At 41.9% G+C, this 436,158-nt stretch carries 303 protein-coding genes and 1 pseudogene (1 of these 304 only partly in view); 128 read left to right on the forward strand and 176 right to left on the reverse strand.

The window, feature by feature from the left end:
• Nucleotides 1–455, reverse strand: partial view of a hypothetical protein gene (locus GSY63_RS23110; RefSeq protein ID WP_166588210.1) — the beginning only. It extends 514 nt beyond the left edge of the window; the window shows 455 of its 969 coding nt (coding positions 1–455); it begins with the start codon at nucleotides 453–455; its stop codon lies beyond the left edge, outside the window.
• A 220-nt stretch (nucleotides 456–675) separates the two neighbouring features.
• Here GSY63_RS23110 and GSY63_RS23115 point away from each other — a divergent pair, with 220 nt between their 5' ends.
• Nucleotides 676–1,419: a carbonic anhydrase family protein gene (locus GSY63_RS23115; RefSeq protein ID WP_166588211.1), complete on the forward strand. Its 744-nt coding sequence runs from the start codon at nucleotides 676–678 to the stop codon at nucleotides 1,417–1,419.
• A 121-nt stretch (nucleotides 1,420–1,540) separates the two neighbouring features.
• On the forward strand, nucleotides 1,541–1,939 hold the full coding sequence (locus GSY63_RS23120; protein ID WP_166588212.1) for a protease inhibitor I42 family protein: 399 nt from the start codon (nucleotides 1,541–1,543) through the stop codon (nucleotides 1,937–1,939).
• Nucleotides 1,940–2,010: 71 nt separating this feature from the next.
• On the opposite strand, the gene GSY63_RS23125 is transcribed toward GSY63_RS23120, so the two are convergent.
• The 5 genes from GSY63_RS23125 to GSY63_RS23145 form a co-directional block, all read right to left on the reverse strand.
• On the reverse strand, nucleotides 2,011–2,871 hold the full coding sequence (locus tag GSY63_RS23125; RefSeq protein WP_166588213.1) for a metallophosphoesterase family protein: 861 nt from the start codon (nucleotides 2,869–2,871) through the stop codon (nucleotides 2,011–2,013).
• Nucleotides 2,872–3,003: 132 nt separating this feature from the next.
• The gene (locus tag GSY63_RS23130) at nucleotides 3,004–4,548 is read right to left on the reverse strand and encodes a RagB/SusD family nutrient uptake outer membrane protein (protein ID WP_166588214.1); all 1,545 of its coding nucleotides are present in this window, start codon (nucleotides 4,546–4,548) and stop codon (nucleotides 3,004–3,006) included.
• 18 nt (nucleotides 4,549–4,566) lie between these two features.
• The gene (locus GSY63_RS23135; protein ID WP_208094643.1) at nucleotides 4,567–7,917 is read right to left on the reverse strand and encodes a SusC/RagA family TonB-linked outer membrane protein; all 3,351 of its coding nucleotides are present in this window, start codon (nucleotides 7,915–7,917) and stop codon (nucleotides 4,567–4,569) included.
• 125 nt (nucleotides 7,918–8,042) lie between these two features.
• Nucleotides 8,043–8,981 (reverse strand): FecR family protein, encoded by a 939-nt coding sequence (locus tag GSY63_RS23140; RefSeq protein WP_166588215.1) that lies wholly within the window; start codon nucleotides 8,979–8,981, stop codon nucleotides 8,043–8,045.
• A 72-nt stretch (nucleotides 8,982–9,053) separates the two neighbouring features.
• A complete protein-coding gene (locus tag GSY63_RS23145) occupies nucleotides 9,054–9,647 on the reverse strand; it encodes an RNA polymerase sigma factor (protein WP_166588216.1) in 594 nt (197 codons plus the stop codon).
• Between the two features lie 164 nt (nucleotides 9,648–9,811).
• On the opposite strand from GSY63_RS23145, the gene GSY63_RS23150 reads away from it, so the two are divergent.
• Nucleotides 9,812–10,849: an Atu2307/SP_0267 family LLM class monooxygenase gene (locus GSY63_RS23150; protein ID WP_166588217.1), complete on the forward strand. Its 1,038-nt coding sequence runs from the start codon at nucleotides 9,812–9,814 to the stop codon at nucleotides 10,847–10,849.
• A 103-nt stretch (nucleotides 10,850–10,952) separates the two neighbouring features.
• On the opposite strand, the gene GSY63_RS23155 is transcribed toward GSY63_RS23150, so the two are convergent.
• Complete coding sequence (locus GSY63_RS23155) at nucleotides 10,953–11,960, reverse strand: LLM class flavin-dependent oxidoreductase (protein WP_166588218.1); 1,008 nt, start codon at nucleotides 11,958–11,960, stop codon at nucleotides 10,953–10,955.
• A 224-nt stretch (nucleotides 11,961–12,184) separates the two neighbouring features.
• Here GSY63_RS23155 and GSY63_RS23160 point away from each other — a divergent pair, with 224 nt between their 5' ends.
• Nucleotides 12,185–12,649 (forward strand): VOC family protein, encoded by a 465-nt coding sequence (locus tag GSY63_RS23160; RefSeq protein WP_166588219.1) that lies wholly within the window; start codon nucleotides 12,185–12,187, stop codon nucleotides 12,647–12,649.
• 2 nt (nucleotides 12,650–12,651) lie between these two features.
• Here GSY63_RS23160 and GSY63_RS23165 read toward each other — a convergent pair whose 3' ends face one another.
• A complete protein-coding gene (locus GSY63_RS23165; protein WP_166588220.1) occupies nucleotides 12,652–16,044 on the reverse strand; it encodes a DEAD/DEAH box helicase in 3,393 nt (1,130 codons plus the stop codon).
• A 152-nt stretch (nucleotides 16,045–16,196) separates the two neighbouring features.
• On the opposite strand from GSY63_RS23165, the gene GSY63_RS23170 reads away from it, so the two are divergent.
• The 7 genes from GSY63_RS23170 (at nucleotide 16,197) to GSY63_RS23200 (ending at nucleotide 23,827) form a co-directional block, all read left to right on the forward strand.
• A complete protein-coding gene (locus tag GSY63_RS23170; protein ID WP_166588221.1) occupies nucleotides 16,197–16,499 on the forward strand; it encodes a YXWGXW repeat-containing protein in 303 nt (100 codons plus the stop codon).
• 489 nt (nucleotides 16,500–16,988) lie between these two features.
• Entirely contained in the window at nucleotides 16,989–18,323 is a 1,335-nt protein-coding gene (locus GSY63_RS23175) for a CheR family methyltransferase (RefSeq protein WP_166588222.1), read from the forward strand.
• 21 nt (nucleotides 18,324–18,344) lie between these two features.
• Nucleotides 18,345–19,562 (forward strand): PAS domain-containing sensor histidine kinase, encoded by a 1,218-nt coding sequence (locus tag GSY63_RS23180; protein WP_166588223.1) that lies wholly within the window; start codon nucleotides 18,345–18,347, stop codon nucleotides 19,560–19,562.
• A 119-nt stretch (nucleotides 19,563–19,681) separates the two neighbouring features.
• Nucleotides 19,682–20,608, forward strand: coding sequence for a glycosyltransferase family 2 protein (locus tag GSY63_RS23185; protein WP_166588224.1), 927 nt, complete (start codon nucleotides 19,682–19,684; stop codon nucleotides 20,606–20,608).
• A gap of 16 nt (nucleotides 20,609–20,624) precedes the next feature.
• Complete coding sequence (locus tag GSY63_RS23190) at nucleotides 20,625–22,013, forward strand: O-antigen ligase family protein (RefSeq protein WP_166588225.1); 1,389 nt, start codon at nucleotides 20,625–20,627, stop codon at nucleotides 22,011–22,013.
• The gene (locus GSY63_RS25105; protein WP_317168598.1) at nucleotides 22,003–22,710 is read left to right on the forward strand and encodes an acyltransferase; all 708 of its coding nucleotides are present in this window, start codon (nucleotides 22,003–22,005) and stop codon (nucleotides 22,708–22,710) included. The genes GSY63_RS23190 and GSY63_RS25105 overlap by 11 nt, the downstream gene beginning before the upstream one ends.
• Entirely contained in the window at nucleotides 22,703–23,827 is a 1,125-nt protein-coding gene (locus GSY63_RS23200; protein WP_166588226.1) for a glycosyltransferase family 4 protein, read from the forward strand. The genes GSY63_RS25105 and GSY63_RS23200 overlap by 8 nt, the downstream gene beginning before the upstream one ends.
• On the opposite strand, the gene GSY63_RS23205 is transcribed toward GSY63_RS23200, so the two are convergent.
• Nucleotides 23,828–24,928 carry a glycosyltransferase gene (locus GSY63_RS23205; RefSeq protein WP_166588227.1) on the reverse strand — a complete coding sequence of 367 codons (1,101 nt, stop codon included), beginning with the start codon at nucleotides 24,926–24,928 and terminating at the stop codon, nucleotides 23,828–23,830.
• A 3-nt stretch (nucleotides 24,929–24,931) separates the two neighbouring features.
• On the reverse strand, nucleotides 24,932–25,885 hold the full coding sequence (locus GSY63_RS23210) for an SDR family oxidoreductase (protein WP_166588228.1): 954 nt from the start codon (nucleotides 25,883–25,885) through the stop codon (nucleotides 24,932–24,934).
• Nucleotides 25,886–26,170: 285 nt separating this feature from the next.
• Between GSY63_RS23210 and GSY63_RS25020 the strand changes: the two genes are divergently transcribed.
• From GSY63_RS25020 to GSY63_RS23230, 4 genes are read left to right on the forward strand one after another with little or no spacing between them, the layout of a single operon-like run.
• The gene (locus tag GSY63_RS25020) at nucleotides 26,171–27,406 is read left to right on the forward strand and encodes a glycosyltransferase family 4 protein (protein ID WP_166588229.1); all 1,236 of its coding nucleotides are present in this window, start codon (nucleotides 26,171–26,173) and stop codon (nucleotides 27,404–27,406) included.
• 43 nt (nucleotides 27,407–27,449) lie between these two features.
• A complete protein-coding gene (locus tag GSY63_RS23220; RefSeq protein WP_166588230.1) occupies nucleotides 27,450–29,105 on the forward strand; it encodes a capsule assembly Wzi family protein in 1,656 nt (551 codons plus the stop codon).
• Nucleotides 29,106–29,156: 51 nt separating this feature from the next.
• Nucleotides 29,157–31,499 (forward strand): SLBB domain-containing protein, encoded by a 2,343-nt coding sequence (locus tag GSY63_RS23225; RefSeq protein WP_166588231.1) that lies wholly within the window; start codon nucleotides 29,157–29,159, stop codon nucleotides 31,497–31,499.
• A gap of 1 nt (nucleotide 31,500) precedes the next feature.
• Nucleotides 31,501–32,568, forward strand: coding sequence for a hypothetical protein (locus tag GSY63_RS23230; RefSeq protein WP_166588232.1), 1,068 nt, complete (start codon nucleotides 31,501–31,503; stop codon nucleotides 32,566–32,568).
• Here the strand turns inward: GSY63_RS23230 and GSY63_RS23235 are convergent.
• The 5 genes from GSY63_RS23235 to GSY63_RS23255 all read right to left on the reverse strand — a co-directional run bounded on the left by GSY63_RS23235 (nucleotide 32,565) and on the right by GSY63_RS23255 (nucleotide 40,799).
• Complete coding sequence (locus GSY63_RS23235) at nucleotides 32,565–34,268, reverse strand: capsule assembly Wzi family protein (protein ID WP_166588233.1); 1,704 nt, start codon at nucleotides 34,266–34,268, stop codon at nucleotides 32,565–32,567. The two genes, GSY63_RS23230 and GSY63_RS23235, sit on opposite strands and share 4 nt — an antisense overlap.
• 8 nt (nucleotides 34,269–34,276) lie before the next feature.
• Nucleotides 34,277–35,911: a capsule assembly Wzi family protein gene (locus tag GSY63_RS23240; protein ID WP_166588234.1), complete on the reverse strand. Its 1,635-nt coding sequence runs from the start codon at nucleotides 35,909–35,911 to the stop codon at nucleotides 34,277–34,279.
• A gap of 47 nt (nucleotides 35,912–35,958) precedes the next feature.
• Nucleotides 35,959–36,633, reverse strand: a complete 675-nt coding sequence (locus GSY63_RS23245; RefSeq protein ID WP_166588235.1) for a hypothetical protein — start codon at nucleotides 36,631–36,633, stop codon at nucleotides 35,959–35,961.
• Between the two features lie 32 nt (nucleotides 36,634–36,665).
• Nucleotides 36,666–37,640 carry an MraY family glycosyltransferase gene (locus tag GSY63_RS23250; RefSeq protein WP_166588236.1) on the reverse strand — a complete coding sequence of 325 codons (975 nt, stop codon included), beginning with the start codon at nucleotides 37,638–37,640 and terminating at the stop codon, nucleotides 36,666–36,668.
• Between the two features lie 522 nt (nucleotides 37,641–38,162).
• Complete coding sequence (locus GSY63_RS23255) at nucleotides 38,163–40,799, reverse strand: SLBB domain-containing protein (RefSeq protein ID WP_166588237.1); 2,637 nt, start codon at nucleotides 40,797–40,799, stop codon at nucleotides 38,163–38,165.
• A gap of 664 nt (nucleotides 40,800–41,463) precedes the next feature.
• Between GSY63_RS23255 and GSY63_RS23260 the strand changes: the two genes are divergently transcribed.
• Nucleotides 41,464–43,842, forward strand: coding sequence for an ABC transporter permease (locus GSY63_RS23260; protein WP_166588238.1), 2,379 nt, complete (start codon nucleotides 41,464–41,466; stop codon nucleotides 43,840–43,842).
• A 61-nt stretch (nucleotides 43,843–43,903) separates the two neighbouring features.
• Here the strand turns inward: GSY63_RS23260 and GSY63_RS23265 are convergent, their stop codons facing one another.
• From GSY63_RS23265 to GSY63_RS23275, 3 genes are all read right to left on the reverse strand, one after another.
• Complete coding sequence (locus tag GSY63_RS23265) at nucleotides 43,904–46,357, reverse strand: bifunctional YncE family protein/alkaline phosphatase family protein (RefSeq protein WP_243749307.1); 2,454 nt, start codon at nucleotides 46,355–46,357, stop codon at nucleotides 43,904–43,906.
• A 255-nt stretch (nucleotides 46,358–46,612) separates the two neighbouring features.
• Nucleotides 46,613–47,392: a DUF1223 domain-containing protein gene (locus tag GSY63_RS23270; protein WP_166588239.1), complete on the reverse strand. Its 780-nt coding sequence runs from the start codon at nucleotides 47,390–47,392 to the stop codon at nucleotides 46,613–46,615.
• 11 nt (nucleotides 47,393–47,403) lie between these two features.
• Nucleotides 47,404–47,934, reverse strand: coding sequence for a hypothetical protein (locus GSY63_RS23275; RefSeq protein WP_166588240.1), 531 nt, complete (start codon nucleotides 47,932–47,934; stop codon nucleotides 47,404–47,406).
• Between the two features lie 644 nt (nucleotides 47,935–48,578).
• Between GSY63_RS23275 and GSY63_RS23280 the strand changes: the two genes are divergently transcribed.
• The 14 genes from GSY63_RS23280 (at nucleotide 48,579) to GSY63_RS23345 (ending at nucleotide 69,219) form a co-directional block, all read left to right on the forward strand.
• Nucleotides 48,579–49,505 (forward strand): sensor histidine kinase, encoded by a 927-nt coding sequence (locus GSY63_RS23280; protein ID WP_166588241.1) that lies wholly within the window; start codon nucleotides 48,579–48,581, stop codon nucleotides 49,503–49,505.
• The gene (locus tag GSY63_RS23285; RefSeq protein WP_166588242.1) at nucleotides 49,492–50,208 is read left to right on the forward strand and encodes a LytR/AlgR family response regulator transcription factor; all 717 of its coding nucleotides are present in this window, start codon (nucleotides 49,492–49,494) and stop codon (nucleotides 50,206–50,208) included. The genes GSY63_RS23280 and GSY63_RS23285 overlap by 14 nt, the downstream gene beginning before the upstream one ends.
• Nucleotides 50,209–50,387: 179 nt before the next feature.
• A complete protein-coding gene (locus tag GSY63_RS23290) occupies nucleotides 50,388–51,983 on the forward strand; it encodes an acyl-CoA carboxylase subunit beta (RefSeq protein WP_166588243.1) in 1,596 nt (531 codons plus the stop codon).
• Between the two features lie 53 nt (nucleotides 51,984–52,036).
• The gene (locus tag GSY63_RS23295) at nucleotides 52,037–53,194 is read left to right on the forward strand and encodes an acyl-CoA dehydrogenase family protein (RefSeq protein ID WP_166588244.1); all 1,158 of its coding nucleotides are present in this window, start codon (nucleotides 52,037–52,039) and stop codon (nucleotides 53,192–53,194) included.
• On the forward strand, nucleotides 53,191–54,039 hold the full coding sequence (locus GSY63_RS23300; protein WP_166588245.1) for a hydroxymethylglutaryl-CoA lyase: 849 nt from the start codon (nucleotides 53,191–53,193) through the stop codon (nucleotides 54,037–54,039). The genes GSY63_RS23295 and GSY63_RS23300 overlap by 4 nt, the downstream gene beginning before the upstream one ends.
• Nucleotide 54,040: 1 nt before the next feature.
• Nucleotides 54,041–54,865, forward strand: coding sequence for an enoyl-CoA hydratase/isomerase family protein (locus GSY63_RS23305; protein ID WP_166588246.1), 825 nt, complete (start codon nucleotides 54,041–54,043; stop codon nucleotides 54,863–54,865).
• A 277-nt stretch (nucleotides 54,866–55,142) separates the two neighbouring features.
• Entirely contained in the window at nucleotides 55,143–55,610 is a 468-nt protein-coding gene (locus tag GSY63_RS23310) for a hypothetical protein (RefSeq protein WP_166588247.1), read from the forward strand.
• Between the two features lie 15 nt (nucleotides 55,611–55,625).
• Entirely contained in the window at nucleotides 55,626–56,282 is a 657-nt protein-coding gene (locus tag GSY63_RS23315; protein ID WP_166588248.1) for a hypothetical protein, read from the forward strand.
• Nucleotides 56,266–57,066: a sensor histidine kinase gene (locus GSY63_RS23320; RefSeq protein ID WP_166588249.1), complete on the forward strand. Its 801-nt coding sequence runs from the start codon at nucleotides 56,266–56,268 to the stop codon at nucleotides 57,064–57,066. Before GSY63_RS23315 ends, GSY63_RS23320 begins: the two co-directional genes overlap by 17 nt.
• A 5-nt stretch (nucleotides 57,067–57,071) precedes the next feature.
• The gene (locus tag GSY63_RS23325) at nucleotides 57,072–57,719 is read left to right on the forward strand and encodes a response regulator transcription factor (RefSeq protein ID WP_166588250.1); all 648 of its coding nucleotides are present in this window, start codon (nucleotides 57,072–57,074) and stop codon (nucleotides 57,717–57,719) included.
• A 254-nt stretch (nucleotides 57,720–57,973) separates the two neighbouring features.
• Nucleotides 57,974–60,961 carry a SusC/RagA family TonB-linked outer membrane protein gene (locus GSY63_RS23330; RefSeq protein WP_166588251.1) on the forward strand — a complete coding sequence of 996 codons (2,988 nt, stop codon included), beginning with the start codon at nucleotides 57,974–57,976 and terminating at the stop codon, nucleotides 60,959–60,961.
• Nucleotides 60,962–60,971: 10 nt separating this feature from the next.
• A complete protein-coding gene (locus GSY63_RS23335) occupies nucleotides 60,972–62,510 on the forward strand; it encodes a RagB/SusD family nutrient uptake outer membrane protein (RefSeq protein ID WP_166588252.1) in 1,539 nt (512 codons plus the stop codon).
• A gap of 74 nt (nucleotides 62,511–62,584) precedes the next feature.
• Nucleotides 62,585–65,884, forward strand: a complete 3,300-nt coding sequence (locus GSY63_RS23340) for a VCBS repeat-containing protein (RefSeq protein ID WP_166588253.1) — start codon at nucleotides 62,585–62,587, stop codon at nucleotides 65,882–65,884.
• A gap of 8 nt (nucleotides 65,885–65,892) precedes the next feature.
• Complete coding sequence (locus GSY63_RS23345) at nucleotides 65,893–69,219, forward strand: VCBS repeat-containing protein (protein ID WP_166588254.1); 3,327 nt, start codon at nucleotides 65,893–65,895, stop codon at nucleotides 69,217–69,219.
• Between the two features lie 3 nt (nucleotides 69,220–69,222).
• Here GSY63_RS23345 and GSY63_RS23350 read toward each other — a convergent pair whose 3' ends face one another.
• The gene (locus tag GSY63_RS23350) at nucleotides 69,223–70,125 is read right to left on the reverse strand and encodes a GyrI-like domain-containing protein (RefSeq protein ID WP_166588255.1); all 903 of its coding nucleotides are present in this window, start codon (nucleotides 70,123–70,125) and stop codon (nucleotides 69,223–69,225) included.
• Nucleotides 70,126–70,242: 117 nt separating this feature from the next.
• Between GSY63_RS23350 and GSY63_RS23355 the strand changes: the two genes are divergently transcribed.
• The 5 genes from GSY63_RS23355 to GSY63_RS23375 all read left to right on the forward strand — a co-directional run bounded on the left by GSY63_RS23355 (nucleotide 70,243) and on the right by GSY63_RS23375 (nucleotide 75,168).
• Nucleotides 70,243–72,288 (forward strand): glycoside hydrolase family 65 protein, encoded by a 2,046-nt coding sequence (locus GSY63_RS23355; RefSeq protein WP_166588256.1) that lies wholly within the window; start codon nucleotides 70,243–70,245, stop codon nucleotides 72,286–72,288.
• Nucleotides 72,289–72,386: 98 nt separating this feature from the next.
• Nucleotides 72,387–72,836, forward strand: coding sequence for a hypothetical protein (locus GSY63_RS23360; protein WP_166588257.1), 450 nt, complete (start codon nucleotides 72,387–72,389; stop codon nucleotides 72,834–72,836).
• 51 nt (nucleotides 72,837–72,887) lie between these two features.
• Complete coding sequence (locus GSY63_RS23365) at nucleotides 72,888–74,213, forward strand: vanadium-dependent haloperoxidase (RefSeq protein ID WP_166588258.1); 1,326 nt, start codon at nucleotides 72,888–72,890, stop codon at nucleotides 74,211–74,213.
• A gap of 247 nt (nucleotides 74,214–74,460) precedes the next feature.
• Entirely contained in the window at nucleotides 74,461–74,832 is a 372-nt protein-coding gene (locus tag GSY63_RS23370; protein ID WP_166588259.1) for a DUF805 domain-containing protein, read from the forward strand.
• 6 nt (nucleotides 74,833–74,838) lie between these two features.
• On the forward strand, nucleotides 74,839–75,168 hold the full coding sequence (locus GSY63_RS23375; protein ID WP_166588260.1) for a DUF2752 domain-containing protein: 330 nt from the start codon (nucleotides 74,839–74,841) through the stop codon (nucleotides 75,166–75,168).
• On the opposite strand, the gene GSY63_RS23380 is transcribed toward GSY63_RS23375, so the two are convergent.
• Nucleotides 75,149–75,934 carry an RDD family protein gene (locus GSY63_RS23380; protein WP_166588261.1) on the reverse strand — a complete coding sequence of 262 codons (786 nt, stop codon included), beginning with the start codon at nucleotides 75,932–75,934 and terminating at the stop codon, nucleotides 75,149–75,151. The genes GSY63_RS23375 and GSY63_RS23380 overlap by 20 nt on opposite strands.
• A 93-nt stretch (nucleotides 75,935–76,027) precedes the next feature.
• Here GSY63_RS23380 and GSY63_RS23385 point away from each other — a divergent pair, with 93 nt between their 5' ends.
• The 8 genes from GSY63_RS23385 (at nucleotide 76,028) to GSY63_RS23420 (ending at nucleotide 83,792) form a co-directional block, all read left to right on the forward strand.
• Nucleotides 76,028–76,996, forward strand: coding sequence for a stage II sporulation protein M (locus tag GSY63_RS23385; protein ID WP_166588262.1), 969 nt, complete (start codon nucleotides 76,028–76,030; stop codon nucleotides 76,994–76,996).
• Nucleotides 76,986–77,837 carry a hypothetical protein gene (locus tag GSY63_RS23390; RefSeq protein WP_166588263.1) on the forward strand — a complete coding sequence of 284 codons (852 nt, stop codon included), beginning with the start codon at nucleotides 76,986–76,988 and terminating at the stop codon, nucleotides 77,835–77,837. The genes GSY63_RS23385 and GSY63_RS23390 overlap by 11 nt, the downstream gene beginning before the upstream one ends.
• 6 nt (nucleotides 77,838–77,843) lie before the next feature.
• Complete coding sequence (locus tag GSY63_RS23395) at nucleotides 77,844–78,593, forward strand: DUF4129 domain-containing protein (protein WP_166588264.1); 750 nt, start codon at nucleotides 77,844–77,846, stop codon at nucleotides 78,591–78,593.
• Nucleotides 78,590–79,765: a DUF4350 domain-containing protein gene (locus tag GSY63_RS23400; RefSeq protein ID WP_166588265.1), complete on the forward strand. Its 1,176-nt coding sequence runs from the start codon at nucleotides 78,590–78,592 to the stop codon at nucleotides 79,763–79,765. The genes GSY63_RS23395 and GSY63_RS23400 overlap by 4 nt, the downstream gene beginning before the upstream one ends.
• Nucleotide 79,766: 1 nt before the next feature.
• Nucleotides 79,767–80,744 (forward strand): AAA family ATPase, encoded by a 978-nt coding sequence (locus GSY63_RS23405; RefSeq protein ID WP_166588266.1) that lies wholly within the window; start codon nucleotides 79,767–79,769, stop codon nucleotides 80,742–80,744.
• Nucleotides 80,744–82,090: a DUF58 domain-containing protein gene (locus GSY63_RS23410; protein ID WP_166588267.1), complete on the forward strand. Its 1,347-nt coding sequence runs from the start codon at nucleotides 80,744–80,746 to the stop codon at nucleotides 82,088–82,090. The genes GSY63_RS23405 and GSY63_RS23410 overlap by 1 nt, the downstream gene beginning before the upstream one ends.
• A 15-nt stretch (nucleotides 82,091–82,105) precedes the next feature.
• On the forward strand, nucleotides 82,106–83,098 hold the full coding sequence (locus GSY63_RS23415) for a hypothetical protein (RefSeq protein ID WP_166588268.1): 993 nt from the start codon (nucleotides 82,106–82,108) through the stop codon (nucleotides 83,096–83,098).
• A 247-nt stretch (nucleotides 83,099–83,345) separates the two neighbouring features.
• Nucleotides 83,346–83,792, forward strand: a complete 447-nt coding sequence (locus GSY63_RS23420; protein ID WP_166588269.1) for an SRPBCC domain-containing protein — start codon at nucleotides 83,346–83,348, stop codon at nucleotides 83,790–83,792.
• A gap of 113 nt (nucleotides 83,793–83,905) precedes the next feature.
• On the opposite strand, the gene GSY63_RS23425 is transcribed toward GSY63_RS23420, so the two are convergent.
• From GSY63_RS23425 to GSY63_RS23475, 11 genes are all read right to left on the reverse strand, one after another.
• Entirely contained in the window at nucleotides 83,906–86,374 is a 2,469-nt protein-coding gene (locus tag GSY63_RS23425) for a glutaminase family protein (protein WP_166588270.1), read from the reverse strand.
• Between the two features lie 91 nt (nucleotides 86,375–86,465).
• Complete coding sequence (locus GSY63_RS23430; protein WP_166588271.1) at nucleotides 86,466–87,098, reverse strand: gluconate 2-dehydrogenase subunit 3 family protein; 633 nt, start codon at nucleotides 87,096–87,098, stop codon at nucleotides 86,466–86,468.
• 21 nt (nucleotides 87,099–87,119) lie between these two features.
• The gene (locus GSY63_RS23435; RefSeq protein WP_166588272.1) at nucleotides 87,120–88,853 is read right to left on the reverse strand and encodes a GMC family oxidoreductase; all 1,734 of its coding nucleotides are present in this window, start codon (nucleotides 88,851–88,853) and stop codon (nucleotides 87,120–87,122) included.
• Between the two features lie 86 nt (nucleotides 88,854–88,939).
• Nucleotides 88,940–90,370, reverse strand: coding sequence for a Gfo/Idh/MocA family protein (locus GSY63_RS23440; RefSeq protein WP_166588273.1), 1,431 nt, complete (start codon nucleotides 90,368–90,370; stop codon nucleotides 88,940–88,942).
• A gap of 6 nt (nucleotides 90,371–90,376) precedes the next feature.
• Nucleotides 90,377–91,459, reverse strand: a complete 1,083-nt coding sequence (locus tag GSY63_RS23445; protein ID WP_166588274.1) for a glycoside hydrolase family 76 protein — start codon at nucleotides 91,457–91,459, stop codon at nucleotides 90,377–90,379.
• Nucleotides 91,460–91,465: 6 nt separating this feature from the next.
• Nucleotides 91,466–93,748, reverse strand: coding sequence for a GH92 family glycosyl hydrolase (locus tag GSY63_RS23450; protein WP_166588275.1), 2,283 nt, complete (start codon nucleotides 93,746–93,748; stop codon nucleotides 91,466–91,468).
• A 126-nt stretch (nucleotides 93,749–93,874) separates the two neighbouring features.
• Nucleotides 93,875–95,371, reverse strand: coding sequence for a RagB/SusD family nutrient uptake outer membrane protein (locus GSY63_RS23455; RefSeq protein ID WP_208094644.1), 1,497 nt, complete (start codon nucleotides 95,369–95,371; stop codon nucleotides 93,875–93,877).
• 21 nt (nucleotides 95,372–95,392) lie between these two features.
• Nucleotides 95,393–98,563: a SusC/RagA family TonB-linked outer membrane protein gene (locus tag GSY63_RS23460; protein ID WP_166588276.1), complete on the reverse strand. Its 3,171-nt coding sequence runs from the start codon at nucleotides 98,561–98,563 to the stop codon at nucleotides 95,393–95,395.
• A gap of 546 nt (nucleotides 98,564–99,109) precedes the next feature.
• Nucleotides 99,110–100,726, reverse strand: coding sequence for a DUF6377 domain-containing protein (locus GSY63_RS23465; RefSeq protein WP_166588277.1), 1,617 nt, complete (start codon nucleotides 100,724–100,726; stop codon nucleotides 99,110–99,112).
• Nucleotides 100,727–100,845: 119 nt separating this feature from the next.
• Entirely contained in the window at nucleotides 100,846–102,291 is a 1,446-nt protein-coding gene (cls, locus tag GSY63_RS23470) for a cardiolipin synthase (protein ID WP_166588278.1), read from the reverse strand.
• The gene (locus tag GSY63_RS23475; protein WP_166588279.1) at nucleotides 102,288–103,232 is read right to left on the reverse strand and encodes a metal-dependent hydrolase; all 945 of its coding nucleotides are present in this window, start codon (nucleotides 103,230–103,232) and stop codon (nucleotides 102,288–102,290) included. The genes cls and GSY63_RS23475 overlap by 4 nt, the downstream gene beginning before the upstream one ends.
• A gap of 227 nt (nucleotides 103,233–103,459) precedes the next feature.
• Here GSY63_RS23475 and GSY63_RS23480 point away from each other — a divergent pair, with 227 nt between their 5' ends.
• The 6 genes from GSY63_RS23480 (at nucleotide 103,460) to GSY63_RS23505 (ending at nucleotide 113,885) form a co-directional block, all read left to right on the forward strand.
• Nucleotides 103,460–104,710, forward strand: coding sequence for a YdcF family protein (locus tag GSY63_RS23480; protein WP_166588280.1), 1,251 nt, complete (start codon nucleotides 103,460–103,462; stop codon nucleotides 104,708–104,710).
• Between the two features lie 24 nt (nucleotides 104,711–104,734).
• Nucleotides 104,735–105,610 carry a hypothetical protein gene (locus tag GSY63_RS23485; RefSeq protein ID WP_166588281.1) on the forward strand — a complete coding sequence of 292 codons (876 nt, stop codon included), beginning with the start codon at nucleotides 104,735–104,737 and terminating at the stop codon, nucleotides 105,608–105,610.
• Between the two features lie 374 nt (nucleotides 105,611–105,984).
• Nucleotides 105,985–109,302: a SusC/RagA family TonB-linked outer membrane protein gene (locus GSY63_RS23490; protein ID WP_166588282.1), complete on the forward strand. Its 3,318-nt coding sequence runs from the start codon at nucleotides 105,985–105,987 to the stop codon at nucleotides 109,300–109,302.
• 21 nt (nucleotides 109,303–109,323) lie between these two features.
• On the forward strand, nucleotides 109,324–110,859 hold the full coding sequence (locus GSY63_RS23495) for a RagB/SusD family nutrient uptake outer membrane protein (RefSeq protein WP_166588283.1): 1,536 nt from the start codon (nucleotides 109,324–109,326) through the stop codon (nucleotides 110,857–110,859).
• A gap of 53 nt (nucleotides 110,860–110,912) precedes the next feature.
• The gene (locus GSY63_RS23500; protein ID WP_166588284.1) at nucleotides 110,913–111,779 is read left to right on the forward strand and encodes a glycerophosphodiester phosphodiesterase family protein; all 867 of its coding nucleotides are present in this window, start codon (nucleotides 110,913–110,915) and stop codon (nucleotides 111,777–111,779) included.
• A gap of 39 nt (nucleotides 111,780–111,818) precedes the next feature.
• Nucleotides 111,819–113,885 (forward strand): glycoside hydrolase domain-containing protein, encoded by a 2,067-nt coding sequence (locus GSY63_RS23505; RefSeq protein WP_166588285.1) that lies wholly within the window; start codon nucleotides 111,819–111,821, stop codon nucleotides 113,883–113,885.
• A gap of 211 nt (nucleotides 113,886–114,096) precedes the next feature.
• Here GSY63_RS23505 and GSY63_RS23510 read toward each other — a convergent pair whose 3' ends face one another.
• Nucleotides 114,097–114,498, reverse strand: coding sequence for a DUF5655 domain-containing protein (locus GSY63_RS23510; protein ID WP_166588286.1), 402 nt, complete (start codon nucleotides 114,496–114,498; stop codon nucleotides 114,097–114,099).
• Between the two features lie 213 nt (nucleotides 114,499–114,711).
• Between GSY63_RS23510 and GSY63_RS23515 the strand changes: the two genes are divergently transcribed.
• Complete coding sequence (locus tag GSY63_RS23515; protein WP_166588287.1) at nucleotides 114,712–115,092, forward strand: single-stranded DNA-binding protein; 381 nt, start codon at nucleotides 114,712–114,714, stop codon at nucleotides 115,090–115,092.
• Nucleotides 115,093–115,190: 98 nt separating this feature from the next.
• On the opposite strand, the gene GSY63_RS23520 is transcribed toward GSY63_RS23515, so the two are convergent.
• Nucleotides 115,191–116,252: a hypothetical protein gene (locus GSY63_RS23520; RefSeq protein ID WP_166588288.1), complete on the reverse strand. Its 1,062-nt coding sequence runs from the start codon at nucleotides 116,250–116,252 to the stop codon at nucleotides 115,191–115,193.
• Nucleotides 116,253–116,537: 285 nt separating this feature from the next.
• Between GSY63_RS23520 and GSY63_RS23525 the strand changes: the two genes are divergently transcribed.
• Together GSY63_RS23525 and GSY63_RS23530 are read left to right on the forward strand one after the other, a co-directional pair.
• Nucleotides 116,538–117,644 (forward strand): acyltransferase family protein, encoded by a 1,107-nt coding sequence (locus GSY63_RS23525; RefSeq protein ID WP_166588289.1) that lies wholly within the window; start codon nucleotides 116,538–116,540, stop codon nucleotides 117,642–117,644.
• Nucleotides 117,645–118,059: 415 nt separating this feature from the next.
• Nucleotides 118,060–119,022 (forward strand): hypothetical protein, encoded by a 963-nt coding sequence (locus GSY63_RS23530; protein WP_166588290.1) that lies wholly within the window; start codon nucleotides 118,060–118,062, stop codon nucleotides 119,020–119,022.
• A gap of 248 nt (nucleotides 119,023–119,270) precedes the next feature.
• Here GSY63_RS23530 and GSY63_RS23535 read toward each other — a convergent pair whose 3' ends face one another.
• On the reverse strand, nucleotides 119,271–120,263 hold the full coding sequence (locus GSY63_RS23535) for an MBL fold metallo-hydrolase (protein WP_166588291.1): 993 nt from the start codon (nucleotides 120,261–120,263) through the stop codon (nucleotides 119,271–119,273).
• Between the two features lie 113 nt (nucleotides 120,264–120,376).
• Between GSY63_RS23535 and GSY63_RS23540 the strand changes: the two genes are divergently transcribed.
• Nucleotides 120,377–120,724 (forward strand): cupin domain-containing protein, encoded by a 348-nt coding sequence (locus GSY63_RS23540; RefSeq protein WP_166588292.1) that lies wholly within the window; start codon nucleotides 120,377–120,379, stop codon nucleotides 120,722–120,724.
• Nucleotides 120,725–120,984: 260 nt separating this feature from the next.
• On the opposite strand, the gene GSY63_RS23545 is transcribed toward GSY63_RS23540, so the two are convergent.
• The 26 genes from GSY63_RS23545 to GSY63_RS23670 all read right to left on the reverse strand — a co-directional run bounded on the left by GSY63_RS23545 (nucleotide 120,985) and on the right by GSY63_RS23670 (nucleotide 150,349).
• Nucleotides 120,985–122,922 (reverse strand): tetratricopeptide repeat-containing sensor histidine kinase, encoded by a 1,938-nt coding sequence (locus GSY63_RS23545; protein WP_166588293.1) that lies wholly within the window; start codon nucleotides 122,920–122,922, stop codon nucleotides 120,985–120,987.
• Between the two features lie 193 nt (nucleotides 122,923–123,115).
• Nucleotides 123,116–124,675 (reverse strand): DUF5689 domain-containing protein, encoded by a 1,560-nt coding sequence (locus GSY63_RS23550; protein WP_166588294.1) that lies wholly within the window; start codon nucleotides 124,673–124,675, stop codon nucleotides 123,116–123,118.
• A gap of 24 nt (nucleotides 124,676–124,699) precedes the next feature.
• Complete coding sequence (locus GSY63_RS23555; RefSeq protein ID WP_166588295.1) at nucleotides 124,700–126,145, reverse strand: SusD/RagB family nutrient-binding outer membrane lipoprotein; 1,446 nt, start codon at nucleotides 126,143–126,145, stop codon at nucleotides 124,700–124,702.
• Nucleotides 126,146–126,158: 13 nt separating this feature from the next.
• Nucleotides 126,159–129,575, reverse strand: a complete 3,417-nt coding sequence (locus GSY63_RS23560) for a SusC/RagA family TonB-linked outer membrane protein (protein WP_243749308.1) — start codon at nucleotides 129,573–129,575, stop codon at nucleotides 126,159–126,161.
• Between the two features lie 8 nt (nucleotides 129,576–129,583).
• A complete protein-coding gene (locus tag GSY63_RS24900) occupies nucleotides 129,584–130,546 on the reverse strand; it encodes a FecR family protein (protein ID WP_166588296.1) in 963 nt (320 codons plus the stop codon).
• Nucleotides 130,547–130,689: 143 nt separating this feature from the next.
• Nucleotides 130,690–132,186 carry a calcineurin-like phosphoesterase C-terminal domain-containing protein gene (locus tag GSY63_RS23570; protein WP_166588297.1) on the reverse strand — a complete coding sequence of 499 codons (1,497 nt, stop codon included), beginning with the start codon at nucleotides 132,184–132,186 and terminating at the stop codon, nucleotides 130,690–130,692.
• A 64-nt stretch (nucleotides 132,187–132,250) separates the two neighbouring features.
• The gene (locus GSY63_RS23575; RefSeq protein ID WP_166588298.1) at nucleotides 132,251–132,829 is read right to left on the reverse strand and encodes a sigma-70 family RNA polymerase sigma factor; all 579 of its coding nucleotides are present in this window, start codon (nucleotides 132,827–132,829) and stop codon (nucleotides 132,251–132,253) included.
• Nucleotides 132,830–132,930: 101 nt separating this feature from the next.
• Nucleotides 132,931–133,881, reverse strand: a complete 951-nt coding sequence (locus GSY63_RS23580; protein ID WP_166588299.1) for a DUF6515 family protein — start codon at nucleotides 133,879–133,881, stop codon at nucleotides 132,931–132,933.
• Between the two features lie 117 nt (nucleotides 133,882–133,998).
• Nucleotides 133,999–135,453, reverse strand: coding sequence for a DUF3943 domain-containing protein (locus GSY63_RS23585; protein WP_166588300.1), 1,455 nt, complete (start codon nucleotides 135,451–135,453; stop codon nucleotides 133,999–134,001).
• A 117-nt stretch (nucleotides 135,454–135,570) separates the two neighbouring features.
• Nucleotides 135,571–136,359, reverse strand: coding sequence for a DUF2490 domain-containing protein (locus tag GSY63_RS23590; protein WP_166588301.1), 789 nt, complete (start codon nucleotides 136,357–136,359; stop codon nucleotides 135,571–135,573).
• Nucleotides 136,360–136,399: 40 nt separating this feature from the next.
• Nucleotides 136,400–136,816 (reverse strand): hypothetical protein, encoded by a 417-nt coding sequence (locus tag GSY63_RS23595; RefSeq protein WP_166588302.1) that lies wholly within the window; start codon nucleotides 136,814–136,816, stop codon nucleotides 136,400–136,402.
• 10 nt (nucleotides 136,817–136,826) lie between these two features.
• Complete coding sequence (locus GSY63_RS23600; RefSeq protein ID WP_166588303.1) at nucleotides 136,827–137,456, reverse strand: DUF502 domain-containing protein; 630 nt, start codon at nucleotides 137,454–137,456, stop codon at nucleotides 136,827–136,829.
• Nucleotides 137,457–137,491: 35 nt separating this feature from the next.
• Nucleotides 137,492–138,466: a SphA family protein gene (locus GSY63_RS23605; RefSeq protein ID WP_166588304.1), complete on the reverse strand. Its 975-nt coding sequence runs from the start codon at nucleotides 138,464–138,466 to the stop codon at nucleotides 137,492–137,494.
• A gap of 495 nt (nucleotides 138,467–138,961) precedes the next feature.
• Entirely contained in the window at nucleotides 138,962–139,393 is a 432-nt protein-coding gene (locus GSY63_RS23610) for a phosphate-starvation-inducible PsiE family protein (protein ID WP_166588305.1), read from the reverse strand.
• Nucleotides 139,394–139,401: 8 nt separating this feature from the next.
• Nucleotides 139,402–140,781, reverse strand: coding sequence for a DUF2252 domain-containing protein (locus GSY63_RS23615; protein WP_166588306.1), 1,380 nt, complete (start codon nucleotides 140,779–140,781; stop codon nucleotides 139,402–139,404).
• 35 nt (nucleotides 140,782–140,816) lie between these two features.
• The gene (locus tag GSY63_RS23620; protein WP_166588307.1) at nucleotides 140,817–141,689 is read right to left on the reverse strand and encodes a DUF6515 family protein; all 873 of its coding nucleotides are present in this window, start codon (nucleotides 141,687–141,689) and stop codon (nucleotides 140,817–140,819) included.
• 18 nt (nucleotides 141,690–141,707) lie between these two features.
• Nucleotides 141,708–142,451: a DUF2092 domain-containing protein gene (locus tag GSY63_RS23625; RefSeq protein ID WP_166588308.1), complete on the reverse strand. Its 744-nt coding sequence runs from the start codon at nucleotides 142,449–142,451 to the stop codon at nucleotides 141,708–141,710.
• An 84-nt stretch (nucleotides 142,452–142,535) separates the two neighbouring features.
• Nucleotides 142,536–143,189, reverse strand: a complete 654-nt coding sequence (locus GSY63_RS23630) for a hypothetical protein (RefSeq protein WP_166588309.1) — start codon at nucleotides 143,187–143,189, stop codon at nucleotides 142,536–142,538.
• Nucleotides 143,190–143,236: 47 nt separating this feature from the next.
• A complete protein-coding gene (locus tag GSY63_RS23635) occupies nucleotides 143,237–144,058 on the reverse strand; it encodes a hypothetical protein (RefSeq protein ID WP_166588310.1) in 822 nt (273 codons plus the stop codon).
• 22 nt (nucleotides 144,059–144,080) lie between these two features.
• Nucleotides 144,081–144,713 (reverse strand): outer membrane beta-barrel protein, encoded by a 633-nt coding sequence (locus GSY63_RS23640; RefSeq protein WP_166588311.1) that lies wholly within the window; start codon nucleotides 144,711–144,713, stop codon nucleotides 144,081–144,083.
• A 33-nt stretch (nucleotides 144,714–144,746) separates the two neighbouring features.
• Entirely contained in the window at nucleotides 144,747–145,370 is a 624-nt protein-coding gene (locus GSY63_RS23645; RefSeq protein WP_166588312.1) for a DUF4136 domain-containing protein, read from the reverse strand.
• Nucleotides 145,371–145,579: 209 nt separating this feature from the next.
• Nucleotides 145,580–146,758, reverse strand: coding sequence for a BamA/TamA family outer membrane protein (locus GSY63_RS23650; RefSeq protein ID WP_166588313.1), 1,179 nt, complete (start codon nucleotides 146,756–146,758; stop codon nucleotides 145,580–145,582).
• Between the two features lie 3 nt (nucleotides 146,759–146,761).
• On the reverse strand, nucleotides 146,762–147,775 hold the full coding sequence (locus GSY63_RS23655) for a hypothetical protein (protein ID WP_166588314.1): 1,014 nt from the start codon (nucleotides 147,773–147,775) through the stop codon (nucleotides 146,762–146,764).
• 8 nt (nucleotides 147,776–147,783) lie between these two features.
• Nucleotides 147,784–148,266, reverse strand: a complete 483-nt coding sequence (locus tag GSY63_RS23660) for a hypothetical protein (RefSeq protein WP_166588315.1) — start codon at nucleotides 148,264–148,266, stop codon at nucleotides 147,784–147,786.
• Nucleotides 148,267–148,295: 29 nt separating this feature from the next.
• Entirely contained in the window at nucleotides 148,296–149,003 is a 708-nt protein-coding gene (locus GSY63_RS23665) for a porin family protein (protein ID WP_166588316.1), read from the reverse strand.
• Between the two features lie 215 nt (nucleotides 149,004–149,218).
• Complete coding sequence (locus tag GSY63_RS23670) at nucleotides 149,219–150,349, reverse strand: glycoside hydrolase family 18 protein (RefSeq protein ID WP_166588317.1); 1,131 nt, start codon at nucleotides 150,347–150,349, stop codon at nucleotides 149,219–149,221.
• Nucleotides 150,350–150,831: 482 nt separating this feature from the next.
• Here GSY63_RS23670 and GSY63_RS23675 point away from each other — a divergent pair, with 482 nt between their 5' ends.
• From GSY63_RS23675 to GSY63_RS23690, 4 genes are read left to right on the forward strand one after another with little or no spacing between them, the layout of a single operon-like run.
• Complete coding sequence (locus GSY63_RS23675; protein ID WP_166588318.1) at nucleotides 150,832–155,322, forward strand: PKD domain-containing protein; 4,491 nt, start codon at nucleotides 150,832–150,834, stop codon at nucleotides 155,320–155,322.
• A 21-nt stretch (nucleotides 155,323–155,343) separates the two neighbouring features.
• Entirely contained in the window at nucleotides 155,344–166,257 is a 10,914-nt protein-coding gene (locus tag GSY63_RS23680) for a T9SS type B sorting domain-containing protein (RefSeq protein WP_166588319.1), read from the forward strand.
• A 2-nt stretch (nucleotides 166,258–166,259) separates the two neighbouring features.
• A complete protein-coding gene (locus GSY63_RS23685; protein ID WP_166588320.1) occupies nucleotides 166,260–167,192 on the forward strand; it encodes a PorP/SprF family type IX secretion system membrane protein in 933 nt (310 codons plus the stop codon).
• 10 nt (nucleotides 167,193–167,202) lie between these two features.
• The gene (locus GSY63_RS23690) at nucleotides 167,203–169,335 is read left to right on the forward strand and encodes an OmpA family protein (protein WP_166588321.1); all 2,133 of its coding nucleotides are present in this window, start codon (nucleotides 167,203–167,205) and stop codon (nucleotides 169,333–169,335) included.
• Nucleotides 169,336–169,458: 123 nt separating this feature from the next.
• Here GSY63_RS23690 and GSY63_RS23695 read toward each other — a convergent pair whose 3' ends face one another.
• The 7 genes from GSY63_RS23695 to GSY63_RS23725 form a co-directional block, all read right to left on the reverse strand.
• The gene (locus GSY63_RS23695; protein ID WP_166588322.1) at nucleotides 169,459–170,448 is read right to left on the reverse strand and encodes a DUF6515 family protein; all 990 of its coding nucleotides are present in this window, start codon (nucleotides 170,446–170,448) and stop codon (nucleotides 169,459–169,461) included.
• 434 nt (nucleotides 170,449–170,882) lie between these two features.
• Nucleotides 170,883–171,479: a sugar transferase gene (locus GSY63_RS23700; RefSeq protein WP_166588323.1), complete on the reverse strand. Its 597-nt coding sequence runs from the start codon at nucleotides 171,477–171,479 to the stop codon at nucleotides 170,883–170,885.
• Nucleotides 171,479–172,129, reverse strand: coding sequence for a PIG-L deacetylase family protein (locus GSY63_RS23705; protein ID WP_166588324.1), 651 nt, complete (start codon nucleotides 172,127–172,129; stop codon nucleotides 171,479–171,481). Before GSY63_RS23705 ends, GSY63_RS23700 begins: the two co-directional genes overlap by 1 nt.
• Complete coding sequence (locus GSY63_RS23710) at nucleotides 172,123–173,070, reverse strand: NAD-dependent epimerase/dehydratase family protein (protein ID WP_166588325.1); 948 nt, start codon at nucleotides 173,068–173,070, stop codon at nucleotides 172,123–172,125. Before GSY63_RS23710 ends, GSY63_RS23705 begins: the two co-directional genes overlap by 7 nt.
• Nucleotides 173,071–173,288: 218 nt before the next feature.
• On the reverse strand, nucleotides 173,289–174,437 hold the full coding sequence (locus GSY63_RS23715) for a glycosyltransferase (RefSeq protein WP_166588326.1): 1,149 nt from the start codon (nucleotides 174,435–174,437) through the stop codon (nucleotides 173,289–173,291).
• 14 nt (nucleotides 174,438–174,451) lie between these two features.
• Nucleotides 174,452–175,822 carry a protoporphyrinogen/coproporphyrinogen oxidase gene (locus tag GSY63_RS23720; RefSeq protein WP_166588327.1) on the reverse strand — a complete coding sequence of 457 codons (1,371 nt, stop codon included), beginning with the start codon at nucleotides 175,820–175,822 and terminating at the stop codon, nucleotides 174,452–174,454.
• Between the two features lie 251 nt (nucleotides 175,823–176,073).
• Nucleotides 176,074–177,018, reverse strand: coding sequence for a FimB/Mfa2 family fimbrial subunit (locus GSY63_RS23725; RefSeq protein ID WP_166588328.1), 945 nt, complete (start codon nucleotides 177,016–177,018; stop codon nucleotides 176,074–176,076).
• Between the two features lie 1,188 nt (nucleotides 177,019–178,206).
• Here GSY63_RS23725 and GSY63_RS23730 point away from each other — a divergent pair.
• The 8 genes from GSY63_RS23730 (at nucleotide 178,207) to GSY63_RS23765 (ending at nucleotide 185,044) form a co-directional block, all read left to right on the forward strand.
• The gene (locus GSY63_RS23730) at nucleotides 178,207–178,728 is read left to right on the forward strand and encodes a UpxY family transcription antiterminator (RefSeq protein ID WP_166588329.1); all 522 of its coding nucleotides are present in this window, start codon (nucleotides 178,207–178,209) and stop codon (nucleotides 178,726–178,728) included.
• Between the two features lie 100 nt (nucleotides 178,729–178,828).
• Nucleotides 178,829–179,233 carry a hypothetical protein gene (locus GSY63_RS23735; RefSeq protein ID WP_166588330.1) on the forward strand — a complete coding sequence of 135 codons (405 nt, stop codon included), beginning with the start codon at nucleotides 178,829–178,831 and terminating at the stop codon, nucleotides 179,231–179,233.
• Between the two features lie 47 nt (nucleotides 179,234–179,280).
• Nucleotides 179,281–179,664: a transmembrane 220 family protein gene (locus GSY63_RS23740; RefSeq protein ID WP_166588331.1), complete on the forward strand. Its 384-nt coding sequence runs from the start codon at nucleotides 179,281–179,283 to the stop codon at nucleotides 179,662–179,664.
• 7 nt (nucleotides 179,665–179,671) lie between these two features.
• On the forward strand, nucleotides 179,672–180,550 hold the full coding sequence (locus GSY63_RS23745; protein WP_166588332.1) for an EboA domain-containing protein: 879 nt from the start codon (nucleotides 179,672–179,674) through the stop codon (nucleotides 180,548–180,550).
• Entirely contained in the window at nucleotides 180,537–181,517 is a 981-nt protein-coding gene (locus tag GSY63_RS23750; RefSeq protein WP_166588333.1) for a TatD family hydrolase, read from the forward strand. The genes GSY63_RS23745 and GSY63_RS23750 overlap by 14 nt, the downstream gene beginning before the upstream one ends.
• Nucleotides 181,518–181,525: 8 nt before the next feature.
• Nucleotides 181,526–182,413, forward strand: coding sequence for a UbiA-like protein EboC (gene eboC, locus GSY63_RS23755; RefSeq protein ID WP_166588334.1), 888 nt, complete (start codon nucleotides 181,526–181,528; stop codon nucleotides 182,411–182,413).
• Between the two features lie 11 nt (nucleotides 182,414–182,424).
• Nucleotides 182,425–183,597 carry a 3-dehydroquinate synthase gene (locus GSY63_RS23760; protein WP_166588335.1) on the forward strand — a complete coding sequence of 391 codons (1,173 nt, stop codon included), beginning with the start codon at nucleotides 182,425–182,427 and terminating at the stop codon, nucleotides 183,595–183,597.
• A gap of 76 nt (nucleotides 183,598–183,673) precedes the next feature.
• Nucleotides 183,674–185,044 carry an alkaline phosphatase family protein gene (locus GSY63_RS23765; protein ID WP_166588336.1) on the forward strand — a complete coding sequence of 457 codons (1,371 nt, stop codon included), beginning with the start codon at nucleotides 183,674–183,676 and terminating at the stop codon, nucleotides 185,042–185,044.
• Here GSY63_RS23765 and GSY63_RS23770 read toward each other — a convergent pair.
• On the reverse strand, nucleotides 185,041–185,874 hold the full coding sequence (locus GSY63_RS23770) for a glycosyl hydrolase (RefSeq protein WP_166588337.1): 834 nt from the start codon (nucleotides 185,872–185,874) through the stop codon (nucleotides 185,041–185,043). The genes GSY63_RS23765 and GSY63_RS23770 overlap by 4 nt on opposite strands.
• Nucleotides 185,875–185,929: 55 nt before the next feature.
• Here GSY63_RS23770 and GSY63_RS23775 point away from each other — a divergent pair, with 55 nt between their 5' ends.
• Nucleotides 185,930–186,250 (forward strand): hypothetical protein, encoded by a 321-nt coding sequence (locus GSY63_RS23775; RefSeq protein WP_166588338.1) that lies wholly within the window; start codon nucleotides 185,930–185,932, stop codon nucleotides 186,248–186,250.
• Nucleotides 186,251–186,506: 256 nt separating this feature from the next.
• Nucleotides 186,507–188,885, forward strand: coding sequence for a T9SS type B sorting domain-containing protein (locus GSY63_RS23780; RefSeq protein WP_166588339.1), 2,379 nt, complete (start codon nucleotides 186,507–186,509; stop codon nucleotides 188,883–188,885).
• Between the two features lie 71 nt (nucleotides 188,886–188,956).
• On the opposite strand, the gene GSY63_RS23785 is transcribed toward GSY63_RS23780, so the two are convergent.
• The 8 genes from GSY63_RS23785 to GSY63_RS23820 all read right to left on the reverse strand — a co-directional run bounded on the left by GSY63_RS23785 (nucleotide 188,957) and on the right by GSY63_RS23820 (nucleotide 198,662).
• Nucleotides 188,957–190,171, reverse strand: a complete 1,215-nt coding sequence (locus GSY63_RS23785; RefSeq protein WP_208094645.1) for a hypothetical protein — start codon at nucleotides 190,169–190,171, stop codon at nucleotides 188,957–188,959.
• 357 nt (nucleotides 190,172–190,528) lie between these two features.
• On the reverse strand, nucleotides 190,529–191,668 hold the full coding sequence (porV, locus tag GSY63_RS23790; protein ID WP_243749310.1) for a type IX secretion system outer membrane channel protein PorV: 1,140 nt from the start codon (nucleotides 191,666–191,668) through the stop codon (nucleotides 190,529–190,531).
• 156 nt (nucleotides 191,669–191,824) lie between these two features.
• A complete protein-coding gene (locus GSY63_RS23795; protein WP_166588341.1) occupies nucleotides 191,825–193,189 on the reverse strand; it encodes an undecaprenyl-phosphate glucose phosphotransferase in 1,365 nt (454 codons plus the stop codon).
• Between the two features lie 357 nt (nucleotides 193,190–193,546).
• Complete coding sequence (locus GSY63_RS23800) at nucleotides 193,547–194,878, reverse strand: UDP-glucose dehydrogenase family protein (RefSeq protein WP_166588342.1); 1,332 nt, start codon at nucleotides 194,876–194,878, stop codon at nucleotides 193,547–193,549.
• 62 nt (nucleotides 194,879–194,940) lie between these two features.
• Nucleotides 194,941–195,822, reverse strand: coding sequence for a glycosyltransferase (locus GSY63_RS23805; protein WP_166588343.1), 882 nt, complete (start codon nucleotides 195,820–195,822; stop codon nucleotides 194,941–194,943).
• An 18-nt stretch (nucleotides 195,823–195,840) separates the two neighbouring features.
• Nucleotides 195,841–196,737, reverse strand: coding sequence for a glycosyltransferase family 2 protein (locus GSY63_RS23810; protein WP_166588344.1), 897 nt, complete (start codon nucleotides 196,735–196,737; stop codon nucleotides 195,841–195,843).
• Between the two features lie 23 nt (nucleotides 196,738–196,760).
• Complete coding sequence (locus GSY63_RS23815) at nucleotides 196,761–198,218, reverse strand: lipopolysaccharide biosynthesis protein (protein ID WP_166588345.1); 1,458 nt, start codon at nucleotides 198,216–198,218, stop codon at nucleotides 196,761–196,763.
• Between the two features lie 276 nt (nucleotides 198,219–198,494).
• Entirely contained in the window at nucleotides 198,495–198,662 is a 168-nt protein-coding gene (locus GSY63_RS23820; RefSeq protein WP_166588346.1) for a hypothetical protein, read from the reverse strand.
• 79 nt (nucleotides 198,663–198,741) lie between these two features.
• Between GSY63_RS23820 and GSY63_RS23825 the strand changes: the two genes are divergently transcribed.
• Complete coding sequence (locus tag GSY63_RS23825; RefSeq protein WP_166588347.1) at nucleotides 198,742–200,010, forward strand: glycosyl hydrolase; 1,269 nt, start codon at nucleotides 198,742–198,744, stop codon at nucleotides 200,008–200,010.
• A gap of 143 nt (nucleotides 200,011–200,153) precedes the next feature.
• Here GSY63_RS23825 and GSY63_RS23830 read toward each other — a convergent pair whose 3' ends face one another.
• From GSY63_RS23830 to GSY63_RS23885, 12 genes are all read right to left on the reverse strand, one after another.
• On the reverse strand, nucleotides 200,154–201,365 hold the full coding sequence (locus tag GSY63_RS23830; RefSeq protein WP_166588348.1) for a glycosyltransferase family 4 protein: 1,212 nt from the start codon (nucleotides 201,363–201,365) through the stop codon (nucleotides 200,154–200,156).
• A 14-nt stretch (nucleotides 201,366–201,379) separates the two neighbouring features.
• Nucleotides 201,380–202,510: a glycosyltransferase gene (locus GSY63_RS23835; protein ID WP_166588349.1), complete on the reverse strand. Its 1,131-nt coding sequence runs from the start codon at nucleotides 202,508–202,510 to the stop codon at nucleotides 201,380–201,382.
• Nucleotides 202,507–203,049, reverse strand: a complete 543-nt coding sequence (locus tag GSY63_RS23840; RefSeq protein WP_166588350.1) for a serine O-acetyltransferase — start codon at nucleotides 203,047–203,049, stop codon at nucleotides 202,507–202,509. Before GSY63_RS23840 ends, GSY63_RS23835 begins: the two co-directional genes overlap by 4 nt.
• Before the next feature lies 1 nt (nucleotide 203,050).
• Entirely contained in the window at nucleotides 203,051–204,109 is a 1,059-nt protein-coding gene (locus GSY63_RS23845) for a glycosyltransferase family 4 protein (RefSeq protein ID WP_166588351.1), read from the reverse strand.
• A 15-nt stretch (nucleotides 204,110–204,124) separates the two neighbouring features.
• Nucleotides 204,125–205,129 (reverse strand): glycosyl hydrolase, encoded by a 1,005-nt coding sequence (locus GSY63_RS23850; protein ID WP_166588352.1) that lies wholly within the window; start codon nucleotides 205,127–205,129, stop codon nucleotides 204,125–204,127.
• A 99-nt stretch (nucleotides 205,130–205,228) separates the two neighbouring features.
• Entirely contained in the window at nucleotides 205,229–206,575 is a 1,347-nt protein-coding gene (locus GSY63_RS23855; RefSeq protein ID WP_166588353.1) for a hypothetical protein, read from the reverse strand.
• Nucleotides 206,576–206,613: 38 nt separating this feature from the next.
• On the reverse strand, nucleotides 206,614–208,926 hold the full coding sequence (locus GSY63_RS23860) for a GumC family protein (RefSeq protein ID WP_166588354.1): 2,313 nt from the start codon (nucleotides 208,924–208,926) through the stop codon (nucleotides 206,614–206,616).
• Nucleotides 208,927–208,980: 54 nt separating this feature from the next.
• Nucleotides 208,981–209,703, reverse strand: a complete 723-nt coding sequence (locus GSY63_RS23865; RefSeq protein ID WP_166588355.1) for a polysaccharide biosynthesis/export family protein — start codon at nucleotides 209,701–209,703, stop codon at nucleotides 208,981–208,983.
• Between the two features lie 382 nt (nucleotides 209,704–210,085).
• On the reverse strand, nucleotides 210,086–213,127 hold the full coding sequence (locus GSY63_RS23870; RefSeq protein WP_166588356.1) for a malectin domain-containing carbohydrate-binding protein: 3,042 nt from the start codon (nucleotides 213,125–213,127) through the stop codon (nucleotides 210,086–210,088).
• A gap of 212 nt (nucleotides 213,128–213,339) precedes the next feature.
• On the reverse strand, nucleotides 213,340–216,444 hold the full coding sequence (locus tag GSY63_RS23875; RefSeq protein ID WP_166588357.1) for a malectin domain-containing carbohydrate-binding protein: 3,105 nt from the start codon (nucleotides 216,442–216,444) through the stop codon (nucleotides 213,340–213,342).
• 108 nt (nucleotides 216,445–216,552) lie between these two features.
• Nucleotides 216,553–219,363 (reverse strand): Ig-like domain-containing protein, encoded by a 2,811-nt coding sequence (locus tag GSY63_RS23880; RefSeq protein ID WP_166588358.1) that lies wholly within the window; start codon nucleotides 219,361–219,363, stop codon nucleotides 216,553–216,555.
• A 37-nt stretch (nucleotides 219,364–219,400) separates the two neighbouring features.
• Nucleotides 219,401–223,519 carry an Ig-like domain-containing protein gene (locus GSY63_RS23885; RefSeq protein WP_166588359.1) on the reverse strand — a complete coding sequence of 1,373 codons (4,119 nt, stop codon included), beginning with the start codon at nucleotides 223,517–223,519 and terminating at the stop codon, nucleotides 219,401–219,403.
• Between GSY63_RS23885 and GSY63_RS23890 the strand changes: the two genes are divergently transcribed.
• Entirely contained in the window at nucleotides 223,503–223,748 is a 246-nt protein-coding gene (locus GSY63_RS23890; RefSeq protein ID WP_166588360.1) for a hypothetical protein, read from the forward strand. The genes GSY63_RS23885 and GSY63_RS23890 overlap by 17 nt on opposite strands.
• Nucleotides 223,749–224,164: 416 nt before the next feature.
• Here the strand turns inward: GSY63_RS23890 and eboE are convergent, their stop codons facing one another.
• The gene (gene eboE, locus GSY63_RS23895; RefSeq protein ID WP_166588361.1) at nucleotides 224,165–225,406 is read right to left on the reverse strand and encodes a metabolite traffic protein EboE; all 1,242 of its coding nucleotides are present in this window, start codon (nucleotides 225,404–225,406) and stop codon (nucleotides 224,165–224,167) included.
• Between the two features lie 293 nt (nucleotides 225,407–225,699).
• On the opposite strand from eboE, the gene GSY63_RS23900 reads away from it, so the two are divergent.
• The 5 genes from GSY63_RS23900 to GSY63_RS23920 all read left to right on the forward strand — a co-directional run bounded on the left by GSY63_RS23900 (nucleotide 225,700) and on the right by GSY63_RS23920 (nucleotide 232,638).
• Nucleotides 225,700–228,576 carry a Kelch repeat-containing protein gene (locus GSY63_RS23900; protein ID WP_166588362.1) on the forward strand — a complete coding sequence of 959 codons (2,877 nt, stop codon included), beginning with the start codon at nucleotides 225,700–225,702 and terminating at the stop codon, nucleotides 228,574–228,576.
• Nucleotides 228,577–228,639: 63 nt separating this feature from the next.
• A complete protein-coding gene (locus GSY63_RS23905; RefSeq protein WP_166588363.1) occupies nucleotides 228,640–229,437 on the forward strand; it encodes a class I SAM-dependent methyltransferase in 798 nt (265 codons plus the stop codon).
• Nucleotides 229,438–229,597: 160 nt separating this feature from the next.
• On the forward strand, nucleotides 229,598–230,326 hold the full coding sequence (locus GSY63_RS23910; RefSeq protein WP_166588364.1) for a 3'-5' exonuclease: 729 nt from the start codon (nucleotides 229,598–229,600) through the stop codon (nucleotides 230,324–230,326).
• On the forward strand, nucleotides 230,323–232,233 hold the full coding sequence (locus tag GSY63_RS23915; RefSeq protein ID WP_166588365.1) for a DUF294 nucleotidyltransferase-like domain-containing protein: 1,911 nt from the start codon (nucleotides 230,323–230,325) through the stop codon (nucleotides 232,231–232,233). The genes GSY63_RS23910 and GSY63_RS23915 overlap by 4 nt, the downstream gene beginning before the upstream one ends.
• Before the next feature lie 126 nt (nucleotides 232,234–232,359).
• The gene (locus tag GSY63_RS23920; protein WP_166588366.1) at nucleotides 232,360–232,638 is read left to right on the forward strand and encodes a CHC2 zinc finger domain-containing protein; all 279 of its coding nucleotides are present in this window, start codon (nucleotides 232,360–232,362) and stop codon (nucleotides 232,636–232,638) included.
• Nucleotides 232,639–232,655: 17 nt separating this feature from the next.
• On the opposite strand, the gene GSY63_RS23925 is transcribed toward GSY63_RS23920, so the two are convergent.
• The 5 genes from GSY63_RS23925 to GSY63_RS23945 all read right to left on the reverse strand — a co-directional run bounded on the left by GSY63_RS23925 (nucleotide 232,656) and on the right by GSY63_RS23945 (nucleotide 241,426).
• Entirely contained in the window at nucleotides 232,656–233,465 is an 810-nt protein-coding gene (locus GSY63_RS23925) for an FHA domain-containing protein (protein WP_166588367.1), read from the reverse strand.
• A gap of 19 nt (nucleotides 233,466–233,484) precedes the next feature.
• On the reverse strand, nucleotides 233,485–237,570 hold the full coding sequence (locus GSY63_RS23930) for an FtsW/RodA/SpoVE family cell cycle protein (RefSeq protein WP_166588368.1): 4,086 nt from the start codon (nucleotides 237,568–237,570) through the stop codon (nucleotides 233,485–233,487).
• Between the two features lies 1 nt (nucleotide 237,571).
• Complete coding sequence (locus GSY63_RS23935) at nucleotides 237,572–238,987, reverse strand: PP2C family protein-serine/threonine phosphatase (RefSeq protein ID WP_166588369.1); 1,416 nt, start codon at nucleotides 238,985–238,987, stop codon at nucleotides 237,572–237,574.
• A 94-nt stretch (nucleotides 238,988–239,081) separates the two neighbouring features.
• Nucleotides 239,082–240,044, reverse strand: a complete 963-nt coding sequence (locus GSY63_RS23940) for a hypothetical protein (protein ID WP_166588370.1) — start codon at nucleotides 240,042–240,044, stop codon at nucleotides 239,082–239,084.
• A 35-nt stretch (nucleotides 240,045–240,079) separates the two neighbouring features.
• Nucleotides 240,080–241,426, reverse strand: coding sequence for a serine/threonine-protein kinase (locus GSY63_RS23945; RefSeq protein ID WP_166588371.1), 1,347 nt, complete (start codon nucleotides 241,424–241,426; stop codon nucleotides 240,080–240,082).
• Nucleotides 241,427–241,690: 264 nt separating this feature from the next.
• On the opposite strand from GSY63_RS23945, the gene GSY63_RS23950 reads away from it, so the two are divergent.
• Nucleotides 241,691–241,879, forward strand: a complete 189-nt coding sequence (locus GSY63_RS23950) for a cold-shock protein (RefSeq protein ID WP_166588372.1) — start codon at nucleotides 241,691–241,693, stop codon at nucleotides 241,877–241,879.
• An 85-nt stretch (nucleotides 241,880–241,964) separates the two neighbouring features.
• On the opposite strand, the gene GSY63_RS23955 is transcribed toward GSY63_RS23950, so the two are convergent.
• The 3 genes from GSY63_RS23955 to GSY63_RS23965 form a co-directional block, all read right to left on the reverse strand.
• Nucleotides 241,965–242,333 (reverse strand): DUF779 domain-containing protein, encoded by a 369-nt coding sequence (locus GSY63_RS23955; protein WP_166588373.1) that lies wholly within the window; start codon nucleotides 242,331–242,333, stop codon nucleotides 241,965–241,967.
• Nucleotides 242,334–242,357: 24 nt separating this feature from the next.
• Nucleotides 242,358–243,419, reverse strand: coding sequence for a 2,3-butanediol dehydrogenase (locus tag GSY63_RS23960; RefSeq protein ID WP_166588374.1), 1,062 nt, complete (start codon nucleotides 243,417–243,419; stop codon nucleotides 242,358–242,360).
• 68 nt (nucleotides 243,420–243,487) lie between these two features.
• The gene (locus tag GSY63_RS23965; protein ID WP_166588375.1) at nucleotides 243,488–244,993 is read right to left on the reverse strand and encodes an aldehyde dehydrogenase family protein; all 1,506 of its coding nucleotides are present in this window, start codon (nucleotides 244,991–244,993) and stop codon (nucleotides 243,488–243,490) included.
• Nucleotides 244,994–245,010: 17 nt separating this feature from the next.
• Here GSY63_RS23965 and GSY63_RS23970 point away from each other — a divergent pair, with 17 nt between their 5' ends.
• From GSY63_RS23970 to GSY63_RS23980, 3 genes are all read left to right on the forward strand, one after another.
• The gene (locus tag GSY63_RS23970; RefSeq protein WP_166588376.1) at nucleotides 245,011–245,193 is read left to right on the forward strand and encodes a hypothetical protein; all 183 of its coding nucleotides are present in this window, start codon (nucleotides 245,011–245,013) and stop codon (nucleotides 245,191–245,193) included.
• A gap of 11 nt (nucleotides 245,194–245,204) precedes the next feature.
• A complete protein-coding gene (locus GSY63_RS23975; protein ID WP_166588377.1) occupies nucleotides 245,205–246,137 on the forward strand; it encodes an AraC family transcriptional regulator in 933 nt (310 codons plus the stop codon).
• Nucleotides 246,138–246,484: 347 nt separating this feature from the next.
• Nucleotides 246,485–248,203: a hypothetical protein gene (locus tag GSY63_RS23980; protein ID WP_166588378.1), complete on the forward strand. Its 1,719-nt coding sequence runs from the start codon at nucleotides 246,485–246,487 to the stop codon at nucleotides 248,201–248,203.
• A gap of 137 nt (nucleotides 248,204–248,340) precedes the next feature.
• Here GSY63_RS23980 and GSY63_RS23985 read toward each other — a convergent pair whose 3' ends face one another.
• Together GSY63_RS23985 and GSY63_RS23990 are read right to left on the reverse strand one after the other, a co-directional pair.
• The gene (locus GSY63_RS23985; protein WP_166588379.1) at nucleotides 248,341–249,036 is read right to left on the reverse strand and encodes a response regulator transcription factor; all 696 of its coding nucleotides are present in this window, start codon (nucleotides 249,034–249,036) and stop codon (nucleotides 248,341–248,343) included.
• Nucleotides 249,033–250,379, reverse strand: a complete 1,347-nt coding sequence (locus tag GSY63_RS23990) for a sensor histidine kinase (protein WP_166588380.1) — start codon at nucleotides 250,377–250,379, stop codon at nucleotides 249,033–249,035. The genes GSY63_RS23985 and GSY63_RS23990 overlap by 4 nt, the downstream gene beginning before the upstream one ends.
• A 129-nt stretch (nucleotides 250,380–250,508) precedes the next feature.
• Here GSY63_RS23990 and GSY63_RS23995 point away from each other — a divergent pair, with 129 nt between their 5' ends.
• Nucleotides 250,509–251,210: a TlpA family protein disulfide reductase gene (locus GSY63_RS23995; protein WP_166588381.1), complete on the forward strand. Its 702-nt coding sequence runs from the start codon at nucleotides 250,509–250,511 to the stop codon at nucleotides 251,208–251,210.
• 79 nt (nucleotides 251,211–251,289) lie between these two features.
• On the opposite strand, the gene GSY63_RS24000 is transcribed toward GSY63_RS23995, so the two are convergent.
• From GSY63_RS24000 to GSY63_RS24065, 14 genes are all read right to left on the reverse strand, one after another.
• Complete coding sequence (locus tag GSY63_RS24000) at nucleotides 251,290–251,853, reverse strand: Crp/Fnr family transcriptional regulator (protein ID WP_166588382.1); 564 nt, start codon at nucleotides 251,851–251,853, stop codon at nucleotides 251,290–251,292.
• 184 nt (nucleotides 251,854–252,037) lie between these two features.
• Entirely contained in the window at nucleotides 252,038–253,864 is a 1,827-nt protein-coding gene (locus GSY63_RS24005; protein WP_166588383.1) for a glycoside hydrolase family 35 protein, read from the reverse strand.
• Nucleotides 253,865–253,889: 25 nt separating this feature from the next.
• The gene (locus tag GSY63_RS24010) at nucleotides 253,890–256,301 is read right to left on the reverse strand and encodes a sugar-binding domain-containing protein (RefSeq protein WP_208094646.1); all 2,412 of its coding nucleotides are present in this window, start codon (nucleotides 256,299–256,301) and stop codon (nucleotides 253,890–253,892) included.
• A 6-nt stretch (nucleotides 256,302–256,307) separates the two neighbouring features.
• Nucleotides 256,308–257,831, reverse strand: coding sequence for a glycoside hydrolase family 30 protein (locus tag GSY63_RS24015; protein ID WP_166588384.1), 1,524 nt, complete (start codon nucleotides 257,829–257,831; stop codon nucleotides 256,308–256,310).
• 189 nt (nucleotides 257,832–258,020) lie between these two features.
• Nucleotides 258,021–259,730, reverse strand: a complete 1,710-nt coding sequence (locus GSY63_RS24020) for a RagB/SusD family nutrient uptake outer membrane protein (protein WP_166588385.1) — start codon at nucleotides 259,728–259,730, stop codon at nucleotides 258,021–258,023.
• 18 nt (nucleotides 259,731–259,748) lie between these two features.
• Nucleotides 259,749–262,958 carry a SusC/RagA family TonB-linked outer membrane protein gene (locus tag GSY63_RS24025; protein WP_166588386.1) on the reverse strand — a complete coding sequence of 1,070 codons (3,210 nt, stop codon included), beginning with the start codon at nucleotides 262,956–262,958 and terminating at the stop codon, nucleotides 259,749–259,751.
• Between the two features lie 604 nt (nucleotides 262,959–263,562).
• Complete coding sequence (locus tag GSY63_RS24030; protein ID WP_208094647.1) at nucleotides 263,563–264,801, reverse strand: vanadium-dependent haloperoxidase; 1,239 nt, start codon at nucleotides 264,799–264,801, stop codon at nucleotides 263,563–263,565.
• Between the two features lie 80 nt (nucleotides 264,802–264,881).
• Complete coding sequence (locus GSY63_RS24035) at nucleotides 264,882–268,220, reverse strand: VCBS repeat-containing protein (RefSeq protein ID WP_166588388.1); 3,339 nt, start codon at nucleotides 268,218–268,220, stop codon at nucleotides 264,882–264,884.
• Between the two features lie 119 nt (nucleotides 268,221–268,339).
• Complete coding sequence (locus tag GSY63_RS24040; RefSeq protein ID WP_166588389.1) at nucleotides 268,340–272,350, reverse strand: hybrid sensor histidine kinase/response regulator transcription factor; 4,011 nt, start codon at nucleotides 272,348–272,350, stop codon at nucleotides 268,340–268,342.
• 632 nt (nucleotides 272,351–272,982) lie between these two features.
• On the reverse strand, nucleotides 272,983–274,098 hold the full coding sequence (locus GSY63_RS24045) for a carbohydrate-binding family 9-like protein (RefSeq protein WP_166588390.1): 1,116 nt from the start codon (nucleotides 274,096–274,098) through the stop codon (nucleotides 272,983–272,985).
• On the reverse strand, nucleotides 274,098–275,426 hold the full coding sequence (locus GSY63_RS24050) for a sugar MFS transporter (RefSeq protein WP_166588391.1): 1,329 nt from the start codon (nucleotides 275,424–275,426) through the stop codon (nucleotides 274,098–274,100). Before GSY63_RS24050 ends, GSY63_RS24045 begins: the two co-directional genes overlap by 1 nt.
• A 121-nt stretch (nucleotides 275,427–275,547) precedes the next feature.
• Nucleotides 275,548–278,238 carry a glycoside hydrolase family 2 protein gene (locus tag GSY63_RS24055; RefSeq protein ID WP_208094648.1) on the reverse strand — a complete coding sequence of 897 codons (2,691 nt, stop codon included), beginning with the start codon at nucleotides 278,236–278,238 and terminating at the stop codon, nucleotides 275,548–275,550.
• 18 nt (nucleotides 278,239–278,256) lie between these two features.
• Nucleotides 278,257–279,717, reverse strand: a complete 1,461-nt coding sequence (locus tag GSY63_RS24060) for an alpha-L-fucosidase (RefSeq protein WP_394367176.1) — start codon at nucleotides 279,715–279,717, stop codon at nucleotides 278,257–278,259.
• A gap of 2 nt (nucleotides 279,718–279,719) precedes the next feature.
• Entirely contained in the window at nucleotides 279,720–280,937 is a 1,218-nt protein-coding gene (locus tag GSY63_RS24065) for an ROK family protein (protein ID WP_166588392.1), read from the reverse strand.
• Between the two features lie 442 nt (nucleotides 280,938–281,379).
• On the opposite strand from GSY63_RS24065, the gene GSY63_RS24070 reads away from it, so the two are divergent.
• The 4 genes from GSY63_RS24070 (at nucleotide 281,380) to GSY63_RS24085 (ending at nucleotide 290,959) form a co-directional block, all read left to right on the forward strand.
• On the forward strand, nucleotides 281,380–284,592 hold the full coding sequence (locus GSY63_RS24070; RefSeq protein ID WP_166588393.1) for a SusC/RagA family TonB-linked outer membrane protein: 3,213 nt from the start codon (nucleotides 281,380–281,382) through the stop codon (nucleotides 284,590–284,592).
• A 6-nt stretch (nucleotides 284,593–284,598) separates the two neighbouring features.
• Entirely contained in the window at nucleotides 284,599–286,197 is a 1,599-nt protein-coding gene (locus GSY63_RS24075; protein ID WP_166588394.1) for a SusD/RagB family nutrient-binding outer membrane lipoprotein, read from the forward strand.
• Nucleotides 286,198–286,313: 116 nt separating this feature from the next.
• Nucleotides 286,314–289,631, forward strand: a complete 3,318-nt coding sequence (locus tag GSY63_RS24080) for a VCBS repeat-containing protein (RefSeq protein WP_166588395.1) — start codon at nucleotides 286,314–286,316, stop codon at nucleotides 289,629–289,631.
• A complete protein-coding gene (locus GSY63_RS24085; protein WP_166588396.1) occupies nucleotides 289,628–290,959 on the forward strand; it encodes a vanadium-dependent haloperoxidase in 1,332 nt (443 codons plus the stop codon). Before GSY63_RS24080 ends, GSY63_RS24085 begins: the two co-directional genes overlap by 4 nt.
• A 69-nt stretch (nucleotides 290,960–291,028) precedes the next feature.
• On the opposite strand, the gene GSY63_RS24090 is transcribed toward GSY63_RS24085, so the two are convergent.
• The 4 genes from GSY63_RS24090 to GSY63_RS24105 are packed head-to-tail and all read right to left on the reverse strand — an operon-like array spanning nucleotide 291,029 to nucleotide 299,523.
• Complete coding sequence (locus tag GSY63_RS24090) at nucleotides 291,029–293,260, reverse strand: GH92 family glycosyl hydrolase (RefSeq protein WP_166588397.1); 2,232 nt, start codon at nucleotides 293,258–293,260, stop codon at nucleotides 291,029–291,031.
• 16 nt (nucleotides 293,261–293,276) lie between these two features.
• A complete protein-coding gene (locus GSY63_RS24095) occupies nucleotides 293,277–295,376 on the reverse strand; it encodes an alpha-L-fucosidase (protein WP_166588398.1) in 2,100 nt (699 codons plus the stop codon).
• A 5-nt stretch (nucleotides 295,377–295,381) separates the two neighbouring features.
• Nucleotides 295,382–297,679 carry a family 20 glycosylhydrolase gene (locus tag GSY63_RS24100; protein WP_166588399.1) on the reverse strand — a complete coding sequence of 766 codons (2,298 nt, stop codon included), beginning with the start codon at nucleotides 297,677–297,679 and terminating at the stop codon, nucleotides 295,382–295,384.
• Nucleotides 297,680–297,687: 8 nt separating this feature from the next.
• Nucleotides 297,688–299,523, reverse strand: coding sequence for a glycoside hydrolase family 35 protein (locus tag GSY63_RS24105; RefSeq protein ID WP_166588400.1), 1,836 nt, complete (start codon nucleotides 299,521–299,523; stop codon nucleotides 297,688–297,690).
• 274 nt (nucleotides 299,524–299,797) lie between these two features.
• Here GSY63_RS24105 and GSY63_RS24110 point away from each other — a divergent pair, with 274 nt between their 5' ends.
• From GSY63_RS24110 to GSY63_RS24120, 3 genes are all read left to right on the forward strand, one after another.
• Nucleotides 299,798–301,960 (forward strand): glycoside hydrolase family 3 N-terminal domain-containing protein, encoded by a 2,163-nt coding sequence (locus tag GSY63_RS24110; RefSeq protein ID WP_166588401.1) that lies wholly within the window; start codon nucleotides 299,798–299,800, stop codon nucleotides 301,958–301,960.
• Nucleotides 301,961–301,993: 33 nt separating this feature from the next.
• Entirely contained in the window at nucleotides 301,994–303,037 is a 1,044-nt protein-coding gene (locus tag GSY63_RS24115) for a sialidase family protein (protein WP_317168605.1), read from the forward strand.
• A 114-nt stretch (nucleotides 303,038–303,151) separates the two neighbouring features.
• Complete coding sequence (locus tag GSY63_RS24120; RefSeq protein ID WP_166588402.1) at nucleotides 303,152–305,380, forward strand: glycoside hydrolase family 95 protein; 2,229 nt, start codon at nucleotides 303,152–303,154, stop codon at nucleotides 305,378–305,380.
• Nucleotides 305,381–305,431: 51 nt separating this feature from the next.
• Here GSY63_RS24120 and GSY63_RS24125 read toward each other — a convergent pair whose 3' ends face one another.
• From GSY63_RS24125 to GSY63_RS24135, 3 genes are all read right to left on the reverse strand, one after another.
• Nucleotides 305,432–305,818, reverse strand: coding sequence for an RNA recognition motif domain-containing protein (locus tag GSY63_RS24125; RefSeq protein WP_166588403.1), 387 nt, complete (start codon nucleotides 305,816–305,818; stop codon nucleotides 305,432–305,434).
• A gap of 69 nt (nucleotides 305,819–305,887) precedes the next feature.
• Nucleotides 305,888–306,601 carry a LytR/AlgR family response regulator transcription factor gene (locus GSY63_RS24130; protein WP_166588404.1) on the reverse strand — a complete coding sequence of 238 codons (714 nt, stop codon included), beginning with the start codon at nucleotides 306,599–306,601 and terminating at the stop codon, nucleotides 305,888–305,890.
• Nucleotide 306,602: 1 nt separating this feature from the next.
• The gene (locus GSY63_RS24135) at nucleotides 306,603–307,733 is read right to left on the reverse strand and encodes a sensor histidine kinase (RefSeq protein ID WP_166588405.1); all 1,131 of its coding nucleotides are present in this window, start codon (nucleotides 307,731–307,733) and stop codon (nucleotides 306,603–306,605) included.
• 220 nt (nucleotides 307,734–307,953) lie between these two features.
• Here GSY63_RS24135 and GSY63_RS24140 point away from each other — a divergent pair, with 220 nt between their 5' ends.
• The gene (locus tag GSY63_RS24140; RefSeq protein WP_166588406.1) at nucleotides 307,954–310,368 is read left to right on the forward strand and encodes a TonB-dependent receptor domain-containing protein; all 2,415 of its coding nucleotides are present in this window, start codon (nucleotides 307,954–307,956) and stop codon (nucleotides 310,366–310,368) included.
• Nucleotides 310,369–310,473: 105 nt separating this feature from the next.
• On the opposite strand, the gene GSY63_RS24145 is transcribed toward GSY63_RS24140, so the two are convergent.
• Nucleotides 310,474–310,746, reverse strand: coding sequence for a DUF4242 domain-containing protein (locus tag GSY63_RS24145; RefSeq protein ID WP_166588407.1), 273 nt, complete (start codon nucleotides 310,744–310,746; stop codon nucleotides 310,474–310,476).
• Between the two features lie 447 nt (nucleotides 310,747–311,193).
• Between GSY63_RS24145 and GSY63_RS24150 the strand changes: the two genes are divergently transcribed.
• Both GSY63_RS24150 and GSY63_RS24155 read left to right on the forward strand, forming a co-directional pair.
• Nucleotides 311,194–311,736: an HD domain-containing protein gene (locus GSY63_RS24150; RefSeq protein WP_166588408.1), complete on the forward strand. Its 543-nt coding sequence runs from the start codon at nucleotides 311,194–311,196 to the stop codon at nucleotides 311,734–311,736.
• A complete protein-coding gene (locus GSY63_RS24155; RefSeq protein ID WP_166588409.1) occupies nucleotides 311,736–312,608 on the forward strand; it encodes a YitT family protein in 873 nt (290 codons plus the stop codon). The genes GSY63_RS24150 and GSY63_RS24155 overlap by 1 nt, the downstream gene beginning before the upstream one ends.
• A gap of 78 nt (nucleotides 312,609–312,686) precedes the next feature.
• Here GSY63_RS24155 and GSY63_RS24160 read toward each other — a convergent pair whose 3' ends face one another.
• Nucleotides 312,687–313,556, reverse strand: a complete 870-nt coding sequence (locus GSY63_RS24160; protein ID WP_166588410.1) for a 5'-nucleotidase, lipoprotein e(P4) family — start codon at nucleotides 313,554–313,556, stop codon at nucleotides 312,687–312,689.
• 56 nt (nucleotides 313,557–313,612) lie between these two features.
• Nucleotides 313,613–315,829: an alkaline phosphatase family protein gene (locus tag GSY63_RS24165; RefSeq protein ID WP_166588411.1), complete on the reverse strand. Its 2,217-nt coding sequence runs from the start codon at nucleotides 315,827–315,829 to the stop codon at nucleotides 313,613–313,615.
• Nucleotides 315,830–315,950: 121 nt separating this feature from the next.
• Between GSY63_RS24165 and GSY63_RS24170 the strand changes: the two genes are divergently transcribed.
• The 6 genes from GSY63_RS24170 (at nucleotide 315,951) to GSY63_RS24195 (ending at nucleotide 326,818) form a co-directional block, all read left to right on the forward strand.
• A complete protein-coding gene (locus tag GSY63_RS24170) occupies nucleotides 315,951–316,739 on the forward strand; it encodes a gamma-glutamylcyclotransferase family protein (RefSeq protein ID WP_166588412.1) in 789 nt (262 codons plus the stop codon).
• A gap of 72 nt (nucleotides 316,740–316,811) precedes the next feature.
• Nucleotides 316,812–317,528, forward strand: a complete 717-nt coding sequence (locus GSY63_RS24175; RefSeq protein WP_166588413.1) for a hypothetical protein — start codon at nucleotides 316,812–316,814, stop codon at nucleotides 317,526–317,528.
• A 3-nt stretch (nucleotides 317,529–317,531) separates the two neighbouring features.
• A complete protein-coding gene (locus GSY63_RS24180) occupies nucleotides 317,532–322,940 on the forward strand; it encodes an AAA family ATPase (RefSeq protein WP_166588414.1) in 5,409 nt (1,802 codons plus the stop codon).
• Between the two features lie 39 nt (nucleotides 322,941–322,979).
• Nucleotides 322,980–323,963 carry a glutathione synthase gene (gene gshB / locus GSY63_RS24185; RefSeq protein WP_166588415.1) on the forward strand — a complete coding sequence of 328 codons (984 nt, stop codon included), beginning with the start codon at nucleotides 322,980–322,982 and terminating at the stop codon, nucleotides 323,961–323,963.
• 4 nt (nucleotides 323,964–323,967) lie between these two features.
• Nucleotides 323,968–325,356: a glutamate-cysteine ligase family protein gene (locus GSY63_RS24190; protein WP_166588416.1), complete on the forward strand. Its 1,389-nt coding sequence runs from the start codon at nucleotides 323,968–323,970 to the stop codon at nucleotides 325,354–325,356.
• A 142-nt stretch (nucleotides 325,357–325,498) separates the two neighbouring features.
• Nucleotides 325,499–326,818, forward strand: coding sequence for a hypothetical protein (locus GSY63_RS24195; RefSeq protein WP_166588417.1), 1,320 nt, complete (start codon nucleotides 325,499–325,501; stop codon nucleotides 326,816–326,818).
• A 325-nt stretch (nucleotides 326,819–327,143) separates the two neighbouring features.
• Here GSY63_RS24195 and GSY63_RS24205 read toward each other — a convergent pair whose 3' ends face one another.
• The 3 genes from GSY63_RS24205 to GSY63_RS24215 all read right to left on the reverse strand — a co-directional run bounded on the left by GSY63_RS24205 (nucleotide 327,144) and on the right by GSY63_RS24215 (nucleotide 330,294).
• On the reverse strand, nucleotides 327,144–328,370 hold the full coding sequence (locus tag GSY63_RS24205; protein ID WP_166588419.1) for an MFS transporter: 1,227 nt from the start codon (nucleotides 328,368–328,370) through the stop codon (nucleotides 327,144–327,146).
• A gap of 47 nt (nucleotides 328,371–328,417) precedes the next feature.
• The gene (locus GSY63_RS24210) at nucleotides 328,418–329,356 is read right to left on the reverse strand and encodes an alpha/beta fold hydrolase (protein WP_166588420.1); all 939 of its coding nucleotides are present in this window, start codon (nucleotides 329,354–329,356) and stop codon (nucleotides 328,418–328,420) included.
• Nucleotides 329,357–329,421: 65 nt separating this feature from the next.
• The gene (locus GSY63_RS24215) at nucleotides 329,422–330,294 is read right to left on the reverse strand and encodes an alpha/beta fold hydrolase (RefSeq protein WP_166588421.1); all 873 of its coding nucleotides are present in this window, start codon (nucleotides 330,292–330,294) and stop codon (nucleotides 329,422–329,424) included.
• Between the two features lie 262 nt (nucleotides 330,295–330,556).
• On the opposite strand from GSY63_RS24215, the gene GSY63_RS24220 reads away from it, so the two are divergent.
• The 3 genes from GSY63_RS24220 to GSY63_RS24230 all read left to right on the forward strand — a co-directional run bounded on the left by GSY63_RS24220 (nucleotide 330,557) and on the right by GSY63_RS24230 (nucleotide 336,232).
• A complete protein-coding gene (locus tag GSY63_RS24220) occupies nucleotides 330,557–333,064 on the forward strand; it encodes a tetratricopeptide repeat-containing sensor histidine kinase (RefSeq protein WP_166588422.1) in 2,508 nt (835 codons plus the stop codon).
• Entirely contained in the window at nucleotides 333,061–335,037 is a 1,977-nt protein-coding gene (locus GSY63_RS24225) for a sigma 54-interacting response regulator (protein WP_166588423.1), read from the forward strand. Before GSY63_RS24220 ends, GSY63_RS24225 begins: the two co-directional genes overlap by 4 nt.
• A 241-nt stretch (nucleotides 335,038–335,278) precedes the next feature.
• Entirely contained in the window at nucleotides 335,279–336,232 is a 954-nt protein-coding gene (locus GSY63_RS24230) for a LysR family transcriptional regulator (RefSeq protein ID WP_166588424.1), read from the forward strand.
• Between the two features lie 72 nt (nucleotides 336,233–336,304).
• On the opposite strand, the gene GSY63_RS24235 is transcribed toward GSY63_RS24230, so the two are convergent.
• The 4 genes from GSY63_RS24235 to GSY63_RS24250 all read right to left on the reverse strand — a co-directional run bounded on the left by GSY63_RS24235 (nucleotide 336,305) and on the right by GSY63_RS24250 (nucleotide 339,886).
• Nucleotides 336,305–336,607, reverse strand: a complete 303-nt coding sequence (locus tag GSY63_RS24235; RefSeq protein ID WP_166588425.1) for a putative quinol monooxygenase — start codon at nucleotides 336,605–336,607, stop codon at nucleotides 336,305–336,307.
• 123 nt (nucleotides 336,608–336,730) lie between these two features.
• Entirely contained in the window at nucleotides 336,731–337,408 is a 678-nt protein-coding gene (locus tag GSY63_RS24240; protein ID WP_166588426.1) for a type 1 glutamine amidotransferase domain-containing protein, read from the reverse strand.
• Nucleotides 337,409–337,645: 237 nt separating this feature from the next.
• Nucleotides 337,646–339,013: an NAD-dependent succinate-semialdehyde dehydrogenase gene (locus GSY63_RS24245; RefSeq protein ID WP_166588427.1), complete on the reverse strand. Its 1,368-nt coding sequence runs from the start codon at nucleotides 339,011–339,013 to the stop codon at nucleotides 337,646–337,648.
• Between the two features lie 69 nt (nucleotides 339,014–339,082).
• Nucleotides 339,083–339,886 carry an alpha/beta fold hydrolase gene (locus GSY63_RS24250; RefSeq protein ID WP_208094649.1) on the reverse strand — a complete coding sequence of 268 codons (804 nt, stop codon included), beginning with the start codon at nucleotides 339,884–339,886 and terminating at the stop codon, nucleotides 339,083–339,085.
• A gap of 286 nt (nucleotides 339,887–340,172) precedes the next feature.
• Here GSY63_RS24250 and GSY63_RS24255 point away from each other — a divergent pair, with 286 nt between their 5' ends.
• Nucleotides 340,173–341,018 carry a glycoside hydrolase family 16 protein gene (locus tag GSY63_RS24255; protein ID WP_166588428.1) on the forward strand — a complete coding sequence of 282 codons (846 nt, stop codon included), beginning with the start codon at nucleotides 340,173–340,175 and terminating at the stop codon, nucleotides 341,016–341,018.
• 96 nt (nucleotides 341,019–341,114) lie between these two features.
• Here the strand turns inward: GSY63_RS24255 and GSY63_RS24260 are convergent, their stop codons facing one another.
• Together GSY63_RS24260 and GSY63_RS24265 are read right to left on the reverse strand one after the other, a co-directional pair.
• Nucleotides 341,115–342,749, reverse strand: coding sequence for an ABC-F family ATP-binding cassette domain-containing protein (locus GSY63_RS24260; protein WP_166588429.1), 1,635 nt, complete (start codon nucleotides 342,747–342,749; stop codon nucleotides 341,115–341,117).
• 133 nt (nucleotides 342,750–342,882) lie between these two features.
• The gene (locus tag GSY63_RS24265; RefSeq protein WP_166588430.1) at nucleotides 342,883–343,674 is read right to left on the reverse strand and encodes a Cof-type HAD-IIB family hydrolase; all 792 of its coding nucleotides are present in this window, start codon (nucleotides 343,672–343,674) and stop codon (nucleotides 342,883–342,885) included.
• A 289-nt stretch (nucleotides 343,675–343,963) separates the two neighbouring features.
• Here GSY63_RS24265 and GSY63_RS24270 point away from each other — a divergent pair, with 289 nt between their 5' ends.
• Nucleotides 343,964–345,850 carry a glycoside hydrolase family 127 protein gene (locus GSY63_RS24270; protein WP_166588431.1) on the forward strand — a complete coding sequence of 629 codons (1,887 nt, stop codon included), beginning with the start codon at nucleotides 343,964–343,966 and terminating at the stop codon, nucleotides 345,848–345,850.
• 99 nt (nucleotides 345,851–345,949) lie between these two features.
• Here the strand turns inward: GSY63_RS24270 and GSY63_RS24275 are convergent, their stop codons facing one another.
• On the reverse strand, nucleotides 345,950–347,368 hold the full coding sequence (locus tag GSY63_RS24275; RefSeq protein ID WP_208094650.1) for a fimbrillin family protein: 1,419 nt from the start codon (nucleotides 347,366–347,368) through the stop codon (nucleotides 345,950–345,952).
• A 23-nt stretch (nucleotides 347,369–347,391) separates the two neighbouring features.
• Complete coding sequence (locus tag GSY63_RS24280) at nucleotides 347,392–349,035, reverse strand: fimbrillin family protein (RefSeq protein ID WP_166588433.1); 1,644 nt, start codon at nucleotides 349,033–349,035, stop codon at nucleotides 347,392–347,394.
• 396 nt (nucleotides 349,036–349,431) lie between these two features.
• On the opposite strand from GSY63_RS24280, the gene GSY63_RS24285 reads away from it, so the two are divergent.
• Both GSY63_RS24285 and GSY63_RS24290 read left to right on the forward strand, forming a co-directional pair.
• Entirely contained in the window at nucleotides 349,432–350,565 is a 1,134-nt protein-coding gene (locus GSY63_RS24285; RefSeq protein ID WP_166588434.1) for a clostripain-related cysteine peptidase, read from the forward strand.
• 159 nt (nucleotides 350,566–350,724) lie between these two features.
• A complete protein-coding gene (locus GSY63_RS24290; protein ID WP_166588435.1) occupies nucleotides 350,725–353,046 on the forward strand; it encodes a DUF5703 domain-containing protein in 2,322 nt (773 codons plus the stop codon).
• Nucleotides 353,047–353,091: 45 nt separating this feature from the next.
• On the opposite strand, the gene GSY63_RS24295 is transcribed toward GSY63_RS24290, so the two are convergent.
• From GSY63_RS24295 to GSY63_RS24310, 4 genes are all read right to left on the reverse strand, one after another.
• A complete protein-coding gene (locus tag GSY63_RS24295) occupies nucleotides 353,092–354,294 on the reverse strand; it encodes a PQQ-dependent sugar dehydrogenase (RefSeq protein ID WP_166588436.1) in 1,203 nt (400 codons plus the stop codon).
• 441 nt (nucleotides 354,295–354,735) lie between these two features.
• On the reverse strand, nucleotides 354,736–355,338 hold the full coding sequence (locus GSY63_RS24300) for a GIN domain-containing protein (protein WP_166588437.1): 603 nt from the start codon (nucleotides 355,336–355,338) through the stop codon (nucleotides 354,736–354,738).
• Nucleotides 355,339–355,551: 213 nt separating this feature from the next.
• Nucleotides 355,552–356,331: a DUF1223 domain-containing protein gene (locus GSY63_RS24305; RefSeq protein WP_166588438.1), complete on the reverse strand. Its 780-nt coding sequence runs from the start codon at nucleotides 356,329–356,331 to the stop codon at nucleotides 355,552–355,554.
• Between the two features lie 122 nt (nucleotides 356,332–356,453).
• The gene (locus GSY63_RS24310) at nucleotides 356,454–357,194 is read right to left on the reverse strand and encodes an SDR family oxidoreductase (RefSeq protein WP_166588439.1); all 741 of its coding nucleotides are present in this window, start codon (nucleotides 357,192–357,194) and stop codon (nucleotides 356,454–356,456) included.
• A gap of 75 nt (nucleotides 357,195–357,269) precedes the next feature.
• Here GSY63_RS24310 and GSY63_RS24315 point away from each other — a divergent pair, with 75 nt between their 5' ends.
• The 3 genes from GSY63_RS24315 to GSY63_RS24325 all read left to right on the forward strand — a co-directional run bounded on the left by GSY63_RS24315 (nucleotide 357,270) and on the right by GSY63_RS24325 (nucleotide 358,957).
• Complete coding sequence (locus GSY63_RS24315; RefSeq protein ID WP_166588440.1) at nucleotides 357,270–357,638, forward strand: winged helix-turn-helix transcriptional regulator; 369 nt, start codon at nucleotides 357,270–357,272, stop codon at nucleotides 357,636–357,638.
• A 168-nt stretch (nucleotides 357,639–357,806) separates the two neighbouring features.
• Nucleotides 357,807–358,217 carry a DoxX family protein gene (locus tag GSY63_RS24320; RefSeq protein WP_166588441.1) on the forward strand — a complete coding sequence of 137 codons (411 nt, stop codon included), beginning with the start codon at nucleotides 357,807–357,809 and terminating at the stop codon, nucleotides 358,215–358,217.
• A gap of 281 nt (nucleotides 358,218–358,498) precedes the next feature.
• Complete coding sequence (locus GSY63_RS24325) at nucleotides 358,499–358,957, forward strand: organic hydroperoxide resistance protein (RefSeq protein ID WP_166588442.1); 459 nt, start codon at nucleotides 358,499–358,501, stop codon at nucleotides 358,955–358,957.
• 54 nt (nucleotides 358,958–359,011) lie between these two features.
• On the opposite strand, the gene GSY63_RS24330 is transcribed toward GSY63_RS24325, so the two are convergent.
• Together GSY63_RS24330 and GSY63_RS24335 are read right to left on the reverse strand one after the other, a co-directional pair.
• Nucleotides 359,012–359,599 (reverse strand): TetR/AcrR family transcriptional regulator, encoded by a 588-nt coding sequence (locus GSY63_RS24330; protein ID WP_166588443.1) that lies wholly within the window; start codon nucleotides 359,597–359,599, stop codon nucleotides 359,012–359,014.
• A gap of 2 nt (nucleotides 359,600–359,601) precedes the next feature.
• A complete protein-coding gene (locus GSY63_RS24335; protein ID WP_166588444.1) occupies nucleotides 359,602–361,200 on the reverse strand; it encodes an ABC-F family ATP-binding cassette domain-containing protein in 1,599 nt (532 codons plus the stop codon).
• Between the two features lie 358 nt (nucleotides 361,201–361,558).
• Here GSY63_RS24335 and GSY63_RS24340 point away from each other — a divergent pair, with 358 nt between their 5' ends.
• The 4 genes from GSY63_RS24340 (at nucleotide 361,559) to GSY63_RS24355 (ending at nucleotide 372,971) form a co-directional block, all read left to right on the forward strand.
• Nucleotides 361,559–362,578: a sensor histidine kinase gene (locus GSY63_RS24340; protein WP_166588445.1), complete on the forward strand. Its 1,020-nt coding sequence runs from the start codon at nucleotides 361,559–361,561 to the stop codon at nucleotides 362,576–362,578.
• A complete protein-coding gene (locus tag GSY63_RS24345; protein ID WP_166588446.1) occupies nucleotides 362,559–363,320 on the forward strand; it encodes a LytR/AlgR family response regulator transcription factor in 762 nt (253 codons plus the stop codon). The genes GSY63_RS24340 and GSY63_RS24345 overlap by 20 nt, the downstream gene beginning before the upstream one ends.
• A 446-nt stretch (nucleotides 363,321–363,766) precedes the next feature.
• The gene (locus tag GSY63_RS24350; RefSeq protein WP_166588447.1) at nucleotides 363,767–369,016 is read left to right on the forward strand and encodes a hypothetical protein; all 5,250 of its coding nucleotides are present in this window, start codon (nucleotides 363,767–363,769) and stop codon (nucleotides 369,014–369,016) included.
• 10 nt (nucleotides 369,017–369,026) lie between these two features.
• Nucleotides 369,027–372,971, forward strand: a complete 3,945-nt coding sequence (locus GSY63_RS24355) for a hypothetical protein (RefSeq protein WP_166588448.1) — start codon at nucleotides 369,027–369,029, stop codon at nucleotides 372,969–372,971.
• A 113-nt stretch (nucleotides 372,972–373,084) separates the two neighbouring features.
• Here the strand turns inward: GSY63_RS24355 and GSY63_RS24360 are convergent, their stop codons facing one another.
• Together GSY63_RS24360 and GSY63_RS24365 are read right to left on the reverse strand one after the other, a co-directional pair.
• On the reverse strand, nucleotides 373,085–374,014 hold the full coding sequence (locus GSY63_RS24360) for a VTT domain-containing protein (RefSeq protein WP_166588449.1): 930 nt from the start codon (nucleotides 374,012–374,014) through the stop codon (nucleotides 373,085–373,087).
• Nucleotides 374,015–374,354: 340 nt separating this feature from the next.
• Nucleotides 374,355–377,477, reverse strand: a complete 3,123-nt coding sequence (locus GSY63_RS24365) for a C25 family cysteine peptidase (RefSeq protein WP_166588450.1) — start codon at nucleotides 377,475–377,477, stop codon at nucleotides 374,355–374,357.
• Between the two features lie 47 nt (nucleotides 377,478–377,524).
• Between GSY63_RS24365 and GSY63_RS24370 the strand changes: the two genes are divergently transcribed.
• Nucleotides 377,525–377,722, forward strand: a complete 198-nt coding sequence (locus tag GSY63_RS24370; protein WP_208094651.1) for a hypothetical protein — start codon at nucleotides 377,525–377,527, stop codon at nucleotides 377,720–377,722.
• 57 nt (nucleotides 377,723–377,779) lie between these two features.
• On the opposite strand, the gene GSY63_RS24375 is transcribed toward GSY63_RS24370, so the two are convergent.
• The 15 genes from GSY63_RS24375 to GSY63_RS24445 form a co-directional block, all read right to left on the reverse strand.
• The gene (locus tag GSY63_RS24375; RefSeq protein WP_166588452.1) at nucleotides 377,780–379,132 is read right to left on the reverse strand and encodes a vanadium-dependent haloperoxidase; all 1,353 of its coding nucleotides are present in this window, start codon (nucleotides 379,130–379,132) and stop codon (nucleotides 377,780–377,782) included.
• 17 nt (nucleotides 379,133–379,149) lie between these two features.
• Nucleotides 379,150–380,007, reverse strand: a complete 858-nt coding sequence (locus tag GSY63_RS24380; RefSeq protein WP_166588453.1) for an ROK family protein — start codon at nucleotides 380,005–380,007, stop codon at nucleotides 379,150–379,152.
• 16 nt (nucleotides 380,008–380,023) lie between these two features.
• Nucleotides 380,024–383,326 (reverse strand): VCBS repeat-containing protein, encoded by a 3,303-nt coding sequence (locus tag GSY63_RS24385; protein ID WP_166588454.1) that lies wholly within the window; start codon nucleotides 383,324–383,326, stop codon nucleotides 380,024–380,026.
• Between the two features lie 74 nt (nucleotides 383,327–383,400).
• Nucleotides 383,401–385,032 (reverse strand): RagB/SusD family nutrient uptake outer membrane protein, encoded by a 1,632-nt coding sequence (locus GSY63_RS24390; RefSeq protein WP_166588455.1) that lies wholly within the window; start codon nucleotides 385,030–385,032, stop codon nucleotides 383,401–383,403.
• Between the two features lie 27 nt (nucleotides 385,033–385,059).
• Complete coding sequence (locus tag GSY63_RS24395; RefSeq protein WP_166588456.1) at nucleotides 385,060–388,041, reverse strand: SusC/RagA family TonB-linked outer membrane protein; 2,982 nt, start codon at nucleotides 388,039–388,041, stop codon at nucleotides 385,060–385,062.
• Nucleotides 388,042–388,330: 289 nt separating this feature from the next.
• Nucleotides 388,331–389,209: a hypothetical protein gene (locus GSY63_RS24400; protein ID WP_166588457.1), complete on the reverse strand. Its 879-nt coding sequence runs from the start codon at nucleotides 389,207–389,209 to the stop codon at nucleotides 388,331–388,333.
• Entirely contained in the window at nucleotides 389,206–389,931 is a 726-nt protein-coding gene (locus GSY63_RS24405; protein ID WP_166588458.1) for a copper homeostasis protein CutC, read from the reverse strand. Before GSY63_RS24405 ends, GSY63_RS24400 begins: the two co-directional genes overlap by 4 nt.
• Nucleotides 389,932–389,952: 21 nt before the next feature.
• Nucleotides 389,953–390,978, reverse strand: a complete 1,026-nt coding sequence (locus tag GSY63_RS24410; RefSeq protein ID WP_166588459.1) for a N(4)-(beta-N-acetylglucosaminyl)-L-asparaginase — start codon at nucleotides 390,976–390,978, stop codon at nucleotides 389,953–389,955.
• Between the two features lie 4 nt (nucleotides 390,979–390,982).
• Complete coding sequence (locus GSY63_RS24415) at nucleotides 390,983–393,571, reverse strand: hypothetical protein (RefSeq protein ID WP_166588460.1); 2,589 nt, start codon at nucleotides 393,569–393,571, stop codon at nucleotides 390,983–390,985.
• A gap of 47 nt (nucleotides 393,572–393,618) precedes the next feature.
• Nucleotides 393,619–395,001 carry a sugar porter family MFS transporter gene (locus tag GSY63_RS24420; protein ID WP_166588461.1) on the reverse strand — a complete coding sequence of 461 codons (1,383 nt, stop codon included), beginning with the start codon at nucleotides 394,999–395,001 and terminating at the stop codon, nucleotides 393,619–393,621.
• Between the two features lie 13 nt (nucleotides 395,002–395,014).
• Nucleotides 395,015–395,395 (reverse strand): phosphomannose isomerase type II C-terminal cupin domain, encoded by a 381-nt coding sequence (locus GSY63_RS24425; RefSeq protein WP_166588462.1) that lies wholly within the window; start codon nucleotides 395,393–395,395, stop codon nucleotides 395,015–395,017.
• Between the two features lie 23 nt (nucleotides 395,396–395,418).
• Nucleotides 395,419–397,173, reverse strand: a complete 1,755-nt coding sequence (locus GSY63_RS24430) for a class I mannose-6-phosphate isomerase (RefSeq protein ID WP_166588463.1) — start codon at nucleotides 397,171–397,173, stop codon at nucleotides 395,419–395,421.
• Between the two features lie 106 nt (nucleotides 397,174–397,279).
• Nucleotides 397,280–397,846, reverse strand: a complete 567-nt coding sequence (locus GSY63_RS24435) for a glucose-6-phosphate isomerase family protein (RefSeq protein ID WP_166588464.1) — start codon at nucleotides 397,844–397,846, stop codon at nucleotides 397,280–397,282.
• Between the two features lie 6 nt (nucleotides 397,847–397,852).
• On the reverse strand, nucleotides 397,853–398,875 hold the full coding sequence (locus GSY63_RS24440) for a GntR family transcriptional regulator (protein WP_166588465.1): 1,023 nt from the start codon (nucleotides 398,873–398,875) through the stop codon (nucleotides 397,853–397,855).
• Nucleotides 398,876–399,124: 249 nt separating this feature from the next.
• On the reverse strand, nucleotides 399,125–400,702 hold the full coding sequence (locus GSY63_RS24445; protein ID WP_166588466.1) for a M81 family metallopeptidase: 1,578 nt from the start codon (nucleotides 400,700–400,702) through the stop codon (nucleotides 399,125–399,127).
• 1,477 nt (nucleotides 400,703–402,179) lie between these two features.
• Here GSY63_RS24445 and GSY63_RS24905 point away from each other — a divergent pair.
• Genes GSY63_RS24905 through GSY63_RS24455 form a run of 3 tightly spaced genes read left to right on the forward strand, consistent with a single transcriptional unit; the run spans nucleotide 402,180 to nucleotide 403,247 of the window.
• A complete protein-coding gene (locus GSY63_RS24905; RefSeq protein WP_243749312.1) occupies nucleotides 402,180–402,356 on the forward strand; it encodes an RNA polymerase sigma factor in 177 nt (58 codons plus the stop codon).
• A 41-nt stretch (nucleotides 402,357–402,397) separates the two neighbouring features.
• A complete protein-coding gene (locus GSY63_RS24910) occupies nucleotides 402,398–402,649 on the forward strand; it encodes an RNA polymerase sigma factor (RefSeq protein WP_317168608.1) in 252 nt (83 codons plus the stop codon).
• Nucleotides 402,639–403,247 (forward strand): hypothetical protein, encoded by a 609-nt coding sequence (locus GSY63_RS24455; RefSeq protein ID WP_166588467.1) that lies wholly within the window; start codon nucleotides 402,639–402,641, stop codon nucleotides 403,245–403,247. The genes GSY63_RS24910 and GSY63_RS24455 overlap by 11 nt, the downstream gene beginning before the upstream one ends.
• 423 nt (nucleotides 403,248–403,670) lie before the next feature.
• On the opposite strand, the gene GSY63_RS24460 is transcribed toward GSY63_RS24455, so the two are convergent.
• From GSY63_RS24460 to GSY63_RS24500, 9 genes are all read right to left on the reverse strand, one after another.
• Nucleotides 403,671–404,366, reverse strand: a complete 696-nt coding sequence (locus GSY63_RS24460; protein WP_166588468.1) for a DUF4386 domain-containing protein — start codon at nucleotides 404,364–404,366, stop codon at nucleotides 403,671–403,673.
• Between the two features lie 185 nt (nucleotides 404,367–404,551).
• Entirely contained in the window at nucleotides 404,552–404,812 is a 261-nt protein-coding gene (locus GSY63_RS24465) for a hypothetical protein (protein WP_166588469.1), read from the reverse strand.
• Between the two features lie 363 nt (nucleotides 404,813–405,175).
• Nucleotides 405,176–405,613, reverse strand: a complete 438-nt coding sequence (locus tag GSY63_RS24470; RefSeq protein ID WP_166588470.1) for a hypothetical protein — start codon at nucleotides 405,611–405,613, stop codon at nucleotides 405,176–405,178.
• Between the two features lie 129 nt (nucleotides 405,614–405,742).
• Complete coding sequence (locus GSY63_RS24475; protein ID WP_166588471.1) at nucleotides 405,743–406,111, reverse strand: response regulator; 369 nt, start codon at nucleotides 406,109–406,111, stop codon at nucleotides 405,743–405,745.
• Nucleotides 406,108–407,307 (reverse strand): sensor histidine kinase, encoded by a 1,200-nt coding sequence (locus GSY63_RS24480; protein ID WP_166588472.1) that lies wholly within the window; start codon nucleotides 407,305–407,307, stop codon nucleotides 406,108–406,110. Before GSY63_RS24480 ends, GSY63_RS24475 begins: the two co-directional genes overlap by 4 nt.
• Nucleotides 407,307–408,311, reverse strand: a complete 1,005-nt coding sequence (locus GSY63_RS24485; RefSeq protein WP_166588473.1) for an ATP-binding protein — start codon at nucleotides 408,309–408,311, stop codon at nucleotides 407,307–407,309. The genes GSY63_RS24480 and GSY63_RS24485 overlap by 1 nt, the downstream gene beginning before the upstream one ends.
• On the reverse strand, nucleotides 408,304–408,717 hold the full coding sequence (locus tag GSY63_RS24490) for an anti-sigma regulatory factor (RefSeq protein WP_166588474.1): 414 nt from the start codon (nucleotides 408,715–408,717) through the stop codon (nucleotides 408,304–408,306). The genes GSY63_RS24485 and GSY63_RS24490 overlap by 8 nt, the downstream gene beginning before the upstream one ends.
• Nucleotides 408,698–409,108, reverse strand: coding sequence for an STAS domain-containing protein (locus GSY63_RS24495; RefSeq protein WP_166588475.1), 411 nt, complete (start codon nucleotides 409,106–409,108; stop codon nucleotides 408,698–408,700). The genes GSY63_RS24490 and GSY63_RS24495 overlap by 20 nt, the downstream gene beginning before the upstream one ends.
• Before the next feature lie 11 nt (nucleotides 409,109–409,119).
• Nucleotides 409,120–409,983: an STAS domain-containing protein gene (locus tag GSY63_RS24500; protein ID WP_166588476.1), complete on the reverse strand. Its 864-nt coding sequence runs from the start codon at nucleotides 409,981–409,983 to the stop codon at nucleotides 409,120–409,122.
• 259 nt (nucleotides 409,984–410,242) lie between these two features.
• On the opposite strand from GSY63_RS24500, the gene GSY63_RS24505 reads away from it, so the two are divergent.
• Nucleotides 410,243–410,512, forward strand: coding sequence for a hypothetical protein (locus GSY63_RS24505; protein ID WP_166588477.1), 270 nt, complete (start codon nucleotides 410,243–410,245; stop codon nucleotides 410,510–410,512).
• 67 nt (nucleotides 410,513–410,579) lie between these two features.
• Nucleotides 410,580–411,107, forward strand: a complete 528-nt coding sequence (locus GSY63_RS24510; protein ID WP_166588478.1) for a DUF892 family protein — start codon at nucleotides 410,580–410,582, stop codon at nucleotides 411,105–411,107.
• Nucleotides 411,108–411,898: 791 nt separating this feature from the next.
• Here the strand turns inward: GSY63_RS24510 and GSY63_RS24515 are convergent.
• From GSY63_RS24515 to GSY63_RS24525, 3 genes are all read right to left on the reverse strand, one after another.
• Nucleotides 411,899–413,443: a CBM96 family carbohydrate-binding protein gene (locus tag GSY63_RS24515; RefSeq protein WP_166588479.1), complete on the reverse strand. Its 1,545-nt coding sequence runs from the start codon at nucleotides 413,441–413,443 to the stop codon at nucleotides 411,899–411,901.
• A 283-nt stretch (nucleotides 413,444–413,726) separates the two neighbouring features.
• Nucleotides 413,727–414,191 carry a pyridoxamine 5'-phosphate oxidase family protein gene (locus GSY63_RS24520; protein WP_166588480.1) on the reverse strand — a complete coding sequence of 155 codons (465 nt, stop codon included), beginning with the start codon at nucleotides 414,189–414,191 and terminating at the stop codon, nucleotides 413,727–413,729.
• A 23-nt stretch (nucleotides 414,192–414,214) separates the two neighbouring features.
• Entirely contained in the window at nucleotides 414,215–415,093 is an 879-nt protein-coding gene (locus GSY63_RS24525; RefSeq protein ID WP_166588481.1) for a universal stress protein, read from the reverse strand.
• A 321-nt stretch (nucleotides 415,094–415,414) separates the two neighbouring features.
• Here GSY63_RS24525 and GSY63_RS25025 point away from each other — a divergent pair, with 321 nt between their 5' ends.
• The 7 genes from GSY63_RS25025 to GSY63_RS24555 all read left to right on the forward strand — a co-directional run bounded on the left by GSY63_RS25025 (nucleotide 415,415) and on the right by GSY63_RS24555 (nucleotide 420,711).
• Nucleotides 415,415–415,924 (forward strand): divalent metal cation transporter, encoded by a 510-nt coding sequence (locus GSY63_RS25025; RefSeq protein WP_208094652.1) that lies wholly within the window; start codon nucleotides 415,415–415,417, stop codon nucleotides 415,922–415,924.
• The gene (locus GSY63_RS25030) at nucleotides 415,890–416,672 is read left to right on the forward strand and encodes an NRAMP family divalent metal transporter (protein WP_317168611.1); all 783 of its coding nucleotides are present in this window, start codon (nucleotides 415,890–415,892) and stop codon (nucleotides 416,670–416,672) included. The genes GSY63_RS25025 and GSY63_RS25030 overlap by 35 nt, the downstream gene beginning before the upstream one ends.
• Before the next feature lie 499 nt (nucleotides 416,673–417,171).
• A complete protein-coding gene (locus GSY63_RS24535) occupies nucleotides 417,172–417,603 on the forward strand; it encodes a thioredoxin family protein (protein WP_166588482.1) in 432 nt (143 codons plus the stop codon).
• Nucleotides 417,590–418,546, forward strand: coding sequence for an FAD:protein FMN transferase (locus GSY63_RS24540; RefSeq protein WP_243749313.1), 957 nt, complete (start codon nucleotides 417,590–417,592; stop codon nucleotides 418,544–418,546). The genes GSY63_RS24535 and GSY63_RS24540 overlap by 14 nt, the downstream gene beginning before the upstream one ends.
• 49 nt (nucleotides 418,547–418,595) lie before the next feature.
• Nucleotides 418,596–418,775, forward strand: coding sequence for a DUF4266 domain-containing protein (locus GSY63_RS24545; protein WP_243749314.1), 180 nt, complete (start codon nucleotides 418,596–418,598; stop codon nucleotides 418,773–418,775).
• Nucleotides 418,776–418,790: 15 nt separating this feature from the next.
• Nucleotides 418,791–420,020 (forward strand): DUF3570 domain-containing protein, encoded by a 1,230-nt coding sequence (locus tag GSY63_RS24550; protein WP_166588484.1) that lies wholly within the window; start codon nucleotides 418,791–418,793, stop codon nucleotides 420,018–420,020.
• Between the two features lies 1 nt (nucleotide 420,021).
• Nucleotides 420,022–420,711, forward strand: coding sequence for a VIT1/CCC1 transporter family protein (locus tag GSY63_RS24555; RefSeq protein ID WP_166588485.1), 690 nt, complete (start codon nucleotides 420,022–420,024; stop codon nucleotides 420,709–420,711).
• Between the two features lie 3 nt (nucleotides 420,712–420,714).
• On the opposite strand, the gene GSY63_RS24560 is transcribed toward GSY63_RS24555, so the two are convergent.
• Both GSY63_RS24560 and GSY63_RS24565 read right to left on the reverse strand, forming a co-directional pair.
• A complete protein-coding gene (locus GSY63_RS24560; RefSeq protein ID WP_166588486.1) occupies nucleotides 420,715–421,386 on the reverse strand; it encodes a cytochrome b/b6 domain-containing protein in 672 nt (223 codons plus the stop codon).
• A 6-nt stretch (nucleotides 421,387–421,392) separates the two neighbouring features.
• Complete coding sequence (locus GSY63_RS24565) at nucleotides 421,393–421,878, reverse strand: VIT1/CCC1 transporter family protein (protein ID WP_166588487.1); 486 nt, start codon at nucleotides 421,876–421,878, stop codon at nucleotides 421,393–421,395.
• A gap of 109 nt (nucleotides 421,879–421,987) precedes the next feature.
• Here GSY63_RS24565 and GSY63_RS24570 point away from each other — a divergent pair, with 109 nt between their 5' ends.
• From GSY63_RS24570 to GSY63_RS24590, 5 genes are all read left to right on the forward strand, one after another.
• Nucleotides 421,988–422,665 carry a response regulator transcription factor gene (locus GSY63_RS24570; protein ID WP_166588488.1) on the forward strand — a complete coding sequence of 226 codons (678 nt, stop codon included), beginning with the start codon at nucleotides 421,988–421,990 and terminating at the stop codon, nucleotides 422,663–422,665.
• Nucleotides 422,662–423,924 carry a sensor histidine kinase gene (locus GSY63_RS24575; RefSeq protein WP_166588489.1) on the forward strand — a complete coding sequence of 421 codons (1,263 nt, stop codon included), beginning with the start codon at nucleotides 422,662–422,664 and terminating at the stop codon, nucleotides 423,922–423,924. Before GSY63_RS24570 ends, GSY63_RS24575 begins: the two co-directional genes overlap by 4 nt.
• Before the next feature lie 60 nt (nucleotides 423,925–423,984).
• Nucleotides 423,985–424,746, forward strand: coding sequence for a hypothetical protein (locus GSY63_RS24580; protein WP_166588490.1), 762 nt, complete (start codon nucleotides 423,985–423,987; stop codon nucleotides 424,744–424,746).
• Nucleotides 424,747–424,795: 49 nt separating this feature from the next.
• The gene (locus tag GSY63_RS24585; RefSeq protein ID WP_166588491.1) at nucleotides 424,796–425,092 is read left to right on the forward strand and encodes a transcriptional repressor; all 297 of its coding nucleotides are present in this window, start codon (nucleotides 424,796–424,798) and stop codon (nucleotides 425,090–425,092) included.
• A 287-nt stretch (nucleotides 425,093–425,379) separates the two neighbouring features.
• A complete protein-coding gene (locus tag GSY63_RS24590) occupies nucleotides 425,380–425,802 on the forward strand; it encodes a DUF1810 domain-containing protein (RefSeq protein ID WP_166588492.1) in 423 nt (140 codons plus the stop codon).
• A 201-nt stretch (nucleotides 425,803–426,003) separates the two neighbouring features.
• On the opposite strand, the gene GSY63_RS24595 is transcribed toward GSY63_RS24590, so the two are convergent.
• The 3 genes from GSY63_RS24595 to GSY63_RS24605 form a co-directional block, all read right to left on the reverse strand.
• Complete coding sequence (locus GSY63_RS24595; RefSeq protein WP_208094653.1) at nucleotides 426,004–430,047, reverse strand: chemotaxis protein CheB; 4,044 nt, start codon at nucleotides 430,045–430,047, stop codon at nucleotides 426,004–426,006.
• A gap of 18 nt (nucleotides 430,048–430,065) precedes the next feature.
• Entirely contained in the window at nucleotides 430,066–431,586 is a 1,521-nt protein-coding gene (locus GSY63_RS24600) for a GAF domain-containing protein (protein WP_166588494.1), read from the reverse strand.
• 333 nt (nucleotides 431,587–431,919) lie between these two features.
• Entirely contained in the window at nucleotides 431,920–432,810 is an 891-nt protein-coding gene (locus tag GSY63_RS24605; RefSeq protein ID WP_166588495.1) for a Rid family detoxifying hydrolase, read from the reverse strand.
• Nucleotides 432,811–432,890: 80 nt separating this feature from the next.
• On the opposite strand from GSY63_RS24605, the gene GSY63_RS24610 reads away from it, so the two are divergent.
• Nucleotides 432,891–434,327, forward strand: coding sequence for an aminotransferase-like domain-containing protein (locus tag GSY63_RS24610; protein ID WP_166588496.1), 1,437 nt, complete (start codon nucleotides 432,891–432,893; stop codon nucleotides 434,325–434,327).
• Between the two features lie 419 nt (nucleotides 434,328–434,746).
• Here the strand turns inward: GSY63_RS24610 and GSY63_RS25190 are convergent.
• Together GSY63_RS25190 and GSY63_RS24620 are read right to left on the reverse strand one after the other, a co-directional pair.
• Nucleotides 434,747–434,903: pseudogene (locus tag GSY63_RS25190) on the reverse strand (helix-turn-helix domain-containing protein); the annotation flags it as partial.
• A 129-nt stretch (nucleotides 434,904–435,032) separates the two neighbouring features.
• Nucleotides 435,033–435,479: a BLUF domain-containing protein gene (locus GSY63_RS24620; protein WP_166588498.1), complete on the reverse strand. Its 447-nt coding sequence runs from the start codon at nucleotides 435,477–435,479 to the stop codon at nucleotides 435,033–435,035.
• Nucleotides 435,480–436,158 lie beyond the last annotated feature (679 nt).

A 436,158-nucleotide genomic window follows, 5' to 3' on the forward strand; every position in this document is an offset into this window, starting at 1 on the left:
CCTGGGATATCATCAAAAACGTATAGAGGCCAGAGTGATTCAGGGTTATCCTCATAACTGTTATTATATGCAGCAACATCTATGTCTTTGGTCTCTGTGCCTAAAAAAACTATCCTGTAATTTCCATTTGGTAACGTATCCCTGATAGTTCCAAAGTTAGCATCCGTCGATTTTTGAATAACTGTTTTAATAATAATACCGGGGCTATCAATACGGGTTACATAGTATTGTAGGAAACTGATCTGGTCTTTTAAAGCCTGTGTTTTCTTAACACCGTTTACTGCTTTCGTCCCAAAGGCACTTGTTTGGCTGCTGAAAGCAGAAGCAGAAAATGAAACAGGATACTTGGTTACGGCAATGGTGCTTGGCTGTTTTTCCGGAGTTACGGATTTGTCTTTTTTGCAGCTGAACAATGCAACCGCAATAATCATTAGCAGTGATAGATTTGTTTTCATAGTGATAAAGTTAGATCGGGTATTAGGTACCGGTGTTTGTAGAATAGCCAAATATAGGCGAGATAACACCAAGTATAACAATTAGTTACAAAACGGTAACGATTTGGGAAATACTGTAAAGCAACAAAAGCGCCTAAAATTTCTATCGATCTTTTTATGTCCAAAATCATTTTATCAACTTATATAATGGCTATCTTTAGAAGTAGTTAACCGATAGATTATGAAACATTTCCTAAACGTTATCCCGCTTTTTGCAGCAACAATTGTTGCAGCATCGTGCACCCAGCACGCCACCACCGATCAAACTACTGCAACTATCCCCGACTCATCAATTATTACGGTTACAGTGCTTACTAAAGACCAGCAAGCCAAACTAAGCCCTGACAGTATAATTGCCAGTTTAAAAGAGGGAAATCAGGATTTCATTGAAGACAAATTGACTATCCGCAACAACTCGGAAAGAATCCGGGAAGCTGCTTTAGGGCAATACCCAAAAGCCGTAGTCCTTTCGTGTCTGGATTCACGCGTTCCGGTTGAAGATGTGTTTCATAAAGGCATCGGCGATCTTTTTGTAGCCAGGGTTGCAGGCAACATTGTTAACGAGGATATTTTAGGCAGCCTCGAATACGCCTGTAACGTATCGGGCTCTAAAGTTGTAGTTGTCTTGGGCCACGAGTACTGTGGCGCTATTAAATCTGCAGCAGATGATGTTAAGTTTGGCAATATCACTCCCCTACTGGCTAAGATCAAGCCTGCTGTGCAGAATGTCCGGTCGACATTTAAAGGCGATACCTCGTCGAAAAACGAAGGATTTATTGAGGCTGTTTGCAAGGAGAACGTACTGCTGACTATTCAAAACATCCACAAGCAAAGCCCTGCACTTAGTGAGATGGAACAGGAAGGTAAGATCAAAATTATTGGGGCTATTTACCACATGAAATCAGGAAAAGTAGATTTTTTATAGCTAGTTGTAGCGTTTGTTTTTAACAAACCGTATAGGTATATGTAGATTATAATTTTGATCCTATTCAAGGCATCAAATCATAATCTTTCGGTTTATTATAAAATAATAAATAACAACCTATATGTCACCTTTATCCAAATGCATTATTCTTGTTGCCATTATTGTTAGTGCTATTGCAGCCTGTAAAAAAGAAAGCGTCGATGCGGACATAAAATTAACGGAGGCAGACAATGGAAAATTGATATCAGTAACCAGAGGAGAAACTATTGCCGTAACTGCCGGCGACCCGGGTGACTCCGGGTATCAAACCATTGATCCCAAATTTGATGCGACCGTTTTAACCCTAAACAGTCGCTCTCATCAAAATCCTAAAAACCCTAAGATGTTGGGCGATTTTGGAACTAATACGTGGAAATTTACAGCAATTTCCACTGGCAAAACCACCCTGAAGATACCCGCAGTTCGAGGTGCAAATACAGATACCCTATGGGTGTTCAGCAATCAGATTACTGTTAATTAGATTAATATCTATGTGGTTTTGATAGGCATTGGTTTTTAAAGGACCGAGGCTTTTGTAAATTACGCTTTATTTTACCCTAAGATATTACTGTTAAGTTTTGGATTCTGGCTGGCATTAACCTGATAGGTTGAGATCTTATTATTTTGCCCTACCTCTACAATCCGGTAGCCTTTGTAGTCGGTCCCCCAGTTACCGCCAAAATGCGAGTCGAACAAATGTGGGAATCGCTTCCCTGTATATCTGATACCATCTAATGAATGATCGTGCCCGTGAAAGGCTGCTTTAATATTTGGATAAGCATGCAGAAGTTCAACCGTATCGGCACAATCTAAAAATATATTCTTCTCTTCGGGCAGCCATTGGTGCGGTGCAATATGCAGTACGGCAAAAACAATTGCCTTATTTTTAAACTTCTCGAATGATTCTTTCAGGAATTTATTGTCCGGACAAACATACTCACCTTTGGTGTTAGCCGTATTGGCGAATACCAGGCCTATATCACCATGCTCTACAGTGTATTTGTCCTCATAACCAAAAACGTTTTTCCATATGGCAGCATCAGCAAAATCATGATTGCCGGGTATGGTGTAATAGGGCACGGCCAGTTTATCTAGATAAGTTTCCTTAACCTTCGGCAGTAGATCGGGGCGATTATGCACCAAATCGCCATTCACAATTACAAAGTCGAGGTGATTATCCTGATGTTCCTTATTCATCCAACCGATCATGTTGTGATAAAAAGTGTCTGAATCGGTTTCCGGTTGTGCGTAATGCCCGTCTGAAACCAGAGCAAAACGCAGTTTAAAATCACCGGCCATCCTTTTGGTTATTTCGTTGCCGGTTGATGCAAAAGAATTTATGGCCGGAAGCAAGTTTATGCCTGCTATCCCAGCAATGCCAGTTTTAATAAATTTACGACGTGTACTGCTCATACGTAGTTTTTCAGGATACAAGATAAATCGATTGATTATTTCTTTAGTTTTTGTTTTACCAACAATTCTTAATAAAACATGCCCTCTTAAATATATTTAAGAGGGCATGTTGATTGGGCAATTCCGATATTGTTAAAAATATCCCGGATTTTGGGTTAAGTCAGGATTGGTCTCACGTTCCGATTGTGGAATCGGGAACAGCAACCTGTCGTTAGTTACGTTGTAGGCATCCGGTGTTATGTAGCTATAGATTTTTTTCAACTGCACACCGTAGGCGTTAATTACCGAAATGGCGTTGCCTGTACGCACCAGATCTAACCAACGGTGGTTTTCAAAGGCAAGTTCCACTCTTCTTTCATGCAAAATAATAGCACGCAAAGCGGTTTGATCTGTAGTATTGGTTACAGCTAAGCCCGCGCGTGTACGTACTGCATTTAAACTGGTAAGCGCCAAAGCCGATTTACCTTGTTCGTTCTGCGCTTCAGCCAACAACAATAATGCGTCGGCATAGCGGTATATCGGCCAGTTATCATTGGTATTGTTAGGGTTTGCGTGCGGGTTAAGGTATTTTTTGATGTAAGGCACACCGGTTTTACCAGCTGCAGGAGTATAATTTAGAATGCTCTTATTTGCGGTGATGGTAAACAGATTACTGCTGTTGTAAGTACCTTCGGCAATAGCGATAGAAGCGTCCTTACGTTTGTCGCCCGCTTCGTAGCTATTGATCAGATCTTGCGTTGGTGTGTTCCAACCGCCAATACCACTGTTATTATCATTGGCAATGCCTGTAATGATCTGTGCATTAGTGGTACGGGGCAAAAATTGATAAATGAAATTACTTTGCTGTCCGCCTTGTAAGCCTTCCAAAAACTGAACCTCGAAAATTGACTCTTTGCTGTTTTTGTTTGCAGTAGAGAAAACGTCCGCATAATTAGTTAACAGGCCGTAACCCATTGCAGGCAGTGTAGTTAACAGAGTCTCGGCCTCGGCCCATTTCTTTTGAGTAACGTATACTTCGGCAAGTAACATGGTAGCCGAACCCTTAGTAGCCTGGCCGCTTTGCGGAAACTTGGTTGGCGCAGCTAACTCATTGATTGCATCTTTAGCGTCGGCAATTATCTGAGCGTAAACAGCATCAACGGGCGAACGTGGTAAAAAGGCCTCATCAGCAGTGGTTACTTCTTTTAAATAAAGCGGAACAGCGCCGAAGTATCTAACTAAACGGAAATAGTTCCAGGCGCGTAAAAACTTAGCCTGACCGTCTATATCACTCTTAGCAGCTGTAGCTACCGTTGATGCGCCAAGGCGGCCAATTACAATATTGGATTTTGAAATACTGCTATAGCAGTCGAAATAAACTTTGTTCGTGTAGGTGTCTGTAGGGGTATCTGTAAAGTCGGCAATGGTTTCGCGTTGCGTGTATGCCGTACCACGATTGGTTTGATAAAATTCGTAATGAGTATTGTCAGAACGCTCTTCGCCGGTAAAGTAATCGTAGTTAAGCAAATCACGTAACGGCGTATAAGCTGCAGTTACCGCCTGCCTAAATTGAGCTTCGGTTTGGTAAAAGTTGCCCGACGAATATTGATCTTGAGGCGTAAGCTCTAAAAAGCTCTTTTTGCAAGATGTTGCCGTTAGCGACGCCAGAAGTATAGTAAGTATATATGTCTTTTTCATGTTGACTTAAATGGGAGATTATTTAAAGGTTGATGTAAGACCGATTGAGAATGTGCGCGGTACCGGATAAGCATTTTCGTCAACACCAATACCCTGCGTTGGGTCTAAACCGGCAAAGTTTATCTCGGGGTTCATGCCAGAGTAACCGCTGATGATAAAGGCTTGCTGAACTGATGCATATAACCTCAGGCTTTTTAAAATAAACTTGTCTTTTAAACCGAAGGTATAACCCAATGCAATGTTCTTAGCGGTAAGGTATGAGCCGTTTTCAACCCACTGTGTGTTTACCGAACGACCAATTGCCGTTGTACCGGTTTTTGTACGCGGATAAATGCCCGAACCCGGATCTTCCGGAGATCTCCAACGGTCTGCTGCGGCAGCTAACAACATACGCGAGCCATCCATATTGGTACGATAAGCCCATTTAGCCGCGTTTAGGATTTTGCCGCCTACCGAGCCAGCCATAGATATGCTTAGATCGAACTTTTGATAGCGGAAGCTATTGGTTAAGCCGAAGGTAAACTTAGGTGTAGGGTCACCGATGAAAGTACGGTCGTTTACGTCGTCTATTACGCCATCGCCGTTAAGATCCTTCATTTTAAGTGTACCCACGTCAGATGCCGAACCATATTTAGCAGAGGTAGCCAAGTCATTAGCATCTTTATACAGACCCAGATTTACAAAGCCATAGAATTCGCCTAAATGATGACCAACCTGGTTTCTGTAATAATCTGAAGTAACCGTATTGTTTCTGCGGATATAACCCGGGCTAACCAATGATTTGATAATGTTTCTATCGAACGAAATGTTAAAGTTGGTAGTCCAGTTTAATTTACCATTTAAGTTAACTGTATTTACAGTAATCTCGTGGCCCCACATGGCAAATGCGCCCACATTGTATTTGATGGTAGAGAAACCAGACGCCTGTGGCACAGGTCTGTCCTGAATCAGCCCGTCAGTTAGTTTGTGATAGTAATCGTAGGTTACCGAGATGCGGTTATTAAGCATTGACAGGTCGAAACCGATATCAAATTGCTTATTGCGCTCCCATGCTAAATTACTGTTTCCCAAGCTACTGATAGTAGTGCCTGGTACCAACGCGCCATTAAACACGTAATTGTAGCTACCTATGGTAGATTGTGCGGGGTAGTTGCCAGAAGTAAAAAAGTTATTGCCTGTTAAACCGTAGCTTGAACGGATTTTGAACAGGTTGATCACCTTTAAGCCTTCCATGAAGCTTTCGTCGCTAACAATCCAGCCGGCAGACACTGATGGGAAGTTACCATACTGCTGATTAGAACCAAACCTTGATGAACCGTCGCGGCGGATAGCACCTGATAACAGGTAGCGACCTTTATAGTTATAGTTGATACGCCCAATTGCCGACAATAAAGCATAGCTCGTAGTATTGCTCGAGCCAGAGGTTATGCTGGTTGCAGCACTTAACCAAGGCACGTCGTCACTAGGGAATCCTGTACCAGCAACCGAGTTACTCACCTGGTTAAATTTCTGCGCCGAATAACCTACCAACGCTTCGATATTGTGATCGCCGAATGATTTGTTGTATTGTAAGTTGGCTTCTGCAGTCCACGAGTAGTTATCAACCGAACTAGAAGTAGCGGTAGCTAATGACGTACTGCTTAATAATGAGTTGTTATATAAATTGCGTGTTTCGGCGCCTTTGTCTACACCCAAATTTGTTTTGAGGGTAAGGCCCTTAACAAATTCGTAGTTAAAATAGCCATTACCCAAAATACGCGTAGTTAGATAATTATCATTCGATAACATAAACTGAGCGTACGGATTAAAATACTGCACCATCGGTGGCGAGTAAGCATACTTAGGATAACTACCATCCGGGTTAACCGGCACAGCTAACGGGCTGGCCTCGAAAATCCTTTCAAATAAACCACCAACGCCGTCGGTATTTAAACGATTGTTATGATCCATACGATAGCTTGGCGCCAGGTTAAAGCCAATTTTAATTTTGTTGTTGGCAATGCTCAAATCTTCGTTTATGCGTAATGAGAACAACTTAGTACCTGTATTCAATAATACCCCTTGCTGATCCTGATACCCTGCAATAACTGTCGAAGATGATTTTTCGCGGGCAGATTTGATGGTTAAATCATAGCTTTGGATTGGTGCTGTACGCGTCAATACGTCAAACCAATTGGTGCCTGTGCCATAACGTTCCGGGTTTAAATAAGTAGTATCCAGTTTACCGGTGTAACCTTCGTATTTAACCCTGTCCTGATAGTATTCATTCTCAAAGTCAGCCCACTCACGTGCGGTCATCATTTTAGGCACTTTATTGGTTGGTAGTTTTTGCACGCCATAATTACTATGGAACTCAATTTGTGCATCGCCCGGTTTGGCATGTTTTGTAGTGATTAAAACCACACCGTTAGCAGCCCTCGAACCGTAAAGCGCGCTTGCAGCAGCATCTTTTAAAATTGAATAAGATTCAATCTCGTCCGGATTAATGTTATTAATGCTACCAGTGATAGGCATGCCATCAACTACAAACAATGGCTGATTGCTTGAGAATAATGAGGCTGCACCACGGATACGGAAATCAATACCCCTACCCGGCTGACCGCTGCTGATAGCTACCTGTACACCTGCCACCTTGCCCTGTAATGTCTGAGCAAATTGAATAACAGGCATATCTTCTAAAGGCGCCGCATTAAGCTGGCCTATTGAACCTGTAACTTCACGGGCACGCTGTTTACCATAACTTACTGTTACTTCTTTAAGCATTGCTCCGCCGGCCAGACTAAAATCTAACGAAGTAGTTTTATTGGCAGAAATCTTTACATTTTTAATAGTTGATTTCTGAAAACCGGTAAAGGATACCTCAATGCTGTAAACGCCCTCGGGCAGGTTAAGCGAATAGCTGCCATCGGCGCCTGTTGTTGTGCCGTTAGTGCTATCAACCACTTTAACCGTTGCGCCCGGCAATACCTGGCGGGTTTCGTCGGTTACTTTACCGTTTAACTTACCATAAGCTTGTTTAAAAAGCAGGATATTGCCAGCCTGTTCCTTAAACGCAATGCCGGTTCCGTTAAGCACTGTTGCCAAAATTGTCTCCAGCTTTTCCTGGCGGAATTTAGAAGTCTTTACAATTTTTTGGGCCAGCGCCAAATAATTGGCATCATAGGCAAATGTAAGGTCGGCTTTCGACTCCACCTGTTTAATGGCTTTATCGAGGCTCTCGTGATCAAAGTCAATATCGATGCGCTTCTCTAAGCTTTGCGCATTTACAGCAGCTGCCTGGCTATAGAGCAGCCCAACCGTAAGCAGGATACTAAAAGATAATATACTAATTCGCATAAATTGCTTCCATAACAGTGTATAGAAATTCATATTTTTGATTGCTTTGTGATGGTGAATAAATTGCTAAGCATTGCTAGCCGGGGATTGCCGTCCCATTGGCATGCAAAAATTATTTAGACGGTCCTGCTTCAACAGGGCCGTTTTTTGTTGGAGGTTTAGTAGAGTGTTATGTCTGTCCCCTCCTTTCTGAAGTGTGTGTTGTGAATCTGGCTGATGACTTTCAAAATCTGATCTGCCTGAAGATTATGTTGTATGCGTAGGGTAAACAGGTAGTTATTTACTTGTTTGTTACCCGGTTTAAGTGACAGCCCGAAGATATTTTTGATAACAACTGCCAGCTCTTTAAAGTTGGCCTGCTTTAAATAGGTGGATCCTGTTTTCCAGCTTTGAATCTCGTTAGGGTTAACTGTAAGCTGTTGATAGATACCCGTGCGTGTTGCGTAGCTTAACTGTTGACCCGGTAGCAACATTGCCAAACATTTACTCCCTTGTGTTACTCCTACCTTACCGGTAGCAACAGAAACCTGTACGTCTTTGAGTTCTCTATAAGCCCTGATGTTGAATGATGTACCCAATACCTGTACGTTAAGCTTGGCTGTATGAACAATAAAAGGTTGCTTCGGATTTCTTTTGATATCGAAGAAAGCCTCGCCTTCAACCAGCTTAACCTCACGTAGTTTGCCTTTAAATGAAGCCGGAACATCCAATCTACTTGTTGCATTAAGCCAAACCACCGAGCTATCGGGCAGCATAATTTGCTTTAAACCGTTGGTGTTTGTATGGATAGCGGTGTATCGCACCTGCTCTGGCGCGTTAGATAAGCGCAGATAATAAATAGTTAACGAGGCGCCCGCCACCAAAACCAAACTTGCTGCAACACGAAAGGCTGGCAGGCGAAAGATTGAAGGTCTTACAACTGCAGTTTTTATTTTGTTACGAATTGCATTCCTAACGCGCTGCTTCTCGGCATCACTTAGTTCTGGCTCTTTATCTTTGTATGATTTGTACCATGCCTCAATCAAGGCATTTTCGGTTTCGTTCGATTGTCCTTTTAAGTACCGTGTTAGTTTTATTCTGAATTTACTAATATCCATATCTGGGGTTTTCAGTATTAAGTCGCTGAAAATCCTCGCAGGTACTTATAATTAAGATGATCTTTATGTTAATTATTTGTGAAGTAGCGGCAGTAAAAGTGCTATATAAGTGAGATGTTTCTCGGGATATTTTTCGGTAATTACAACACGAAGGCGGCGGGTAGCTTCGGCAATGTAATTCTTAACAGTTTGGTCTGCTAAACCAAGTTCGCCTGCTATGGCTTTTACGGAATGATTGTCGCTGCGAAGCTGGTAAACCCTTTTCAGCATGTCGGGCATGCAGTTAACGGCTTCTTCCAGCGTACGCTCCAGTTCAACATAGTCAGCAATGGCGTCTATCGAGTCTTCGAGCAGGTTGATACGCTCTAATGCATTTTGCAACTGGATATCAGTGGCTTGTTTGGAACGGAAGTGGCTGATAACACTAAAGCGAACGGCGCCATGCAGGTAATTTTCAAGTGAAGTATTGATCACCAGGTTTTCACGGCGTTGCCATAATTTAATAAATAACTCTTGTACGATATCCTGCGCAATTACATCGTCGCCGAGCCTGGCATAAGCAGCCTTGTAAAGCTTCTCCCAATAACGGTCGAACAGTACGTCAAACGCTGCATGATCGTTTGCACTGATCTGCTCCAGTAACTTTGAGTCCGAATGATTTTCCATCGCTTCGCGCAAAACTATATTTCCAATGTTAACTTAATTTTAAATCGATGTGCGCCAGCCCTATTTTAAATTTATAATTTGCAGGTAAACATTGCACTCTCGAATACATGTTACAACATCAATAGTTTTAATTATAGTTACCTTTACTCTATTATCAATTACTTATGGAACTAGGTATAAGCACATTTGGCGAAGTACACCCCGATGGCGTAGCCGGCAAGGCAGTAAATGCGCATAAACGAGTACAGGAATTATTAGAAGAAGTTAAATTAGCGGATGAAGTTGGCCTTGACGTTTATGCTTTCGGCGAGCATCATCGCCCCGATTTTGTGGTATCTGCGCCAGAAATATTTATGTCAGCAGCCGCAGCAATTACGAAAAACATCAAGTTATCAAGTTCAGTTACTGTATTAAGTTCAGCTGATCCGGTGCGTACTTTTCAAAACTTTGCCACCGTAGATCTGATTTCCAACGGTCGAGCGGAAATGATAGCTGGTCGTGGTTCGTTTATTGAATCATACCCATTGTTTGGTTTTGATTTGAATGACTATGACGAACTTTTTTCAGAAAAGCTCGCCCTGTTTCTTCAGATCAATAAGCAAGAGGTGGTTTCGTGGAAGGGAAAATTTCGTTCTCCTATCATGAACCAAGGTATTTACCCACGCCCTATCCAGGAATCTATCCCAGTATGGTTGGGAGTTGGTGGCACACCTGCATCTGCAAAACGTGCAGGCTCACTTAACCTGCCTATGATCATCGCGGTATTAGGCAGCGCACCTAAGCAATTTGTGCCATTTGTTGACCTTTACCGTGAATCGGCTGCCAAAGCAGGGCACGATGTTAGCAAACTTCAGCTGGCCATCAGTTCGCAGTTTTACGTAGCAGAAACTTCCGAACAAGCAGTAAACGAGTTCTACCCATCGTACGAAGCCCTGATGAATCGTGTAGGCCGCGATAGAGGCTGGTCGCCAATGAGTAAACCTCAGTTTGAATACCTGCGCAGCGATGGCCCATTAGTGGTTGGCGACGCGCAATTGGCTATTGATAAAATTATGGGGCAATACGAATTATTTCACAATACGCGCTTTGTAGCCCAGCTGGTTACCGGCCATACATCACATAAAAATATCTTAAAAGCTATTGAGTTGTATGGAACTAAGGTTGCGCCTGTGGTAAGGAAAGAGACGGGGGTCGCTAACTAATATTTGTCATACAGAGCGCTAGCGAAAGATCTTGTACGGTAGATCTTCTTGAAGCAGAAGATTCTTCGCTAGTGCTCTGAATGACAATTTAAGATTTTTAATTTCACCCTTTCAATACCTCGGCAAAAATCTCGTAAGATCTTAACCTTGCTGCATGATCGAAGATGTGTGAAGTAACCATCACTTCATCAACCTGGGTTTGATCAACAAAATCCTGCAAATCTGCTTTTATGGTTTCAGGGCTGCCGAAGAAAGCATAAGCCAACATCTGATCGGCAGCTTCTTTCTCCAGGTAGCTCCAATGCCCCTGCATACTGTCCACCGGCGGAGGTAAAAGTTGGCGTTTGCCGGAAACCACACCCACAAAAAATTGCTGCACAGAGGTCGCCAATCTTTGCGCTTCTTTATCGGTATCAGCAGCCACCACGTTTACACATGATAATACATATGGTTCTTTCAAGTGCTCGGATGGGCGAAAATTATCGCGGTATATTTTAATGGCGCTCACAAAAAGGGCGGGCGCAAAATGACTTGCAAATGCATAAGGTAAGCCCATAGCTGCCGCCAGACGAGCGCTGTCATGGCTCGACCCTAAAATCCAGATCGGAATATCCAATCCTTCGCCGGGGATTGCGCGTACTTTGGCGTCAAAGTTATCGGCGGAGAAAAACATCTGCAAACGCTCTACATCTTGCGGAAAATGGTGCGACGCATTAAAATTATCGCCACGGATAGCCATCGCAGTCAATTGGTCAGTACCCGGCGCACGGCCCAAGCCCAGATCAATGCGACCGGGATATAACGAGGCAAGTGTACCAAACTGCTCGGCTATAACCAGTGGTGCATGGTTGGGCAACATGATACCCCCCGAGCCCACTCTGATAGTTTTTGTACCACCGGCAATGTAACCGATTAGTACCGACGTTGCCGAACTGGCCACATTCATCATATTATGATGTTCGGCAAACCAATAACGGGTGTAACCCAATTTTTCGGCATGTTGCGCCAGATCAAGACTGTGTTTAAAACTATCTGCGGGAGTTTGGCCTTGCACCACGGTAGCCAGATCTAGCACCGAGTATGTAAGGTCTTTTAGTTGTTTCGAAGCCATTTATTTATATTTCTGTTAAGCATATGAAGCCACATGCCGGTAGGTAAACAATCAAATTTATAATTTGGTGGCGTACCTAATTGTCAATAAATCATAAATGACTTTGGATATACAAAAGGTTAACATATAACCCGTCGCGAGCAACCCTTGATTCTGTCGTGTTTGTACCCGCTATTTGTAAATCGATAATACTATGTTTGTGTAAACCATTAATAAACAACGCTATGAGTCAGGAAACCAAAATCACTCCATTTTTGTGGTATAACGATCAGTTAGAGGATGCACTTAATTTCTACCCCACTGTCTTTAAGAATACTGAAATTAAAAGCATTAACAAAATGGACGGGAAAGTATTTTCGGCAACCTTTGTTATCGAAGGCCAGGAATTTATGGCTTTAAATGGCGGCCCACATTTTAGCTTCACTCCCGCCATATCCCTGTTTGTTAAGTGCGAAACTCAGGAAGAGGTGGATGATTATTGGAATAAGCTCACAGCCGATGGCGGTAAAGAATCGCGCTGCGGGTGGTTGGAAGATAAGTATGGCTTATCATGGCAAATTATCCCGAATATTCTGATGGAATTACTGTACGACAAAGATACAGCTAAAGCAAACCGTGTTATGCAAGCCATGATGCAGATGGCTAAAATAGATATTGCCAAGTTAAAAGAAGCTGCAGAAAAACAATAGCGCTAGCTTACCAGCCCCAGCAAGTCATCTTTACTCAACGATTTGATAAAGGAGCTGTCTGTACGGATCAGATCATTGGCCAAATCTCTTTTTGCCTGCTGCAGTTCCATTATCTTTTCTTCTACCGTGTCTGGGCAGATTAAGCGCACAGCCATAATATGCTTATCCTGACCGATACGGTGGCAGCGATCTATGGCCTGGTTCTCAACAGCGGGGTTCCACCAGGGATCAACGAGATATACATAATCCGCCTGGGTCAGGTTCAGCCCTGTTCCACCGGCTTTAAGACTGATAAGGAATACGCGAGTGGCGGGATTGGTCTGAAAATCGTTTACCACGGCTTCACGATTGCGGGTTTGCCCTGTCAGATAACTAAAGCCAATTCCCTTGGCTGTAAGTTCTTTCTTGATCAGGTCGAGCATACCTACAAATTGCGAGAACACAAGTATTTTATGATTGGCATGCTTCTCTTCTATTTGCTCTATCAGCATATCTATTTTGGCGGACGCGTTGCCGGGCAGTTTATCTCCGCTTAATAGCAGTGGTGAATCACAAATCTGACGGAGTTTGGTAAGACCTTTCAACACATTCATCGAGCTCTTTTTCAGCTCATCATTATTGGTAGCCGAAATATATTCGCGGAACTCCTTTTCGTAGGCATCGTAAATGTCCTTTTGTTCACGGCTCATTTCACAATACAGCACCATCTCTGTTTTCTCGGGCAACTCGGTTGCTACTTGTTGTTTGGTTCGGCGCAAAATAAAGGGCTTTATCTTAGCCTGCAGTTCTGCAGCCCGTTTACTGTACTTAAACTGATCTATTGGCGTAGAATAAATGTCTTTAAAGTATTGCTTGCTCCCTAATAATCCAGGGCAGGCAAATGATAGCTGCCCATACAGATCGAAGGTATTATTCTCAATAGGCGTACCTGTAATGGCTATCTTATTCCTCGATTTTAGTAGCCTCACAGTCTTATACCGTTGCGATTCAGGGTTCTTAATATTCTGCGACTCGTCTAGGAAAACGTAATTGAAATGATAGTCTTTAATAAAGTTAATGTCCGATAATAACGTGCCGTAAGAGGTGAGGATGATCTCGTAGCGGTTAAAATCTTCTGTGTTTTTAATCCTGTCTGCGCCATAAATAGTATGTATTCTTATGGTGGGCGCAAACTTTGCTACCTCCTGCTGCCAATTAAATATCAGCGAAGTGGGCACTACAATTAAATTGGTATTTCGAATTACCCTTTCGCGCTGCGAAAGGATAAAGGCGATAATCTGCAGAGATTTACCTAACCCCATGTCATCGGCAAGGCAACCGCCGAAATTAAACTCGTCTAAAAAATTCAACCAGTTTAAGCCGTCTTGCTGATAATGGCGAAGCGTGGCGTTAAGTTCAGCAGGTGGTGGAATATCTTTGATAGAATCAAAGTTGTTTAGTTTCTTATTGTAAACGTTTAATTCATGCTTCACTCCGTCATCCAGCATTTCGGCGTCATACAATTGCGCAATCGTCGCGAAATTGATTTTGGGAATACGTAGCGTGTCGTCGTCCGCTATTTCAGCCGAATTAAAGTACTCTGCAAATTTCTCCAGCCAGTCGGCAGGCATAATTCCCATAGACCCATCATCGAGCTGCACATACCTGCTTTTGTTTTTAACCGCTCTGTGCATGTGTTTCAACGAAGCCTTTCTGTTCCCGAAGCTTACGTTAACCAGCGCATTAAACCAATTAATACCACTCAGCACTTTAATATTTATCTTTACCTTATTAGGATTGAGCTTGTTACCCTCCAACTCGTTAAAACCATGTATAGTTATATTATGGTTCTGCCATTCGTCAAAAACGTTCAGAAACCAGTTTTCATCCAGAAAGTGTCTTTTGTGAAGGTAGAAATAGTGCAGATCATCATTTAACTGTTCGGCGAAATAGGGATGCTGCTTAATAAGCAGTGACGTAAATTCAACCTCTGCTGCATCGTCGCGTTTTACTACAAACTGTTTACCCTTTTCGTCCATTGCATAAATAAGCCGACGGGTACGGATGGAGATCTCCATTTCGCCGTAGCGCATCACGGGGATAATCATCACATGCATACCAAAATCAGACAGGTAGATAATTTTCTCCGCTTCATTGGTAAAACCTTGCTGCTTTAGCTGGGCTTGCGTGGCCGGCTCTATGTAATGGTATTTAACCGTAATTGTATCTTCCAGCTTTGAAAGCCATTGCGATTTAAACTCTCCGAATTTGGTTTGATGTATCCACAATCCTTCGGGCTTACTTTTCAGCAATTCGACAACATTAAGCACCTGCAGGTTATCAACCAAATAAAAGATATCGCGAATATTTACAAAGTAGGTATAGCGTACTACAAAATCCTTTAAGAGATAAGTATTACCATTAATACCCAGAGTGGCTTTTATTTCGTAAAACTGATCTTTGATATTTACATTTAAAACAAGCGACCCGGCCGGAAGTAGCCGTACCTTAACAGGATAGACGGCAGTTGAGGTTACCTTGTCGGACATCTCCGGAAGATGCTGATAGAAATCGTATCCAACCGGGTTTTTAACTATGGCTCGCAGCGCAATAATATCAGCCTCTGTTTTTTTAGCATTCAGATGGTTTTGGAACTTGTTTACAGCCGCGTAAAATTTCAACTCGGCAGCATCTTCAACTCCCCATACAAAGTCTAACGGAGGAAGCAGCGTACAAGGATTCTTAACCTTTCCCTCCTTTGTGGTTTGGGCCTTGTATAACTCTATAAACAGATACTTATAATACTTATGCTCCTTTAAAACAATAAACACCTTACTATCCTCCGAGCCAGTAGTTTGAAGCTGAGGTTCCGTAAGCGGAACAATGATTTCGTTAAGTGCATATATGCTTTCGCGCGTTACGGGCGTCAGCGCCTTGGATCGCGGCGATATCACAGCTTTTTTATTATGGTAATTTATCTGAAAAAAAGCATCCAGATCGCGTTCGTTTTGCAGACCATAGTCGGTAGCAAAAATCTTTAGTCTTTCGTGGCGAAGCTTATCATCGAAAAACAACCTGAGCTCATCGTTCCGAATCAAGGCATTAAGAACCAAAGCCTGATGCTCACATAAACGACCGCCTTCTGCGTAGCAACTGCACGAAAGTGATAATACATTCTGTTGTTGTGAAACGCTTACCTGCGGAAAAGCGAAACCGGCAAATTGATTGGTAAACGTTCCGTAACCTAGCCCTATTTTTGAGGGATTAATATGTTGATGAGCTTTTAGATCAAAATAAACACCATTAGAAGCATGCCTGGCAATATCGCTTTCGGTAAGTGTGCCGATACTGACACCATCCAAAATAACACTATGGTTTCCGGCTCTATCTTCCTGATCATTAATTATTTTACTCACTCAGTATTGCTTGTTAACGGGTGCAGTAAATATCCATAACTAATTCAAAATATCACCCTTTAATTAAACATTCCGCAAAAATCCGACAATTTTCTTTAAACCTTTACCTGGTATTAGTTGTCATAAACGCGATTAGCATATAATAAATACTTATGAAAAACATTGCAAAAACCCTGATTATTGCTGGTGCGATGTCCTTAGCGGCATCAGCGTCACATGCTCAGGTAGTAGTACGTGTGCGCCCTGTACACACCGAAACAGTTGTAGTAACACGCCCGGCCCGCCCTACCCCAGCTCATGTATGGGTTAAGGAAGAATGGGGACCACGAGGCAACGCTTATGTTTGGCACGGCGGTTATTGGGCAGCCCCACCCCGTCGCGGAGCGGTATATGTAGCGGGGCACTGGCGCAATACCCGCCACGGTTACGTATGGATACCCGGCCAGTGGAGATAAGAAAAAAAGCACCCTACGGGTGCTTTTTTGTTGTATAACGAAGTGTGAACTTAATTAAGCCTTTTTACAAAACCCAAGGTAGTTTTTCTACGTAAATCCCATATCCTGTAATTAATTATTAAACTTAATTAAGCAACCCAAAACAACAATGCACATGACAGTCATTACATTATTTTATCGCAAGATTTTTCGTTCGTAAACTACAATTGATTTATTGTGATGTATTAACATTATCAATCGTTAAATATTCATCAGAATTTAAGCGGATAAAATTTGTCACTATCGGAGTAAAATATTACTTTTATATACGCTCCAGATTAGAACAATTATAATATCTTCTTTAAGATCAAGATTTAGCCATTCCTCAATTTGGTAAACAATAACAGGCTTACCAAAATGTATAATATTTATATGTCGTATCTTAAGATCCATGCGGACAATTTGGCTGCAAGGATTATATAGCTATACCCCTATTTATATTGATTAACCATGCCGGAGCAAACAGAACACCCAGAATACCAATACGGGTATTTAGAAAAGGAAACTACGCAGCAGTTGCCAGTCGCCGCTGAATTTGATAATGGCGATAATCCTGTTTCGTCAGAACGTAGTACTTCGAGAACAATTCGGTATATCAAATTTGCAGAGCTAAGCGGCACTGCACAAGCATATGTACAGGCAGAACAAAGTAATTCTCAAAGCATGCAGCAGATTCTTCTGCTACTGTACGCCCATACCGGAAACGATTTCGCTTCTTATAAAAAAGGCACCATAACTTCCCGGATAGATCGTCGCTTAAGCTATTACAGGTACGATAATTATTCGCAATATGCCGAGTGCCTGCGTCAAAATCCGGCTGAAATAGATGAATTATTTAGTGAACTCTTGATCGGAGCTACCCGTTTCTTCAGGGACGCCCCTGCTTTTGAGGTTATCCGTCAAAAAATCAACGAACTTATTGAGCGCAAAAAAAACGATGAGCCTTTGCGTATATGGGTTGCGGGTTGCTCTACAGGTCAGGAAGCGTATTCTTTAGCAATGATCGTATCAGAATGCATTGAAGCAAGTCAACAGCAACAACTAACTAAGGTGCAATTATTTGCCACCGATCTTAGCGAGCAAGCTATCGGCCATGCCAGCGTAGGATTATATCCGCAAAGTATTTCAAACGAAATGTCTGACGAAAGACTCAGAAAATTCTTCACCAAAAAAGACTATATGTACCAGGTGAAGCAAGATCTGCGCGATATGGTAGTGTTTGTACGTCATAATATCATTAAAGATGCGCCATTCACCAAAATAGACTTGCTTTGCTGCCGTAATGTGATGATCTATTTTACAGCCGAGCTTCAGAAAAAGATTGTGCCGATACTACATTATGCGATTAGCAACGGCGGGATGATATTTACCGGTGTTGCCGAAACCATAAGCGGATTAACAGACATGTTTACCCCCGTTGACCCCAAATGGAAAATATTTGAACGGAAAGAAAAGGGTATTGTCTTTAATAAGGCATCTGGCGTTTATACAAACAGTCGGCAAACCCCAACGGATGACGAAAGTATTGTACCCATACAGGATAGCAAAACCATAGCGCTGCAGGAAGAGATCAGACACACCAGGCAGCTGCTACAAATAAGTGTTGAGCAACTGGACGACCTGCTTGTTAAAATACAACTGGCCACCGATCAGGGCCATTTAAGTAATGATGACCTGATGTACATAAGACGGCAATATCAAACCAAAGCTAGAGAACTTGCCAAATTAAATGATGCCTTAAAAAGCCTTATCCAGGCGGCTTATACGGGCATCGTACTTCAATAGTAACTATTAGCGGCTTGCATCTTGAAAAATAAAAAGTTTTTACAACACGACAAGGCCATACTTGATAAACTACACGCCGACGCTGAAAAGATACTATCCAAAAGCATCAGTGATGACATGGATACCGATCAGGCGGATATGCGGACGCTTTTGAGCCAGCTTAAAATTAATCTACTTAAACTTGAATTTCAAAATCAGGAGTTAAGTACGATTAACACGGCACTAGAAGAGCAACAAGCCAATTTTACCCGAATATACGACTTAGCACCCGTAGGTTACGTTATTTTAAACGAGGCGGGTATTATACAAGATATCAATAATGCTGGCTTCAACTTGCTCGAGGCAAGCAGATCTTCAATTATAAGAAGCGATTTTGGAAGTTATATAGCTCCCGATTTTTTTACTAGTTACAGCCTGTTTTTCAAACAGATCTTGCAAACGCGAGCGCGGCAGTCATGTAAGTTAAAAATTGTATCTAAAGCCAATCGTGAGTTCTATGCTCAACTAGACGGCATTGCCATCTACACGGCTACCAATGCCCTTTTGCGTTGCTATATTGCTATTGTTGATATCACTGACGTAAAAAATGCAGCTAACGAAAATACAGCCTTAAAACTCGAGCATCAGAAAAATATTGCATTGGCTTCTGTTGCCGCGCAGGAAAATGAACGAAAGCGTATCAGCACAGCCCTGCATGATGGTATTGGCCAACTTCTGTATGGTATAAAAATGCAGATTGATATATTAAATACAGAACACCCATCCCCTGCCGTCGAAAAAATATATCAGCTGCTCGAAACTGCAGTTATTGAAACCCGCAACATCGCATTTGAACTCGCACCTTCTATTTTAACGGATTTTGGCCTGTTTGAAACAATAACCGAGCTTACTCAGAGGCTATCTACACCAAAACTTCAAATTAAAACCCGTATCAGTGGTTTCACACAGCGCATGGATATATACCTCGAGCTGTGCATATTCAGAATAGTACAGGAACTTATTAATAACAGTATTAAACATGCCGATGCAAGTGTTGTCGAGCTATCGCTTACTCAGGCTCAAAATATTGAGATAATAGTGCACGACAATGGCAAAGGGTTTAAACCGCAGCCAGCGACTACCTCAGCAGGGACCGGCATTAGTAGCATCAAAAACCGCATCTCGCTTTATAGCGGTACCTTAGAAATCCAATCTGAATTAAAAAAAGGTACCACGGCAACAATTACACTTCAATATTAGTTACTTACCTGTTTGGCAATTTTACGAGGCAATTATTTAGATAAGAAGTTAAACAAATGAAGTAAATTAGCTGGCTTAACTTATGTCTGTATCCGTTTACATTATAAAGTCGCTATGTAATGCCTAAATCAGTTGCTGTTATATTAGTAAACTGGAATACTCCTGTGCACACAGCTAACTGCATTAATTCACTGCTCGGTTATTGCGAAGTTGCTAAGTTTGACATTATATTGGTTGACAATGGATCTACAGACGGTTCATTGCAAGTATTACAAAGCCAGTTTCCGGATCTTATTTTTATAGATAACCAGGAAAACCTGGGCTTCGCCGAAGGTAATAACCGCGGTTTACAGTATAGCATTAATCGAGGCTATGAATATTCGCTTGTGATCAATACTGATACACTGGTTGATGAAGATATTATCACAGCCCTTTCAGCACACCTGGATTGCTACACACTAGCTGCAGCAGTGCAACCTGCTATTCGCTGGATGCATCAGCCTGACAAGTTATGGAACGGGCCATGCTATTTTAACGTTGTGCTCGGCGTTACACGGGCCAAGACCGATGATAAGTTAAAAGATCTTAAAACCTATCAGATGGTAGATTGGGTTACCGGATGCTGCGTCATGTTCAGAAATTCGGCGTTGCGGACTGCGGGGCTATTTAATAAGCAATTTTTTCTGTATTATGAAGATGTTGAACTCTCGTACAGGTTACGGAGTTGTGGCTACCAGGTTCACTACCTGCCAACCAGCAAAATGTATCACGAAGCAGGTGTTTCCGGAAAATCTGAGAAAAAAAAGGCCGAAGGTTTTTTAAACCCATTTATACATTATTATACCAGCAGAAATCATATTTGGTTTATACGTCGCTATGGAAAGCCCATATTTTACCCAATTTACTGGCTATATAACGGAGCTTACTATGCAGCCGTTTTGACATATTTGAAATTGCGCGGGCGTAACAAAAAAGTGTCGCTTTTATTAAAAGGATTAAAAGAGGGCGTTTTTACCTCACAAACCTTAATTTGGCCCAATAATTAAAGGAGCAGTTTTAACAATGTTTATTTTCCCAGTAATATTTCTTGCCTCTTTTATTATTGCCTTAAAAGAGATAGTTAAAGGAAATAAGCAAGGTTTTCTGCTATTCTTAATATTTGGCTTGTCTATTTACACAACAGCCATGTCTGTGTCCTTTTTGTTTGGGCTGAAAGACATTATCCCATTTTTTCAGTTCTTCAAAGAGATACTGGTGCTTACCATACTTCTGGTTAACATTTATACTTTAAAGACCCGGCCCAAATTTTATCTTATAGATTATCTTATCCTGGCGTTTTTGGCTTATGCCATTATTTATGCCATATTGCCCATTGGCGAACAAAACCTGCACGACAGGCTTGTAGCTCTTAAAAGTATGGCGTTTTATATGATGTTATATTTCGCAGGCAGGCTTTTTGACATTCGAAATATCTACGTTAACAAATACTTTAATTTTATTGCGCTCGTAACTATCGCTGCGGGCATAGTTGTATTTTTCGAAGTACTTTTCAATATTAATTTGCAGAACATTTCGGGCTATGCAGATTACGTATATTACTTTTTCAATTTTGAGCCCAGCGGTAACTACGGCCTTAGCTGGACCTTTGAATCTGAAGGTGGTTATCGTCGTTTCGCGAGTTTTTTTGACAACCCCTTAGAACATGCAGCCGCCACGCTTATAGGCATCTCGGTAATTATTGCACTTTATACCAGGGACAACAACAAGTTTAAACCTAATGAAACTGGGCTACTGGCTATTGGCGCTTCGTTGCTCTCTATAACTTTTGCCTTCTCCCGGGCTCCATTTGTAAGCTATTTTTTCATCATATACTTTTATGCGATTATTACGCATAAAAAACAGATTACTCAAACCATTCACTATTGCATTGCAGCAGCCTGCTGTTATGTAATCTATATTTTTATAGGCTGGAGTAACAAAGTAGATGGCTTAATGGAAGTGATTATGAATACCATCGACTTCAGCAATCCATCAAGTGTTGGTCACCTTTTGGCGTGGGTTGAGGGTATAACAGCTTTAATACAGCATCCGCTAGGACTTGGTTTAGGTGCTTCGGGGCGCGTTGCGGGGTCTTTAGGTGAAAGTATCGGCGGGGAAAATCAATTTCTTATCATCGGCGTACAAGCCGGAATTATTGAATTAAGCCTTTATTTGGCAATATATATCGCGTTTATTAAACTCGGCCTTAAGTGGTTTAGAATATTAAAAGGTAAGGAACGTAAAATCTGTCTTGCGGTATTATTGATAAAGATTGGTTTTTTATTGCCGATGTTTACTTCTGAAATTGAATCATCTTCTTATATTTCCTATATGAATTGGTTTTTGTCGGGCCTATTTATAGCAACCATTATGCAGCACGAACGTGAAAATACATTAGCCCATGGTTATTGAGAATATTATACGTAAGCTAAAAAATGATCCTGACTATAAATGGGATAGCACATATTCTGTGAGAGATCTGACTGTAGTTTCACTAATGCGCGCAGTACAGATTTTTAGAGGATTTTGGCTTAAGCTATTCATTAAGCAATCACAAGGCCTTGTTTTTATTGGTCGTAATGTTAAGGTTAGGCATGCCTACCAATTAACAGCCGGGAAAAATCTGATACTCGACGATAATGTAAACATCAATGCCCTTTCGTATGACGGTATCCAATTTGGCGACCATGTTTCTATTGGCAAAAATTCAATTCTGTTCGGTACGGGTATAATATCATATAAAGGCAAGGGTATAAAAATTGGCAATCGAACCGGGATTAATGCGGGAGCATATTTGGCTGGTCAGGGAGGAATTATCATTGGCGACGACGTGATAACAGGCCCAAATCTCCAGGTATTTTCAGAAAACCACGTATTTGCCAATCTTACTACAACCATTAAAGAGCAAGGCGTAACCCGTATTGGTGTGAATATTGGCAATAACTGTTGGATTGGTGGCGGCGTCACTATTTTAGATGGGGTTTCCATTGGCGATGGTTGTGTTATCGCAGCCGGTAGCGTGGTTAGCAAATCAATGCCTGCCAACTCGGTTATAGCTGGCGTGCCTGCCAAAGTGATCAGAACCAGAACGGAAGGGCAAAATGGCTAAACCGCTGGTTATAGGTGTCGACATCCGCGATTTGCGCGTGGCTCAAACAGGCACCAAAACCTATCTGGAAGAGCTTGTGCATGAGTTTAAGCTCATGGAAAGTAAAGAATTGAGATTCCATTTTCTGGATGTCTCGATACCAGTTTACAGAGGAAAGCAAAAGATATTGAAATGGATAGAGCACTTTCGATATCAACTTTGGAAACAGCTTATACTCCCCATAAAAGCATGGTCGAAGGGCTGCGATGTGGTATTCTGCACCGATAATTTTGTACCCATTGTCCACTTAGGTTATCAGACGGTGCCCGTATTTCACGATGCCTTCTTCTTCGAAAACCCCGAACATTATGGCAAACTATGGCTGTGGCTATATCGTAAAACAGCAATTCCGGCTGCGAGGAAGGCTGCATTTATAGTTACCCCAACAGCTTATTCAAAAAAGCAGATCAATTATTATACAAAATTACCTTTAGATAAACTGGCCGTGATACCCGAAGGCCCTAAATCCCTGGAGGTTAGTGCAGATCGCGAGGCGTCTGGTCTTTTATCGCGCTTTAACATCTGTAAGCTACAGTATATTTTGCATGTGGGCTCGATGTTTAAACGCAAAAATATCCCGGCTTTAATCTATGCTTTTCAGAAAGTAAGCGTCTATAACCCAAATCTTAAACTGGTATTAGCAGGTTCTGCACCATCCAAGACACTGAGCAATGATTTAGACTTGATTGAGGACGCGATAAAAGAAACGGAGTTGCAAGACAAGGTGATATTCACCGGCTATTTATCTGACGCCGAACTGGCGCAGATCTATCAGGATGCATTGCTTTATGTTTTTCCATCTACAAACGAAGGTTTTGGTATACCAATACTGGAGGCTTTTAAATATAATCTGCCTGTTTTGGTGGCCGGCAACACCTGCCTGCCCGAGGTTGGCGGTGATGCTGTTATTACTTTCGATCCTTTTGACGTAGACGACATAGCCGTAAAAATAGAACAAGCTATTTCCGACCCTTTACTTCGCAATCAGTTAATTACAGATGGCCATAAAAGACTGGAGTTATTTTCGTGGAAAATTGCAGCAGAACAATTGGTAGCGTTATTTAAGAAAGCGGTATAACTATTCGGAAAATATCCGTACGTGTTCTTCGGCAACTTTATCCCAATTAAATACGCTTAATGCACGTTCTTGTGCTTTTAATGCCAAAGCCTGCATTTCGGAATAGTTTGTCTCGCAGTAATTAATCTGCTCGGTTAAAGATTCTATATCGCCCTTTTTAAACATCCGGGCGGTATCTTGTACAACATACTGATTTTCTTCTATGTCGCTAACTATCAGAGGCACGTTCAGCCCCATTACCGTTAACACCACCGGTGAAAGTCCCTCCACATCTGAGGGTTGAATATAGCAGTACGAATTAGACATCAGGGTATTAACTTCATCTCCGTAGATATAGCCCGGGAAAACAATACGGTCATCCCCCATATCAAATATTTGTTGTTCATATGGCGATGGATTAGGCGATCCGCCAATTAAAACTAACTTCTTTGTAGAATTGGAGTTCTTAAATCCCGGAATTAAATAATGTAACCCCTTATCTGGTATAAAACGACCGACAAATAAGTAATATCCGCCTTTTTGTAACCCCAATCTATCCAGTACGTCAGTGTTACCATTGCCCGGCTCTACCTCGCTACCAAAGGGTATAAAGCGATATTCTTTTTTAAAACGGTCTTCGAAAAGCTTTTTGGCAATTACATTATCAAAAATGATCTGATTGGGGACGTGAGCGGTGATGTAAGCAGATATTTTTAAGTACAGTTTACCATACCATGGCCATTTATCGCGTTTCCAGTCTACACCATCCTGGCTAATAAATACCTTTTTGCCAAACAATCGTAATGGCAAAGCCCATATGCTATTACCACCGTTTTGTATATGAACTATGTCAGCAGTATTTCTGAAAATGATATCACACGTGCATTTAAATGAGTGTAATAACGTATCAAATCCAGATTTAGGTACTGTCTTTATATTTTTGATTTGTACACCCTTGTAATTGTCAAGGTCGACAAATACATCGGGGTATCGCCTGTTATACGCAACAACACTGTGTCCTAACTTAACCAGGCGAGGGAACAGCTCAAGTGCAAATTTATCTGCACCGGCGGCTCCCTTTGTAGGTGGGATAGTACGAAACCCAAAAGCAGCAATACGCATTTTTTATACAGCCGACTTAAGAATTATTCCGTCTTCTTTAGTTGTAGAGATATTTTCAGCCAAATATTCTGTGTAATAATCTTCGATATACTCTGCCAGTGCTACCTTCCAGTCGCGCATAATATTCATCTTCCTCAACTCTAACTTTTTATTTATCAGACGTTCAGAAGGTGGTCTAGGTGCAAAGTAGGTATCTTTGAAATAGTCAGAAGTAACTTCGTGTATGGTTACCTCATCTTGCAATCCAAGGATTTTTACAATTTCTTCTGCTACATCGCGTCTACTGGTTTCGCCTTTACAAACCAAATTGTATAGCCCCCAGTACTCTTTTTCGATAAGCAGTTTAACATTTTTTGCAAAATCTACTGTAAACGTTGGGGTGCCATCTTTATCATTAACAATGTGTAAGTCTCTTTTACCACTTGCTAATTGCTTAATGATCTTATTGATAAACTTCTTATCTTTTTTGGGGCCACCTCCCATCATCCAGCCGGCACGGCAGATAACGTATTTCTTTGCATTTTCGCGAACGTAACGTTCGCCCATGTATTTAGAACGGGCATAATGGCCAAGGGGATTGGGCTCATCCCAGTCATCGTAATAGTCTTTCTGTCCATCAAATATACCGGCAGTGCTAATATAAAGCACCGGAATATTCAGCTGATTAGCTAGTAAAACAGCATTTTCTACAGATGTGGTGTTGGTTAGGTATGTATCATCTACGTTTAACTCGCACTCTTCGAGGTCGGTTAAGGCGCCTAAATGAAAGAGATAATCCGGCTTAAATTCTTCTACATCCTTCTTGTATCTTTCAAAATCACGAAAGTCCAAAAAATCAAGCCACTCTTCGTTTACATCTTTATCAGTACATCTAATCTCATATTCACTTTTAAAAATTCGGTAAAAAGCTTCACCAAGCATCCCACCGGCACCGGCGATATAAATTTTTTTCTTCATTATGTATTTTCATGCCATTAGGTTAACTATGTACTAACAGCGGTAGTATGTAATTATACTTTAGAACAAAATTCAAAAATAACCTTTTTAAGTTTATAAACAACGCTTTGTTAAATATGGTTTCAGTTTTACTTATTAAAACTAAAAAATGTTATCCAAAATTTAATTATAGCGTAAAAAGTAGTATCACTTCTAAAAAAATGATTTAATACTGGCATCTTTGGGGATAACTTTTATATGGTATAACTTGCATAAACTATGCCACTATAATGCTAATTTAATATAGTGAATATTCTTGTACTAAACTGGACCTGGTATCCCAGCGGGGGCGACTGGACTTATGTGGAAAATATAACAAATGTATATCGCCAAAACGGGCATGCCATTGTTCCATTTTCAATGAAGGATGAAAGAAATTTCCCTTCCGAATATTCCGAATATTTTATTGAGAATATCAACTACAAAACATTAGATAAAAGCAGTTTAAAAGCCGGTATAAAGGCCGTCAAAAAAAGCATCTATTCAACAGAAGCACAACAAAATCTCGAAAAGCTATTATCGGTTGTAAAAATCGACTTTGCACATGTCAACGTAATTCATCATTACATAACACCAATAGTATTAAAAGTACTAAAAGATAAAGGAATACCCATAATATGGACCCTTCATGAGTACACTCCTATTTGCCCTGAAAGTACTTTTATTAGCCACGGAGTAATATGCGAGCGATGTTTTGGCGGCAAATTCTATAACTGCGTTACGCACACCTGCAAAAAGGGATCTTATGCTGCAAGTACCGTTGCGGCGTTAGAAAACTATGTTCACAAATATCTTAATTACTATAAATACGTAGACTATTATGTATGTCCATCCGTGTTTACTTACAAAAAGTTTAAGCAATTCAATTTCTTTGAAGAAAAGCTGGTACAACTTTATCATGGTTACGACTACAGCATTATAGATAAACTGCCTAAAGTAATGCCATTAGGCGATAGCGAAAGATATATCGTTTTTGTAGGCCGTCTCGAAAAGATAAAAGGTATCCAAACGCTCATTAAAGCAATGGAAAAGCTTCCTGAAATACGACTTAAAATAATTGGAAGCGGCACCTTAGAAAAAGAGCTAAAAACATTAGTGAGTGAAAATGGTTTAAAGCACGTTACGCTGCTCGGCAAAAAGTCTCAGCACGAAACCTTGGAAATCATCAGCAAGGCCGATTTTTTGGTTTGCCCATCTGAATGGTATGAAGTATTGGGCTTTACCGCCGTTGAAGCCATGGCCCTAAGCAAACCCGTAGTGGGATCTGCAATTGGCGCCTTACCAGAGATGGTGATTGATGAGCGTACTGGTTTTTTATTTGAACCCGGTAATTTCGAAGAACTGGCAACTAAAATAGAACTGCTTTATAATAACAAACAATTAATTTTAGATATGGGCTTAAACGCACATACACATATACATACGCTTATTAACACAGAAAAACATTTTGAAGGCTTAAAAAAGCTTATACCTGCTTTGTAGCTTATTTTTTATACTTGTCTTTTTATTTACATCATCACCTATAATGAACCGTATTTTTAAAAATACTTTACTTTCTATACTTCTGCTCGCTGCATGCACTTTAAAAACTAAGGCTCAGGCTGTATTTGAAAATCCAAACCATCCTATATATAAGTACCTGGCGCGTCAGGCTCAAAAAGGTAATATTAGTTACGACGATCTGATACAACCTGTTAGCCGGAAAGAAATATCAACGCTGTTGTATTTTTTACGAGATTCTGTAAATACATTGTCTGCCAAAGAAAAAAAGGAGCTCGATTTTTATCTTAATGAATACAGCGAATTTGATACCAATTACAAGGACACCACACATTATATCTGGGGTAAAGATCAATACGATAACCGGAGGCTACTAAGTGTTAAAAAAGGCGACTTTATATTCAGAGCCGACCCAGCACTAACCTATGAGTATACAGCAGGGAGAAATAAAGGTGTTTACAAGCAAGGTGTAGGTATGGCCTTCTGGGGACAAGCAGGTAAGCATTTTAGTTTCCAAGCCTATTTCCAGGATATTAACGAGAGCGGAAAAGGCGTAGATAGCCTGAAAAGATTTAGTCCGGAAACCGGTATCCAGAGAACCGCCAATCTCGATCCAAAATCAACTTCGGTTAATTACAGTGATGTTCGCGCTAACGTAACATACAGTTGGGATAAAGGCTTAATTAGCATTGGGAAAGACCAGCTTTTATACGGATACGGGCAAAACGGCAGACTTGTGTTATCTGACAAGGCGCCATCATACCCTTATATACGCTTTGATTATCAACCATTAAAGTGGCTTCATTTCAACTATAGCTTTGGATTTTTACAATCGGCTATTATTGATTCGGCCCGTACCTATAATAAAGGCAATTCGCTATATGGGAATTACCGCGAAATGTATGTGCCTAAATATATGGCATCGCACAGTTTAAACTTTTTACCTGTAAAAGGCTTAGAGCTTAGCGTTGGCGAATCTATGATCAGCAGTGATAATTTCGATCCGGCATATTTGATCCCTATCCTATTCTTTAAAGCTTATGACCAATATTCGAGCCGCTATAAAATTACAACCGGCTCTAACGGACAGTTCTTTTTCCAGGTAAGCTCTCGCAATCATATACCTAAAACACATTTATACGCGACACTATTTATCGACGAGATACGTTTAGAAACGGCATTCGATCCAGCTCGTAGCCGTAACCAGCTTGGCTTCAACATTGGCGGATCGGTGACGGATGTATTTATACCTTATTTAACAGCAGGTTTGGAATATACACGCATCAACCCATTTGTATATCAAAATTTAATCCCGGCACAAAGCTACACTAGTCAAACCTATTTATTGGGCGACTGGATTGGGCAAAATGCTGATAAGGTTATTGGATGGCTTTCATACAACCCTTTTCCACGTTTAATCACCACCGCGCAGTTTATGTATATCAGAAAGGGAGCCGACGGTAGCTTACTAGATCAATATTTTGCAGAACCGCAGCCTAAGTTTTTAGATCAGGGCCCTGTACAATCACAACGCCAAATATCGTTAGATGTCCGTTACGAACTTTTACACCGTTTGTTTGTAAGAGCTGCGTATCAAAATCAGAAAGGTGTTGTCAGGCCAGAGGTGCAAACATCAGCGGTGCCAAATCAGGTTACTGTTGGTGTTAACTATGGCTTTTAGACCAATTTATAATTTATATTTGCATAATCGGTTTTACCATTATAATCTTCAATGCGCATTAAATACGTACTCCTTATACTGTTTATCTTTTTAACAGCAACCTATCAGCGGAGTGATGCTCAGGCTGTTTCCCTTAGTAATATTCAGAATATTAAAGTCAATCAACTTACAGACGATCAGATAACTGCCGTTTGGAAAAAAATGCAGGACTCTGGTGTTTCCGAAGCCGAAGCTTATAAGTTAATGGCACAAAAAGGATTGCCAGACGACCAAATTCAGGCATTTAAAGACAGGGTTACTTTGTTAGGCTTAAATTCTAAAACCAGCGCAAAAAAAGTTATTAGCAGAACAGAGAAAGAAAAAATAGATTATTCAAGAGATATCAACGATACTGTTCTTAAGCCAATAACAGTACCCGAAAAAATGCCAGCTGTTGCAGGTAATCAGCCACTACCTATCTACGGATTAGACTTTTTTAATCAGAGCACAATTAAATTTGAACCAAATTTTAATGTTGCAACCCCAAAAGGATACGTGATAGGTCCCGGTGATGAACTTATTGTATTGATAACGGGACTGAATGAAAGTAGCGTACGTTCGAAAGTTACGCCAGAGGGTAATTTACAAATACCTTATGCCGGCATAGTGCATGTCAGTGGCCTAACTATAGATCAGGCTACTACAACTATCCGCGGTAAAATGGGCAAAATATATCCTGGTTTACGTAGCGGCCAAACCCAGCTCAATGTTACTTTGGGCAACGTTCGCAGCATTAAGATCACCATTGTAGGCGAGGTTAAAACCCCGGGCTCATATACCATATCTTCTTTATCAACCCTTTACAATGCCTTATATAATTCGGGAGGACCAAGCGCCAATGGTTCATTAAGAAATATAGAGTTGATTCGTAATAACAAGGTTTACAAAACAATAGACTTTTATACGTTTTTGCAAAATGCGTTAATGGACGGTAACATTCGCCTTGAAGACCAGGATGTTATAAGAATACCTGTTTACAAAAAACGGGTTGGCATACAGGGTGAAGTTAAAAGACCTGCTATTTACGAACTTAAAGAGGGTGAACAACTGGACGATCTGGTTAGATACGCAGGTGGTTATACAGACATAGCTTATAAAGGAATAGCAAAAGTAGAACAAATTAGTGATTTAGAGCGTGATGTAAAGGATGTACCATCGAACCTGTTCAGCAACTTCACTCCGCGCAATGGCGATCTTGTAACGGTGGGTGCTATTACTAATCGCTACAGCAACCGTGTAGTATTGGAAGGCGCCGTATATCGCCCTGGCCCTTATGAACTTACCGCAGGTTTAACACTATCATCATTATTAAAGCTTGCACAGGGATTAAAGCCCGAAGCATATATGGAACGCGGTTATATTAAAAGAACCCTCCCTAATCTCGAGCGGCAGTTTATTTCATTTAATCCGATGGATATTTTAGCGGGCAAAAATGATGTTCCGTTGTTACGTGAAGATACAGTAACCATACAGGAAGAAAGTTCATTCATTTCACAACAAGTTGTGACTATAAATGGGCATGTTAGAAACCCTGCAAAATTTCTATACCGTAAGGGTATGAAACTGGCCGATGTAATTGCCATGGCCGGTGGATTTGATGACCAGGCAGCCGAGCATCACGTAGAAGTTTCGCGCATTATTAAAAACAAAGAGGATAATGTAGCTAATCAACTTGTTAAGACCTTCGATATCAATATGACCGGCGGCTCGAATAACGATATGGAGTTAGAACCAATGGACTACGTCTTTGTACAACGATTGGTAAACTACAGATCCTTAGGCAATGTAAGCGTGCAGGGTGAAGTATTATTCCCGGGAGATTATGCTGTACAACGCAGGGACGAAACAGCCCAGGACTTTTTACAACGTGCCGGTGGATTAACCCCTTACGGATCTATACAAAACGCTCAGGTATATAGAAAAGGTGTACGTGTAAATCTCGATCTAATGAATACAAGTCAGGATTCCCTGACTAAGGCCAGCATGATGCTTTTAGCAGGCGACAGTATATACATCCCCCGCGTTATCGCATTTGTTGAAGTTGCAGGCGCTGTGAATAATCCGCAGTTGATAAACTATAACGGACATAGCTTTATGTATTATGTTAACGCGGCCGGCGGTAAAACTTCACACGCGCGTCTTAAAGGATCGTACATTAAATATCCCAATGGTTTAAATCAACCAATCCGTCATTTCTTGTTTTTCCGCAACTATCCTACTGTTAAACCTGGAAGCAAAATTATAGTACCCGAAAAAGATCCAGAATCAAGATTTAAACTTGGCGTAGGTGACATCACCGGCATTGCAACTGCTTTAACAGCGTTGATAAGTTTAATTGCCATACTGAAAAAGTAATATGACCCCGCAACAGCAGCCACCCTATCCATATGAACCTGAGTTTTCTGTAAAGAAGCTAATTGGTGATCGTTTCAATGATTTTAAATATGTTTTTAATTTTAAAAAAGGCCTGGCACTAGTATTTATTGGCGGAAGCCTCTTAGGTGCCTTGGCAGCATGGGTGTCTAAACCAACATATACCGCCAAACTGACTTTTGTAATCGACGATTCTAAATCGACAGGTGGCGGCGGACTTAGTGCTTTGGCTGGACAATTTGGTTTTAACCTGGATGGCATAGGAGGCAGCAGTGGGGTATTAGCTGGTGATAACGTACAGGAACTATTAAAGAGTTATACGCTTATTAAAGGCACCTTGTTAACTCCATATGACTTTAAGGGTACACAGTCCCTTGCAGATCGTTATGCAGCAGTATACAAGCTCGACAAAAAGTGGCTGAAACATAGTCTTGATGGGAAAATTACCCGCTTCCCATTAGATACTGCTCATTATAGCCGCTTACAGGATAGCTTGCTACATGAAATGACTATCCTGATATTGAATGGGGAATTTGGTATAGCTAAAACTGACAAGAAACTGGGTTTTTTTGAAGTAAACGCAACCATGAAAGACGAGCGCCTTGCGCAGCTTTTTTGCACAAGGATGATCAAACAGGCGACGGACTTTTACATTCGTACTAAGACAAGCAGGCTACGTAATAACGTTAATCGCCTGCAGCATCGGGCGGATAGTATAGGTTCTATTTTAACCCGCAAAACCTATGCCTTATCGTCGGCAAATGAGGTATTGCTAGATCTTAACCCCGCATATACATCAGCCAATGCGAATGTGGAGGTAAAAGAACGCGACAAGATTGTTTTAAATACCGTATTTTCTGAGACTGTGAAAAATCTTGAAGCAAGTAAAACGATGCTTGCACAAGAAACACCTACAGTGCAAATAGTAGATGCGCCAGAACTTCCGTTAAAGAAAAACCGGTTAAAATATTCTGTTGCTATTTTAACCGGTATCATCATTTCAGAAATTATATTCTGTTTTTATATTCTTATTTTCAGGAAGAGAACTTAAAATCTAAAAGTTACCCCTAGTTCTGCATGAAGATTAAAAGCATCATTGTGTGGAATGTAGTAAGTATTGCTTGGGTCATAACCTTTTAAGATCCATTCGTAGTTCAAAGACCTTACCCCCTGTAATTTGGCGTTGAAAAGAAGGTTTTTATAAGCCCAATCACCTTGAAGGCCAAAGGCAAAATCAACCCATCTCCTACTATTGCCATTAATTGGGGGAAAAGCAACTAAAGCATAGTCAACATCATGTTCATATCTTTCAAAGCTAATGCCCAGCTTCTTAAGCCCCATAACCCAGCTTACGTCAAAAGATTGCAAGTTGCCTCCAGAACCAGTACCAGCACCGAGTATTTGTCCTTCATTGGTTTGTCCCTGCCTAACTCCTGAGTGAATATACCAGCCGCTAGCCCCTCTAACCAAACGGTCAGCGGATTGGGATAATTGCGTGACCTCAGCACTAAAGAGTATGCTTTGATCTTTATCTGTCAATGGGATTAGTTTTCTGATCCCCCATATATAGGCTCTTGAATGCTCTGGCGAACCAATGAAATCACTATAATTATAAGAATTATCATTAATTCCATATTCGAAATAAACTTCAGCTTTCGCTTTGGCAAAAAGCCACCTGGCATAGAAGGAAGTTTGCTGGTCGCGGTCAAATTTATCGACCTCACCAGTACTGGAAGTCGAACTTGATTTTTGAAAGGGGGTAAGAAAAGGGAAATAATCTTGAAACGAATGCAAATCAGAATGATAAGAATTAAATGTTCTTATCCATCCCAAAAATAATCCAGGAATCCAACGAGGTTGGTACACTACATTGTATCCGGTATAATAACGCCAATCGTCTCTTTTAGATCTATAAAGATTTGCTCCCGTAGAAGTTGCTGTAACGCTAAATGGCGGCAGCCCGGTGGCATCCAAATGCGCTCCAATAATCTGCCCTTCAAATGAACCGATAATAGTATGTATAGGGCGTACCGTATTTAGCACAAGATGCTCAAAACCTGGTGCGGTATTACTTATTATCAGGGCATTTTTTATACCAGGCCCCCACCACAAGTTTTCATTAGAAATACCAATTGATGCCGGTCCAAAAGTTAAACGAATACTGCTTTGTCCGAGTGAGGCTTTAGTGTAATTACTGTTGCCCAACCTCTCCGGCTGGTCGATAAGATTATGATAGGCGTAATAGTTGGTAAGGTCATTATCTCCGTGCCCGGAGCTAAATCCTACAAAATTGGGGTTTACTGCATAAACGAATTCTGGCCTAAATTGAATACTGAGCGGACCGATTTTAAAGAAGAAACCGCCACTAACCATACTCTGGTAGCCTTTAGCAGGTATCATTAGCCCATCATTCCATCCATATGGATGATCTGAATTAAATTGCTGTTGTATTGTAATCGGTAGTATTTGAAACAATCCATTACTTTTAAGAAAAGAAAACCGGCCATTAAATTTAGTTAACTTATCATTCCGTAAGGTACTGTCTGGATCGAATACATCTTTGATTTCATGAGAAGCCGATGGAAAAATTGGACGGACGGTAAAAGATTCTGTAGAATCAAACTTACCTAATAGCTGCGCCCTTCGATAATAATCTTCGAGTACGGGAGTCCCAACCGGTAATGACTGAGCGATTGTTAAACTTGTTGATAAGCAAGTAATTATGTTTAACGTTAAAAATATCTTCTTCATGCGGTTTATTAAAATCTGTAAGTTACTCCGGCCTGCAACTGTAAATTAAAAGCATTTTGCCCTCCGACATAATACGGGCCTCCAGCTACCTCCTTCGAACGGTCAAGATACCACTGATAGTTTAACGAATGTATTGCCAGAAATTTAGCATTGAATATAAAATTTCTCACATTCCATTCGCCAGTGAGTCCACCGCTCATATCCACCCAATGTCTTCTCCAATCTTGCGTATCCACAAAGGCATAATAATAGAAATCGTCATTGTGCAAGTACCTTTCCAATTGTATACCAATATGCTTTAAGCCTTTTACCCAACTAATGTCCAAGGTTTGCGAATTCGCACCGGGTCCAATTCCTGCGCCTAACAATTGCCCGTCATTGGTATACCCCTGCCTGATATATTGATTTGTATACCATTCTGAAAGACCCAATATTTTATTGTTTGTGGTACCCCCGAGTTGTGTGGCTTCAATGCTTATCATTATATTCTCATGCCTGCTGGCATTAAACGGCAATAGCTTTCTTAAGCCGAATACGTATGCTCTTCCATCCTGTGGTTCCAATAAGCTATTCCTAAAAGTATTAGTGTTATTGTTAATACCGTATTCAAAATATACTTCTGCGTGTTCTTCTGGCCACACCCAGCGGGCAAACATCGAGCCTCTCGTGTCTCGCTTGTTTATAGGTTCGTCGGCAGTTACCTTCTTAAAAGGGGAAAAGAAAGGTAAATAACTACCCAAACTATGTAAGTCATTACTATAAGATTGCGCACTGCGGGTCATACCCAAAAATAAACCTCGAACCCATTTAGGCTGCCAGGTTACAACAAACCCGGATAGGTAACGCCAATCACTAGGTTTTGGCAAGTAAAGTGGGTTACTAAAATAGTCCCATCCTGGTGTTAAAGGGTTGATATTTGCATTATTTAAGCGCCCGGCAATAAACTGTCCCTCAAAAGAGCCAATTGATGTCTCTATAGGTTTTGTAGTATTTAATGTAAAATGCGCAAAACCAGGGGCGCTATTACTCATCAACAGCGAATTTCGAATGCCTGGCCCCCACCACAGATTCTCTGTTGAAAGCCCGAATGAAAGAGATTTATAGTTTAATCTTATGCTACTTTGGCCAGCATAAACTTTGCTGTAAGCGCCCGTGCCAAATCTAGTAGGAAGATCTATATTGTTATAAACGTCATAATACCTCGCGACAAAGGTTGAATAACTATTCTTATTCATGTCCGTAAAGTCTTGATTGGCCGCACTTACAAATTCAGGTCTGATCTGAATTGATAAAATACTGTACTTCGCGTAAAAACCTGCGCTCAGCAATGTTTGCAATCCTTTTGCGGGCACCATAGCACCATCGTTCCAACCATAGGGCGAATTGCGATTAAATTGCGTTTGCACACTAACCGGCAATAGCATGAAACTAAAACCGTCTTCTTTCCACACATTACCCGGAGAAAATTTATTATACCCTTTCTCAGTCGAATCGGGATAAAAAACATTTTTACTGCTTGCCACTGGAAAAAAAGGGCGAGCTGTAAATGAAGTTAATGAATCTTTATTATCAATTAATTGCTGTCTCCGATAATAGTCTTCCATAGTAGAGCCTACCGGTATTGTTTGTGCTTGTGTGCTCAATTTTATTATGGCGAGTAGGACGCATACAAATGCACTCTTTATTAACCTCATAGGGCAATTACTTTAATTTTAATATTATCAACTGACCAACTCTCGTCGCATAACACGTCGGAAACATTCGTTTGAATCAATTTTGCAAGGCACTGCAACGTAACAGTGCTACCCGAATGGGCTACCTGCTTTACTATCTTATACTGAGTTGTACCCTTGGGACTAGAGGCCAAGGCGCACGCACCTGGAAGGGTTGTACGGAAAGCTCCCGTTTTGGGGTTATTATAACTATTGAGGTAATTATCGGGATAAGATTGAGGTGGGCAGAAATTGCCGGCGATACAGTCTGAATTGGAAAAGGTGGTATTAATATAGGGGTTACCGTCAATTGACATCGTCCACATATCAGGTCCAGCAAAACTTTCCTGAATGCTATTACCCTCCCATGTATCGTGGATATACAAATCGAAAGATACTTCGATAAGATCGTGCTTAGGTAAATTCGGTACCGTTAAGCTAAACCCACCCGTGTTATAACGGCCTAAAACCTTAGTCTTGTTGAACGTTGTTAGTAAACCTCCATCAATATTCTTAAGATCGCCCGACTCGAAGTCGTTACTATAAACTTCTTTTTCACTTTTAACATCTTTGCCACATGATAAAAACAGCGATGCTAGAAAGAAGAGAATTAAAAAAGGGAGCTTCTTGATCCGGTTGTAAATTTTTTTCATAAATAGATTTAAGACACTACAATAAATGCCGGTTATTTAGCCTTAGTATTTTTTAGGAGATGGCTTGTCCCTTCGATGTAAAAACGAACCCCGACAAATAATACGGCACTTAATATCGTAAACAGTAAAATTACAGGTAATGAATGCGGCACAAAACTCAATAGTGCAATATTAATTAATAATTGTACTAAGCCATATATTGCTGCAACAATTAAATGAGGTATCTTTTGTTCATTTGCCAGATACTGATAAAAGTGACTTCGATGGGCTTCCAACACATTCTCTTTCCTAATTAATCTAAAAATAATGGTGGTAGATGTATCTAAACCGTAAACTAACAACAACAGAATATACCTTACATCTTGTGTTTTTAAAATAAGCTGGAACATAAAAAACACAATAATAAAAGCAATACTTACGCTACCAACATCTCCAGCGAAACATTTAGCTTTTTTTCGAAAGTTAAAAAAGTTAAACACTAATACAGATAGTATAGCTGTCAACAAAAAGCTATCCGTTGTAAATCTAACCAACGTGTTTGTATAGTATAAAGTCCCCAATGCAACTAAACCATATAATCCAGTTATTCCGTTAATTCCATCCATAAAATTGATGGCATTAATGGTGCCTATTACGAATATCAACGCAAGAACAACCCAGTAAAAAGCGAGCGTAAATAGGTGTATCTGAATGAATAATAACGCCACTGCTATCGAGTGGAAAAGAATGCGCAATTTACTACTCAGGGGTCTTACATCGTCGATAAAACTAATGAAAGCAATAATCAACAGTCCCAATAAAAACCAAGGATATATCAAATCATTGTACAAAGGGTACAACAAAAGTGCTAATGCGAATATAATCCCGCCCCCTCTGATGGTCAAGTTAGAATGTGAGCTGCGATGATTAGGTTTGTCGATAACATTATAATGACCTGCTATCTTAAAATAGATAATTTCAATTACAAGCAAAAAAAATAAAATTATTACTATTATATATACAGACATGTAGTTATTGAATCTTAAATCTCTCTAAAACGGGAGCCGGTTTCCAACCAAAAGGAATTACAGCTTTGTCATCGTTAAATGTCAAATCAGAAATTATTTTGTTTAACTCATTGGTAAGTAGAAAATCTGGCACTTCCTCTTCCACCTAGCCTATCCAACAGTTTAGTAATCCCGATGTGCATATTTGCCGGCTTAGGCTTGTTAATTGAAGTGCAATGAGTTGCGACAAATCAAAAACTAAGGTGGCGGCGATCTGTTACATTTTATGTCGCCAATTTTCCAACACACTGAAGAATAGCTGCACTGTCTTCTACTAACACGATGCTCTTTTTTGCCGTGCCCCAGCTATATCAAAATAATAACTTTTTTGTATTCCATTGATCATAGATTTTAAATTGCCTGGGATTGGCCACTGGAATTAAGGGTATTCTCAAAATTGTAAAATTATTTTTCCTTTTGCACACCATATTATGACAAAATCTTTACTTATATCATACTCAATTCGCAAGGCCTATACTACCGTTACTTTATTAATGTTACAATAATCACAGCAAAAGATGATAATGCTGATGCAATTGCTGCAATCCCTGTAATTCCAATTTTTTCTCTTGGTGGATGTTTAGGCACAAATATCTCTGCCCCTGGCTTTATAGACGGGTAATCGTAAAAGAATAAGAACTTCTTCGTAGATTTTATTGATCCATTAGCATATACCACGTAAGCGCCTTTTTTATTTGCATTATAAGTAAACCCTCCCGATTCGTTGATGTACTCACCCATGCTTTTACCCGGTTTATAAACAATATTAATCGGCTTTAAAATCTCTCCCGAAACCCTTATGGTTTGAAGCTCTTTAGGTACAGTAATAACATCGCCGTCTTCCAAAAGCAAATTATACCTCGAATCCGGTTTTTGCATTATCCTAACCAGGTCAATACCCACAAAATCGCTCCGCAACGATAAAGAATCTTGCTGTAAAGAGGTGGTATCTTTTACCCCCTGGGCTTGTTGTAAGCGCTTAAGATTCATTAATTTTTCGGTATCGTCTTTAGATATGTCAGAGCTATTTTTGTTTCTGGAATTATTGTTATATGGGTTTCGGTTATTCCCGTAAGGATTATCATCACCTTCGCCGTTACCGTTATTACTCTTTTCCTTATTTTTATCCTTAGGTACTTCGGGACCCGGACGCCTTAAGGATGCCCCAGCTGGAAAGGCCATTGCCGTTAAACCGCCAGCCCTTTTTAGTACGTCAGATATTTTCTCGTCTTTGCGTTGTATAGTATAAGTGCCGGGATACAAAACCTCACCCTCTATCTTAACGATCTTTTGTACCTGATAACCCTCAGATCCCCTCACAGATACGATGTCAAATGGCTGTAAAATAAAAGGATCGCCAACTACTTTTAAATTTTGATCGATGTTGACTGTGAATATCTGGGCCGTTGTTGCCGATACTGACATGGCATCACTATTTTTTACCCTGCGTGAAATTTCAATCCGATTGGGGGTAGCACCTTCATTAAAACCGCCTGCCAATTGTATCAGCGATTCCAGGTTCATATTATCACCGTATTTGAATATACCCGGATTTCTTACTTCTCCTTTGATCTCGACCTGATATTCATCCCTTAAATCAAATATGGAAGATATCGTGATCTTATCCTCTCGTTGAAGTGATATATCAGCTTGCGTACCCTTTATAATTTTGTCCACATCGAACGAAAGCAAAGAAGGTGTATTGTCGAGATTTAGCCTTGAAATATATCCACGATTTAAAAAGGCATCTTCCTTTAAGCCATCCGCTTTAGCAATCAATTGTTTCAGGGTCATACCCTTTTCCAACTCATATTTACCTGGACGAAAAACTGCGCCTGAAATCTCAACGCGATTTTCAAATCGGTCGAGAATCATCTCAATAATATATTTATCCCCGTTGATAGGTTTGTAAGTACTAAATTGATCCGCGTCCACGTCAACTATCTTACGTTCCTTATTAGTGTTTTGTAACACCTTAATATTTGCGGTATAAGCCTGGCTTGTAAACCCGCCGGCAAAATCAATAACATTCTGTAAATTTTCGGTCTTAAGCACCTCGTATAATGCAGGGCGCTTAACCTCTCCTCCCATCTCCACACGGGCTTCGTAAACTGGGATATTAATAACATCCTGATCCTGTAGCCTAATATTTTTTTGAATACCTTTTAAAAGGAAATCATAAACATCTATAGTAGCAATGGTCTTACTATTTCTGATTACCTGTATTTTTCTGAATGATCCGTTTTCATTAGGCCCGCCAGAAGCATACAAAGCGTTGAAAACAGTTGAGAGCGACGATAAAGTATAAGAACCCGGTTTAACCGACTCGCCAATTATGGTAACCTTTATACTTCTTATATTACCCAAATTGATAGAAACGTTACTTCTGCCAGTCCTTAAGGCTGGGTACGTTTTGGACATTGCAGCCCTTATTTTAGAAGTAGCTTCTTCAATAGTAAGCCCTCCAACAGCAATGAGTCCTACATATTGCAATCGTATCGTGCCTTCGGGATTAACTTTTAAATTATAATTGGCCTCATTATCCCCTGTCAGGTCTATTAACAGCTCGTCGTCCGGGCCGATGACGTAGCTTTTGGGTGTAGCCATTCTTAAATTCGGTTCGAAAGATATTTTGCTATTTCTAAAAAGCTCTTCGCCAAATATTTTGGGTATCAAATTACCAAATGCGTCGCGCATTTTCTTGTTACGATTATTTTCCAGATTTCTTTTCCCCAATCTTGACGTATCAGTGGTATCTGCATAGCTATTATATGATCGACCGTTGTACCCATTGTTTTGGAATTGGTTGTTATTACCGGACGACTTGTTATTGTTATTGTTATTGTTATTGTTATTATTATCTTCTTTCTTAATCTTATCAATTCTCAACGTTAGTTTTTGGGCTTCATCCGGACTCATTCCCTGAGCTACTGCCATTTGCGCTATTTGTGCATCATCTGTATATCCTACAGAAGCCGCCTTCTGCATCAATTGCCTAACCTGTGTATCAGTAAGATCGTCAACTTTAACATCGCCGAGGTTTGACTGCGAAAAGGCTGTTTGTGAAACAATGATTATCAGAAAAAAAATAAGCGCAGTAATGGCTCTTTTCAAATTCATATATTTAAATGGATACTATTTTCAGTAAAAAACTACACTATTTGCATTACAAACAGTATGTCAAAGTTATTTAAAAAAAGTGTTTATGATTATTAATATTGGTCTCAGGCCTCGATAATGAATGTGTCTTCAACACAATTATTGTTGATGTTACTAAGGCTTAATTGGTTATCCTTCCCAGCAATTCTTTGAATTAACATATTTTTCATTTAAGGCAACTTCATTTCGTGATAATGCGACGAATATACAGAAATATTTATAATCATATAGGCTTAAAACAGGCCTCCGGACATCGTGGTTATCAAATGCACATAGCAATTCTTGGCCTATTTTGTTTGCTTTTTTTTGCTTTAAGAATCACCGATTGCTTTAAACAGTTGTATATAAGCAATAAAAAATCTAAATCAATTTTTCGTTCTTTAAAAAACTTCTTTTCGACTCCATTTCTAATAACCGTTTGCGCAAATACACCCGGTTTGTCTATTATTGATAATAATATCTTGATAAATGTATCATAACCGTACACCTGCTGTTACGGATACGAACATAATAACAAAGCTACATACAACATAAATATCTAACTAACAGACACTTGTATTTGTGGTATATGTTTTAAAGTAACTTGTCTGAAAAATATCGTTTTGCAATTTCAACTTACGCTATCATGATAAAGAATTATATAAAAATTGCCTGGCGCAACCTTAAACGAAACAAGGCCTATGCGGCCATTAGTGTTATCGGTTTGGCATTAGGCATTACCTGTGGGATACTGATATTCACACTCATCAGCTACAACCTGAGTTTCGACAATTTTCATAAAAATGGCGACCGGGTTTATAGAGCTTACACCGAGTGGCACGACGATGGCGTAGGCCGTTCGTCGGGCGTACCGCAACCTTTAGGAAAAGCTTTCAGGAATGATTTTTCAATCGCTGAAAAAACGGCGCGTATTATCAATTTTCGTGATAACCTGATTACTATAACAAAGGGCAGCGATATTAAAAAATTTAAGGAAGAAACTGGCGTTGCATTCACTGAACCCGAGTTTTTTGATATCCTGACGTTCCCGTTGATAAGCGGTAACAAAAAAACCATACTAACGCACCCCAACGAAGCTGTTGTAACGCAGAAAATTGCACATAAATATTTTGGCGACGGTAACGCAATGGGCCAGGTTATTAAATTAGATAACAAAATCAACTTTACAATTACCGGAATCCTGAAAGATATTCCTCCAAATACCGACCGTCGCCAGGAGATCTATGTATCATATTCCAACATGGATCAATACACCGATAAAGAACGCGAAAACAACTGGGGTGGCGTTTATAGTGGCAGTGAAGTATTTACATTATTAAAACCCGGCACTACCATCGAACAGGCAAATGCCGCAGGTGATATGATGGTTAAAAAGCACTATACAGGCCGCGATCTTAAAGTTTGGAAATTTAAATTTCAACCGCTTAATGATATTCACTTCAATACCGAACTGGATGCATCTGTAGATCGAAAATATTTATGGGCGCTATTTTTTATCGGCATATTTTTGATCATTACTGCCTGTGTTAACTTTGTTAATTTGGCTACAGCTCAAGCTCTCAATCGCTCTAAAGAAGTGGGCATACGTAAAGTATTAGGTAGTTTACCCCGCCAGCTTTTCTGGCAATTTATCGCCGAGACGGCACTCATCACTTTCGTGGCTATTATACTGGCTGTAGCGCTGTCTTTCTTAACATTACCTTCAATAAACCAGTTATTTACATCGGAAATGCAGTTTAATTGGGCGCAGCTATCAGTATTTATTGCCATCATTAGCGTGGTGGTCGTATTTCTTTCAGGTTCGTATCCCGGTTTGGTATTGGCCAGGTTTCAACCTATTATGGCGCTTAAAAGTAAGCTTTCGCAAAAGCATGTTGGTGGCTTCTCGTTGAGAAGAGTGTTGGTGGTAACTCAGTTCTCTATTTCGCAGGTGTTAATTATCGGTACTATTATTATCGTATCGCAACTGCATTATTCACAAACTGCAGATCTTGGCTTTAGAAAAGATGCCGTAGTGCTTTTACCTTTGCCACAAAATGATAAGGCAAAGCTCACTACCATGCGTAACCGCCTTAGCGAGATTCAAGGCGTTGAGAACATTTCTTTTTGCTATCGCCCGCCGGCATCACAATCAAACAATAGCACAGGTGTAAACTACGACAATCGTGCGGAGGAAGAACATTGGGGCATTAACACCAAAACTGCCGACGAAAATTATCTGAAAACTTTTGGATTGAAATTAATAGCCGGCCGCAACTTCTTCCCTGCCGACAGCACACGCGAGTTTGTAGTTAACGAAACTTTTGTAAAAAAGCTCAATCTGAAACCGCAAGATGTAATTGGTAAAATACTAAGCATTAATGGAAAGCACACGACTGCCCCTATTGTTGGCGTTGTAAAGGATTTCTACAATTATTCATTCCATGGAGAAATTTCGCCAATATGCATTATGCCCGATTATCGGGGATATTCTACCTGCGCTATTAAAATAAATATGGGCAGTGCCAAAACTTCACTTCCAGCATTTGAAAGGGTTTGGAACGAGACTTTTCCTGAAGAATTGTACTCATACGAGTTTCTGGATGATAGTATCAACAAGTTTTATCAAATGGATAATATCCTGTTAAGATTAATCGAAGCATTTGCAGGTATAGCAGTAGTAATTGGCTGCCTTGGACTTTATGGACTGGTATCATTTATGGCCGTGCGCAAAACTAAAGAAATTGGTGTACGTAAAGTACTTGGTGCTAACATAGGCAGCATCTTATGGCTATTTGGTAAAGAGTTTTGCCGACTCTTGATTATAGCATTCTTAATTGCTGCGCCTTTGGCTTGGTGGGCTATGAGCAAATACCTGCAAGATTACAAATATCGCATCACTATTGGCCCGGGCATTTTCCTGATATCGATACTTTTAACCTTCATTATTGCCTCTATTACAGTTGGATACAGATCTATATTGGCGGCTTTAGCCAACCCGGTTAAAAGTTTGCGTAGCGAATAAAACTTGCTTATGAAAAACAACAAAGGCGCCATTGGCGCCTTTGTTGTTTTTCATCTTTCGATTAGTCGTCGTCATCCTTTTTCTTCTTTTCCAGAATTACGAAGGCGCTACGTTTGGGTGCGGGCATTACCGAACTTTCTCCTTTTACCGATTTCCAGATTACTTCATTCAAATCAAGATCAGGTGCCGCATCTTCTTTCAAAAAGTTAAAAGATTCAGAACGTTTACTGCTTTTGTTTACGGCAACATTACGCTGGTTTAAGTCCACCCGGGTAGGTTTGCACAGATATGGTGTAGCGTCCATTTTACTGGTAAAGCACTCATACATTGGCAACGCTGCCGCATCATATTGGCTCATTGGCGGAAGGCCCAAAATTAGCTCGATAGTTCGTAAGACGCCTGAAGTTGAATACATGCTATGTACAACCGCATCACGTTTCACGTAAGGCCCGGCCACAAAAACCGGCGAACGGTGAGCATCAATATGATCGGGCCCGTTTTGTGCATCATCCTCCAAAATAAATACAACAGACTCTTTCCATATCGGACTTTTAGACAGATGTTCGATCAACCTTCCGATAGCTAAATCGTTATCCGCTACCGCAGCAATTGGTGTGTATTTACCTTTTTTCTGCCCGCTGGTATGGTCGTTAGAGATGCGGATAGTACTTAGTTGAGGGACGGCATTTGCCGTTACCAAGGAATCGAAATCGTGTTCCCAGGCATCAACCCTAACCTGATCTTTAATATCCAGGTTAAAACCCGGCGACTGTGGACACATGTGGCCTTGCAATGTTTTTAGGTTGGCATGGCCATAGTCGCCAAACTCGCCATAACTGCGATAACTTAGGCCCGCGCGTTTGCAATAATCCCAAATAAAGCCGTCGCGAGGGTAAGTTGCCTTACGGCCGCCCTCGTAATTGGTTGTACCTCCACGGGCCCCGTAACTGGTTGGCCAGGTTTTTTCTACTACATCCGTTGCGTAGGCAGCCATACTCCAGTTATGACCATCGGCGCTAACTTCCGCGTCTACGTAAAAGTTATCCATCAGTACAAATTCGTTTGCCAGCGCGTGGTGATTAGGTGTAATGCTATCGCCAAATAAGCACAGTGATTTATCGCCGTTTCCTTTGGGTAAATCGCCTAGGACCTGGTCGTACGTGCGGTTTTCTTTAATAATATAAAATACGTGCTTAATTGGTGATACTTCTCCTTGCTTACGCGGGATAGGGTTACCAGTTTCGCCTTCGGCGGTTATTGCTTTTTTATCGCTGAAAGGCGTATTGGCATATACCTGTTTAGTATATATTTTCAACTCATCATCTTTCGGCACATCAATAAAAGATAGCGTGCCTTTAAATAAACCAGCTATGTATTGCAGTCTGCTATTGGCTGTACTGCCTGTTTGGTAGCCGCTATTGTCTGCCTTAGATATGGGCTGAGGGCCTTGTGGGTTAGGTAACGATGTTTCGCCCTTACCATTAGTTACCAATATTTTATTCCCCAATACTTTAACATTCGTCGGGTACCAACCTACCGGAATAAAGCCCTGGCTTTTGCTATTCCCCTGATTACTAACATCAAAAACAGCGAGGCAGTTATTGTCTGCATTAGCTATGTAAAGCGTTTTCTCATTGGCGGATAAAGCAAGCCCGTTGGTAGTAGATCCGGTTAACTTAGTAGGATATAATGATGTCGACATGGTTTCGATAACCGTATTGGTTGCCGTGTTGATGATCGAAACAGAATTATCATTGGCGTTGGCAACGTACAATAATGTGCCCTTTTTATTCATCAATAGCTCGTTCGGATGACTACCCGTCTTGATACTCGCCGTAATGCTCTCAGATTCAGTACTCATTGCCACCACTTCCTCTCCGCCCCATAAAGATGCGTAAAGTGTTTTTTCATCGGGAGAGAGCACACAGCTGTAAGCAATAGTTGGAAGCTGAATTTTATTAATGATGCTGCTCTTTTTCAGGTCGATGATATAAATACTACTATCCTCTTTGGTAACCGTATATAGCTTACTATTGTCTTTGTTAACCACCATTCCGGCGGGGCTCACTTTGCCTTTCGGCCATGGTTCGGCCAGCCTGATCGTATCCGGGTTTTTCAGTTTATTATTCTTAATGCCAAAATTTAGGATACTGTTATCATTACCTGTCGATACATAAAGATTCTTTTCGTCACTGCTAAAGGCCAATCCGTACCACGATTTATCTAGCTGCCTTTCGTCCAGCTGTTTTTCATGTATAGGGTCTATTAGCTGTAATGATTGCGTGCTTTGCCCATTGTTGGTTATGGCAAGCATTTTGCCCGATGGGCTCAGTTGCATATTCAACGGCAAATCGCCCAATTGAATAGATCGTCCCGCTGGACTTAATTTCCAGCCGTTGGGTAATAATATCTGATTGGTTTGCTTTATTTTACCGGGAAACTGCGCCATTGCACCTCCGGCAAATATTGCCATCAGCGTAGCAACCAAACCTGTGTTTCTGAATAAGTTATTCATATAATAAATGTACAGACTATAATTTTATTGATGTAGTTATGGTTCGGTTTAACTGGAAACAAAACCATCGGGTAAATGTCAACAGTGCCTGTGATGTATTTATTAATTCAATGTTAAGTATATATCAATCCAGTGTTTTGTTACGTTGATGCCAATAAAAAAAGCATCCCCTTCAGGATGCTTTTCAACTAATTATTCTGGGATATAATTAGTTAAACTACTCTACTTAAATACAAGGAATAAAGTTTATTTGAGTTAAAGACTAGTTTGTTTCGCATTTTTGTCAAGATTCAAAGCAGTGGCCGAAGTTACAGCCAGGCTCTTGTGATTTTGGGTGTAAACGATCAGTTTTAATGATTTGTCTTTTAATTCGCCAGGTATATCAATACTAAGCTTACCGAAAGTGTTTTTAAGCGGCGAAGACACAAATTGCCTTACAATATTTACATGTCGCAAGGTATGTCCATTATTTTCACCAGCTTTTACTGCCGAAGAGTCTTCGCTCTGAACCAGGGCAACATTGAGAATATCTTTCTTATCAAAACCCTCCGATACAAAAGTTATGTCGGCCTGTTCATCTCTTACTATAACATTATATTCAATGGATAAAGATTTCTGATCTTTTTTTAATGCCTCATCTATTGCATAATGCACTTTGGCTTTGTCAGATCCAATTAACTGTTGTTTTCCGTTCACTATCATTTGGGGCGTGTATGTTTGTGATTGCAGGGCAGTACAATAAGCATTTTGTCGCTTGGTGTAGGCCGGATTACTATATTTATCTTTCCAGCCAAGTTTGTCCCAATAATCAACATGGAATTCCATTACATATACGTTATTTGCCGGATAGTCTTTTTCGAGTGTTTTTAATAATGCATCAGCAGGCGGGCAGCTCGAGCAACCTTCGGAAGTAAATAGTTCGCACACTGCAAAGCCACCATCGCTCCCTGTAAACTTTGCAGTAAGCTGTGGTGGATTGGTTTGAGCACAAGCTATAGTGTTCAATAAGCCCAACAATAAAATCATCCTTTTCATAAAAATCGGTTTTATAGGTTCTTAGAGCTGATGGGTTTAGTATTATAGTATTTTGATGCCATAAGCGTTATCGGCAAGGCGATGCAAAATATTAAGATAACAGCGTTTACAATTGCCGGTTGTGCATGTATGCCACGCCAGCCGATACGGGTTAGCGGCACTGCTATCAAATTCATTACCGACCATACAAAAAGGCCATATAGGATACAGTTTATAACTACGCTCCGTTTTAGAAACGCTAAGCGTGGGTATAAATAGAAATAAAACCTGGTAAATACCAGGGCTATCAGATAATGGATAATTAAACCTTGCAGTACCATATCAGAACCACCGCTAAAAGCGGCCTTTCCGTAAAGCGAACTAGCTACAAATTTAAATACACCTGCGCCGTTTCCGCCGGCAAGAATGAAGGTAGCGGCCAGGGCATCCATAGTACCGGCTAAAAGCCATGTTACGAATATAACAAGTATAAATCCCTTGTCAGTTGTTTTGTTTAATGTGTGATAATTGGTACGTATTTCCATGTTTACTTTAATTGGCATGTCTGCTAAAAAAGGGAGCAAGAGCGCTCTCACCCTCCCCTGCTCCCACAACTTGAACCTCTATCAGTTAACGGTTAACATAAGTAAGTTATAAAGCATTGCAGAGCGGTAAAAACATTGTAGACCATAACGCGCTACCTCCCCACAGTAAGCTGGTATAGAATACTTTTTGGTATTCATATATTTAAATGAACCATTAATAGGTAAAAGGTTGTAATCTGTAATATCCCAACACAAGAAAAGGCCCCCTCGCGAAGCCTTTCCTTGTTAAAATCTAACTTACTGACTCAACAGATTCTCCGCACGAAAAACTGTTATAAACAAATATTTAAACTTGGCCACTCATTTAACAGCATAGCCGCTATAAGCATGTTTATTAGCCATAGATACCTGTTAACCAAAGCGGTGTAACAAACGTATACCACAAAGTGCCGTTTATATACCCATGGGCACCATTGATATTATTATTGATTTTTTGCCGAAATAATGCCGAACTTCAAACAGTGAAGAGTAAGTTTTACAGGCACCTTTTATTCTGGTTTGCCTATTGTATTCAGGGAACTTGGTTTGAATATGCATGGATACATGATATGTTCCCACCTAATAAACATTGGCACGTTTGGGGCTTTGCCATTTTATTTAATTTGGCAGTTTTACCAGCTAAAATGGCCTTCTCGTACTATTTAATGAATTTTACGGTAAGCGATCTGCTAATTAAAAAAGAGCCGGTTTTTAAGGTGGTATGTAAAATTATAGTGGCTGCCATGGTGGCCATATTTATCTATCGTTTGGGTAGATACTACATTGTTAACCCATTATTATATCCTACCACCAAATACGTTTTCTCCGATAACCTGGGTGTTACCATTTTGCTATCAGCTATTTTCGATATTGGCTACGTGAGTGCGCTGGCCGTAGCTTTAAAGCTATTCAGGATGCAGATCCATCACCTAAAAAATGAGAAACACCTGGTGAAAGACAAGCTCGAAACGGAGCTAAAATTTTTGAAGAACCAGATCAACCCTCATTTTCTTTTTAATACGCTGAATAACATTTACGGTCTGGCTCGTAAAAAATCTGACCAGGCACCGGATGTGGTATTAAAGTTATCTAAACTACTGCGGTTTATGCTTTACGAGTCGGGTAAGGATGCAATTACCATCTCGGAGGAATTGCGTATTCTGGAAGATTATGTTGAACTGGAAAGAATCAGATACAACAACCGGCTGCAGATTTCATTTGAAAAGGAGATTGACAACTGCGACCAGAAAATTACCCCATTGATCCTGCTTCCTTTTGTTGAAAATGCCTTTAAACATGGACTGAGCGAAACTACGGGCAATACCAGCATAGCCATAAATGTAAGCTTAAAAGAAGGCTATTTAAACTTTAGCGTATACAACACACAGGATTATAATAACAATAGTGAAGTAACCGAGAAGATTGGATTAAGCAACGTAAGGCGACAATTAGAACTGATGTATAAACAGTTTTCGTTACAATTGCATAACCTGTCTGATAGCTTTAACGTAAACCTTGAGGTAAATTTAAACAGCCATGGAACAATATAACTGCATCATTATTGAAGATGAGCCGCTTGCTGCCGAGATTTTGCAGGATTATATTGCCGATATACCATTTTTGTCGTTAAAAAAAACTTATAGCGATGCCATCCATGCGCTCGACGACCTGCGCTCCAACGATATTGATCTCATTTTTTTAGATATCAATTTACCTAAGCTAAAAGGGCTCGAGTTTATTCAAACACTCAAAAACCCGCCGCATATTATTATCACTACTGCCTACCACGAATATGCCTTGCAGGGTTACGACCTGAATATTGTAGATTACCTGTTAAAGCCCATTGAGTTCAGCAGATTTTTACGGGCAATTAATAAGCTTAAATTGCTTGCCTCGGCCAAAACGGTAGCCTCATCGGTGTACATTCCTGGCAGCAAGGATTATATGTTTGTTAACACCGGTAAAAAAAAGGTTAAGATCCATTTTCAGGATATACTTTACATTGAGAGCCTAAAAGAATATGTGCGCATTTTTACCGCGGATAAAACGGTTACTACCAAATTTCAACTAGGTCAAATAGAGGCTCAATTACCAAAATCAGAGTTTCTGCGTATCCATCGCTCTTTTATGATAGCCAAAGAAAAAATCGATGCCTATACCAGCACCGATGTAGAAATTGGAACGAAACAACTTCCTATAGGCAGAAGCTACAAAGAACTCGTAATGAACATCTTAGAACACAGCGAAAAGTAACAAACCTTCGTCTCGCTTTTCCACTTTCATCCCAAACAAAATAAATCGGTGATAATATTTTGAATTGTCGCGATTAATTAGACTTTTGTATAAAAATACTATGCATGCATAGTATTTTTATACAGCAACCGAACACTTTCGACTGTAAACCAATTATATACTTAGTATAAACTTCTTCTATGGATACACTACTGAAGGACTTGGCCAGCAGGCTACAGACCGTTAAGCTTGGTGGCGGACTAAAGAAAATTGAGGCGCACCAAAAAAAGGGCAAGCTAACTGCAAGGGAAAGAATAGATTATTTAATTGATCCCGGAACCGAGCTGTTAGAAGTTGGTGCTTTTGCAGGCGACGGTATGTATGCAGAAGAAGGAGGCTGCCCAGGCGGCGGCGTGGTAACCGTTATGGGCTATGTTGCGAAACGAATGTGCGTTATCGTATCAAACGATGCTACCGTTAAGGCCGGCGCATGGTTTCCCATTACGGCTAAGAAAATATTACGCGCACAGGAAATAGCCATGGAAAACCATTTACCAATTATTTATCTGGTAGATAGTGCCGGTGTTTATTTGCCGCTGCAGGATGAGGTATTTCCTGATAAAGAGCACTTTGGCCGCATATTTCGCAACAATGCAAAAATGTCGTCGATGGGTGTTGTGCAGGTTTCGGCTATTATGGGCAGTTGTGTAGCGGGCGGGGCATATTTACCCATTATGTCTGATTATGCCTTTATCGTAGAGGGAACCGGATCGGTGTTTTTGGCCGGATCGTATCTGGTAAAATCGTCCATTGGCGAAGAGGTAGATAATGAGACGCTCGGCGGTGCAAGTACCCATTCAGAGATCTCGGGTGTAACAGACAACAAATATCCCGATGAGGCCTCCTGTTTGGATGCGATACGTAACGTGTTTGATAAGTTAGGACATCAAAATACCTCGGGTTTCGATCGCGTAGCCCCTTTTCCACCTAAAAAAGATCCCGAAGAAATTTCGACGATATTACCGCAAGACCGCACCAAGCCTTATGATATGCTGGAGATTATTGACCGATTGGTCGACAACTCCGAATTTGAGCAATACAAAGAACTTTATGGTCAAACACTGCTCTGTGGCTTGGCACGCATCAACGGCTGGGCTGTTGGTATTGTAGCTAACCAGCGCAAAGTAGTAAAATCTAAAAAAGGCGAAATGCAAATGGGTGGCGTTATCTACTCAGACTCGGCAGACAAGGCGGCCCGTTTTATTATGAACTGCAATCAGCAAAAGATCCCGCTGGTGTTTTTGCAGGATGTATCCGGATTTATGGTGGGCAGCCGGTCTGAGCATGGCGGCATTATTAAAGATGGTGCCAAAATGGTATCGGCTATGGCTAATTCAGTTGTTCCCAAGTTCACTTTTATTATCGGTAACTCCTATGGCGCAGGCAACTATGCCATGTGCGGTAAGGCTTATGACCCGAGATTGATCTACTTGTGGGTAACCGGGCAAATGGCCGTTATGAGTGGGGCATCTGCCGGTAAAACTTTACTACAGATACAAGAAGCAGCGCTAAAATCTAAGGGCGTTGAGATTAGTACGGAACAAGAAAAGGCTTTACTGGATAAGATCACTAATAAATACAACGAACAATTGAGCCCATACTACGCCGCAGCACGGCTTTGGGTAGATGGTGTAATTGATCCGTTGGAAACCCGGAAGATTATCTCAATGGGTATCGAAGCGGCTAATCATGCACCCATAACCGAACGATATAATGTGGGTGTGATTCAAACTTAAACTGGTGCACTTTTAAATATCTCCCAATTGTAACCATTATAAAAAGCTAAATTATGAATACCGACACGATAGATGAACAATTAGCGCTGATTAAACATAGCGCTAAAGACTTTGCCGAAACCTACATCCGTCCGCATGTAATGGAGTGGGACGAGCAACAGGTATTCCCGGTAGACTTGTTCCGCAAACTGGGCGAACATGGTTTTATGGGTGTACTTGTGCCCGAAGCCTATGGTGGTTCGGGACTCGATTACCAAGCGTACATCAGCATCCTTGATGAAATCTCGCAGGTATGCGGATCGATAGGGTTATCGGTTGCGGCGCATAATTCATTATGCACCAATCATTTGTTAACGTTTGGTACCGAGGCACAGAAAAACAAATATCTCCCCTTACTGGCTTCGGGGCAATGGATAGGTGCATGGGGTTTAACAGAAACGGGGACTGGCTCTGATGCAGGGGGCATGAAAACCACTGCCGTGTTAGACGGTGATGAATGGATTATAAACGGATCGAAAAACTTTATTACACATGCCATCAGTGGCGACGTAGCCGTGGTAATAGCCCGTACAGGTAAAAAAGGCGATTCGCATGCTATGAGTGCTTTTGTTATTGAGAAGGGAACTCCCGGCTTTACCGCAGGAAAAAAGGAAAATAAATTGGGAATGCGCGCATCCGAAACGGCGTGTCTGTTTTTCGACAACTGCCGGATACCAAAAGAAAACATTTTGGGTGCGGTTGGCGACGGATTTATCCAATCTTTAAAAGTGTTGGACGGTGGCCGCATCTCTATAGCTGCACTCTCATTAGGTATTGCTAAAGGCGCTTACTTGGCTGCCATTAAATACGCCAAAGCGCGCGAACAATTCGGCAAACCTATTGCGCAATTTCAGGCTATTGGCTTTAAACTGGCTGATATGGCGACTAAAATTGAAGCATCAGAACTATTAATCCGCCAGGCAGGGCATCTGAAAGACCGGGGCGAGAAGGTGACTAAGCTATCTGCCATGGCCAAATATTATGCATCTGAAGCATGTGTCGAGATTGCCAATGAAGCGGTACAGATTCATGGTGGTTATGGTTACACTAAAGATTATCCGGCCGAAAAGTACTATCGCGACGCTAAACTATGCACCATTGGTGAGGGTACATCGGAGATCCAGAAAATTGTAATTTCGAGAATAATAATGGAAGAAGCCCTGTTTGTATGAAACTGATAGAATGCCCCCGGGATGCCATACAGGGCATCAAGCACTTTATCCCAACAGAGGCGAAAGTTCAGTACATTAATCAATTACTAACAGCAGGTTTCGACACAATAGATTTTGGAAGCTTTGTATCGCCCAAAATGGTACCTCAAATGGCTGATACGGCCGAGGTGCTCCGCATGCTTGATCTTTCTTCTACCAAATCAAAGCTTCTCGCCATTGTAGCTAATGAACGTGGTGCTCTGGATGCTTGTTCATTTGAAGAGATAGCCTGCCTCGGTTACCCATTTTCTATTTCTGAAGCCTTTCAATTAAGAAATACAGGTTCTACCATCGCAGAATCGTTAGATCGCGTTAAGGTCATTCAAGAGCTTTGCGCCAAACATAACAAGCAACTGGTGATTTATATCTCTATGGGCTTTGGCAACCCCTATGGCGAGGAATGGAACAGCGAGATTGCCCTCAAGTGGGTTGATGTCCTGAACCAATTGGGCATTAAGACATTTTCACTAGCTGATACTGTGGGAGTTGCCAATCCTCAAAGTATTAGCTACCTGTTCGGCAACCTCATACCAACTTATCCGCATTTAGAATTTGGAGCACACCTGCATACCACACCCAATACCTGGAAAGAAAAGTTGGAGGCGGCGTGGCTGGCGGGCTGCCGCAGGTTCGACGGCGCTATAATGGGATATGGTGGTTGCCCTATGGCAAGCGACCAATTAGTGGGCAATATGGCCACAGAAAACCTCGTGGAGTTTGTCAGAGATAAAAAAATTAACGTTGGTACTATTCAGCAAACTATTGATGATCTTAAGGTTTCATTTCAACATTTAATCATAGCGTAAAATGTTTTATACCGAAAACGACATAGTAGAGTTCAAAAATGTTCGGTTCAACTTTATTGAAGTAACTGAGGATAATCATCTGTTTACCATAACCCTAAACCGGCCTCAAAAAAGAAATGCCTTCACCCCAGTTATGGTAAATGAAATTGCCTATGCCTTGGCGTACGCCCAATACCAGCGAAACATCTGGTGTGTGCAGATCAACGCCAATGGCCCGGCTTTTTGCGCTGGTATGGATCTTACGGTATTCCAAAACCCCGATCTTGATACTCCAAATAACACTTTACCCAATTCACAAAAAGCTATAAATCTGGGGGATGCCTTCCGATTGTTCACCAAACCGTCTGTGGCGAAAGTAGAAGGTCCAGCACTGGCGGGTGCATTTCTCATTATTTGCGGATGTACCTTTGTGGCGGCCTCAGATAATGCCTCATTCGGGTTGCCTGAAGTTAAGCGTGGCATTTTCCCGATGCAAGTGATAGCATCTTTATTAAGGGTAACCACACCTCGCCAGGCATTGCAAATGTGCATACTAGCCGAGAACTACGCAGCAGCGAAAGCTAAAGAGTTTGGATTGGTAAGCCATTTATGCACGAAAGATACTATAGATGAAACCTGCGCTACGCTGATTGAAACTATATTGGGCAACTCTCCCTTCGCTATCAGTAAAGGGATAGAAGCATTTTCCAAGATTGATGACGTACCCCCGACCCAACAGTTTACGTTTATGTCGCAACAATTAGATAAGATCAGAAATTCGGAAGATGCTGTAGAGGGCATCAAAGCTTTTACAGAGCGCAGGCAACCTGAATGGAAAAACAGCTGATCGTCTTCACTTAAAGTTCCAATCTCTGCAAATAGAGCTGGCAATCCAAATCTTTAGTAGCCAATATTTAAAGCGTTAGCTTTAAATATCGCAGGGTTGTATAATATCAGGTGCAACAAACACGACCCTAAACCGTAAAAACACCCAATTTTTAAGATACGTAGATATACGGGCAAAAATTGAAAACCTATATTCTAAATTTGAAATAGCGAAGGCTATTAGTAGTTCGCAGTCCTTTGTCACTAAATAAATTAAAATACACTTAACCTAAATTCACATGAAAAAACATCGGCTTAAATTTTATTATTTGAAGTATGAAGTGGTTGACATTCGCAAGATGATTAAACATTGCACTGACATCAACAACTTTGTTTTTTCGTTTTACTCTGCCGACCCCGACAGCTATATTCAATTAATAGCATTTGCACGTACTGGTACCGATTGTAACGATAACACCTATAGTAAGTACACGGATATTTTACAGCCCTACCGCAAACTGGCTTTAGAAATTGATGGGCCTGTGATTATGAGCAATAACTATATCCCGATAGCTGTAATGCAAAGCCTTATCGGTGATCCCGATAACCAGCCAGACTATCTGATTTTCACTCCGGGTTTAAATGACGATAATCATATTTATTATACCGTGCATCCTTATAAAAAGTCTCTTGGAGATACGTCACCGGGTAATCCAGACGATTATACCATAACTAACCCATCGCCCCCGGCAACTATGGGCAGTTAAGTTTCTGATGAAAACATGCATCATCTAATACAGCAGATACTCGATTGGTCGGAAGTATGGGCATTATTCATTCCTATCTTTATCTATAAAAAACAGCCGGCAATTTATAAACCGGTTGTTTTTTACATTTGGGCAGCCTTGTTCATTAACCTACTGATAGATCTTATCTGGAAACTAAGAACCTGGATACCTGCTGATTTAAACTCAAACAACTATTTGTACAACGTACATTCAGTTGTCAGATTTTATTTGTTCAGTGCATTTTTTATTGGCCTAAAACAACCATTCCTGGTAAAAATTAAACAAGCAGTACCCTGGATATTTCTTGCATTCCTCCTAATCAATTTTTGCTTCTTCGAAAACTTTTTTAACTATTGGCAATTCAGCAGCAGGTTATTATCTGTAGAAGCTTTTTTTCTGCTGTTTTACGTATTGCAGTACTACCTCTTTAAAATTAACGAAAACGTTGAGGTGAACATATTCACTCCCGATTTCTGGATAGCTACCGGCCTGGGTATCTACACAGCTATTAACTTTTTCATTTTCCTGCTTTACAACGAAATAACAATTCACCTCCAGGCATTTGCCGTGAGTTTGTGGAATGTGCATAATATTTCTTACATCATCTTTAACATTTTTATAGCGAAATCTTTGTATGAACCAGGCAAATAACGATATACGCCTTTTAGTTGTTGTAGGCATTGCAGCTATGCTGCTCTTATTTATAAGCATCCTCCTAATCTTTATTTTTACCCAGCGTAAAAAAATTCAATATCAGCAGTCGCTTCATGCTTTACAGCAAAGCCAGCAGTTTCAAATGATAGAGGCCGCGGTGCGTAGTGAAGAAACAGAACGCCATCGCATTGCCGAAGAACTTCATAGCGAAGTTGGTGCACTGTTGTCGTCAGCTAAACTACATTTTAGGATGCTTAAACTTGATGGGGAAATTAAAGACAACAAGGGTTTATATGAAAAGGGAAACGAACTTTTAGACGACTGCATTAATAAAATAAGAGATATATCGCATAGCCTGCATTCGCACATTTTGCAGGAATTTGGTTTAAACGAAGCCATTAAGCATTTCGCCGATAAAATAGCACACGGTTCTGTAATTAAAACGGCAACCGCACTCGACCCTACTTATACCACCACCCTATTGCCGCAAAAAGATATCAGCATCTATCGAATTATTCAGGAGTTATTGAATAACACTATAAAACATGCGCAGCCAAACGAGATCAATATTAGTTCGACCTATGAAAAGGATAGCCTTTTTATAATTATTAAGCACAATGGAGTTGGTTTAACGCAACCTATTTTCGAAAAATTACGTTTTACTAGTAGCGGCCTGGGTTTAAAGAACATTCAGACCCGCGTAAATTTACTTAAAGGAAATATCAATTTTTCCCGTAGCTCTGATCATTATTATATTCAGATTTACATACCTAAAACCTAAACCTAATGGAACAGATAAAAATTGCGATAGCCGACGATTATGCCATCTATCGTGATGGACTAAAAATTGGCTTAAAGCCCGATCGTAATTTGCACGTTGTACTCGAAGCCGGTAATGGTGTTGAGCTATTAGAGCGGCTGGATGGTCTGGATGTTGACGTAATATTGATGGACCTGAAAATGCCGTTAATGGACGGCATTGAAGCTACCAGGGAAGTAAAAAAGAAATTCCCATCGGTAAAAATCCTTGCGATAACCATGTATGATGATGATAAATTTATCATACACCTGATGGAAAACGGCGCGAATGGTTATTTGCTAAAAAATACCGAACCCGAAGAAATCAGAAAAGCCATTTACGCAGCTCATGAAAGTGGGTATTACTTTAATGATATTGTAAACAAAGCATTACTGAAAAAGCTTGTGCTCAGAGGAAATTTCAAGCCATCTTTTAACCAACAGATTGATTTTACTGAGCGCGAAATGGAGGTGCTAAAACTAATATGTAATGAAAAAACGGCTGCCGAAATCGGTCACGAAATATTTTTAAGCCCCCGATCTGTTGAAGGTATCCGCCAGCGCCTGATAGATAAAATAGGCGTACGAAATACAGCGGGCCTGGTTATGTTTGCTGTTAAAAGCGGTATTATATAATAGAAAATACGCTCTACAGCAATATTTGCCATATTATGCAACAAATTAAAAAATTGCATGCAACATTGAATTTTTCGTAATTTGTACTTGAATTGTTACGAAAATCATCGTCATTCCACTCAAATAGCTCAAATCACAGGGCTATTCTTCATAAAAAACTCATAAAAAGTTCATAATTAATTTGACAAGTATTGTAATACTGTTATTACAATATAGTATATTCGTTTACCAATTAACCATTAAACCTAATATTTATGTGTGCAAAAAGTTTACTTAGTGTAAGTATATTTTTTTTGTGCTGCCTCTTTTCTGTATCAGTATTTGCGCAGAATAGAACAGTTACGGGAAAAATTTCGGACCGAAAGAACGGTTCTGCTTTAGATGGTGTATCAGTCTCTGTCAAAGGCACAACAATCGGTGTAATCACCAAGGCTGATGGATCATTCAAATTATCAGTCCCTCCTAATGCCAACACGCTTGTTGTAACGTATCTCGGTTACGGCAGGGAAGAAGTTGACATTACCGGCAAAACCAATGTTAATGTTAGCCTTGCATCTACAAGCAGTAACCTCAATGAGGTTGTTGTTATAGGCTATGGTACCCAAAGAATAAAAGACGCAACAGGCTCGGTTGCTTCCTTAGGTACAAAAAACTTCAACAAAGGTGTTATTACCACTCCGGAGCAATTATTACAAGGAAGGGTATCTGGCGTACAGGTTACCCCTGCAAGTGGCGAACCTGGCGCAGGTGTTACCATAAACATCCGCGGAGCTTCTTCTATTCGCAGCAACAATACGCCGCTGTATGTAGTCGACGGAGTACCTCTTGATAATGGCGGGACCTCTGGCGGGATCGATGCCGGAGCTGGTATGTCATCAGCCAGAAACCCATTATCTTTCTTAAACCCAGCTGATATTGAGAATATTAGCGTATTAAAAGATGCATCAGCTACCGCTATTTACGGTTCACGCGGTGCCAACGGTGTTATCTTAATCACCACCAAAAAGGGTACAAAGGGTCAGGGTTTTCAATTGGCTGTAAGCACCAGTGTAGCAAACCCGGCGAAAACCTACGACTTGTTGAATGCTGCTGACTTCGTAACCTATGCAACCAAGGCTGGCGGAACTGCAAGTGTTATAAACAAAGGCGGCGATACCGACTGGCAGGATGTTATTTTCCGTACCGGTATTTCTCAAAGCTATAATTTGGGTTACGGTAATGCGGGAAAATCAACCATATACCGGTTTAACTTCGGCTACGATAATCAACAAGGTATAGTTGAAAATTCGGGCCTTAAAAGGTTAACCGGTCGCTTAAATGCCTCGCAAAACTTATTTAAAGATAAAGTACGGATCGATCTGAACTTTACAGCCTCTAACGTAAAAAATCAGTACGCGCCAATTACAGACAACGCTGGTTTTGAAGGTAGCTTAATTGGAGCCGCCTTGTTAGCTAACCCTACCTACCCTATTAAAAATGCGGATGGCAGCTGGTATAATAACAGCGATGCAAACTTCCGCAACCCGGCTAACATGCTGGAATACATTAACGACCGGGATAATATCGACAGGTATTTAACAAACATTGCCGGCACTTGGAAAATAGTTAAAGGCTTATCTTACAAGCTAAATTTCGGCTACGACAACTCAAGTTCAAAAAGACAAACTTATATGGATAGCCGATTAATCGGTTACACTGGCAGCCAAAGTATCCGCAACAGTCCAAGTATCCCGGCAGTTACCGGCGACGGACGAGGTATCGTACAAAATCAAAAGCTGAGATCTACAACCTTAGAACATACCTTAACTTATGATACAAAAGTAGGCGATCATTCTTTTAATGTTTTGGGTGGTTATGCTTACCAGGTTTTTAAAAATTACCAATTCAATGATATTTGGGATAGCCAGATAGATAAAAATAAATTTCCAACCAGCCTGGCTGACTTCGCTAAACATTCTGTTCCTTATGTTTATGGTGATAGCTCTAAATATGAATTGCAATCTTTCTTTGGACGTGTAAACTACAACTACAAAGAAAAATACTATGCTACATTTACCATGCGTGCAGATGGATCGTCTAAATTTGGTGAAAACAACAAATATGGATATTTCCCTGCCGGTGCTTTAAAATGGCGTATTTCTAACGAAAGCTTTGCTCCTAAAAAAGTATTTGATGATTTAAGCCTTCGCTTAAACTATGGCCAAACCGGTAACCAGGATGGGCTTGCGCCTTACTCGTCTATTGTAGTTTGGCAAGCACAACTTAATGGCACCAACTCGCAAATAAATGCGGCAAGTCCATCGTTGAAATGGGAGACCACTACATCATATGGTGCTGGCCTTGACTTTGCTATCGTAGGAAGCAAGTTGAGCGGTTCGGTTGATTATTTCCATCGTTCTACTGCCGACCTATTATTCTTACAAGATTATCCAGCCCCGTCAGTTTCTGCACAACGCTGGGTGAATTTACCGGGTAAAGTAGTTAATAAGGGCTTTGATATGAGCCTTAACTTACAGGCTATCCAGCATAAAAACTTCACGTGGGAAGTGTTGTACAATGCAACCTTCTTAAAAAATAGCGTAGAAGATTTTGGCGGCAGGGTGATACCAACCGGTACTGTAAACGGTCAGGGTCTATCTGGTGCCTATGCTCAAACTATTAGAGGAGGTTATGCGCTGGGCTCTTTTTATCTACCCACATTTACCGGCTTTGATGCAAACGGTATATCGCAATACGCAAATCAGGGACTATCGTCTATTGTTGGCAATAGTATACCCAAATTTTCTACTGGTTTAACTAACAATTTCACCATGGGTAAGTTTAATGCCAGCATATTCTTAAATGCAGCTACCGGGTTTGTAATCTACAACAATACTGCCAACGCTTACTTCCTGAAAGGAAGTTTGAAAAACGGAAGAAATGTAACTTATGATGCGGCAACCAGCACAGAAAATCCGTTGAACTCTGGTAGCGTATCTACGAGGTTCTTAGAAAAAGGTGATTTCTTAAGGCTGTCAAACGTTTCTGTGGGTTATACTTTCTCTGCAGCAAACTGGAAAACTATCAGGTCTTTGAGATTAAGCTTAACCGGTCAGAACATATTCCTGATCAGCAGCTACTCTGGTTTGGATCCTGAGGTTAATACCGATCACTCGTTAAATGGAATTCCATCGAGAGGTATAGACTTTACGGCCTATCCAAACGCGCGTACATTTACTTTAGGTTTAAATGCAGGGTTTTAATCAAATAACAATGAAAAAGATTAACAAGAATATATGGTTAGGTACACTTGCATTAGCAATGTTAAATTTTAATTGTACCAAACTAAACGAAGAACTATATGGGTCCAAGTTTCAGAAAGAAGGTGGGGCTACGGCAAACACCGCCGATTTGGGTGGTGTTTACAATCAATTAAACGATTTCTCCAATCAGGCAAATACTTATGCTTTAGAAGAGCACTCGACAGATGAAATGATGGGGCCAACCCGAGGTACTGACTGGGATGACTTTGGCACCTGGAGAAAATTGCATCAACATACCTGGGATCCTACCCACAACCAGATATATGATACCTGGAACGTGTTGAATACAGGCGTATACCGCGCTACCTCCGTTATCAGTGCAGCATCAAGCAACCAAATTAAAGCAGAGGCAAGTTTTTTACGCGCTTTCTTTATGTTTTATGTGGTTGATTTATATGGCCAGCAACCGTTTCGTGAAGTTACCGACGATCCGGATGCAAACCCAAGGGTTATGAGCCGTAAAGAAGCTACCGACTACATGATCAAAGATCTTGAGTTTGCTGTGGCTAACCTTACCGGCGGTACCCCGGGCCAGGCTACCAAAGAAGGGGCTGAGTTCTTACTGGCAAAAATCTATTTAAACAAAGCCGTATTTTATCAAAATCCAGCTAGTCCTGCTGGCCCTTACACATTTGACAAGGCCGATATGGATAAAGTGGTATTGTATACCAATGCCATTATCAACAGCGGTAAATACACCCTGGCTAGTAACTATTACGACAACTTTAAATGGGATAACACCACGGCTTCTAAAGAGTTGATTTTCGTACGTCCGAACGATCCGGGAGCAGGACAGACCGCGTCTTTAGAAAACCGCACCCGCATGGTGGAACACTACAACACCACCCCTGACGGCTGGAATGGTTTCACTACCCTGGCTGCATTTTATAGCAGTTTTGATGATGGCGATACCCGTAAAAGCTACGTACTACCGGGTTATACTGATAAAACCGGTCAAAACGTGGGGTTCCTGATTGGCCAACAAAAGAAATATGATGCATCAGGTAACCTTGTTAATGTGCTGGACCGAAGCGGTAACCCGTTGATATTTACTCCGAAAGTAGATTTAGGGTATGCGACAGAAGCACAAGGTATCCGCGCAGTTAAATTCCCATTAAACCCGGCTAATCTGGGCCAGAGTGGTAACGACTACGTGTTCTTCCGTTATTCTGATGCTTTACTAATGAAGGCAGAAGCAATTTTAAGAGGCGGAACTGATGCAGCAACGCCAGTGGCGCTTGTAAACAGCATTAGAACTGTGCGCGGAGCAGCGCCATTGGCTAATGTTGATTTAACTGCAATGCTGGCAGAACGTGGCCGCGAAATGTACTGGGAAGGTTGGAGAAGGAATGACCTGATTCGCTTTGGTAAATTTAACGACCCTGTTGATCAGCGTGATGTTGCTTCGCCTGGTTATCGTGTGGTTTATCCGATTCCACAAAGAGCAGTTGACTCAAATCCTAACTTAAAACAAAATACAGGTTATTAATTGATTTAATATTTGCTTATTTTTCGAACGTAGCGGCACTTGTCGCTACGTTTGTTTTATAAACCCAATTATAAATGCCGAAGCAAATTAAATGGTTATGGTTACTATTACCATTAACCTTCATTTCCTGTCATACGCATAACCCAGATACACTGTTTAGTCAATTAGATAACAGCGAAACGGGTATTAATTTCGTTAATCAACTTACCGATAATAACAAAACCAACATCTTCTCCTACCGCAACTATTATAATGGCGGAGGGGTTGCCATAGGCGATGTTAACAACGATGGCCTCAATGATATATATCTAACCTCGAACCAGGGGGATAACAAACTATTGATCAATAAAGGCAACTGGAAATTTGAAGATGTTACTTTAAAGGCAGGCGTTAAAGGTAACCGTTACTGGAGTACTGGCGTAACTATGGCAGATGTAAATGGCGACGGCTGGCTCGATATATATGTTTGCAACAGCGGCAACTCTAACGGACAAAATACAGAGAACGAATTATTCATCAATCAGCATAACGGTACTTTTAAAGAAGAAGCAGCAAAGTATGGTTTAGATGACAAAGGGCTCTCTACACACGCGGTATTTTTTGATTATGATCTGGATGGCGATCTGGACTGTTATGTATTGAACAATTCCTTTAGGCCGATAGGCACCTTCAACTTTGCCAAAGATTTAAGAGACGAGGTAGATGAATTGGGCGGAGATCGCCTCTACCGTAATGACAACGGTCATTTTGTAAATGTAAATAAAGAAGCAGGTATTTACTCAAGCGATATTGGCTTCGGATTAGGGGTTTCTGTAGCGGACATTAATCAGGATGGATATCCGGATATTTATGTATCGAACGATTTCTTCGAACGCGATTATCTATATATAAATCAGCATAACGGCACGTTTAAGGAAGAAATCCAAAATCAAACAAGGCATTTAAGCCTGGCTTCAATGGGATCGGATATTGCCGACATAAACAATGACGGCCAGCTGGACATTTTTACTACCGAGATGTTGCCGGAGAGTGATAAACGGCTTAAAAACATTACATCTTACGAATCGTACGATGTGGTGAAGATTAAACAAAAAGACGGTTACTATAACCAATATATGCAAAACTGCCTGCAGCTTAACAATGGCAACGGCACTTTTTCTGAGATTGCTTTTTACGCCGGCGTTGCCGCTACCGACTGGAGTTGGGGCGCATTGGCCTTTGATATGGACAACGATGGCTGGAAAGACTACCTGATCTGCAATGGCATTTATAAAGACCTTACCAACCAGGATTATATCGAGTATTTGGCCAGCGAAGAAAACATCCGGAAAATCGAAGACGGTAAAAGATTCAATTACAAGGACTTTATTGATAAAATGCCATCGAACCCAATTAGCAGCTATGCATTTTTAAATAACCACAATCTTACTTTCTCTGATAAAACCAAAGAGTTTGGTTTAGATCAACCCGCATTTAGCAATGGTGCTGCTTATGGAGACCTGGATAATGATGGCGACAACGACCTGATTGTAAATCGTGTTAATATGCCCGTTGGCGTCTATCGCAACAATGCTCAAAAACTCCACAACCATGCAATAATGTTAACCTTAAAAGGCGACAAGATGAACAGATTTGGAGTAGGTTCCATCATTAAAGCCTGGGCAGGTGGGCAGTCATTATTGTACTATCATCAGCCAGCGCGTGGATTCGAGAGCAGCATCTCCCCTAACCTGCTTAACATTGGCATAGGTCAGGCAAACCATGCTGACTCGCTAGAGGTAATATGGCCCGGCGGTAAAACTCAAACCATCAAAAATGTAAAGGCGGGTAAACTGGTAACTTTGAGTGTACAGAACGCCATATCAAAACCTAAAATAAATACGACACCTGTAAAACCAATGTTTACAGAGGTTGCAAGGCAGCTTTTCGACAGCATTCCGCACCATCAGGAAGACGACTTTATCGACTTCGATAATGAACGTTTAATGTTGCAGATGTTATCTACCGAGAACCCCTACATCACAACCGGCGATTTAAACAACGATGGACTGACAGATTTTTATTTCGGGGCATCAAAAGGTCATTCGGCAGCTATTTACTTTCAGCAAAAGAACGGTCATTTTAAAGCATATATTCCTGATGACTTTAAAAAGCAAGATTACCTGGAATGCGCAGGCGCAGTTATCGGCGATTTTGATAAAGACGGCGACCAGGACCTAATCTTAACTTTTGGCGGCAACGAAGAACAGCCTGGCTCACCTGTAATGAGGCCCCGGTTTTATGAGAATGATGGCAAAGGCCAACTCCAATGGAACAAAGAGAAATCAATTAATACATCCATTAACGCATCGGTAATTATTAAAAATGATTACGACCATGATGGTGACGAAGATCTGTTTATCGGAGGCCGAAGTGTGCCTGGATTGTATGGCTGTTCTCCCTTGTCATATGTTTTTGAAAATGACGGTAAAGGCCATTTCAAAAATGTAAGCAAACAGGTACTCGGTGATGATCACTTGGGGATGGTCACCGCGGCCGAATGGGCAGATCTGGATAAAAATGGATATGATGATTTGATCGTAACCGGAAACTGGATGGGTATCCGTATTTTTAAAAACAACAAAGGCAAATTTACACCAGATAATACACTAAATAACTACAAAGGCTGGTGGAGCAGCTTAAAAATAGACGACATTAACGGAGATGGCTATCCCGATATTATAGCTGGTAACCTGGGTTTGAACAGTAAATTCAAAGCGAGTAACACTGAACCGATGCGTATCTACATTAAGGACTTTGATAAAAATGGCACCAAGGAATGTGTAACCTCCATTTATCGAAACGATCATCAATCATACGTATTTCACATGCGCCCTGATCTTGTTGGTCAGATGCCGATATTCAAAAAACAATATCTGCGCTATAATGATTATGCTGGTAAAACCTTTGACGAGATATTCCCGCCAGATGAGGTAAAAGATGCGGAGATACATGAGATCAATACCCTGGCTTCTGCAGTATTTATGAATAGAGGTGGTGCTGGATTTAGTTATCAACTGTTGCCTGTAAATGCCCAGCTTGCACCAATCAACACTATCATTACAGATTGGGATGCACAATCGAAAGCTAAAAGGATTATTTTGGCTGGAAATTTCTATGGCTTTAAACCCGAAGTTGGCCGACTGGACGCCAGCTATACCGACACCTACCTATGGCAAAACGGCAAATTTAACTATTTGTCCCCTGCTAAATCCGGGATATTAATTAGAGGTCAGGTAAGATCATCGGCAGTTGTTAATAGCGCCAACGGCCAAAAGCTTTACCTGTTGGGGCTAAACGACGATCGATTATACGCTTATAAACCTAATAACTGAGGCCACCAATGAAACGATCCCTGCCAATTCTTTTTTGCCGATACCGTCAAGCTTTTGCGTTAGTTTTAGTTTTGTTATTGGGCGCTTGTAAACAGCAATCTACCACTCCGCATATATTTGAGAAGGTTGCGCCATCTGCCTCTAATGTAACCTTTGCTAATACCATCACCGAATCGGATTCATTGAACATTATGGACTACCTCTACTTCTATAACGGAGCTGGCGTAGCAACGGCCGATTTTGACCTGGATGGCAAACAGGATCTTTATTTTGTATCAAACCAGGGCGCAAATAAACTTTACCTCAACAAAGGCAATTTAAAGTTTGAGGATGTAACTGTTAAAGCAGGCGTAGCCGGTAAAGGTAACTGGAAAACCGGTGTCACCATTGTGGATATTAACAACGATGGCTACCCTGATATCTACCTCTCTGTTGTATCGGGGTATAAAAACTTTAAAGGCGCAAACCAACTATACATTAATAACGGCGACATGACCTTTACCGAAAGTGCCGCCAAATACGGGCTCGATTTTAAGGGCCTTAGTACACAAGCTGCATTTTTTGATTACGATAAAGACGGCGACCTCGATGCCTTTATCCTCACCCACTCTGTACATAGCAACGACTCCTACGGTGATTCGTCAGCTCGATTTAAATATAATTATGAAGCCGGCGACCACCTGTTGCGCAATGATAACGGCCACTTTACCGAGGTAACCCAGCAAAGCGGCATTTATGCCTCGGCAATAGGCTACGGTTTGGGCATTAGTATTTCAGATTTAAACAACGATGGCTGGGACGACCTCTATGTAAGCAACGATTTTTTTGAGCAGGATTACTATTACATCAATCAGCATAACGGCACTTTTAAAGAGCAGCTAAAAAATGCCTTCGGCCATACAAGCTTGTTTTCGATGGGTAATGCGGTTACCGATATCAACAAAGATGGCATGCTGGATGTGATCACTACAGATATGCTTCCGGGCGATATGGGGCCATTAAAATCGTCTATTAACGACGAAGCGCTGGACATTTACAATCAGGAAGTGCGAAGCGGGTTTTATTATCAATATTCCAAAAACTGCCTGCAACTCAATGTAGCCAATGGCAAAAAGTTTGTGGATATCGGTTTATACGCGGGCGTTTCGGCTACGGATTGGACATGGTCGCCCGTGGCACAGGATTTTGATATGGATGGTTACAAGGATTTGTTCTTTTCCAATGGTATCAAAAAGCGCCTTACAGACCTCGATTACCTGAAATATCTCGGCGATCCGGCAGTACAGCGCATGGGTACTAACCGCAATTTCGACCGGGATAAAATCAATCATATGCCCGATGGCCGCGTGCACAATTACCTTTATAAAGGCAGTCAGTCGCTTCGGTTTGAGGATGTTTCGGCTAACAACGCAATGCAGGATCTTTCATCATCATCCGGCGCCCTGAGCGTTGATTTAGACAATGATGGCGACCTAGAAATTGTAACCAATAACATGAACGAGCCGGCATTTATCTACAAAAATAAGACTGTAGAAAATGGTGGCGTGACCAAACCCAAATTTGTTGCATATCAGGTTAATTATACAGGAGCAAACAGAGGTGGCATTGGTACGAAGCTTTATATAAAGTCGGCAAAAACGGTTGACCATCAGGAGTTTCAAACAAGCACTGCTTTCCAAAGCAATCAGTCGAACAAGTTGACATTTACATTCTCCCGCGATGACAAACCAGAACAGTTACTGATCGTTTGGCCGGATAATTCTTACCAGATCGAAAATAACTTTAAGCTTAATACGTCATCGTTCCTTAAATATCAGCCTACCAAAGTACTACACGCTGATAATATTGCTAACGTTATAGATGATTTCATCAAAAACCGGTCGACTTTTAGTAGTAAAGAAATTAGCGTTCAGTTGCTAGCTCAACAGCATATTAACGAGACACCCGATTTTAATTACGCTTACTTACTGCCGCATACTTACCTGCCGCACACTGCCCCTATTGCAGTTGCGGATATTGATCGCAATGGCACCGACGACATTTACGTAGGCGGTATGGTCGGCGATGAAAAATACCTGCTGATAAGCGATACTAAAGGCAATTATAAAAAGGTGGCCGTATCCGCATTTGCAACCAGTAAAAATATTGGGGATGCTGATGCAAAATGGTGCGACGTAAACAAAGATGGCCTGCCCGATCTCATTGTACAAAGTGTAAATCATCCCTACGCGGATAATGCCTCATTGGAGCAGCCACGATTATATATCAACAAAGGCAATTACCAATTTCGGCAAATGCCTTTACCTCGTTTAAATTCACAAACGGCGGCTATCTCCATAATCGATATTAATACTGATGGCCTGCCGGATATACTATTACAAGGCAGTATTCCCTTCCGCGATTATTCGGCCAAACGTCCAGCAGTTATGCTATTGAATAAAGGCAATGGCAACTTTGCGCCGGCACCCGAGGATAGCTATGCCACCATCAAAAATATCCGTTATATCAAGAACATCTGCGTTTCAGATGTAGATGGCGATGGTAAACAAGACGTAATTATTGCAGCTGAATGGCAGCCATTAATGGTTTTCTTAAATAAAAACGGCAAACTTAGCCGCTTAAGCATTCCATCGTTAGATGACCGTAAAGGTTGGTGGCAGTCGGTAACCGTTAGCGATGTGGATGGTGACGGAAAACCTGATCTGTTGGCTGGCAACTGGGGCATCAACAATAAATATGAAGTTGATGCAGACAAGCCATTGTTCGCTTACAACCAAGATTTAGATAACGATGGCAAACCCGACCTGATTCTATCCTACAATCACTTGGGTAAATATTATCCCTTCAGACCTAAAAATGATCTCGAATTGGAGCTACCCTATATAAAAAAGGAATGGCTGAGTTATCAGAAAATGAGCGATAAAACCACAGATGAAGTTTTCAAAGATAAGCTCGACCAAAAGACTAAACTAGAGGCCAACACCTTTAAAACCATCTTTGCGTCCGACGTTTTGCATGCGGCAAAAGTTACCGAACTTCCGTACCTATATCAGCAGGCGCCAATGCGCAGCATCAGTAAAACAACAATGCCACAGCAAATTTTATTAAATGGAAACTTTTGGGGTGTGATACCTTACGAAGGAAAATATGATGCGTTAGGCCTGGTAACAGCATTGTACAACAAGCAGACCAAAAGCTTTTCAGCACCACAATACTGGACAAATCCTCAAATCAATTTTGAAGAGATTAGCGATCTCCAGCCTGTAAAAACCGGCTCGGCTACCAAATGGATTGCGGTAACTTATAGCGGTAAAGTGATGCTGATATCAGAATAAATATTACAGAACCGGATAGCAGATACGTGTAACCCATTTACTGCTATCTGGTTCGGCACTACGGTCTGTTATAAACTCTTCGAACGGAATAGCAGGAGCCGTGTAAATATTGTCTTTCATGTAGTTAGACAATTGACCTAAAGCGTTACTTACGCTATTATTCCCCCCCTTAACTACTGCACTAAGCATATTAGAATGATATACCATCTTCTTGATATAAATATCATTCGTGGCAGCTAAATACTTGTTTACCGGGATAGCCACCATTGTTAAATACTGATCTTTATCTAACCGGGTGATGTTAACGATAGGATTACCCGTTTGTTTAGCCTCATACTTTGCAGCATAATCTTTAAGGGAACTAATCATTCCATAAATTTCCGCTGTGGTCGAAGAGTCTTTAGTGATACGTTTGGTTGTTAACACGAGTGAGTCCTGCAACTGTTTTTTTTCTACATGAATGCCATAAACATGCTTGTCGCTCTCTAAAAATGCTTTGGCCCGGCTAAGCATATCGTCCAGTTGCCCGGTTGTGGTCTTTGCCAATAGATAGTTAGTAACCCTTTTAACAGGATTTAGGCCTGTGTAGAAAAATACTTTACAAGTGAGGTAAATGCTTTTATCGCCTCTAACGTCATAAGTTAGGGTATTTATCACAGTGTCTTTACCAACCAAAAGCTTACCGGCAACCTGTGTAACGGTACTTTTTATTGGCACAAAATCCGTTTGGGCGGCGGGCCACCACTTGTACCACTGCCTGGGATGGATCACATATTTAAAGACAGCCTGCTCAGGTGTATAAACCTGCATCTGTCGGGTAACTTTAATTTCGGAGGGAAGAAAAAGGTAAACGCAAGTAAGTATTATGATTAACAGTAGTACAGCAAACAAGGCTATTCTTTTCATATTTTATTAAAAGGTATTATTGGTTTTGCAATGTAATCATTCTCCGTTTTTTACCATGGTTTGTTTTCTCATAATCATCTTTTAATCATTACTTTTCTTATTTTTAGCTAACCAATTATGAAACTGAAACAACTCTTTACGGCCGTGCTGTTAGCATGCGCTATGCCTGCCGCATTTTCACAAACGCAGCCAGACCAGTGGCTCATTAATGCTGCTAAAATAGAGCCTGCAAATTATTATGGTATTACGGTGGCTAACGGCATGATCGGCGTGGTGTCTGCCCCCGAGCCTTTTAAGGTTAAAAACGTAGTACTGGCTGGTGCTTATGATCTGTATGGTCGTGGCAGAGTAAGCAACTTTTTAAACAGTTTTAACCTGCTTAATATGAACCTCGAGATCAACGGCAAGCGCGTTACAGCAGCTGGGGTCAGCGACTTTAAGCAGCAGTTGGATATGCATCATGCGGCATTTACTACCACCTTTAATTATGGTGCAGATGCAAGCATAAAATACACTTACTATTCGCTACGCCATTTGCCGTTTACGGTATTGATGGACGTATCTATCACTGCCAAAAAGGACATCACTATTTCGGCAGCCAGCGTAATGGAAGCCCCCGACGCCTTACGCGATGTGCAGAATTATTATAATGAAATAGATAGGCCGCACACTACCATAAGTTTATTGACATCGACAGCCAAAAGCCCCACTGGTAAACTACAGCTTTGTTCATCAACTACGTTTCTGTTTACAGAGCCACACGGCAGCGAGCCGCGCATTATACATGAAATGTGGGACAGCAATATGCACCTCATGCGTTTCGGTAAAACCATTAAGGCTGGGGAGACTTATACCTTTTCTATCGCCGGTTCGTCTATCACTTCCGCTCATAATGATGACCCACTTAACGAAGCAGAGCGCCTAACTATTTATGCCAAATTGGAAGGCCACGATAGGCTGGTTAAATTCCATAACCAGGCCTGGGATGAGCTATGGAAAAGCGACATCCAGATAGAAGGCGACCCGCAGGCACAGCAAGATGTGCATAGTATGCTTTATCACCTCTACTCTTTCTCTCGCGCCGGCACTTCATTTTCTCCCTCGCCAATGGGGTTGTCTGGCTTAGGATATAATGGCCACGTATTTTGGGACACCGAGGTTTGGATGTACCCGTCGTTGCTTATTTTACACCCCGAAATTGCACGCTCACTGCTCGATTATCGGTTTGAACGCCTGGAAGCTGCCAAACGCAATGCTTTTGCCAATGGCTTTAAGGGTGCTATGTTCCCTTGGGAAAGTGCAGACAAGGGAGTTGAAGAAACGCCGGTTTGGGCACTAAGCGGTCCGTTTGAACACCACATTACCGCCGATGTAGCCTTCGCTGCATGGAATTACTATTGTGTAACACAAGATAAAACATGGCTTAAAGAACGCGGCTGGCCTATTCTATCCGCTACTGCCGATTTTTGGGCAAGCCGTGTAGAACGCAACGGCCCCGGACATTATGATATTAAGAACGTGGTAGCGGCCGACGAATGGGCGGAAAATGTAGATAATAACGCATTTACCAACGCTGCAGCAAAAGTAAATTTACAATGCGCAACGCAAGCCGCTCAGCTTTTGGGAGTAACAGCTAATCCAGATTGGGCCACGGTAGCACAGAACATTCCGATATTTACCCTGCCCAACGGCGTAACCCGCGAGCACGACAGCTACAAGGGTGAAGGCATTAAACAGGCCGACGTTAATCTATTGGCCTACCCGCTAAAAGTAATTACCGAACCCGCACAGGTAAAAAAAGACCTCGAATACTATGAAACCCGCATACCCAATGAAGGCACGCCGGCCATGACACAAGGCATTTTCGCACTACTATATTCTCGTTTGGGTAACGGCGATAAAGCCTATCATTTTTTCAAGGATGCCTACGAGCCTAATTTGAATCCGCCTTTCAGGGTAATTGCAGAAACCAAGGGCGGCACAAACCCTTATTTCGCCACGGGTGCAGGCGGCATTGTACAAAGTTTGCTAATGGGTTTCGGGGGGTTGGACATTACGCCTGATGGTATTGTGCAGATCAAAAGTGCGTTGCCATCTAAATGGAAGTCATTAAAGCTGACCGGGATCGGTCCGGATAGAAAAACATATACAGTTAAAAATTGAGAAGAACCGTAAGCATAATATTGTTATTCATTCTCCTGTTTAATACAACCGGTTACCAAATAGCTTTTTACCTATTGCAGCGATGCGCAGATGTCCGAATGGAAAAACAACTGGATCGTGTTTCGGATAAAGATCATAATCTGCTAACGGTTAAAGTTCCAATACGCTTGCCCTATCAAACCAATTGGAAAAATTTTGAACGCGTTGACGGCGAGGTTACCTTTAAAGGCAACACTTACCGGTACGTTAAACAAAAGATCAGCAACGATACGCTGATCTTGCTTTGTATTAACTATCAGGAGAAAAACCTCCTGAAAAAAAGCAGCAGTGATTATTACCAGAAGGCAAATGACAATAGTAATAACACCTCTAAAACAAGTCTCAGCTTACACTTAAAGCAGGAATATCTATCCTTAAACTCATTTCTCTTACCTGGCTTAAATGGTGTAGAACATTTATTTAAGGCACATACAGTCCCTCAAGACTCGCCGGGCTATCATCGCCTTGTTGATTCGCCTCCCGATTTCACAACCACTCTCAATTGTTAAAACTTTGCCTTACTTTAGGCTTTTGCCAATACCAACCTTATTTTAAACCAAATGAACCGCATACTATACTTTATAGCGGGAGCTATGTTGTTATGCTCCTCCTGCAAGAAAAACGATTATCAAAAGATCTTACATGATCCTCAATTATACAGCAATACCGTTCACGAATTAAATGGTGTTGTAATGGGCAACAACTTCAGTCCGGTTGTAGCCTCAAGAAATTACACCTATGCCGCCATTGCGGGGTACGAAGCAATTGCAGCAGGGTATCCCAAACAATATCGCTCGCTGGGTGGACAATTAAACGGACTTAAAACTGTACCCACCCCGCCTAAAGACAAACCTATAGACTTTGAGTATGCTGCTATACTGTCTTACTGCGCCGTTGGGCAGGCGGTAACTTTCCCCGAGGGGAGCATGAAATATTATGTCGACAGCCTCGATAAACTCGCCAAAGATCACGGGATGCCGAATGACGTGTTTGACAATACCCAGGCTTACGCAAAAGCATTGTCTAGTGCTATTATCAAATGGAGTAAAGGCGATAACTATTTAAAAACACGCAGTGCATCAAAATTTACGGTCACCGAAGAGGAAGGCCGTTGGATACCCACACCACCCATGTATGCGCAGGCCGTTGAGCCGCATTGGATGGAGCTTAGGCCAATGGTAATGGATAGCGCATCGCAATTCCGCGTACCGGCACCGCCTAAGTTTGATGTTAAAGATAAAAACAGTAAATATTATCAAGAGGTGATGTATATCAAAAACACCGGTGAACATTTAACAGATGAACAAAAACATATAGCCGAGTTTTGGGACGATAATCCCGGTAAAATGAATGTATCGGGACACGTGCAATTCATTACCAAAAAATTCTCTCCACCGGGGCATTGGATGAGCGTAACCGGCATTGCGGCTAAAAAAATGAATGCCGACTTTAACACTACCGTTTACGCCTATGCAAAAACCTCGATAGCACTATTCGATGGTTTTATACAATGTTGGGATGCTAAATACCACTATAATACTGTTAGGCCAGAAACGGTGGTGAATAAATACTTTGATATTAACTGGCGGCCGTTTTTACAAACCCCGCCTTTCCCCGAATATACTTGCGGCCATTCTACCATTTCCTCTGCCGCAGCCGAGGCTCTTACCAGCGTGTTTGGCGATAATGTTGCTTATAAAGATACATCTGAATTAGAGTTTGGAATCAAAAGCCGTTCGTTTCCGTCATTTCGCGCAGCAGCGCTCGAAAATAACTGGGCGCGCTTTTATGGTGGGTTGCACTTTCATAACTCCTGTATAGTAGCTAACACTTACGGAAAAAAAGTAGGTGATCTGGTGGCTGATAAACTTAAAATGAAATTATAAAGATTAAAAGTCTACTAAAAAACGGGCGTTTGAACTTAGTTTAAACGCCCGTTTTGTTTCACCTGCTAACCTAAAAGTGGACAATAAAAATCCAGATCATAGTGCCTGTAAAGAATTTGTTATCCTTCAAAACTTTGCAATATCCATTAAACAAATATATTTGTTGTACTAATTAATAGAGACCAGAGACTATCCAAAACGGGGCGTAACCGAAAAGCCATACGAGTAGGGAATTTAAACCTTAATCATGAATTGGTATTTTACCGTTTTAAAAAAGTACGCGCAATTTAGCGGGCGCGCCAGGCGCAAAGAGTATTGGTTTTTTGTGTTATTCAACCTTATTATTTTCTACGCATTGGTAATTTTGGCTACATTATTGGGTGCAACTGCTGCTGCGTACATTTATTATTTAGCAGTAGCCATCCCTTACATTGCGGTGACAGTTAGGCGCATGCACGATGTTAACAAAAGCGGTTGGTACAGTCTAATTCCCATTTACAACCTGATATTAACATTAAGCCCTGGGACCGTTGGAGATAACGAATATGGACCGGATCCAAAGGTTGAGCCTATTTATGAGGCACAAGACTACGAAAAGCCTTACGATATAAACGCCTAGCTAGTTATGATTTACAGGTTATTTTGCAACTACATGGATGCTATCACCTGGTTGCAAAATAACCTGCTTTCGTGTTTCTTCAAAAAAATAACGGGGATTGATTGCCCATTCTGTGGACTTCAGCGCTCCATTATTGCTTTACTCTATGGAGATTTTACCAATAGCTTCAGATATTATCCGGCTACAATTTTGTTAATACTGGCTTTAGGTATAAGCCTTCCTGGCAACCGTTTAATGTTCGAACATAAACCCATGGTGCAAAAAAGCATTTACGCTTTATCAGCACTAGTTATTGTAGCAAACTATGCCTATAAAATTAAATCAGGTTTGATATAACGCCGTCCGATTCGGATTTACCTGCAGTTAGATATTTGTAGTCGTGCAATACAGTTTCCAGGAACTGATATTCGTTTACACCTGCAGGACTGGTAATTCCCAAATGCCTTTTTATTTGAACCGCCATTTTATAAACCATAGCGCTGTTGCGTGTGCGGTTAAAATGTTTGATCACATCATGAATTAGTAGCACGTCGGCGTCCGTTAATTGCGATATAACGGGGTATTGAACTTCATAGTCGCTGGTAATGGGCGTAAATGCCAGATCATCAAATTTTGTGGACGATGCGACCTTAACAACCACTGTGCCCGCTACTATGTCACCAATGCGTTGTCTGTTTTCAGTCAAAGCCACTGAAACGATGGCAGCGCTGCCACCGGTAACTCCAAAATCTAAAACACGAAATACCCAGCGCAACAAGTACTGCCCCACAGTGGACCTGCCGCCGCCAATACTTGCCACTTTTATTTTCAATGCACGTTTGCCAACGGTTTGCCCGTTGTAAAACACTTCACACACCAAATCATAGGCAACACACATTAAAAGCCAGATACCAAGCATCAAAAAATAGCCTGTCCGAAGTTCTGAGGGTGGTAATGGCTTCGTATTTTGAGATTCAGTAACAAGTACGGTAACAATAAATGCCATATATATTCCTAAGAATATTGCGTAGTCAATCAGCCTTGCTAAGAAGCGATCGCCAATGCCGGCAAGTTCGTATTCAATATCAATATTTTGTGCGGTGGTTATTGTGATGGTTTGCATGCGTAACAAATATATATTTGAGCCGCGGATTTTGAAGAGAAATCAAAAAAAATATTTATTATTAGCAAACAAAACTGGCTAACCTATCACTACATGCGTGAAGCATTATTTATAAAGCAGAATTCGGAAAGGTGGAAACAATACGAAAATTTGCAAACCAAAGATCCTGACGAGCTTGCAGAATATTTTATAGCAATTACAGACGATCTTGCCTACGCAAAAACCTTTTATCCACAGTCTAAAACTATCGCCTACCTCAATAAAATAGCAACCGGTTTTCATCAATCTATCTATAAAAACAAGAAGGAAAACAGCAACCGATTTATCCTATTCTGGAAGTATGAATTACCCCAGCTCTTTAAAAAACATCATAAAGAAATACTTTATTCATTTATATTCTTCGTAGCATTTTTACTCATTGGCGTGGTATCTGCCAAATACGACAAGGCCTTTGTGCGGTTAATTATGGGCGACGAGTATGTGAATATGACCAATGAAAACATTGCAAAAGGAGATCCATTTGGAGTTTATAAAGGACAAGATTCGTTATCCATGTTTTTTATGATTGCCAGTAACAACCTCTATATTACCGTAGTATGTTACCTGTTAGGCATTTTCTGCTCTGTGGGCACAGTGCTCTCCCTGTTCAAAAATGGCATTATGCTCGGGGCTTTCGAGTACTTTTTTTTCAGCAAGGGATTCGGTATGGAATCAATACTGGTTATCTGGATTCATGGTACGTTGGAAATATCATGCATTATAATAGCAGGTGGCGCAGGCTTGGTTTTCGGCAACAGCATCTTATTCCCTAAAACTTATAAAAGGTTTACATCCTTTAAAAAAGGGGCAATTGAGGGCATGAAAATCACGCTCGGCATTTTGCCCATAATAGTTATAGCAGCCATATTCGAAAGTTTTGTAACCCGCCATACCGAAATGCCCATTTGGCTTAGCATAAGCATATTGCTAGGTTCACTCCTATTTATCATTTGGTATGTAATTATTTATCCTATACGTTTAACACGCAACCCAAACAATAGCCCCTACATTAATGCAATCTAAAATTGAACTCAACAAAATCCGAAACCTCGACGAAATAGTAAGCGATACTATCATTTTTTTCAAGCAAAACTTCAAACCGCTTCTAAAGGCTTATTTTACTATTTGCGGTGCGTTCCTGATAGCTGGTCTTATTTTGGCCGTTATAAATTTTTTTGAAATGCGTGTGCATATGGAAGAGGGCACGTCTATATTTACAACAACTTACTTTTTATCACTTCTGTTCGGGCTTATCAATTATACGGCAACCATACTAACCACATTGTCTTTTATTACTATTTACAGAGAAAAGGGTAATGAGGCCCCAACTGTAGAAGAGGTGTGGTCTTACTTTAAATTCTACTTTTTAAAAGCGCTTTGGGCAATTATTGCCATAGTTGTTATAAGTAGTATAGGCAGCGTTTTTTGCCTATTGCCGGGTATCTATTTATTTACCGTGTTAGGCCTAATATTACCCATTATAGTGGTAGAGAATACCACATTCAATTATGCAATAAGCAGAAGCTTTCAGATCATCAAGAAAAGTTGGTGGCGGGTATTCGGCAGTATGCTAATTATTAGCGTTGTTGTATTAGCTGCTTATACGGTATTGGCTATTCCGGTAATGTTAGTTGCCGAAATTTATGCACTTGTGACAGGCATTAGTTTGACTACCTTTTACTTGATGCCCCTGGCAGTAGTATCTTCAGCAGCCCAGTTTTTATACATTTTGCCAATAATTGCTTTGGCTTTAAGCTATTTTAGCCTTACAGAGCAGCAAGATGGCACTAGCTTGCTTAACCGCATCGAAACGTTTGGTGTAACCGACCGCAATGCCGGCGATAATACTACAGAAGAATATTAAAGATTTATGACGTCTGATAGGTCTTTAATTATTTCAACAGACTCCCTAAAAGGAGGTCCGCCCATTATTATCGATGCTGTGCCTAAGGCGGTGGCCAGGCCTGTATATCACTTCATAAAAACTGATACCGCGCAGGTTGTTATACGGCACATAAACGATAAAGCGTTAAAGCACTTTGCTGATGATCCTACCTTCGACTATACCGAGGAAAAATCACACGCAACTAACTGGTGGGATAAATTCTGGGAGTGGTTTTGGCATTTATTTCAAAATTCTACGCAGAACGAGTCAACCCGATATTCAATTCCGTACCTCAGTTATATTTTCTGGATAGCTATCGGGGCGTTTATCCTCTTTGTGATCATCAAGTTTGCCACCAGTAACGGTATCAATATTTTTAACAGGGGATCTATGCAAATCAGCGACATCCAAACCGGAGCCGTTGAAGATATTAACCAAATTAACTTCGACCAAGAGATTGAAAAGGCTTTGGAGCAAGGCAATTATCGTTTGGCAGTGCGTTTACTGTTTCTAAGCTCTTTAAAACAGCTTAACGATGCGGGCCTGATCAATTGGAGAGCAGATAAAACGAATTCGGCATATTTAAACGAAATTACAGATACAGATCAACGCCAGGTTTTTACTGCGATAACCCGGCAGTTTGAGTACGTATGGTATGGCGAATTTTCTATCGATGGCGACTCTTTTCAAAATATTCACGGTTTGTTTAATCGCTTTAAACAAATGCTGCCATGAAAGATTTGAAGATTTATATCGTTATTGCCTCCCTTCTGCTGGTCGGCTATATTGTGGTGCAATATAATCGCCCTAAAACCATAGATTGGACTCAGACGCTTAATAACGACGACAAAATCCCTTTTGGTACTTACATCTTATTTAACCGCTTGCATGATATTTTCCCCGGGGCAAACGTTCAAACATTTCGTGAGCCTGTTTATAATGTTATAAGCGACCACGGTAATAAACCAGGCACTTACATTATTATTTGCGGTACGGCCAATATCAATGAGTACGATTATAACAAACTCGTTCGCTACCTAAAAAACGGAAGCAATGTGTTTATAGCTGCCAAAGATTTTGGCACCTATATTAAAAAGAATCTCAAAGTTGAAACCTATTCAGACCCTTTCAATAATCATAATACGCCTGTTCATTTCTTAAATAAGTATGTTGACAGCACTGAATATTATAACACAGATAAATATGTAGGCAACAGCTATTTCAGTAAGATAGACACTGCAAAAGCCATTGTGCTTGGCGAGAACGGCAGCCACCAAAGCAACTTCATAAAGTTCAACATTGGTAAAGGGGCTTTATATCTTAGCGCAAACCCGTTGCTATTTAGCAATTATAATATTCTGCAACCCAAAGGTGCAAATTACGCGGCCATAGCACTATCGAACTTGAAAAACACCAAAGATATATTTTGGGACGAATATTACACTCAGGGTCGTACTGGCCAAGAATCTCTAATGCGCGTTTTTTTACGCGATCCGCTTTTAAGAAGCGCATTCTATATAGCGTTTTTTAGCTTGCTGATCTTTGTGCTTTACGAAATGAAACGCCGTCAACGTATCATTCCGATTATAGAGCCGTTAAGCAACACATCTGCAGAGTTTGCCAAAGTGGTTGGGCAGGTATATTACGAACAGCGCAACAACAATAATATAGCGCAAAAAAAAGCGACCTACTTTTTAGAGTTTGTGCGAACGCATTATTATCTGAAAACAAACCAGCTAAGCGATGAATTTACCCGCACGCTCGCTCAAAAAAGCGGTGCGGATTTAGCGCTTTTACAAAATATTATCGCGCACTTTATTATGGCGCGCACCGGCCAACCTGTGAGCGACCGGGAATTAATAGAACTCAACCAAAACATCGAACAATTTTATATTCAATCCAGATAATATGGAACAGGATTTTTTTGAACAACGTACCGACTTAAGCCAGCTAAATGAAGCTGTTAATCTTATAAAAACTACCTTAGGTAAAATTATAGTAGGGCAACAGGACACGATTGAACTATTGATAACCGGCTTGCTTGCCGATGGGCACATGCTGATAGAAGGCGTGCCCGGCATAGCCAAAACCTTAACCGCCAAGTTACTGGCTAAAAGTATCGATGCACAGTTTTCACGCATCCAATTTACGCCCGATTTAATGCCGTCTGACGTATTGGGTACCTCTATATTCAATCCGAAGACCGCTGATTTTGAGTTTAAAAAAGGGCCAATATTCGGTAATATTATTCTGATTGATGAGATTAACCGCGCCCCGGCTAAAACGCAAGCTGCTTTGTTTGAGGTGATGGAAGAACGCCAGATAACCATTGATGGGCACAGTTTTAAAATGGAAGAACCTTTTGTGGTACTGGCAACCCAAAACCCGGTAGACCAGGAAGGAACCTATCGCCTACCCGAAGCCCAGCTCGATCGCTTTTTGTTTAAGATCGAGGTTAAGTATCCAACCTTAGAAGAAGAAATTGCTATTATAACACAACAGCATCAGCAAAAAACGACCGATCAATTAGTGGAAGTTAGCGCCGTGTTGTCATCACAGCAAATTATCGAAATGCGTAAACAGATCCGTAACCTGCATGTAGAGCCACGCTTGTTGGAGTTTACGGCTAAGGTTATACAGGAAACGCGCAAAAACAGCTCGCTTTATCTTGGCGGCTCTCCAAGGGCGTCATTGGCGATAGTAAACGCGTCGAAAGCAATTGCAGCAATCAACGGACGCGACTTTGTAACACCGGAAGATATTATTCGTGTAACGCCATCTGTTTTAAGGCACCGCATTATGCTTACACCTGAGAAAGAGATGGAGGGCATCTCGCCAGACGAGGTAGTGGCTCAAATATTTCAGAAAATAGAAATACCACGTTAGTGAAAACGTTTTTTACCAAATTTTATAAAAACCTTTTTCTTAACCGCCGGCTATTTGCCGGTTTGGCTATCTCGTCCCTGTTGTTTTTGATTGGGTTCTTTTTTCCATGGTTCAGCATAATTCCTGTAGTGTTTTTCTACGCCCTGATCATCCTTTTAATATTGGATTTGTGGGTACTTTATAGTTTAAAACAGGGCATTATAGCCACCCGTCAAATTGCCGACAAACTTAGCAATGGCGATGAAAACGAAATTGGCATTGTTATCAAAAGCCTTTATACATTCAAAGTAGACGTTGGTATTATTGACGAGATTCCTTTTCAATTTCAAAAACGTGATGTTTGGTTTCAAACTACATTAAAGCATCTCCAGCAACAAATTATACCCTACATGCTACGCCCGACAAAGCGTGGCGAATATGAATTTGGCAACCTGTTAGTGTATGTTAGCTCTCCGTTAGGCTTATTAAGTAGACGCTACGTTTTCAACGAATCGAAGGTTCTTCCCGTTTACCCCGCATTTTTGCAAATGCGTAAATATGAGCTAATGGCTATTTCAAACCGGTTAAATGAAATTGGAATCAAAAAAATCCGCCGTTTTGGTAATAGCGCAGAGTTTGAGCAGATCAAAAACTACGTACCTGGCGATGATTACCGTACCATCAACTGGAAAGCCACCGCTCGAAAGGGCGAGTTTATGGTAAACTCTTATATCGAAGAAAAATCGCAGCATGTATATTGCGTTATCGACAAGTCGAGGGTGATGAAGATGCCTTTTGAGGGACTGAGCCTGCTCGATTACGCCATAAACTCCAGCCTGGTGCTATCCAGCGTGGCCTTATTTAAGGAAGACAAGGCCGGACTGATAACGATATCTGACAAAAAGGGAGCTGTTATACCAGCTGATAACAGGCCTACGCACCTAAATAAAATTATGGAGGTGCTATACCGCGAGAAAACACGTTACCTCGAAACTAATACCGAACTATTGTACAATACCATAAGGCATACTTTAAAACAGCGCAGCCTGGTTGTATATTTCACCAATATCGAGAGCCTTTCGGCCTTAAAACGACAGCTTCCTTTCCTTAAACAGATCTCAAAATTTCATTTGCTATTAGTTGTGTTTTTCGAAAACACATCATTAAAAACACTAAGCGAAACACCTGCTAAAGATGTAGCAAGCATTTACACCAAAACTATTGCCGAAAAGTTTGTATACGAAAAAAAACAAATAGTTAAAGAGCTTAACAACCATGGCATACAAAGTATATTAACCTCGCCACAAAATCTAACGGTGAACACCATTAACACCTATTTTCAGATAAAGGCAGCCCAAAAAATATAACCCCCTAATTATTATATGAAACTATTAACACATTATTTAAGCAAATCAATAGCCCTATTTGCCTTAGTAGCGGTACTTCAAAGCTGCGACCTGATGCAAGAGAAACCGGGCATATGGAAAGACGATAAAATAGCCGAAAGCAAGAGGAAAGACTTCCACGAGTTAAATGATAAGCTATTAAAAAGCTTAAAAGATAACACACCCGACCAAACCGATTTTCTGCTCTCCAAAGACCTGCTTGAGAATAACTACCACAAACGAGTTGTAGAGCTTATAACCAATCAAATGAAACTAAGCGATTTTGCTTTAGATAAAGAATACTATGTGGTTAGCAAATTAAAGCATGGCAATTTTATACAACAAAATGCAGACAGCGCGGGCATAGCCTACACGCCGATTGCTAAAGAAATGTATATCGCATTTTTTCTACCTAAAAATGGAAGCGATAAAAAACTACTTACTGTGGTGTATGGTAAATTTGACTACGGTTGGAAGATAGATAAACTGGAATTCGAGCCTTACATAGCTAATGGCAAAACCTCTGCTCAACTCTATAAACTGGCACAAGACCAATACGCCAAAGGCTATTTGGTGGATGCTATAAACAACATGGCATTAGGCCGCAACTGTGATAGACCAAGCGAAGAACTGCCTTCTCCTCAAAATCGGGAGATGGGAATCTTATACGGCAAAATGATTAACGAAGCCAATGAAAAATATAAGTTCCCTTTTGTGCTTACCGAGATCCCGACCAAACCTAAAATACTACGAATTTTAAATCAGGCAATACCTCAAGGTACCTTTCCGGCAATCTACTACCTCTCTTCCATCAGTATTAAAGATACCGTAGCCATTAAAAAAGAGAATGAAAACGTCAAGAAAATAATAGGAAAGGTTATCCCGGGTATTGATAAGGATAAAGATTATCTTATTTACTATGTGTACGATAAAAAACCCAGCGCTGAAAGCAACTCATACAGCTTTGATATAATCGACAAGCTCAGATAATATAATAATCAATATTTTATAACAGTCTTTTAAAGTAATACTTTAAAAGGCTGTTATGTTTGTATCCTTTCGCCAACACGCGCTTATGGATACTCCATAGTCAAGAAAGTAATTAAACTGAGATAATTCTGGTTTAATTGTTTCAAATTCGATCGTTCTGTATTGTCATAAATAACCCTTAATAATGGCTTGTTTATACCTCTGTTATGCAAAGGTGAACAACTAGTTTTATTAAAAGATATCGATTATGAGTACCAACCCAAATACAACAGGTAAATCCAGCCTAACTGCCACTGTTGAAGTAAACACCCCCATTGAAAAAGTTTGGAAGTTATGGAATACGCCTGCCGACATTATGCAATGGAATAAAATGTCGGAAGATTGGCATACGCCCTACGCAGAGAATGACTTGCGACCTGGCGGTAAGTTTCTGTATGTTATGGGGTTGAAGGATGGGTCGTTCAAATTCGACTTTAAAGGTGTTTATGATGAGGTAAAAACTAACTGTTTGATTAGCTATACGCTCAACGACAATCGCAAATCCATAATAACATTTTCGGGCGATAATCCGGTTAGAATAACCGAAACATTTGAACCGGAGGACAACCTACCAGCTGAGGAACAACAAGGCTATTGCCAGGCCGTTTTAAATGTATTTAAGCGGTACGCGGAGTCGCACATCGACACCAAATAATATTTTGTTACAAAATATATAAAAAGTAAAAAGACTTTAAATCAAGAATTTAAAGTCTTTTTACTAAATAATAAGTTTATATAAAATTACATGCTATTGGGCATAACTTTATACTATTTGCCAAGCCATTTCTGCTCCAGCACTTTCATAAAATACCCACCAACTACGCTCCTCGCCTGGAAGCCCACCTGCTTACCGTTGGTGGTTTCGTGCCAATCGCTAAGCGGTACCCGGGTAGGTGTTTCCTGGGAATATTTGTAAACCGGGGCAACTAATGCCTCAAAGTCTGTGCGGTTGTTAGCAAGTCCTGCAGTCCATACAATCCAATCACTTTTGGTGTAAGTTTTACGACTATCCAAAGGTAAACCAAACTCATTTTGTTTAGTGAGATAATACTTTACCTCGGTATTGTAAACCGACTGTGGAAATAATTTTAAGCCCAGCATTTTATCCCAAATGATGTTGTACTTCTGGCTCCAGGTGTCCTTCTTATCAAACACTAAAGAATAGTGATCACCGGCATCGGCCATTTGCATCCACTTAGTCACCATGTCTTTGGCCATAGCTTTGTACTTGGCTGCGGTAGCCTTATCCCCTAACATGTCGGCCATATAAGCGTAACAGCCGATACCAACTATTGCCTTGGCAGATAAGTTGGCATTGCGAGCCAAATGCCCTGCAAAATCATCTGTACATAATTGGTTGGCTGGATCCAGGCCTTCTTTAGCAAGGTAATTGGTCCATTCAGTTAAAGTTTTCCAGTGCTTCTTAGCAAATAAGGCGTTACCCTCGGCTCTGGCTATTGCGGCGGTGAGGATAAGCATATTGCCCGATTCTTCTACCGGCATACCCTCGCCATAGGTTTGTCCGTTGGCAAGTGGATAAGCACCCAAATCGTGCGCTGCAAAGGGATGAGCAAACTTACCACTTTCGCTGAAGTAGAAGATGCCATTTAGCATGCCTTCCATCAGCTTGGGATTGTAGGTAAGATAAAGTGGCGCCGAAGGATAAGTAACATCGACTGTGTTAATAAAGCCGCCGCTAAAGTTTTCTTTCGACAGGAACAGGATCTCCCCTTTCGGACTTTTAACTAACGTATGGGCTGCAATACTTTGACGATAACCCAATACGCAAAGCTTTGCGTATTTATCGCCACCTGCTTTAACTGCGTTGCTGTACATCTGTGTGTTAAATGATTGGCATTTCTGTAACACCGAAGCGTAGCCCGTTGCCGCTGCTGCCAATACCTGATCGAACGTTTTGGTTTGCGCGTTTTGCCACCATGGTTTTAAGTTAGTATGGAAATACTGAACTGGGTTAATATCGTCATAACCTATCTCGACATATTTCTCTACAGCAGTGGTTCCTACTGAACCGAATGGAATCATGGTGTTAAGCACCAAAGATTTTCCTTGTTTTTCAGTCGTCTTAGCCTCACCGTTAAAAAAAGATTTAATTGCTTCTTTACCTGTGCTTACGTACTGTTTGGCACCTGTTGAATTTGGTACAGCAACGTATACGTACCCCCAATCGATGCGCACATTGTCGCCGGTTTTTTGAAGAACAGGCTGCTCTACCGTACCCGCTTTTAGAATAGACAAATTGTTGCTGCTGTACTGTTGCGTGGTCATATCCTGCACTGGTGTATTGCGTGCCAGATCTGTAGAGGCGCTGAAATACACCTTAACCTTATGCTGTTTACCATCGTTTGCTTTAACCTTATAAGTAATATAAGATACCGGCCTCGATAGTAAATTTAAGTCGTTAAGTAGCAGTGGCGAGGTAAACGTAACCTGTAAATCGGCAGCGCCGCACCTAAAACCATAAACGGTTTGTGTTGCTTTTAGCGTTACACTTGTTTGTTTTGCCAAGAGTAAATCGGCATTAATTTCGGGCTTTAGTTCATCGACTAAGCCTGCATCTATCCAGGCACCTCCGCCAGTGTTAGTACAGTGCATGGCTAATACGTTTTCTCCATCTTTTAACTTACCCGCTACGTCGTCAGGTAGTACGTAATATTCCAGGTCGCCGTTTGCACCGCTCCTGGTGTATATCTTTTCGCCGTTAAGAAAAATCTCTGCATCGTCGTCGTGGTGTAGTTTAAGATATAGCTTGTTAATAGCCGATTTCTTATAGTTAAACGACCGGCGAACCCAAATGTCTTTGCTAGTCCACATGGTTTTAGCAACAGCTTTATCATCACTAATCGGTCCTTTACCGGTTTTCCATTCAGCATCGTTAAAATCCGCATTGGCCCAGTTTTGCTGAGGCGCGGTTTCAACATACTTACAGGTGTACGGCGTTTCATCAGCGGCGGGCAAAATCGTTCTGTAACTAGCTGCCTCTTTACCCATAAAGCGGTAAAGCTTGCCATCCACATCAATTACACCTAATAATGATTGATCTTTTCCTGTCCAATGCTTTGTAGCAGAAGCGTTTAATTCATCTGTAAAAGACCAAACGCTGAGGTAGGTATTATGCGTAATAAGCGGGTATGCAGGCGCCTTTGATACCTGGGCAATGCCCGGCGAAGTAAGCGCCGCAAAAGATAAGAGATATATACTTTTGAATAATTTGTTCATAGGAAATGCTTTGCTTAGTGATTAAGCATCAAATAAATAATAGGATATAAATAGAACTGAGCGCCGGTTTTAAATCCCGGCACTCAGTATTTTATACGTTCTCCATGCCGTACTGGCGTAGAATTTCCGGTGGTACGCCTTTCCATTGATTAGGGGCGTTACCGGCATATTCAAGATCATGAAAGCCTATTTTACTGGTAAAGAATCCAGAGGCAGTTAAGTCGCGCATTCTGTTGAAGAAAGCCACGCCCTGCGCCATACCAGGTTTAGCTTTATTTGGATAGGCAATCATATCAATCAGTTGTATCTGCTGGTCCTTACTGCTGTCGGTAAATACCTTACCAAAGCGGTTTAATGATTGCATATCCAGCCAGCGTAAACCGCCGCGCATTGGTACTTGGTGCTCGGGCATATCTTTAACGATAAACTCAATAAACTCCGGCACTTTAGCATCAGAGGCACTGCCCGATTTCGCGTCTTTAGGGATAATAATATCGCCGAGCACCGTTATGGTTAGCATTTCTGCTTCAGTAAAAAACTTATCGGCGTTTAGCTTTTTATCGCGTTCTATTTCAAACGCCTGCCGGCCAGGTTCGTCAGCAGCGGGTTCGGTTGCCCCAGCTGTCTCATCGGCCTTTTTAGTATCTGTTTTACAGGCTTCCAGTAAAACACCTGCCGATAGCGTGGTTAAGCCTAATGCTTTGAGGGAGTCACGTCTGTTCATAATTTGTTGTATTGGGGCTTGTTAAACGTTTAATTTTTTTCTTTCCTGTAAAATGTATTCGGCAGTGCGCATTGATAGGGCTAGGATTGTCCAAGTGGCGTTTTTATCACCTTGCTGTACAAACGGAGCAGCATCAACTACAAAGAGGTTTTTACAATCGTGTGCCTGGCACCATTTGTTTAAGGCTGACTTTTTAGGATCATCACCCATACGCACTGTTCCTACTTCGTGAATGATCTTACCTGGCGCTTCGAGGCCGTAGTTAGTTTCAGGCCCTTCGGGACCGGCATAAATCGCGCCCATATTGTGCATAATCTCCTGGAAGGTTTCTTGCATGTGCTTGGCCTGCTTAATTTCTTCAGGAGCCCATTTGTAGTGGAAACGCAATACCGGGATACCAAATTTATCAACCACGTTAGGGTCTATCTCGCAATAGTTATCGTAGCGGGCAATAGCGGTACCACGTCCGGCCATGCCAAACTGTGTACCGTAAAATCTGCGATAATCATCTTTCAAACCTGCACCATAACCGCCTGCTTCTTTCATTTTACCATCACGGCCGGGTACCAAACCATTCATGCGGTGCATGCCAGAGCCGAAACCATAAGAAGGCATGTGTAAACCACCGCCATATTCGATATGGTAACCGCGGGGGAAGTCCAGTTTCTTATTATCTAACCACCACGGCGAGTAGATGTGTACGCTGCCTGCACCGTCTTCATTATAACGCTTACGATCCAGCAATTGAGGCAAGAAACCGCCGGCGCTTGATCCGGTAGAATCATGTATATACCTGCCCACAACACCACTGCTATTAGCCAAACCACCCGGATGCGCTGGAGATATAGAGTTAAGCAAGATCCTTGCCGACTCTGCCGCACTGGCACCAAGAATTACCGTTTTGGCATTTACCTGGTACTCCTGCATATCTTCTTTGTTGATGTATGATACGCCGGTTGCCTTACCCTCTGCATCGGTTAGTACTTCGCGCACCATGGCGTTGGTAATTACCTTGAGATTACCGGTTTTAACAGCCGGAATAACCAGGCAAGACGATGCTGAGAAATCACCATAAATTTTACAGCTACGGCCGCACTGTCCGCAATAGAAACATGGTGCACGGTCTTTATTGCCGGGCAGCGCTTCGGTCAATACAGCGCCGCGACCGGCAATAACGGTTACGCCTGCTTTTTGCGCACCTTTTTTGATGAAAAGTTCGTTGAGTCTTGGTTTTGGCGGGGCCATAAAGATACCGTCCGGATCGTTTTCCAAACCTTCCTTGGTACCATAGATACCAATAAGGCGGTCAACCTTATCGTAGTATGGCTTTACCTCATCATAGGTGATTGGCCAATCGTCGGTAAGGCCATCTTTCGCTTTAAAATCTTTTGGTCCCATACGTAATGAGATACGGCCCCAGTGGTTGGTTTTACCACCCAGCATCCGCGAGCGGAACCATTGAAAATCGGTTCCATCTTTTGTTGTGTAGGGCTCTCCCTCCAGTTGCCAGCCACCATAAGCGGCGTCAAAATCGCCGAAAGGGCGCGTTGTTCCTGCACCACGACGTGGAGATTCATACGAAAACTTTAACTGTTGCGAATCCTTTCGCGGGTCGAAGTATGCGCCGGCCTCCAGCATCAAAACCTTGATGCCTGCGTTGGCTAAAACATAACCGGCCATGCCGCCCCCGGCGCCCGACCCAACAATTACTACATCCCACGTAGTGGATGATTTTTTAATCTGCAAATCGCTCATATCAAATAAAATAAACGGCTACGTCTAAATATAAAAAAAGTGTCTTAAATAAATTTATAGCAGGTTTTTATCCCCCCTTTGCCCAACTAAGCCTTAAGTTCAAATCCCGGACGATATTCGCGTTTAATATACTGGTTAACAGCGTCAAAATTGGTAACTTTCATTAAATTATTATCCCAGGTTAATTTAATCTTGCCTCCTTGCAATTCGTGACCGCGAACAGCCAAATTTGCCATCAACAAGGCCTCGGTAAGCGGGCCCGCTTTATCAAAAGACGAACTTAATTCTGTTTTACCATACCCTGCCAGGCAACCCTCAACCCATTGCGCATAATGGCCTTCGGCGCCTCCAGGTACACGGGCCCATTTTTGAGGGGCACTTGCGGTTTTAGTTCGTTCTTTTGGCAACAATGTTGGTGCATCAGAATAGGTACTAGCGTACATTTTGCCTTTGGTACCTATGAATAACGTTCCGTTACCCTCTTCACCGCCAAAACTTTCGTTTGGCAATAGCTCTTCCGGTCTTTCAGGTTGTATCCCACCGTCCATCCAATGCAGCGTAACATCACCTTTTGTTTTCGCAGTTTTTGGGAAAGTTAAGGTAATGTGGCTCGATGGCGGACAGCTCTCGGGGAAGTGTCCTTCTTTAAATTCGTCTACATAAACGCTACCAACGCTGGCTTGCACATCCTTAGCATATCTTATATCGAGTACGCGGAAAGGCGCCTCAACCAGATGGCACCCCATATCGCCTAATGCACCGGTACCGTAATCCCACCAGCCACGCCAGTTAAAGGGCACTAATTTGTCTACATAGTCTTTTTTAGGTGCTGTACCCAACCAAAGATCCCAATCTAATTCTTTCGGGATGTTAGGATCTGGGGCAGGCCATTTAATACCTTGCGGCCATACTGGGCGGTTAGTCCAGCAGTAAACCGTGTGTACATCACCTATCAAATCGGCATCGTACCATTCAGATAGCATGCGGGTACCATCGTTAGATGATCCCTGATTACCCATTTGGGTTACTACTTTATATTTTTTGGCAGCTTCGGTTAACAAACGTGCTTCCCAGATGTCGTGCGTCATTGGTTTTTGCACGTAAACGTGCTTACCCAATTGCATTGCACGATAAGTGATAATGGCGTGGTTATGATCGGGCGTTGAGATAGATACGGCATCGAAGTTTTTATGCTCCTTATCATACATCTCGCGCCAGTCTTTATAATATTTAGCCTTAGGGAATGCTTTGCGCGAATTAGCCGCACGGCGGTCATCAACATCGCACAAAAAGCCAATCTCAGCTTTACCACTTTTATAGAAGTTAGCAATATCGCTTTGGCCTTTACCTCCCGCGCCCACACCGGCAATTACCAGGCGATCGCTTGGGGCAGTATACCCTTTACCACCCAGTACATAGCGTGGTACAATCATGATACCGGCTGCTGCCAGTGCTCCCTTTTTTATAAAATCGCGCCTTGAAGCATTTGGTAAAGTTTTTTCTTCATTAGTTTCCATAGGATCTTAGTTAGTTATGTTTTTCAGTTGTTGTAATCGTGCGTAAATCTCTATCATAGCCGCCTGGTCTATCAGGCGCATAGCGGGCTTTGAGCCCAGCATATTATTTTCGTCTCTTTCGGTAGCCCAAATGGCATCTGCATCCTGCTGGTAAAAGTCTATCCAGGCTTTGTTTTTATCCACCTTGTAAAGTTCTTCATAGCCGCGAAGCATTACCGCGTTAAACCAATACTCGCCGTTAGGCAAACGCCCGTCTTTGAAAAAATATTTGCGTCCGGCAGCGGCAATTCGTTGTGCTTCCGCCAGATATTTTTTCTCCCTCGTCATTTTATACAAAATCACGTTTGCCTGCAGCATAGTGCCGGTGTTATAGGTGTATTTGGCCTCAGCAATTTTCAGAGTTTTAGTATTGATGTTATCATAATAAAGGCCATCAGGTGCTTGCAGGCGTTTGTTAGTCCAATGATAAATATCGAACGCCGATGTTAGATAGTGGCTATCGTTAGTAAGTTGATATAATTGAAGAAGCACTAAAACACCTGGCCCATTTGAGCAGGTGTTTTTGGTAGATAAATCTCCTTCTTTCCAATACATACCACCACCGGTTACGGTGTCACGACCGCTAAGCATAAACTTGCAGATCATTTCAGAAACATCGAGATATTTCTTTTTATGATTACGTCTGTAAGCATCCAGATAAGCTATCGCGATCCATTGGTTATCATCATAAAAACGGCTGCTTAGCCGCTCCTTCGTAACATAATCCTGATAGGCAGGCACTGGTGGTTTATCACTATAGTACTGGTCTATTGCCTGTTCAATCGGCAGCATAAATTGCGCCTTAGGTGCTAATTCTTCCATTTCATTAGCCGCCTGCATGTAAGCACATAAAGGCCATAACCACGAGTGCAGATTTTCTCTCTTAATGCTATCCGTAGTTTCGAAATAAAGACCCGTTTTATCGTCGCGTATTTTAACATCGATGGCTTTTTTAATCAGCTCAATACGGGCCTGATAGTCGGGCAATTGTGCCTTCAAATCCGAAAACGTCAATAAGACTAGTATTATACTCAGCAGTCGCTTTTTCATCCTACCTTACTTTTCGTTTGTTAATGAGTAAGGGAAGTTTACCTGCTGTATCCCTCTCTGTTTGTTAGGTTGCGCCGACATACTAAAGTTAATGACACCGCCCTGAAGCAAAGTTGAATGATCGAACCAGTTGTTATTATATGGTTTACCATTAACAGTAATACTTTGGATATACTTGTTATTATCGCTATTGTTCGGGGCGTTTAATACCACCTTCTTTCCGTTCTCGAGGTTCAGTGTCATGTTTTTAAACAACGGTGTGCCCAGCACATACTGACCGCTTGTTGGGCAAACCGGGTAGAAACCCATTGCCGAAAACACATACCAAGCAGATGTTTGGCCATTATCCTCGTCGCCGCAATAGCCATCGGGTGTTGGCTGATACAGCTTTTTCATCGAATAGCGTACCCAATACTGGCTCTTCCACGGTTCACCGGCATAATTGTAGAGATATAGCATGTGTTGGATAGGTTGGTTGCCATGCGCATATTGCCCCATATTAGCCACCTGCATTTCGCGCATTTCGTGAATTACGCCGCCATTGTATTCTTTATCGCCGAATACCGGAGGAGCGGTAAACACCGAATCGAGCTTGGCAACGAACGGTTTATTGCCGCCCATCAGGTTAATAAGCCCCTGTATATCGTGAAATACTGACCATGTATAGTGCCAGCTGTTACCTTCAATAAAAGCCCCACCCCATTTGTAAGGACTAAACGGTGTTTGAAAACTACCATCCTTATTTCGGCCGCGCATAAACCCGGTCGAGGCGTCGAAAATGTTCTTATAGTTCTGGCTCCGTTTTTTGTAGATATCAGTTTCGGAGGCAGGTCTGTTTAAGGCTTTACCCAAACGGTAAATAGAAAAGTCGTCATAAGCGTACTCCAAAGTACGGGCTGCGCTTTCGCCGATTTTAACATCAACCGGAATGTAGCCTATACTGTTATAGTATTCGAATCCGGTTCGGCCTGTTGCATTAGGACCTTCATTATTGGCACCATGTAGTAGGGCTTGGTAAAGTGTACCAACGTCATATCCCCTGATGCCTTTCAAGTAAGCATCGGCAACCACAGAGGCCGAGTTGTTACCTATCATTACGGCAGAATACCCCGGGCTACTCCATTCTGGAAGCCAACCACCTTCTTTGTAATCGTTAATTAATCCCTCCTGCATTTCTTTATCTATTGAAGGATAAACGAGGTTGAGGAATGGGTACAGAGCGCGGAAAGTATCCCAAAAGCCGGTACCGGCAAACATGTAACCGGGCTCCGTATTACCTGTATACGGACTCCAGTGCACTATTTTGCCCTGCGCGTTAGTTTCATATAATTTATTAGGGAAGAACAACATGCGGTACAGGCACGAATAAAATGTACGTACCTGATCTACCGACCCGCCTGATACATCAATGCGGCTTAGATTCTTATTCCACAGGGCTTTAGCCTTTTGTTCAGTAGCGTCGAAGCTGTCATTGCCCTGCTCATTTTTAAGATTGAGTTCGGCTTGCTCCAGGCTAATAAAGGAAGAAGCCACCCGAAGGTGAACTTTCTCCCCCTTAATAGTTTTAAATCCAATTGCAGCTATTGCACGGTTTGCATGCAACTCGGTTGAATCGGTTAATGTCGAATCATTATAAACACGCGACAGCGTAAACGGCTTATCAACGTATATTACAAAGTAGTTCTTAAAATTTTTTATGCCTCCCTGGGCATGTTTGGTAGAGTACCCTACAATCTTTTTTTGTCCGGGTAATATTTTAATATACGATCCTTTGTCCAAAGCATCAATCACCACAAACGAACTATCGGTTTGCGGAAAAGTAAACCTGAACTGTGCGGAACGCTCTGTAGCAGTCATCTCCGTAATTACATCGTGCTCGGCCAGGTAAACGCTGTAGTAGTAGGGCTTGGCAATTTCGGCTTTGTGACCAAACCAGCTTGCTCGGCCGTCGTCAGTCACCTTGAGGTGTTTGGTAACGGGCATAATCGCAAACTGACCATAATCGTTCATCCAGGGCGATGGTTGGTGGGTTTGTTTAAAACCACGGATCTTGTGGGCATCATAAGTGTACAGCCACCCATCTCCCATTTTACCGGTTTGTGGCACCCAAAAGTTCATGCCCCATGGCACGGCTACTGCAGGGTAAGTATTACCGTTTGATAGCTCGTATTTAGAGTCGGTACCCATTAAAGGGTTAACCCACTCCACCGGATCGGTTACCGAGTTTACTTGTTGAGCGTAGGTTTTACCCGCAAGGATCAGCAATGTAAAAAGGAAAAGTTTCTTCATAAGAAGTGTTGTTTGGACAGTTGTGTACCTGAGCATAGACAGGTATAAATGAGATGCTTTTAGAGCAGATAAAATTTATAATAAAGGCTGGATCTCGAACCAGCCTTTATTACGTTTACAGATAGATTACCAACCTGTGTTTTGGGTGAGTTTTTTGTTGTTATTGATCTCCCGTTGTGGCACAGGCCATAATAAGTATTGCTGTTTCATGGTTACCCCCTGCTCATTGGCGGTACTGAAAGCATCGCTAAACTTATTATTGGTCACATCATAAATCATGTGAGTTCTTTGGATATCGAAATAAGCTTTGTTTTCATAAGCCAGTTCGTGATAACGCTCTTTCCAAATGGCCTGGCGGAACTGATCCTGACTTAAACCGCTAAGTGGTGCTAGCTGTGCACGTGTTCTGATCTTGTTAATCTGCGCGTAGGCATCAGCAGTTGGGCCGCTTACTTCGTTAGTAGCTTCTGCATAGATTAGCATGGCTTCCGGCAAGCGCAAGAAAGTCCAGTTTTCATCACAGATACCATTACCCAAGGCGCTTTCCACTTGAAAATATTTGTAGAGATTATGGCTGCCAAACACCACAGTTTTTGTTGGATCGCCATATTGCGGGTAGCTCGAGAAATAGAACTGACGCTCTTGTGCACGCAAATCTCCCGCTTCGTAACTATTGAAAAACTGATTGGTAGGAACCATAGCGCCAAGGTGATCGCCGTAGGCACCTACAGGTAGGTTAAAAGGTACGGTTAACTGCGTGATAGCATTAGTAGATACACCTACAAGGTAATTACTTTGAAATATTAACTCGCCCTGGTTTTTGTGGGCATTATCATGCAGATAAGCATAATCGGTAAACAATGTATAGCTCGACAATACTTTTTGCGCCTCTGCTGCAGCCAACGCATAGTTAGCTGTGATGTTTAAAGGGAAACCAGCGGTAGTAAGGTAAACACTGGCCAATAGTGTGCGAACGGCACCTAAAGAAGCATGCCCCGTTTGATCTGTTTCTGGTAAACCAGAAGCTTCAGCAGACACCAAATCACTGATAATAACCGGATAAACCTGCGCTACCGGAGTACGTGTAGGGAACAAATCAGGGCTATCTACAGTTACCGGGGCGGTAATCAAAGGCACATCACCATATAATCGCACTAAGTGGTAATAGAAAAACGCCCTTAAAAATTGTGCTTCGCCTAAAAGCCTTTTCTTCTGCGCGCCATCCATAGCAACATTCGGTATTTCTTGCAGGGCAAGGTTTGCGTTTGCGATAGCGCTGTAGCAATTTTGCCAAACAGATTCGAAGCCCGGATTAACAGGGTCGGTACGCTGGTTAATTACGTTTCCGTTGTTTACACTTTGGCCGAGCGAGGTAGCATGACCGGCAAACAGTTCGATAGTAATAAATGGGCTTTCTCCATAAGCGTCGCCATTTTGGAACAAATAAAGTTTGTTATAAATGCCGTTAACAAAGGTTTGCGCCTGCGATGCCGATGTAAAATAATTGCTTTTTACGAAGTTGCTGTTATTCTTCTCGTCCAGATATTTCTTACAACCACTGTTAATAAGCACCAGGCTTAATAACAGGTATGCAATCTTATATTTTTTTATGTTAAGTTTCATGTCGGTATAATTAGTATTTGATTAAAAACTTGCGTTTATGCCTAGCAGATAGGTTCTTGGTTTAGGGTAATCGTAAAATTGGATACCCTGAGTGAAGTTACTATTGCCGTTATAGGTGGAAGTTTCCGGATCATAACCAGTGTAGTTGGTGATAATAAACGCGTTTTGAACTTGTGCATAAATTCTCAGGCGGCTCATTTTCATTTTGGAAACTACGTTGCCTCCGAAGTTGTAACCAAGTGTTATCGCTCTACCGCGTAAGAAAGAACCGCTTTCTACTTTGGTTGAGTAAATCTCTGTTTGATATCTTACATATGCAGGTCTGTCTTCAGCAATACTGGTGTTTTGGTTAGTTGGTGTCCAGGCATTTAACACGGTAGAATAGCTATTAGCCTGACCGGTTCTGTCCTGACCAGAGTGACGGGTTAAGTTCATAATCTGGTTACCCCAGTCAAATTGCAAATCAATACCAAGATCGAAGTTTTTGTATTTGAAGTTGTTGACAAAAGATCCGTAACCATCCGGAGTAGATTTACCTAAGATGGTTTTATCATCAGCGGTAATTTTACCATCACCGTTTTTATCCCAGATCTTTAAATCACCAGGTAACAATCCGTATTTCGCGGCCTGAGCAGCTTCTGCAGTACCCCAGGTGCCTAACACTTTATAACCTAAATACTCACCCGCCGGGTCGCCAGCGCGTACCAGCAAGAAGTTTGACAGGAACGATGGGCTCAGGAATATATCATCATTAGCATCGCCCAACTTTAGCACTTTGTTCTTCAAGAACGACACATTTAAGTTACTTGTCCAAGAGAAGTCTTTAGATTGAAAGTTAACTGAGTTGATAGTAAGCTCGACACCCTTGTTCTGTAAACTTCCAATGTTTTTGTAAACCGTGGTAAAGCCACTTGTCTCGGGCAGAGGGGCGTTAAGCAACAGGGCTTTGGTTTTCTTTAAGTAAACGTCGCCGTCGAAGGTTAAACGATTGTTAAACAAACCAAAAGACATACCAAGGTTGTACTCATTGGTTTTTTCCCAAGCCAGGCCTTCGTTACCAATACTGGTTTGTGTTGTACCAATAGCAGGTGCGCCGCCAAATACATAGTTGTTGGTATTGATGTTAGCTTGTGATCTGTACTCGCCAATCTCAGAGTTACCTGTTACACCGTAGCTGAACTTGAATTTCAGATCTGAAATAGTTTTATTGTCTTTCAGAAAATCTTCTTGTGAAGCACGCCATGCCACCGCTGCAGATGGGAAGAAACCATATTTGTTGTTAGTACCAAAACGTGATGAACCATCTTCGCGACCTGTAACGGTTAACAAATACTTATCTGCATAACCGTAAGTTGCCCTTGCAAAGAAAGACTGCGTTTGCCATGCATCGTAATTTGAGGTAGGTATACCGGGTATAGAACCGGCCCCCAAATTGTAATAAGAGTAATAATTATCCGATAAATTTTGAGTAGAACCGTAAGAGCTCAACTGCGAGAAGTTGATAGTCTCAGTACCGGCAACCACGGTTACTGCATGTACCTTGTTAAAGGTTTTGCTGTAGGTTAAGTAGTTGTTCCAGTCCCAAAACGTATTGTTGTATTGGTTAATTGACGCCGAACTGTATGACTGGTTAATGGTAGAACCACCTACAAGCCCAGTTTGCGAATGCGGTTGGGTATTGCTTGAGTTGGTAACACCAATGGTTGTGCGGAAGTCGAGACCCGGCATAAAGGTGATATTAGCGTAAGCATTACCACTGAAAACGCGATTATAAACCATATCCCTTATTTCATTGGCTTGCGCAACCGGGTTATCTCCACCCTCCATATTCGGATAGTCTGTTCGCTTGCCATAAGTACCATCAGGATATTTGATCGGGATAATAGATGGCATTTCGATTAACATACGCGGAATGTTGTTACCACCTGTACCGCCGCCCTGGTTACGGGTTTCACGATAATCGTAGTTTAACGTAGCACCAACTTTTAGCCACGGCTTTATCTGGTTATCTGCTGTTAAACGACCGTTATAGCGTTTTTGATAGCTGTTGATGATGATACCTTCGTTATTGGCATAGTTTAAAAATAAACCATAATTCATTTTATCAGTTGCATCGGTAAAAGACAGGTTATGGTTCTGGCTGTACGCGTTGCGTGTAGTTGCTTTTTGCCAGTCTACGTCGTAAAGCGGATTCAAATTAGCATCGAATAATTTGCCGATCAACGCGGTACGAATAACCTTCGGATCATCTGCTGCATACTTTCCTGCGGCCCAGCCAACAGGGTCATACTTCTGAATATTGGCGTAAGACTGGTCTTCAACAGCCAGGAATTGTTTGGCATTTAAAACGCCCAATTCTTTAGCCATTACACCTAAGCTTCCGTAGCCATCATAGGTAACCGAACCGCCCTTTTTATTTGCACCCCGTTTGGTAGTTATTAAAATTACCCCGTTAGTACCGCGCGATCCGTAGATAGCGGTTGAAGAAGCATCTTTCAATACGTCGATCGATGCCACATCATTAGGGTTAATTGAGGCTCCGCCTTCTGTCCATTGCACACCATCAACCACATACAATGGGTCGGTGTTAGCGTTAATGGAGCTGTAACCACGGATACGGATTTTGGTATCGGCCCCAGGAGCACCGGAGTTGCTAGATACGTTAACACCGGCAATTTTACCCGCAAGTTCTTGCTCTAAGTTTTGTGCAGGGCGCTCTTGCAGTTCTTTGCTGCTTACACTACCTACCGAACCGGTTACATCTACCCTTTTTTGGGTACCATAACCAATTACAACTACGTCACTAAGCGTTTTGCCCGCATCGGGTTTCATGCTTACATTAATAACTGTTTTACCGGCAATGGCAATTTCCTGTCTGGTGTATCCTAAAAATGAGAACGCGAGGTTTTTACCCGCGTCGGCATCCGATATGTTTAACGAAAACATACCCTTTGCATCAGTCACTGTACCGGTGGGTGTACCTACAATTGTTACACTAACACCTGGTAGTGGCTGGCCTTGTTCATCCAGCACCTTACCTGTTATGCGCGTCTGCGCGTAGGCAGCAAACAGGTTTAAATGCTTGCGCGGGGTTCCGTAACTCAGCGAAGGGCCGGTTAACGAAACGGCTGCCAACACCCCTATAGGCAGCCATTTAATTGTCTTTAATTGGTTTAGTAGCTTTACACTCATAATGGTTAAAGTTTAATTGAGAGTTTAATTGGTGATTGGGATACGGTTTAAGTTTAGTATTTAAACTTGCAGGCATGGGTTGCCATCAAGGTGGTGGCGTTACTGTTTTTTTGAGCATAATTATTGTTTTCTATAGGTAAATAGTATTTCTCAGGAGGTACCGTTCGGGCAATAAAATGGCTTCACAACCGCTAGGGTTATTTGAACATTTGAATACTCAAACGGAGGACCTGAAAAAAGTTAATAGTCAGTAATTGGTTACTCGTGGCCTGACTTACGTTGCTATTCCGACTGCAGAATGTAGGTAGGAAATGAATCACCAATCGGCCACTTCACAAAGTTGTCGATAGCGAAGTAGAATTTCTCTATTGATTGGGGAAATCTCTAAAAAATCTAAATTTATTTCAATATAAATAATTGATATACAAAAGATTATAGAATTTAAGTTTAACGAAAATCTAAATTCAATCTACAGTTAATATCACTTTTTAGGGCAATATTAACTGTAGATAAGACAAGTTAATTATTAAAAACTGACGGAATTTGTCAGGATTGGGGTGAGTCGAGATCAACAAATTTGATCTCCATAATCTTGTTCTCAAAATCGTCGCCTTGAACAAGTGCTTTTGATTTAATCCGCATCTTATAGGTGTAGATTGTGCTAACCGCACTCTCCAGGATATTAGCAATGGTTTGATTGTCTTTTACGCCCAGTCTCATCAGCGCAAAAATCCTCAGGTTGGTATTTAAAACCTCGTTATCCTTCGGCCATATTTGATCTTCTGGTTTTAACAGAGAGTTAAATGTGGTTATGAAATTGGGGAATAGCTTCAGGAATATATTATCGAAGGTGTAGAATAGGGCGTACCGTTCTTGCTTAATATCTATTTCATTGGAAATATGCAGCAACTCTTCATAGTTTTTTGCCTTGATCTTGCGCTCTGTATTGCGTTTAATCTTTTCCAGTTTGAGGATATAACCCGAAATTACATCGAAAAAGTAGCCGATATATTCTTCTTTGATATGCGAGTCTTCCAACAACTTCTTGTTGATTTTATCCAGGTGTTGGTTTTTTTCCTGAACTATCTTTTCTCTTTGTATTACTTTCTTTAACCTATCATAAACCACAAAAGCAAAGCCCGCTGTTGTTATAATTGCAAGGCACAGAATAATAATAAGATAGGTTAACGTACGGTTTTTGGCGTTTTCGGAATTGATTAGTTTTTGGGCCGATAAAGTGGTAAGTATTGCTACAATCTCTATCTTATGCAACCTGTTACCGTAAAATTGAGCCTGGTTACGAGCTTCAACCAATAACAGCTCTGCATCGGCTATATCACCTTCCTCAAACAAAGCCTTACCAAGATTAAAAATGGCCAGCGTTTCCTTCGTAGACGAACGGACATCGTAAATGGCCGCAAGCGTGATTAGATTTCGTCGTTCGGGTTCGCCTACCAGCGAACTCAGGTCGTGTACGATCATGGCACGCTGATGGTCTGTAAGTACACTATTAGCCAATATTTTTCGGTAATAAGCCGCGGCTTTGTCACGTTGGCCGGATATGGTTAACAGTTCTGCCAGATATTTATACTTTTCGTATGAGCCGGGCTTGGCGAGCAGCATAGCCGAGTCAAGCGCTCGTATGGATTCGGCACGATTGGCTGGCGAATAAAAAACATCTGTGTTATAAAATGCCTGTTTAGTATACGCCCGCGACTTTAGTTCGTAATATTTAAACTTAATGCTGTCGGGCATTTTACGTACATCAAGCTGCTCTATCCCATCAAAAGCCTCCTTAAACATCCCCCACGAAAGCTGGATGGTGCTCAACTTAATCCTGCTTTCATACTCGTTTGGCATGTTGTGCATCAGCTCGCTTAGCTCTAATAATTTACGGGTATATACGTGCGCTGAGTCAAACACATAGTCTTTATACTCATCGTATAATTTCTCGCAAATTGCAAAACGACCGGCATAATTGGTTTGGGGCTCGTTAGCCAACGTTTGTTTAAGCGCAGCTATGCGGCGGTCTTTTTCCTCATCATAAAGCTTTTTCCTGCTAATTTCAGACTTCAATACGGTTAAAAGACTGTCGGCAGGTACACTACATATTGCAGATGAGGATAATAGCAATATCAATGATATCGACAGCAATACTTTCATAATTCAATTGGTAGTTGGTTTACGTGGCTAAGGTATATTTTTAATAGATACTATAAAAAACTCCAACACTATGGATTATGTAAGTTATAGAAATTCAGCAAGATAGAACACGTTTTTTTTTATAAAAGTGGCGACAGTAGTCTGCACAATTTCTCGGGTAGTTGTTTAATTACGCTTCGTTCTGCCCAGCGTTTTGCGTTAATTTGCTCGGCATTTTTCAGGTCGTTATGAAAGGCTTTTCCTAATTCAGCAGCTATCTTCTTATCGTAGATCATACTGTTAACTTCGAAATTGAGTTCAAAACTCCGGTGATCCATATTGGCTGTACCCACCACAGCCAGTAAACCGTCGGCCACTAAGGTTTTGGCGTGTACAAAGCCCTTTTTATAGCGATAAACCTCTACCCCAGCCTCTAACAACTCGTTATAATAAGAACAGGCGGCAGCATTCACCAGGTACGAATCAGACCTCCAGGGCACCAACAGTTTAACTTTAACACCGCTCATGGCCGATATACACAAGGCATCCAGTATACTATCCCCCGGAATAAAATATGGCGATGTGATCAGCAATTCTTCCTTCGCCGCCCCAATGGCCTGCAACAGCGAGAACATAATAGTAGGCACATCCGAATCAGGCCCGCTGGCCGCTATCTGCACAATGGCCTTCCCGTGCTTCTTGTCGCCTGCTGCAAAAAACTCTTCAGTAATGGGCAATTTCTTACCTGTACAAAAGTTCCAGTCGCAAATAAAAAGGTTCTGAAGGTAATATACCCCTGGGCCGGTGATCATTACATGGGTATCGCGCCAGTATACCTTGTCGGTGTTCTTGTCGTTGACGTATCGGTCGCTAACGTTAATACCACCAACAAAACCAACGCAGCCATCTATAACCACAATTTTGCGGTGGTTTCGGTAGTTGGTACGGTTTGACATGGCTATAAACCAAATCTTATAAAAAGGCAAAGCCTCAACCCCGGCATCTGTCAGCTCCTTTACAAACTCCTTACGGATGGAGCGGCTACCAAAGTCGTCGTAGATGAACCGCACGTTTACACCCTCTCCTGCCTTCTGGATCAGAATATCTTTGATCTGGTTGCCGATATTGCCGTCTTCGAAAATATAATATTCAATGTGGATATGTTTTTTTGCTACTTTCAGTGCTTCCAGCAGTTCGGGAAACTTTTCTTCGCCATTGAGGAGCAACTTTACGTCGTTATTTCCGGTTAAAGGGCTTTGCTCGTTCAGTAGCATGTGGGCGAGGTTCTTATACTCTTTTATTTCTTCCTCGCTGGCCGTCCAGGTCTTTTTAGATTCGCTTGCAATTCTTCGCCTGATTTCGTCCATGAGCTTTTTATCGCTCACAATCTTCTTACTGTATAGCTTATTTTTACGGTAGTTGTTACCCACTGCAAAGTAGATGATCATACCCACGATGGGCAAAAAAATAGTAAGCAACAGGTAGGCAAGCGTTTTAGTGGTAGAGCGGATATCATAAAGTATGCGCAGGCACACAACAATGGTTATTATGGCATAGATAGTACCCTCTATAATGTACCATTTCATTTACCGCAAATCCTTTCTAAATATTGCCAGATGGTATGCTTATTCCATCCTATTAATCTGCCTTTCTGAATAATCATGTTTTCATCGCCGGTAGAGCCTACCGGATAACTTAATGCAAATGCTGTATTATTGTTTTGCCAGCCCTGTATTTGTCCAAAACGCATAATGTTAAAATAAACTTTATCGCCCGTTTTGCTTATTGTATAATAATTATCAGCAAATTCTCTCAGCACCGGTTCGGGGTTTTTCAGTAATGAATCATTTCTGGAATGATACCTGTAATCAACAGCCTGCTTATCAAAAACTGATTGGTAACCGGCGTAATAACCATCGTCGGTTTTAATAATGCAATACCATAATAACGAGGTGAACGGCGCTGGGGTAGAAAGCGTGGCCTTGGTTCTCTCGTCTACATAAAGTTTAGCCATACAGGCAATCAGTAAATAAAATGCAGAAATAGAGATAGCGATTGCAGCCCAACGCCCGCGATAAGCCTTACCGAAAAGCAGGTAGACAGAGGCCACCAGCATACTAATAGTAAATAATGGATCGGCCACGTACAATAACTCGACAGAGAAACGGCTGTGACTGAAAGGCTCTAGCAAGCCAGTTCCGTAGTTGGTGCAGGTATCTAATAAATCATGCAGTAAAAGCTGGAAACAGAAAAATAAAAGCAAAGTATTCAGCTTGACTTTGGGATAAAACCGGTGTGCAATAAAACCCAGCAATAACCCTAACACTATAGCAAAAAAGAAAGAATGTGTGATACCACGATGAATAAGCAATGCGCGGTCGCCTTGTACAAATAAACCGGCTGCTGTATCCATATCGGGCAAATTTGCGGCGATAGCGCCAAAAAGCATTGCCTTTTTACCTAGTTTTTTACCCAATAACAATTCGCCTGTGCACGCGCCCAGTGTGATATGCGTAAGTGAATCCATTAATAACTTTAGATTTAAAACAGATGCCCCCGCCAGCTTCTCTATTGCACCGCATCAGACAGCCAATATATCTATTTTGGCGATAATGCAGCTTATTTTTATAAACGAATAACTTATTCAGCTTACAATCTGTAACGATAATGATAGGTACCATCCCCTTGATTATAACAAATACTTAACTTTCATTTTATATTGAGACAAGTTATTTGCAAAACATTTACTGCGATATGAACAAATTTTTCCTGATACTGCTTTGCGCCGCCTTATGTGGTAACTCTTACGCACAAAAAGTGAAGCCCAACCCCTATTTGCTTAAAACAACCGGCGACTGGGTAAAAACAAAAAATTATTATCTACTTAGCTTATTCGAGCAAGACAAAGAAGTTAACGCCCTGCTTAAAAGCGACACGGCTTTAGCCCGGCTTACTTTAACTAAGATTCAAGGCTTAAATAATGCCATTAAAGATTGTAAAGACGCAACCTGTTTCACCGGTCAAATTAAGTTTTCTGATGATGAGATCAAAACCGTAAGCGCACGCTTAACGGCGCTATATAAATCTAACGGACCATTAGATCGTTTAACTAAAACAGTATTAATACCATCGGCTACCTATTCATTATACAAGAACCTTTCTCCGGCTGAACAATTAGTAAAAGCATGGGAACAAGATGCAGCTGCCGTTAATTATACCATAAGTGTTTATGCAGAAGGTAAGAAACCTAATTACCCACAGATAGATTCCATCAGCTATAATGTGAAAGCCAAAAGCTACACTACTATTATGTACGATTGCGCAGTTGTGCTTGCCGGCGATGTAAAGAACACCAAACTTTTCTTCGAACCATCATTACAAGCAGCCTTGCTTTATTTGCAAATAAACGAACGGCAAGACCCTGCCAATTATGAGCCTATGGCCAGTACCGTTAACAAGGCTGCTGTTGATAAGATCAAAACTATTAAATGGGCAAGCTATCCATACTCTAATATATTAGTGCCAGGCGCCGGTCCGGATAACCTTACCACTCCCTTAAGCGGCGAAGGCATGCTGCGCTGCCGGCTGGCCGCCCAGCAATATAATTCAGGTATTGCACCCTTAATTATGGTATCGGGCGGTAACGTGCATCCGTACAAAAACAAACATAATGAGGCACTGGAAATGAAGAAGTACCTGATCCAAACGCTTCGTATACCAGAGAGCGCCATTATTATGGAACCGCATGCACGCCACACCACTACCAACATGCGCAACTGCGCGCGGCTAATCTACCGTTATGGAATCCCTGCTGATAAACCGGGCATTGTGATAACCGATAAAGCACAAACAGATTTTTTAATGAACATGGCTCCGCGCTGCGAAAAGGAATTGAATTATGTACCCTACAAACTAAGCAAACGCCTTTCGGATACGGAGGTTGAGTACTACCCGGTTGAAGAAGCGATGCAGATAGACCCCGATGAGCCACTTGACCCACGTTAATTATAAAAGCTACTATATACAACTATGAAAAATTTAACCGCAACGGCATTGGTTGCAATAAGCACGTTGTGCGCGTTTGTTAGCGGATCAGTTGATCAAAAGCTCGACCGCGCTATTACCATCGATTCGCTAGGTGCCTGCCAGGGTATTTCTTATCAAAACGGCCGCATTTTTTTATATGGCGACCGCGAAGTGGGTATGATCCGTGAGTTTAAGATGGAAAACGATAGCCTGGTTTATCAGCATAAAGAATATAAACTAACCCAAAACGGACAGGATGTAATTAACCACCCTACCGGCATTGCCTACAATGGTAAAGGGCCAACGTTTATCGGTAATTCGATACGCCTTAATGCAGAGGGTACCAAATGGAAAGCGGTTATTTACAATATTAATTGGGAAGGCCTCCAAAAAAACGGGACTTTGGATGGTAACCTGATTAACACCATAGATGATGATGCCTGCATACAAGGTACCCGCCCTGAATATGTTAAATACAACAATAAATGGTACGTTGCCACCGCAGATTATGGCGACCACGGCAACGAGGTACGACTATACGATCCGGAAAAACTGGCGAAAGCGAAAAACACCAGTGAACCTGGTGTGCTTTACAAAAAATTTACCTGCACACCCTGGGTACAAAACCTGCACTGGATAGCCGATAAGGGACAGCTAGTGTTGATACAAAATAAGATAGAAGGCCGCCAATGGCGATTTACTTATGTAGACCTGAAGAAATCGATTGAAACTGGCAAGCAGGTTGTAGTTAGTCAAATAGATGGTATAGACCGTGGCGATGAGCTGGAAGGCTTTTCATTTATAGGCAACAACACAAAGGGAATTGCGGTAACATCGTCGCGCAAAAACAATGTAAATTTTACTACTACAGCCTGGTAACAACACAACATTAACATTAGATGAAAGAAGCCCGGTTTATATCGGGCTTTTTTATTTTGTATTAATGTAAACTTAACATTTAAATAGCCCACGCTTAAGATGGCACCTGTAGTTTTGTTGCCAGGATCGTAATATTAATCTACCTCAATTAATATTTTTCTGCGAGATACAAATGATCCTTTAACAAATTTCTAATTCTGCTTAACGTTCCAAATGTGATTGCCTATGTAACATTTTTTTAACTCACATCGAACCCGGCGATAAAAAAAGAACCGGTGAATGCGCCAACACTCACACGGTCCGGATAATTGTCAAATAACTAAAAAAAGCGGTCGCATGCTTTTGTCGTTTCTAACAATCAATTTTTTAAAAATATGAATAAAAAGATTACTCATGATCTTTTAGCTAAGTTTTATATTCAACCGTTCTTATTCTTACTGATCATGGTGTTGTCGTTAGTTACTAACGCTGCAACACATAACACTATTGCACAGGCTGCCACCCAGATAACAGGCTTGGTTACCGACGAACGCAACCAACCGCTACCCGGCGTAACCGTTCGTATTAAAGGAACATCTAAGGGTACAACTACCGATGTTAATGGTAAATACACCATCGCAGCCGAAGAAGGTTCTGTTTTAACATACACCTTTATTGGTTACCTGCAACAAGAGGTAACGGTTAACGGCAGCAAACCAATCAACTTAAAATTAGTGCCTCAAGCCAATATGCTTAACGAGGTGGTAGCTATTGGTTACCAAACCATTCGCAAAAGCGATGTTACAGGTGCTATTTCCAGCGTTAAGGCAAGCGAGCTTAACCTTTCTGCCCCAACATTGGGTCAGGCATTGGTTGGTAAAATTGCGGGCGTACAGGTATCACAAACTGATGGTGCACCTTACCAGGGGACTAAGATCAGGGTGCGTGGTGTGGGCTCATTCAACGCAAGTTCAGATCCACTTTATGTAATTGATGGTTACCCTGCTGGTAACGATGTTTACATCAACCCTAACGATATCGAAACCATCGACGTGTTAAAAGATGCGGCTTCTGCAGCTATCTATGGTTCACGCGCGTCTGGGGGTGTGGTAATTATTACCACTAAAAAAGGTAAAGAAGGTAAAGGGAAATTCGAATACGATCTGCAAACCGGTGTTAACCAGTTGGCTAAAAAAGTAAATCTGTTAAATTCAGATCAGGCTGCACAATTGGTTATTGATGGTCGTAACAATACTTATAAAGATCTTTGGGTAAATACAGGCCACACCTGGAACGATAACATGTACTCTGATAACAACGCAACCCGTATTGCCAATGTTGGTAACGCCGGTAGCGTGAGCATCCCAGATGGTTTGTACAACTACACCACACAATCATTAATTCACCAAACCGTAAACACCGACTGGCAGGATGAATTGTACCACAACGCGTTCTTCCAAAAGCATAACCTGTCTTTCTCAGGTGCGTCAAAAGATATCCGTTACTTCGTGAGCGGTGCTTACCAAAATCAGGACGGTATTATCCATACTACCGGTCAGGAGCGTTACAATTTCCGCACCACTGTTGATGGTAATGTAAGCAAGAGATTACACGTAGGTGCAAACATCTCTTACACTCAAAACTATAACAAAGAGGTGCAGGAAGGCCGTTTTGACCACGGTCCGATTTTAGGTGCATTAATTTACATGCCTTATTTACCGGCATATAATGCAGATGGTACTTTAGCTACCAATGCCGAAGCTGCACAATCAACCGCTTATGGTTACCAGTCTATCGAAAACCCGGTAGCCCTGGCCGAGCGTACTAAAATTACCCGCAAAGGATACCGCAGCCTTTATAATGGTAATGTTTCTTACAACATTTTACCAGGCTTTGATGCCAAAGTAAACTTAGGTACACAAACCTATAACGAAAAGTATGATTACTACCTGCCGACAACTATAAGCAGCGGTGCATTTCCTCCGGGATCTACCCAATCTATCGCGGCAGCAACGGCTGCGGCACAAACAACTTCATTAGTTGACCGTCTGGGCGAGTTTACCTTAAACTACAACAAACAATTCGGCAAACACCATTTTGATGCCTTGGCGGGTTACTCTGCACAAAAAACCAGCAGCGATATCATCAGTGTTTATGCTCGTGGTTTCCAGAATGATAACATTCCCGAAATTACCGGAAAAGGTGCAGATCCAAGCAACTTTACATTGGTTACTACTGCAAACCCGCAGGCAGGTTTAGGTTTGGTACCAACCGCCAAATCTACTTACACTCTGCTTTCTTACCTTGGTCGTGTTAATTACAACTATAACAGTAAATATTTCTTAACCGCTTCGTTCCGTGCCGATGGTTCATCACGTTTCGGACCGGATAACAAATACGGTTATTTCCCATCGGTAGCTGCAGGCTGGACACTATCTGACGAGTCTTTCTACCACAATTTCCTGGGCGACCAGTCGACCGTTAAATTACGTGCAAGCTGGGGCTTAACAGGTAACTATAACATTGGTAACTACAATACCCAGCAAACTTTGGGTAGCCCTACCGGTGTTGTGTTTGGTAACAGCAGCGCTATTGCTACAGCTACTTACCCGGGTGGTATCAAAGATTCTAAGTTAAGCTGGGAGTCTACCTCACAGTATAACTTCGGTGCCGATATCGGTTTGTTTAAAGGCCGTTTATCATTAATGGCTAACTACTATTTAAGCTACTCGTACAACCTGTTGTACAACCAGCCAATTTCGGCAATATCCGGCTCTACAACAATCTTAACCAACCTTAAAGATTCTAAGATCCGTAACAGCGGTTTTGATTTCCAACTGGACGGACGTATCATTAACGAAAAAGATTTCACCTTTAACGCCAGCGGTAATATCTCTATCAACCGCAACAAAGTGGTTAAACTACCAAGCAACAACACCATTATCATTAACGGTGCCGAGCGTTCTTACTTAACCAACATTACCACACAAGGCCAGCCGGTGGGTATGTTCTATGGCTTTAAAGTAGCCGGTATGGTTACTCCGGATAACATTACCAAAGTTGCGCAATCTACAGCATCTACCAACCCTGTTAAACCGGGCGACCTGTACTTTGTAGATACCAATGGTGATGGCAAGGTTACCGATGCTGATAAAACCATTATCGGTTCGCCTTATGCAAACTTCACTTACGGTTTTGGCTTAAACTCAGCTTACAAGCATTTCGATATCGCTGCAGCATTTAATGGCTCGCAGGGTAACAAGGTATTGGATGGTCAGGATTATTACCTGTACAACATGGAGGGTTCTGGTAACCAGTATGCTGATGTTGCCAACCGATACCGCAACGCATCTGAGCCGGGTGATGGTACTGTTTACCGTGCATCTCGCGGTGGTACCCAAAGTAACAGTACCCGTTTATCAACCTTCTATTTACAGGATGGTTCGTTCTTACGTTGTACTAACATTACCCTGGGTTATACCATCCCGGTATCTCTACGCGATAAGTTAAAGATCAGCAACTTCCGTATTTATGCGAGCGTGGTAAATGCATTTACAATTACTAAATACAAAGGCTATAACCCAGAGGTAGATTACAACTACTCTAGCGGTGGCTCAAACAGTACACAACCAGCCAACCTTGCACCAGGTATCGATTATGGTGTTTACCCGCTGGTGCGTTCGTACAACCTGGGCATTAACCTAACATTTTAATAATTTTTAACAACACAAGAGATGAAGAAGAAATATATAGCTATGGCGTGCTTTGCAGCACTTGTAGTAGTGAGCTCGTCATGTAAGAAAGAGTTTTTAGAACAAAGCGACCCTAACGCAATATCTGTTGATAATAGTTTTAAATCACCTAACGATGTATTGCTGGCCGTAAATGGTATTTACCAATCGCTGCGTAGTGGTAACAATATCGGCGAAACCAGCGACTTGTGGACCGATCAGCGTTCGGACGATACCGGTACTAATGATAACCAATCTAACGCCGGCGAACCGTTCCAGTTCAACAACTTTTCGTTACTGGCAAGCAATACTTATTTAAAGGCACACTGGGTATCACTTTACGGTACCATTACCCGCGCTAATACGGTATTGAGCAACATAGATAAAGTAACTTTTACCGACCCTACCGTTAAGGCACAGTATGTGGGTGAAGCCAAATTTTTACGTGCGCTTATTTATTTTCACCTGGTGCGTTTATGGGGCGATGTGCCTTTGGTTACCAAGCAATTGGCTTCTACAGAGGTATCAGCAGCTACATTCCGCGAAAAGCAAGCTACTGTTTACGCTCAGATCGTAGCCGACTTAACAGATGTGGTTAACAACAGCAACCTGCCTAACCTGCAAACAGGCGCTGGCATTGGCCGTGCTTCTAAAGCAGCTGCAAATGCACTTTTAGGTCAGGTTTATTTAACTATGGCAACCACGCAAGATCAGGCGAACAGGGCAGCTAATTTGGCTAGCGCTAAAACCTTCCTGATGGCTGCCTACAACATGCGCACGTTTGGTGCTTTAAGCAGCATCCCTTATACTGATGTGTTTGATGTAACTAAAAAATCAACTTGCCCTGAACTGATCTTCCAGATCGTAAACAAGCAGGGTGATATTAACTACAGCTCATCAATAGCTGCAAACAACCAGGCCAAAGGCGAAACCATTAACTCGTTAAAAGCATCATCTGGTGTAGGCGGTAACGTTAAGCACGATTTAGTAAATGATTATGAAGCTAACGATCCTCGTGGTGCTTTCTCTATTAAATATGCCAACGACCCAATTGTGAAAGATTGGTTTATCACTAAGTTCCGCGATGCAAGTTCAGGCGCTTCTAACCTGGGTTACGGTGGTAACGATTGGATTTTGATGCGTTATGCTGATGTGATCCTGATGCTTGCCGAAGTAAATATGTACCTGGGCGATAACGCCACTGCAATCTCTTTCCTGGATCAGGTTCGTACCCGTGCAGGTATGCCAACTTACGCAGCGTCGATAACAAACGCAGCTTACGTTGCCAAATATCCAACCTTAAAACTGGCTATTTTACACGAGCGCCGTGTTGAATTAGCATTTGAGCACCACCGTTGGTTTGACTTATTAAGGTTCTTTACCACAGACGAGTTAGTTGCTTATTTCAAGGCTAAACCTCAGGCCGATTACGGTACGGCACTGGTAGCAAACTTTACCACTAAAGACCGCTACTACCCTATTCCGTTCGACGAATACAAACTCGATCCGGTAAAAATGTACCAGAACCCGGGTTATTAATCTTTAATTTTGAAGGAGGGGCCGGTCCCCTCCTTTTTCAATTCTATATCTGCATGAAATCTGCTATCAAACTATTCTTCTTGCCTGCAATCGCGCTCCTTTCTATTACCGCTTCGGCACAAAACAAAGTACAGGTAACCGCACACCGCGGCGATTGGCGCAATGCTCCCGAAAACTCCCTGCTCGCCTTTAAATATGCTGCAGCTATAGGAGTTGATATTGTTGAACTCGACCTTAAAAAAACCAAAGACGGCGCCATTGTAATTATGCACGACGGTACCATAAACCGCACCACCGACGGAAAGGGCAAACCCTCTGATTACACTTTTGACGAGATCCGTAAGTTTGGCCTCAGGAATGGCATTGGCCGGGTGACTAACAACCGTATCCCCACTTTAAAAGAAGTAATGCTTGCGCTTAAAGGCACCAACGTAAAGGTTAACCTCGATAAAAGCTACGACTACTATAACGAAGCTTATGACATTTTGCAGGAAACCGGAACACTGAAACAAGCCATTTTTAAATCGGAAATGCCTTACGATAGTGTGAAGAACAAATACCCGCAGTTGATAAATAAGATCATCTATATGCCGGTGGTGAGTCTGGATAAACCGGATGCCAGAAAGGTAATTACCGACTACCTGAAAAACATGAAACCGTACGCATTTGAACTCATCTTCACCAAAGACACGTCGGCGATTTTGAGCGATAATAAATTTATTACCCAAACGGGCTCGAAGGTTTGGATCAATTCTTTATGGGCGTCGCTAAACGGCGGCCACGATGACGACATGGCTGTAGAGGATAATAACAAAAAAGACAGCTGGGACTGGATTCTGGCCCATGGTGCAACCATTATCCAAACCGATAGGCCAAAAGAACTATTGGAATATCTGAAGAAGAAACAACTTCACAATTAATATCTATCTACCTATTTAGCTTTCTATATTTTCGCATCCATGAGATCTTTTCTTTCCGCGGCCTTAATTTTTATCGCTCTTTCTTTATCTGCCCAAACTAAAAAAACGCAGCCTCCTCAACCGGCCGACCTGGTTAACGTATTCGTGGGTTCATCCGGCGATCATGGGCAGATGTCGCCTGCGGCGTCATATCCCTTCAGCATGCTGAGCATTGGCCCGCAAACCTACCCTAACCTACACATGGGTTATGAGCATAAGGCCAAACAGTTTCTGGGCTTTACGCACAACCGTTTTGAAGGCGTAGGCTGCCAGGGAAGCGGTGGTAATATTATGATCACCCCATTTTTGGGCGATACTGCTTCAATACTAACCAAAGCTACCGAAAGCGCTGGCGCAGGTTATTATAATGCATCCTTTACCAACCGTATAGCGGCCAAAATTGCGGTGTACCAAAACGAGGGTATAGAAAGCTATTACTTTCCGCAAGGTAAGAAGGGGTTTAAGATAGATTTGAGCCACACGCTTGCCAACAGATTTGTAGCCGAAGAACACGAACTGCAAGCAGACGGTTTAACCGGCTGGGTGGATTCTAAAACCACGTGTAATGTGGGCACATACCGTGTTTATTATGCTATAAAATTTGATCAGCCGGTAAAGTTTAATGCGCTAAAAGAACACCAGTTATTAGCTTATCTTGCTGCTAACAGTGAACGTATTCAATTGCATATCGCATTTTCGTCTGTTGATGTGGCGCATGCAAAAGCCGCCTTAACAACGGGCAGTTTCGATCAGCTGAAATCCCAAAGCGCAACAGGTTGGAACCAGGTTTTAAGCCGAATAGAGGTTAAAGGCAACCCGGAGCGAGCAAAACTATTTTATTCGATGCTTTATCGTACGGTGCAATCACCTTATGTGGTTTCAGAGCGCGATGGCAGTTTCCGTGCAACAGATGGCACTTTACAACATACTACAGACAGCATTTACAACGGCTGGGCGATATGGGATAATTATCGTACCCAATTACCGCTATTGTCTATCGCATATCCCGACAAATACAAGTCGATAGCCACGTCAATAGCCAATCTCTACCAATACGGCAAAAAGGATTACGCCACCCAGCATGAACCCTCAAATACCGTTCGCACCGAGCATGGTATCGTAGTATTACTTGATGCTTACCGTAAGGGTTACCCGGTTGATTTTAATAAGATTTGCGATTCGTTAATTTCCGAAGTTAACAGGCTCGATTTTTCGCACCCCGATAAGGCTTTAGAATCGAGTTATGATGCCTGGGCATTATCACAAATATTGGCAGCAACTGGTAAAAAAGAGTTAGCCGATCAGTACAAACAAAAAGCTTCGGAATACAAAACCTACTGGAACAAGGATTTTAAAGACCTTACCAAACCCGATGTTGACAGGATACCTGCCCGCGGCCTTTACCAGGGAACCGTTTGGCAATACCGCTGGTTTGTACCTTTTGATGTAAAGGGTTTAATTGAACTTACCGGCGGCGAAAAAGCCTATACCAGTCAACTCGACCGATTTTTTGAGAACGATTATTACAACCACGCCAACGAGCCAGATATACAGGTTCCGCTGATGTATAATGCTTCATCGCAACCCTGGAAATCGCAGGCTATGGTGCATAAATACGCTGTGGATACCGTAGTACAATACTATTTTAATGATAACAGCCGCGGGATAGACCCATTTGTTGGCGTGATTTATCAAAACAAACCCGACACTTACGTCCGTACTATGGATGATGACGCAGGTGCCATGTCGGCATGGTTTATATTTGCTGCAAGTGGTATTTCGCCTGCTTGTGTGGGCTGGCCCATTTACTATTTAAATGTGCCGCTATTTAACGAGGTAAGCTTTAAATGGCCGGGTGGCAAACATTTTGATATACAAGTACCTAATTATAAAGAAGGCCGCAAATACATTAAATCCGTGCAGTTAAACGGCAAAACACTCAACCGTAACTGGCTAACCCATCAGGAGATTATGCAGGGCGGCACGCTCGTAATCACCGCCTCAGATGAACCTGTTAAAGATTTCGGCATTGCCAATCAGTGGGTATCAGATGTAGATATGAAATAGTGCTTTTCTATTAATTATCCTCTCGAGAGTAACAACTCCTAGTTAGACGATACTTCCAATTCCCCCCATTGGGAGGGAATTGGAAGTATTTTGCTGTAGCAGGGACGGGTTTCGTCGCAATTCGATAGCGTAAACCCCTTCCTACACGCTTCCGAGGGAGGGAATCGCATATCCCCGTGCTTTTTAACGGACCGAAGATTATTGATGGAAGCTAAAGCAACTCATACGACTCCCTTATATACTTAATCATAACAGGTTTAATGTCTTCCACTTTCGATATCCTGAAATGATTAGCATACCGGCCCGAATAAATCAAACTTTTATAGGGCATCAAATCTTTAAGCGGAGCCGTCGAATAAAACTTCACATCCAATACCGCTTTCATAGGTTTAATTACCAAAAAGGTTTGGTTGTGCACAAACACCACGCAGTTCGGCGTATTGCTTATGGCTACATTGTCCCAATCGGCAACTGCTAAAAGTAGTTTGTCGAACGCAAGCATGAGTTCGGCGCTCCGGCCTTCAAATAAAGTATCGAGGTTAACTTTTGCGCAATAGTGCGTTTGTGTTTCACTCTTTAATTCCCTCTCACACTTTGGGCAAATCCAGGTCATTTAGCTTGTTCTGATTTCGGGTTAAAATAGGATTTTATTCAGGTTTTAAATTATGTTGTGATGGCACGATTAATACTTTCTAACCACCCGCTACAATCTGCAGCTATAAACGAAACAAAACAAAGTTGCAAAAAATCTTGTTTATGCATTGACTATTAACCTCTTAAATACTAAACATATTTAATATAAACGCTCATTTAAATCAAATTAAAAATGCCTGGAATAAATAAAGCGATCCTTGTCGGCAATATTTGCCGGGAACCTGAGCTCCGATACCTACCAGGAGAGATCGCCGTACTCAATTTTATGGTGGCAACAACAGAACACATTTTTAAGAACGGTACACCCACCGAACATACCGAAAAGCACAGCGTTATTATGTGGCGAAATTTGGCTGAAATAGCCTACAAACAACTTCGTAACGGTCAGTTGATCTATGTTGAAGGTAAATTTCGTACCCGATGTGCCGAAAGCAAAGAAAACATCAGATCGTACCACACCGAAATAGTGGCGGACCATTTCAAATTACTAGGCCGCACTAAAGATTTTGACACATCTGTTCAACCTGTTCGGGAAGCTGATGCGGCGCGTTGATGCTTCTAAGCCGCTGGGGGTATTACCGGCGATGTAGAAAATTTATTCTTTTATTGAAGAGCAACAGTATTTAACACTGTTGCTCTTTTTATTTCAATCTATTTCAACAGTACTTTCCTGATCAATTGCCGGGTATCAGTAAAGTACAGGGTGCTTTCATCTTTCGATAGCGCAAGTTGTATGGGGCGTATATCGGCATAAACCCCTACACCATCGTGCGCGTCAAAGGGTTTACTCGGGCCGCTAATGTATTGCAGTTTTCCGTCTACAATCCTTTTCAGCGCAGCATCGTCAACAATATAAAGGGTTCGGCCATCCTTAGTACCTACTATGCAGTTAATATTGCTAAACGTAAGATCTCTGAAAATGCGGGTGAATACACCCGATGGTGTAAGCTTATAAATGCTTTTGTAATTCATCACAATGTATCTTACCCCATTGTATCCAATGTAAAAAGTTCTTACATCCGGGCCATTTCCTACGGTTGGATCACGATATACCGAATCTCTTGGCCAATTAATCTCATCGGTACCCAGATACCCTTGCGGACTGATTTTAAACTTCTGAATCATACTGTTGCCCGTATTTAAGTTAACGCCGCTAACCCAAACGTCGCCTGTGATCTTATCTGTTTGCAGATCATCATAATCATATGATCTTCTGGTAGCATTGGTATTATTGCTCGAGGCCGGCGCAAAGGGTGGTGTAAGCGCCTGGCCATTGGGTTTCACAATCCACATATTATTAAACGCGACAACCCCCACGGTATTTATTGTAAGAATATTTATAGTACCGTCTTTTTGCACCCTTACACGCATCGGCGAGTGCAATGCAAAGCCGTTATCGGGAGAGTTTGGAATAGGCACCGTTGTTACAACACCTGCCGGTGTAACCTTGCGGATCAGGCTTGCATTCTGATCGGCAACATAAAGATTGCCGTCATCGGCCAAATCCAACCCGTTGGCAAATTGAAAGTGCTCTCCGGTTTTGCCCGCAATGGTTTGAATGGTCAAAGGCAAAGTTGTACCCGCAGCGATTGCAGCCTGGGCTTCGGGCGATGCCGCCTCAACGTTGTTTGGTTTACCCGATAATTCTTCTGTTTTTTTGCAGCCGGCTATGCTTAAGCCAAGCAATGCAACTAGTAAAATTTTAGATTTCATAGATATGGCTTTAATAATTTAAGCTGGTGGAGTAGGAAAGCAAGTGAGGGGGCTTTGCCGGGAAAAGCAAGATCTATAATTGGTTAATTCAAAGCTATAGAAGATACGCAGCAATTGGGGCGGGCGTTTACTATTATGCTAAAAATGAGAAATTGTGTATAAATGTGAGTAATTTTTCACACCTGAGCTCACGCAATCTTTTGTCTTGTAGACTAGTTTACAACCCATTCTTTTTTATATTTTGCGCCCGTTTTTAATTTACTGACCTTACATCTTCTATTATTAATGAACAATAATGAGCTGGCCCCCAAGCCACATTACCCCATATTAGACGGCCTTCGCGGTGTCGCAGCTATAATAGTTGTAACATTTCATTTGGCAGAGCCCTTATCAACCAGTCATTTAGATAACCTGGTCAATCATGGCTACCTGGCGGTAGATTTTTTCTTTTTGTTATCGGGTTTTGTGATTGGTTATGCTTACGACGACCGCTGGCCTAAAATGACCGTTGGCAGTTTTTTTAAACGCCGTATCGAACGCCTTCAACCAATGGTGGTTTTGGGGATGACTCTCGGGGCAATCGGATTCTATTTCACAGACTCTACACTGTGGCCGCTCATTCATACCGTCCCACTATGGAAAATGCTGGTGGTGATGCTGATTGGTTATACTATTCTTCCTGTGCCCCTATCGCTCGACATTCGGGGTTGGGAAGAGATGCATCCGTTGAATAGTGTTGGATGGTCGTTATTTTTCGAATACATTGCCAACATTCTTTATGCTATATGGATCAGGAAGTTTTCTAAAACGGCATTAGGTATCCTGGTGGGTATTGCCGCAATCGCACTTGCGCACCTGGCCATAACAAACGGCGACGTAGGCGGCGGCTGGACCTTAAATGTGGAGCAGGTACGCATCGGTCTAACGCGTACAATGTACCCCTTCTTTGCAGGTCTGCTACTTTCGCGCATAGTGAAGCCTACTCAAATAAAAAATGCCTTTTTATTGTGCAGCCTTTTAGTTGCTTTAGTGCTTTATATGCCGCGCATTAGCGGTGCTGAGCATATTTGGTTGAACGGCATCTACGAATCTGTGTGCATCATCATCGTTTTCCCTCTCATCGTTTACCTGGGCGCAAGTGGTGTAATGCAAACTACAAGAGAGAATAGAATATGCAAATTCCTGGGCGATATCTCCTATCCGCTCTATATGGTACACTACCCGCTGGTATATTTTTACGTTGCCTGGATAAGTAACCATAAAGGAACAACCATTGTGCAGGCCTGGCCTTATGCCTTACTCATTTTAACAAGCGCCGTAGTTTTAGCCTACGCCACATTGAAATGGTATGATGAGCCGGTTAGGAAATGGTTGCGAAAGAAGCTCGGGTAGTTTAGAATATGTTTGGTATTTAGGCATAATCAGTTTACCGCAAGGGAGACCCTTGCGGTAACGAGCGGGACCCTTGCGGGAGCAGGAGGAGACATCTTTTCTAAATCCGATTCCAATTCATCAATCTTATTACTAAGCATTTTTTGAATCGCATCCCTGATTTCCTGTGTACTCTTATTTGGAACTCCGCTTGTTTCTACCACTGTTTGGTACTTTAGCTATACCTTTTTGAAATTTACCCATCTCTATAATTCCTCTATTTTATCATAAATATTAGATGCTATATGTATGAAGATAAAGATTGATTTAACACCAATGTTAATTATCAACCAGTGTTAAAAACTCAATCAAAAACCGTTTGATTTAATTGGTATCTTTAAGTATAAATTTAATCAACCATTTAATTATCAATAAAATGCAAAAATTGAACGACCTAATAAATAAGCCATCAGTGATTAGTTATATCGAAAACAACCTTGAATTGTTGGACAGTAAACTTTCTGCCTTAAAAGCCCTTGAAACAAAAGAGTTAGATAAATACAACTTTCAAAAAGCAATAGAAACCTTTTATTCAATATTTGCAAGAGTTCCACTTTTGGTAAATGAATTATCTGAAATCTCGATTATGAGAAGTAGGAAAAATATGAACGGGGAAATATTTTCTAACCAGCAGGAAATTTCATACAATATAGAAAAGCCTGAAGTTATAGGTTTAGGACGATTTAACCGAATTGGAGAACCCTTATTTTATGGTTCGTTACCAACTGAATCTAAGGAAGAAAACAATGTCTTATCTTGTGTCTTAGAGGGATGTAAAGAACTTTCTGACAAACATAATCCTATAGGGATACAAGATGTTACTGTAGGTAAATGGAAAATCACTACTCCGCTACAGGTAATCAATCTATGTGTAGATGATTTTCATCTACAAAGTAATCCAGAATTCAAGCAAACAATTAACAAGTTTCTTAATGAAATTGAAAGTTGTTTCTCAGAAAAAGCTGGCAGATGGTTAGTAGAATTTTATAAATACATTTCCCTATTAAACAGAACTGAGGGTGACAATCTTTATTACTTGTCAGTAGCGATGTTCACCGCTATGAAACTTTACTACAGAAGAATAGTTGGCGTTGAAATTAACGGAATTATGTATACAAGTGCAATGACTGAGGGCAAAGGACTAAACATAGTTCTATCTCGGAAATCAATAGACAATTGTCTAACGTTGGATATTGTTGTAATGTATCGATACTTTTTAGAAACATTCACCAAAGAAACTTACTTAGCATACCCAATTAGTTCAATTGCAAAAGTAAAGGACAGAAAATTTATGTTAACGAATTTAACAATCAACGCAAAGCTTAAAAAAGCAAATTAAATACTATTATCTTTAGTTCTGTTATACCAGCTACAGACAACAGTAAAGAATTCTCTTATGCAAGTTGAGTAACTACTGTTAAATTGCTAGGGTATCCATAAATGAACCATCGACATGGTGCCCCCTTCGCTACCGCAAGGCTCTGCCTTGTGGGTGTAAATATCTACAGTTACTGCTAACGGGTGAATTGACCCTATAAATTACATTCCCACTTCAACCGATGGAAGTATCACAGCACCATCTCCCCCTCACTTCTTAAAATAAGCATTTGGCCCTTTTCCCATGGTAAGCATGCCTGCTACGAAACCATTTTGAAGATCAAAAGTAGCACCAGTGGAACCGACGATACATTCGCCACGCTTGAGATCGGCCCAGGTACGGATTTGATAAACGGGTTCGATGCCTGTGCAATGGGCGCCCATAAAATAACGTACCCCAGCTTTTTTCAGGGCCTCTGCAGTCCACTTAATTTGCTCATCGCTACTGGCTAGCAGGTGAAAGCCTCCAATTGCCGCATATATAGGTTGGTCTTGGAAGTGTTTTTGAACTGCAGTCAAAAGATTTACGGTACCGCTATGCCCACAGCCGGTTAGGGGAATTAACCCTTTGGTGGTTCGGATTACCATCGACATATCTTCGGGTACGGTATCGGGCACAATAGTTCCGTTCTTATAAACTCGTTTTAAGGTAGGTGGATAGTTCTTTTCTGGATAGATTCGGGGTACATCGTTCCCCGTTAAAAAAACGCCGGGAGCAATCTCTTTCCAGGTTTTCAGTTCGACGATCTTACCGCCCGATTGTACGTAAGCAGCCGAATCTTTCCGATTACTAAACATTGGTCCCTTGGGGGTTATCCGGCCGTCGAAGAATCCGGGAGCCACATAAGTGAGCGACATGGCCGAAGGGTTTATAGCGCTCATCTCCTGCCGCAAAGGCAGCCAACCCGACGTATGATCGTCGTGCCCGTGGCTGAAGGCAATTATAGGTACTTTAGAAAGATCGATGCCCAGATCTTTGGCATTATCCAACACCACATGCCTAGTACCGCCCGAGTCGAAAAGTATTTTACTACTGTCTGATTCAATAAGCGCCGAAAAACCCCAGTCGCCCGTGCCTTCTTGAGCCAGCATGGTACTCAAAATGGTAATTTTCAGATCTTTTACTACATGAGCAGCTGGCTGCTGTGCTTTCAATACGATACTAAAAACGCAAAGGGCAAACAGTAGGTAAATCTTTTTCATAGATTGCTAATGAGTTAACTTAAAGGTAATGATTATAATATCAAATGGATAGCATACTAAATGCTGCAAACAATAGCCGCTGAAAATAGTTACCCAAACACAACCCAACCGCTATGAGCATCTCTCCTACCAACATCACCGACCTAAATCAGTACATCGGAAAAACTTTTGATGGTTATAAAAACGTTTCCCTGGCAGATGTAAATGATCATGTGGTGCGGATGGGCATCATGACCGAAGATTTCTACTGGCACTATCACCCCAATTCCGACGAAACGTTTATCGTTATCGACGGTATACTCTTAATCGATCTTGAGACGGAAACGATTGAATTGGATAAAGGACAGATGATCACCATCCCTAAAAACATGCCGCATCGCACCCGCCCCAAAGGTGCGCAATCCATTAATTTAACGATAGAGCTCGCGGCAATGGAAACCGTACGACTGGAAGAAAAATAAACGAGTTAGCAGAATTATGTACTGGAACTAATTTCAATAATCCGCTGGCGGAACATTGACATCGAAAAAGACTTAAAAGTCATTAAAAGTGGTGCATCGATGTTCTATTGCAAACATAAAAAAAATACATAAACCAATAACAATCAGCTTAATAACCGCTTCATCTAAAGTAAAAATGACTTTTAAGTAGGAACACAGTGGAACATGTGGTGCAATGCACCACATGTTCCACCAAAGCAAAAATCCCGCTAATTTTGGCGCTATTGAAGCAACTCTTCCGATATCCCGGATTCGAAGATAACTCTTGGGATTATCTCTGAAATAAATTCAACCTTGATATAGGTCCCCACCCGGCTTTCAATCATAAGCGAGGCGTCTATTTGCTTCGCCAGGCCCTTCATCAACATCATGCCCATTGATTCGGAATTTTTCAACGAGAAATCAGCGGGCAACCCTTTACCGTTATCGTAAATTTCTAGGATAACTTTTTGCTTGTCGCCGTTGGTGAGTACAATGTTAATTGCGTTATTTCCACCCTCTGTAAAGGCATGTTTAACGGCATTGGTTACTGCTTCATTAACAATAAGACCTATGGGGATAGCTTGCGAAATATCGAGCGTTAACCCGTCAAAGGACTTTATAAATCGGATGTCCTTATCCTTTACCACACTATCTTTCAAGTAGGCTGTCAACTCCTCCAAATAATCTTGAACATTTACCGTTGACACGCCCTCTGTTTTATATAATTTTTGATGGATGATAGACATCGCTTGCATGCGGTGGGCGCTTTCGTCGATGGCGTCTATGGCTTCTTTATTACTTAAATGCCTTGCCTGCGTATTGAGCAGGCTCACCACAATCTGAAGGTTATTTTTAACTCGATGATGAATTTCTTTTACCAACCACTCCTTCTCTTCCAAGAGCCGGTTCAGCGATCGGTTTTTACTGTTGATCTCCTTATTATTCTTATTTTTAAGCTTGTATTGGTTATAAAGCAAAATTAAGATGACTAGCAAAACAGCTACCCCGGCCAGGGTAATATTTCGATACAGCACCGAGGTTTTGAGCTGCATTTTCCGCTTGTTGTTCAGGTAATCCAGCTCTTTAATGCGGGCTTTCGATTTACTGAGTTCATATTTCCCTTTAAGTGTCTCGATGTTTTGCGACATCTTTTTAAAGAAAAAACTATCAGCAAGGGCATACTGCCTGTCCTTAGTTTCCAGGGCCATTTTATAGTTGCCCTGCGATTTATATAACTCGGACAAGTATTCTAAAAAGCGGATCTCCTGTTTAGGGATCTTTTGAGCCCGGGCCAGCAAAACAGCTTCGGTTAAATAATAGATTGCTTTATCAGGATTGGTTTTAGTATAGGTTTTTGATAGTGCCAACAACGACTGCAACTCGCGCAAATAATTGCCAATGGCCTTAGAGCGTGCCAATGCCAGTTCCTGAAACTTAACGGCTTTCGCGATCTGGCCTTGCCTGGCGTAAACACCTGCAAGGTTATTTAGCAAGTTGATATTCAGACCCTGGTATTCGGGCTTCTGGCTTAGTTCAAGTCCTTTTTTTAGATAGTATTCTGCTTTTTTAAAATCATTGAGTCGGGTATACACTACGCCGAAATGGTTGTAGATATTCAACGAAATGTTAGAGAAAGGCAATTGCTGATTAAATCCTTCGGCTGTGATAAGATATTGCAAGGCGGGTTGATCTTTGTGCTGATCGAGATAAGCCCATGATATGCTATAATTGGCCTCCATCATACCGTACTTATCTTTTACAAGCTCTGAGTTTCTCAGCGCATTCAAAAAATCATCTATGGCTTTGTCATAATTACCGTTCCTTAATTTAACTACCCCCAGCCTGATCAGCGTACTTGCGATGTCTTTCTTCGAATCCAATGCCCGAAAGATCTCTAACGAATGTTGGTATTCTGCTTCCGAATCGTCAAACCTGCCATCATTATCATCAATCATCCCTTTCTGAAGCAATATTTTGGCAACACCGGCACTGTCGCCTTTAGAACGCGCTAAGATTAACGCCTGCTTACAGAAATATTTTGCCGAGTCTGGTTTCAGGTAACGGTAATGCTTTATAAGCTGTTCATATTTTGCGATGTTATTTTTGTCATCGGGCTTCTGAGCCGAAACAGTGTTGACAAAAAGAACCAGTAGAAAAAAAGCAAACTTTCGAATCATGGGCGGGGGTCTTTATCACGTACAACGCTTTAATCTACCGAAAATCGGGGAATTTTTCCAATCATGCTCTAATCATTTGTCATTTATACAGTTTTAAGCTCAGAATCAACTCAAAAGATTTAAAGCAAAAAAGGCCGCCGGCAATAATACCAGCAACCTCTGACCGAATTATACGGCCTTCAAATTGAACTTCTTATTTTGTTGATACCGCCGTAACATCGACACCACTTTCAATGTCCGGTAAGGCCGATGTGGTAGTCATGGTGTAATACACAAACTTCCGCGGTGCAAGCCATACTTTATTGGTCATATCAAAACTACCGCCCAGTTTCACAAATATGCCGGCGTCGGCAGGCGTACTGTGTGGAATTACGTAGGTATTTGAGCCCTGATAAATGAACGGCTGCGCTGCCGAAGTTGTTGGATCCTGTACATGATAATGATCGTTATCACACACGCGGTACCCCTTACCTGTGGTAGCATTGTAAATGGTGGTTACTCCAGTTCCGCCAAATAGAACAAAATCTGCCGGAATAGAAGTTTCTGTAACACTTGTACCCACAAATATGGCGATGCCGCCCGCATTGCCACTGTTAGGTAAGAGTCCCGAACTCATACTTCCGAAACCATCGCCATCGTTGGTTACATAAGCAATGCTTCTGATCCAGTTGGCCGAGCTAATGTCTGTTGTGTTGGGACCATTGATTTTTTTGTTACTTCCGCCTACATAGAAGAAATCTCCTTGCTTAACCTTGCCGCTGGTTAGGTTAAACTTATAGGTACGGCCGCCACCTGTAGCCCAACCTGCGCCTGGCGCATCGCCGGCATTGGGTGCTGCGGTACCTGCATTAGTACAGGTTACCACGGCCATTGGGGTTTTAGAGAAATCTATGTTCTGCGTGGCCCTAAACTGGAAGTATTCGTAATTACCGTCGGCGCCTTTAGAGTCATTAACATAACCGGTAATAATTACAGGGTTGGGACCTAATGAGCCATCTGGATCCACGGGTTTTACGACATCGGTAATATCGGCGCCTGTGCGTGGCCAAACCTGTAATAAGGTTTTACCTGCCGTATTCTGACTGCTAATCAAGATTCCCGCAAATGTAGCGCTCGACGGTATAGCTGCACCCGCATAACTGGCTGTCGCTTCGGTATGTAATACGATACTGTCCGCACCATTCACCAGATACTTTTCACCTGCAAAAGTATCGCCAAATTTAGGTGCGGGCATTACGGTAGCAGCTTTAATTTGCACGAGGGTACTCTCATATTGATCGGGATTGCTTTTAATCGTATAGCTTGAAACAGCACGTACCGTAACCGGATTCTGCGACGAAACCTTTGTTATGGCAGCCGGCGTTAACCCCGTTATCTGTAGCGCCCCGTTAACTTTTTTCAATACCGTACCTTCAACCTTAACTACAAGGGAATCGCCAGAATGATAGGTTAACGAAGTGGCCCCCAAAGCAAGCATAATACCTCTCACCATAGATCGTCTCGAGTTTTGAAGTATTACCACATCTTTAGGCACATTACCCGAATCGGGATTGGAGATAACTGTACCGACAATTTGTGTAGCGCCTTCCATTTTTTCGGAGGTGAGCGTCAGATCGGTACCTTTGTAAAGGCTCCGCAAATCGCCCACCGCTATGATTGGGCTTAACTCACCTTCCGCATAATCGTGCTTCTTACAGGCTCCGATTACCAGTATGGCAAGGCAGAAAATAACATATAAAATTTTAGTTTTCATTTCGAATATCTTTTGTGGTTGTGATTATTGTTTCTGCCACCAAACCTGTGTACTGATGTTATCCGGCCCCTGTGCGGCTACAGCAGCGTTGTAATTATCTCCATTGGTTGATTGCACATAAACCGGGTAATTTAAACGTGCAGGCATTACACCATTATTTTTCAAACCCGCACCTTTTGGTAATATTGGGTGACCTGTACGGCGATACTCAAACCACGATTCCAGATCGGTAAAAAACAACGCATAATATTTTTGCTTGTGAATCAATTCCATCTGCTGATCGAGTGTATAGCTATTATCCCATTTTACCTGCTGGTAGGTTAGGTAATTGGCAGGCACGGCATATCCCCATAAAGTAATATCATTGGTAACGCCCGTCTCGTAATAAGCTTGGGCTGTTTTACTTGTAATCCAGCCTTTTGCAGCGGCCTCGGCAAGAATAAACTGCAACTCAGAATAGTTCATCACGTTGCCTAGCAACGCTTCTGTTTGTAATGAAGTTGGCAGGGTCGATTTCTTTTGAAGCACTTGCCCTACCGGGTAACCGCTTGGCACCCCCGCATATTCGCCATCAAACAGGGTTGACCATTTACCTATCCTAGGGTCGCTCCAGGCGTTCAAATTGTCGACAAAGAAACTGGCCAAACCTGGTGTGTACCAGTCGGCTGCACGCCAGGTAGCAAACGGCGAAACATAAGGTGCAACACCATTCCATTTGAGTATCGCCGAATCGTCATTACTGCCCATTAGCGGATAGGTAGCTGGACTGATATCAACCATTTGTTTGATCTTAGTTGCCACATCCATTTCAGATTTGGCCGAAACTCTCAACAGCAAACGCAGATAAAGCGAGTTACCAAACTTACGCCAGTTAGCCGCCACACCTTTGTACAAGGGGTCGCTTGATGCAGAAACGTTTGTGCCGGAAGCCAGTAATTTATTCGCCTGCTCCAGCTTATTGAACAGATCGAGGTAGATATCTTTCTGTTTATCAAAAGCTGGGGTAAACAAACCGTCTTTAGCCTTTATAGCATTAAAGTACGGGATATCGCCATAAGTGTCGGTAAGCATAGAGAAAACCCAAGCCTGGCATATCAAAGCGACACCCTGATATGTTGGACTTGCAGTTTCTATCCCTCCGTCATAGATATCTTTTAGATTGGTGAGTTGCAGATACCAACTGTTCCATAAATAGTCGGCTTCCGATTTTACGATATCGTAACGAAAAATCTTTCCGTCGGTATCGCCCATGTTAACGGTAACCTGCATTAACTCGTTGGTAACGCGTTGGCTGCGGCTCATATTGGCAGATACGATATTGGCAATGGCCGGAGCCAACAAGGCTTGTGGCAAGGCATGCTCGCTGGTATTGGGGTTGGTGTTCATATCCTCAAACCCCTTTTTGCAGGAACTTGTAGAAAAGCACACCAGTGCAGTTATAAGATAAATTATTGATGTATATTTTTTCATGACGTGTATCCTGTTAAATGCCTAATACTAGATTGAAACCCACTGTGCGTGTGGAAGGGAATTGTCCCAATTCAAAACCCTGATTGATATAGCCGTCGTTAAGGGTACCAAATTCCGGATCGAAGCCTGGCCACTTGGTGATCATAAACAGATCCCGACCGTATACCCCGAGGGTAATTCGATGTAAGCCCAAACGGCTTAACTGTCGGCCTGTAAAAGTGTAATCGAAACGTGCTTCGCGAAGCTTAACAAAGTCGGTAGAATAGGTTGTGCCTTCTACGTTGTCTCTGCCGTAATGCGTAGTATAGTAATTGGTTAAATCTTGCGCAACCACGTCATTTGGGCGATAAGTGCCGTCAGGGTTTTGGATAACGCCCTTACCGATAATGCCATTGTAGCGACCCGGCAAAGTGTTGGTAGTTTTACCTTGCTCGGCCAATACAGCCGAAGTGAGTGAATAAGCAACAGCACCATACTGTGCATCAACCAAAAAACTGAAGCTGAATTGTTTGTAATTAAACTGGTTGCCAATGCTGCCTTTCCATTTAGGATTGGTGTTGCCGATGTACTTCATATCGGTTGTAATAACCGGGTAGCCGTTTTGATAAACGATCTGCCCATCAGGCGAGCGTTGGTAGCCACGGCCATATAAGTCGCCCATACTGCCGCCAACTGTGGCAATTATCGCTCCCCTACTACCCGGGCCACTTTGCAGGGTTAAGCTTTTAAGGCTATCCGTTAGAGATAGGATTTTGTTACGGTTAGCCGAGAAGGTGGTATTAATGCTCCAGCTAAAAGATTTTGTTCTGATAGGGATACCATTAGCAGCAATCTCGATACCACGGTTTTGTACGGCGCCCGCATTGATGATAGCTGCGCTCACACCCGACGACCTATCTACTGTTGCAGTAAGAATCTGGTCTTTGGTTTTACTTTGATACACAGCAACATCGAAACCTAAGCGGCTGTTAAACATGCGCCACTCTGTACCTAACTCGTAGCTGGTTGTAAATAACGGTTTTAGGTTTAAATTAGCTAGCGTGGTTGGGTTAGCCAAACCTCCCGGAAAGGTACTGACTGATGTATAGGCATATGATGTTAAGTATGGCGTCTGCCTGCCACTACCTACACCCGCTATAGATCCACGTACCTTGGCGTAAGATATAGCTTTAGGCAAAGTAAACATCTCCGATAAAATAGCACTCGCATTCACCGATGGGTAAAAGAACGATACGTTATTGGTAGAAGTGGTGGTAGCCAGTACGCTGTTCCAGTCGTTACGGCCGGTAACATCTAAAAACAGGTAATTTTTATAACTGGTTGCCAACATACCATAAAAGCTGTTGATGGCATATTCGCTTTTATAAGGCAAAGCTGTTAACACGCCTGCCTTGTTAGCTAACGTATAAATGCCTGGGTACAACAACGAGTCGGCTCTTAGCTCATCTTTGTTGTAGGTATTTTTTAACATGCTTCCGCCTGCTGTTAAGGTTACGTCAAAGTCTTTCTTAATCGTCTTGTGATAGCGTATCAAGAAATCGTTTGTGATTTCCTGCGAGAAAATGCTTTGGGTACGATACATACCTTTGGTAAACTTCTCGGTATCATAAGGGCGTTGCTCGGTACGTTGATCGTATGCAAAATCCATTGCGGTACGAACCATCACGCTCAGATCTTTGGTGAAGTTATAAGTAGCCTGAATATTACCTGTTAATGCATTACGGTTTAAGGTATTTGGCATTTCGTTAGCAATCAGATAAGGGTTATCCGGGTAACTGCTGAAAGGATAGCTTTGCTTGATATTTTCCTGTCCTGGCAACCAGTAATCCTTCAACCAATTAACATCAGCATTGGGTTCCCAAAACATATTCCAGTACATGATCGACTGGTTGTTGTAACCGGTAGCGGGCAGGTTATCGCTGGTTTTATTGGTGTAGTTAACGTTGGTTGAGATCTTTAATTTATCGGATACCTTTTGATCAACCGCTACTGTTACCGTGTTTCTTTTGTAACCTGTGTTAGGGATGATCCAGTTATTATTAACGTTGGTTGCCGAAAAGCGTGCCGATGTTTTATCGGTACCCCCACTTAAGGTAACGCTGTTGGTAAAGGTTTTGCCAGTCTCGAAAAAGTCTTTGCGCGCATCCGGATAGGCTACCCAAGGCGTACGTGTAGTACCTCCTGTATGGGTAACGGGATCATATTGAAAAAACGATTGTCCGTCAAACTTCGGCCCCCAGGCAGAGCTGGTGCTACGTGTACTTGCGCCATCGGCAGTAGCACCGAAGGAGTAATAATTATCGCCATCCACACCCTGTCCGTATTGATACTGAAAATCGGGCCAGCGAGAGATGGTTTCAACGGCTGTATTAGAATTGATCGTAACATTGACCTTGCCGTCTTTAGACTTGCCCGATTTGGTAGTGATGATGATAGCACCGTTAGCACCGCGCTGGCCATATAATGCTGCGGCACCAGGACCTTTGAGTACCGTAACAGATTCAATGTCTTCGGGATTAATATCGTTTAAGCCACTGCCAAAATCTACCGGCGAATCGCTATCCAAATACGCAGCGCTACCGCTACCTGTTGTGCGTCCGCTACCGTTGTTAATTACTACCCCATCAACAACAATCAAGGCTTCGTTCTCTCCGGTTAAGTTGCTCTCGCCGCGTAACACAATACGGTTTGATCCGGTTGGGCCGCCGTTAGAACGGATAAGGTTTAAACCAGCCACTTTACCAGATAAAGCGTCAGTCCAGTTGTTTGATAAAGCCTTGGTCAACTGCTCGCCTTTTACAACGGTTGCAGCATAACCCAAAGCTTTTTCATCACGCTTTATACCTAAGGCCGTAACAACAACCTCATTAAGTGCAGTTGTAGAGGCATCCATAATAATGGTAATGCCGGCCGTATTTTTGTCGTAGGTTTGAGATTGTGGCCCAAAGCCAATCATGGAGAAATTAACCTTGCCACCTTTAGGTAACTGAATGGAGAATTTACCGTCCCCGTTAGATGAACCTAGTGATTTTTTAGCCGCATCTGTAATGGTCACTCCTGTTAAGGGCAATTTATCATCCGATGAGATGATGTTACCACTTACATTGATCATTGCTAATTTCCTGATCACCAGGTTACCATCAACGTTTTTAAGGCCTAAACCCGCTTGTTGCAATTGGTTAACTAATTGATCAAAGGACACATTCTCCGAAGAAAGGTTAATCATCTTCGCCATGTTCACGTCGGCATCAAAGGCAACTTTGTAATGGTAGGTGCTTTGCAACTTATCTACAATGGCTTGTACACTTAGCTGCTTTTGGGCAAAGCTAAACTGGTTGGAATTACTTTGTGCCCTCAACTGCGCCGAAGCAAACAGCATTAGCAGGCATATCAATCCCCTGAATTGTTTAAGTAAAGTTTTAGGAATCATCGTTTGTATCAGAATAGTAAGAGAGTTTTGGAATTTTGATAACGGTAGTTAATACCAGTAGCGTAGTGTAAACCCTTTAACAGGTTGTCGATACCAGTGTCTTTCATTTCACCGCTAAAGAGCGGGTGGTTTTGGGCCGCCGGCAACACCACAACGTTGATGTTATACCAGCGCTGTAGCTTTACTGCTATCTCTTTTGCATTGTTATTTTTAAAGTATAGCGTTTCGTTTTGCAGAGAGGTAGCGTCATGCTCGTCAACAGATTGGATCGCCGATTTGCCATTGGTAGCTGTGTAATTAAACTGCTCGCCTGCTTTTACAAACTGTGTATGCTTGTTGGCTGTAATACCCACCAAACCGGTTGCAACCTTAACCTCGGAAACACGATTTTTACGAGAGTAGAAGCTGAAGGAAGTACCGAGTACCGTTAGCTTTACATTATTTTGCGCGTAGATTATAAACGGCTTATTGGTTTGATGTTTTACATCGAAGAAAGCTTCGCCCGATAAGTGTACGATCCTTTTTGCAACGTCATAAGTGTTGTCATATTCAAGGTTAGAATTTGGCGCCATGTACACGAGTGTACCATCGGGCAGGGTAACCTTACCGCGCATGTTGGCAGGTGTTTGCAGGGCAAATTGTTGGGGGTGTTGTTTAGCCGGGCGTAGGTAAAGCCAGCCTAGTACACTAACCAATATCAAACTTGCAGCTACAGCTACATATTTGAATTTCCGTAAAGAAACTACTTTCCCTTTTATGGGTTCGGCTTCAAACATTTTATCCAGCAGATGTTCCCATTCCTTCTGGATATCATGGTCTTTTAACTCCGCATTTAACTTGTTGCTTCGGCGTTGTAAATAATCGAGCAGATATTTGTTTTCGCGCTGCTCGTTAAGCCAGTTGGTTACCTCCCTGTCTTCCTCGGGGGTAGTTTGTTTGTTAATGTATTTTAGTAGTATATCCCAGTTCACGTGATGTATTTTGTAAGAAGAGCACACGAAACGGGGTTTCCACCAAAAGAAATAGTTAAGTATATATTAATATTCTGTTAAGTAGCTCAAAAAACAGAAGGCCCCGGTAAACCGGGGCCTTTGCTTCATGTATAGTTCTAATATTAGAGAGAAATCTGATCGCTATAGCTACTGCCAAATCTATCGATAGCAACAACCTTAATTGTTTTGGCGCCTGCTGAAGGCGTAGCGAAAAACAGGTGGTCGGTAAGTGTGGGCTCAACAAACTTATGTTTCTTTGGCATTTGCGGCCCCTCATACAGCTCCAGCGACCACGGATCGAAATCTACTTTTTGCTCCATGTCGCCTTTCAACACGCCGTCTTCAAACCATTGTACTTTCCATTTGCTATCCCAGTTCCAAACGTTGGCCACCACTGCATTGGGCGATGTTTTCAGTCTGCCTTTTTCGTAAATTTTAAGCTGATATTCTTTGGGTTTACGGGTTGCTTTGTAATACCATGTGATATCATCGCCTTTTACCTCGTACACTGCATAACCTTCTGGGGTTCCGTCGGTACAGATAGGGCCAGTCCACCACGCGCCGCAAACGGTGCCGTGCACGTGTTCCATCATATTGTCGCGCTCCCAATTCTCGTTCATGTGCGTATGGCCCGACATGATATGCACTTTGTAAGGCGCCAGTATCTTGTACAGTTGCTCGCGATTTGAAACCGTGCCTCCTATCTCCTCTTCTGCGAGTTTATTACGACGCTGACCACCTGTAAAAGTTGGAATGTGTAATGATACTACAACGGTACTTCCATGTTTTACCTGAGCCAGATCCTGCTCTAGCCATTGCAACTGGTTTTCGGTTAAATAGCCGATATATTTTTTTACTGTGCCTATGAAGAAAACATCGTCTAAGGCAACATAGTGAATATTACCACGGTTGTAAGAGTAATATGTAGGGCCGAAATTAGCTTTGAAAGTTTTGGCCGAATAATCATCTGTACGGGCATCCAGATCCATATCGTGGTTACCGATCAGATTAAAGAAAGGTATGCCGCTTATATCAACAGCATTTTTGAAATCGGAGATCAGTTCGAAATGATCCCAAACTAAATCGCCACATCCAATGGCATGGAATAGAGTTCCTGCAGGATGTGCTTTTACGAGATCGCACAAATCTGGGGCAGCCTGGGTTACCAGAATTTCGGCATCCTTTTTGGAAATGATCTGCGGATCGGCCCATACTACAAACTTATGGCTGCGATCGTCGGTCTCCAGTTTCTCTAATCTGAAGTCTGCATTGAAAGATGCGCCATTATGATCAACTTTTTTATAAAATTGGGTTATCCCTTTTTCATGAGGAAACGCATAGCCAGCCGGCACACTGATGTATACAAACTCAGCCGTTTTGTTGCTCAGCAAGCTATAATTACCGTTTTTGTCAGTAAGGGTAACGTTTACGCCATCGGTAACGGCCACGTTGCTAATACCAGTACCACTATGGTGAACCCTGCCTTTAAGGGTAATATTGGTAAGATCCTGCTTTTCGGTATTAATTATTGGCGCTGCATGTAGTAGTTCTGCAGGTGCGGCTATGACGGCAGCGCTGGTTAGGCCCAGGCTTTTTATGAAATTACGTCTGTTTGTCATCTGTTTGGTGAATGATATGTTTCTCTGAAGAGCCAGAAAAGCACATTTTCACCAAAAGAAATTATTACGATAATGTAAAGATAATGTTAACCAACATCAACCCACCCGCGATAGTTGCCTTATCGAAATTAGCACTATGCACCATATGACTTAAATGTTCAATGGCTTCGCGCATGTTGTATTCGACCTTCTTTTCGGAAATATCCATAACATCGGCAATCTCGTGATTCTTGAGGCCAAGTAAGCGAAGCTCTATCATTTCGCGTCGCGCAACCGGTAATTTATTGATTAGCTCCTGCACAATTTGGATAGATTGTTTAGCGACAAACCGCTCGAAAGGATTGTAGTTATCTGCCGGGATCTCGAACATGTCCTCAGACAACTGGGATGTTTGATTACTAGCGCTGATGGCTTTCAATGCCCCATTCCTGGCAGAGCGAAAGAGGTAAGGTTTTAATTGCCGGATTTGCAGCTTATCGCGTTGGTGCCAAAGATTTAAGAAAAGGTCGGAAAGCACATCTTTTGCCACATCGCTGTCTTTAACAATCGATTTTACGTAGTTAAAGAGCGGTGTATAGTTTTCTTTAAAGACACCTTCAAACTTATCCAATGTTACCACCAAGGGGCTCTTTGCCGAATCCATATCGTCGGCAAAGAAAGCCCTGCTATATTTAGGAAATAAAAAGCCTGCATTAACTTTATATTAACCCGGTGCAACAAATTCGATAGCTTCTGTAATTGCGTTTATGGAGTTTTCACCTCATCTACTTTTACAACCTCATAAACATCCTTACCATCCTGCTGAATAGGCTGATAATAGGTTTCACCTACTTTAACATAAGTAACGTCCCCTACTTTGGTTTCCTTACCACCTTCGGGCAGGCTGGTTACTATAGAACCTGCAGTTGGCGGTACAACTGTGTAGCCACCATCGCTTTTCTCATAATATGTGCCGCCATAATAATAGTTGTTGGTGGTGGTGGTGCCAGCGCCTTGGACAACTACCGTTTGGGCACCACTTGGTATAGTGGTAACGGTAGCACCAACCGGTGCTTGTACAACAGTGTAACCACCATTACTTTGCTGGTAATAAACCCCCTGATCGTAATGATATTGCTGGTTAGCAACGGTTACAACAATTGCTGTAGTTGCCAGTGCCGCAACAAAGAAGCCCCAAGGATGCCAGGCCGGTCCCCAATAAAAAGGATGATAAGGGTGATAAAAATAAGGATGGTAGCTATAAAAGCTGCGACCGCCATAAACATAAGGCGGCCTTGTATAAGGGCGGTAATTATTTTGCCTTACATAAGTATTACGGTTATTAACGTTAATATTTACGTTAGTATTTCCGCTATTGATGTTAGTACGGTTACCATTATTACGGTTGCCATTGTTACGGTTACCATTATTATTCACCGTGTTATTTGGCCTGTTAATACCGCCATTATTATTCGGCCGGTTGTTAATGTTGGGTCTGTTACCGACATTGTTATTTGGCCTGTTTATGCCGCCGGTATTGGCTGGTCTGCTTGCAGGCCTGTTCATACCACCTGCGTGACCAGCAGGCCTTGATGCTCTGCCACCGCCGCCCCTCCGTTGGGCAAACGTATTTGATAAGTCGCAAATGGATATGATAAGTATGAGGGCAATTGTAGTTTTGCCAATTGATGAAACCTTATTGAGTAACCTTTTCATATTTTATTATTGGTTAAATGCTGCTGATAAATATTTATTAAAATTAAAAACTGTTTTGGGGATATGCATTTTTACCGCACCTACTTTGGTTGCATATTTAAAAATGAAACTTAGCCGCTATATTCTAACCCCGATGGATAACCGGATAAACGGGTACTTTTTATTGATGTCGTCATAGTCGCGGTAATAACCGTGTAATATAAAGGCGCCACCCTCGGCACCCGCAGACACTCTATTAAAAATTCTATACCGCGCCTCCCCCGCAAAAGCATGCAGAAAATAACTGGAGTGGCTACCGTTAAGCGTTTCAAACCAGCCGCCCTGGTAGGCAAGCCTGCCCGTCCATCTGTTATTTATGGATACCCCACCGTTAGCTATAATACTAACACCCGACCCATAATCATAGTTGCGACCTTCGCCATAGTACAGATAAGCATCGGGCACGGCGGCGAGTATTACCACGCCCGCGCCGGCGCGGGTGAAAAATTTCAATTTTTCATTGGTGTCATATTCTGAATATACGGTAAGGTTAACACTTTGCGCACCGTATTCAAATGCCTGGTTATGATAAAAATCATAATTCATGGTCAGAGATAGCAAATGCTCAACCTTCATATTCGATTTAATTTCCCAGGATGATAATAAGCCATTTACTCTAACGGTATTCAATCTTGCCGTATCGTCTTTTCCAAGTTCTACGGTAACATCGAAATTATTAAAAGGAGTTTTAGATTCGCGGTATGGATCGCCGTATAATACCCGCGCTCTGGCATACCATCCTATTCTTCCACGCTCAAAAAGGTCTTGATTTTTCTCGCTGATTTGCCTGGCTCCCAAGTCAATCTCTGCCACAAGGTTAGCCGTATCCAGATCGGTTTCCGGCGCGGTAGAAACTCTACCCCACTTGCCATCTATAATGCGGTTAAACCCATTCATGGGGTTTATTAAAAAGCCAAAGACTTCGCTCATTTGCCGTTTAAATCCGTGTTGCCTTTCATTAATAATTCGGTTAGCTACACGGTAACTCATTTCGCCTAGTGCTATACCGCCTAAGCTGGTATTAATAAAATCGTTCGGGGCTGGGTTATGGGTCTCGCCAGCTACCTCCCACATAAAACTTCCTGCAAACGCTGCAGGTGCCGCCTGCCAGAAACTATAACCGTTGCTGCGAAAGGCGCTGTAATATAAGCTCCCTTGGTAAGGGTGGCCGATTTGGTTAGTGGTAAAATTGTTATCGTCCCACTCCCAACTGCTGGGCTTTAAATTATGCCCGATACTTTTAAAGGATATGTGTGCAAAATCGGCGTCGCGTATAAAGTAGTTGTATGACCACGGGATAATCTGCGCTAACATTAACTCACCCGATGCACGCCAAAATCGCTTTTTAACAGGCGGAAGCGTAGTCATAGTGGTATCTTTTTTAACTTTTACTACGCTGGTGTCTTTTATCGATTTTACGGTATCGTCGATAAAAATTGCGGCATTTGCGCCATGCTCCGTCAACATTATCAAAACCAGAAGCAAAAGCGGAAACGGTATACGTTTTAGATAGATCTTGGTTTTAGTTTTCATCAGGGTAAAGTTTTGTTTCGAGATAAGTAGTTGAATACAAAATAAAACCCTTGGCTATTTATATAAGCAGATTATTGCCCTATTTATGTTGCATTTTAAAATATGAAACTTGACCGCTTAATTAGTATCCGAACTCTCGGGATCTCGTTTTTTGCCAAATAGCGCATGACCTAACCTTGGGAGCAGGTTATTAAATATAATATTACACTGGAATGCATTATAGTTCTGGTCGGTGCCAGGTCGTGGCAAGTATTCGTTAGAATAAGCCACCTCAATTTGCAGGTTATTGGTGATTCCGTAGCCCACGCCAAGCGTTAGCCGATTACGATCGAAAAGGCTACTACCACTTACTTTACTGCTGGTTTTGAAAAAGAGTTCTTCGGACCCGATACCATAAAAAACTTTCTCAGCTATTACTTTGCCATTAATCGGGTAAACAACCTTTACCTGTCCTCTTAAACGGTTTACGGCTTCAAAAACCGTATCCGCGTTCTGTATATGCCTGTCTTCTATGCGCCAGCGTGTGGTCAATATCATACGCTTGCGCGTAATGTAATAGGTTGCTTGCACGGCACTTCGCCATTCGGGGGCTTTTCGCTGATCTATTTCTGGCACGTACCTGTTGTAGTAAAAAGCGTAAAAGAAAGAAAGCTTCCACTTATCTGAAGGCATGTAGTGAACCCATTCGCGCAAATAAAGTTGCGCCAGGCTGCTGAACACACTTTCATGCCCGGGTTTGGTTGTCCAACTTTGTCCAACATTAGTTTCTAAAGCCCATTTCGTGCTGAGGTCGTGGTTAAAATCTATTTCGTTGTTAAATTGCTTATACCCTTGCACTTGCGCACAAACCCTTAAAACCGTTAACGGGGATAATACTACTAAAACAAGAAAGATCAGCTTCTTCATTTAAAACTACACTTCTTTAAAGCTACGGCTGAAATACACTTTATTTCATTGCAAAAACGGTAACATTGGCGCGGCCTCGGGCGATGCCTCTTGTGTCGTACCAAAAATCTATTCTTCTTATTCTACGCTGGCCAACCCCTCTTAGGTCAATTACGCGGCTCTCGCCGCCCTGGGGTATGTCACTAATAATTTCGATATTATCCGGGGCTCCATCCTGATAAGTGACTACCAATTTCACCAGTCGCAATGGCGCGTTGGTAACCTTTAGCTTTATTCGTCTAAAATTATCGAACCCGGTTACCACAATCCCATCATGATCTGCCGTAAAGTTTGCCTGCGTGGTGCCTATTACTTGCCAGGAGCCGGCAGGCGCCGCTCTTCCGGCTCGTACTTGCTGCGCCATTGATGTATTTGAGAAGCAGAGTATTACCAGGAAATAATAAATTAATTTTTTCATAACCGTTGTTTTAGTTTTCAGATTCCTTTTGTTCCATCTCAGTTTCAGAAAAATAGAGGCCCAGTTTTCCTGCTGCGCCGTTTCCGATAGTTTTTATTATTTCAAATGCCTGCTGCATGCTAAGCTCTGTTTCAATTAGTCTTTCCATATCAACTACCAGTAACTCTCCGTCGCGTGGTTTTGGTGTTGAGGGTATAAATATCATTATCATTCGCTCGGTAACGTTTTCAACCTTAAAAGCAATGGCATATTTGCGCACGTCATCGCGGTATAACACCACTTTATTAAACCGATGGTCGTTAATGCCCAAAATACCTTGTGCAGTAGATTTGGTATAATCATAACCGGGCAAATGTTGTAGTACATTTTTCTCAATGATATCGACCAGGCTTTTACCCCATTGCTTTTGACCTGCAAGACCCGCCAGAAAACATAACAGCAGAATAATCAATACTACCAACACATCATTTATCAAGGCGTGTATGTAGGCTGTCCCGGTAACTTTTAAATGCAACGCCACCTGGATCTTTTTCACCACGTTGAAGATCTTTTCAAATATTATGAAAACTATGCCAATTGGAATCAAAAAGAAAATCCCGGTAATGATTGATGCCGTTACATATTTGTATACTCTTTTCATCTCGGGATTAATAAATGATTAATGATATGTAAGAATTATTTTTTTGTAGGAGCTGTGCTAAATATGTGTGCAATGGTTACGAAAAATGTGTTGCCCTGAAAACGGTTAACAGCACCAAGTTCGTCGAGCCAGCGAAGGCCTAAAAGCATCCGTGATTTGGTTAGGAGCACATTCCCTTCTGCACCCAGTGCGTAAGTGTGATCTTTGCCTGGTAAAAATAATGTAGCTCCTGTGTTGGCAAGAGGCAACTGATCTTCAGACGTTTTAAATTGCATATAGTAGATCATGCCTGCCTTGATAATAGATGATGGTATTTTAGTACCGTTGAAGGTATACCAGGTTTTGCCCAATCCACCCTCTAATGATAGAAGATCCCCAACTTTGATGCCGTCGGGGCTGTTCTTTTTATCTCCGTGAAACTCGTAAGAAGCCAATGTTCCAAAACTAACACTCCCTTTAGGATCAAGCCGCAAGGTTGTGCCCGCTGAAAACTCATTACCCCACATGCCTAAGCCGCTATTATTGTCTCCGCCGAGTGAATATTTACCGGTGGGGATATATAGCCCATAATTAAAACTAAAATCGGCTGCTTTACCATGCCAGCCTAACTGAAATGGCTGGATATAGGTATCGCTAAATGCGAATGAACTTTTAGAATTGATGTTATTACCCTCTATTCTATTTGTAGCAAAAGGCAGTAATATAGAAGCCCCGTAATTTCCACCCAATATTTTTGCTTTGCTAACGTAGTTGGCACCGATGCCCGTAAGAAACATATTTAAACCCGGGCTGCCATTAATGTTATCGCCATTTTTATTTTTTAACGACCCGGCATCATAAAAGTAAAGTGGTACCAACAGCGAAAAGGTTTCGGCGGGTGCTTGTGTGCCGGCATCTAAACCCACTCCTCCAAATAGTCTATCGCCTTTTAATTGTGAAAATACTTTTTGTGAGCTAACGAGGCACAGCAGGCAGCAGGCTAATATCGATAAGGTAATTTTGCTTTTCATAATTCTTAGTTGATGTTTTAATAAACAAAGGAACATACTAAAGCTTCATTTAAGCCTGTTTTAGGCATAGGGTTGGTTGCATATTTAAAATTGAAACAATACAAATGTCCTGTATTTCTAAAGACCTGAAAGAAAGGCTGCTATAATTCAACCATTACTTGGAATCCGTCTTTTTTTTTCTGTAGATAACCCGCATAACCGGTTTTTCCTCCCGGGTATTTTTTACGGGCAGCATCATATATAAGATAGCCAGAAACCGCTTAACTTTAATTACATAATTGCTATAAAATCTCTTTTTAGCCATTTTGTCCAACGTCCAGTACATTTAGGTAATCTTATTTCGGTCAGGTTGTTATCTATACAAAACACGGGTAAAATTTTGGTGTTTCAACATCCTATCGGCCTAAAAGCTGTTTCATATTAAAATGTAGAACCCTTTTTTAACATAACAGTTATAGCAATACAGACCGGATAAATTATAAATGAGAATGGAACTTATTTATCAGAATTTCTAACGACAGATTTTTCTGATGTGGTTACAAGATAATAACCTAAAGACAAGGCAATTATCAAAGCGGCGATGGCAAATTCGGACATTGGATTTACATCTTCCATATCAAACATCAATATTTTACGGGTTACCGCTATAAGGCCTACAATCAATATAATCCTAAGCTTTACAGAATGATCATGAGAAAATACCCTTATCGTTTGAATAATCTCCAGCGTTAATAAAATACTAAAAAATAGCCCCGCAACAGGCCTGCCCTTTTCTTCTATATTAAGTTTTGGATCTTTAATATTGCCAATCATATTAAATCCGAAATGATAGGCAAGGTCCCATGTTTGATAACACACAAACACCATTGCTATAATCATTAATACATAGGAAACATACTTCTCAAAATGCTTTAATATTAGTTCCATAACGTTTACTACGATTCTGTTTCTACGGGGATCTTATTAGTCTTGGCCGCGTGGTTAAAAGCTTTATAATCCCGCTCATTTTGGTCGGCATAACTTAATGCAAAGCCGGCTATAGCATCTGCAAAAACATCGCTCTTACCAATGTAGCCCGCAATCTCTGGCGACATACCGCTTTTGGCATGAGATTTTGCCAAAGCCCAACCACATAAAAGAGTATAATTACTTAAAGTGTTTGTTGTAAAAGTATCGATATTAGCCCCCGACTTCATATCCCGCAATTGCCTTATGTAAAAGTCGCGGCCCGCCTTGGTGCGCGCCCATCCTAAAAATATATCGCTCACGGCCTGCATCAATCGTTGCCCGTTAACAATTCGTTCGCCATTATTTTGATACTCAGATTTTTGATTATAAGGTTCTAAAACAGAACGCCTGGCTTCTTTAAATTGCAGAATCAGCGCATCCTCTTCTCCTGCCATCATTAACGCAATAACGCAACGGGTACCAACGCTCCCTACCCCAACAACTTTAACTGCCAGATCTACTAGTTGGTACCGTTTCATCAGTGCCTTTTTATCGTCGGAAAGATTAGCGTAATATCCTTCAAAAAATTCTTGCCCCTCATGAATAAATTTATCTGTATCGGGCAGGTGATAAATTAGCGGAGGTTCATCAACTATCTTTCGTCTCCCATTCTCTAAAACAGATATTTTTGGAAAAACCTGTTCGTGGGTGCGTCGTTTTGCCTTTTCGGTGGCCGATTTGATACGCTTTGCAAAATCAACTTCGTTTTTAAAGTATTTTACGATCGTCTTATTATCCAGCCTGCTATACCATATATCTAACTGGTGCATGGTCGAATACTTCTGCATTTTTTCGGCGTACATTTTTATAGCCCCAAATACAGCCTTCCTGTTTTCCTTATCCGTGAAACCTTTATAGCGGCCAGCTATAATAATGCTGGCCGCAAGTCGTTTAAGGTCCCACTCAAAGGGCGCCTGCAGGGTCTCGTCAAAGTCGTTGATATCAAAAACCTGCTTCCGCTCGGGTGTTGCATAACCGCCAAAATTCATCAAATGGCAATCGCCGCAAGATTGGACATAAATACCACTACTGGGTGTATAAGACAAATCATTGGCCATAATCATAGCGGCGCCCCGGTAAAATGCAAATGCCGATTGCAGCATCCTGGCATGCCTGATGGGAACAAGATCTTGTAGCCTATCCTCATTCGAATCGACGATCAGTTGCACAGGGTCTACCCTATCGCTCTTAGCATAAGAAGTGCTACTATGCAATTCTCTTGGTGTTTTTTCGCGTTGGGCTTTGCCATAATTTATCCGTTCTTCAACGGTCGGCATTGGTTCCCAAATCTTTCTTTCACTTTCCATATCACTTTGTTTTTTGTGTTACCGGGGCGCACATGCTATTGTTTATTAACTTGCACTACCTCATAAGCGTCCTTACCATCCTGAGATATCGGTTGATAATAGGTGCCATTATATACCATATATTTCTTGCCGTCTACCTCCATTTCGCTTGCTCCCTGTGGTATTTGCGTTACGGTAGCACCCGGAGGCGGTGCAACAACCCTATACGAGTTAAGGCTAAGTTTAGAATAGTAGGCACCACCATAGTAGTAATAAGTTGTGCCCGATACAATTACCGTACTGTAACCCGACGGCAGCGAACTAACCGTTGCACCAACCGGAGCAGGCACAACCTTGTAGCCGCCCGAACTTTGCACGTAGTAAACACCCTCGTCATAACTATACTGCTCGTTCTCTACCGAAATAACAATTGCTGCTGTAGTTAACGAAGCCACGAAGAAACCAATAGGATGCCAAAACGGCCCCCAATAGAAAGGCACAAATGGGTGGTAGAAATAAGGCATCGGCGCAAACGGTATTGGCCTGTACGGGTAGTAAGGATGCGGCGGAGGAGGAGGTCCGGGATGTGGGCCGGGTCCGGGGCCGGGACCTGGGCCGGGTGGATGAGGTCCGGGTCCTGGGCCGGGACCTGGCTGCGGATTTATTGGTTTCTGGATACCTCCACCGTTAGCGCCAGGACGAGTACCACCACCATTAAAGCCGCGTGTACCTCCGCCATTAGCACCGGGGCGGGTACCACCGCCGTTAAAGCCATGGAAACCGCCACCGCCTCCCCCACGAAAACCGCCACCGCCACGAAAGCCGCCGTGACTGAAGCGTTGTGCGATTGATTTACCGGGTAAAAAAATGATTATTATAAGCCCTAGTGCAACAATAATAGGGCTTTGTTTTTTGATGATTCTTTTCATAACAATACCTTATTAGTTTTACTGTTGAGCTGATGTTGGTTTAATAGCTATCTTCTGGGCATTAGGAGGTACCGTAAATTCAAAGGCCGAAGCCGGTAAGTCTGCATTGAGGTTCCACCCGGAATATATCGCCTCGTATTGCGGTGTTCCAGGTCTGTTGTTGTAAACAATCACCATCTTTACCGGTAAAAAAAGCAGATCGTTCTTTATCCAGAACTGGTAGCTCATGGTAGAGTCTTTACCTGCAATATGGAAACACTCTTCGCCATTTACTACCGTAGTACCTACCAATTTAAGCGCCGTTGCGGTAGATTTAATATCATCAACAAACGATGGGTAAAAATAATCGGCCGCAGGCACTTCAATTCCGTAGGTTTTACTCAATACCTGAATGGTTTCCAACACGTTATTGGGTACGCTATCTATAAGGCTGTAACTGTTGTTCTCGAACGAATAGTAAACTAGCTTTTTACCATTGTATAACAAAGCATGCCGCTCGTTATCCTCCTTGTTGTCGATCATCAGCTTGTCGGGAAAATGAGCATAAACGGTTTCGTCCTTCGATCGTTTAATCAATCCCAGATCATCCGTAGGTGTATCGTAAAATGCCTGTACATGTACCGCACAGGAGGTCATGTTTTTTAGGGTGCCGGCCATCCGCTGCATAATATACAGCGCCGAGGTATCCACATTTTGTGCACGTACCACTGTACTGATAATTAATATCAACCCTAATAAACCTAGTCTTTTTTTCGAGCGCATGTTTATAATATTTAAGGACAACAACCGCGTTATAAATAACCTTTTCATGGTTAACAATTTGAGTCTATTGCTTCGAGCACGAGTTTATTTGCCTGCTGGCGCAACAAGGCCATCTTTGACAACCTGTTCGCTGATGGCTTTTTCGTAACCTTTCAGGAAGTCATCTAACGACGATGGATCGTAAGTTTTTGATTGAGCAGACCAAACCAGTTTTTCTGAAGCGGCATCGTACAGGTTGGTTTCTATGTAGTACACCTTATCATTTTCATAGTAACCTGGCTGATAAAAACTGTTGTATCCGTATGCCCAGTATGCACCGAAAGTACCATAATAACCAAAGCCTGGGGCCGGATATACACCTGTGCCCGGCACATAATGAGTTTCTGTTTCTTTGTTAACCAGTGCAACTGTTAAAATACCGTCGCAATTTTTATCGCGGATGGCTTTCAACACGGTTTCTTTGTCTTTATCATTGCCGCTGGAGTGAAAGTCGGGAGGGAAAACATCGATGCTCTTTACGGCTGCAATACCTTTTGTTGATAGATATTGAGCCATACCTGTTTCAACACTTTGCTTTGCCGATGTGTTGGCAGTAAGTGCCGATACAAATATGTTTTTAAAAGCCACTTGTGTTACACCGGGAGCTTTATACGACCCTACTATAGATGTACTTGAACCACATGCCGAAATGACTAATGCTGCCAGCAATGCCATACTTAAGTTTCTGAATTGTTTCATGATTTCTATTTGTTTAAACGTTTATGTATTGATTTTTAATTACTTATTTATTTAGGAAACACTAATGCAAACACCGCCCGAATACCAAAATCTGCCCTGGACTCTGAAGGTCCGGCTATCGGAATTCTAGGCCCTACGCCCATTTGCACCGTTTGCTTACCCAACTTGGTTACTCCAGTTATAATGGGGTTTAAAAAGCCAGAGAAAGTTCCGGTATGCCAGTTTTCCGTGAGCTCGGCATTAGCACCTAAACCAGCTCCGGTTTTCCAGTTATGCGTAAAAAAAGGTTGCATGAACAATTGATTTACCGGCGACCTGCCCGAACTGCCAGCTATAGACCATATCTGGTTAAATAACATACCGTAGGTAAGCGCACCCTGTTGTTTTAATACCAGCGCGCTTGGTCCCAAACCAAATTTCTGCGTACCAAGGTATTTGCTAGTGCCCGTGGGTATAAGCAAAGCTGGGCCCACACCCCATATCAGTCCATTTTTTACATTTGTGGGAGCGAAAAAAGCTGTGGCGGTAATATCACTAAGCCCGGTTTGACTGGTATTAGGGCCAATAATATCACGCTGCGCTATAACGGGTAAAATAACCCTAACTATCATGTTAAGTTTTGGATTGAGTGCTACCGGCACAACGGGTTGAATATTCAAGGTGTTTTTAGAACCATTATTAGGCCCTATCCCCCAGTCGGTATTATTTTGAAAAGGCACACTGATAAGGCTCGCCACTGGATTAGACAGCTTTTTCGCCAACTCTTCGGCACTTTGGGCCTTGGCAGTGTCTGGTTTGCTTTTTTGCTGACAAAATGCCACTGAGGTGGATAGAAACCCAAAGACTGCTATTAATGCTAAATTTCTCATGATAATAAGGGTTGCGTATTATTTAAGGTGCTGTGAAAACAAGACCGATTGTTATTGGGAATTGCGACAAATGGTTAATGTGAAATGTGTCGTTACTGTTGGTGGCATAATTATAGGCCACGCTCACAAATCCACCTAAATTGGGGCTGAATTTGGCTAACGCACCTGCCTCAGGCCTGAAAACAAAACCCCAATTACGATCGCCAACAGAATAGATGTTGAAATAGGCATTCTGTTCAGAGTATTCCGTACCCAACCCTACACCTATGTATGGCCTTACCATTGACGAACCTTGAAAATAGTAATGCACACTTGCGGTAATCGGAGAAGTATACACTTGTCGTATCATATCGCTGGTTACGGCGCCGGTGCCATCGGGCCTTTGATAGGTTTGTTTTGGAAAATATTGCTCGAATGAATTGTAACTAACGCCTATACCAACGGATACGTTAGGCGTGATCATTCGGCGGTAATCGAACCGCGCACCAGCCCAACTGGTTTTGGTAAGGTAGTCGCTGTTGGTGGGTATCGCCACCTCATAGCCAACAAGAAACAGGTCGCGACCTGCGGAGAGGGTTCTGCTACTACTGGTTTGAGCTTGCGAATATTTGCAGAAGCCCATTAATGCCAGAAATATATATGCTATTTTTTTCATGATAAATCAATTTTAGAGTTATAGACAGATGTATTAATTAGCCTTAAAATAAGGCGATTGCACAAAGCCCTGATTAATAGCATTAATGCCGCGGTTTAAGTTTCCGCCCATATCAGAACCTAGCGCGCCAAATGCCGCCACATTCCAGATCACCCTATACTGACCGTTGGTTTTAGCGTTTTTAAGATCATACACGTCCAATATTTCCGTACCGGTGTTATAGGTGTAAACAGTAGTCCACGGATAATAATAAGGATAGTAGCCGCCCCACCAATAAGGGAACCAGCCTGCGTAACCATCCCACCAACCAGGATAGTACACATCAACATTTACCACTTTTACCACGCCAAGCCTCAAACCCAGATCGGGTTTTGCAGTACGGGCAACAAGCGTATAGCCTCTGGATGCCATATTGCTTTTAACAGCGGCAACCAGTTTAACGGCGTTAGCATCATTAAGTATAGTATCCTTACCAGTACCACCCAGGTTGATTACCGTATCGGCCATGTAATAGGTTTTATAACTACCGAATGAAGCTGTTTTATCTAAATTGGTTGATACAATAAACTCAGACGACAGCTTATCGTAATCGGGTTCTTTACGGCATGACGCAAATCCTATTGCGACAATTAATAGCAGATAAATAAAATTTTTCATGTTTAGAATATTTGTAAATGGTATTAAAGATTTTAGAATATCATACTGGATCCTTTTAGTCACTCGTAGTAATTCCATTTGTTGACTACGGAACGTAACGATATAAGTGCCAGACGTTTAGTAACGCTTTATGGGAATAAACCCAACTGATGATCTCTGAAATAAAAGGGGTCTTGTTCATGGTGTTATATATTTAGATGTCGTTATTATTATCTGAGCCAATTACTGCCAAATACAATATAATAGGCCCATTTCTCTGGCCCACGGGCTACATCGGCACCCATTCGCAAACCAAATTTTCGGGCAATGAGATACCTGAAACCGGTGCCATAACTGTAGGCAATGTCTTTAGCCAACATTTCGCCCCAGTCATCATAGGCTACGCCGCCACCGCCAAAAAATACGGCACTCCAGCGTTTGTAAAGGTCCCAGCGAAATTCGGCCTCGGTTAATAAAGTTGCCTTACCCTGATAGCGGCCTGATGGGATGCCTCGCATATTGATAGATGGCAGCGTATAAAATGGTGGAGAGCCTAAGGACTGCTGTCCTTCTATCCGCAAACCACCAATAAACTTTTTGGCAAGCGGTGTATACCCAATTGCCGAATAGTCTATTTGCCACGAATTATAATCGCTGCCTAACACACTGTTTGACCAGAAGAAATCGGACTCTACGCGCACTCCTTTATTGGGTGTAAATATGTTGTCGCGACTGTCATATTGAAAAACACCTCCGGCCTGGCTTATGGTGCTATTTATCTCTTTACTGGTTACAAAATCCGGAAGATTCTCCCCTCTTGATGCTATCTTGGCATGTAAAAAGAGGTATTGTAAACCAGCGCTCCATCTGTTATTATTACCAAATTGCTTAAGAGCCTGTAAATAAATAGGCACAACCTTAAAATTGAATTTAAATTCCTGCTCGCCTATTACAGGGAATGTATGATAAAAGCTCATGTTGATGTTACCATAGGCCGCAAATGCTCTATAAGTAATATTGGGTTTAGCGAATGTCCCCCCTCTGAAGCCACCAATTAGCCAACTGTTATTGGCAGTGTACATACCTATACCCCCGGTGATATCTGGATTAACGCGCCTGACACGTACTTTGCCATTGACGGTATCTATCATAGGCGCTCTCTGCTTTAGGAATATAGGCACAAGAGCTCCACCTATGCCACCTAAGGCAGGCTCGGTGATAGGCACGGGCACTAAAACAAAACCCTTGGAATAAATCATGTAGTCGCTTAGGTCAAAGGCATGATCAAGCGAATCGTGCATAGATACTTTGTGCTTCTCCCCCTTTGGCTTATCCTGACCCGAAACCCTATCGGCAGCCAGGCAAAACACCAATAGAAACAGAAACGTTATGTAGTTATTTTTTGTCATAAGCTATAATCCAAACCGGTAATTAACTGAAGTAAGCAACGATTTTCTACCGCCTAAAAAGCCTGTTTCTGTTCTAAACTGCCAACGATGGTTTAACTGAAACTGCCCACCAAACAGCATACTCCAATTGGAGGTTGCGCGTTTTATTAGTGAATAGGATATGGAGGCGTTTTGAAGATCCAAGCCGTCTATCTTGTCTAATAATTTTTCGGCTATTTGCTTGGTAACAATTTTTTGAGCTGGGGTAAGCGTTTGGTACCAGGCTGCAGTTTCGTCTTTAATGGGTTGCAGATCGGGCTTGGTAGCACTGCTGTTTAAATCGCTAAACTTGATTGTACCTGTGGTTGTGCGGCCGATAAAATTCCCGGTGGTACCTACCCAAAGGGTGACGTTACGATCAGGCCGCCGTTTAAAATTGATGGCATGCCCAAAACGCCCGCTGTATGACCGGGTATTAATAGCGCCGTCTATATTATCTAAAAACGACCATGTGCTGTTAGCATCTATGACGCCGAAAATGCCGTACATGGCACCTCCCAGGGACGCCCCGATACCAGCCATTGGACCTTTAAAGTTGGCCTTACTCGAAAAATTAAAGGGAGCAGTAACATTTACGTTGGTACTGGCAAAGGTTCCGCCAACTATCCCATACACGTTAAAAAAAGGTAGTGCCCACAAATCAAACCGGGTATTTACGGATTGAAAATGAGCCTTAACCTCACCAAATTTTACGAAATCCAGCGGCACTAACGGGCCACCGTTAAAGCCCACCTGCAGATCGGATATATTGACTAGCTGTGACCCTGTAATATAATTAAGCATTACGCCCGCCGGCAAGGGCATATCAATACCTTTTTTGGTAACCCGTTTGCCCCAAGCCGGGAAAACATAAGGATATGTTGACTGCTTAATGCTGTCAACATACCTTTCTCTTATTGTTCTACCGTCTGGGCCTTGCGCGAAAGCTAAGACAGGTACAACAAAAGAAACTAATAATATGATCGCTCTGATCGACATAAGTTTTCTTATTGTCTTGTGGTTTTATCCAATTCGCCTATAAACGGAATATTGTCTTGCACTTTAACCCTGATGATAGCTTGTAGGTAGCTTTCGAGCTGGTAAAATTTTGCCGCATTTTTACCACCTATCGCCTTCGAGAATTTCTTGAAATACGATTTCTGCAGATCTGTTAATGATTTATCATTGGCAAAAACGCGGTTCGCCAGATCGTCTGATTCCTGATCGGTAAGGGTATCGTAACCTTTTAAATAATCGGCTATAATAGCAGAGCGCTGGGTGCTTAGGTTAACACGTTTACCTTCATACTCTTCATATATAGGCCAAAATACCTGGCTTTGGGCATCGCTCAGTTGCAGATTTTGCTTTACCAGATCGGCTTTTTGTTTTTGGAATACACTTTGCACAATGGCCAGATCTTCTTTCTCTGTTTGAGCGTAAACTGCTGTTGTTAGTACGGTTACGATTGCTAGTAGAATGATACGTTTCATCGGATGATTTTTTATGGTTACTTATTGATTTACTTTTTCTTGCCAACCGGAATCGGTATACCTACCCCCAGTTGGAAATATTGGTTTTTAGCACTGAAGGGCACCTCGCTCTTATACACATTTACAAAGCCCTGCGAAAACCTGAAATTGAGCCTAACGCCATTGCCTTTATAAAAAGCATACTGAATGTCGGCGGCTGCATCAATATCAAATCGGCCGTAATAATCATTTGTCTTATAAACAAGCTTTTCATCGCCCCCATCGGGCAGTGTTTGCGTATAGATATCCTTTGCTATGGTGCGGATGGCAATCTGAGGGCCGGCTGCGAGGCTTAGTTCTGGTGTTAGATTATAGCGCATCAACGGGCTTATTTCGAAATAGGTGAGCTTGCGTGCAATGTCCGCATCGAGAGCACCCGGCACATTGGGTTGTAACTGATAGGCGAACGGAATAGCATTTGCCCCCCTCGATGATTTAAAGATGAAGTAATTACTCAATGTCCACCTCCCTTTTAACCTTACATTAGTATAAGCTCCAAACGCCAAACCGGGGCGCAAATTCGAACTTGGCGTGTTGGTAAGGTCCGATGCCTCCAAAGCCAAATGAATACCCAGCGAAATATTGTCGTTCTGTATTTTGCCGCCAAATAATAAAGCCAATAGCGCCTGTCCACGTGCGGGCATAGCATAAATACATAAGCAAAACAGAACAGGTAGATATTTTTTCGACTTGTGCATTTGGCTGGTTTTAAGGCGCGTGCATTTATACCTACAAAGTAAACCCGTTACCAAGCGATGGAGGCTTATTTGGCCGTCCAAATTGTTGCAATTCAAAAGATGCAACCGCATTATTATATAATGCGATGCATTTTTCGGAAATCAGGAAGGAAAACAGTAAGGTGTATATGTGATTGGTGCGAAACTATGCACCGGAGGTATTGTTGATTTGCAAATTAATGTTTGCTATTATTTTGATGAGTTGATGCCTCATTTAGCGCCGCAGTTATTAAAGAATGTTTATCGTCCGTGTCTTGCCCCAGCTCCCAAAACATAATGCCCCCACCATATTTCATAGCGCCACGGGTTTTCTTTTTCACCGTATTTATGCCATCATAATAAATGGTGTAATGTTTTGATGTGTCTTTAGCAGAGATTGGCTTACTTGTTTTAATAACGGCGCTGTCGCTATATGCGTTGCCCCCTTCTTTTAATATGGTTTTAAAGGTTAAAACATGGCCTTCCTGCGGGATGCCACTCGGCCTTCCATAAATGGGCATACCGAGTACGCATTTATTTTTACTCATTTTACGAACGCGCAGCCAATAATAGAAACTATTATAAGCAACCTTACTATGCTGCACATAAGGTTTATCATCGCTATAATCGTCATAGATCATCACGTTAAACCAGTCTACCCAAGGGCCGGTCAAAAGCTCCTTCTCAATCGCGCTGGCCCGCTTATGAACCTTGTTTACTCCAGGCGCCACAGCACAGCTAAAATAGTACCGGCCGTTAACGTGGCAACTATCGCCCAATTGCTTTGCAAATGCAGTAAATGGCTTATCTGTTTTTTCCCTTATCGTTGGAAACTCCCAATCCAGATCTACGCCATCTGCTCCGTATTGCCTAACTAACTGCATTATATGATGTATAGCTTTAGATCTATCGCCAACATCTTTAGTCATCTTCTTAAACTCATATGGATCTCCACTGATTCCCAAAAAAGCTTTACTATGATTCCGGTGTGCTCTCCTTATCAAAGATTTCAGGACTTCCGGATAGATTACCTTTACCACATTATTAGTTAACAATTGCGCACAAGCATATACCACCACATTACATTGCGCAAACTTTTTTTCAGCTACCTCACTCGAGTCTCGTGAGTCCAACATGTAACCCACGATCTTAAAGCCTAACTCCGGTGGCACCATTATTTTTATAGGTAGTGGTTTATCCGGCTGCTTAATAACTGGCTCTTTGACTGACATTTGCTTTTTATCATTCGAATTGCAGCCACATAATACACTCATGGTTAGCAATAATAACCAAAATAGCAGACTGGCTAATCCGTGCTTTATTTTCACATCGATCTTAATTAGTAATCATTTTCATTCGATTCATTTGCAGCAGCCTTTACCAAAGCGATTAAATGATATATAACAGGTATACTATAATTCATACCTTAATATTATAGATAGCTTCTTTATAACAGTTACCGTTCACTTTGGTGCAATTTTATTAATCCGGCACATCTGTTATATTCCAAAGTTCTGCAATCTTGGCTACCTGATAATCAAGACTCTTGTTGCAAGTTTAAATTTGAAACACATCTTAAAGCCTAATCAATACTATCAGGCATCTCATTTCTCTACATTTGATTACACATACCTAAAAACAGTTAAACATTTATTGCTTTATCATAATCAGGATTAACTACTGGCATCCCCTGCGGCAATGTTTAAATTCAACCCCATAACACTGCGGCGCTAGTATTTAAGTAAGAATGGCTCCAGGCGATTTTGTTTCTGATGGTCTGTCAAAAATCGATGTCAGTAATCGCGTTAATATGGTAAGATTTTTACGAATACATTTAGCCGTAGTACTACTTATACTACTTGCACAATGCGTTGTAAAAGCGCAAAACTGTACTATAAATGCAGGGGTAAATCAGACACTTTGCGAAGGCACCTCATTTACATTAATCGGTACAGGTAACGGCAACTTTACCGACTTGCCAAAATGGACACAAATTGCGGGGCCTGCGGTTACTTTATCAGCGTCAACAATAGCCAACGGGCAGGTTACTGCCAATGTTACCGGTTATACAAAAGGCATTGCCTATACATTCAGGCTATCAGCAAAATGCACCGACGGGACACCCGTTTCTGACGATGCTATTTATATATTTTCACCACTTACAGTGGCTAGCGCGGGGCCACCGGTAACATCTTGTCCGGGAGTGATAACCATGGCCGCCAACGCCGTAAAACCAGGAGAAACAGGCACATGGCAAGTAATAAATGGTAATTTACCACTACCATCGCCGGTTAATGACCCACATGCCACGGTCACCCTTCCCACAACCGGCAATGGTGTGGGCACAACCATCTTCCGTTGGAAAATAACCGATGGTACATGTACCTCTACCTCAGATGTTGCAGTAACTGATATAGGGGGAGTAACACCTGTAACAGCATCTGGGCCGGGTGCTACAGTTGCCTGTTATACTTCATTTGCCAGTACAAATATATCTGGCTCGTACCCCGGCACCGGTAACGGCCAAATGGGTACATGGTCTTTTATAAGTGGGCCTAGTACTCCCGTTTTCGGCGATATCCATAATAACAACACTACTTTAGGTAATTTGCAGGGCGGAACTTATGTGGTTCGATGGACCGTATCAGGCCCTTGCGTTAATGGTTCTGCAGATGTCACCATACAGGTTGCCCCTCCCTCCCAGGACGTAACACAGGCGGGTGGAACAACTTCTAACTATTGTGACAACCGTACCAGCACTGTTTTAAATGGTGTACGACCTTTATATGCCAATGAAACTGTACTATGGACACAGGCAGCCGGCCCCGCTGGTGCAACTATTGTTAGCCCAACGTCTCCCTCAACTGCAATTAACGGACTTTTACCGCCTAACCAGTACGATTTTAATTATACAATTACCAATAGTGTTACCAATTGCAGTTCGACAGGTACTTATCGTATTCGTTATATTAATCCTCCACAGTTTGTAACCTTTCCGGTTAGCCCGGTGGTTTTACCTACCGACACCCTGCAATATAATGTTGTCTATTCAACATCGGGTGGTAACCTGTTGCAATTTGCACTGGTAAATTCACCGGCAGGATCAAAGGTTTTGGATAGCATTGGCCTCAACAACTACCTTAACGCGGGCGCTACATCAGAGCTGGTTAGAGGGATGGATAAACCAGGCAACTATATTTATCGGTTTAAACTATCAAACAATAACGCCACCGGAGGATGTGAAGACGTTTATAAGGATATTTCTATAATTGTTTCACGGAAACCGTATGATTCTAACGCAGGCACGTCACAATTTTTAGCTTGCGGAAGTACAACGGCAACACTGGCAGGTAACGCACCCACCGCAGGAGACAATGGCCAGGGCACTTGGACACAAATAAGCGGTCCAAGTATTGCTGCAATTCAGGATATACATTCAAATACAACAACAGTCAGTAATCTAGTCTCTGGTGTTTATATCTTCAGGTGGATTATCTCCGCAGGAAACAATGTTCAGGACAATACGGAATCAATCGTTCATATTATTGTGGCATCGCCACCAACCACAGTTGATGCCGGCGCAGACGTTGGAACTTGTTACGGTACACCCATAAAACTCAACGGTAACCAACCGAAAGATGAAGAGACAGGTACATGGTCTGTAGTTTCAGAAACTCCGGCAATACCGGCTAGCACCATCACATTTTCGGATATACATGATCCGCAGGCAATAGCAAATGGGTTCAGGCCATTTAAAGTTTATAAACTGCAATGGACCATAAGCAATACCTGCGGAAGTATTGCAGATACGGTTAGCATTAATACCACCGTAACAGATGGCCCTCAGCAAGCCGTGGCAGGGCCTGACCAGTGTTTAGCCTCTGGCACAAGTAGTTTTAATTTAGCGGCCAATGCACCCAGCGCCGACGAAACCGGCACATGGACCCTGCTACCTGGTGCACCAAACACACCTATTTACAGCACCACGGCCAGCAGTCAAACCGTAACAGGAGCCGTGAACGGAAGATATACTTTTGAATGGAAGCTCGATAAAGGAGGTTGTACATCGTCGAGAGATACGGTTGAGATAACTATTTCTGCCCCGACCACAGCTGCGACAATTGCTGGTGCCCCCTTGCAATCAGTTTGCGGTTCTACAACGATAACGCTTAACGGAAATACACCAGCAGCAACAGAAGCAGGTTTATGGACTCAAACCGGAGGTTTAGGCGGCGCTGTTATCACGTCGCCTAACTCAGCCACTACCACAGTTACTGGGCTTGGAGACGGAGCCTATAAGTTTACCTGGACTATCTCTAACGGAAGTTGCTCAAGTTCATCGGCTGACATAACCTACAATGTAAATCAGGCCGCAACTATAGCCAATGCAGGCCCCAATCAAAATATATGTGATGTTAATACTACCACCCTGGCTGCTAATCCCATTGTAGTTGGTTCAGGTGTATGGTCTGTAGTAAGCGGGCCAAACACCCCAAGGTTTACAGATATAACTGACCCGCATACTATTATAAGCGGACTGGTGTTAGGTACGTATACTTTAACATGGACTGCTACCAATGGCACAATTTGCCCACCTTCATCATCAAATGTATCCATTACCGTGGGGCTGTCTGCCAATGCAGGTCCTGATCAAAACCTTTGTAATACCACGATCACTGTGTTATCGGGCAATGAGGGCACTACCGGCACATGGACAGAAATTAGCGGCCCCTCTACCGTAACATTAACACCGAACTCTAACAACACCTCAGAAGTTACCGGTCTTATACCTGGCACTTACGTGTTTAGATACACCGTAACAGTGGGTGGTTGCGGAAATTTAACCGACGATGTCACGGTGAACGTTTCCGGGCCACCGTCAACTGCCGATGCCGGTCCGGATCAGAACCTTTGTACAAGTGCAGGTACAACGGTTACACTCACAGCCGCGACACCAACCGTAGGCACCGGCATGTGGAGTATAGACAGCGAACCGGGCGGCGCTAACGCAACAATAGCATCCGCTGCTACACCTTCTACGGCAGTTAATAACCTTTCTGTACCGGGAGTTTATATTTTAAGATGGACAGTTTCTGCAAATAGCTGTACAGGCATGCAATCCAGTAATGATATCGTGCGCATAGAGGTATCATTACCACCAACTACTGCACAAGCCATGGCGGCACAGCCAACAGACTGTACAAGCAGTGTTATACTAACCGGCACAACACCAACGGTGGGTATAGGAACATGGACATTGGTAAGCGGACCATCTACACCAACTATTGATGCGCCAAATTCGCCAACAACAACCATTTCCAACATAACAGCTTCTACAACGCCATATATATTCAGGTGGACAATAACTAACGGTAGCTGCGCTCCGTCATCAGCAGATGTTAATATTACGGTGATAGACAATACACCTGCCTTAGCGGCAGCAGGCACAGTGGCCGACAAGTGTACCCCGGCCGTGGGCGGCAATACATCTGTTAATCTGGCTTCAACTAATGTATTAACCGGTAATGACCAGGGCACCTGGACTGTGGTAATCCAACCGGCATCGAGCCCTGCTGTAGCATTTAGCGACATTCACAGCCCCACTGCAATAGCGAGTGGATTAGTAGCAGGAGAGTATAATTTCAAATGGACCATCACCAACCTAAGCTCCTGTACTTCAGCAGATACAGCGGGTTTCAGAATTTACGACCCACCGTCAACCGCGGATGCAGGGCCGCCGACATCTGGTTACTGTTTGTACGCCCCTGTTGTATTGGCTGCAACAGCCCCAACAACCGGAATTGGAACCTGGACGGTAGTTTCAATGCCCACGGGAGCTGCAACCCCAGTGTTCAGTTCTGTAAATGACCCTCACGCCACCGTAACGGGATTGGTGCAGGGCGATTACGATTTGCGCTGGACAACATCAAATGGTCCGTGCGTAACCAGTCAGGACGATATTATCATAACCATTAACGATTGCCAGATAGCAATAGCCAAGGATAATCCCAACACGCCGGTATTGCAACCCGACGGAAGCTTTAACGTAACATTTGTATTCCATGTAAAAAACACAGGCACAGTAGCGGTGAATAATGTACAGGTTGTAGACAACCTGATAACTACGTTCCCATCGCCCAAAACATTTACTAAGGTAAGTATCGCAACCACCGGGGCACTAACGGCAAACAACAACTTTAACGGAAATTCTGACACCAATCTGCTCACGGCAGGTTCGTCCAGTCTGGCTTCCGGAGTTGAACAGACAGTGACACTGGTTGTAAATGTTAAACTGAATTGATAACCGGATAAACTTTAAAAAATGAAACTCACAAAGACATTTTTAAAATTTGCGCTCCTGGTTATCTCGTTGGCCTTTATCCTGACACAAGACAGCTTTGCCCAGGTAACGTATACCTCTAAAAACACATCCACTGCAAATGGAACAGTGGGCACTGTACCAGTAACAGATGTTTCTAACAACGGAGCAACAGTCGATCGCTTAGCTGGGGATCAAACCCCAGTAAATTTCCCAATGATCGGAATCTCCGAAACGGTAGCAACACCAATTTTGCAAGCAAACGGATCTTATAATATTGTCTACACTTTCCTGATTCAAAATTACGGGGCTATTGATTTAAGGACAATCAATGCCGTGAATGATTTGAGCACTGTTTTCACTTCGCCCCTAACCTATAGCGTAACCAGTTTAACCAGTAATTTAGCTACGCTGACTGTCAATACGGCATTCAACGGCAATTCTGATAAAAACCTCTTAGTGCAGGCTTCAAGTACATTAGCAGCGGGTGCAAGTGGAACTTTAACCCTAACATTAAATGTAGTTACTAATGGCCAATACGGAGTATTCAACAGCACATCGACAACAAGTGCAGTTACTAATAACGTTGACGCCGTATTGGTGGCCGACGCATCAACTAATAACGCAAGCCCTAACCATGCAGATGGAACAAAAACACCATTAAACTTTACTGATCCGACCCCGGTAGCCCTTAACGCTTCGGATATACAGATCACTAAAACAGCAAGTACTTTAACACCAAACGCAGGCGACAACGTAACATTTACAGTCACAGCCCGAAACCTCGGGCCTGGCGACGCCGCTCCGGTTGTGGTCAATGATATACTGAATACAACAGGTTTTACACTGGTGAACACAACACCGTCTCAAGGTAATTATGATTCTAATACCGGTGTTTGGTCTGTTGGCACGTTACTGGTATCGGGGCAAGCTACCTTAACCATTGTGGCCACTGTATTGCCCGATAAGCCCGCGGGGGTTTACGTCAATACCGCAAGCAGTAACCATCCTGGCGATCCTGTAGCTACAAACAACAGCGCCACGGTTACACTTAGCCCGCAGGCTGTTGCTGATCTGCGTATAGCCAATACTGACAATAAAACAAATTATGTCCCCGGCACAACCAACACCTATACCGTTACGGCTGTCAACCTGGGGCCAAGTAATGCTCCTGGCTCTATAATAATCTATACCTTGCCAACTGGAATTACCGGCACATGGACCGCTGTCTACACCGGAGGAGCTACAGGCAATGCCAGCGGTACTAACAACATTAATGAGATTGTTAATTTACCAACTGGCTCATCGGTAATTTATACGATTGTTGTACCTATACCAAGCAGTCAGACAGGTAATTTCACCAGTACTGCAGCTGTGGCTACAGCAGCCGGGATAAACGACCTTAATCAAGGCAACAATACCGCCGTTGACGACGACATTAGGCTGGGCGATGCCGACCTTGCCATTACCAATACCGACAACAAGGGAACCTACACGCCTGGCACCAGCAATACTTATACGATTGTGGCAACTAATAACGGAGTTAGTGATGTAACAGGGGCAACCATAACTTACCCTTTACCTTCGGGAGTCACAGCAACGTGGACTGCGGTTTATACGGGAGGTGCAACGGGTAACGCGAGCGGTACCAACAGTATTAATGAACTGGTGAATTTGCCGGTTGGCGCTACGGTTACCTACACTGTAATTGCAGCCATACCAAGTAATAAAAACGGCGGCCTTACCACTACGGCAAATATAGCGGTGCCGGTGGGTGTTGTTGACCCAACAACCACCAACAACTCGGCTACGGATATTGATACCCAAAACAGCATTGTTAACCTCGCTATAACTAACACCGATGGAAAAACAATATATGTACCGGGGGTAGCTAATACCTATTCAGTTATAGTTACTAATATAGGACCGAGCGACGCCATTGCTTCGAACGTAATTTACAACCTACCCGCCGGATTCACTTCAACTTGGAGCGCGACTTTTACAGGCGGAGCCAGCGGTACAGCCAGTGGAGCTAATAACATCAATGAAATTGTGAACGTACCGGTTGGGGGCACAATCACATATACGGTTGTTATGCCAATTTTGAGTAGTGAAATAAGTCCCGAAATTACCACCGTAGCAATAGTTGCCGCAAATTCCAGTATGACTGATTCTGCGACAGGAAACAATACTGCGAACGACACCGACACCCGGGTTGGCGGTGCCGATCTAAGTATTACCAACACCGATGGACAGACAACATATACGCCGGGTACATCCAATACTTACACTATTGTAGCCACCAATAACGGGCCGAGTGATATTACCGGTGCAAGAATAACGTACCAGATCCCCCTAAATAGCGTTGCTGCATGGACTGCTAATTATACCGGAGGCGCCACCGGAACGGCCAGCGGCAATGGCGATATTAATGAAACGGTAAATATGCCGGCAGGCTCTACGGTTATCTATACGGTAACTGTAGCTATTCCAAGTACTCAAACGGGCACCTATACTACCACCGCAACAATTGCTTTACCAACTGGTGCAGTAGATCCAACCTCATCAAATAATATTGCCACTGATAGTGACAATCAGAATAGTGAAGCTGATTTAGCTATCACAAATACCGACGGTAAAATAAACTATGTGCCGGGCACCACCAATACTTATACAGTTGTGGCCACCAATACCGGTCCAAGTGATGCACAGGGTTCTAACGTAAGCTTCACGCTACCTGCAGGAATTACCACCGCCTGGACTGCAACGTATAGTGGAGGGGCAACGGGCAACGCAAGTGGCGCTAACAATGTTAACGAAACTGTAAACCTGCCGGCCAGCGGCACTGTTACCTACAACATCGTGGCTTCTATACCGAGTAACCAAACCGGAACCTTGACCAGTGTTGCCACAGTTACTCCGCCGTCATCTGTAACAGATCTAACAACTACTAACAATACAGCTAATGATGTTGACCTGAGAACCGGCGATGCAGATCTGAGCATTACCAATACTGATAACAAGTTGGTTTATGTACCAGGCACTAACAGCACATATATTGTAGTTGCCACTAACAATGGCCCAAGCGACGTTAATGCCACGGTCACTTTTCCTATACCTGCAGGCCTTACCGCGAGCTGGACAGCAGTATACAACGGCGGAGCCACAGGTAACACAAATGGCAGCGGCAATATTAATGAAAGTATACACATACCAGTTGGAGCAACCGTTACTTATACCATTGCGGCAGTAATACCAAGTAGCCAGACCGGTAGTGTTACCACCACGGCAACCATAGCCCCGGCTGTTGGTTTGCAAGACCCTATCGCCGATAATAACACAGCGACAGACACAGACCTAAGAATAGGTAGTACCGATCTTAGTATTACAAATACGGATGGACAAGTCAGCTACACGCCGGGCGTACCCAACACTTACGTTATCGTAGCAACCAACAACGGGCCAAGCGATGCAACTAACGCAGTAATCACATATCCATTACCTTCAGAAGTTACAGGTAGCTGGTCAGCAATTTATACCGGCGGTGCTACGGGCAATACGAGCGGCACAAACAGTATTAACGAAACTGTGAACTTGCCGATAGGTTCAACCATCACTTATACTGTAAATGCAGTAATACCGCCGAGCCAAATCGGTCCGTTAACTACCACTGCCAATATCAGCGTTTCATCCGGCGTAGATCCTATACCGGATAACAATACTGCCACCGACACAGATACCCAAAACAGTGCAGCCGATCTGGGTATCACTAATACTGATTCAAAGGTTATTTATGTACCCGGTATTACCAATACATATACCATAGTTGCTTCTAATACGGGGCCGAGCGACGCTTTAGGTACAACTGTTAATTATATTCTTCCGCCCGGAATTAGCGGAACATGGACTGCAGTTTATACCGGAGGAGCTACAGGCAATGCCAGCGGTACTAACAACATTAACGAAACGGTAAATATGCCATCAGGATCAACAATTACCTATACTGTTGTTGTACCGGTACCAAGCAATCAGACAGGTACGCAGTTTACTACTTCGGCAACTATAGCTGCCGCAACGGGTATTACAGATGCTAACACAGCCAATAATTCAGCAATTGATATCGATACCAGGGTTGGCGGGGCCGATTTATCTATTACAAATACTGATGGACAAAGCACTTATACGCCTGGTACTTTTAACACATACACGGTTGTGGCCTCTAACAATGGCCCGAGCGATGTGGTGAATGCAAACATATCTTACCTCTCTTCGAGTGGCTTAACGGGATCATGGACTGCTGCATTTACTGGCGGTGCAACCGGTAACACCGGTGGTGTTGTTGCAGGCATAGGAAATGCGAACGAACTGGTGAATATGCCAGCTGGTTCAACCATTACTTATACTATCATATTAAATATACCAGGTAATAGGGTCGGTGATTTTACTACAACCGCTTCAATCAGTTTACCTTCGGGATCCGTCGATCCAACACCTAACAACAACACTGCTGTAGATACTGATACACAAAACAGCCAAGCCGATTTAACCATAACCAATACCGACGGCAAAGTTTCTTATACGCCAGGCACAAACAATACTTATACCGTTGTAGCTACCAACACCGGGCCAAGTGACGCGCCAGGTTCAACAGTGACATATACTCTACCTGCAGGTATAACCGGAACATGGACTGCCACTTATGCAGGCGGGGCAGCTGGCAGCGCTAACGGAATCAATGACATTAGCGAAACTGTTAATATGCCAGCAGGCAGCTCAGTTACCTACACCGTAATTGTTACAGTTCCAAGCGGGCAAACAGGCCCATTTATAACTAAAGCAATGATAGCGGTTCCGACAGGAATAACAGATCCAACGCCAACCAATAACACTGCAAATGATATCGACCTAAGAAATAGCGATGCAGATTTAAGCATTACCAATACCGATAACCAGCCTAATTATATACCAGGCACAACCAATACTTATACCGTGGTGGCCTCCAATATCGGTCCGAGCGATGCTTTAAATTCGACCGTTACCTATACTTTACCTGCCGGTATAACAAGCACATGGACTGCTACTTATACAGGCGGTGCAAGCGGGAGTGCAAGCGGAACCAATAATATTAACGAGACGGTGAATATGCCGGTGGGATCGACAATAACTTACAATGTAATTGTTCCAATACCAAGCAGCCAATCCGGGCCTTTTGTAACGGTTGCAGCTATCGCAACACCAGGTTTGATAAGCGACCCGGTAACGGCTAACAATACAGCTACCGACGGAGATATTCAAAACAGCCAGGCTGACTTGAGTATTAGCAATACAGATGGGCAGGGAACCTATATTCCGGGTACTACCAACACCTACACAGTGGTAGCTGCTAATGCCGGCCCAAGCGATGCGCCGGGATCTGTTATAACCTATACACTGCCGGCAGGTGTAACCGCAACATGGACTGCTACTTTTGCTGAAGGTGCAACAGGTAACGCCAGCGGCATCGGAAATATTAACCAAAGTGTAGACCTCCCTTCGGGTGGTTCTGTTAGTTATACCATAACAGCAGCTATTGCAAGTAACGTAACTGGCCCAATAACCACCACGGCTACTATCGCCGCTGCAAGCGGTGTAGTTGATAACACGGTGGGTAATAACACAGCTTCAGATACAGATACCCAAAATAGCCAGGCGGACTTGAGCATCACCAACACCGACGGTAAAACTACTTATACACCTGGTGTAACCAACACTTACACTATTGCAGCCGCTAACGCGGGGCCAAGCGATGCGCCAGGCACAACAGTAACTTACGCGCTGCCGGCAGGTATAACAGGGACATGGACTGCCGTTTATGCAAATGGTGCATCCGGCGCAGCGAGCGGCACTAATGACATTAATGAAATTGTAAACATACCATCTGGCGGCACTGTGACCTATACTGTTGTGGTGCCAATACCTGCGAACCAAAAAAGTCCAACTTTTGTGACTACAGCGAACATCACCGCGGCTGGTGGCATAACTGATGCTACCACAATTAATAACACAGCGGTCGATACCGATACCCAAAACAGCCAGGCCGACCTAAGTATCAGCAATACAGATGGACAGAATACTTATACCCCAGGTACCACAAATACTTATACTGTTGTAGCCACAAATAATGGGCCGAGTGATGCTTTGGGATCAACCCTCACCTATCCAGTGCCTGCAGGGGTAACCGCGCAATGGAGCGCAGTGTACACCGGCGGTGCTACTGGTAATGCAAACGGTACAGGCAATATTAACGAAACTGTAAATCTACCGGCCGGAAGCACCGTTACTTATACTGTCGTGGCGGCCATTACCAGCAATATAACCGGGCCGCTAACTACAACTGCGACCATAACAACTCCGGCTGGGGTTATTGATCCTACACCTGTTAACAACGTTGCTGTCGATATTGACACGCAAAACAGCCAGGCAGATCTTAGCATAACCAATACCGACGGCAAGACTATTTACGTACCAGGTACTACTAACACCTATACGGTAATCGCCACTAACACAGGCCCGAGCGATGCAGTGGGCAGTACCGTCACTTATACCCTGCCATCGGGGGTTACTGGTACATGGACTGCAGTTTATGCCGGCGGAGCAACTGGTAATGCCAGCGGAACCAATAATATTAATGAAACCGTTGATATGCCGATCGGTTCGACCATTACTTACACTGTGGTTGTGCCTGTACCAAGCTCGCAAACCGGTCCGTTGTTTACCACAACGGCAAGCATTAGCCCGGCCGCTGGCATAACAGACGCGACACCGGCTAACAATTCTGCAACAGACAACGATGTAAGAATAGGTGGCGCCGATTTATCCATTACCAACACTGATGGAAAGCTCACCTACACCCCGGGTACCATTAATACCTATACTATTACTGCTACCAACAATGGGCCTAGTGATGCAACCGGCGCTACAGTAACTTATCCATTGCCTACCGGCGTAACAGGTACATGGACTGCTGCCTATACTGGTGGCGCAACCGGCAATGCCAGCGGCGCTGGAAATATCAATGAAACGGTAAACATGCCATTGAATTCTACCGTCACTTACACACTAATCGCCAATGTATCACCTGCACAAACCGGCACATTAACCACCACGGCCACTATTAGTCTGCCGTTTGGATCGGTTGATCCTACGCCTGCCAATAATTCGGCTTCGGATCAGGATATTCAAAACAGCCAGGCAGATCTGAGTATATCTAATACCGACGGGCGAGCAACTTATATACCTGGTACAACTAACACCTATACGGTTGTGGCTTCCAACAACGGACCAAGTGACGCTCCGGGCTCCGCAATAACTTATACCTTGCCTGTCGGCGTAAGCGGAACATGGACAGCCGTTTATGCCGGCGGCGCAACAGGTAATGCCAGCGGTACCGGTAACATCAATGAGAGTGTTAATTTGCCATTGAGCGGCACGGCAACATATACAATTGTGATGACTGTACCAGCCAACCAAACCGGTCCGCTTACTACCCTTGCCGGCATAGTACCGGCAACTGGGATAACAGATGTCAATACCGCAAATAATACTGCTGGCGATACGGATCTAAGGAATAGTCAGGCTGACCTGGGCATTACTAATACCGATGGGCAAACAACTTACACACCGGGTATCGACAACACCTATATAGTAGTGGCTACTAATACCGGCCCAAGTGATGCAGCAGGAACAACAGTTACATATACCCTGCCAGCTGGCATTGCTGGTAACTGGACTGCCACCTTTACCGGGGGTGCAACCGGCAATGCCAGTGGCACTAATAACATTAATGAAACCGTAAGCATGCCAGCTGGCAGCTCTATTACCTATACAGTGACTGCCTTAATACCAGCAGATCAAACCGGCTCATTTACCACAACGGCCAGCATCGCAGCAGGCTTTGCCGTAACCGATGCAACGACTGGTAACAATGCCGCAATTGATGTAGATCTAAGAAATAGCCAGGCTGATCTGAGCATTACTAACACTGATGGAAAAGCCATTTACATACCGGGCACAACCAACACTTATACCGTGGTTGCTACCAATGCAGGCCCAAGTGATGCTTTGGGTACTAACTTAACTTATACGCTTCCAAACGGGATAAACGGTACCTGGACAGCAATTTACACCGGCGGGGCAACAGGTAACGCCAGCGGAATCAACAACATTAACGAAACCGTGAATATGCCAACTGGTTCGAGCATCACCTTTACGGTTGTTGTTCCGGTTCCTAGCGCCCAAACAGGTCCTTTATTTACAACAACAGCAACAATTACCCCTGCGGCTATTGTAACAGACCCCACCCCTACAAACAATACCGCAGTAGATAATGATGCCAGAATAGGTGGCGCCGATCTGTCTATTACAAATACGGACGGCAAACTTACCTATACACCTGGCACCTCCAACACTTACACAGTGGTGGCTGCTAACAATGGGCCAAGCGATGTAACCGGCGCAAACATTACTTATCCGCTACCAGCAGGTGTTTCCGGAACATGGACCGCAACTTATATCGGCGGAGCAACGGGTAATGCTAGTGGTACAGGCAGTATTAACGAATTGGTTAATATGCCGATAGGTGCCACGATTACTTATACAGTGATAGCTAACATTCCTTCGGCACAAATTAGTCCATTGACTACTACTGCGACAATTAGCCTACCGCTTGGTACTGTAGATCCAGTTCCTGCGAATAATACAGCTTCTGATACCGATCTAAGAAATAGCATCGCTGACTTGAGCATCACCAATACAGATACCAAACTAATTTACATGCCGGGCACAACTAACACCTATACCGTAATTGTAACAAATAACGGCCCGAGCGATGCACTGGGTACGACTGTTACTTATGCTATACCTGCTGGATCGGGCGCTACATGGACTGCCGTTTACGCAGGCGGTGCAACGGGTAACTCTGCCGGAACAAATAACATCAATGAAACTGTTGATATGCCAAGCGGTTCAACCATTAGTTACACTGTAATGGTAGCGGTGCCTAGTTCGCAAACAGGCATATTTACTACAACGGCAAACGTTAGCCCTGCAGGTAATGTCTCTGACCCGACATTGAGTAACAACTCCGCGGCAGATAATGATGCCCGGGTGAGTGGTGTTGATTTAGCCATTACCAACACAGACAGCAAGTTAACCTATACCCCTGGCGTAACCAACACATACACCGTTGTAGCCACCAACAATGGCCCAAGTGATGCTATTGGGGCAACTGTTGCTTATACCTTGCCAACCGGCATCAATAGCACATGGACTGCTGTTTATGCCGGCGGTGCAACAGGCAGTGCCAGCGGAAGCAACAACATCAACCAAAGTGTGAACATGCCTGTTGGGTCAACCATCACTTACACAGTGGTTGCCTCCATCCCAAGTACGCAAACGGGCACCTTCACTACCACGGCAACCATTATTTCACCAACAGTATTGGCCGATCTTGTGCCGGAGAATAATACGGCTATTGACAACGACGAGAAGAATAGTATCATCGATCTGAAAATTATCAAAACGGCATCTTACAGCACGCCGTCCATCAATACTCAGACAACCTTTACTCTCGCCGTCAGCAACAATGGTCCAAGTGAAGCAACCAACGTAACTGTTACCGATGTGTTGCCGGCTGGCTTTAGCTATGTAAGTGCTACGCCGTCAATAGGTACGTATAATAACACTACTGGTGTGTGGACCATAGGTAACATGGATCTCTCCACTCAGGCCACCATGAGCATGGTAGTGATGGTTAATGGTGCGGGTAGCTATACCAATATTGCAAACGTTAGCGGGGCCGAAACAGACAGTAATCCAGGTAATAATAGCAGCCAGGTCACTATTTCGCCTAACGGGCTGCCTATAGCCAATAACGATGCGGCAAGTACCGACCCTAACACCGTAGTAACCATTAATATATTGGCCAATGATGTTAAGGCCGAGACGGACCTTGTGCCATCTACTGTTACCATAATAACCCCGCCGCAACATGGCACCGTTACTATTAATACAGCCACAGGCGTAGCCACTTACACGCCAACTGCAAATTACTCCGGCACTGATTCATTTACCTACACGGTGAAAGATGCAAACGGAGGTACCTCGAATATTGCAACAGTAACCATCAAAGTAAATGATGTACCGGTAATTGGTTTGGCCAAGGCGGTTGCTGCACCTGATAAAAATACTGACTGTACTTGCGATGTAACCTACACGCTAACAGTTGGCAATTACGGCATTACGACGCTTAACAATATCAGCATCACTGATAATATGGCCCAAACCTTCCGTGGACAGCGAATAATAATTAAGAGCATCAGATCACTTGGTAAACTGGTTGTAAACCCAACTTACGATGGCATCAACAATATCGAAATGCTTCAGTCGGGCAATTCACTCGCCGTAGGTCAGATAGAACAGATCCAGGTGGTAGTTAATGTTTTACAGGTAACGGGAGCATTATCATTCCAGAATACAGCTACTGCATCAGGTACTTCTGTAACCGGCTTAAAAGCTACAGATCAGTCTACCAACGGCTTTAAACCAGATCCTAACACGAATGGGGATGTAAGCCCGGCAATTCCAACCCCGGTTGACTTACCAAAGCTGATGGTACGCATACCAGCCGGGTTCTCGCCAAATAACGATGGTACGCATGATAACTGGGTTATTGAAAATGCCTGCTCGGATGTGGTCAGCATGGAAATTTATAACAGATGGGGTAACCTGGTGTACAAAGACCCTAATTATAAAAATGATTGGCATGGCCAGTGTAACCGCGGTATCCACATCGGCGACGATCTGCCCGAGGGAACTTATTACTACATCTTGCTGATAAAAGGCGCTAAGTATGTGGGCTATTTAACACTAAACAGATGATTATGAAAAGTGTAAAGAGGTTATTTATATTCATAGTGATCGCATTTGCAGGCAAATCCGCAATGGCGCAGCAAGACGCCATGTATACACAATACATGTTTAACACGCTCGCTATAAACCCGGCTTACGCAGGGAGCCGTAATGTGGTTTCGGCAACTGCACTTTATCGTGCCCAATGGGTGGGCATGGCCGGTGCGCCCAGAACAACTACGCTTAGCATAGACGCCCCGGTTGAAAGCAAACAACTGGGACTTGGCTTACAAGTATTTAATGATCGCATTGGCATACAAAATACCTCGGGTTTTTTTACCAGCTATGCTTACAGGATCAGGATGGATAAAGGAACTCTGGCTTTCGGCCTTCAGGCTGGAGCGAGCCAATATAATGCCGATTTTACTTCGGTCGATTTAGGCTCTGACACCAACCCCGATATGGCCTTTGCTAACAACGTTAATAAATGGCTGGTAAATTTTGGTTTCGGGATGTACTACAACACCGACAAATTCTATATCGGCTTATCGGCTCCTCAATTACTCAATAACAACTTTACCAATTTTAAAGCCACCGGTAGCAATGCATTTACCGGCCAAGCCATCCACGTGTTTTTGGCAGCGGGTTATGTATTTCCGTTAGGAGAAGATTTACATCTAAAACCATCCGTATTATTTAAAGGAGTAAGAGGCGCACCGCTGGAGGCCGACATTAATGCATCGCTTTGGTTTAAGGATATTATATCAATCGGAGCCCAATACCGCACGGAAGCGGACATTGCCGGACTGGTGGAGATCCAGATTACCCCACAGATCAGAATGGGGTATTCTTACGACCGTGCCACCACCAGTTTAGTGCAATACAACTCCGGCAGTCACGAAATTATGTTACGATATGAATTTGGTTTTTCGAAAAGCAAAGTCTTGTCACCACGTTACTTTTAGTTAGATTGATATGCTAAAAAGATACATTATTATACTGGCGCTATCACTTGCACCGCTCCTATTATTCGCTCAGGAAAGCAGCACGCTCAAGTCAGCGCGCAAGGAATACCTGGCCTTACAATACAAACCTGCTATTGTGTTACTGGAAAGAGAACTTAAGGATCATCCGGATGATAAAGAAGCTCAGGAGATGATTGCTGATAGTTATCGCAAAACAAAAAATTATGACAAGGCGATATACTGGTACGCCGAAATTACCAGGCGCCCCGATATGAAATCGCAGTGGGCGTTATACTATGCAGAAGCATTGGCTAATAAACAAAGGTATGAGGCCTCCGAAGTATGGTATCGCAAATATCTGCAATTAGTTACTAAAGACGACAGGGCATCCGCATTCATAGAATCATATCCGCAGGTTGGTGTATTTTTAAAAAACAGAAAGGCATGGACCATCTCCTACCTTAATATTAACACCGCCGCTTCAGAATACTCGCCGTTATATTACAAACAAGGGTTAATTTTCACTGCCAACCGAAAGTTTAAAGGTATGGTAAAAAGGGTTTTTGAATGGGAACAATCCCCATTTACAGATTTGTATTATGTTGACAATCTAAGCGATATAAAGCCTGTAAATGCCGACAGCCTAACTATAGCTCTGCGCCAGAACTATAAAGAAATGGGGCAGAAAAAATACCGGGGCAATGTGGACGACACTGCACCAACGCCCAACGATAGTAAAGTATTAGGAACCTATGATATTAATCTGCTTAAGGATACATTGGGTAATTACCTGTCAACACAACTAAAAGTAGAACGGCTTCCCGGTAAAATCAATACCAAATATCATGAAGGCTCTGCCGCCTTGCTGCCCGACGGCTCTGTGATGTTTACCCGAAACAACTATTTAAACGGCAAGTATGGTAAAAGTAAATCCGGCATACACAAACTAAAGATATACACAGCCAAAGCACCAGATTGGACAACCATTGAATCATTCCCCTACAACAACGACCAGTATTCGACAGGTCACCCTGCTTTGAATAAAGAAGGTACCCTATTGATATTTTCGTCAGATATGCCGGGTGGTTTTGGCGGTGTAGATCTTTATTATAGCAAACGCGCCAGCGTTAATGACGTGTGGGAGAAACCTGTTAACATGGGTCCGGTTATCAATACAGAGGGCAACGAAGTTTTCCCTACCATTTATCGCGACAGCATACTGCTTTTCTCTTCAACAGGTCACGCTGGCTTAGGTGGTTTGGATATTTTTCAGGTGGCATTAAAAGGCGTTGAGCCATTGCATACGCCAATAAATTTAGGGGCACCGCTTAATTCGTCTGTGGACGACTTTGGAATTATCCGGAGCGATGAAGGGTCTACAGGCTATTTTAGCAGTAACAGAAGAGGTAATGACGACATTTACAGCTTTACCTTCCGGCCTTTCGATATCAAGATTCTAGGTTCTGTAGTAGACTCGGCTAGCAATCAGCCCATCTTAAACGCATTGGTAACCACAGATCCAGCTATTGACCTAAAAAAAGATAGCGTCGGTAGGTTTGGCGGACCTCTCAAAGGAGAAACAGTTTATCATATTACAGCAACTGCACCAGGGTATAATACCGTTTCGGATCAGGTAAGTACCAGGGGAATTGATGTTGATACTACCCTGTTTATAACGTTAAGACCACGACGAATCATACTCCCTTTCAATTGCGATTCGCTGAAGCAGAAATTGACATTGGAGAACGTTTACTATACATTCAACAAATCTTACATCCGGACCGACGCGCGTGAAATACTAAACAGGCTTATCGGCTTCTTGAAAGATCAGCCTGAGCTAAGCGTTTTGATTGCCAGCTACTGCGACAGCCGTGGATCTAGCGCTTACAACTTAGATCTATCACAGCGCAGATCGCGAGCTGCAAGAGCATATCTCACGGCACACGGCATTTCCTCCAACCGTATCCAAATTGAATACTTCGGCGAAAGTAACCTGGTAAATAATTGCACCAACGGCGTGCCCTGTTCACCAGCTGCCCAACAGTTGAACAGGCGTTCGGAATTTTTCCTTCTTAAAGATGGTAAAAAGATACTGACAATGGAATGCGATTGGCTTAAACAAGAATTTATGTTGAAACCATAACAACACTTTGGGTTTCGAGAGTTAAAATACCTGTATCACCTTCAAAACCGATATACAACAAAAGAGGCATTGAATATCAATGCCTCTTAACTTTTTCGCAGATTAGATTTAAGAACCTACAAACTAATTATCTGCCTCCACACTGGCAACCTCATACATATCCTTGCCATCTTGTTGAACTGGCTGATAATAAGTCTCGCCAAATTTCACGTATTTCTGGCTGCCAATGGTCACTTCTTCCCCCCCTTCGGGCAGGCTTGGAACCAGCGTACCGGCTGTTGGCGCAACTACTTTATAGCTTGAACCAGACTTTTCGTAATAGGTACCACCGTAGTAATAATTATTTGTTGTTGAGTTAACCACCACTGTTTGGGTGTTTGCCGGTAATGTTGTAATAGTTGCGCCAACCGGTGCAGGCACTACTGTGTAACCGCCGCTGGTCTGCTGGTAATATACCCCCTGATCATAATGATATTTCTGGTTCTCCACGCTGATAATAATAGCTGTTGTAGCTAACGTAGCAATAACAAATCCCCATGGGTGCCAGGCAGGGCCCCAGGCAAACGGACGATAAGGATGGTAACGATACGGTTGATAACAATAATACCGATGGCCTCCATAACGATACGGTGGCCTGGTATATGGGCGGTGTACATCGCGCCTTACCAAGGTGTTACGGTTATTCCGCACATGCACGCTGTTATTTACATTAACGTTGACATTACGATTACCGCTATTAATATTTCTGGTGTTGCGATTGTTTGTGTTACGACTGTTGACTTTATTGTTGCGATTTGGTGTTCTGTTAGCCATCGAACCATTATTGCGATTGGGTTTGGGATGAGTTGCCGGAGTATTACCTCGGTTTGGTCTTTGCCTGGTTACTGCGCTGTTACCACGGTTTGGTCTTTGACTAGCTCCTGCATTTCCGCCTCTATTTGGTGTTTGATGGGTAGCCGGTTTGTTACGACCACCAGCTTTAGCCCCCCCGCCCCTGTTACCTCTGCCTCCTTTTCCTGGTTGCGCCGATAAATTGCCCTCCGGCAATATCAAAAAGGCGGTTAAAACAATCAGAAATAGATTGAATAGTGATCTTTTCAAGAACTTTTTCATCGTATTTTATTTAGTAAACTTTGATATTTTGAGATCCGTTTATTCTAAAAAAGAAATAAAAGAACCATAAGAAAGTCGAACTTTCTTTTGATTTTTCAAGACTAATTGTAGCAGTTAAGGAGAGCGTTTAACAGGCAATTGGATTATAAACTTTACAGTATATTGCTACTTCAATAGAAATTAACTGGGGAGGAAATTGTTTTAGCATGATCTGTTTATAACTTGTCTTTCGATAAAGTTTATGATAATGATGCACTCAAAAATATCACGTTGCTTTTTAAAACGAGAGGTTTTAAGCCGGATGCATGTATCAGATTAAAAATTGAAACAGATTTAGCCTTTTAATCGACACATCATGAAGGCATAAGGAGTGCCTTCGTCATAAAATTCAAAGGTAGCGAAAAGTAATTCGCATTATAATTTGGTTGTATAGGCTAATTTCCCGTCCGTTTAAGTATCACTTGTGCTGTTTTATATATAATATAGGTATCAAGCAAAAAACTCTTCTTTTTGATGTAGTAGCGATCGTAAAACTGCATTTGCCTGATACTTACATCACTTCTTGGGCCTACCTGCCACAAACCGGTTAAGCCGGGGCGAACTGCATTCCTAAATGATCTGGCATTGGTATCAAGTGATTCGGCCAAATACATTTCGAGTGGACGAGGACCGATAAAAGTCATTTCACCTTTAAAAATATTAATAAGCTGAGGAACTTCGTCAATACTTAACTGCCTTACCAGCCTGGCAGTTAAACCAGCAACGCGGGGATCATTTTGCAGGCATCCGAACTCCTGCCACTCACGGGCTTTTTCAGGGTCACCTTTTATGATTTGAGCCAAAACCACGTCGGCGTTTACTACCATTGTTCGTAGTTTCCATATAAAAAACGGAACTCCATTTTTACCTTCTCTTTTTTGCAGATAAAAAATAGGGCCGGGATATTCCATTTTAATGGCTAATCCAATTAATAGCATTATTGGAAAAGCCACCAGAAGTAAAAGAAAAGAGAAAACCCGTGCCATCATCATCAGTCTAAAAAGTGTCGCGCAATAATAAAAGCTTCAGCAAATTCCTGCCCGGTTTGGCTACCCCTCAACCGCATCAAATTTTCGAGGCTATCGGGAGTTCTTCCGGCTTCATCCTCAGTATCGTACTTGCTCATAGCCAGCTTCTTTTGTGTAACGTTGCCTGCGTTCAATCCAACAAAAAAATTGGGGGAAAAAGTATAATTAAAAGCCTGATCTGTAGATGTTGGAATTTCAAAAAACATAACCGTTTTACGCGTGCGAAAAGGCCTGGTAGCCACTTCAACAGCACGTGCAACAGCCCTGTGTGCCTGATGCGAATCTCCGTTCCAATGCGTAACCACTACATCTGCCCATTGTACGTAAGTATTGATAATCGAATAAATCTGATGAACATTTATTTCTGCTGTCAAATCTTCTACCATAGTTTCGGGAATAATCAATTCTGCCCCGATGATATGGCACGCATCATTTAATTGCTGCTTCAATTTCTCCCAATTTTCAATGCCTCTAACGTCACCCCTTATTATAGGGAGTAATACCTTACAGTTTGCGTTTAACGCCGAAGCCTTACTTATAAAACCACCGCAACCAATAGTCTCGTCATCGGGGTGAGCAATAATTACGAGGATATTTTTACCATTTATTACCATGCCATGCTAAACGGCTGGCTGAAACCATAAAAATTTAAAGCAGCGTTAGCATCATGTGGATCCATACGTTCGTAATAAGCCAGCGACCTGTTAAGCGCTTCCTCAAATGGAGTAAATTCGATTTTACCAATAGCTTTTTCAAGTGCTGCTCTATTTGCCACTAAACGGGTATTAGGAGTTTCACCTATCCTCATTGGCATCGATATTACACCCGCAGAATTATTAAAATAACGGTTAACGGCTTCCGCTACCTCTAACACCGTCATTTCTATTCCAGTGCCACAATCCATCGTATTGGGATTATATTCGGCTCGCGTAACATCAACGGTAATTTTGGCGGCATCGTTTACAAAAAGCATATCTACAGTTTGTTGTCCATCACCAAAAACCTGGATAGGAAGCCCATTCATTGCCTGAATAGCAAATGTTGGCAATATCTTTCTAACAGGATATACTTTTTGCCCGGGACCAAAAAGATTAAAGTATTTTAAAACGCTTATTCTTATTGGATTATACCGGGTAAGAAGATTAGCTATTTTTTCGGCGGTGTGTTTGGTAATGGTATAGGTATTTAGCCATACGTTAGGCTTTGATGCCAGGAAAAGCCTCGGTACCTTGCAGGCTATAGCTGTTTCAAATACGTTTAGCGAACCGATGATGTTTACCTCGATAGCGCCACGCATGGCCGATTCTAATTCAGATGTACCTAGTTGCCCTGCAAGGTGATAGATTTCATCTGCACCTTCAAAAACAGGCGGTAGCGCAGGCCGATCCATTATATTACCCTCTATAAAAGTAAACTTGTCGGCATAAATTTCTGGTGAGGCAATTTTTGTTCTTAAACCACGATCAAAGCTAATTACTTCATCACCTCGTTTCAGCAATTCGTTGCAAACCGCCGTTCCTAAAAAGCCTGATCCCCCTATTACGATAGATTTCATAAATTCGATTGATTATTAAGTAAAGTTTATGGATTGAGTTTCGTGGGTAATGCATCGACCGAACGTCATTTGCATATATGGATTTCCCTATTACCAAATATAGGATAAGATAGATGGCAGAATATCCTGTGGAACAGCTTGTACACCATAGTGTGTATAATACTCACTATTTACACATTCGTTCAATATATCACAATTGTTACGTTGCCAATAAAGGGCTAAATATGCTTCTCTACAGCTACTTGCTTTTCAAAGAAGGCCGTAGTTTTTTGCTCGACGAAATCCCGGTATTCTGCTTCAAAACGTTTTCTGCTAAACTTTTGCGCATGCATACTAATGGCCTTGGGCTCGAAAAGGATTTCTCCCGATTCGAATTTTTCCACGCATTTTATAATACTTTCTGCAGTTTGCTCGGTAAACAACAAACCTGTTTTACCATCAATAACTGTTTCAGAACACCCCCCGCCCCCAAAAGCGATAACCGGCGTTCCGCATGACATGGCTTCTATTGGGGCTATGCCGAAATCTTCGTGGGCTGCAAATAAAAATGCCTTCGCTTTTTGCAAATATTTAATCAATCGGTCATTACTTTGATATCCCAGTATCTCTACATTAACGGGCGCTATTTGTCGAAGACGTTTTAATTCAGGCCCATCACCAATAACAATTAATTTTTTCCCCGGCAGCGCTTTAAAGGCGTCTACAATTAAATCCATCCTTTTATGATAAACGAGTCTGGAAGCGGTGACGAAGTAGTCATCTTTCAATTCTTCCAATTCAAACAAGTCTACGTCTACTGGTGGATATATGACAACGCTATCCCGACGATACAATTTTTTTATTCTTTTGGCTGTGTAAGTCGAATTTGCGATAAAATGGTCGACCCTATTTGCCGATACCACATCCCAATTTCTTAAATAATGACAGATTATACGTATAAAAAAAGCTTTAATTCCCCTTCCCTTACTACTGTAACTTAAAAACCGATGGTATAACTCCCATGCTGCTCTTATGGGATTATGCAAATAGCAGATGTGCAATTGCTCGGAGGTTGAAATCGCTCCTTTAGCTACAATGAACGACGACGAAAGAATAACATCGTACCCTTCTAAGTTAAACTGTTCGACCGCAAGGGGATACAGCGGCAAATAATTTCTATATTTTTTAAGTCCCCAGGGTAGTTTCTGGATAAAAGAATCTGTAATGACAAAATCTTTAAAATCAGAGGTTTTAATTTTATCGTGATCAGCTATCAACGTAAATATTGGGGAGGGATATAAACGAACAATAGATTCTAATGTACTATCGGCCCCACCATTTGCCAGCACCAGATCGTGTACTATTGCCGTTTTATAAGTTTTATTCATTATCTTAATAATGTTTACAAACTGTACTCCTGGTTATTTACCTTAGTTAATATCTCTGCTGCCATTTGCAGACCATCGTTAATCCCGTTTTCCATTCCATAATTAAAACTCAAGGATGCATTTCGCCCGGTAATAATTAAATTATCATAAACGGAGAGTTGCCCCAAAATTTCACTCTGATTTTTAATAAGATCGAGGTCGGGTATTTGAAATGCATTGCCTACCTTTTTTACAATTGCATCTGTTATTTTCAAGCCAGAAAATATTTTGGTCTTATTTAACTCAGCCATCGCAATCGCCACCAACTCTTCTTTCTCAGCGTTCCAAATGTCGGTTTGCTGACCGCCCCAGAATTCGAGCAGTAAAATGGTAAATGGAGCATCGGCATTACTGCTATCAAACTCGTCGAAATTTGTAATCCTCGTGATCCTTATGTCTTCAGAATAAATGTAGAAACACTGCCCGGGAACAATTTTATCAAATGTTACCTGTAGATATAAAAGCACATCGCTTTGAAAGCGAATATTAGCATTAGGCCTTAACATCTCTCCTGTAGCCGTTTTTATATAAGGAAAAAGTGCTAAAATGGGAATGGTAGATACAAAAAGATCATATTCTTTTACAGAGCCATCCTTTAAAACAATATTTGAAAGTTTCGAGGGATCTTCTGCACACGTTAAGCTTTCAATGGCTGTCGAAAGATGAAAGGTGCCTCCTTGTAATTGAATTTTATTTTTTAAGGCGTCCCACAAAGTTGATAGGCCACCATTTGGATAAACATATAACGCATCGTCCGTTTGCTTTCGGCCAGAACTTTTCTTTACAAGACGCCACACGATATCTATTAATGAAGCCTGATAATCGAACCCAATCAGAGAGGTTGCAAAGACTTCGGATAATTGGCTGCCATCTACTCCCCATAGCTTCTTACTGAAATTACCGAAGAAGTAAGTATATAGATAATCTCCCAATATGCGTTTTACAAAGTTTTCTGCTGTACCATCTAATTTTATGGGTTTTAATAATTGCTTAATTAAAGAAGTACCCGCTTTAGATAACTGAATGAGGTTCAGATTTTTCAGAATATTCCCAATTGAAGGCGGGTAAAGAAAAAGCTTGTTAATTGTTAAAATGTACGTTTTGCGCTCGTAGGTTTTAAAATTGCCATCTAGCACATCTAAAACCATCTCCTTAACAATCGGAAACCGGTTAACATTTAAAAAATGCGGACCAATTTCAATATTGCGCTCCCATAGCTTAATTGATTTTGCAAAGCCGCCTACCTGATTCGAGTTGTCGTAAATATCAACCTCTATTTTGTTTTTAGTAAGCTCATTTGCAATGGTTAAGCCGGTTGGTCCGGCACCGATAATGGCTATTTTCATATACCCATATTTAAGTTTTTTGAGAAAGTGTACCGATCTATAACTGCCACAATTGATAGGTTTATCAGTTCGGTAGATCAACCATTCCATTCTGTAAGAACAATGGAGCAGCTTATCAGAGCTACAATATACCTTACTCCAAAAACTTTAGAAGCACGAGTTAAACTATTGGTAAAAAAGTGGGAAATGTGAGCAATGCTTATACCAGCGTTAACGATGACTAGTATATATAACAGTTTTTTGGTACCCTTTTATTTAATATTAGCTCTAGCGTTTATTTCAGGACTCCATGCATTTGTTGATATGCCAAAACTTTGGGTGCCAAACAATGCTCCCGAATAATTATACTGCATATTGTTTTCGAGTCTTATGTACAAACCAAAGCGATTTTTGGGTAGTACTTTACTTGCCAGCACAACGCTTTTTGCATTTATACAACCAATAGTTATAGATGGATAATCATAGGCCCACACAAGCGCACTATAGGTAAGGCCAGAGCTAACTTTATCGGCACTGGAAAGTAAAAGCTGAAATATTTTAGTAGAACGTAACGCGGTTTCTGATTGTGCACGTAGTTCGCCAATACCTGTAGTCATATCCAGTCCGAGAGGATAATCCGTAAAGCTCATTCTAAACGCGGTGGCCTCCTGTGGTAAAATATCGTCAAGTTTTACCTGCACTTTAGCCACCACCCGGCTTAATAAGATTGTTTTTGTTAGCGTTCCGTTCAAATCAATCTCTGCAGCGGCGTAAAAGGTGTCGTATATAACATTGTCGTTATAATAAAATATAGGTAGCGCTACACCCGTAGCCTTGGTTTTCATTTCCATGTGGCCGGGCGCCTGGCAACCAACAAAATAAACATAATAATGGTTTGCGGGAAGCGAATCCGTAATTGTACCAAAATTTACGTCTGTAGATTTTTGAATTTGTTGCTTAACCAACACGTAGTTTCCACTGGTTTCTTTTTTAAACACGTAGTATTGTAAATAATCTATTTGGTCTTTTAATGCATTAATAGATTTAGTTGAAACAGAATTGGTAACGACAGAGGCTGTATCCCTAAATTCCCAAACATTAAATCCAACAGGATAAAGTTTTCCTACCGGTGTACTACCTCCTTCATCGATGGATGCCTTTTGACAGGATACGAAAAACGTAGCTAGAATTGCGAGTAATAGTAATTTTGATTTCATATCGTGATGATTATTTACCCAAAAATATTCTCCACAATCTTTAAATCTTACTCAAAGAACGGAATGAGAGCCAACACGTATAAAATCGATAAGTAACAAATAACCAGCAAGTTTTAATAATTAAAAGACACAAAAATTTCGCCAAAAGGCATCCAAATATCCATTATTGTCAATTAAGTATAGTTTATAGAAATTATTTTTCGGCAAAGAATTTTTTACTACACATACCGCGTTCTCATTGTAAACTCAACGAAAAAATGCGGTTCAAATTAACCAGGTTATAAAATGAGGATAATTGAATTTGGTCGAGTAATTTATACTGCCAAACTGAGAGCGATGGATCTGAATGCCTATTCTGCTTTGGAAGACTTACATAAACAATATCCTGTATAAAGGTAATTACAAATTTACTCGCCAGATCCTACAGGTCATCAGGATTGCCATCTTATAAAAGCACCTTCACCCAATTTGTTCTCTAGGCTACATATATAATATATAGAAGCTAAGGTATTAGGTAGGCAACTATTGAGTGCCATTTTTCATTTTTGTTTTGGTTGACAAATCGGCAAATCCGAACATCTCCCATTTAACTAAATATAATTCAATATTATTATCACAATTAAGTAGTCGCTTTGAGAGAAAAACCTGGCCTTTTAAACGATTTAAGAAAAAAATATTATTCAATAATTACAAATATTAAATTTTCGTTAAAAATTAAAAAAAATATAAGATTTAGTATTATTTTTTATTAAGTTAGAAGTATATTGTAATACTATCTAAAATTATTGACAGTTTATCCCCCCTTGAGTAAACTGCCAGTTTTATACTTCTTTGCTCTACCTCATTTTTTTTTAGAAGAACATATTGCATGTAAATACACACATATTTATTCGTGTGTGTACAAAACTTACCAGAAGGATATTGTTTACATTTTTTCTCACTTCTGTAATACTTCACTATGTGTGTATTTATAAGTGTAAAAAGTGTTGAAGTGGTAGATTATGAGCGAATAATGTGCGTAAGTGTTCATAAAATTTCACATAACGTTATACATAGTCGCTTTAGATACCCACAATAAAAATAGTTTTTGTGATATTCAAGTTGAGTAAGCAGTAACAAAATACTTACTTTTTTAAGTGAATTAATAGTTAAAACAATCATATCTAATAACATCTTAATCAACACTCTATGGTAAACTTCACAGTAACGGACACGGAAAAAGATCGGTGGCACATAATTTACACACGATCGAGGTGGGAGAAGAAAGTAGATCTGCTCCTAAAATCCCAGAATATTGAATCTTTTTGCCCATTAATAAAAACAACCAGAAGATGGGTGGATAGAACCAAAGTAGTTGAGCTACCTCTACTTAGCTCCTACCTTTTTGTTAGCGCCGATCCAAAAACTCACTTAAAAGTGTTAAACACTTCAGGCGTTATAAAATTTGTTAATTATTGTGGCAAGCCTGCTACACTGTGCAATGATGAAATTGAACGTATCAAAAAGATAGTCGATACCTATCAAAACATTGATACCGTTAATTTGCCGCAAATTAGAATTGGCGACAAAGTAAAAATCGTTGATGGTGTTCTTTATGACATGAAAGGCGAGGTATTGCGCATTAGAGGCAAATCAGTTGTATTATTTATGGATCAGCTCAATTGTGCTCTTGTGGTAAAAGCAGAGCAACTTATGAAAAGCTGCGCGTAATATTTTACAAATAATATTTTTTTTAAAAGTTGACATCACATTACATCAAATTGAATAATCAATTCCATTTCGATAATAACTTAATATTAACCCGATACTTATGGAAAAGCACTATGGACAAATTGTTGAATTGGTAATCAGAAAAGACGGATTTAGCATTACTGAACTAGCAAGATTGACGCACGTAAATAGAAGATCTGTTTACAACTGGTTTAATCAAAAATATCTAAAAATAGAGATCATTTACAGAATTGGGTGCATCATCAAGCACGACTTTTCTAAAGATTTTCCAGATCTCTTTACTCCCGAAGATTTTAAAGACATTCAAAACCCGAAACCGAGCAATTACGATGATTGTTCTATTTGGGAACTTCCAAATCATCATATTTGGAAAGACAAATACATTTCTTTGCTCGAGCAATACAATAAAGTATTGTTAATGCACACTTCAATCAGCTCAACAAAGCCTGATGACGATATGTCGAGCATGGTTAAATCGTACTAGGTAGTAGCACGTACCCGGCAATAAATATTGCCTTAATGTCTTAGAAGATGCTTTTTTTATTACTTAATATCATTTTCGCTTTAGCGTTTCTGGCATTTACGTATCTAAATTTAAATGACTATGATGCTTGGCTTTGGGTACCGGTTTATCTTATTGCAACAATATGTTGCGGATTAGCAGCCTTTAAAATTTACTATCCGGTAGTGTATATCGGATCAGTAATTTTTTATCTCACCTATTCTTTGCTTTTATTTTTTTGGAAAGACGGCGTTTTGGATTGGATTATTAAGTATAAAACTCCGAGCATTACAGAAACAATGCAGGCTACCAAACCTTATATTGAGAGAACCCGGGAATTTTTCGGGTTACTCATTATTTCGGGAGCGTTAATAATGAATTACGTAGTCGCCGTTTATCAAACTAAACATTAATAATTTCATGACGGCAGCGGAAAATTTGCTATTAAGAGTTATACAATTAAACACTTCTGATTTACAGCAAAGCTGGCTATTGAAAAAAAGTGAAGAAATTGGCGACAATGACAATCAGGCGCTACTCTATCAGGCATTCGGTCAAATACCATCTAAAACCAACAAAGCTGTTATAAAGATATCTGAGCTTGATGAAGCACTGTTAGACATGCTGATCCCAGGATTAAAAATTAATCATTGGCAAACAGATCGGCTCTGCAGGGTTTGGTTTTTAAGTCAGCTGAAATCGGACAATAAAGAAGCTTATCTAAGTAGTATTAAAGATTTGTTCTTTTATGCAGAACTAAATGAATTAGTAAGTCTATATTCGGCTCTCATATTTTTCGAGTATCCGTATGAATGGGTATCTCAGGCTGTAGAAGGAATAAGAAGTAACATGGGCGACGTTTTAGAGGCGATAATATACGACAACCCCTATCCGGCAAATTATCTAGATATCGATGCCTGGAACCAGTTGGTTTGCAAAACCTTTTTTACAAATAAAAACATAATGAGGCTTTGGGGCTTGGGCAAACGCGCAAACAGGGCACTATCAGTTATTTTGATCGACTATGCCAACGAGCGGCTTTCGGCAAAACGTTCTATAAATCCTTATGTGCTGCGGCTTGTTGCTGCTTTTATGACGGCTAAAGCATGCACCTTGATGGAGAAGTTATTAAACGGCGAATCTAACATTGAAGCAACGGCGGCGGTGTTAGTTTGCATGCAAACTAATTATCTCCCGGCAAAGCGCTTATTGCTAAAATATCCGGCTGTAAAAGAAAAATTGGCAGTAGATAACCTGACTTGGAATAATTTAACAAAACAATATTATGTGTTGCAATGACGAGATAAGGAAGAATTTCACCTATCAAAACTTAGATATTGACCTAAGCCTTGTTAAGGATCTAAAATTCTTTGACCCTCATATCCATATGGTGTCCCGTACAACGGACGATTACCAGGCGATGGCCGATGCCGGCATTGTAGCTATTATTGAGCCTGCTTTTTGGCTAGGGCAACCCCGCACAGGGTTAGACAGTTTCAGAGACTATTATTCCAGCTTAATAGGATGGGAACGATTCAGGGCCTCGCAATTTGGCATAAAACATTATTGCACCATCGGCCTAAACTCGCGTGAGGCAAATAACGAACCTTTAGCCGAACAGGTAATGGAACTACTGCCGCGCGTAATTTATAAAGAAGGCGTTGTTGGTATTGGAGAAATTGGGTTTGACGACCAAACCAAGGCAGAAGAAAAATACTACAGGCTTCAACTTGAGTTAGCGAAAACAGCCTCCCTCCCAGTACAAGTTCACACCCCTCATCGCGACAAAAAGCAAGGTACCACCAAAAGCATGAAAATAGCATTAGAGCATGGTTTGGATCCGGGAATGGTAATTATAGACCATAATAATGAGGAAACAGTAAAGGAAGTACTCGACCTTGGCTTTTGGGCAGCATTTACTATTTATCCGTTTACAAAAATGGGTAATGAGCGCATGGTTGAAATTGTAAAAAAATATGGCAGCGAAAGAATAATGATCAATTCTGCAGCCGACTGGGGCATAAGTGATCCGTTAGCTGTACCTAAAACTGCTGCGCTAATGATATTAAAGGGAATTAGCCTTCCCGACGTTGAAAAAGTAACTTATAGAAATGCTATAAGTGCATTTGGCCAAAGTGGTATGATCAACGAAGCAGATTTTTCGACCCCGGCAGAAATAGATCAATCGGCAAGCTATCAGAAAAACACCATTTTACGTGGTGGGCAGCAACCCCGTATTGATAAATCATCAATTGTTATAAGTTAATAGTTAAAATGAAGAAACTTCGTGGCTTCCTGACATTAACACGACCAGCTAACCTGGTTACTGCAATTGCCGATATATTGGCCGGGATAGCCGTAGCCCGTTTGTTTGGAGCATCTGCTTTAACTTACAATAACGCCGATGTCATTTACCTGTGCATTGCTACTGTTGGATTATACGGAGGTGGCGTAGTATTTAATGACATCTTTGATGTAAAGATCGACTCTGTTGAACGCCCTGAAAGGCCATTACCAAGCGGAACAGTAAATTTCAATAGCGCGGTAATATTGGCAATATCCCTGCTGCTAACAGGTATTTTCTTCGCTTTTTTATGCAATACCACATCGGGTATCATTAGTTTAGCAATCAGCCTTTGTGCGCTCACTTACGATAAATGGAGCAAGCATAATCCGGTTATTGGCCCTTTAAACATGGGCATGTGCCGAAGTCTAAATCTTTTACTCGGTATCAGCATTATACCTTCGGCAATAAATACTGTATGGTATATCAGCATTATACCGATAATCTACATAGGTGCCATTACGCTTATTAGCACCGAAGAGGTAAGAGGAGGTAAAAAATTAAAACTTTATGCAGCCGCCTGTTTATACGGTGTAGCAATAATGGTTTTGTTGTTTTTTGTCGGTAAATGGGGAGCCAATTTATGGGCATATTTACTGCTAACTGCATTTGGTGCTATTATTTTCGCTCCTCTTGTAAATGCAATAATAACTCCAGAACCATCAAAAATAAGACAAGCTGTCAAGGTGGGTATTCTCTCCTTAATCGCGTTAAACTGCCTCTGGGCTCTAATGGCCGGTCAATGGCAATTAGCTATTATTATTATTATGCTGTTGCCTGTTTCTTTAATGCTTAGTAAAATTTTTGCCGTCACTTAACCTTAACATTTATGGAAATCCTACGTCAATCGTTTCAAATCAAGTATGACTACAACGTTTACTTTACCGCATCAATTTTTGATTTAAATAATAAAGCTCTGTCCGATTTCTTTAGAAATAGTGATACCGGATATTTACGAAAAATAATGTTTGTAATTGACGAAGGGGTGAACAACGCACAACCCAATCTCATTAAAAATATTAAAGCTTATTTTAGTAAGTACTGTTGCATTTCCCTGGTTCAGGATTTTGTAATTGTCCCCGGCGGCGAAGAATGTAAAAACGACAACAAATGTCTTTACGATATTATGGAAGCTATCGATGCCAACGGAATAGATAGACATTCGTACTTAGCCGCCATTGGTGGAGGTGCTGTTCTCGATTTAGCCGGCTACGTTTCGGCAATTGCTCACAGAGGCATTAAACATCTCAGATTTCCAACTACGGTACTATCTCAAAACGACTCTGGTATTGGTGTAAAAAATGGAATAAATGCCTTTGGCAAAAAAAACTTCATCGGCACATTTTGCCCTCCAGACGCCGTATTTAACGATATTAACTTTCTGCAAACACTATCTACCCGTATTTGGAAATCGGGTATTTCTGAAGCAATAAAGGTTGCTTTAATAAAGGATGCTACCTTTTTTGAATGGATTGAGGCCAACCAGGTATTATTGTCTCTCAGAGATACCGAGGCTACCCGCTATCTCATCAAAAGATGTGCAGAGTTACATTTAATGCATATTGGCGGTGCAGACCCATTTGAGAAAGGCTCATCAAGACCGTTAGATTTTGGCCACTGGAGCGCTCATAAAATTGAATCGCTAAGTAAATATCAGATTTTGCATGGCGAAGCAGTGGCTATGGGCATTGCATTAGATACCGCTTATAGTGTTTTAAACAACAGGCTTGACGAAGCAAAAGGACAAAGAATTTTGGCTCTGCTTTTGAAATTTGATTTTCATATAGATCACCCGCTTGCGTTAATCCATTCATTGCAATCTCCGCTAATAAAGGGATTGAGGGAATTTAGAGAGCATTTGGGCGGAAATTTGGCCATCACATTTTTAAGCGATATTGGCGTAGGTGAAGAGCATAACCAAATAGATCTTCAATTATTGATAAAAAGCAGTGAGATGGTATCGCAATTCGCGAAGCCATACATGCCCCTGCTATTTCAATAAGACGGAAAAACTACGTTTATTCCTCAAATTGATTGTTTAAAGGCATCCAAAAAAGTTGAAGACTTAAACTGAAAACATGCAAAAATGCGTAGTTCTAAACGTGGTTGGATTATCTCAATCTGTTATTGGAGAACATACCCCCTTTTTATCTGAATACATTGCTAAAAATAGGTTAAATGTAATAGAGCCTATGCTGCCCGCTGTTACTACTAGCGTGCAGTCAACCTACTTAACCGGCAAATGGCCTTCTGATCATGGCATAGTTGGAAACGGTTGGTATGACAGATTTTACTCAGAAGTACTTTTCTGGAAACAATCCAACAAACTGGTGTTGTCCGAAAAAATATGGGATGCGGGCAAAAAGATTAATCCTGAGTTTACTTGCGCGAATCTATTTTGGTGGTATAACATGAACTCAACCGCCGACTATGGGGCGACTCCACGCCCCAATTATCTGGCAGACGGCCGTAAAATGCCAGATTGCTATACAAGCCCGCCAGAGCTCCGCGACAAATTGCAAGCTGAATTAGGCCAGTTTCCGCTATTTAAATTCTGGGGGCCCGGGGCCGATATAACCTCGAGCAAATGGATTGCAGATTCGGCCATTATAACTGACAAAACCTACAATCCAACCCTATCACTCATTTACCTTCCTCATTTGGACTATTGCCTGCAAAAATTCGGCAGCGATATAGATAAATATAAAACAGACTTATCTGAAATAGACAATGAGGTTAAGAAACTTGTGGAACATTTTGAGCGCAAAAAAGCAAAAGTAATTATACTCTCCGAGTATGGTATCGCGCCTGTAGATAAACCAATCCACATCAATAGGATATTAAGAACCAATGGCTTTTTAAAAGTCAGGATAGAACGGGGACTGGAAATTTTAGACACAGGTACATCAGCGGCCTTCGCTGTATCGGATCATCAGGTAACCCATATCTACATCAATCAACCCGAGGTAAAAGACGAAGTCTTAGATGTGCTAAAACAAATTCCTGGAATTAAATTAATATTGAACAAAGATGGGCAGCGCAAAAATCATATTGCACATCAAAGAGCTGGTGATTTTGTTTGCGTAGCTAATAACGATTATTGGTTTACCTATTATTACTGGTTGGACGACAAAAAAGCGCCCGACTTTGCCCGGTCTGTAGATATTTTTAAAAAGCCAGGGTATGACCCAGCTGAACTATTTATGACATCGAAAATGAAAGCAGCCTACAAGCTTTTGAGAAAAAAAGTGGGTTTAAGATACGTTATGGATGTTATCCCACTTGATGCCTCGCTAATTAAAGGCTCACACGGAAATATCTCGGCAGACCGGATTTATCACCCGGTAATTATAGTTGCTGGTGATACGCCCGCTGAAGATCTAAAGCCAACAGATGTTTACAATGTTATATTAAGTACCATTTTTCCAGACCTGAAACAGCAAAACTAGTTGATAAGGAAATTATTGGCGGCCTCTTTGTACTTCCATGATAAGTAAGGTGCAGTCCATTTTATAATTCCGTAATTAGCTTCTAACAAATTGCTGATTTTCTGTGGTTCATCGAAAAGTTCGTATACAATTAAAGCATGTACTCTCGGGTTATTTCTGCATTTTACCAGGAATTTTTTAAAAAACATATCCTGATCGTATTCATAAGTAAGTGTGGTATTGTATCTTTTATTGACTTCGGTGAACCAAATAGGCTTTGTAAACAACGACGCCAGTTTAACAGTTATATCCGGAATATTGTAAGGAGCATTGGCAGCTGCGCCCTCCATTTCAGAGTACCAATGATAGGCTACAATATCAAAATTAACACCATAATCCTGCAACATTTGTAAAAAGCCATAATGGAGCCAGCTTGCATCAATCATGGTACGACATACCGGATCAGTCGACTTCACCCCTTCGTCCATCCCCTTAAGATAGGCCGCTACTATTTTAAACCTTGCGGGGTCATAGTCCGTTACTTTATTACCAGTTTTACCAGGCAAAATAACTCGGTTATCCATTTCATTACCCAGTATGTAAAAAGTAAAATAAGGGCCATATTTTTGTGCAAAGTTGGCACCCAAAAGTTTTCCAGCTGCATATGATTTAGCTTCTGTTGCAGAGAAATCTAAGGTGGTTGGCGTCAGATCAGGAATTAATTTTACCTTGGCTGCAATAGCAGCGTTTTTAAGGGGTGTAAATAAATAAGGCACCGTTATGGACCCGTCGGCCTGAGTCATTACGTCAAATTTATAGTATTGCATCCCCATGCCAGTAATTAAATCCATTTGTGTTTTTACTGGAGTCTTGATATATGGATCCGTAGACAGAGGGTGACCATTAATGCCCAAAACCAAGCCGGAGCTTATTGTTGTAGCTGCATCTGTTGCAACGTCTACAGCCTGCACTTTTGTGGCCGACGGAGGTGCATGTTCTTCAGGCAATGATTCATCGTTATCTTTTTTACATCCTGCACAAAAACAGCCAATAATCATAGCTGATAATACTAAATGGCGCAGGTGCATCTTAATGGGTAATCGGCAGATAAAAGTCATAGTAAATGGGGTAAGCGTAAGTGTCAAAAAATGCTATCGCGGCGGTATATCTTACAGAAAATTAACCACCGGTTATATGACTATAATGATAGAAGAAATTTGCGTATAAATACTTATCGCCCAGTATACGATATATGAACAAACAACCTGTAAAATAGTGTGTATTCTGATTAAAGGATTGTGAAACTATTAGTTAATTTTAACATCTAAAAATTTGATTTACAACACAATGCATGTTTCCTAAATATTAATTTAATGTTGTTATACTAAACCTAAGTTTACCTTTTAAACAACTACAACTTACCTTAAGGTTAAGGACGTTTTTTCAGCTTTTTTAATTTTTATATTTATTATAAAGAGCCGAAATGATGAAATTATTGTTACAATTTCTGGTTGCTTTTGGGGTTTTGGCGGGTTCGGCGAAAGCATACAACAAGCACTATTCTAATAACTATGCCGGGATCGACACGATTATCTACAACGGCAGTAAATCGATATGCCCCGGTGGAAGTATCCAATTAAGCATACCCGCTCAGCCGCCAAACGCGGCAATCAATTGGTTGTTAAACAATGTAGTTATTACTAATACCAACTCGCCTGTTTTTACCGCTACACAACCTGGAGATTACAGCGTTTCGGTAAAAACAGATACTTCGAGCACGGTGTATCCTATGGTACATATCATTTCCGGCACAACGCCGGTATCGAAATTCAGTTACACAATTAAAGATCCGTGTCCATCCTCCCCAGTAGTATTTCGCAGCGAGTCGTCGGGTGGAAATTTGAAATATCTTTGGACTTTTGGCGACCCAAATTCGAACACTAACGACTCCTCTACCCTTAAAAATCCGTCCCATTTTTTTATTGGAAATAGGGGCAACAGCGATCAGGTTTTTCAAGTCAGTTTAGCGGTAACTAATGAAGCAGGTTGTATAGCGTTATCCACTAACTCTGTTACCTTAAAACAGTCGCCCAGTACAGCTTTAGATGGTACTGGTGCTATTACATTTAGTGGTAAACCTTATTTTGCAAGCTGCACAGGCGTTGAGACAGAATTCACTTTTACAAACAAGTCGAGAACCGATAACACCGGTTATGTTATACAATGGGGAGACGGCAGTGTAGATTTCAGGGCAAAAACCTTTTCAACTACAACTCATAAATTTAAGCCGGGCTTATATAAGTTATTTTTTTCCGTATCCGGAGCAAATGGCTGCAGCTATACGCAAACCTATAATGTTTTTGTAGGAGTGATGCCTTCTGTACCATCACTTGCTGTTATATCAAATACCATCTGCAAAAATGAACCCGTTAAAATAAATGTTAATGGATTATCAGGTAATTCACCTGGAACAATTTACCGTGTTACATACAGCGATGGAACCTCATTAAACTATGCTGCTCCATTCGATACACTGGTACACGTTTTTAAAACATCTTCATTTGGCAACACAGCAGCTACCAGCGCAGGACCGGTAAACAATGCCTTTACTGCGACCATTACAGCCGCCAACCCTTGCGGTAATGCAGTTGCAGATATCGGTCCCGTATATGTATCCGACAACCCGCCTGTACAAATTAAAGTAAACGGCAATGGTGCCGCGTCGCCTATAAATACGGTAACAAATGTATCCCTTCAAGGCGCGTTTGGTAATAGTATATCTGCGGATGCAACTTTCAAAAACAAGGTGGTTTGGAAGGTAAACCCCAGCGATGGATATCTGCCAATTATAGGTGCAGGAAGTGATGGAGACGTTAATCCAAACAAATGGGTTACCGGATCGGCCTCGCTGGGTATTACATTTGCCAAAGCAGGTATGTACACTATCATTTTAAAAAAAGGCAATGGTAGTTGCGGCGCAGACTCGGTAACTAAAATAGTTTGTGTAGATCCTAGCCCAGTTGCCTCATTTTCGGCTAGCAATGCAACGATTTGCCAAGGTTCGGCAGTAGATTTTAAAGATTCGTCAGTCGGTAGTCTATGTGGGATAACGTCCTATTTATGGACGGTAACGTATACCCCCCTATCAAATTGTAGCAGCAAAAGCGAGTACAATTTTACTAACGGCACAAACGCAACCTCCATCAACCCTCAAATACTTTTTAATGGTGCGGGAAATTATGTGGTAACTCTCAAAATAACTAATCCTGCTCAGATATCATCCTATTTCTCGCAAAATATACAGGTGGTAGAAAGGTTGCAAACTAGTATAGTTGTCAAAAATGTTGTGTTCACCGGTGAAAGCGTGAAACCTGTTTTAGCAAACACAGCGTGCGCAGTGGCCAACGGAAACACGTACCAATGGACTTTTACTGGCGCCACACCTTCTACTTATACAGGCGAAATACCTCCTCCAGTAACTTACGCTATGCCAGGTAATTTTATGATAGCAGTTGATATACTCACTCCTTGTGGACTGATAAACTACACTAGAGCTATTTTAGTATTTCCGAAGCCAATAATAGATACTGCTACTAACAATGCCTTGCTTCATATCCCAAACACCTTTACCCCTAATGGCGACGGTATAAACGACACCTGGAAAATAAAGGGGACGGAAAACTATAATCAAATTGAAGTTGATGTATTTAATCGGTATGGAAACATAGTTTATAAAGCGAACAATTACGATAACGAGTGGCCTGGAACTACAAATGGACAGAAGCTCCCGGCAGGTGTATACTATTATGTCATAAAAACTGAAAGATCCAGATCTAGTGGTTACGTGACCATTCTTTACTAAACTACTGTTCCATAAAAAAGGCCCGCAAATAAATTTACGAGCCTAAAATAAACCTACATATATTTGGAGAACTAATTACGCAAAACTCTTATGGGTCTGACGTTTTCGAGATAGTAAACATTATCCTGATAATCATAATTGGTTCCGGGTGTACCCAGATAGTCACTTCCAACTATATAGCAGTTTTCAATTCGCTTGCCGAAATAATCAAATGCTTTCCAGACCCTTACTCCTATCTTATTTTCAAAGTTCATTTTACGGGTTAAGTACGAACTTCCTATTTTTAGGCCAAACCATTCGGTGGGATTAAATAAAGCATATCTATTTTTATCCTTAAGACCAGGTAATATTGTTTGGCCAGCTTGCGCAACAGGATAAAGAATGTTTTGGGGTTTAGCATTAGTGCTGGTATAAAACTTTAACGTATCTATATCGCTTGCTAAACAACAGCCGTGGTAAGCTGCTAATTGAGTTATTTTTACCGGCATACCCAGATTTGCCTTTTCAAGGTAGTCTGCTTCAACTTCATCTGACATGGGGGTAATTTTATCGCCATTGATTCCATTATCAAAGTTCTTAAACCCAATATTGGTTTTTAAATTAAATGCTGTAATTATCCGCTGCAACTCTGGCTCCCAAAAACCTTCCCCATTATACTGCCAAATACTGTTAAGGTAAATTACCTTAACAGGTTCAAATTCATCGTTTGTATCCAGGCATAAATTACCATTGATATTAAACGAATTATTAATTATATCTGATTGTAGATTTAATGATTTGCCGGCGGCTAATAAGTAATATTGCATCCGAAAAATACCTTTCCACCAAAATGGATGCACTTTCTCCTTTATCGCGTCGGCAGTAAAGGCTATGGTAATATCAGCGGTACAATTTCTATCAATAGTTATCGGGAATACAGTTGCATCGACCAATAAATTATTGATCTTTTTAATACTCCATAATCCATTGTCAGAAAAAACAGCCCTTTTGATAATAAGTTGATTACTTCTATTATTTACAACATGAATCGTTACCTCATCGTGATTTGAGTTATAGGGTGAATATTTATTGGGACTCGTCTGCTTACGAAAAGGATTTTGGATTAATGAAAAGACCAGGGTATTATTACTCGGAAACCGGTCTGCGTTTTCGATGGTTACACCTTCGTCCGGCTGTTGCTGAGTCCGTAAAGTTGCGTATTTGAAGACATGTTGATCTTGCTTGTTATTGTAATTTTGTATCGCAGCCACCCCTCCGGTTTTATAAAGTGAAAATTTGATTTTCAAAACCAAACCTGTTACCAGATTTAGCACAACAAAACACACCACTGCCAGCTTTCGCTGTCTATAAATCCGATACAATTGATTCAGACTTCTTATTGGTATCTTATTAGTTACCTGATAGATCAACAAGAAAAACAAAAGCGTTGCCACCCCAAATATAGGTGCAACAAAAATATTCAGCATCGCTTCAAGTTCATCCTCTCTAAAGTTTACGGATGTAGCAAAGTAAATCGAACCGGCGATACTTAAAATAATTAGCAACAAGGAAGCTCTTAAATTTAATCGCATAGCAAATAGGTAATAAGTTAGGGATACGGGTAATGATACTCTTGAAGCATCAAAAAGAGGTAGATTATTGTTTTAGCGAACAGTTGGTACAGATTGGTTATTTCTCTCGGATCCAAAACTGTATCCTATAGAAAATCGAAGTGTATTGGCTAAGGGGCTCTTTTGCTGATCGGCAGCCAGATAAGCGAAGTCGACATTTAATGAATTAACTTTCAGGCCAGCCCCAACCGTAAAATATTGCCGGTTGCCCTTATTAGGGTTTTCGTAAAAATAGCCCATACGCAAGGCAAATCTATCATTATAAACATATTCGGCCCCTGTTGCTATACCAATTTCCTGAAGCTCTTCATGAAAGCCTCCCGGGGCATCACTAAATGACCCAAATATGCCAGAAACTACAGAACGGTTGTCGTCTTTTCCTTTAATAATATTGCCATCAGCATCTCTTATCGGTGGTGTCGGAACCAGCAATTTGTTCAAATCCATGGTGAGTGTAAACTTGTTAAACTCATCAAAATGAACGGTATTTGCAGCTCCTATCCTGAGTGTTGTAGGCAAGAAATATTCGACCTGGTTAGCTGTATAGCTTATTTTTGTACCGATATTAGAGATGTCTGCTCCAAAAGCAAACTCTCCTTCGTTCCCAAATTGCTGGGTTTGATGTTTCGAATACATTGAAACGTCGGCCGCAACTGCATTTGCCGGGCTTGCTTGTGCGCTCTCTTGAAAAGAGCCATTAAATAAGCCTGAGTGTATATATCTGAATGTAAGACCCAAAGAAAAATTAGGACCAAATCTTCGAGAGTAGGAGCCATCTATTGAAAATTCGCTAGGCTTATAAGTCCCCTGCGCTACCAGATTTTCATCTATGAGATCTATCGTACCAAGATTAAAGTACCTCAGTGAAAACCCAACACTGCTTTTCTGATCTAACTTAAAAGCACTGCTTAAATAGGATAAGTTAATATCCGAAACAAGTTTTCGCAGCCAAGGCGAGTAAGATAAATTGAGAGCGGAGTTATCTTCGAGAAACACAAGCTTGGCGGGGTTCCAATATGTAGCGTTTACATCTGGAGAAAGAGCCACACCTGCGTCTCCCATCGCCCCGGAACGGGCATCGGGGGATATATTTAAAAATGGAACAGCGGTTGTGATCGCCGAACTATTACTACCGTTGGTATTGTAACCACCCGTAGTTAGTTGTGCGTACAAGCTGTTAGAACACAAAATTATTATCGCAAAAATAACAACTTTGATTCCGGACAAATCAAGTCTCATAAATAATAGTTTAAAAGAGGAGCAGCTAGTAATCACATTTTCATGTGACAGGAATATTAGGGAAATTCCTTTTGGTAGACTTAGATTTTATTAGTAGGCGTTCTTTTCGCCTTTTACTATGTTGAATACGGTCATGAAGATTATTTTGATATCAAGTTCGATAGACCATCTTTCTAAATATTGGATATCAAACTCTACACGTTTCTCCATCATCCTTTGATCCTGGGTTTCGCCTCTAAAACCATTAACCTGGGCCCAACCGGTTATACCAGATTTAAGGAAATGACGCACCATATATTGGTCAATAGATTGTCTGTATTTTTGAGTCATTGATAGTGGATGCGGTCTTGGCCCCACAACGCTCATATTACCTTTCAATACATTGAAGAATTGAGGTAACTCATCGAGACTGGTTTTACGAATAAACTTTCCGATCTTGGTTATTCTGTCGTCATCTTTTGTAGCTTGTCTAAATACGTCGTCTTTTTGCACCTTCATGCTTCTAAATTTGTAGCATTTAAACGGCTGATTATCTTTACCGCTGCGTAACTGCGTGTAAATAGCCGGCCCCGGGCTCTGAATTTTGATGATTAGTGCTAAAATTGGATAAAGCCAGCTTAATACAAAAATGATTACAAACAGGCTGAACACGACGTCAAAAATTCGCTTGATCATTTGGTTATCGGCATCCTCCAATGGGTCATTTCGAAGGCTTAATACCGGCACGGCACCTATATAATCTATTTTATATTGACGTTGAAGGTGATTTTCCATATCAGGAACCAGCTTTAATCTTACACAATACTTCTCAGCTTCTTGCTGCAAGTATTGCATAGAACTTAACTTATCCATAGACATGGGCAGATAAACCTCTTTAATGCCGTTCTCAGATGCGTTTATGATATAATCTTTAATAGAATGCGCCATTTCGTGTTCATCACTACTATCGTTATTAACCACGCCCTGGAATAAAAACTTGCTGTCGGCATTAGCAAAGTGGCTGGCTAGCTTTACTCCTATTTTGCTGTTGCCCAACACTGCAACTGATTTATACACATTGAAATTCCGGGTAATTAAATTCTCAACAAATGCACTTAACAACCTGGTGATTACCAGTCCAATTAAGATAAAATTATAGAAGAATAGAATAAATCTGCCCGACAAACCAATGTCTCTCGAAAAGGCAACAAATGACAAAAAGAATACTACGAATAAGACGTAGGTTTTTATTGATCCGTTGTAAATTTTATTTTCTACATCGGCACCCTGCTTCTTGTAAACGCCGCCAACCAGCGCAGCGAGTATCCATAAATAATTGGCTAAAAACAGGTAATTGACATAGTCAAAAACATTATTACCAAAAAGGTTAATAGCTGTTACAAATGACAATGTAACAATAACCAGATCTGCAATTTTTAAAATTAAACCCGAAATAAAGTGGTGACCGTTTTTCATAATACTTTTCTTAGGAATTAACACATTTTGACTCTGACTAAACCCAGCCGAATTAGATTTTGAGCAAGCGCGTATAAGAAAGACATCTGATACATAAACCGCCTCATTGAGGGGAAGCGAGTATCCTTAAACACTGTAGTTTTAAACATTCTCACTTCCCGGTAGCTGTGTTTTCGTATTAAGCAATAATTTTCATTTCCTTACCGAATACAGCTGTAATTTACGTTATTAATAAAGAATCAAGGCATTAATTACGTTCAACAAAGCTCAATGGGGGCATTTATGTATAATTGTGTGAAGCTAAATAACGTTTTTTGACTGTTAATTTTTAATTAATAGCGGCGTTACCATCTTACACTATTCTTCAACTTTTTGGAACAAATCAAGCGTGGTACGCCCTATACTGTTATAGGTAAATCCTTGATTAAGCATAGTATCTATGTCGAATAGATTTCTGCCATCGAAGATTACGTGCTGCTTCATCAGATCCTTCATTTTAGAAAACTCGGGGTTTCTGAAAACAGCCCACTCGGTCAAAATCAATAACGCATCTGCATCTTTTAATACTTCATAGCTATCATCGCCGTAAGAAATTTTAAGATTAGTATAGTTATCAAAATTATTGATCGCTTCTGGATCATAAGCTGCAACTGTTGCTCCATATTCAAGCAACTCTTTAAGAATGTAAATAGCAGGAGCTTCCCTGATGTCATCAGTTTCAGGCTTAAAAGCCAGTCCCCAAACTGCTATTTTTTTACCGTCGAAATCATAATTAAAGTAGTCTTTCACTTTTTCAAGAAAAGCTACTTTTTGCAACTTATTAACTTCCATTACGGCATTTAATATTTTAAAATCGTAATAGCTTTCATCTGCAGATTTAGCCAAGGCGCTAACATCTTTAGGGAAACAGCTTCCCCCGTATCCAATGCCCGGAAACAGGAAGCGCTTACCAATTCTGCTATCTGATCCAATCCCCATTCTTACCATATCCACATCTGCCCCAAGCTTTTCGCACAAATTGGCAATTTCATTCATAAACGAAATTTTTGTGGCTAAGAATGAGTTGGCAGCATATTTTGTAAGTTCGGAAGAGCGCTCATCCATAAATATAATTGGGTTCCCCTGTCTTACATATGGTGAGTACAATTGGGTAAGTAAAGCTCTGGCGCGGTCGCTTTTAGTACCAACCACAATTCGTTCAGGTTTCATAAAATCCTCAACTGCCACACCCTCTCTTAAAAACTCGGGATTAGATACCACATCAAATTCAACATCTGTGTTGGCTTTGATAATCGCAGTAACTTTGTCTGCAGTACCTACTGGTACGGTTGATTTAGTTATAATAACCTTATAACCTTTTATCAATTTCGCGATGTCTGCCGATGCACTAAGTATATAACTTAGGTCTGCCGAACCATCATCGCCCATTGGAGTTGGAAGCGCCAGAAATATCAACTCAGCATCTTCAATTGCTTCAGCTAATTCAGTTGTGAAAAGCAAACGCTCCTCAGCAATATTTCGGTGAAACAGCGATTCTAACCCCGGTTCATAGATAGGTAAATGCCCTTCACGCATCATTTGAACCTTTTGTTTGTTAATGTCAACACAAGTAACCTCGTTACCCGTCTCAGATAGACATGTACCCGTCACCAGGCCTACATAGCCTGTACCTACAACAGCAATTTTCATAAATGATAATATTTAAGTGTTAATGGAACTTTTTCTTGAAAAAAAAGACGTAGAATATAGTGCTACTCACGAGCAGCGATTTTGCCTGCTTTAACTCTATATTTTTCAAAAGCAGTGATAAGATTTAACCTGTATCGTATAAAAAAAACAACTAGTTTTTGATTGATACTGAGCGTTTTTCCCCTTTGGTTTATTATAGGAATAGTTTTAATAGGCGGCCTCAGATCGTACACCAATGATAGTAGATTAGATGGTTTGCCGGCTGCAAATTTCGCCTGCCCGCCCCCAACACGCCTCGCTTTTCTTTCGAGTTCGGCAAACTCGTATCTCGCAGGATGTAATACTGTTACATTATCAAAGTACTTTATCGATAGATCGCCATTTTTTGCCCTGACAGACCATTCGTAATCACCGCCAGACATTAATTCATCATTAAAAAGGCCTACTTTTTCGAACGCAGACTTGTAGGTAAAAAGATTTGCCGTAACCGCAGATGAATCTTTCTTTACATACAGATCCTGATTAAAGGCAAATATCTTTTCATACAGTTCAACATTACTTAATTCGGGCTTTTTGTAGAATAATTCTATATGACCGGCCACACGCCATAGATCCGGGTTGTGATTAAAAGACGCCACCGCATTGGTAATCCAATCTTTATCTGGTATACAATCGGAATCTGTAAAGCCAATTATTTCACCTTTTGCCTTTTTAATTGCACTGTTACGAGCCGCATACGAGCCAGGTTTACTCTCTGTTATAATCTGGCAATTATCCGGCAATCTATAATTAAGCGGCGCGGGGTTACTGGGATTATTATTGGCTACAATAATTTCGAAACTTCCAGACGGATACGATTGCATTGATAACGCCTTTAAGCATTTCGATAATCCGGCCCAGTCATTATAAGTTGGGATTACGATTGAAACAAATTTACCCGCCATATAGTATATAATTTGAGGCTATCTAAGGCCAAGCCTTTTAGTAAAATTCTTAACTTTCGTTTTTAAATAATTAGGCTTAACTACGTCCAACTCATGCGTTGTTAAATAGTCTAACCTCATACTGGAAGCCGGCGACACATTCAACACCAATTCGTTATAAATGTATGTATCGGCCATTCTCTTAAGTTCTGCGCTTAACAGGCCCGCCTGAAATAGAAATGTTTTTATTTGCTCTCTTAAAGTGATCCTATTAAGAATGATCTCTTCTTGCTTTTTTATGTTGTTACTTTTTGAAATTGTACTATCCGACTTAAATATGATAGCCGATACTGCATCGTCAACCTCAATTTTTGCCCCATTCTTTAACAAACGAAATAGTAAATCATACTCCTGAGAAGACGTTAAGTGCCCATCCCAGCCTCCAACGCTAGACAAACTACTTTTTCGCCACAAATTTGCGCTCGTAATACCGAGGTTTGAATTTATTAAACCAGCCCAAATATCTTTATCTGGGTGTTTAATATGCTTCTTATACCCCCCCTTTCCGGTTTCATACAACAAAGCTGATCCCCCAACCACAACGTCTGCATTTGATTGAGACGCAATTGCTACTTGCCTTTCCAGTTTGTCGGAGGTAAGCTCATCATCTGCATCTAAAAACTGAATGAATTCGCCTTTAGCCTCTAACAAACCTCTATTACGAGCATATGGAGCTCCTTTTTTCCCCTCAAAGTAACACGTAACTTTACCAGGGTGCATAAGTTGGATGTCGTGGATAACATCATTAGTATCATCCGTTGAGTTGTTATCAACCAGAATGATCTCGTAATCGGTATATGTTTGTAGCAACACGCTATTAACCGCCCTATAAATAAGTTTTTCGCAGTTATAGCAAGGAATAACAACTGAAATCATATGGAAAGATTAAGGATTAAAAACTAGGCCGCTTTATTTAGGATACCCTTGAAATAGCTTTTGAACTCGTCTTTCATCAAAAACCTTAGGGTTAAAAAATATGCTACAAAAAGAGCTACTGCACATATTATATAATTCAAATGCAGGTAATACAATGCTACACTTATTGCCGAGGCAGTCAATGAAGCTATCAGGGGCGTTTTTAGGCAACCGAGAAAATCTGAAAGTGTAAGGCTAAAATCTGGTATTAAGCTAAAGCTATACTGGGCAACTACCACAACCACCAATTTATTGAACAAAATAGCCCAGGCTGCACCTTCAATTCCCGCATAATTAATTCCTAATGCAAGCGTTGGCAAAAATATAGCAGCCTTTACAAGTTGAAGTTTCATTTCGAGACCAGGCCTGCCTACACCTCTCAACAAGGCAGTATTTCCGCTTACGAGTATGTGTAACATTACAGAGCCTGCTAAAATCCGCAGCGGGACTACCGCTCCTACCCATTTTGCTCCGAATATGTTTGTTATAAACGGCATACCGAGAATGATAAAGAACAACATTATCGGGAAAACGACTACACAATTAAGCTGCACCACCTTTAAATAGTATCTTTTTAATAATGAAGTATCGTTTTGTTTCAGACCATAAATGGGGTACATCACGTTGTTTATTACCGCCATTATTCTGCTTCGAAAGGTATCCGTAAGTACAAAAGCCAGTGTATAAATACCCAATACAGATGCCCCTAAAAGTTTCCCAATTAACAGATAATCAATATTATTATACAGGTAATTTAAAATATTAGATCCGGTAGTGTAAATACCAAAGCCGAAAACATCGTTGAAAGCACTGTTACTCCATTCAAATCTTGGCAGCCAACCGGTTGCTTTAAAATAAAACGGCATTGCAAAAATCACTGTAGAAACTGTATTAAACACTAATGCCCAAACACCGAAGCCCGCATAGGCCATTACCAATGCAATTAAGCCCGACATGATATTTGTGACATTATCAATAAAAGCGAGCTTTTTAAAATTCATGCTCTTGGTAAGCTGTGCTTTGTGTACCATATTAACCGAACTAAAGAGTATACCCAGGCTTAGCACCGGAATGATAGTTTTTAGTTGAGGTTGATGGTAGAAGTATGCTGCAAAAGGTGCAACCACCAAGAACATAATTAAAAATAACCCTGTAGTCCAGATTACACCTGCCCAAAATGCAGTGTGATAGTGTGATTCCGACAAATCTTCGTTTTTCCGCTGCACCAGTGCCGCACCAACGCCAAGATCATTAAGTATCTGCACAAACCCGGTAAATATGGCGGCCATTCCAATGAGTCCGAATTGTTCTGGAAACAGAAGCTTTGCCAGTACTAATTTGATGATAAATGCAAATGATTGGTTAACTAAAAGCTGTACCGAATTCCAAAGTATCCCGTTCGCTATCAATTTTCTACCAGATTTCGGCTCTGTAGTATCCATATTTTTTATTAAAAGTTGATGATAAAGTGGACGATTGTGTAGCGTTTTGTGAAAAAATTTAAAACTTTTTGAAATTTTTTTTCACATGAAGGAAAACATTTGCTGAGGTGAAGCAAATGGCTGATTACCAAGTTTTTCTATAGTTAATTTTTAACGCAATTATTTTACAATAATTTCATTTTTTTACGCCATAATTAACAAAATTTTCAAGGAAAGTAACATTATTACTACAATATTCGTTAAAGTTGTCAAAATATTAGCTGTTTAATTTAATTTTTAAAACTGTATGCATCTTAAGAAAATCCACCTTCTATCTCTTTTTGCTCTATCCTTTATTTTTTCATGTAAAAAAGATGATTCATCTTCTTTAGTCTCACCATCAAACCCCTCAACTCTCGATGTTGCAACAACAACATTAACTTCTGAACTTGCTTTCTCAAGCATTAAGACCGTTTCCGGCAAGTCTTACGTATCAGGAACTTTAACTAAAGGTTCAGCGTATTACATCGACCGCACAAATCTTTTGACTGCAGTCCCAGATTCATTATCAGGTTTGCCTCTCATCAAAACCGCTAATGACGACAAAGCGAACACGTCTGCCTCATTCCTGTCATTTACCTTAACCAACAAATCAACTGTTTATGTAGGTTACGATGCCAGAAGCACTAAATTACCTACATGGTTATCTGGTTGGACAAAGCTTGCTGCAACTGTTGCTACCGACGATGTTAAAATGGGCTCGTTTGTATTGTACAGCAAATCTTATAACGCTGGTACAGTAACCTTGGGAGGTACTATGGCCTCTCCTGCCGCTGGTGCACTTTGCAACTATATTGTGTTTACCAGGACAACTTCTAATGCAAGCGCCGAGATCCAACCTGTTAATAGCAATTTAGCATTTGGTATCAACGGCCATTCATTGGGTTCTGATCCATATTTGGAAGTTGGTATAGATCAGCAAGTTGCTTTACTTAAACAAATGGGTATGACTTACTATCGTCAGGATATCAATTTCAAAACTGATGGTTCTATGTCGAGCTTAAATAGCTTTATCCCTATTTACAATGCAACTAAAGCTGCAGGTATTTCTATTCTGCCAATGGTTTATACAACTACACTTGATTACAACCAATCTGAAAGTGCCAACTATGCTGCCGGTCATTTAAAAGGCGCTGCAGTAGCTTCTAAAAATTCACAGTATTTTAAATACTATGAATTAGGTAATGAGCTTGATAACAAAGCTATTGTATCTGGTAACGGTGATAAAACTACAGATTACAACCTAAGCAAGTTTAAAGTAATTGCGGCTTACTTGAAAGGTATGGACGACGGTATCAAATCTGTTCAGCCAACTGCTCAAACTATGATCGATGCAAGCTGGTTACACTTTGCCTATATGCAAATGCTTATTGATTACGGTGTAAAATTTGATATCGTGGCTTGGCACTGGTACTCTGAAATGGAGAAGGTAGCGCCTAAAAACCCTCTGAAAGTTACTGATATCACTGTAAAACTTTCTTCTCTGTTCTCAAAACCGATCTGGTTTACCGAAGTTGGACAACGTTACAGTAACGTAGCCGATATTGAACAACAACAAAATGATTTTATCACCTCGTTCTACAAAAAAGCTAAAGCAAACCCTCGTGTTGGCGCGCTGCTTCTGTATGAATTATTTGATGAGCCTCAAAAATCTGCTAATCAACTAGAAGCCAACTATGGCTTAATTAAATGGAATAGCAACATGACTAAATGGACTCCTAAAACTGTTGTTAATAGCTTAACTGTTAAATAATTGCCGATACAAACATTTACAGGAAGCAGGTGAGCATAACGCTCACCTGCTTTTTTTGTGATTATGTTTAATGTAATCTAGTGGAGCTTTTAGATATGACGACATTAGCAATTGAAACAAACTGGTATCCGAAAGTCCATCTGCTAGAACTGCTCCCGGGTTTTAGCAATTAATAATTCCCGATAAACATTATCGTAATTTTCCACATAGTATTTCTGTTGAAACTTTTTAGCATAGTTTACGCTGTGAAGCCGCTTATTGGCAACAAGTTCTTTATCGGCAGCTATTTTTTCAATTAACGAGGTAAGACAACGTACATCGGTTTTAAAAAGCCACGTGCATTTTTCATCATGAAGTTCTGTTAATCCACCGCTTTCGGCAATACAAACAGGTACGCCTGCAGCAAGTGCTTCTATAACCGTTCGGCCAAATGGTTCCATCCATAGCGACGGTACAATCAACACGTCAATTAGCTTAAGAAATTCATTAGGCTTTACTACTCCAACAAATTGGACGTTAAGATTTGCCGTTAATAACTTTAGAGCGTTAACATAGTCGGTGTCTCCGTTACCAGCCATTAATACCCTAACACCTTTGCGGGTTCGCTCGCTGCAAGCAAGTAGTTCGTCTACCAAATATCCGGCTCCTTTGTCTGGAGAGATTCTACCCAGGTAGCCCAAAGTCAGCATTTTATCATTGGATGGCTTTTCATCTGTTACTCTGCCTGGCCTACTGTTAAATTTTACACCGTTATAAATAACGCTTCTGCTTGTTTTTGCAGGAAATAACTTATCGTGCTTCGATAATACGAAATCACTTATTCCAATTACCGAATCAGGGAAAGGCAAAAAAAGTTTTTTAATCTGATGTGTAGCATTACAATCGGCACATAGTTTTTCGCACACGCAATTATTGTTATACATGTTATTTCTATGGCACAGTAAATAATAGTCGCGTATGGTATGTACTACAGGATATTTTAAAAACTTAATAACCGGCCATATCATGGGTGAGAAGCCCTGAATATTATTTGTGTGTACTACGTCTGGTTGAATTTTGGCAAGAATATTCGCCAATGTAATACCATAAAACGGATTGATAGAATCTATAAGATGATGAACCGTTTTTTGAAGTTTGGAACGTTTTTTCTCGAAATATGTAGAGTAAATATTCTTTTGAAGAATTGAAATAACAACAACCCCATTCACTTTGTACACACTTTCTTCGGGGCCAAAGCACAACACATAAACATCGTGCCCCCTATCCACCAAACCCTCTGCAAGAACCTGGACGGAGATCTCGGCTCCTCCCACAAATTTGGGATAGTAAAAAGTATTGATAAGTAAAATTTTCACAAGCGTTGCCGGGATTAATTGTGCACCTGGTTATTAATATAAGCTGTAGAAACAAATGATCTGATCTTTGATACAAATTGATTTTCATCAAACGACTCTGCGTGCTTTCTAATAAAATTTGAGTCAAAAATTAATGTCTCAAACGTATTTATGGCCGTTTTTAACGATTCCACTGTTTGCTCGCTAAAAAACACAGAGGTAGCCTTAGAAGCATTTTTTTGATAAGGGATGCAAGTATCTAGTACCCCCCCTTTGCCGAAAGCTATTACCGGCCTTCCGGAGGCATTGGCCTCTAGCGGCGTTATGCCGTAGTCTTCCAACTGTGGAAAGATAAGCGCTTTGCAATTAGCATAAAGTGTTGCCAGCTCGGAAGCACTTAAACCGCTTCTAAAAGTTATATTATCTTTAGCCAAAGCTTTTAACTCTTTTTCGCGACTACCTTTACCAACTATAGTTAGCCTTTTATCAGGCATAGAGTTAAAAGCTTCTATTACCAGATCTACTTTTTTATACGATTCAAACCTCGAAACCATTAAATAATCGGGTTTGGGATCGTCGGTTAGTAAAAAATTATTGCATTTAACCGATGGAAAAATAACACTTATCTCCCTCTTAGGTTGATAGGCCGCTTTAATACGATCGACAACCTCGCTTGAATTGGCAATGAAAAGGTCTGATCGTCGGGCCGATTCCTCATCAATCTTTTTCAACATAGAGATCACTGCATTATAAAGCGTCTTTTTTACAAAGCCGGATTTATTTACAGCTTCGTATGAGTCTGGATTCCAGGCAAGTCTGAAAGGAGTATGACAGTAAGTTATTACTAAAGCATTTTTGTCGGCTTTAATATATTTAGCACAGTGTGTAGTAGATTGCAGAATAACGTCGTACCCTTTTAAATGCAATTGTTTCATGGCCATTACGCCAAATGGAAAGAAGAGACGTTTCATCTGGTCTTCTTTCTTTATTAGTTTCCCAAACCAACTGGTTTTTATATTGCATTCTTTAAACTCGGGATAGGTACTATCCGCATCGTAGCTAAGTGTATAAATTGGCGCTTCCGGAAATGCGTTATGGAAACTTAATGCCACCTGTTCGGCGCCACCCTTTCTCACAAGATCGTCATGCACAATTGCTATTTTCATAAGGTACTTTGTAGTTTAAGAGGTGTTATTGAAAACGAAGTGGAGTTAAACTTAAAAACAGAATCTGAAGGGACACTTTGTGTAACAACGCAATTGGGGCCAATTATGCTGCGTTCTCCAACTTCAACATTACCTAATATTTTCGCGCCCGCCCCTAAAACAACGTTGCTGCTAATAGTTGGGTAACCATCATTGCCTTTAATTTCGATGCCCTGACCTTTGCGACCGAGCGTAACGCCATGATAAATGGTACACCCGGAATTAACCACTGCCCCCTGGCCAACAACAAGGCCAACGCCGTGAATTATAATTATTCCGCCATGAACTGTGGCCTTGTAATCAATATCTACCGCATAAAATATTTGAACTATACGGGTTAATATCATTGGGATCAACGGCACATGGCTTTTGTGAAGCGCATGAGAGATGCGATAAAATAATAAAGAGTGAAAGCCTCTATTAGTTAAAATGGCTAATATGTTGCCTACGCCATATTCATGCTTAAGTCTATACAGATCGGCCTTAACGTTCTTTATCATATTATTGGATAAATCTGCGCATGATGGATATCAAACTTTTCGAAGAACTTTCCCAGTTATAACTAAAACTCAACTTATAATTTTTGTAAATAGTTAGGTAGAGCTCGCTGGGTGGTGTATTCGTAAACTCCTCAATAGCCTTCATCAGCGTTAATGAAAGGTGCGGATTGAAATAAAAAGCGTTGTGCTGAGTAATTTCTTTGAAAGGCGGTATGTCCGACAAAATTATTGGGCAGCCACTAGCCATTGCTTCAATTACCGGCAAACCAAAGCCTTCATAAAATGAAGCATTTATTAGAGCTCTTGCCGTACGATAATAGTTTGCCAGATCTTTATCATCACAATTGCTTATGTATGTTATGTTGGGGGCTTCTACTAGTTGATGCTCGGGGAAACTATGAGAAGAAGCTCCGATAATTACGAGTTGGTACTTTCGAAAAGCTGACAAAGAAAAAACGTCTATGAGAAGTTTAATATTCTTTCGCTTATCATGCGAGCCCACAAAAAGAAAAAAATCTTCCTTTTGGTTTGAGATCGACTCGAAATTATCTGCTATAAATATTTTGGCAGGTGCATTATATATAACGGAGATTTTGCTTTCGGGCAAGCCGAGCTTTGTAATAAGCTCTTGTTTAGAAAACTCACTTACCGTGATAATATGTAAAGCTATTTTTGCTAACTGAGGTATTAATAATTTGTAATAATTGTAGAACGACCTGGTGAACCATTCAGGATGGTTATGATAGGACATGTCATGAATACAAACTATTTGACGCCGATGAAACCATGGCCCACTATTGCAAAAACCTATGAGTAATAACTTCGGGTTTCGTTTTAAGTATAGCGGCAGATCTATTTGCTCCCAGAGATTTAAGTTCGAAAAAGAACCAATTCGTTTTATTTTAGCTAGCGGTAACTGTACGTTATTTAAATTAGTATTCTTAGGAACAAGTACTATTACATCCAGATCCGACTTTAATAACTGCTTGGTGAGTTCGAGCGCATATCGCTGAACCCCAGTTGTTCTTTGGTTTAAAAACTTGCCGTTTATAACGATCATGAAAATTTAAATGATTTACCGGTTTTCTTTGGAGCCGCTAATTATTTGCTTATAGCTATCAAAAACATCTTTTTTGGCATACTCGCCATTGTTGTCTTTGTATAATATGCCGTAGTTGGATTCTGTGGGGTTACCTAACCTTAATGCAGGCTGATCAAACAACTCATAGATAAAAACTGCCCCAACCCCCCCTTTTTGCAGTATGTTATTAAGTGTTTGCGTTACGTATTGGTTTTGCTTCTGGAAGTCGGCTTTAGTAGTACCTTGAAAATAATTAAACTCTGTTATCCAAATAGGTTTGTGATATTTGGCCGAGATCCAATTGAAATAATTACCGTAAGGAGGTTTAACATTGGTTGGGTCGCCCATATTAGAGTACCAATGCAATCCGATAATATCATACTTCACTTTATGGTCTTCCAGAACATCCAGAAAACCATAATGAAGCCAACTAAATGACAACGAAACCTTTAGATCTGGTTTAACAGATTTTGCGCCGTCAATAAACGCGCCTATTTTGGTAATGGTATTCTCGAGTTTTGTAGTGTTATAATGTGATCTTTTTGATCCGTCTACGCCCGCATGTTGTATACTGGCGTTATCCTCTTCGTTTCCCACCTCAATAACGTTAAGGTATTCGCCATATTTCTTTACAAAATTCACCCCCTGGTTAAAGCTATCCTGATAGTTAGCTGGCGCAGAAGAATGGATTTTTGCTGGGAAAGCGGTTACCTGTGACGCTATTCCATTTGCTTTTAACAACTGCAGAAACTCAACAAAATTATCATCCTTTTTTGCCAATCCAGTTGAATCCAACATTACATCTATTCTATATGTATCTACATTTAGTTCTTTTAGATAGCTGATCTGCGTTTTCCAGGTCGACCGATTAAAATCAGCCTGTGTTAATGGATGGCCATTAGCCCCCCAAATTATTTTACCTGTTTGTGCAAACAGAAAATTGGAAGCGATAAGTAAAAGAAAAAATAATGCCCCGGGCCTGATTTTATTAACTAACATAACTGATTGCTTTAAAAAGATAGACATTACTGATTGTGAGAGAATTCAGGTTTATACGCCCAGGGCATTTTAGAAAATTGGTAGGAATACGAACGGCTATTAAACGAATTTAGGATGTTGCAATTCAATATCGTTATTTGCGGATCTATTAAAATTTAACAGTTGTGTTTGGGGAACACCTTCTTCTTTTCGGTCGAGTTTATACTGGAGAGCCAAAAAGATCCATAGAGACGGATAAGAAAACTCTGGTACTGTGCCCATCAAGATAAAGTAAAGTAATATAACACCCACTTTGTAGTATTTAGATATCTCGTTTTTATGTTTAAATAACAGCTTCTTATAAAAGAAGCCCGTAATTAATGCAACGCCTATTACACCATTATTCACAAGTAATGTTGATATGAAATCTGTAGAGCGTACGTATCCAAAACCTATGCCGAATAGTTGGTTAAAACTATTGAAGCTCAACCAATAGTCGAAGTGCTCATAGAAATGGCCTGCCCGGTCTCTTGATGATGCTGTACTGCCATTTACCTTCCCTGCAAAAACGCTTTTGTAAACGCTGTCTGCGAGGTGCTTAAAAAGATCGAGTTGCAGTGCAAAACAAAAGGCTGCGATGACAATCAGGGAGTAAAACAATAGTTTAAATTGCTTTTTGTATATCATTAAACCTGTAGTAAAAATCAGAATACACATATACGCTGTGGTCGAGAAACTTAGAATCAGGCAGCATAATAACAATGCTGAATCAAAACGCCTTTTTAAGCCTACGGCCAACACCCAGAATGGGAATACAGTAAAAACGAACATAGAAGGTTCGCCTGTGTAACTGGTCATCCTCACAAGCCCAAAACCACCAATTGCTATGGTTTGAAACAGCGAACCAGGTTTCGAATCACCAAATGTTCTGTTTGATATAAAGTCACCATTTACATGAAATAACAAATAAAACACAAATTCAAACAGACCGTAAAAGCATAATAATCGCAAGCCCCAGAATATGTACTTTATAATGTTATCATTTGAAAAGTGCTTAACAAGCAGGTAAATAGTAAATGCAACTATTAATTGCAAGGTTTGCGTCAAATGCGATAACCGGTAAAAGGTTTTTGTAAATCCTTTAATATTTACTAATATAATGGTGCGAGGTAGTTTTAGCGTTTCGATCAGATTTATCATCTGTGAAATAATACTCAACGCAATTATAATCAGCATGAAATAAGTAAGCTCCAGTATAAACTGCTCTTTAGCATCATCACCCGGTGCCATTATTATCATCATAACCAGTATAGCTGCAAAGAATGTAATGATAGTTGTACCCGGTATGGTTGGGATAACTAAAAATGATGTTATCGGAAAAAACAGCATCAAAAAATTAACGTACTTCTTAAATAAAACAGTGCTTGAAGCAGTGTGGCCAAAATCCAGCTGTGAATTAAGTTGCATACCTAAAATTTTATGAGTTTGACGCTAAATGAGAATTCTTATGATTTCCAGCCTTTTTTAACCGGTGCTTCGCTTATACCATAACCGTAGCTCAGATAACGCGATTTCGAGAAATCCACATCATTGATAACTAGATAGATATTATCAACATTATCCTTGGTTTTTAATTGATTAACCAACCCTATCTGCTCCGTTGTGGTATAATTATGACGGCATACATAAATTGTCATATCGGCATATTTCTCGATAATTAATGAGTCGGATACCAGGCCTACAGGCGAACTATCTATAATTATATAGTCGAACATAGATTTCAATTCTTCAAATAGTCCTTTGGTATGATTATTCAACAGCAATTCGCTGGCATTTGCCGATACTACTCCAGAAGAAAGCAGGAACAGGTTACTATTGATCTCGACGCTTTTTATGACGCTGTTTAAATCTTGCACACCATTAATATAGTCGGCAAAACCAGCCACCTTATTATCATGACCAAAGAATCCGGATAATTGCGGGCGTCTTAAATCCAGCTCCATTAACATTACCTTTTTGCCTGTTTTAGCAAGCATATTGGCAATGTGGGCGCTGATAAAGGTTTTGCCTTCGCCGTTGATGCTCGATGTAAGCATAACGGTTTTACAGCCGTCCATAGTGAGGATATTCTGAATTTTGGTTCTTAGCGTTCTAAAGCTTTCATCAATGTTATCATTTAAACCATCTTCTACCAATACTCCTTTACGAACATCAACATGGCCAATTTTCCCGATAATAGATACATCGGTTTCGTTCTCAATATCCTGTTCTGATTTAATTAACTCTGGCTTAGCAGCTTTTGTACTTACGTAGCCAAACGGCACGATGAAGCCCAGCAGAACAGACAGTAGATAAATTACTGGTTTCAATGGTTTAGCCGGACCTTTGCTGCTCTTTGCAGGATCGATAATTCTCGAAACTGGAAGATCTGATCTTTTTGCTAAAGCTGTTTCTTCACGTTTTTGAAGTAAATACATGTACAATTGTTGCTTCAAATCTTGCTGACGATTAAAGTCTAACATTGCACGCTGCGTTTCTGGCATGCCCTGCAAAGATTTGTTGATCACAATGCCTTGATGTCCTAAATGAGAGTTTCTCAACTCCATTTCCTTCTTATAGCTCTCGATGTTTTTTATCAAGTTAGCTCTTGATGTTTTTAATTGGTCATCTATATTGGCTATCACAACGCTATTTTCGGTGTACGATAATAGTTTACGCTGGCGCATTAATATCAAGTCGTTATAACCGTTAAGCGCATCGGAAAATGAGGCATCTTGTATAATTAACGAACTTGGAACCGTTTGGTTATTATTAGGATCTTTAAGATACTGCTCGAGTGAGCTAATGATAGATAACTGAATCTCCTGGTTCTGAAGTTGATTGCTGTTGTTATTAGCGTTGCCAACCAATACTTTCGATTGCTCGTCAATATCTGCTATTTTGTTATTAGCTCGGTAAGCCTGATAATTTTTTTCGATATGATTTAACTCGTTGGTTACAAGAGCAATTCTGCCATTGATAAAAGTTAGCATACTATCGATAACGTTTTTCTTTACCGTCTCGTTGTCATCAAGATATTGCTGCATTAAATGCTGTATTATTACTTCACCTCGTTTTGAGCTTGGATAGTACAGCGTAATGTCAACAACGGAAGTATTTTTGTCAGAGAATTCTGCATCATAGTTCTTCAACAGATCAGAAGTTGCATCGTCTTCCGATACCAACTCTGTGGTATATACTGCCGGCGTAAAATTGCCAACAGGTTTCTTTTCAACTACAAAATCATACTGGGGAAGTTTTACAACCTGGCCGTAAGATATTTCTTTATCTATATTCTCATCCGAATTTGTTAAATGCACTTTTTTATCGCTTAACACTTCCACAACATAGTCTCTTTTCAGAAGGCTATCTGTACGATAATTCTTTATTTTAACGATAAAAGGGGCTTCGTCATAAATTTCGCTTGCTGTAATTCCGGATCCTCTTAGCATCCTTACGTTAAGATGTAAGTGATTCACGGTTTCTTTTAACAACTGGCGGGTACGTAACACGTCGCCTTCGTTCTTAACATTACCTTCGTTGTTAAGTACAGAGCTCATCCCGCCCGAGTATATAGAGCTCGGCTCAGCAGGTACAGGTCTGGATTCTACCAACACCGTCCCATTTATGAGGTATTGCTGGGTTGAATACGTGTTATAAAGATACCCCAATGCTATGAAGCCTACCATGCAGCCTCCAAAAAGCATCCAGTTTTTCTTCAGCATGTTCGTAAAATGCTTAAACCCTTTAGGTTTATTCGCTTCTGATTCAATAAACATAACAATGTGGTTTAATTTGTTTTCAAGTAGTACAGAACAATTATTTTTAACTAATTATAACCCATAACGGTTAAGTAAAGTGAGAGCCGTAATTACGGTGGCGGCAACGGTTATGTATTTTAACACATTGTTCTCTGTATCATGTGTTTGCCTGTTGCGGCGTGGCTCTACATAAATTACATCATTTTGCTTTAGATAGAAATAAGGAGAGTTGATTGTTTCCTTTTTTGTGATATCTAAGCGCATTGCCAGGTTCTTGCCATCAGCTGTACGTCTCATTAACAACACATTGTTGCGTTTTCCGTATACGGTCATATCTCCGGCATATCCAATGGCATCTAAAAGTGATACACGCTCGTTAGGGATAACATAAGAAGCAGGATGGTTAACTTCCCCTATCACAGTTACTTTAAAATTTGAGAAGCGGACATCGACAATTGGATTTTTAAAAGATTTACTGGCAGCTTCCCTAACCTTATCTTTGGATTGAGTAATTGTTAAACCGGCCAGATGAAGTTTTCCTAATACCGGAACCTCTACGTCGCCATTTTTGTCTACCAAATAACCTACACCTGCGCCAGATGCGCCAGTCTGGTTATTTACACCTGCACTTAAATTCACACCATTACGTGCGTTTATGATCATACCCGCCTCAGTTTCTGTAGTGTTTACGTTTATCGCAAGTATATCATCTGGCTCGATTACCGGATCCAGAAACTTTGATGCCCCTATTGATGCTACCTTCGCTGTATCGGGCAAGTCTTGAAAATACTTCAACTTCTTAGAGGTTGAACAAGCACTGAGAAAAATCAAGAAACAAGAAACGGCAAGGAGCAACCGCCAATTGGGTTTAAAATTTGTAGTCATGATGCTATTAATGATGTGATTGAAATATTTGTGAAAGAAGTGCAGATAACATTGTTTTTTTTCATCTGCCCCCGGACAAGTTTTACAGCTTCGCCATTTCACTTACATAGTGAGGTTGCGGCTTATTTAACTTTTAGACTGTCAGCCGTTTGATAACTGACATAAACAAATATTGCAAATACATCATTGGGTTTCACTACGCCAAATGTGGTTGAGAAATTATTGAGCAAATATGAGAATCAAATAAAATTTATTGTTTTCTTAAGAAATTGATTTTAATACAGGATTAATTTTATTGAACTATAAATTTAGAACTTGACGAACCAGACCCTGATAAGAAGTTAATCAGATAAATTCCTTTAGTTAATTTTGCGGGTAGCGCAACCGAAATTTGAGCCTTGCCCTGGGTATCAGTTATAAAGGTATCCTTCTTTACAGCTACTCCATAAAGCGAATTAATGGAGTAATTAACGGTTTCGAGGGGTTTAAAGCTATCCGCGATTAGCTGTACTACCTCGCCTGTATTAGGATTAGGGTAAACCACAATCTTATTAGTGTTACCGTTAGATTTAAGGGAATCAGTTTTCACTTCAGTTAATCCCACATCGGGTTTGGCCGCCATCAGCGTGGTAGCCGAGGCTTTAAAAATCTCGATTCCGGCGATGGAAACCCTGTTAGCAGTTGGAGTAAATTTCACACTTAGCACACCATCATTCACAGTTGCGTTAAAATCTTTTACCAATGCAGTTCTATAACCAACCTCTTTAAAGATGTCGAATGCACTTAATACCGTCTGATTTTCGATACTGATGGAAAAAATACGACCTAATTCTGCAGTAAAATAATTTTCGGCGAAGTGCATCCGTACCATATAACTTCCGTTGGTTACAGGAATATTAAGATTGGTAACCGCCAGATCTGCTGCCGCAGACAAATAAGTTTGATAGAGCGAATCCGCTGTGGTAGAGCTTACAGGAGTTTTAACTGTCTGCGCATCTAACTTTATGGATCCGGTTCTATATGGTTTATCTGATATCCATTGTTGATTATTAATTTTTAGCGCTACATCCGATCCAGCTTTAATTCGTTGAACAACGCTTATTGTTTGGGCAGTTGTATTGGCAATACCATACAGTGGAATGCGAAGCGGGGTTGCATTGCCATAATCAACAATCAGAACAGCATTTTTAATACCCAGGGTTTTCGGCACGAAGTTTACACCAAGCGTTACACTCGATAATAGATTTACTTTTGTCGCACTCAATGTCCCTACGTTAAATTCACTGGCATTTGGCCCCGAAATTTTAGCGCTCTTTATAGTCACCACCGGATCTGAACTTCCGTCTGGATAGGTGTGACCTGGGTTGAAGAGATTAACTGAGAAGTTTTGTGAACTATTTGTAAGTGCAGCCGGAAAAACTACGTCTTCGGGAGTAGCAACTAAAGTAGGATAAAAAGCAGTACCCGATTCCGGCTTTATGTTTTGAATATAGTAAACATCATCGTTATAGTCACCATTACTAAAGGGGGTGCCTAAATAATCAGTTCCGGCCAGGAAAGCATTCGGAATCATGTTTCCATTGGCATCAATAGCCTTCCAGAACCTGATACCAATTTTACCCTGGTAGTTCTTTGCAGGATCAGAGTAAATGGTATAATCGGATAAAAATCCGAATGAGCCGCTAATGCTGGTAACGCTTACTTTTGAAAGCAAACTTGAAGCAATCTGTCGTGGCAATACCGACTGGCCATCTAAATTATTAGTAGTGAAAACCGTTTTTGACGTACTTGCCCCTTTTAGGTAGTACGCCATAGGCGTTACGGCTTTACAACAGCCATGATATTGGGCTATTTCAGTAATAACGATAGGGCGGCTCAAATCTGCCTGAACAAAATAGGATGCAGCAACCTCGCTCGAATTCGGAACAACCCCCGATCCTTTTAAACCATTATCGTCGTGGTTAAAACCTGTGGTGCTGGTGAAATTATAGAGGTTAAATACCTCCTGTGTCCAGGGCTCAGTTAGGCCTTCGCCATGCAGTTGCCATAACCCGTCAAGCATTATCTTTTTCGTTGGACTAATACTATCGTTTGAAGCAATAGATAACGTATCATGAAATATTTTAACCCTCGATGCAGCATTTTTGATCAGGAACCTTATACTTATGTCTGCAGATTTTGTTGGAGCGATTGTTATTGGCAACGCCAATGTCGTATCCGTATTAATGGAAAGAACTTTCCATGCGGCGGGTCTCGACAGGGTTAGCTTATTAATTATTACATTTCCGCTTCCTCTGTTAAAAATCCGAAGCTTTACAGTATCGTGATTTGCATTATAGGGAGTTGTATCCGGATCTGTCCGTCTCCATGGAGTTTGGAGGTAGCTAAAGGCCAGATGATCGTTAGATGGGAAATTATCCAGATTTTGTACCACCATGCCGGTGGACTTGGAAGCCGATGCAGCTATGCTAAAGGTTATCGGCGCGCTGGTTACCTGGTGATTATCAGCATCTGTAGCTTTTATTGTAACGCTATAATTCCCTGCCCCTTGAATAGTTAAGGGTTGAGTGTACGCCAGGTAGGCAGCATTATTTATCGAATACTGAAAGGTTTTTAGTCCCGATGCCCCAGCCGTTGCCGAGCAAAAAACCTGTACTGATGAATCGTAGGAAGTACCCGAAATTACTTTCCCTACTAACCTCATGGTTGTAGTCGGAGCTGCGGCATCTGTTACGGTAGTATTACCATCTGATATGATGATAAAATTCATCTTGCTATTAATCCCACCGTTAGGATCAATAGTAAGCTTCCCGTCAGAGACTTGTACTACTCCTGTGGCAATTTTATGCTTAACACTTGTTGACGGCACAAAATCGGCAACTACAGGTAAACCTTCGATATTTAATTGATGATCACTATCAAAATAAGAATCATCTCCCACCCCTATTACTACCCGATAAAGGCCGTTTGGCACGGCGTACTCAAATACTCCAAGATTTTCGTTTGTAGTTGAGCTTTGCATCTGAGCAACACCGAGTAGCCTTGCTTCGCTGCTACCCGTCCTCAAGCGCATATTTGCCGCCATACTTTGCGGCGCTTTAGTAACAGGATTGATCCATCCCCTACCCGTGGTTGTACTATATGCGCTGCCAATTTCGGCTATATAACCCGAAGGTGGCGACGAAGTTGTAGTGCGAAAAGCGATGTTTACAGTTGTAAATGCCGCAAACACGTGGTACGGGATGGATAATAATAAAATGATGATTACACTATTAAAGAACTTCTTATTCCTTTTTAAAAATAGCGTACCGTAGTTGGTAAAAGTATAGTTCATAATTACCCCAGTTAATATTAGTGAACAACTTATTTAACCAGCAGTAAACAAATAAATCAAAAAATGAAATATTTATCTATTACCGAGAAACCCCACTAATACTACGTAGTAAATATGTTTCTGTTATTAACTTTTTAGCATACGTTAACTATTATGTAAACTTATGAGTATTTTTTTCTCTAAAAACAGCCATAAGTTAAATATTTTACCTATTATTTAACCAGCAATTTTCCATACGTGACCCCGGTAGACGAATATGTGTTAACCAAATAGACGCCTTTTTCTAACTTTTTCGTAATCGGGATGGTTACCACAGCTTCGCCAGTGTCGCCGGTAATAAAAACCTGAGTTTGAATTAATGTACCGAGCATATTACTAATGTTTACAGTAACGGCTTGCTGCTTAGCAAAGTTGGCTGCCTTGAGGTAAACAATATTGCCTGCGTTGGGATTTGGGTAAAGTGTGACACTCCTGATAGCGCTTATGGTGGCAGCAGAATCGGTAGTCAAAAACTGCTTGTCGGCAAGACTAACTTTTGCCATTGTAGTGGTATTGATGACCTGGAATATCTCTATTGCAGCTAACGAGTTTCTATTTACGGCGGCAACCATCTTAATTGATAATGCTCCGTCTGACACTGTTGTCGAAAAGTCTTTTACCAGGGCCGACCGGTATCCAACCTCACCGAATATATCAAAATTGCCAAGCACCTGAATATTTTCCATACTAATATTAAATATTCGTGATGCAGAGGCCGTCCAATAATTCTCGGCGAAATGCATCCTAACCATATAGTTACCGTTGGCTAAGGGTATTTCATAATTTGTCGTACCCAAGTCAACCCCAGATGATAAATAACTTTGATAAAGCTGGTCATCATCCGTTGATGAAATCGGTGTGCTTACAGTCTGCACATCAAGTTTAGTAGATCCCGATCTGTAGCTTTTATCAGCCTCGTACGTTTTGCCACCCACAGTCATGGCGACATCCGAACCGCTTTTTATTCGCTTCACGATGTTTACAGTTGTTGTAGATGTGTTACCTATACCATAGAGGGGAATTCTGAGTGGAGGTGCAGTGCTGTAATTTACCATTAGTGCTGCATTTTTTATTCCCGCCGAGGTTGGTTTAAAAGTAATGTTAACAGGTGTTCCGGTTTGAATATTTAAAGAACTTTTCACCGTTCCAACCGAAAATTCTGCGGAATTAGGCCCGACGATTATAGCACTTGTAATCTTTATCGCAGGATCAGTAGAAGAGTCTGCATAATTTTTACCTGTATTATTTAAAGTGATACCCACAGATGCGGCATTCCCTACCAATACCGGAGCAAAATTAACCGCAGACGGAGTTGACGCTAAATTAGAGTAATGTGGAGATCCGCTCTCTGGTGTTATGTTGTCTATGTAGTATACATTATCCTGATAATCGTAATTGGTAAAAGGCGTATTTAAGTAATCGCAGAGCATGAAATAGGCGTTTGGTATAATCTTGCCATCCGAGTCTACCGCTTTGTAAAAGCGGATGCCTATTAACCCGTTATAATTCTGCGTTCTGTCAGAAGAAGATGAACCCACTTTAAATCCAAACGATGTGCCACCAGCGGCTGGCGTAAAAGTGGCTTGTGCCAGTGAAGTAGTTGATCCAACTTTATAAGGCAATATTGATTGACCGTAAAGATTATTATGGGTAATAATAGATGTTGTTGATGTTTTGCCTTTGTAGAAATATTTAAACGATTCGACCGCATTACAGCAACTATGATAGGCAGCAACCTGCAATACTGTTACAGGTTTAGATGGGTCGGCCGCAAGAAAATAGCCGTTGGTGGTAACCTCATCTGAATTTGGTACGCGGGTGGTGCCATTTATATCGCCATCATCATGGCCATACCCTATAACTGTTTTAAAACCGAAGGCATCCATCAATTGCTGGGCAAAAGGCTCGTTAGTGCTTTCTCCGGCAACTTGCCAGATGCCAGTTAAATTAACCTTTTTAACGGGTGCAATTGAATCATCCGATACGACAGTAAGTGTATCATATAACATCTTTACACGCGTACCCACATTATTTCCAATAAACTGAATAGTCACATCAGCATAAGTTTGTGGCGTCATTACCAGTGGTAAAGTCAAGTTTGTGTCTGTAGCTAACGACACTATTTTCCACGATGCGGGGTTCGATAACTTAAGTCTTCCTATCGTTAAGTTTCCTGTGCCTTTATTACTTATCCGCAGCTTAACCTTATCGTGATTAGCATTATAAGGGGTCGTATCCGGGCTTGTTCGTCTCCAGGGAGTTTGTATCCTGGATGCAACCAGCCGATCATTAGATGGAAAATTGTCAAGGTTTTTTAAAGTCATAAGCCGCCCCGCAGCAGGGGTGGTCGAAATCGTAAAATTATATGGGCCGGTTATTGTTTGGTTACCATTTCCGTCGGTAACCTTTACGGTGATAGCGTAAGCTGCCCCTACAGTCAGGGTCATTGGCGAGATATAATCTTTATAAGCAGATCCATTCATAGCATATTGAAAAGATGCTAATCCGGAACCGCCTTGATCATTAGCTTTGATATAAACTTTTGCAGTAGTTTTGTACACACCCGGGCTTGCAAGCGATCCTACTACCCTTAAGCTTGCAGTTGGCTTTATGGCATCAGCAACTGGTTTTGCAGGTGCCGGGGCTATGATAATATAATTCATTCGGGTATTTAATCCACCTTTAGCATCTATGGTAAGTCGACCATCATTTACCTGCACAAGCACAGTACCGGTTGTAAACTTCATGCTTGGTGTTGATATAAAATCAGTTATAACCGGCAACCCTTCGGCATTAATTTGACTATCATTATCATAAGTACCATCGCCGGCACTAATAGTCACCAGGTATTTCCCATTAGGAATTGCATACTCCCAGTTTCCTGGCGTTTGTCCCAGTGTCGTAGCCTGCATTTGAACCAGCGTGCGCAATTTAAGGTCGTCTGTTGTTTGCCTGAAACGCATATTTGCGGTATGATCTTCAGGTAATTTGGTTTTAGTGTTTATCCAGCCATATCCACGTGTGGCATCAAATGCCAAACCCACGTCGGCGATAAAGCCATCGGGGATTGGGGCCGCTGCTGTTTGAAAGTTAATGCTTACGCCCGTAAAAGCGGCTGCTGCAAAATGGACTTTATGATCGACTCGTTCAAAAAAAGACTTGTTTTTAGCAAAAGTGTTATTGGCCATTAAAAAATTTAATGCCAAAAGGATCAGCACCAGAAGGCAGCTCGATTTTAAAAATAACGTGACTGCTTGTCTTTGAAACGGACTTTTCATTTAAATTGAGATTAGGAATAATTTAGGGTTGATGAACACTATGTAATTAATGCCAAGGGGCATATTTAGATATACAAATGCTAACTGGCCTGATGTTAGTTTTCACGGCTACCGGGCCGAGGCGTTGAATTGAACCTTCGGTTTTTTCTCCACCGCCTTTAAAAGCGTTATCTGCGAAATGAGATTTGGATTATCATTCCAGTTAAACTCACTTATATACAGATTTCCGTTTATCGGATCCTCTATAATATCTAAGGGATTCGCAAAACCCGACATACCAACCAACCCCAGATTATCTGAACCTCTTGAACTTTTAACAATATCAAACACGTGATCTGACTTAGCCGATGCTGCTTTATTTCCGTTACCCATTTCTCCGGGTTCCAGAACAATGATATCCCCTCCTCCGCTAAATCGGCAAACAAGCAATCTGCCTTTTAAAACCCCATCAAAATTGTTGCTTTTATATTCAATAACTCCATTTGGCGAGTGATTTAATCCAAAATCAAAAGCTGCTCCGCGGTAATTGGCATCAGGTTTTACATCCTTATCATATAAAGGATTGTCGGTAAAACCGCGATTGATAACATACTCTCCGCGTAAAGGATTAGGATGCCCAAAATAACCTACTTTAAGTTTGGGGTTTATCCTAAACAACCAATCGTGCTGTACTTGCACTCCGGTAGTAGCAGGGATAGCAGGGCCGTTATAAAACGTGCCATCTGGCCTCCTTGTACCAGCTACTGATGCAGGCGAATTTCCACCGCCCCCCGAGCCGTTGGCTGGCACATACAATTGGCCATTACTATGCCACAACAAACCATAAGCATTTCTTATTCCCGAAGCGTATATAGTTAACGGAGATTTATGGCTGTACGGATTATAGGTACCATCAGCATTAAAAACTTGATTGGCAGGCGCATGATTAATTACCGCTATCGCCTGGCTGGTTTTTACGTCGAGAGGTAAACTTACGGTTCTGAGCTTTTGAAGTTCAAGTCTTAAGATAGATCCGGCAAGCAAAGTTTCTTCACGCTGCCACGATTTGTCAAACGCCCCGGCAGAACTGTTGCTTCCCTGGCAAATATATAAAGCACTATCAGGACCAAACGCAATACCGTTTACCATGTGGTCGCGGGTTGAATGCGGTAGATCTTTGATAATAAGTTGTTCGTTTGATAAGTCAATACCTGTTAATTTAGATATATTTCCATCATACATTGGTGCATTTGTTATGCCGGCCGAGGAGTGAGAAACCCAGGCAATTAAATTTTGAGGAGTAGAGGAAGGGTCGAATGCAAAACCAATAGCTGTTCGCTCGCCATACCTGTCTTTTAGCGTACTGATAAGCTTTTGCCCTGATAACATACCAGTCTCATGGTTCACCTCGTACCTTTCTATCATCCCGTCCATACGTAGCGCATAAAATTTACCATCAGGTCCAAATTTTAATGCAGTGTAATTTTTCCTTTGCGTGCCAGGCATAGGTATTTTTTGAAAATGGACATCGTAACTCAAACTTGAGTCTGCGGGAACAGACCCGGTAACGAAATCGCAATTATAGGGTTCGATGGACGCACCGGCATAAGACTTAACACCGTTTGTGATCACAAACCTGTACTTAGTAAATGGCATGAGTGGCTCACGCGGTGAGAAACTAATAGCATCTCCCCCACCAGTACCCTGCACAACTCCCATTACCGGCACGTAACGATTGTTAACGTCTTTAAAAAGTTTAACCGATTTATTGGTTATCGTGTGGTTATCTATTCCTCCTTTTACTCCGTTTACAACCGGCACAAACAAATTATTAGCGGCAATATTGGTTGTATTTACTTCAATATCAGTGTTACCATCTATTGGGTTTGATGACACCACATACGGTTTTCCGGGGTCAACTACCCTAAATCTGAGCGGCATGGTATTACTCTGATATCCCGCCGCAAGTATGCTTACGGTTACATTATATTCTCCTGGCTTTAGCTTTTTTAACGGTGCATAGTCAAAACTCAAGCTATGAACGGCGGTGTCGCGATTAGCAACCAGATTTAGCCATCCTTTAGCACCTGGGCCATAATTAAGATGCAGCTTATAATTGGTATTTGACTTCAACAGGTTTGTCAAATTAATCTTCAAACGAGTATCTGCCGTATCTATTTTTTTAACCAATATGCTTTGGGCAGCAGTGCTTAAAAACAAGTACGGAAACAATTTTACCGGAGTAATTTGAATGTTATTTATTTTGGTATTTATCCCATTGTTAGCATCGATAGTTAAATACCCATCAGTAACCTTAACTCTCTTTTTAATGGTCTTAAAGCGGCCCAAGCTCCCCACTTTCCCAAAAGGTTTAAATTTATTAATTGCATTAACGCCTTCAATGTTTATACAATATAATTCTTCGGCTTTTCCAACAGCGCCATCTCCAACCGTTACTACCACATCGTAATAACCGTTTAGCACCTTCATTTCCCAATAAGCTTCGGTTTTAGTACCATTAAATAATCCACGCCACCAACTAATATCGTTGGCTTGCATATGCACCAGCCCTTCTAACAACAAATCATCCGGATTTTCGCGGGTTCTGGAGTTCATGGATATATCAACCGGCAAATGAGTATCATGGCTTTTCCAGCCATAGTCGAGCGCACCTATTTCAAATAATCCTAACTTTTCGCCGAAAGGTGATCCGTAATCCTTTATCCAGCCCACAGGTGTTGCCGACGCCGAATCCTGAAACCGAACTTTGATAGTTTCAAACAGTGGATGTTTTATAATTACAAAGTCATTAGAAGTCGCCTTGGCATCTGGCACAGATTTAGCGTTCGCCTTCCCGAACATTAAAAAATTAAATGCCAGTTGAATATTAAGTAAGATAAACAGCGCTATGGCTGCAATTAAAAAATACCGGATCTTCATGTAAATATAATTAAGTAGGGAAATACGTTGTAAAATATTATTGCATCAATAATTTAGCCTCTTTACTCTCCACCTGCGATACAGCACGCACAATGTAAACGCGCGAATTGTTATTGGCGGGCAGTTGCAGTGTAGTAGCATAGCTACCATTAAAATCTGTTCTGGCTTTAAATGAGCTTAGTTTTTTGCCATTTATATCAAATAAAGAGATCGTCAGATCTTCGTCTTTGGTAAAGTTTTTAAGTTGAACTTTAACCTGCGGAACCGTAGTTGGATTAGGATACAGCACCAGCGAAAGTTGATTTGAATCCGACTGCTTTGCTTTTAGACTATCTGTTGCTGAAGTTAGGGTGATAAAATTATTATCTGCCGCGAGGTGCAGTTCCACCTCTTTCACTGAATCCTCTACACTAGTCACCCGCAACTTCACAACCCGGTTTGTCAAACCAAATGACGGTGCATTAACTTTAAATGCCAGTGAACTATTAGGTTTCATGGTTAGCAAATTATTCTTGTCGGGCATCGGGATGCCATTTATCGAAAACTCATCGGCATTTGGGCCAATAATACTGATGTCTTTAACATTTAAAACACCATCTCCCTTATTCGCCAGGGTAACGTCATAGTTTTTATAAGAAATGAGCCCTTCAATATCAGCAGTTTTCGTCGCAGTAACATTCAACAGAGCAGCTGGAGGTGTAGCTGTGGTTTTAACCTGCAGCAAGGTGATCTGTGAAACCAAATTAGGATTTACGTTCCAGTTGTATTCTATCACATATAAATTGCCTGTTAGCGTATCTTCTTCAAGATTTATCGGATTAGCAAACCCAGACATGCCAATTAGCCCCATATTGCCCGAGCCTGTAGTAACTTTTACAATGTCATAAACTGAATCGTTACTGGTATCAGTCATTCCAGGAATTGCAACTTTAGAGCCTGGCTCCATTACAACGATATCGCCACCGCCGCTAAACCGGCAAACTAACAACTTGTTTTTTAGCGCGCCGTTAAACGTATTGCTTTTGTATTCAATTGCACCATCGGGCGAGTGATTTAATCCAAAATTGTAAGCATATCCTCTATATGCAGCATCGGGTACTGTTCCCGCCGGATATAGTGGATTATCTATAACACCTCTGTTTTCTACATACTCCCCGCGTAGTGGGTTTGGATGTCCGTAATATCCAACCCCTTTAAGTGGGTTTACCCGAAATAGCCAATCTGTTTGCACTTGCACACCGGTAGTGGCAGGTACAACTGGGCCACTATAGAAAGTGCCATCAGGCCTTCTTGTACCGGCAACAGAGGCTGGAGAATTACCTCCACCACCAGAACCGTTCGTAGGCAAATATAGTTGCCCGTTGCTATGCCATACCAGATCGTACGCGTTACGAACGCCGGATGCATAAATTGTTATGGGCGATTCTGTTGAATATGGATTGTAGGTACCATCGCTCATAAGCATGCTATTTGCTGGTGCCGCATTAATAACGCTCAATGATGATGAGGTTTGCACGTTTAACGGCAGTGTACCGGCATTGAGCTTATTCATGTCGATTCTCAAAATGGTACCTGAAAGCAAACTTTCCGAACGTTGCCAGTCATTATCATACGCCCCCGCAGAGCTGTTACTTCCCTGGCACATGTACAGCGCACCATCTGGCCCAAATGCAAGACTATTTGCCATATGATCGCGCGTCGAACGTGGAAGCTTGGTCACTATCTTTTGTTCGGTGCCCAAACTTGGCCCTGAGAGCCGCGAAATATTTCCGTCAAATGATGGAGAGTTAACCAACCCATCTGATGAATGGGTTACATAACAAATTAAATTATCTGCTGTTGACGCTGGATCAAACACCAGGCCTATTGCCGATCTTGTTCCATAGGTATCTATCAACGTGGTGATAATCTCCTGATTAGTTAAACTGCCATCGGTTGTATTTACTGTGTATCTCTCAATACCCCCATCAAGCCTTAGCGCATAAAGTTTATGATCAGGGCCGAATCTCAACGTTGTATAGCCTTTATTCTGTGTTCCGGCCATAGGAATTTTAGTAAACTGGGCATTTAATATGTTTGTTGAGTCAATAGCCCCCGAACCGGTAACAAACGTAGATGTAAATGGAGCAAAGGCGCTACCACTGTAGGACTGTACCCCGCTGCTTATAACAAATTTGTAGGTAGTGTTAGGTTCTAGTGATGCCAGCGGTGAAAAACTGATAGCATCGCCCCCGCCGGTTCCTTGCACCAAACCTGGAACCTCCGTAGATGTGGTATCTATAACTTTAAATAGTTTTACCGTAGTATTTGTAATTGTGCTGTTATCAACCCCTCCTTTGTAACCGGCCACTACCGGCACATGTAAGTTGTTTGCAGCAACGCTTACGGTACTCACGTCAACGTTAACAGCTCCATTTGCAGGTGAAGAGGAGATAACATACGGCCTTAAAGAGTCTACCACCCTTACCGTAACGTCCATAGTTGAACTAGTGTAACCTACTACTGAAGTTTTAACCGATGCTGTATATGTCCCAACAGGTAACGTGGCTGCCTTGCTGTAGTCATAGGTCATCAACGGAGTAACACCAGTCTGAACAGTTTTATAAGTTAGCCAACCAGTGGCGCCAGCGCCGTAAGTAGCAGCAAAATTATATTGAATTGAAGAATTGTTAGAATTGCTAACATTTAATGCAAATGTCTTTGTTGCTGTTGTTCCTTTTTGAATCAGAATATTTTGCGTGTTATTAGCCCAAGCCAAATACACCCCAAAACTTACTGGTACTACCTGAACATAGTTTATCCTGGTGTTAATACCGCCATCGGCATTTACTGTTAAATACTCGTCTTTAACGGGCACCCTTATGGTGGTTTGTTTAAACCTGCCTATGGTGCCGGCTTTACCATTGGGCACAAAGCCAGCAATTGCCTTAACGCCCTCAACATTGATATTATAGCTTTGGGTTACGTTTTCAACCTTTCCGTCGCCAACACTTACGGTAACATCATAAGTACCATTAGGCACGTTCATCTCCCAGTACGATTGCGTTTTTGTCCCGGAAAAGGTTCCGCTTACATTATTGGCCTGCATGTAAATTAGCGTCGCCAGCGTTACGTCCTCGGGGGTTTCACGGTTAAATCCGTTTTTGGTAAGGTCAATCGGAGTAGCATCAGAACGCTTTCGCCACCCATATTTTAATCCCGACGATTGGTATAATCCATTTCTGGATCCAATTGCCTGCCCGTAGTCCCTAACCCATCCTAACGGCGGTATTGTTAAAGTATCCTGGAAATTAACGTTAACCGTATTGGTAGATATACCTTTAACAACAGTAACTTTAACGGTCAGTGTATCTTTCTGATATCCGCTCGCATCGGCTACAATGAGCCCTTTATAAGTCCCAGGCTCTAAGTTTGTTTTAATATTTGTGCTGCCTATACTTATAGCTCCCAACTTTCCGGCGGGCGCGGTTAACCATGGTGCGTTTAACGCGGTAAATGTGATAGCCGGCGTACCCTTATTAGCTGTTAATGTTGCAGACTGTGATGTAACAGGGCCATTTTTATAAACAGTATATGCCAAACTATCGGTAGAAAATTTCAATAAATTCGGAATGTTTTGGACTACGTTTGTAATACTAAAATCATCAAAGGTATAGGTTGTTGAAGTTGTAGCGCTTCTGTGGGTAGCATATATACCTGCGTAAACTGTGGTGCCGGTTAAGCCCATACCGGCAATGCTTATAGAGGTTGTAGGAAAAGATGTACCGATGTTTACATAGGTTGAACCTCCATCCAAGGAGTAAAAGCCATTGGCTGTATTGGCAGCAGAATCAACAACCAGTCTTAAGCGTACAGTGCTTGTATTTAAATTGCTGATAGTTGCAGATATGCGCTGATCAGTGTTACTCGTACCGGCAACGGCGCTCGAAACATCATTTATTTCCCGATGCATTTCAATTTTATTTGCCCTCGCAACAAGTTTAATGGAGTATTTGTCATTTAGGCCATACCATAACCCGGCCTGTTGAGATGATGTACCGTTTAATGGGTTAACAAGCGACACTTCGATTGTTAGCTTACCTGCGTTTACCACCGGTACTCCCAAAATATTGATCTGATTATTATTGGTTAAATAATCAATGCCTTTATTGGTCACTAATTTTAAGCGCCCCCCGGTAACGGTAAGTTTCGAGGGCTCATATCCAGGCACTGTCGGAACTGAAGGAGTACCATCGTTAGACAAGCGTGTACCCGAATACGGCATCGCCACCGTGAATCCGGTTCCTATGCCAGCCTTATCTGGCAGGGTATTAGGTACAGTTGCTGTAAATGATAAAGAAAATGGAAGAGTTACTGGTAGTTGCGAACATGTTAGAGTACTGTAAGGCGTGCATGGACCAGCAACGGAAGAATCGTGACTCGCTAGTACAGGACTGAACAAATTAAAAACCAAAAGTAACCGGGGAAGTAAACTTGTAAACATTCTGGTGCGATTTAGAAAAAGATAGTAGTTATAATCGTTAAGATGCCCAAAAGACAATTCCTAAAAATGAAGGGCAACTATTTTATTAATGATATAGGCAGGTATAATTGTTATATCCGATGAAAAACTCCATAATAATCTCTAAATAACATTTAAGACTATTGTAATAGCTTCGCCTTCCCACTTACACATTCATGTAATTGTAAGCAGGTTGAATTACTAACAATAATAAATTAAATATTATTAAGATATTTTACTGCGAATTTTATGTATAGCTATTTGAGTAATTGTGTTATCTGCACACAATAATCGCTTACATTACACCGAGAGGTGTTTAAAATGATCGGCCACCCAGTTAAGTTCGCGAATTATAGATTGTTTAAGCGGCACTTTTAAATTGGTTGGCAATACGTCCCATGTATAGGTCTCTACTTCCAGATGATTAGTAAACGAATTACTTTTAAATAAGTTTAAAACGTCGGTGACATCAGATTGCGTTGAGCCAAGTTTGCCTAAACTGTCTGTAAAAAGTGGGATATGAAAATGTATCCGCCATTCTAATACATCGGTATTAAAAATATCGGCTAGCGCCTGCGGTAAATCGCGGTAGCGTATTAGCTCATTTTCTTTTGTTAATGCTACAACCTGGTGAAGATAGGTTGGCTCGTTATACTTGTTTATCAATACGGCAATCTCTTTTCTGGCAGATAGGTCTTCGGGTAAAATAACCTTTAAAGCAGCACTGATCTGTACCTTCCCCACCTTAATACCAATTTGATTGAACTGCAAAAGCATGGCTGAATGATCCTCATATCCAATAGCGAAATGACAAATATCGTAACACAAGCGAATGTGTTCTTTTATTAAAGACTCACCATCAAAATGTTGTGTATCAGATAATTCAGACAAAAACTTCACCCCTTTTACAAGCAACACATTCTTAAACCAATCGATAAACTCAGGCCCATTTTCAATAAGACCATCAGGTTCCGGTTCTATATCCAAATGTATAAGTTTACCCTGCGTTTGATGCGTTTCTATGAGCACTTTGGCAACCTTTAAAATATTTTGTGTTGCGACACTGGTCACTTCATCCAATTGCTTCTCATTGTGATGCCAGTATTTATAGCTTAATGGAGAGGTTGAAATGCCACCATCCATGCCTTCTGGAAGCAGTTCCGCCAGAATTTTTATCAGTCTAATGGTATAATCAACTCTTTCGGTGGTTGTCCAGTCGGGCGAATGAACATCTGATTTTACCACAGTGGAGTGAAATTGTCCGTAAGGAAAACCATTCATTGTAAAAACACAGGCGTTGTTTAGTAATAACCAATCTTTAAACTCCTGTAAATTATTACCCTCTAATAATTCAATTGATGCTGTATTAGATAATCTGAGGCCAATACCCATCACCTCATCGGGATTGAGAGCCAATTTAATGTCGGGGAAATTCTCTTTTATCTGTTCGAAATGCTCTGCCCAGCTTTCGCCGCCATGAATATTGGTACAATAAGTTAAATGAGTAACTGATGGCAAAATATCCTGAACTGCTTTTGACATGAGGCTGGGATTAAAACTTCGACATTAAAGTACCGGTCTACAGAACCAGATACTGGTTTAAATATGGCAGTAACTAACCACCCGTTATAAAGGTAAAAGAAAAACACATAACACTACCAGCAAAAAAATCCAATATTTGATAGCTAAAATCATATCAAATATTAGCAGATAAAAAAGTGTGTAATTTTGTTCCGTTGCGAACAACTTTGTCCCTTCACTCCCTCTTTTCGTTTTTTTCGATTAGTTTCATTTACCTGTAGGCGACTTTCAACACCTTAGTAACAATTTATCTTATGATACCCCGTTATCGCGACTTCAAAAGGGCATATCCCATATTAGCCCTTGCCTTTAGAATAACTGTCATCCTGCTCATAGTTTCAGCAAGTGTTGCGCGCGCGCAATGGACCAGAAAAGCCGATGAAATAAGGAAACGGGCGGAATGTAACAACGTGTTATATAATAACAAACTGTATGTATTTAGTGGTTTTGGTGACAATCCGATTATCGAAAAAACCAACGAGGTTTATGATATCGCCGCCAATAAATGGAGCCAGATAGCCACTTTTCCCGCAGGACGCGAGGTTACCCACCAGGGAATAATTCTTGTTGACGACAACGTTTGGATAATAGGCGGCCGTGCCGTTGATGCGCATGGACCTGCAAGCAGTAAGGTAAGCATCTATAATATTACTACCAACAAATGGTCCATTGGCCCCGAACTAACCGATCCGTCTACAGGGCAACCATTTCCGTTAGGTGCAGGGGGATATGCTTTACTGGGGCGAACCATTCACGTTTTTGGGGGCTTTGGACCAACCATGTGTGAAGACCAGGCCAAGCTACATTTAACCATCAATGTGGACGATTATATGGCTAACCCGAGTAGTACCAAGTGGGAGAATAAACTGGCGCCGATGCCCATCCCAAGAAACCATATTAGTTATGTGGTACTGGGCGGAAAAATCTATGCGTTTGGAGGACAATTTCAGCACGATTGCGGAGCTGTTGATCAAATGTATTGCCACGTATACGACCCGCAAACCGATAAATGGACCCGATTAACCGACCTTCCAAAACCACGCTCACATGCAGAAGCAGCTACATTTGCTGTGGACGGTAAAATATTTTTGGTTGGTGGACAAGGATATAACAATCTTACCCAAAACACGACGTACCAATTCACCCCACAATCAAATAACGGGTTAGGTGCCTGGACAAACTTAACATCATACACATTGCCAGGCAGTTTTTTAGGCCTCTCATCCAAAATATCAGGCTCTTCGTTCATCATCACAAATGGCGCTTTAAACAGTTACAGCAATGAGCGTAAAGAAACATATGTAGCTAATGTAACACGTAGTACCGCCCGAACACTTGGATTCTCTGCAGCGTGCATTTCCCCGGCTTTGGATAGTAACAAACGCGCAACCGTCCATAATTTACTTTACGTAATTGAAAATACTACAACCTATAGCCTAAAGTCCGACGCATCCTGGCTTACTATTAAAAAAAATGGTATTGGTACTGTTAACCTCAATGGTACCGATATAGATGTGGCGATTGATGCCAACGGATTAGCAAACGGAAATTATACTGGCAATATTACGGCAACAGGTGCTACGGCAGCATCTAAAGCAACATTTTGCATCAACATAACTGTCACCTCATCAAAATATACTTTAAATGTTAGCACAAATGGATCAGGAACCGTAAGTAAAACACCCGACCAATTAGACTACACTCCCAATAGCATTGTATCGTTACTGGCGACACCGGCAACGGGTTGGCATTTTACCGGTTGGAGCGGTGATAAGGTATCTGGAAGTAATCCCCTTGTTGTAACATTAAATAATAACACAGCGATAACTGCAAATTTTAAAAATGACAGCACAACAGAATTGATCTCGAACATAAAAGCAAGTACACAACACAGCTATCAACTTGCGGAACTAAACCCAGGGGCAAAGTATTACACCGATAGGGACTACATCATTAAGACAGTGCCTTCAGCATTATCCGGAGCTGATTTTATAGAAACTGCCTGCGATGATAAAGCCATCTCAACATCTAATTTACTCACATTTAATATATCGGCTGCCGCAACTATTTACGTTGCTTATGATCCTCGGGCCACTAAATTACCGGCCTGGTTGTCCAGCTGGAAGAAGCTAACAGATCAAATTGTAACCGATGACCCTAAACAACCAACATTAACACTTTTCAGTAAAAATTTTGCAGCTGGAACGATCACGCTCGGAGGCAATATGCAGAGCCCCGAAACAGGAGCTTTAACGCAGTATTTTGTAATGGGGATAAGCGCTAACACTGCGTCAACTACAACTACTGTTACAGACAGCACTACGCAATTAATTTCAAACATAAAACAAACTACTGCAAGCAGTTATCAGCTTGCAAAGCTAAGCCCTGGTATAAATTATTATACAGATAGAGATTACACTATTAAAACTGCACCTGCTACATTAACTGGGGCTGCCTTTATTCAAACAGCGGCAGACGATAAGTCGGCCACAACATCCACCCTGCTTACGTTTAATATATCGGAGGATGCAACCATTTATGTTGCCTATGATCCCCGTGCTACCACCTTACCGGGATGGCTTTCGGGTTGGAAAAAACTGACCGATAAAATTGGGACGGATGACCCTAAACAATCCAGTTTAACGCTTTTCAGCAAAGATTTTCCAGCCGGAACGGTTAGCCTAGGAGGGAATATGCAAAGCCCGGCGGTTGGAGCCTTAGCAGAGTATTTTATAATTGGACTAGCCAAAATAACAACAGATGCTACTGTTGAAACCTTGGCGGCTACAGATAATAGAGTTGCTGTTGATGGCGATATAGGAGGCTCTTTATCCTTAAATCAAAATAGCGATAATAACAATGAGATAAGCAAACCCGTTCTATATCCTAACCCGGTACACAACACCTTACAGGTGGCTTTCCCCGATAGTTATAAATATAAAGGAGCTTCGGCTTTGCAGATCATTAACTTTAACGGAGGTACTTATAACGTATCTAATAAATTCTTTACATCGTCGGGCAACACGGTTGACGCAAATATCTCGTCTCTTTCATTAAAACGTGGTTTTTACATGCTACGGATCACCTCGGTAGAGGGAAAAGTAGATGTCATAAAGTTTATAGTGCAATAAATGATTCGCCCCAATTAGTTCCATTATAGGTAATTACTTACCTTGATTATCAAACAAAGCATCATGGGATCGCAGGCAATACAAGGCAAACTTTGGGGACAACGCGTTAAACATTGGGCCGATATACAGGAACCCACGGGTAAAACCGGGTACAATTTTGTTTTAGAGGATATATCCATAAATGCTTCAACTGCTTTGTTGGATATAGGCTGTGGATCAGGCTACTTTTGTAAAATGGCCAGCAAACTCACCCAGCAAATTACAGGACTCGATGCCACTCCAGAATTAATAGCCGAGGCCCAAAATCGTGTGCCACAGGCTAACTTTTTAGTAGGCGAAATGGAAGAACTCCCGTTCAACGATAACAGTTTCGACCTTGTTTGCGGATTCAATTCTTTTCAATACGCTGCTCACGCCAAAAATGCCCTTACGGAAGCACTGCGTGTATTAAATCCAGGTGGCAAACTTGTGGCAATGATTTGGGGCAATAAAGAAGATTGCGAGGCCGCCTCCTACTTAAAAGCCGTCGGCGGTTTACTGCCGGCTCCCCCACCTGGAGCAGCCGGGCCATTTGCGCTATCAGAAAATCAATTGTTAGAAAATTTATTAGAAGAAACGGGATTTAAAATCATCAACAACCAAGATATACCTGCTATTTGGGATTATCCAGATACCCCTACTGCGCTTAATGGATTGATGTCTGCCGGTCCCGTTGCCCGTGCCATTGAAAATGTTGGCTTTGAAAAAGTTTACAGCACACTAACCGAAGCCATCAAGCCATATGAACAAGCCAATGGACGTGTAGTTTATCACAACAAATTCAGGATAATAATTGCCAGTAAATCGACGGAGACAAAATAATCTGGTAAACTTTAAAGGCGCGACTATGGCTTCATCAGGCACACAATAATTTTATTTTATAATTGTAAATAAAACACTTATAATTATAAAATTAATTCCCCAGGGAGCAAACCGCGGGAATGGCCTGCTTTTTTACTGAATTACCATATCGTAAACCAACATGTCGTCAATCGCCCAGTTAGCGAATAAATATATCCTGTTTATTGATACAGAGGCCACTGGCCTACCTGCTAATTGGTCTGCACCCGTTTCAAATGGAACTAACTGGCCGTCGCCTGTACAGGTATCCTGGGTTGTTTACGACCGATATGGAAACGAAATAAAAAAACGTAATTATTACCTCAACTTACAGCAGGTTAAAATCGAGGAATCTGCCAGAGCCATACACGGAATCACCGATGATTTTCTGAGTAACCATGGCGTCCCTCCTGCCGGCGTTTTACATGAACTTTCTAACGACCTGAAAGAATTCGAGCCATTGATGGTGGGGCACTTTATTAGGTTTGATTATTATGTATTAGGCGCGGCTTTTCATCGCGCCGGCTTACCCGATCCCTTAGGCCAAATTCCTGTATTTTGTACTATGCAGGCGACCGGCCAAGCTTCTATGAACCGGATTGGCAGGCAATTACATCTGAGCGAATTGTATACTTTCCTTTTTCAAAACGATCTGAAAGACCAACACAATGCACTTACCGATGCAGAAGCTACTGCCGCGTGCTTTTTTGAGCTTGTTAACCGTGGGGAAATCGGATCCATCGAGATTGAGCGGCAGAATGAAGAAGCTGCTAATTGGCGCGATCCTACAAGTACCCGAAAAGGATGTTTACTTCCAGTAGTTCTATTTATGCTATTATTTATTTTAGTTGCTTACATCGCTTACCTATGAACGAGCATTCTCAATATTTAAAAAGCATTTCTCCGTTTAATCTCCTCTCGGACGAATTATTAATGGAAGTATCTACACATTTACAGGAGCTCAACTACCCAAAAGACAAGGTTATTTATCACCAGGAAATATCAAAGTTGAAAGGTGTGGACATTATTGTTAAAGGTAATTACGAATCTTTCTTTTACGATAGCGGAAAAAACAAGCGGCTTCCGGAAATTCATCAACCTGGGTTTTGCTATGGCGGAGTATCGTTACTTTTAAACCAGCGCCAATCTTTAAGAACTGTTATTGCTAAAAAAGGAACTTTAGTCTATTTCCTTCACCGCAAATATTTCAGGGAGCTTTGTAAAACGTCCGAACCATTCTTCCAATATTTTGCATCTGAATTTGGCAAGCGGATGCAGAACGAAGAATTTGTACATTTCTTTAAACGCCCGGTATCTGCCGAGGAGAACTTCGTAGCTGCAGAAGATCTTTTTACACGTCGCCTGGAAACGATGGAATTAAGAGCTATAGTACAGTGCAACAAAAACACACCCATTTTTGAGGCGGCACGTTTGATGGCCGCAAATAAAGTAAGTTGTCTTTTTATTACAAACCATACAGGTGAGATCTTTGGCTACGTCACAGACATTACATTACGCGACCGTGTGATAGCCTTGCAAAAGGCTGCAAGTTCGCCTGTGGGTGATGTAACAGAATCACCGGTTATTAGCCTAAATGCTGATGCCTTTGCTTACGAAGCTGCCTTAATGATGTTTCGCACAAAAACGCGGTATCTGCTCGTTAATAAATCAGGGCAGCATGCCGGGTTCATAAGCCGTAACAAACTATTAAGCGACCAGGCTCAATCTCCGCTGGCTTTTATTCAATCGGTAAAGTCGGCCATATCCGACGATGAATTAAAACGCAAATGGCATTCGGTACCACAATTTGTTAGTCAGTTGCTCAATCGCGGTGTAAACGCCCAGATCGCTAACCAGGTTATCACCACCATTGCCGATACAATTGCACAGAAAGTTATCGAAAATGTAATTGAAGAATTGGGCGCGCCGCCGGCTAAATTTGTTTTTATGGTGCTTGGCAGTGAAGGGCGTAAAGAGCAGACCTTTAAAACAGACCAGGACAATGCTATCATTTATGAAGACAAAGCAAATGAACATAGGGAGATGGTTCGCGATTATTTCCTCGATTTTGCCGACCGCGTGTCGGGTAAATTAGATCATATCGGGTTCAGTTTCTGCACCGGTGGCTTTATGGCAAAAAACCCAAAATGGACGCATTCTTTATCTCACTGGAAAAAAAATTACCAACATTGGATGGATGAATCTATCCCGGAAACTGTTATAAATTTTTCAACCTTTTTCGATTGTAGAACCATTTATGGGGAGACTGCGATAATGGATGAACTTCATGAATTTTTGGACAATGAGTTGAAGGAGCATCCTTCGGAGAAATTGTTTTTCAACATGGCGAAGAACGCGTTGCAATATGAGCCTCCATTAACTTTCTTTAAGAGTATACGCACGTTTACCAAAGGATCACGAGAAGTTTTTGATATTAAAAAAGTGATGTCGCCTATTGTAGACCTGGTTAGGGTTTATGCGTTAAAGCACAGAATATTCGCAGTGAATACAGGAGAAAGGCTTTGGGCCTTAAAACAGCAAAATATTTTTACCGATGCTGAATACAATGAATTAAGCCAGTCTTATTATTTGTTAATGAATATGCGCTTAAAAAACCAATCAAGCCAAATTATTGCAGATCATGTTGAAGCCGATAATTATATAGAGATTTCGAGGCTGACAACCATTGAAAGAGTAACCTTAAAAGAAATTTTCAACGTGATTAAAAACTTCCAGGTGAAGATAAAATTGCAATTTACCGGTGGTTTGCTCAACTAGTTTATCGCAAACTTCTTAGTTTTCGAATAGGCTAATTTTTTTTCAACAATTTGACAAATGCGGGCCATTTAGAAAAAATGCCATGTATTTTTACGGCAAGGTTTACATCAGCCGATTATTTATACAATGGCATCCGAAAATATTATCGCGCATATTCAGGCGCACGCCGACCTTGTTGGCATTTCTTCAAAAGTTATCAATTTAACAGCTGGCAGACGAACACTAAGAGGTGACTGTCCTTTCCACAAAGACCAGGCTAATTCCTTTATGGTTTCACCCGAAAAAAACATTTTCAAATGTTTTGGTTGTGGTAAAGAAGGTGGCCCGATAGAATTTGTAATGGATATCGAACAAATAACGCATGCGCAAGCGGTAGAGAAGCTGGCTTCGGTAGTATTTAAATAGAAAGTAGCTTAGCGTGGTTATCCAGATGTATTAAGTTCGTTCAGCGCTTCGGAATTATAGCTAAACCGTATCACTGCCGAATCGCCCAAAATAATTTGATCGCCCTCTTGCAGCTTGTGCCCAATTTGTATAGCATTAAGTTTGATAAGGCTATCATTGTCCGATTGTTTAATTTTTATTTTGTTTTGTGGTGGCACTCCACCTTCGTCGCCAAACAAAATAAAACAACCGTGCTCTGGGCTCCATTCAATGTGCGCATGCTGCCGGCTGATGTATTTATTACTTTCATTGGCGCTGTTGCCTGGAAAAGCGATATGATTGTGTCTAAAAAAACCGTCTTTAACCTGCACTTCTTTCTCCCGGCCTATATTGTATTTAGTTACTTCAGAGGTAATATGATATTCTTCTTGCTCTGCTTCCCCGCTTAATACCCGAATATAAGCCGAACCAGTTTTCTGAACAGTATTTTCTTTTGTGCGAATAAAGATCGACGCATCTATATCGGGAACTTTAATGGCATCCATTGGCAAAGCATCCTCATAGCTGACTGCCATTTCCCAATCTTCGGGTAGTCCCAGCGCGAAATCATCGGCTATTCTTTGTACTTCATCTTTAAAACGCATTGGCTCAGTGGCATAAACTACAGATTCAAATATGTGTTTCTCCGCCGGATTGGTTAAAAAAAACAGATGAATACCCTTGATATTACGCCCTTCGCCGCCTTCAGATTTTTGCAATTCAACTTTAATAAAGCGTAGCAACGCATCTCTAAGAGCTTTTACGTCTTTAGGGGTATTATCTTCTTTTCGTTTAAACAGATTGAACATTGGTTAATGTTTTGAAAAACTACTCGTTGTTTACTTCACTCACCTCGCTTTGGTCGATACTCTTTATATAACCTTTCTTCAACAAGAAGGGGATCACATGTGCACCTGCCAATTTAACTGCATCAGACGAACCTTTGGTCGCTTCTATACGAATACAAACTACCATATTGCCTTTTCCGTTTGCCATAGGCGCAAAAAAAGCATACCAGCCATCGTTTATACTTTCTCCTTTCCAAATTCGTTCGGGCGTGCCGGTTTTGCCTGCTACACTTATCCCCAGAGTTGCGGCTTTGGGGGCGCTTTGCTCTATCATATATTTGGTCATTAATGCCGCGTATGCCGGGTCATTAGTTAGCTTTACGCCTTCTTTAATCACTTGTGGCTGATTACTTACCTTAAGCACAAACCTGTTGGCAATTAAGGTTCCATTATTAGCCACGCCAGACACTAACCGCGCCACAGCTGCCGGAGTAGCTATAAGCGCCCCCTGCCCCCAAGCCATGCCAGAAATACCCTTAGCACGTGTCTTGCGGATATTATTCGGATCATATTTAGGTTTAGTATTAAACTCGGTTGAGCGCCATAGATCGCGCCACTTTTCTTCCTGTGCAGTATTGTCTGGTTGTTTGTTGTAAAAATAACCACCTACCCCATGTAAAAACATTCCGGTTTTTAAATAAAGAGTAGCCATATCTTCCTGCAAATGCTCTTCGTTCGCCAGCTTAATAAAGTATACATTGTTTGATTTGGCTACCGCGCGCTCCAACGTAATTTCACCAGTTTCATCAGGTTCCAAACCTTTAGTCCGGATACGCTCGGCTTCAGTTACTGTAAATGTTTTATCGGCAGCCGCCAATCCCAATTTATTAAATGATGCCAGCGATGTTAACACCTTGGCCGTTGAGCCCGGCTGCGTTGCATAGGTAAACCCTAAATCACTTGTGGTCATCCACTGTGTTAATTTATTCTGATCACTAACCGGCATGGTAAGCTGCTCCCAGTTATGTATTGGAGGCAAAGGATATAAGGCCGAAGCCAACACGTCACCTGTAGCTGCTTCCATCACAACTACAGAAACCCGGTTATCGTTAAGCGCCGTATCAGCCGCTATCGAGTTTTGGATACTGGTTTGTAAATCGGCATCTACTGTAAGCTGCACATCGCGGTTACGCAGTTTGAAAGCTTTCACCTCGTCGCTGTTAATACCAGCAATTAGCAATGGCGCTAAAGCGCTGTAATCGCGCTTACTTACAGTCATTTCTTTTACACCGTGCGGCAAAAACCTATCTTCCTGAAAACGACTTGCACGCACGTTATAGTTGCTTACCGGCATATTGAAGCCTCGTAGTTCGGCAGCATGTTCGTATTCGGCAAAGTAACCGTTGGTGCTTCCGTTAAAAATTCCTGTATTGGCATCGCCAGTCCAAAAAAACATTTGCGCTTCAAACGGATAATATCTGCTTAAGCGCTTATGCAAAGCAGCCTCGATATCAAAACTACCGGCGCCAGCAGCGTCCAATAAACTTCGTTGCTTTCTAATTAAATCTGAGGAACTGGTGGCTAATATGCGCCCCTCCCGATCATACAAAGTACCAGCCTGCAACTTGTTCATCAATATGGCAATCCGCGGATTATAACTAAACATCCTGGTACCACTTTTGTCGGCTACCAGTGCGGGCTTCACCACCCAATTGGTATTATTGAAAGCATACCTCGAAACATTAACTATCAGCAATAGAACACCAATAACGGCAGCAAATAATGCTGGCATCAAATTATGATCTTGCTGTTTGGTTATATAATCCATTTGCACCTGTGAACCTTTAACGGATGACGCTGACAATAAAAAGCCCGCGGCCAAAAAATTAACAACAAGCGACGAGCCACCATAGCTTTCAAAAGGCAATGAGACCCCAGACAACGGCAGCGCGCCCGTTGAACCACCGGCAATTAGCAGAAATTGTACAAAGGTGCAAACACCTATACCAGCGCATAAATAAAACAGAAACGGGGTACCCGTTTGCCGCCCTATAATTACCGATCGGTGTAAATACAGTAAAAACAGCAAAAAAATACAGACTATACCCACCCATCCGAACTCTTCGCCTATGGACGGTAAAATCATGTCGGTATGTGCTTCGGGTATTGTTTTGGCAAAGCCCTCTCCTATACCCTGCCCGGCAACTCCACCACCAGAGATTCCCCAAAGCCCATTGGCAACCTGGTCGCCGCCGTATACTTCGTTATTCAAGGCATCTTCCCAAATAGCTTTACGATCAACCAAACGTTGCACCGGGCCGGGTATGAGTTTGTCGAGGTGCGGAATTTTGTCGATAGTTAAAAATCCTGCAATAATGATCAGCGCCATAATTGCCGATTCGCTTAATTGCTTACGTTTAAACAAGTAAACCAGTAAAAGCATGGTTGCCGTTAGCAATGCTGATAACCAAACATTTTTAAATACCCAGGTAACCAACACGTAAAACACTACGGAAGCAGCCATAAAGCCAAAATCTCCACGAGCGAAAGAGAATAGGATAATAAACGAAAAACAGATTACCATAGCTGGCCCCAGGTCGCCCAGTATCAAAAACAAAAACAGCGTAACCACCGTGGCTACAAGCGCAAAGGAAAAAAACGACCATCGTTTTTGCCAACTTGGGTATTCGCTAATAAAACGCTCATTGCTGGCGAAGAAACCTGCCAGAAACAAAATCACCAGGTATTTAACAATTTCGCTAGGTTGAACGCCAAACAAATTAACCTTAACGCCGCTACCCTCTGGCCCGCTGCCCAAACTAATGGTAAGCATTAACAATACTATAGCAACGGATATCCAGGGCCAACCGTTGGCTGCTTTAGCATCTCGTTTAAAAACAAATAGCCGGTAAAAGTTAGAATCTGTAGTAAAGCGCCGCAAATTAAATGATAAGATAACCAGCATACCCACAAAGCCAATAAACAAATAAAAAAGTGAGTCTTTAGCAAGGAACCTATCACTCAAGGGATCTTGCAAACTCAAGAGTGTTAAGAATGAGATACCTGTTAAAATCATAACAATTGGCAGCAGTAATTGATCTGTTGCCGCAAATTTCCAGGTTAATACCAGGTGCATAATTAAGAAACAGGCAAAAAAACAAGCTACAATAAGCCAGAATGATGAATTAAATTCAGCGGGCGTACGAATGATCAGAGACTTCTCTTTTCTAAGTATATTAAAATCGCGGGTAGACAATAGTCTAATGGTATGTGGCGATTGGTTAAAATTGAACGTTATATCCCCATCGAGATTTTCAGTTCCAGCTGTGTTACCAAATTGATAACCCGGCTGTAGTGGTAATACCTCAAATGCTTTATTTGCAGGCAGATTTTTAAATGAATAATACCCCTCGTTATTAGTGCGAGCAAAAGCGGTTAAGGCTTGCAGGTGTTTACTACCGTTAGTGTCGTTGGTGTAAATCTTTTTAAACCCCTGCCCTGTTTCTGCCAGACGCTTAATCTCATCTATCTGTTCGTCGCTATAAGTACTGTCTTGGGGTAAGATCATTTTAAGCCTAACCAATACCCCCGCAACATTACCAGCTTTGTTGGTTATTTTACCGCTAATACTGCCGCCATTTAAACCAATATCCGTAACATTTAATAAGGCTGGTGGGTTACTTTGCTCCTGTTGAAAACGCAGTGAATCGTCGCCCGTAAAACCCAATAACGAACGCGACACCATTACCCGTTGTTTAAATGACTCTCCTCCTTGTTTAAAGGCATCATCGGCATTTACATAATAAAGCCGTTTGTTAAGCTCGCCGATATTGTCGAATTTTCTTCCTTGAGCTGTACGTTCGGCCACTACACTTTCGATAAGTTTAATATCGTTTTCATCTTCAAAATAATGGCCTTTTGCGAGTAACTTACTGAAGTTTTGTGCCGGATTTTTTGCGTTAAGATTTACCATGGTGCCATCCTTCAGGCGGCTGTCAACATCAACAAAATTATTTTGCTCCACCATATATAAGCGACAAAACAGAGCCCCTAGCATCAACGCGATCAGTAATAAGAAAATGCGCTCCTTAGACCGCGAAAACGGATTAGCTTTTCCTTGATCCATGTTAGTTGATCTTTACAGGTAAAGAATCTGCTTTAAGCGTTAAAGGCATTATTTTACCATTGATATATTTTTTTTCAGGGACTTCGATATAGTTCTGCACAGCGGTTTTGCAGTTGTAAAACCTCACATTTTTTAATCCCACCGTTTGGTTTCGCGAAGCGACTGCAGTTTGGCAATCGCGAAAGGCAACACTGTCCAATTGCAAGCTTTTAGCTTTGGCAGATAATATAAATATAGGCCCAGTATAGGCTGAGTCGCTTTGCAACACCATCTCTCTTTTCGCTTTAATCAGCAAACTGTCTTTAGATATGTTTATGGCCTCACTTATTACGATAGGTGATTTGTATGAAGTATCTAATAACAGGATGTGTCCTTTGAGTTGGTCTATCGCTTGTTGCAATTTGACCTCCTGTGCATTTCGTTGCTTTTTGATAAGAGAATCTACTTTAGTTTGTTCAACAATTACCCGCGGCTTCTGCCCTTGCAGGTAAAACCATACCGTACTACCTAAAAATACGATCATTAAAATGGTTAAAACCGGAATAGCTACGCTTGTTTTTCTTTTGAAATTCATCGGCACTTCATCCGGTTCCTTTGAACTTATAGCTTCTTCTCCCTTGGATTTCGATGATGAAGATGGCATGGTAGCTTCGTGTTGGGAACTTGCCTTGTCATTTTGTACCAATACTGCCGTAATATTATCGCGGCCACCGTTTTGATTGGCAGCATTAACGAGCAGCTTGCATTTCTCTTTAAGGGGCATGCTTGCCGTCAGGATATCGGTAATATCCTGTTTATTAACCATGTCTGTAAGGCCGTCACTGCATAGTAACAACATATCGCCCGGCAAAAATGGTGACTGCCCTGTTTCTATGTAATCTGTTTTGCTGGCTAAGTCGCTTTCGAAACCGAGTGCTTTGTTAATCTCATTACGTTTTGGATGTGCCATTGCGGCTTCTTCAGTTAACCGCTGAGAATCTTCCAGATAACCCACGAAAGAATGATCTTGCGTTATTTTTACTAAAGATTGATCGCGCAGGAGGTACAAGCGGGTATCGCCAACATGGGCATAATAGAATTGATTCTTCTCGATATCGACCATAGCGAGCGTAGCTACGCAGGCCATATTTCGGCGCTCGTCAGCTTGCTGCTTATCTTTCAAAATTCGTTCATTGGCCAGATTAAAGCTTTCTATAAGCATCGGAATCACATCGCCCGATGCTGCCTTATTGATTCGATTTAAAAAAGATTCGCGGGCCAATGCGGCTGCCACTTCACCTCCTGAATATCCTCCAACTCCGTCTATTACGCAGGCTATAATCATATCGTTTTTTGCAGCCCATTGTGCAATAAACGTATCTTCGTTGTTACTACGTTGTTTACCGGTATCGGTTATGCCAAAAAACTGATCAGCCATTAGGTTTACGGGAGTTTTTAATATCCGAAAAATGTGTAACTAGTAACAAAATGCAGATCACCAATAAGCCGATAGAAAGTAGTTGCGACATTGATTATGGTTTAAAAATGTTAACACCTACAATTCCGTTCAAAAGCATTTTTGAGTTTAAGGGCAACTCGGTCCAAGCCGGTGAATTAATATCACTTGCAACTACCTCATTCTCATTCAAAATGGTACGCTCGCCAAAAGAAGCGAGATAGAATTTACCATCTGATCTGTTGTACCTGATTTTCAAATGCGGCGTATTTACCCAATCAGAAGGTATTTTAAATATATTAATATCATCTCGCTCGTCTTCACTACCGGTGACGATAATCTCGTCTTCAGTCATAAAGTATTCTACTTTTTTGCCTGCAAACTGCTTTTCGGGCAAAATGGTTTCAAAGCGAGCCACGCTCTTTTGCGACTTGTTAGGGGCACTAACTTCAGGATTACTCTCCCGATATTCAAAATTATTAACGTAAGGCAACTCGTAATAACCTTCGCTGTAATAATTAAAATCTTTCATTACATCCTGGCTAATATCAAAAGTTTGCGCAATACCAGTATGACGCGGGATAAACGTTACCCGGAGATTTTCTTCCTTTTGGGTGTTACCGGGCATCAGTTTGCCTATGAAGCCAATATCTCCACGGGCATAATCGGGGTGTGAAACCAATCTAAATACCCATTTAGAACTCGACGGTACTACTGTACTGCCAGATTCATGGCTTTGCTTTAGTATTTCATAGAACTTTTTAACGCTCTCATTAACTATTAGCCCGAATAAGCCCTGTTTATTATGCATAAATTCTGTATAGTCTTCGGAATTAAAGCTGATAATAAACTCGTGATAGAACACCACGCGGCCTGCGAATGAAAGCTCTCTTATAGAATCATTGAACTTCCCGAGTATGTAGTTATATACATCGTCGGGTGTAAGTGCATTTACTTTGGCTTTTTTATCTGCACTGCCAGATGTTAAAAACCAATCCTGTAAACCAATACGCTGCCAGATAGATGCTTTTGACTCCATATATTATTTTAAAGCTTTTAAATATAACTACCTTCTTATGGATTATTTTTAACTGTGTCTGCTGTCGTAGAATCTTGCTGTGGCAATACGCTCTGCCTCGCTTTCTCAATTTGTTCCTGAATGCTCCGCTTGGTAGAATCTGCTACCTGTTGTTTATCTAAGTAATCTGTATTGGTTTTCTGCTCGGGTTCAGTATAATTGTTGTCGGTGGTATCTCGCGCTGGCACTGAGTCTCTGGGCTGGGCAGTAGCGAGCGGCATAACTTTAGGTTTACTTTGATGAAGAAAAGAGTATCCTATGTAACCGAACGAACACACCAATAAAATTATTAACCCTGTAAAAAGAGATTTGGAGAGATGCATCATCCCACTATAATTCAAGGAGTCTTGGTTCGATGGATTTGACAGCGGTGCTATATGTTCAAGTTCCTGTTTTACTGGGGCTTTAGTTACCGGAGTAATTTCATTTCGAATTTCGACGATACTGTTATAAACAATTGCCGCTTGAAGCTCCATGCCATTTTTGTAGCGACCTTGCGGCGATTTTTCGAGGCATTTGGCAACCAACTTCAACAGCCAAAGTGGTACTTGCAACTCGTAATCCTGCTTTTCTTTAGGCCAACTTTCGGGCATATTCTTTTTCCGCAGACCAATAATATCGGGTACTGGAGTCTCCATATGCGACATCATCACGGTATTACGTGAAGTTTCACCATTGTCGTGCAACGGAAAAGGCACCTGCCCCGCTAACAGCTCATAGATAATTACGCCGTAGCTATAAATATCTGTTTGCATCAGCATTTGCCCGTCGTTTTGCTCTGGTGCCATAAACTCAATTGCCCCCGCATGGCGTATACTGCTTCGCCGTTGCTCATCGGACATTACAGAAAGGCCAAAATCCAACAGCACATAATTGCCTGAATGTATATTGAATTTAACGTTGTTACTTTTAATATCGCCATGCCTCACACCTACCTTGTGGCAATGTGCCAGGGCACTGGCTAATTGATCGGCAAGTTTTATAACCTCTTTTATAGTGAAGATTTTTTCGTGAGGGGGTTTCAGTAATTCCTCCAAATCGGGTCCATCTATAAACTCCATTTCTATGAATGGGAATGAGCCGCTTTCCGTAATGCCCGAGTTTAAAATCTTAACTACATTAGGGTTGGGGATCTCGTTAACCTTTTTTAGCTTTTCTACCTCGTTTAAAAAATTACGATAGTTTTTATCGTCCGTGCTCTCGGTGTGGATTGGTGTAGGCAATAACTTTACGGCACTAATTATTGGTCCCATCCGTCGGCCTTTATAAACAGAACCTTGTCCGCCGGTACGTAGTGCGCCCAGATTTTCTAAACCCTCAGCTATTGTAAATACTTTACTCATGCCTTAATCAATGCTCAAATTGTAATTGCATATTAACGTTAACAACCGTGTTATGTTTAGAAACGAATAGTTTAATACTTAAGTGTAAATGTATAACTCGAATAGATTTTCACTATAAACCAAGCTAAAAACTTAAACATAAATATAAAATAAAACTAATGATTACGGCGCGAAGGGCAATAAGGTGGGTTATTTCACTGCTCTTTACTATTATATCTGCATTCTCGCTTATAAAAGGTATCTTTGACACCAAAATATATTCTAATGCAAACAGGAACAGTAAAATTTTTCAATACAGAAAAAGGATTTGGATTTATCACACTTAGCAATGGTAGCGAAGTATTTGTTCACTCAAGTGGTCTTATCGACACTATCCGTGAAAACGATAGCGTTGAATTCGAAATAGAGCAGGGCAAAAAAGGTCCTAACGCGGTAAGAGTTAAAATAGCTTAATACAAGCGTAAATGAGATAAAAGCATTCTTCGTTACCGGAGAATGCTTTTATTTTTTCAGACTGTTTTGGTCAAAATGGACTGCATTAGCAATTGCCAATGGGTTCAAGATTTTCTAATTCCTCATCAGTAAATAAGCGGGATTGAATGAGGAAACCCACATCAAGTGTGGATTCGAGCGAGAAGCTTGCAGCGCGCCCTTCCATAGCATCTAATGTGAGCTGAGTATGTTGCCAATAGGCAAATTGGTCGGCAGCCATATAAAATTTGCAGCCCTCAACCTCACCAATACACACGTCATTACTCCCTATTAAAAAACCGCCTTTTTCGAAACAGTGCGGATAAGATCCTTCGCAACAGCCGCCACTTTGATGAAACATCAGTTCGCCATATTCTGCTTTAAGCCGAGCAATAACCTCTTTAGCATTGTCGGTCGCTAATATCCTCTTTACCATACAGCCTCCTTTTAAAACAGTTATTTAGCCGTTAATGTCAATCAATATCTTCACCTGCGATGGATTGCTTACCAACGCTTCGAAGCCATCTTTAACGATGTTATTAAGTGTTATTTTTTGCGTAACCAGCTTTTCTACCGGCATACGCCCCGAGTCGATCAAATTAATAACCTCCGGAAAAATGTTGCGGTAGGCAATAATACCCTTTATCGTAATCTCACGTACTACCTGTGCAAAAGCATCATGCGTAACCGGTTTACCAAACAAAGCTACCAATACTCCTGTGCCGCCATTTTTTAGGCTGGCAATGCCGGCATCAAATGTGGCTTGAACGCCCGCGGCATCAAGGTAAATATCGGCACCACCGTTTGTAATTGCTTTTACCTGGGCGGGTATATTTTCAGATTTCCCATTAATTATGTGTGATGCCCCTATTTCTTGTGCTTTTTCCAGCCGTTTATCGGCAACATCAACCACAATAACTTTGGTAGCCCCGGCTGCGATAGCAGCCTGTACGCAAAGCAGGCCGATTGGGCCGGCGCCGAAAATAACGCAACTTTGTCCCAGCTTTAATCCGCTTTGTAATACGGCGTATACAGCCACAGCGGCAGGCTCAACCAAAGCACCTTGTTCAAACGACATGCTATCAGGTATTTTGTGCACCATATAATCTTCTACTACGGTGTATTTGGCAAAGCCGCCGTTTGATGTTAATCCTACAAATCCTAGCGGTTCCGACAGGTTATACTCGCCATTGGTAATAAATGGACTATCCGGATTACGAAACAAGGGTTCAACCACTACACGGTCGCCCTTTTTAACATTGGTAACGCCTTCACCCACTTCTTCCACAATCCCGGCAAATTCATGGCCAAGGGTGGTAACACCTACGTGTCCGTTTAATGGATAAGGAGTTGTGGCGGGAATAAGCATTGGTCCATGGGTGTACTCGTGCAGATCGGAGCCACAAATACCTGCGTATTGAACGGCAATTTTTACTTGGCTTTTGCCTGCTTGTGGCACATCGGCATCTTCAACTCTAATGTCTTTCGCTGCATACCAGCGCGCTGCTTGCATTTTACTCATGTTTTAATAATTATTATAGGTAGAAAAAGAAGGGCGACGTATTTAAATACGCGCGCCCCGGTGTAATGCTAAAAGAAACCCAGTTTGTTTTTATCGTATGATATCAACATGTTTTTCGTGCTGCGATAATGATCGAGCATCATTTTATGATTTTCGCGTCCAAAGCCCGATTTCTTGTAACCGCCAAATGGTGCATGGGCGGGGTAAGCATGATATTGGTTAACCCAAACCCTACCGGCTTGAATGGCACGCGGCACCTGATAAAGCTCATGCGCATCGCGTGTCCAAACGCCGGCCCCCAAACCATAAAGTGTATCATTTGCAATTTCAATAGCCTCGTCAACAGTTTTAAATGTAGTAACACATACCACGGGGCCAAATATCTCCTCCTGAAAAATGCGCATCTTATTATTGCCTTTCAGGATAGTGGGTTCTATATAATAACCGGTGTCCAGATCGCCAGGAAGTTTGTTTGCGTTACCACCGGTTAAAACCTCGGCGCCCTCCTCCTTACCAATTTTGAGGTATGATAAAATCTTTTGATACTGCTCATTTGAAGTCTGTGCCCCCATTGTACTTGTTTTATCTAATGGATGACCTGTTTTAATAGCTTTGGTACGCTCAATTACGCGCGCAATAAACTTGTCGTAAATACTTTCCTGAATAAGCATACGCGATGGGCAGGTACAAACCTCGCCTTGATTTAATGCAAACATTACAGCGCCTTCCACGGCCTTGTCAAAAAATGCATCGTCCTCGGCCGCTACCGATTCGAAGAAAATATTGGGAGATTTTCCACCCAACTCCATAGTAGAAGGAATAATATTCTCCGCTGCATACTGCATAATTAAGCGACCTGATGTAGTGCTACCCGTAAATGCTACTTTCGAAATACGTGACGAAGTTGCCAGCGGTTTGCCCACTTCAATACCATAACCATTAACTACATTTAATACACCCGGAGGCAAAATATCACCAATAAGTTCCATCAAAATCATAATGGATGCAGGGGTTTGCTCAGCCGGTTTAACTACGGTACAACAGCCAGCGGCTAATGCGGGCGCAATTTTCCAGGTGGCCATTAACAGTGGAAAATTCCATGGAATAATTTGCGCTACCACGCCGATTGGTTCGTGCAGATTAATACTTACAGTAAACTCATCGTGTTCTGATATGCTACCTTCATCGGCCCTGATAACGCCAGCAAAATATCTAAAATGGTCTACCACCAATGGTAAATCGGCAGCAAGCGTTTCGCGGATTGCTTTACCATTATCAATCGTTTCTACCGTGGCCAGATACTCTAAATTGTCTTCAATCTTCTGTGCTATTTGCAACAGTAAATTGCTGCGATAAGTAGCAGAACTTTTGCTCCAGGTTTTAAATGCCTCATGCGCCGCATCTAATGCCAGCTCCACATCTTCCTTGCTCGAACGCGCCGCTTTTGTAAATACTTTGCCATCAATCGGCGATATGTTGTCGAAATAAACACCTTTAACAGGTGGCACAAATTTACCCCCGATAAAATTATCGTAATGGGGTTTAAAGGTTGGTTTCGCTACTACATTTTCCATGAGTATATCATTATTTTATGGTTTATAAACAGACCTGGGTTGTATTGATATTAACCCTTATTGATCAGGAATTGGTGGTACAAACCTACGGGCTATGGCTAAGGGTAGATAGTATAATTGTTGCAACACATAGCATTATCGTCTCACTATATACTATCGCATACAAATACCGTTATATTTGGGTAACCAGTTGTATTTAACCTTTGTCCTGATGAATAATGTGCCACATATTTTGGATACCGTAAACCTGAGCAAAGCCGCCAATTTGCAGACTCTGGTAGAGAACAGAACCTTTTACACGCTGGAAAGCTGCGAACTGAATGTATTTGAAACCTATACCGAATCGTACCAGGTGCCACTTACCTTTAATGATTTTGTGATTACGAGTATGCTGCGGGGTAAAAAAGTAATGCACTTGTTTGATAAGCATGGCTTTGATTACTTTCCGGGCCAAACAGTTATTGTGCCACCGGCATCAACCATGCGTATAGATTTTCCGGAAGCATCTGGCGACAACCCAACACAGTGTATTGCATTAGCCATAGATCAGGTACAGATCAGCAAAACGATAAACTACCTTAATGAATTTTTTCCGAAAGAAGGAAGCGGTGGTAAATGGTTGCTAAATTATGATGAGTACCATTTTTATAACAACGAAGAGATAGCCTACCTCATAAACAAGGTAATTCGCATTTGTTCAGAGAGGTCGCAGGAGAAGGATATACTAGCCGATCTGACCTTGAAAGAGCTAATGGTACGCATTATGCAAACTCAAAACCTAAAAGTGCTAAATGAAGAAAACAGCACAACGCACAACCCAATGGCCTATGTTGTGAGCTACATCAAAGCCAATTTGGGTGAAAAGATCAACATTAACAAGCTTAGTGATAAAGCATGCATGAGTAAGGCCACCTTTTACCGTTTATTTAAGCGGGAATTAGGTATTAGCCCCAATGACTATATTTTAGCCGAGAAGATGAATAAAGCAAAACAGCTACTGGCTAATCCACAAGCAAAAGTAACCGCTGTAAGCTATGAACTTGGTTTTGTTGACACCAATTATTTTATCCGCGCATTTAAAAAACTAGTAGGCGTCACCCCCGGCAACTATCACCTACAAGCACAACAGGTTCATCTATCCTGAAATAGGTAATATCCTCTGTAAAATTAATTCCACTTTCGCCAGCACGTTGTATAACAAGTAGGTTATTTAGTGAATTTGAATTACGAAGAAATAAATTTAATTTCGGAAGGCTGGAAAAACTCTGCTCTGATATCAACCGTGAGAAATAGTCTCCTATGCAATAAAACAGGCTATGCGACGGAACTGTTCCTTATGCGTTTCTCTTAGCCCAAATAAACCACCTTGCTATTGCTGCCGGGAAGGACAATTAAAATCCTACCCAGTTCTTGCTGATACAGAACCGATACTCGGTATCGAAAAAGCCCCCAATCTTATGCTCGTTTTCCGAAACCAATTTAAGAACCGACATGATAAGAAATTTAAAGATGTTGGCCTTTATGGCCATACTTGTTATCACAGCATGTAAGAAAAATGAGCTGATTACCAGCCAACCAGAAAGTTCAAAAGCTGGGGCTGCCGTTATGGCCACCACTAATGTAAGCGCAATGGCTGTAACAGCTACTTACTACATTGACGCAGTAAATGGCAAAGATAGCTTTGACGGAAAGAGCCCCGCAACGGCTTGGAGAACGATTACTAAAGTAAACCAAACCACGTTTCAGCCCGGAAACGTTATACTCTTTAAATGTGGGCAGAGCTGGACCAATCGCCTTCACCCTTTAGGATCGGGCACCAACGGTAGTCCAATCGTTATTGGCCGGTATGGAGATACCACGCTTCGCGCACCCTTGATACAGGGAGGCGGCAACAACACCAGTACAATTTATTTGTATAACCAAGCTTACTGGGAAATTAATGATATCGAAGTAACCAATTTCAGCAGCACCGAAGAGGGCCAAACCCTGGATGCCTGGGAATCTAACAATCAATCTTACTACGCAAACGGGAATCTGCCAGATCGTTTAGATAATTCATCTAACCATTCTATGCGTTTGGGGATATTGATACAGGCACAGGACAAAGGATCGGTTAATCATATTTATCTGCGTAACGTTCTGGTTCACGGCGTTAATGGAAAATTGGATGCTACGGATGATACTAAATATAATGGCGGCATTTACTTCAATATTACGGGAACCAGCACGCCTACGTACTTCAACGACATTTTGATTGATCGATGTACTGTTCGGGATGTTGACCGTACGGGGCTGTTCTTCGGCTCAACCTGGAAAGACCGAACTTTGACTGATCCTGGAAACTGGCAGCCGTCACTTGGCGTAATTGTACGAAACTCTTATTTCACCAGATCCGGAGCCAACGCCCTTATTATCCGGGTAACCGATCACGCGCTGATTGAACGTAATCTTTTTGATCACTGTGCCATTAAAGGCAGCGGGAATGCGGCATTCGCTTTTTCTTCCGATTACGCGAAATTTCAATACAACGAATGCCGGTACACCAAGGCAAATAAAGGCGATGATGATGCAGGTGGCCTCGACGCAGACTTCTATTGCAAAAACACTATCATCCAATATAACTATCTACACAATAATGATTTTGGGCTTTTAATTACCGGAGGAGGTTTCGCGACCAGTTTTAACGATGGCACGCAGGTAAAGTTTAATATTATTGAGAAAGATGGAACCGTTCAACAACATGATGGTCATGCATTTATGATGAGGATATCCGGATCAGCTACCAATACGCTCATCTATAACAACGTAATCGATATAGGTCCAAGCCAAACTGGTGTGGCTCTTACCTGGCAAAAGAGCTGGAATGGTAAAACACCCAGCAACACCACATATTATAATAACATTTACGATAACGGCGGCACAGGCTCTACGTTCGAAATATCCCAGGGCAGTAATACGAAGTTTGATTATAATGCATTTTACAGGAATGCCGCGGCACGCCAACCAACCCAAGTCCATCCCATTAACGGGGATGTTAAGTTTGTAAATCCAGGTTCTGGCAATCCCGCCGGGTTTAAACTTAAAGCTGGTTCGGTAGCGCTGGGCGCAGGAGTTATTATTCCGAATAGCGGGGCTAAAGATTATTTTGGCAATCCAATTTCGCCAACATCCGCACCAAATGTGGGCGCTTACAATGGTAAGGGACTATAGGTTTCCAATTTGACAAGCTTACAAAAGACCTGTAAATATTCACTTTACAGGTCTTTTGCTTTTCTCTGAAATTAGTAACCGTAAAGGATAAATAAAAAGAACTCAAAACGTTTAAATTCAAAGCCAGGGCTACTTAGTTAATGTTTTTCTACTAAAGAATATCCCTGACCACGGCTGTTAACGATATCTACAACTGAACTTTCTTTGAAAAACTTACGCAAGCGGGTAATGTAAACATCCATACTCCTTGCTGTAAACGGAGTATCTTCACCCCAAAGCTTCGTCAGAGCAATCCGGCGATCGAGCAATTGGTTTTTATTCTGTAATAGCAACAATAGCAAATCGGCTTCACGCTGAGATAGCCCGAAAATCTTTGATTTATAATGTAATTCTTGTTGTTGGGGATAAAAAAGAAACTCTCCAATCAAAAATTCTTTTGCCACCAGCACAGGAACTTTTTCTACACGCCTGCGCACAAGGGCTTTAAGCCGTAGAATCAATTCTTCCATGCTGAATGGTTTTTTTAAATAATCATCGGCACCAAGTTCAAGGCCTTTCAAAACATCTTCGGTTTGTGTTCGGGCAGTTAAAAAGATCAGGGGAACCTCATCATCAACCAATCTGATATCAGCCACTAGCGAAAACCCATCTTTTCGTGGCATCATCACATCTATTACGCATACATCTGGTTTCATGGCTTTAAACATGCCCCATCCTTCAACCCCATTATTGGCTATCGAGATATGGAAACCTCTTTTTTCAAGAGATTCTTTAACAATGGCTGCTAAAACGGATTCATCTTCCACCAGAAGTACTTGTATATTTTCTGTCATGAGTTAAAAAATAAAGTAAACGTTGTCCCGTTACCAGGTTTACTGGCAACCTCAATTCTCCCTTTAAGGCTACCTACTAGTTGTTTTACATACGCAAGACCAATACCATATCCCTTAATCTCGTGAACATCGCCCGTTGGCACCCGATAAAACTTGTCGAATATATAAGGTAAGTACTCCGCTGCGATACCCGGCCCACGGTCGCTCACCTGTAATTGCCAGCTTTTAGGATATTGCCGGGCTCGAACCTCTATTTCAGGGTCCCCGTTTGCATATTTAATGGCATTTTCTATCAAGTTAGTCAAAATAATACCAAGCATATATCTGTCGGTAAAAACACTAATTGGTTCATCTCCAATATCGACTTGTATATTACCCCCCTTACCAATTGAGAGGCCGGTAACTACCTGTTGGATAATGTCCTGTAGCAGCACAAGTTCCCGCTTCGGTTCTTGCATACCCAAATCGGCTCTGGTGAAATTCACGATACGTTCAATATTGGCATCCATATTTTCAATAACGCCGGCATTGATCTGTAGGTAACCTGCGAGAGAGGCTGGATTTTCTGCCGCGCCAAAACTGGACAGTGCTTCGTTAGAAGTTTTCAGTATACTTAAGGGAGTGCGTAGCTCATGAGAAATATTGTTAATAAAATCGGTTTTCATAGTGTCAAGGCGGGCTTGACGCTTGATAATGACCCACATATAAAATAGACTTCCGGCAGATAATAAAATCAGCAAAGAAGATATAAGTGCCGGAAATAGATTAAGCCTAAGTAAATATGCCTGTGGGTGCATAGCTATCGCTTTAATTGTAACTGGATCCTTATAAAAATTAACCGCTGCGGCTATCTCGCCAACCGGAACGCGACTCCCCCGAGCTATCGAAAGATGGAACTGTTCGGTAATCTGATTCCGTAGCAACTCCTGATGAAACAACCGACTCAGCGTATCGAGATTAAGTGGTTTATGCTTTTGCTGGGACAACAATCTCGACACCAGCGTTCTAATCTCACGAAGATGAATTTCATCTACTGCTACGGTTGTAAATTCTGCACTGAAACGTCTTTTAGAACTTGGTGTATCCAATGCGAGCGGATCCTGGCTTGGCAGTGTCCGTTGCATAAATGTAAGGCTGGGTTGCTTATACTGCAGCGACGTAGGAAGTTTGTTTTGCGCTAGTTGATATTCATCTATACTTTGCCGAAGCGCATAATTGGCTGATGCAATAAAATTTGTTCTTGAAACTTGAAAATTATAGTACACCCAGTATAGCTGACATGCAATAATAAGGCCCGCAGTAAGCGCCGCAATAAGAAAAACAAACTTTAGCCTCTTTTTCATAGCATTGCAAAACTACCTAATAAAGACTAACAAAAGTTGACGTTAACACTTGTTAACACTAGCGTTTATACTTTTAACTTTTCCGAACTGTACAGTTTTTAGTTTTGCTTAGGTAAAACTAAAGGTATTATGAAAAAGAAGGATTTAGTAAAGCTGTTGGTGGTTTGTATGCTCTGGTTGCCAATAACAGTTTGTGCACAGCAGATGAATGTTAGCAAATTCATTTTGCCCGATGGAATGTCGATATCGCGAGATAAACTGGACAGCGTAAGGAAAGCCTGGAACGGCGAAAGAATTATGTTTCAGCATAATGAAGAAGATGATAAAAACCATGTAATGCATCTTGTACGTCTGACACCCGAAATGGGCAAAATGCTGCAAGAAGAGGATGAGAAACGCCAGCACGCCATGAAGGCGATGATTGGCCAGCCAGCTCCGGCCTTCTCGCTCAAGGATCTGAATGGAAAATTCCAGTCGCTGGCTGCACTTAAAGGTAAAGTTGTTGTATTGAATTTTTGGTTCACCAGTTGCCCGCCATGCCTGCAGGAAATGCCATCACTCAATGATTTAGTTAAACGGTACAAGGACAATGATGTAGTATTTCTCGCTTTAACATTTAACAATGAGCGCGATGTAAGGGAATTTCTTAACGATCATGCGTTTGCTTACACCATACTTCCATCATCGCGCCAGATTGATAAAAAATATCAGATAACTTTATGGCCCACCAGTTTTATAATCGGCCGCGATGGTAATGTGAGCGCGGCTATTAATTTCTCTGAAAATGTTGAATCAACACTCTCAGCCGGAATAGACATTGCGTTGAAATAGGCGCAGACAATAAAAGTAACCGGGAAGCAGCCTCATTGCTGTGAAGCTGCTTTCTGGAATACCCGCTCCACGGCCTCGTTTATCTTGAATATAGCCTGCTCAATGTTTCTCTGCTAACACCCAGATACTCGGCTATGTACTTTTTCGGGATTCTTTGCATCAAATGCGGGTAAAGCCGGCCAAACTCTTCATAACGGTCCTGTGGCGTGGCTGATAAAAGTGAAATTATCCGTTGTTGCAAAGCAACATAGCCCTTGGTGAGTTTTACTCTAAAAAAATGTTCCATTTTATGAAGATCGACAGACAATTTCTCCCGTCCATCAAGAGTGGTACACAGCACCTCAGCATCTTCCATGCACAGAATATATAATGTAGCTATTGATCGGTTGAAATAGGCTTGATAATCGGCCATCCACCAATTTTCTCCTGCAAACTGTATAATATGGTCTTTCCCCTCCTTATCCAAGTAAAACATCCTGAATACACCCGTCAGAATCAAATATTCGTGGTTGGCTACATCCCCTTCCTGAACTAAGAACTGATGTTTTCTTACCCGCTTGAGCGTGAAAAACGTTTTAATGTGATCAAATTCCTCGTCGCTTAGCGAAATTATTTCTTCTATGTGTTTTCTAAGTTTATCCATGATAACCAATCCCATTTTCGATAAAATTGGAGAAAATCAAGTGGATGAGATAAAAAAGTTCAAAATTTTTGTTTTATAGAACATTACGATCCGCACTCTAAAACGTTACTCAGCTAACACTATTTAAGTTGATGATTTATTTTATTCTCATTTTATTGGGTAGTCCTGGCTATAATCCTATTATTCATTTCACTTCGTCGAGAATAGGTTTGGCAACAAAAGTTAAAGTCTTAAGCGGTTTTAACAGATCGAACACCACAATCTCATTGTGCCCCATTTTTAACCACTCTGCCGGAACATAGAGCGTTTGCTGAGGACCAATGTTCCAATAACGACCTAGGTTATGTCCATTAACCCAAACAACACCTTTACCCCATCCGCTCATATCAAGGTAGGTGTCGCTCAGTGTGTTGAGGGTAAAATTACCTTTTTGTATTGTTGGCGCTTTGAAAGTGTCATTCTGCTCCCCCAATTTCAGTTGGCTCAGGCTCTCAAAAGGAAGTTTATACATCATCCAACCCTTCAATTCTTGCTGATTGAACGATACAGCTTCGGTGATACCCTTTTTATTTTCCAGCAAATATTTACCAAAATTAATCCGGCCCAGGTTCTCAACAAGAATATCAAGCGTTACCATCCCCTTGGGTAGTGTTAGGTTCATACTATCCTGATTTAGCCGCCGGTCAAGCGTGCCAATAGTGCGGCCGTTAATCATCACAACCGCATAATCCTTGAGACCGTTTATATGAAGTTTACCTGCTCTGCCACCCTGAATATTTGTTCTATAAAGCACGAATCCATAATCCTGATGCAAATCTTCAAAGGTCATCGGTTTTAAATTACTAATGTCGGAGGACAAATAATCCAATACGGAAACCGACTGGTTTAATTTTACTGCGGGGATGACAACAGCAGGTTTAGCAGCCGGTATTGCCGGCAATACGGTACCTGGCGGCAGATGGTTTTTAATAACCTGCCGGAAGGCCATAAATTTAGGGGTTGGATTTCCAGCCTCATCTAACGGCGCGTCATAGTCATAACTGCTCACTTGGGGTTCAAAGGGGGTGCCATCCTTAAAGTTTGCGCCGTTCATAAAACCGCGCGTGGTTCCGCCATGAAACATGTACATATTGATAGAAATGCCAGCAGCCAAAACAGAGTCGAGATGAATTGCATATTGTTCTGCAGGTACAGTGTGATGTTTGGTTCCCCACCAGTCAAACCATGCGGGATACCATTCTGCAATATAATAAGGCCCTCTCCCTCCGTGATTATCGTTAATAAGCTTTTTTATTTTAGCCGGATTATCAACACCATTAATTGCGGCTAATAATCCTGGTAAATGGCCTGCTTCAATAGCATCCGCCGGATCGCAGGTGTAGAGCAAACCGTCGAAACCGGCTTCCTTAAACATCTTTTGGTTAACAGCGAGATACTCTTTATCACTGCCGTAAGACCCGTACTCATTTTCAATTTGCACCATCAGAATATTTCCACCATGATTAACCTGAAGTGGTGCAAGTCGTTTTCCAACTTCCCTTATATAGGCTTCATACTCTTTCAAATATTGTGTTTCCTTACTTCGCACTTCCAGTCCTTTTTCATTTTGAAGCCAGTAAGGGTAACCACCAAACTCCCATTCGGCGCACACATAGGGGCTGGGCCGAAGAATCACCCACAATCCTTCCTCTTTCGCAATTTTTACAAATTCAGCAATGTCGTTATTACCTTCAAAATCAAATTTACCTTTTTGAGGTTCATGTAAATTCCAGAAAACATAGGTACCGATGGTGTTAAGTCCCATCGCTTTTGCCATTTTCATTCGGGCCCGCCATGCTTCACGCGGGATTCGTGGATAATGCATCTCCCCGCTGATCATTTGAAACGGCTTCCCGTCGAGCAAAAAAACGGAATCGGCCAACGCGAATGTATGCTTTACTCCCTGAGCCTGGGTGTTGAAGACTGCAAAAAGCAGCCAAAGGATCAGTGCACGTTTGATATTCGTTGTCATGTATATAAGTAGGATATTATTAATTCTATTTTACATTAAGCTTTACCGTAGCGGTACTAAGTCCCGGTGAAGAGAACCGGACTTCGACATCACCGGGTTTGCCGCTGGTTTCGATATACGCGAGCAGTTTTCCATGTATCGTTTTGCGTTTAGGCCCCTGATAGTTCTCGTGACTTGACGAACTTCCGCTCTCCAATCCTAGTAATCTGGCGCTTCCCGAAATCTCTACCTCTATTTCATTGTCGGCAGTGTAGACCGGAACACCATTCTGGTCCGTTACCTGTACTTCGATTTGACTGATACCTTTCTTTAATCCGGGGAGACTAACACGATCAGCAGATGCAGAAATGGCGGCCGCATTACTGGCAGTTTTGAGTACAAAATCTGATACCTGTTTACCGTCTTTATAGCCTTTTACAAGTAGTTCGCCGGGCTGATACTCCACATTCCATGAAGGGATCTGGCCTGATGAAGTATCCCTTAATTTCTTGCCTAATGATTTACCATTCAAAAACAGTTCGGCTTCCGGACAATTGGTAAAGCATTCTACCCGTAATTTGTGTCCCGTAGGCCAGTTCCACAGAGGCTGAACACCACGATGGCTCCAAATGCCCCTATCCTGGTTTTGAATTGGTTCTCTCACAGCGATGTAGATCATTGGTTTTTCGGCCCAGAGGCTCTGGCGATAAAAATATTCTGTTTTTTTAAAGCCTGCCAAATCAAGCAACCCAGCACCATTGCTTCGTTGCGGCCATTTTCCCGCTTCACCTAAATAGTCTATTCCTGTCCATAGGTATTGGGCAGAAATGTATTTATTAGAATCCACCGCGTTCCAGGCTTGTCGTGCCATACCATTCTCGCTACCATAGATAATACGGTTCGGGTATTTTTTATGATCATCAGGATAGCGATATTCCTGATAGTTGTATCCTACAACATCAAGCACTTCGGGAAAGCCAACTTCATTTGACATAACCACACCCGCCAGTGCCGCCGTAACCGGTCTTGTTCGGTCTTGCTCTTTAACAACCTTTACCAAGTCAGTTGCAATACTCGTCAAGCCGCTTGCCGCCGGGTGATCGGGAAGGTAGCCTTTGCCATAAATCTGAGGGTTTCTGCCCGTATTTAAAATTTCATGTGTGTAAGGATCATTTGGATAATCTATTTCATTACCGATACTCCATAAGATAATCGACGTATGATTCCGGCTCCTTTTAATCATATCGGCAAGGTCGCGGTGTGCCCACTCTTTAAAATATTCGTGATAGCCATCTTTAGACGGAGTACCAACATTCCATCCCTTTACCCATTTATTTTTGCCGATTTCCCATTCGTCAAATGCTTCGTCCATAACCAGGAAACCCATCTTATCGCATAGGTCATATAGGTAGTCGGCGTGTGGATTATGGCTTAAACGCAGCGAATTGACACCTCCCTCTTTTAAAATGGTCAACCTTCTCTCCCATACCTCACGTGGAACTGCTACTCCGAGCGCACCGGCATCATCGTGAATGCATATACCTTTTAATTTGAGATTAACACCGTTCAGAAAAAAACCTTCGTTTTTATCGAAACGTATACTTCTAATGCCAACACTTTGATTTACTTCATTAATTGGCTCTCCATCGCGCAAAACCTGTAATTGCATACGGTATAATTGTGGATGTTCTACGCTCCACAATTTTGGCGACAAAACCTGTTGCGTAAGCTCTACAGAGGTTTTCCCCGGCTTAGAGAGTAGCTTTACTGTTTTCGCTGCAGCCACACTACCATCCTCCTTAAACAGGTTCAGTCTTACACTAACTGGCACCGCATTCTTCAATGTGTTAGTAACGTCGGCATTAATCTTAACCAAGGCTTTATTACTTGTTACCTCTGGCGTAGCAAATGCAATATCCCAGGGATGGATATTCACTGGATTCTTCACAATTAAGTAAACGTTCCTGTAAATTCCACTGCCAGTGTACCATCTCGAGTCTGCAAATTCTGAATGATCTACTTTTACCTTAATTATATTTTTTTCGGCGTAATTTAGAAACGGCGTCAAATCATATTCAAATGGGATAAAGCCATTCGGCCTTTTACCTAAAGAATGCCCATTGATCCACACTTCACTGTTTTTATAAACTCCATCAAAATAAATGCTGATCCTTTTTGATTTCCATTTTGGATTTGCGGTAAAGGTTTTTTGATACCATCCTATGCCACCAGGTAAATACCCGGTAGCACTTGCCCAATCTTCGCTAAAAGGGCCTTCAATGCTCCAATCGTGCGGCAAATCAAGGGTTCTCCAACCGGCATTTACCGTGGTATCGCCCAAATGAAATTTCCAGTTAGAGTTAAATAGCTCGGCGTCATCTATTTTCTGAGCCCGAAGTTTTGCCGGCAGACAAAAACACAGGAACATTAGAAAGGCCGAATAGGTAATATTTTTCATAGGTGGTTAATTAATATAGCCCGTTATTGTTGTGATAGATTGCGGGTCGATTGTTAGGGTCTGTTTATCCCTTAATATTTTCGGTTCAAGTTCTTTGTTATCAGTGGTTATATAGCTGCGTAGCAAATGGATCTGTTTCCCTTCAGAATCTAGCTTTAATGAAATACTGTTTTGACCCGAATTGACGATTACAGCCGTAAAATCTTTACCGTTTCTGAAAGCAGATACCAGGAGTTTGTTATCCTTCGCCGTAGCCGAATTAATGGATGCATCAATTCTGACAGCTCCCGGGCGAATGAACCTTGCGTAGTTTCCAAAAGCCCACAGCATTTTGCTAGTGTAAAAATTGCCATCGGTTTTCTGTTTGTCTACGTAGATCAGTCCATCCTTATAATCGTAAGGAGAAATCGCTGTCCACCACTGCCATGAGGTAGCGTTAGATTTGGTTAAGTCCATCTGGACAACGCGTGCCAGGTAAAGCGCTGGCACTATCCCTAAGTCTCGTTTACTTCCGTTTATTTCACCAGCATTGTCTCCGAGGATACAATATTCCGATTGCCAAAATTTTAAACCAGGTATTTTGGATACGCTGTCTGCAAGTTCGTTCCTCATAGCCTCGCCCTTAGTAAAGGGTGAGGTTGTGAAATAGCTATGCGCCGCAATCGCTGGCGCTACATTTCGTAGATTCCCGATATAAGCGGCAGAACCCGGCTTGAAGAAGTCACTTATCTCATTGCCCTTGCCTGGCTTATCTCCTGTTTTATATAAATATTCTATGCTCCCGGCCTCCGGAACAAGAATTTTAGCAGTAACATTCCCCTTTTCAAACCGTGCGTTAATTTCTTTAACCAAGGCTGCTATTTCAGAATTCTTGAAAGGGCTTCCTTCCTGACCACCATCGCTCCAATCCCATTGTGGTTCGTTAACCGGGCTTACGTAATCAAAATGAATTTTCAGCTTTTTATCAAATGTTGAAACAAGCTCGGTTAGGTAGTCGGCAAAACGCTGATTGCCATCCGCGGATAAATTAGTCTTACCACCGATGGTAAATGCCTTACCGTTATTGGTAAAATTAACTGGCGCACTATTACTAAAACAGAGAAAATGTGGTACCCGCCTTGCCCTTGCAGCTTTTAGAAACCATACCTGGCCGGCCTGACGGCTCCAATCATAATGCCCGTTATTATCTAAAAAAGACTCCGCACGTCTCCATTCATCTTTGATGCCGCTTGCTTCCGCTTGTTGTGTACTCCCCGCGCCGGCGTTAAACCGCCAAAGCGATAGTCCGATGCCTTTGGGCGCTCCGTTGCGGGCCGTATCCAGGCTAAAAAGCAAATCTGCAATGGCATTCTTTTTAGCGTCGGGCCAATTACCAACAAACTGACAAGCCCAGGCATCTGAAGCTCCAAAATGCTCAATAGTTTGAAAGGATTTATCGGTGTTTATAATCAGCCTGACATTTTCAGACTGGCCATAAACCCAGTTGGCCACACACAGTAGCGGCAACAATATTTTTATATTTAATCGCATAAAGACCGGTAAATAATTTAGTAAAGCAAGCCAGCTTGTTGGATTTATAAAAGGATGTGAATCCCTTCCAGGTTTGGGTGCAATTCTTCCAGCTCACGAGTTCCGTCAGATAAAAGTGACTATCTGCCAACATGCAGACGGTTTTGTAAAATATCACGCCGGCCTCAACCGGCGTGATATTGCATTCTATTAATAACCAGGGTTTTGTTGCAGTTGATTATTTGATGCCTGTATCTCCGTTCTTGGAATTGGCAACCAGTAATGCTGTTGCAAAAATAACCTGCCATCTAAAGCAACCTTAGGTGTGTAAGTAAAGGTACCATCGCTTTTCTTGGTGATGATTACACCTGCTGCAGGTTTGTTCTCTGTAACATCGGCAATCTTCCAACGGCGTACATCGTAGTAGCGATGCTCTTCAAAGGCAAGCTCAACGCGCCGTTCATAGCGTACCGCGTCCCTCATTTGACTTTGCGATAAGCCTGCCGGAAGCGCCGGCATATTTACGCCCGTACGAGACCTGATCATGTTGACGGCCTGTGCTGCCGAAAAAGAAGATCCGGCAGGTATCGCATCTGGTCCGTAAGCCTCATTTGCAGCTTCGGCAAAATTGAGCAGGATTTCTGCATACCTGAAATAAATCCAGGGCTGGAATCCTGAGTTACCCCAAGGGTTTTCGAGTGGATAAGCATCGTTCTCAAATTTCCTCAGATAATAGCCTGTTTTGGTGGTGTTCCAATTGCTCGGGCCATCGTTACTGTCTTTGCCACCAGGCAGATACGAATCTACAGTTGAGCCACGGTAAGATGAACCATTGTATAACACAGTCATAGAGAAGCGGGGATCCCGGTGTACGTAAGGTGTGCTTGCATTATAGCCAGATGTAGGGTCGGTAATTGGTTTCCCGTTATCCATTTCATAATCATCAACAAGATTTTGAAGTGGTGAATTTCCGGCCCAACCGCCATAACCATTTGGTCCGTTGGCAATTTCGAGTGCCGTGTGTGGCGCATTTTTGGTGTAAAGACGTTCGAAAATAGCTTCGTTAGTCTCATTGGTCAAAAATAGATTGCCATATCCACCCTGATAGATACCATATTTATTCAGGCTTATTACTGCCTGAGCGGCTGTAACTGCATCTTGCCAAGTGCCAACATTGTATAAAGGGCTTGCTGCATATAAAGTTAAACGCGACTTTAATGCCAGCGCCGCACCTTTAGTTGCCCTACCTAATTGCCAGGTTCCACTATTATCCACTGGCAGTTTTGAAGCGGCATCATCTAATTGCGCGTAAACATACTTCATACAATCAGATAAACTAGCTCGTTTGTAAAGAGCAGGATCTTGAAGATTGTCTGTAAGATCTACCACTTGGTCGCCCATCAAAACCACACCTCCATAATTCCTGATTAAATCCTGGTAGCGAAAAGCGCGTATAAATTTAAGCTCACCTTCCAGATGAGTTTTATGGCCCGCACTCATACTCAATTTAGGTAATACGCTGAGGGCATAGTTACATTCCCTGATACTGCGGTAGCTTCGGCCCCAAAGTACCCCTGCTATACCCAGATTTTCGGGAGCCAACTGGCCACGCTGCATTAGCCAAGTATTGTCGTCGTTATTATAAATTGATTCGTCTGTTACCGAACTCCACATGCTGTATTCAAAGCCACGGCCAAAACCAGGGTTAGAGCCATCCCCTTCTTTATCCTGCAATTTGGCGCCGATATACCTATTGGTAACATAAGCTTCAAAAATTGTAGTGTCGGATTCTATAGCTGCTGTCGATATGCGGTCTGTGGGGGTAACATTTAACAAGTCCTTCTTGCACGCCGATAAAGCGGACATTCCGGAGATCATGATCAGTAAATATTTTACGTATGATGATTTATTGTATTTCATTTTCATCTTCCTTCTGGTTTAAAATTTCACGTTTGCGCCAATACTGATAATTCGCTGTTGCGGATAAAATTGGCCGCTTCCATTTTGTCCGTTCGGATAAGATTGACCGCTTCCGTTTGTTCCTTCGGGATCGTAGTCTTTAACCTTGGTAATAGTGAAAAGGTTAAATGCACTCGCGTACAATCTCAAGCCCGATATTTTGATTTTCGACAAAAAGCTTCCTTTAAAGTTATAGCCTAATTGTACGTTTTTCAAACGCAGGAAAGAGGCGTTATTTAACCAAAAAGTGTTCGGATATAAACCTCCACTTATAGCGCTTGATGCTCGGTCTGTTACCCTTGGGTAGCTTCCGTTTGGATTAGTAGGGCTATAACGGTTATCGGCCCAACTGCTGTAAAAGTTGCCAATACTGCCAGATTCTGGTAATACATACTGGCTCACATCAGTTTGCCCGGCAAATAGAACCGATAAATCGAAGTTCTTATAACCTGCGTTCATATTCAAACCATAAGTAATTTCCGGAATGTTGCCATATTTAGTGCGGGTTTGGTCATCTGCAGTAATTTTGCCGTCGCCGTTATAATCTTCAAAAATAACGTCGCCCAATTTTGCTCCTGTTACGTGCGGATATTTATCGAGATCTGCCTGGGTACGGAAAATACCGATAGAATTATAAAGCAAATAGGTATTGAGCGGATGCCCGGTTTGGCTTTGGTATGGTAAAGCGCCGGCAGCTTCATCAATGAAGATTATTTTGCTTTTGGCGTAGGTGATGTTACCAGAAACACCCCAAAAAAATTCAGAGCCCGAATGACTATAACCTAAAGTTGCCTCAAAACCGTTGCTATTTACTTTTCCGATATTCTCTGACGGCACAAGCGGGTCAGAACCGTATGGATTTACTATACCCGAAGTACCCGGGATAGAAGCATTTCGTGCTGCCAGAATATCAGAACGTTTTTGTTGAAAGTAGATGGCCTCTAAATTGAAGTTCTTTAAGAAATTCATATTGATGCCGATATCCAGTTTTTTGGCAACCTCCCAGGTGATGTCGGGGTTGGCCAATTTAACCAGGTTTACGTTGGGCTGAATAACATTGCTGCCGCTACCCGGAACGCTGGATACAAAACCACCGCTCACTAAAACGTAATTATCAAAGTATTGGAAACCATTTACGTTATCATTACCCAACGAGCCATAAGAAGCTCTCAGCTTTAAGTTGTCAATAAATTTAACGGTATTTGCAAACCAATTCTCTTTAGACACTACCCAACCCACAGATGCCGATGGGAAATAACCCCATTGTTTACCCGGAGGGAAAATAGAACTACCATCTGCACGTAACTGACCTTCAAATAAGTATTTCTCGTTATAGTTATATGCTAAACGGCTGATAACGCTCCGTCTGTTATAATTGCTGCTATAACCCGAGTTCAGATAATCTGTTGCAGCCGTACCACCCTGCGAAAGTTCGGGCAGTTGTGAAGAGAGGAAATTGTAGCGGGTTGCGTCAAAGTGCTCTAAGTGATTTTGACTTTGCTCATAACCTACAAAAGCGGCAATGCTATGGGCGCCAAACTTATGATCGTAATTTAGTTTGATATTTGAGGTAATGAGGGATTGATTATCCTGGCCTTCAAACAAGAAAGGGTTATTATTATTCCCGCCTACGGTTACCGGGTTGTATACCTGTGATGTTGGATCATAGTTATACTCGGTGTAGGGTTTGCTGAAATTCTTATCGAATAGGAATGATTTGTCGACAGAGAAGAATCCATCCAGAGACAATCCATCAACACCGGGAATAGCGTAGCTGGCTTTTAAAATCCCATTAAAAACACTTTTCGGATTATTGTTAGTTCCACCTATGTCGGTTACCTGTAACGCCGGGTTATTATTCTCGATACCGGTGGTAGGCAAACCGTTAGGATAAAAGGCATTTACCGTAGGTTTGGCACGGTAAATTGATCTGAAGATATCGCCGGCACCAATCTCCGGATATACACGATCTTCTTGCCTGCCTGATAACGACAAGCCTACTTTTAAACGTTTGGTTACATTCGCATCAATGTTCGACCGGAAATTATATTGATGATATTTAGTCGCGCCATCTTTGTAAAGACCATCCTGATACAGAGTACCTAACGAAACGTAATATTTAACGTCGTCCGAACCACCGGTAATTGATAAGTTTTGCTGGTTCTGCACACTATGCCCTTTCAAAACCGTTTTCTCCCAATCGGTATTCGGATAGTTCAAAGGATCAGATCCATCGCCGAACTTCTGAATCTGAGCCGCGGTATAAGCCTGATTTAAGCCACCATTTGGATTGGAATCGTAATCTATTTCGTTCATGATTTGCGCGTATGTCGGCGCATCTGCCATTTTAGGCAACCTGGTTGGCGAGTTAAAACCTTGATTAAAGCTGTAATTGATAGTCGGCTTTCCGGTTTTGCCTCTTTTAGTAGTAACCAAAATTACACCGTTTGCTGCCCGGTTACCATAAATAGCCGCCGAAGCATCCTTTAACACAGAAAGGCTTTCGATGTCATTAGGGTCCAACCTTTCCAAACCACCAATTTGGCCAGGAATACCATCAACAACAACTAATACATCGTTACTTCCAGTTGTTGCAAGCCCCCTCACGGTGATTGACGAACCGTCGTAACCAGGCTCACCACTCCTGTTATTAACCACAACGCCCGACATCCGGCCGGCCAATGCATTGGATAAATTGGGTTGCGGGCTTTTAACCAATTCTGCTCCTTTAACCTGCGAAATAGAACCGGTTAATGTTGCTTTCTTTTGGGTGCCGTAACCTACAACTACTACTTCGTTGAGGGATTTGGTTTCAGCGGCGATCTGGACATTTAAAATCCCATTTGCAGGAACTTCCATTTCCCTGATGGTGTATCCAACCATGTTGAACACAAGCGTCTTTTCGCCTGTAGCCAAGTGAATCGAATAGTGCCCTTTGGCATCCGTGGTTGTACCTTTGCTTACACCTTTAACGGTAACAGTCACACCCGGCAGAGGTGCCCCTTGCTCGTCGGTAACAACGCCTGTAACAGTCATGTCCTGTTGAAGGTTGGCTTTTGGGGGCGCCGCCTTCAGCGAGGCGGCCTGTACCGATACGCCACCTAACATAAGTGCGCTTACTAATAGCAAGCCATACAATCTTCGTTTTTCTCCCGGCGGAGAACTCTCGCCAAGTAAAATTTTTCTCATGTTTAATTTTTTGTTTAATAATTGGTTTATGCTATCAATCGCAAACGGAGGGGTGGTTTGATAGTGTTTCTTAAAGCTAATCTCAACGAAAATCTGGAATTAAAAGAGGGAAAATCCCGCAAATTTAGAGGGGTAAATGGGTATTTTGGAGCTCAAAATCGCAAATGAGGCCGATAATTACGATTTTTAACACCCAAGTTTGGCCAACCATTTCAAGAGCATTGTTTTTGGTTGGAGCGTAAGCAAGATCGATAAGAAATACCCAGAATAGACCCATGCTTAACCGTCTAAACGGTTTGCACATTCAATAATAAAAGAGAACGAAAAGTTCCGATGTTCTAATTAATAATTGGAACAAAACTGCAGCATTACAGTACGGTATTAGCGATGGAAGAAGTTTCCCCAAATATGCACTGAAAGTGTTTCGCTATTAAAAAGACTTATAAGTAGTTAAAAGTGGAGCAAAACCAATTTATTGAAGAACTCAATTAATCCATAACTATTTACTTATCAATCAACTAAACAAACCGTCAAAACAAAAATGACTTTTAAGTAGGAACACAGTGGTGCGTGTGGAACATTGCACCACGCACCACCTCGCGACTTAATGAGCTGCCTTAATTTTGCCAACTACCCAGTTACCAATATCACGTCCTTGTTTTACACCGGTGGTAATTGCATCACTAAAATGGATGCCGCCGTATAAACGAGAAATTGCCGCTTCGTCGGCTGCTTGTTGAAAAGATTCGAAGTGTCGTGGCTTAAGGCCGTATTTGTTTTCTACAGAGTCGGTATAACTAAAATGGTTGCCGAAGTAATGAGTTAAAATAACTGCCGAGGTAGCAGAAATACATGAGTGCCCGCTTAGGTATTCCGGGAAAGGAGGCGTCTGTAATAATGGCATCCATTCGGGATCAATCAGCTCGCGAATCGCGGTCTCCGGGCGAATGCGATTGGTCCTATACTTTTCTCCCCAACAACCAATAAAACTATCCATCAACCCAACGGCTACAGCTGTGTGGATGGCCATTGTTCTAGAAAAATCTGTATGCGCCTGCTGGCAGGCGTTTGCGGTAATTCCCATCCAATGAGCGCCTGGGGAAATTTTCTTCAAGCCAATTAACATGTGGCCATTATCTTGCACAGCAAAAGGGTTGCAATCCCAAAAGCCCGCAATTTCCCGCTGTTGAGGTGATAATTTTGAAGCAGAGAGCTTATAATTAATAAGCATCAACTTGTAAAAGGCTGATTCAGGCAAACGCGAAAAAGGGATTGGCTCAACTGCCTTAAACTGGGAATTAGAATCTAACGTAAACGAACGAACGGTATAAAAGTACGGCTCCACCGGCGGCATGTAAGCCGGCGGAGTTGGATACCAACTCCCCGGTTGCTTTAAGGGAATATAACGCTTGTAAGCACTGATTTTCCGGTAGCCGTCATCACGGGCATATTTCAGGATTTGCTTACTAACCTCCAATGCGTATTTTCTGGAACTGTCGATCATTTTCTGGCTATAGCCTATTTGGCTACACGAATCCAGAAACTTCTGTTCGTAGGCGGCCATTAGTGCGCCAGAAGGCTGTAGTTTGGCGGCCGTTTCTATCATCGCCAAAAGGGCGCTTAATCTATAATCATAACCTGTAACGGTTGTATGTTTAAAATGAGGATAGCCATTGAAATTGGTTTGAAACTTCTTTTGCCGCGCGTCATTGTCTGTGACAACCTGATAGCCGGCAAGGCAAACGTAAGAATAGAATCTCGCAGCCAATGGTGGATTAGTTACATCATGAATCATAATGCCGGTCATCTTGGCTATTACCCGATTGATTTCTAGCGGCGTCATGGTGGGATCTTGACGTTTACAACTAGCGAAGTAAGTTGCCAGGGCTAACAAAATTGCGAAATAGAAACTTCTTTTCATTATTAATTCAAATGGTAAGCTTTTAGAGATTGTTGATTAATTCCAAATATCCAGGTACTATTTACATCAATTACGCTCCGTACATCACCAGTTAACTTTAAGCCGGAAATTGACTGCGGAATATAAGAAAAGCTGCCATCGCCGTTCCCTTTAAGTAGCACACCAAAGTTTGCATCCGATTTACCTAAGCGAAGCCTTGCATTGCCAACGTTGCCGCAAAGTAGCAAGTCGGGTTTACCATCCTTATTATAATCCAATTGATTAATCGTAAAAATTGGCGAGAACTGCACCTGTGGCGGCAGTGGTAATATTTTATATTTATTTTGCCTGGTGCTAATAAAACAGGTTGTGGAAAGTGTATTTGCTTGTAAATGCCCGGCTCCAGCCATCTCATCACCCTGAAATATTTCTTTGATGGTGGCATCGGCGTAGCTATTATAATCCGGGAAACGTGTCCGCATCATACTCATTTGTTCCAATAATTCGTCTCGTGTGATATATGGATAGCTTTTGTGTTGTATATAGAAACAGAAAATAGGGTCTACAGTACCGTTGTCGTCAAAATCCTTGAAATATAATTCGGCAGGCTCCTTATCCGACGCCTTGCATTGTGTATTCAGGCCTTCATTACCCACTATAAAATCAGGACGGCCGTCAGCATTGAAATCCGCTACTTTGATGCAATTCCACCATCCCCTCTTCTGTGCGCCGAGATAATCTGTTGATCGATCCATGAGTTTGCCCTTGTCATTAATAAAAATTTTAACGGGCATCCATTCGCCTACCACTACCAAATCAGGTTGCTTATCGTTGTTAATATCAACCCAAGCCGCATCAGTTACCATCCCAATTTTTCTGATAAATGGATAATTTGACATTGTTTTATCAGTAAAATGCCCCTTGCCATCATTGATAAGAATATAACTATCAGGTGCAACGGGATAACTTCCGGGCACCACGCGCCCCCCTACAAACAGGTCATCAAAGCCGTCGCCATTAATGTCGGCAGCGCGTACGCAACTTTTACTTGCTAGCATCTTTGGTAACGCCCCATTCAAACGTTCAAAATTTCCGTTCCCTTTATTAATAAGCAGTTCATCCTGTAATTGCGGGTCATCCGGAGTAAGATCACCATAGCCGCCGCAAGCCAGATATAAATCCGGTAGGCCGTCGTGGTTTGCGTCAAAAAAAAGTGCGCTTGTAATATTTCGTTTGGCTAATAAATCAAAAACCGCAGTAGTTTTCTTGGTAAAGGCGCCCGATTTTTGTTGTAGATATAGCGTAGAGGACTTTCCGTTTTGACCTCCGATGAAGATGTCTTCCAGACCATCCCGATTTACATCCGCTTTAACCATAGCTGGACCTGAAAACGACATTGGATTAACCATTAAGGGCTGCCTCTTAAAATCATTAGTTTCCATTGTTACGTCTGTATAATTCACAGGACTTGAGACTGAAAGGAATATATTCGGCTGCTCCACTAGCTTTCTCGGTAGGTGTAAAGCATCGGCCTCCTTAACCTTCAATTTTTGATCTGCTGCGGGGTGCTGAATAGTTTGTGATTTTCCGGAGGCCCAGGTTATCTTTATTGAGTCAATTTTGTCAGTCTTTCCCAATCCAAAATGCAAAATAGGCGACACGCAAGATTGATATCCTCGTGAAGGCAGCTGCTCCACGCGTTGAACTTGTTTACCTGCGTACAGAGTCGCAACAGTTCCAAGACCACTTGTTATACCTTTTGCACCGAGCAAATCAATGTCGATAAAATGATTGTGGTTGCGCTGACGAGAAAGGTTTTCATAAACAAAGGCTGGCTGGTTCACATTATTTATGACTAGATCAAGATCGCCATCGTTATCCAGATCTACATACGCCGCACCGTTACTGTTAGAGGGCTGCCTGATGCCCCAGTCATAAGAGACGTTATTAAAAGTTAAGTCTCCTTTGTTTTTAAACAGATAGCTACTAACCTTTGAAGACGGGATTTTTTCGATTAATGAAAGTAAATCCTGCCTGGTAAACCTTCTATCCTGTAACTGATCTCCCATGTACTTCAGGAAATCCATATTAGTATAGTCCCTCAAAAACCCATTGGTAATAAATACATCTTTCCACCCGTCGTTATCATAATCAGCAATCAACGGGGCCCAGCTCCAATCCGTGTTCGAAATTCCTGCAAATTGTCCTACTTCGCTAAAGGTTCCGTTTCCGTTATTCAATTGAACCATGTTACGCATGTACTGATAATAAAATCCGTGTTTTAGGTTAAGGTCGAAAAGTTCGTAATTATCTGTGCCTGCCAGCAATTTTTGTCGCCGATTATCCTCGGGCAACATATCTAGAGTAATAATGTCAGGTTTCTGATCATTATTAATATCGGCGATATCATTCCCCATCGAATAAAAAGAGGTATGTCCGATAAATCTCGATAGCTGATCGGTAAATGAGCCGTGCCCGTTATTGATATATAATTTATCTGGCAGGTTGTAATCATTATTGAGATAAATATCTGGCCATCCATCTTCGTTGATATCCGCAATACCTGCAGACAGACCGTAGGAAATCGCCCCATTTTCGATGCCGCTTGGCTTAGTACGATCAATGAAGTGTCCATCTCTGTTTTCCAATAATCTCACTCCTCGTTCGGGGTCTTCTTTTTTTGTTAGACGCGCAACCTCATCGATGTTGATATTATTGAGCCGCTCCGGACTGTGGTTCACTAGTAATAGGTCCAAATCGGCGTCTTTGTCATAATCAAAAAAATAGCCCTGGGTAGAGAAAGACGGAAAATCGAGCCCGTATTCTTTCGTCATTTCCTTAAAAATGGGAACATTGTTTCGATCATTGCCGGTGTTAATGAAAAGTTGATTAACCCGCTTTTCGGATCTGACCTTTCCGGAATAACACAGATAGATATCCATTTTTCCATCTCCGTTCACATCGGCAAAAGTTGCGCTCGTTTTCCAGGGGCCGGATCTGCCGGCAACTCCGCTGATAGCGGTAACGTCGTGAAATTTAAGATGCCCATCATTTAGATAGAGCTTATTATCAACCATGTTGCCCGTAAAATATACATCCTGAAGCCCGTCTCCATTAAGATCGGCGGTAGCTACGCCTCCCCCATTGTAGAAATATTCGTAAAGCAGCACATTAGTGTTCAAACCCTCTGTTAATGTATTTTCAAAATCTATATGGGTAGATTCTGCAGGCAATAACCTAAACAACCCTTCCGTTGGCTGCGCCTGATCTGCTTTCTGTCGGCAGGCCGTTATAAATAACAGAAAGCTAAACGTCGCTGCCTTTAGCAGATATGTAGCAGATTTAGGGGAAATAAATAACATGACTAGCTGATGAGCGTTGGGTGAACAGTTGTATAAAAGAGCTATATTATATCAAGACGAAAAAGGGGCAAAATCATACAATTGAAGGGTGATATGAGTTATTTTCATTTTATGATTACTTAAACTTCGTGGTTCACCAACTCACTGGCAAATACCTTTCTGTATTTCTTTTTATACTGCGAAGGGTTCATCTCAAAAAGCTTTTTGAACTGCTCCCTAAAATATTTGATATCATTGATACCAATTTGGTAGGATGTTTCCAGAATATTGTAATCGGTGGTGATAAAAAGATGAGCAGCTTTTCTTAACCGAATAAACCGGATAAAATTTGTTGCCGATTGCCCCGAAATAAACTTGATTTTCTTATAAAGGCTAGAGCGCGAGATACCAAGTTCGGCCGCCAACACCTGTGTGTTGAAGTTGGGATCCTTCATATGTTTCTCTACTACGGCTATACAATTGTCCAAAAACTGCTTATACTCAATGGATATCTTATGCGGGTTTTTATTGAGCGTAATCTCATTATAAAAATACTTTTGCAGATTGTTTTTGCTTTTCAAAATACCCGCAACGCGCGCCTTTAAAATATCTTTGTCAAATGGTTTACTGATATAATCGTCGGCCCCGCCTTCCAATCCTTTCAGTTTAATCTCGGCCGATGAACTGGATGTCAATAAAATAAATGGAATGTGGCTTATAGCAATATCGTCTTTTACGGTAGCACACAATTCTATTCCTGTCATGCTATCCATCATCACGTCGCTAATAACAATATCCGGCAACACGTCCCTAATCATTTCGAGGCCGCTTAAACCATCAGCAGCTTCAAATACACGATAATCGATCCTGAATATTTGCTTCAGATATTCCCGAAAGTCCTTATTGTCGTCTATTATTAAAATGGATTTCAAATCAAAGTCGGCATCAGGTTCCATGATCATCTCATCTGTTTCTTCTACCAATGAATTTGCCGAAATTTCGTCCTCTATTAATTCTTTTAGAATCAGTGAGCTACATCCATCTTCTTCCTGAATCTGATCCGCCGCTAAATGACCTTTACCTTTCAGTAGCTTTACCGTAAATATTGTTCCGTCGTCGACAGAGCTCTGATAATTGATTTCGCCTTTATGGTATTCAACGAATGTTTTTGCAAGAAATAATCCGATTCCAAAACCACCTTTGGATTGCCCACCCTTGTGGTTATCCTGATAAAAACGATTGTATAATTTATCGTCCAATCCATCCGGAATTCCACAACCTGTATCCTTCACCTCTATGCGCACGGTGTCTTCCCAGTCGGTAATAGAAACTGATACCCGGCCGCCTTCTGGTGTAAACTTCAGTGCATTACCAATTAAATTGAACAACACAATTTCGATTTTCTCTCTGTCTCCATATAACACAATAGATTCTGTCTGGGCTTCGAAATCAAATGTGATTGCCTTGCTTTTAGCCTGGTAGGAAAAACATAAAAACACCTCTTTGCATAACTCCGAAATATTAAGTCGGCTTGCTTTCAATTTCTCAGAACCGGCTTCGGCCTTCCTAAACAAAAGTAATTGATCAACCAAACCAAGCAAACGTCGGGCGTTTCGGTATACAACACCGATTGCAGACATATCGACTTCATTTTCTTTATAAAGTAGTTCCTTTAAAGGATTGATAATCAAAGTAAGAGGCGTTCTAAACTCGTGCGATACATTAGTAAAGAACGATAGCTTTTTCTCGTTCAATTCTGTTTCCTGCTCGCTTTTCAAATGTGCCAGTTTGATCTCATATTTCAGGCTGGCCTGATGCTCCCGATATTTGACATAAAGGTATAGTAACAAGCAAACTAAACCCAAGTAACAGCAATACGCAAACCAGCTGCGATACCATGGCGGTGTAATTACTATTTTGATCGATTTGCCGGTAGTGTTCCATACTCCGTCGTTATTTGCCGCCTTTATTCGGAATGTGTAGGTGCCGGGGTCGAGATTGGTGTAGGTTGCTTTTTGTTGCCCTCCTACGTAATTCCATTTTTTGTCGAACCCTTCCAACATGTAGGCATATTGGTTTTTCTCTGGATGTGTATAATTCAACGCCACGAAACCTATAGAAAAGACGCTTTGACTGTACTTTAATGTTATCTGATGTGCGAAATTTAAATTCTCCTTGAGCGGCCCGTCTTTATCGGGCTCAATTGACTTATTAAATATTTGAAAATCAGAAATATAAACCGGAGGCACTTTAATATTTTGCCGCATCTTTGCAGGGTCTAAAAAATCAAAACCCTTGTCGCCTGCTAAATAAATGTTGCCGTGTTCGTCTTTTTCAATAACGTTGTTGCCAAACACGCCATCGGCTTCATCAAAGTTGTCAATTTTTGCTGTCTGCGGATAAAAACGAGAGACGCCACTTTCGGTGGTAACCCATAAAGCCCCCAGTTTATCGGCTATCATGTTGTTAAATACATTGCTGGCAAATCCGTCGCTTTTCGAATACGTGATAAACGAATCTGTTTTTTTAATGTATTTATTCAACCCATCCGGGGTGCAAATCCAAACATTACCTTCGTTATCTAAATACATAGACTGGATGGTATTATCACTCAACCCACTCTTTGATTTGTTATCGCTCAGATAAACTTTAAATTTTCCCGTAGCTGGATCGAAACGATTGAGCCCCCCTCCCGTGGTGCCAATCCAAACTTGATGATTTCGGTCTTGAAGCAGGCAGCTGAGGTGATTGTTACTTAAACCAGAAGCATCCTTACCTTGATCAAAGTAGTGTATAAACTTTCCGCTATTACTATCGAAGATCTTGAAACCAGCATCCGTTGCCAGCCCATAAACACCAGGGCGCATTTCAACAATATCTCTAAAAACATCCTCGTTAAACAACCTCCCCAGTTGAGAATGGTGATAATGGTGTTTAAATAAGCCAGACTTAGGATTAAATTCATCAAATCCAAACTCTGTTAATACCCATAATTTTCCGGCTTGATCAGCATAAACTTTATGGATCTGATCGCTTCCTAAGCTGTTCGGATCAGTGGAATGTTTAAATATTCTGGTATTTCCTTTTTTTAAATCATACATCAGCAACCCTTTGTTTGTTCCTAACCACATAGCAGAATCTCTGACTAAAAGGGTTGCTACATCCAGCCGCTTGTCCGCAAATGCATAAAAACTAAATTTATTTTGCTGATAATCAATTTTATTTAGCCCGTTCTTCGCACCAATCCAAATTAAGCCGTCTTTGTCCTGATAAGCCCGACCATGTGGAGTGTTCTCTATATTGTCTAGCTTCGTCCATACCAGCGTTTGCGTATTTAACCACCAAAAGTTTTCCTCTTCTCCTACCAAAATAGTGTTAGGATTGCGGTTAAGTAAAGTGAAAACCTGTTTATTTTGGGTTTGCTTGTTTTCGAAATGCTTGAACTGTTGTGTTACAGGATCAAAACGATATAGGCCATTCCAATAGGTCCCAACCCAGATTTTGCCACTTTCATCCATACAAAGTGCCCATAGATCATTAGGATTTTTTTCGGTTGGCGCAAAAGGTTGTTTATAGTTGAAAAAACGTTCGCTGTTGAGGTCGAATCTGTTAAGACCCTCGCCCCAGTTACCTAACCATAAATCGCTGCCATGCTGGATAATCGCATTTACGGACTTTCCTTTCATTGCAAAAGGGTTTGACAGGCTAGGTAGATAGTTTTTGAAGGATTTGCTTTTTTCCAGGTATTGATTAAAACCGTTGTCCGTACCAACCCAAATCTGCCCCCGATTATCGGTAAACAAACTCCATATTTTGTTATTGCTTACAGATCCGAGCTGATTATCATGATGATAAAACCGGGTAAACCTTTCCGTAACCGGATCAAAAAGGTTTAAGCCATCCATCGTTCCAACCCAAATTCTACCCAAATGGTCTTCTGTTAAAGCGTTGATAAAGTTGTTGGAAATACTGGTACTATCACCTTTTTTGTTGGCAAATACAGTGAACTTGTAGCCATCGAATTTGCAAAGGCCATTTTCTGTCCCAACCCATATAAACCCGTTGCTGCCTTTGATAACAGCCGTTGCGTTTCTTGAGGGGAGCCCATTAGAAATTGTGTATTTATTAACAGCGAGACTGGCTGGTTCCATATGGTCAGCCTGTGTTTGCCGATAGGATTGTGCATACACCACCTCACACCAAACAAGGCAGAAGCAGATTATGAAAAGCCTTTTAACAAAATACATTAGTTTAAATCCGTGTACATTGTTCATTTACTCAACTCCAGTAAGTTAGGTTATAATAACATCGAGAACGCTTTTTTGCCGCAGTATCTTTGCGGCTAAGTCAGGTTATCCATAAAAGAAAATCTATCTAAATCACTTTGAAATAAGTGGTGCTTTAAGATTTATCTTTATAACGGTAACCTAAAAAAAATCCTTCGACGATTGGTTAATTGGTTGCTATGATTTAGCTTATTTACAAACTAATGTAGTAAGAAAATTACAATTGTAACAACAACACTTAAAAAAGGAACGCGAATTTAGGTGAATGTGGAAAACTTCGGGTTTGGTTGCTTTATCCGTTATTAATCATGACGCTTAAAATGGGAAAGGGCGCCTCGATATTAATTGCAATTCAAGATTATTAGGGTAAAAGGGAGGATTGATTATTGGACTTCAAGTGGTTTTTATATAATTATTGAAGAAATCCTCTGAAATAAAAAGCAGGAATAGTCTTTTCAAAAAACTATTCCTGCTTTTAAATAACCGGCCGCCTCTGGTTATTGGTTAGGCAGGCTTATAAATCCCTCGTCATTAATCTCGATGGTATTTTGGCCGTTGGCCTTAACTGCGGCCGTAAAATGTTTGCCACCTGTTTGCATCTCTAACTGATTGCTCAATCCGTTGATAGTTGGATTAGCATCAATTTGTAACTCTTCGAGAGTGTTTGCATATTTTTTATTCTTTGAAAGAAACTCCTTCTGACGATAATAGATCAGCCATAAGTATTGTTTTTGTAACTCTGCGTAAGGCAACTTAAATACAGTGTTTTCCTTGCGTGTGAATTGAAGGTACCCCCAGCGCTCTGGTGCATGCATTGCGATAATTCCCTGCGGCGACCATACCCAGTTATGTTCCGAAAGGGCTTTACCATTTGCATCGGTCAGTTTCACATTTTTGTTGCCAACTATTTCAGTATCCCACTCCACTCGCGAAAAATTGATACGCCAAATATCTCCTTCTTTCGGGCCTTTGGCGTTAAAGCCCATCCTGATAGCTTTAAGCGGGATAGCCATTTCTACTGTCCAGCTTTTATCCTTGTCCTTGGGATTGTTTAACGTCCCATCGATGGTTACAGCTGACTTTAAGTCAGCCACGTCCCAACTGATCAGTGCATCCCCTCCGGCACGGTACGCCTTCGGCAAAAACAAATCGAATATTTTATTAATGGCGTTTACCTCTATCTCGAAGTACTCGGTAGTATTATTAACCGGGTTAACAAATATTTCGAAATCATTGTCGTGAAATATGAGGTCATCGTGATGTTTCTGTGCCGCCCAAATCTGTGGTTCTTGCATCTTAGCGGCAACAAACAAGGTAGAATCATTCCACAGCATCTTTACCTGCGTATCAAACTGCGGCAACGGTTTCAAAGCACCTTCAATATCCACAAAGTTGGTTGTCCACTCCGCTTTTTTCCAGGCAGCTTCCTGCAAATTGCCATCTACCTTAATCACCTCATCTGTATGCGATACTACATAATTTTTAGGTGTGGTAAAAAGGTGTTCCAACCCTTTAAAAGCATTTTGGGCTTTTAAGGGTGTTGTCGCTCCCAGTGCCACTATTGCCAGAAGCAAGCCTTTGATAAGGTGTGTTTTAACGATTCTCTTTACCATTACTCGGCAATTGGGTAAGTCTCTTTTATTTCGGCTCTTGTGGCAAGTCCTATTTTATGTCCTTTTACAGCATAAAAGAAAATAAACACATAACATGGCACCAAAATCCAATAGGCATTTGTAGGGTTAACAACATCTGCCAAACGGCCGTAAGCCAGCGGGATCAACGCGCCGCCGGCAATAGCCATAATCATTAACGACGAACCTATTTTGGTAAACCTCCCCAAGCCGGCAATTGCTAACGGCCAGATGGCCGGCCACAAAAGCGAGTTTGCAATACCCAGTAAGGCAATAAACAGAACCGATATATAACCTGTTGTAAAAATGGCAATCAATGAAAAAATTATGCCCAAAACAGCAGAGACTTTAAGAGCCTTCTCTTGAGTAAAAAATTTCGGAATACAGATGATACCGGTAACGTACCCTAATATCATACCTAACAGCGTACAGGTAGTAAAGAATTTAGCAGTAGATAATGGAATACCCTGGCTACCTCCATAGCTGATAATTGAATCGCCAGCCAATACCTCTACCCCAACATATAAAAACAAAGTTAACACGCCTAAAAGCAAGTGTGGAAATTGAAAAACACTGGTTTTATTAGTATTAGCCGCAGCCACTGCTTCGTCTTCATGGTCGGTATCAATTTCGGGCAGGCTGGAAAAAGAAATCAAAACAGCCAGGATAACCAATACGACGATAATAATTACGTAAGGCAGTATTACGCGATGGGCCAATTCGTTTAGTTCAACAGCTTTTTGTGCTGCCGGCATTGTTATTAACCTTGTTTTTAAGCCGTCGGCATCTTTTAGGGTAATGGCCCCTAAAACAATTGGCGCAATAGAACCTGCCACTTTATTACAGATACCCATAATGCTGATGCGCTTGGCAGCGCTCTCGGGCGGCCCTAATATAGTAATATATGGATTAGATGCGGTTTGCAGCACAGCCAAACCCGTGCCTTGGACAAACAGACCCAATAAAAACAAGATGTAAGTACGGTTTAAAGCGGCCGGGATAAAAATTAAAGCACCTAAGGCCATAATACCCAAACCTACCGACATACCGTTTTTAAAACCGGTTTTCTTAAGCAGCCACGCAGATGGTACGGCCATTACCAAATATGAAATATAGAATGAAAACGCTACGAGGTATGATTCAAAGTTATTGAGCTCGCAGGCCAGTTTTAGATAAGGTATCAATACAGAATTCATCCAGGTTACAAAACCAAAAATGAAAAAGAGAGCACCAATAATATAAATAGCATTTGTGGTATTACTTCGTTTGGAATCTTGAGGCAGGGCTGCCGAGCTGGATAAATTTGTCATTTGTTTAATTTGAGGAGAAGAATAAATACCGGTAGCCCGAATAGCTACCGGTCTGTTGATTAATTATCTTATGATCATCGTTGGCAATATCAACAATGGCATCATCATCGCTTTAGTGAACTTATTTTACAGCAATAAACTGCTCAGGCAAGTTCCAGCCTGATATAGAAACTTGTGGCATCTGCTGCCCCTGTTGCGGTTGGTAGTCTAACACAATTTTACGTTCGCTTTCAGGCAAAACGGAAACATAGTTATCAGAATAAAATACCGGCAAGATTCGCTTATGCGTTGAAGGATCAACCAGCGATAAACGATTAAAGAAAGCCAAAGGTGCTTTCCCCGGATTAGCCAAGGTAACTTCAATTTTACCAGGTGCAATCTGACGGGCAGTTGTGGACAGCTTAGCAACTTTCATTTCCTTTAAGCCGGAATAAATGCCATGCTCATCTGGTATCCAATAAATATTCTCGCTTAGCTTTTGCTTGTTCTTATCCCAAATTTGCAGGCATAAAAACACACCCTTGTCTTTCGCCAGGTTATCTATCGAAGATTTTAATGGTAAAAATGCTTTTGAAGACGATGGCTGCGCTTCTACAAATAGCTGCGTAAGCAGGCTATCCTTACCATCCATATTGATAGTTCTTGCGGTAAGCATCAGATCGCGTTTAGTTTCAAATCCGTTGTTAACAAGGCTAACCATGCCGCTTATTGGGTTATACATCGCGTGCAATAATTCACTGCCGCTGTGAAGGCCATATAAACAGGCGTTAGGATCTAAATAGTAGTCGTACATCTGGCCACGCATGGCTGTCCACGGGTTTTGGGTTTTCCAGATAATTGTTCCGGTATACCAACTCCACATGTGCGAACTGAAACCCTCCATCAGGGCGCGATATTGATCATAATTTACCAATTGTGCTTTGTCGGCAAAATCTTTAGCGTCTTTAGCTTTTCCATAAGGTTCAATAGAAGCATCATACCCAATATATTTATGATAGTCCCAAACAGAATCAACCCTGCTTTTTCCATTTGCCTCATATTGCGGAGCAATAAGGTTTTCTTTTGGAATAAAACGCTGCAGAGATTCATAGTCACTCACACCAACCGATCCAACTTCCGAATTGAAAGGATAGGTGCGGGTTTCCCAAAAAGTTGATAATGGCTGAATACCATAAGGCCCATCACCGTTACCTCCTAATGTATTTAATGACATGAGGTCGGAGTTCGAGTACTCAACAAACCAACGGGTGCCATCCAGTTTTGGGATGATAGTATCTCTAACGGCAAGCAGAATATCTTCGGGTGGAGTTGTCTCATTACCACCACACCAAATAGCTAGTGACGGGTGGTTGCGTACCATTTTTACCTGATCAGCAACCGATTTTAAATACAGTTTATGATCGTCCGGATACTTTCTGCGTGTCCATTGATCTTCGGCCTTCATGGGGTCGAGCCATTTTCCATCAGCATCGCCCGAGATCCAGAAATCCTGAAAAACTAACATACCATATTTGTCGCAAGCCTTGTAAAATTCGGGACGTTCTACAAGCGCGCCGCCCCAAACCCTTATCAGGTTTAGATTCATATCGCGATGAAAACGAACCTCTGCATCATATCTCGCGTCAGAAAAACGCAGCATCGCATCAGAAATAATCCAGTTACCACCTTTGATAAACACTTTCTGACCATTTACCATCACATAACGACTATGCGTTTCGCTGTTCCAATTGGTAGTAATTTCTCTTACCCCTACCGAAATATTTTCCTGATCAGAAACCTTGCCCCCATCGGTAACAAACTGCATTTTCAAATCATACAGATTTTGAGGCCCGTAGCCATTTGGCCACCAAAGTTTAGGATTTTTAAAAGCAAAATCATTCAGTGCTACTTCAAGCGTAGTATTAGGCTGAATAGTAACCATTTTTGACACTTTATTGCCATCGAGTATATACTCTAAAACACCTTTTACCGGCTTAGCTGTTGGGTTTTGTAATTCTGCCGAAGCTTTAATAATAGCAGGTTGTTGCACACCATCCACATGGCGCACGCCTGGTACAACAGTGACCACATGTGGATTAATGAGGTTAATAGCACCAGTTTTTTCGATGGTCACTTTATCCCAGATACCTGTATTACGATCGCGCATGGGTTGAATCCAATCCCAACCTGCTGTATACTGTAGGCCAACGCCTTTGGCAATTCTGCCGTCGCCGCCCTGACCGCCATTAGGATTACCAACCGGATCTGGAGGATAAACCAATACCGCTAAACGATTTTGGCCGCTTTTACTAAGTGCCGATGTAATATTATAAGACTGGCGCAAAAACATTCCATAGTGTGTTTGCGGATTTAGTTTTTTGCCGTTTAAAAAAATATCGCAGCTATAGTTAACACCGCGAAGATTTAGATAAACTTGTCCGTCGGCAGAAGGAGCAGTTTCTTTAAAATCCTTTACAAACCAATAGGTGTAAAAATCCCTGCCGGTGGTGTAGATATCTTTGATTTTCTCATTATTCATACCGTAAAAAGGATCGGGTACCTTTTTATTGTTAAGCATGGTTGTTAAAACCGTGCCTGGAACGGTAGCAGGCTGCCACGCATTTAAAGAGAAATTAGCCGCCGAAATTGTCTTACCATCCGCCTTAATTTCAGATATGGGAGCACATTTCCAACCGGTATTTAGTTCGTAGCTGGATTGGGCATTAGAAAACGGTATATAACCGAAAACGGTTAAAATGGTGAATAATATAACCTGGTATACTGCTTTGCCTTTATTTGATGAATTGGAACTGCGTTTAATGTAATGTTTCAAGGGTATGGAGATTTTAAATTAATAGTCTATTGCAAAACAAGCCGCTTGTTTAAGCCCAATTTGGTTAAATGATGCAGGTATACTTAATTCAATACCATCAGCACTGTCTTTCCATTTCACTTTCTGAGCGGAGCCAAGCAGCGTAACCTTTTTCACTTTTTTGATATCATTAAGCGGAATTTTTAAAGATGCGGGTAGGTCTACCTTTTCTTGCTTTGTTAATACAAAAGCGTAAATACGGTTGTGATCTTTGTTTTTAGTGTAATAAATATCGCCGGCCGAATAGGGTGCTACCGATCTGGAGTTATAGATACCTTCCCCATTAATTTTCATCCAGTTACCAATACCGTTTAAACGGTCGTATGCCTCGTCGGCCCAGTCGCCATCCGGTCCGGGGCCAATGTTCATTAGTAAATTACCACCGCGAGATACCACCTTAACCAGTAACTGCACAATATCATGGGTAGATTTATAATGATCTCCGGGCACATAGCTCCAGGAGTTGCCCATCGTCATACAAGTTTCCCATGGATTACTTAGCGGTGTAGCAGGTACTTCTTGTTCTGGTGTGGTATAATTTTCGTATTGACCCGACACGGTACGATCAACCACAATTAAACCTGGCTGATTTTTGCGGGCCATGCCAGCAATTTTGGGCATATCGATGTCCTGGTTAAACTTGATACCCCTCTGCCAATCGATTGCAGTATCGATTGTATTTTTGGGCCTAACCCAACCACCGTCGAGCCAAAGAATATCTACCTTGCCATAACCAGTCATTAACTCCTCGATCTGATTGTATGTAAAGTCTTTAAATTTCTGCCAATGCTCAGGATATTTCTCCGGATCATAATTAACGTTACGATCCTTTGGCGGAAAATACGGCCACCAATATTCGGGCGAGTGCCAATCGGGCTTTGAGAAATAAGCGCCGATCATAAAATTTTCTTTCCTAAAGCTGTTGAATATCTCTTTGGTAACGTTTGCTTTCGGATTTTTCGAGAAGGGCGTTTTGCTGTCAGTTATCTTATAATCTGTTTGTTTGGTATCAAACATCGAGAAACCGTCGTGATGTTTGGTAGTAAAGATCATGTATTTCATGCCGGCAAATTTTGCGGCCTTAACCCATTTGTCGGGATCAAATTTTACGGGGTTAAAAGTGGTTTGCAGATTTTCGTAGGCCTTTTTGTAACCGTCGTAGGTTGCTCCGTGTGGGCCTTTACGCTGTGTCCACCCTTCATCTTCGGGGCAAATGCTCCAGCTTTCTACCACCCCCCATTCGCTGTATGTACCCCAGTGCATAAAAAGGCCGAACTTAAGATCCTGCCATTGATCCAATTTTTGCTGCACCGCCTGGTCGTCGGGCTTTTGGTATTGCTTAGACATATTATGCTGCTGTGCATGCGCAGCATTTAATCCTGTTAAACAGCTAATTGCTGTAAAAGCTATAAAAGTATATTTCGGAAATTTAAACATCATTTTTAACCAGCATCCGCCAAAATGGGGACGCCTAATACATTTAATTTATCTTCGAGTGTTTTGCCGAAGTTTTCTACCACAAGTGCCGCGCCTCCTATTAACTGGGCTTTGGTGCTGAGGTTCGATATCTTAAATTCGGTAAAGTTGGTGAGCATTGGTATGCAATGCTCGTTAATAGCTTGTTGTATAGGGGCCAACCAAAGTTTACCTACAACACTGCCACGCCCACTTAATACAATAGCACCTGGATTCATTAAGTGTATAAGAATAGCAAGCCCTTCGCCTACATGATAAGCAGCTTCAGAGATCAGTTTTACAGAGAACACATCCCCCTTAAGCGCCTCACTCATTATAATATCCACATTTATTTCTGCGTATTTGGCCAAACTGGTAGTTAAGCCTTGTTCAATACCGTTTTTTGCACTGGCCGTTATAGCTATTAAAGACGCCTCGGTTTCTAGACAGCCGTGCTTACCACAATTACAAAGTTTACCATTTTTAAATAGCGGAATATGGCTGAACTCACCCGCTAAACCATTATTACCCCTAAAAATCTGGTTGTTTAATATCATCCCCAACCCTATGCCCCAACCAAGGTTTAACACCATTAGATTTTTTTCATTTGCAGCAATTCCAAACTTCTGTTCTGCCAATGCAATAGCGGTAGAATCATTCTCAAGGAATACAGGTATACCTAGGCTTTCCTGCAGACTGTCAACAATTGATACACCCTCAAAATTCGTATAGGTATAATTAATGCCTCTTTCGGTATCGATAAATCCCGGCATCGTTAAGCCTACGCCTATAATGTCGGTAGTTGCTATACCTGTATTTTTTATAAAACCCGTGATTTGATCCGTCAAATCTGCTGGTGTTAATTCATTTATATTATATTCATAACCAAAAATTTCGCTAATGAAGGTATTATTCATGTCCACAACCACCATTTGTGCCCGAAATTGATCCATCGCCACTGATAATATGTAGTGCGAGTTCGGATTCAGAGAATAACTTAAAGGTTTTCTGCCTCCACTCGAGTTTGCGAGACCTTTTTCCTCAACATACCCCTCTTTTTTAAGTTCTGTCAAAACTTTTATCACATAAGGGATGCTTTTACCAGCCAAAACACTTACTTCGGGGCTGGTTAAGACCTTAGTGTAATACAAACACTTAATAATTTCACTATTGTTGATAAGAAAGGCTACTTTTTTTGATGACATAACACGGTAAACTTAGCGATTTTTCTAAAAGAATAATTAAATATGCAATACTTTTTAATTTTTTTAGAAAGTATTTCATAATTTGTAAATTAAACGTTACTTTAGGATGCGTCATATTGACACTAACTATTAATTAATATGACATAATAAAATATTCGTAAAAGTTTTAAACGAATTGCAAAGAAATATCATTGCAGACCGTGCTATGACATCGATTGCAGTGGATTTTTACGTTAAATGGCCAGTGTGTTACTAATATAACTAATAATATTAAACTGATTAACTCATCTAACTATTAATTAATGAAGTAAAAAACGCCCCCACCCATTTTGAGACCAACTGTAGCGGTTGCTTTCAAAAAAAACAACTAAACATCGTGAATGCACACTTTTAATTCACGAAACACGAATAAATTTTAACTAAACAAACCCTTAAGACAAGTATGAAATTTAACAATTACCTGCACGACAAGCCGGTTAAACAGAGCTCCCCAAGGGCCTGCCTAACCGCAAAATTCGCGCTCGCGTCCTTATTGTTTCTCGGCTTAGATGCTTCCGCAGCGGTCAATGCATCGAAGTCGGCATTAAGTTTATCAGCCTATAAGGCCGTGAATACATTAAAAAATAAAGCAGACCAAAAAATTACCGGTAAAGTAGTAGATGATAAGGGAGAAGCCCTTATTGGTGTTTCTGTAAAAGTTAAAGGCGCTACAAACGGTGTAGTTACAGATGTGAATGGCCGTTTTACCATTACTACGCCAGACAATGCTGTATTGGTGCTTTCTTACATTGGCTACACCACACAAGAAGTATCTGTTGCCGGTAAAACCAGTATTAATGTTAGAATGATTGCATCAACCAATGCATTAAGCGAGGTTGTAGTAACTGCGTTAGGTTTGAAAAAAGACGAAAAGAAACTTGGTTATGCAGTTTCTACCGTTGGTGGTGAAACATTGAATAAAGCCAGAGAAACCAACGTGGCCCTGTCATTAGAAGGCCAGGTTGCTGGTTTAAGTGTGGGTGGTTCAAATGGTGGCCCTGGTTCTTCTTCAAGAGTATTGCTTCGTGGTTTAACCAGCTTTAGCGCAAGCAGCCCGTTATACGTTATCAACGGCGTGCCAATGGATAACACGCAACGTGGTGCTTCGAGCGAGTGGGGCGGTGCTGACTTAGGTGATGGTATCTCAAACATTAACCCGGATGATATCGAAACGATGACTGTACTAAAAGGTCAGTCGGCATCTGCGCTATACGGTTCGCGTGCTGTAAACGGTGTAATTTTAATTACCACTAAAACCGGTAAGAAAAACTCTGGTTTCGGCGTAGAAGTGAACAGCAACGTACAAATCGATAAAGCTGTAGATAATACAGACTTCCAACAAATTTATGGACAAGGTGAAAATGGCTTAAAACCAACAACAGCGGCAGGTGCATTATCATCTGGTAGCTTAGCTTGGGGTGCCAAAATGGACGGTTCGCAGGTTATCCAGTTTGATGGTAAGAGCTATGCCTACTCTCCAGTTAGCAAAGACAATAATTATCTTTCTTTCTACAGAACAGCTCCAAGCTTTACCAATACCGTATCATTAACTAATGGTGGCGAAAGTGGTGCATTCCGTTTGTCTTTATCAGACTTACGTGCCAACTCTATCGTACCAAACAGCTATCTGGATAGAAAGACTTTCAACTTTAATGGTAGCAGCAATGTAACCAAGCAATTAGAAGTTAACGTTGTTGCCAACTATGTGCTCGAAAACTCAAAAAACAGATCGAGCTTAAGCGATGGACCAGGTAACCCTAACAACGGAGTTTACCTTGCACCGAACGAGGATCAACATATTTTAGCTCCTGGTACGCTTGCTAATGGCAAAGAGATGTCGTTCACTAATGATACTTATGCTACCAACCCTTATTTTGCAGCTTACAACTTTGTTAATAATCTGCAAAGAAAACGTTTAATATCTTCATTATCTGCTAAATACAACATTACTAACTGGATATTTGCACAAGCTCGTATCGGTTATGATAATAGCAATGATGAACGTATCAATATTGAGCCAACCGGAACAGCTTATCGCAGTGATAACGGTACAATGACTCAATATAATACCGCAACTACCGAGTTTAACGCAGACGCGTTAATCAACGCAAAACACGATCTGATTAAGGATTGGGTTAACTTAGACTTATCTGTGGGTGGTAACATTCGTAAAAACAACTATACAGGTACTTCTATTGCCGGTAACGGTGGCTTTATCATTCCATATTTTTACAGCTTAAACAACTTTGCAAGCCGTAATAGTGGTTATGTAAGCAATCCGGTTCCGAACAAAACTCAAGTAAACTCTGCTTACTACTCTGCAGACTTTGCGATTAAAGATTACTTAGTATTGAGTACTACCGGCCGTTACGATACTTACAGCAGTATCTCTAGCAGCGTTGGCAGAGGCATTTTCTCTCCATCGGTTACCGGTAGCTTCATCTTCTCTGATTTGTACAAAATGAACGGGGTTGACTTTGGTAAGATCCGTTTATCTTATGCTCAAACCAGTAACGATGCAACAGCTTATGCTAACCAGGTATACTATTCTGTAAATAACTCTATTAACGGTACACCTGCAGGTGGATTCAGCCAGCAACTACCAAACTTATTTTTAAAGCCATTTACTTTAAAAGAGGTTGAGATAGGTACAGAGATGAAATTCTGGGGAGATCGCTTTGGTTTTGATATATCTGCTTTCTCTCGTAGAACGCACAACGAGATCATCAACAGTACCATCGATGTTTCAAGCGGTTACACTAACAGCTACATTGGTACAGGTTCAACTCAAAACAAAGGTATCGAGGTTGAGTTACACGGCACTCCAGTTAGATCTGGCAGCTTCAGATGGACTCCATCATTCAACTTTACCTATGTTAAAAACAAAATTGTTCAAACAGATGGTGTAACCAACTCAAATATTTCATTTGGTACCTACCGTCCGTTAAACGCAAGCACTGCATTAGTAGCAGGTATGTCAGGACCTCAAATTATGGCGTATGACTATGCTCGCAACGCAGCCGGACAAATCATTGTTGATGCAAACGGTATCCCTGTTCAAGGTGCGCTTAAACCAATGGGTTCTACTATTCCTAAAATCTATGGCGGTTTAACCAACACATTCAACTACAAACAATTCAATTTATCTTTCTTAGTTGACTATCGTTTCGGAAGCAAAATCCTTTCTGCAACTAACTACTACAGTATCTACCGTGGTTTAAACAAAATGACTTTAGAAGGTCGTGAAGGTGGCGTTGTTGCTGCTGGTGTAACTGCAAGCGGTGCTCAAAACACAGTGAGCGTACCTGCAGAAACTTACTACCAGGAACTTGCCCGCAGAATTTCTGCTCTTAACGTTTTAGATGCAAGCTTTATTAAACTACGCCAAATTACTTTTGGTTACAACATTCCAAAACAAACATTGGCAAGTACCCCATTCAGCAGTATCACAGTTTCACTTGTTGGTCGTAACTTATGGACTATCATGAAACACACTGATAACATCGACCCTGAATCTGGCTTCGCTAACACTATTCAGTATAGCGGTATCGAAGGTACAAGCTTACCACAAACCAGAACTTACGGTTTCAACCTTAACTTCAAACTAAAAAACTAAAAGACCATGAAAAAACGACATATATATAGTTTTATCCTCGCGGGTAGCGTTTTAATGTCTAGCTGTACGAAGAATTTCGACGAAATCAACACCGACCCTAATAAAACTACGGCTGACCTATTTAACCCAAATTTCCTGATGTCGCAAGCTGAATTCCAGTTTTCGAACACAGGTTACGACCAGTTGTTATTTCAAAGTATGTGGATACAAGGTTTGTCATCTACCTACGACTATTATGGTAACGGTGATAAATATGTACTTAGAGGTAGTGGTACCGGTTATTACAACCGTACCTGGAACACCAGTTATGGTGCAGTATCGCTTATTGATGAGATGAAAAACCTTGTAAAAGGAAACGCAGCTTATACCAACCTTGATAACTGTGGCAGCATTTTACGTGTGCTTTTCTTAGAGCGTGTTACCGATTTATATGGCGACATTCCATACTCGCAAGAAGGCCAGGCAAAAAGCGGCATCACACAACCGGTTTTTGATACTCAACAGTCTGTCTATACTTCAATGTTAAGCCAACTGGCAACTGCGGTAACAGCGTTAGATGCTTCTAAAGCTACTCCTACAGCAGATTTGTTTTACGGAGGTAATATTGCACAATGGAAAAAACTGGGTTACTCTTTAATGTTACGCGTTGCTATGCGTTTAACAAAAGTTGACCCGGCTACTGCACAAAAATATGCTGAAATGGCTTATGCAGGTGGTACTATGACAGCGGTTGCTGATAACGCAAAAGCACAGGCAGATTACGCTAACAGCAATGGTAACGCAAACGCTGCCGCGTTATTAGTACCAGACGACTTTAGAGAAGTTCGTTGGTCTAAAACGCTTATGGATTATTTAATAGCTAACAACGATCCACGTATCAGTGCTATTGCCGAAATATCTGCGGGTACTGGTAAAGCTGCAAACGAAACTCAAGCCGCAGGTATCAATACTGCAAGCCTGCAAATTGGTATGCCAAATGGCTATGACCAAGCTGGCGGTGCAACTGATATTTCAAAAGCACCTAATTACCCTGGCACAAGCCCTGCTAATCCAGCTGTTACAGGTGATGCTGCTGCACCAGATGGCAAATATTCACGCCCTCGTTTTGCGGTTTATGACGATCGTAACATGAACAACATCATGTTAACTTATGGCGAAACTGAGTTATTGTTAGCAGAAGCTGCAACCAGAGGTTGGAATACCGGTAACGCTGCAACTCACTTTGCAAATGCATTAACTGCAGACATGAAAGCGCTTGCTCAGCTAAATACATCAGCTGCCGCAACTGTTAGCGACGCTGATATTGCAACTTACGTTGCTGCACACCCATTAGTAGCTGGTACTGCATTACAGCAGATCAATACCGAATACTGGGTTGCCGCTTCAACTGTATTCGATTTCAACGAAACTTATGCTAACTGGAGAAGATCTGGTTACCCTGTATTAACACCTGTTACTTACCCAGGTCAATACATCACCGGACAAATTCCTCGCAGAATGCCTTATCCTATTACATTACCACAAACCAATGGTACAAACTATTCGGCAGCAGTATCCCGTCAAGGCGCGGATAACTTTGCTACAAGAGTTTGGTGGGATAAATAAGATTTCATACTTTTCTACGAACAGGGAGACATAATGTCTCCTTGTTCGTTTATAGAAGTTTGTAAATTGCATTTGATTTAAACTATTGTATTATCTGGGTTTTACAACCTGTTTTTATGCCCAATATTAAAGTAACTCGTCCTAAAATTTTAACGCTCTTAAGCGCTGGTGTTACCGCAACTCTGCTTCTTACTGCGGATTTAACATGTGCGCAAGTATCTCAACCGTTGTTTCAAATACTCGGGTCGGCGCAAACCAATATCCATTTCAACAACGCCATTAGCGAAAATGAAAACAAAAACGTACTGTCGTACGAATACTTTTACAATGGTGGCGGCGTGGCGGTAGGCGATATTAACAACGACGGCCTGGAAGATCTATTTTTCACAGGTAACATGTCTCCTAATAAGCTTTACCTCAACATGGGCGGTATGAAGTTTAAGGATATCACCAAAACGGCGGCTAAAGAATTGGAAGGCAGAGCGGGTGATTGGAAAACCGGTGTTACGATGGCCGATGTTAACGGAGACGGCTTAATAGACATTTATGTATGCTACTCCGGCAACACAGGCCCTGAAAAGAGGAGGAACCAATTATTTATCAACAACGGTAATTTAACTTTTACCGAGAAGGCAAAAGCCTACGGATTAGACGATCCCGGATATAGTACGCAGGCTGCTTTTTTTGACTATGACAACGACGGCGATCTGGATATGATGCTGATTAACCACAACATTAAAAAGATCGACAATATGGAGTTTGCCAAATACCGTAACCAAACAGACGAGTATGCCGGCAACAAATTATTTCAAAATAATGGCAATGGTACGTTTACCGATGTCTCAAAAAAAGCAGGTATTATTCAAAACCCCCTTACTTTCGGTTTAGGATTAGCTATCGCGGATATAAACCAGGATGGATGGCCTGACATTTACGTTACCAACGACTACAACGAGCCCGATTACATGTACATCAATAACCACGATGGTACATTTTCGGAGCAATCACAAAAATATTTAAGGCACATGTCGCACTTCTCCATGGGTGTGGATATTGCCGACTACAACAACGATGGTTTTCCGGACATCCTTACGCTGGATATGTTACCGGAAGACAACCACCGCCGAAAAACGCTTCAATTAGAAGAAAGCTATGAGTCCTTTGAATTGATGATCAATCAGGACCTCTATAAACAATATATGCGCAATATGTTGCAGCTAAATAATGGCAATGGCACATTCAGCGAGATTGCCCAACTGGCCGGGGTTTCGGCTACGGACTGGAGCTGGTGCCCATTGATAGCTGATTTTGATAATGATGGTTATAAAGACATTTTTATAACCAACGGATATCTGCGCGACTACACCAATAAAGACTTTTTACGTTACTGGGGCGACTACAAAATAAAGAAAGCCATGGCACGCGAACCATTCTTACTGATGGATCTGGTTAGTGCAATGCCCTCAACCAAACTACCCAACTACATATATAAAAATAACCACGACCTAACTTTTACCAACGAACAGCAAAATTGGGGTATCAACAATTCAAGCATTTCAAACGGAGCCGTTTATGCTGATCTGGACAATGATGGCGACTTGGACCTCATTGTAAACAACATTAACGAAGAGGCTACCATCTATAAAAACACCTCGCGGGAAAACAACACGGGCAATTTTTTAAGCATTAAACTAAAAGGCACCAACGGCAACGTCAACGCGGTGGGAGCAAAAGTAACTTTGCGTACAGGAGGAAAAATTCAATACCAGGAAGTTAATCCCGGTCGGGGCTATCTTTCGAGCGTATCAACAGTCTTAACCTTTGGTTTAGGCTCAGACAAACAGGTTGATTCTTTAAATATTTCATGGCCAGGCGGCGGTAAGCAAACTTTGACACACGTTGATGCTAATCAGCGGCTTATAGTCAATTATAACCCCGAAAAGATTACTAATAAATCACAGAGCGCTAAAACTACTCCCCTGTTTACTAATGTAGAACCGTTGTTTAACTACAAGCCGCAAGACAATACCATTAACGATTTTAAACGTCAACTGTTGATGCTATTTATGTATTCTAAAACTTCGCCGGTGATGGCTAAAGCTGACGTCAACAAGGATGGGCTTGAAGATCTATTTATCAGCGGAGATCAGCAATCGCCCGGCAAAATAATGCTGCAGCAACGCGATGGTAAATTTGTAACAACTGATTTATCGGGCGGCGCGCAAACAGCCACAGTATCTGCGGCGCTGTTTTTTGACGCTAATGGCGATGGATACCCGGATCTGTATGTGGCTAAAGGAGGTTACAGTTTATATGAGCCTAACACGCCCGATCTACAAGATCAATTATATATTAACAACGGAAAAGGCGGCTTCAACCTAACACCCTCTCCTAATACTTCGGCAAGCAGTAAGTCTTGTATCCGTGCCTGCGATTTCGACGGCGATGGAGATATGGACCTGTTTATAGGTGGACGCGTTATTCCCGGTCAATACCCACTTGCCCCGAAGAGCTATCTGTTGGTAAATGATGGCAAAGGTTATTTTACTTCAATAGACGTTCCTTTTGCTAATTTGGGTATGATAACGGATGCCCAATGGATAGACGTTGATAAAGATGGCCGTAAAGACCTGGTGCTATGCGGAGAAATGATGCCTATCAAGATATTCTTAAACACCAAAACAGGCTTTGTAGAGAACACTGCTAAGTATTTTGATAAACCGCAGAGCGGCTTTTGGTCGTCCTTAGCGGTTGCGGATATCGACGGTGACGGGAACCCGGATCTCATTGCCGGAAATATGGGGCTAAACACCCAGATCCGCGCATCTGATGATCAACCTGTAGAACTCTATTTTGATGATTATGACGGTAACGGATCAATTGATCCGTTCCTAAACTTTTATGTGCAGGGCACAAGCTATCCATTTGTAAGTCGCGACGAGCTGAATGAGCAAATCTATCCCATGCGAAAGAAGTTTGGATCATACAAAGCATATGCAGATGTAGGCATGAAAGAAATATTTACGCCCGAGCAATTGCAGAAAGGCGGCAAACTTTCCGCAAACACTTTACAAACCACGTGCTTCTTATTTCACAACGGCAAATTCACTAACACCGATTTGCCTATAGAGGCCCAGTTTGCTCCAGTTACGCAAATTATTACTTCCGATTTAAACAATGATAAGAAGGTTGACCTGTTATTATTAGGTAACCATACTGACAATCGCCTCAAGCTAGGTGCAATTGATGCCAACTACGGCTGTGTACTGACAGGCGACGGTAAGGGTGGCTTTAATTACGTTAACCAATCAACAAGTGGACTTTCTGTAACCGGCGATGTAAAGTCGGCGATTGAAATAAAGATCAATAATATCAACTATCTAATTTTAGGCATTGCAAACGAGCCTGTTCAATTTTATAAGATCAACAGATGAAAAAAACAGGTAAATTTCTAATCATACTCGGATTAATAAGCCATCAAGCACGAGCCTACAAAGCGCCTCAGCCAGCTTACCTTGAGATAGCTCCGGTTGTTAGTGCAATTAACATGGTGATGATACACGATGTTATAAGCCCACCTGTGGCTGCCCGGTATTATGCCTATGCCATGATGAGCGCCTACCAGATTGTGTCGCAAAACAACGCGCAGATACCTGGGCTAGCCTCCTTTGTCAGGGAATATCCTGTTACTTCTGTAATAGCGAAAGCAAATAAAGACTTTGATTACCGCGTTGCAGCTAAATACGCTATTTACGAAACGGCTAAGAACATGCTACCCTCCGGCTACATGCTTCAGGAGGATGAGGATACCTTTATTGCGGAGTTAAAAAGGCAAAACTATACCCAGGCGGCAATTGATAAAATTGTTAAAGTTGCGGTAGAGTCATCGGCCCAGGTTATTAATTTCTCCAAAATAGATAACTATGGTAAGCTGAGTGCTAAACTGAGATATACACCATTAAAAGGCGAAGGAAGCTGGTACCCTACCCCTCCGGCTTATATGGATGCCGTTGAACCACATTGGAATTCCATTAAACCTCTAATGGCCGATTCTGCAGCACAATTTAAGCCTGCACCCCCCGTGGCTTTCAGTAAAGATAGTACCAGCCAGTTCTATAAACTCGCAATGGCTGTTTACAACGTATCAAAAAATCCATCGCGCGAGCAGCTGTTCATTGCGTCATTTTGGGATTGTAATCCTTTTGCGGTTACTACTTCAGGGCATATGTCCATTGGTTTCAAAAAAATCAGTCCCGGAGGGCATTGGATGAACATTGCCGCAATGGCGGTCAAAAAGGCTAACCTAACCTTTGACCAATCTGTATTGGTAGTAACTATGGAAGCGGCAACACTTATGGACACCTTCATCTGCTGTTGGGACGAAAAGTATTTGACGAATCGCCTGCGTCCCGAAACTTACATCAACAAATATGTTGATATTACCTGGAGGCCATTTTTACAAACACCTCCATTTCCGGAATATACGAGCGGCCATGCCATTGTGTCTAACTCGTCGGCTACTATTTTAACTTATTTACTGGGAGATAAATTTGCTTATACAGACGACACGGAGATTCCATTCGGCGTTGACGCAAGATCTTTTACATCTTTTAAACAGGCCGCTGCAGAAGCTTCTATATCGAGATTTTACGGCGGTATACACTATACAGATAGTATAGAAGAGGGTAATAAACAAGGCGTTGATTTAGGCAATTACGTTATTGCCCGTATCAAAAAAGCTGGCATTAAACCATTACGCTAAACATTTCGATAATAAACAAGAAGGGCCCCGGTTGATAACCGGGGCCCTTCTTGTTTAAGCGATGCTTTATTATTCGGCATGCTTGTCTGACATCGTGAGTACTAGTTTACCACCTTTCATAATATCCTGATAGTCGATATAAAACTTATCGTACTTTTTGCCATTAAGGGTAATACCAGAAATGTAGATATTTTTTGGTGAGTTATGTAGCACTTCAATATCGAACGTTTTGTTGCCCGGCAATTTAATACTTGCGGAATTTAAGTTAGGGCTGCCGAAAACATACTGACCACCTGACGGATTAACCTGGTAGAAGCCCATTGCCGAAAGCACATACCAGGCCGACATCTGGCCTACGTCTTCGTTACCAATAATACCATCATGCTTATCAGTGTAAAAGTTATTGAGGATAAACCTTACTTTTTGTGCGGTTTTCCATGGCTGACCTACAAACGAATATAAATAGGTAATATGATGGCTTGGTTCGTTACCGTGCGCATACTGGCCGATCAACCCGCTTACATCAGGCGAAGCATCTTTACCCATATCGCCATGCGCTATGAATAGCGAATCGAGTTTTTTGATAAACGGTTTCTCGCCACCCATCAGTTTAACTAAACCGTCAACATCCTGCGGTACTAACCAGGTATATTGCCAGGCGTTACCCTCCGTATAATCATCCTGACGGTGACGGGATACAAACGGGCTGAATGGTGAGCGCCATTCTGTTTCTGATACCCTACCGCGCATAAAGCCGGTTTGTTTATCAAAATAGTTCTTGTAGTTATGGCCGCGTTTCAAATAGTATTCGTAGCCAACCTCATCGCCCATCTTTTTGGCCATTTTTGCAATGCCCATATCATCAATAGAATATTCAAGGCCCATAGCCACAGTTTCTACCATAGTATCGGCAGGGATATAGCCCAATTTCTTGTAAAGCTTAAGGCCACCAAAATCATCACGCATTGCGGTAGCCTTAACAGCTTCATAAGCTAGCTTGGTATCAAATCCTTTAAAGCCTTTTAGGTAAGCATCTGCAATTACGGGCACTGCGCTATAACCCACCATCGTGTTGGTTTCATTACCCATCAAGTGCCACATTGGCAAGCTACCCTGTTGCTGGTAAACAGCAAGCATGGTGTTTACGATATCATTGATTCTTTCGGGCTGAATAATGGTGTATAAAGGATTTAATGCACGGTAAGTATCCCAAAGCGAGTAGGTGGTTGAGTTTTGGAACGATGCATTTTTATAAACCTTCTTATCTGTACCGCGGTAATCGTTATTAACATCGTTAAAGGCCGACGGTGCGATCATGGTGTGATACATTGCGGTATAAAACTTTTTCATCTGTGATAATGAATCGGTTTTTATTTTAACCTTTTGTAATTGTAAATTCCATGCCTTGTCAGCATCAGCAACTACCTGATTAAAGTTCCAGCCCGGTATTTCTTTGTTAATGTTTAACAATGCATTGGCCGAGCTAACAGGTGATATACCCACCTTGATCATCACCTTTTCATTAGCCGCTGTAGCAAAACTCACAATACCTTTTATTTTAGGGCCTCTTAACGAAGTACCTTTAACCACACCCGCCGTATCATAAACTGCAAAGGTTTTTATCGGCTTTGAGAATACTGCTGTAAAATAAATGCGTTGGTCTTTAGCCCATCCTTTTGAGAAACGATAACCTTCGATAGTATTGTTATTAACCTTAGTTATGTAAGTATCTGTAGGATGATCCCAGCCTATACCCTGCTCCAGGTCAATAATAATGTGCGCATCGTCCGCTTTAGGAAAAGTATATTCATGAAAGCCCACACGATTGCTGGCAGTCAATTGTACTCCGATATTATAACGCTTTAATTTTACTTTATAATAGCCTGGCTTTACAACCTCGTCTTTATGGCTGAATAATGAGTAATATCCCTGTGATTGCGATTCTCCCGTTTTACCGGCATGAGTCATAATTGGTCCAGTGGTTGGCATTACAGAAATATCGCCCAAATCGCCTATACCTGTACCACTAAGGTGGGTATGCTGAAAGCCAAGGATGGTAGAATCTGAAATATGGTAACCGGAGCACCAATCCCAGCCTTCATGAATGTTTGTTGGGCCTAATTGTACAGCACCAAATGGTACGCTGGCACCTACAAAAACGTGACCGTGCCAGCCCGTACCTATTAGAGGATCAACATACTGAGTGAAACTTGCAGGTGCAGACTGTTTGGTCTTAACCTGACTATACCCAGCTACTGTTAAGCCGAGTAAGATAGATGTAATAGCGTTTATTTTTTTCATTAAAGTTGGATTCGAATTATTTGGAAATGATACCCAGTTCTGCAATCTCTGCACGATCGCCCTGGATAACATGCTTAGGTACAAATTTAAAATACCTTGCCGATATTGGATTTTCTATTTGTACAACCTGAAGAATTGGATTTGATTTGATGTTTGAAAACTCGCCTGATATAGCTTTAGCCCAGGTAGAACCATCTGCGCTGTAGTAAAACTCATAAACATCAACCATCCCATCAATATGCTTATCAGTACGGGGTTGATAAGTAAACTGCTTGATAGTTGTATTTTTACCCATATCGATAACCACACCACCTGTGGATACTGCCACATCTGCATAACTATTTACATCGTCATCAATTGCCTTTTGCAGGTTCTTTTCATCTGTGCCCTCTGCGCTGATGTGCCATTGTACCTTAACAGGTCCAAATTGCTTAGTGCTTACCTCGCTCAATTTGTTACCTTCTTCAATACTCAGAGTTTTAACAACACCGCCTTCGGGAAGTTCAAACGGGTGTTGATATACCGCGGAAGCATTACCTGGCACACTACCATCAACCGTGTAAACAATTTTACTTACCGGGGCTTCTGTAGTTAAGCTAACCTCTCCTTTTGTCGTACGTGTAATTTGAGGTGATGATAAATGTACGGGCTCTTTAAAAAGGCCAAAGTCGCTCAACGCAATACTTACCGGCGATTTGGTGACGCGTAACCTTACCTTGCTTGCTGTTATATTTTGTGGCAAACGAATAAGCCTGTTAGCACCAATACTGGTTGCAGCTGCTATTTGCTGCCACCCATTATTCTGCCATGCATCGACACTTATTTCTTCTATACGCTGCCCCAGCTTAATATTTTCGCGTAAGCGGATTACATTAAAGGTTTGCGGTTTATGCAGATCGGCAACCAATTGTGGCGTAGTAACCTTGTCGTCAGATGCCCAATAGCTATACCGGTCGTTATCAACTAAATGCTGAACACCGTACAACTGCTGATTTTTTCCTCTGATATTACTTGCTGTTAAGGTTGCACCTTTTGCCAAGTTTATCGCAAAAGTTTGTTTTAGCAACGATCCAAATTCTTTTAAGATCTGCTCGTCTTCTTTTGATATCAAGCCTTGTTTATTTGGAGACAAGCCCAGATCTAAACACGCAGCCCGGCCAACACTTTTATAATAAAGATCGAGCAATTGATACGCCGATTTACTTTGCCCATCCTGAGATTCGTGATAAAACCAGCCCTTACGTAGCGGAACATCACATTCGGCAGGCATCCAATTTTTGCCATCGCGTGTACCATCTGTACCCAACCAATCTTTCACATAGCCGTTAGATGGTCGTTTACCGGCTTCAGGAGCTTCGGGTGTATAAGTTTCCCAGCTCGTTTCGCCGGCGTGGCCTTCTTCGTTGCCTACCCAGCGCACATCGGGGCCAACATCCCCGAAGATAGAAGCACCAGGCTGCATGGCACGAGTGATTGCCCAGGTATTATCCCAATCATAATAAGTAGTACGATCTATCTTTCGTGCTTCGCGAGTGCCACCATAAAAGCCATCGCCGCCATTGGCACCGTCGTGCCACGACATAAATAACGGTCCATAGTTACTATAAAGCTCTTTTAACTGGGCACGATAAATTTGCAAATATTCAGGAGTGCCATAGTTGGCGTTATTGCGGTCCCAGGGTGAGCAATACAATCCCAGTTTCATATTTAATTTATCACAGGCCTGCTGATATTCTTTTACGACATCGCCCTTACCATTTTTATACGGGCTTTGGCTGATGTTATGCGAGGTAGTTTTAGTGGGCCACAGGCAAAACCCATCGTGATGTTTGGCAACTACTACAATACCTTTAAAGCCACCCGCTTTAGCCGCCCCTACAATTTGTAGTGCATTAAAACTGGCTGGATTAAATAAGGAGTTTGGCTCATCACCATAGCCCCACTCTTTATCATCAAAAGTAGCCATACTGAAGTGTATAATACAATACATTTCGGTTTCCTGCCATTTTAATTGCCTGGCTGTTGGCAATACGCCATAAGGTTTTGGAGCCGGCTGGCTAAATGCCAGGCACGATGCTGCTAAAAGCTGTGCCGTTAAGAAGTAACGCTTTAACATCTGTATTAATTTTTAAACCAGTCTGCAGGTACATCTTGCAGAACAGAACCGTTATGACTATATTTTAATTTCAGCGTGTAACCGCCGCCCCCTTCAACAAAGTTCAGTTCAAACGGATGGAGGCCTTTTTTCATAGCCGCCTGGCCGCTTTTTTCTACCGGAGCATGCATACCATCATTATCAATGGTAGTTTGGTTATCTATTTTTAAAACACCGGCATCATCGCAAGTTAAATAAAACGTGTAAATGCCTGTTTGCGGTACGTTAATATATCCTTTAAATCTTAATGCAAAGGATGGTGCTTTAACTTCATCGGGTACGGCAACGCCTGGTACAGTATAAACCTTGTCTGAATTATCTGCTGGCATTTTGGTAGTGCCATTAAATTCCCCGGGATAATAAAATACCTTTAAGCCGCTTTGTACCGAGGTTGTTGCTGGCTCGGCATAGTTTTGCTGCCTGTAGTTAACGGTATAAACGTCGCCTCGTCTGCCATTTGCTGCGAACGCCGCAATATTTAGAACCTGATTTTTGTCGACTATATACTTATTCAGTATCGGTGACGAAGGACCGGGCATAGTGCCATCATGCGTAAACCTTACGATCATACTTTTCAGAGGCTTAACTGCTGTAACCGTATCTGCTTTTACAAACACACGATAATCTACCATGTCAGCCAGATCAGGCATGCGGTAATTTACTTTAAGGGCATCTAAACGTGGAAACTGTTCTATGTTCCTTTTCACGTAACCATCATATAAAGACACCTTATTGGTCCACAATAACTCGGCGAGCGCGGTCATACGAGGCATAAAGCGGTAATCAGCTCTTTTTTCAGATGGTACACTTTCCGCCCATATAGCAGCCTGAGCACCAACAATCAGTTTTGCTTGCTCTTCTGTTAGGCCTTTTGGAATCGGGTTAAAATGATAGATATTTGATGCCGAATTTCTATCATACTTACCGTCGAAATACAACGGGTTTCCCGGTACCATAATTACCTGATTACCATTTTTAGCCGCCTTAACCGGTGCATCGGGCACCCAGGTGCGCCAATACATAATCATAGCACTGGAGGTAACGCCACCTTCTAACACTTCGTCCCATCCAATCATTTTACGGCCATGGGCATTGAAGAACTTCTCCATGCGGTTAATAAAATAACTTTGCAAACCGGGAAGATCCTTAATACCCTCGCGAGCCATTAAGGCTTTACATTCTTCAGATTTTCCCCAATCGGTACGATCTACCTCATCGCCACCTATGTGAATGTATTTGGATGGGAATATGTCCATAATTTCGGTGAAGACATTCTGAGCAAATTCAAATGTAGTTTCGTTACAAGGGCAAATAGGCTTTGTAAACAATTTACCCCAGCTATTCTCACCATTACAGGTTAAAAACGGATAAGAATTAATAGCCGACATCATGTGACCCGGCATGTCAATCTCCGGGATGATTTCAATATGACGCGCGGTTGCGTAAGCCACCACATCTTTCATTTCTTTCTGTGTGTAGAAACCGCCGTATAAAGTTTTACCGTCGCGGTGGATGATATGCGAAGGATCGATAGCCATATCGGGGTTATCCACGGCTTGCTTCATGCAGGCCGAATCCTGGTTATTGAACGTTCGCCATGCGCCTTGCTCGGTAAGTTTAGGATATTTTTTAATCTCTATTCTCCACCCCTGATCGTCCGTAAGATGCAGATGAAACTTATTCATTTTATAGAGCGAAAGCAGATCGATAAATTTCTTTAAATACGATACTGAGAAGAAATGACGCGATACATCAAGATGCATCCCTCTCCAGGCAAAAACCGGCTCGTCTTGTATACTTAAGGCCGGTACATTTAAGGCGCTATGATGAATACCCGCTTCAATATCTGCCGGCAATAATTGTCTGATGGTTTCAATAGCCCGAAACATCCCGGCACCTTGTTTAGCAGAAATAACAATCTGTTGGGGTGTAATACTCAAAGAATATCCTTCATCCGCAGTTATTTTGTCATCATATTTTAACAGTATTGACGAACTTGCCTGGCGATGCGTAACCACAAGTGCTTTACCCAAACCCTTGCTTATTAATTCATTTAACTGTTTAACCTCATTGGCAAACAAAGCGTCGGGCGCTGTAACAATAACCGTTTTCGCAGTGATTTTGAACTCTCCGGCGCCGGCAGCTAAATGTTGAGGATATGGTATTAAAGGGTAACGTTTTTCATCGCCTTGTGCCTTAGCAAACGATACCGTTAATACCTGCAGACATATTAATAAAGATATATGGTAGATTAACTTTTTCATGCAGATTATTATTTGCTCGCTAATTGGTCCAAAATGGAATGGGTTAGGGTTGAAATGATTTTATGGTCACCTTTCAACTGATCAAAAACTTCGATTTCGTTTGTACCAACTTTTAGCCAGCCAGCCGGAATATAAAGCGTTTGCTGCGGACCAATCTCCCAGTATTTACCCAGGTTATGACCATTTAAGAAAACGAAACCTTTACCAAACTGACTAAGATCAAGATAAGTATCAGCAGTTTTAGTTAACGAAAAAGTACCTTTATAAATACCCGGTCCTTCAATTGCCGACTTACCCGTTGTAAACTTTATCCCGCCCAAAGTTTTAAATGGAAACTTATACATGCTCCAGTTTAAAACCGGCGCACCATTTAATGTTACACTTTCGGTTATACCTTGGCGGTTATCGGTTAAAAACAATCCGTAATTGATGCGGCCATTATTTTCGACCCAAATATCGAGCGTGGCATCAGCAGAAAGTTTATCAATACTCATGGAATCTTGCACCAGGCGGCGGTCCAACACGCCTAACCTCTTTTTGTTAAGATATACCACCGCGTAGTCGCGTAGTTTGTTAAGTTTCAATAATCCGGCATCACCCTTTTTTAATTTGCTGCGGTATAATACAAAGCCATAAGCCTGGTTAAGATCTTCGAAACACAGCGGGGTTTTATTCACCACCGGAGCGGGCAAATTAGTATACAAGCTTGCGTATTGTGTTAACGCAATTTTGTCGATACCAATAGTTGGTGCCGGTTGCGGAACCGGAGGCAGCGTGGTGCCTTTGGGCAGATGCTTCGTTATAACTTCTCTGAATTTTAGATATTTTGCCGTTGGATTACCAGCCTCGTCAAGAGGCGCGTCATAATCGTAGCTTGTTGTTTGTGGTGAGTAAGCTTCCGTTTTACTCATATTGGCGCCGTTCATAAACCCGCGTGTAGTACCGCCATGAAACATATACATGTTAATTGAAATTCCGGCGCTTAGTACCTCATCCAGTTTTTTTGCAGCATCATCTATGCCCGTTTTGGCGTGAGGTTTACCCCAGCTATCAAACCAACCCGGATACCATTCTGCAATATAATATGGCCCTTTACCATCATGATATTTATTGATCAGTTTCTTTACCGCAGCGGTATCATCTAAACCATTTACAGCAGGCAAATAACCAGGCAGGTAACCTTTCGGCATTTGTGTTTCACCATCGCAGGTAAATAATATACCGTTAAAACCGGCATCGGCAAATATTTTACGGTTTAGTTCCAGATAGGCTTTATCATCGCTGTATGAACCATATTCGTTTTCGAACTGCACCATTAGAATGTTACCGCCATTAGTTACCAGGTAAGGCACCAGTTGTTTAGACAACTGCTTAATGTAATTGCGATAGGCTGAGATAAAACGCTCATCCTTACTACGCACCTTTAAGGTACTATCTTTCAGCAGCCAGTACGGATAGCCGCCAAATTCCCACTCTGCGCATGCATACGGACTTGGGCGCATTACCACCCACATGTGCTCTTCTTTCGCAATACGTACAAATTCCGCAATATCGTTATTGCCTTCAAAGGTGTATTTGCCGGGTTCTTCTTCGTGGCTGTTCCAAAAGACGTAAGTTCCTACCGTATTTAAGCCCATTGCTTTCGCTTTTCTGATCCTGTCGCGCCAGTATTCGCGAGGGATACGCTCGCAATGCATTTCACCCGAAATCATTTGAAAAGGCTTGCCATCTAACAGAAAATGCTGATCAGAAAGCTCGAAGGTATGCTTTGTGGCCTGCGACATGCTTTTTTGCCCAACCAGCAACAGCAAACTAGAAACGAAGAAAGAAAGTAGAGTTTTCATAAATAGTATACAAACATCAAATCTTGCAGAACAAAATTCACATACATTAATGGCTCTCTTAAATTTTCTAAAACTTGACTTCGATTGCACACGCAGCAAAATCACAAAAAATTACTAGCTCGAAGTTGACAATCTTCTATTTTTAACTAAAAAGCTAAATACCGGTCAAGAAATCTTTAAAAATTCACCAATAAATGTGTTGCGAACAATTATTTTACATATTTAGCGAATAATTTGTTAAATATGCGGTAACTTTTTAAAAAATTTAAAAACTATGCACTTCTTAAGAAAGAGTTTATTTATTGGTTTGCTCAGCACTGCCATAATTTATTCGGCAAATGCTCAAAGCCAGGCTGGATATTTGAATCCGAATCTCAGCGATAATCAACGCGTTGACGATCTGTTAAAAAAACTCACTCTTACAGACAAAGCATTGTTACTAGGCTATAGAAGCCAGGCTATTGACCGATTGCACATCCCCGCTTATAATTGGTGGAATGAAGGCTTACATGGCGTAGCCCGCGCAGGCGAAGCAACCGTGTTCCCTCAAGCCATTGCCATGGCAGCAACTTTTAATACCGATCTTGTTAATCAAATAGGCACGGTTATTTCTACAGAGGCACGCGCCAAACATAATTTAGCCGTTGATCGCGGTGACCGCGGCATGTATGTTGGCCTTACTTATTGGTCGCCTAACATTAATATTTTTCGCGATCCACGCTGGGGCCGCGGACAGGAAACTTACGGAGAAGACCCTTTTTTAACCAGCCGCATAGGTTTATCTTACGTTCACGGTATGCAGGGCGATGTTGCAGGGCGCTTTAAAATTGCGGCCACAGCTAAACACTTTGTAGCCCACAGCGGCCCCGAAAACACCCGTGACTATTTTAATGCCGTAGTAAGCGATAAAGATTTGCACGATACTTATCTATATGCTTTTCACCAATTGGTAAAAGGCGGCGTAGCCAGCGTAATGACAGCCTACAACAGCGTTAACGGCATACCAAACTCTGTTAATACTAACCTGATACAAAATACACTACGCAAAGAATGGGGCTTTACAGGTTACATTGTAACCGATTGTGGAGCTTTGGATGATGTATACACCACGCACAAATATCTGAAGACTGCAACCGAGGCCGCAGCGGCGGGTATTAAGGCAGGCCTTAATCTGGATTGCTCATCCGTACTGCAATCTGATGTGGTTAAAGCCGTGGAACAAAAACTGATAACCGAAAAAGAGGTAGATGTAGCTTTAAGACCTGTATTACTAACTCAGGTAAAACTTGGCTTTTATGACGACCCTAAACTATCGCCTTATTTCAAATACCGTACTGATAGCATCCACAACGAGTCGCACGTAAACCTGGCGAGAATTGCAGCACAACAGAGTATGGTATTGCTTAAAAATGATAAAAATGTGCTTCCGTTAAAACCAAGCACCTATAATAGCATTATGGTGGTTGGTCCCAACGCTGCATCGCTTGACGCATTAGTTGGCAGCTATCACGGTGTGAACTCCAGAATGGTAAACTTTGTAGAGGGCATCTCCGGAGCAGTAGATAAAGGTACACGGGTAGAATATGACTTAGGTGCAGGCGATTCGGACACTACTCATTTTGGTGGTATTTGGGGTGCAGGCAATGCTGACGTAACAGTTGCCGTTGTTGGCTTACTGCCGGTAACAGAAGGTGAAGCCGGTGATGCATTCTTAGCTGAAGCAGGTGGCGATAAAAAGACACTTTCTTTACCCGCCAGCCATTTAGCCTTTATGAAAGCTCTGCGCAAAGGGGTTAAGAAACCAATTATTGCTGTAATCACTGCAGGTAGTGATGTGGATGTTGCCGCAGTTGCTCAATATGCCGATGCAGTTATCCTGGTGTGGTACCCTGGCGAGCAAGGAGGTAATGCATTAGCGGATATCTTATTAGGAAAGATATCGCCATCGGGCAGGTTGCCTTTAACGTTTTATAACTCTGTTAACGATCTACCTGCATTTGACAATTATGGCATGGCTGGCCGTACTTACAGATATTTCACGGGTAAGGTTCAATATCCTTTCGGCTATGGCTTAAGTTATACCACATTTAAATACGATCAAAACAGTGCCGCTAATAAGGCTTATAAGGCTGCGGATACCATAACCGTATCATGCAAAATCACCAACACCGGAAACATCACAAGTGGCGAGGTTGTGCAAGCTTATATAGAGTACCCTAAGGTTGACGGAATGCCAATAAAAGAATTAAAAGCTTTTCAAAGAGTTAGTATTGATGCAGGCCAAAGCAAAGATGTAACCCTGCGCATACCTGTTCAGGATTTGAGCAAATGGGACGTGGCCGCAAAAAAACAAAAATTATATCCGGGAAACTACAAGTTAAAGATCGGGCCTAACTCGGCAGAGGCGTATATTGTTAACGATTTTTCCATCAAGTAGAGCTAATCTTCATCTCATAAAGAAATAGTAAAAGTGAGAAAAGTCTGTTTATTATTTAGTTGGTTATTGGTTGTAGTAGTGGCCCAGCGTGCAGCTGCACAGCCTGTGTTTCAGATTATTAAGCAAGAGCTGGTTTTCAACAATGCTCCTTTTAAACAATGCCATGCCTCAACCATGGTTGAGACGCAACCGGGGGAATTGTTACTAGCTTGTTTTGGAGGCACCCAGGAGTCGAAACCAGACGTGCAAATCTGGCTAGCTAAGTTGAAAAAGGACAAATTCTCTACCCCTGTTGCGGTAGCTAATGGCATTGTCAATGATACACTGCGTTACCCGGCATGGAATCCTGTATTATTTAAAGAGCGAAGCGGAAAGATCTTTTTGTTTTATAAGGTTGGCCCCAATCCGCGCGAATGGTGGGGAATGCTAAAAACTTCAAACGACGGGGGTAAAACCTGGTCTGAGGCTCAGGCCTTACCAAAAGATATTTTAGGGCCAATTAAAAATAAGCCGGTACAGCTATCAGACGGCAGTATATTATCCCCTTCGAGTGTTGAGGAAGCCAATGGGCGCTGGAAAGCACATATCGAAAAATCGATAGATACAGGTAAAAGCTGGATCACTATCCCCATAGATCCTGACGGAGAATTTGATGTTATTCAGCCCAGTATACTTATCTACAACAACAATCGTTTACAGATAGTTTGCCGTAGCAAACAAGGTAACGTTATCCAGGCGTGGTCATCTGACGAGGGTAACACCTGGAGTAAGCTTTCCAGAACGAGCCTGTTAAATCCAAACTCAGGCACCGATGCCGTGACCTTAAAAAATGGATTGCAGCTAATTGTTTATAACCCCGATGTGCCAGGAAAAGATTGGATGAACGGGCGAGGCAAATTGAGGGTCGCATCTTCTGCAGATGGTACCACCTGGACAGATGTAGCAGTGCTTGAAAATGGAACCACGGAAGAATACAGCTATCCTGCTATCATCCAAGCCAGTGATGGCCTTGTGCATATCTCTTATACTTACGATCGCAAGAATATCAAACATGTTGTTCTGAAGCAGAGCAAGTAGTGCTAAACATTCGCAATTAATATTCACCCTCCGGAAAAGCCGATTTGAACTCGGATTCTGATTTTCTTTTGCAATATTGTACACGGTTAAATCCAAATGTTTAAACCATATATTATGAAGGTTCTCCGTCTGCTTTCTTTGTTGATGATCTGTGCAATGCTTTGTCAAGCGGGTAAAGCGCAAACAAAACGTCGAAATACTGGTCCTGCATCTTCAAAACTTACCTTATGGTATAATGCACCGGCAAAAATTGAAGGCGAAGGAAAAGAGGCGACAGCTATGAACGAGACGCTCCCAATCGGCACGAGCAAAATTGGAGCGCTTATATTCGGCGGAACTGCTCGGGAACAATTGGTTTTAAATGATCAAAGTTTATGGACCGGGGATGAAAAAGACGAAGGGTCTTACCAAACGTTAGCCAACCTCTTCATTAATTTATCGGGGCACCAAAAAGCCGATAGTTATCGCCGCGATCTGAATTTGGCTAATGCCACCGCGCACGTTAATTACTCGGTTAACGGAACAAGCTACACCCGCGAATACTTTGCCAGTAAACCTGCGCAACTTATTGTTGTGCATTTAAGCGCCAACAAACCCGGAGCCTACACCGGTAATCTGGAACTTAATGATATGCACGAGGCAAAAACCATCAGCAATCAGGAAAGAGAACTTACAGCTTCGGGAACCTTGTCTAATGGTCTTAAATATGAAACCCGCTTAAGAATATTGAACACAGGTGGCTCAGTAAAAGCGGAAGGCGGTAAATTAATCTTTAACAAATGCAACAGCCTCATTATTTTGGTTGCAGCAGGAACTAATTACATTTTTGATTATAGTAAGAGTTACCACGGGGGAGCGCCAGATATAACTCTGGAAAAACGAATAGAAGCGGCAACACTTAGATCTTATTCTTCGCTTAAAGCCGAACATATTAAAGATTTTAGTTCGTTATTTAACCGGGTGAGTTTAGATCTGGGAACATCCTCTAAGGAACAGAGAGACAAACCAATCGACCTGCGTAAATCCGATGCCGCTACCAGCACCGACTCAGAAATGGAGACCCTTTTATTTCAATACGGCAGATATTTGCTTATTTCCTGCTCGAGACCGGGCGGATTGCCCGCAAACCTGCAAGGGCTTTGGAACGACAGTAATAATGCCGCTTGGGGAAGTGACTATCACGACAATATTAACGTGGAGATGAACTACTGGCCTGCCGAATCGGCAAATATATCTGAGTGTGCTATCCCCTTTTTCGATCTGATAAAAAGCCAGCTAATACCGTGGCGAAAGGCAACCACGGCTGCACCAGAACTTAATACCCTAGCGGGCCAACCGACTACGAGAGGGTTTGCCCTTCGCACTTCGCATAACATATTTGGCCACACGGACTGGAAATGGGATAAAACAGCCAATGCCTGGTATTGCCAGATCCTTTGGGAGCATTACGCTTTCGGGCAGGACAAAAATTATTTGAAGACCGTAGCCTATCCTATCATGAAAGAAACTTGTGAGTTTTGGGAAGACCATCTCAAATCACTTCCCGACGGACGCTTGGTTGTTCCGGAAGGCTGGTCGCCAGAGCATGGCCCTACTGAAGACGGTGTAAGCTATAATCAGCAGATTGTTTGGGACCTATTTAATAATTACGTAGAAGCTACTGCAGCACTTGGAATCGACCAGGCATACGGCGTGAAAATAGCGGCCATGCGCGACCAACTTTTAGGCCCTAAAATTGGTAAATGGGGTCAATTGCAAGAATGGATGGAGGATAAAGATGACCCCAATGATCATCACAGGCACACCAGCAATTTATTCGCTGTGTTTCCAGGACGACAGGTAAGTGTGGCCAAAACGCCTGCGTTAGCTAAGGCCGCAAGAGTTTCACTAGATGCGCGCGGCCCAACCGGCGACGTACGTGAGTGGTCTTTTGCGTGGCGCACAGCCTTATATGCCCGTCTTCACGACGCGGAAGATTCTCATGCGATGCTGAAAGAATTTTTCAAGGACAGAAACAGCTGTTTAAATCTTTTTGGGCTTCACCCTCCTATGCAAATGGACGGAAATTTTGGGATGACTGCAGCAATTACAGAAATGCTTGTTCAAAGTCATGAAGGAGAAATAAATCTATTACCAGCACTGCCATCCGAATGGAAATCGGGCTCGGTTACGGGATTGCGGGCACGGGGTGGTTTTGCTGTAGATATTTCCTGGGAGAATAACAAGCTTGTTTCCGCCACATTGCACAATATTAACGGAACTGCGTGTATGGTGCGCTATGGAGATAAAACGGTTAAATTAGATCGCATTAAAAAAGGTGAGAGTCATAAATTGACTTTCTAAAAAGGAAATAACGAAGTTTACCGGTTAGTTCGTCTGCATTAAGATTAAAAATCACCGCCGTGGTCTTCTCCTTTTTTCTGGAGATAAACCAGTATCACGCTGTGGATCTGCATTTTTTCTGTATGGACTTCTCTGATCGCCTGTTTTGCGATCTGGAGTAACCACCTGCTTTTTATCGTCTGCGAAACGCACACTAATAATACGGTCGTCGATCGACCCTCCGTCGAGCGCCTCGATAGCGCGGTTGGCTCCCGCATCATCTGTCATGGTAATAAAACCATACCCCTTACTTGCCCCGGTTTCGATGTCAGTTATAATAGTCGCCGTGTTTACAGCTCCATAGACACTGAACAATTCTACCAGTTCAATTTCTTTCATGTCTTTGGGAAATCCGACTATAAAAAGTTTAGCCATACAATGCAAATATAGTGTTTTCACGCCTCCTATCTGCACACAGAAGCGTGGTTTGAAAGCTTGTTTTTTGCGAAGGCCTGCTTGAAAAGCATTTCACTTTTTGTCCCAAAGCCTCTTGGATACCACCTTTGTTATTACCTGATCGCGATAATTTCTGCTGATAGGGATGCGGCTATTGCTTATAAACAGCTCGCCACCTTCAATTCCGTCAATTTTGCTGATTGCGGCCAAGAAGGATTTATGCGCTCGAATAAAGGATGCCTTTGGCAATTTTTCTTCCAGACTTTTAAGAGAGAGCATTGTAATATACTTACCCCTCGTAGTATAAATGCTAACATAGTTTTGCATCCCTTCGATGTAAAGGATATCATCAAAAAGAATCTTTTCGTACTTGCTCCCGCATTTAATAAAAAAGTAATCTTCGGCTTGTTTGCTCGAGTCACCGGTTAATAATTTCTGGTAATCTTTCGCTTTGGCGGCTGCTTTAAAAAATCGCTCAAAAGTAACTGGTTTCAACAGGTAATCGAGCACGTTCAACTGAAAGCCCTCCAAGGCATAAGATGGGTACGCGGTAGTAATGATTACCATTGGTGGCTTTTGTAGTATCTTCAGAAATTCTATCCCATTCATTTTGGGCATTTGGATATCTAGAAATACAAGATCAGCCACCTGTTTGTCTATTAAGGGTAGTAACTCAAGCGGGTTTTCGCACACGCCGCTAAGGTTCAGAAAATCTACTTCCCTCACATAATTGGCCAAGCCTTCTCTGGCCAGCGGTTCATCGTCTACAATAACACAATTTATCATATCATTCGGCTACTAATTGCGCAGATGTTAATAATTCCAATTGCCTTAGTTGCAATTCTAATTTTACTTGGAAACTATTTGAATGTTGCTGTATATCCAATTGGTATCCACCTGGATAAATCAGGTCGAGCCTGCGTTTCACATTTTTCAAACCTATACCACCATAATTGACAACCTCTGTTATAGGGGCTTCGGAGGTGCTGTTGACCGCGCTGAAATAAAGCACTGTGCTATTTATTTCCAGATCGATATTTATCCAATTACTACGGCCGGTATCTTTCGATACATGCTTAAATGCGTTTTCAACAAATGTCATCAAAATAAAAGGCGCGATTCCTATGTCGGGGTTAAATGTTCGCTCCATGTTAAGGTGAACAGCCAAACTTTGGTTCTGCCGCAACTTTTCCAGTTCGATAAAATTTTCCAGGTAAGTAACTTCTTTATTCAATGCAATCTGCTGATCATTACATTCATACAATTGATGTCGTAATAATTCGGAAAACTTAGCCAGGGAAGCAGATGCCATATCGGGGTTTTTATGGATCAAGAAAAAAATGGAATTAATGCTATTGAATAAGAAATGCGGGTTAAACTGGTATTTAAGAAATTTGAGTTCGGTTTCGAGCTTTTCTTTTTCTAATTCCTGTTGCCTGGCTTGCGTTTCGATCCAGTTTTTAGTCAGCTTTATACTCATTGCCAGCGTGATTGCGCCTAAAGTGAACCTGAATGGCTCGTCCTTAATCAGATGATAATATCCGTTTAAACCAGGCGCAATGCCAAATACTTTTTCTGCGGTGCTACCATCCATCCAGGCGGCGATGTAATAGCCAGATGTAATCAATGCAGAGGTGCAAATAATAGTCAAGGCTAAATAAAGCAGGTACAGACCATAACGTTTTTTCTGAAGATAACGCGGAATTAGGAAATACAGATTAAAGTAGGCTCCCAACGCTGGTGGAATAACATAAGCCAGAAACTTAACTACATAAACCGAAAAAAATATGGTACGCAATACACTGTAAGGGCTATCAATTGCCAGTGACCAAAGAAAGTAGTCGTACAACATCCAAAAAAGGATATGGTACAATTTGTATTTTATCAGCCAGTTCTGCCTCGATATTCTTGGTGCCATAGTATATAAAGTTAAGTTTAATTCATCCAATTCCTGCCGGGCATTAGACGAGTGGGCAGATATAATTGACAAAATGCACCTATCAAAGGATAACAGGTAATCACGTCGTTTTTCAGAATCCCTCAATATCTATTCGAGCTGTTTTATGCACCTTGTCAATTTGGTATAGCTGTTCAGCAATCGATTTTCTAAGCATTGTAAATGCAAGCTTTCTTTGAGTATGAAAGCGTTATTAACCTCTGTTATTATATTATTTTTAGCAGCAAGTGCAAAAGGCCAGGTATACGGCAGGCTTACCGACAGCATTGGTAACCCGGTGGCATTTGCCACAGTAGTATTGGAAAAAAGTGCCGATAGTACGCTCGTCCATTCGGCACTTTCGGACGAAAAAGGCAATTTTTCTCTCCGCACTGCGCCGGCGGCAACCTATATAATCAAGGTAAGTTGTGTAGGCTATGCAAATTATATCTCCGCTTCTTTTACTCTTCAAACTACATTTAATTCGGGAACCATTAAGCTGAAAACCACTGGTAAACAACTGGGCGAAGTAGTGATCCGCTCGGCGAAACCTTTGATGCAACAGACAACCGGAGGATTAGTTGTAAATGTGCAAAACAGCGTTATGACCAAAGGCAGTTCCGTTTTGCAGGTGCTATCGCGCTCTCCCGGCGTGATCATTGATGCACAGACAAACGCCATCAGCCTCAATGGAAAAAGCGGAGTGATTGTTATGCTGGATGGCAAATTACTTCGTTTATCTGCGGCACAGGTAAGCAGTTTGCTGAATAGCATAACCGCTGACGATATTGACAAGATCGAATTATTAACCACCCCTCCCGCCAAATACGATGCAGACGGTAACGCCGGATTAATAAATATTGTAACGAAGAAGAATAAACAAACCGGCACAAGTGGAACAATATCCGCAACTGGTGGGTATGGTACCGACGAGAAAGCATCAACAGACCTTAGCTTAAATTACATTAAAGGCAAGATCAGTCTGCATGGTTCTTACAACTACTACCACAATCGCACCCAGGGTTTATTATTGGCGTGGGGAACAGAAAATGTTCCTATTATTGGCGGACAAACTGCTTTTAATTATCATGGCGATGGTCATTTCCTATCCAATTATAATAGCTTCAACGGCGGGCTGGACTACCGGGTAAGCGCCCGCACTAATATTGGAGGGAATTTGAATTACAACGTTGGTAGCAATAAAAACAACAATCACAATTATGGCAATTATGCTTTGCCCGATACTAACCTTTCATATAGTTCGCTAATCAGTGGTGATGGTCATACCTCTTATTTTCACGGTAACTTTTACGCTGAGCAAGCTATTAATACTAATCAGAAGCTAAACCTTAATGTTGATTATTTTGATCACAATAGTAATAGCTCAACTCAGGTGCAAAGCGATTTCAGTAGCACTCTTTTCGCTCCCAGGCAACAAAACCTGGCAAATGCAGCCATTAAAGTAAGCGTAGCACAGGTGGATTACAGCAACTTACTTCGTAAAGGATTGCAGTTGGAGAGTGGTTTAAAAGGCACTTTTACCCATACAAAAAGTCGCGCCAGTATCGAAAACCTGGTAAACGGCCAATGGGTTCCGATAGGCGCAGGCACCTCGAACGATTTGGCAACGCGCGAGTTAATCGGAGCCGCTTACACAATCGTAAATTGGAATCCTGATAGCCTATTAAGTATTTCAGCAGGCGCAAGATACGAGTATTCGCAAAATACTACAGACCATTCCTTAAACGCGCAATATTATATAGACCGCCGGCTTGGCAAACTGTTCCCTAGTATTTTTATCACCCGAAAACTGAACGCCACAGATCAGCTACAGTTATCATATACAGAACGCATCACCCGGCCATCTTATGCCGACCTCGCTTCGTATGTATCTTATAACGATCCGGTTTCAGTTTTTACGGGCAACCCAGCATTGAAACCAACAATCACTAAAAATATTAAGTTAGATTATAAATTACGAGACTACCTATTTTCGATAGTTTACAGCCACGACGCTAACCCAATTTTAGGAACGCAGGTTGTTCCCGGCCCAACAAGCGGTCTGGTTTACTTAACCCCAGAAAATGCTGACTGGCAAAATAACCTGACCTTACAGGTCGCAGTTCCTTTCAAACCAGCAGCCTGGTGGGAGATGAATTACGGCGCGATCGGCGGTTATCATAAATACAGGGTCAGCTTTTTTCCGGAGTTACTCAAAAAAAACTATTTCAGCTACACATTAAATTTCACAGAAACGTTTAAACCTGCTAAGAATTATGCGATAGAATTTTCTGGCTACTACAATTCAGCCTCTTATTCAAGCAACTCCCGCTCAAACGGCAACGCTATTTTTAATCTGGGAATTAAGAGAGACCTGCCTAATAAGAATGGTAGCTTTCAACTTAGTATTTCCGACATATTTAGGGGAGCCAGCTATTACAGCCAGTTGGGGCAACTTGTTACTGATAGTTTTAACAGCGATGTAAAAATAAATTATCAGGCCGAATCTCATAGTTTCCCAATTATTAAACTATCCTATTCGCGGCCTTTAGGATCAAGCGGCAAAAAAACTGGCCCTAAAGAAAGCAAGACGAAAGATGAGCAAAACCGCCTTTAATACTGATGATACTTGATGTAAAAAGTATAAATTAAAGCTATCGTTAAAAAGTGGGCTCCTCAAAGAGATGAATTTGAAATGGGTTTAAACAACTTTGTACCATTATTAATTAGCGGTGGCCGGGCTAATAGTTGTCGAAATTTCTGTAATCACATTAGCTGGGAACCCTCCTTCTTTAGCATGTTCGCGAATAAGGTCTTCATTTTCTGCTTTATAAATGCAGAAGATTTTATCGCCGGTTACATAACTCTCTAACCATTGAATTTGAGGCCCCATTTGTTGGAGTACGCTACACGATTTTTGTGAAATAGCTTTTAGTTGATCTGATGTTAATTTGCCTGCATCAGGAATGTTCCTTTCGATTAGATAAGTTTTCATCTTTTATTCTGTTTTAGGTGAATTGTTTTTGTCAGAGCAGGAGACATCGGCATGTCTACGCTATTAAAATCAATATAAATTTAGGATTTTTCTATAGTATTTTAAGCTCCCAAACAATTCAACACATTGATATTCTGACTATTCCAACAGCACAAGCTTTTAAGATTTCTTGGCATTATCTTCTTTTGGCCTCAATTTATTTGATGCACGTAGTTTTGAAATACGCGTTCCCGTCGCCTTTATCAAACCGACAAATAAAACAGTATATCAAGCAGTATAAAAGTGAGAATAGACCGGCTTTTTTTCACAATAAACTGTACGGTGAAAGCCATGATAATTAAAACCCGCAAAGTTATTTTGCAATTAAACAATTGTATATTAGTCTTTTATACGGCATACCGAATGCAATTTAAGAAGGCCGGAAATTTCATTATAAGTAGATTAAAAATGGAGCTACCAAAACACCTCTCCTACCATAGTGTAGATCATATTGAGGATGTTTATAATGCCGCCCAACAATTAGGTAAGGCCGAGGGTATCGACGCCCATCAAATGAAACTATTGTTAACCGCAGCTTGGTACCACGATTCCGGATTTTTAAAAGGTGCTAAAGATCATGAAATTGAATCATGTAAAATTGCCAAAGAATCATTAATTAATTTTGGTTATAACGCCGCAGATATTGACACGATCTGTGGGATGATTATGGCCACGAAAATACCACAGACGCCTAAAAACCACCTGGAAGAAATATTAGCCGATGCAGATCTGGATTACCTTGGACGAGATGACTTTTTTACCATAGGCAACAAGCTATTTACCGAGCTTTCGGTGTTTGGCTTTTTGGATAATGAGGACGATTGGAACCGGCTTCAGGTACGCTTTTTAGAAAGCCATCATTATTTCACTAAATCGGCTTTGGCTTCCAGGCAAGCCCAGAAAGAATTACACCTTAAGCAAATTAAATTAAAACTGAACAACAAAATCTAATGCAACGAACACTCTTACCGCGTTGGTTAACCGATGCAGTCTATACAATAATCGGGATACTTTTTTGTGGATTTGCGCTAAAGAGTTTCCTGATCCCTAATGAATTTTTTGATGGAGGCCTCACGGGCATCTCGCTGCTCATACACGAAATTTATCACATCAACATAGCCTATGTTATTGTACTGGCCAATATTCCGCTTATTATCATGGGCGGGCTGCAGATTAATCGCAAATTCGCCGTTAAAACGCTTATCGCTGTTGTTGGTTTGGGCCTGTGCTTACTGTTAATTCCTTACCCACAAATAACATCAGATAAATTGCTTGTTTCTATTTTTGGTGGGGTTTTTATGGGTATCGGCGTAGGTTTGGCCATACGCGGCGGTTGTGCCTTAGACGGGATTGAGGTACTTGCATTATATACCGGTAAACGAATTAGCTTTACCATCAGTGAAATTATATTGGGCATTAATATTATAATTTTCCTTATTGCCGGCATAAAGCTTGGGCTCCCAACCGCTTTATATTCTATTCTAACTTACTACGCCGCATCAAGAACCATCAACTTTGTTGTGGAAGGCTTGGAAGAATACACAGGCGTCACCATTATATCTGGCCAAAGTGAAAAAATAAAAGAAAGCCTGGTTATAGGTTTAGGTCGCGGGATAACTGTTTACAAAGGCGAACGTGGCTTCTTAAAGGATAGTTTTGATATAAGCCAGCCTGTAGACATCGTTTTTACTGTGGTAACACGACTTGAGTTAAGACGACTAAACAATACCGTTAAGGATATCGATCCAAAAGCTTTCATCTTTACCAGTGTGATAAAAGAAGCTGCTGGTGGAGTATTAAAATCAAGAGTAAGACATCATTAATATCATACGCCAAACCCAATTAGACAGTAAATATTGGATTCGGCGTATAATTTTTTCCAGACCGAGATCTCCCACTTATTACTTCGACTTTATAAAATCGTACGTTTTTAAGATACTTTCCCTTATCGCATATTTCTTTTGAATGGTTACTATAGAATCTGGGTTAGCATCTCTGTATGCCTGATAATAGGTGCTCTCCCAATCTCCGTAATAAGCATTGGGTAAGACAATAAATTTAGTACCCCACGAATCTTTCATATTTTTGGCGATAGCACAGCGGGTTGTATCAGCCAGGTATTTTCCATCAACTTTATCAAATTCAGCGCTTACATCAGGCAGGTTATCACCTAATAAAAGAATGATATTGTCCTTTAGAACATGAGTTATTGAATCGCGTCGCGGTTGCTTTGTCGAAACACCTTTTGGGGCGAACATAAAATATCGATCGTCTTTTGCGGTTGCGGTTAACGGAAACCCTAACAACTTCATCTGTTCGCGGGTTGAATCGATGATAGCAGGTACATTGGGCCTGTTAGAAACGTAATAGATATGAAAGCCTTTTTGATGAGCCCAGTTAAAAAACTCTACTGCACCCGGTACTGCCCTTGGCCGTCCGTGCAACCACCACTGTGATATTTCAAACTGTTTGTCTTGCTGATAATCAAATGCTTCACCAGGTGTATTATCCAACGCCGTTTCGTCCAGGTCGGTAACAATTGCCAAGTGATCATGATCTTTATTGGTTGCCCATGCTGTTTCAGCTTGTACCTTGGCCATATGGTAAGCCTGTAAACATAACGCCTCATATTCCGCAGCATTTTGTTGATACATAATCCCGAGTAAAGAATTTTCGTCTGCTAATTTCTTTTCGGTGTATTTAAGTACAGAGAACGCGAAGATTAACCCTGTACCTAATACAAGGATTATCAACAATAATATCTTTTTCATTAGTTATGGGTTAGGTTAAATTGTGGTTAGTGATTTATGTCATCTGTTATGTTTAGTTAGGATTTTGGAAATTTATTATCGTATGGAATTGAAAGTGTAGGCGCATCTGTTCTTGCTTCAGGTTCAAGAAATACGCCTTCAAATGTTGGTGCTTGATCCATTCTGTCGCCCAAGCCCCATCGCGACTTTGGAATGCCAAACCACTTTAATAAAGTGGCTGCAAATGAGGTGGAATCATATGGAATTTTACCGCCTGACCTGAATACGGTATTCTTCTTAATCAGTGGAGAGACAAGTATAGTTGGTACCCGCGCGCCCATCAAGTCGTAATTGAAATCATTAACGCTATCATTGGGCCAAGGCTTGGTGGCATAGGGCGGACTAACGTGATCGTAAATACCTCCACTCTTAGAAAATGTAACTACGAGCAGGGTGCTTTCCCAATCAGGTCCGCTTTTAATAGCTTCATAAATCTCGTTAAGTGTAACTTCGGCCGGCACTAAGTCTGCCCCGGGATGGTAAGATGACGTACCGTTGGGCGATATCCACACTGGTTCGAGAAAGCTAAATGCCGGCAACATACCATTTTGTGCCTGAGTTTTGAAGTTGTCTATGCTGTCGAGAAAATTTGTTGGCTCAAACTGGTTTGCCTGTTTTTGAATCAAGGCATCTAGACTCGGAACCTGACCTTCGAGATACAAATGATAAGTGAAAGGGTGATTAAGCCATAAGATGGCATTATAAATCTTCCAATCTTTAATGCCATTGTTCCATAGTACTTTCCAAATGGATTGGCGATGTGGGTATTGCGGCCAGTATTCATAAGGGCTTCCTCCTTCCCAGGTGTCGAGCCTGTTTAGCCCCGAACCTGAAACAGAAAAGGCCCTATTGATGTCTGTCCCTCCCGGCACCGAACTAAACCATTCGTCACTTACAGCAAAGTTTTTAGCTAGTCCATTTATAACCGGCAGTTGTTCCGGGGCAAATGTTAGCATTACCTGGTGATTGGCATTATTTTTTACAAATCCGCCCATATCCGGCTTAGCTTTACCAGCGTAGCCAGGCTCTTTGTTATAAAACATCTGGAGCAGACTGTCGGAATTATCGTGAAAGGGATCCTGGAGTTGATCGGCTAGTTCAACTTCGTTGCTCAACTCGCCGTTGTTAAATTTGCTGGTATAAACTTTAGTATCGCCATCGAGGTTATAGTTATCTGTCGATGCTCCGTTAAAGGGTTCGTCAGAACCAATGTAATTAATTGAGCCCTCGTCTTTCTCGTAAAGCCAGCCGCAAACATTATCAAACGACCGGCTTTCGAGCATGTAATAAACAACATGTTTAATTTTCGAACGCATATAACCAATACTCCCTAAATCTGAAGTAGCATTTGTAGCAATTGGTACCCGGGTTTCAAAGCTAGCCAGCGAAGCAGAGACGACCATTTCAGCTGGTAAAGTTCCTTCGGCTATTAAACTAAGTGGGCTCTGCGCATGGGCGTTAAAGTTCCAAAGCCTAAAAGATGCCTCTCCTGGAACCCAGGTTAAAACGTTTTCGCCTATAACAACCACTTTATGCTTGAAATCTATCCCCTTCAATGTTCCGTCCTGAACCTGGGGAATCGAAAGCGGCGTAATATTCTGAGAGTCAAAACTCCAAATCCGATAGGATGAGCCATCGCCAAAGCGATCTAAAACGTAGTTGCCGATTGGTATTAACTCGTGGTCCGATTGGATGGATGGAAAACCTCCCTGCTGTGTATAACAACCCGGCAGCGGGTCGCTACCAGTCGTACTACCTGTGCCACCATCCGCAGCGTCGTCTGCAACCGGGTTAACAAAGTCGGGGTCAAAATTAAAAAGCATATAAGTGCCCCGCCCTTCGCCACCAACAAAAAACAGCATAAAATTACCGCCCATCGGTATTAGATTAAGCACTTTCTGTTCATCCGGATTATTTGAATAATAAGTGCGGTAGCTCCAAAACTTGCTGATTGGCCATATAGCCGCCTGAACGGGCTTTGCATTCAAAGGGTCGGCCGAGTTTGGGTCAAACTCAAACAACTGGTACGGAAAACCCTTGTTGCCGTTCGTAGTTTCACATGGCCCCCAGGCCATAATGTACCCACCGATAGACGCAAGTTGATACGAATGGTTAAATGATGCGTTCTGATTAATACTTTGGCGGGTAAAGGTTACTTCCCCATTTTCATGTGCGAAATGCCAGACAGCATACTTATCGTCTGAGCTGTTTCGGCTAACAACAAAGGTGCCCATAATTGGATAATATAATTGGTTGAAAAACAGATCGATGCCTTTAGAAGGCTTAGTCTAATATAGTTATATTTTAACTACAAAAACATTATATTTAACAATCCAGAAAATAAATTAATTTTATATGTTTTTATATTTCGGGTACGGTTCTAATATCAACCTGGTATCTCTTCGGGCAAAGGGCGTAGAACCAATTTCGTCGCAGAGGGCTGTCTTGTGGGGATGGTGTCTCCGGTTCAATGTCCAGCATTGGTTTCGTCATGAAGGAGGCGTTGGCAATATTGAGCAGACCAATAACCCGGATGATTTTGTAGAAGGGGTTGTGCATACCTGCCATGATGAGCATTTGGCATCACTAGATGCCATTGAATCTTATGGCTTGGGGTATGATAGAATAGTTGTGGAGCCCGAAACTATCAACGGTTTGGTAAGTGCGCAAACTTACGTAGGACTGCCAGCCTTTTTGGATGATAGCTGCCTACCCACCAGGCGGTACCTAAATATAGTTATAAAGGGAGCGGAAGCCGCCGGATTAAGTGAACATTATATAGAAAAGCTGCGTAGCCGTCCTGTTCAGCCAGAAAAAGATTATCCTGACTTTGAACGCCCGGGTACTAATGACTTACATTTTAACCGGCAAACGCTGGCTTTAAAACCCCAGTTTACTGCCTTGGCGGGAGCAGTTTTTGATATGGGCAATGCCCGCGACAAACATAAGGGTCTTATTCCGCTTTTCGGGGGGAAGGATATGACCTTATTTTACGTTAAGCGCCATGATACTAGCGATGGGAACGAAACACTCGAAGATATTGCAAACGGCAGTATTTCCGACGAAGTGAAAAGGTACCTGAACGCTTACCTAAATGAATACGCTAAAGAATATCTGTATGTGGGCAGCTACGATTATAAGTAGCCCTAAAGAATGCTAACAACCTGAAAACTAGAATCATATTTTTTTTACTATTTTTAAATAAAGCTTACTGATATGTCAAAATACCCCGAGTCGATGCCGCATGGCGAAATTAGCGAAGTGCTTCCGGATGTTTTTTTTGTAGCCGGTACAATGCGAAATGAATTCTTTGGATCTATGTGGCAGTTTAGCCGTAACATGACCATTGTAAGGGAAAACGGGAATTTAACCATACTGAATTCTGTTCGATTAAATGATGAGGGGTTAGCCGCTCTTGATAGCTTGGGCAAGGTGGTAAATGTGGTAAGGCTGGGTGACATGCACGGCATGGATGATCCTTTCTATGTTGATCGTTATAATGCCACCTTTTGGGCATTACCAGGCATGAAAACCCAGGAAGGGCTAAAAGTAAATAAAGAATTGATAGAGGGTGGTGAAATGCCGTTTGATGGCTGTACTTTGTTTGAATTTAAGACCGTTAAACGCCCTGAATGTATTTTACGCCTTGACCGCGACGGAGGAATTTTGATAGCTTGCGATTCTTTACAAAACTGGGTGGAGCCTGATGAATTCTTTGAAGACGAGACTATTGCTAAGATGCAAGGAATGGACTTTTTCAAAACAGCAAACCTTGGTCCGGCGTGGATGCACGAGAGCCAGCCTTTGGCAAGCGATTTTCTCCGATTAAAAGATGTAGCCTTCGAACACGCCCTATGCGGGCATGGGTACCCGCTTATAAACAATGCGCAAACCCAATTTCATAAGACGTTTAACGATATTTTTAATATCTGATATGTGGAAACCAATCGCGAAAGCAGGATAACGCAAATTATTCCGGGATATTTGTTACTGGAAAAACTATCTGACTCCAATAAGCATACGGTATACCGAGCAATAAGAGAAACAGATGGACAGGAAATGGTTGTTAAAACCCTGATCGATAAATATCCTCAGAAAGAAGATATTGCCAGTATCAGAAGAGAATATCAGATTCTAAGTAAAATTCAGTTTACAGGAATAATTAAGACAGATTCTCTGGTTGCATGTGGACAAGGCAATTGGGGAATTGTTATGGAAAAATTTGGCATTCCGCTGGATGAGTACCTTACTGGTTTTGATAATGCAACATTGTCGTTAAAACAGTTTCTGCCAATTGCCATTAAGCTGGTAAGCATTTTAGGAATGCTTCATGAGAAAAAAATTATCCATAACGACATTTCGCCGGCAAATATCCTGATCGATGCGGATACCGGGGACTTACGCCTCATCGATTTTAGCTCGTCCACAGAACTTTCAAGAGAATCTCAGGATATCAAATCAGCACGACGAATACAAGCCGCACTTCCTTATATGTCGCCCGAGCAAACCGGCCGTATGAATCGTGATATCGATTATCGTACAGATTATTACGCGCTCGGGATCACGTTTTATCAGATGCTAACCGGTCAGTTTCCATTTAACGCAAACGACGCGCTGGAATGGGTCCATTGCCATATTAGCAAACAGCCAATGCCCCCCAACAAGTTAAACAAAGCCATACCAGAAATAGTATCTGACATTATCTTAAAGTTAATTTCCAAAAATGCTGAAAACCGCTATCAAAGTAGCTACGGGCTTGTAGTGGATCTCGAAAAATGCCGCGATCAGCTTACAGAAGGCTTGCACGATTTTAGCTTTGAGTTGGGAGAATCAGATGTGTCCCCCCGATTCCAAATTCCGCAAAAACTATATGGACGACCTAAAGAGATCGAGAGACTCGAACTATTCTTCGATAATGCATCGCTGGGTTCCGTAGAGTTTTGCCTGGTATCCGGTCACTCAGGTGTGGGAAAGTCGGTTTTGGTTCACGAACTGGGCAAATCAATTGCAAAAAAAAGGGGCTACCTTATCCACGGAAAGTTTGAACAATTCAAGCAAAATATAGCTTACGTTGCCTTAGCGCGCGCTTTCAGCAATCTCATCTTCGAGTTATTAGCCGAGCCCAAACAAAGCCTCGATAATTGGAGTATCGAAATAAAAGAAGCCTTAGGTACCAATGCCCAACTTATTATTGATCTGATACCAGAACTGGAATTAATTATTGGAGAACAACCTTCCGTACCTGAACTCACCCCAGCTGAGGCGCAAAACCGGTTCTTAATGCTATTCATCAATTTCGTGAAGATTTTTGCGAGGGAAAATCATCCTTTGGTGATCTTTATGGACGATGTACAATGGGCAGACATCCCTACTTTAAATCTTATTCACCGGCTGGTTACAACAGAGGGGTTAGGATATTTACTAATGATCTGTGCTTATCGTGATAATGCTGTAGATGCCACACATCCATTAATGCTAACGCTAGGAGAAATTCAAGGCAAACGCTTTGTAGAGAATTTGCATCTGGACTCGTTAAATCTGGATGCTGTTAATCAAATAGTAACAGACTCATTGCTTAGAGATGAACCGTGTTCAAAGCAATTGAGCCAGGTAATATTCGAAAAAACAGCGGGCAATCCGTTTTTCACAATTGAACTGTTGAAAAACTTAACGGACAGAGAAATAATTTATTTTAATTCGGCTAATCGTAAATGGGATTGGGATATAGAGAATATAAAAGCTGTTGAAAACAGTGATAACGTAATAGATTTTTTGGTAGCAAAGCAATATCGCCTAAATAAAGCTACTCAGGAAGTACTACAACTCGCTGCATGCATCGGGGCAACATTTGATCTTAAAACACTATCAATCATCAACGAAAGTACCCCGGAAGAGACGGCTGCAGATTTGACTGACGCGCTTCAATCAAACATGATAATTCCGTTAAATGAGAGCTATAAATTTGTAGGTTTAGATACCGCCTTTGAAAGCGTTCCGAATATAGTTAGCGACGAAAAAAAAACGGATGGACTGAACCCAACCTACAGGTTTCAGCACGACAGAGTTCAACAAGCCGCTTATTCCTTGATTCCCTCCGAAAAAGGGCAGCATCTACATCTTTCTATAGGACGCTTGATTCTCAGCCATACTGGCGCAGCGGAACTTGATGATGTATTGATGGAAGTAATAGGCCATTTAAGCAAGGGGCGTGCTTTGATTACTGATGAGGTAGAAAGAAGAGAATTTGCTCAGTTAAGTTTGATGGCCGGCAAAAAAGCAAAGCAGTCATCAGCCTATCAGTCGGCTCTTGATTTGCTAAAGGTGGGATATGAAATGCTGAATGACGATGCATGGCAAAATGCCTATGACCTTATCTGGAAACTTAGCGAAGAGATTCAACATTGCTTTTATTTAACCGCGGACTGGAATGAGGCCGATAACTGGACTGAAAGCATGTTGAAGCATGCAAAAACGCCAATAGAAAAGGGCCTTGTCTTATCAGCAAGAGCGCGCCAGTACGGAACGATTGGGAAAATGCGGGAATCAATTCAGGCGGCATGTGAGGGACTTTCTGTTCTGGGATTTGATTTTTTACAATCCCCCACCGCCGAAGATGTATCCAACGAAGTTCGGCTTGTTTCTGAAAACCTGAAGGGACGTAAAATTGCCGATCTTATCAACAACCCACCTATGGTTGATCCTAAGGCAAAAATAGCCAGTCAACTGCTTATGGAAGTATTCCCAGCTGCATTTTTATCTGCAAGCGGCGAAATGTTCCCCTACCTGGTGTTAAAATCGGTAAACATTGCCTTTGTTTATGGTAACAGTCCGGAAACAGCGTTTGCGTATACAGCCTACGGAATGCTACTCTGTGGCTTTTATGACAATACTGCGCTAGGATATGAGTATGGTAAACTCGGTGTCAGTATTCTGGAAATTTTTGAAGACATAGCTCTCAAATCCAGGATAATTTACGTTTATACGATGTTTATCCACCACTGGTCGAATCATTGGTCTACCATGACACCTTGGTTTCGCAAAGCAATCGAAGCAGGGTATCAGTCGGGCGATCTTTTGTATTTGGCGTACAGCGCGCAGGATTGTATTATCTGGGATCCGCAACTCGATCTTGAAACTGCTTCGGCTGAACAACGCAAATTGCTCAAAATTGTAAAAGAGTGCGAGTACCAGGATTCTTATGATTCGGGTACTTTGTTTTTACAGATGCAATTAAATTTTCAGGGATTAACTGAAAGCAAATACTCCCTTACGGACGACATTTTCGACGAAACAGAATGCGTTCAAGGAATGCTCCAACGGCATTTCATGACAGGTATCGCAAACTTCCATATTTATAAGGCCGAGATCCACTTTTTTTATGATGATGCAGCTGGTGCATTGTACCACATTCAGGAACAGGAGAAATTAACACTGTCGGTAATGTCGTTGCCGCAGGGTGTGCGTTTTCACCATATATCTTTTCTGGTGTATGCAGCACTACTTCCCAACTCAGCGAAGAAAGAGCAACAAGTGATGCTTGGCAAGATGAATGTAAACCTTGCAAAAATCACCAAATGGTCAAAGCAGTGCCCCGAAAACTTCGAACATCTGCGCTTGCTTATGGAAGCAGAACTCTCGAATTTTTTAAGTAATGGTACTGCCGAGACCCTGTCGCTTTACGAACAAGCTATAAACGCAGCCAAAGCAAGTAAATTCACGCGGGATGAGGCCATGGCAAATGAATTGGCGGCCAAATACCTGGCGCGTATAGGATTCATCAAAGCCACCGAAGGATATTTGCAAGCCTCGCGTTATTTATACTACCGTTGGGGGGCCTACCGAAAAGTGGAAGAAATGGACAATAGCTATCCTATGCTTTCGGGTTCGACGAACTACGTGAAGTATCCGCTACCGCACTTGCAAAAAACAGAGCAGGCTTCCCGTAAACGTAATACCGATACATTTGATTCCGGCTTGCTGGATATGAGTTCTGTTTTCAAGGCCTCTGGAATGATTTCGGGAGAGCTTGTGTTGGATAAACTTTTGAAAGCTACCTTACAGATTCTGACAGAGAATGCGGGAGCGCAGAAAGGATATTTGTTTGGGGATAACGAAGGCCGGATTGTTATTTTGGGCCGGGATCAAGACCCACATGAAAACTTACCAGGGGAAGAATCTTCGGCTTTACCTCTTTCACTCGTGAATACCGCCCTACGAACAGGTGAAGCAATCGTTATAGATAACGCATCAGAGATAAATCCCTTTTCTTCCGACCCCTACATAACTAGGGAAAGGCCTCTCTCTATTATGTGTGTTCCGTTACCATTGCATAACCAATGGAAAGCAGCGGTATATCTGGAAAACAACTTAACACATGGCGCTTTTACTGAAGACCGGGTACAGATCATCAAATTACTTGCAGGCCAGGCAGCCATTTCAATTGCTAATGCCAGAATATATGAAGACCAGGAAAAACTATTGAAGGCACAGCGGCGCTTTGTACCCATCCAATTTCTTAAGAACTTGGGGCATAATGATATTGCAAAAGTAGAGTTGGGCGAATGCGTTACCATGGAAATGAGCGTATTATTTTCGGATATACGGGAGTTTACCCCTCTGGTAGAGTTGCTATCACCCCGGGAAGTAATTGAATTACTCAATCAATATTATAGTATGCTGGGGGTGCCTATCTCCGAATCGGGGGGCTTTATTGATTCGTACGCGGGCGACGAAATTATGGCTTTGTTCGCTGTATCAGCCCAACGTGCCGTTGAGGCAGGGATAAAAATGACCCATGCGCTAAGGGGCTTTAACCGGGATCGCGCGTTGAAAGCACAACCACCTTTAAAGATGGGGATTGGAATGAACACAGGCCCGCTGGTGCTTGGAACCATGGGTGGGATAGATCGGATGCAATGCTCGGTACTGGGAGATACCGTAAACCTTGCCTCAAGGATAGAGCACCTTAACCGTGTGTATGATTCGCAATTTCTGATTGGCGAAAGCACTTATTTGTCTTTGTCTAACCCCGCTGCACTTTCCATCAGGATGGTGGATTACGTGGCTGTAAAAGGAAAAGCCATCGCTATTAAGCTATACGAAGTACTGGACTGCGAAGAAGATGAGCGCCGCGCTGCGAAAGAAGCTACCAGGCACGTATTATCTGGGGGAATGGATGCTTACTTCAATCGGGATTTTTCGACAGCGCTAACAATTTTCACCGAGGCATCGGAGCTCGATCCAAAGGATCCCGTATTATCCATGTTTGCTTCCAGATGTAAACGCAATCTAGCAAATTCAATCCCCGAAGAATGGCAAGGTTACGAGACGCTGGTTAATAAATAAAGAACAACATACGATCGTAAAACTCATGGGAAAAATTTTATGAAGCAGGTACGAATAGGCATTGTAATGGATCCCATTAGTTCCATTAATTTCCAAAAGGATACTACTCTGGTATTTATGCTCGAGGCCCAGTCAAGAGGCTGGCAAATTGAGTATATGGAGTTGGCCGATCTCTGCTTGCATAACGGACGGGCTGAAGCCCGGATGCGTAAGTTAAAGGTTTTCGAAGATCCAAATAATTGGTTTGAATTTGTTGGCGAATCGAGTGGCGCACTTGGAGACCTTGATCTGATTCTGATGAGGAAAGACCCTCCTTTTGACATCGAATATATTATGGCTACTTATATACTCGAGAAAGCAGAGATTGAAGGCGCATTAGTATTTAACAAGCCACAGGCATTGCGGGATGTAAATGAAAAAGTTTTTACTTCGTGGTTTCCCCAATGCTGCCCGCCATCCATTCTAACGCGCTCTAAAAATGCCATTAAAAAGTTCCTGGATGCGCATGGCAAAATCGTTATAAAACCAACAAATAAAATGGGTGGGCAATCCATTTTTGTGATTACAAAAGGCGACCCAAACACCAATGTAATTATAGAGGAAATGACACAGTCGGAGACCAGGTTTATCCAGGCCCAGGCTTATATCCCCGAGATTGAAACCGTGGGGGATAAACGTATATTGTTAATTAACGGCATCCCCATAGACCACGGCATCGCCAGGATACCTAACAGTGACGATCACCGTGGAAACCTGGCAGCGGGTGCCCGTGCAAGGGGTTTTAGCTTAACCGACAGAGATCTTTGGATATGTAGTCAGATTGGCCCTACACTTAGAGAAAGAGGACTCTTGTTTGTCGGCATCGACGTTATTGGCGATTATCTCACCGAAATTAACGTAACCAGCCCGACCTGCGTGCGCGAGATTGACAAATTTTTTGACACCAATATCTCATCATTATTATTCGATAAGCTGAGTGACTTGGTTGAAGAGAGAAGTATGACTAAGGTAAAAATCGGCTGAGAGTATGCAACCCAAACCACTCACCCGGGAAGACTGCCGAAACTATATTGAACAACACTTATTTGAGCCGGTTGGAGCCAGCCACACGGGTGAATCGGTAGGCCAACCCGGACACATTGGCTTGGAGCTGGAAGCTATCCCGTACCGAATTAACGCACAAAAAGGTGTAGAAACAGTAATGCACAGCGGAGGCGAAGGCTCCTTGCTAGATTCACTCATCCATGCTTCGGAGAATTGTGGAGGTGTTGTCAGATATTTAGATCAGATTATCCAGGGTGAGCAGCAACGCCTGGTTGGCGCTATTGAATTCCCCGATGGCAGCAAATTTCAGTTTGAACCTGGAGGCCAGATAGAAATAGCCACGGCTCCATGTGATAGTTTGGGAAAAGTCTTTACTCAACTCAACGCCAAACAGCAAATTTTAAAACTGCTGACAGAACAACATGGCATTCATTTCGGGTATTTTGGCACAAATCCATGGTTTAACGTGCAAGAGATCGGCCTCCAAATAAACAAGCCAAGATTCCGTGCTCTGGCTGCTTATTTCGATGGCATTAACGCCTTCGGCAGGCAGATGATGTTGCAAACGTGTTCTTTGCAAGTAAATCTGGATTTAGGTAAGGGCGAGGATACCCGATTAAAACGAATAATGGCATCGAATCTTTTAGCTCCATTTGCTGCGGCGCTTTTTGCAAACTCACCAATTACAGCAGGGAGAGTAAACGGCTATAAATCGTACAGAAGCCACATTTGGCAACAACTTGATAACTCCCGAACCGGCCTTCTACCGATAGACAGACTTTCAAAAAGACTTAATAAAAAAGAGTTCGTGGACTCATATCTGGATTTCGCGCTCAAAGCCCCGATTATTTATATAGAAAATTTTGGTGACGAGGTGTTCCCTTCAAATATTACCTTAGCACATTGGCTAGTTCATCCAATTAAAGGAATATCTCCAACCTTAACTCACCTTGAAAACCACCTTTCCCTCTTGTTCCCCGAAGTGCGCTTTAAAGGCTATCTCGAATTACGTTCTGCAGACGCACCTCCTCCTGATTGGCAAATGATTCCAGCCTTGTTTTACGCCGGATTACTCTATTCTCCTCCACAGTTGGATAAAACACTGGATTTGCTTTTACCCTATGCATCCCAATTATCCAAATTACGCAAGAGTGCAACACAGGGCATGGAGTCGGAGGAAATTTTCATTATTTCAAAAAGCCTTATACGTCTCGCTATCGACGGCTTATCGAATTTGCCTTCATCATTTAAAAGTGAAAATAATACCAAAGAACTAATCGCTTTTTTCGAGGAATTTACATTAAAGAGAAAATCTTTTGCAGATAAACAACTTAACATATTTTCTACGGATAAATTATTAATTTTCAATTAAATAAATGTAGATTTAACCTGATGTAAATCTAATCACGGCCACAACTAACCGCAAGGCTAAGGTGTACGCTGCGTCAAAACCTGAAGTAGAAGTTTTTTTATTTTTTCTTATTTCTGATAACAAAAATGTAAACCACTCAACCATGGCTTCATATACTTACAACCTAGGCGATGCGAACAAAATTGAACAGCTTTATCCACCGGCAGAATTTGCCAACAAAAATTTAAACTTCATAAATTATCTCGATGTAATCCGTCACTACACCAGCAGTTCACTGGCTGCTGATGGTATTTCGAACGTTGAAAAAATCGAAATAAGCGTAGTGGCCGGGGATTACTTCGTTAAAATTGAAGCTGATACTTCTTTGGAAATACTGACTAAATTTGGCAACCGGCATGCCCAAATATTTAGTGCAGATTTTGCTCAAAAAGCCATACGTGGCAAGGAATTGTTAGTTGAAATGGGGGTTTGGAATCCGATGGCGGGTTTCAAAGTAAATCACAATCCGGCAGATGACCTTACAAAATGGCACCTTTTTCCGCCCCTAGGTTTAAACATGATTGGCCAACGAGGACTTTTACTGATGCATTATCCACCCTGGGTAATTATCCAGGCGGGAACGTTCCAAAACGCCATGACCATGATGCGTTGGAGTCAGTTGCTTTTAGCAGTTGGAATCCCGGCACAGAACGTAGATTCATACAAGACAATTATTGACGTTAATCCCATCGCCGCGCCGGGTTCGGGTGAAAGCGAATATCCGAATGATTACTTTCCGATCATGATGGCCTCTGGCTTTTTTGATGGTTCGTCTGACAGAGATTATATCAGATCTATGTTGGATTTATATCTTACCCCTCCGGATTGGCCCGAAAGTAATAAATACACACTTCCAATATTAATTTGTGGTTCGCCACTATATGACCCCCAGGCACCAGGATGGTTCAGAGTAACTTATAAAAATATACTTCCGACGGAACAGGGAATACCCCAGGTAAACGTTTTACAAACCGGTACGTTTCGCGTTCACCCAGACTCCAAAAGAGAGACGCCTTATATGATCGCTAATCATATGATTGCTGCCGGAGTAACAGGCGCCTGCACAAATAATCCCGCTGCCATCCCAGACATCAGGCAATATGAGGCTCAAGATCTTACAGCTGCTACATTCTTAAAATTATATGCCGATGATCCGAATATCGATCCGGCAGTTGCAAAGGCCCAGGCTTGCAACAGATGGTATGGAAACGAAGCCGGAACGGGCGCACCACTTCCGCCAGATGTAAATGACCAAATAACGCTATGCGCGATGGCGCAAATGGATTCCTTTTTCGAACCTACTCCGTCGCCGCATCCGCGTTACACTTTCGAGGAGGGATGTGAACGATGCAAGAGCGGAACGGTACAGTATAACCCATGTGGAGGTAGCATAGCGCCGCCGCCGCGAACACCAATAAGCTGAGAAATGAGAAGGTATGGATTTGATTGTGTAAGCTAGTTATAGTCATTTCTTTTGCTGCTCAGGCGAGTTCAGAAGAAAAACAATGCCAGCAAAACAAATTATTGCGGCTATATACGGCCATCCGTTAAAAGAGTCTTGTGATAGGTTTAATAGACCTGGCCCCAAATCCATTTTATGCGATGTGGCCGGAAACAGATAGCCGCTTCCTACTAAAGCACCTATACCGAGAAGTATAAGCGCGATACCAATTCGTCGATTCATGCTTTATTTGGTTTATAACAAATAGCGAACAATTTAAAATACGACTAGTTTTCGATATAAAACACTATTTGATCTTATTTAATTTCAAGGCAGGTTTTGTAAACTTGGGAAAATTCCAAATACGCGGAGAAACTATAGCCAGAGCAACAACCAGTAACACAAGAAATCCAAGCCCTACGGTCTTTGGAGCATCAAGCAACGCGAGCATTATAACCGGACCAATACCATAACCAGCAAAAAGAATTCCGCAGCCTTTTGCCAGCGGCCGGGCTACAGATATACCCGGGCGGGGAAGTTTGATTATACCTATAAATAATGGCTGAGTACAACTAAACCCAACTGATATTATGGCAAGCAAGCACTTAGCCAGCCATAAATCAACATTCATCATAAGAATAAAAAGCCCTGCAAGCGTTAAAAGAAACCCGGGATACAAAACTTTTATCACCTCATTGTCAATGCGATAAATATGCATCAGAATAGAAATAACTAAACCGGGAAGTCCGAAAATAAACAATACGTTTGCAACACTAAATTCATCCAATCCATATTGCGTTGTAAAATAATAGCTAACCCAAACAAAAACACCGGAATGAAATACACCTGTCAGAAAAACAAAAGTGTAGATATAGCGGGCTTGTTTATCAGGTTTGTTTAAAGTGGGGTAATGTAAGCCTCCATTTTGCTGATCAAGGAGCTTATTGCTTTTATCCAAGAGAAATAGCAGACAAAGAAAACCAGCAACAACTCCTACCAGACAGTAGATAGAACGCCACCCTAGTGATTCATTTAGCCACCCTCCTGTGCTTGGCCCTAAAGTCATTCCCGTCGCTAGTGCAAATATGATAAAGGTCAAATTTTTTAGCGAACCGGTTTCTACATCGCAATTTGTAGCCATTATTAACACAGATGGCAGCATAGCGCCGGTACCCAGGCCTGTTAACACTTTAATAAGCAGAAACCATCCGGCAGATTTAACCGTGCTAAGCAGCAATGTACCTAAACATAAAGCCACTAGCGACATTAAGAATATTTTGGCTGGTTTAACAAAAATCCAGAAAGAATCCATTGCCCCAGCAGCTAAGGCAAAGCCAATGGCGAATGCCGGTATCCCCAGATTTACGAGCGATGAATCAAATTCTGTGGCTAAGCTTAATTGTAGCGGAGCTATTAAGTACGCTTGAAACATCAACAACATACATGATGTACCCAATACTAAATTGGGAATCGGGACGATACGTTTTATAGGAAATTCCATCACACTAATTTTAGCTACGCTATGTTCAAACACTGCTCATTTAAATGATAACAGATATAAGATTAGTTATAGGCAAACGTTTAATCGTGATCATTTTTACGAACAGCAAACTGAAGCGGGCGCGGCAATTTGCGGCAATATTTCTGCATGAAAGCGTTGATCAAAGTGGCTATTTCATTGCAATATTCTTCAGTTAGAAAATGCCCTCCCTCAAGTAAATGAATTTCGGCATGTGGAAGTATATGCTGATAGGCCAGCGCTCCAGCACCGGGAAATATTTTGTCGTTTTTACCCCAGGTTATAAGTGTCGGCGGCTGATAATCCGCTAAATATTGCTGCCATTCGGGGTACTTCGGAAAATTGGTGGCATAATCTTTAAAAAGAGCTTTTTGTACTTCCTTTCGTCCGGGCTGTTGCATAAAGAAACTGTCAATATAATAGGCATCCGGACTAATCGCTGTGGGATTCTTAGTACCAAAAAGATATTGCTCTTTAATTCCCTCAAACGACATCATTCGATCAATAGCAGCTTCAAACTGTTCGGGATCATCAGCGGCCTGCAGGGCGCCGATTTTTTGAACATCGGGCCCTATCCCCTCGTGAAAAGTATTTGCGTTCTGAATGATGAAGGCTTTTATCAACTCCGGCCTTCGTTTTGCTATTCTGAACCCCACCGGCCCTCCGTAGTCCTGCATATAGAAGGTTATATTGGCAAGGCTCAGCCTATCAATAAACTTCTCCACTATTTTCGAGATATTATCGAAAGTATAGTTAAAACTGGCCAGACCCAGGCAGCTACTATAGCCAAAACCAGGATAATCGGGTGCAATTAAATGATAGTCGCCAGAAAGCCGATCGATTAAATTCCTGAACATGTGGGAAGATGAAGGAAAACCGTGCAATAAAAGAATAACAGGGTTTTCTGCATCGCCAGCCTCTCGATAAAATATTTCCAGATCGTCAATTTGCGCTTTGCGGTAGCTGGTGGTAGCCGACCCGCCTTTTTCTGTCTTTGCCATTATAGAAGCTAATATTGTATAAAACTAAAGCTCTTCCGATTCGATGTCAGATTGCAGATACAGGTTTATCGAACGATCTTTCTGTCCAGGAAATCTTTAATAGTAGCAGCGATTTCAATACCATAACTTTCCAGTGCAAAGTGGCCTGCATCAAACAAGTGATATTCCAGATTTTTCACATCTTTTTTATAGGCCTCTGCGCCGGCTACCGGAAAAATGTAGTCGTTCTTTCCGTAAACGATCAACATTTCGGGGTTATGATCCCGAAAATATTGCTGCCATTCGGGATACTTAGGAGGGTTTGTGCGGTAATCATAGAACATGTCTAACTGTATTTGCCCGTTCTCTGGTCTTTCCAGGTGCCGGAGATCAATTTCCCAATTATCAGGACTAATTACCGACGTGTCGGACACGCCATGTGTATATTGCCATTTCAAGCCATCAGGGTTGTGGAATGTCCTTAAAGTATCTTCGGCTTGCTTATCATTCCGATCTTTCCAATAAGCCTTAATAGGATCCCAGAATGTCTCGAGTCCTTCATTATACGCACATCCATTTTGAACAATTAGTGTCTGTACCCTTTCCGGATACTTTGCCGCTAGCCGCCAGCCTACTGGAGCACCATAGTCCATTAAATAAAGGCTATATTTTTTAATATTCAACTGGGCCAATAATTCTTCAATAATTGACGCATAATTATCAAAAGTATAGGCAAAATCGGCAATAGGCGGTTGCTCGCTTCGTCCATACCCAGGGTAATCGGCTGCTATCAGGTGATATTTATCTGATAATTCGTGCATGAGATTTCTGAACATATAGGAGGAGGCCGGGTATCCATGCAAAAGAACCAGGGTTGGTGCATCTTTTGGCCCAGCTTCACGGTAAAAAATATTTACTCCATTGATTTCGATGAAATGATAGGTTGTCTGGTTTTTCATTTGATTATTAATTTAGTGAACACTGTAATTCGCACAGTTAAAATTAGGAGTCAAAAACCTCCGGATAAAATCATCAAAGTTATATCTGTTATTATAATATTGATAAGTGACGATGGGCTTAAATCTGTATTATTAACCCAAATTGTTTACCCGTATAATTATCAGTTATTTGCTATATTCGTTTAAGCTCGCACAGAATGAGCACCTTGCCCCTACCTCCTCTTCTGATCAGCAATGGTACATTCGGTTATCGACGGTAGTTATGAAGCTAAAATCCCTTTGTATTAAGCACCTTGCATCAGCGTTGACAGCTTTGATCCTCGTCGTAATCCATATCTCAGATGTGCGGGGACAGTCGTCGAACCTTAGTGGATATAATGATATTACAAGGCAACGATTGCTTATTTATGTGGCCGGTCAATACCTGCATACCATTAGCCAAGGACAAATTGATGCTGATAGCGCAGTACGGGTGGCAGCCAAGGCTTATGGATTAAATCCCTTGCTCGCATACAATGAAACGTATAACAATGGCAGGCCCACTGCCACAAGCATTTTACTTGATGCAGGCAAGATCAAGGAAGCTAGAATATTACCGACTAAACTGGTTGGCGGAGATCGCGTCATGTCGCTAATAGAACTTGGTACTTATTTGGCTTTTAAACCAGGCAGCACTAAGGCAAACGTTGATGAAGCTGCCAGATATAGCGACCAGGCATTAACGTTTAGCAAAAACAGCTCTACAAACTGGAAAATTGCCAGTATGACGTTAAAAGCTTACTTACTCGATCACACCGGGCACAGAGATCAAAGTCAAAAAATGTTTGCCGACATTGTTTTATTAGGCAAAAAGTCTGGCAATACTCCCGCTGCGGCTCAGGCGCTGTTGACCGCCGGCGAATTGCTTCCCTATGGAGATCCGGCGAGGCTTGCAAATTTTAACAAAGCCCTTCCAATTTTTACAGCACTCAATTTGAAAGCTAAAGAGATAGAAACTCTTTCGGAGATAAACATTGAATATTTTGTAGCGAAGCGCTATGACATGGCCAAGAAATTTTTGCTCCGGATAATTAAGCTGCAGGCGGAAATTAACTTCCGCCATAAGCAATATCCCTATGACGGCCTTGCTTTCATTGTTACAAGGGAAGGAGATCTTAGCAGTGCGCTTACGTATTCTAACAAATCGCTCGAGAACATTACCAACAAAGCCGATTCTACTTTTTTAGGGTTCTTTTTGGGGCGGCGGGCAATGCTGTACGAGCGGATGCTGCGATACAATGACGCATTGGCCTTATTTAATAAAGTGCTGAACAAAAAGACAGCTGAGACAAGGCTGTATTGGTACAAATCATTTTTATGCAAGGCAGAAGCCCTGCTATATCTTGGCAAAGAAGCGGAGGCCTTGTTATTACTGAAGCAAACCGGGGCAGAATTTCCACCCGTTACTTATTTTGAAAAAATGCACTATGCCTATCTGCTTGGCGAAACGTACGAGGCCTTGAAAAATTATGGCCTTGCGGAAGACCACTATAAAGCTTTTCTGGCGATGGCCGAAAGATTCCCGCCGGAGTATGTTCATGACGAGATTCCTTCAGCATATTTTAACATTGCAACTTTTTACCGAATTACAGGCAACACCGAAAAAGCCAAGGAATTATTACGCCTGGGTAAAACCTACACTTCCAAACTCGACATGGAAAGAGCCCGTGTTTATTACTATAACCTCTTTAAAATCGACTCGGCAGAAGGAAGATATTTTAACTCAATCAGGGACCTTCAATTGACCCAAAAATATACCGATTCGGTTTTCAGTTTTGACCAGCGCAGAAAAGTTGCCGAGTTGCTGGTAAAATATGAGGCCGAAAAGAAAGATAGAAATATAAAGTTGCTCAATAGCCAAAATCAGCTCGCGCTTATCAGGGCCCAACAGGCTGACAAAACAAAGAATATCACGCTTGTTGGAATTGTACTATTGCTTATCATCATGACATTATTGTTTAATCGCTATCTTATTAAACAAAAGTCCAACAAAAAACTTGAGGCTAACCAAAGAGAACTAGATCAAAAAAACGGCTTTCTGGAGGCGTTGAATACCGAGCAGGAAAAACTCCTTATTGAAAAAGAATGGCTGATAAAGGAAGTCCATCATCGCGTTAAAAACAATCTTCAGATGGTAACCAGCTTGCTCTATTCGCAATCCGTGTACCTGGAAGACGAAGTAGCCAAAATAGCTGTTAACGATAGTCTCCGCCGCATGCAGGCTATGTCGTTAATCCATCAAAAACTCTACCAAGATGAGGATACCACAACAATCGCTATGCCCGAATACATAAACGAGTTGGTACAGTACTTACGGGAAAGCTTTGATGCCGACAACCGGATCAAATTTGAACAGCATATAGAATCAGTGAACCTGGATGTTTCGCAAGCTGTTCCACTTGGGTTAATTGTTACAGAAAGCATTGTCAACGCAATCAAATACGCGTTTTTAAATGGGCAACCCGGGGTGGTAACTATCGAACTACTGCATGGCGATGACGGCGAGATCCTTTTAAGAGTTTCGGATAATGGCAGTGGCCTTCCTTCCAACATAGAAGCCATGCAGCGCAATTCACTCGGGCTCGATCTGATGCAGGGGCTTGCTACACAATTAAATGGTCGCATTAATATTGAAAATAATAACGGTGCGCAAATAACTTTAAGGTTCTGCATACTGAACAAATGGACATCCGGTAACCATCATGAAAAAATTGCAAACAAACCAATATGAGTAGCAAAATTTTGATTGTGGAGGATGAATTCGTTGTTGCAAATGCACTACGCCTGGCTTTGCGACAGGCGGGCCATATTATTAATGGCATTGCTATTTCAACAGATGCGGCCGAGGAAGCTTTACGTAAGCAGGAAACTGACCTGGTATTATTGGATATACGCTTGAACGGAAAACAAACTGGTATTGACCTGGCCAGAAAATTACGAGCCGATCATATCGCGTTTATATTCATATCTGCCAATTCGAGTCAAAAAATACTTGAAGAAGCGAAAACGACAGAACCGTACGGGTTTATTGTAAAGCCTTTCAGAGAGAAAGATTTACTGGTAGCGGTTGACATCGCTTTGTATCGTCATAAACATAGCCTGGAATCGCAACTGCGGCAGGAAGAACTTTTGCGAAGTATATTAAACGAATTATATCACGAAGAAACAAACTTAAAGGAGAAACTAATAAAAACAGCGCGCGCTATACAGCCGCATATCCCATTTGATTTGATTGCATTATCATTTGCGCCACAAGCAGCGTCATCAAACAAATACATGGGATACCTACACATTGGCTTTGACGAATATCAGTTTATTGAAGATGAAGAGTTAATTAACATAACTGACTCGGAAAGCGAAGTGTTTTTTTCGGAAAGCGAAAATAACGACATTAAAACCAGTGCTGAAATTTACCGTAGTAAAGTATCCGAAGATAGCGGCATTATTTCACCCTCGCCTAAAATGTTATTCGACCGGTTTAAGATAGCATCATGCATGAGGTTCCCTATTGTTACAAACGCAGGACTTATTGCTAAATATTTCTTTTATAGTCGTCAGCAGGATCACTACACACAAAATCATATTGCATTGCTTAACCGCTTAAAACGTCCATTAGTGGAGGTAACAGAAAAAATGTTATCAGGAGCCGCCCCGTCGTCAGCAATAAATATCTCCCACCCTTTGATTGTCCACCCAAGCCCTACAACAAGTGATCCCGAATTTAAAACCATCATCGGGAACCATCCTCTTTTGCTGGCCGCGTTAGATCTGATCAAACAGGTCGCGCCATACAATACATCAGTTCTGATACTTGGAGAGAGCGGAACTGGTAAAGAGAAGGTTGCCCAATCCATTCATTCACTTTCAACAAGAAAAAACGGACCTTTTATTAAGGTGAATTGTGCCGCCATTCCGGCTGCGCTGATCGAGTCGGAATTGTTTGGTCACGAGAAAGGCGCATTTACAGGTGCTGTAGAAAAACGAAAAGGGAAATTTGAGCAGGCCGACGGAGGCACCATTTTCTTAGACGAGATTGGCGAGTTGCCTTTGGATATGCAGATGAAATTATTACGCGTTTTGCAGGAAAAGGAAATTGATCATATAGGCGGCAATACAACCAAAAAAGTGGACGTTCGTATTGTAGCCGCAACTAATCGAATTCTGGAAAAGGAAATAGCGGCTGGAAATTTCAGAGTAGACCTTTATTACCGCCTTAATGTTTTCCCGATAACGTTACCCCCTTTACGCGAACGAAAAAGTGACATAAAGGCATTAGCCCTATATTTCGCAAACTGGTATTGTAGAGAATTTAACAAAGAGTTTGCCGGTATTTCTTCATCAATGTTAGAAGAACTGCATGCTTATGATTGGCCGGGAAATATCCGCGAACTTGAGAACGCTATCGAGCGTGCCGTGATCCTTAACGACAATACCTCAAAATTAGAATTGCGACAACCTTTTACCGGAAATGCAAGCCTCCCTATTGAAACCGCCGCCATCGAGACATTAGACGATGTGAAGCTTATTCAACAAGAGACAGAACGCCAGTATATCATTTCTATTTTAAAGAAAACGGAGGGTCGTATTCGCGGTGCTCAGGGGGCGGCCGAGCTGCTAAATATTAAACCTACAACATTAGAGTCAAAAATGGCTAAACTGGGCATTAAACGGAATGATTTTATGCCTTGGACTAAGACCTTATAAAAGGCTTTCAGCCACACCAAAACGGCAAACCGCAAATTACTTTAACACCAATATCTCCGAAATTTTCGGAGTTCGTCGCTTCCAAGTACTTAATTTTCGTGGGTAGGCTCAAAGCAACACTCTTATTAAAAATCAACATACTGATTTACAGATATTTATATTGATTTTCTATTTTAATTATCGTACATAAATAACTGGCACGTAATTGATACGCTAAGTGTAGTATTTATGTAGAAAAGCTATGTTAAATCTCGAATGGTTAAGAACTTTTAAAGTTATATATGAAGCGGGCTCACTATCCGCCGCTGCCCAGGTTCTTTTTATTTCACAACCTGGTGTAAGCCTTCATCTCAACTCGCTGGAAACTTATATAGGCCAGCGGTTATTTGAACGTGATACAAGAAAAATGACACCAACTGACAAGGGCACAACACTATACCATGCCATAATTGATCCGGTTACAAAACTGGAAGAAACGGAGCATGTTTTCCATAGAAAAGCTAAAGCACTAAAGGCAACCATCAATATTGGTATGTATTTCGAAACCTTTCAATACACACTGGAGCCCCACATCTCAGAGCTATCATTTAACCTGGTAACCCATTTCGGCGAATACATGAAAATGCTGCAGGAACTCCACAGCGGCACACTCGACCTAATCTTAACCCCACATAATGGTACGCAACATAACTTAGAGTTTACACCTGCTATTCGCGAACGTATTGTGTTAATATGCGGAAAAAACACGCAGATTACTGATTTGCACAATATTATTGCAGGCGGTAACAAACCTGAGGTGCATACCTGGTTATCCAAACAAATTTGGTATACAACAACCGACAAGGAATATCTCAAAAAATTCTGGGCTCACAACTTCGATACCCTGCCTACTTTTCAGCCAAACTATGTACTTCCCTATTTCAGCTCAGTGTTACGCAGTCTACGCAATGGCCAGGGCTTTGCCATAGTTCCCGAGTTTTTATGCGAAAAGGACCTCAAAGAAGAAACCGTTAAACGTGTATGGGATGACGATTGTCCCCTTGAGCGTATCTTGTATTTTGGCAAGCGAAAAAATACGCTTTATAGCAGTGAACTTAAACAACTTGAAGGAATTTTGACAAGAAGCATGGCTCAAAAAATTATCGGCTCTTTCATGCATATAATTTCGGCTAAACAATTTGGCACAAGCGCGTAAAATTTCGAAAACTTCATCATCTGGTTTTTGAAATGTTGCATAATGTCCAGCCCCAAACAACTAGTTGTAACTTTAAAACTTTAAAGGCGTCGTCAGGTTTACTTCGCGTGCAGCCAATAATGGCACTATCTTTCCAACAACTATTGTTTGAAAGTGCTCCGCATTACGATGCGCATTCAAGGCTATTTCGTCTTTATATCCCTCAAATAGCAACAGAATGTTGGGATCGGTATTATCCTGTTGTATCTTGTAGAATAAGTTACCTTCCTCTCCAGTGCTTGCTTTCACAACCTCAGGCAGCAGGCCGAGTACACTATCCAATTGGCCTGGTTTAACCGTCCATTTGGCAATAACGTGAATTGGTGATTTTTCCATTTTATTTTAATCTATAGCTGACACAACGCTTGTACATAATACCTGGATAAGGTTGCCTTTTGTGAGAAAGAGCCTGGTTGCCCTGATTCAAAAGAAGACCAGAGCAACCAGACCATCTGTTATTTATTTAGATGCTTCGAGTATAGCAACTACTTTTTCGCCCACTCCCGTACCAGAAGCTGGATTTTGTCCTGTTACAATATTACCATCGGCAATGCTAAATGGTTGCCAAGGTGCCACTGTATGGTAAATTGCGCCTTGAGCGGTCAATGCAGTTTGCAAATCAAACGGCACATCCGCCCGGGCATATCCATCTTCTTCCTCAGTAGTAAAAGACGAAATATTTTTACCGTTGACCAGGTAAGACCCATCGCTCAATTTAACATTTAATAACGATACCGGTCCGTGGCATACAGCACTTACTACCGCGCCGCGTTCGTATGTCTCCTTAATTACCTTTTTTAATAACGGCGCTTCAGGTAGATCTACCATTGGCGCTAAGCCGCCGGGAACAAAGATTGCATCATAGCTACTAACATCTACCGTTTCTAACTTAACGGCCTTCTGCATAGCAGCCCATCCCTTTCCGGTTAAAAATTTCAGGTTTGCTGGATCGCCGGCTAAATTAAGAGCGTCCAGATAAGGCGTATCTCCTGTTAGTGTTGCAAAATCAACCTGATAGCCGGCTTCATCCCATACTTCGTAAGGGTGTGCAACCTCTGGTAAAAAGTTACCTGTCCGTCTGTTGTGAGGGCCGATGGCATTAGCGTTAGATACGATGGCGAGAATTTTCTTTTTCATGACTGTTTTATTTAATGGTGAGTACTGTATATCCTATTTTAATTTCAAATGATTTACAATACAAATTTGCCTTATTAGCATGGCGTAAGACAAGGAGGCAAGTCACAAATAAAATGTGATTAGAATCACACTTAGCGCCTTGTGTCGACTACATGGAAGGCATTTAAAATGCCGTTACTGTCCGCTAAGGGTCGCCTGGAAAAATCTGAGCTAACGATACCATCACACTTAATCGCATTATTTGACATACACCGTTTTTATGTTGACAAATTCGCGTATGCCAAATTCGCCAAGTTCGCGGCCATAGCCCGAGGTTTTTACCCCTCCGAATGGCAACTGAGGGATAGAACGAACCTGTGCATTAACGAAACTTGATCCCGCTTCTAATTCTGTTGCTGCTATTCTTTCACCTTTTGCGATATCACGGGTAAAAATGGCTGAGCCCAGGCCAAAAACACTATCATTAGCTATCCTTATGGCATCTGCCTCGTCCATTGCGGAAATAATGGACGCAACCGGGCCAAACAATTCTTCCGAGTATGAAGCAACTCCCGGCTTTACATTTATCAATATGGTTGCGGGATAATAAGCGTTGTTGCCCGGTGGAATTTCGCCTCCCAAAATACAAACTGCGCCCTTAGCAATAGACCTTTGCACCTGGTCATGAAGTTCGTCACGAAGGTCGGCCCTTGCCTGCGGGCCTATTTCAGTAGCAGGATCTAAGGGGTCGCCCATTTTCTTCGCCTTCATTTTTTCCGTAAACAATTGTGTAAATTTTTCAATAACAGACTGCTCCACAATAAACCTTTTTGCCGCAATACAACTTTGGCCGCTATTAATCAGTCTGCTGTTAACACATACCTGTGCTGCTTCCTCCAGGTTGGCATCAGCAAGCACCACGTATGCATCGCTACCACCAAGTTCAAGTACTGTTTTTTTAAGCACAGATGCGGCTTTCATAGCCACTTGTATACCGGCATTAGTGCTGCCCGTTAGCGTTACCGCTTTAACAAGAGGATGTTCAATTATTCCCGGTACCTTTGAGGCACTGATCAGCAAAGTCAGGAAAACATCGTCGGGAAAGCCAGCCTCTTTTACGATTTCTTCAATAAAAAGTGCACAGCCGGGTACGTTGGAAGCATGCTTAAGTATTCCGCAATTACCTACAGCCAGTGCGGGAGCCAGGAAACGAAACACCTGCCATAGGGGGAAATTCCAAGGCATTACGGCAAGGATAACTCCTAGTGGCTGAAATGATGCATAACTTTTTGATGCATCTGTCTGGATAAGCTGATCAGCGAGATGTTCCGGTCCTTTTAATGCATAGTACTCGCAGCACTCAGCGCATTTATCTACTTCTGCTTTACCCTGCGTTACAGGTTTCCCCATTTCATTAGCCATCAATATCGCCAGTTCTTCTTTTCTGGATCTGAGCACACCTGCCATATTATTTAACAGTTGGCTCCGTTTTTCATGTGAAGTACTTCTCCAGTCTTTCCAGGCAAGGTGAACCTGCTCTATTTTTGAGGATACTTCATCGGAAGATAATTCAGTGTATTCTTTGATCTTACTGCCATTTGCAGGATTAATTGATATTATGCTCATATCATAAAAGTTAAATTGAATTGTTACAGGAGATAAAGCTTTATACCGCACAATTGTTCTCCCTACCCCTTATCGGGCTGCGCGCATAATCACCTCCGCAACCTTTTCTGGTTGGGCAAGCATAGCTACATGGCTACTTGGAACTGAAAAGGTGATGGCCCCTATCCTTTTAGCCGCCTGGCGCTCTATTTCCGGCGATATAATATGGTCGTTTTCTGCAACCACAAAAAAACTTGGTTTGTTCTTCCAGGCAGGATTTGACACTTTGGCTTTAATACAGCTTACGTTAAATCTGCCTTGGCCTGCCGCAATAAGCCGGGCCTCAGATTCAGGCAGATCTTGTGCAAAATGATTAATTACAGCTTCGTCCTTGAGACGAATGAAGCCATCTGTGATCAGCGGATCGGTCAACCCTGGCACATTCGGAATCTTTTTTACTTCATGAGCATCTTTTTCGATATCTTCTATGCTTTGACCTTCATCTGGTGCGTAGGCAGATGTATAAACCAATGAGGCCACTTTTTCATTATTACCGGCCTGCGTTATTACCACGCCTCCATAAGAATGTCCAACCAAAACTACTTTTCCCGGCACTTCTGCAATCGCTCTTGTAGTGAATGCCACATCATCATCCAGGGAGGTAAGCGGGTTTTGGACAGCAATTGTCTTATATCCTTTCTTTTGCAAAATCGGAATTACCTTATTCCACGATGAACCATCTGCGAATGCCCCGTGAACAAGCACAATAACTGGTTTTTCGCCTTCTTGTATCGATTTACTTTTCGCCGAATTAGTTTTTGAGGATGCGAATGATATGCAAATAATAGATGCAAGCCCGGCAAACCAAACCGCAGTTGTGAGTTTCATTTTCATAAGCGTTTTTTCTAAGTTCTTCATATTGTCCGTTTGCCCCCGCATAACAGGGGAAACGTTATACCCAAATTTCGCACTGCAAATACAATCGTGTATATCAGTGGATTTATAACTGTTATGAAATAAATGATAGGTTTGCGTTATCGGAACGATAGCGCACTTTTTAACATCACGGTCTATTGATTTATCGATTCGATTACTGATTGCGGGCTACTGCTAACCCAAGTGTCGGGCAGCCCTTAGCGAGGAGATATTCGCGTTAACTATTATTATAAAATTAAATAAGATGTGTAGATTTTTAGTCGGAGTACTATTGATTGCTTTCTGCTGGCCGACAATGGCGAATGGTCAGGAAAAGGAAAACGAAGCCGGAAAATATAAGCTGGTATGGGCTGATGAATTCAACAATGAGGGAGCACCAGATAGTGCCAATTGGAATTACGAACATGGATTTGTGCGTAATAATGAGCAGCAATGGTACCAAAAGCAAAACGCGGTTTGTCACAAAGGTTTATTAATGATAGAGGCACGGCGTGAAAACTTTCCTAATCCTAACTACGCAGAAGGCAACAAAAACTGGAAAAACAATAGGAAGTTTATTGATTACACCTCGTCCAGTATCAATACCAGCAGTTTGCACAGTTGGCAGTATGGACGCTTTACAATGCGCGCCCGTATCCCGGTAAAACCAGGGATGTGGCCAGCTTTTTGGGCATTGGGTGTTAATAAACCCTGGCCTTCAAATGGCGAGATTGATATTATGGAGTATTATCAAGGTAATCTGTTAGCCAATATAGCTATTGGTACAGATAAACCCTATAAGGCTAAATGGTACAGCACGAAACGGCCAATAGATAGCCTGGATAAAAACTGGGCTAGTAAGTTCCATATTTGGCGAATGGATTGGGACAGTGAGCAGATAAGTTTATATGTTGACGATACATTGCTTAGTCGCGCCGCTGTTAAAGACCTGGTGAACCAGGATGGTAGTGGCTTTAACCCTTTTATGCAGCCTCAGTACATTTTACTTAACCTGGCCGTTGGTGGCGATAACGGAGGCGACCCTACCACTACCAAATTTCCTCAACGCTATGAAATAGATTATGTACGAGTGTATCAAAAGGCTAAGTAACTAAGGCATAAACCGCTCATTTAAGTTGAGTGCGATATATCGAGTTACAGAAAGCAGAAGAAATGCTGTTAGGTTAAACAGCACTTCTCACTTCATTTAGCTTTGTTCAATCTCTTTCAGGCTATCCATTTTTTTGTAGGCTAAAAACCCTTTGATATCTTCAAAGTGTTCGCGCACGCGCTTGTTCCCAAATTCAAATACTTTTTCTGCCAATCCATCTAAGAAATCCCGGTCGTGAGAAACGAGGATCAAAGTGCCATCAAAATCTTTAAGTGCATCTTTAATTATATCCTTAGTCTTCATGTCCAAATGGTTTGTTGGCTCATCCAGTATTAACAGATTCACTGGCTCTAACAGCAGCTTGATCATGGCTAAACGGGTTTTTTCTCCCCCTGAAAGAACCTTTACTTTTTTAGTAATGTCGTCGCCGCTGAACATAAACGCGCCTAAAAGGTCTTTGATCTTTACCGTGCCATCGCTAAGCGGAATTTGATCAATTGTTTCAAATACGGTTAAGTTACCATCCAGCAAGGCTGCCTGATTTTGGGCAAAGTATCCGATCTTGGAGTTGTGACCAACTTTTAAGCTTCCCTCAAAATCTATCTCGTTCATGATCGCTTTGATCATTGTCGACTTACCTTCACCATTTTTACCAACAAAGGCCACCTTTTCTCCTCGCTCAATCACCATGGATGCATTTTTGAACACAACATGGTCTCCATAGGTTTTGGTAAGGTCTTCTACCATTACAGGGTATTGTCCAGAGCGTGGCGATGGCGGAAATTTCAACCTCAGTGCCGAGGTATCCACTTCGTCAATTTCAATAATTTCGAGTTTCTCCAGCATCTTCACACGCGATTGTACCTGCAAAGTTTTTGAGTAAGTCCCCCTGAAACGATCTATGAATTCCTGATTGTCTGCAATAAAGCGTTGTTGTTCTTCGTAAGCTTTCAACTGGTGCACTCGGCGATCGGCACGTAATTGTAGGTAATGACTGTATTTGGCTTTATAATCATATATACGCCCCATGGTAACCTCAATGGTGCGATTGGTAATATTATCAACAAAAGCACGATCGTGTGAAATTACCATCACCGCCTTTGCCGAATTGATAAGGAATTCTTCCAACCACTGGATACTCTCGATATCCATGTGATTGGTAGGCTCATCCAATAAAATAAGATCCGGCTTTTTTAATAAAATTTTGGCCAACTCAATACGCATACGCCATCCCCCCGAAAACTCAGAGGTTTGACGGCCAAAGTCAGAACGCTCAAAACCCAGGCCTTTGAGAACCTTCTCTACCTCAGCATCATAGTTATTCCCTTCTACGGTATAAACTTTCTCACTCAGTTCAGAAACCCTCTCAATCAGCTTCATGTAGTCGTCACTCTCGTAATCGGTGCGAATATTAAGCTGTTCATTTAACTCTTCAAGCTCCTTTTCCATTTGGTTTGCTTCTGCAAAAGCCTTCATGGTTTCTTCAAAAACAGTGACTTTATCTTCGGTAAGCAAATGCTGTGGTAGATAAGCAATTACCGCATCTTTAGGTCCGGTTACATTACCTGTGGTAGGTTTAGCAACATCGGCAATAATTTTAAGGATGGTAGATTTACCTGCACCATTCTTGCCCATGAGGGCTATTTTATCGTTCTCGTTTATTGAGAAGGTTACATCACTAAACAGCGTTGTTCCGCCAAATGAAACGGAAATGTTATTTACATTGATCACAGTATGGGAATATTGAAATTATCGGCAAAGATAAGAGAAAGACGGGTGAATAAGGCGAGAGAATGTAAAGGCTCGCCAAAGGTATTATAAATATCCATTATGTTGAAACAGAACGATAAGGCCACTACTGCCTTTAAATGATTTGATAGTGCAATAGCGCTTTCCAAATCCCGTCGTTATCGGTGTCGTCGGTTATATAGTCTGCAACCTCTTTAACGTTTTGATTAGCGTTACCCATGGCCACACCGATTCCGGTGCGTTTCAGCATCTCAATATCGTTACCACCGTCGCCGAAAGCCATGGTTTCGGTTATTGCTATTCCGAAAAAGTTGCAAAAGGTTTCAATGCCAATCGCTTTACTTAAACCATTTGCATTAACATCTGCAAATAATGGTGTCCAACGGGTGGCTACCGAATTGGGCATAACTTCCCTCATAAATTGTGGTTCATCATCAGGCCTAAGGAAAATATTGGCCTGGAGCACATTGTTTATCTTAGCGGTACTACGATCTAACATGGGTGGCACCGGCAAGTTGAGATGCGCATACATTCCTGCCACCTCTGCAGTGGTATCGTTAACCTTTACACTATCTTCGTACATCAGCGCAAAACTGATAGGGTCGCTCAAACTATAGTCTAGTAAACGCTTAATGTCAGCCGAATCAATCGCCTGGCGGTGCAATACGGTGCCCTCTCTAGTGGCACAGTAGCCACCATTAAAGCAAATATACCCGTCAAATTCTATTTCCTTAACGTGATCGAGAGAATTGATTGACCGACCAGTTGAAATAATCACTTTAATACCTTTATTCCGAAGATTCTGAATGGCAAGTTTTGTCGATTCGGCAACAGCATTGGTTTTAAAACTAACCAAGGTACCGTCGATATCAAAAAATACAGCTTTAATCGTATGAGAAACGTTCATACGACAAATATCGTAATTCGAGCGCTGCAATACACAAAAGGATTCTAAATTTCCGCTTATTTAGAGCTTTTATAACAATTCGGTAACGTAACGGGGGCAAAAGAATGTACTGGCTGACAATAGGATTTTAGAAAGGACCCAAATTTCTTGTCATATTAAGCCTAATAAAAACTAAATAAATTTTATCGCCGCCAATATGGAAATGCTATATTAGTGTAATTAAAACACTTATTATACCATGCGCTGTAAGTTTCAATATTGCTACATATACATCATAACGATAACATTATTGTTAGTAAATCTCTTTCCGGTCGAGCTGGCGGCGCAAGGTTCGCTAAAATCATTTAAGCTACAACAGGTTAAACTGTTGCCAGGCATTTTTAACGATGAGCAACAAACCGACTTAAAATACATGCTGGCACTAGATCCGGACCGTCTGCTTGCCCATTACCTTAAAGAGGCCGGTATTAAACCGAAAAAAGACAATTATGGTAATTGGGAAAATACCGGGCTAGATGGTCACATTGGCGGTCATTACCTTTCCGCATTATCATATATGTATGCTTCTACTGCGAACCCAGAGGTGAATAGGCGATTGGATTATATGCTCTCAGAACTAAAAAAATGTCAGGGCAAAATCGGGACCGGTTATGTGGGAGGCATGCCCGGCGGTATTGCTATGTGGAAAGACATTGAGGCCGGTAAAATTGAGGCTGACACATTTGCGCTTAACAAAAAGTGGGTTCCACTTTACAACCTTCACAAATTGCTCGCGGGCTTGAGAGATGCTTACCTGATAGCCGGCAAATCGCAGGCAAAAGTTATCCTGGTACAATTAACTGATTATATCGATGGGGTTTCGCATCACTTAACAGACAATCAAATTCAGACTATGTTGATCTCAGAGCACGGCGGGCTCAACGAAGTGTTCTCCGATGTATCCGTAATTACAGGCCAGCAAAAATATCTAACATTGGCCAGAAGATTCTCGCATCGCGAAATCCTGGATCCACTGATAGCAGGGCAAGACCGTCTTGACAATCTGCATGCTAACATGCAGATTCCGAAAGCGGTAGGTTTTGAACGAATTTATGAGGTTGGAGGTGACGTTGATTATGGCAAGGCCGCTTCATTTTTTTGGGAAACTGTTGTTAAAAACCGAACTGTTGTAATTGGAGGAAATAGCGTTAATGAGCATTTCAACCCAACAGGCGATTTCAGGAAATTAATTACGGATATCGCGGGCCCGGAAACCTGCAATTCGTATAATATGCTGAAACTGACCAAACACCTGTTTGAGAAACAAGGTGACGTAAAATATATGGATTTTTACGAGCGTGTTTTATACAATCATATTTTATCGAGTCAACATCCGGTGCGTGGTGGTTTTGTATACTACACATCCATGCGGCCACGACATTATCGAGTTTATTCGCAACCGCAGGTTAACATGTGGTGTTGCGTGGGCTCTGGAATGGAGAACCATGGAAAATATGGCGAACTGATTTACAGCCATCAACAGAAAGATGTTTATGTAAACTTGTTCATCCCCTCAAGGCTAAACTGGAGTTCGGCAGGTATCGTGTTATCACAGCAAACCAAATTTCCCGACAACGAAAACTCTAAAATATTAATCGAAGCTTCGAAACCCGAACCTTTTGCAATTTGTATCAGGTACCCGGGATGGGTTGATGCCGGAAAGTTTCAGATCAATATTAATGGCAAACCCGTTAATATTACAGAACGGCCGGGAAGCTACGTCAGAATAAATAGAAAATGGACAAAAGGCGATGTAATTACGGTAAATATGCCAATGAAGATTACAACAGAAGCGCTGCCAGACAGTACCCATTATCTTGCGTTTCTGCATGGTCCAATTGTACTTGCTGCTAAAACAGACACTACCGATTTGGACAACCTCATTGCAGATGGAGATCAATTTGGTGGCTATCGTGCCAGAGGAAAATTGTATCCACTAGCTGACGCCCCGGAATTAGTACCTGGCAAAACAACCGATATGGCAAAGCAGGTTGAGCCTGTAAAAGGCGAATCGCAAACTTTTACCGCGCCGGAACTGATTGTACAGGACAAGTATAAAAACCTGCAATTGATGCCATTTTATAAATTACATGATGCCCGTTATATGATTTACTGGCACCAATCGCAATCTAAGTAGCACAAGGGATACCGTCTCATATTCCCGTTCGCTGCTCTTCAAATAAAATAGCCCACCTGGTAAAAACCAGGTGGGCTATTTTATTGAAATATGTTTAAATTATTTAACGCCAATAACAACGACGTTATCCAAACGAACGCCAACTTTATTGGTCGACAAAGATCCCATAAATTCGATCGTGTTAAGGGCCTGAGGCGTGATATTATCTAACTCAATCGTTGTGAACGTATTGTTTGTTGATGGTGAAGGTGTGCTTGGAACGGTAACAGCAACGCCATTTACCTTAACCGAGATAACCGCCAAATCGGTCGCGCCATTCGCTGCCAGATCATATTTAAGCTTCAGGCTAGTATAACCCGATACAGGAATATTTTCAATCTTTAAAGAAGCGTCTTTTGTTGCCGGTAACCAAACGTGGATGTTGGTACCACCTCCATAAGATGTGATAGTACGCAAATCGGCATTCCCGTAGCTATCGCTAAATGTAAAGCTGGTGTTATCCCAAGCAGTATAAGCAGCTACTTTGGGTTTGGTGCTTGCCGTTCCTGTACCGAAGGTTTCTGTGTAAAGTACAGTCTCTACACCAGCCGGAGGCGTTGTGCCATTTTGGTCCTCACCTACCGTATAATCGCCCGAAGGAACATTTGTCCAGTTAGTGATAGTTGCTGACAAGGCAACGGCAGTTGGTTGCGAAGTTGCATCTTTCTTCAATTCAATATCGTAAGCGTATTTCTTGCCTGCTTCAAATTTACTACCCGCTGGCAAAGTCAGTTTAAACTGACCGGCAGGAAGCGTAAAGGTGATTACATTACCAGTAGCATCTGCAACAGGAAGCACTATTGCTTCAGCCAGTACCGAAGCGGTTTGCGTAGTAAGTTTGGCGCTAACATCTGCCGCTTGCGAAACATTAGACAAGGTTCCGGTGCCAAGGTCGAAATCAGCTTTGGTATTGAGGCCGTTAAGGCTAACGCCTAAACCATTCAGATCGGCAACGCCTGTGCCATTTTTAACCGTCAACTCAATTTTCGATAGCTGGTGCGAAAATGCAAGGTTTGCTTCGGTACTAGTCTTGCTTAATCCGGTTGCATTATTAGCATACAGGAGGTCAATAGCAGCCTGATTGCTTTGACTGCTTAAATCAACGGGGTATTTATTACTGGTTATAGTTTGTTTATACGGATAGTAGGCGATGAAATCGACTGTACCGTCTTCCGGGTAATAAAGGGTTTGATCTGCTGCCGACGGACTGAATTCGCCATCGCCATTAATGGTAGTATAAGATTTGTTAGACGCTAAAACGGTGCTTAAACCAGTGCCTGTTTTCATAAACACACCAATTGCATCATTGCTATCCCACTTATCGTTCGATGCCTTCGTCTTGATCTGTCCGGCAATAGAGGCTGTAAATTTCACCGCTGTTGCATCTGGTTTTGGTGCATCATGATTCTTGTCTTTTTTACAAGAGCTCAGTGCCAGCAGCGACATCGCAGCGGCGATTAATATGTTTTGACTTTTCATTTTGTAAAGTGTCTTCATTTGAATTAATTCCAGATCGTGTTATCGATGTTTCCTTTGATGTCTTCCGATAGTTTAGGGAATAAGTTAAAACCTGTCTCTTTTTCCAGGTCGCTTACACTCACGCGAAAATTATTGTAAGTAACGGTAGAGGGAATAATCGCGTTATCGATTTTAAAGCCTATGGTGTAGTAAGAGTCGCCTTTTTTCAAGGCCAGCGCTTTGTAATAATATTTAGGGATAGCCGCGCCTTTTGCGTAAGTAATAGTTGCGTCAGTAGATGATTTGATAGAAGCACCGGTTACTACGTACAGGGTATCTCCTTTAGCCATCCAGGTTCTTACCTGATTCTCCAGGTTGGCCCAGATGCCTTGATTCATCGACGAGATTTGAGCAGTCATGTTGCTATAGTAAAAAGTAGTCTGGTTCAAATCAGCACTCGCGGTACGGTCGGCACTTGGAATCTGATGCCCCCTGTCATACCCGTTACCAAACGAGCTGCTTAAATCAACCTGATCTGCCTGGGCAATAGAAGGGTCAAATTGCCAGGCATCCGTGCGGCCGCTGCTTCCTACATAAGAAGCAACAAGCGGATAAGCAACCCAATAAGCCATCTTATATTTTTTATCAAATAACATGGCGTAGTTTCTTACGCTGGCTTGTCCGGGCACGGTGTGAAAAACATAAACTTTGTTTTCATCGGTGGTAATCAATGGTGTTTCCATATAAGCCGAAGCGGTTGGTGGATTGGCCACTACATCCTGCTGATCTAAGCTATAAGCTCCAGAAGGTACGTCAACCCAGTTGGTTACAGTAGCTTTTAGAGTTGCCGCAACATCACTTGTGCCGGTGCTGCTGCCTTTTAATTCTACGTTATAGGCATATTTTTTACCTGCTTCAAACGCAGTTCCGTCGGGCATGGTCCAGGTAAAGGTTCTGGAACCGATGGTGAAAACTACCTTAGTACCTGTTGCATCTGTTGTTGGTAAAACAATAGCTTCTGCAAGCATGGTGCTACCGGTTACACCGGTTTTAGCCAAAATATTGGCCACTTGTGCCTGTCCGCTTAAAGTTCCGGTTGCAAGATCAAAGCTGGCAGTGGTTTTCTGTCCTGAAATACTTGTAGTTAAACCGCTTAAATCAGTAACGCCTTGTCCTTTTGTTACTGTAATCTCAATTTTCGACAATTGATGCGAAAACACCAACTGCGCATTAGAGCTTGTTTTGCTTAAACCTGCAGCGCTGGCGTACATTAAATCGATGGCGGGCTGACTGGTTTGATTAGTTAAATCAACCGGATAAGTTGTACCCGACAGGGTTTGCTTGTAAGGATAGTAAGCAATAAAGTCAACCTGTGATCCATCTTCAGGATAGTAAATGGTTTGATCTGTTGCAGATGCCTGAAACGCGCCGTCGCCAGTGGTTGTGTAAGACTTGTTAGTTGCCAAAATATTGGTTAAGCCTGTACCTCTTTTTTCAAAAACACCGATAGCATCATTAGCTTCCCAGGTATTACCAACGGCTTTTGTTTTAATTTCGCCATTAATACTTGAGGAAAACCTAACCTCGGTTCCCTTTGGATTCAAAACATCCCTTGTGTTATCCTTCCGGCAGGAAGCCAACACAACCATCACGACAAGAAATGCAAATTGTAGATTTCTAATTCTCATATAAATTATTGTAAAGTTGTTTCGGATTAAAATATCAGCTTAACCAAGGCAATAGCTATTTGCCTGTATGGGTAAGTGAATGCTCTATTGTTATTTTCAGAGGTCAAGTAAAGATTTAGAAGTTCAGGCCGCAAAACTAACCCGATAAAGTGCGGTTTTTGTTAAGCAAATAATACCGTTTTATTAAGTCGTACAACTTTAGGATGGAAGCAAAATTTGCATTTAGATGCTCTGATAGCCCAAATACCTGAGTTTTAACCTTAATCATTTGTTAACATTGCGCTCCCGGTATAAAGGTTATTTTTGCCCTTGCTTTTTGGCTCACTATAGTAGACTGGTTTTAAGTCTGTCACTTAGTTCGCTCATCACGCTTTAGATAGTACGCTTGCTTTTTAAATGAATTTGATTAAACGCTGGTTTTTACGACCTCTTATTTTCGTTACCCTGATATCCGCTCTGCCGGCTTGTAAAAAGAACACCGAGACGCCCGCAGCAAGCAAAAGAATGGTACTGGTGTATATGGAGGCAAACAACGATTTGCGGTATGATGCATTGAATTGCATTAACAAAATGGAGAAAGGCGCATCAAATTTAGACGGGACTCTGCTGGTGTATATTAAAACTACTACCGGCAAATCCTATTTACTAAAAATTAAAGCCGATGCCGATGAAAACAGGATTGTAAGCGACACGATTAAAACTTACGACAATACCGCAGCATCAGACCCTCAGGTTGTTCAACAGGTAATTAAGGATGCCCAAAGCGCCTATCCTGCCGATAGCTACGGCTTGGTTTTATGGTCGCATGCAACGTCATGGGCACCTGCCACCGGCAAGGTGAAAGTTTTATCTTTTGGCGAGGATACCGGTAAACAAATGGACATCATTGATCTTAAAAATGCTTTACCGAACAATCTGGATTTCCTGATATTTGATGCCTGCTCAATGGGTGGTGTTGAGGTACTTTATGAATTCAAGGACAAGGCTAAATACATAATTGCCTCCCCTACTGAAACACTCGCCGAAAGTTTTCCCTACGAATCAATCACGCCGCTGCTTTTTCAAAGTACCGGTGATTTGACTTCGGTGGCAAAGGCCTATTTTGATTACTACAATGCCTACACTGATGACCGTCGATCTGCAACAGTAGTACTGGTAAAAACCAGTGAAATGCAACCGCTGGCTTCTGCGATGAAATCTCTAATTGCTAGTCATAAAAAATACGGCGATAGTCTAATAAGCACAGGCGTTCAGCGCCTGGATTATACAGCAAACTTCCCAGTGCCTAACTATGATTTTGGCGATTTCCTGGAGCATAACTTCAATACAGGAGACCTCACCGGTATCAACCAACAGCTTAATAAAACTATTTTATACAAAGCTGCAACACCGAGTTTTATTGGAGTTCCAATTGCGAAATTTTCCGGATTAACATCCTACATTCCTTACCAGGGCGACGCAAATTTAACCTACTACAAAAAACTGAAGTGGTATACCGATGGCGGCATATCACTGTTGTTCGACAATTAGTTTATAGTTATCGTAAGCTTTTTTTGAATGACTGCTTATCGGGGCAGTGCATAAATCAGTGATAGCAATAATCATAGTCGCCAGGCTCGCTATTCTAATTAGTTGTCAATTACTAATCCTATCATTTATTAATTTAATTTAGAACGTAAAAAAAATTAAATGATAAAAAGTATTGCCTTCGTGCTAATTTTCATCCTTTACGCAAATATTAACTTCGCTCAAACCTCTGAGCTGGATAAATGCGATGTTGTGTGGACAAATGAAAGTCAGAATTCATCGCAATCGATGCCGTGCGGTGGCGGCGATATTGGTTTAAATGTATGGGTAGAGCATGGGGATGTTTTGTTTTATGTTGCCCGCAGCGGCACTTATGACGAGAATAATGCGCTGCTCAAATTAGGCCGGATAAGATTACACCTCTCTCCCAATCCGTTTGTTACTACTAACTTTAAGCAAATCCTGCACCTGCGTGATGGGTATGTACAGATTAACGGGAAGAATGCTGATGGCCTGAAGGCAGAAGTCAAAATTTGGGTGGATGTCTTCAACCCCCGTGTTCATGTTAATATTAAAGGGTCTAGTGCACTCGCAGCTAAAGTGACTTATGAAAACTGGCGATATAAAGATACCTATAAAAAAGGTTTTGAGAATAACGAGAACTCTTACAAATTCGGAGCAACAGCCCTTGTTGTATCTTACAAAGATTCTGTAGCGTATGCCAACGATGCCGTTTTGTTTTTCCATCAAAACAATCATGGACCTACTGCATTTGATGTCACGGTACATCAGCAAGGGCTTGATGCTGTTAAAAACCAAATGTTTGATCCACTCAGGGATTTAATTTTTGGAGGCATGCTTAAAGGTGATAAAATGGCACCCTATGGTCAGGGAAAAGGTGAGTATATCAATACGGAGTATCAGAGCTGGCAACTAACCAGTACCCAACCATTAAAATCCCGCGAGATAACTTTAACACTTTGTACAGTACAAACCCCAGATCTCGGCCAATGGAAAAATGATCTCATTGAGTTGAGTAAAAAGCTGGATCAAGAACACTCCACCATCCAGTCTTCGCAAAACTGGTGGCATGAACTGTGGCAGCGGAGTTATATCTATATTAATAGCGATAATCCCGGAAGAGATTCGGTGGCCTGGCAATCAGGGCGAAATTATCAACTGTTCAGGTATATGCTGGCTTGCAATACTTTTGGAAGTTACCCCACAAAATTCAATGGCGGGTTATTTACCTATGACCCAGTTTTCGTGAATAAGGATTATGCCTTTACGCCCGATTTCCGCAATTGGGGTGGCAGTTTATTTACCGCTCAGAATCAACGCTTGGTCTACTACCCAATGATTAAAAGCGGAGATTTTGACATGATGTTGCCCGAATTTAATTTCTACCTGCGCATATTAAAGAATGCCGAGTTAGCCACGCATACTTACTGGCCTCACAAAGGCGCCCGTTTTACTGAGCAGATAGATAATTTCGGCTTATCAGATTTCGCGGAATACGGTGCTAACCGACCTAAAGATTTTGATCCAGGAGTTGATTATAATGCCTGGCTGGAATACCACTGGGATTCGGCACTCGAGTTTTGCTATATGATGTTAGAAACCGGCGAATACGGCGGCAAAGATGTAAAACGATATCTACCGTTTATTAGAAGCTGCCTGAGGTTCTTCGACGAGCATTATCGCTTTTTGGCAAAGGCACGTGGTGCCAAAGAATTCGATGGTGAGAATAAACTGATCCTCTTTCCCGGTTCTGCCGGAGAAACATTTAAAATGGCCTATAATTCAACCACTACCATAGCAGGGTTGACGACTGTATTGCAAAAACTGCTTGCCCTGCCACCCACGGATCTTGACAGTGAAGACCGAAATGCTTTTACCACTATGCTGAATCACATACCGACCATCAGCTACCAGTATATCGATGGACACAAAACTATTGCCCCGGCTAAATCATGGGAAAGGGTTAATAACGAGGAAGCACCGCAGCTATATCCTGTATTTCCTTTTGGGATTTTTGGTGTTGGCAAACCTAATTTAGATATCGCGTTAAATACCTGGAAGTACGACACCCTGGCAATAAAATTCAGAAGCTATATTGGCTGGAAGCAAGACAATCTGTTTGCTGCCCGCCTTGGGCTTACGGATGAGGCTGCGCGTTTAACCTTTGAGAAGCTTAAAAATTCAGGCCGGAGATTCCCCGCATTCTGGGGGCCAGGTTTCGACTGGACACCTGACCATAATTGGGGCGGTTCTGGCATGGCGGGCCTGCAAGATATGTTATTACAAACTGCTGGTGATAAAATATACCTGTTCCCGGCCTGGCCAAAAGACAAGGATGTTCACTTTAAACTTTACGCCCCGAGGGAAACCATTGTAGAATGCACATTTAAAGACGGTAAGATTCAATCGTTAAACGTAACCCCCCAATCACGTGAAAAGGATATTATTAATTGCATCAAATAATGCTTTCAATTACCTGATTAACAGGATAAAACCACATAGATTTAACTATTTTTTTGAAATCCGATATAATTTACCACCGTCTGTTATAGCATAAAGTGCCCCATCATTACCTTGCGCTAAGTCCCGAAAGCGTTCCTGCTTGCCTTCCAGAAAGCGTTCTTCTCCGACAACTTTATTATTACGAATTACCAGGCGGTCGATATGCGATCCGCTCAGAGCCGCGACAAAGAGATTCCCCTTCCATTCCGGAATGACATTACTATTGTAAAATGCAATTGAACCCGGAGATATAACCGGATTCCAGTAATACACAGGCTGTGTCATCCCTTGTTTTTGCTGTATACCCTCGCCCACCTTCTCCCCGCTATATTCTATGCCATAGGTAATAACCGGCCATCCATAATTATTTCCAGGCTTGATGAGATTGATCTCGTCTCCCCCTTTGGGTCCAAACTCTGCTTCCCACAATTCGCCTGTATTGGGATCAATGGCAAGCCCGTCTGGGTTGCGATGACCATAAGTGTAGATTTCTGGCCTGGCGCCCTTTACTTTCGCGAACGGACCATTTGGAACCGGAGTTCCTCCTGGCGTAATATGAAGAATCTTCCCCAGTGACGAATTTAACGCCTGTGCCAGTACCCGGGTATCCGATCCCGACCGCTCGCCGGTACTTACAAATAAATTACCAGACTTATCAAAAACGATCCGAGATCCGTATTGAAGTGTATTGGTATAGGCGGGCGTAATGCGGTAAATAACAGTCTGATTCTGTAATTGAAGTTCGTCAGCCGATAGTTTTCCCTTTCCGATAGCTAAAGTCGAACCATTACTTTGCGGCTCAGAATAAGCATAGTAAACCAAGCGGTCCTTTGCAAAATTAGGAGACAGCGTTACGTCTAAAAAGCCGCCTTGCCCCGCTGCATTTACCTTCGGAAGATCTGTAATTGTTTTTCTTTCCCTGCCAGCCTTATCTAAAATTACAATGTTCCCTTTCTTTTCCGATATCAAAAATCCGCCGTCAGGCATGATGCATAATCCCCATGGATTTTCAAGTTTTTCATTAATTATCACAGCCTGCAGCTGAGTTTTTGTTTTCACCGCCTGGATACGCGTTTGCCCCGGGAAAGCTGGCTTATAGTCTGCTGTAGGTTCGTTTTTTTCAACGGATTGCGCTTTTGCATTAACGGGTAATACGCAGGCCATCAAAGCCGTACATATTAGGTATTTGTATCGATAAAAATTGATCATTTCAATATATTTTATTCTTAGTTAACAGCTCTCGCAATAAATTTTCACGGTCTTAATTCCCTGCACTTCAAGATAACACTTGGTTTTAACCAGACCACAATACCGATATGTAAGCGCTACTAATAAACCGATATTTAATATGGAAGACACGAACGGCCTTGATGATGTTTTATTTTTTGCAAATATTTAGACAAAACGCAGCTAAACGCTACCCTAAATTTTAATGCTCATTTATCTTACCAGCGCCTGATCTTTTCAACACAAATGTTTTGAACTCTCATCAGGATTGTTAGGCCTTCGTAAATAGCGTTAAAACCCCTAAGCATATTTAATAGCATTTCAGTGATAGCGTAGTTTTGACTTATAATTCCGCCACAATAAAAAAGCCATCAAATTTTGATGGCTGGGCATATATTATATAGAACCTTAAAAGGTGTAGTATTACAAACCGGCTACCTGCTCTGCTTTGTTAAAGCCTTCAAAACTAACGGTACGTATTAGGTTATCTGCTACAAAGTTGGTGCTGTTTACGGTTGCAGATTGGTTGTGTTTTAAGTTACAGTTGGTAACAGTACCTGTAAGATCGGCTGCAGCCTGGTCATTTACATTAATGTTAGCAGTATAAGCATCCAGTTTTAAGTTGGCAACTGCGTGGTTGTAAAGGTTAACATCTAAGTTAATACCAGATAATTCGCCGAATGATTTAACGGTTGCGTTATCGTAAGCGCTGATGCTTTGTAGTTCTGCTGCGGTTACCCAAACTACCAGTTTTTCGGTTTTGTATGAGGAGATGCGTAACACGCCGTTTTGATTTTGAACCAAAGCATTTTCGCTGTAGTATTTGTCGTAAACTTTAACATTATCTGTTGTACCGTTTGATACATATAGTTCTACGTTGCCACGAACCTCAATTTTGTTGATGTGTTTTACATCTGTTAAGGTGGTGCTTACTTTGCTGATATTTTTGTTTGCTGCGAAGGTTGCTGTACTGCTTGCTAATGCTAATGATAACACGGTTGCAATGGTTAAAATTTGAGTTTTCATATTCTTTAATGTTTTGATGATCTGTTGATTGTAATAGCTTCTGTGCTGTTTACGATAATAAGACGCCCCCATTTCAGAAACGTTACAGCACCCAATAGCCAATACCGGGGATAATATGTAAACAGGTAGTTTTACTCGGCGAACGCCAAGTTTTTATCGGCGAAAAAGATCAATAAATTACGTTTGCACAGGAGCTACAAATTCACTTTCGGTTTATTCAGAATACTCAGCTCGTGCGGCGCTTAAAATTTCGCCCGTTTCCTGCGATTGTATGAAACCAATGACTTCCCATTCTCGAGAATTAAATCCGGCAGGCAGGTCGATAATTTCATTACCATAGCCTTGAGTGGTTATCGGAAATTTTCTCAGATTTCTTACAATTTGAATGTGTGTCAACCTACGCCCCTCGTTTTCGCCAGCTTTTACCTGGCTTACGGCATGCTTTTGTACCAACGCAACTACCAATTGACCCAATACAGGTTTGCCTTGCAATTGGTATTGAATATTAATGGCGCCATTTCGCCGCCTGGCTTGCAAGGTTAGGCTGGTTGCGGCTTTTCCATTCAGGGCAGAGGTCAGGTTGCTTCTAATTTTAGTCTCATCCGATCCAACAAATTCGGCACTGCCGTTAAGTATGAGTTGCGGCGTATAAACCTGGCTTGTAAACTTGCTATTGTACCAGTATTGCCGTTTGGAAAAATCCGGGTTGCTAAATACATCTTTCCAACCAAGGCGGTTCCAGTAATCAACATGGTAAGCTAATATATAAACCGGTTGGTTGCCCACCTCGTTTTGAATATGTTCCAATAGTTCGTCGGCAGGTGGGCAACTTGAACAGCCTTCTGAGGTAAACAACTCTAACACGGCAAACCCTTTGCCCGAATCAAAATTAACAGGCTTGCTTTTATTAAATTGTTGATGCTTTACATAAACGGCAGATGTTAGCAATACCACAGCGGCGGCGCAGCTAGCTAAAAGTTTTATCATTTTCATAGTTGTAATCTTTTGATTTGATTCAAAACTATTGGCAGGATACTGTAACATGGAATAAAAAAGGGTTGAACCAGACACAACAGTCCGTCAACCCTGAAATTTGAAGTATGAAATTTGTGGTATTACAAACTCATTCCGCCATCCATGATGATTTCTGCGCCGGTAATAAAACTGGCTGCATCTCCACAGAAATAGGCAACCATTTTAGCCACATCTTCCGTGGTGCCGATCTTTTTTAACGGAATGCGTTCAATCATCCATTCGTCCAACCCTTTCCGTGCAGTTTTATCCAGACCAAGCTTATTGAGGATTTCAGTCTGCGTTGGGCCAGGGCTAACCGCATTCACGCGTATTTTGCGGGGAGCAAGTTCTAAAGCAGCGATGCGCATAACAGCATTCAGCGCAGATTTGGCCGACGAATAGATAGATGAATTTACACCGTTCATATTAGCTGTATTGGATGATAGAAATACTACCGACGCACCGTTGATTAAAAGGGGAATGAAACGGCTGAGTGTAAAATAAGCTCCTTTATAGTTAATATTGATCACGTTGTCAAAGTCATCTTCCTGGGCGCCGTCGATACTAGATCCACCTAATACACCTGCATTAATAAACAGGATATTTACTTTGCCGAATCGTTCTTTTACAGTTTCGGCCAACTGCTCAATGGCTTGTAAGCTGCCTTGGTCGGCTACTAAACCAATTACACCCAATTCATTTGCGGCGGCGATTACGGCATCTGGTCTGCGGCCTGTGATGATCACTTCGGCTCCTTGTGCTTTCAATTCTCTTGCTGTAGCATAACCGATACCACTGTTACCACCGGTTACTAATGCTATCTTTCCTTCTAAATTTTTCATGAGATTATATTTTATTCGGCAAACCTATGGTATATTTGGTATAACTTTGTTACCAGTATAATAGAGTATACCAGTATGGACGAACAACTGATCAAAGAAGTGTTATCAGATCCACGCAACGAAAAAGAAGAAATACAAGCGTTGCAGGATACTATTTATGTCATAGGCGGCAAATGGAAATTGCCTATCATCAACTCCATTTGCAATGGCAACCGCCGGTTTCGGGAGATAGAAAGAAGCATACCTGGTATTACAACCCGGATGCTTTCGCGCGAACTGAAGGATATGGAAGCGAACAGGTTGTTAAAGCGTACCGTTACCCCAACCAGCCCGGTAACAGTAGAGTATTCGCCGACAGATTACTGTCATTCTTTCGCTGATATTATCCTGCATATGATCAAATGGGGAAAAGAACACCGTGAAAAGCTTAAAGAAAAGGCATAGGCTTAACGAGTCGACAGACTCGCTTTTCGCATTAAGCGAGTTTTAATTTCAGGCTGAACATGATTATTGTCCAATTCGCAATATCATGTGTCCGCTTCAGCCATTAACTGCTCATGCCGGGGTTTGTTTTAGCGCAACTTTGTGCCAACAATCAAAACAAACAACGTCATGAACTTAAAAACATCAAAAACAATTTACTGGTCAGGTGCCATCTTTATCTCACTTTGGTTTGGCGCAAGCGGTTTTTTCGAGCTAACTAAAAACCCTATCGTTTGGGATATCACCGTAAAACTGGGCTACCCACCGCACTTTATCTACATCCTCGGTGTAGCTAAACTTTTAGGTGTCGCCGTGTTACTAACTCCTAATCGTTTACTTCGTTTGAAAGAGTGGGTATTTGCGGGCATCTTCTTTGATATCACTTTCGCTTTCTTCTCTAAACTGGCCGTACTCGGCTTTGCTCCCACTGTTGATGCCATTGTTGCTTTCACCGCAATTTCTATCACTTATATCATGTTTAGAAAGCTTTATCCGGCTACTTACACAAAAGCTGGTACTAAACATATAGAAAGAGTTTAAAACAATATCCGTCAATACAATAAATATCAATCACCATGAAAGAACTTACAACTGCCAGCCGTCGAATTCTGATTATTGCAGCTGCTATAATGATCGCTGTTGTCTTGCTAAGCAGTTCAGACCTGTTAAAGGTATAGCTCATTCTTAAATATAAAAGTGGAAAGGTCCATCATATCTTAACAGACGGTGTCGGCCACAAGCATTTGGTAGCGCTGTTAATGAAGTTGATCGACTTCTATAATAACTGGCATATAAAATATTAAACAAGAAATCTTAATAAAATGAAAAATCAAAATGTAATCAGCAGCACCCACAATGCAGAAGCTGAGATAAGCAAGGTATTATATACAGGTAAAGTACACATTACCGGTGGACGCGTAGGAAAAGCAACCAGCAATGATGGTCGTTTAAAAATCAGCTTGTCTACCCCGGGTGGCCCTGGTAATGGAACCAACCCCGAGCAATTATTTGCAGCAGGATGGTCTGCTTGTTTTATTGGTGCTATGAGGCACAATGCTTCTGGTCTGCAAATAGCATTGCCAGCAGATTTAGCAGTTGATGCAGAAGTTGATTTGGGTACAGGCGAAAATGGGTTTCAATTGCAGGCGCGTTTGAATGTTAGCCTACCCGGACTGACTACAGAACAAGCTAAAACAGTGGTAGAGGCAGCACACCAAACGTGCCCTTATTCAAAAGCAACACGTGGCAATATCAATGTGGAGATAAATGTAGCGGTTTAACTGCTATGGTGTTTGGTTGAAGCGGAGGCTGGCTTAAAAGCCACCTCCGCTTTTTTATTTAAAAACCATCCGGTAGATCAGTTGCTTGCGCTCGGCAACCAATTGATCAAAGTCCTGATGGTTCAGATTAAAAAATTGCCGGTATAATGGTGCCATAATAAACGGGTAAGACAGCAGGGAAAATAAATTCATCAGAAAATGTTTGGGGTTCATCTTTTCGATAACACCCGCGCTCATTTCGTTTTCAATTTCGTTTAAGAAATTAGCTACCGGCATATTATCTATATCTTTTACCAATTCAACACCCGCAGTATTTATTTCGGTAACAAGGAAAATTTCCTGATATGGGTAAGCTCTCATCTCTTTCATAAATACAGCGATCAACTCTTCGATTTTTTCTTGAAAGGGCCTAACTGACGCCATCACTGTTCCTAAACGCACGCTTAGTTCAAGCATCGATTCATTAAAAACACAGGCAACTAGCTGGTCTCGAGTCCTAAAGTAGTAATGCAAGGCTGCCCGGTTAACACCGGCTGCTTCGGCTATGTCTTGTGTAGTTGCATGCAATTTTCCTTCTGCGAAAAGAATACGCTTTGCAGTATCCTTAATCAGTTGCTCGGTTCCGGTGTTTTTGAGTGGCATTATTATATACTTTTTTTTATCTCTATGCTCTTATTAATTCCTATATCATTAATAAAGTATTCATCGTGCGATATAACCAGCAATGTCCCGTTAAAATCTCTAGTGGTGGCTGTAAGTACATCCAAACTCCTCATATCAAGATTGTTGGTAGGTTCATCCAAAATCAGCATATCAGGCGTGTGATTACTTACGGCCAGGCAACATAAAGAAAGCTTCATTTTTTCCCCTCCGCTTAATACGGCAGCTTTTTTGTCCCAGTCCTGGCGTTCAAATTGTGAGTAGATCAATAAGGACTTTAGCTCGTGCTCCTGCAGGTTTCGGCTATTGTAATGCTGTATTTGTTCAAAAACAGTCAAGTCAGGACTAACCAGGGTATAATCCTGGTCGAGATATAAGTAGGTGAAGTCCCCCCTTTTGATACGATCTACGCTTGTTGTCAGCTGTCCGCTAATTAATTTGAGTAAAGTGGTCTTGCCCACGCCATTATCGCCTTTAATCTGTAACCTGTCGCCCGAGCGTATCTGAAAGGTAAGTGGTTCCCAAAGTGGGCCGCCTCCGAAATTGTAGGTAAGATCCTCAGCATCAACCAATATTTTGCCCCTGTGAAGAGCGGACGAACCAATGTCTATTTTCAGTACTTGATATCCTTGAATCTGCCCCCGGATATTCCTGATATTTTCGTTAATGTTATTCAGCTTCTCATCTTGTGCATCCAATGCTTTAGCCGTAGTGCCTTCAGCTTTACTTTTTAAACCTCCCGCAATAATGCGTGGCAATGAGCCCGACTTACCTTTGGCCTGTCCGCGCGACTCTATCTTTCGCCTCTTCTCCGCAACATCACGTGCTTTTTGCTGGGTTAGTTTTAAAGTCTTCGACTGCTCATGCAACTCGTTTTGCAATGCATTTATTTTACCTTCCTTCTCTTCTCTGTAAAAATCGAAATTACCGCCGTACGCCTCTAAACCAAACGGACTTAGTTCGAGTGTTTCCGGGAGCAGGTTAAGCAAAGTGCGATCATGGCTTATCGCCAACAGCGTTGCTCTATTATTTAAGATCATCTCATATAACTGCTTTCTGCCAGTTAAATCAAGATGGTTAGAAGGCTCATCAAGCAAAATTATTTCAGGAGCATGGATTTCAATCCCAGCCAGAAACACTTTTGTCTTTTCGCCGCCGCTGAGTTCGCCCATTGACTGCATGGGTGTTAAATGGCCCAGATTCCATTTGCTTAACCCGGCATAGATCTTGTCTTCGATCTCCCAATCATCTGCCAGATCGTTAAAATATTGCTGTTCAGTGCAGCCTTGCGTTATTGCATTTAGAGCTGCTAGCTTTTTATCGACTCTTAATGCAGTTGCAACTGTAAAGTAATTGTATTGCCCCAAATGCTGTGGCACATACCATGGAGCAGATGAAGTAAAGATATTACCTGCCGATGGCTGCAATGTGCCCACAATAAGTTGTAACAGCGTGGATTTACCTACACCGTTATCACCCACTAACGCAGCTTTTTCGCCTTTACCAAGCGTAAAAGTGATTTGCTCAAATAACCTTTCTTTGTTAGGGTGCTGGTAAGATAAGGCACCTATTTTAATACTCATTTCTCTTCAAAGATACGTTTTAATCTTTTTTGTTAAACAAAAATGTTAAACAAAAAAATTACGCATTTCGTGTACAATATTGTCTTACTTAACTCCCCATATGTCCGGTTCAAGGCAAATCTATCGGCTTACATAACGTTCTGACAGTACCTTAGTGAAAATTAAGGAAATGACACCTCACAAAAAACCATATCAACCTGCTTTACAACGAGGCACTGCTGGGCACTATAAACATATTAAAGGCGTGTATCGCAAGTATTGTGTCACAACTCCTATTGGTTTCTGGCATAGTTTACGTTTAATACAGGTAATTAAATAGCTTTGTTATGCATCCGCTTATGTTACAGTATCTGCCCTAATGAAAAGCCTTCCTTTAAAAATATCACATGCAACAATCTGGATCAGTTCCATTATACTTGGATTACTGTCATCTTTGCCCCAATTGGCATCGCACCAGTTCAATGCTGCTGAAGCTATCGTAAACGCAGCCCTTACTGCTTCTTTCGCAATACTGATGTGGTATTTCAATATCTACATGTTGTCACGCCAAACGGAGGGTAAGCGCAGGCAAAGTATTTCCTACACGAAATTACTTAGCTCTTTGCTATTCGGCCTTGTGGTAATGTTTGTTTTAGCCTGGGTACAACAGTTAATTCTCTCTCACATTAATTTTGGACCCACTATGTTGATGGTTGAAGTACGCGGCATATTGATCAACCTGGTATTTTACATGTTTTTAAATTTGCTGCAACAGAATTACGAAAACCAGCATGTTAGCATGGAACTGGAACGTATGAAGAATGATAACCTGGCAGCGCAGTACGAATTATTAAAGCAACAGGTTAACCCCCACTTTTTGTTCAACAGTCTCAATACATTAAAGGCTATGGTTGAAACCAGTGATGAAGAGTCTGTAAATTTTATTCTGAAATTAGCCAACTTTTACAGATTTACCTTAGAGAGCCGGAAACTGGACTTAATACAATTGAGTGAAGAGATGGAGATTGTAGAGGCTTACCTTTTTCTGCAACAAGCACGTTTTTATGATGGGTTTACATTCACCAGTACGTTAACTAATCAAACATTAAAAACCCTGGTGCCGCCTTTTACCCTGCAGCTGTTGATTGAGAATTGCATTAAGCACAATGTGGTTTCATTACAGCGCCCCCTTCATATCCGCGTGTACCAGGACGACGAATGCATTGTTGTGGAAAATATATTGCAGGTTAAGAAAGGTGAGGTAAACTCAACAGGTGTGGGATTAAAAAATATAGGTTTACGCTATGGTCACCTGCTCGAAAAAAACATTGAAATTATTAACGACCAAAAAACCTTTAAGGTAAAACTTCCGCTTATTTATGAATATTATCATCATTGAAGACGAATTACGTACGGCGAAATCGCTCGAAACAATTATTAAAGATCTTAAACCTGATGCAAGTATAGTTGGACAGTATCAAAGCGTAGAAGAATCGGTAGATGCACTTAGTAATACTACGCAGCCTGACCTGATATTTATGGATATTCAGTTGGCTGATGGCTTATCTTTTGAAATATTTAAATCGGTAAAAATTAATTGCCCTGTAATTTTCTGTACCGCCTTTGACGAGTATTCGCTGGAGGCATTTAAGAGTAATGGTGTTGATTATGTGTTGAAACCTTTCTCAAAAGATGATATTAAAGAAGCACTGCTAAAGGTGGATGGATTCAAGAATTTTTTTCAGCAGAAAACATCGCCGGATTTGGAGGCCCTGCTCTCGAGAATTAATCCGCCCAGCGGGAAAACCAGCTTTCTGGTTTTTAAGAATCAAAAATATACCACGGTTCAAACGGACAGCATTGCGTTCTTTTACATCCGTAACGACTCTACCTCCCTTATGTGTTTCGACGGGCAGGAATATGCCTTATCTCAGTCGCTCGATAATATTGCGGCTTCTGTGTCGTCAAAGCAGTTTTTCCGCGTTAACAGACAATACCTGGTCAATTTCAAGGCGATTAAAGAGGTGGAGCATTATTTTTTACGTAAGTTATACGTGAAACTGTTAATAGAAACACCGGAGAAGCTACTTATTAATAAAGAAAAATCGCATAATTTTTTAAGTTGGATGGAAGAGCGATAAATTTTCCCCGTAAAGCTATACTAAACTATCCATGTATAAACTGATCTTCCACATTTCACCAGATTCTTGCTTGTAAACCAAAACATCTTCCGCACCATACCACCCTTGCTATTTTGTTCCAAGTAATGTTAGGCCTATTTACTTCCTGTGGATTATCATAAATTGTTGAAAGATAAACAAACTAAAGATTTGTATTATAAGATATAATGATTAAAATTGTTAATCTACTATAAAGATACTTTTTCCATCCTGTAAATATTTTCGCCTCGCTTTACAAAAGGAACTAACCCACAACTAAGTATAGCCTAATTTATTGAGTAAGCCGAGATAATGATCCAAAGTATTTAGCAGCAAGCAAATGAATTTTCAGTTGCGGAACATTATTGTATAAGCTGAACAGCCGGTCTCCCTTGCACAAATTGTTAATCACCTGAAAAGCATTCAAAATGACTAAAGATCAAATTGAAGACTACCTGTATTTCTTTTGGGCTCCCTTATTAAAGGCGAATTCAATAGCCGACGTCGATAGAGATAGCTTTGAACGCCTGGTTATATTGACACTCAGCCAGGTTTCGGTGTATATCGAGGCCCCAGACTATGTGAGCGGCGCCAGCAGTCGTGATTATTCGGCGGACATTGTAACTGAAATAGACCAGTTTGCCGATAAAATAGTGGCCAACATTCCAGACCGCACAACTGACGATTCTTTCTGGCTTAAGATTATAACACAGTCATATTTTTTTACAGAATCGATTGCGGATACCCAGCTGGAACCTGAGGCATCTTTCGGAATTTATCATCAGGAAGAAGGAAATATACTTCGGCGTTTTGATTTCTATTACTTACCTCATCAAATTCAACTTCAGTTACCTACTACGGCGGAGATATCGGCAATTATATCTGCGAAAACTCCTTTTGCTATTCCGGATGGCGATGTTACCAGCATAGACATTGCCGAATGCACACTGTGGTTGTGCGCCATTCATTTCGATGCCAGTGCCAATAATGCTGCACTGTACACAGGTTTGCAGCTAAAGAGTTGTAATATCTCGTTCGATAGCGGGTACGCGAAATCGGGGGATAAAATTGCAGCGGGTTTGTTGAGCTTTTTTTCGGGATTTGTTATCACCGCCGTTCCGCAGGATAGAGTCGCCGTAGAACCGGCAATAACAATCGCCTCTGGCAATACGCTCACTTACCCCAACAAACTTGTTTTTAGTTTTAAACACAAAGCAGGATTACCCCAACCCCCTAAAATATCGCTTACACACGTTGAGCCGTTTACTACAACACTTTTTGGAAGCACCATAACTTCGGATGCAGCCGACAACGTTGTTGCAAAATGGGCTACTGATAAAAACCTCTTGTCATTTCCGCTAACAAGCCAGGATGCTACTTTTTCGGCGATCGAAAATTCTTCACCTGTTTTTAATTTCAAAGGGAGTGGGAAATTTAATAACCTCAGCTGGTATTTACAGCCGGTAAGCACCGCGCATCCATTGGGTGTATTGAGGTTAGGCCTCGGCGCCGATGATGGGTATGTAGGTTTTGATAGTCAGGATCAGTTTACACTCGGGTGGGATAGTCTGGATAACGGTCCGCTTAAACTGAAAGATCTTTTTATTCGCACGTCAAATCGCGCTTTTTTCCTTACATATACTTTTAACGCAAATAAACTTGCGTCGCAAAAATTGCAATTATGGAATGCTAACGATAGCCACAAAAGTAGTTCATTAATTGATATTAGTTACAGTGCGGAGGGCAAAGGCAATTTTGTTTCACACATCTCAACAGAACAAAATGTGGTTAATACCAGCCTTAATTTAAATATCGATCGCCCTGTACTTTCTAACGGTAATCGCATCTTTTATCAGGCGCCCGGTCAGGTAATCTTTATCCGTGATGCAGAAAACATAGCGGCGGCCGTACTGGGGCAAAAAATGGATCCAGCCATCGCTTTTGAAAATAATGGGTTTAAGCAACTGAGCAGCTTTGCGCTTTCTAACGCGCTTATCCTGGTAAATCCCGTTGATTTATTTTTCCTTGTCGGAAGACTAAATACTTCAGGTTTGGTTATCGAAGGGCAATCCTTTATCCGCTTTCCAATACGTTCTGTAGAGCATACATTGCCTGACCCATACATTACCAGCCTGTTCAATGACCAGCCTGATAATAACGACATACAACCCACAAGTAGTTTAATGGTAACTATACAATGGAATGACATTGATGGTGCCGAATTGGATATGCAACTTGCAGACGTAAACGGCGCTGTAATTACACCCAAGAGCACACTAACCGATGAACAGCTAGCAGATGCGTTGCTGCAGTTTCCATTGCGGCACCCTGGTGAGGCTGCGTACGACGACTTGTTTAAAAGCGCACTAGCTGCGGCAGGCATAGCAGCCGGCGTTGATGCAGAAACTATTCCTTACTCCAGTTATAAATCTTTTTACCAGTCAAAAATTAATGTAGCGGGCGCATTTTCGGCATTGCATATTTTACCCGGTAATATTTCGCTGGTAGATGTTTCGGGTAGGGCCTCGCAAATGGGAATTGCTTTTTCGCGCAGGCTTGATAGTGCCGAAAATGACATTCAGCAGGTGTATCAAAATACAGGATACAACTCGGTTCAAACTTATCGTATCGAAAACAATGAGGTAGTAAGTTCGGGCAGATTTGTAAGGGCATTTACACTCCCGCAAGTTGGGTGGGAACCTATCTATTTTGAAGAACAAAATGATACCGGTGATATTTTCAACCGGGATATCCCTTTTCCAACGCACGGTGTGCCTACCCGTATTGCCAGTGCTAACAGAGCCGACGTAGCATTGGCGCCGATTCCCATTACAAAATATATTGTAGATGGCTTTCAGGATGAAGATAACCAATATGCTGCAGCGGCGCATTTTGCCTTACCGTTTGGAATGAATGCTATCGCGCTGTTCCACCCTTTCGTACCGGACGTGAAGCTACCGCCGCTTAATAATTTTAAAGTATTGCAAAGGCAAATTCCGGAGCCTTACTCCTACAGTATTTTAAACTTCAACCAACCTGATTTTAATTTAAAGAAAGCCCAGTTGTCAGGTGCTCTACAAATTAAAGTATTGTCAGAAGGACTGCCAGATATACCACGCGATGCAAACCGTTTGCCCGATCCATCATTTCATGGTGCTGTTTTACAAATGCCCAATAGTTTCAGCAAAGTTCAAATCCAGAATGGCGTGCTGGCCTACGAGGCGGATTCTATATTAGGCATACCCGTAACCGCGCAATTTAACCTGGTAATGTATGGAAAATATGTTTTGCAAAACGGTATAGTGCCGCCAGTCATCCAGTTCACCCGCTCCCTTACCGCAAAGGTTCCTTTAAGGCGAATAGATTTCTCCGGTTTCGGCACCAGCGTATTCAGTAATTGGCTGGATAAATATGCGGATGCAGGTGCTGTAAGCCAAGTGAAATTTAATATCCTGATTGGCAGGGTTGCGCACGAAGTGGTGCAGATTAAAAGCTCCATAATGCCATTTTTTGTTCCGGTAGTAAGAACAATAATTATTGAAAGAAAAAATCATGGCAATATCATCCGTACTGATTCAGGATGGGTTCCTACCGGGCCGGGCGTTTACCATGTTGGCTATGATTGCCATCCGGGCGTTGTAAAAGGTGTTTACAACGTAAGCTCCATTAAAGATACAGAAATAGAATTGCAGCAACATTTAATCAATGGCGACGATGTTAAAATGGTGGGCGTTTACTATGATGCCGATGTACTGTTGGAAAATGTTAGCAGCGGGTTTAAGGTTACGGCTGCTTTTGCAGATAGCACAGACAGGCTGGTGCCCTCTAAAAAGCAATTCGGATACATCATACTAGGAAACAATGCAGGGAAGAAGTTAGACCAGTATTATACCAAGCAAGATTTGCAAGCCTTTATGACAAGGCCTGATGTTGGTGTATTGGGTGGGCCGGTTGATTGCGTGGTAAATATTGCAGGTACCGACCAGTTAATGCATGTAACCAGGGCCGACGTTACCGCCACTACATCTACCTTGTTAGTTGCCGCGGCGCGCGGTACGTTACAACTGCCTAAAGGCGGAAGCTGGTCTGTTGTTAAAAAAGTGCCGGGCGGCGCAACCTTGCCGCTTACAAATGATGAGACGGTACCCCTCATCAGAAACGGGATTTTGCAATTTGACGTTGCCGAAAATCCGACGGCGCCAAACTTTGCTAACTCACTCCACGTTTTGGGTAATCCGCTGGAGATCGAAAAATATGCTGCCGCTGCACCCGTGCCTGCTTCTGTAGAGTACGCCTTGCTTCAAAGTACCGGCACTCAAAAGCTATTGTTTCCGCGTCCGTCCTTTGATTCGAATAATATGGTTGCTGTAGATGGTGTAACCCGGGTCAAGCCTCAAATTTTGGCTACCAATCCTGTTATAGCCGATCCATATAGTTTGATTAAAAGCAACGCCATCTTTCCGGATAATACCGATGTGCTGACATTGAAAAATCAACTAACCGGTATGCTGGCAGATAAACTCGATATTAATTTGGACACTGCCGGGATATCTTTTCCAGATGACATCGCCGCGGCCTTAGTGGATTTTATTCCTCCCGAATGTATCCCGGCTGGCGACGAAAGCAGAAAGTTGTACCTCGTAAAAGAAGATGCTTTTAATATCTACATTGATTATGGCCTGTTAACACTTGATGACGGAACCAAAGCGGCTAAACAATTATTTACGGCGGCTTTAGATGGTACTGATGATAACAAAAACCGCTGGCAAATGGGAAATAAGGAAGTTGCCATTGTGGTCGAGCTGGCAGATTTTAAACCTCTGCTCACCGTAAAAGGCGATTTTAACGCTTCACCAGACTCAAAACCCATATTTGATAATGCCCGGATAGAGTGGGGTTCTGATGGAAATCTGCAGAAAATAATTCAGGTGCTTTCGATCTTATCCATGCTTTCTAAAGAAGATGGTACGGGCGACATTGTTAAAGAAGGCTTTAGTTTTGTGATGGGCAATTCGCCGGATAGCTGGAGTTATAAATGCACCATCGAAGAAAAGATCCCGGTAATTAAATTTCCGAGTGCCGTGCAATTAGCACAGCTACCCGGCCCCGCGCCGTTGATCGTAGAAGCTGGTCTCGACCTGGGGGTTTTCTTTAACCTATCACTTTCTGCAGATCCAAATAACCTTGTTAAAGCAGGGGCTGGTATTGTGCTCGGATTTGAGGCCACCATTCAAGTTTTACTGATAACTATCGAAGTGGCCACTGCATATGGTGTGGGCACGGCCAAAGTACAAGTATTTGTAGAACTTCCCGACGCCAAGCCAACCTTTGAATTTACCATGGGTTTTGGTGCAACCGTTGCCGTGCAATTGCCTATGGTTGGGTATGTGTCTTTAACCAGGGTGATGAGCCTGGGCGTATCTATCAACAACAGCCCGAGTATGACCGTGGGGCAAATGCTGCGAGGCGTTTTAACAATAGCCGGTGGGTTGGCCTCGGTAACACTCCAGGTAGAAGCTTCCGGAACAGTTACCGATAAAAATGCCGGTGCCGACCCAAGCGATTGGACAGCCACGGTGCGCGGTGTGTTCGAACTCGACGTTACCGTTGCCTTTGTACTAAGCTGGGACTTCTCGGCAGAGTTTGAACACGAAATTGGTTTACCAAATCCTTTTTAAAATAATCGCCATGACTCTAGAGGATAAAAAAATATTCATACTCCCTTTTCCGCAACATATCGTAGTCGACAAAGACGTGCCGGAAAATAATAAGCTTATTTGCAATGTTGTGATATTACCCCGAAATAACCCTTCGGATAATTTGCTGGATGATGGCGGAGTTGAATCGTTCGACAAAGGGACATTTACATTAAAAGCTTGGTTGGTTAAAGGAGCCAGTGACAAACTACCAACCTCAGGCGATCATGCTGCGGACACTGATTACCACCCGAAGAACAAGCTTGTTGTTCAGAACACCGATCGCGAAAATATCTTTAACACCATTGGCGCACAGTTCGAGGTAGAGCTAAGCCCTACACCGCTTTCAACAAAGAAGTCTGTAAGTTTAAAAAAATATCTACCCGAAGCCTATCGAAACGCATTTACATTCACCCAGCCACTCAGCAATAATGCGGTTACCGACGACAGCTATTTCTGCTCATTAAAAACCAATAGCTTTGCCAATCCATACGTAAGAAACAACAAAGTAAACTGGGCGCAGGTATTAGGATTTGCGCTTTCACAACCGCTACTCGCCAAGGCATTGGGCATTTTGTATACAGACATAGCCGTACCTTTGGACGACGCAGATTTTTATAAAGAAGGCGGCTGGATTTATTTTGATTTTGATGAAACGGACGATGCAAATACTACGCTGCATTTAACGGCCAAAGATAGCATTGTACAATATTATGCTGCCCGAATACCTGCAATAACAACATCAAGACCGGTTTTTGCGCCCGTGCTTTTTCCGGTATTGCATGTCGATGAATTTGGCGTTGAAGAAGCAACTGTACCTTTTGACGATGTTTTTAAAGATGTTTTAAAGTACGACGATGGCTTTGCCAAAATTGTGCATTGCAGCCAGGCTGTTAATACCAATCCAATTTTAGAAACCAAGGATGGCCCATCACCTTTAATGGATACCGGCATTAGATTGGGCTGGGATGATGAGCAGATACTAACCTGGATGAGCCGTGGATACGACGACACACACGTAGTGGCAGCAGATCAAAAAGCACATTCTAAATTTACTGTTAGCCGCTATCGTATTGATGTTGCCGAGATAAGCCAGGCGGCATTTGACACGGATGACATCAGTGTAACAGAAAATGAAACTAACGGGAATTGGAAATCGCAGGTTGCTATTACTTCTAAAGCCCCACTGGCATTGACAAACGAAATTCCATTAGGCGACTACGATGGTGAATCGGGCGTACAGGTTTCGCCCGCACGGAGCAATGACAATGAACGCCAATTATGGCTGCCCGCATTTTTTACATTTTGGAACGGAGCCTCACTTGCTGTGCCCGACCCCATACCTGACGAAATAAATAAGGTAACAGATTACAAAGCAGCCGAATCGGCAAAAGATGGAGATAAGAACGCGCCGGTGTTGTACAAACAAACCCCGGGAACCGAAATGGACCTTAAATATGGAAAGCATTACGCGTTTCGTGTTAGGTTATCGGATATTTCGGGCGGCGGACCGGTTACAGTAGACACTCCCGTAAATGCAGGAGAGAATCAAATCTGTAAACATAAATTCACTCGTAACGTGGCTCCTTCGCCACCTACGGTAACGGATGAAGATAATGGCTTGAAGATTATTCGTCCAAGATTAGGGTATCCGGCTATTTTATTTGCTGCAAGCGATACAACTACAGCGATAGACTTGTTACGGCAAGACCGCGTTGCCTTAGACACGCAGTCTCAAAGTTTAGTTGATCCGGTTACCGGGAAATATATCGTTAACGATAACTCTTTCGATCTTTTTAAACAAACATCAAGAGAAGTTTCTGTTGCAGATCCTGATGCTGATAAGGTTCATATAGTTGTTGAGGTGGCAACGCTTGATATGGATAGAGAGGCATCTTATAATGCATTACAGTCAATAACCCCTAAAGAACCATATGTATTGTTGTATGAAACCGTTCGCGGCTTTAACGACTACGTATTATCGTTAAATGAAGCTGACCATACACTTGAGCTTCCGTTCGAGTTTAGAGATGTGCCGGTTATTTTCTTTAACGAGGGAAAAGATCCTAATGCCTTAGGCCTAGGTGGTGATCTGAGCAATGAAAGCGGAGCGCTTATTTTGCCTACTGCGAGAAAGCTACGGATAACCATCCGCTCATTTTGCAGTGCCGATAAAACAGATTATTTCGGCGATGACGATTTTCGTTTTAGTACGCCGGTAAAAAGAGAGATAACCCAAAGTATCGATACACTTGAAGCAACGCCATTACTAGAGCCAACAGACGATCCTTTATTAAGTATTTTCTTTAGACCTGAAGCTCCCAAGACACCAGAGGAGAGACGCGCCGCCGCTGCGAAGGGTGAACAAAATCAAGCGGACGTTAATATCATAGAGCGTCTCGCTGTAATTGGTGGCTTTGATAAAAATGGATTGTCTATAATAGGAAAGCCAAACGAGCGCGTTCAATTTGGATGTTCTAATTTGATAGGGAATACTTTATCGCCCGATCACTCTTCGCTCACTTTCGCCACTATAGATGACCTGTCGCGAAAATGGATATCCCTTATTCAGCTCGATTTAAAACGGGACTGGTGTTGGGATATGCTGACAGCCGATAGTTTTGAAGTGTTTCGCCAATGGAAATATAAAAGGGACGACGGCATAACGTTTAATGAAGTTGAAGAAAAGGTAGGCGTTATTTGCCTGACAAAGGGATTAAACTGGCAAAACCAGCCCGAGCCCGATCGCTTAAAAACACGATTGGTTTTTATAGATGCTTTAGATCCTAAACCGGGTGCAATCCCTGTGGGAGCCGACCAGGCGCCCACTAAATTCCCTGAACTATTAGATGTGCGGTATCGCGTGTCGCCTAAGTTTAACAAAGTAATAAATTTCGGTGCCACAGCTTATGATTATGCTACACAGCCATACAACTTAGAAGTTACCTTACCAATTAGTGCACCTCCAACCCAGGTACCCGAGATCGTTTCAGTCGGGTTGGCTTTGTCGGCGGCCGACAGCGAGGAACAACTTTTTAATAATCAATATTCAGCAACCTCAGAGCAATTAAAGTACCTCTGGGTAGAGTTCGCAGAGCCTGTAGAGAATACAGACGACGCTTATTTTGTAAGACTACTGGCTTATGCGCCCGATCCGGCAATTGCTGATAACAGTGTTGACGTACAAAAAGAAATGGACGAGCCGGCCATAAATCTTCAGCCTGAGATTGTGCGCGTTATCCGGCCGTTGCAAGTTACAGACAATGCCGGTCATGATAGTATGCAAGCCCTGTTTGGTGCCACCGCCGATACTGATCCAGATGGTAAAGGTATTCGTCATTTTTTGATGCCGCTGCCGCAAGGCTTAACAGCTGATTCACCAGAACTCTTTGGTTTTTTCACATACGAGTTTCGTGTGGGGCATACATTATGGTCGTTAGAGCAGGCTTTCCCCGGCAGGCCGCTAAGAATCACCGGCGTGCAGCATCCTGCGCCAAGGCTGCGGGTTAGTACAATGAGAACTGCCGAAACTATCGAAGTAAGCTCGACGTTTGCAGAATCATTTTTTAACGGAAACAATTGTTCGCCGATATTCCCTAAAACAACTATTTATGCGCTGTTATATGCGCAGGTATTACAGGCAAATGGGAAGCAATATCGTAATATCCTGATAGATCAGGTTTCTTTACAAAAACCATCTCGCAATAGTAACAGTGAAAAACCTATTGGCTTAACATCATGGTTGCTAAAAGATATCCGCACCAAGCTCTCGCGTAAAGGAATGGATATCAATGCACCGTTAAGTGTATTAGCAATAGAAATAATGCCCGACAGCAGCCCTATAGACCTTCCGGTAAACAATATAATTGACCTTGAAAAGATTCGTATTTTAAGAACATCTCGGTTATATAAAATTGCAGAAAGTTGCCCGGTATAATAGTTTCTGATCAGATTTTGAATTAACTCGCAGCTGATTTTTTCAGCTTTGAATGATTATCCGAAGAGCGCCCAACTGAATGAAAAGCCATATTCAAGTTTGGCAAAAGTATATCAATCAAATATCACTTTTCCGCCGAACTTTTCCCACTCATCAAGTCCGCCCAATAGTGGCCTGATACGCTTTAACCCTACTTTGTGCAACTTTTCCGCATATCTCGCGGCCGTGATCTCATTTGGACACGAGCAATAAATGATGATCTCATTGTGACGGCCAAATCTTTCAACTATGTCACTCAGGTTATTATCATCAATCGATATTGAGCCTGGAATGAAGCCATTTCTTGTTCGTTGATCTACTGGGCGAGCATCAAGTATTACAGGGCCAGGTTGATCGTGTATCAATTCAAGTAGATCATTGACAGTAACACGATCAAAATTAAACTGTTTGATGAGTCGGTTTCGTTGCATCCATTTTGCCAAAAGATATAATCCAAAGGCAATCAACAGAATCAAACCGCCAAGTTTGCCATAATCCGAAAGTGTTGTTATGAGAGTACCGATCTGATGGCGAAATAATCCGCCTAAAAAAACTGCAACACCGAGATAAATGATTGCAGCAACAAAGGAGAATAACCCGAATAGTTTTACCGGCATCTTATAAACCCCAGCTACTACCGGGGCGATGGTTGATAGCCCTGGAATAAATTTCGCAATTATGAGGGCAGGTGATCCGAAGCGATCAAACAAGTTACCACTACTGCTAACGCATGAATCTGGAGAAATGGAAATTTTGCACAGCCGGCCTAGGATACTGGTACCATATCGCTTGCCTGCAATGTATAAGATATAGTCTCCAACTAAAGAAGCAACAGATCCAGTTATTATAAGAGCGCCAATATTAGTAATAGTTGGTGGTGTTACAGCTGAGGTAATGATGAAAATTGCGTAAGTAGGTAGTGGCAGGCCAACACTTTGCAATAGCGTGATAACAAAAATCATCCACAGCCCATAGTTTTGCACCAACTCTATTAATGTATTCATTGTTCTGCAATTACCGTAAAATTAAACCATTTCCTACTTCTTTTTCCCCGAATTCTGAATTTTACGTTAGCATGCCATTTTAAAAATTAACTATTAGTTGTCACCATAAATTAACAGTAAAGTACTCTCGCCGCTTTGCATTTATCAAAATTCCCAAGTGTAATGCTAGTCAAGACGCTCAACTCACAATATTGCGTCAAGGTCTGATTAATTGCAGATAGTAGGCCGTTGACCGCAAGATAGGCATATCCATATTTATGCCGTGCCCTGGGCGGCCAGGAATAGGCTCGGGACCGCTACCTCCCGAGCTTTGACGGAATCCGATTTCAGCAAAATTGTACTATTCAGCCGCGGGGTAGTGTGTCATCTGAACAGTCTGACCCTGATTCTCCTGCCCTGACGATCCGTGACAATTCGATTGTGTTTGCTCCGGAACGGCCCGCAACCATTCATCGAGCATCAAAAGTTCGCTCGTTAATTCTTTTCCAGCAAGTTCGTTCAGGTTCATTGAGGTGAGCTGAAAAGGCAAGCTGCCGGGGGCGGATACGGTCAGCAGAATATTTTCGTTTTTCAACCAATCCCTGTCGAAACCTATGCCACCTTCTTCATCAGGTTCCAGGTGATAAACCCTTTCATCGAGATGAACTTTAACGCTTAGTTTTTTGATTGCGTTCCGAGCCAAATCGTCTTTATTATAAGCTTTCACATATAATTTATCCTTCAAAAAGAATACACTGGTAAGTAACGTGATTGGCTTACGGGTCCAGATTTCCATTTCGGGATCGCCTAACAGATTAAGTGCCAGGATAGACCATTTTTGGTAATGATCGTCGGGATCGGTAAGTAAAGTGAAACGACTGTCGTGCATCAGCCCGACATGATGGGTATTTACGAGCGTATGAAAGAACTCCCGCTGAAAATCATCGCCCAAACCAATCCAGGAAAAACGGGTATGGCCAACATAGGCGACTGCCCCCCCTCCCCCATTGTTAAGCATAAATTCAGACATACTATCTGCAGCATCAAATCCATTTGTCAGGCAGGAATCGGCGAACGTTATGAAATAATTCGTCCCGTTTGCAGAATCCGCTGCCTTATTATCATCGACCCCGCAACAGCCACCCTGGTTGCCATGCCCGGAGAGGCTCAGGAAATGCTGACCTTCGTTAAGCGCAGCAGTCAACACTGCATCATTTAGTCTTGATACCGGCGCGGCTGATAAATTTGCTGGGGACAAACTATCTACATCTTCATATAACCGATTGAATCGTTTTAAGATAGCAATTTCGGCGTCAACCTGTTCCCGCAAAGCCTCCTGATCCATCATAGAGCCATCCGCGTCCTTGCTGTCCAATACAAAATGGTTGGGTTGTATTTCTGCATCTGTACCGTAGATGACAATCGTATGGGTCACCATCGGGAAATCGAAGTGTATACCGAAGGGTAGAACAATATGTAATACTGCCGGGCTCAGGTCTGTCGGACTCTTAGCAAAGAACCAGCCTTTATGAAACGGCCCGGCACCTGCATTGTAAGGAATTTCCGATACATTATCATCATCGATCCACGATAACAATTCCCAATTCCAGTCAATGGCCACATCATCTGTGGTTTGCAGGATTGCCCGCTTTTGATCCGCTTGCGTGTAATAAGATCCGGCAGGAGGAGGATTTGTAGCTGATCCCCAGTAACCAAAACGCCCTCCCCAGTTAGAGGAAACGAGCAGCATTTTGTCCAGGTAATTCCGGTCAAGGGGAGTTCCGTTCTCTGTGTGGAATTTTTCATAAGCGATTACCTTGTTAACGAACGTTTCGGCATCACCGGGCGAAGATACAGGAGCCCTACCAACGATAATGTCTGAATGCCAGTTAATTGGGTCAAATGCAAGCTTACCTTCATGTTGTCCGTAAATCCTGTTGTTATTAAAGTCCCAGTCATGTTTTCCCGGAACGCTGTAGTTGGGTCCCACCAGGCTTGAATAGTACATATCAGTCGGAATGGTGTTCCAGGTATAATGGAATCGTAGTTGCGCATGAATAATCGCAGCCGGCCCGTCTACGCGGACAAAATTTGTCGGTGTGGATGACCAATGCATGTAGGTTTCATCTGTACAGAAATACCAGCCCAGGCGATCTCTAAATTGCGTTGTTGATTCAAACACACCGGATGGTAGCTGTTTATATTTTTCAAGCACGATTTGACTAAGTGAAACGGCCGGCGCTTTTTGAGGTATCAGCTGACCGGTTTGCTGATTGGTTAGCCTAAGGTAATTATCGTAAATAGTAAACCATTCTCCTAACGATACCACTTTAATTTTCATAAAGGTCGTTGCCCAGAAAGCTTCATTATCATTTGGTGGATCGTTAACAGTCTGCTCGTTAACATCGCCCCGGATCTCGCCTGCCACCTGCCTAACCGGAATGATTTCAACGTCCCCGCCCAGCAGACACCAGGTGACGCCCCAACTGGCGTGGGCAAACTTCAGGAAATTCCGCAAAACTTCCTGAAGGTCGACCGCGCCTGTCTTAAAATCGCCATACAGACCGTTAACAATGTCTGTAACCGCGACAACGGTTGCACTAAGCCCCTTCTGACGTTTCCAGGCCGCCAGTTTTTCAAACACGGTCTTGTTATCACCAACCATCCGTTTTGACGTTATTTTATCGCTGTCCCAGACATTGTTGTCAGTAATAATCAAATAATCGTACTGGCGGTAAAAAGGAAAATGCTCCCGGAGATCTATAACTTCCCTGGGATTAATGACCTTGTCTTTAAGGTGATTGATTAACACCTTGCTTACAGCATCATTGTTGGAACGGCTTCGAATGATCGACTTCCTGTCGTAGGCTGTGTCGCCGAGGCGCTGGTATTTAACTTTTACTTCTATTACCTGGTTTAATTGCGGTATGGACTCCGCGTTCAGCGTAACCGGGTGGACACGGATGTTGACCATCTTATTATTTCCGATCAATACTTCGGAAACATATTCGGCCACAGGTGGTGGGTTTTGAAGGAAATGATCGTATTCTTTCGCCCGAAATACCATTTTGGGTTTTGGAGAAGGAATTGACCGAAGCATATAAGGCTCGCTTCTCATCGCCCGCCCCCATTTTTTTCTTTCGCCTCCTCCGGATTTGTCGTGGAGATGATCATGATCAGCAGCAATCTGATAATTCGGAACCGGCATAATAAATACGGGCTTTTTTGTCAGCACGTAAGTTTTTTTGACCGTTGCCAACACCTCTATATTCATGGCATCTGCCGGGAGCGCCACCCGTATAATTTTGGAGGGGAGCGCGGGGGTTCCCGGTTTATTGGCCAGTTGAAAATCTTTACCGAGTTTAAATTGAATACCAAACGGGGTTTCCCTGATGATCACCTGATCAGGCGAAATCTCTGCATGGAACAGAAAAGACTCCTCTCTCTTTTCCCGATGATTCCGGTCTTCGAAGTAAATTCTCATGATTAGCTTTTTTAGGAATTTTACTGAAACAATAATCAATAACTGGTTTGGATCCAGACGGCATTGAAGTTTATAACGGGGAGGAAATGATAAATATAAATGTAAAGTATTTTAATTGGAAACGGGCGTGTTTCTACGCCGATTCGCAGGATATTTCTACGGCTTTTGAGGGTGGCATCCACTTAGGCTATGTTTCTTCCCGCCAATCCAGGAAAGACGATTCGTCTCGCACCAAGCTGGTTTGAGTAAGGGTAGAACAATTTTATGAATAGATTAACAAATTATCCTTATATAAGTGAAATCTATCTTTTCATTACCAGTTTAACAGCAACTGAATCACCGACCTTTTTACCGTATAACCTCGACACATTACAAGAGTTTTGAAAGTGTATACCACCATAAAATCTCGAGCGTGCCGTTTCTTCAGCTGCTGCTTTAAAAGATTTAAAAGAGCGGCTATCGATACCGAACTCTAATTCGGAAGTATCTTTATAAGCTATATTATCGCCAAGGGCACTGGTTAAGGCTTCGGCAGCTGCTGCAGATATAGTACAATGGCCGCAAGTATACTCCGGGAAAGGAGGCGTTTGCAGATGCGGCCGCCATTCTCTATCGACGTACTTGTTGATCACACTTTCAGGCCGAATGGTTTTATAAACGTATTTGGCCGTCCAGGATTCGATAAAGGCATCGAATAAAGCAACGGCTGTTTTAGCGTAGGCAGCAACAGTTGTATTAAAATCGGCATTAATTTGCTTTGCGCCAATGCCAACTATACTTAACCAGTGCCCGGGAGGTGAAAACTTTTTAGTTATAAACTGTACATGCCCCTGAATATTTAGCTTTTGCGGATTATCATCCCAGAAATCTGCCGTCCATGATTGCTCTTTATTTAGGCTATCACCCGTGCTTTTTATCAGCATAACCTCTCGGTAATACATGCTGTTTTTATCAGTTATGTTAAAAGCCGGTGGTGGCGGAGCATCATATTCACGGGCATTGTGCATCACCATCGTTCTTATTTCTCCCCAATGTGGTTCCGCTGCATCTGCGTACGCTGGTGGTGTCGGTGTCCATCTGCCTGCAGAATCTTTTACAGTAAACTTGGGTGCACTGCGGGTATGGAGATAGTTGTCCCCCTTGCTCCATTTAATAATCGAGGTCGCTATTGTATCTGCATAAGCCTCTGAAGCCGAAACCATTTCCGATGGCATCCCATGCATTTTGGCCACGGTGTGTAAACTGTCCGTATAATATTTAAGGCTACCTGCCGGAAAGGTAACGGCCTCTCCTACTTTACAAAACGCCCAAAGGGCTGCATAGGGAAAACATATTTTTTGGGTAGAATTTGGTTTAGGCAACGTTTTCAACTGATTTAGCTGACCTGCCAATGAGCGGTAGTGTTTAGAATCTCCTGCTGCAATAACCTCGTAACCCGCCACCGTGGCATAAGCATAGTTGCGCGACGCCACAACCGGTGTAAAATTATTACCCATCACAACTGTATTTAATTCATGCACCGTGCGGCTATACAAGGCCGGATCATTAAAAACTTTTTGGTAATCGTTTTCGGTGCAGGAAGTTAGTAACGCCGACGCTGCAAAAAAACACGTAAATAACAAGAATTGATAAACAAGCAATTTATTTAGCATCATATCATCAGCTTTAGGAGCTACATCTGCGAATCTATATACAAAGCGGCAGCACCAATCAGAGCGCTGTTGTGCAATTCTGAAACCTCAACGCGCAGGCGATCAACAGAGCGCTTAAAAGCAAAAGTATTAATCTCCTGCCACATAGTTTGCTGAAAATAGGGAAACGCATGTCGCACAGAACCACCCAATACAATAAGTTCGGGATCGAAAGTGTACATCACCATCTTAATGGCATAACCTACATGCAAACCCAACTCCCGATAAAGTTCTAAAGCTTCAGGTTCGCCCCGTTTTGCCCGATTGAAGATCTCTTCGCCGTCCAATTTTTTAGTCACACTGAAAAAAGACCCGGTAGCATGATACTCGAGCAAACTATCGCGATAAGGGAAAAAACCAAATTCGCCGGCACCACAATTATGACCCGAATATAAATGCTTATTAATGATAACACCCGCGCCAAGCCCGGTGCCCATAATTAACCCAATCATAGAATTCGTGCCTTGGCCTTTGCCATAATGATACTCGCCCACCGCAAAACAATTGGCATCGTTATTTACATAAGTCGACAAATTATAACGGTTTTGCAATGCCTCTTTTAAATGCACTTCCCGCCACGAGGGGATATTTAATACATCATAAACAATGCCTTCGGCAACATCAACAATGCTTGGCACGCCAATGCCAATAGCCTGCACATCCGGATGCGTTTCTGTCAACTCATCTATTACCTCGTAAATATCTTCCAGTATATGCTCTTCCGGCCCGTTACTTCTGATTCTTTTTGCGGCAATAGCAGAAAGCTGGCCCTGATATACTACCGCCCCCCGTACATTAGTAGCCCCAAGATCAACACCTATAATTTTAACATCTGTCATCGTAACTGCATTTAAATTACCTTTTGCAAAAAATCTGCAATGGTTCGTTATTTTTAGAAACCAGCAGGTATGTCCCTTTTTTTGTTTGGATTTGCTTTAAATCCCGTATTTCGCCTGTTAGGTACAAACCTGTTTTAGCAGGTTCTGCATACATAAACTGATTGTTTTTTCCGCGCAACAGTGTCACGCCATAACTGGCGTCATATCGCCCTACTTCTGGCTTGAGCCCATAAAAATTACCCCCCAATAATATATCATTTAAGCCATCGCCGTTAAGGTCGGTTATCAAGGCAGCATAAACTGGTGAAAACTGAGCACGTTGCGGTAGAGCCTTCATGGAGAATTCGCCATTCCCTTTATTGTAAAATACGCAACTCTGGGTTTGCTTAACCGTATGTACTTCGGCCTTTTCTAACTGATCCTTATCAAACAAACTCTCTATACCTACGCCTGCATATTGTTTGTAATGCAGAAACTTCTTTTTAAGTATCGGCATTTCTGCCATCATATCGGCGTAGAGGTTATACGGATACGCCTTACCATCTGATTTATAAGTGACTAGAATACATTCGTCGCGCCCGTTTTTATCAAAATCGCTTACATATAATTTAGTCGGGTGTTGCTCATCCGCCCTTATTTTGCTATTCAGGCCGTTATTACCGGCAATCAGATCGGACTTGCCATCATTATTTACATCGGCAATTGTTAACGAATTCCACCAACCTTCAGAACCTGACAATTCCTGAATTTTCTTTAATTCGTTATCGCGATATTTAAAAATGGTTACAGGCATCCAATCGCCTACCACTACCAACTCTTGTTTGCCGTCGCCATCTATATCTGCCCATTTTGCGTCGGTTACCATGCCAAAATGCATCAGTTCGGGTGCTATGGTTTGCGTTACGTTAGTAAAACGCCCACCACCCTCGTTTTTAAGCAATATGCTCGACGGGCTTATCCCATAATCCCCTGCAACGCTGCGGGCGCCGATAAAAATATCGGGGCGGCCGTCACCGTTGTAATCATTTATGCTTACGCATGATGCATTTAAATTCATTACGGGCCAGCCGTTAAAGGCACGGGTAAAATTGCCCTTTCCATCATTCAGGTATAGCCTGGGCATCTGGTAAGAACCTTCTTCGTGCATTTCATTACCGCCGCTTGCTACAACCAAGTCCTGGTCGCCATCACCGTCTGCATCAAAAAATGCCGCACCTACGTCGTCATTAGTATGCTCTTGTTCAAACGCAAACTGTTTAACCCGCTTAAAAGTTCCATTGGCCTGTTGTATTAAAAGTTTGGCCGTATCGCCCGCAGCAGCACCCATAAAGAAATCCTCCAGCCCGTCGCCATTTACATCGGCAACCGCAAGTTTGGGGCCCTCCGTCGACAGCATTTTGGGAATTAATCGTTCGTTGTCAAAATCTGTATAAGCATTTTCGCGATGCGTTATCTTCTCTGCCAATACCGATGCTGTAACATTTGTAAATATGGGTTTAGGTGCCGGTGCAAATTTTGCATTCTGTAAAGCGTTTGTTTGATGGAGCGTGACGGTTTGATTAGCTTTAATGTTGGCAATGGTTTGCTGTTTCATATTGGGCCATAAAACAATGAGGCTATCAACATGATTTAAATTACCCAAACCGAAATTTAATACCGGTTCTACACTACTTTGAAAGCCTCTTACCGGCATTTGCTCCAATACTTGCTGCTGGCCGTTACCATAAACTGTAATTCTGGCACCTACTCCGAAAGTGTTGGGTTTACTGCCATTTAGCTTAACTTTAAGAAAATGAGTATGCTTTCGCTCGCTCGACATATTGCGATATACAAATGCTTCCATGTTTTCGTTATTCACCACTAGATCCAGATCGCCATCACCATCCAGATCACCATAAGCCGCGCCATTGCTGAAACTCGGTGTAGCTAAGCCAAGCTCTTCGCTTTTGTTTTTGAAAGATAAATCCCGCTGGTTGATAAATGCATAGTTGGCGATTGGCGTTACAGGCATTTTATTAATAAAATGTTTATAGTCGAACCCGCCCTGCATCACGCTCATTTTTGTAGAATCATCGCCGAAATAATAAAGAAAGTCCTGGTCGGTAAGATCCTTGCTAATGCCGTTGCTCACAAAAATATCCTTCCATCCGTCATTGTTAAAATCGAAGGTTAGCGCGCCCCAGCTCCAGTCAGTTGCTTCTACACCAGCCATATCGGCTATCTCGCTAAAAGTACCATCGCCATTATTTAACTGCAGGCAATTTTTCTCATATTGGTGATGGAAATCGTTTTGCAGTTTAGCATTAAAAACGTCGTAGTTATCAAATTTAGTGGTAGTCTTTAAGCGGTAATCCCGCTCGGGCAGCATATCGGTTGTAAATACATCTAAATAGCCGTCGTTATTAATATCGGCCATATCAGAACCCATCGAAGCCAAACTTACATGCCCTATCGCAGATTTCGCCTGCTCTTTAAAGGTACCATCGTGTTGATTAATGTATAGGTAATCATGTTCAAAAAAGTCGTTAGACACATAGATATCCGGCCACCCGTCGTTGTTAAGATCACCAACCGTTACCCCTAAACCAAAGCCGATCTCACTACCATAAATACCCGCCTCGGCACTAACATCAACAAAGTGCCCGCTATCGTTTCGATATAACCGTTGTCCATTGTTCTTGCTGCGAATGTCGCGCATGCCCTTGGTATAGCTAAAGCTGCTAATGGGCCGAAAGCTATTGGTAAGAATAAAGCAATCGAGGTCGCCATCATGGTCATAATCAAAAAATGAAGCCTGGGTGCCAATGCCTGTATCATCAAGACCATAAGCATGCGCCATTTCTTTAAAAGTACCATCGTGCTGATTGATGTATAATTCGTTTGCGCTTTTTGTGCCGTCTTGATTACCGCTGTTAGAAACGTAGATATCCAGCCAGCCATCAGCATTAATATCTGCCATAACTACGCCGGTATGCCAGCTGTTTATACCGGTAACGCCGGCTTTCTCTGACACATCCTCAAATTTCCAGTTCCCTCTATTTATATAAAGGCGATTTTTGCCCTCATTAGAAGTGAAGTAGATATCGGGTTTACCATCGTTGTTAACGTCGCCTATAGCAACGCCGCCGCCATTATAAAAATTTCTAAAGTTAAAAATGTTTAGTTTTTTACTATCTACAACCTCATTATTAAAACTAATACCCGTTTGCGAGCCTGGTAATTTTTCGAATAACGGCGGACCGGCCGCTTTTTCTTTATGAACGCAACTGCTCAAAACTATAGTAATGACCAGCAATGATATGTAGATCCGAAATTTCATTAAGTATCTTAAATTTTAAAAAAGCAGCCGTTTCCGGCTGCTTCCTAAACATAACCAACTAAACTTAAACAATATTAAAAACCTGCATACCCCGGATTTTGTGTAAGATTTGGATTGGCAATATGCTGATTTTGTGGTATCGGGTAAATTTCCCAATGATTATCAGCATCCTGCATTTTTTGTGGCTTTCTGGCACTGGCAAAATTTCCGAAGCGGATACAATCCTGGCGCCTTACATTTTCCCAGGCCAATTCGCGTCCGCGCTCCAGGAATAAATTGTTCAATGTAAGATCGCTCATGGTCCAAGCATATTTCTGAACACCGCCATAAGCTCGCATGCGGATCTGGTTTACATAACCCAGATCAACATTCGATTGAGATCCATTACGTACGGAAGCCTCGGCTCGCATTAACAACACATCCGCCAAACGAAAAATCACCATATCGTTATTCTGGCTTACTTGTATACCCGGATTAGGCCAGTATTTTACGTTTCTTAAACCTGCCAGGCGAAAACTTGCAGCCGGGTTACTGATCTCCGTAATGTCAGAGTAAAAAGATAGGTCTAAACCCGTTTGCGCATCTTTTATTTTAAGCGTCGCATCGGTACTGTTGCTCAATACACCTGTATTAGGCGGGTAGGTTGCTATCTCGGCATATTGTTGCCCAATGATCCATTGCCCGGCACGCGCATCATTATAGGTGCGGTAAGTATTTTTGCCCCTTACAGAGTAAGTAGATGTGGTATCAAAATGGCTGTAGAATTCGGCGTTAGTACAGTAACCATTCCAACCACCACCAGATATTTGGTAGTTCTTATCATTTTGGTAATGTAGGGTCTGGGCAGCCCAGTTATTTCCTCCGATATTAACGTTATCAAAAGGTACAACAAAAATATTCTCCTTTGAACTTTGATTCTCGATGGCAAAGTTATCGAAGTAGTTACTTTCTAAACTATAACCCGCTGTAATCACGGTATCGCAAACTTTAATACAATCTGCATAACGCGCCGTGCCTACATACTGCACAGAGTTAAGATACAGCTTGGCCAGTATGCAATCTGCAACATACTTGTTAATACGGCCATAATTAGTAAGGCTTCTGTCGGTAGACAACTGCCCCATATTGGCTTTGATCTCGCTTTCAATAAAATCGTAAACCTGTTTGCGCGTGCTGTTTTTCACACCGTTCGGATTGGTATTGAAATCTGTAACCAGTGGCACGTTGCCATAAAGGTCCATCAACCAGTAATAATATAAAGCCCTTAGGGTTTTAAGCTCGGCATTAATGGCGGGCAAGGTAGCCGGTGCCGGATTTAAATTATTTACGATGCTTAAAATAAAGTTGATTTTGGTTACTCCCGAATACAAGTCGTTCCAGGCATCCTGTACTTGCTGTGTCTGCGAATTCCAGGTATGTGTAAATAGCTGTATATGCTGGCCTGCAGCTAACCAGTCGTTTCCCCTGGCAGGTACTACTAACTCGTCTGACGACTCTTCCTGCAGATCGTGAAAGTTACCATCGGGAATGTTTCTCAACTGCGAATATGCAGGGGCAATACCTGCCGCTATCTGATCGGGTGTTTGCCAAAAGTTTTCATTTGCAACCCGGCTATATACTTCCGGCTCGAGCTTTTTACAGCCTGCTGCACTTACCAGCAGGGTTAATGCAATACCCAGCTTTATATATTTGTATGAATGTCTCATTTTCTTATAATTTTTGGTTTACATTAATCATTTAAACGCTACGCTTGCTCCTAAAATAAACGTTCGGCTTTTGGGGTAATACCCATAGCCATACATATTGGCATCGATGTAAGATTGAGCCGAATCACCGTTCACCACCTCGGGGTCTATGCCTTTATATGGTGTGAAGGTTAACAGGTTTGATCCGGTAACATATACACGCAGATTGTCGAGGCCTTTAATTTGTCTGAAATTGTAAGCAAGGGTTACGTTATCCAATTTAAGGTACGAAGCATTTTGAAGCCAGTAATCGGAGGTGGTTTGCGAACCCCGGATGCCATTGGTAAGGGCATTATGAGTTACGTTATTCCCCGGCAGCCTGCTGTAGTTGCTAACGATGTTGTCGTAGTTATTGAATAGCTTTTGGCCGTAAACCCCGCGTAAAAAGAAGTTAAGGCTTAATTGTTTATAGTTGAAAGTATTGCTTATACCATAAGTAAATTTAGGTGTTGGGTCAATGTAATCGTATTTAGCTTTGCTGATATCCGGTGTGGTATTGCCAGCAGCATCATAATAAAGTTGGTTGCTGTTGGATGTTGGCGAAATTGCTGAGGCAACTCCGGCAAATTTAGGCAGGTAGAATACATAAGGCGACTGACCAACCTTTAAGTAGGTAAGATAGTTATTTTGATAACCACGGCCCTGCGCTACACCGATTGGCACCATGTCAGTAGAAATATCGGTGCCATTATAGGAGCCAGATAAGCTGGTAATGGTTGTTTTAGTAAACGTAATCTGTCCGGATGGGCTCCAGGAAAAATCTTTGCCTTTAATTACGTCGCCCGACAATTGGATTTCCAGACCTTTGTTCTTTAAATCGCCCACGTTAGCCAGGATACTATTGTATACATAAGGCGGCACTGGTACGGTATAGTTAAACAAGAGGTCTTTAGTTTTATCGTTAAAGGCGTTGATGTTACCGGTAAAGCGACTATTAAACATCGAGAAGTTAAAACCTATATTACGACCAATTCTGCGTTCCCATTGCAAATCTGCGTTGGCGTTCTGTATCGGCGTGTAAGAATCAGGATATTGGTTTGTGGGGTTGCCTGGGGTGTAGAAACGACCACCGCTGCCCAGCAATAACAAAGTGTTATAAGGATTAATGGCATCCTGGTTACCCACCACACCATAGCCTGCATTGATTTTTAAATCATCCAACCAGGTTACATTTTTCAGGAAGCTTTCGTTTTTAATACGCCAGGCAGCCGATACCGAAGGGAAGCTCCCCCATCTGTTATTTGCACCAAACTTATTAGACCCATCTCGTCTGAAACTGGCAGTTAAGTAGTAAGTAGAGTTATAGTTATACTGCGCCCTTGCAAGGTATGATTCAATGATAAACTCTTCTTTATACGAGCTGATCACATTCTTAGCCGAGTTACCTGCACCAAGGTTGTTGTCGCCTAAATCCTCAACCAGATACTCCTGACCAGAAGCGTTAAAATTACTGTTAACAAAGTCGTTAAATTCATACACCAGCGTACCGCTTAGATGATGCTTGTTAAAGTCTTTCAAAAAATTTAAATGCACATCACCTTTTTTAGAGTCGACATTGGCATTCCCCTGGCTGGCATTATTTTTATTGCCTACACCGGGCAGCACAGGCTGAAAAAAGCCGGTTTGGGTATTGAGGTGTGATATCGAACCTGTAGTCCCCAATGTTAAGAAGCTTAGTAATTTATAGTCGACCTTTGCATATAATTGGGTCAGATAATCGTTTGACGTATTGGTTTGCAACATTTGCTGCGCTACAGGGTTTTGCTCGTGATAGTCGAAATAACCATAATAGCTACCATCGGGGTTTGTAACCGGAAAAGTTGGCGGCGTAGTATTTACATATTCAAATATGTTATAATCGGCCAGCTTGCGTTTGTTCTGACTATAGGATAACGTGGTTTGGATATTAAGTTTATTGTTAAGCGCTTTCTGCTCGGCACTAAATCTTAATCCTAATTGCTCTTTATTAGTATTAATCACAATGCCTTGTTGGTTCATGTAGTTTAATGAAGCACGGTAATTAAAGGTCTCTGTTCCACCCGAAACACCAAGATTATTGCTATTGGTAAAAGCGGTACGGGTAATTGCTTTGAGCCAGTCAGTGTTAGCGCCTTTATCTAAAGCACTAATTGTTTGCTGATCGATATTAGGAATCTGCTGTACCGCAGAACGCCATTCATCGGCACTAAGCAGGTTATAGTCCCCACGTAATTTATCTATAGCCGCATAACCGTTATACTCAACCCTTGTACGGCCTGCTGCGCCTTTTTTAGTGTTGATAATGATAACGCCGTTTGCACCACGTGAACCATATATGGCGGTTGCCGAAACATCTTTCAAAACATCATAAGATTCGATGTCCGAAGCAGGGATGTTTGAGATTTGATTCGGGTTATCTAACGGGATACCATCTACCACAATAAGCGGAGTCTGTCCACCGCTTAGCGATGTTTGTCCGCGCAGGCGCACAATCAAGTTAGCGTTTGGATCGCCACCGGGCTGCGTTATTGATAAGCCGGGCACCTTTCCCTGAATTTGCTGCAAAGGGTTGCTGATAACGCCTGGATTAAAATCTTTTGCAGTAACGTTTGCTACGGCACCGGTTAAATCTTTTTTCCGTACCGAGCCGTAACCCACAACAACCACATCATTTAGTGTGGTACTACTCGAGATAAGGGTTACATTTAGTGTTTTACCTCCCGTTAATGGAACTTCTTTTGGAGCGAAGCCAAGGAAAGAGAATCGAAGAGCTTTTACCGAGGCTGCAACGGTGATGGTGTATTTACCATCTGGTTTAGTTGCAACGCCCCCCGTGCCTCCTACCGGCGCCACAGTGACTCCTGGTAAAGACACGCCCCGCTCATCGGTAACGGTACCTGATATTGTCAAATTTTGACTAAAAGCCATTGCAGACTGAAGTACAAAAGCGAAAAGTAAACAGGCCGTTTTTAGAAACTTCTCGTTGTTCATAAAAATGGTTTTAAGGTTAAATAATTAGCTTTAGAAAAGTGCTTATTTTTTGTGAACCAGTATGTACCGGTTCACAATTATAATAATTTAATTTTTAATATTCCAAACATTGAAGACGTTTTTTTATGAAATATTTTTCCGGCTAAAAATCAACAGAAAAGAAACGAAGAAAACAGGGAGACAACGCACCTAAATCACTGAAAGCGTTGGGATATAAAACAAAAAGCCAGCTATGAGCTGGCTTAATTATTAGTTATTATTTAACTATTATTTTATAACAATAATAATATCAGTATATAGGGTAAATAACCCGGATGTTCTGATCCTTTTTTAAATCCCACGCAAGAGAATAAGCCTCTAATACTTGAGCTACCTTGGTTAGATGATAATCTGCCATATACCTATCCATAGCCGAATATAGTTGATGCAGATCTGCATAATTGCCTTTATAGGCCCCTACAAGTAAACGACCATCTGCGGGGAACTTTAAGAATTTAAATCCATGTCCGTTTTGTACTTCCTGAGTTACCGGCAATGCTACGGTTAGCTCTATCTTATTGCCGACCGGGAAAAAGGAAAGGTAATAATAGTCTTTGTCAACAGATATCGAATTACGGCTTAAAAAGGCTTTTATATCTTTCAACATGCCCGGCACTTGCGCAAGCATACTATCTTTCGTTACAAGTTTTTGCGTTGTACACAAAACGCGATCCGTAACTTTCACAATTTGAATGGGGAAGCCGTAAATAGCGTTGGGGCTTTCAACAAAATTTTTCAGATCGGCAAGCTGTCGCTCAATCATATCATCATCGCTTATCTTAGTAATCAACCATCTGAAGCCACTTTGTTGCACAATCCATTGCACTTGTGAAGCGGTATCAACTAATGGCATGATGGCGATATGCTCAGCAGCTGCATCGCGGTTGTCTTTTTGCAGAATCGTAAATGATGCCGGATTATTAACCTTTATGGTTATTTGGCGGTTTTCAGAACCAAAAAATGTTTTATTCCATTTATGCCATTGATTAATATCAGACAGTTGTGGAGATAAGTTAAATACCGACGCTTTAACTATTGTCTTGTAGACTACGGTATAATTGAAAAATCCTGCCCCAACTACTATTAAAGCAATTACAGGCAGGATAATCCGGTACATTTTTAGTTTCATGAATTTAAAATAGCTACCATTGCCCTTACTTCCTCTTCTCTGGAAATGTACACATGGCCGTAATCTGATATCGCCAGATTGATATATCGAAGTGGGTTTTCGGCCTGCGCCCTGGCAGAGGCATGGAACTGAGTCGCTCCACTTTCGGCAATCAACTGTTTTAAGTTTGATGAATTTACACCAGCACCCGGCATAATAATAATCCTGCCTGCCGCTTGTGCTACAAGCTTTCCCAACACTTCGCCGGCATCCGGCGCAGCACTTTTCTGACCAGATGTTAGCACTCGCTCGCATCCGCAATTAATAATATCCTCCAGCGCCTGATAAGGATCGGGGGTGCCATCAAAAGCACGGTTGCAGGTAACACCCATTGGGCCGGCCCATTCTACTATGCGCTTAAGCCATTCGGTATCTATTTCGGCGTTTATGGTTTGTGTGCCTACGGAAATTCCATTACAACCTAGTTCTTTGCAAATCTCAATATCTTTTTTGATGATGGCATATTCATCTTCGCTGTAATAATAATTACCAGAACGGGGCCTGATAATAGGATACAAATCGATGCCTATTTTTTCGCGCACATGCTTAATAGTGCCATAACTTGGGGTGGTGCCGCCTTCAATAGGATTGTCACAAAGTTCAACCCTTACAGCTCCGCCCCGCTCGGCCACCAGGCACGATTGGATATTAAAAGCACATACTTCCAGAATTCTTTCAGACATAGTATAACATTTATGGTTAAATTAAGAAAAATAGCTTTTAGCAGGCACAACCTGGTCAACCTGGTTGCTTCTTACTGAGTAAGAAAACCCGGGCTGAAGGCTGTATCCGCCGACTTCGCCTTGCTTATTTAGGGCAACAAACGCTACCTGAATCTTTTTGGCACGCTCTGGGCCGCGTTGCACAATCCGTTCTACCGCTTTTTTACAGGCGTCCTCAGGTTTTAACCCCTGGCGCATTAACTCCACTACCAAATGAGAGCCTACAATCCTGATCACTTCTTCGCCAACACCCGAGGCGCTTGCTGCACCAACTTCGTTGTCGACATACAATCCCGCCCCAATCACCGGCGAATCTCCAACCCGACCATGCATTTTGTAAGCTAATCCGCTGGTTGTACAAGCCCCGCCCAGGTTACCATTTGCATCCATAGCCACCATACCAATGGTATCATGATTTTTGGGGCCGCCAGGCATGGGATCTGTTTTTTTATCGTATAAACGGTTTTCTACATTTATCTCCGGATTGTATTTCGATGTTTTGAGCCACTCCTGCCAATCCTTTTTACTTTTATCGGTAAGCAGATTTTTTCTCTTAAAACCATTGGCCAAGGCAAACTGCAGAGCGCCCTCCCCTACCAAAATAATGTGCGGGGTTTTCTCCATCACTAAACGCGCAACAGAAATGGGGTGCTCAATATCCTCGAGGCACATAACAGAGCCGCAATTGTAGTTTTCATCCATGATGCAAGCGTCAAGGGTAACAAAACCATCCCGGTCCGGCAAGCCACCATAGCCAATGGTTTGGTTGTTGGGATCTGATTCGGGTATTTTAACACCTGCTTCTACAGCATCGAGCGCACGGCCGCCTTTGCTTAACACATCCCACGCCCCAACGTTGGCCGTTTTGCCGAAATCCCATGTTGAAAGCACTATAGGGCTCCCCTTTACGGCTTCGGCTTGCTGTGGCAAACCAAGGGCAACCTTATTGGTCAGTATTGCTGCAGATCCCAATAAAGTTGCACCTATAAACTTTCTGCGTGATTGCATATTGTTAACGGTTAATAGGAATATTCATACTGATAGTCTGAGCTCCCTTAACAGTTTGCTCGCCACCATCTTTAGTCCAGGTATTTTTGTTGATCACCACGTTTTCCGGCAGATTATTGGCCTCTGCAAATTTCAGGTCGAGTTTAGCCGCGCTGCCATTCGCATTAACAACAAGCGATAAATCGATTGGACCATAGGGTGTGCGAATACCTTTTAATTTAGTAGCGGCACCTGCTGCAACCCATTTTTTCGGCAAACCTTCAAAAAGGTGCAAATCTTTGCCACGGTCAAGTTCAATCATGTGAACAACCAATCTGATGTATTCGGCGCTTGCCCAGTTATGCGGCATATCGCCAACTTCCTGGTTACCTTTACCCTGAGGTTTTTGTTCTTCGCGCCAAACCATCGTTGGCGATGAGTGATTACCCCAGTCATATAACAACTGTGGTACTTCTTTACCCCGGTTAAACCATAATAGGTCGTGGCCTAAGAAAGAACTGAAGTAAGTCCATAAACCCTGCTCCATCCAGCCGGTATTAACAGTTAAACCCTCTACCCTATGGTCATACAACATGCTAACCGTACCTTCCGCCATCTTTTTAGCTTCGGCATCATCATCAAACATGGTACCCGGATAAACTGACTGGCAAAAAGCCCACTGACCTTTTTGAGGCGCCTGGTCCTGCTCATTGTTAATCAGTACCGGCAAATAGGTATTGCCTTTATCATCTTTGCGAAGATCCTTGCGGGCCTTAGCCATAAACTTACCGTAAAAATCATCATACTCGGCCTGCCATTTAGTAGCGTCATCGGTTTTCCCTAACCATTTAGCTGCCCATATCGCCCACTTCATACCAGCTAAACAATATTCTGTGTTAGAGTAATCATTACCATGTTGGATACCGCCATCTACGTTACCATCGGGCAATAAAGTGTAATATGGTTTTGAAGGGTCTTTCATAGCGAGATCTCGCAGGTAATTGATCCGTTTGATACAGCCTTCTATAACGCCCCAATTATTACGCAGCCATGTTTTATCCTGTGTAAGCATGGCGTGGCGTGTAAGCATAAACAGCACCAATCCGTTTTCTTTATGGAAAGTATTGATCATCTCGAAACCACCAGCAGGCAATTGGTAATGCGTTAGGTAATCTATACAACTGCGTACATCTTTAGTGTAGTTAAGCATGGTGGCCACTTCAAGCAGATAACTGCCATCGGCCAACCACAGTCCGCGATATTCTGTAGGCCCAACATGAAAGGACTTATTGCCCTTACGGATATCTCTGGCCTGGAATATATTTCTCAAACACGATTCTACCATGTCCTGTATGCCGTTATCAGGCACAGAAATGGCGGTTGCAGATGGACAATTCTTTTTCCACCAGGCTGCGGCAGTTGCCAACTGCTTTTGCGAAACCGGTACACTTGCTGCTATTGCCTTTTCGGGTCCGAAGAACCGGCTTACTGTTACTGTATAACTTTTTTGTTCACCGGTTTTTAGTGTTAACGGCGCAAGCGCTACGGTATATTTGTTTACCGAATCTTCTTTAACACTACTGATGTTTTGAGAGGAAGATAACACCGTTTCATCACCAACCTTTACAAAACCACCTTGCTGTTTAATTTCCTCAACACCTTTGCAACGCAAAACAGGATTAAAGGTAGCATTACCTGCCGTGGTATTCTTTAACTTCACCAGGATATGATACCTGCGCTCGGGCATTGGCACAGTTGCACATTTTGCATACAACACAGCGGATTTGCTTGCGCTACCCGATACAATACTTTCGGCAGATGGCATTTGGCCTTTAAAGAGCCATATGCCGTTGATGAATGAGTTCCGGTTTAATGCCCCCGGTTTATTGGTAACCACAATTGTGAGTATACCATCGTTATTGGTGTCCTTCGCCTCGAAGAAATAAACACCAGGTTTTCTGAAACCGAAATCCTTAACCGGGTCAATATCTTTTTGCTCCGACCCTTCTACATTAATACGCATGGTGCGTACACCAACGGAATCCTTTTCGCCCTCACAAAAACCGAGCGCAGCTTTAAAAGATTCTCCGGGTTTGACGCGGACATGAAACTCTACCAAACCCTCGCCAGAAAGGCCTTTTAGTCCTTGTGCTACATCGTTAAATGCCGGATCGGCTTTAACGGTTGGTTTCGACCAGCCTTTAAGGCTCCAGCGGCTATCGTAACGTACGATACTGTTCAACGGCTGCTCGGCAGGGATCTCTAAAAAAGTTTCTTCTTCAACCTGCACACCATTAGCATCTTTAACAGTACGCGTAATTGGCGACAGGGCTGTAATCAGATTCTGGCTTTTCCACGTAGCAGGCGTTTTACTATCATTTAAGATAGAGAAAGAAAAATGTCTCGGCCCTTTATAACCGTAATCGCCAAAGATCTGCCCTTCACGGCCAACCAATGTTTTTACCGGATCGTCAGGTAAGCAAACCAGTGTTTGCCACCACGGCGGGCTATACTGGTGATTAATTTTCATCGGCCCCTCTTGCGAGAAACCTTTAAGACTACCGAACACGAAAGTAGCGGCTATTACTGCTTTGGCTGTTACAGATCTTAACATAATTTACTTGGTTTAATGGTTTAAAATTTGGATTTAAGTTATGCTGATCAATGAGGGGCTATATAAACCTCGTCCATTTCTTCCAATGTTTTACCATTGGTTTCTTTAACGACGGTTAGACTAAAAATGAAATTAATAAGGCTGAATGCGGCAAAGGCCCAAAACGTTATGGCGGCGCCGGCTTTGTCTAAAAGCCATGGAAAGAACTGCCCCACCATCCAAACTGCGCCCCAAAGCGCCAGCGTACAAAGTGAAACAGCCTTTACACGAACATTGGTAGGGAATATTTCGTTGATAATGATCCATGTAACCGGCCCTACCGAAAATGCAAAACAGGCAATGTAAACCAGTATTAATACTAGTAATAAATACCCTTGTGTGTTGCCTGTATAAAATAGCAGTCCGCACGAAATCAAGGATAATACTATACCTGTAAGCCCATATTTCAACAATGATTTACGACCGTATTTATCGGCATAGCTAATAGCAACCAGTGTGAAGATTACGTTGATGGCTCCGATAATGACCTGAAAAAGTAATGCATTGCTGCTCGGTATACCTACCGTTTCGAAAATTCGCGGTCCGTAATAAATGATGGCATTTATACCCGAAAACTGCTGAAGTACTGCCAACACAACGCCTATCAATAGAGGGACGCGCAACGCTTTTTCTATCGGAAACAATGATGTACTCGATGAACGCTTTTTGGCTTTGCTGATGTCGCTTAATTCTTTATCAGCCTCTTCAGGCGTTCTGATAAAATTGAGAATACGTGCTGCTTCGTGGGATTTATTCACCGATACTAACCAGCGCGGGCTCTCGGGCACCGTCCATAAGGCCAATAAAAAACATAACGATGGAACACACATAATTAAAAACATGGCACGCCATGCCTCTGTGCTGAAAAGCCAGTGGAAAGCGCCAGAACCGGTATCCTGTTTGGCCACCTGCAGCACCAGGGCATTACTTAAATAAGCGAGCAGTATACCCACAGTAATGGCCATTTGATAATAAGCAACCATTTGGCCCCTTTTTGCAGCAGGCGCAAACTCGGCGATATACATAGGTGATATAACGGACGCCATACCAACGCCTACACCACCCAATAACCGCGATACGATCAACACATTTAAAGAAGGCGCAAAAGCGCAACCTATGCCAGATGCCAGGAACACAACGGCAGCAATCAAAATAGTTTTCTTACGACCGATTCGATCGCTTATAGCACCTGTGGCAAATACGCCAATGATACAACCCAGCAAGCCACAGCTTACCAGCCAGCCCTCCATTGTAGTACTTAATTGAAATTGCGTTTTCAGGAAGCTTTCTGCTCCGGAAATAACAGCAGTATCAAACCCAAAAAGTAGTCCGCCGAGGGCTGCGGCGATACAGATGTAGTTTACCCTACGGGCTTGCGGAATTGAACTCATAATTTAGTTTTTGTTAGCGTTTATAATCGTCGTCGTAGCGCTGTATATCCTCCTGTTGCCAATTACCAAAGGCAACCTCTAGCACGCGCACAGGTGTATCACCTTTGCAAGACAGTCGGTGTTTCTCATTGGCAGGTATCCAAATCTCATCGCCGGCTTTATATTCGGCAATATGATCTCCTACTTGTACCATGGCTCCGTCGTCAATAACTATCCACAACTCGGCCCTGCCTGTATGCGATTGCAAACTAAGGCGCTGCCCCGGCAACACGCTCATGAGGCTCACCGTGCAATCTGTATTATTAGCATACTGTTTGAAAGTACCCCAGGGGCGGGTTACAAACGCCACATCGGGCTTGGTGGCAGGAATAGGTTTGGTTGTATATTTACTCATAATATTTTGTTTTTTCGCGTTACTTATGCATTAAATCTTACAAACGCCTTTAGAGTGGCGCATTCTTTCTCCTCGCTTTCTCCATAAGGCCGAATGGTGTACTCGCCTACATGTTCGGGCACGATAAAGGTTTCGGCGTAGTGCACAATGTAGGGTTCGAAAGTATTGTTGGGGCTTTCCACAATTACCTCCCGTCCTTCAACCAGATTCAGCACGTTCACACTTCCATTGGTGTGGTGATGAACTTTGCCGGTAAACCAATGACGACGTGTTTCGATAAATTCTGTTTCATGCAGGCCTGTCCGCTCTTCGCGCCAACCCTCGCCTTGGCTTATTGGCTTTATTGCGTTAATTAATTCTCGTTCGACAACTTCGGGGGTAACGTCCCAGTTGATTACTTTTTTGCCGTGCCCGATGTTGATCGGCCGGGGTTTTCCATCGAGGCCCATGCGTCCCCAGTCCCATAATTTAAATGTAAAGATGTAGGGTGTTGCGCTTATCTCAAGTACCATGCTGTTTTTGCCAGAGCAATGTATGGTCCCGGCGGGTATCAAAACATGGTCGTGTTTCTTAACCGGATATTTGCCTACATACTTTTCAGCATCGAAGCCGCCATCTCCTTTATTGGCATCTTTTAACGCTTTAATCATTTCTTCAGAGTCAACATTATTGTTGAGCCCTAAATAAACGCAGGCATCAGGTTCGGTATCCAGCATATAATAGCTTTCATCTTGCGTATAGGCCATACCAAAATGCTCGTGGATATACTCATTAGTCGGGTGAACCTGCAAACTGAGATTTCCACCTTCAATAGTATCTAGAAAATCAAACCGGATGGGGAACTCGCCCCCAAAACGGGCTTCAACAGCCCGACCAAGCAGTTTTTTTGACTGGGTAAATACCAGATTAATAGCAGGTGTCTCAAACAAAACATCGCCAAACTGAAGCAACATACTATTCTCTTCGGGTACGCAGTCAAAACACCATGCATAATTGATCTGAGATGGGTCGAGATCACAATATTTCTTCATCCATTGCCCACCCCAAGGGCCGGGATCAAAAAATGGAACCACCCGGAAAGGTCGGCTAACAACCTGTTCTAAAGCGTTGTTAAGCGCTTTACCACTCACCATCTTAGGGTTATTGGCTTGAGTGGTGTCAACCACATAATCCCAATGGTGCATTAGCGTTCTTTTATGCTTGTCACATACACGCCAGTCTACAAAAAAGGCGCGCTTATACTGCAACGATGCTTTAAGGCTGCTGTTGTTTACGCCAAGATTGTCAACTTCGTTTCTGCGCTGCCGCAGTTGCCCTTCCCATCGTGGCATATCAAAATACACAAGCAGGTCGGCATTGGGGGCAATAAGCGTTGCACCAGGCCCATAAATGTACATAGCACCTTCGGCTCCGTTTAATTTATACTGAAAAGCAGATAGTTTTTCCGGATCGAAAAAATCTAAAAGCGTGAGCCTTGTTATGTACCCAAATATTTCGTCGTCTGTAACATCGGGAAACACCAATCTGTCTATCTCGCTCTCGGAACGCATGTAATCAGTAGTGCGAAAAAATGTGACGCCGAGCCGCGATTCAAGCTCTGTTATAATCTCCTCATCGTACAAACCTGTATAACATTCGAGAGCCACAACCTTACTTTTATCCGGACCGCCATGTGTGCCAATGGTTTTGGCAATATCCTCCCAACCTGTCCAGGCATCCTGGGCATGCCCCACCGCTATAGCAGGCAACTTATCGTAATTAGAAAAAAAATGGGCCATAAATATCCTGTTACAAGTTTTATCTTGTATTAAATTATTGATTATTAACTGTTTAAAAATTACTACCTTCTGGCAGCTTTAGGTTATTATTATAAAAATAATTAAGCTACTGTTTTATATTGGGCACCAGCACCGGCTGCCCTTCTTGCTCTATTAATATTTCTGAAAAACCCTTTTCTGATATAGTTCCGTAATCGTGGCCGGCATCCGAGGGCCAAAATGCGCTGAATGACAATATTTGTTCACCAACATTTGCCGTGCGGTGCGCTGTGTTACCAGGGATATAATGAATACTACCGGGTATCATTTTCTCGGCCCTTGTATTTCCATTCTCATCCATGAGCAACAACATCCCCTCGCCTTCCAACGTACAATAATATTCGCCGCGATTGCGGATCTCGTGAAAATGGCCCTTAGTCATAAAATACTCCTGCCCCACCTTTCCCGGATGAATGTAGGTGATACCGTAAAATAATCCACCTTCTGTGCCGTGCGCAACCGGGAATGACGATTCTACGTCATAGACCACGGTTTCTCCATCCATTTGGGCAAAAGCGGCTTTATCATTAAAAATATCGCCCAGGTCTTTCAGTTTTCTGGTCAAACGATCAATGTTTTCGCCCGTTAACAGGTCATCTTTAAAAATTAGGTTTGGTTTGGTTATGTTGTTCATAGTTTATTAAAACGAATTTCGGTCAATCAGTACAAATGGGTTTTCCAACACTTCTTTTTTGCCGCTTAATATCATCTTAGCCATAGATCTGCCCATTGCGGCAAAATCTGTTGTCACGGTTGATATGCCATCACCAATTACACTCTTTAAAGCTGTTTCGTTGTAAGAAAGCACTCCAATATCCTTACCCAACTTCCACTTGTTTTCTTTTGCTATTTTGATTACATCAACTAAGTGGTTATCATCTATTACTATAAATGCATCACCTTTTTTAATGTTGTCAATGTTTATGGTATTCAACACTTCGGTAGTTGTATCTACCCCCGCGCTTTTTGAAAACTTATTAAACCCTGCGATGATATCTTTTGTGCGCAAACCCTCTGGAAATACCAGAAATAACCGCTCATATTTGGCAACCATTTCTTTTGATTGCATTAATATCGAAAAGATATCATCTTCAAAGTTTTGATACACACCGGCATAGCTATCGTGGTATTCTTTAAAGCCAACGTCAAGTAAAAATGTCTGGCGCGGATCGAGCAGGGCGAGCGTCTGATTTGCTGCCGCTCCTACTTCGGGCATAATGATAAATGTGTTATAGTATCCTGCCTGACCGCTTATTAACGAATCGAACATTTTTGCGCTGTGATGATGAAAATAGATATCAACGGAGCAGGTTTTGGGCAAACTGTTTATTAATGCATTATACAACGTTTCTTTATAAGGTGTAAACGTGCTGAAAAGCAAGAATATCCTTTTGTTTTGCTTGGTTTCCGTACTCGAAACAAAATACCCCTTACCAGGGATAGAATCTATTATACCGGCAGCCCTCAGATCGTTATAAGCACTAAAGACCGAACCACGGGCAAGCGAGAACTTCTCAGATACCTTATTAACAGATGGCAACAAATCATCTTTTGTTAAAGTTCCGCTATCGATACTGCGATATATAGACTGAACAATTTGTTTATAAATAGGGATAGCAAGCGAAGCATCTATCTGGATGATTTCATCAACGTCGGTTTTCATTTTTTACGATAAATATTAGGTTGCAAAAATAAACTTATTTGCCATAAACAGGTATATACTGGTATACTTTTAAATAAATTTTGTGTACAACTCACACCAAGTATATATCTTGCCAAGTGGCTATTAATCATTAATTTAAAATTACTGATTATCTATAAATGTGACACTGAGAAATCTCCGCGTGTGTGCTTATGTATCGTTTATGGCGTTTATTATCATATTATCTTTATTTTTTTAATAACTATTTATCTATTTATCAGACACCGGAACTAATTTCGCGCTAAGATCTGGCTGGGCCATGTCTCTGTTAAACGGAAACATGGGTCGGTTAATTCGGGTGAACGTCATGTGTTCCAGGTCCTGGTCGGCACCTCCCGGAGTTAAAGCCATCATCCATGCAGCTTGTGCCTTATATAAATCGGGGTCGAGATAGCCCAGCTTTACTACAACAATGTCAGCGGCTTTCATATCGAGTCCCAGCCGTTTAAAATCTTCGTCGGTACGATAAGATTTACGAATCTTGGTAACAATGATCTTCATTGATCCAGTCTGAATAACCGCTTCTATCTCGGCTTGCGGGTCTCCTTTTACCACAGCGAGTACCTTCCCTTCGATCAAAACTGGCCCCGCGAAACGATGGTCAACTATCGCGCCTGCATAACCTTTAACAAGGCCTCCCTTTCCTACCCTAAATGCCTGCTCGGCCAGTTCATCACCGGGGATAGATGCGTAGATTAAGGATGGACCGTTTGGTTCAGCGAGTTCTTTGCGGGATAGCAGTTGTTTTAAAGTCCACGTTACGTCACCGGCAGCGCCCGCAGTTGGATTATCACCACAATCGCTGATAAAAAATGGGCGCTTGTTACTTACCAAGGCTTGCGTGAGGCATTCGTCGAGCGTGCCTGTGGGCGCCACAAACGAAAAGCTACTCCTTGCATCCCAAAATTTCTGCGCCAGTTTTGTAGCCGTATTAATGGTTCTTTGTTTATCATCTCCAACGGCCATAGCCACCGCATGATTACGAGGTTCATCAGCCCAGGCATAACCAACCCAAATTGATGCGTCTACAATACCCGGCTGGCTTGCTGCGGGGCCAACGGCAGCATACAAACTTTTAGCCGGTTCTAATCTCGTACTCGTTTTTTCTCCCGGAAGCAGGATGGGAATATTTACATAAGCCTTATAAGCCGGTTTACCCTTACCACTTTCCAACCGTTCAACTAATTCAGTCATCGCCCTTTTCTTGGTGTCGAGCGCGTCTTCGTGCGGTGCCTTACGATAACAGGTTATCAGATCCGTATACTTAGCTAAACGCCAGGATACATTTCCATGAAGATCCATAGAAGTTGAAATGATTGGCTTAGCTCCAACCAGCTTCCGTATACGCTCTAAATAATCTCCCTCAGGATCGTCCATCCCCTCTACACTCATAGCTCCATGTATATCCAGGTAGATGCCATCGCAAGGCAAATGCATTTTTAGAGAGTCTAACGTTTTGCGAACCAATGATTCATAGGCATTGCGGGTTACAACACCTCCCGGCAAGGAGCGCGCCACAACGGTGGGTATCCAAATGGCCCGACTGCGTAAAGGAGAGTCAATACTAAGAAATGGATAGGAACTGAAACCATCAACACCATATTTTGCATGAAACGCTTTCTCGTCGGTTTTGGCCGGCGAAAAGGTACTTGATTCAATTGCAATGCCAGCTATAAGAATATGAAATTGATGAGTATACGGACGATTTCTCCCGCTAGCAGCACATACTGCAGAGAAGAAAAACAGAAAACCCAAAATTGAAAAAAATGATTTCTTTAATTTTTTCATATATACTGGTATATACTGGTATATATGACAATTATCAGATAAAAATTTGAATTGTCCAAAAAAAAAGAAAAATTTAAACTGGCCAATCGAAATCATTATTAACGCCCCTACTTAAAACCGCCTTATACATCGAGTAGATTATAAAAATTGATCAAGGTGGGATCGACCGATATTTTGACGAACGAAATGAGTACTGCAAAAACAATCTCCGAATGAGAGGAGACAAAATTTGGGGCAAGAAGAGGTAAAACCAGTTTTTGCCAAAGGGAACACCTTCAAAGACCCGGGTAAATGGTAATAGCTACAGGCTTCGGGCTATATTTTTTGCTAACTGTAAGAGCCTTATTGAAAAATGCTGTATTAAGAGTTTACAAAACTCAACTCATAGCACTTACCAATCAAGATGTTCCATAATCGAACATCTTAATTATTAATTATTTATGAAACTTTTAGAGAGTAGAAAGTAGTAAAATTCGAAACAGGTATTCCTCAAATTACCCCTTCTATTTTGGACATATAGGAGTGTTTCAGAAAAGCTGTAAAAACAAAAAGCCCTCTAAATCATTGATTTAGAGGGCTTTGACAAACTTTTATATTGTTTTCAGCGGTGAGGGAGGGATTCGAACCCGCCCCTGTATCGCATTGACAATCAATTCATTATAATCAACTCAAAAACGTGCCGCAACGAATGTCGCAATACTTTCGTGTAAACTCACTTTAGTGTCATTTCGATTGCTAAGATACTGATAATGAATAAGAACTCATAAAAGAATTCACTTTTAAGGTTCGAATTTCTTTTGCACCGAAAGTTCAATGCCCAACTACTGATTTTTTCGCCAAACTAAGGTACAATCAGATTACACAAAATTGAGTTCACTATGTAGCTCAGTTAGCAGATGCAAAATTTGAGAGAGCATCACTTTAAGAGAATCTTATCCGGATGGCAGAATTTTACTAGCGATCACCAAAGACACAGATATAGAGGTCTCGGGACGTGTAGGTGACATTAGAGGTAGCTGGCTGGAGGTTCAATTACATAATGACGGCAAAATCATTTCAGGATTTGTTGATCCTCGTTTTACTTAATTCGAAAATCACAAAAAAACACGTCGAGTTCATAAACCAGAATTCAATCTTAAGAAATTTATAAAAATAGAATAAAACACGTTAATACTTGATGTTAACTAACCCTTAATGGGCAAATCTCGAATTATTTTCTTGATGACTTGAAGCTGAACGCATTTTAGATTTGCGGTCCGGGTCCGGGTCCTGGCTCAGGACAAAACGGCCCGAGGCCAAATACCTCATCGTCGACTTCTCCTAATTATGGCTACAATTAGCATTTTTTTTGCCCATAAAGTGGTAAAGACGATTGTGGTTACGGATTTATTGTAACTACGATATAGATGACCACGCTTTATCAATTTTTTTTTGGACAGGTGTAGCATTTCTCAAGGATGGTTATCTAACAAGCGAAATGACGTTTGACGAAATCTATAAAAATTATTGGGACAAAGTATTTCGGATATCCATGGGTTACGTTAACGATCACGATTGGGCGAAAGATATTGCGCAGGACACTTTTGTTGCCATTTGGAACCAATTGCCAAAGTTTAGAGGCGAGGCTGCGGTCGTACATGGATATTCCGTATAGCCACCAATAATTGCCTGCGACAAATAGAACTGAAAAATCGTATGCCACGCGCAGAATTTCCCGAGGAGATGAAAGAAACCAGCGACACAAACATTGAACTCGAAGTGCAACTTTTATATCAATGTATCGCCGAGCTCCCCGAGATCGACCGATTGATTATATCCCTTGAGCTTGAAAATGTAAAGCAAGCTGAGATAGCGAAGATTATAGGACTTAACGAAACCAATATCAGGGTAAAAATTCACCGTATCAAAGAACGATTATCAAAAAAATTCAAAAACCATGAGCACTGAACCAGATTTTAAAACACTATGGAGTAAGCGAGCATCAAATAAAAAAACTGACACCGCTAATTTAATACAAAAGGCCGCGAAAGTTCGAAAAGCTTTCCGTTTCAAAATGATGGTTCAAATCATAGGGTTAACAGCAAGCATTGTCGTTATGCTGAAGGCTGGCTTGAGTATCCATAACCGGGAGTATACTACCAATATCGGTTTAGCATTAATGATTATTGGGGTTGTAGCCTATCTTATTACCAACAACCGGCTATTGCCCATGCTGTTTAAAAGGGAAATTGGTAGCAGCAGTCAAGAATATATAAATCAGTTAATCCGTATCCAGCGTAAGAATGAATTTATGCATAAAGTGATGATAGATGTTTATTTTTGTTTGCTCACGGTTGGTTTATGGTTGTATCTACTTCAAGGTGCTAAGTCTTTCATTGCAATCAATGCGGCACTCCTTTACCTGGTTCCTTCAGGGTTTTTAGCTATTGCGTGGGTATTTGCCAAGCGCCGTGAGTTAAAAACAATCAGGCAACTAGGTGATACCATTGAAAAACTGGAGTCTTTGAACGGACAGCTAGTTGACGATGATATCCATAACGCATAATATTCTAATTTCATGTTGAGATCGTTTTGTTTATTTTTATTATTTGCCATTAATCTTCCTGTCGTCGGTGCTCAATCTGTAGCACATATTGCTGGAAACGTAAGAATTACAATGGCTGAAGGCCTGATCCAGCGTAATTTTGATTTAAAATGACGGCGATTTAAAGTGCTATTTGACGTTATATTTCTAATACAGTTTGCGGGAGGATGAAACATCCGGAAGTCCGTCTGCAAATTAATCTTAAGGGGTACTGTAAAATAGGTCAAAAAAAATTTAATGAATAGCGGCAATGCGTGGACGGGATTTCAAAAAGGGGATTTCACATGGCTATATCAGCGAAAAAAACGGCCGCTCTTGGTACGCAATGTGCTCGGTTTTGATATGGTTGTTGAAGCATTAAAAATGAAAAATATTGTTTGCCGGTTATTGCTGACGCGGGTTAGTCCTTGCACCCATAATCAGCAGCCAAAAGCAAATGGAGAGTTCACCAATACTTGCGGGCATGATAACATAGTTGGTGATACCTAAATCGCTATAGTGCAAAAAAAAGAAACTTCCAATAAAATCAGTAACATACCCAAAACAACCAACCATCAAAAATATACCTATAATTTTAGGGATAATTTTGGATCGATAAATCAAATACCCCAGAGGAAATAACCACCCGCCCCAGAATATCTCGGTTGCCCTTATCCCGTTTCGATATATATTGATGTAAACTAATATTTGATCTTGCATTACGGCTGGACTAAACGTTCTGAGTTGCGTCCCGCCATCAATTAAAGAAAGAATAGCCAACCGGTTTTGAAGATTGACAAAGTCCATAACAATGCTAATTCCTACGAGTAACACCATAACCAAGGCAACCCTTTTACTAACCTGCTGAAAAAGTTTATAAAACGTTAAGACCAGCAATAAATAGAACAAATTGGATACGATCTCGGCAACAATAGCGAAGCGAAAAAGCGTAATATGGGCGCGCAGATTCCGAACGGTTAGCGCCATATTATCCCGGTTGATAAGTATAACAGGAACATAACGTAAATAGAATATCCCGCCGAACACAATAACAAGATAGAAAAGGCCTGCAGTCCTTGCTGTTCTTTTAATGGTTTCCACGTTGATTTTTCCTATTTGAGCAACGCTAACGTTAATTGTTACAGAACATTACGAATTCGGGACGATTGTCTGGAAGGTATTCTTTGCCTTATCACTTTATACTGGATGTTGCGAGCATAAGGTCCATTCAGGCTTACCGATCCTGATGGCGTTTTCGTTCATTTGCTTTCGCAATTAATTTACGCTTATAAAAAGTGCCTGCAGTAAATATTAATAATTTGCATTTTAAGATCAGGCGGAACCGGCGTAGTTGATGTCCAAATGAGTTTTCCGCAACTTGCCGCTCCAGGTAAAGATGGCACGACATCAAACAATTCGAAGACTTCGCTGATATTGTTTGTATCCAAATAGGTGCAGTATTTTCGGGTGATGGTCAAAAAGTCAGGATCCGTGACCAAGCTGGTCATTCTTGCCATATAGCGCCGATCATCTTTAACACTTCCCATCACTTGTTTTTGAGCTAAATATAACCTTAAATATCCGGTGTCTTTCTAATTTCCCTCCTGCATCAGGAAGACTTACAGCCACCTGAAACTACTGGTTTCAAATCATCAGCCAATTGCTGAATTGTTCTAAACTGTCCTTACCGTTGCTACCGGCAAGGATATGTTTAAAGCGTGCAAAAATCTCCGGACAGTGCTCCGGCTACTTTACCCCACATTCACACAAAGTGTTTTTCTGTAATGAGAAAAGCAATGTGATCTTAAAATAAAAAAGGCAGTTTCAGTGCTTCCCTAAAAACACTGGAACGGGAAACAGCAGCAATTTCTAGCCGCTGAAATTTTCTTCTGATTTGGCCCACAAGCCCGTTAGGCACACGAAGGCAACCCGTTAGGATTGACAACAAGCCTGTGATAACGTCCGGGATACATCCTATACGCTTCTTGCTCGGTTTCGGAAAGTTCCCTGTATAAATAGTTCCTGAAAAGTTCATTACGCTCCGGGGGCCTGGTGTTGTAAAACCATTCGATTAGATCAGCTCTTGTAACCCCGTCCGGCCATTCCACAAAATCGTAAGATTCCAGGAAATTCAGAAATTCATATCGCATAGCGATGACCGAAGAAGGAATTACAAGGTTGTCCACAGTTTTAAAAAAGACCGTCCGCCCATTTAACTCACTTTGACCGAAGCCCGCTTCCCTTAGCCATTGATAAAGGTTTGGCTGTTGTTCATTTGAACTTATCGCGGCACCCTTACCATTTTTTGATAAGTTAACAAAGCTACTTATTGAATACTGTTTTTCCATTATAAGGCCCATCCGGATACGGTATCGCTAAAATAGGAGCGTCAAATTAACTTATGCGCAGTTGTTGAAAAGTCAGTTCAATGCGGAAATCCAATTTCGCGGTTCGTTTATACGCATTAGTTCAAAAACTCATTTATCCTTACCGGATATCGCACTCCGGGCAATATCCTTTAAATCTTCGAGATCGAAAGGCTTAGCCAAATAATGGTCTGCCTTAGCCTCTGACGCCAGTAATTGGATGTTACTGTTGGCCGAAAAATAAATGACCGGAATTCCGCAAAGTTCGGAATTATCTTTAAGCATTTTAGTTGCTACTATACCTCCTTCTTCCGGTATCCAGTTATCCATAAGGATGACGTCGGGCGCAAATGTCGCTACCCGGCTAATAAGGTCGCTGCAATCTGGAAAAACGCCTACCTCCCAGCCATCCTCTTCCAGGATAAAAGTACAAATATCCAGAATATCCTCGTCGTCATCAAAAATCATAATCTTTTTCATTGCCTTCCTGTTATAGGTATTGTAAAATAAAAGGTAGACCCGCTGTTTTCCATACTTTCTACCCAGATTTTGCCCTGGTGGTCGGTGATGATCTTAGAACTAATGTATAAGCCCATGCCCAAGCCCGTATGACTTTTGAGCACATCCTTTGCCCGGTAAAACTTTTCGAAAACAGAGGCAGTGGTTTCCTGGTTCATTCCCCTACCCTCATCTTTAACACTAACAGTAACCATTCCCGGTTCCGACCGGGAGGTGCCGATCGCTATGGCGGTATTTTTTTCAGAATATTTCCCGGCATTTCCAAGTAGGTTAGCCATGACCTGTTCCATTCTTATTTCATCGATCATCACTTCCACATCGTCGCAAAAAACGGTACCAAACTCATGGTGCGGTAATATGTGCCGCATGATAGCTACCTGAGCATGAAGAAAGCTATTTAGGCTTACCACTTTCATATGGTACTGTAGATTGCCATTCTCAATTTTGGAGATATCGAGCAACTGTTGTACCAGGGTCAAAAGTTTGCTTGACTGTGTATCAATTTTACTGAGCAAATTCCGTAAGCTGTCGTTGATCGGCTCCTTCGTCGTCCTGGCCATTTGGGTATAGGCCTTGAGTACCGTCATGGGAGTCTTCAGCTCATGGCTCGCGATCGAAATAAATTCTGTTTTCTTTTCATCGATCAACTTTGATTGACGTAGTTCTTCCTCTTGTTCTATCGCCAATCTATTAAGGTTGATATTCCGCTGTTTGATTTCTTCGTAAGCATTAAGTGGCGGTTCTTCCTTAAAAGCTTGCTCAAGCTGGGCAATCTTTAGGGGATCAAGTTTCAGCGAACGGGGCAAGCCGATTGTCATGATTACTTTATTTGCGACAGCTGATTCTATGAGTTCAAACCCAGGCACCAATTTTTGGGCGTAATAAAATCCGGAATCTGCATTCGTAAATTTGATTCCCGGATCAAATGTTACGTTAGCCAATAAACTGTAGCGGGTCTTATTTTGTTCCAGCCCGATGTCCAGGATCCCATGATCGGTATGTTCAATAACCGTGCGCGCAATTTCAGATACGGCCGTAGCAAATGTCGTTTGCGTAGCCGCAGTAAGTCCCAGCCGTTCCGCAACTCTCATAGAACGTTTGTGTGCAAGCACCAGGTCCATTTCGTTCTCTAACGTGATCGAAATAATTTTGATCATTATACTTTTGCAATTAATACTGACATATCATCATTTCTGCGGGCATGGTCTTTATAGATGGCCGCGGCCAAAATAGTTAAATCATATCTATACATCATCGGGTATCGTGCCATATCAATGCGTGTTTTGATCCCGTCTGAGCAAAGCATCACGTGGTTATAGTCTTCTGTCCGATATTCCTGGTCATTCATCGTGTTGGGGATATTGTGTCCAACAATACCATTATAGGACATATGGTTCTTAAGATTGACCGGCCCATAGAAACGCGCGGCAATATTTCCCACCCCGGCCGATGTCCACAACTTACGCTGTAGATCGTAGGCAGTTATATTGACGACTGCCCCCCTAGTCTTTTTAATGGAATTATGAATAAAGCGAATCGTATCGATCGGACTGTAATCCGGAAAGACTTTGAACGCTTTCGCTGCTTCATTAACAGCAAAATTTGCCTCCGGACCATGACCCAATCCATCTGCAAGCATTATCTTTAAATATTTATCCGTCTTTTTATAAACAAAGCCATCTCCGCTCGTTTTTTCTCCGGGCTTCGACACAACGATCGGCCGAAAAACAAGGTCTTTCTTCATTTTTTTTTGAGCATCGCTGTAAACCCGGCTAAGGACAATTGTACCCCAGCCAATCTGCGAATAAAGTTCAAAAGTATCTGAAAGCCGCCTCATGCTACCCAATCCATGACCAAGTGTATTAGAAGTAGAAACACCATCCTGCATCATTCTTGCGGGATTGATCATACCCGGGCCATTGTCTATGCTGATGAGTTCAACATAAGGATTGCCACCGTTTGCGAACACCCCAATGAGGAGCTCGCCATCATCGCTGTACTTAAACAGATTAGAGGTCATTTCCGCGACAATCAGGTCCAATTCATGAATTCGCGCGGCGGCGATCCCCCCATCCGCAGCCATACGATGTATTTCTTTTTTAATCAGCGAGAAATAGCTACGGTCGTCGGCAATAAAACTGATATGTGTCGCATCAACCATTTGCCCATTTTACTATTGTCACCACCGTACCCTCTCCCATTTTACTTTTGATATCGAACTCATTGACCAATCGTTTGGTACCGGGCAAACCGAGACCAAGACTCTTGCCTGTAGAAAAACCGTCGCGCATGGCAGCGGCAATATCCGGTATTCCCGGGCCGCGGTCCGAAAAGGTCAACCTTACCCCGTTGTTGCGTCCACTTGAAACTACTTCAATGATACATACCCCGCCATCCGCGTAGCGCATCATATTTCGGACCAGTTCACTACACGCAGTCAACAAACGGGTCTGGTTGACCAAGCCCATTTTGATCTTCACTGCGGTCTCTTTAACCCGGTTCTTCAAAAAAACCACATCCTGTTCCTTCAACACCTGGATCGTATCTTTACTCAGCGATAAGATCATAATCAGTTTGGTCTTCGTCGGTGTCCTCTTCGTTACTGTCAATCATAGATTTCAGCATATTCATGCCTTTTTCCATGTCCAAAGCAGTATGTACCCCTTTTAGGGGCAAGCCCAGCTCAATCAAAGTGATGGCAACTGCCGGCTGCATACCAACGACTACGGTTTCTGCATCCAATATTTTGGACATACTGGCGATATTCCCGATGATACGGCCCATAAAAGAATCCACGATCGAAACGGCAGAGATATCTATTAGTACCCCTTTTGCATTAGTTTTATTGACCATTTTTACAAGGTCTGCCTCGAGGTTTAGCGCAAGCCGGTCGTAGAGATCAACTTGTATCGTCACCAGCAAAAAAGCGCCCATCCGGAGAATAGGAATCTTATCCATCAGCTTGGTAATTAAAGTTTTGTTAACGTACTGATTTTTTTTACTTCGAGGCGCATTACCTTGAATGAATAAGCCAGGGCGCTGGCCAGAGTTGCCTTCGTAATGATATTCGAAAGATCAATACCCAGATGCACAACCGTCTGCGCAATCTCCGGGCGGATGCCGCTGATAATACATTCAGCACCCATGAGGCGGGTAGCGCTCACCGTTTTAATCAAATGCTGGGCTACCAGCGAATCTACAGCAGGTACACCCGATATATCTAAAATGGCTATACTTGATCCGGTTTCGACGATTTCCTGTAGGAGGTTTTCCATCACAATTTGTGTACGGGCGCTATCCAAAGTGCCGATAATCGGCAGCGCCAGAATGCCTTCCCAAACCCGGATCACAGGCGTTGAGATTTCGGTAATTTCGTCGGTCTGACGTAGGATTACTTCCTCACGACCTTTAATAAAAGTCTCGAAAGTAACCACGCTCAGGCTATCCATAATACGGTTTACCTTCATGCTTTCGCTGAAAAGCTTTGCGGGGTCGTTAGTCACTTCCTGTTGCAGGACATCAAGAATGGCTTCTTTTAAAGAGAAAACAAAGTTACCGGTCTCCCTTGGACTGAAACCCTGCCGGGCGCGGGTTATACTGATTCCGCCTAATATTTCAATCACCGGGCTCCATTCATCAGATTCTAAGTTCGTGAAATTTTCCAGCGATAAGTTACTAACCAATGCGTCGATCAGTTCCTCAGACTGGCTTCGTAATTCATCATTACTAATCAGGTCTTCACGTAAGCTTTCGTCGGCCAGTTGATTTTTCATCCAGAGCTCCAGGATGGTTTTTTTCTTATTTTTTAACAATTGATGTGTTTTTAGAGACATGAGTGAAGGATACAGATTAATGTTAAACTATACAATTCAAACTTGGCAAGTTGAATAATGAGGAAAGGTAGAGAACAGTTTTGGAATTAGGAAATGTTTTTATACTAAATTCAAAAGGTGAACAGGGAGCCAAAATTCCGGGCCACCCCATCGTTAACTAGCTGATTTCAAGGGGGACTTATTCGCAAAAGACAAAAATTTCCTGGAAACACATTTGGTCGTCCGCCTTTTTCATTTGATGAACCTAAAACTTAGCTGTTTGGGAAAAGTCTATTTGGCAGCTCAAATTCCGGAATTTAGGGCTGAGCACCGCATGAGCAAGAAAAATTCTACTTTTTCTACTGAACATCACCCAACTTTACCCGGATGTTATGAGCAGGAAAAATTTAATTTTGAGTCCGTTCGCATTAAAGGCCACGCAACCCACTTCCTACCTCGTTTATTTTTTGCCAAACCATCTCTTTATCCAGAAACTTTTTCAACGTTTTTTTGTCTTTATATCATATCATTTGCTGCTTCCCTGTGCTGATTGGAGTCCGACCAGTAATTATATAATCCTAAAATTTCTTTCGTTATTCCAAAAAAGGAGGCTGGTTATGCTAGTTCAACAAGACAGGACCACGGTGTTTCTACACACGTTGTCTACCGTGTATCACATGAAACATAAGTTGATTCACTATTTGCCGATGATGATCAAAATCGCATCTGACCGGACTCTTAAGTTAAATATAATGCACGGCGGAATTAACATTAATGCAACCATTCTGCGGATGGATATGATATTCAAAATTTTTAAAGACGACAGCGAACCCTATTATTCAAGTGTAGAAGGTGAAGTGACGTTGGAAGCATATCTCCACTCCATCCCCTTACACCGAAAATGTGCGAGAAACGATTTTGTGATGATCACACATTTACTGATCCTGGCGGGCATTGAAGTGAATTCGTTCAGGCAATTAAAAAAAATCGCCGAAAGTTTGAACCTCAGGGAGGTTAAGCACCTAGTTAACCAATGTTTGATAGAAGCTATAGACAACAAACGATTGATGACTAATTTAACGGATGATTATCTCTTGTTGGATAAAAGTTCGGCAAGCAACCTTCAGAAAGTCAACTATGCCTGAATATATCCTTAACTTTTCAGGCAGGTATATGAATAATAATCTTGAAGAAATGCAGGGGCGGTTTCCGGACTAAATGATGTGCTATTCTTCTGCCGTTGAGAAAATATTGGTGCGGGAATTGCAATAAACGGCGTTTGATATGGTATAACCTTGATTAGCCTGGTAGCATTTTAATATCGATAAATCTCGTCTCCCAATCTGGCGATTTTAAATACCTTTAATATCTGACGAAGGTTATATTTAGTCATGCTCAGTCCTATTTGGTACTTCAATAAAAACGGGTATTTACAAGATGAAAAATACTTCATATTTCCCAATTCGTCACAGACAATGGCTTATTCGCCAGCTTGAACTCCCTCTCTGGAACAAACTTCTGATTATAAATACTTATATCAAAAGATCTATTATTGAACAATGAGGCAATATTTGTCAATATATCTTAAAAATAAGTCAACAAATTGTTTGTTAAATTAAAATTCCCTCATTATTATTGTTATAGATAAGTATACAATATGTAGGTAGAACATTTCCCCCTTGCAGCGAGTGCGAGGGGGTTGTTATTTTAGAAAAAAAGTAGTATTTTTTTGAGTGTTTTAATATTTAATAAATTGTAATAAGTATTCACGCGCTCCAAACCGCGAGAGTGACACTGGATATCGATATGCTGTCACTACGTTAAAAATGCCTAGCTGAATTTTGCTGTTTTATCCAATTGTTTCGGGTCAATACGGTTTTGGATAATGGTAAAAAATAAAATAGGCAAATTCATCTGCTACTCATGGAAGTTAACTTCACTCAACAGAGTAGAGAATTAGTTGGGGCGGATTTGCGGCTCCTTCGCGACTGATAAATAAAATGTTGGAATTTTTTTTGGTTGTGTCGCTTATAACCAAATTCACTTTGTTATTCGCTGCAGAAAACTGTTCAGTTACGTAGCTCGTGATATCAAACTCGATAAATTGATGTGTATTGTTTACTATAGCGGTAGCGACTGATGGCTGCTTCGCTTTAGGTGCATTAGAAAACGTCAAGCTTCCTTCTGTCCAATCATTATTTTGCAGTTCAAAACATGACAGCGTTATGTTTTGTGTATTTTCTGTATTATAGCCAAACAACCGCAATTTGGCCGAAACGAGATTTGTAATGTCTGGTAGAGAAAATCTGATATAGGTACTTTTTCCATAGCCGCTCAAATTGCCTCCCTTTACAAACATTGTCGTATCACGCCCATAATTATCATGGCTGTAACTTCCATCTCTAACATATGAATCGTCGCTAGCACTGAGGGTGGTTGTGTTATTGGATGCAGGCACATTACCTTTAAAATTGCTTTGTGAAAAATTACCGCCAGCGTAGTACAATTGATTGCCTATTATCGCGGCTACGCCACCCGATCTTGCCGCCGGCATTGCCGTAAGTTCGGACCAGGAATTAGTGGACAGAGAATACGCGGAAACAAGTTTTGAAGTGACGTTGTAAGCTGTTTCACCTCCTAACACCAATATTTTGTTGCCAACTACGGTAATCGAAGACGCAATATGATCGCGACCAACTTTCATTGGGGCCAAAAAGCTCCAACTGTTAGAAACCTCGTCATAAACCTGCACCGTGTTTTGTTTGACGGTAGCTGCATCATGGTTATGCGAGCCTCCGATAATATATATTTTACCGTTTAACACGGCTGAGCCACTTTGATTAACCGCATTAGGCAAAGGCGCCAAGGTTTTCCATCCCAAACTTATATTATTTAAATCCAGTACATAGTGGGTGGCAACATCGGTTCTCGATAGATCTGCCCCGCCCATAAAGTGAAGTTTTCCATTAAGGATTTCGAGCTGGCCTACAGCCAGTGGGCGGGGGAGATCTGGCAAACGTTCATAATTATTTGATGAGGGATTATATTTCCATACCTGTTGAGTTCCAAATATTTGTCCGGTTCCATTAGCGTTGCAAATATAACCACCGGCCAAGTATATGGACGTGCCGTCTGTCGCGAGCCCCTCGTTTGTTACGCCGCCGAAGGCTGTCCCGCTGGGGCTGTGTGGCAAATCTGCTATGGCAGCCCACGTATTTGTCGACGGGTCGTAAACGAAAGCACGTTTGGTTTCTCTCCAGTAAGTAGGCCTGCCTGCATAATCATGGCCTCCAAAAATGTAGAGTTTGTTATTTACCACCGCCCCATTTATTTCGTGCGTCGGAGTAATAAGCCCCTTGGCGTAACCCCAGGTCATGGGGCTGGTATTATACGCTACAATTTGAGCTTCTTGAGCCAAAGAAACGCCCGTATTTTTAACAATAGGTGCATCATCTTTTCGACAACTTTGTACAAAAAACATTGTCGTAATACATAATCCGAAAAGGAAAAAATGCAGATTTCTAATTGTTATCATAAAGCGAAATACACGTTAAAAGGAAAACTTTAGAACATTTATATCGGTTTGACTTCTGAATGAAATGAGCAAATTTTGTGGCACTGTGTTTATTATTTTGTGCACCAAAACATTCAATGCCCTAACGCAGGTAAAATGATCAATCGTTAAATGCTTCCGTTTATTATTGAGTTATTGTTTACATTTTTAAGTGCTAACATGAAGTAAAACAAATAGTAACCTTTTGAGGTTACGAAGACGCGCGGTATTCAAACCTTCCAGTTTTTTTGGTCACTTTAATCTTATAAATTATTATCTCTGTTGTGGTTCCAATTTCACTGGAAACATCTACGATGCCGTGTGATGGATGTGCGTTTTCAGCTTCTGATAGGTAGGGCTCGATGCTTTGAATTATTTTTTTCATTGCATGTTCACTTTCCGATATATCAGTTATTTCTTCAAACATCCCCCAGCATACTACACATTGCCAATTGAAGAGATTTTCAATTTTATCAACTTCAAAACATACATTGGGATTTTTTCGCATGCTATTAATTTTCAATCCCCTTTGGGAATGAGCGTAGATATAGGCCCCATCATAGGAAAAGTTTACTGGAACGATGGAAACGACACCATCCGCATAGGTACCTAAGCGACCAATGAGCTGCGTGCGCAGCAGCTCATTGATCATTTCCATATTTAGTTCGCCTAACATAATTTTATCTAACTTAGTATCGCCTAAAGAAATGGATGACAGTTTGGAGGATAAATCATTAAGGGAATGTTTATCTGTTTAGCGATTTTTTGGCTATGACTCCCTTGAAAAATATGATGCCAAACGCTATGTTTCCTATGAATAATTGCCAGCATATCCACCCGACCATGTTCGCTCAACCATTCTAGGCCATTGTTAACGTCCAAGTCAACAACATGACGATAATAAATTTTAGGGTAGTTGGCTTTGTTAGTGATTTGGCGAAGAAAGTCATCTATAATCTTTTTAGAAGCTTTCTCGTTATAAAAACCGTCTGTAATATGTACGACTAATATTTCTGCGTTAAAATGTCTGGCAAAGGAGGCGATGGAATGAATCACTTCGATATCTCCATCACTAAGATCGGTAGCAATGGCTATTTTAGTAATTTTGGCAAACGCGAAATCCGAAGGCACCAATATTAATGGGAACGTTGCGGCCTCTATCAATTCTTTGCTGTTGCTGCCCAAAAAGAAACGGCTTAGGTTTCCTGGATTAGCCATACCCATAATCGCAAAAGCTGCTTTTTGGGTATTGAAGGCTTCACTTACTACATCTACCACCCGGCCAATCCCGCTACCGATGTTGACCTGGGGACGAAAACCATCGGAGGTTGCAAATTCCCATTCATGCGCTTTCAAATTATTTGCAAAACGATTCAGCTCGTGCTCGGCCGTTTCTTTTAATGAGCCATAATCTTCAAATGGCCATATTACGGTGCCTGCCATTGGTGCCTCCGCTGGTATCAAAATAGCGTTGCATAACAATACATTTGCTTTCAATCCTTTAGCAATATGCATCGCATACCTTGCTGCATTTTTCGCCGCTGGCGAAAAATCTGTTGGAACTAAGATCGTTTTCATTATGCTTAATTTAAATGTCCGATGCAAAGTTTAGCGTTTATCTTTTAAGTAGAAATGATCTGGATCACGTCAAAAGTTGATAATAAACAACTTATTTTCTGACTACCTTTTATAATTTTCTCACCAAGTTATGGCTTAGCCCAATCGCCTTGATGCAAATTCAGGACCGACCAAATAGGCCGCTATTAACGTAAATAATACTAAAGAGTTTGCTTGTAATTTTACCCGCGATAGTAAATGATCTAGCGCATTTCCTATCATGATTAAAATCACAAAAAGATTTTTCCAACCTTCTTACATTTATAAAATAAAATGATTGTGATGAGCAGAGTTTTACACAAGTTCAAGTCTGTAGTTAGCGTGTTGGGGCCGGGACTCATTACCGGTTCAAGTGATGATGATCCATCCGGTATCGCCACATATTCGCAGGTAGGTACACAATTTGGTTTAACCTCTTTATGGACTGCACTCTTTACTTTTCCATTAATGGCCGGGATACAAGAAATGTGTGCCCGGATTGGCCTGGTTACCTCGCAGGGTTTAACTACCACTTTGCGTACCCATTATCCAAAATGGCTTTTATGGATGATGATACTATTCTCGTTTCCAGCTATTATCATGAACATAGGTGCCGATATTGCAGGTATGGGCGCGGCTGCCAATTTAGTATTGCCAAATATACCCGCATCGTTATTTAGTATAGTATTTACTTTCCTTATTTTGCTAGCCCTGATATTTTATTCCTATCCTAAACTTGCACTGTTGTTGAAATGGGCCTGTATAACATTGCTAATTTATTTATTTATTTGTTCCTTTCTTTGGCCAGGTTAACTGGTATTCGACATTCAAAGCCACATTTGTGCCGACGATTGAATGGAACAAAAATTATCTGGAAATTCTTGTAGGTATTTTGGGCACTACCATTTCTCCGTATCTTTTTTTCTGGCAAGCTACGATGGAGGCTGAAGATATTAAGAAAAAAAACCAGGTGATTGTTGTTGATAAACGCATGATTGGTACCATGCAGAAAGACATAGATTTAGGGATGTTCTTTTCTAACCTTGTGATGTATTTTATCATTTTAACATGTGGTACTGTATTACATTCAAACGGCATGTTTCAAATCGACACTGTTGAACAAGCAGCTACAGCTCTGAAACCTATCGCCGGAAAATTCGCCAGTTTACTTTTCTCCATAGGTATAATTGGCACTGGATTTCTAGCCATTCCGGTTTTAAGTGGTTCGCTTTCATACATGTTTGCAGAAACCTTTAACTGGAAAGAAGGGCTGGACAAAAAAATCTTTGAAGCCAAACCCTTCTATAGTGTTATAATCATTTCTTTAGTAATTGGATTGTTGATTAATTTCGTTGTGTTAAGCCCGGTAAAGGCACTTTTATATTCAGCCGTGTTGTATGGGTTAACCGCCCCGGTAATAATTGCGATTGTTATTCATATTGGTAATAATAAAATTGTTATGGGGAAGTTTACAAATGGTATTATCTCCAATGTGCTCGGCGTGATCACGTTTTTGGTGATGACAGCGTCGGCAGTCGCACTCCTTTATTTTCAATTTTAACTTAGTCGTTATGTCACGCAAATATGTGATCCAAGTCATTTTTGAACAGTGCTCAAACCACCATCTTTGGAGATCCAAAAGTCAAGATCATGAATGCCATAAGCTTTAATTTTTGCCATCCGTTTCAAGGAAACGCTTGTCTCATAAATCGTTCGAATTGCAAGGAGAAGCGGTTTGTAGAAGTTGACAGTAACAATTTACAGGATTTTGAAGTAGCGATTACAAATTGCAACGATGGGCGATGGGAAATCCTTCTCAACTGGGAATACGAGGGGCGGCCTTTTGTTTACAAACACGATTTCATGGTTTTTTCCGGAAAAATCGTTGAACCTTTTTAATTCTAATGTTAATTTTCAGGCTCTGCCTTCCGGATTTCAACTGATTCTTGTAAAAACTGTAAAAGATCGCATGACGGTTTCAACTTCAGATTAGCTTCAGATTCTGTTTGTAATATTGGTATTACACATAGCATTTAAGTGTGTATTATAATCCTACAAGAATGAGGTTACTGTCCATTTTACTATTTACATTATTTGCACCGTCGGTTAACTGGTTGGGCGATTTTAATACAGCAAAAATAGAGGCTGCCAAAACGCATAAGATGATATTAATCAATTTCTCGGGTTCCGACTGGTGCGGCCCATGCATTCGGTTACGGAAAGAGATTTTAGAATCATCAAACTTTGAAGAGTACGCGGCGGATCATTTACTCTTGGTACGTGCTGATTTCCCCCGTCAAAAGAAAAATCAGCCCGGTAAAGACCAAATAAAACTTAACGAGGCGCTGGCAGAAAAGTATAATTCTGAAGGCAAATTTCCTTATACGTTACTGGTTGACGAAAACGGCAAAGTTTTGAAAGCATGGGATGGCTACCCCAACGAAACACCTGATCAATTTGTAACAGACGTTAGGAAATATGAAACACGATGAAATGCAGGACGTTCGTTTGGCGTCTTACAGACGAGTGCTCAAACTTATGGGTAACCGCTTTGAGTTTACGGTAGTAGCAGACAATGAAAATTGGGCTAATGATCAGATTGACTCTGCCATTTCGGAGGTTCAGCGAATAGAAAAATTGCTCACCACTTTTAGCGATGATAGCCAAACTAACGAGATAAACCGCAACGCAGGCATTAAACCCGTTAGGGTTGACGAAGAAGTTTTCGGCTTGATTGCCCGATCTTTAAAAATATCTGACCTAACGCAAGGCGCTTTTGATATTAGCTACGGATCAATTGATAAAAAGCTTTGGAACTTTGACGCCAACATGACATCCTTACCTAGCGTTGAAGTAGCTAAACAGGCAGTAAAACTAATCAATTATAAGAATATCATATTGGATGCCTCAAATACTACTGTTTTCTTAAAAGAGAAAGGGATGCGGATAGGATTCGGAGGAATAGGTAAAGGCTATGCTGCTGATAGTGCCAAGCGGTTATTGCAGGCAAATCGCGTGATGAGCGGTATTGTAAATGCTGCCGGCGATTTGATCAGCTGGGGGACACAACCCAACAATTTACCCTGGACAGTAGCTATTGCCGATCCGGATCAAAGTACAGTTCCGTTTTCAAGATTAAATATTAGCGGTATGGCTATCGCTACGTCTGGCAATTACGAGAAGTACGTTACGATCGATGGAAAAAAATATTCGCATACGATTGATCCAACTACCGGCTTGCCGATAAGTGGGATTAAGAGCGTGAGTATAATTAGCCCAAGTGCCGAATTATCCGACGCAATGGCTACGCCGGTAATGGTAATGGGTGTAAAGGTAGGATTGGATCTTATCAACCAGTTAAATCACATGGCGTGCATCATTGTAGATGATCATAATAAAATTCATAGTTCACATAATATCAATATTAAAAATTAAGATGGTAAAGAAATCCCCTGTTCGATTACTGCTCGCTTGTTGTTGCATAATGTGCAGTTTAAGCTCCTGTAGCTCGGTTAAGGCATACCAAAAAAACCGTATTAATGATTCGGAAATGGAGTTGGCGGCCCGTAAAAGTCAAAAATTTGAGCAAAACTTCCAACTTTATCGCGAGGGTGCTTCGGGTGCCAACGGTGGCAAAAGCGGCGGAGGTTGTGGCTGCAACTGATAAATGCCAAATTAAATGAGAAAAATTTATTTGGGCGTTTTAATGCTTTACTTGGGCATATTATCGTCTCATGCGCAAACGCAAACAGAAAAGCAAGCTGCTAAAGATACATCCAATTATCAATCGCGTAAATTGAGCCTCGATGAAGTAAATTTCGTATCGGGTTATTATCACCAAAACGGTAACAACTCTGCGGTAACCGGAGGGATAGGTACCGAGAAGTTAACCGACTTCGCCAATACGCTTGATGTACAATTCTCGAAATATGGCAAAAGCGGCAGAAAGAATACCTATCTTTTTGAATTAGGTGTAGATCATTATACATCGGCATCGTCTGATAAGATTGATCCAAGCACTATCTCTTCAGCTTCAATGCAGGATACTCGTGTATATCCATCCTTAAACTGGACAACCTTAAACGAAAAGACCGGTAACTCATTTGGTTTTACAGGGTCATACTCTCACGAGTTCGATTATCAGTCTTTCGGTGCCGGATTTAATTTAACCCGATTATCGAAAGATAAAAATACACAGTTCGATTTCAAAGCACAGGCATTTTTGGATACCTGGAAGGTGATATTGCCGATAGAATTGCGAACGGGTTATAACCCTAACGTACAACAAGGGCATGAACATTGGGATTATCCGTCTGCACCGCGAAACTCGTTTAGCACATCTTTCTCATTGTCGCAGGTTCTGAGCACGCGTTTGCAGGCTTTAATTGTTGTAGAACCTTCTTACCAAAAAGGATTACTGGCCACCAGGTACCAGCGTGATTATTTTATAGATGGTTCTGAACGCGCAGAGAACCTGCCGGGCGGTCGGTACAAATTGCCAATTGGTTTACGGTTCAATTATTTCCTGGATGATCATTTCGTAATCCGTACTTTTTACCGGTACTATATGGATAACTGGGGAATAAGGGCACATACTGCCGAGATTGAGGTACCTGTTAAGTTCTCATCGTTTGTGTCAGTTAGCCCATATTATAGATACAATTACCAAACAGGTACCCGGTATTTTGCGCCTTACGGCCAGCATAACCCTAACGATACTTATTACACCAGTGATTACGACCTATCAACCCTGCACAGCAATTTCGTGGGTGCAAACCTGCGCCTGGCACCGCCAAAAGGTGTATTTGGCTGGCAACGTTTCAATTCGCTGGAGTTAAGATATGGGCATTACATGCGATCGACCGGATTAAATAGCAATATCGTAACTTTAGCAATGAAGTTTAAATAACATGCATCGCGAGCATCATGTAACCAGTTCAGAAACCATCAGGGATATTGTTATCGGTATGTCTGATGGTTTAACCGTACCTTTTGCTTTGGCTGCAGGGTTGAGCGGCGCCATCGGCTCATCAACGCTTGTTGTTACGGCAGGGATTGCCGAAATAGTAGCAGGTTCAATAGCTATGGGTTTGGGTGGTTACCTTGCCGGGCGTACAGAGGCAGATCATTACCAGTCTGAATTAAAACGGGAGTACGATGAGGTAGAGCGTTTGCCCGAACAGGAAAAAGCCGAAGTAAAGGAAGTGTTTGCAGAATTTGGTCTTTCTGAATCTCTGCAACAACAAATAGCCGATGAAATGGCTAAGGACAAAGAGAAATGGGTGGACTTTATGATGCGCTATGAATTAGGGCTCGAAGAACCTAATGCCAATAGGGCAACTAAAAGTGCGATCACGATCGGCGTTTCTTACATCGTTGGCGGCATTATTCCGCTTTCTCCTTATATCATTATTAATCATGCACAGCAGGCCCTGTATTATTCCTGTGGCGTTACCCTTATTTGCCTGTTTATTTTTGGTTATTTTAAAAGTAAGATGACTGGTCAGCCCGCATTAAGTGGTGCTTTTAAGGTCGTAATTATTGGCGCGTTGGCAGCTGGCGCCGCCTTCCTGATGGCTAAACTGATAACCGGGAAATGATTATTATTGGCCACCGCCGTTAATCATGTCAGACACAATCCCTTTACTTTCTTTTCTTTCCGCCAAAAATACGCCCGCCAAATGCGCGGCAATAAAAGCCAGGATCAGATACATACAAAACCCATGTATGCTTTTAACCGTATGCCTTATTGATTTAAAAGCAGCCAGGGCATCTTCAAAGGCTAAGAATAAACCGGTTGCAACCATAATAAACACCAGCAGATAAAACACGCTGTAAATGGCTTTTACGGTAAGCTCGTGCCTGGCCGCTTCCCGGTTCTGCTTAGTGGTTTGAAATTGATACCAGGCGCTTTTTAACTTCCGGATAAATTTCTGATCTGCCAGCTGGAAAAACTCCAATATTAGTCTAAATAGCAGCAATGCAGCCAATGCGTAGCCGAAGTAAATATGTACATCCCAGGTTTTATCACTCAACGCGTGTGCAACACTTTTGGCCTGGTCTGCTGTAACCGTGGCACCCGCCTTGTTAAGTTCATCTTTCATAAAAGACGAGGTACTGTGATCGTCAGTTAATGTCGAATTAATTAATACCGTTATCAGCGAGCCGCTGATGACGATGGTATTAGCCCAGTGCCATAAACGCAGTGATGCAGAATACTTTTTTACTTGTGCAGGATGCTGTACATCCTTTCGAATAGGTTCTATAGTGCTCATATATAATTAAGTTCCTGCTTTGCCTAAAAAAATGCCCAATACAAATACAATCCCTCCGCCAACTATTACCTGCAAAATGGTTGATACTAACGGTGTTTTCATAAACCGGTAACGGATAAAAGCAATGCTCAATAATTCGAAAATTACTACCGTATAAGCTAAATGCAATGCATGTTGCAGGTTACCTATTAAAAAGGGAAGCGTATGCAGCATACCACCGAGTGCGGTTGCAAATGCGGTAATACTACCTCTAACAACCGGGCTCCCGCGGCCGGTCACGGTGCCATCGTCAGACAATGCCTCGGCGAGCCCCATACTAATACCCGCGCCAAGCGAAGCAGCCAGGCCCACATAAAAAGCTTTCATGGGTTGCCCGGTTAGTCCGGCCGTAGCAAATATGGGTGCCAGGGTAGATACTGATCCATCCATCAGGCCAAGCAGGCCGGGCTGCACTTTCTGTATTACAAATGTGGCTGCGTTTTTATTATTCATGAGCAGATTTGGGTTTAAAGTAATGATCGAATTTGAAGCAAATCTGTAGTTATAAATAGTAACTTCAGATTTACTCCAATATCAAAATTTATATTTGATTAAAAAGCCATTGAAGATTCTGATTATTGAAGACGAGCAAAGTTTGCGTGATAATATTGTTTCCTATCTAAATGAAGACGGCAATATTTGCGAAAGCTGCGATGATTTAGCCGGTGCTATATCTAAACTGGCAAGCTATACATATGATTGTGTTTTACTTGACATCGGTTTGCCCGATGGTGAGGGATTTGCCGTTTTAAATTTCCTGAAAAAACAGATGAAAGAGGAATCTGTGCTAATTATATCAGCCCGCAACTCTCTGGATGATAAGGTAAAAGGATTAAATACTGGTGCTGATGATTACCTGACCAAGCCATTTCATTTGGCCGAACTTAAAGCCAGGGTTGATGCCATTTTTCGCCGTAAGGCTGCCAATAGTAATAATAGGCTTGTTTTTAACGAAATTGTAATTGATCTGCTTGGCAGGGGCGTTGAAATTAACAATGAACCTATTGTATTAACCCGTAAAGAATATGATATGCTGTTGTACTTTATTGCTAATAAAGGAAAGGTTATATCCAAAAATGCTATTGCGGAACATTTGTGGGGTGATGAGATGGATATGCATGATAATTTCGACTTTCTTTACACTCATATTAAAAACCTAAGGAAAAAATTATTAGATGCTTCTGCTAATGATTATCTGAAATCTGTATATGGGATTGGTTATAAATTCAGCGCGGTATGAAATTGTCGGCGCACTATAATAAAGCCAGTATCATTGTTTCGGTAACAGTGTTGTTATTTGGTGCAGTTATCTATTTTTTTGCCATCAATTATATTGCCCGCAACCAGCTTGACCGCGATCTGGATGAGGAAATCGATGAACTGTTCGAATTTATAAATACATATCACCGTCTGCCCGAAGCCGACTTCAATGGAGATCAGACAACGTTTTTTATAACAGATCATAGAACGGCTACGAGGTTTTTCGACGCCCCTTATCAAAACCCCAAAGAGCATAAACCGGAAAATGGACGTGCCGTAGAAGGTTCTGTCATTTTAGACGGGGTCATTTACAAATTTACCATTACTATATCGAGGGACAGCACCGAGTATTTGATCCAGATAATTGCTCTAATTACGTTGATACTCATGGCTGCACTAATTGTTGTTCTGTTCTTAATCAACAGGTATGTTTTAAACGGGTTATGGCAACCATTCTACACCTTGTTAAATCACTTGAAAATTTTCAATGTTTCCGAAAATTCAGGACATCAAAGATTGATAACTAATGTAAAAGAATTTGAGGAGTTAGACCAGGCAATAGCAACGATGTCGTCACGGGTGAAAAGTGATTTTCAAAACCTCAAACAGTTTACGGAAAACGCCTCTCACGAGATGATGACTCCACTAGCTGTGATTACATCGAAATTGGACACGTTGATTCAAGATGAGCAGCTTAAACCCGACCAGTTTGAACAGATTCATGACATTTATGGCGCTACAAGTAAACTCGCAAGGCTTAACCAATCACTTTTGTTGCTGGTTAAAATTGAAAATAACCTGATTGATGATGCCGAAGTTATAGACTTAAAAGATATGTTGACGGAAAAGATCAGGCAGTTTCAGGAGTTGGTGCAATCCAAAGATTTACACTTAATTGCAAATTTGATCTCCCGCAAGATTATAATTAGTAAATACCTGGCAGATATTTTATTAAATAATTTGATTAGTAATGCTATAAGGCACAACATACATGGGGGCGAATTGTCAATTACATTATATGATGACAAACTCGCCATTCAAAATACTGGCATGGCCAATGCAATTAATGCCGACCACATGTTCGATCGATTTCAGAAAGGGAAGCGATCAGAGGGTATCGGTCTTGGTTTAACAATTGTGAGAAACATCTGTAAAATGTATGGCTGGGAAGTCACCTACTCGCAAGATGAATGCATGCATACGTTCCAAATTGTTTTCGATCCTTCCCTGGTCGGGTAGCTTCAGATTATCCTCAAAATCGCCGTTTATCATTGCCGCTAATTTATAGGCTCTGATTAAATGAAACGATTACTCTCTCTGCTGATACTACTTTTATCCCTAATTGAACTAAAAGCACAGGACAATTACGAAATTCAGGTATATGGAGCTGAAACTGTGGAGAAAGGACGAACAATGCTTGAACTTCACAGCAACTATACCGCTAATGGAAGCATAACAGGTTCTAATGGTGAGCTGCCAGATAATCATGTGGTACATGAGACCATTGAAATTACCCATGGCTGGACACCGTGGTTCGAAACCGGTTTTTACTTCTTTAACTCTATAGGTAACGACGGGCGTACAGCCTATGTTGGTTCGCATATCAGGCCAAGGGTAGCAGCCCCTTTGAGTTGGAACTGGCCGTTTGGGGTGAGTATCTCTACCGAATTTGGATTTCAGAAGAAACAATTCTCTGCCAATACTACTACATTAGAGATCAGGCCAATTATTGATAAAAAATGGCACAGGCTATATATATCCGTAAACCCAACGCTGGAGAAAAGCTTTGTTGGGCCAGATGCTAACCGCGGAATGATTTTCTCGCCCAATGTTAAAGGTAGCTATGACATTACAAAAGCTGTTGCTTTGGGGCTCGAATATTACGGCAGTACCGGGCCGTTTTTTCATTATTACCCTTATCAACAGGAGGAGCAACAATTGTTTATTGCTACAGATTTGAATGTAAGTCCTAATTGGGAGTTTAACGGTGGTATTGGTTCGGGGTTTACGGATAATACAGATAAGCTGATATTTAAGATGATAGTTGGACGGAGATTCTAGATGTCGAAATCCGTCAAACAATTTATGCCTCAACATAGTATTTTAATTTATGCCAGGTCATTTACGTCCATATCAATCTGCCTCAACGCGACTTACTAAGAGTCAGCAACAGTACTACGAAGTGAGCGCCCGTATCATTCAATTGATGAACGAATATTCTGCTTATACAGACGCTGAAACGTTTTGGTTGGCAATGAAAAAAAGTGGATTACAATTAAGTTTAAGTACGTTTTATAACAGACTGAGATTTTTGGTAGATAACGGTATTGTTGAGAAGCAAACCGTTAAATACAATAAGAATTTGTATAGGGTCAAGAGCGATACCAACATCAATCGCATTCCTTGAGGCAAGAGCAACAACTGAAGACAAACTGCATTCCATATCAAAATAGAAATCAAAACTGGGTAAACAATTTCGGATCGTACCCTGTTTTTTTTCAAAACGATAAATATGTCCCGGTGTAACGTAAATTTGCCCGAATCTTATAGAAATCAACTAAAAGATTCCGGAAGAAAGTGACGGAAAACGCAAATTGAATTTTGAAAAGACAGGAAACGAAGTGGAAGCAAATGCGACCGGACTAGAACAGGCCAGCGCACCTTTCGCCCGTTTTGAAAAATAGATAAGTCAAGATGTACGGTAACGAAAACCTTCAACGATTTTTGGATGCCCAGTCCAACGACTACGCTGCCGCACTCCGGGAAATTCAGAGCGGACGGAAGCGCGGCCATTGGATGTGGTATATTTTCCCACAGATTGCCGGTCTCGGCTATAGTGAAATGGCCAGATATTATGCGATTAAAGATTACAGGGAGGCCATTGACTATCTAGCACATCCGCTCTTGAGCAGGCGACTGATCGAGATTTCGCAGGCTGTACTGGTAAACCCGGCCAAGACTGCTACTCAAATCCTCGGGAGCCCTGACGATATCAAACTCCGCTCCTGTATGACACTTTTTGCCATATTGCCAGGTGCGAATCCCGTTTTCGAGGCCGTTCTCAAAAAATATTTCGATAGTCAAAAAGATGCTGCCACCATACAATTACTAACCTGAGCTCTATGCGTGATGTTGCGAAAGCCTCCGGCGATAGCGATTGATGTAATTGCAAAAGTTGAATCTAAAAGTACTTTGTCGCTCAAAAGCTATGAATGGTAATTACACCGCACGGCAGCAAGTAGTATTTCCTGGTAATTTGCCTAAACGCCAGGAAAGAGATTAGAAATTACTTACACACATTTGCCAACGATATTCAATTTAACAAACCGGAATGCTAAACCAAAAGGTTGAGCCCTGCCCCTCTTCACTTTCAACGCCGATTGTGCCATGATGACGTTTAACAATCTCTGAACAAATGTAAAGCCCAAGTCCTAAACCGGCAAAATGGGTCGATGACTCCTGAACGCGGTAAAAACGGTCAAATAGAAACTGGCGTTTACCGGGGGGAATGCCGATGCCAAAGTCCGTAACCTCTACGCTAAACGATCCGTTCTTTATAGCACATTTAATTTCTATCTGTTTGCCGTCTGGCGAATATTTAATAGCATTCGTCAGGAAATTATTGATTACCTGTTCCAAACGCGCCCGGTCAGCTCTGATTTCGGCTTTTTCACTGCAGTCGAAAAGAAGTTCATGAGTTCCACCCTGTGCACGCACCTCATCGATACTCTCCCGCACCATGCTAACCGCATCAAATCGCTCGTAATTCAATCGCAGCTTTCCCTCCTGAATTTTGGTAACATCCAACAGGTCATCCAGCAAAACCGTCAGCTTGCCGGTTTGCTTTTCGGCCTTGTCTATAAAGGATACGATCGGATCTTTAGCATTCATCTTGGCAGTCATGCGCTGCAAAATTTGGAGGGAGCCTTTCAAGCTGGTTACCGGTGTTTTCAGTTCATGACTGGCCACACTCATAAACTCATCTTTTTTACGCATCAGTTCTTCAGTAGCTGCTTGCGCCCTGATCAGGTTATTTTCCGTTTCCTTTTGTTTGGTAATATCGATGATAGAACCTACCAACCTGTAAGGCGTGCGGAACTCGTCTTCCAGTATACTTCCGCGATCCAGTATGTAAGCATAAGTATCATCGGCTTTTAAAAACCGGTACTCCGACGACCAGTTCTTTTCGTGCTGATTGATGGCCTGATAAACACCGTCCTGAACCCTTTGCCGATCTTCCGGGTGAATCTTTTCGAACCAGAATCCGATATGATTAGTTTCTGCCTCACGTTCATAGCCAAACATGACGGTAAAGTTCTCGCTACGCCACATGGTATTATTGATCAGGTTCCAGTCCCAGATGGTATCGTTAGTAGCCTTGGAAACCAGATTAAAACGTTCTTCACTTTCGGTGAGTTTACGCGTGCGCTCAAATACCCTGTCTTCCAGTTGATTATTTAACGTCTTTAACCCTTCGCGTGCAGTAATCAGTTCATGATAGTTTTTACGCAGTTTTTGCTCTGCATTCCTGCGGTCTGTTACATTAGTCAGACTGACCACGAAACCGTCATCCATCTTGACGGTAACCACCTGATACCAATGATTACTAACCGTTTGAAGTTCTGTTTGCAACGGTTTGGCCCCCTCTGCAACTTTGACAAACTGATCGAATGTAATGGTATGAGCTAAATCCGCAAACTCCTTAATCGAAGGATGCGCCTCCATTTGCTCGGCCTGTTTTTCAAATAACGCCAAGGCTGCATTATTATAAGCTATACATCTGAAATCGGTGATTTTTCCAGAACGGTTCCGTTCCTCCTTAAAAGCCAGGATCGCTGCGGAACTGGCATTAAAAACCCCCGAGATAATATTGTTCAGTTCAGTTACGACCGAAATATCGATGAAGGCAATCACTACGCCATCCCGCTGCCTGTCCTTTCGAATGTAAGGCATCATGCGCATGAGGTAGTTTTTACCATCCCTGATCCGGACCTCCTTTTCAACAACCTGCTCATTGGACAATACCGTATGAATATCGTTCACCAGGTGATCGTATTGGATATTGCTGGAAATATGGCTGATAGGACGGCCAATGTCTGCTTCGATAAGATTAACAATCTTTACAGCGGCCGGGTTAAACTTGCGGATACGCATGCCCGAATCAATAAAGAGCTGGCCAATATCAGTACTTTTAAAATAATTGTCCAGGTCATCATTGAGTTCAACCAGTTCACGAATTTTAACCTGGTGCTCCGTATTCAGCGTATGTAATTCTTCATTAAGGCTTTGTAACTCTTCATTACCTGATTGGAGTTCTTCGTTAGCTGATAACAATTCTTCATTACTGGATTGCAGTTCCTCGTTCGTAGTTTCCATCTCCTCCACTGCCATTTGTAAATTGGCGCGGGTTTCGTTCAGTTCGGCTTCTACTTCTAAAATGTGCTCCTGCTGATGCTCTGCTCCAATCGTCGGCAGCGTGATGCCTTCTTTAGTCCCGGGTTCTGCCTGCACTTCCGTAAACATCAATAAAGTATGGCCGTGGGCTGAACCTTCCTCGGGCGGTCTGACGGTGATTTGCAGAAACATTTCCTCACTATCCCGTTTAATCCTGATCTTGTTGAGATAAGTTTTCTTATTTTCCTTCCAGCTTTTACGGATAGCTGTATTTAAAACCAGCGCTACATCCTTACTTACCAGGTTCAGGATATTCAGGTCGAGCTTTTTTTCCGGTAAATTCAGGTATCTGCGGTAATTACCAATCGTATCTTTAACGATATAACTTTTATCAATAAAAATCGCAACAGCATCAAATTCTTCGGTAATCAACTCCAGGAAATCCTGTTCGATGGTTTTTCCGGACGTTAAAGGTTTCACAACCTTTTTCTCTGGAGCTCTTAGCGTCGGCGCAGCTGCCGTATAAGTATGGTGCAGGCCATAAGTGATCGTACCTGATTTTTGATAGATTTTCCATTTACTACTGATCTCTGTAACGCCTTCTTTAATACTGGCGGCATTTTCGCTGGAACCCAGAAACAAAAAGCCGGATTTGTTCAGTGAGTAATGGAACGTCGCCACCACTTTTTGTTGCAACAGGTTGTTCATGTAAATCAACATATTGCGGCAGGTGATCAGATCATTTTTGATGAAAGGTGGTGATTTAATGACGTTATGCCGCGCAAAAACAATCTGCTTTCGGATAGAGGGTATAACCGAATAGGTTTTGCGATCTTTTACAAAGTATTTTTTCAGCAACGTGGAAGGAATTTCTTTAGCGATCGTTAGCGGGTAGCTGTTTTTACCGGCAATTTCGATGCTTTTCTCGTCCACATCCGTAGCGAAGATCTTGACCTCCAGATTTTTACCGGCCTGTTGTAAACAATCATTAATCAATACAGCGACCGAATAGGCTTCCTCTCCGGTACTGCAGGCACAAACCCATACTTTAAGCAGATCCCCATCCTGTTTCTGACGGATCATTTCCGGAATGATGTCTTTGGCCAATACTTCAAAGGCCGGTTTGTCCCTGAAAAACTTGGTGACCCCGATTAAAAAATCTTTAGCCAGCAGGCTTACTTCGCCGGCGTCCTGATGAAGTAAGGTCACATAATCCCTGAGATTAAGCACCTCTACCGCCGCCATCCGCCTGGCTATGCGCCGCAGAATGGTGGGTGTTTTATATAGGTTGAAATCCTGATCACTGTTCTGACTGACCAATTGAAACAATTCACTCATCAGGGAATCGTCCAGTTGGTCAGGCGCCAATTCCGGCGCTGATTTTTGCTGCACGAAGTGATGTAGCTCCAGATGCATTTTTGCAGGTGGTAAAATAAAATCGGCATTACCAGAGGTAATGGCACTATTGGGCATACCATCAAACTTGGCCGATGCAGGATCCTGGACCATTACCATGCCGCCGCTTTCTTTAACTGCTTCTATGCCTTTAGTGCCGTCAGTTCCCGTGCCCGAAAGAATAATGGCTATCGCTTTATCTTTCTTTTCTTTAGCCAGGCTAAAAAAAAACGTATCTATTGCCGTATTGGGCGCTTTATCTTTGATCTTGTCCACCAGTTTCAATTGATGCCCTTTAATCGTCATCAGTTTTCTGGTCGGGATAATGTACACACAGTTACGCTGTAGCTTTTCGTCGTTGGCCGCTTCCACCACTTTCATACGGGTGTGTTTGGCCACCAATTCGGCCAGCAGGCTCTTATAATCCGGCGATAAATGCTGAATAACCACAAAAGTAAGCCCGGAATTTTCCGGCATGTGGTCAAAAAACTCGTGGATCGCTTCCAGTCCGCCTGCTGATGCGCCGATAGCAACAATATAGCGATCGGTTACGCTTGCTTCGGAAAATTTCAAAGTCTGTTTAACCACGCGTTAATTATAATTTGCTTGTTTTGTTTTAAACTCGTAAATAAACGTTCTAAGGTTTTCAGCTGTTTTTAATTCCTGCGCCGTCCAGTCATCAGCAGTGTGATGTACTAACTCCTTCCATATTTTGAAAGATGCACGCGGATGATATTTCGTACCGTCCGGGTCAAAATTGATTGTTTTGGTTGGATCACCTCCCCAATTAATCGTCTGTACGACCTCGGGGCGAAAAATAGCCAGAAACTCGCCTTTATCCTCATCTACAGGAATGGCCAACAAACCGCTGGCCATTGCTGCGTAAGGAATTGCTTCATCAAACAGTTCGGGCAGTTGGTTTGTGCTGAACACCCTGTCCAATTCTTTGCTTTGGAGCCAAAGACACAGATTTTCAATCATATCCCGATCCGGAACTTCGCCAAACGTATGATAAGTACCCTTATAAGTAACAATTGCGCCGCTTCCAGCAAATGTCGATAACACACTAATGCCCTCTTCCGGCATCAGACCGGCAATCAGTTCCTGTTCCGCATACACTTGTGCAATGAGGGCCGTTTGCTGTCTTTGCAATTCATTTTCCTGCTCGAAAAGATCTTTATTCAGAATTGCAGATATACGGTTAGAGATCACAGAAGAAATTAGCTCACACACAGAACATAATTCAAAGTTCAAATAATGCGGTGTAAGATGATGACAGGCAATTAAGCCCCAAAGGGTATTATTATGAATAACACGAATGGACATCGAAGCGCTTACATTCATGTTCTTCAGGTATTCCAGGTGCACAGCAGCAACACCACGCAGGTTACAATCAGAAAGATCAATAAAAGCACCGGTAACTGGGTTGATCACCGGATAAAGCCGCACGGGCTCATACTTCTGGTCCGGGATCAACCGGTATGGATTTTTTAAATAAAGGTCACGCGCCTGTTTGGGCACGTCCGAGGCAGGAAAAGTGTGACCCAGATAATTCTCCAAATTCCCTTCTTTTTCCTCGGCAATCACGGTGCCATTCCAGTCTTCGTCAAAATGATACATCATAATGCCGTCAAACCCTGTGATCTTTCGGAGTTCATGAACAGCCGCCTGGCTGACCTCAATGATGGTTTCAGCAGATTCAATAGCCGCCATCGCGTATTTTACTTCTTCATAAACATGCGTAAATGTACGTTCGCCCTCCCGGTCAGACTTCTCAATTTCTAATAGGATATACGTTTCTTTGAAATGCGCCAATGCTAGCAGCCTTCTCCCCGAAATAGTCAGCGTTAACGGAATTTTCTCTTTAAATTTTACCGCAAAACGCTCCTGTAATTCCCTCAATTGCGCCGTATTACAAAATTGTGCCAGTTCCTTTCCTATCACTTCATGAAAGTCTGTTTGAAACAGGTCAGTACCATTCTCACTAACCTGCAGGATACGAAAACTGGCCTTATCCAGTACGACGAGGTAGCCATAGGGTTGGACTACGTTTATATGGTTAAGTGGCAGACTGCCGCAAAATTCAGAATCGTAATTAGTCTTTTTAGCCATTAAGCTTATTGTTTTATCCGCCAATTATCCGTGATTGTATCACGATTAAGCTCATACGACAAGGCTACAGCGCATCCTTGTCGTAAATACCCGATTTAGCAGATGATCGGCTAAAATATCATTTTCTTAGAAAGAAAAGAAGGTTGCTTAATAATACAACTCTGGGGAATATACAGATGAATAATTCCGAATAGATAAACATCGGAATCCACTAATGGTTTGAACCGGCAACATTTGAACAATGCGAGATAGCTTAAATTGCCTATGTGAAGAAGTCTAGATAAAGCGTCTGTCAGGGCCGCTTTATCTAGAGGGAGGAGTTGTAAGAATTTTTTATTTGTTCAATTGAGCAATAGCCGATATCTCAATATGCCCATGGCGGGGTAATTCTTTAACCGCGATGCATACCCTCGCCGGGAACTTATCTTCAAAATATTTCCGGTAAACTGCATTGGTAAGCGCATAATCATCCATATTGGTGAGGTATACTGTTACGCTAACCAGGTTATGATAATCGAGGTCATTTCTCGTGAGTATGGCCCCTATGTTTTTCATCGCCTGGTCTGCCTCGGCTTCAAAGCTGGTATTTACTAATTCGCCCGTCGCCCTGTTAACCCCAAGCTGCCCCGATATATAAAGGGCGTTCCCTAAATCCACAGCATCTTTGTAAGGCGATGGTTGCACGGCCTGTTTAGCCTTTAATTTTTCATTGGCTTGGAGTTGTAGGTCAACCCCTTTGCGGTCCGTCATTACCCAGTATTCTACAATTTTCCCATTGGCTACTTTAAATACAGCATTGATATATACGGTAACCGGAAGCCCGGTCGCCTTAAATCCGTCAACATCGGCAATTTGGGTGCCGGTTTGCTGCCAGCGAGCATACACTTTGTCGCCGTTGGCAAACAGCTCGTCAATGTTAAATTGATAATGGCCGTAAGCGCTCCTAAAGTCGGCTACATGCTGTGCATAATTTTCGGGGCCGCGTACAATAGTTTCGGGGTGTTCGGCATTTAGTTGATGTGCCTTTGCAGAATCTGCCAGAAATTCGCCTGCCCTTTGGGGTGCTTTCCCCGAACGTACGATCTCTAAAAAATCCCGAACTGTTTTTTCTGATTGTTGGGTTGTGTTCATCTGTTTTGTTTGTGCTTTAATGTTTATCGAAAACAGCAAAAAAAGTAACGCTACTGTAGCATAGCGTTTCCATGTCTGTTGGTTATTGTTCATAAGGCAAACATCGAAAAATGCCAGAAACCAAAACAGATACAAATTATATATATTTTACCATAACAGATTATATTTGCTCGATGAAACAACCTGCCTATGTAGCCCTCGCCAATAAAATTGCGGCAATGATTGATAAAGGCGTTTATAAAGCCGGCGATAAGCTGCCTTCTGTACGCAGGCTGCATCAGGAACACGGCCTAAGTATTTCCACGATATTGCAAGCCTTAAACCGGCTTATTGATCATCAGAAGCTTACTTCTATAGAAAAATCGGGCTACTTTGTAAGTGAGCAACAAGTGCAAAAGTTTCCCGTTCCGCGGTCAGTGCCGGTTTCTTTATCAGAAAGAGCGGTTAACATTGATCGGCTACTGCAAAAGTTGCATAAGGATGGTAAAGGGAGACAGTTTGTATCTTTCGCCAACGCCATGCCCGACGATCGGCTACTTCCATTTAATGCCATTAAACGTGCCATACAGCTTACATCAAGAGATATCAACGGGAGTTATCTCGCGCTCGAAAACAGCAAAGGCAGCGCGCAACTGAGGGAAGAGATTGCTAAAAGATCATTGTTGTGGAACGGCCAGATCCATGCCAATGAACTGGTTATTACCAATGGTGCCAAAGAGGCCTTGATATGCTGCCTGAAAGCTGTAACCCGGCCGGGCGACACCGTTTTGGTACAAGACCCTTGTTATTATGGCATTATGCTAGCTTTAGAATACCTAGGGCTGAAGGTCGCAACTATACCGATGCAACCCGAAACGGGGATAAATTTAGCCGATCTAGAAGACCTTTGCACAAGCCTAAAAATAAAAGCATGCTTACTGGTGAGCAACTTTAATAATCCTGATGGCATTAGCCTGAGCACCGAAAACAAAAAGCAACTGGCAGATTTTGCCTGTAAAAATCAGATACCAATTGTGGAAGATGACCTTTACGGCGAATTATTTTTTACCGGCATCAGGCCTGATACCATTAAGGCTTACGACCAGGAGGGCTGGGTAATGTATTGCAGTTCGTTCACTAAAACAATTATCCCCGGCTTTAGGATCGGCTGGTGTGCACCTGGCAAGTTTGCCTACGAGGTAGCCCGCATTAAGTCGATGCAAAACGGATCAGTTTCTAATTTTAGCCAGCAGGTAGTTTACCGGCTATTAAGCCAGGGTACTTATGATCGTCATTTACAGAAATTCCGGTTACAGCTTCACAAAAACATGCTGCGCACCATGCAGCTTATCGAACAGCATTTTCCCGAAGACACAAGCGTGAGCAGACCCAACGGAGGCTTGGTATTGTGGATTGCATTGCCTGTACAGGTCAATACCACAGCACAACAAAACATAGCCTTTAAAAAAGAAATTAGTTATGCGCCGGGCGAAATTTTCTCGTCAAAGGGCGATTACCAGAACTACCTAAGGCTTAATTATTGCAATTTTTGGGAACCCAAAATAGAGCAGGCACTAGCCAAATTGGGAAAAATTTTCAGTGATACAATTGAACAACAGTACACTATTTAAAAACGCCGGATGATTTAATACTTCTAATGGGAATGTCCTTTAGAGACCCGATAGACCGGATAATTTTATGATTGAAAAGATCTATCCCCTTTAAACCTGTCTTTAAACAACTATTTTTTTTCCGCAATACTTTTTAAGGTCAAACGTCGACATCCAATCGATAGTATGCCTAGGATCGGCGTATTTAAGCATCCTTTGACCCGGTGAAATCTCCAAAGTGGTTCACGCATTGTGCGGGAAACGAGCGGGAAATACGGTAACAACCTGGCACACGGAGTAGCTCGAATACAAAGGTAAGATCGGGCGGAATGTTGTTTTTTGTTATATTGCAAGTACCTTAAAATCAACACCATGAAGAAGCAGATATTGGGGAGTTCTGGACAGGGCGGGGGAATTAGGCGTTGGCTGGGTATCAGTTGAAATGATTTCCTGAAGTCTAAAGGTGAATTCTTGTTTTGGCTTTGAACAAATGACTGAACGACTGCGGGTATTCAAAGCCGAGCGCGTAGGCAACTTCACTTACGGACAACTGGTTATTATCAACTTTTCTTTTGCTATTTCAATTAACTTATCATTACAAGCAATGCTCCTGCAGTTTCAAAAAATCCCAGACAATGGCATTTAATTCTATTAATGACTGCTTTAAGCAACCGTATATGCATTATACTTACCTATTTCTTCCAATGCGTATATTCAAATATCGGATCAGTTAAAGTAAAGCGTATAAAAGGACTTTAAATAATTCAGGGGAATGTTGAAATCTTTATGGCTAGATTTAAAACTATACAAATCTTCAATCTGAAAATATCCAGCGGAGTTCGTAAATTCTTTTTTGTTAAGGGGTTTGAAGCCCATCTGCCAATTTTGGAAATGTCTTTTTTCCCTAACGGATTCGATCAATTTGATCACGTCATAATGTCTCTCGTCGTCTTTAATTTTTTTAAATAAATCGTTAATATCATGTTCCTCGCCTTCCAAAACCTGAATAAAATTTCCGTTGACGCCATCAATGGTAGGCCCTTTAATATACAGCAACATGCCGGTAATTTTGACCCTCGAATTCCAGGATCTCGATTGCGTTAAAATCTTGGCTAACTCTTCATCATTCATTAGCTTCAGCGCCTTGCTGACGTAGATTAAGTAGTAAAGCATAGTTGCAAATGATAGTAAATAAACAGCTTGCAGGTTTATTTGTTTCCTCCAGCGCTATAGACCATCCATATTTTTCACAAATGATTATTGGACAGCCAGTGTTTGTACTAAAAATTTAGCATCATGAAAAGCAGAGAGGAAGAAGAAAAGCTGTTTGATGAAGAGCACCCAGGTTGTAATAAATGTTCCAATTTGGTTAAAGACCCTGAAATTTGGAAAACTGGCGATGAGCCATGACCGGGCAGCATGTCTACCTCGAAACCCTGTCGGCAGCAGCCGGTGAGGCTCTGGACGAGTCGCTAAGGCGCTGGCTTCGCAACCGATAAATGAGTTACAGCAAACGATCGGAAGAGGGCTGGAATGGGTTAAATAATAACGAGATAAAATTGATTGATAAGAAAGCCCACGACAATCGGCTGACAAGGGAATTCCGGATACCTGCTATCTTAAATGGCAGTAAAAGTGTTCATCGACAGAAGGTTTGCGCCGGTTAATTTCCACGGAGGAAAAGGCGCGGCGTGAGATTAAGGAAGCAACCGGCTATGAGCTTAAATAGCTAACTAAGGCTTTAGCGGTATATTCATCAGCGGGCGATATGACAGAGTTTTTGAACTTATGCTTAGCTCAAAGTAGCGAAAAAGAAGGGGGGGGGGAGGCGGATCGGATCAGAAAATGGAGC

Origin of the sequence: Mucilaginibacter agri (assembly GCF_009928685.1) — a bacterium.
Lineage (GTDB): Bacteria > Bacteroidota > Bacteroidia > Sphingobacteriales > Sphingobacteriaceae > Mucilaginibacter > Mucilaginibacter agri.

Bases quoted from the DNA above. Each gene is read 5' to 3' on its own strand.
- GSY63_RS24375 (WP_166588452.1), bottom strand. From the start codon at position 379,132: ATGATGCTAAATAAATTGCTTGTTTATCAATTCTTGTTATTTACGTGT.
- GSY63_RS24480 (WP_166588472.1), bottom strand. From the start codon at position 407,307: ATGATCAAAATTATTTCGATCACGTTAGAGAACGAAATGGACCTGGTG.
- GSY63_RS23595 (WP_166588302.1), bottom strand. From the start codon at position 136,816: ATGAAAAAATTAATTTATTATTTCCTGGTAATACTCTGCTTCTCAAAT.
- GSY63_RS23400 (WP_166588265.1), top strand. From the start codon at position 78,590: ATGAAAGATTTGAAGATTTATATCGTTATTGCCTCCCTTCTGCTGGTC.
- GSY63_RS24335 (WP_166588444.1), bottom strand. From the start codon at position 361,200: ATGAGTATTAAAATAGGTGCCTTATCTTACCAGCACCCTAACAAAGAA.
- GSY63_RS23635 (WP_166588310.1), bottom strand. From the start codon at position 144,058: ATGAGAAATTTAGCATTAATAGCAGTCTTTGGGTTTCTATCCACCTCA.
- GSY63_RS24250 (WP_208094649.1), bottom strand. From the start codon at position 339,886: ATGAAAATGAAACTCACAACTGCGGTTTGGTTTGCCGGGCTTGCATCT.
- GSY63_RS23970 (WP_166588376.1), top strand. From the start codon at position 245,011: ATGGTTTATAAACAGACCTGGGTTGTATTGATATTAACCCTTATTGAT.
- GSY63_RS23450 (WP_166588275.1), bottom strand. From the start codon at position 93,748: ATGAAGAAACTTTTCCTTTTTACATTGCTGATCCTTGCGGGTAAAACC.
- GSY63_RS23745 (WP_166588332.1), top strand. From the start codon at position 179,672: ATGACGGCAGCGGAAAATTTGCTATTAAGAGTTATACAATTAAACACT.
- GSY63_RS24365 (WP_166588450.1), bottom strand. From the start codon at position 377,477: ATGAGAATTTACTTCGAAGACCGGAATCATCGGGAAAAGAGAGAGGAG.
- GSY63_RS23385 (WP_166588262.1), top strand. From the start codon at position 76,028: ATGCGTGAAGCATTATTTATAAAGCAGAATTCGGAAAGGTGGAAACAA.
- GSY63_RS24355 (WP_166588448.1), top strand. From the start codon at position 369,027: ATGACTCTAGAGGATAAAAAAATATTCATACTCCCTTTTCCGCAACAT.
- GSY63_RS24575 (WP_166588489.1), top strand. From the start codon at position 422,662: ATGAAATTGTCGGCGCACTATAATAAAGCCAGTATCATTGTTTCGGTA.
- GSY63_RS23190 (WP_166588225.1), top strand. From the start codon at position 20,625: ATGTTTATTTTCCCAGTAATATTTCTTGCCTCTTTTATTATTGCCTTA.
- GSY63_RS23120 (WP_166588212.1), top strand. From the start codon at position 1,541: ATGTCACCTTTATCCAAATGCATTATTCTTGTTGCCATTATTGTTAGT.
- GSY63_RS23800 (WP_166588342.1), bottom strand. From the start codon at position 194,878: ATGAAAATTGCTGTTGTAGGTACAGGCTATGTAGGCCTGGTGACGGGT.
- GSY63_RS24320 (WP_166588441.1), top strand. From the start codon at position 357,807: ATGAACTTAAAAACATCAAAAACAATTTACTGGTCAGGTGCCATCTTT.
- GSY63_RS23990 (WP_166588380.1), bottom strand. From the start codon at position 250,379: ATGAAAAAGAGGCTAAAGTTTGTTTTTCTTATTGCGGCGCTTACTGCG.
- GSY63_RS24290 (WP_166588435.1), top strand. From the start codon at position 350,725: ATGATAAAAAGTATTGCCTTCGTGCTAATTTTCATCCTTTACGCAAAT.
- GSY63_RS23875 (WP_166588357.1), bottom strand. From the start codon at position 216,444: ATGAAAAGTCCGTTTCAAAGACAAGCAGTCACGTTATTTTTAAAATCG.
- GSY63_RS23930 (WP_166588368.1), bottom strand. From the start codon at position 237,570: ATGGATCAAGGAAAAGCTAATCCGTTTTCGCGGTCTAAGGAGCGCATT.
- GSY63_RS24910 (WP_317168608.1), top strand. From the start codon at position 402,398: ATGCCACGCGCAGAATTTCCCGAGGAGATGAAAGAAACCAGCGACACA.
- GSY63_RS24065 (WP_166588392.1), bottom strand. From the start codon at position 280,937: ATGTCATCAAAAAAAGTAGCCTTTCTTATCAACAATAGTGAAATTATT.
- GSY63_RS24495 (WP_166588475.1), bottom strand. From the start codon at position 409,108: ATGGATAAGATTCCTATTCTCCGGATGGGCGCTTTTTTGCTGGTGACG.
- GSY63_RS23365 (WP_166588258.1), top strand. From the start codon at position 72,888: ATGAACCGCATACTATACTTTATAGCGGGAGCTATGTTGTTATGCTCC.
- GSY63_RS23730 (WP_166588329.1), top strand. From the start codon at position 178,207: ATGGTAAACTTCACAGTAACGGACACGGAAAAAGATCGGTGGCACATA.
- GSY63_RS23920 (WP_166588366.1), top strand. From the start codon at position 232,360: ATGGCATCCGAAAATATTATCGCGCATATTCAGGCGCACGCCGACCTT.
- GSY63_RS24230 (WP_166588424.1), top strand. From the start codon at position 335,279: ATGTTAAATCTCGAATGGTTAAGAACTTTTAAAGTTATATATGAAGCG.
- GSY63_RS24220 (WP_166588422.1), top strand. From the start codon at position 330,557: ATGAAGCTAAAATCCCTTTGTATTAAGCACCTTGCATCAGCGTTGACA.
- GSY63_RS24225 (WP_166588423.1), top strand. From the start codon at position 333,061: ATGAGTAGCAAAATTTTGATTGTGGAGGATGAATTCGTTGTTGCAAAT.
- GSY63_RS23340 (WP_166588253.1), top strand. From the start codon at position 62,585: ATGCCGAAGCAAATTAAATGGTTATGGTTACTATTACCATTAACCTTC.
- GSY63_RS23700 (WP_166588323.1), bottom strand. From the start codon at position 171,479: ATGATGATGGCACGGGTTTTCTCTTTTCTTTTACTTCTGGTGGCTTTT.
- GSY63_RS23580 (WP_166588299.1), bottom strand. From the start codon at position 133,881: ATGAAAAGGTTACTCAATAAGGTTTCATCAATTGGCAAAACTACAATT.
- GSY63_RS23200 (WP_166588226.1), top strand. From the start codon at position 22,703: ATGGCTAAACCGCTGGTTATAGGTGTCGACATCCGCGATTTGCGCGTG.
- GSY63_RS24525 (WP_166588481.1), bottom strand. From the start codon at position 415,093: ATGAAAACGATCTTAGTTCCAACAGATTTTTCGCCAGCGGCGAAAAAT.
- GSY63_RS23130 (WP_166588214.1), bottom strand. From the start codon at position 4,548: ATGAAAAAGACATATATACTTACTATACTTCTGGCGTCGCTAACGGCA.
- GSY63_RS24330 (WP_166588443.1), bottom strand. From the start codon at position 359,599: ATGCCACTCAAAAACACCGGAACCGAGCAACTGATTAAGGATACTGCA.
- GSY63_RS23350 (WP_166588255.1), bottom strand. From the start codon at position 70,125: ATGAAAAGAATAGCCTTGTTTGCTGTACTACTGTTAATCATAATACTT.
- GSY63_RS23480 (WP_166588280.1), top strand. From the start codon at position 103,460: ATGAACAAATTTTTCCTGATACTGCTTTGCGCCGCCTTATGTGGTAAC.
- GSY63_RS23150 (WP_166588217.1), top strand. From the start codon at position 9,812: ATGGAACTAGGTATAAGCACATTTGGCGAAGTACACCCCGATGGCGTA.
- GSY63_RS24620 (WP_166588498.1), bottom strand. From the start codon at position 435,479: ATGCTTTACTACTTAATCTACGTCAGCAAGGCGCTGAAGCTAATGAAT.
- GSY63_RS23140 (WP_166588215.1), bottom strand. From the start codon at position 8,981: ATGGATATTAGTAAATTCAGAATAAAACTAACACGGTACTTAAAAGGA.
- GSY63_RS23510 (WP_166588286.1), bottom strand. From the start codon at position 114,498: ATGACCTGGATTTGCCCAAAGTGTGAGAGGGAATTAAAGAGTGAAACA.
- GSY63_RS23330 (WP_166588251.1), top strand. From the start codon at position 57,974: ATGTGTGCAAAAAGTTTACTTAGTGTAAGTATATTTTTTTTGTGCTGC.
- GSY63_RS24535 (WP_166588482.1), top strand. From the start codon at position 417,172: ATGAGGTTACTGTCCATTTTACTATTTACATTATTTGCACCGTCGGTT.
- GSY63_RS24265 (WP_166588430.1), bottom strand. From the start codon at position 343,674: ATGAACGTTTCTCATACGATTAAAGCTGTATTTTTTGATATCGACGGT.
- GSY63_RS23835 (WP_166588349.1), bottom strand. From the start codon at position 202,510: ATGAAAATAGCAATTGTGCATGACGATCTTGTGAGAAAGGGTGGCGCC.
- GSY63_RS24440 (WP_166588465.1), bottom strand. From the start codon at position 398,875: ATGAAAACCGACGTTGATGAAATCATCCAGATAGATGCTTCGCTTGCT.
- GSY63_RS24195 (WP_166588417.1), top strand. From the start codon at position 325,499: ATGGCTTCATATACTTACAACCTAGGCGATGCGAACAAAATTGAACAG.
- GSY63_RS24485 (WP_166588473.1), bottom strand. From the start codon at position 408,311: ATGGTTGATGCGACACATATCAGTTTTATTGCCGACGACCGTAGCTAT.
- GSY63_RS24590 (WP_166588492.1), top strand. From the start codon at position 425,380: ATGTACGGTAACGAAAACCTTCAACGATTTTTGGATGCCCAGTCCAAC.
- GSY63_RS24045 (WP_166588390.1), bottom strand. From the start codon at position 274,098: ATGGTAAAGAGAATCGTTAAAACACACCTTATCAAAGGCTTGCTTCTG.
- GSY63_RS23220 (WP_166588230.1), top strand. From the start codon at position 27,450: ATGAACCGTATTTTTAAAAATACTTTACTTTCTATACTTCTGCTCGCT.
- GSY63_RS23155 (WP_166588218.1), bottom strand. From the start codon at position 11,960: ATGGCTTCGAAACAACTAAAAGACCTTACATACTCGGTGCTAGATCTG.
- eboE (WP_166588361.1), bottom strand. From the start codon at position 225,406: ATGTCAAAAGCAGTTCAGGATATTTTGCCATCAGTTACTCATTTAACT.
- GSY63_RS24140 (WP_166588406.1), top strand. From the start codon at position 307,954: ATGAAAGCGTTATTAACCTCTGTTATTATATTATTTTTAGCAGCAAGT.
- GSY63_RS24030 (WP_208094647.1), bottom strand. From the start codon at position 264,801: ATGACGCCGCTAGAAATCAATCGGGTAATAGCCAAGATGACCGGCATT.
- GSY63_RS23840 (WP_166588350.1), bottom strand. From the start codon at position 203,049: ATGATAAAGAACGTTAAGGCCGATCTGTATAGACTTAAGCATGAATAT.
- GSY63_RS24610 (WP_166588496.1), top strand. From the start codon at position 432,891: ATGAAACAACCTGCCTATGTAGCCCTCGCCAATAAAATTGCGGCAATG.
- GSY63_RS23125 (WP_166588213.1), bottom strand. From the start codon at position 2,871: ATGAGCAGTACACGTCGTAAATTTATTAAAACTGGCATTGCTGGGATA.
- GSY63_RS23915 (WP_166588365.1), top strand. From the start codon at position 230,323: ATGAACGAGCATTCTCAATATTTAAAAAGCATTTCTCCGTTTAATCTC.
- GSY63_RS23620 (WP_166588307.1), bottom strand. From the start codon at position 141,689: ATGAAAAGAATCATCAAAAAACAAAGCCCTATTATTGTTGCACTAGGG.
- GSY63_RS23550 (WP_166588294.1), bottom strand. From the start codon at position 124,675: ATGAAAACTAAAATTTTATATGTTATTTTCTGCCTTGCCATACTGGTA.
- GSY63_RS24540 (WP_243749313.1), top strand. From the start codon at position 417,590: ATGAAACACGATGAAATGCAGGACGTTCGTTTGGCGTCTTACAGACGA.
- GSY63_RS23980 (WP_166588378.1), top strand. From the start codon at position 246,485: ATGATAAGAAATTTAAAGATGTTGGCCTTTATGGCCATACTTGTTATC.
- GSY63_RS23490 (WP_166588282.1), top strand. From the start codon at position 105,985: ATGAATAAAAAGATTACTCATGATCTTTTAGCTAAGTTTTATATTCAA.
- GSY63_RS23655 (WP_166588314.1), bottom strand. From the start codon at position 147,775: ATGTCGATCAGAGCGATCATATTATTAGTTTCTTTTGTTGTACCTGTC.
- GSY63_RS24215 (WP_166588421.1), bottom strand. From the start codon at position 330,294: ATGAAAAACCAGACAACCTATCATTTCATCGAAATCAATGGAGTAAAT.
- GSY63_RS24585 (WP_166588491.1), top strand. From the start codon at position 424,796: ATGCCAGGTCATTTACGTCCATATCAATCTGCCTCAACGCGACTTACT.
- GSY63_RS23370 (WP_166588259.1), top strand. From the start codon at position 74,461: ATGAATTGGTATTTTACCGTTTTAAAAAAGTACGCGCAATTTAGCGGG.
- GSY63_RS23160 (WP_166588219.1), top strand. From the start codon at position 12,185: ATGAGTCAGGAAACCAAAATCACTCCATTTTTGTGGTATAACGATCAG.
- GSY63_RS23575 (WP_166588298.1), bottom strand. From the start codon at position 132,829: ATGGATTCGGCAAAGAGCCCCTTGGTGGTAACATTGGATAAGTTTGAA.
- GSY63_RS23860 (WP_166588354.1), bottom strand. From the start codon at position 208,926: ATGTTTATTGAATCAGAAGCGAATAAACCTAAAGGGTTTAAGCATTTT.
- GSY63_RS23775 (WP_166588338.1), top strand. From the start codon at position 185,930: ATGCCCAAAACCAAGCCGGAGCTTATTGTTGTAGCTGCATCTGTTGCA.
- GSY63_RS24380 (WP_166588453.1), bottom strand. From the start codon at position 380,007: ATGACAGATGTTAAAATTATAGGTGTTGATCTTGGGGCTACTAATGTA.
- GSY63_RS23495 (WP_166588283.1), top strand. From the start codon at position 109,324: ATGAAGAAGAAATATATAGCTATGGCGTGCTTTGCAGCACTTGTAGTA.
- GSY63_RS23420 (WP_166588269.1), top strand. From the start codon at position 83,346: ATGAGTACCAACCCAAATACAACAGGTAAATCCAGCCTAACTGCCACT.
- GSY63_RS24255 (WP_166588428.1), top strand. From the start codon at position 340,173: ATGTGTAGATTTTTAGTCGGAGTACTATTGATTGCTTTCTGCTGGCCG.
- GSY63_RS23210 (WP_166588228.1), bottom strand. From the start codon at position 25,885: ATGAAGAAAAAAATTTATATCGCCGGTGCCGGTGGGATGCTTGGTGAA.
- GSY63_RS23325 (WP_166588250.1), top strand. From the start codon at position 57,072: ATGGAACAGATAAAAATTGCGATAGCCGACGATTATGCCATCTATCGT.
- GSY63_RS23625 (WP_166588308.1), bottom strand. From the start codon at position 142,451: ATGCGCTCGAAAAAAAGACTAGGTTTATTAGGGTTGATATTAATTATC.
- GSY63_RS24500 (WP_166588476.1), bottom strand. From the start codon at position 409,983: ATGTCTCTAAAAACACATCAATTGTTAAAAAATAAGAAAAAAACCATC.
- GSY63_RS24070 (WP_166588393.1), top strand. From the start codon at position 281,380: ATGAAATTTAACAATTACCTGCACGACAAGCCGGTTAAACAGAGCTCC.
- GSY63_RS23725 (WP_166588328.1), bottom strand. From the start codon at position 177,018: ATGAAATCAAAATTACTATTACTCGCAATTCTAGCTACGTTTTTCGTA.
- GSY63_RS23345 (WP_166588254.1), top strand. From the start codon at position 65,893: ATGAAACGATCCCTGCCAATTCTTTTTTGCCGATACCGTCAAGCTTTT.
- GSY63_RS23430 (WP_166588271.1), bottom strand. From the start codon at position 87,098: ATGAACAGACGTGACTCCCTCAAAGCATTAGGCTTAACCACGCTATCG.
- GSY63_RS24430 (WP_166588463.1), bottom strand. From the start codon at position 397,173: ATGGCCCATTTTTTTTCTAATTACGATAAGTTGCCTGCTATAGCGGTG.
- GSY63_RS23170 (WP_166588221.1), top strand. From the start codon at position 16,197: ATGAAAAACATTGCAAAAACCCTGATTATTGCTGGTGCGATGTCCTTA.
- GSY63_RS23390 (WP_166588263.1), top strand. From the start codon at position 76,986: ATGCAATCTAAAATTGAACTCAACAAAATCCGAAACCTCGACGAAATA.
- cls (WP_166588278.1), bottom strand. From the start codon at position 102,291: ATGAAATGGTACATTATAGAGGGTACTATCTATGCCATAATAACCATT.
- GSY63_RS23260 (WP_166588238.1), top strand. From the start codon at position 41,464: ATGATAAAGAATTATATAAAAATTGCCTGGCGCAACCTTAAACGAAAC.
- GSY63_RS24390 (WP_166588455.1), bottom strand. From the start codon at position 385,032: ATGAGACATTCATACAAATATATAAAGCTGGGTATTGCATTAACCCTG.
- GSY63_RS23985 (WP_166588379.1), bottom strand. From the start codon at position 249,036: ATGACAGAAAATATACAAGTACTTCTGGTGGAAGATGAATCCGTTTTA.
- GSY63_RS23600 (WP_166588303.1), bottom strand. From the start codon at position 137,456: ATGAAAAGAGTATACAAATATGTAACGGCATCAATCATTACCGGGATT.
- GSY63_RS23115 (WP_166588211.1), top strand. From the start codon at position 676: ATGAAACATTTCCTAAACGTTATCCCGCTTTTTGCAGCAACAATTGTT.
- GSY63_RS23440 (WP_166588273.1), bottom strand. From the start codon at position 90,370: ATGGAAACTAATGAAGAAAAAACTTTACCAAATGCTTCAAGGCGCGAT.
- GSY63_RS23890 (WP_166588360.1), top strand. From the start codon at position 223,503: ATGCCTTTATTGGTCACTAATTTTAAGCGCCCCCCGGTAACGGTAAGT.
- GSY63_RS24040 (WP_166588389.1), bottom strand. From the start codon at position 272,350: ATGGAACCAGCCAGTCTCGCTGTTAATAAATACACAATTTCTAATGGG.
- GSY63_RS24015 (WP_166588384.1), bottom strand. From the start codon at position 257,831: ATGCGATTAAATATAAAAATATTGTTGCCGCTACTGTGTGTGGCCAAC.
- GSY63_RS23380 (WP_166588261.1), bottom strand. From the start codon at position 75,934: ATGCAAACCATCACAATAACCACCGCACAAAATATTGATATTGAATAC.
- GSY63_RS24240 (WP_166588426.1), bottom strand. From the start codon at position 337,408: ATGAAAAAGAAAATTCTCGCCATCGTATCTAACGCTAATGCCATCGGC.
- GSY63_RS23135 (WP_208094643.1), bottom strand. From the start codon at position 7,917: ATGAATTTCTATACACTGTTATGGAAGCAATTTATGCGAATTAGTATA.
- GSY63_RS23320 (WP_166588249.1), top strand. From the start codon at position 56,266: ATGAACCAGGCAAATAACGATATACGCCTTTTAGTTGTTGTAGGCATT.
- GSY63_RS23855 (WP_166588353.1), bottom strand. From the start codon at position 206,575: ATGCAACTTAATTCACAGCTGGATTTTGGCCACACTGCTTCAAGCACT.
- GSY63_RS23905 (WP_166588363.1), top strand. From the start codon at position 228,640: ATGGGATCGCAGGCAATACAAGGCAAACTTTGGGGACAACGCGTTAAA.
- GSY63_RS23680 (WP_166588319.1), top strand. From the start codon at position 155,344: ATGAAACTCACAAAGACATTTTTAAAATTTGCGCTCCTGGTTATCTCG.
- GSY63_RS25105 (WP_317168598.1), top strand. From the start codon at position 22,003: ATGGTTATTGAGAATATTATACGTAAGCTAAAAAATGATCCTGACTAT.
- GSY63_RS23265 (WP_243749307.1), bottom strand. From the start codon at position 46,357: ATGAATAACTTATTCAGAAACACAGGTTTGGTTGCTACGCTGATGGCA.
- GSY63_RS23485 (WP_166588281.1), top strand. From the start codon at position 104,735: ATGAAAAATTTAACCGCAACGGCATTGGTTGCAATAAGCACGTTGTGC.
- GSY63_RS24060 (WP_394367176.1), bottom strand. From the start codon at position 279,717: ATGATGTTTAAATTTCCGAAATATACTTTTATAGCTTTTACAGCAATT.
- GSY63_RS23715 (WP_166588326.1), bottom strand. From the start codon at position 174,437: ATGAATAAAACTTATAAAACGGCAATAGTACACGATCTGGTGCTGGCA.
- GSY63_RS23235 (WP_166588233.1), bottom strand. From the start codon at position 34,268: ATGAAGAAGATATTTTTAACGTTAAACATAATTACTTGCTTATCAACA.
- GSY63_RS24145 (WP_166588407.1), bottom strand. From the start codon at position 310,746: ATGAAAACTTATCTAATCGAAAGGAACATTCCTGATGCAGGCAAATTA.
- GSY63_RS24515 (WP_166588479.1), bottom strand. From the start codon at position 413,443: ATGTTTTTTGTACAAAGTTGTCGAAAAGATGATGCACCTATTGTTAAA.
- GSY63_RS23900 (WP_166588362.1), top strand. From the start codon at position 225,700: ATGATACCCCGTTATCGCGACTTCAAAAGGGCATATCCCATATTAGCC.
- GSY63_RS24210 (WP_166588420.1), bottom strand. From the start codon at position 329,356: ATGGCAAAGACAGAAAAAGGCGGGTCGGCTACCACCAGCTACCGCAAA.
- GSY63_RS23910 (WP_166588364.1), top strand. From the start codon at position 229,598: ATGTCGTCAATCGCCCAGTTAGCGAATAAATATATCCTGTTTATTGAT.
- GSY63_RS23585 (WP_166588300.1), bottom strand. From the start codon at position 135,453: ATGAAAACTAAAACCAAGATCTATCTAAAACGTATACCGTTTCCGCTT.
- GSY63_RS24325 (WP_166588442.1), top strand. From the start codon at position 358,499: ATGAAAAATCAAAATGTAATCAGCAGCACCCACAATGCAGAAGCTGAG.
- GSY63_RS24345 (WP_166588446.1), top strand. From the start codon at position 362,559: ATGAATATTATCATCATTGAAGACGAATTACGTACGGCGAAATCGCTC.
- GSY63_RS24190 (WP_166588416.1), top strand. From the start codon at position 323,968: ATGCAACCCAAACCACTCACCCGGGAAGACTGCCGAAACTATATTGAA.
- GSY63_RS24020 (WP_166588385.1), bottom strand. From the start codon at position 259,730: ATGAAATACAATAAATCATCATACGTAAAATATTTACTGATCATGATC.
- GSY63_RS23640 (WP_166588311.1), bottom strand. From the start codon at position 144,713: ATGAAAAAAATAGCATATATATTTCTGGCATTAATGGGCTTCTGCAAA.
- GSY63_RS24080 (WP_166588395.1), top strand. From the start codon at position 286,314: ATGCCCAATATTAAAGTAACTCGTCCTAAAATTTTAACGCTCTTAAGC.
- GSY63_RS24305 (WP_166588438.1), bottom strand. From the start codon at position 356,331: ATGAAAATGATAAAACTTTTAGCTAGCTGCGCCGCCGCTGTGGTATTG.
- GSY63_RS24105 (WP_166588400.1), bottom strand. From the start codon at position 299,523: ATGAAAACTCTACTTTCTTTCTTCGTTTCTAGTTTGCTGTTGCTGGTT.
- GSY63_RS24520 (WP_166588480.1), bottom strand. From the start codon at position 414,191: ATGTTAGGCGAACTAAATATGGAAATGATCAATGAGCTGCTGCGCACG.
- GSY63_RS23375 (WP_166588260.1), top strand. From the start codon at position 74,839: ATGATTTACAGGTTATTTTGCAACTACATGGATGCTATCACCTGGTTG.
- GSY63_RS23750 (WP_166588333.1), top strand. From the start codon at position 180,537: ATGTGTTGCAATGACGAGATAAGGAAGAATTTCACCTATCAAAACTTA.
- GSY63_RS23950 (WP_166588372.1), top strand. From the start codon at position 241,691: ATGCAAACAGGAACAGTAAAATTTTTCAATACAGAAAAAGGATTTGGA.
- GSY63_RS23945 (WP_166588371.1), bottom strand. From the start codon at position 241,426: ATGAGTAAAGTATTTACAATAGCTGAGGGTTTAGAAAATCTGGGCGCA.
- gshB (WP_166588415.1), top strand. From the start codon at position 322,980: ATGAAGCAGGTACGAATAGGCATTGTAATGGATCCCATTAGTTCCATT.
- GSY63_RS25025 (WP_208094652.1), top strand. From the start codon at position 415,415: ATGAGCAGAGTTTTACACAAGTTCAAGTCTGTAGTTAGCGTGTTGGGG.
- GSY63_RS24120 (WP_166588402.1), top strand. From the start codon at position 303,152: ATGAAGGTTCTCCGTCTGCTTTCTTTGTTGATGATCTGTGCAATGCTT.
- GSY63_RS23250 (WP_166588236.1), bottom strand. From the start codon at position 37,640: ATGTCTGTATATATAATAGTAATAATTTTATTTTTTTTGCTTGTAATT.
- eboC (WP_166588334.1), top strand. From the start codon at position 181,526: ATGAAGAAACTTCGTGGCTTCCTGACATTAACACGACCAGCTAACCTG.
- GSY63_RS23710 (WP_166588325.1), bottom strand. From the start codon at position 173,070: ATGAAATCTATCGTAATAGGGGGATCAGGCTTTTTAGGAACGGCGGTT.
- GSY63_RS23795 (WP_166588341.1), bottom strand. From the start codon at position 193,189: ATGAAAAACGGTCACCACTTTATTTCGGGTTTAATTTTAAAAATTGCA.
- GSY63_RS23520 (WP_166588288.1), bottom strand. From the start codon at position 116,252: ATGAAATCTAAAATTTTACTAGTTGCATTGCTTGGCTTAAGCATAGCC.
- GSY63_RS24310 (WP_166588439.1), bottom strand. From the start codon at position 357,194: ATGAAAAATTTAGAAGGAAAGATAGCATTAGTAACCGGTGGTAACAGT.
- GSY63_RS23245 (WP_166588235.1), bottom strand. From the start codon at position 36,633: ATGAAAAAAATTTACAACCGGATCAAGAAGCTCCCTTTTTTAATTCTC.
- GSY63_RS23605 (WP_166588304.1), bottom strand. From the start codon at position 138,466: ATGAAAAGCAAAATTACCTTATCGATATTAGCCTGCTGCCTGCTGTGC.
- GSY63_RS23665 (WP_166588316.1), bottom strand. From the start codon at position 149,003: ATGCACAAGTCGAAAAAATATCTACCTGTTCTGTTTTGCTTATGTATT.
- GSY63_RS24340 (WP_166588445.1), top strand. From the start codon at position 361,559: ATGAAAAGCCTTCCTTTAAAAATATCACATGCAACAATCTGGATCAGT.
- GSY63_RS23845 (WP_166588351.1), bottom strand. From the start codon at position 204,109: ATGATCGTTATAAACGGCAAGTTTTTAAACCAAAGAACAACTGGGGTT.
- GSY63_RS24465 (WP_166588469.1), bottom strand. From the start codon at position 404,812: ATGGGAAGTGTTAAAGATGATCGGCGCTATATGGCAAGAATGACCAGC.
- GSY63_RS23300 (WP_166588245.1), top strand. From the start codon at position 53,191: ATGAAACTGATAGAATGCCCCCGGGATGCCATACAGGGCATCAAGCAC.
- GSY63_RS23690 (WP_166588321.1), top strand. From the start codon at position 167,203: ATGCTAAAAAGATACATTATTATACTGGCGCTATCACTTGCACCGCTC.
- GSY63_RS24425 (WP_166588462.1), bottom strand. From the start codon at position 395,395: ATGAGTAAATATACAACCAAACCTATTCCTGCCACCAAGCCCGATGTG.
- GSY63_RS23615 (WP_166588306.1), bottom strand. From the start codon at position 140,781: ATGGAAAGTGAAAGAAAGATTTGGGAACCAATGCCGACCGTTGAAGAA.
- GSY63_RS23740 (WP_166588331.1), top strand. From the start codon at position 179,281: ATGCTTTTTTTATTACTTAATATCATTTTCGCTTTAGCGTTTCTGGCA.
- GSY63_RS23760 (WP_166588335.1), top strand. From the start codon at position 182,425: ATGGAAATCCTACGTCAATCGTTTCAAATCAAGTATGACTACAACGTT.
- GSY63_RS23815 (WP_166588345.1), bottom strand. From the start codon at position 198,218: ATGGATACTACAGAGCCGAAATCTGGTAGAAAATTGATAGCGAACGGG.
- GSY63_RS23850 (WP_166588352.1), bottom strand. From the start codon at position 205,129: ATGTTAGTTAATAAAATCAGGCCCGGGGCATTATTTTTTCTTTTACTT.
- GSY63_RS24410 (WP_166588459.1), bottom strand. From the start codon at position 390,978: ATGCAATCACGCAGAAAGTTTATAGGTGCAACTTTATTGGGATCTGCA.
- GSY63_RS24420 (WP_166588461.1), bottom strand. From the start codon at position 395,001: ATGAGTTCAATTCCGCAAGCCCGTAGGGTAAACTACATCTGTATCGCC.
- GSY63_RS23770 (WP_166588337.1), bottom strand. From the start codon at position 185,874: ATGGATTTAATTACTGGCATGGGGATGCAATACTATAAATTTGACGTA.
- GSY63_RS24555 (WP_166588485.1), top strand. From the start codon at position 420,022: ATGCATCGCGAGCATCATGTAACCAGTTCAGAAACCATCAGGGATATT.
- GSY63_RS23360 (WP_166588257.1), top strand. From the start codon at position 72,387: ATGGAAAAACAACTGGATCGTGTTTCGGATAAAGATCATAATCTGCTA.
- GSY63_RS23525 (WP_166588289.1), top strand. From the start codon at position 116,538: ATGAACAATAATGAGCTGGCCCCCAAGCCACATTACCCCATATTAGAC.
- GSY63_RS23820 (WP_166588346.1), bottom strand. From the start codon at position 198,662: ATGCTTGAGAAAGCAAGTTCAGAAGTTAATGTTGTTGTTGCAACATCG.
- GSY63_RS23935 (WP_166588369.1), bottom strand. From the start codon at position 238,987: ATGGCTGATCAGTTTTTTGGCATAACCGATACCGGTAAACAACGTAGT.
- GSY63_RS24000 (WP_166588382.1), bottom strand. From the start codon at position 251,853: ATGGATAAACTTAGAAAACACATAGAAGAAATAATTTCGCTAAGCGAC.
- GSY63_RS24315 (WP_166588440.1), top strand. From the start codon at position 357,270: ATGGACGAACAACTGATCAAAGAAGTGTTATCAGATCCACGCAACGAA.
- GSY63_RS23590 (WP_166588301.1), bottom strand. From the start codon at position 136,359: ATGAAGAAGCTGATCTTTCTTGTTTTAGTAGTATTATCCCCGTTAACG.
- GSY63_RS23925 (WP_166588367.1), bottom strand. From the start codon at position 233,465: ATGTTCAATCTGTTTAAACGAAAAGAAGATAATACCCCTAAAGACGTA.
- GSY63_RS24155 (WP_166588409.1), top strand. From the start codon at position 311,736: ATGCAACGAACACTCTTACCGCGTTGGTTAACCGATGCAGTCTATACA.
- GSY63_RS24435 (WP_166588464.1), bottom strand. From the start codon at position 397,846: ATGAACAACATAACCAAACCAAACCTAATTTTTAAAGATGACCTGTTA.
- GSY63_RS24400 (WP_166588457.1), bottom strand. From the start codon at position 389,209: ATGAAACTAAAAATGTACCGGATTATCCTGCCTGTAATTGCTTTAATA.
- GSY63_RS24565 (WP_166588487.1), bottom strand. From the start codon at position 421,878: ATGAATAATAAAAACGCAGCCACATTTGTAATACAGAAAGTGCAGCCC.
- GSY63_RS23505 (WP_166588285.1), top strand. From the start codon at position 111,819: ATGAGATCTTTTCTTTCCGCGGCCTTAATTTTTATCGCTCTTTCTTTA.
- GSY63_RS23780 (WP_166588339.1), top strand. From the start codon at position 186,507: ATGATGAAATTATTGTTACAATTTCTGGTTGCTTTTGGGGTTTTGGCG.
- GSY63_RS24560 (WP_166588486.1), bottom strand. From the start codon at position 421,386: ATGAGCACTATAGAACCTATTCGAAAGGATGTACAGCATCCTGCACAA.
- GSY63_RS23530 (WP_166588290.1), top strand. From the start codon at position 118,060: ATGCAAAAATTGAACGACCTAATAAATAAGCCATCAGTGATTAGTTAT.
- GSY63_RS23445 (WP_166588274.1), bottom strand. From the start codon at position 91,459: ATGAAAAAGCGACTGCTGAGTATAATACTAGTCTTATTGACGTTTTCG.
- GSY63_RS24300 (WP_166588437.1), bottom strand. From the start codon at position 355,338: ATGAAAACTCAAATTTTAACCATTGCAACCGTGTTATCATTAGCATTA.
- GSY63_RS24175 (WP_166588413.1), top strand. From the start codon at position 316,812: ATGTCAAAATACCCCGAGTCGATGCCGCATGGCGAAATTAGCGAAGTG.
- GSY63_RS23610 (WP_166588305.1), bottom strand. From the start codon at position 139,393: ATGGAACTAATATTAAAGCATTTTGAGAAGTATGTTTCCTATGTATTA.
- GSY63_RS24385 (WP_166588454.1), bottom strand. From the start codon at position 383,326: ATGAAATTTCGGATCTACATATCATTGCTGGTCATTACTATAGTTTTG.
- GSY63_RS24490 (WP_166588474.1), bottom strand. From the start codon at position 408,717: ATGATCTTATCGCTGAGTAAAGATACGATCCAGGTGTTGAAGGAACAG.
- GSY63_RS23415 (WP_166588268.1), top strand. From the start codon at position 82,106: ATGAAACTATTAACACATTATTTAAGCAAATCAATAGCCCTATTTGCC.
- GSY63_RS24605 (WP_166588495.1), bottom strand. From the start codon at position 432,810: ATGAACAATAACCAACAGACATGGAAACGCTATGCTACAGTAGCGTTA.
- GSY63_RS23295 (WP_166588244.1), top strand. From the start codon at position 52,037: ATGAATACCGACACGATAGATGAACAATTAGCGCTGATTAAACATAGC.
- GSY63_RS23225 (WP_166588231.1), top strand. From the start codon at position 29,157: ATGCGCATTAAATACGTACTCCTTATACTGTTTATCTTTTTAACAGCA.
- GSY63_RS23270 (WP_166588239.1), bottom strand. From the start codon at position 47,392: ATGAAAAGGATGATTTTATTGTTGGGCTTATTGAACACTATAGCTTGT.
- GSY63_RS23230 (WP_166588232.1), top strand. From the start codon at position 31,501: ATGACCCCGCAACAGCAGCCACCCTATCCATATGAACCTGAGTTTTCT.
- GSY63_RS23395 (WP_166588264.1), top strand. From the start codon at position 77,844: ATGACGTCTGATAGGTCTTTAATTATTTCAACAGACTCCCTAAAAGGA.
- GSY63_RS23475 (WP_166588279.1), bottom strand. From the start codon at position 103,232: ATGGATTCACTTACGCATATCACACTGGGCGCGTGCACAGGCGAATTG.
- GSY63_RS23145 (WP_166588216.1), bottom strand. From the start codon at position 9,647: ATGGAAAATCATTCGGACTCAAAGTTACTGGAGCAGATCAGTGCAAAC.
- GSY63_RS24010 (WP_208094646.1), bottom strand. From the start codon at position 256,301: ATGAAAAATATTACCTATTCGGCCTTTCTAATGTTCCTGTGTTTTTGT.
- GSY63_RS23880 (WP_166588358.1), bottom strand. From the start codon at position 219,363: ATGAAGATCCGGTATTTTTTAATTGCAGCCATAGCGCTGTTTATCTTA.
- GSY63_RS24025 (WP_166588386.1), bottom strand. From the start codon at position 262,958: ATGAGAAAAATTTTACTTGGCGAGAGTTCTCCGCCGGGAGAAAAACGA.
- GSY63_RS24235 (WP_166588425.1), bottom strand. From the start codon at position 336,607: ATGGAAAAATCACCAATTCACGTTATTGCCAAATGGACGGTTAAACCA.
- GSY63_RS24455 (WP_166588467.1), top strand. From the start codon at position 402,639: ATGAGCACTGAACCAGATTTTAAAACACTATGGAGTAAGCGAGCATCA.
- GSY63_RS24415 (WP_166588460.1), bottom strand. From the start codon at position 393,571: ATGTTAAGATCTGTAACAGCCAAAGCAGTAATAGCCGCTACTTTCGTG.
- GSY63_RS23675 (WP_166588318.1), top strand. From the start codon at position 150,832: ATGGTAAGATTTTTACGAATACATTTAGCCGTAGTACTACTTATACTA.
- GSY63_RS23995 (WP_166588381.1), top strand. From the start codon at position 250,509: ATGAAAAAGAAGGATTTAGTAAAGCTGTTGGTGGTTTGTATGCTCTGG.
- GSY63_RS24135 (WP_166588405.1), bottom strand. From the start codon at position 307,733: ATGGCACCAAGAATATCGAGGCAGAACTGGCTGATAAAATACAAATTG.
- GSY63_RS23285 (WP_166588242.1), top strand. From the start codon at position 49,492: ATGGAACAATATAACTGCATCATTATTGAAGATGAGCCGCTTGCTGCC.
- GSY63_RS23650 (WP_166588313.1), bottom strand. From the start codon at position 146,758: ATGACAAAAAATAACTACATAACGTTTCTGTTTCTATTGGTGTTTTGC.
- GSY63_RS23315 (WP_166588248.1), top strand. From the start codon at position 55,626: ATGCATCATCTAATACAGCAGATACTCGATTGGTCGGAAGTATGGGCA.
- GSY63_RS23310 (WP_166588247.1), top strand. From the start codon at position 55,143: ATGAAAAAACATCGGCTTAAATTTTATTATTTGAAGTATGAAGTGGTT.
- GSY63_RS24130 (WP_166588404.1), bottom strand. From the start codon at position 306,601: ATGATAAATTGTGTTATTGTAGACGATGAACCGCTGGCCAGAGAAGGC.
- GSY63_RS24050 (WP_166588391.1), bottom strand. From the start codon at position 275,426: ATGACAAATTTATCCAGCTCGGCAGCCCTGCCTCAAGATTCCAAACGA.
- GSY63_RS24005 (WP_166588383.1), bottom strand. From the start codon at position 253,864: ATGACAACGAATATCAAACGTGCACTGATCCTTTGGCTGCTTTTTGCA.
- GSY63_RS24035 (WP_166588388.1), bottom strand. From the start codon at position 268,220: ATGTTATTTATTTCCCCTAAATCTGCTACATATCTGCTAAAGGCAGCG.
- GSY63_RS24150 (WP_166588408.1), top strand. From the start codon at position 311,194: ATGGAGCTACCAAAACACCTCTCCTACCATAGTGTAGATCATATTGAG.
- GSY63_RS23290 (WP_166588243.1), top strand. From the start codon at position 50,388: ATGGATACACTACTGAAGGACTTGGCCAGCAGGCTACAGACCGTTAAG.
- GSY63_RS23500 (WP_166588284.1), top strand. From the start codon at position 110,913: ATGAAATCTGCTATCAAACTATTCTTCTTGCCTGCAATCGCGCTCCTT.
- GSY63_RS24090 (WP_166588397.1), bottom strand. From the start codon at position 293,260: ATGAAAAAAATAAACGCTATTACATCTATCTTACTCGGCTTAACAGTA.
- GSY63_RS24245 (WP_166588427.1), bottom strand. From the start codon at position 339,013: ATGAGCATAATATCAATTAATCCTGCAAATGGCAGTAAGATCAAAGAA.
- GSY63_RS23805 (WP_166588343.1), bottom strand. From the start codon at position 195,822: ATGGCGGGTAAATTTGTTTCAATCGTAATCCCAACTTATAATGACTGG.
- GSY63_RS23660 (WP_166588315.1), bottom strand. From the start codon at position 148,266: ATGAAACGTATCATTCTACTAGCAATCGTAACCGTACTAACAACAGCA.
- GSY63_RS23720 (WP_166588327.1), bottom strand. From the start codon at position 175,822: ATGAAAATAGCCATTATCGGTGCCGGACCAACCGGCTTAACCATTGCA.
- GSY63_RS24160 (WP_166588410.1), bottom strand. From the start codon at position 313,556: ATGAAAAAGATATTATTGTTGATAATCCTTGTATTAGGTACAGGGTTA.
- GSY63_RS23460 (WP_166588276.1), bottom strand. From the start codon at position 98,563: ATGAGTGTAAAGCTACTAAACCAATTAAAGACAATTAAATGGCTGCCT.
- GSY63_RS23685 (WP_166588320.1), top strand. From the start codon at position 166,260: ATGAAAAGTGTAAAGAGGTTATTTATATTCATAGTGATCGCATTTGCA.
- GSY63_RS23735 (WP_166588330.1), top strand. From the start codon at position 178,829: ATGGAAAAGCACTATGGACAAATTGTTGAATTGGTAATCAGAAAAGAC.
- GSY63_RS23555 (WP_166588295.1), bottom strand. From the start codon at position 126,145: ATGAAAAAATATACATCAATAATTTATCTTATAACTGCACTGGTGTGC.
- GSY63_RS23765 (WP_166588336.1), top strand. From the start codon at position 183,674: ATGCAAAAATGCGTAGTTCTAAACGTGGTTGGATTATCTCAATCTGTT.
- GSY63_RS24475 (WP_166588471.1), bottom strand. From the start codon at position 406,111: ATGAAAAAGATTATGATTTTTGATGACGACGAGGATATTCTGGATATT.
- GSY63_RS24550 (WP_166588484.1), top strand. From the start codon at position 418,791: ATGAGAAAAATTTATTTGGGCGTTTTAATGCTTTACTTGGGCATATTA.
- GSY63_RS24095 (WP_166588398.1), bottom strand. From the start codon at position 295,376: ATGTTAAAGCGTTACTTCTTAACGGCACAGCTTTTAGCAGCATCGTGC.
- GSY63_RS23335 (WP_166588252.1), top strand. From the start codon at position 60,972: ATGAAAAAGATTAACAAGAATATATGGTTAGGTACACTTGCATTAGCA.
- GSY63_RS24360 (WP_166588449.1), bottom strand. From the start codon at position 374,014: ATGAATACATTAATAGAGTTGGTGCAAAACTATGGGCTGTGGATGATT.
- GSY63_RS23255 (WP_166588237.1), bottom strand. From the start codon at position 40,799: ATGAATTTGAAAAGAGCCATTACTGCGCTTATTTTTTTTCTGATAATC.
- GSY63_RS23560 (WP_243749308.1), bottom strand. From the start codon at position 129,575: ATGATTCCTAAAACTTTACTTAAACAATTCAGGGGATTGATATGCCTG.
- GSY63_RS23540 (WP_166588292.1), top strand. From the start codon at position 120,377: ATGAGCATCTCTCCTACCAACATCACCGACCTAAATCAGTACATCGGA.
- GSY63_RS23705 (WP_166588324.1), bottom strand. From the start codon at position 172,129: ATGGTAATAAATGGTAAAAATATCCTCGTAATTATTGCTCACCCCGAT.
- GSY63_RS24470 (WP_166588470.1), bottom strand. From the start codon at position 405,613: ATGGAAAAACAGTATTCAATAAGTAGCTTTGTTAACTTATCAAAAAAT.
- GSY63_RS23515 (WP_166588287.1), top strand. From the start codon at position 114,712: ATGCCTGGAATAAATAAAGCGATCCTTGTCGGCAATATTTGCCGGGAA.
- GSY63_RS23455 (WP_208094644.1), bottom strand. From the start codon at position 95,371: ATGAAACTTAACATAAAAAAATATAAGATTGCATACCTGTTATTAAGC.
- GSY63_RS23975 (WP_166588377.1), top strand. From the start codon at position 245,205: ATGAATAATGTGCCACATATTTTGGATACCGTAAACCTGAGCAAAGCC.
- GSY63_RS24580 (WP_166588490.1), top strand. From the start codon at position 423,985: ATGAAACGATTACTCTCTCTGCTGATACTACTTTTATCCCTAATTGAA.
- GSY63_RS24085 (WP_166588396.1), top strand. From the start codon at position 289,628: ATGAAAAAAACAGGTAAATTTCTAATCATACTCGGATTAATAAGCCAT.
- GSY63_RS23425 (WP_166588270.1), bottom strand. From the start codon at position 86,374: ATGAACAAATTATTCAAAAGTATATATCTCTTATCTTTTGCGGCGCTT.
- GSY63_RS24285 (WP_166588434.1), top strand. From the start codon at position 349,432: ATGAATTTGATTAAACGCTGGTTTTTACGACCTCTTATTTTCGTTACC.
- GSY63_RS24295 (WP_166588436.1), bottom strand. From the start codon at position 354,294: ATGATCAATTTTTATCGATACAAATACCTAATATGTACGGCTTTGATG.
- GSY63_RS24395 (WP_166588456.1), bottom strand. From the start codon at position 388,041: ATGAACAACGAGAAGTTTCTAAAAACGGCCTGTTTACTTTTCGCTTTT.
- GSY63_RS24280 (WP_166588433.1), bottom strand. From the start codon at position 349,035: ATGAGAATTAGAAATCTACAATTTGCATTTCTTGTCGTGATGGTTGTG.
- GSY63_RS23870 (WP_166588356.1), bottom strand. From the start codon at position 213,127: ATGAACTATACTTTTACCAACTACGGTACGCTATTTTTAAAAAGGAAT.
- GSY63_RS23570 (WP_166588297.1), bottom strand. From the start codon at position 132,186: ATGACAAACAGACGTAATTTCATAAAAAGCCTGGGCCTAACCAGCGCT.
- GSY63_RS23695 (WP_166588322.1), bottom strand. From the start codon at position 170,448: ATGAAAAAGTTCTTGAAAAGATCACTATTCAATCTATTTCTGATTGTT.
- GSY63_RS23940 (WP_166588370.1), bottom strand. From the start codon at position 240,044: ATGGAGTCAAAAGCATCTATCTGGCAGCGTATTGGTTTACAGGATTGG.
- GSY63_RS24545 (WP_243749314.1), top strand. From the start codon at position 418,596: ATGTGCAGTTTAAGCTCCTGTAGCTCGGTTAAGGCATACCAAAAAAAC.
- GSY63_RS24405 (WP_166588458.1), bottom strand. From the start codon at position 389,931: ATGTCTGAAAGAATTCTGGAAGTATGTGCTTTTAATATCCAATCGTGC.
- GSY63_RS23435 (WP_166588272.1), bottom strand. From the start codon at position 88,853: ATGAGCGATTTGCAGATTAAAAAATCATCCACTACGTGGGATGTAGTA.
- GSY63_RS23185 (WP_166588224.1), top strand. From the start codon at position 19,682: ATGCCTAAATCAGTTGCTGTTATATTAGTAAACTGGAATACTCCTGTG.
- GSY63_RS23465 (WP_166588277.1), bottom strand. From the start codon at position 100,726: ATGAAAGTATTGCTGTCGATATCATTGATATTGCTATTATCCTCATCT.
- GSY63_RS24510 (WP_166588478.1), top strand. From the start codon at position 410,580: ATGCTAGTTCAACAAGACAGGACCACGGTGTTTCTACACACGTTGTCT.
- GSY63_RS23175 (WP_166588222.1), top strand. From the start codon at position 16,989: ATGCCGGAGCAAACAGAACACCCAGAATACCAATACGGGTATTTAGAA.
- GSY63_RS23810 (WP_166588344.1), bottom strand. From the start codon at position 196,737: ATGATTTCAGTTGTTATTCCTTGCTATAACTGCGAAAAACTTATTTAT.
- GSY63_RS23630 (WP_166588309.1), bottom strand. From the start codon at position 143,189: ATGAAACAATTCAGAAACTTAAGTATGGCATTGCTGGCAGCATTAGTC.
- GSY63_RS24275 (WP_208094650.1), bottom strand. From the start codon at position 347,368: ATGAAAAGTCAAAACATATTAATCGCCGCTGCGATGTCGCTGCTGGCA.
- GSY63_RS24110 (WP_166588401.1), top strand. From the start codon at position 299,798: ATGCACTTCTTAAGAAAGAGTTTATTTATTGGTTTGCTCAGCACTGCC.
- GSY63_RS23965 (WP_166588375.1), bottom strand. From the start codon at position 244,993: ATGGAAAATGTAGTAGCGAAACCAACCTTTAAACCCCATTACGATAAT.
- GSY63_RS23355 (WP_166588256.1), top strand. From the start codon at position 70,243: ATGAAACTGAAACAACTCTTTACGGCCGTGCTGTTAGCATGCGCTATG.
- GSY63_RS23405 (WP_166588266.1), top strand. From the start codon at position 79,767: ATGGAACAGGATTTTTTTGAACAACGTACCGACTTAAGCCAGCTAAAT.
- GSY63_RS23955 (WP_166588373.1), bottom strand. From the start codon at position 242,333: ATGGTAAAGAGGATATTAGCGACCGACAATGCTAAAGAGGTTATTGCT.
- GSY63_RS23960 (WP_166588374.1), bottom strand. From the start codon at position 243,419: ATGAGTAAAATGCAAGCAGCGCGCTGGTATGCAGCGAAAGACATTAGA.
- GSY63_RS24350 (WP_166588447.1), top strand. From the start codon at position 363,767: ATGACTAAAGATCAAATTGAAGACTACCTGTATTTCTTTTGGGCTCCC.
- GSY63_RS24170 (WP_166588412.1), top strand. From the start codon at position 315,951: ATGTTTTTATATTTCGGGTACGGTTCTAATATCAACCTGGTATCTCTT.
- GSY63_RS23205 (WP_166588227.1), bottom strand. From the start codon at position 24,928: ATGCGTATTGCTGCTTTTGGGTTTCGTACTATCCCACCTACAAAGGGA.
- GSY63_RS24600 (WP_166588494.1), bottom strand. From the start codon at position 431,586: ATGGCTAAAAAGACTAATTACGATTCTGAATTTTGCGGCAGTCTGCCA.
- GSY63_RS23545 (WP_166588293.1), bottom strand. From the start codon at position 122,922: ATGATTCGAAAGTTTGCTTTTTTTCTACTGGTTCTTTTTGTCAACACT.
- GSY63_RS23535 (WP_166588291.1), bottom strand. From the start codon at position 120,263: ATGAAAAAGATTTACCTACTGTTTGCCCTTTGCGTTTTTAGTATCGTA.
- GSY63_RS23645 (WP_166588312.1), bottom strand. From the start codon at position 145,370: ATGAAAAATTTTATTTATCTGCTATTAATTGTCGCAATAGGATTTGCG.
- GSY63_RS24165 (WP_166588411.1), bottom strand. From the start codon at position 315,829: ATGGGCACCTTTGTTGTTAGCCGAAACAGCTCAGACGATAAGTATGCT.
- GSY63_RS23275 (WP_166588240.1), bottom strand. From the start codon at position 47,934: ATGCCAATTAAAGTAAACATGGAAATACGTACCAATTATCACACATTA.
- GSY63_RS24075 (WP_166588394.1), top strand. From the start codon at position 284,599: ATGAAAAAACGACATATATATAGTTTTATCCTCGCGGGTAGCGTTTTA.
- GSY63_RS24445 (WP_166588466.1), bottom strand. From the start codon at position 400,702: ATGAAAAAATTAAAGAAATCATTTTTTTCAATTTTGGGTTTTCTGTTT.
- GSY63_RS24100 (WP_166588399.1), bottom strand. From the start codon at position 297,679: ATGAAAAAGTTAATCTACCATATATCTTTATTAATATGTCTGCAGGTA.
- GSY63_RS23305 (WP_166588246.1), top strand. From the start codon at position 54,041: ATGTTTTATACCGAAAACGACATAGTAGAGTTCAAAAATGTTCGGTTC.
- GSY63_RS24905 (WP_243749312.1), top strand. From the start codon at position 402,180: ATGACGTTTGACGAAATCTATAAAAATTATTGGGACAAAGTATTTCGG.